This is a genomic window from Saccharothrix algeriensis (assembly GCF_016907655.1).
Taxonomy (GTDB): Bacteria; Actinomycetota; Actinomycetes; order Mycobacteriales; family Pseudonocardiaceae; genus Actinosynnema; species Actinosynnema algeriense.
In genome coordinates, this window is sequence record NZ_JAFBCL010000001.1 from 115,344 (window position 1) to 576,716 (window position 461,373).

369 protein-coding genes and 1 riboswitch (2 of these 370 running past the window's edge) are annotated in these 461,373 nt (G+C 75.3%); of the genes, 159 read left to right on the forward strand and 210 right to left on the reverse strand.

The window, feature by feature from the left end; translation table 11 throughout:
• The 7 genes from JOE68_RS00430 to JOE68_RS00460 all read right to left on the reverse strand — a co-directional run.
• On the reverse strand, nt 1-2,067 hold the 5' portion of the coding sequence (locus JOE68_RS00430; RefSeq protein WP_204840354.1) for an amidohydrolase family protein. It extends 1,053 nt beyond the left edge of the window; the window shows 2,067 of its 3,120 coding nt (coding positions 1-2,067); the start codon lies at nt 2,065-2,067; its stop codon lies off the left edge, out of view.
• 751 nt (nt 2,068-2,818) lie between these two features.
• Entirely contained in the window at nt 2,819-3,199 is a 381-nt protein-coding gene (locus JOE68_RS00435; RefSeq protein WP_204840355.1) for a VOC family protein, read from the reverse strand.
• 125 nt (nt 3,200-3,324) lie between these two features.
• Complete coding sequence (locus JOE68_RS30690) at nt 3,325-5,208, reverse strand: SGNH/GDSL hydrolase family protein (protein ID WP_239562073.1); 1,884 nt, start codon at nt 5,206-5,208, stop codon at nt 3,325-3,327.
• A gap of 76 nt (nt 5,209-5,284) precedes the next feature.
• Nucleotides 5,285-5,776, reverse strand: coding sequence for a hypothetical protein (locus JOE68_RS00445; protein WP_204840356.1), 492 nt, complete (start codon nt 5,774-5,776; stop codon nt 5,285-5,287).
• Nucleotides 5,773-7,215 (reverse strand): ATP-binding protein, encoded by a 1,443-nt coding sequence (locus JOE68_RS00450; RefSeq protein ID WP_204840357.1) that lies wholly within the window; start codon nt 7,213-7,215, stop codon nt 5,773-5,775. The genes JOE68_RS00445 and JOE68_RS00450 overlap by 4 nt, the downstream gene beginning before the upstream one ends.
• Entirely contained in the window at nt 7,212-7,901 is a 690-nt protein-coding gene (locus JOE68_RS00455) for a response regulator (RefSeq protein ID WP_204840358.1), read from the reverse strand. Before JOE68_RS00455 ends, JOE68_RS00450 begins: the two co-directional genes overlap by 4 nt.
• Before the next feature lie 139 nt (nt 7,902-8,040).
• Nucleotides 8,041-8,706 carry a putative universal stress family protein gene (locus tag JOE68_RS00460; RefSeq protein ID WP_204840359.1) on the reverse strand — a complete coding sequence of 222 codons (666 nt, stop codon included), beginning with the start codon at nt 8,704-8,706 and terminating at the stop codon, nt 8,041-8,043.
• 245 nt (nt 8,707-8,951) lie between these two features.
• Here JOE68_RS00460 and JOE68_RS00465 point away from each other — a divergent pair, with 245 nt between their 5' ends.
• Nucleotides 8,952-9,599 (forward strand): HemK2/MTQ2 family protein methyltransferase, encoded by a 648-nt coding sequence (locus JOE68_RS00465; protein ID WP_204840360.1) that lies wholly within the window; start codon nt 8,952-8,954, stop codon nt 9,597-9,599.
• A complete protein-coding gene (locus tag JOE68_RS00470) occupies nt 9,583-9,780 on the forward strand; it encodes a CDGSH iron-sulfur domain-containing protein (protein WP_204840361.1) in 198 nt (65 codons plus the stop codon). Before JOE68_RS00465 ends, JOE68_RS00470 begins: the two co-directional genes overlap by 17 nt.
• 90 nt (nt 9,781-9,870) lie before the next feature.
• Here JOE68_RS00470 and JOE68_RS00475 read toward each other — a convergent pair whose 3' ends face one another.
• Nucleotides 9,871-10,872: an iron-containing redox enzyme family protein gene (locus JOE68_RS00475; protein WP_204840362.1), complete on the reverse strand. Its 1,002-nt coding sequence runs from the start codon at nt 10,870-10,872 to the stop codon at nt 9,871-9,873.
• Nucleotides 10,869-11,978 (reverse strand): carboxylate-amine ligase, encoded by a 1,110-nt coding sequence (locus JOE68_RS00480; protein ID WP_204840363.1) that lies wholly within the window; start codon nt 11,976-11,978, stop codon nt 10,869-10,871. Before JOE68_RS00480 ends, JOE68_RS00475 begins: the two co-directional genes overlap by 4 nt.
• 356 nt (nt 11,979-12,334) lie before the next feature.
• Between JOE68_RS00480 and JOE68_RS00485 the strand changes: the two genes are divergently transcribed.
• The 3 genes from JOE68_RS00485 (at nt 12,335) to JOE68_RS00495 (ending at nt 15,436) form a co-directional block, all read left to right on the forward strand.
• On the forward strand, nt 12,335-12,688 hold the full coding sequence (locus JOE68_RS00485) for a hypothetical protein (protein ID WP_204840364.1): 354 nt from the start codon (nt 12,335-12,337) through the stop codon (nt 12,686-12,688).
• A gap of 296 nt (nt 12,689-12,984) precedes the next feature.
• Nucleotides 12,985-14,643 (forward strand): cellulose binding domain-containing protein, encoded by a 1,659-nt coding sequence (locus JOE68_RS00490; protein WP_204840365.1) that lies wholly within the window; start codon nt 12,985-12,987, stop codon nt 14,641-14,643.
• Between the two features lie 223 nt (nt 14,644-14,866).
• Nucleotides 14,867-15,436, forward strand: coding sequence for a carboxymuconolactone decarboxylase family protein (locus JOE68_RS00495; protein WP_204840366.1), 570 nt, complete (start codon nt 14,867-14,869; stop codon nt 15,434-15,436).
• Between the two features lie 54 nt (nt 15,437-15,490).
• Here the strand turns inward: JOE68_RS00495 and JOE68_RS00500 are convergent, their stop codons facing one another.
• Genes JOE68_RS00500 through JOE68_RS00510 form a run of 3 tightly spaced genes read right to left on the reverse strand, consistent with a single transcriptional unit; the run spans nt 15,491 to nt 19,874 of the window.
• The gene (locus JOE68_RS00500) at nt 15,491-16,573 is read right to left on the reverse strand and encodes an acetate/propionate family kinase (RefSeq protein WP_204840367.1); all 1,083 of its coding nucleotides are present in this window, start codon (nt 16,571-16,573) and stop codon (nt 15,491-15,493) included.
• Nucleotides 16,574-16,619: 46 nt separating this feature from the next.
• Nucleotides 16,620-18,977: a phosphoketolase family protein gene (locus tag JOE68_RS00505; RefSeq protein WP_204840368.1), complete on the reverse strand. Its 2,358-nt coding sequence runs from the start codon at nt 18,975-18,977 to the stop codon at nt 16,620-16,622.
• Between the two features lie 27 nt (nt 18,978-19,004).
• Nucleotides 19,005-19,874: a universal stress protein gene (locus JOE68_RS00510; RefSeq protein ID WP_204840369.1), complete on the reverse strand. Its 870-nt coding sequence runs from the start codon at nt 19,872-19,874 to the stop codon at nt 19,005-19,007.
• 268 nt (nt 19,875-20,142) lie between these two features.
• Here JOE68_RS00510 and JOE68_RS00515 point away from each other — a divergent pair, with 268 nt between their 5' ends.
• Both JOE68_RS00515 and JOE68_RS00520 read left to right on the forward strand, forming a co-directional pair.
• Nucleotides 20,143-21,174, forward strand: coding sequence for an Acg family FMN-binding oxidoreductase (locus JOE68_RS00515; RefSeq protein WP_346039124.1), 1,032 nt, complete (start codon nt 20,143-20,145; stop codon nt 21,172-21,174).
• Between the two features lie 25 nt (nt 21,175-21,199).
• Complete coding sequence (locus JOE68_RS00520) at nt 21,200-22,165, forward strand: magnesium transporter CorA family protein (protein WP_204840370.1); 966 nt, start codon at nt 21,200-21,202, stop codon at nt 22,163-22,165.
• A 131-nt stretch (nt 22,166-22,296) separates the two neighbouring features.
• On the opposite strand, the gene JOE68_RS00525 is transcribed toward JOE68_RS00520, so the two are convergent.
• Together JOE68_RS00525 and JOE68_RS00530 are read right to left on the reverse strand one after the other, a co-directional pair.
• On the reverse strand, nt 22,297-23,118 hold the full coding sequence (locus tag JOE68_RS00525; RefSeq protein WP_204840371.1) for an SAM-dependent methyltransferase: 822 nt from the start codon (nt 23,116-23,118) through the stop codon (nt 22,297-22,299).
• Between the two features lie 253 nt (nt 23,119-23,371).
• Nucleotides 23,372-23,824 carry a DUF6098 family protein gene (locus JOE68_RS00530; protein ID WP_239562074.1) on the reverse strand — a complete coding sequence of 151 codons (453 nt, stop codon included), beginning with the start codon at nt 23,822-23,824 and terminating at the stop codon, nt 23,372-23,374.
• Nucleotides 23,825-23,884: 60 nt separating this feature from the next.
• On the opposite strand from JOE68_RS00530, the gene JOE68_RS00535 reads away from it, so the two are divergent.
• Nucleotides 23,885-25,375 (forward strand): FAD-dependent oxidoreductase, encoded by a 1,491-nt coding sequence (locus JOE68_RS00535; protein ID WP_204840372.1) that lies wholly within the window; start codon nt 23,885-23,887, stop codon nt 25,373-25,375.
• Between the two features lie 184 nt (nt 25,376-25,559).
• Here JOE68_RS00535 and JOE68_RS00540 read toward each other — a convergent pair whose 3' ends face one another.
• The 3 genes from JOE68_RS00540 to JOE68_RS00550 all read right to left on the reverse strand — a co-directional run bounded on the left by JOE68_RS00540 (nt 25,560) and on the right by JOE68_RS00550 (nt 29,129).
• Nucleotides 25,560-26,945, reverse strand: coding sequence for a CoA transferase (locus JOE68_RS00540; protein WP_204840373.1), 1,386 nt, complete (start codon nt 26,943-26,945; stop codon nt 25,560-25,562).
• Nucleotides 26,946-27,024: 79 nt separating this feature from the next.
• A complete protein-coding gene (locus JOE68_RS00545; protein ID WP_204840374.1) occupies nt 27,025-28,320 on the reverse strand; it encodes an FAD-dependent oxidoreductase in 1,296 nt (431 codons plus the stop codon).
• The gene (locus JOE68_RS00550; protein ID WP_204840375.1) at nt 28,317-29,129 is read right to left on the reverse strand and encodes a 1,4-dihydroxy-2-naphthoate prenyltransferase; all 813 of its coding nucleotides are present in this window, start codon (nt 29,127-29,129) and stop codon (nt 28,317-28,319) included. Before JOE68_RS00550 ends, JOE68_RS00545 begins: the two co-directional genes overlap by 4 nt.
• Nucleotides 29,130-29,520: 391 nt before the next feature.
• Here JOE68_RS00550 and JOE68_RS00555 point away from each other — a divergent pair, with 391 nt between their 5' ends.
• Nucleotides 29,521-30,534 (forward strand): Gfo/Idh/MocA family protein, encoded by a 1,014-nt coding sequence (locus tag JOE68_RS00555; RefSeq protein WP_307819396.1) that lies wholly within the window; start codon nt 29,521-29,523, stop codon nt 30,532-30,534.
• Nucleotides 30,535-30,916: 382 nt separating this feature from the next.
• Here the strand turns inward: JOE68_RS00555 and JOE68_RS30695 are convergent, their stop codons facing one another.
• Nucleotides 30,917-31,552 (reverse strand): helix-turn-helix transcriptional regulator, encoded by a 636-nt coding sequence (locus JOE68_RS30695; protein ID WP_239562075.1) that lies wholly within the window; start codon nt 31,550-31,552, stop codon nt 30,917-30,919.
• A gap of 337 nt (nt 31,553-31,889) precedes the next feature.
• Here JOE68_RS30695 and JOE68_RS30700 point away from each other — a divergent pair, with 337 nt between their 5' ends.
• Complete coding sequence (locus tag JOE68_RS30700) at nt 31,890-32,087, forward strand: MbtH family protein (protein WP_307819398.1); 198 nt, start codon at nt 31,890-31,892, stop codon at nt 32,085-32,087.
• A 19-nt stretch (nt 32,088-32,106) separates the two neighbouring features.
• On the opposite strand, the gene JOE68_RS00570 is transcribed toward JOE68_RS30700, so the two are convergent.
• A complete protein-coding gene (locus JOE68_RS00570; RefSeq protein ID WP_204840379.1) occupies nt 32,107-34,806 on the reverse strand; it encodes a helix-turn-helix transcriptional regulator in 2,700 nt (899 codons plus the stop codon).
• 482 nt (nt 34,807-35,288) lie between these two features.
• Here JOE68_RS00570 and JOE68_RS00575 point away from each other — a divergent pair, with 482 nt between their 5' ends.
• Nucleotides 35,289-36,668, forward strand: a complete 1,380-nt coding sequence (locus tag JOE68_RS00575; protein WP_204840380.1) for a pyridoxal phosphate-dependent decarboxylase family protein — start codon at nt 35,289-35,291, stop codon at nt 36,666-36,668.
• A 34-nt stretch (nt 36,669-36,702) separates the two neighbouring features.
• On the opposite strand, the gene JOE68_RS00580 is transcribed toward JOE68_RS00575, so the two are convergent.
• Nucleotides 36,703-37,578, reverse strand: coding sequence for an LLM class flavin-dependent oxidoreductase (locus JOE68_RS00580; RefSeq protein ID WP_204840381.1), 876 nt, complete (start codon nt 37,576-37,578; stop codon nt 36,703-36,705).
• A 259-nt stretch (nt 37,579-37,837) separates the two neighbouring features.
• Here JOE68_RS00580 and JOE68_RS00585 point away from each other — a divergent pair, with 259 nt between their 5' ends.
• Both JOE68_RS00585 and JOE68_RS00590 read left to right on the forward strand, forming a co-directional pair.
• Entirely contained in the window at nt 37,838-41,620 is a 3,783-nt protein-coding gene (locus JOE68_RS00585; RefSeq protein WP_204840382.1) for a Pls/PosA family non-ribosomal peptide synthetase, read from the forward strand.
• A complete protein-coding gene (locus JOE68_RS00590) occupies nt 41,617-42,861 on the forward strand; it encodes a M1 family metallopeptidase (RefSeq protein WP_204840383.1) in 1,245 nt (414 codons plus the stop codon). Before JOE68_RS00585 ends, JOE68_RS00590 begins: the two co-directional genes overlap by 4 nt.
• Nucleotides 42,862-42,902: 41 nt before the next feature.
• Here JOE68_RS00590 and rfbB read toward each other — a convergent pair whose 3' ends face one another.
• The 4 genes from rfbB to mdlC all read right to left on the reverse strand — a co-directional run bounded on the left by rfbB (nt 42,903) and on the right by mdlC (nt 48,676).
• Entirely contained in the window at nt 42,903-43,898 is a 996-nt protein-coding gene (gene rfbB, locus JOE68_RS00595) for a dTDP-glucose 4,6-dehydratase (protein ID WP_204840384.1), read from the reverse strand.
• A 159-nt stretch (nt 43,899-44,057) separates the two neighbouring features.
• Nucleotides 44,058-45,770, reverse strand: a complete 1,713-nt coding sequence (locus JOE68_RS00600; RefSeq protein WP_204840385.1) for an NlpC/P60 family protein — start codon at nt 45,768-45,770, stop codon at nt 44,058-44,060.
• A gap of 19 nt (nt 45,771-45,789) precedes the next feature.
• Nucleotides 45,790-47,022: an MFS transporter gene (locus JOE68_RS00605; protein WP_204840386.1), complete on the reverse strand. Its 1,233-nt coding sequence runs from the start codon at nt 47,020-47,022 to the stop codon at nt 45,790-45,792.
• Nucleotides 47,023-47,089: 67 nt separating this feature from the next.
• Nucleotides 47,090-48,676 carry a benzoylformate decarboxylase gene (mdlC, locus tag JOE68_RS00610; RefSeq protein WP_204840387.1) on the reverse strand — a complete coding sequence of 529 codons (1,587 nt, stop codon included), beginning with the start codon at nt 48,674-48,676 and terminating at the stop codon, nt 47,090-47,092.
• Nucleotides 48,677-48,778: 102 nt separating this feature from the next.
• Here mdlC and JOE68_RS00615 point away from each other — a divergent pair, with 102 nt between their 5' ends.
• Nucleotides 48,779-49,687: a LysR family transcriptional regulator gene (locus tag JOE68_RS00615; RefSeq protein ID WP_239562076.1), complete on the forward strand. Its 909-nt coding sequence runs from the start codon at nt 48,779-48,781 to the stop codon at nt 49,685-49,687.
• A gap of 214 nt (nt 49,688-49,901) precedes the next feature.
• On the opposite strand, the gene JOE68_RS00620 is transcribed toward JOE68_RS00615, so the two are convergent.
• Nucleotides 49,902-51,461, reverse strand: coding sequence for a DUF6357 family protein (locus JOE68_RS00620; RefSeq protein WP_307820016.1), 1,560 nt, complete (start codon nt 51,459-51,461; stop codon nt 49,902-49,904).
• Between JOE68_RS00620 and JOE68_RS00625 the strand changes: the two genes are divergently transcribed.
• Together JOE68_RS00625 and JOE68_RS00630 are read left to right on the forward strand one after the other, a co-directional pair.
• Entirely contained in the window at nt 51,446-52,402 is a 957-nt protein-coding gene (locus JOE68_RS00625; protein WP_239562077.1) for a cyclase family protein, read from the forward strand. The genes JOE68_RS00620 and JOE68_RS00625 overlap by 16 nt on opposite strands.
• A gap of 169 nt (nt 52,403-52,571) precedes the next feature.
• Nucleotides 52,572-53,159 carry an L-2-amino-thiazoline-4-carboxylic acid hydrolase gene (locus JOE68_RS00630; RefSeq protein WP_204840389.1) on the forward strand — a complete coding sequence of 196 codons (588 nt, stop codon included), beginning with the start codon at nt 52,572-52,574 and terminating at the stop codon, nt 53,157-53,159.
• A gap of 67 nt (nt 53,160-53,226) precedes the next feature.
• On the opposite strand, the gene JOE68_RS00635 is transcribed toward JOE68_RS00630, so the two are convergent.
• The 7 genes from JOE68_RS00635 to JOE68_RS00665 all read right to left on the reverse strand — a co-directional run bounded on the left by JOE68_RS00635 (nt 53,227) and on the right by JOE68_RS00665 (nt 61,423).
• Entirely contained in the window at nt 53,227-53,760 is a 534-nt protein-coding gene (locus JOE68_RS00635) for a potassium-transporting ATPase subunit C (protein WP_204845848.1), read from the reverse strand.
• Nucleotides 53,761-53,764: 4 nt separating this feature from the next.
• Nucleotides 53,765-55,816 (reverse strand): potassium-transporting ATPase subunit KdpB, encoded by a 2,052-nt coding sequence (gene kdpB / locus JOE68_RS00640; protein ID WP_204840390.1) that lies wholly within the window; start codon nt 55,814-55,816, stop codon nt 53,765-53,767.
• Entirely contained in the window at nt 55,813-57,435 is a 1,623-nt protein-coding gene (gene kdpA / locus JOE68_RS00645) for a potassium-transporting ATPase subunit KdpA (protein ID WP_204840391.1), read from the reverse strand. Before kdpA ends, kdpB begins: the two co-directional genes overlap by 4 nt.
• Nucleotides 57,435-57,536, reverse strand: a complete 102-nt coding sequence (gene kdpF, locus JOE68_RS00650) for a K(+)-transporting ATPase subunit F (RefSeq protein WP_204840392.1) — start codon at nt 57,534-57,536, stop codon at nt 57,435-57,437. The genes kdpA and kdpF overlap by 1 nt, the downstream gene beginning before the upstream one ends.
• A gap of 300 nt (nt 57,537-57,836) precedes the next feature.
• Nucleotides 57,837-58,811 carry a LysR family transcriptional regulator gene (locus JOE68_RS00655; protein ID WP_204840393.1) on the reverse strand — a complete coding sequence of 325 codons (975 nt, stop codon included), beginning with the start codon at nt 58,809-58,811 and terminating at the stop codon, nt 57,837-57,839.
• Between the two features lie 102 nt (nt 58,812-58,913).
• Entirely contained in the window at nt 58,914-60,356 is a 1,443-nt protein-coding gene (locus tag JOE68_RS00660; RefSeq protein ID WP_204840394.1) for a S1 family peptidase, read from the reverse strand.
• A 242-nt stretch (nt 60,357-60,598) separates the two neighbouring features.
• Entirely contained in the window at nt 60,599-61,423 is an 825-nt protein-coding gene (locus JOE68_RS00665) for an IclR family transcriptional regulator (RefSeq protein ID WP_204840395.1), read from the reverse strand.
• Nucleotides 61,424-61,927: 504 nt separating this feature from the next.
• On the opposite strand from JOE68_RS00665, the gene JOE68_RS00670 reads away from it, so the two are divergent.
• From JOE68_RS00670 to JOE68_RS00685, 4 genes are read left to right on the forward strand one after another with little or no spacing between them, the layout of a single operon-like run.
• Nucleotides 61,928-63,313 carry a tryptophan 2,3-dioxygenase gene (locus tag JOE68_RS00670; RefSeq protein WP_204840396.1) on the forward strand — a complete coding sequence of 462 codons (1,386 nt, stop codon included), beginning with the start codon at nt 61,928-61,930 and terminating at the stop codon, nt 63,311-63,313.
• A 17-nt stretch (nt 63,314-63,330) separates the two neighbouring features.
• Nucleotides 63,331-64,734: an aspartate aminotransferase family protein gene (locus JOE68_RS00675; protein ID WP_204840397.1), complete on the forward strand. Its 1,404-nt coding sequence runs from the start codon at nt 63,331-63,333 to the stop codon at nt 64,732-64,734.
• The gene (locus JOE68_RS00680) at nt 64,731-66,077 is read left to right on the forward strand and encodes an amidase family protein (protein ID WP_204840398.1); all 1,347 of its coding nucleotides are present in this window, start codon (nt 64,731-64,733) and stop codon (nt 66,075-66,077) included. The genes JOE68_RS00675 and JOE68_RS00680 overlap by 4 nt, the downstream gene beginning before the upstream one ends.
• Before the next feature lie 25 nt (nt 66,078-66,102).
• Complete coding sequence (locus tag JOE68_RS00685; RefSeq protein WP_204840399.1) at nt 66,103-67,341, forward strand: pyridoxal phosphate-dependent aminotransferase; 1,239 nt, start codon at nt 66,103-66,105, stop codon at nt 67,339-67,341.
• A gap of 142 nt (nt 67,342-67,483) precedes the next feature.
• On the opposite strand, the gene JOE68_RS00690 is transcribed toward JOE68_RS00685, so the two are convergent.
• Entirely contained in the window at nt 67,484-68,275 is a 792-nt protein-coding gene (locus tag JOE68_RS00690; protein ID WP_204840400.1) for a molybdenum cofactor biosynthesis F family protein, read from the reverse strand.
• Nucleotides 68,276-68,421: 146 nt separating this feature from the next.
• Here JOE68_RS00690 and JOE68_RS00695 point away from each other — a divergent pair, with 146 nt between their 5' ends.
• The gene (locus JOE68_RS00695) at nt 68,422-69,132 is read left to right on the forward strand and encodes an SDR family NAD(P)-dependent oxidoreductase (RefSeq protein WP_204840401.1); all 711 of its coding nucleotides are present in this window, start codon (nt 68,422-68,424) and stop codon (nt 69,130-69,132) included.
• 130 nt (nt 69,133-69,262) lie between these two features.
• Here the strand turns inward: JOE68_RS00695 and JOE68_RS00700 are convergent, their stop codons facing one another.
• Both JOE68_RS00700 and JOE68_RS00705 read right to left on the reverse strand, forming a co-directional pair.
• A complete protein-coding gene (locus JOE68_RS00700) occupies nt 69,263-70,624 on the reverse strand; it encodes a S8 family serine peptidase (RefSeq protein WP_307819400.1) in 1,362 nt (453 codons plus the stop codon).
• Between the two features lie 441 nt (nt 70,625-71,065).
• On the reverse strand, nt 71,066-71,713 hold the full coding sequence (locus JOE68_RS00705; protein ID WP_275584759.1) for a response regulator: 648 nt from the start codon (nt 71,711-71,713) through the stop codon (nt 71,066-71,068).
• A gap of 661 nt (nt 71,714-72,374) precedes the next feature.
• Here JOE68_RS00705 and JOE68_RS00710 point away from each other — a divergent pair.
• Nucleotides 72,375-74,219 carry an ABC transporter ATP-binding protein gene (locus tag JOE68_RS00710; RefSeq protein ID WP_204840403.1) on the forward strand — a complete coding sequence of 615 codons (1,845 nt, stop codon included), beginning with the start codon at nt 72,375-72,377 and terminating at the stop codon, nt 74,217-74,219.
• 4 nt (nt 74,220-74,223) lie between these two features.
• Here the strand turns inward: JOE68_RS00710 and JOE68_RS00715 are convergent, their stop codons facing one another.
• On the reverse strand, nt 74,224-74,967 hold the full coding sequence (locus tag JOE68_RS00715; protein WP_204840404.1) for a hypothetical protein: 744 nt from the start codon (nt 74,965-74,967) through the stop codon (nt 74,224-74,226).
• Nucleotides 74,960-75,514 (reverse strand): RNA polymerase sigma factor, encoded by a 555-nt coding sequence (locus JOE68_RS00720; protein ID WP_204840405.1) that lies wholly within the window; start codon nt 75,512-75,514, stop codon nt 74,960-74,962. Before JOE68_RS00720 ends, JOE68_RS00715 begins: the two co-directional genes overlap by 8 nt.
• 217 nt (nt 75,515-75,731) lie before the next feature.
• Here JOE68_RS00720 and JOE68_RS31620 point away from each other — a divergent pair, with 217 nt between their 5' ends.
• Complete coding sequence (locus JOE68_RS31620) at nt 75,732-76,238, forward strand: permease-like cell division protein FtsX (RefSeq protein WP_307819402.1); 507 nt, start codon at nt 75,732-75,734, stop codon at nt 76,236-76,238.
• Between the two features lie 12 nt (nt 76,239-76,250).
• Here JOE68_RS31620 and JOE68_RS00730 read toward each other — a convergent pair whose 3' ends face one another.
• Nucleotides 76,251-77,441, reverse strand: coding sequence for an ROK family transcriptional regulator (locus JOE68_RS00730; RefSeq protein ID WP_204840406.1), 1,191 nt, complete (start codon nt 77,439-77,441; stop codon nt 76,251-76,253).
• Between the two features lie 77 nt (nt 77,442-77,518).
• On the opposite strand from JOE68_RS00730, the gene JOE68_RS00735 reads away from it, so the two are divergent.
• A complete protein-coding gene (locus tag JOE68_RS00735; RefSeq protein WP_204840407.1) occupies nt 77,519-78,679 on the forward strand; it encodes an MFS transporter in 1,161 nt (386 codons plus the stop codon).
• 34 nt (nt 78,680-78,713) lie between these two features.
• Here the strand turns inward: JOE68_RS00735 and JOE68_RS00740 are convergent, their stop codons facing one another.
• The 13 genes from JOE68_RS00740 to JOE68_RS00800 all read right to left on the reverse strand — a co-directional run bounded on the left by JOE68_RS00740 (nt 78,714) and on the right by JOE68_RS00800 (nt 94,307).
• Nucleotides 78,714-79,769 carry a MerR family transcriptional regulator gene (locus tag JOE68_RS00740; RefSeq protein ID WP_204840408.1) on the reverse strand — a complete coding sequence of 352 codons (1,056 nt, stop codon included), beginning with the start codon at nt 79,767-79,769 and terminating at the stop codon, nt 78,714-78,716.
• A gap of 86 nt (nt 79,770-79,855) precedes the next feature.
• On the reverse strand, nt 79,856-81,091 hold the full coding sequence (locus JOE68_RS00745; protein ID WP_204840409.1) for an amidohydrolase: 1,236 nt from the start codon (nt 81,089-81,091) through the stop codon (nt 79,856-79,858).
• Nucleotides 81,092-81,160: 69 nt separating this feature from the next.
• On the reverse strand, nt 81,161-82,426 hold the full coding sequence (locus tag JOE68_RS00750; RefSeq protein ID WP_204840410.1) for an MFS transporter: 1,266 nt from the start codon (nt 82,424-82,426) through the stop codon (nt 81,161-81,163).
• 31 nt (nt 82,427-82,457) lie between these two features.
• Nucleotides 82,458-83,705, reverse strand: a complete 1,248-nt coding sequence (locus tag JOE68_RS00755) for an ATP-grasp domain-containing protein (RefSeq protein ID WP_204840411.1) — start codon at nt 83,703-83,705, stop codon at nt 82,458-82,460.
• 50 nt (nt 83,706-83,755) lie between these two features.
• Nucleotides 83,756-85,054, reverse strand: coding sequence for a cation:proton antiporter (locus JOE68_RS00760; RefSeq protein WP_307819404.1), 1,299 nt, complete (start codon nt 85,052-85,054; stop codon nt 83,756-83,758).
• On the reverse strand, nt 85,051-86,865 hold the full coding sequence (locus JOE68_RS00765; protein ID WP_204840412.1) for an ABC transporter substrate-binding protein: 1,815 nt from the start codon (nt 86,863-86,865) through the stop codon (nt 85,051-85,053). Before JOE68_RS00765 ends, JOE68_RS00760 begins: the two co-directional genes overlap by 4 nt.
• A 19-nt stretch (nt 86,866-86,884) precedes the next feature.
• Nucleotides 86,885-87,232 (reverse strand): avidin-fold protein, encoded by a 348-nt coding sequence (locus JOE68_RS00770; RefSeq protein ID WP_204840413.1) that lies wholly within the window; start codon nt 87,230-87,232, stop codon nt 86,885-86,887.
• Between the two features lie 127 nt (nt 87,233-87,359).
• The gene (locus JOE68_RS00775; protein WP_204840414.1) at nt 87,360-88,601 is read right to left on the reverse strand and encodes an ATP-grasp domain-containing protein; all 1,242 of its coding nucleotides are present in this window, start codon (nt 88,599-88,601) and stop codon (nt 87,360-87,362) included.
• Between the two features lie 12 nt (nt 88,602-88,613).
• Nucleotides 88,614-90,245: a class I tRNA ligase family protein gene (locus tag JOE68_RS00780; RefSeq protein WP_204840415.1), complete on the reverse strand. Its 1,632-nt coding sequence runs from the start codon at nt 90,243-90,245 to the stop codon at nt 88,614-88,616.
• Complete coding sequence (locus JOE68_RS00785) at nt 90,242-90,610, reverse strand: cupin domain-containing protein (protein ID WP_204840416.1); 369 nt, start codon at nt 90,608-90,610, stop codon at nt 90,242-90,244. The genes JOE68_RS00780 and JOE68_RS00785 overlap by 4 nt, the downstream gene beginning before the upstream one ends.
• Nucleotides 90,611-90,639: 29 nt before the next feature.
• On the reverse strand, nt 90,640-91,959 hold the full coding sequence (locus JOE68_RS00790) for a lysine N(6)-hydroxylase/L-ornithine N(5)-oxygenase family protein (RefSeq protein ID WP_204840417.1): 1,320 nt from the start codon (nt 91,957-91,959) through the stop codon (nt 90,640-90,642).
• Between the two features lie 377 nt (nt 91,960-92,336).
• Nucleotides 92,337-93,368: an FAD-dependent oxidoreductase gene (locus JOE68_RS00795; RefSeq protein ID WP_204840418.1), complete on the reverse strand. Its 1,032-nt coding sequence runs from the start codon at nt 93,366-93,368 to the stop codon at nt 92,337-92,339.
• A 294-nt stretch (nt 93,369-93,662) separates the two neighbouring features.
• Complete coding sequence (locus tag JOE68_RS00800) at nt 93,663-94,307, reverse strand: hypothetical protein (protein WP_204840419.1); 645 nt, start codon at nt 94,305-94,307, stop codon at nt 93,663-93,665.
• A gap of 44 nt (nt 94,308-94,351) precedes the next feature.
• Here JOE68_RS00800 and JOE68_RS00805 point away from each other — a divergent pair, with 44 nt between their 5' ends.
• Nucleotides 94,352-94,870, forward strand: a complete 519-nt coding sequence (locus JOE68_RS00805) for a hypothetical protein (protein WP_204840420.1) — start codon at nt 94,352-94,354, stop codon at nt 94,868-94,870.
• On the opposite strand, the gene JOE68_RS00810 is transcribed toward JOE68_RS00805, so the two are convergent.
• Genes JOE68_RS00810 through JOE68_RS00820 form a run of 3 tightly spaced genes read right to left on the reverse strand, consistent with a single transcriptional unit; the run spans nt 94,867 to nt 98,671 of the window.
• Complete coding sequence (locus JOE68_RS00810) at nt 94,867-95,949, reverse strand: carbon-nitrogen hydrolase family protein (RefSeq protein WP_204840421.1); 1,083 nt, start codon at nt 95,947-95,949, stop codon at nt 94,867-94,869. The genes JOE68_RS00805 and JOE68_RS00810 overlap by 4 nt on opposite strands.
• Nucleotides 95,950-95,957: 8 nt before the next feature.
• A complete protein-coding gene (locus tag JOE68_RS00815) occupies nt 95,958-98,234 on the reverse strand; it encodes an oxidoreductase (RefSeq protein ID WP_204840422.1) in 2,277 nt (758 codons plus the stop codon).
• Complete coding sequence (locus JOE68_RS00820; RefSeq protein WP_204840423.1) at nt 98,231-98,671, reverse strand: acyl-CoA thioesterase; 441 nt, start codon at nt 98,669-98,671, stop codon at nt 98,231-98,233. The genes JOE68_RS00815 and JOE68_RS00820 overlap by 4 nt, the downstream gene beginning before the upstream one ends.
• A 99-nt stretch (nt 98,672-98,770) precedes the next feature.
• Here JOE68_RS00820 and JOE68_RS00825 point away from each other — a divergent pair, with 99 nt between their 5' ends.
• The 4 genes from JOE68_RS00825 to JOE68_RS00840 all read left to right on the forward strand — a co-directional run bounded on the left by JOE68_RS00825 (nt 98,771) and on the right by JOE68_RS00840 (nt 103,437).
• Entirely contained in the window at nt 98,771-99,880 is a 1,110-nt protein-coding gene (locus tag JOE68_RS00825) for a cupin domain-containing protein (RefSeq protein ID WP_204840424.1), read from the forward strand.
• A 15-nt stretch (nt 99,881-99,895) separates the two neighbouring features.
• Nucleotides 99,896-100,774: a fumarylacetoacetate hydrolase family protein gene (locus JOE68_RS00830; protein WP_204840425.1), complete on the forward strand. Its 879-nt coding sequence runs from the start codon at nt 99,896-99,898 to the stop codon at nt 100,772-100,774.
• Nucleotides 100,775-100,937: 163 nt separating this feature from the next.
• Nucleotides 100,938-102,584, forward strand: coding sequence for an AMP-binding protein (locus JOE68_RS00835; RefSeq protein ID WP_204840426.1), 1,647 nt, complete (start codon nt 100,938-100,940; stop codon nt 102,582-102,584).
• Nucleotides 102,585-102,588: 4 nt separating this feature from the next.
• The gene (locus JOE68_RS00840) at nt 102,589-103,437 is read left to right on the forward strand and encodes a PaaX family transcriptional regulator (RefSeq protein WP_204840427.1); all 849 of its coding nucleotides are present in this window, start codon (nt 102,589-102,591) and stop codon (nt 103,435-103,437) included.
• 12 nt (nt 103,438-103,449) lie between these two features.
• On the opposite strand, the gene JOE68_RS00845 is transcribed toward JOE68_RS00840, so the two are convergent.
• Nucleotides 103,450-105,153 carry an MFS transporter gene (locus JOE68_RS00845; protein WP_204840428.1) on the reverse strand — a complete coding sequence of 568 codons (1,704 nt, stop codon included), beginning with the start codon at nt 105,151-105,153 and terminating at the stop codon, nt 103,450-103,452.
• 62 nt (nt 105,154-105,215) lie between these two features.
• Here JOE68_RS00845 and JOE68_RS00850 point away from each other — a divergent pair, with 62 nt between their 5' ends.
• A complete protein-coding gene (locus JOE68_RS00850; RefSeq protein ID WP_204840429.1) occupies nt 105,216-105,932 on the forward strand; it encodes a TetR/AcrR family transcriptional regulator in 717 nt (238 codons plus the stop codon).
• Nucleotides 105,933-105,951: 19 nt separating this feature from the next.
• Here JOE68_RS00850 and JOE68_RS00855 read toward each other — a convergent pair whose 3' ends face one another.
• Both JOE68_RS00855 and JOE68_RS00860 read right to left on the reverse strand, forming a co-directional pair.
• A complete protein-coding gene (locus JOE68_RS00855; RefSeq protein WP_204840430.1) occupies nt 105,952-106,341 on the reverse strand; it encodes a hypothetical protein in 390 nt (129 codons plus the stop codon).
• 115 nt (nt 106,342-106,456) lie between these two features.
• A complete protein-coding gene (locus JOE68_RS00860; RefSeq protein WP_204840431.1) occupies nt 106,457-107,203 on the reverse strand; it encodes a polysaccharide deacetylase family protein in 747 nt (248 codons plus the stop codon).
• Between the two features lie 419 nt (nt 107,204-107,622).
• Between JOE68_RS00860 and JOE68_RS00865 the strand changes: the two genes are divergently transcribed.
• Genes JOE68_RS00865 through JOE68_RS00880 form a run of 4 tightly spaced genes read left to right on the forward strand, consistent with a single transcriptional unit; the run spans nt 107,623 to nt 112,724 of the window.
• Nucleotides 107,623-109,152, forward strand: a complete 1,530-nt coding sequence (locus tag JOE68_RS00865) for a S8 family serine peptidase (protein ID WP_204840432.1) — start codon at nt 107,623-107,625, stop codon at nt 109,150-109,152.
• The gene (locus tag JOE68_RS00870) at nt 109,133-109,744 is read left to right on the forward strand and encodes an RNA polymerase sigma factor (RefSeq protein ID WP_204840433.1); all 612 of its coding nucleotides are present in this window, start codon (nt 109,133-109,135) and stop codon (nt 109,742-109,744) included. Before JOE68_RS00865 ends, JOE68_RS00870 begins: the two co-directional genes overlap by 20 nt.
• Complete coding sequence (locus JOE68_RS00875) at nt 109,741-110,223, forward strand: hypothetical protein (protein WP_204840434.1); 483 nt, start codon at nt 109,741-109,743, stop codon at nt 110,221-110,223. The genes JOE68_RS00870 and JOE68_RS00875 overlap by 4 nt, the downstream gene beginning before the upstream one ends.
• 5 nt (nt 110,224-110,228) lie before the next feature.
• Nucleotides 110,229-112,724, forward strand: a complete 2,496-nt coding sequence (locus JOE68_RS00880) for a CHAT domain-containing protein (RefSeq protein WP_307819405.1) — start codon at nt 110,229-110,231, stop codon at nt 112,722-112,724.
• 41 nt (nt 112,725-112,765) lie between these two features.
• Here the strand turns inward: JOE68_RS00880 and JOE68_RS00885 are convergent, their stop codons facing one another.
• Nucleotides 112,766-113,560: a GNAT family N-acetyltransferase gene (locus tag JOE68_RS00885; protein WP_204840435.1), complete on the reverse strand. Its 795-nt coding sequence runs from the start codon at nt 113,558-113,560 to the stop codon at nt 112,766-112,768.
• 143 nt (nt 113,561-113,703) lie between these two features.
• Here JOE68_RS00885 and JOE68_RS00890 point away from each other — a divergent pair, with 143 nt between their 5' ends.
• Nucleotides 113,704-114,609: an NAD(P)-dependent oxidoreductase gene (locus tag JOE68_RS00890; protein WP_204840436.1), complete on the forward strand. Its 906-nt coding sequence runs from the start codon at nt 113,704-113,706 to the stop codon at nt 114,607-114,609.
• A 583-nt stretch (nt 114,610-115,192) separates the two neighbouring features.
• Here JOE68_RS00890 and JOE68_RS00895 read toward each other — a convergent pair.
• Together JOE68_RS00895 and JOE68_RS00900 are read right to left on the reverse strand one after the other, a co-directional pair.
• Nucleotides 115,193-116,074 carry a helix-turn-helix domain-containing protein gene (locus tag JOE68_RS00895; RefSeq protein WP_307819407.1) on the reverse strand — a complete coding sequence of 294 codons (882 nt, stop codon included), beginning with the start codon at nt 116,072-116,074 and terminating at the stop codon, nt 115,193-115,195.
• Nucleotides 116,075-116,115: 41 nt separating this feature from the next.
• Nucleotides 116,116-117,768: an acyl-CoA dehydrogenase family protein gene (locus tag JOE68_RS00900; RefSeq protein WP_204840437.1), complete on the reverse strand. Its 1,653-nt coding sequence runs from the start codon at nt 117,766-117,768 to the stop codon at nt 116,116-116,118.
• An 86-nt stretch (nt 117,769-117,854) separates the two neighbouring features.
• Here JOE68_RS00900 and JOE68_RS00905 point away from each other — a divergent pair, with 86 nt between their 5' ends.
• From JOE68_RS00905 to JOE68_RS30705, 5 genes are all read left to right on the forward strand, one after another.
• Entirely contained in the window at nt 117,855-118,589 is a 735-nt protein-coding gene (locus tag JOE68_RS00905; protein WP_307819409.1) for a PaaX family transcriptional regulator C-terminal domain-containing protein, read from the forward strand.
• 146 nt (nt 118,590-118,735) lie between these two features.
• Nucleotides 118,736-119,335, forward strand: coding sequence for a phosphoribosylanthranilate isomerase (locus tag JOE68_RS00910; RefSeq protein WP_204840438.1), 600 nt, complete (start codon nt 118,736-118,738; stop codon nt 119,333-119,335).
• Nucleotides 119,336-119,435: 100 nt separating this feature from the next.
• Complete coding sequence (locus tag JOE68_RS00915; RefSeq protein ID WP_204840439.1) at nt 119,436-120,437, forward strand: DUF3558 family protein; 1,002 nt, start codon at nt 119,436-119,438, stop codon at nt 120,435-120,437.
• Nucleotides 120,438-120,481: 44 nt separating this feature from the next.
• A complete protein-coding gene (locus JOE68_RS00920) occupies nt 120,482-120,973 on the forward strand; it encodes a metallophosphoesterase family protein (RefSeq protein ID WP_204840440.1) in 492 nt (163 codons plus the stop codon).
• 95 nt (nt 120,974-121,068) lie between these two features.
• Entirely contained in the window at nt 121,069-121,440 is a 372-nt protein-coding gene (locus JOE68_RS30705) for an STAS domain-containing protein (protein ID WP_204840441.1), read from the forward strand.
• A 128-nt stretch (nt 121,441-121,568) separates the two neighbouring features.
• On the opposite strand, the gene JOE68_RS00930 is transcribed toward JOE68_RS30705, so the two are convergent.
• From JOE68_RS00930 to JOE68_RS00950, 5 genes are all read right to left on the reverse strand, one after another.
• Entirely contained in the window at nt 121,569-121,928 is a 360-nt protein-coding gene (locus JOE68_RS00930; protein WP_204840442.1) for an STAS domain-containing protein, read from the reverse strand.
• Nucleotides 121,925-123,019, reverse strand: coding sequence for a cobalamin B12-binding domain-containing protein (locus tag JOE68_RS00935; protein ID WP_204840443.1), 1,095 nt, complete (start codon nt 123,017-123,019; stop codon nt 121,925-121,927). The genes JOE68_RS00930 and JOE68_RS00935 overlap by 4 nt, the downstream gene beginning before the upstream one ends.
• A complete protein-coding gene (locus tag JOE68_RS00940; RefSeq protein ID WP_204840444.1) occupies nt 123,016-124,647 on the reverse strand; it encodes a PP2C family protein-serine/threonine phosphatase in 1,632 nt (543 codons plus the stop codon). The genes JOE68_RS00935 and JOE68_RS00940 overlap by 4 nt, the downstream gene beginning before the upstream one ends.
• Before the next feature lie 253 nt (nt 124,648-124,900).
• Nucleotides 124,901-126,541 carry a bifunctional aspartate transaminase/aspartate 4-decarboxylase gene (locus tag JOE68_RS00945; protein WP_204840445.1) on the reverse strand — a complete coding sequence of 547 codons (1,641 nt, stop codon included), beginning with the start codon at nt 126,539-126,541 and terminating at the stop codon, nt 124,901-124,903.
• A 66-nt stretch (nt 126,542-126,607) separates the two neighbouring features.
• Nucleotides 126,608-128,308 (reverse strand): aspartate:alanine exchanger family transporter, encoded by a 1,701-nt coding sequence (locus tag JOE68_RS00950; RefSeq protein ID WP_204840446.1) that lies wholly within the window; start codon nt 128,306-128,308, stop codon nt 126,608-126,610.
• 196 nt (nt 128,309-128,504) lie between these two features.
• Here JOE68_RS00950 and aspT point away from each other — a divergent pair, with 196 nt between their 5' ends.
• Nucleotides 128,505-130,157, forward strand: coding sequence for an aspartate-alanine antiporter (gene aspT / locus JOE68_RS00955; protein WP_204840447.1), 1,653 nt, complete (start codon nt 128,505-128,507; stop codon nt 130,155-130,157).
• 107 nt (nt 130,158-130,264) lie between these two features.
• A complete protein-coding gene (locus JOE68_RS00960; protein ID WP_204840448.1) occupies nt 130,265-131,632 on the forward strand; it encodes a SigE family RNA polymerase sigma factor in 1,368 nt (455 codons plus the stop codon).
• 181 nt (nt 131,633-131,813) lie between these two features.
• Here the strand turns inward: JOE68_RS00960 and JOE68_RS00965 are convergent, their stop codons facing one another.
• Both JOE68_RS00965 and JOE68_RS00970 read right to left on the reverse strand, forming a co-directional pair.
• Nucleotides 131,814-132,182, reverse strand: a complete 369-nt coding sequence (locus JOE68_RS00965) for an RNA-binding S4 domain-containing protein (protein WP_204840449.1) — start codon at nt 132,180-132,182, stop codon at nt 131,814-131,816.
• 3 nt (nt 132,183-132,185) lie between these two features.
• Entirely contained in the window at nt 132,186-133,505 is a 1,320-nt protein-coding gene (locus JOE68_RS00970; protein WP_239562078.1) for an MFS transporter, read from the reverse strand.
• Between the two features lie 565 nt (nt 133,506-134,070).
• On the opposite strand from JOE68_RS00970, the gene JOE68_RS31625 reads away from it, so the two are divergent.
• The gene (locus tag JOE68_RS31625) at nt 134,071-136,200 is read left to right on the forward strand and encodes a putative bifunctional diguanylate cyclase/phosphodiesterase (protein ID WP_204840450.1); all 2,130 of its coding nucleotides are present in this window, start codon (nt 134,071-134,073) and stop codon (nt 136,198-136,200) included.
• A 74-nt stretch (nt 136,201-136,274) separates the two neighbouring features.
• Here the strand turns inward: JOE68_RS31625 and JOE68_RS00980 are convergent, their stop codons facing one another.
• From JOE68_RS00980 to JOE68_RS01015, 8 genes are all read right to left on the reverse strand, one after another.
• On the reverse strand, nt 136,275-136,571 hold the full coding sequence (locus tag JOE68_RS00980; RefSeq protein WP_204840451.1) for a DUF202 domain-containing protein: 297 nt from the start codon (nt 136,569-136,571) through the stop codon (nt 136,275-136,277).
• A 2-nt stretch (nt 136,572-136,573) separates the two neighbouring features.
• Nucleotides 136,574-136,942: a YidH family protein gene (locus JOE68_RS00985; RefSeq protein WP_204840452.1), complete on the reverse strand. Its 369-nt coding sequence runs from the start codon at nt 136,940-136,942 to the stop codon at nt 136,574-136,576.
• Nucleotides 136,943-136,998: 56 nt separating this feature from the next.
• Complete coding sequence (locus tag JOE68_RS00990; protein ID WP_204840453.1) at nt 136,999-137,781, reverse strand: rhomboid-like protein; 783 nt, start codon at nt 137,779-137,781, stop codon at nt 136,999-137,001.
• 527 nt (nt 137,782-138,308) lie between these two features.
• Nucleotides 138,309-138,749 carry a hypothetical protein gene (locus tag JOE68_RS00995; RefSeq protein WP_204840454.1) on the reverse strand — a complete coding sequence of 147 codons (441 nt, stop codon included), beginning with the start codon at nt 138,747-138,749 and terminating at the stop codon, nt 138,309-138,311.
• Nucleotides 138,750-138,811: 62 nt separating this feature from the next.
• Complete coding sequence (locus JOE68_RS01000) at nt 138,812-139,285, reverse strand: hypothetical protein (RefSeq protein ID WP_204840455.1); 474 nt, start codon at nt 139,283-139,285, stop codon at nt 138,812-138,814.
• Nucleotides 139,254-143,375 (reverse strand): DUF8616 domain-containing protein, encoded by a 4,122-nt coding sequence (locus JOE68_RS01005; RefSeq protein WP_204840456.1) that lies wholly within the window; start codon nt 143,373-143,375, stop codon nt 139,254-139,256. Before JOE68_RS01005 ends, JOE68_RS01000 begins: the two co-directional genes overlap by 32 nt.
• Nucleotides 143,375-143,677 (reverse strand): type VII secretion target, encoded by a 303-nt coding sequence (locus JOE68_RS01010; protein ID WP_204840457.1) that lies wholly within the window; start codon nt 143,675-143,677, stop codon nt 143,375-143,377. Before JOE68_RS01010 ends, JOE68_RS01005 begins: the two co-directional genes overlap by 1 nt.
• Before the next feature lie 169 nt (nt 143,678-143,846).
• The gene (locus tag JOE68_RS01015) at nt 143,847-144,605 is read right to left on the reverse strand and encodes an SGNH/GDSL hydrolase family protein (protein ID WP_204840458.1); all 759 of its coding nucleotides are present in this window, start codon (nt 144,603-144,605) and stop codon (nt 143,847-143,849) included.
• A gap of 78 nt (nt 144,606-144,683) precedes the next feature.
• On the opposite strand from JOE68_RS01015, the gene JOE68_RS01020 reads away from it, so the two are divergent.
• The gene (locus JOE68_RS01020) at nt 144,684-146,075 is read left to right on the forward strand and encodes a CoA transferase (protein ID WP_204840459.1); all 1,392 of its coding nucleotides are present in this window, start codon (nt 144,684-144,686) and stop codon (nt 146,073-146,075) included.
• 44 nt (nt 146,076-146,119) lie between these two features.
• On the opposite strand, the gene JOE68_RS01025 is transcribed toward JOE68_RS01020, so the two are convergent.
• The 4 genes from JOE68_RS01025 to JOE68_RS01040 are packed head-to-tail and all read right to left on the reverse strand — an operon-like array spanning nt 146,120 to nt 151,834.
• On the reverse strand, nt 146,120-147,325 hold the full coding sequence (locus JOE68_RS01025) for a CHAT domain-containing protein (protein ID WP_204840460.1): 1,206 nt from the start codon (nt 147,323-147,325) through the stop codon (nt 146,120-146,122).
• Nucleotides 147,319-149,481 (reverse strand): tetratricopeptide repeat protein, encoded by a 2,163-nt coding sequence (locus JOE68_RS01030; protein WP_204840461.1) that lies wholly within the window; start codon nt 149,479-149,481, stop codon nt 147,319-147,321. The genes JOE68_RS01025 and JOE68_RS01030 overlap by 7 nt, the downstream gene beginning before the upstream one ends.
• Nucleotides 149,478-150,584, reverse strand: coding sequence for a hypothetical protein (locus tag JOE68_RS01035; protein ID WP_204840462.1), 1,107 nt, complete (start codon nt 150,582-150,584; stop codon nt 149,478-149,480). Before JOE68_RS01035 ends, JOE68_RS01030 begins: the two co-directional genes overlap by 4 nt.
• The gene (locus tag JOE68_RS01040; RefSeq protein ID WP_204840463.1) at nt 150,581-151,834 is read right to left on the reverse strand and encodes a hypothetical protein; all 1,254 of its coding nucleotides are present in this window, start codon (nt 151,832-151,834) and stop codon (nt 150,581-150,583) included. The genes JOE68_RS01035 and JOE68_RS01040 overlap by 4 nt, the downstream gene beginning before the upstream one ends.
• 132 nt (nt 151,835-151,966) lie before the next feature.
• On the opposite strand from JOE68_RS01040, the gene JOE68_RS01045 reads away from it, so the two are divergent.
• Together JOE68_RS01045 and JOE68_RS01050 are read left to right on the forward strand one after the other, a co-directional pair.
• Nucleotides 151,967-153,106, forward strand: a complete 1,140-nt coding sequence (locus tag JOE68_RS01045) for a PA2928 family protein (RefSeq protein ID WP_204840464.1) — start codon at nt 151,967-151,969, stop codon at nt 153,104-153,106.
• A gap of 20 nt (nt 153,107-153,126) precedes the next feature.
• Nucleotides 153,127-153,900, forward strand: a complete 774-nt coding sequence (locus JOE68_RS01050; RefSeq protein ID WP_204840465.1) for a hypothetical protein — start codon at nt 153,127-153,129, stop codon at nt 153,898-153,900.
• A 123-nt stretch (nt 153,901-154,023) separates the two neighbouring features.
• Here JOE68_RS01050 and JOE68_RS01055 read toward each other — a convergent pair whose 3' ends face one another.
• The 5 genes from JOE68_RS01055 to JOE68_RS01075 all read right to left on the reverse strand — a co-directional run bounded on the left by JOE68_RS01055 (nt 154,024) and on the right by JOE68_RS01075 (nt 162,441).
• Nucleotides 154,024-157,011 (reverse strand): amidohydrolase family protein, encoded by a 2,988-nt coding sequence (locus JOE68_RS01055; RefSeq protein WP_204840466.1) that lies wholly within the window; start codon nt 157,009-157,011, stop codon nt 154,024-154,026.
• 69 nt (nt 157,012-157,080) lie between these two features.
• Nucleotides 157,081-158,676 carry an outer membrane protein assembly factor BamB family protein gene (locus tag JOE68_RS01060; protein WP_204840467.1) on the reverse strand — a complete coding sequence of 532 codons (1,596 nt, stop codon included), beginning with the start codon at nt 158,674-158,676 and terminating at the stop codon, nt 157,081-157,083.
• A gap of 95 nt (nt 158,677-158,771) precedes the next feature.
• A complete protein-coding gene (locus JOE68_RS01065) occupies nt 158,772-159,791 on the reverse strand; it encodes an acetamidase/formamidase family protein (RefSeq protein ID WP_204840468.1) in 1,020 nt (339 codons plus the stop codon).
• Nucleotides 159,788-161,221, reverse strand: coding sequence for an APC family permease (locus JOE68_RS01070; RefSeq protein ID WP_307819412.1), 1,434 nt, complete (start codon nt 161,219-161,221; stop codon nt 159,788-159,790). Before JOE68_RS01070 ends, JOE68_RS01065 begins: the two co-directional genes overlap by 4 nt.
• 104 nt (nt 161,222-161,325) lie before the next feature.
• Complete coding sequence (locus JOE68_RS01075; protein WP_204840469.1) at nt 161,326-162,441, reverse strand: ABC transporter substrate-binding protein; 1,116 nt, start codon at nt 162,439-162,441, stop codon at nt 161,326-161,328.
• A gap of 48 nt (nt 162,442-162,489) precedes the next feature.
• Between JOE68_RS01075 and JOE68_RS01080 the strand changes: the two genes are divergently transcribed.
• On the forward strand, nt 162,490-162,915 hold the full coding sequence (locus JOE68_RS01080; RefSeq protein WP_204840470.1) for a MarR family winged helix-turn-helix transcriptional regulator: 426 nt from the start codon (nt 162,490-162,492) through the stop codon (nt 162,913-162,915).
• 133 nt (nt 162,916-163,048) lie between these two features.
• Here the strand turns inward: JOE68_RS01080 and JOE68_RS01085 are convergent, their stop codons facing one another.
• Nucleotides 163,049-163,216, reverse strand: a complete 168-nt coding sequence (locus JOE68_RS01085; RefSeq protein WP_204840471.1) for a hypothetical protein — start codon at nt 163,214-163,216, stop codon at nt 163,049-163,051.
• Nucleotides 163,217-163,462: 246 nt separating this feature from the next.
• On the opposite strand from JOE68_RS01085, the gene JOE68_RS01090 reads away from it, so the two are divergent.
• The 13 genes from JOE68_RS01090 to JOE68_RS01150 all read left to right on the forward strand — a co-directional run bounded on the left by JOE68_RS01090 (nt 163,463) and on the right by JOE68_RS01150 (nt 189,177).
• A complete protein-coding gene (locus JOE68_RS01090) occupies nt 163,463-164,761 on the forward strand; it encodes a sensor histidine kinase (RefSeq protein WP_204840472.1) in 1,299 nt (432 codons plus the stop codon).
• Entirely contained in the window at nt 164,758-165,414 is a 657-nt protein-coding gene (locus JOE68_RS01095) for a response regulator (RefSeq protein WP_307819414.1), read from the forward strand. The genes JOE68_RS01090 and JOE68_RS01095 overlap by 4 nt, the downstream gene beginning before the upstream one ends.
• 13 nt (nt 165,415-165,427) lie before the next feature.
• The gene (locus JOE68_RS01100; protein ID WP_204840473.1) at nt 165,428-166,003 is read left to right on the forward strand and encodes a hypothetical protein; all 576 of its coding nucleotides are present in this window, start codon (nt 165,428-165,430) and stop codon (nt 166,001-166,003) included.
• Between the two features lie 334 nt (nt 166,004-166,337).
• Nucleotides 166,338-167,507 carry a metallophosphoesterase gene (locus JOE68_RS01105; protein ID WP_204840474.1) on the forward strand — a complete coding sequence of 390 codons (1,170 nt, stop codon included), beginning with the start codon at nt 166,338-166,340 and terminating at the stop codon, nt 167,505-167,507.
• 243 nt (nt 167,508-167,750) lie between these two features.
• Entirely contained in the window at nt 167,751-167,966 is a 216-nt protein-coding gene (locus tag JOE68_RS01110) for an MbtH family protein (protein ID WP_204840475.1), read from the forward strand.
• A gap of 120 nt (nt 167,967-168,086) precedes the next feature.
• A complete protein-coding gene (locus JOE68_RS01115) occupies nt 168,087-174,041 on the forward strand; it encodes a non-ribosomal peptide synthetase (protein WP_204840476.1) in 5,955 nt (1,984 codons plus the stop codon).
• Nucleotides 174,038-177,142: a non-ribosomal peptide synthetase gene (locus JOE68_RS01120; protein WP_204840477.1), complete on the forward strand. Its 3,105-nt coding sequence runs from the start codon at nt 174,038-174,040 to the stop codon at nt 177,140-177,142. Before JOE68_RS01115 ends, JOE68_RS01120 begins: the two co-directional genes overlap by 4 nt.
• A 77-nt stretch (nt 177,143-177,219) precedes the next feature.
• Nucleotides 177,220-178,572: an FAD-dependent oxidoreductase gene (locus JOE68_RS01125; protein WP_204840478.1), complete on the forward strand. Its 1,353-nt coding sequence runs from the start codon at nt 177,220-177,222 to the stop codon at nt 178,570-178,572.
• A complete protein-coding gene (locus JOE68_RS01130; RefSeq protein WP_204840479.1) occupies nt 178,572-179,252 on the forward strand; it encodes a DUF6875 domain-containing protein in 681 nt (226 codons plus the stop codon). Before JOE68_RS01125 ends, JOE68_RS01130 begins: the two co-directional genes overlap by 1 nt.
• 2 nt (nt 179,253-179,254) lie before the next feature.
• The gene (locus tag JOE68_RS01135) at nt 179,255-182,509 is read left to right on the forward strand and encodes a non-ribosomal peptide synthetase (protein WP_204840480.1); all 3,255 of its coding nucleotides are present in this window, start codon (nt 179,255-179,257) and stop codon (nt 182,507-182,509) included.
• Nucleotides 182,506-183,795 carry an MFS transporter gene (locus JOE68_RS01140; RefSeq protein ID WP_204840481.1) on the forward strand — a complete coding sequence of 430 codons (1,290 nt, stop codon included), beginning with the start codon at nt 182,506-182,508 and terminating at the stop codon, nt 183,793-183,795. Before JOE68_RS01135 ends, JOE68_RS01140 begins: the two co-directional genes overlap by 4 nt.
• On the forward strand, nt 183,792-188,177 hold the full coding sequence (locus JOE68_RS01145; RefSeq protein ID WP_204840482.1) for a non-ribosomal peptide synthetase: 4,386 nt from the start codon (nt 183,792-183,794) through the stop codon (nt 188,175-188,177). Before JOE68_RS01140 ends, JOE68_RS01145 begins: the two co-directional genes overlap by 4 nt.
• Nucleotide 188,178: 1 nt before the next feature.
• The gene (locus tag JOE68_RS01150; protein WP_204840483.1) at nt 188,179-189,177 is read left to right on the forward strand and encodes a class I SAM-dependent methyltransferase; all 999 of its coding nucleotides are present in this window, start codon (nt 188,179-188,181) and stop codon (nt 189,175-189,177) included.
• A 235-nt stretch (nt 189,178-189,412) separates the two neighbouring features.
• On the opposite strand, the gene JOE68_RS01155 is transcribed toward JOE68_RS01150, so the two are convergent.
• Nucleotides 189,413-189,829 (reverse strand): DUF3995 domain-containing protein, encoded by a 417-nt coding sequence (locus JOE68_RS01155; protein WP_204840484.1) that lies wholly within the window; start codon nt 189,827-189,829, stop codon nt 189,413-189,415.
• A gap of 248 nt (nt 189,830-190,077) precedes the next feature.
• Here JOE68_RS01155 and JOE68_RS01160 point away from each other — a divergent pair, with 248 nt between their 5' ends.
• From JOE68_RS01160 to JOE68_RS01170, 3 genes are all read left to right on the forward strand, one after another.
• Nucleotides 190,078-191,112 (forward strand): LLM class flavin-dependent oxidoreductase, encoded by a 1,035-nt coding sequence (locus JOE68_RS01160; protein ID WP_204845858.1) that lies wholly within the window; start codon nt 190,078-190,080, stop codon nt 191,110-191,112.
• A gap of 169 nt (nt 191,113-191,281) precedes the next feature.
• Entirely contained in the window at nt 191,282-191,773 is a 492-nt protein-coding gene (locus JOE68_RS01165; protein WP_204840485.1) for a winged helix-turn-helix domain-containing protein, read from the forward strand.
• A complete protein-coding gene (locus tag JOE68_RS01170; protein ID WP_307819415.1) occupies nt 191,752-192,363 on the forward strand; it encodes a transposase in 612 nt (203 codons plus the stop codon). Before JOE68_RS01165 ends, JOE68_RS01170 begins: the two co-directional genes overlap by 22 nt.
• A 583-nt stretch (nt 192,364-192,946) precedes the next feature.
• On the opposite strand, the gene JOE68_RS01175 is transcribed toward JOE68_RS01170, so the two are convergent.
• Nucleotides 192,947-193,498, reverse strand: coding sequence for a TetR/AcrR family transcriptional regulator (locus JOE68_RS01175; RefSeq protein WP_204840486.1), 552 nt, complete (start codon nt 193,496-193,498; stop codon nt 192,947-192,949).
• A 105-nt stretch (nt 193,499-193,603) separates the two neighbouring features.
• Here JOE68_RS01175 and JOE68_RS01180 point away from each other — a divergent pair, with 105 nt between their 5' ends.
• Complete coding sequence (locus JOE68_RS01180; protein ID WP_204840487.1) at nt 193,604-194,095, forward strand: DoxX family protein; 492 nt, start codon at nt 193,604-193,606, stop codon at nt 194,093-194,095.
• A gap of 77 nt (nt 194,096-194,172) precedes the next feature.
• Here the strand turns inward: JOE68_RS01180 and JOE68_RS01185 are convergent, their stop codons facing one another.
• Nucleotides 194,173-195,018 (reverse strand): NAD(P)-dependent oxidoreductase, encoded by an 846-nt coding sequence (locus JOE68_RS01185; protein ID WP_307819417.1) that lies wholly within the window; start codon nt 195,016-195,018, stop codon nt 194,173-194,175.
• Nucleotides 195,019-195,183: 165 nt separating this feature from the next.
• Here JOE68_RS01185 and JOE68_RS01190 point away from each other — a divergent pair, with 165 nt between their 5' ends.
• Nucleotides 195,184-196,422 (forward strand): hypothetical protein, encoded by a 1,239-nt coding sequence (locus tag JOE68_RS01190; protein WP_204840489.1) that lies wholly within the window; start codon nt 195,184-195,186, stop codon nt 196,420-196,422.
• A 142-nt stretch (nt 196,423-196,564) separates the two neighbouring features.
• On the opposite strand, the gene JOE68_RS01195 is transcribed toward JOE68_RS01190, so the two are convergent.
• Nucleotides 196,565-197,206 (reverse strand): NAD(P)-dependent oxidoreductase, encoded by a 642-nt coding sequence (locus JOE68_RS01195; RefSeq protein WP_204840490.1) that lies wholly within the window; start codon nt 197,204-197,206, stop codon nt 196,565-196,567.
• Nucleotides 197,207-197,310: 104 nt separating this feature from the next.
• Here JOE68_RS01195 and JOE68_RS01200 point away from each other — a divergent pair, with 104 nt between their 5' ends.
• Nucleotides 197,311-198,159 carry a helix-turn-helix domain-containing protein gene (locus tag JOE68_RS01200; protein WP_204840491.1) on the forward strand — a complete coding sequence of 283 codons (849 nt, stop codon included), beginning with the start codon at nt 197,311-197,313 and terminating at the stop codon, nt 198,157-198,159.
• 7 nt (nt 198,160-198,166) lie between these two features.
• Here JOE68_RS01200 and JOE68_RS01205 read toward each other — a convergent pair whose 3' ends face one another.
• Both JOE68_RS01205 and JOE68_RS01210 read right to left on the reverse strand, forming a co-directional pair.
• Nucleotides 198,167-198,793, reverse strand: a complete 627-nt coding sequence (locus JOE68_RS01205) for a TetR family transcriptional regulator (RefSeq protein WP_204840492.1) — start codon at nt 198,791-198,793, stop codon at nt 198,167-198,169.
• A gap of 5 nt (nt 198,794-198,798) precedes the next feature.
• The gene (locus JOE68_RS01210) at nt 198,799-200,373 is read right to left on the reverse strand and encodes an amino acid adenylation domain-containing protein (RefSeq protein ID WP_204840493.1); all 1,575 of its coding nucleotides are present in this window, start codon (nt 200,371-200,373) and stop codon (nt 198,799-198,801) included.
• Between the two features lie 381 nt (nt 200,374-200,754).
• On the opposite strand from JOE68_RS01210, the gene JOE68_RS01215 reads away from it, so the two are divergent.
• The 11 genes from JOE68_RS01215 (at nt 200,755) to JOE68_RS01265 (ending at nt 212,920) form a co-directional block, all read left to right on the forward strand.
• Entirely contained in the window at nt 200,755-202,659 is a 1,905-nt protein-coding gene (locus JOE68_RS01215; RefSeq protein WP_204840494.1) for a primary-amine oxidase, read from the forward strand.
• A gap of 385 nt (nt 202,660-203,044) precedes the next feature.
• Nucleotides 203,045-203,764, forward strand: coding sequence for an ABC transporter ATP-binding protein (locus JOE68_RS01220; protein WP_204840495.1), 720 nt, complete (start codon nt 203,045-203,047; stop codon nt 203,762-203,764).
• Nucleotides 203,761-205,497: a branched-chain amino acid ABC transporter ATP-binding protein/permease gene (locus JOE68_RS01225; protein ID WP_204840496.1), complete on the forward strand. Its 1,737-nt coding sequence runs from the start codon at nt 203,761-203,763 to the stop codon at nt 205,495-205,497. Before JOE68_RS01220 ends, JOE68_RS01225 begins: the two co-directional genes overlap by 4 nt.
• 25 nt (nt 205,498-205,522) lie before the next feature.
• Nucleotides 205,523-206,683 carry an ABC transporter substrate-binding protein gene (locus tag JOE68_RS01230; protein WP_204840497.1) on the forward strand — a complete coding sequence of 387 codons (1,161 nt, stop codon included), beginning with the start codon at nt 205,523-205,525 and terminating at the stop codon, nt 206,681-206,683.
• A gap of 13 nt (nt 206,684-206,696) precedes the next feature.
• Nucleotides 206,697-207,563: a branched-chain amino acid ABC transporter permease gene (locus tag JOE68_RS01235; protein ID WP_204840498.1), complete on the forward strand. Its 867-nt coding sequence runs from the start codon at nt 206,697-206,699 to the stop codon at nt 207,561-207,563.
• Nucleotides 207,564-207,665: 102 nt separating this feature from the next.
• Nucleotides 207,666-208,793, forward strand: coding sequence for a zinc-binding dehydrogenase (locus tag JOE68_RS01240; protein WP_204840499.1), 1,128 nt, complete (start codon nt 207,666-207,668; stop codon nt 208,791-208,793).
• On the forward strand, nt 208,790-209,755 hold the full coding sequence (locus JOE68_RS01245; RefSeq protein WP_204840500.1) for a methyltransferase: 966 nt from the start codon (nt 208,790-208,792) through the stop codon (nt 209,753-209,755). Before JOE68_RS01240 ends, JOE68_RS01245 begins: the two co-directional genes overlap by 4 nt.
• Nucleotides 209,756-209,766: 11 nt before the next feature.
• Complete coding sequence (locus JOE68_RS01250; protein WP_307819419.1) at nt 209,767-210,483, forward strand: SDR family NAD(P)-dependent oxidoreductase; 717 nt, start codon at nt 209,767-209,769, stop codon at nt 210,481-210,483.
• Nucleotide 210,484: 1 nt separating this feature from the next.
• The gene (locus JOE68_RS01255; RefSeq protein ID WP_204840502.1) at nt 210,485-210,742 is read left to right on the forward strand and encodes a hypothetical protein; all 258 of its coding nucleotides are present in this window, start codon (nt 210,485-210,487) and stop codon (nt 210,740-210,742) included.
• Nucleotides 210,726-211,661, forward strand: a complete 936-nt coding sequence (lipP1, locus tag JOE68_RS01260) for a LipP1 family hormone-sensitive lipase (RefSeq protein WP_204840503.1) — start codon at nt 210,726-210,728, stop codon at nt 211,659-211,661. Before JOE68_RS01255 ends, lipP1 begins: the two co-directional genes overlap by 17 nt.
• 230 nt (nt 211,662-211,891) lie before the next feature.
• Nucleotides 211,892-212,920: a LuxR C-terminal-related transcriptional regulator gene (locus tag JOE68_RS01265; protein ID WP_204840504.1), complete on the forward strand. Its 1,029-nt coding sequence runs from the start codon at nt 211,892-211,894 to the stop codon at nt 212,918-212,920.
• Between the two features lie 20 nt (nt 212,921-212,940).
• On the opposite strand, the gene JOE68_RS01270 is transcribed toward JOE68_RS01265, so the two are convergent.
• The 3 genes from JOE68_RS01270 to JOE68_RS01280 form a co-directional block, all read right to left on the reverse strand.
• Nucleotides 212,941-213,417, reverse strand: a complete 477-nt coding sequence (locus JOE68_RS01270; protein WP_204840505.1) for a hypothetical protein — start codon at nt 213,415-213,417, stop codon at nt 212,941-212,943.
• Nucleotides 213,418-214,055: 638 nt separating this feature from the next.
• On the reverse strand, nt 214,056-215,480 hold the full coding sequence (locus JOE68_RS01275) for an aldehyde dehydrogenase family protein (protein ID WP_204840506.1): 1,425 nt from the start codon (nt 215,478-215,480) through the stop codon (nt 214,056-214,058).
• A gap of 89 nt (nt 215,481-215,569) precedes the next feature.
• On the reverse strand, nt 215,570-216,535 hold the full coding sequence (locus tag JOE68_RS01280) for an AraC-like ligand-binding domain-containing protein (RefSeq protein ID WP_204840507.1): 966 nt from the start codon (nt 216,533-216,535) through the stop codon (nt 215,570-215,572).
• 276 nt (nt 216,536-216,811) lie between these two features.
• On the opposite strand from JOE68_RS01280, the gene hpaD reads away from it, so the two are divergent.
• The 9 genes from hpaD to JOE68_RS01325 all read left to right on the forward strand — a co-directional run bounded on the left by hpaD (nt 216,812) and on the right by JOE68_RS01325 (nt 224,857).
• Nucleotides 216,812-217,678 carry a 3,4-dihydroxyphenylacetate 2,3-dioxygenase gene (gene hpaD / locus JOE68_RS01285; RefSeq protein ID WP_239562080.1) on the forward strand — a complete coding sequence of 289 codons (867 nt, stop codon included), beginning with the start codon at nt 216,812-216,814 and terminating at the stop codon, nt 217,676-217,678.
• Complete coding sequence (locus JOE68_RS01290) at nt 217,675-219,072, forward strand: fumarylacetoacetate hydrolase family protein (RefSeq protein ID WP_204840508.1); 1,398 nt, start codon at nt 217,675-217,677, stop codon at nt 219,070-219,072. Before hpaD ends, JOE68_RS01290 begins: the two co-directional genes overlap by 4 nt.
• The gene (locus JOE68_RS01295; protein WP_307819420.1) at nt 219,069-219,740 is read left to right on the forward strand and encodes a GntR family transcriptional regulator; all 672 of its coding nucleotides are present in this window, start codon (nt 219,069-219,071) and stop codon (nt 219,738-219,740) included. Before JOE68_RS01290 ends, JOE68_RS01295 begins: the two co-directional genes overlap by 4 nt.
• Nucleotides 219,737-220,669, forward strand: a complete 933-nt coding sequence (gene dapA / locus JOE68_RS01300; protein WP_204840510.1) for a 4-hydroxy-tetrahydrodipicolinate synthase — start codon at nt 219,737-219,739, stop codon at nt 220,667-220,669. Before JOE68_RS01295 ends, dapA begins: the two co-directional genes overlap by 4 nt.
• Complete coding sequence (gene hpaE, locus JOE68_RS01305; RefSeq protein WP_204840511.1) at nt 220,666-222,168, forward strand: 5-carboxymethyl-2-hydroxymuconate semialdehyde dehydrogenase; 1,503 nt, start codon at nt 220,666-220,668, stop codon at nt 222,166-222,168. The genes dapA and hpaE overlap by 4 nt, the downstream gene beginning before the upstream one ends.
• A gap of 76 nt (nt 222,169-222,244) precedes the next feature.
• Nucleotides 222,245-222,916, forward strand: coding sequence for an SDR family NAD(P)-dependent oxidoreductase (locus JOE68_RS01310; protein ID WP_204840512.1), 672 nt, complete (start codon nt 222,245-222,247; stop codon nt 222,914-222,916).
• The gene (locus JOE68_RS01315) at nt 222,883-223,677 is read left to right on the forward strand and encodes an SDR family NAD(P)-dependent oxidoreductase (protein ID WP_204840513.1); all 795 of its coding nucleotides are present in this window, start codon (nt 222,883-222,885) and stop codon (nt 223,675-223,677) included. Before JOE68_RS01310 ends, JOE68_RS01315 begins: the two co-directional genes overlap by 34 nt.
• 10 nt (nt 223,678-223,687) lie before the next feature.
• Nucleotides 223,688-224,461, forward strand: a complete 774-nt coding sequence (locus JOE68_RS01320) for a molybdenum cofactor biosynthesis F family protein (RefSeq protein ID WP_204840514.1) — start codon at nt 223,688-223,690, stop codon at nt 224,459-224,461.
• A gap of 9 nt (nt 224,462-224,470) precedes the next feature.
• Nucleotides 224,471-224,857, forward strand: a complete 387-nt coding sequence (locus tag JOE68_RS01325) for a nuclear transport factor 2 family protein (RefSeq protein ID WP_204840515.1) — start codon at nt 224,471-224,473, stop codon at nt 224,855-224,857.
• A 172-nt stretch (nt 224,858-225,029) separates the two neighbouring features.
• Here the strand turns inward: JOE68_RS01325 and JOE68_RS01330 are convergent, their stop codons facing one another.
• Nucleotides 225,030-225,419, reverse strand: coding sequence for a hypothetical protein (locus JOE68_RS01330; protein ID WP_204846386.1), 390 nt, complete (start codon nt 225,417-225,419; stop codon nt 225,030-225,032).
• 131 nt (nt 225,420-225,550) lie between these two features.
• Between JOE68_RS01330 and JOE68_RS01335 the strand changes: the two genes are divergently transcribed.
• Nucleotides 225,551-228,400, forward strand: coding sequence for an AfsR/SARP family transcriptional regulator (locus JOE68_RS01335; RefSeq protein WP_204840516.1), 2,850 nt, complete (start codon nt 225,551-225,553; stop codon nt 228,398-228,400).
• A 51-nt stretch (nt 228,401-228,451) separates the two neighbouring features.
• Here the strand turns inward: JOE68_RS01335 and JOE68_RS01340 are convergent, their stop codons facing one another.
• The 3 genes from JOE68_RS01340 to JOE68_RS01350 all read right to left on the reverse strand — a co-directional run bounded on the left by JOE68_RS01340 (nt 228,452) and on the right by JOE68_RS01350 (nt 232,065).
• Nucleotides 228,452-229,669 carry an SGNH/GDSL hydrolase family protein gene (locus tag JOE68_RS01340; protein WP_204840517.1) on the reverse strand — a complete coding sequence of 406 codons (1,218 nt, stop codon included), beginning with the start codon at nt 229,667-229,669 and terminating at the stop codon, nt 228,452-228,454.
• Between the two features lie 245 nt (nt 229,670-229,914).
• Entirely contained in the window at nt 229,915-230,901 is a 987-nt protein-coding gene (locus tag JOE68_RS01345; RefSeq protein ID WP_204840518.1) for a bifunctional DNA primase/polymerase, read from the reverse strand.
• A gap of 159 nt (nt 230,902-231,060) precedes the next feature.
• Nucleotides 231,061-232,065 (reverse strand): alpha/beta hydrolase, encoded by a 1,005-nt coding sequence (locus JOE68_RS01350; protein WP_239562081.1) that lies wholly within the window; start codon nt 232,063-232,065, stop codon nt 231,061-231,063.
• A 676-nt stretch (nt 232,066-232,741) separates the two neighbouring features.
• Between JOE68_RS01350 and JOE68_RS01355 the strand changes: the two genes are divergently transcribed.
• Complete coding sequence (locus JOE68_RS01355; RefSeq protein WP_204840520.1) at nt 232,742-233,566, forward strand: SAM-dependent methyltransferase; 825 nt, start codon at nt 232,742-232,744, stop codon at nt 233,564-233,566.
• Entirely contained in the window at nt 233,563-238,938 is a 5,376-nt protein-coding gene (locus tag JOE68_RS32070) for a diguanylate cyclase domain-containing protein (RefSeq protein WP_204840521.1), read from the forward strand. The genes JOE68_RS01355 and JOE68_RS32070 overlap by 4 nt, the downstream gene beginning before the upstream one ends.
• 224 nt (nt 238,939-239,162) lie before the next feature.
• Here the strand turns inward: JOE68_RS32070 and JOE68_RS01365 are convergent, their stop codons facing one another.
• From JOE68_RS01365 to JOE68_RS01390, 6 genes are all read right to left on the reverse strand, one after another.
• Nucleotides 239,163-240,005 carry an ABC transporter permease gene (locus JOE68_RS01365; RefSeq protein ID WP_204840522.1) on the reverse strand — a complete coding sequence of 281 codons (843 nt, stop codon included), beginning with the start codon at nt 240,003-240,005 and terminating at the stop codon, nt 239,163-239,165.
• Nucleotides 240,002-240,949 carry an ATP-binding cassette domain-containing protein gene (locus tag JOE68_RS01370; RefSeq protein ID WP_307819421.1) on the reverse strand — a complete coding sequence of 316 codons (948 nt, stop codon included), beginning with the start codon at nt 240,947-240,949 and terminating at the stop codon, nt 240,002-240,004. The genes JOE68_RS01365 and JOE68_RS01370 overlap by 4 nt, the downstream gene beginning before the upstream one ends.
• A gap of 14 nt (nt 240,950-240,963) precedes the next feature.
• Nucleotides 240,964-241,509 (reverse strand): NADPH-dependent FMN reductase, encoded by a 546-nt coding sequence (locus tag JOE68_RS01375; protein WP_204840524.1) that lies wholly within the window; start codon nt 241,507-241,509, stop codon nt 240,964-240,966.
• Nucleotides 241,510-241,648: 139 nt separating this feature from the next.
• Nucleotides 241,649-242,512, reverse strand: coding sequence for an ATP phosphoribosyltransferase (hisG, locus tag JOE68_RS01380; protein ID WP_204840525.1), 864 nt, complete (start codon nt 242,510-242,512; stop codon nt 241,649-241,651).
• 406 nt (nt 242,513-242,918) lie between these two features.
• Nucleotides 242,919-243,506 (reverse strand): FMN reductase, encoded by a 588-nt coding sequence (locus tag JOE68_RS01385; RefSeq protein WP_204840526.1) that lies wholly within the window; start codon nt 243,504-243,506, stop codon nt 242,919-242,921.
• On the reverse strand, nt 243,503-244,576 hold the full coding sequence (locus JOE68_RS01390; RefSeq protein ID WP_204840527.1) for an LLM class flavin-dependent oxidoreductase: 1,074 nt from the start codon (nt 244,574-244,576) through the stop codon (nt 243,503-243,505). Before JOE68_RS01390 ends, JOE68_RS01385 begins: the two co-directional genes overlap by 4 nt.
• Nucleotides 244,577-244,759: 183 nt before the next feature.
• Between JOE68_RS01390 and JOE68_RS01395 the strand changes: the two genes are divergently transcribed.
• Nucleotides 244,760-245,992, forward strand: coding sequence for an MFS transporter (locus JOE68_RS01395; RefSeq protein ID WP_204840528.1), 1,233 nt, complete (start codon nt 244,760-244,762; stop codon nt 245,990-245,992).
• Here JOE68_RS01395 and JOE68_RS01400 read toward each other — a convergent pair.
• From JOE68_RS01400 to JOE68_RS01460, 14 genes are all read right to left on the reverse strand, one after another.
• Entirely contained in the window at nt 245,976-246,890 is a 915-nt protein-coding gene (locus JOE68_RS01400; RefSeq protein ID WP_204840529.1) for an XRE family transcriptional regulator, read from the reverse strand. The genes JOE68_RS01395 and JOE68_RS01400 overlap by 17 nt on opposite strands.
• A 74-nt stretch (nt 246,891-246,964) precedes the next feature.
• Nucleotides 246,965-247,546 carry a SagB/ThcOx family dehydrogenase gene (locus JOE68_RS01405; protein WP_204840530.1) on the reverse strand — a complete coding sequence of 194 codons (582 nt, stop codon included), beginning with the start codon at nt 247,544-247,546 and terminating at the stop codon, nt 246,965-246,967.
• A complete protein-coding gene (locus JOE68_RS01410; RefSeq protein WP_204840531.1) occupies nt 247,543-248,844 on the reverse strand; it encodes a YcaO-like family protein in 1,302 nt (433 codons plus the stop codon). Before JOE68_RS01410 ends, JOE68_RS01405 begins: the two co-directional genes overlap by 4 nt.
• A complete protein-coding gene (locus JOE68_RS01415) occupies nt 248,841-250,199 on the reverse strand; it encodes a CocE/NonD family hydrolase (RefSeq protein WP_204840532.1) in 1,359 nt (452 codons plus the stop codon). The genes JOE68_RS01410 and JOE68_RS01415 overlap by 4 nt, the downstream gene beginning before the upstream one ends.
• Before the next feature lie 84 nt (nt 250,200-250,283).
• Nucleotides 250,284-251,063, reverse strand: a complete 780-nt coding sequence (locus tag JOE68_RS01420; RefSeq protein ID WP_204840533.1) for a hypothetical protein — start codon at nt 251,061-251,063, stop codon at nt 250,284-250,286.
• A 54-nt stretch (nt 251,064-251,117) separates the two neighbouring features.
• Entirely contained in the window at nt 251,118-251,228 is a 111-nt protein-coding gene (gene amiA / locus JOE68_RS31630) for a streptamidine family RiPP (RefSeq protein WP_307819423.1), read from the reverse strand.
• Nucleotides 251,229-251,279: 51 nt separating this feature from the next.
• Nucleotides 251,280-252,059 carry an ABC transporter ATP-binding protein gene (locus JOE68_RS01425; RefSeq protein WP_307819424.1) on the reverse strand — a complete coding sequence of 260 codons (780 nt, stop codon included), beginning with the start codon at nt 252,057-252,059 and terminating at the stop codon, nt 251,280-251,282.
• Entirely contained in the window at nt 252,056-253,009 is a 954-nt protein-coding gene (locus tag JOE68_RS01430; protein ID WP_307819426.1) for a FecCD family ABC transporter permease, read from the reverse strand. Before JOE68_RS01430 ends, JOE68_RS01425 begins: the two co-directional genes overlap by 4 nt.
• The gene (locus JOE68_RS01435; RefSeq protein ID WP_204840534.1) at nt 253,006-253,914 is read right to left on the reverse strand and encodes an iron chelate uptake ABC transporter family permease subunit; all 909 of its coding nucleotides are present in this window, start codon (nt 253,912-253,914) and stop codon (nt 253,006-253,008) included. Before JOE68_RS01435 ends, JOE68_RS01430 begins: the two co-directional genes overlap by 4 nt.
• The gene (locus JOE68_RS01440; protein ID WP_204840535.1) at nt 253,911-254,879 is read right to left on the reverse strand and encodes an ABC transporter substrate-binding protein; all 969 of its coding nucleotides are present in this window, start codon (nt 254,877-254,879) and stop codon (nt 253,911-253,913) included. Before JOE68_RS01440 ends, JOE68_RS01435 begins: the two co-directional genes overlap by 4 nt.
• Nucleotides 254,876-255,634 (reverse strand): sugar phosphate isomerase/epimerase family protein, encoded by a 759-nt coding sequence (locus JOE68_RS01445; protein WP_204840536.1) that lies wholly within the window; start codon nt 255,632-255,634, stop codon nt 254,876-254,878. Before JOE68_RS01445 ends, JOE68_RS01440 begins: the two co-directional genes overlap by 4 nt.
• Before the next feature lie 98 nt (nt 255,635-255,732).
• Nucleotides 255,733-256,593: a class I SAM-dependent methyltransferase gene (locus tag JOE68_RS01450; RefSeq protein WP_204840537.1), complete on the reverse strand. Its 861-nt coding sequence runs from the start codon at nt 256,591-256,593 to the stop codon at nt 255,733-255,735.
• A gap of 26 nt (nt 256,594-256,619) precedes the next feature.
• A complete protein-coding gene (locus JOE68_RS01455; RefSeq protein WP_204840538.1) occupies nt 256,620-260,039 on the reverse strand; it encodes a DNA topoisomerase (ATP-hydrolyzing) in 3,420 nt (1,139 codons plus the stop codon).
• Nucleotides 260,040-260,052: 13 nt separating this feature from the next.
• Nucleotides 260,053-262,095 carry a DNA gyrase/topoisomerase IV subunit B gene (locus JOE68_RS01460; protein ID WP_204840539.1) on the reverse strand — a complete coding sequence of 681 codons (2,043 nt, stop codon included), beginning with the start codon at nt 262,093-262,095 and terminating at the stop codon, nt 260,053-260,055.
• 703 nt (nt 262,096-262,798) lie between these two features.
• Here JOE68_RS01460 and JOE68_RS31635 point away from each other — a divergent pair.
• Nucleotides 262,799-264,940, forward strand: a complete 2,142-nt coding sequence (locus JOE68_RS31635) for a hypothetical protein (RefSeq protein WP_204840540.1) — start codon at nt 262,799-262,801, stop codon at nt 264,938-264,940.
• On the opposite strand, the gene JOE68_RS32075 is transcribed toward JOE68_RS31635, so the two are convergent.
• Both JOE68_RS32075 and icmF read right to left on the reverse strand, forming a co-directional pair.
• Nucleotides 264,865-266,052 carry a tetratricopeptide repeat protein gene (locus tag JOE68_RS32075; protein WP_204840541.1) on the reverse strand — a complete coding sequence of 396 codons (1,188 nt, stop codon included), beginning with the start codon at nt 266,050-266,052 and terminating at the stop codon, nt 264,865-264,867. The two genes, JOE68_RS31635 and JOE68_RS32075, sit on opposite strands and share 76 nt — an antisense overlap.
• Before the next feature lie 158 nt (nt 266,053-266,210).
• On the reverse strand, nt 266,211-269,447 hold the full coding sequence (gene icmF, locus JOE68_RS01475) for a fused isobutyryl-CoA mutase/GTPase IcmF (protein ID WP_204840542.1): 3,237 nt from the start codon (nt 269,445-269,447) through the stop codon (nt 266,211-266,213).
• Between the two features lie 183 nt (nt 269,448-269,630).
• On the opposite strand from icmF, the gene JOE68_RS01480 reads away from it, so the two are divergent.
• Together JOE68_RS01480 and JOE68_RS01485 are read left to right on the forward strand one after the other, a co-directional pair.
• Nucleotides 269,631-269,792 carry a hypothetical protein gene (locus JOE68_RS01480; protein ID WP_204840543.1) on the forward strand — a complete coding sequence of 54 codons (162 nt, stop codon included), beginning with the start codon at nt 269,631-269,633 and terminating at the stop codon, nt 269,790-269,792.
• 195 nt (nt 269,793-269,987) lie between these two features.
• Nucleotides 269,988-270,527, forward strand: coding sequence for a TetR/AcrR family transcriptional regulator (locus JOE68_RS01485; RefSeq protein ID WP_204840544.1), 540 nt, complete (start codon nt 269,988-269,990; stop codon nt 270,525-270,527).
• Nucleotides 270,528-270,624: 97 nt separating this feature from the next.
• Here the strand turns inward: JOE68_RS01485 and JOE68_RS01490 are convergent, their stop codons facing one another.
• A complete protein-coding gene (locus JOE68_RS01490; RefSeq protein WP_204840545.1) occupies nt 270,625-271,116 on the reverse strand; it encodes a MarR family winged helix-turn-helix transcriptional regulator in 492 nt (163 codons plus the stop codon).
• An 87-nt stretch (nt 271,117-271,203) separates the two neighbouring features.
• On the opposite strand from JOE68_RS01490, the gene JOE68_RS01495 reads away from it, so the two are divergent.
• Both JOE68_RS01495 and JOE68_RS01500 read left to right on the forward strand, forming a co-directional pair.
• On the forward strand, nt 271,204-271,749 hold the full coding sequence (locus JOE68_RS01495; RefSeq protein ID WP_204840546.1) for a YceI family protein: 546 nt from the start codon (nt 271,204-271,206) through the stop codon (nt 271,747-271,749).
• Nucleotides 271,750-272,088: 339 nt separating this feature from the next.
• The gene (locus tag JOE68_RS01500) at nt 272,089-272,592 is read left to right on the forward strand and encodes an ATP-binding protein (protein ID WP_204840547.1); all 504 of its coding nucleotides are present in this window, start codon (nt 272,089-272,091) and stop codon (nt 272,590-272,592) included.
• 32 nt (nt 272,593-272,624) lie between these two features.
• Here JOE68_RS01500 and JOE68_RS01505 read toward each other — a convergent pair whose 3' ends face one another.
• Nucleotides 272,625-273,467, reverse strand: coding sequence for an EamA family transporter (locus tag JOE68_RS01505; protein ID WP_204840548.1), 843 nt, complete (start codon nt 273,465-273,467; stop codon nt 272,625-272,627).
• 180 nt (nt 273,468-273,647) lie between these two features.
• Between JOE68_RS01505 and JOE68_RS01510 the strand changes: the two genes are divergently transcribed.
• The 6 genes from JOE68_RS01510 to JOE68_RS01535 all read left to right on the forward strand — a co-directional run bounded on the left by JOE68_RS01510 (nt 273,648) and on the right by JOE68_RS01535 (nt 303,739).
• Nucleotides 273,648-274,262 carry a GTP pyrophosphokinase gene (locus JOE68_RS01510; protein WP_204840549.1) on the forward strand — a complete coding sequence of 205 codons (615 nt, stop codon included), beginning with the start codon at nt 273,648-273,650 and terminating at the stop codon, nt 274,260-274,262.
• Between the two features lie 568 nt (nt 274,263-274,830).
• Complete coding sequence (locus tag JOE68_RS01515; RefSeq protein WP_204840550.1) at nt 274,831-276,096, forward strand: serine hydrolase domain-containing protein; 1,266 nt, start codon at nt 274,831-274,833, stop codon at nt 276,094-276,096.
• A gap of 106 nt (nt 276,097-276,202) precedes the next feature.
• Nucleotides 276,203-283,738 carry a non-ribosomal peptide synthetase gene (locus tag JOE68_RS01520; protein ID WP_372443350.1) on the forward strand — a complete coding sequence of 2,512 codons (7,536 nt, stop codon included), beginning with the start codon at nt 276,203-276,205 and terminating at the stop codon, nt 283,736-283,738.
• 3 nt (nt 283,739-283,741) lie between these two features.
• Nucleotides 283,742-302,332, forward strand: a complete 18,591-nt coding sequence (locus JOE68_RS01525) for a non-ribosomal peptide synthase/polyketide synthase (protein ID WP_204840552.1) — start codon at nt 283,742-283,744, stop codon at nt 302,330-302,332.
• On the forward strand, nt 302,329-303,555 hold the full coding sequence (locus tag JOE68_RS01530; RefSeq protein WP_204840553.1) for an MFS transporter: 1,227 nt from the start codon (nt 302,329-302,331) through the stop codon (nt 303,553-303,555). Before JOE68_RS01525 ends, JOE68_RS01530 begins: the two co-directional genes overlap by 4 nt.
• Nucleotides 303,545-303,739, forward strand: coding sequence for an MbtH family protein (locus JOE68_RS01535; protein WP_204840554.1), 195 nt, complete (start codon nt 303,545-303,547; stop codon nt 303,737-303,739). The genes JOE68_RS01530 and JOE68_RS01535 overlap by 11 nt, the downstream gene beginning before the upstream one ends.
• A 123-nt stretch (nt 303,740-303,862) precedes the next feature.
• Here JOE68_RS01535 and JOE68_RS01540 read toward each other — a convergent pair whose 3' ends face one another.
• Nucleotides 303,863-304,861 carry a Gfo/Idh/MocA family protein gene (locus tag JOE68_RS01540; RefSeq protein WP_204840555.1) on the reverse strand — a complete coding sequence of 333 codons (999 nt, stop codon included), beginning with the start codon at nt 304,859-304,861 and terminating at the stop codon, nt 303,863-303,865.
• A 194-nt stretch (nt 304,862-305,055) separates the two neighbouring features.
• Here JOE68_RS01540 and JOE68_RS01545 point away from each other — a divergent pair, with 194 nt between their 5' ends.
• From JOE68_RS01545 to JOE68_RS01560, 4 genes are all read left to right on the forward strand, one after another.
• The gene (locus tag JOE68_RS01545) at nt 305,056-306,723 is read left to right on the forward strand and encodes a DEAD/DEAH box helicase (RefSeq protein WP_204840556.1); all 1,668 of its coding nucleotides are present in this window, start codon (nt 305,056-305,058) and stop codon (nt 306,721-306,723) included.
• A gap of 121 nt (nt 306,724-306,844) precedes the next feature.
• A complete protein-coding gene (locus tag JOE68_RS01550; protein WP_204840557.1) occupies nt 306,845-307,567 on the forward strand; it encodes a DUF1684 domain-containing protein in 723 nt (240 codons plus the stop codon).
• 269 nt (nt 307,568-307,836) lie between these two features.
• Nucleotides 307,837-309,264 (forward strand): pyridoxal phosphate-dependent decarboxylase family protein, encoded by a 1,428-nt coding sequence (locus JOE68_RS01555; protein ID WP_204840558.1) that lies wholly within the window; start codon nt 307,837-307,839, stop codon nt 309,262-309,264.
• Nucleotides 309,265-309,275: 11 nt separating this feature from the next.
• Entirely contained in the window at nt 309,276-310,214 is a 939-nt protein-coding gene (locus JOE68_RS01560; RefSeq protein WP_204840559.1) for a P1 family peptidase, read from the forward strand.
• 4 nt (nt 310,215-310,218) lie between these two features.
• Here the strand turns inward: JOE68_RS01560 and JOE68_RS31640 are convergent, their stop codons facing one another.
• Entirely contained in the window at nt 310,219-313,590 is a 3,372-nt protein-coding gene (locus tag JOE68_RS31640) for a hypothetical protein (protein WP_204840560.1), read from the reverse strand.
• Nucleotides 313,591-313,982: 392 nt separating this feature from the next.
• Here JOE68_RS31640 and JOE68_RS01570 point away from each other — a divergent pair, with 392 nt between their 5' ends.
• Genes JOE68_RS01570 through vanX form a run of 3 tightly spaced genes read left to right on the forward strand, consistent with a single transcriptional unit; the run spans nt 313,983 to nt 316,574 of the window.
• Complete coding sequence (locus tag JOE68_RS01570) at nt 313,983-314,936, forward strand: D-isomer specific 2-hydroxyacid dehydrogenase family protein (RefSeq protein WP_204845863.1); 954 nt, start codon at nt 313,983-313,985, stop codon at nt 314,934-314,936.
• Nucleotides 314,929-315,969: a D-alanine--(R)-lactate ligase gene (gene vanA, locus JOE68_RS01575; RefSeq protein WP_204840561.1), complete on the forward strand. Its 1,041-nt coding sequence runs from the start codon at nt 314,929-314,931 to the stop codon at nt 315,967-315,969. The genes JOE68_RS01570 and vanA overlap by 8 nt, the downstream gene beginning before the upstream one ends.
• Nucleotides 315,966-316,574 carry a D-Ala-D-Ala dipeptidase VanX gene (vanX, locus tag JOE68_RS01580; protein ID WP_204840562.1) on the forward strand — a complete coding sequence of 203 codons (609 nt, stop codon included), beginning with the start codon at nt 315,966-315,968 and terminating at the stop codon, nt 316,572-316,574. The genes vanA and vanX overlap by 4 nt, the downstream gene beginning before the upstream one ends.
• 74 nt (nt 316,575-316,648) lie before the next feature.
• On the opposite strand, the gene JOE68_RS01585 is transcribed toward vanX, so the two are convergent.
• Together JOE68_RS01585 and JOE68_RS01590 are read right to left on the reverse strand one after the other, a co-directional pair.
• On the reverse strand, nt 316,649-317,761 hold the full coding sequence (locus JOE68_RS01585; RefSeq protein ID WP_239562085.1) for a sensor histidine kinase: 1,113 nt from the start codon (nt 317,759-317,761) through the stop codon (nt 316,649-316,651).
• Between the two features lie 10 nt (nt 317,762-317,771).
• A complete protein-coding gene (locus tag JOE68_RS01590) occupies nt 317,772-318,467 on the reverse strand; it encodes a response regulator transcription factor (protein WP_204840564.1) in 696 nt (231 codons plus the stop codon).
• An 87-nt stretch (nt 318,468-318,554) separates the two neighbouring features.
• Between JOE68_RS01590 and JOE68_RS01595 the strand changes: the two genes are divergently transcribed.
• The gene (locus JOE68_RS01595) at nt 318,555-319,229 is read left to right on the forward strand and encodes a M15 family metallopeptidase (protein WP_204840565.1); all 675 of its coding nucleotides are present in this window, start codon (nt 318,555-318,557) and stop codon (nt 319,227-319,229) included.
• A 58-nt stretch (nt 319,230-319,287) separates the two neighbouring features.
• Here JOE68_RS01595 and JOE68_RS01600 read toward each other — a convergent pair whose 3' ends face one another.
• Together JOE68_RS01600 and JOE68_RS01605 are read right to left on the reverse strand one after the other, a co-directional pair.
• Complete coding sequence (locus tag JOE68_RS01600; RefSeq protein WP_204840566.1) at nt 319,288-319,920, reverse strand: DJ-1/PfpI family protein; 633 nt, start codon at nt 319,918-319,920, stop codon at nt 319,288-319,290.
• A gap of 39 nt (nt 319,921-319,959) precedes the next feature.
• Nucleotides 319,960-320,913 (reverse strand): GlxA family transcriptional regulator, encoded by a 954-nt coding sequence (locus JOE68_RS01605; protein WP_204840567.1) that lies wholly within the window; start codon nt 320,911-320,913, stop codon nt 319,960-319,962.
• A 78-nt stretch (nt 320,914-320,991) separates the two neighbouring features.
• On the opposite strand from JOE68_RS01605, the gene JOE68_RS01610 reads away from it, so the two are divergent.
• A complete protein-coding gene (locus JOE68_RS01610) occupies nt 320,992-321,744 on the forward strand; it encodes an aminotransferase class IV (RefSeq protein WP_204840568.1) in 753 nt (250 codons plus the stop codon).
• A 9-nt stretch (nt 321,745-321,753) separates the two neighbouring features.
• Here JOE68_RS01610 and JOE68_RS01615 read toward each other — a convergent pair whose 3' ends face one another.
• Nucleotides 321,754-322,203 (reverse strand): Lrp/AsnC family transcriptional regulator, encoded by a 450-nt coding sequence (locus tag JOE68_RS01615; protein ID WP_184688005.1) that lies wholly within the window; start codon nt 322,201-322,203, stop codon nt 321,754-321,756.
• Nucleotides 322,200-323,330, reverse strand: a complete 1,131-nt coding sequence (locus JOE68_RS01620) for a M24 family metallopeptidase (protein WP_204840569.1) — start codon at nt 323,328-323,330, stop codon at nt 322,200-322,202. The genes JOE68_RS01615 and JOE68_RS01620 overlap by 4 nt, the downstream gene beginning before the upstream one ends.
• Nucleotides 323,331-323,462: 132 nt before the next feature.
• Between JOE68_RS01620 and JOE68_RS01625 the strand changes: the two genes are divergently transcribed.
• Nucleotides 323,463-324,410, forward strand: coding sequence for a 5'-3' exonuclease (locus tag JOE68_RS01625; RefSeq protein ID WP_307819428.1), 948 nt, complete (start codon nt 323,463-323,465; stop codon nt 324,408-324,410).
• 273 nt (nt 324,411-324,683) lie between these two features.
• On the opposite strand, the gene JOE68_RS01630 is transcribed toward JOE68_RS01625, so the two are convergent.
• The 11 genes from JOE68_RS01630 to pafA form a co-directional block, all read right to left on the reverse strand.
• Complete coding sequence (locus JOE68_RS01630; protein WP_204840571.1) at nt 324,684-325,883, reverse strand: GNAT family N-acetyltransferase; 1,200 nt, start codon at nt 325,881-325,883, stop codon at nt 324,684-324,686.
• Between the two features lie 153 nt (nt 325,884-326,036).
• Nucleotides 326,037-326,789 carry a DUF4333 domain-containing protein gene (locus tag JOE68_RS01635; protein WP_204840572.1) on the reverse strand — a complete coding sequence of 251 codons (753 nt, stop codon included), beginning with the start codon at nt 326,787-326,789 and terminating at the stop codon, nt 326,037-326,039.
• Between the two features lie 103 nt (nt 326,790-326,892).
• Nucleotides 326,893-329,649 carry a DEAD/DEAH box helicase gene (locus JOE68_RS01640; RefSeq protein WP_204840573.1) on the reverse strand — a complete coding sequence of 919 codons (2,757 nt, stop codon included), beginning with the start codon at nt 329,647-329,649 and terminating at the stop codon, nt 326,893-326,895.
• Between the two features lie 63 nt (nt 329,650-329,712).
• Nucleotides 329,713-330,594, reverse strand: a complete 882-nt coding sequence (locus tag JOE68_RS01645) for a diacylglycerol/lipid kinase family protein (protein WP_204840574.1) — start codon at nt 330,592-330,594, stop codon at nt 329,713-329,715.
• Nucleotides 330,591-331,484: a twin-arginine translocase subunit TatC gene (tatC, locus tag JOE68_RS01650; protein WP_204840575.1), complete on the reverse strand. Its 894-nt coding sequence runs from the start codon at nt 331,482-331,484 to the stop codon at nt 330,591-330,593. The genes JOE68_RS01645 and tatC overlap by 4 nt, the downstream gene beginning before the upstream one ends.
• A gap of 105 nt (nt 331,485-331,589) precedes the next feature.
• On the reverse strand, nt 331,590-331,949 hold the full coding sequence (locus JOE68_RS01655) for a twin-arginine translocase TatA/TatE family subunit (RefSeq protein ID WP_372443258.1): 360 nt from the start codon (nt 331,947-331,949) through the stop codon (nt 331,590-331,592).
• A gap of 34 nt (nt 331,950-331,983) precedes the next feature.
• Entirely contained in the window at nt 331,984-332,250 is a 267-nt protein-coding gene (locus tag JOE68_RS01660) for a bacteriophage holin (RefSeq protein ID WP_204840577.1), read from the reverse strand.
• A gap of 18 nt (nt 332,251-332,268) precedes the next feature.
• Nucleotides 332,269-333,240 carry a helix-turn-helix transcriptional regulator gene (locus tag JOE68_RS01665; RefSeq protein ID WP_204840578.1) on the reverse strand — a complete coding sequence of 324 codons (972 nt, stop codon included), beginning with the start codon at nt 333,238-333,240 and terminating at the stop codon, nt 332,269-332,271.
• Nucleotides 333,237-334,220 (reverse strand): helix-turn-helix transcriptional regulator, encoded by a 984-nt coding sequence (locus tag JOE68_RS01670; RefSeq protein ID WP_204840579.1) that lies wholly within the window; start codon nt 334,218-334,220, stop codon nt 333,237-333,239. The genes JOE68_RS01665 and JOE68_RS01670 overlap by 4 nt, the downstream gene beginning before the upstream one ends.
• 70 nt (nt 334,221-334,290) lie before the next feature.
• A complete protein-coding gene (locus tag JOE68_RS01675) occupies nt 334,291-335,142 on the reverse strand; it encodes an alpha/beta fold hydrolase (protein ID WP_204840580.1) in 852 nt (283 codons plus the stop codon).
• 319 nt (nt 335,143-335,461) lie between these two features.
• The gene (gene pafA, locus JOE68_RS01680) at nt 335,462-336,820 is read right to left on the reverse strand and encodes a Pup--protein ligase (RefSeq protein WP_204840581.1); all 1,359 of its coding nucleotides are present in this window, start codon (nt 336,818-336,820) and stop codon (nt 335,462-335,464) included.
• A 116-nt stretch (nt 336,821-336,936) separates the two neighbouring features.
• Between pafA and JOE68_RS01685 the strand changes: the two genes are divergently transcribed.
• Nucleotides 336,937-338,325, forward strand: a complete 1,389-nt coding sequence (locus JOE68_RS01685) for a bifunctional phosphatase PAP2/diacylglycerol kinase family protein (protein WP_204845864.1) — start codon at nt 336,937-336,939, stop codon at nt 338,323-338,325.
• A gap of 784 nt (nt 338,326-339,109) precedes the next feature.
• Here JOE68_RS01685 and prcA read toward each other — a convergent pair.
• The 5 genes from prcA to JOE68_RS01710 form a co-directional block, all read right to left on the reverse strand.
• Complete coding sequence (prcA, locus tag JOE68_RS01690; protein ID WP_204840582.1) at nt 339,110-339,934, reverse strand: proteasome subunit alpha; 825 nt, start codon at nt 339,932-339,934, stop codon at nt 339,110-339,112.
• A 43-nt stretch (nt 339,935-339,977) separates the two neighbouring features.
• The gene (gene prcB, locus JOE68_RS01695) at nt 339,978-340,829 is read right to left on the reverse strand and encodes a proteasome subunit beta (RefSeq protein WP_204840583.1); all 852 of its coding nucleotides are present in this window, start codon (nt 340,827-340,829) and stop codon (nt 339,978-339,980) included.
• A 34-nt stretch (nt 340,830-340,863) separates the two neighbouring features.
• Nucleotides 340,864-341,058, reverse strand: coding sequence for a ubiquitin-like protein Pup (locus tag JOE68_RS01700; protein ID WP_204840584.1), 195 nt, complete (start codon nt 341,056-341,058; stop codon nt 340,864-340,866).
• Nucleotides 341,059-341,144: 86 nt separating this feature from the next.
• Entirely contained in the window at nt 341,145-342,638 is a 1,494-nt protein-coding gene (gene dop / locus JOE68_RS01705) for a depupylase/deamidase Dop (RefSeq protein ID WP_204840585.1), read from the reverse strand.
• 52 nt (nt 342,639-342,690) lie between these two features.
• Nucleotides 342,691-345,165, reverse strand: a complete 2,475-nt coding sequence (locus JOE68_RS01710) for an FtsX-like permease family protein (protein WP_204840586.1) — start codon at nt 345,163-345,165, stop codon at nt 342,691-342,693.
• A gap of 109 nt (nt 345,166-345,274) precedes the next feature.
• Here JOE68_RS01710 and JOE68_RS01715 point away from each other — a divergent pair, with 109 nt between their 5' ends.
• Nucleotides 345,275-345,763 (forward strand): NUDIX hydrolase, encoded by a 489-nt coding sequence (locus tag JOE68_RS01715; RefSeq protein WP_307820018.1) that lies wholly within the window; start codon nt 345,275-345,277, stop codon nt 345,761-345,763.
• Between the two features lie 23 nt (nt 345,764-345,786).
• On the opposite strand, the gene JOE68_RS01720 is transcribed toward JOE68_RS01715, so the two are convergent.
• The 4 genes from JOE68_RS01720 to JOE68_RS01735 all read right to left on the reverse strand — a co-directional run bounded on the left by JOE68_RS01720 (nt 345,787) and on the right by JOE68_RS01735 (nt 349,584).
• A complete protein-coding gene (locus tag JOE68_RS01720; RefSeq protein ID WP_204840588.1) occupies nt 345,787-346,605 on the reverse strand; it encodes an aldo/keto reductase in 819 nt (272 codons plus the stop codon).
• 151 nt (nt 346,606-346,756) lie between these two features.
• A complete protein-coding gene (locus JOE68_RS01725; protein ID WP_204840589.1) occupies nt 346,757-347,809 on the reverse strand; it encodes a glycoside hydrolase family 5 protein in 1,053 nt (350 codons plus the stop codon).
• Nucleotides 347,810-347,911: 102 nt separating this feature from the next.
• Nucleotides 347,912-348,679 (reverse strand): ABC transporter permease, encoded by a 768-nt coding sequence (locus JOE68_RS01730; protein WP_204840590.1) that lies wholly within the window; start codon nt 348,677-348,679, stop codon nt 347,912-347,914.
• Nucleotides 348,676-349,584, reverse strand: a complete 909-nt coding sequence (locus JOE68_RS01735) for an ATP-binding cassette domain-containing protein (RefSeq protein WP_204840591.1) — start codon at nt 349,582-349,584, stop codon at nt 348,676-348,678. The genes JOE68_RS01730 and JOE68_RS01735 overlap by 4 nt, the downstream gene beginning before the upstream one ends.
• Before the next feature lie 110 nt (nt 349,585-349,694).
• Here JOE68_RS01735 and JOE68_RS01740 point away from each other — a divergent pair, with 110 nt between their 5' ends.
• Both JOE68_RS01740 and JOE68_RS01745 read left to right on the forward strand, forming a co-directional pair.
• Nucleotides 349,695-350,801 carry a sensor histidine kinase gene (locus tag JOE68_RS01740; protein WP_204840592.1) on the forward strand — a complete coding sequence of 369 codons (1,107 nt, stop codon included), beginning with the start codon at nt 349,695-349,697 and terminating at the stop codon, nt 350,799-350,801.
• A 71-nt stretch (nt 350,802-350,872) separates the two neighbouring features.
• Nucleotides 350,873-351,556 (forward strand): response regulator, encoded by a 684-nt coding sequence (locus JOE68_RS01745; RefSeq protein WP_239562087.1) that lies wholly within the window; start codon nt 350,873-350,875, stop codon nt 351,554-351,556.
• Between the two features lie 596 nt (nt 351,557-352,152).
• On the opposite strand, the gene arc is transcribed toward JOE68_RS01745, so the two are convergent.
• Entirely contained in the window at nt 352,153-353,949 is a 1,797-nt protein-coding gene (arc, locus tag JOE68_RS01750) for a proteasome ATPase (protein WP_204840593.1), read from the reverse strand.
• A 240-nt stretch (nt 353,950-354,189) separates the two neighbouring features.
• On the opposite strand from arc, the gene JOE68_RS01755 reads away from it, so the two are divergent.
• Complete coding sequence (locus JOE68_RS01755; protein WP_204840594.1) at nt 354,190-354,984, forward strand: hypothetical protein; 795 nt, start codon at nt 354,190-354,192, stop codon at nt 354,982-354,984.
• 60 nt (nt 354,985-355,044) lie between these two features.
• On the opposite strand, the gene JOE68_RS01760 is transcribed toward JOE68_RS01755, so the two are convergent.
• From JOE68_RS01760 to JOE68_RS01770, 3 genes are all read right to left on the reverse strand, one after another.
• A complete protein-coding gene (locus JOE68_RS01760; protein ID WP_204840595.1) occupies nt 355,045-355,872 on the reverse strand; it encodes a tRNA (adenine-N1)-methyltransferase in 828 nt (275 codons plus the stop codon).
• A 70-nt stretch (nt 355,873-355,942) separates the two neighbouring features.
• Nucleotides 355,943-356,143 carry a hypothetical protein gene (locus tag JOE68_RS01765; RefSeq protein WP_204840596.1) on the reverse strand — a complete coding sequence of 67 codons (201 nt, stop codon included), beginning with the start codon at nt 356,141-356,143 and terminating at the stop codon, nt 355,943-355,945.
• A complete protein-coding gene (locus tag JOE68_RS01770) occupies nt 356,136-356,708 on the reverse strand; it encodes a hypothetical protein (protein WP_307819432.1) in 573 nt (190 codons plus the stop codon). Before JOE68_RS01770 ends, JOE68_RS01765 begins: the two co-directional genes overlap by 8 nt.
• Nucleotides 356,709-356,817: 109 nt before the next feature.
• Here JOE68_RS01770 and JOE68_RS01775 point away from each other — a divergent pair, with 109 nt between their 5' ends.
• Both JOE68_RS01775 and JOE68_RS01780 read left to right on the forward strand, forming a co-directional pair.
• Nucleotides 356,818-357,918: a sensor histidine kinase gene (locus JOE68_RS01775; protein ID WP_307819433.1), complete on the forward strand. Its 1,101-nt coding sequence runs from the start codon at nt 356,818-356,820 to the stop codon at nt 357,916-357,918.
• Between the two features lie 50 nt (nt 357,919-357,968).
• Nucleotides 357,969-358,565, forward strand: coding sequence for a response regulator (locus tag JOE68_RS01780; RefSeq protein WP_239562549.1), 597 nt, complete (start codon nt 357,969-357,971; stop codon nt 358,563-358,565).
• Here the strand turns inward: JOE68_RS01780 and JOE68_RS01785 are convergent.
• Complete coding sequence (locus JOE68_RS01785; protein WP_204840599.1) at nt 358,540-359,670, reverse strand: site-2 protease family protein; 1,131 nt, start codon at nt 359,668-359,670, stop codon at nt 358,540-358,542. The genes JOE68_RS01780 and JOE68_RS01785 overlap by 26 nt on opposite strands.
• A gap of 639 nt (nt 359,671-360,309) precedes the next feature.
• On the opposite strand from JOE68_RS01785, the gene JOE68_RS01790 reads away from it, so the two are divergent.
• Together JOE68_RS01790 and JOE68_RS01795 are read left to right on the forward strand one after the other, a co-directional pair.
• Nucleotides 360,310-361,179 (forward strand): RecB family exonuclease, encoded by an 870-nt coding sequence (locus JOE68_RS01790; protein WP_204840600.1) that lies wholly within the window; start codon nt 360,310-360,312, stop codon nt 361,177-361,179.
• A 157-nt stretch (nt 361,180-361,336) separates the two neighbouring features.
• Nucleotides 361,337-361,972, forward strand: a complete 636-nt coding sequence (locus JOE68_RS01795; protein WP_307819435.1) for a phosphoribosyltransferase — start codon at nt 361,337-361,339, stop codon at nt 361,970-361,972.
• Here JOE68_RS01795 and JOE68_RS32080 read toward each other — a convergent pair.
• The gene (locus JOE68_RS32080) at nt 361,946-362,863 is read right to left on the reverse strand and encodes an AEC family transporter (protein WP_204840601.1); all 918 of its coding nucleotides are present in this window, start codon (nt 362,861-362,863) and stop codon (nt 361,946-361,948) included. The two genes, JOE68_RS01795 and JOE68_RS32080, sit on opposite strands and share 27 nt — an antisense overlap.
• 3 nt (nt 362,864-362,866) lie before the next feature.
• Nucleotides 362,867-363,130, reverse strand: a complete 264-nt coding sequence (locus JOE68_RS01805) for a phosphoribosyl-ATP diphosphatase (protein ID WP_204840602.1) — start codon at nt 363,128-363,130, stop codon at nt 362,867-362,869.
• A gap of 102 nt (nt 363,131-363,232) precedes the next feature.
• Between JOE68_RS01805 and JOE68_RS01810 the strand changes: the two genes are divergently transcribed.
• Together JOE68_RS01810 and JOE68_RS01815 are read left to right on the forward strand one after the other, a co-directional pair.
• Nucleotides 363,233-363,844: a TetR/AcrR family transcriptional regulator gene (locus JOE68_RS01810; protein WP_204840603.1), complete on the forward strand. Its 612-nt coding sequence runs from the start codon at nt 363,233-363,235 to the stop codon at nt 363,842-363,844.
• Between the two features lie 108 nt (nt 363,845-363,952).
• On the forward strand, nt 363,953-364,552 hold the full coding sequence (locus tag JOE68_RS01815; protein WP_204840604.1) for a hypothetical protein: 600 nt from the start codon (nt 363,953-363,955) through the stop codon (nt 364,550-364,552).
• Here JOE68_RS01815 and JOE68_RS01820 read toward each other — a convergent pair.
• Complete coding sequence (locus tag JOE68_RS01820) at nt 364,527-364,964, reverse strand: GNAT family N-acetyltransferase (RefSeq protein WP_204840605.1); 438 nt, start codon at nt 364,962-364,964, stop codon at nt 364,527-364,529. The genes JOE68_RS01815 and JOE68_RS01820 overlap by 26 nt on opposite strands.
• Before the next feature lie 180 nt (nt 364,965-365,144).
• Here JOE68_RS01820 and JOE68_RS01825 point away from each other — a divergent pair, with 180 nt between their 5' ends.
• From JOE68_RS01825 to JOE68_RS01845, 5 genes are all read left to right on the forward strand, one after another.
• On the forward strand, nt 365,145-365,891 hold the full coding sequence (locus tag JOE68_RS01825; RefSeq protein ID WP_204840606.1) for a hypothetical protein: 747 nt from the start codon (nt 365,145-365,147) through the stop codon (nt 365,889-365,891).
• 113 nt (nt 365,892-366,004) lie between these two features.
• The gene (locus JOE68_RS01830; protein ID WP_204840607.1) at nt 366,005-366,397 is read left to right on the forward strand and encodes a hypothetical protein; all 393 of its coding nucleotides are present in this window, start codon (nt 366,005-366,007) and stop codon (nt 366,395-366,397) included.
• Between the two features lie 454 nt (nt 366,398-366,851).
• The gene (locus tag JOE68_RS01835; RefSeq protein ID WP_204840608.1) at nt 366,852-367,529 is read left to right on the forward strand and encodes a (2Fe-2S)-binding protein; all 678 of its coding nucleotides are present in this window, start codon (nt 366,852-366,854) and stop codon (nt 367,527-367,529) included.
• A gap of 280 nt (nt 367,530-367,809) precedes the next feature.
• Nucleotides 367,810-367,983: riboswitch (cobalamin riboswitch) on the forward strand.
• Nucleotides 367,984-368,014: 31 nt separating this feature from the next.
• Nucleotides 368,015-368,200, forward strand: a complete 186-nt coding sequence (locus tag JOE68_RS01840) for a CbtB-domain containing protein (RefSeq protein WP_204840609.1) — start codon at nt 368,015-368,017, stop codon at nt 368,198-368,200.
• A gap of 8 nt (nt 368,201-368,208) precedes the next feature.
• A complete protein-coding gene (locus tag JOE68_RS01845; RefSeq protein ID WP_204840610.1) occupies nt 368,209-368,958 on the forward strand; it encodes a CbtA family protein in 750 nt (249 codons plus the stop codon).
• A gap of 270 nt (nt 368,959-369,228) precedes the next feature.
• On the opposite strand, the gene JOE68_RS01850 is transcribed toward JOE68_RS01845, so the two are convergent.
• Both JOE68_RS01850 and metH read right to left on the reverse strand, forming a co-directional pair.
• Nucleotides 369,229-369,870, reverse strand: a complete 642-nt coding sequence (locus tag JOE68_RS01850) for an HAD family hydrolase (RefSeq protein ID WP_239562558.1) — start codon at nt 369,868-369,870, stop codon at nt 369,229-369,231.
• Nucleotides 369,871-370,045: 175 nt separating this feature from the next.
• Complete coding sequence (gene metH / locus JOE68_RS01855; RefSeq protein WP_204840612.1) at nt 370,046-373,582, reverse strand: methionine synthase; 3,537 nt, start codon at nt 373,580-373,582, stop codon at nt 370,046-370,048.
• A 50-nt stretch (nt 373,583-373,632) separates the two neighbouring features.
• Here metH and JOE68_RS01860 point away from each other — a divergent pair, with 50 nt between their 5' ends.
• Together JOE68_RS01860 and JOE68_RS01865 are read left to right on the forward strand one after the other, a co-directional pair.
• On the forward strand, nt 373,633-374,529 hold the full coding sequence (locus JOE68_RS01860; protein ID WP_204840613.1) for a PAC2 family protein: 897 nt from the start codon (nt 373,633-373,635) through the stop codon (nt 374,527-374,529).
• A 202-nt stretch (nt 374,530-374,731) separates the two neighbouring features.
• On the forward strand, nt 374,732-375,865 hold the full coding sequence (locus JOE68_RS01865; protein WP_307819436.1) for an MFS transporter: 1,134 nt from the start codon (nt 374,732-374,734) through the stop codon (nt 375,863-375,865).
• A 170-nt stretch (nt 375,866-376,035) separates the two neighbouring features.
• Here the strand turns inward: JOE68_RS01865 and JOE68_RS31645 are convergent, their stop codons facing one another.
• Nucleotides 376,036-377,637, reverse strand: a complete 1,602-nt coding sequence (locus JOE68_RS31645) for an ABC transporter permease (RefSeq protein ID WP_204840614.1) — start codon at nt 377,635-377,637, stop codon at nt 376,036-376,038.
• Nucleotides 377,634-378,521 (reverse strand): ABC transporter ATP-binding protein, encoded by an 888-nt coding sequence (locus JOE68_RS01875; RefSeq protein WP_204840615.1) that lies wholly within the window; start codon nt 378,519-378,521, stop codon nt 377,634-377,636. The genes JOE68_RS31645 and JOE68_RS01875 overlap by 4 nt, the downstream gene beginning before the upstream one ends.
• 63 nt (nt 378,522-378,584) lie before the next feature.
• Here JOE68_RS01875 and JOE68_RS01880 point away from each other — a divergent pair, with 63 nt between their 5' ends.
• Entirely contained in the window at nt 378,585-379,103 is a 519-nt protein-coding gene (locus JOE68_RS01880) for a GbsR/MarR family transcriptional regulator (protein ID WP_307819437.1), read from the forward strand.
• 220 nt (nt 379,104-379,323) lie between these two features.
• Nucleotides 379,324-381,129 (forward strand): S8 family peptidase, encoded by a 1,806-nt coding sequence (locus JOE68_RS01885; protein WP_204840616.1) that lies wholly within the window; start codon nt 379,324-379,326, stop codon nt 381,127-381,129.
• Nucleotides 381,130-381,294: 165 nt separating this feature from the next.
• Here JOE68_RS01885 and mshC read toward each other — a convergent pair whose 3' ends face one another.
• Nucleotides 381,295-382,533 (reverse strand): cysteine--1-D-myo-inosityl 2-amino-2-deoxy-alpha-D-glucopyranoside ligase, encoded by a 1,239-nt coding sequence (mshC, locus tag JOE68_RS01890; RefSeq protein WP_204840617.1) that lies wholly within the window; start codon nt 382,531-382,533, stop codon nt 381,295-381,297.
• 238 nt (nt 382,534-382,771) lie between these two features.
• Between mshC and ctaD the strand changes: the two genes are divergently transcribed.
• Nucleotides 382,772-384,592, forward strand: a complete 1,821-nt coding sequence (ctaD, locus tag JOE68_RS01895) for an aa3-type cytochrome oxidase subunit I (protein WP_204840618.1) — start codon at nt 382,772-382,774, stop codon at nt 384,590-384,592.
• Nucleotides 384,593-384,745: 153 nt separating this feature from the next.
• Here ctaD and JOE68_RS01900 read toward each other — a convergent pair whose 3' ends face one another.
• The 9 genes from JOE68_RS01900 to cutA all read right to left on the reverse strand — a co-directional run bounded on the left by JOE68_RS01900 (nt 384,746) and on the right by cutA (nt 393,461).
• Nucleotides 384,746-385,309, reverse strand: coding sequence for a hypothetical protein (locus JOE68_RS01900; protein WP_204840619.1), 564 nt, complete (start codon nt 385,307-385,309; stop codon nt 384,746-384,748).
• Nucleotides 385,310-385,375: 66 nt separating this feature from the next.
• Nucleotides 385,376-387,310 carry a vWA domain-containing protein gene (locus JOE68_RS01905; protein WP_204840620.1) on the reverse strand — a complete coding sequence of 645 codons (1,935 nt, stop codon included), beginning with the start codon at nt 387,308-387,310 and terminating at the stop codon, nt 385,376-385,378.
• Nucleotides 387,307-388,692: a sigma 54-interacting transcriptional regulator gene (locus tag JOE68_RS01910; RefSeq protein ID WP_204840621.1), complete on the reverse strand. Its 1,386-nt coding sequence runs from the start codon at nt 388,690-388,692 to the stop codon at nt 387,307-387,309. Before JOE68_RS01910 ends, JOE68_RS01905 begins: the two co-directional genes overlap by 4 nt.
• Nucleotides 388,693-388,828: 136 nt before the next feature.
• Complete coding sequence (locus JOE68_RS01915; RefSeq protein WP_204840622.1) at nt 388,829-389,626, reverse strand: Rv1486c family protein; 798 nt, start codon at nt 389,624-389,626, stop codon at nt 388,829-388,831.
• Nucleotides 389,627-389,658: 32 nt separating this feature from the next.
• On the reverse strand, nt 389,659-390,132 hold the full coding sequence (locus JOE68_RS32085) for a YcxB family protein (protein WP_204840623.1): 474 nt from the start codon (nt 390,130-390,132) through the stop codon (nt 389,659-389,661).
• Nucleotides 390,133-390,396: 264 nt separating this feature from the next.
• The gene (locus tag JOE68_RS01925; protein WP_204840624.1) at nt 390,397-391,413 is read right to left on the reverse strand and encodes a ferrochelatase; all 1,017 of its coding nucleotides are present in this window, start codon (nt 391,411-391,413) and stop codon (nt 390,397-390,399) included.
• 79 nt (nt 391,414-391,492) lie between these two features.
• Entirely contained in the window at nt 391,493-392,260 is a 768-nt protein-coding gene (fabI, locus tag JOE68_RS01930; protein WP_204840625.1) for an enoyl-ACP reductase FabI, read from the reverse strand.
• Between the two features lie 54 nt (nt 392,261-392,314).
• A complete protein-coding gene (gene fabG, locus JOE68_RS01935; RefSeq protein ID WP_204840626.1) occupies nt 392,315-393,019 on the reverse strand; it encodes a 3-oxoacyl-[acyl-carrier-protein] reductase in 705 nt (234 codons plus the stop codon).
• 121 nt (nt 393,020-393,140) lie between these two features.
• Nucleotides 393,141-393,461, reverse strand: coding sequence for a divalent-cation tolerance protein CutA (gene cutA / locus JOE68_RS01940; RefSeq protein ID WP_204840627.1), 321 nt, complete (start codon nt 393,459-393,461; stop codon nt 393,141-393,143).
• A gap of 126 nt (nt 393,462-393,587) precedes the next feature.
• Between cutA and JOE68_RS01945 the strand changes: the two genes are divergently transcribed.
• The gene (locus JOE68_RS01945; RefSeq protein ID WP_204840628.1) at nt 393,588-393,764 is read left to right on the forward strand and encodes a hypothetical protein; all 177 of its coding nucleotides are present in this window, start codon (nt 393,588-393,590) and stop codon (nt 393,762-393,764) included.
• Nucleotides 393,761-394,144 (forward strand): YchJ family protein, encoded by a 384-nt coding sequence (locus tag JOE68_RS01950; protein ID WP_204840629.1) that lies wholly within the window; start codon nt 393,761-393,763, stop codon nt 394,142-394,144. Before JOE68_RS01945 ends, JOE68_RS01950 begins: the two co-directional genes overlap by 4 nt.
• Nucleotides 394,145-394,172: 28 nt before the next feature.
• On the opposite strand, the gene JOE68_RS01955 is transcribed toward JOE68_RS01950, so the two are convergent.
• Entirely contained in the window at nt 394,173-394,919 is a 747-nt protein-coding gene (locus JOE68_RS01955) for an ANTAR domain-containing protein (protein WP_307819439.1), read from the reverse strand.
• Between the two features lie 55 nt (nt 394,920-394,974).
• Between JOE68_RS01955 and JOE68_RS01960 the strand changes: the two genes are divergently transcribed.
• The 3 genes from JOE68_RS01960 to JOE68_RS01970 are packed head-to-tail and all read left to right on the forward strand — an operon-like array spanning nt 394,975 to nt 397,925.
• Nucleotides 394,975-395,658 carry a response regulator transcription factor gene (locus JOE68_RS01960; protein ID WP_204840631.1) on the forward strand — a complete coding sequence of 228 codons (684 nt, stop codon included), beginning with the start codon at nt 394,975-394,977 and terminating at the stop codon, nt 395,656-395,658.
• On the forward strand, nt 395,659-397,017 hold the full coding sequence (locus JOE68_RS01965; RefSeq protein WP_204840632.1) for a sensor histidine kinase: 1,359 nt from the start codon (nt 395,659-395,661) through the stop codon (nt 397,015-397,017).
• The gene (locus tag JOE68_RS01970) at nt 397,014-397,925 is read left to right on the forward strand and encodes a TAXI family TRAP transporter solute-binding subunit (protein ID WP_204840633.1); all 912 of its coding nucleotides are present in this window, start codon (nt 397,014-397,016) and stop codon (nt 397,923-397,925) included. Before JOE68_RS01965 ends, JOE68_RS01970 begins: the two co-directional genes overlap by 4 nt.
• A gap of 54 nt (nt 397,926-397,979) precedes the next feature.
• Here the strand turns inward: JOE68_RS01970 and JOE68_RS01975 are convergent, their stop codons facing one another.
• The 7 genes from JOE68_RS01975 to JOE68_RS02005 all read right to left on the reverse strand — a co-directional run bounded on the left by JOE68_RS01975 (nt 397,980) and on the right by JOE68_RS02005 (nt 405,769).
• Nucleotides 397,980-398,945, reverse strand: coding sequence for a VWA domain-containing protein (locus JOE68_RS01975; RefSeq protein WP_204840634.1), 966 nt, complete (start codon nt 398,943-398,945; stop codon nt 397,980-397,982).
• Nucleotides 398,945-399,898: a DUF58 domain-containing protein gene (locus tag JOE68_RS01980; protein WP_204840635.1), complete on the reverse strand. Its 954-nt coding sequence runs from the start codon at nt 399,896-399,898 to the stop codon at nt 398,945-398,947. The genes JOE68_RS01975 and JOE68_RS01980 overlap by 1 nt, the downstream gene beginning before the upstream one ends.
• Nucleotides 399,895-400,932, reverse strand: coding sequence for an AAA family ATPase (locus tag JOE68_RS01985; protein ID WP_204840636.1), 1,038 nt, complete (start codon nt 400,930-400,932; stop codon nt 399,895-399,897). The genes JOE68_RS01980 and JOE68_RS01985 overlap by 4 nt, the downstream gene beginning before the upstream one ends.
• 76 nt (nt 400,933-401,008) lie before the next feature.
• Nucleotides 401,009-401,563, reverse strand: coding sequence for a molybdenum cofactor guanylyltransferase (gene mobA / locus JOE68_RS01990; RefSeq protein ID WP_239562090.1), 555 nt, complete (start codon nt 401,561-401,563; stop codon nt 401,009-401,011).
• Between the two features lie 333 nt (nt 401,564-401,896).
• On the reverse strand, nt 401,897-403,192 hold the full coding sequence (locus JOE68_RS01995) for an NlpC/P60 family protein (RefSeq protein WP_307819440.1): 1,296 nt from the start codon (nt 403,190-403,192) through the stop codon (nt 401,897-401,899).
• 176 nt (nt 403,193-403,368) lie between these two features.
• Complete coding sequence (locus JOE68_RS02000; RefSeq protein ID WP_204840638.1) at nt 403,369-404,898, reverse strand: AMP-binding protein; 1,530 nt, start codon at nt 404,896-404,898, stop codon at nt 403,369-403,371.
• Between the two features lie 97 nt (nt 404,899-404,995).
• A complete protein-coding gene (locus JOE68_RS02005; protein WP_204840639.1) occupies nt 404,996-405,769 on the reverse strand; it encodes an SIR2 family NAD-dependent protein deacylase in 774 nt (257 codons plus the stop codon).
• A gap of 80 nt (nt 405,770-405,849) precedes the next feature.
• Between JOE68_RS02005 and JOE68_RS02010 the strand changes: the two genes are divergently transcribed.
• The gene (locus JOE68_RS02010) at nt 405,850-406,260 is read left to right on the forward strand and encodes a hypothetical protein (RefSeq protein WP_204840640.1); all 411 of its coding nucleotides are present in this window, start codon (nt 405,850-405,852) and stop codon (nt 406,258-406,260) included.
• Complete coding sequence (locus tag JOE68_RS02015) at nt 406,257-407,747, forward strand: proline-rich domain-containing protein (RefSeq protein WP_204840641.1); 1,491 nt, start codon at nt 406,257-406,259, stop codon at nt 407,745-407,747. The genes JOE68_RS02010 and JOE68_RS02015 overlap by 4 nt, the downstream gene beginning before the upstream one ends.
• 108 nt (nt 407,748-407,855) lie before the next feature.
• Here JOE68_RS02015 and JOE68_RS02020 read toward each other — a convergent pair whose 3' ends face one another.
• Together JOE68_RS02020 and JOE68_RS02025 are read right to left on the reverse strand one after the other, a co-directional pair.
• Nucleotides 407,856-408,503, reverse strand: coding sequence for a hypothetical protein (locus JOE68_RS02020; RefSeq protein WP_204840642.1), 648 nt, complete (start codon nt 408,501-408,503; stop codon nt 407,856-407,858).
• Nucleotides 408,500-409,243 carry an ABC transporter ATP-binding protein gene (locus tag JOE68_RS02025; RefSeq protein WP_307819441.1) on the reverse strand — a complete coding sequence of 248 codons (744 nt, stop codon included), beginning with the start codon at nt 409,241-409,243 and terminating at the stop codon, nt 408,500-408,502. The genes JOE68_RS02020 and JOE68_RS02025 overlap by 4 nt, the downstream gene beginning before the upstream one ends.
• A gap of 167 nt (nt 409,244-409,410) precedes the next feature.
• Here JOE68_RS02025 and acnA point away from each other — a divergent pair, with 167 nt between their 5' ends.
• Nucleotides 409,411-412,269, forward strand: coding sequence for an aconitate hydratase AcnA (gene acnA, locus JOE68_RS02030; protein WP_307819443.1), 2,859 nt, complete (start codon nt 409,411-409,413; stop codon nt 412,267-412,269).
• Nucleotides 412,270-412,377: 108 nt separating this feature from the next.
• On the opposite strand, the gene JOE68_RS02035 is transcribed toward acnA, so the two are convergent.
• The 6 genes from JOE68_RS02035 to JOE68_RS02060 form a co-directional block, all read right to left on the reverse strand.
• Nucleotides 412,378-413,964, reverse strand: a complete 1,587-nt coding sequence (locus tag JOE68_RS02035) for an alpha/beta hydrolase (RefSeq protein WP_204840645.1) — start codon at nt 413,962-413,964, stop codon at nt 412,378-412,380.
• A gap of 179 nt (nt 413,965-414,143) precedes the next feature.
• Complete coding sequence (gene egtD / locus JOE68_RS02040) at nt 414,144-415,118, reverse strand: L-histidine N(alpha)-methyltransferase (protein WP_204840646.1); 975 nt, start codon at nt 415,116-415,118, stop codon at nt 414,144-414,146.
• Nucleotides 415,115-415,861 carry an ergothioneine biosynthesis protein EgtC gene (gene egtC / locus JOE68_RS02045; RefSeq protein ID WP_204840647.1) on the reverse strand — a complete coding sequence of 249 codons (747 nt, stop codon included), beginning with the start codon at nt 415,859-415,861 and terminating at the stop codon, nt 415,115-415,117. The genes egtD and egtC overlap by 4 nt, the downstream gene beginning before the upstream one ends.
• 1 nt (nt 415,862) lies before the next feature.
• Nucleotides 415,863-417,194 carry an ergothioneine biosynthesis protein EgtB gene (gene egtB / locus JOE68_RS02050; protein ID WP_204840648.1) on the reverse strand — a complete coding sequence of 444 codons (1,332 nt, stop codon included), beginning with the start codon at nt 417,192-417,194 and terminating at the stop codon, nt 415,863-415,865.
• Nucleotides 417,191-418,429: a glutamate-cysteine ligase family protein gene (locus JOE68_RS02055; protein WP_204840649.1), complete on the reverse strand. Its 1,239-nt coding sequence runs from the start codon at nt 418,427-418,429 to the stop codon at nt 417,191-417,193. Before JOE68_RS02055 ends, egtB begins: the two co-directional genes overlap by 4 nt.
• Nucleotides 418,430-418,602: 173 nt before the next feature.
• Entirely contained in the window at nt 418,603-419,190 is a 588-nt protein-coding gene (locus tag JOE68_RS02060; protein ID WP_204840650.1) for a DUF5753 domain-containing protein, read from the reverse strand.
• A gap of 126 nt (nt 419,191-419,316) precedes the next feature.
• Between JOE68_RS02060 and JOE68_RS02065 the strand changes: the two genes are divergently transcribed.
• The 5 genes from JOE68_RS02065 to JOE68_RS02085 all read left to right on the forward strand — a co-directional run bounded on the left by JOE68_RS02065 (nt 419,317) and on the right by JOE68_RS02085 (nt 424,499).
• Complete coding sequence (locus JOE68_RS02065; RefSeq protein WP_204840651.1) at nt 419,317-419,907, forward strand: TetR/AcrR family transcriptional regulator; 591 nt, start codon at nt 419,317-419,319, stop codon at nt 419,905-419,907.
• On the forward strand, nt 419,907-421,064 hold the full coding sequence (locus JOE68_RS02070; protein ID WP_204840652.1) for an MFS transporter: 1,158 nt from the start codon (nt 419,907-419,909) through the stop codon (nt 421,062-421,064). Before JOE68_RS02065 ends, JOE68_RS02070 begins: the two co-directional genes overlap by 1 nt.
• A 10-nt stretch (nt 421,065-421,074) precedes the next feature.
• On the forward strand, nt 421,075-421,506 hold the full coding sequence (locus JOE68_RS02075) for an acyl-CoA thioesterase (RefSeq protein WP_204840653.1): 432 nt from the start codon (nt 421,075-421,077) through the stop codon (nt 421,504-421,506).
• Between the two features lie 454 nt (nt 421,507-421,960).
• Nucleotides 421,961-423,172, forward strand: coding sequence for a cytochrome P450 family protein (locus JOE68_RS02080; protein ID WP_204840654.1), 1,212 nt, complete (start codon nt 421,961-421,963; stop codon nt 423,170-423,172).
• 31 nt (nt 423,173-423,203) lie between these two features.
• Nucleotides 423,204-424,499 (forward strand): cytochrome P450, encoded by a 1,296-nt coding sequence (locus JOE68_RS02085; protein ID WP_204840655.1) that lies wholly within the window; start codon nt 423,204-423,206, stop codon nt 424,497-424,499.
• Between the two features lie 163 nt (nt 424,500-424,662).
• On the opposite strand, the gene JOE68_RS02090 is transcribed toward JOE68_RS02085, so the two are convergent.
• From JOE68_RS02090 to JOE68_RS02100, 3 genes are all read right to left on the reverse strand, one after another.
• Nucleotides 424,663-425,259 (reverse strand): D-alanyl-D-alanine carboxypeptidase family protein, encoded by a 597-nt coding sequence (locus JOE68_RS02090; protein WP_204840656.1) that lies wholly within the window; start codon nt 425,257-425,259, stop codon nt 424,663-424,665.
• Nucleotides 425,260-425,350: 91 nt separating this feature from the next.
• Nucleotides 425,351-426,298, reverse strand: a complete 948-nt coding sequence (bla, locus tag JOE68_RS02095) for a class A beta-lactamase (RefSeq protein WP_204840657.1) — start codon at nt 426,296-426,298, stop codon at nt 425,351-425,353.
• A gap of 96 nt (nt 426,299-426,394) precedes the next feature.
• A complete protein-coding gene (locus JOE68_RS02100) occupies nt 426,395-427,264 on the reverse strand; it encodes a class I SAM-dependent methyltransferase (RefSeq protein ID WP_239562093.1) in 870 nt (289 codons plus the stop codon).
• A gap of 74 nt (nt 427,265-427,338) precedes the next feature.
• On the opposite strand from JOE68_RS02100, the gene JOE68_RS02105 reads away from it, so the two are divergent.
• Nucleotides 427,339-427,932: a TetR/AcrR family transcriptional regulator gene (locus JOE68_RS02105; RefSeq protein WP_204840658.1), complete on the forward strand. Its 594-nt coding sequence runs from the start codon at nt 427,339-427,341 to the stop codon at nt 427,930-427,932.
• A gap of 54 nt (nt 427,933-427,986) precedes the next feature.
• Here the strand turns inward: JOE68_RS02105 and JOE68_RS02110 are convergent, their stop codons facing one another.
• Nucleotides 427,987-429,462 (reverse strand): peptide MFS transporter, encoded by a 1,476-nt coding sequence (locus tag JOE68_RS02110; protein WP_204840659.1) that lies wholly within the window; start codon nt 429,460-429,462, stop codon nt 427,987-427,989.
• A gap of 178 nt (nt 429,463-429,640) precedes the next feature.
• Here JOE68_RS02110 and JOE68_RS02115 point away from each other — a divergent pair, with 178 nt between their 5' ends.
• A complete protein-coding gene (locus tag JOE68_RS02115; RefSeq protein ID WP_204840660.1) occupies nt 429,641-430,174 on the forward strand; it encodes a TIGR03086 family metal-binding protein in 534 nt (177 codons plus the stop codon).
• Between the two features lie 374 nt (nt 430,175-430,548).
• Here the strand turns inward: JOE68_RS02115 and JOE68_RS02120 are convergent, their stop codons facing one another.
• The 5 genes from JOE68_RS02120 to JOE68_RS02140 all read right to left on the reverse strand — a co-directional run bounded on the left by JOE68_RS02120 (nt 430,549) and on the right by JOE68_RS02140 (nt 435,306).
• Complete coding sequence (locus JOE68_RS02120; protein WP_204840661.1) at nt 430,549-431,070, reverse strand: DUF4262 domain-containing protein; 522 nt, start codon at nt 431,068-431,070, stop codon at nt 430,549-430,551.
• Between the two features lie 141 nt (nt 431,071-431,211).
• A complete protein-coding gene (locus JOE68_RS02125; RefSeq protein ID WP_204840662.1) occupies nt 431,212-431,964 on the reverse strand; it encodes a YebC/PmpR family DNA-binding transcriptional regulator in 753 nt (250 codons plus the stop codon).
• An 18-nt stretch (nt 431,965-431,982) separates the two neighbouring features.
• A complete protein-coding gene (gene pdxT / locus JOE68_RS02130; protein ID WP_204840663.1) occupies nt 431,983-432,588 on the reverse strand; it encodes a pyridoxal 5'-phosphate synthase glutaminase subunit PdxT in 606 nt (201 codons plus the stop codon).
• A gap of 60 nt (nt 432,589-432,648) precedes the next feature.
• Entirely contained in the window at nt 432,649-434,070 is a 1,422-nt protein-coding gene (locus JOE68_RS02135) for an amino acid permease (RefSeq protein ID WP_204840664.1), read from the reverse strand.
• A 12-nt stretch (nt 434,071-434,082) separates the two neighbouring features.
• On the reverse strand, nt 434,083-435,306 hold the full coding sequence (locus JOE68_RS02140; RefSeq protein WP_204840665.1) for a trans-sulfuration enzyme family protein: 1,224 nt from the start codon (nt 435,304-435,306) through the stop codon (nt 434,083-434,085).
• A gap of 77 nt (nt 435,307-435,383) precedes the next feature.
• Here JOE68_RS02140 and JOE68_RS02145 point away from each other — a divergent pair, with 77 nt between their 5' ends.
• Genes JOE68_RS02145 through JOE68_RS02155 form a run of 3 tightly spaced genes read left to right on the forward strand, consistent with a single transcriptional unit; the run spans nt 435,384 to nt 438,145 of the window.
• Nucleotides 435,384-435,860, forward strand: coding sequence for an Lrp/AsnC family transcriptional regulator (locus JOE68_RS02145; RefSeq protein ID WP_204840666.1), 477 nt, complete (start codon nt 435,384-435,386; stop codon nt 435,858-435,860).
• 40 nt (nt 435,861-435,900) lie between these two features.
• Nucleotides 435,901-437,757, forward strand: a complete 1,857-nt coding sequence (locus tag JOE68_RS02150) for an acyl-CoA dehydrogenase family protein (protein WP_204840667.1) — start codon at nt 435,901-435,903, stop codon at nt 437,755-437,757.
• Between the two features lie 16 nt (nt 437,758-437,773).
• The gene (locus tag JOE68_RS02155; RefSeq protein ID WP_239562094.1) at nt 437,774-438,145 is read left to right on the forward strand and encodes a DUF6292 family protein; all 372 of its coding nucleotides are present in this window, start codon (nt 437,774-437,776) and stop codon (nt 438,143-438,145) included.
• A gap of 29 nt (nt 438,146-438,174) precedes the next feature.
• Here JOE68_RS02155 and JOE68_RS02160 read toward each other — a convergent pair whose 3' ends face one another.
• Both JOE68_RS02160 and JOE68_RS02165 read right to left on the reverse strand, forming a co-directional pair.
• Nucleotides 438,175-438,480 (reverse strand): AzlD domain-containing protein, encoded by a 306-nt coding sequence (locus tag JOE68_RS02160; RefSeq protein ID WP_204840669.1) that lies wholly within the window; start codon nt 438,478-438,480, stop codon nt 438,175-438,177.
• Nucleotides 438,477-439,157, reverse strand: coding sequence for an AzlC family ABC transporter permease (locus JOE68_RS02165; RefSeq protein WP_204840670.1), 681 nt, complete (start codon nt 439,155-439,157; stop codon nt 438,477-438,479). Before JOE68_RS02165 ends, JOE68_RS02160 begins: the two co-directional genes overlap by 4 nt.
• 57 nt (nt 439,158-439,214) lie before the next feature.
• Between JOE68_RS02165 and JOE68_RS02170 the strand changes: the two genes are divergently transcribed.
• From JOE68_RS02170 to JOE68_RS02180, 3 genes are all read left to right on the forward strand, one after another.
• Complete coding sequence (locus tag JOE68_RS02170) at nt 439,215-439,772, forward strand: helix-turn-helix domain-containing protein (RefSeq protein ID WP_204840671.1); 558 nt, start codon at nt 439,215-439,217, stop codon at nt 439,770-439,772.
• A gap of 88 nt (nt 439,773-439,860) precedes the next feature.
• Nucleotides 439,861-440,136, forward strand: coding sequence for a hypothetical protein (locus JOE68_RS02175; RefSeq protein ID WP_204840672.1), 276 nt, complete (start codon nt 439,861-439,863; stop codon nt 440,134-440,136).
• On the forward strand, nt 440,133-440,537 hold the full coding sequence (locus JOE68_RS02180; protein WP_204840673.1) for a type II toxin-antitoxin system VapC family toxin: 405 nt from the start codon (nt 440,133-440,135) through the stop codon (nt 440,535-440,537). Before JOE68_RS02175 ends, JOE68_RS02180 begins: the two co-directional genes overlap by 4 nt.
• Nucleotides 440,538-441,212: 675 nt before the next feature.
• Here JOE68_RS02180 and pdxS read toward each other — a convergent pair.
• Both pdxS and JOE68_RS02190 read right to left on the reverse strand, forming a co-directional pair.
• Complete coding sequence (gene pdxS, locus JOE68_RS02185) at nt 441,213-442,121, reverse strand: pyridoxal 5'-phosphate synthase lyase subunit PdxS (protein ID WP_204840674.1); 909 nt, start codon at nt 442,119-442,121, stop codon at nt 441,213-441,215.
• A 179-nt stretch (nt 442,122-442,300) separates the two neighbouring features.
• Nucleotides 442,301-443,143, reverse strand: a complete 843-nt coding sequence (locus JOE68_RS02190) for a PaaX family transcriptional regulator C-terminal domain-containing protein (RefSeq protein WP_204840675.1) — start codon at nt 443,141-443,143, stop codon at nt 442,301-442,303.
• 53 nt (nt 443,144-443,196) lie between these two features.
• On the opposite strand from JOE68_RS02190, the gene JOE68_RS02195 reads away from it, so the two are divergent.
• Both JOE68_RS02195 and JOE68_RS02200 read left to right on the forward strand, forming a co-directional pair.
• Nucleotides 443,197-444,159 (forward strand): alpha/beta hydrolase family protein, encoded by a 963-nt coding sequence (locus JOE68_RS02195; protein WP_204840676.1) that lies wholly within the window; start codon nt 443,197-443,199, stop codon nt 444,157-444,159.
• A gap of 125 nt (nt 444,160-444,284) precedes the next feature.
• Nucleotides 444,285-446,342 carry an elongation factor G-like protein EF-G2 gene (locus JOE68_RS02200; protein WP_204840677.1) on the forward strand — a complete coding sequence of 686 codons (2,058 nt, stop codon included), beginning with the start codon at nt 444,285-444,287 and terminating at the stop codon, nt 446,340-446,342.
• 51 nt (nt 446,343-446,393) lie between these two features.
• Here JOE68_RS02200 and JOE68_RS02205 read toward each other — a convergent pair whose 3' ends face one another.
• Nucleotides 446,394-447,884: a CoA-acylating methylmalonate-semialdehyde dehydrogenase gene (locus tag JOE68_RS02205; RefSeq protein ID WP_204840678.1), complete on the reverse strand. Its 1,491-nt coding sequence runs from the start codon at nt 447,882-447,884 to the stop codon at nt 446,394-446,396.
• Nucleotides 447,881-449,167: an aspartate aminotransferase family protein gene (locus JOE68_RS02210; protein ID WP_204840679.1), complete on the reverse strand. Its 1,287-nt coding sequence runs from the start codon at nt 449,165-449,167 to the stop codon at nt 447,881-447,883. The genes JOE68_RS02205 and JOE68_RS02210 overlap by 4 nt, the downstream gene beginning before the upstream one ends.
• Before the next feature lie 108 nt (nt 449,168-449,275).
• Between JOE68_RS02210 and JOE68_RS02215 the strand changes: the two genes are divergently transcribed.
• The gene (locus JOE68_RS02215; protein ID WP_204840680.1) at nt 449,276-450,889 is read left to right on the forward strand and encodes a PucR family transcriptional regulator; all 1,614 of its coding nucleotides are present in this window, start codon (nt 449,276-449,278) and stop codon (nt 450,887-450,889) included.
• A gap of 65 nt (nt 450,890-450,954) precedes the next feature.
• Here JOE68_RS02215 and JOE68_RS02220 read toward each other — a convergent pair whose 3' ends face one another.
• Nucleotides 450,955-451,434: a hypothetical protein gene (locus tag JOE68_RS02220; protein ID WP_204840681.1), complete on the reverse strand. Its 480-nt coding sequence runs from the start codon at nt 451,432-451,434 to the stop codon at nt 450,955-450,957.
• Between the two features lie 130 nt (nt 451,435-451,564).
• Between JOE68_RS02220 and JOE68_RS02225 the strand changes: the two genes are divergently transcribed.
• Nucleotides 451,565-453,547, forward strand: coding sequence for a tetratricopeptide repeat protein (locus JOE68_RS02225; RefSeq protein ID WP_204840682.1), 1,983 nt, complete (start codon nt 451,565-451,567; stop codon nt 453,545-453,547).
• A gap of 79 nt (nt 453,548-453,626) precedes the next feature.
• Here the strand turns inward: JOE68_RS02225 and JOE68_RS02230 are convergent, their stop codons facing one another.
• A complete protein-coding gene (locus JOE68_RS02230; RefSeq protein WP_204840683.1) occupies nt 453,627-455,072 on the reverse strand; it encodes a S1 family peptidase in 1,446 nt (481 codons plus the stop codon).
• Between the two features lie 123 nt (nt 455,073-455,195).
• Nucleotides 455,196-456,173 carry a LysR family transcriptional regulator gene (locus JOE68_RS02235; protein ID WP_204840684.1) on the reverse strand — a complete coding sequence of 326 codons (978 nt, stop codon included), beginning with the start codon at nt 456,171-456,173 and terminating at the stop codon, nt 455,196-455,198.
• 253 nt (nt 456,174-456,426) lie between these two features.
• On the opposite strand from JOE68_RS02235, the gene JOE68_RS02240 reads away from it, so the two are divergent.
• The gene (locus JOE68_RS02240; RefSeq protein WP_204840685.1) at nt 456,427-456,933 is read left to right on the forward strand and encodes a DUF4240 domain-containing protein; all 507 of its coding nucleotides are present in this window, start codon (nt 456,427-456,429) and stop codon (nt 456,931-456,933) included.
• A 104-nt stretch (nt 456,934-457,037) separates the two neighbouring features.
• Nucleotides 457,038-457,412, forward strand: a complete 375-nt coding sequence (locus JOE68_RS02245; protein WP_204840686.1) for a PH domain-containing protein — start codon at nt 457,038-457,040, stop codon at nt 457,410-457,412.
• Between the two features lie 679 nt (nt 457,413-458,091).
• Here the strand turns inward: JOE68_RS02245 and JOE68_RS02250 are convergent.
• The 4 genes in view from JOE68_RS02250 to pgsA are tightly spaced (each overlapping or abutting the next) and all read right to left on the reverse strand, a layout consistent with a single transcriptional unit that may run on beyond the window.
• Entirely contained in the window at nt 458,092-459,057 is a 966-nt protein-coding gene (locus tag JOE68_RS02250; RefSeq protein WP_204840687.1) for an NUDIX hydrolase, read from the reverse strand.
• On the reverse strand, nt 459,054-460,169 hold the full coding sequence (locus JOE68_RS02255; RefSeq protein WP_204840688.1) for a glycosyltransferase family 4 protein: 1,116 nt from the start codon (nt 460,167-460,169) through the stop codon (nt 459,054-459,056). Before JOE68_RS02255 ends, JOE68_RS02250 begins: the two co-directional genes overlap by 4 nt.
• Entirely contained in the window at nt 460,166-461,098 is a 933-nt protein-coding gene (locus JOE68_RS02260; protein ID WP_204840689.1) for a phosphatidylinositol mannoside acyltransferase, read from the reverse strand. The genes JOE68_RS02255 and JOE68_RS02260 overlap by 4 nt, the downstream gene beginning before the upstream one ends.
• Nucleotides 461,095-461,373, reverse strand: the end of a protein-coding gene (gene pgsA / locus JOE68_RS02265) for a phosphatidylinositol phosphate synthase (protein ID WP_204840690.1). 330 nt of this gene lie beyond the right edge of the window; 279 of the gene's 609 nt are visible here — the last part of the coding sequence; its start codon lies off the right edge, out of view — the gene reads right to left on this strand; it ends in the stop codon at nt 461,095-461,097. The genes JOE68_RS02260 and pgsA overlap by 4 nt, the downstream gene beginning before the upstream one ends.

A 461,373-nucleotide genomic window follows, 5' to 3' on the forward strand; every position in this document is an offset into this window, starting at 1 on the left:
GGGTGAGCGCGTGGTCGTGACGCCGTAGGCCAGCCACGCCCGGCCCTGCCGCGCGCCCCACTGCCGGCCGCGCAGGTGCCAGTGGTTGTGCATGTCGATCAGGCCGGGGATGGCGACCAGGTCGCGCGCGTCGACCACCCGGTCGCCGGCCGACGCGCGGTGCCCGCGGACCTCCTGCACCTGCCCGTCCTCCACCACGACGTCCACGTCGTGCCGCAGCCGGTCGGACTCCCCGTCCCACACCGCGCCCGCGTGGACGATCGCGCGCCGCGGCGGCCGGGGCCTGCGCCAGGTGAAGTCGAGGCGGACGGTCCGCGCCGGGCCGCCGGCCAGCGGGACCCGGCGCAGCCGGCCGCTGCTGAGGTACACCAGGGAGTCCGGGCCGCACCAGGTCGGGGAGTCGGTCACCTCGTCGGTGACCCGGCGCGGGTCGCCGAGGAACCGGCCCGCCGCGTCGACGGCCACCACCCACGCGGTGCTCTCGACGACGAACACCAGGTGCCGCCCGTCCGGCGACCACACCGGGCCGTCGTCGCCGCGGGTCGCGATCGAGCGGAACGGCATCGGCTCGGTGTAGCGCAGCCCGCCGCCCGCCAGGTCCACGGTGAGGACCTGGCTGGTGCCCTCGCGGAAGCGCCGGGAGAACGGCTTGACCGCGGCCAGCGCCAGCACCGCGCCGTCCGCCGACCAGGTGGGCCTGCCCGGCGTGAACAGCGCGGGCGTGACCTGCCGCCGACCGCCCGTCGCCACCTCCAGGACCCACACCGCCCCGTCCTGGTCGACGTAGGCGACCCGCGCGCCGTCCGGGGAGAACCTGGGCCTGGTCTGCGCGCCGGGCGCCGGGGCCGGCGCGCGGTCCTCGCCGGTCACCAGGTCGCGCAGCCGCAGGGCGGGCACGCCGGTCCGGTCGCTGGAGTAGACGATCGACCGGCCGTCCGGCGAGAAGTCCGGGTCGGAGTCGAACCACCCGCCGTCGGTCAGCCTCCTGGGCCGCCCGCCGGCGACCGGCACGAGGTGGAGGTCGTTGAGCGCGCGGAACGCGATCCTGGACCCGTCGCGCGAGACCACCGGGCCGGCGATGCCGCGCACCGGGTTGTCCCCGGCGGCGGTCAGGTCGCGGCCCTCGCGGGGCGGCACCCGCCCGCCGACCGGGACCACGGCCTCGAACGGGACGTCCCGCGTCGCGCCGTCCGCCTCCCGCCGGCGGATCCGGCCGTCGGCCGTGTAGAGGACGGCCCCGCCGGTCCACGTGGCGGCGAAGCCGAAGACGTCCTCGCCCGAGGTCAGCGGCCGGTCGCCGAGCACCAGGTCGGCGCGGGCGCCCCGGACGAGCGTGTAGCCGGGCGTGCGGTCGTCCGGCCCGAACGCGGCGCCGTGGAGGCGGCTGCCGGCGGGCGCGGTCGCCACGCGGACCCGTTCACCGGTGGCGACGGTGACGACGTCGACCGCGGACTCGTCGACGGCGAACACGACCCGCCGCCCGTCGCGCGACCACCGCGGCGCGGCGGCCTCGCCCGGCCCGCCGGCCAGGGCGGTGACCGCGCCGGAGGCGACGTCCAGCAGCCACACGCCGTAGGAGCCGCCCCGGTCGCTGGTCAGCGCGAGGGTACGGCCGTCCGGCGAGAACGCGGGCTCGCGGTGGTCGAACGGCCCGGCGGTGAGCCGACGCGGCTCGCCGCCGCCCGCGTCGATCACGTAGAGGTGGAAGTTGCCGTCCCGGTAGGACTGGAACGCGATCGACCGGCCGTCGGGCGACCACGAGGGCAGCGTCGCGTCCTGCAGCTCACCGGTCAGCCGGCGGGCCGTGCCGCCCTGCGCGGGCAGCACCCAGATGGCGGCCACCAGGTCGGTGGCCAGCCACTTCCCGTCCGGCGACAGCGCGACCGAGATGTTGGTGCCCTCCCGCAACCGCGCCCGTCCGGTTGCCCCGGCCTCGGCTTCGGCCTCGGCTCGGGCGTGGGCGGCCCCGGCGAGGCCGGCGCCCGACGCGCCCGCGACGCCCAGCGCAGCCGCCACCCGGCCGGTGCGGGTCATCAGGTCACGACGCGACAAGTCCTGCGGTGCCATGCGACCTCCCCCTGGGATGCACTTCGGCGAACCTCAGAACCACTCACGATCCCACTTGCGGCATGTCGGGGACAGTGGGAACTCGACGGTGGACTGACCAAGCCGCAGCACCCACAATCCGACTTGCCCACAACTTTTGCTTGCAGGTCCGCGGCACGCCCCGTGCAGACCGGTGGCCTCGTGTTCTCCCCGTATGGCCTGCCCGGAGGGCTACCATGCTTTCTTGGGGGGTGCAAGCACGCTTTTCGCTTGCACCCCCCAAGAAAGCATGGTCGTCTTTGACAGGTCATGCGGGGGGAACACGACCGCTGTTTCTTTTCATTCTCCTTGGCGGCCTGCCTGTCCGGCGAGGACTCTTTCAAGCTTTTCAGCTTCGGGCGGCACGGCCCCAAATCTGACCTGGATCGGTGCGTAACCCAAGTATGAAGAGCGGCCGGGAGGCCCCCAAGGAGGAGGGAAGTGCGTCGTGTTCTCCCCGTACGGCCTGCCGGAGGCAATCATCTTTGTCGGGGGGTGTCAAGCGAAGGGCGTGCTTGACACCCCCCGACAAAGATGATTGGGCTGCGCCCAGGCCGTACGGGGAGAACACGAGGCACACGGCTGCGCTGAAGCGCCGCCGCGCGGAGCGCGGCTTGAGGCGAGAACTGAGCGCCGCGCGGGGCTTGCGGCGGAAGCTGAACAGCGCCGCCGCGCGGAGCGCGGCCTGAGGCGAGAGCTGAAGCGCCGCCGCGCGGAGCGCGGCCGGTGGGGGTCAGAGCGGGTTGAGCCGGGCCTTGAGGAGGCAGAACTCGTTGCCCTCGGGGTCGGCCAGGACGTGCCACGGCTCCTCGCCCGTCTGGCCGACGTCGGCCGGTCGCGCGCCGAGCGCCAGGAGGCGTTCGAGTTCGGCCTCCTGGTCGCGGTCGGTGGCGTTGACGTCGATGTGCAGCCGGGACTTGCCCTTCTCCGGCTCGTCCAGGCGGCTGAGGATGATCGTCGGCTGCGGACCGCCGAACCCCTCGCGCGGTCCGATCTCCACCATGTCGTCGCCCTCCCGGTCGAGCACGACGAAGTCCAGGACCTCGCACCAGAACCGCGCCAGCGCCTCGGGGTCGCGGCAACCGAGCACCAGCTCGCTGATACGGCACGCCATCGGCGGAACCTGCTTTCAACCGGGGGGCCGCCGGGTGGCCACAAGCGCACTCCGTGGCCCTCCAGCAGCGGAAACAACCCCGCGACCGTACCAGGCGATCTTGCCCGGCACCCCGAACGAAGCGGTCAGCAGCCCTGGAAGCGGTCGTCCGCGGCCCATCCCGCGTCGACCCACGCGTCCGGGTCGACGCGGCCCACGCCGGAGAACCGCTGGGCCAGCTCGTCCATCAGCCACGCGGTGAAGCGGGCGGCGCCGTGGGGGCAGGTGTGGATGCCGTCGGTGCTGCGGTCGGCCTTGCCGTCCCGCTCGCGCCGGTAGTCGGAACCCCACACGGCGGCGCTGTCCAGCAGCACGGCGTGCCCGCCCGAGCCGTCGGCGACCTCCTTCGCCGAGGTGGAGGTGCGCCGCAACTCCTCGACGTGCGGCGCGTAGAAGTCGTCCGGCTCGATCGGCGGCGCGGTGACGAGTACGAGCCGGGCGCCGGCGTCGGTCGCCGCGCGGGTCAGGCGCTGGTAGCCGGCGCGCTGTTCCTGCCCGGTCCCCCAGTCGTAGGTGGTGACCTGGTAGACGATCACGTCCGGGCGGAACGAGGCGATCTCCCCCGGCAGGGTCTCCCAGGTGCTCTCGGCCAGCGGCCCCACCACTCCCCCGCCGCCGTCCGCCGCGATCGACTTGAACGCGACGCCGGCGGCCTTCATCGCGGCCTCGACCGGCAGGGCCTCGCCGACGGCGATCGAGTCGCCCATGAACAGCACCCGCGACATCCGCGGACCACTGGTCGACACCGTGCCGCCGGCGCGCAGGCCGGCGCCGTCGACGACGTCGCCCGCCGGTCGGGGCACCACCGCCCAGAACACCGCCAGCGCCACCATCACCGCGCCGAACGCGACCAACCCGGTGCGCCCGCGCGCCCACGCCGCCCGGAAGCGGATCGGGTCCTCCACGAAGTGCCGCGTCAGCGCGGCCAGGCCGACCGACACGGCGCACACCACCACCGCCCACGGCCACCCGCTCAGCCCCGTCCGGTCCGGCGACAGCAGCAGGAACACCGGCCAGTGCCACAGGTACAGGCTGTAGGAGACCAACCCCAGCCACCGCAGGGGCCGTCCGGCCAGCACCCGCGCCACGGCCGTGCCCGGTTCCCCGGCGCACAGCGCGACCAGCAGCGCGGCGGCGAGCGAGTGGGCGAACAGCCCGCCGTGGAACAGCGCCCGCGACCCCTCCCCGTCGACCAGCGCCCAGGACGCCAGGAGCCCGGCGGCGAGCAGCGCCGCCACGGCGGCCCCGGCCCGGCCGGCGAGCCGGCCCAGCGCCTGCCGCACGGGCGCGGTGGCGGCCAGCGCGCCGAGCATCAGCGAGAACGCCCGCGTGTCGGTGCCGGTATAGACGCGCGTGGTGTCCGGGCCGACGAGCGCGACCATCAGGGCCAGTGAAGCCAGCGACACGATGACGGCGGCCACCGCCACCCTCCGGTCGGCCCGCCCCGCGCCCCGCACGAGCAGCAGCACCACGACCGGCCACACGAGGTAGAACTGCTCCTCCACCGCGATGCTCCACAGGTGGCCGAACAGCCTGCCGCCGCCGAACCGCTCCCAGTACCCCGCGGATTCCGCCAGCAGGTGCCAGTTGACCAGGTTGAGCTGCACCCACGGCCCGTCCGACAGCGCGGAAGCCCACAGGTCCCCGCTCCCCCACGCCCACGCCGCCAGGGTCGCGCCCACCAGCACCGCGGTCAGGGCCGGCAGCAGCCGCCGGATCCGCCGCTGCCAGAACGCGAGCAGCGACACCGCGCCGGTCGCGGCGGCCTCGCGCAGCAGCAGGTCGGTGATCAGGTAGCCGGACAGGGCGAAGAACAGGTCGACGCCGAGGAACCCGCCGCTCAGGCCGCCCGCGTGGAACAGCAGCACGCCCGCGACGGCGACACCGCGCAGCCCGTCCAGGGCGGGCACGTGCACCCGCCGTCCACTTCGGACCGATCTGTCGGGGTGCGTCACTGGCAACTGGGTCATGCCCACGACTGTGGTCGCGCGACGTCCCCGGCCGGCCTCCGCCGTGTCGCGGAACGGTCGCAGAGGCCCGGCGCGGTCAGCCCGGGACCGGGCAGCCGCGCGGTCCGGTGGTGCTGCCGTCGGTGAAGGACACGACCACCTCCATCGCGCCCGGCCCGCCCGCCTGGCGGTTGACCCCGAGCGCGGTGCACACCACCTGGTCGACGCCGCGCGCCCCGACCTCGTCGCGGGACAGGGGCAGCGCCACCGTCGTGACGGCGCCGGCCACGGTCACGGCCGGGCCCAGCGACCGGACCGCGGGCAGGTCCGAGCGCCACCCCGCGCCCGGCGGGGGGTCGATGCGCAGCAGCATCTCCAACGCGCCCGCGACACCGCCCAGCCGTCCGGACCGGACGAACTGCGGCGTCAGTCCGCCGTCGCCGTCCACGAAGTAGAGCGTCACCCCGGGCGCGACACCGGTCGGCGCGCGACCGCCGTCGAGCACCCCGGACGACCCGACACCGCAACCGACCACTGTGGACAGCACCGCGGCCGACAACACCGCCACCGCACCGGTTCGCCGCGTCACGGCTCCTCCTCCCGCGCGGGCAGCCGGACGACGAACCGCGCGCCCCCGCCCGGCGCGTTGCCCGCCTCGACGTCCCCGCCGTGCAGGCGCGCGTTCTGCAGGGCGATCGCGAGGCCGAGCCCGCTGCCCTCCGACCGGGCGCGCGCCGCGTCGGCCTTGTAGAAGCGCCCGAACACCCGTGACGGCTCGTCGGCGGGCAGGCCCGGCCCGTGGTCGACCACCTCGATCCGCACGCCCCGCGGCTCGCCCAGCACCGACACCCGCACCGGTGGCGCGCCGTGCCGCAGCGCGTTGCCGACGAGGTTGGCCACGACCACGTCCAGCCGCCGCCGGTCGAGCAGCGCGCTGCCCTCGCCGGAGACCTCGACCTCCACCCGGTCCCGCCAGCCCCGCGAGCCCAGGCACGCGTCGACCGCGCGGGCGAGGTCGACCCGTTCCAGCCGCAGCGCCGCCTGGCCGGAGTCGAACCGCGACACCTCGACCAGGTCCTCCACCAGGCGGGCCAGCCGGCGCGTCTCCTCCACCGCCAGCAGCGTGGAGGCGCGCGCGTCGGGCTCCATCCGCCCGGCGTCGGCCTCCAGCACCTCGGTGACGGCGGTCAGGGTGGTCAGCGGCGTGCGCAGCTCGTGCGAGACGTCCGCGACGAACCGGCGCGCGTCGGCCTCCATCCGCCGCAGCTCCGACACCGTGCCCTGGAGCCTGGCCGCCATGGCGTTGAACGTCTCGGCCAGCTCGGCCAGCTCGTCCGAGCCCCGCACCCGCAACCGCGCCGACAGGTCGCCCTCGGCGAGCCTGCGGGCGGTGCCGCGCAGCTCGCGCACCGGCCGCAGCACGCCGCCGGCGGCCAGCAGGGCGACCAGCGCGGCCGGCGGCAGGGCCAGCGCGCTGGTCAGCAGCGCGGCCCGCGCCGACGCCCCGACCTGCCGCTCGGTGGCGGTGAGGTCGCGCACGACGAACAGCTCGACGCCGGAGGGCCGCCGCGTGCCGTCCAGCAGGGTCTCCAGGACCGGTGTGCCGATCACCAGCCGCGGCCCGCCCGGGGTGGTCACCCGCTCCAGCACCACGGCGCCGCGCTCGCCGACGGCCGCGCGCAGGTCGGGCGTCACCGCGCCCAGGTCCGGCCCGGCCGCCGAGGTCAGGCCACGGTAGGTCACCTGCGCGGAGGGACCCAGGGCGGCCCGCAGCCGGTCCAGCGCCGCCTGGTCGGGCGGGTGGGCGAGGTCGGTGGCCACCTCGCCCACCCGGCGCTGGAGTTCGGCGACGGCCCGCTGCTGGACCTCGTCGAGCAGCGCGGCGCGCGCCGACGCGTGGCCCGCGCCGGCCGCGGCGGCCGCGGCGGCGACGGTGGTCAGCGCGAACGCCAGCACCAGCCGGGGGCGCAGCCCGGTCGGCCGCCACCGCCGGGTCGGCCGCCACCGGGTGACGGCGCGCGCGCTCACGTCGGGCCGAACCGGTAGCCGAACCCGCGGACGGTCTGCACGAACACCGGGGCGGCCGAGTCGTCCTCGATCTTGGCCCGCAGCCGCTGCACGCAGTTGTCCACCAGCCGGGAGTCGCCCAGGTAGTCGTGCTCCCACACCGCCTCCAGCAGCTGCAGGCGGCTGTGCACGCGGCCCGGCGCGGCCGACAGCACCAGCAGCAGGCGCAGCTCGGTGGGGGTCAGCGACACCGGCCGGCCGTCCTTGGCCACGGTCATCGCCGCCCGGTCGACCACCAGCGGGCCGTGGGTCTCGACACCTCGGGCCCCGGCGCCGCGCGGCGCGTCGCCGCCCCGGCGGAGCACCGCCCTGATCCGCGCGTCGAGCACCCTGGGCCGGACCGGCTTGACCACGTAGTCGTCCGCGCCCGCCTCCAAGCCGCCGACGACGTCGAAGTCGTCGCCGCGGGCGGTGAGCATGATGATCGCCACGTCCCCGTCCGCGCGCAGCCGCCGGCACACCTCGAAGCCGTCCATGCCCGGCAGCATCAGGTCCAGCACCACCACGTCGGGCCGGTCCGCCCGCCACCGCCGCAGCCCGTCCTCCCCGGTGTTCGCCACGTGCACCCGGTGGCCGTGCCGGCCCAGCGCCAGCTCCAGCCCACGGCAGATGGACACGTCGTCTTCCACCAGCAGGACCCGGGCCACGCCCCCGATTATCACCGGGCCCGACCACCGCGACCGCCCGCGGCCGGCACTCGCGACACAACCGGGACGGAACCGGCGCCGGCGGCGTCCCGGGCGACCGCCCCGGCAAGCGCCACGCGCCGCGCCGGACCGGCGCGGGTCAGGGGATGAGCACCGGGCAGGCCGAGTGGTACAGCGCGGTGCGGGCCATCCGGCCGAGCCCGCCCGCCGGGCCGCGCCCGACCACCACCAGGTCGCTGACCGGCGCGCCGAACACGTCGTGCGGCTGGCGGCCGTCCAGCACCACCGCGGGCGTCAGGTCGGCGGCCACCACCTCCAGGAACGCCAGCGCCCGGCGCAGCGGGGCGTCGTCCGGCTCGGCCGCCTCGGCGACCCCGCCGAAGTTGTGGTGGACGTGCAGCACGCGCAGGCGCGCGCCGAAGGCCCGGCAGAACGCCGCCGCCGCCGACAGGACGCCGGTGTCGGACGCGCCGCCGACCGCGGCGGTCACCGCGCCGGTGCCCGGGTCGGGCAGGCCGCGCACCACCACCAGGGCCCGGTCCGGGTTCTCCGCCGCCGCGGCGAACCCGCGCGGCCGGAACGGCTCGCCGTGCGGCCCGACCACCAGCGTCGCGCAGTCCGCGGTGCGCAGCGCGTCCGGCGGCGCGGTCACCAGCTCCGCGCCCGTCGCCGCCGCGTACCGCGTCGCCCAGGCCACCGCGCGCCGCGACGCCGCCGAGCCGTCTTCCCCGACCGCGACCGACCGGGTGACCCGCCGAGCCGTCCTCTGGCGCGGTAGCCACCCGATCGGCGCAGCTGTGATCACTCTGGTCATCATCGCCTCGCCCGAATACCTCCGACTGGACTACCCACACTGTGGGCCTTCCGGCCGCTCGACGCCAGTCCTCCGGCCCTGGTGGAACCCGTTCGTGCGGACTGCGCCGTGACCGACCACGCTGCGTGAACGCCCGTGGTGGCCGGTCGGCGGCACCGGCCACCGTGGACGCCGCGAGGTGCGGTCCACGGTGGACCGCGCCGTTTGGCGGTGGCGGTTCGGGGAATCTTCGATTCATGTGGCTGTGGAGACCACCTGGGGTGTACCGCCCGCAGGAAGACACTTGGCTGGTGGCCGAGGCACTGGCGGTCGCGGGGGTCACCCCCGGCGCGAGGGTGCTCGACGCGTGTGCCGGCACCGGGGCGCTCGGCGTCGCGGCCGGGTTGGCCGGCGCCGGCCGGGTGACCGCCGTCGACCGCAGCAGGAGGGCGGTCTGCACGGCTTGGCTCAACGCGCGGGTGCGCGGGTTGCCCGTGCAGGCCCGGCGCGGGGACTTCGGCGACCTGGTGGGCCGCGGCAGGTTCGACGTCGTGCTCGCCAACCCCCCGTACGTGCCCGCCGCGGGGACGTCGCCGAAGGGGCGCGCCAGGGCGTGGGACGCGGGACCGCGGGGTCGGATGGTGCTCGACCGGCTGTGCGCGGTGCTGCCGCTGCTGCTGGCCGACAAGGGCATGGCGCTGGTGGTGCACTCCACCATGTGCGACGAGGACGTGACGCTGCACCAGCTGCGGGGAGCCGGGTTGAAGGCTTCCGTGGTCGCCCGCCGGACCGTTCCGTTCGGACCCGTGCTGCGGTCGCGGGTGGACTGGCTGGTGGCCAACGGGTTCATCGAGGAAGGCCAGGACAGCGAGGAACTGGTGGTGGTCCGTGCCGACGCCGCGTGACGACCGCCGCCGCATCACCCCGGTGCCCGGCGGTCCCCTGCTGGTGGAGGGGCCGGTCGAGGTCGTCGCGGAGGACGGGACGACCGTGACGTCCGACCGGTTCGTGGTGGCGGTGTGCGCGTGCCGCCGCAGCAAGAGGTACCCGTGGTGCGACACCAGCCACCGCAAGCGCAGCCGCTGACCGCTGTGCCCCGGGGGGGCGCCGTGAGGACGCCGGATCCCGTCCGGCGTCCTCGACCCCTGCCACGACACCGCGTCCGCCCTCACGCCGTCACAACGGCCTGAGCAGGGAGCTGTCCCCGTTCTTCCACGACCGGAGCAGGTGGTCGGCCAGCCGCTGCTCCAGCAGTTCGGTGGCCCGCACGCCGAACACGACCGACTCCGCCAGCTCCGGCTCCCGCCCGACCAGGTCCCCGACGACGTCGTGGCGCATGACCTGCTCGTGCACCGCGTCCGCCTCGATGTGCTCGGTGAAGAACTCGACGCAGTCCGGGTGCGCGCCCAGCCGCTCCAGCGCCTTGGCCATCCGGGCGGCGCTGGGCGCGGTGGTGATCTCGGCGGCGGCGAAGTGGCCGACCAGCGCGCCGCGCAGCCGCTGGTGCAGCCCGCACAGCGACATCAGGTTGACCGCCGCGAGCATCGGCGCCGGCACGTGGTCCAGGTAGTGCAGGTAGCCGGTCTCCAGGCCCGCGCCCGCCAGCAGCCGCGCGTAGAGCTGGGAGTGCATCCGGTCCCCGCGCCCGCCGCCGAACTCGTCGAACTCCACGGCCACCAGCGCGGCCTTCGCCGTGCCGCTGAGCCGGGGGATCACCCACGCGTGCGGGTCGGCCTCCTTGTGGTGGTAGATCGACCGGTGCACCAGGTACTCGCGCATCTGCCACCACTCGCCCTCGTCGCGCAGGTGGTGGCTCACGCCGGCGCCGTCGACCGGCTCCACGAGCAGCTCGCCCAGCACCTCGTCGACGGAGGGCCGGCCGGGCAGCTCGGCTTCCAGGGCGGCCAGGAACGTCCGTTCCAGCACGGCCCGCAGCCGCAGCAGCTCCGGCTCCCACTCCCAGTCCGGCGAGACGCCCCGGAAACCCCGGTAGTGCAGCTCGTAGCAGACGTGCAGGGCCAGCTGGAGGTCTTCGCCGAAGGGGTCGGCGGACCCCACCTCGGCCGGCGGCAGGGCGGCGGGCGGCGGGTCGGACCGCAGCGCCTCCACGACGGCGGCGGACAGGGGTCCGCGCGGAACGGGCAGCGTGGCCGTTTCCAGCCCGAGCAGTTGCGTCACGGTCGCGGGTTACCCGGTTCCGGGCCGGCGATGCACGCGGCGGCCAGCAGCTCGACCACCGCCGCCGGACCGCCGCCCGCCGCCGCGGCGCGCTGCCGCCGCGCGCCGCTGCCGCCCTCGACCGCCGACCACACCGGACCGGTGAAGGACACGTGCTCCACCAAGGACCGCAGCAGGTCGGCCGCGGGCACCGGGACACCGCGCCACGGGTCGACGCCGGGCCCGTCCAGGCCGTAGCGGGCGGCCGACCACACGGCGGCGGCCAGCACCTGGTCGTCGAGCCGCGGCGCTTCCCGCCCGGCGGCCAGGTCGTCCAGCGCCCGGTCCACCAGGGCCCGCGTCAGCTCGGCCTGCAGGACGGCGTCGGCCGCCGTGACCGCCGCGTCGGCGGCCCGCACCTCCACCGTCGGGTACTTCGGCGACGGCCTGGCCAGCCAGAACGTCATGCTCCCGTCCACCAGCACGCCGCACTCGGCCAGCCGCGCCACGGCCGCGTCGTGCTCGGCCGCCGAGGCGAACCGCGGCGGGACGCCCGAGCCGGGGAACCGGGCCTGCTGCACCATCCGCCAGCTGCCGAACCCGGTGTCCCGACCGGCCGAGAACGGCGAGTTCACCGACAGCGCCAGCAGGGTCGGCAGCCACGGGCGCAGGTGGTTGACCACGGCCACCGCGGTCTCCCGGTCCGGCACGCCGACGTGGACGTGGCAGCCGCAGCACTGGTAGTCGGCGACCTGGCCGCGGTAGAGGTCGGAGATGCGGGTGAACCGGTCGCCCCCGGTCGGCGGCGGCACCGGCCCGGCCAGGACGGGCGTGCCGGAGGGCACCACCAGCACGCCCTCCGCCGCGGCGGCGTCGACCAGCGCCCGGCGGCCCGCGAGCAGCTGCCCGTGCAGGTCGGCGGGCTCGGTGCACACGCCGCTGGCGAACTCGACCTGGGTGGCCAGCAGCTCGCGCTCGGCCTTGGCCCCGGCGGGCAGGGCGCCGACCCGCGCGAGCACGGCGTCGGCGCGCGCGGCGGTGCGGCACGTCGCCGGGTCCACGAGGAGGAACTCCTCCTCCACTCCGAGGGTCGACGCGCGCCGCGTCGGGGCGGCGGTCGTGGTCATCCGGGCTTCCATGCCGGTTACTGTCCACTGAACGGCGGCCCGGCGCACCCACCGGTCGATCACCGGCGGCCCGAGCGCCCGGCCGCCGGCCCCGGCCGCCGCCGGCTCGCGGCCGGGCGCTCGGGCCGCCTCGCGGGCTCCGGTCCGTGCGCGCGGACCGCGCCGGCTCCCCTGGGCGTGACCGGCTGCCGCCCGACGAGTGGCCCGCGAGAACTTTTCCAGCGCATTGCGCGGCAGCGCCACACGACACGCCCTCGTCGGATTGAACCCGTCACACGATCGCGGTCCACCTGCTGCGGATTTTCCGGATCCGAGGTGACCATGGGACGGCTTGGCCACATTCCAAGGAGGAACCCATGCGCAACATCTGTCGCTTGATCGCCGCGGGAGCGCTCACCGCGCCGCTCCTGATCGGCGCCGCAGGGCTGGCGTACGCCGACTCGGGGTTCAACCAGAGCAGCACCTACGCCGGGAACACCGGCGCCGCCGCGTACTCGGTCACGGCGGTCGCGGTCGACGGTGTCGCCCTCTACCAGGAGGAACTGGTGTACGCGGGCCCGTGGGGCGCCGGCACCTCCACCACCTCGGCGGCGGCCACCAACGGCGGGCACGGCGGCGGGCACGCGCAGGCGTACTTCTCCAACGAGCAGACCTTCGCCGGACCGCTCGGCGCTTACCAGGGGGAGACCAGCAGCGGCGTGAGCGGCTGACCGGCGACCGGGGCGGCGGCTCCGACCGATGGCGGCTCCGCTGCGCGCGGTGGAGCCGTTGTCGGACAACCGATGCGGTGCGCACCGCGGCCGAGCGGCCGTTCCCGCTCGGCCTGTTCGCGATTCCCCCGCGATGGCCGGGGAGGAGGGGAGCGCCACCGGGACCCGGTGCGGCGCGGTCGCGCGCCGGCGCCGGACCGCGTCGTTGACTCGCGCGCGGGCCGTGTCTATAAAGGTCCAGACCACGGGTGTGGGCCGCGACACCCCGGAGCCCACCGCTGCGAGGGGTGCCTGGCATGAGGAAACACCTGTCGGTCCTGGTCGCGGCCTGCGCGGTCGCCCTGTCCCCCGGCCACGCCCAGGCCCAGGCCCCGGCCGTGGCCGTGGCCGCCGCGTTCACCCAGGAGTCGGTGTGGAGCACCGGGTACGGCGGGCGGTTCACCCTGACCAACACCGGTGACGCCGACAGCACCGGGTGGGTCGTCGAGTTCGACCTCCCGGCCGGCACCAGCGTCACCAACTCCTGGAACGCCGTGCTCACCCGCACCGGGCAGCACTACCGGTTCGCCAACGCGGGCTTCAACGGCCGCCTCCGCCCCGGCGGCACGGCCGGCTTCGGGTTCAACACCACCGGCCTCGGCCTGCCCACCGGCTGCACCGTCGACGGCGTCGCGTGCGCGGGCGTCGGCCCGGCCCCCGACACCGAGCCGCCGGCCGCGCCGGGCGGACCCCGGGTCACCGGGGTGACGTCGGGCTCGGTGACGCTGGCGTGGGAGGCCGCCACCGACGACCGCGGCGTCACCGACTACCAGGTGCTGGACGGGACCGCGGTGGTCGCGACCAGCACCTCGACCTCGGCCACCGTCACCGGGCTGACGCCGGGCACCGCCTACGCGTTCACCGTCCGGGCGCGGGACGCGGCGGGCAACACCTCCGCCCCGAGCGCGCCGGTCGGCGCGACCACCAGCCCGTCCGACGGCGGGCCCGCGGTGGACGTCGCCACCGCCGCGCAGCTGCGCGCGGCCCTGGCCGCCGCCGTCCCCGGGCAGGTGATCCGGCTCGCGCCGGGCGTCTACCGGGGCTCGTTCGCGATCACCCGGCCCGGCGCCGCGACCGCCCCCATCACGCTCACCGGCCCCGCCGACGCGGTCCTGGTCAACGACGGCCCGTCCGGCTCCGGCCCGGCCTGCCCGACGCCGACGCCGGGCTGGGACCCCGGCTACGGGCTGTGGCTGCACGGCGCGCCGCACTGGAACCTGACCGGGTTCACCGTGCGGGAGTCCAAGAAGGGCATCGTCGTCGACGACTCCCACCACACGGTCATCTCCCGCGTGTCGGTGCACCACGTGGACGAGGAGGGCGTGCACTTCCGGCGCTCGTCGGCCGACAGCGTGCTGCGCGACTCGACCGTCACCGACACCGGCCTGGTGCAGCCCGGTTACGGCGAGGGCGTCTACATCGGCTCGGCGAACTCGAACTGGGGCTGCCACGGCAACTCCGGCGGCGTGGACCGCAGCGACCGGGTGCAGGTGGTCGGCAACCGGATCGGCCCGCGCGTCGCGGCGGAGGCGGTGGACGTCAAGGAGGGCACCTTCCACGGCGTGATCCGGGGCAACGCGTTCGACGGGTCCGGGCTGTCCGGCCAGAACTCGGCCGACTCGTGGGTCGACGTCAAGGGCATCGGCTACACCATCGAGGACAACACGGGCTCGTTCGCCTCCCCCGGCGTGTTCGCCAACGGGTACGAGACGCACAACCCCGCCACCACGCCGTCGTTCGCCAACGGCTGCGGCAACGTGTGGCGCGGCAACCGCTCGGACCTCGGCGGCGTCGGCCGGTACGCCATCAAGATCACGTCCACCTCGAAGTGCTCCGGACTCCCGAACGTGGTGCACGCGTCGAACTCCGTCACGCGGGCCGTCACCGGGCTGACCAACGTCCCGGTCACCCCCTGATCCCACGGGTCGCCGGCGCCGGGCGCCGCCGGCCGGGTCGTCGCACGCCGGCGGCGGTCCCCCGCCGCGCCACCGGCCGCCGCGCCGGGCGCCGGCGCTGCGCCGAGCGCCCCCGACGCGGTGGACCGCTCGACCGCGGGCCTCCCCCGAGTCGCCCAAACCGAACGGGTTGGTCCGTTTGCGCGGCAGGCGACGGGCGCGGCGGGCGCTAGCTTCAATGACCATGGCCCACATCCAGCTCGGCGTCGACGAGACCTTGTACCCGGGTATCACCGGTCTGCTGCGGTTCCGCCCCGAGGCGGCCGGGCCGCTCAACCAGTTGGCCGAGACCCTGTTGCGGGGCCCGCACACGTTGCCGCCCGGTGAGCGGGAGCTGATCGCCGCCTACGTGTCGGGGCTCAACCAGTGCCAGTTCTGCCGCGACGCGCACTCCGCGATCGCCGGCGAGCAGCTGGACGACGGGACGGCCCTGGTCAAGGAGGTGCTCGCCGACCTGTACGGCGCGCCCATCTCGGACAAGCTGCGGGCGCTGCTGCACATCGCGGCGGCGGTGCGCGAGTCCGGCCACAACGTCACCACCCAGCTGGTGGACGAGGCGCGCGCCGAGGGCGCCACCGACGTCGAGATCCACGACACGGTGCTGATCGCGGCGGCGTTCTGCATGTTCAACCGCTACGTCGACGGGCTGGCCACCGCGGTCCCGGAGTACCCCGACGTCTACTCCGCGCGGGCTCAGCACATCGTGGAGCACGGCTACGTCGGCCAGGAAGCCCCCGGGCACCCGACGGCTTGACCCCCGGCCCGCACCCGCCCCGGCTCGACCCGAGCCGGGGCGGGTGCGGCCCGCTCAGGGGGCCGCGCCGACCGCCCGGCGCACGCCGCGGGCGATCTCGACGTCCTCCCGCGCCCGGACCACCAGCACACCGACCGCGGCGCCCTCACGGCCGATCGGCGCGTCGCCGGAGCACTCCGCGTTGCGCCGCTCGTCCAGCTCGACGCCGAGGAACCCCAGCCCCTCCACCGCCCGCGCCCGCACCACCGCGTCGTGCTCGCCGATCCCGCCGGTGAACACCAGCGCGTCCAAGCCGCCCAGCGACGCCGCCATCGCCGCGACGCCCTGCCGCAGCCGGTGGACGAAGACCTCCAGCGCGAGGGCGGCGTCGCGGGAACCGGCCCCCGCCGACCGGTGCAGCTCCCGGAAGTCCGCGCTGCCGCCGAGGCCGAGCACGCCCGAGGCGTGCTCCAGCCCGTCCTCGAGGTCCGCCGCGCCCAGCTCGCCGTTGCGCAGCAACCACATCAGCAGCCCGGGGTCCACGTCGCCGCTCCTGGTGGCCATCACCAGGCCCGCCAGCGGCGTGAAGCCCATCGTCGTGTCGACCGAGCGCCCGTCCCGCACCGCCGCCAGCGAGCAGCCCGCGCCCAGGTGGCAGGTGACCACCCGCGAGCCGCCGGCCAGCTCCGCCGCGCGCCGCGACGCGTAGGCGTGCGACAGGCCGTGGAAGCCGTAGCGGCGCAGGCCCCACTCCCGCCGCCACCGCGCCGGCAGGGCGTAGGTGCGCGCCACCTCGGGCATGGTGTGGTGGAAGGCGGTGTCGAAGCACGCCACCTGCGGCACGTCCGGCAGGTGCGCGGTGACCGCGTCGATGCCGGCCAGCGCCCGCGGCTGGTGCAGCGGCGCGAGGTCGGTCAGCCGCTCGATCTCCGCGCGCGTCCCGGCGTCCACGACGACGGGCTCGCCGAAGCGCGGCCCGCCGTGCACCACCCGGTGGCCCACGGCGGTGATGCCCGGCGCGTCGGCGAGGAAGTCCGACACGCCGCCGGAGCCGTCCCACCGCTCGACGTGCTCCTGCGCCAGCACCGCGTCGTCCTCGGCCAGCACCGACAGCTTCAGGCTGGACGAGCCCGCGTTGACCACCAGCACCGCGCCCATCAGCGCCCGCTCCGCCGCGCCGGGCCCGTCGCTGCCCGCGCTCCCGTCAGTACGGCCACGTCCACTCCCGGACCTCGGGCAGGTCTTCGCCGTGCTCGCGGATCCAGGTGTGGTGGCGGTTGCGCTGGTCGGTCATGCGCTGGCGCAGCCCGGCGGCCCGCACGCCGAGGCCGGGGACGCGGTCGACGACGTCGATGACCAGGCGGTAGCGGTCCATGTCGTTGAGCACCAGCATGTCGAACGGCGTGGTGGTGGTGCCCTCCTCCTTGTAGCCGCGCACGTGGATGTTGTGGTGGTTGGCGCGGCGGTAGGTCAGGCGGTGGATCAGCCAGGGGTAGCCGTGGTAGGCGAAGATGACCGGCTTGTCCGGGGTGAACAGGGCGTCGAACTCCCGGTCGGGCATCCCGTGCGGGTGCTCGGTCTCCGGTTGCAGCCGCATCAGGTCCACCACGTTGACCACCCGCACCCGCAGTTCGGGCAGGTGCTCGCGCAGCAGGGCGGTGGCGGCCATGACCTCCAGCGTCGGCGCGTCGCCGGCGCAGGCCAGCACCACGTCCGGTTCGGACAACCCGTCGTCGGTGCCCGCCCAGTCCCAGATGCCCGCGCCGCGGGCGCAGTGCAGCGCCGCCTCCTGCGGGCCCAGCCAGTCCGGGGTGGGGTTCTTGCCCGCCACGATGACGTTGACGTAGTCGCGGCTGCGCAGGCAGTGGTCGGCCACCGACAGCAGCGTGTTGGTGTCCGGCGGCAGGTAGACGCGGACGACCTCGGCCTTCTTGTTCATGACGTGGTCGATGAACCCGGGGTCCTGGTGGGAGAAGCCGTTGTGGTCCTGCCGCCACACGTGCGAGGACAGCAGGTAGTTCAACGACGCCACCGGACGCCGCCACACCAGCCTGCGGTGCACCTTGAGCCACTTGGCGTGCTGGTTGAACATCGAGTCCACGATGTGGATGAACGCCTCGTAGCAGTTGAACACCCCGTGCCGCCCGGTCAGCAGGTAGCCCTCCAGGAAGCCCTGGCACAGGTGCTCCGAGAGCACCTCCACCACCCGACCGTCGTGCTCCAGGTGCTCGTCGGTCGGCAGCACCTGCGCCTGCCACTGCTTCGCGGTCACCTCGTACACCGCGTCCAACCGGTTGGAGGCCGTCTCATCCGGACCGAACAACCGGAAGTTGTCCTCCTCCGCGTTGAGCGTCAGCACGTCGCGCAGCATCCGGCCCAGCACGCGGGTGGGCTCGGAGTTCGTCGTGCCGTGCTTGGCCACCTCCACCGCGTGCGCCGCCACGCCCGGCAACCGCAGATCGCGCAGCAGCAGACCGCCGTTGGCGTACGGGGTGGCGCCCATCCGCAGCGGACCCTCCGGCGCCAGCTCCAGCAACTCCGGCTTCGGCCGGCCCTCGGCGTCGAACAGTTCCTGCGGCCGGTACGAGCGCAACCACCCCTCCAGGATCTTCAGGTGCTCGGGGTTGTCCCGCACGCCCGACAGCGGCACCTGGTGCGACCGCCACGTGCCCTCCACCGGCTTGCCGTCCACTTCGGACGGACCGGTCCAGCCCTTCGGGCTGCGCAGCACGATCATGGGCCACCGCGGTCGCTCGGTGTTTCCGGCGCGGGCGGCTTCCTGGATGCGCTTGATCTCGTCGAACACCTCGTCGAAGACCTCGGCCATGCGCGGGTGCATCACCTCCGGGTCGTCGCCCTCCACGTAGTGCGGCGCGTAGCCGTAGCCGCGCAGCAGCGCGTCCAGCTCCTCGTGCGGGACGCGCGCCAGGATCGTCGGGTTGGCGATCTTGTAGCCGTTGAGGTGCAGGATCGGCAACACCGCGCCGTCACGCACCGGATCCAGGAACTTGTTGCCGTGCCAGCTCGCCGCCAGCGGCCCGGTCTCCGCCTCGCCGTCACCCACGACGCACGCCACGACCAGGTCCGGGTTGTCGAACGCCGCGCCGAACGCGTGCGCCAGCGAGTACCCCAGCTCCCCGCCCTCGTGGATCGACCCCGGCACCTCCGGCGCCACGTGGCTGGGCACCCCGCCGGGGAAGGAGAACTGGCGGAACAACCGCCGCATCCCGTGCAGGTCCCGCTGCACGTCCGGGTAGTTCTCGCTGTAGGAGCCCTCCAGCCAGGTGTTGGCCAGCAGCGCCGGGCCGCCGTGCCCGGGACCGGTCACGAACAGCACCTCCTGCCCGTGCTCGCGGATCACCCGGTTCAGGTGCGCGTACACGAAGTTCAGGCCCGGCGTCGTGCCCCAGTGCCCCAGCAGCCGGGGCTTGATGTGCGCCGGCGCGAGGGGTTCGGTCAGCAGCGGGTTGTCCAGCAGGTAGATCTGCCCCGCCGACAGGTAGTTCGCGGCCCGCCAGTACGCGTCGACCAGCGACAGGTCCGTTCCGGTGTTCGACGACATCGCTCTCCCCTGGGCGTCGTGGCGTGGTCAGTCGGCGGCCGGCGGGCGGACCACGGCCAGCGGGCACGGCGCGTGGTGCACCAGGGTCTGGCTGGTCGACCCCAGCAGCATCCCCTTGAAACCGCCGCGGCCCCGGCTGCCGACGACGACGAGAGCGGCGCCCGCGGCGAGGGTCAGCAGCGCCCGCGCCGGCCGCTCGCGCACCACCACCCGGTCCACCCTGACATCCGGGAACTTCTCCTGCCACCCGGCGAGGCGTTCGGCCAGCACCCGGCGCTCCTCGTCCTCCACCTGCGCCCAGTCGGCGGTGATCCGGTCGCCGAACGGCCCGTCCACGGCGAACTCGCTCCACGCGTGCACGGCGACCAGGGTGGTGTCGCGCATCGACGCCGCCTCGAACGCGAACCCGATGGCCTGCTCGCTCGCGGGCGACCCGTCGATGCCGACCACGACCGGGCCTTCGGCGGGCGCCTCCTCGCGCACCACGACGACCGGGCACTCGCCGTGCGCCACGACGGCCACCGCGACCGAGCCGACGATCATCCCGGTGAACCCGCCCAGCCCGCGCGACCCGAGCACGACCAGGCGGGCGCGCTTGGACTCCCACACCATCGCGCCGGCCGCGCCCGAGTGCTCCAGCGACACCGAGACCTCCACGTCGGCGGTCCCGCGCGCGACGGACTCGGCCTCGGCCAGCCACTGCCTGCCCTGCTCCTCCAGCGCCCGGCGCACCTCGTACCCGCTCAGCACCACCTCCGGGTAGCCGCGGGAAGGCAGCAGGTAGGCGTGCACCAGCTTGAGCGGCACCCGGTGCCGGGCGGCCTCCGCGGCGGCCCACCGCACCGCCGCCGTCGACGAAGCCGAACCGTCCACCCCGACCACGATCGGAACTCCCATGGGTCAATCCTTTCCGAATCCACCGCGACCCGCGCGTCGACGGCACCGACGCTAGGCACGCCGGGGGCCGGCGGCAGCGGGCGGAGGTCCCGGTCCGACCGGGCCCTTGGACCGCGTCGGGACACCGGGTCGCCGTGCCGGCCACCGGACGGGTGAGGGGGAGCCGCCGGTCCCGGCCCGCCCGGGACCTTCGGCCGTGTGCGCGGGCCGCGCGGCGGCGGACAGTGGGTGTCGGCTGGATCGACCGGGTGAATGCGAGGTGGCGGCGGTGGACGGGACGACGACGGGCGAAGCGGTGGTGGACCCGACCGCGGCGGGCGGGGCGGCGAACGGGCTGACCGGGGCGCTCGGGCTGCCGCCGGAGGAGGTGGAGCGGGTGCTGGAGCTGGCCGCGCTCGCGCCGTCGGTGCACAACACCCAGCCGTGGCGGTTCCTCCCGGCGCACGACCGGATCGAGGTCCACCCGGACCTCACCCGGCGGCTGCCCGCGACCGACCCGGAGGACCGGGAGCTGCGGCTCGCCTGCGGCGCGGCCCTGTTCAACCTGCGGCTCGCGGTGCGGGCGCGCGGCATCCGGCCGCTGGTCTCGCTGCTGCCCGGCGGCGACGCGCTGGCGGCGGTGCGGCGCGGCGGCCGGCTCCCGGCCGACGAGGAGGTGCGGCGGCTGCTCGCGGCCGTGCCCGCGCGGCGGACCAACCGCAAGCCGTTCCGCGACGTGCCCGTGCCGGTGGCGCACCGGCGGGCGCTGGTGCGCGCGGCCGAGCGGGAGCGGTCGTGGCTGCACGTCGTCACCGGCCCCGAGCAGCGCTTCCGGCTCCAGCAGCTGGTCGCGAAGGCGCACCGGGCGCAGGCGGGCGACGAGCGCGTCCGGGCCGAGCTGGCCGCGTGGACCGGCCGCCGGTCCGGCGACGGCGTGCCGCCCGGGTCCGCCGGCGTCCGCCCCGCGCCGCAGGACGAGTGGGCGCTGCGCGACTTCGGGGCGGGTGAGCGCCCGCCGGGCAAGGACTACGAGCCCGACCCGCTGGTGGTCGTGCTGTGCTCGTTCTACGCCGGGCCGCCGGCCGAGCTGCAGACCGGCCAGGCCCTGCAGCGCGTGCTGCTGACCGCCACGTCGCTCGGGCTGTCCGCCTCGTTCCTGTCCCAGCCGGTCGAGGTGCGCCCGGTGCGCGACGAGCTGCGCCGCGCGCTGGGCGGCATGGTGGTCCCGCAGGCCGTGCTGCGCCTGGGGTTCGGCTCGCCCGTGCCGCGGTCGCCGCGCCGCGCCGTGCGCGACCTGCTGGTGGAGCGCGCCGCCCGCTGATCACCCCGGCGGCTAGGCTGGCCCCGTGCCACGTACCCGCCGCTACCGGCACGGCGTGCTGGAGGCCGAGGGGTTCCCCGTCGGCGACGTCGCCGACCACCTCGGGGACCGGGACGTCACCGTGTGGGTCGACCTGTGCGGCCCGTCGCCCGACGAGCTGGCGCGCCTGGCCGAGGAGCTGGGCCTGCACGAGCTGGCGGTGGAGGACGCGCTGCACCCGCACGAGCGCCCCAAGCTCGACCGGTACGACACGCACTGCTTCCTGTCCGCCTACGCCGTGCGGCTGGACGCCGACTCGGGGCGGCTGACCACCTCCGAGCTGTCGGCGTTCCTCACCCCGCGGGCGCTGGTGACGGTGCGCGCCGACGACGGGTTCGACGTGGACGCCCTCACCGCCCGGTGGGACTCCTCGCCGCGGCTGGCCCGCAGCGGCGTCGGCTTCCTCGCGCACGGGCTGCTGGACGCCGTGGTGGACGGCCACTTCGAGGCCGTCCAGGCGCTGGACGACCACATCGAGCACCTGGAGGACCTGATCTTCGCCGACCACCCGGACGACCGCGAGGTGCAGCGCCGCGGGCTGGCGCTGCGCAGGTCGCTGGTCACGCTGCGGCGGGTGGTGCTGCCGATGCGCGAGGTGGTCAACGGCCTGATGCGCCACGACGTCGTGGACACCACGATGATGCCCTACTACCAGGACGTCTACGACCACGTGCTGCGCGCGACGGAGTGGACCGAGTCGCTGCGGGAGACGGTCGCCACCATCCGGGAGACCCAGCTCAACATCCAGGGCAACCGGCTGAACCTGATCATGAAGAAGGTGACGGGCTGGGCGGCGGTGATCGCGGTGCCCACCGCGATCACCGGGTTCTACGGGCAGAACGTGCCCTACCCCGGCGCGGACCAGCCGTGGGGCTTCTGGGTGTCGACCGCCGCGATCCTGGGCGTGTCCGGCGGGCTGTACGCGCTGTTCAAGCGCCGCGACTGGCTCTGACGCGGTGCGCGACCTGCCCCCTGGGCCGGTTGTGAGCGCGGCTTGGCCGGGCCGGCGCCGACGGCGGTGGGTGCGGCTCCCGGTCCGACCGGCGTGGCGCCGGTGGCCGGGCTCGTCCGGCCGGCGCGTGCTCAGGGCTTGCGCCCCACCGCGGCCAGCAGCGACGCGTGCGACGGCGGGCCGGTGACGAGGGAGATGCCCTCCTCCGGCCGCCACTGCGAGGTGTAGACCAGGCCGGGCTCCACCACCTCCAGGCCGTCGAACAGCCCGGCGATCCACTCCCGCGAGCGCGCGACGCCCGCCGAGGACGTGGTCTTCGACAGCTCCACCAGGTCGCTCACCTCGCGGCCGGTGTCGCCGTCGTCGGCCAGGTGCGACAGCACGAGGTGACTGCCGGGCGGCACGGCGTCCAGGTAGGCCGCGACGGTGGCCGCCGCCCGGTCCGCGTCCAGCACGAAGTGCAGCGACGAGGCCAGCACGACGGCCACCGGGCGGTCGAGGTCCAGCAGCCGCCGCGTGGTGGGGTGCCCGAGGACGTGGTCCGGGTCCGCGAGGTCGGCCTCCACGACGCCCGCGTGCGGCACGCCCGCGAGGACCACCTCGCAGTGCGCCACCGCGACCGGCTCGCGGTCGACGTAGACGACCCGGCTCGTCGGGTCCTGCCGCCGGGCCAGCTCGTGCACGCCGAGCCCCGTGGGCATCCCGGAGCCCAGGTCGAGGAACTGCCGGGCGCCGTCGGCCGCGCAGTAGCGCACGGCCCGGCCGAGGAAGCGCCGGTTGTGCCGGGCCAGGTCCCGCACCCAGGGCATCGCCTCCACCGCCCGGCGCGCGAACTCCCGGTCGACGGCGAAGTTCCGGTTGCCGCCCAGCAGGTAGTCGTACACCCGGGCCGGGTTGGCGCGCTGGACGTCGACGTGGCGCGGAACCCACTCCCCGGCGCTCACCGTGTTCATCTCCCACCAATGGGTCGACGGATGCGCGGAAAGCGTAGTGGTCGCTGGTCAACCACCCGGTTGCCAGTACACGATCGGGCGAGAATCCCTACCTGAAAGAATGCAGGAATACTACGGTAACGGTCCGCATTATGCGTAATGTCCCGCTCGCCTTCCCCGAAAGGGCGCTCGGCGCGTCGCGATCGCGCAAGGCGCCGTCACCTCCGCCGGCCGCGCGGCCCCGGTGACCGGCCGGCCGCGCCGAGGGGGCCGGTCACTTCTCCCGGTCCAGCGAGCCCCACTCGCCGTCGTGCCGCCGCACCAGCTCCTCGCACTGCCGCAGCACGTCCTCGGAGACCCACGCGACGGGCTCCTCGCAGCGCACCAGCGGCTCGTTGTCCGGTCCGCGCCCGGCCTCCGACCCGACCAGCAGCCACGGCCGGACGCCGGGCCCGCGCCGCCGCGGCAGGTGGCGGTAGTCGTACAGGCGGCGCGCCACCCACACCTTCAGCGACCGGTCGCCCCACCACGGCTCGACCGCCAGCGGGTTCGCGGACAGGCCGGGCAGGCGGATCCCGGTCAGCCCGTCCCTGCTGCACCCGCCGGCGTCCACCTCCGGCCCCCTGGACCAGCGCACGAACAGCTCCGACCCGCGCTCCTCGACCAGCTGCACCAGCTCGGCGAGGTCGGTCAGCGTGCGCATCTCCTGCGGATCGTCTGTGCCCATGTCGGGGGCATTGCCCGCCCCGCCCGGTTCAAACGCCGCCACCACGGGTACGTGGTGCCCATGCCTCGCGAAACGGTGACCGCCGCCCACTCGCTGTGGACGGCCGACCTGCCCGACAACGCCTACCCCGCGGTCCGCGACACCCGCGTCGACGTCGCGGTGGTCGGCGGCGGCATCGCCGGGGTGACCACGGCGCTGCGCCTCAAGCGGGCGGGCCTGACCGTGGCCGTCGTGGAGGCCGACCGGGTCGGCGGCGGGGTCAGCGGCAACAACACCGCCAAGGTGACCGCCCTGCAGTCCACCGTCTACTCCACCATCACCGACAAGCACGGCACGGGCGCGGCGGCCGACTACGCGACGGCCAGCCTCGCCGGCGTCGCCGAGGTCGCCGCCCTGGCCGGTTCGGTGGACTGCGACCTGCGCCGCGCGCCCGCCTACACCTACGCGTTCGGCCCGGACGAGCTGCCCGCCGTCGAGCACGAGGGCCTGGCCGCCGCGCGGGCGGGTCTGCCGGTCGACCGCGACCGCGGCGAGGGCATGGGCGTGCCGTTCGAGGTCTACGGCGCGGTCCGGCTGGACGACCAGCTGGCCCTGCACCCCGTGCGCTACGTGCGGGGCCTGGCGGCCCTGGTCGACGGCGACGGCAGCCACGTGTTCGAGCACAGCCGCGCCACGCACGTCTCCGAGGGCTCCCCGTGCCGGGTGCACACCGCGACCGGCGACGTCACCGCGGACCGCGTCGTGATCGCCACCCACTACCCGATCCTGGACCGCGGCGTCTACTTCGCCCGCCTGGAGCCGACGCGCTCCTACTGCGTGGCCGTCGGCCTGCGCTCCGGCGCGCCGCCCACCGGCCTGGCGATCAGCGCCGGCAGCCCGTCGTGGTCCCTGTCGGCCTACCGCGACCAGCTGATCGTGTGCGGCCAGGGCCACCCGACCGGTGACCGGCCCGGCGAGCCCTACGCCGTGCTGGAGGCGTTCGCGCGCGAGCACTGGGACGTCGAGGAGGTCACCCACCGCTGGTCCGCCCAGGACCCGAGCGCCTACGACCAGCTGCCCATGGTCGGCCCGTACACGCCCGGCTCGACCCGGCTGTTCGTCGCGACCGGCTTCATGAAGTGGGGCCTGTCCGGCGGCACGTTCGCGGCGATGCTGCTGTCCGACCTGATCACCGGCGTGGACAACCCGTGGGCGGCGCGGTTCAGCCCGCACCGCTTCTCCCTCAAGTCCGCGCCCAAGCTGCTGGAGCTCAACGGCAGGACCGCGGCCAGCATGGTCGGCGACCGCCTGCGCCCGCCGGACACGCGGGACCTCGCCGACGTGCCGCGCGGCCAGGCGCGGGTGGTCGGCAAGTCGGGCGTCTACCGCGACGAGGACGACACCCTGCACGCGGTCTCGCTGCGCTGCACCCACCTGGGCTGCCTGGTGCGGTTCAACGACGCCGAGCGCAGCTGGGACTGCCCGTGCCACGGCTCCCGCTTCGACGTGGACGGCAACGTCCTGGAGGGCCCGGCCACCAAGCCGCTCACCCGCCACGACGTCGACTGCTGACCCGGCCGGACCTCCCCGAACCGGTGGAGGGGATCTTCCCTCCTGGGCGCGGGGGTTCCCCCGTGCTGCGTCACACCACCCTCGTCGGCGCCTCGTGCGCGCCGTTCCTGCCGGGCGGGTCGGACCGGCCGGTCGTCGGGCGCGCGGCGGGCGATGCCGCACGGCGCGCGCCCGCGCCGCGTCATCACGTGAACTCCCACGGCGAGGCCGGGAAGGCGCACCCGTCGCGCACCAGCGCGCGGGCGAAGCGCGGGTCGCGGGCCAACGCCGCCAGGTCCGTGCACACCGGCACGCGCAGCGGCGCGGTGCACCGGCCGCGCGACCGGGCGTTGAGCCGGGACGCCGCCGACAGCAGCGACGTCTCCACCGACTGGCCGCGGCCCGTCCGCACCCGCCGCAGCAGCGCGGCCACGACCCCGTGCGCCGCGACCAGCCCGCCGAACACGTCGACGACCGTCATCAGCGTGGGCGGCACCCCGGCGTGCGCCTGCACCGCGAAGTCCGTGCCCAGCGGCGGTTTCGGGCCCAGCTCGTCACCCCAGCCCGACGCGTGGGCGTGCACGACGCCCGGCCGCACGCGCGCGACGTCCTTGGCGCGCAACGACCACGCCGCCGCCTTGCCGGGCGCCCAGTCGTGCAGGAACACGTCGGCCCCCGACGCCAGCTCCAGCACCGCGCGCCGCCCGGCGACGGTCGACAGGTCGGCCTGCCGGACCTCCTTGCCGCGGTTGAGCGCCAGGAACCGGGCCGAGCAGCCGCCCACCAGCGGCGGCGCCCCGCGCGCCGGGTCGCCGCCCGGCGGTTCCACCCGCACCACCGACGCGCCGAGCAGGCCGAGCAGGTGCCCGGCCAGAGGGCCCTGCACCCGGCGGCACGACTCCAGCACCACCAGGCCGGACAGCGGCAGCGGCCCGGCCGGCGGCGGCAGCGGCGGCGCGCCGCCCAGCGAGGCCAGCCGGTACGGGGGCAGGTGCCCGACCACCCGCGACGACACCCGGACCAGGCTCATCCCGGTCGCCCTCGCGGCGTTCTCCAGCACGTGGATCGCCGTGCGCGAGGTCAGGGCGGTCAGCTCCGCGGGCAGCGGGCACGTCGCGGTGGCGTACCGGTGCGGGAACGGCCGCCAGCCGCGCTCCACGACCCGCCCGGCCGCGCCCAGCGCGGCCCAGAACCGCCGCCACACCCGCGCGTCGGGCGCCTCCAGCTCGAAGGGCACCCCGTCGGCGGACACGAACGGCGGGCCGCCGGGCAGGAACGGCTCGGGCCACCGCTCGGCCGTCGCGGTCGCCAGGTACTGCGCCACCGCCAGCAGCGCGGCCTGCGCGACCGACGTGGTGGCCCGCCGCAGCGCGACGCCCCGCGCCCGCGCCAGCTCGACCGCGGCGGCGCCGGTCGCGGCCAGCTCCGCCGCGACGATCGACGCGTAGTCCAGCCCCAGCCGGGTCGGGCGGCCGAACCGGCGGCCGTGGACGTGCATGAGCCCGCACGCCGCCTGCACGTCCAGCTCGCCGCCCATCGGCAGGGCGACCGGCCCCGACCAGTCGACGGCCCGCGGCGCGGCGAGGGTCATGCGGGCCTCCGACCGCAGGGCGCCGGCCGCGCGCGGCCGGCGCGGGTGGCTCCGCACCGCGCCGGGGCCGCCCGGGACCTCACACGCGCTCCTTGCGCCGCGCCGCGAGCACGCGGGCGGCGGCCCGGCGGCCGGAGCGGACGGCGGCCTCGCTGGACGGCATCACGCCCACCCAGTCGCCGGCGTAGTCCACGACCCCGCCGGCGCGGGCCGCGAAACCCGCGCGCAGCGCCAGTGCCCGCGGCGTCGCCTCGGGCAGCCCGTCGCGGAACCGGTGCACCACCACACCCGTGGTGGCCGCGCGCAGGCCCGGCACGAACTCCTCGGCGGCGGTGACCAGGACGTCGGCCGCCTCGCCGTCGGGGGCCGCGAGCAGCCGCCCGGCCACCGACGGGTGCGCGACCAGCGTGACCAGGCCGCGGCCGGCCGGCGCGCGGTCGGGGTGCTTGAGGTGGTCGAACAGGACGCTCGCCAGCGTGCGGCTCGCCACCCGCGGCACCACGCCCAGGTACACGCCCGCCGACAACCGCCGGTCCAGCACCAGGTGCACCTTGACCACCGGCACGTAGGTCGACGCCGCCAGGAAGGGCACCTCGTGCGCGGGCGGGTTGGCGTAGATCCGCCGCACGACCGGCGCGGGCACGGCCAGCACCACCGAGCGCGCCCGGACCTCGGTGCTGCCGGCGAACACCCGGGCCGAGAGCGAACCGGCCACCACCTCGTCCACCGGGCACGACAGGCCCACGTCGAGCCGCTCGGCCAGCACCCGCGCCAGCAGGTCCGTGCCGCCGCGGTAGGCGCGCCACCCCGACGACGGGCCGATCGACGTCAGCAGCGCCAGGAACGGCCCGGCGGCCGACCGCTCCGGGTCCCAGCCGCAGAACCCGGCCACCACCGGCTGGCACAGGTAGTCCAGCAGGTCGGGGTGGTGGCGCGCGGCGAACCCGGCGACGGTCTCCGCGCCGGCCTCCTCCGGGCGGTCGAAGTCGTACCGGTCGCGCAGGACCCCGATCAGGTCCAGCCGCGCCCGCGCGGACAGCCCCGCGCCGGTGATCAGGCCCAGCGGGTGGGCCAGCCCGCGGCGGAACCGGCCGTCGCGCCACACGCCGGCCCACTGCCCGATCCGGGGCAGCTCCGACGGGCCGACCCCCAGCTCGGCCAGCAGCGCCCAGGTGGCGTCGTAGCCGCGCTCGGACAGCTGCTCCGCGCCCGTGTCGATCACGAAGCCGTCCTGCCTCGTGGTCGCCATCCGCCCGCCGACCCGGTCGGCCGCCTCCAGCACGCACACCCGGCGGCCCGCCTTGCGCAACTCGTGCGCGGCGGTGAGGCCGGCGACGCCGGCCCCGACCACCACCACGTCCACGTCGGTGCTCACAGCAGGTTCACCGCCACGAGCGCGGCGACGGTGAGCCGGTGCGCGCGGACGTCCAGCCGCCGGGCCCGGGCGGCGTCGCCCCGCGCGAACCCGACCCGCAACCGGCAGCAGCGCACCACCGCGGTCGGCAGCAGCGCGAACGGGAACCACCAGGGCGCGCCGACCAGCGGGGCGGCGCACACCAGCAGGAACTCGACCGCCGAGACGGCCGTGACGAACAGCGCGCCGCCGCGCGGGCAGGCGGGCGCGGTGGTGGTCGGGTCGTCGCCGGCGGCGGAGCGGACGCCGAGCAGCAGCGGCCCCAGGCCGAACAGCAGCGCCTGGACCACGACGGCCCCGTCCGGGTCGCCCGCCACCAGGCCGTGGGGCACGAGCACGAACGCCCAGCCCAGCGCCGCCGGGAAGGGCGCCCGGCGGCGGCCCGGCCGCGGGCGCCGGGAGCGCAGGAGGGCGACGAGGGGCGCCACCGCGACCAGCGCCACCGCCCACGTCGGGCGGTGCGGCGCCAGGACGAGGGCTACCGCCCACAGCAGCGCGCCGACCGTCGCGAGGCGCAGCGCCCGCGGCCCCGTCGGCGGCGCCCCGCGGACCCGCTCGCCGCCGTCGCGCGCCAGCGCGGCGAGGACCACGCAGACCTCGCCGAGCAGGAAGACCGCCGCGGTGGCCAGGACCCGCCCGTCGAACCGGAGGTCGGGCGCGAGCAGCGCCCACACCACCAGCGCGCCCAGGTGGCGGTCGACGGCGCCCGGCCCCGCGAGCCGGACCCGGACCCGGGCCCGGACCCGGTCCGGCGCGACGAGCGCCGTCACGCCGGCTCCGCCGGCGGCACGGCGGCCCCTCGGGGCGGCGCGGACCGGCGCGCCACCGCCGACGACCGCTCCCGGCCGCGCGGGCGCCGCCCACCGCCCATCACCCCGACAATGCGCTGCGGGGCCGTCGGGCACAATCGGGAAAACGCGGCCGATTGCGTGGAAAAGGGGACGAGCAGCGTGCTCACCTCCGCTGTCGAAGCACGGTTCGGAAGCGTATGGCAGGCGCTCCGACGGACCCCGGCAGGCACGGGAGTTCACTCTTCCTGGTCAATTCTCGGAATCGTGGTTGACAGTGACCGCCCCGGTCGGACAGCGTCGGCGCGGAGCGAATTCGATCGTTTATTCCGGCCCGACCAACTCCAGGGACTCAATGGTGCGGACACTCGTCGTGGGATTCGGTCGGGGCGGTGCGGACCTGCACCTGCCGGTGCTCGCCAGGGCGCGGGCCGCCGCCCGGCAGCTGTTCGGCGACCAGCCGGTCGTCGTGTGCGACCCGAGCCGGGTGCTCGGCGCCCGCCCCGGCCTGGTGACCGCGGCCGGCGTCGCCGAGGCCGCCGCGCTGCTGGACCCGGAGGACGCGGTCGCGCACGTGTGCACGCCGCCCACCGTGCGCGCGGAGGTGATCGGCGAGCTGGCCGAGCACGGCTTCCGCAACCTGGTCGTGGAGAAGCCGCTCGCCACCGACACCGACGACCTGGCCCGGGTCATCCGGCTGCGCCGCAAGCACGGCCTGCGGATCGCCGTGGTCGAGCCGTGGCTGACCAGCTCGCTGACCGCGCGGCTGACCGAGCTGGTGCGCGGCGGCGCGCTGGGCGAGGCCAGGTCGATCGCCATCGTGCAGAACAAGCCGCGCTTCCGGCGCTCGCTGGCCCGGTCGAGCCACCCGACGGCGTTCGACGTCGAGCTGCCGCACGGCGTGGGGCTGGCGCTGCGGCTGGCGGGCAACGCGCGGGTCACCCACGCCGCCGGCTTCGACCTCGTGGTCGGTGACGTCGTGGTCCCCCGGATGGGTGGCGCGCGGATCGGGCTGCGGCACAACAGCGGGGTGCGCGCGGAGATCAGCTCGGACCTGATGTCGCCGGTGCGGGAACGCCGGGTCACCATCACCTTCGACCACGGCAGCGCGGTGGGCCACTACGCGGTCAGCGCCGACGACGACCACTCGCAGCTCACCGTCACCCGCAACGGCCGCCGCGAGCACCACGTGCTGCGCGACGACTCGCTGACCGAGTGGGTGGTGCGCGCCTACCAGCAGTTCCGGGGCACGGGCGACCAGCACGCGCGGAGCTTCGCCTTCGCCACCGACGTGGTGCAGCTGCTGTCGGTGGCCAAGAACATCTGCGCCGAGCCCGTGGTGCCCGAGGTCCGCGGGAGGGCAGCGGTAGCCGCCCGTGCGCACTGAACCGCCGCGCAGCCGTTCCGACACCGGCGACGACGTGCCGCACCACGATGTCGGGGGACTTGGCACACGTGCACATCGAGGACGCGGTCGGCGACCACTGCGCGCCGCCGGGGCAGGGCGCCGCGCAGGTCGCCGACTGCGTCCGCCTGCCGGCTCCCCCGCCGCCTGCGCAGCAGCGGCCATCCACCACCGCGAGGCCGCGTCGGTGGTTCGCGGCGCGTGTCTCGCCGATCACGCTTTTCGATCGGCGAGACACGCCCCGCGAGCCGCCGACTTTCAGGCGGCCGAGCCGCCGCCTGCGAAGCAGCGGCAATCCAACACAGCCGAGCCGCCGCCTGCGAAGCAGCGGCAATCCAACACAGCCATCAGACACAACAACCATTCAACACAGCACCCCTCGCGTCCGGGCGTGCGCGATCAGCGCGGTGCGCTTCCAGCCGGGACGGCGGATCGGGGGTTCGGGCAGGTCCAGCTTCTGCGCCAGGTAGTCGATGTGCGCGTCCACCGCGCGCGGGCTCATGCCCAGCCGGGCGGCGATGGCGGCCGAGGTCGGCGCACCGGCGCACAGCTCGACCAGGACGGCGAAGTAGCGCGCGTCCGGGTCCAGCCGCGGCGCGCCCGGCCGGATCGCCGGGCAGCGCGGCAGCAGCGACCGGGGTGGTTCGGCCACCGCGGCGAACACCGTCAGCGCCAGCGCGCCGGGCTCGGCCGCGGGTGACACGAGCGCCATGTCCAGGCCGAACGGCAGCCGCTCCCCCGGCCGCACGGCGGTGACCTCCGCCGGGCGGTCCACGTCGGCCACGAACAGCGGTTCCCGGTCGGACAGGTTGGCCACCCACCAGACCCCGCCGTCGGCCGACACCGAGCCGCGGAAGTCCGGTTCCGCGGCGATCGCCAGGTCCCACGAGCACGCGCCGCACGCGCACGTGCCGAACGTCCGCGTGCCCCCGCCCGGCACGTCCACCCGCCTCGGGTCCCGACCCCGTTCGACCGGGCCCTGCACGGTCACACCAGTCACAGCTCTCCCCCGAACGTCCCCCGGTACGCGGGGCCGGCCACCGCCCGACGCCCGCCGTCCAACGGTGGCGCGCCGGCGCGGATACCGGAATGGGCACAACTACCCACACCCGCGCGTAGCAGGCCGGGCGCCGGCGCGCAACGGCGGTCCTCCCGGGACCGCCCGGATTATCCGGTCGGGGCGCGGGCCGGACCCTTGCGGCACGACATCGCGGAAGGGGCGCCGGACACCGCGCACGCCGGCGGCCCGGTGGGTGGCCGGCGGCGTCGGGGCGATCCTCCGGCGGCCCGGCCGCTCGTGCCCGGCCGCGCCGAGTCCGCCGACTGCGGGGGGACCCGTGTTCCAGGACCACGACGACAGCCGCTACGCGGTCTTGCGCAACGCCGGCGGGCAGTACGCGATCTGGCCGGCCGACCGCTCCCTGCCGCACGGCTGGACCCCGGACGGCACGACCGGCACCAAGACGGAGTGCCTGGACCACATCCGCGCGCTGTGGGCGGGCCTCCGCCCGACCGGCACGCGGGAGGACGGGTGAGCCGCGGCGGACCGGGTGCTCAGCGGTCCGCGACTGCGGGCACTTCGGCAGGCACGACAGCAGGCACAGCCGCGGGCGCGTCGGGGAGCAGCCCGAGCGACTGGGCGCGCAGCACCGCGGACAGGCGGTCGGTGGTGCCCAGCTTCCGGTACAGGTGCTGGAGGTGGCGGTGCACGGTGCGCGGCGAGATGTCCATCCGCCGGGCGATGGCGTCCGCCGTCAGCCCTTCGGCGAGCACGCCGAGCACGGCCAGCTCGCGATCGGTCAGGCCGTGGCCGGCCGGCGCGCCCGGCGGCCACGCCCCGGCCAGGCGGTCGGCCAGGCCCGGTTCGCACGCGTCGAGCAGGGCTCGGGCGCGGGCGCGCTCGCGGCGTGCCCGGCGGGCGCCGGTGGTCGGACCGGTGCGGCGGAACAGCGCGGCGGCGACCAGGCGGGCGCGGCCGGCGTGGACGGGTTCGCCCGCGCCCTCGAACGCCCTGGCCGCGCGCACGGCGTGCACGGCGGCCTCGGCGGGCGAGCCGTGGCCGAGCGCGCCCGCCCGCGCGACGTGCGCGTGGGCGCGCCGCAGCCCCGCCGGGAGGCCGGCGGTGAGCGCCGCGGCGCGCTCGGCCCACCGGGCGGCTGCGGCGGTGCGGCCCAGCGCGCCGTCGGCCAGCGCGAGCAGGGCGCACCACCGCACCGCGGTCGGCGGTTCGACCAGGGGCAGGTCGGGGCCGCCGCCCGCGGCGAGCAGCTGGGCCGTGCAGCGCGCCGGGTCGCCGGTGTGCAGCAGCGCCAGGGCCAGCGCGAAGTGCGCCGGTAGGGTCGGGTGCGCCGCGACGGCCCGCTCGGCGAGCCGGCGGCCCTCGGCGGCGTCGCCCCGCCACACGGCGATCCGCGCCCGCCCGGCCAGCGCGCGCGAACGGGCCTGGGCCGCGCCGGACAGGAACGCCGACTCGGCGGCGTCGGCGTAGCACTCGTGGGCCTCGGCGAGGCGGCCGAGGTGCTCCAGCGCCGCGCCCCGGGCCTCGGCCAGCGGGACGACGAGGTCGTCGCGCCCGCCGGCGCGCGCGACGGCCGGCGCCCGGTCGAGGTGGCGGAGGGCGTCGGCGGGGCGTTCCAGCGCGGTTTCGGCGCGCCCCAGCCAGAGCAGGGCCTGCGCGGGGCAGTCGGCGAGGCGGTCCGCCCGCGCCGCGGCCTCGTCGAGCAGGGCCGGGTCGCGGGCGGGCCCGAGCTGCCGGACGGCCAGCGCCGACACGAGCGCGGCGTCGTCGCCCAGGGCCCGCGCGGCGGCGAGCACGCGGTCCGCGCGGTGGTGGCCGGCGGCGGGGTCGGCGGCCAGCCCGAGTTCCAGCAGCACGCGGCCGCGCGCGTCGGCGCGGCCGCGCAGTTCGCGCTCCAGCAGGGCGTTGGCCTCGGCGTGCCGGCCGTGCGCGCGGTCGGACAGGGCGCAGCGCAGCGCCACGTCGGCGCGGTCCGCCGGCCGCAGGTCCAGCAGCTCCCGGATCGCGCGGCGGTTCGGCCGCCCGGTGGCCTCCGCCGCGGCGACCAGCCTGCGCAGCACGCGCGACCTCGCCGACGTCGCGCCCCGCGGCAGCAGCGCCCGGGCGGCCTCCAGCAGGCCGACGGCGACGGCGGGCGCGACGCGGGACGCCGCGTCGGCGGCGGCGACCAGGTCGGCCACCGCGTCCAGGTCGCCCGGCCGGGCGGAGCGGGCCACGTGGTGCGCGCGGGCGGTGACCGGCGCGCCGTCCTCGGCCAGCACCCGGGCGGCGCGGGCGTGGGCCCGCCGCACCCACCGCCCGTCCGCGGCGTCGAGCAGCGACCCCGGCGGCCGACCGCGCCCGGCCGCCGCCAGCCTGACCAGGGCGGCCCGGGCCTCGTGCAGCGTCGTCCCGGCCACCGCCGCCACCAGCCCCGGCTCGGCGCCGCCCAGCACGGCCGCCGCCCTGGCCACCAGGAGGTCGGCCGGCGGGAGGACCGGCGCCGCGGCCGCCGGCGGCGCGCCCAACTCGACCACCTCGTGCCCGACGGGGCCGTCCACCCCGTCGGGCGGGTCCGGCGGGACGACCGCGCCCGGTGGGTGGGCGACCACGAGCAGGAGGTCGGCCTCCGGCGGGTGGCGGAGCAGGTGGCCGAGGAGTTCCCGGGAGCCGGGGTCGGCCAGGTGCGCGTCGTCCACGGCGACCAGCAGCCCGGCCGGCCGGGCGAGGGCCGCCACCAGGTCGGCCACCGTGCGGTAGAGGCGGTGGCGTTCCGCGGCGAGCAGGGTCGACGTGCCGCGCTCGGCGGCCAGCAGCGAGTGGAACACCGCGCGCAGCAGCAGGAGCGCGTCCTGGGCGGCGGGCGCCCCCGCGCCCGTGTCGGGCGAGTCGCGCAGGGCGTCGCGGAGCGTGCCGAACGGCACCGCGCGGCCGGCCTCCGTGCCGCACGCGGCCAGGGCCGGCAGGCGGCGGTGGCGGGAGCCGCGCACCAGCTCGTCCAGCAGGCGGGACTTGCCCGCACCCGCACCGCCGACCACGCGCACCAACCTCACGCCCGAGCCGCGCGCGCCGTCGAGCAGGGCCGAGGCGTCCAGCCCCGCACCGCCCCCGCGCGGACCGGCGGCACCCGCAGCGGGGCCACCCGAACCGAACACCACCGGGCCCGACCGGACCACCTCCAGCGCGCCCGAGCCGGGCTCTGCCCCTTCCAGCGCCCCCTCCAGCGCATCCGGACCGAACGGTTCCGCTGTGCCCATGGCGTCCTCCCGCGACTAATGAGGGCACCGCCGAGTGGCGGATACCCCTCCGCGCCGGTCATCGCCCGAACGGTGGACGCGGGCGGTGATAGCGCGCAGCCGGCAGGACGCGCGCCCGTTCCGGCGCGGAGGAGAGCGCCGACTGTTGGAGGAAGAACGACTGCGGGATTGTTCGGCCCACTGCCGCGCGCACCGCGATGGTGGAACGTCGACCGGTTCCTCCGGTCCCCCACCGGCTCAACACGCTGATGTTCCGACCCCCGGAGCGCGCGGCTGCGCAACGCCCGGCTTCCCGGGTTGGAGTTGCGCGCCAGGACGCCGCGTCAGGAGCCAAGAGCAAAAGCCTGAACGGTGCGGGGTGTGGGAGCCCGGGGTGGGGTGACGTGGTGGAGCCGGTTCCGGTGGGGTGGATCGGGACGGTGGGTGGGTGGGCGTGCCAGGATCGGGAGCGCTGGTAGATCGCTTCGACGCCTGGAGCCGCTGTGGATCCCGTGTTGGCAGCCGACCTCGCGAAGCTCCGGGACGTGCTGGGCGCGGCCGGGAGGTACGCGGCGGACGTGGTGGTGGGGATGGGTGAGCGGCCCGTCGTCGCGCCGACCGGGGTGGAGCCGGTCGGGTTGCCGGAGGCGGGGTTGGGGTTCGACGGGGCGTTGGCCGCCTTCACCCGGCGGTGGGAGCCGGGTTTCTCCGGTTCGGCCGGCCCGCGCTACCTGGGGTTCGTCACCGGCGGGGCCACGCCCGCGGCGTTGGCGGGCGACTGGCTGGCGGGCGCGTTCGACCAGAACGCGGCGGCCCACGACGGGTCCGCGGCCAAGGGGTTCGAGCAGGAGACGGTGCGGTGGCTGGCGTCGCTGTTCGGGTTGGGCGGTGCGCACTCCGGCGCGTTCGTCAGCGGCGCCACGATGTCGACGTTCGTCGGGCTGGCGCTGGCCCGGGAGTGGCTGGGCGAGCAGCGCGGCGTGTCCGTGGCGCAGCACGGGACCGGCGGGCTGGGGCCGGTCGCGGTGTTCTCCGGCGCGCCGCACTCCAGCGTGCACAAGGCGTTGGCGATGCTCGGCCTGGGCCGGGACAGCCTGCGCCCGGTGCCCACCCTGCCCGGTCGCGAGGCGGTGGACGTCGAGCGGTTGCGGGTGGCGTTGGCGGGGGTGGGCGGGCCCGCGGTCGTGGTGGGCAACGCGGGCACGGTGAACACCGTCGACTTCGACGACCTGGCGGCGCTGGCGCGGTTGCGCGAGCAGCACCCGTTCTGGCTGCACGTGGACGCCGCGTTCGGCGCGTTCGCGGCGCTCTCCCCCGCGCACGCGCCGCTGGTGGCGGGACTGGCGGAGGCCGACTCGGTGTGCGTGGACCTGCACAAGTGGCTCAACGTGCCCTACGACTCGGCGGTGCAGTTCACCCGCCGCCCGGACCTGCAGGTGCGGGTGTTCCGCAACTCCGCCGCCTACCTCGGCCTGCCGACCGAGGACCCCGACTTCGTCCACCTCACCCCGGAGAACTCCCGCCGGCTGCGGGCGTTGGCCGCGTGGTTCACGCTCAGCGCGTACGGCCGGGACGGGCACCGCGAGGTCGTGGAGCGGTGCGCCGCCTCCGCCCGGCGCCTCGGCGACCTGCTCGCGGAGACGCCGTCGGTGCGGTTGCTGGCCCCGGTGCGGCTCAACGTCGTGTGCTTCACCCTCGCCGACGACCCCTCGCCCGAGCGGGTGGCCGAGGTGTCGCGGGCCATCGCCGCGACGGGCGAGACGTTCCTGTCCCCCACCGTCTACAACGGACAGCACGCGCTGCGGGCGGCGTTCGGCAACTGGCGCACCACGTCCTCGGACGCCGACCGGGCGTACCGCGCGATCGCGCGGGCGATGGGCTGACGCGAGGCGCCGGGACGGCGCGGCGGGCGACCGCCTACCCCAAGCCGGGCAGCACTTCCGCCGCGACGGCCTCCAGGACGCGCTCGTCGCCCGCGAACACGCCGGACTCCCGCGGCCAGGGGGCGGCCACGTCGGTGAAGCCCGCTTCCCCCGCCCTGCCCAGGAAGTCGCGGTAGCACTCCACGCTCGACAGCGAGAACACCGGGGCCCCGTCGGTCTGCAGGAAGCGGCGGACCCCGGCGCGCGGGCGGTCGTGGGCGGACAGGGCGTCGTCCAGCCGCACCGACAGCTCCGCCACCGACTTCCACCAGTCGTCCAGGGTGTCCCGGCGCGTGCCGGTGGTGATCCAGCCCTGGCCGAAGCGGGCCACCAGGCCCAGCGCCTTGGGGCCGTTGGCCGCCACCACGAACGGGATGCGCGGGCGCTGCACGCAGCCGGGAAGGTTCCGCGCGCCCGAGGCCCGGTAGTACTCGCCCGACCAGGTGACGTCGTCCCGCGTCAGCAGCAGGTCCAGCAGTTCCACGAACTCCGCGTACCGCTTCGCCGGGCTGGCCGCCCGGTTGGTCCCCCCGAACACCTCCGCGTCGTACCCGCCCATCCCGCCGGCTCCGACGCCGAGCGTGAACCGGCCGCCCGACACGTCGTCCAGGGCGGTCAGCTCGCGCGCGAAGGGCACCGGGTGGCGGAAGTTGGGCGAGGCCACCAGCATCCCCAGCTCGATGCGCGAGGTGGCCGCCGCGGCCAGCGCCAGCGTGGGCACGGAGCCGAACCACGGGCCGTCGACCAGCGTCCGCCAGCCCAGGTGGTCGAAGGTCCACGCGTGGGCGAACCCGTACTCCTCCACCGCCCGCCAGCGCGGTTCCGCCTCGGCCCACCGGTACTCCGGCAGGATCGTGATCCCGGCCTTCACCCCGCACCCCCGTCCGTCGACGGGTTCGAGCGAACAGACCCGCTGCCCGGCTGTCAAGGAGGTCACCGCGTGTGAATCCCCCCACTCGGGGTCACGTTCCCCGGGCGCGCGGCGACATTCCCGGTAAAGTCGCTCTTCGGCGGTTTTCGCCGTGGCGATCGCCCAAGGCTGCCTGGCCGGTCCCGCACCGGGTGCGGAGCAGCTACCCCCCCACCCCTCGGAGGACGACAGTGCGTCTGCGTTCAGCCGGTGCGCGCCGGTGACCATCGCTCCCGACTTCACCCTCGCACCAGCCCTGTTCCGCGCCCGCGCCGCCGCGCCGGAGCGCACCCTGCTCGACGTCCTGGCCGACACCGCCCGCCGGCACCCCGACGCGCCGGCCGTGGACGACGGGACGACGGCGCTGACCTACCGGGCGCTGCTCGACGAGGTCGACCGCGCCCGCCGCGAGCTGGCCGCGCGCGGCATCGGCGTCGGCGACCGCGTGGGCATCCGCGTCCCCTCGGGCACGGTCGACCTGTACGTGTCGATCCTGGCCGTGCTGGCGGCCGGCGCGGCGTACGTGCCCGTCGACGCCGAGGACCCGGACGAGCGCGCGGAACTGGTGTTCAGCGAAGCCGGCGCGTGCGCGGTGCTGGTCGCCGACCGCGAGCTGGTCCCGCGCGGCGCGCCGATGGGCATGGTGGGCGCGCCCGGCCCGGACGACGACGCGTGGATCATCTTCACCTCCGGCTCCACCGGCAAGCCCAAGGGCGTCGCGGTGTCGCACCGGTCGGCCGCCGCGTTCGTGGACGCCGAGGCGCGCCTGTTCCTCGCCGACGAGCCGATCGGGCCCGACGACCGGGTGCTGGCCGGCCTGTCGGTCGCGTTCGACGCCTCCTGCGAGGAGATGTGGCTGGCGTGGCGGCACGGCGCGTGCCTGGTGCCCGCGCCGCGCTCCCTGGTGCGCACCGGCATGGACCTCGGGCCGTGGCTGGTGGAGCAGGAGATCACCGTCGTGTCCACGGTGCCGACGCTGGCCGCGCTGTGGCCGGTCGAGGCGCTCGACGACGTGCGGCTGCTCATCTTCGGCGGCGAAGCCTGCCCGCCGGAGCTGGCCGAGCGGCTGGCCGTCGACGGGCGCGAGGTGTGGAACACCTACGGGCCCACCGAGGCGACCGTCGTGGCGTGCGCCGCGCCGCTGACCGGGGACGGCCCGGTGCGGATCGGGCTGCCGCTGGACGGCTGGGAGCTGGCCGTGGTCGACGCCGACGGCCGGGTGGTCCCGATGGGCGGCACCGGCGAGCTGGTCATCGGCGGCGTCGGCCTGGCCCGCTACCTGGACCAGGCCAAGGACGCCGAGAAGTTCGCGCCGCTGCCCGCCCTGGGCTGGTCCCGCGCCTACCGCAGCGGCGACCTGGTCAAGGCCGAGGAGGCGGGGCTGCTGTTCCTGGGCCGGGCCGACGAGCAGGTCAAGCTCGGCGGCCGGCGCATCGAGCTGGGCGAGGTCGACGCGGCGCTGCAGGCCCTGCCGGGCGTGGCCGGCGCCGCCGCGGCGGTGCGCACCACCAGGGGCGGCAACCAGGTCCTCGTCGGCTACGTGGTGGCCGCTGAGGGCTTCGACCAGGCCGGCGCGGTGGCCCGGCTGCGCGCCGCGCTGCCCGCCGCCCTCGTGCCGCTGCTCGCGGTCGTGGACACGCTGCCCACCCGGACCTCCGGCAAGGTCGACCGCGCCGCGCTGCCGTGGCCGCTGCCCGCCCTGGACGCCGAGGTCGAGTCGCGCCTGGAGGGCACCGAGGCGTGGCTGGCCGAGCAGTGGGCCGAGGTGCTCGGCTCGCGGGTCGCCGGCGCCGACGCCGACTTCTTCGCCAGCGGCGGCGGCAGCCTCGCCGCGGCGCAGCTGGTGTCGCTCGTGCGCGCCCGGCACGCCGGGGTCTCGGTCAGCGACGTCTACCAGCACCCGACGCTGCGCGCGCTGGCCCGGCGGCTGGACGAGCTGGCCGCCCACGACGCGCCCGCGCGGGTCGTGGCGCCGACCCCGCGCCGCACCGCGGTGGTCCAGGCCCTGCTGACCGTCCCGCTGATGACCGTGGCGGGCCTGCGGTGGACGGTCGCCCTGGCGGCGATCGGCAACGTCCTCGGGCTGATGTCGGTGTCGTGGTGGTGGGTCGCCGCCGGCTGGGTCGCGTTCGTCAGCCCGCCCGGCAAGCTCGCCGTCGCCGCCGGCGGCGCGCGGCTGCTGCTGCGGGGCGTGCGGCCGGGCTCCTACCCGCGCGGCGGGGGCGTCCACGTGCGGCTGTGGGCCGCCGAGCGGCTCGCGGAGTTCAGCGGCGCGACCAACCTCGCCGGCTCCTGGATCACGCACTACGCGCGCGCCCTGGGCGCGAAGGTCGGCCCGGACGTCGACCTGCACTCGCTGCCGCCGGTCACGGGCCTGCTCAAGCTCGGCCGGGGCTGCGCGATCGAACCCGAGGTCGACCTGTCCGGCACCTGGGTGGACGGCGACCGCGTGCACGTCGGCCGCATCCGGGTCGGGGCGGGCGCGACGGTCGGCGCGCGCAGCACCCTGCTGCCCGGCGCGCGGATCGGCAAGCGGGCCGAGGTGGCGCCCGGCTCCGGCGTGGTCGGCTCGGTGCCGACCGGGCAGCGCTGGGCGGGCGTGCCCGCGCAGCGCACCGGCAAGGCCGCGCGGCCCGGTCCGCGACCGCCGCGCTCCCCGTGGTGGCAGGCCGTGTACGGGGTGACGACGTTCGCGCTGGGCCTGCTGCCCGCCGTGGCGGCGCTGCCGGCCCTGCTGCTGGTCGTGCGCGGCCCGCTGACGCTGGGCAGCGCGCTGCTCGCGGTGCCGTTGGCGACGGTGGCGTGGCTGGTCTCCTACGCGCTGCTGGTGCTGGTGTCGGTGCGGCTGCTCGGCGTCGGGCTGCGGGCGGGCGTGCACCCGGTGCACAGCCGGGTCGCGTGGCGGGCGTGGACCACCGAGCGGCTGATGAACATGGCGCGGGTGGCGCTGTTCCCCCTGTACGCCAGCCTGTTCACGCCCGTGTGGCTGCGGGCGCTGGGGATGCGGGTGGGGCGCGGCGTGGAGGCGTCGACCGTGCTGGCGCTGCCGAAGATGACCAAGATCGGCGACGGCGCGTTCCTCGCCGACGACACCATGGTCGCCTCCTACGAGCTGGGCGGCGGGTGGCTGCGCATCGCGTCCGCCCGGGTCGGCAAGCGGGCGTTCCTGGGCAACTCGGGCATGACCGCGCCCGGTCGCGCGGTGCCCAACCGGGGCCTGGTGGGCGTGCTGTCGGCGGCTCCCAAGCGGGCCAAGGCGGGCAGCTCCTACCTGGGGATGCCGCCGATGAAGCTGCCGCGCGCGACCGAGGAGGGCGACCAGAGCCGCACGTTCGACCCGCCGCGGCGGCTGGTCGTGGCGCGCGCGCTGGTCGAGCTGTGCCGGGTGGTGCCGGTGATGTGCCACGTGGCGCTGGTCGTGCTGGTGCTGTTCGCGCTGCGGGAGCTGGGCGCCCTCGCGCCGCTGCTGGCCGGGGCCGTGCTGCTGGCGGCGGGCGTGCTGGCGTGCGCGGTGGCGGTGCTGGCGAAGTGGGTGCTGGTCGGGCGGTTCCGGCGGCGCGAGTACCCGCTGTGGAGCGCGTTCGTGTGGCGCAACGAGCTGGCGGACACGTTCGTCGAGGTGCTGGCGGTGCCGTGGCTGGTGGGCTCGGCGGGCGGCTCGCCGCTGATGGGCGCGTGGCTGCGGGCGCTGGGCGCGCGGATCGGGCGCGGCACCTGGGTCGAGTCGCACTGGTTCCCGGAGTCCGACCTGGTCTCGCTGGGCGACGGCGCGGCGGTGAACCGGGGGTGCGTGGTGCAGACCCACTTGTTCCACGACCGGATCCTGCGCATGGACCGGGTGGAGCTGGCCGCCGGCGCGACCCTGGGGCCGCACGGGATCGTGCTGCCCGGCGCGACGGTCGGCGCGCACACCACGGTGGGGCCCGCCTCGCTGGTGATGCGCGGCGAGGAGGTGCCGGCGGGCAGCCGCTGGCTGGGCAACCCGATCTCCGCGTGGCGATGACCGGGCAGCTCGCGCGGCACGGCGACCCGGCCGTGCGGGTCGAGGACTACGACCTGGAGCTGGACTACCGGCCGCTGACCGGGCGGCTGTCCGGCCGCGCCCGGCTGTGGGTGGCGGCGGACGGGCCGATCTCGCTGGACTTCGGCCCGTTCGCCCTCGGCAAGGTCCTGGTGGACGGCAAGCCGGCGCGGTACTCGCACGGCGGCGGCAAGCTGCGGCTGCGGCACCGGGGCGGGCGCTGCCTGGTGGAGGTGCGCTACGCCGGCACGCCCCGGCCCGTGCGGACGCGGCACTGGGGCGACCTGGGCTGGGAGCAGCTGGCCGACGGCGCGCTGGTCGCCGGGCAGCCGATCGGCGCGCCCTCGTGGTTCCCCTGCAACGACCTGGTGCGGGACAAGGCGCCCTACCGGATCTCGGTGACCACCGCGTCGCCTTACGCGGTGGTGGCCAACGGGGTGCTGGTCGACCGGCGGACCGGGGGCAGCACCACGACGTGGGTGTACGAGCAGGTCGAGCCGATGGCCGCCTACCTGGCGTCGGTGCAGGTGGGGCAGTACGAGCGGCTGGTGCTGGCGCCGGGGCAGGGCGTCGCCGCGCCGGCGCGGCTGCGCGCGGCGGTGGCCCACGACTTCGGCCGGCAGCCGCGGATGGTGGAGCTGTTCGCGGAGCTGTTCGGGCCCTACCCGTTCCGCGAGTACCACGTCGTGGTGACCGACGACGAGCTGGAGGTGCCGGTCGAGGCGCAGGGCATGTCGGTGTTCGGGTCCAACCACGTCGACGGGCGGCGCGGGTTCGAGCGGCTGGTCGCGCACGAGCTGGCGCACCAGTGGTTCGGCAACAGCGTCGGATTGGCCGACTGGCGCGACATCTGGCTGAACGAGGGCTTCGCCTGCTACGCGGAGTGGCTGTGGTCGGAGCACTCGGACGGCCCGCCGGCGGCCGTGCTGGCCGCGCGCGCCCGCGCCCGGCTGGCCCGGCTGCCGCAGGACCTGCGCATCGGCGACCCCGGCGAGGCCGGCATGTTCGACGACCGGGTCTACCAGCGCGGGGCGCTCACGCTGCACGCGCTGCGCGAGCGCCTGGGCGACCAGGCGTTCTTCACCCTGCTGCGGGACTGGACCAGGACCCACCGCCACGCCACCGCCACCACGGCCGACTTCGCGGCGCTGGCCCAGTGGCACAGCGTCGCTCCGCTGGGGCCGTTCTTCGACACCTGGCTGCTGGACCCGCGCCTGCCCTGAGCGCGCCGCCGCGTTCCCGGCGCCGGGCCGGGCGCGGCGCGCTACCGGCCGAGTTCGGCGTAGCGGGCCTCGGTGGCGCCCTTCTGCGGCCGCCACCACCAGTCGTTGGCGCGGTACCAGTCGATGGTGGCGGCAAGACCGGTGCGGAAGTCCCCGTAGCGGGGGCGCCACCCCAGCTCGGTGCGGATCTTCGTGGAGTCGTTGGCGTAGCGCAGGTCGTGGCCGGGGCGGTCGGCGACGTGGTCGAAGGCGTCGGCTGGTCGGCCCATCAGCTCCAGGACCAGCGCCAGGATCCCGGCGTTGTCGCGCTCGTCGCCCGAGCCGATCAGGTAGGTCTGCCCCGGTGCGCCCTTGGCCAGGATCAGGTGCACGGCGTCGTTGTGGTCGTCGACGTGGGTCCACTCCCGCACGTTCTCCCCGGCCCCGTACAGCTTGGGCCGCTCCCCGACGAGCACGTTGGTGATCTGTCGGGGTATGAACTTCTCCACGTGCTGGTAGGGGCCGTAGTTGTTGGCGCAGTTCGACAGGGTCGCGGCCACCCCGAACGAGCGCGCCCACGCGCGGACCAGCATGTCCGAGCCGGCTTTGGTCGCGCTGTAGGGGCTGGACGGGTCGTAGCGGGTCTCCTCGGTGAACTTGTCGACCGCGTCGAGGGCCAAGTCGCCGAAGACCTCGTCGGTGGAGACGTGGTGCAGCCGCTTCCCGTGGCGGCGCACCGCCTCCAGGATCGTGTACGTGCCCAGGACGTTGGTGCGGACGAAGGGCTCCGGGTCGTGCAGCGAGTTGTCCACGTGTGATTCGGCCGCGAAGTGCACCACCACGTCGTGTTCGGCCACCAGGCGGTCCACCAGCTCGGCGTCGCAGATGTCGCCGTGCGCGAACCGGACCCGGTCGGCCACCGGGGCGAGGCTGTCGCGATTGCCGGCGTAGGTCAACGCGTCCAGCACGCACACCTCGTAGCCGGGGTGGTTGCGGATGGTGTGGTGGACGAAGTTCGCACCGATGAAACCGGCCCCGCCGGTGACGAGCATCTTCATGGCCGGCCATCCTACGGTTCGACGCCGGCGCCCGGCTGCCGCCGGAACCGGGCCGACCACGGGTCGGACCGCCCCGTCCGGGGGCCGGCGCCCCGACCGGGGGCCGACCGGCAGCCCTGGGGTCGGGCAACCGCCGGCCGGCCTCCCCGTCGTCGGGGGTCAGAACCTGCGGATGATCCGCAGCCCGTTCGCGTACTCGCCGTTACCGTCCAAAGTGGACTCCCCGCCCAGGTCGGAGATCGTCGGGCCGTTGACCGTCTTGCGGCTCGACACGAACCGGGGCCGGCCGTCCTGGTCCCGGCCGGCGTAGATGCCCACGTGGTCGATCGACCCCGGGCTCCCGTCGGCGTCGAAGCAGACCACGTCGCCCACCCGGATGCCCGTCAGCGAGGGCTTCCCGCCGTCGTCGCGCTCGATCACCACCCCGGGACCGTGCGGGCCGATGTGCACCGCCTTGCGGGGCAGGTTGCGGCCGTCGAAGTCGGCCGGGCGGTCGGTGACCAGGGGCACGCCCAGGTGGTAGCCGAAGACCATCCGGATCATCCCGGAGCAGTCCAGCGCCCGGTGCCACTCCGGGCCCGGCGCGGGCCGGTGCTCGCCGTCGGGGAACGTCCACGCGATCCCCATGTACTCGTGGAAGTCCGCGCCCTCCCGGCGCGTGCCGTCGTCCGGGTCCAGCGGGCCGTAGCCCGACTCGCCCAGCACCTGCGGCCCGCCGCGCGTCGGCGAGCGGTAGGGCGCGGCGCCGGTCTGGAGCATCGCCGCGTACGCCAGCGCGTCCGGTGTGATGTCGGTCGGCCAGGCCCGCACCCGCTCCTCCACGTCCGGCGTCCACGTCCCGCTGTAGGGCGCGGGCAGCAACCGGACCCACGTGTCGTGCGCGATCACCGGTGGCCGGACCCACACCCCGGACGCGGCGAACTCGGTGACCAGCACGCGGGTCCGCGAGGCGGTGCTGCCCTCGGCCGCGACCGCCCGGAGGGCGAGCCTGCCCGCGCCGAACGTGCTGTCGCGCACGGTGTGCACCCACCCGGCCGGTTCCGCCCGGTCCGCCGGCCAGGCCCGCGTCCGCAGCACCTCGCCGGTCCGCTCGACCCGGATCCGCCAGGGCCGGCCGGCCGTGAACCCGCTGCCCACCTCGACGCCGGCGGCCAGCGGGGTGTCGACCTTCGCCTGCTCCACCTCGACGCTCAGCCGGACGGAACCGGTGGGGCCGAACGCGAGCCGCGCCCGGTAGTGGTCCTCGTAGCCCTGGTAGCCGAAGGCGACGGCGACGGAGGTGAGCGCGCCGGCGGGCATCTTGTCCAGCGTCACCGTGGCGGTGGCGGAGAAGTCGCCGATCCGGTCGTCGGCCAGCGAGGTGAAGTAGCTGTGCCCGGTCGTCGCCAGCAGGACGACCCCGCGCCCGGGCTCGACGGAGAAGTTCTCCGGCGCGCCCCGGTCGGTGCTCCACGCGCCGCCTCCGGGCGACGGCCCCCACCCGTCCCGCACGGTGCGCTCGAAGCGGTCCGCGAACGGCCTCTTCTGCTCCGTGAACGACCGGGGCGCGCCCGTCACGGTCACCGTGCGCGCCCCGGTCGTCAGCACCGCGAACACGCCCCGGGAGTCCGTGGACACCTCGGTTCGGTCACCCGGAGCCGCCTTGACCGCGAGCGGTTCCCGGATCGGGTCCGGGAACCACGAGGGACCGCCTGATCGGGTCATCCCCGGTATCCGGTCGCGCGCGTACTCGATCCCCGCCGCCACCGGGTCGGACGCCGGGCCCGGCGCCGCGGTCGACGTGGGCGTCGCGGCGTCGGCGGCCGTGCCGAGCAGCGGCACGGCCGCGGTCGAGGCCAACCCGGCCAGCACTGATCTGCGGTCGAACACCATTCCTGCTCCCCCCGGGGCATCACTGCGAAGTGCGTGCCTCCCCAGCGTAGGCCCCGGGAACGCGGGCCAGCAGCAGCACTGCGGCCAACCCGAAGGCGGCGATCACCGCGAAGAACCAGAACCCCCACGGGTAGGCGATGCCGGCCGTCACCAGGGCCCCGGTCACGAACGGGCCGAGGATCGAGCCGAGCCGGCCCACCGCCGAGGTGAAGCCCAGCGCCGTGCCGCGGGCCTGCGCCGGGAAAGCCTGCGCCACGTAGCCGTAGATCAGCACCTGCGCGGAGAACACGAAGACGCCGGTCAGCAGCACCATCAGGTTGAGCAGGAAGCTGTTGCCCACCCGCAGGCTCAGCGCCGCCAGCAGCACCGCCGACGCGCCGAACCACAGCACCGCCACCGGCTTGACGCCGTGGCGGTCGGCGATCAGGCCGGCCGCCAGCAGGCCGATCACCGCGCCGACGTTGAGCACCAGCAGCAGGGTCACCGCCGTCGAGATCGGGTAGCCGGCCGTGCGCATGAGCTGCGGCAGCCACGTGTTCAGGCCGTAGACCAGCAGCAGCCCCATGAACGAGCCCACCCACACCGCGAGGCTGGTCCGCCGGAACCGGGGGCCGAGCAGGTCGCGCGGCCTGAGCCGGTCGACGGGCTCGTCCCGGACGGCCAGGAACGCCGAGGACTCCGGCAGCCGCCACCACATCAGCGGCACGACGGCCAGGCCCGCGAGGCCGCCGCCGTAGAACAGCACGTGCCAGTCCTCCCCGACCGCCAGCGCGAGCACGGACATCAGCACCGCGCCGACGTGGTAGCCGGTCATCGTGAAGGTGCTGGCGCTGGCCCTGCGCCGGGCGGGCAGGTTCTCCGACATCACGGTGAGCGCGACCGGCATGCAGGCGCCCAGCCCCAGCCCCGCCACGAACCGGAACAGCGCGAAGACCCCCACGCTCGGGGACAGGGGGATCACGAGCGTGAAGACCGAGAACAGCAGCACTGAGCCGATGAGCAGCCGGCGGCGGCCGAAGCGGTCGGTCAGCGGGCTCAGCACCGCCGCGCCGAACGCGACCCCGATCAGCGACACGGTGGCCACCAGTGTCGCGCCGGCCGGGGTGAAGCCGAGGTGCCCGGTCTTGAGCAGGGTCGGGATCGTCGCGCCGAACGCGACCAGGTCGTAGCCCTCCAGCAGGACGGTCAGCCAGCAGAACACCGCCGTCCAGGTCGAACGGGCGGGGGTCGGGCTGGTGGGAGACGCCGCCATTGCCGTGCTCCTTCCGGTGGTCGGTCGCTGCGGGGTTCGGGGCGGGGCCGGGCGCTCGGCCCAAGGGTCACTGGGGCGTGGTCAGGTGCGTGTCGACCTGGATCAGGCGGGGGCCGTCGGTCGGGGTCTTGAGCTGCGCGCGCAGGTCCTCCAGCCCGGTGACGGCGGTGGCGGGCACGCCGTAGCCCTCGGCGATGCGGGTGAAGTCCAGGCCCGGGATCTCGGTGCCGGGCACGTCGGGCGTGCCGAGCAGCCCGCCGAACCAGCGCAGCGCGCCGTAGGTGCCGTTGCGCAGGATGACGAACGTGACCGGCACCCGGTGTCGGGCCGCGGTCCACAGGGCGGTGATGCCGTAGTTGGCCGAACCGTCGCCGATCACGGCCACCACCGGGCGCTCCGCCCGGCGCTCCGCCAGGCCCATCGCCATCCCGACGGCCGCGGGCAGGCCGAAGCCCAGGCCGCCGGAGGCCGGGAAGAAGTACGAGCCGCCGTGCCGCAGGTCCACCTGCCGCCACCACGCCGAGTTGGTCGAGGTGGACTCCACGACGTAGACGGTGTCGGCGGGCTGGGTCTCGCGCAGCGCGGCGAACACCTGCTCCGGGTGCAGCGCGTCGGGGGCCGTGGCCGGTTCGGGGTTGGGCGTGAAGCCGGTCTCCCCGGCGCGCGGCGCGGCCCGGTCCAGCAGCGCCTCGATCACCGCCGCCGGGTCGGCCACCAGCGCCTCGCCCATCGGGGCGCGGGTCGCCGCGCCCGCGTCGTCGGTCACCTGCACCAGCCGGCAGCCCTCGGGCAGGTACGGGCCGGGCACGTGCTGGTGGTAGCGGAACACCGGGGCGCCCAGCACGAGGACCAGGTCGTGCCCGGCCAGCTCGGTCGACACCGAGGCGATCCCGGCGGGCAGCACGCCCCGGAACAGCCGGTGCCGGTTCGGGAAGGGCAGCCGGTGCGGCGAGGGCGCCACCCACGTCGGCAGCGCCAGGTGCTCGGCGAGGGCCACGGCCCGGTCGAACAGCCCGGCCGCGTCGACGTCGCCGCCCAGCACCAGCGCGGGGTTGCGGGCGCCGTCGACCAGCTCGACCAGCTCCGCCAGCTGCCCCTCCCCCGGCGCGGACCCGCGCCGCACCTCGCGGCCGAGCACCGCCTCGGCGTTGGCGTCCAGCTCCTGGGCCCAGTCGTCGTAGGGCACCGACAGGTAGGTGGGGCGGCGGTGCAGCTCGGCCTCGAACACGGCCTGCGCCACCGACCGCGGCACGTCCGCCGCGCAGGTCGGCTCGCCCGACCAGCCCACCAGCGGGCGCATCAGGTGGGCGGCGTCGACGTTGGCCAGCATCGCCTCCAGCCCGATCGCCGGGCGCACCTGCTGCCCGGCGGTCAGCACCAGCGGCGAGCGCGAGTAGACGGCGTTGGTCAGCGCGCCCATCGCGTTGCCCGACCCGGCGGCGGCGTGCAGGTTGACCAGGACGGGCCGGCCGGTCGCCTGCGCGTAGCCGTCGGCCATGCCCACGACCACGCCCTCGTGCAGGCCCAGGACGTAGCGGAACGACCCGGGCAGCTCGGCCAGGAACGGCAGCTCGTTGGAGCCGGGGTTGCCGAAGATGGTGGTCAGACCTCGGCGTTCCAGGAATTCGTGGACGATCCGGCGGACGGTCGGCATGGGCGGGGCTCCTTCTCGCGACGGCGGCGTGGCCCAGACCCTAGGAAGCGCGACCGAGTGTGTTCCAATAAATGTTGGAGCCGATCGGTATAGACGGGATCTATGGTGCGGGACTTCGACCTCAACCTGGTGCGCACGTTCGTGCTGCTCTACGAGACGCGCAGCGTCACCGCGACCGCCGAGGCGATGCACCTGACCCAGCCGACGGTCAGCTACAGCCTCCAGAAGCTGCGGCGGCGGTTCAGCGACGAGCTGTTCCGGCGGGCCCGGGGCGGCCTGGTGCCGACGGCCACCGCGCAGGCCCTGTACGAGCCGCTGCACAGCGCGCTGGCGGGCATCGAGGCGGCGGTCAGCGGGGCGTGGTCGTTCGACCCGGCCACCGCGCACGCCACGTTCACGCTGTGCCTGTCGGACCTCGGCGAGGTGACGCTGCTGCCCCGGCTGGTGGCCGCCCTGCCGGCGCGCGCGCCGGGCGTGACGCTGACCGTGCGGCCGCTGGACGTGGTCAACGCGCCCGACCAGCTCGGGCGCGGCGAGATCGACGCGTTCATCGCGTCACCGCTGTTCAGCACCCCGCGCGTGGCGCGCGTCCCGCTGTTCGCCGAGGGCTACGTCGGCATGGTGGCCGCCGACCACCCCCGGCTGGCGGGCCGGGTGGACCCGGCGGCGCTGGCGGTGGAGCGGCACATCGCGGTCTTCGGCCCCACCGGGCACGACGGGCCGCGGCGGGCGCTGGAGGCCAACGGGCTGCTGCACCGGGTCGTCCTGGAGACCACCCGCTTCACGTCCCTGCCGCACCTGGTCCGGCAGGGCGAACTGGTCGCGATGGTGCCGCGCCTGGTGGCGGAGGTGTTCGCGGCCGACCACCCGGTCCGCCTGTTCGAGCTGCCCTTCGACATCGAGCCCGCGCAGGTCTCCATCTACGCCCGCCACGCCCACGCGCGCAGCGCGGCCCAGGCGTGGCTGGTGGGGTTCATGACGGAGGTGCTCGCCGGGGCGGGGGTCCGGTGACCGGCGGGCGGGGCGCCGGTCCGGGGCGGTTCGCCACCACGTCGCGCGGCGGGGTCGGGCCGGTCGCGTCCGCGGCGTGCGTCGACGAGGGCCTGTCCGTCACCCGGCGGCGTCGACGGGTCGTCGGAGAAGCGCCTGGACCGGCAGACCCGGACCAGGCCCTCCCGCACCTCGCGGTTTCGTCACGACCTCGTCCTGCCGGCGGACAGCGCAGTCACGACCAGTGCCCGAGCTCGGCGTCGATGCGCGGGTCGGTGCGGACCCACACCTCGCCGGAGGCGGCCCCCGGCGGGGCGTCGACGCGCTCGAGGCCGAGCGCGTCGACCAGCTCCAGGAGCTCGTCCCGGGCTTCGCCCGCCTCCTCGATCGTGCGGCTGTCGAACAGGACGTAGTGCACGTCCCAGCGGTCGTTGTACCCGGAGTCGGCCCAGATCCGGCAGAAGCGGTCCACCGCCTCCCGGTCGAGCGGCGCGGTCACGGGCCGCTCCCGCCCGAGCGCGGCGGTCGCAGCGGTCGCGGCGAAACCTCTGGCGATGTCCTCGGCGCCCCACCGCTTCGCCGCTTCGGCGACCGCGGCGGGGGTGAAGTCGCCCGGCGCGAGGAAGACCTCCAGCAGCCGGCCGACCCCGGTGCCCTCGACGCCCGACCGCGTCTCCTGCAAGCGGGACACCAGGCCCTCCGCCATGGCGCAGGGGCCCGCGAAGGTGAAGACGCCGGTGGCGGCCACCTGGGTGCCGCCGTCGGGGTGCGGGACGTTGAGCGTCGTGCCCGTTCCCGGCGCGTTCCTCACCAGGCCGAGGAGGTCCGCCGGCACGCCGTCGTACAGCGCTGCCTGCGCGTGGGCGTCGTCGGAGCAGTCGAGCCCGCCGGCGCGGTCGAACGTCACCAGCAGGCCGCGACCACCGGCGGTGAACCAGGCGTTGACGGTGTCGCCGTCGCCGAAGCCGAGGTGGGTGACCCCGGCGACCGCCACCGGCTCGCGCCCGTCGACGCGGGTCAGGACCTCCAGCCGACGGCGCAGCTCGCGCGGGTGGGTCCGGCGCAGCACGGACCCGTCGAACTCGGCTCGGAGCCGTTCCGCGCGCCGGTCGCGGGCTCCGCCGGTCGCTTCACCGCCCGGGCGGGCGTTGCGCGCGGCCCGTTGGCGCAGGTGGGCCGACCGCGCGAGCAGGAAGCTGTCGGCGTCCGGCAGCCAGGGGCCGTGGCGGTCCAGGGCGGTGAAGCCGCCGCGGGCGAAATCGGCCGCCAGGGTCCGGTGGTCGCCCCGGTCGGTGACCACGCGGTACTCGTGCCGCGGGTCCTGCCGCCCCTTGACCCGGCAGATGGCCCCGACCTCGAACATGAACAGCAGCGCTTCCCCGTTCTCCTCGTCCTCGATGCCGAACGACGCGTTGCCGGCGCCGCGGTGCCGGGCGATGAACTCCAGGAACGCGTCGACGGCGGGTCGGGGGTCGCCGGGGAGCCACTCCTGCTCGTGGTCCTCGTCGTCGCTGAAGGTCAGTGCTCTCATCGCCGTCCTCGGTGTGCCGGTCCGCGCGTCCTTCCCCGGACGTCGCGGCGGTGCGGGCCGCGACCGCGCTTCGCCACGGCGCGTCCCGCGGGCGGCACGCCACCCGAAGGATGCCTGACCGGCGCCGGTGGGGGGACGGAGGGGTTCGTCCGCGACGAGCAGACGCGCGCCTTCCGGTTGATCTAGTGTTCGGGCCGGGTTCAGCGGGTCTCGGCGCAGCGAGCCGCGTGACCGGAGGAGGGGCTGGGATGGCGGCAGGGCGATCGGTGCCCACGCAGGACGACGTGCTCGGGTACTTCGACGCGCTGTCGAACTGGGGGCGGTGGGGTGACGACGACGAGCGCGGCACCCTGAACCACATCACCGACGACGTCCGGCTGGCGGCGGCGCGGGCCGTGCGCCACGGCAGGAGCGTGTCGTGCGCGTGGGAGGTCGCCGCGCCGGAGGAGGTGGAGCGGTCGACGACGGCGTGCCCGTGCGCCGCCGACATGCCGGGCGCCGAGAACATGCCGGCGCCCGGGTTCCGCGACGACCGGCGCTGGGGCTTCTCCACCGAGCGGCTCGGCCTCACCTTCCACGGCAACACCGTCACCCACGTGGACTCGCCGTGCCACATCTTCTGGGACGGCGCGATGTACAACGGGCGGCCGCACTCGCTGGTCGACGCCGCGACGGGATCGGCGTGGGCGGCCGTCACGGCGGCGGCGGACGGGATCACCACGCGGGGTGTGCTGCTGGACATCGCGGGGGTCCGCGGTGTGCCGTGGCTGGAACCGGGGCAGGGCGTGTTCCCCGAAGACCTCGAAGAGGCCGAGCGCCGCCAGGGCGTGCGGGTGCGGCCCGGCGACGCGGTGCTCCTGCGGACCGGGCGCGGCCGAGCCCGGCGCGAGGCCGGCGCGGACGGCGGCTTCGCCCAGGCCGGCTGGCACGCGTCCTGCCTGCCGTGGCTGCACGAACGGGAGGTCGCGCTGATCGGCGCCGACACCCCCCAGGACGTCCAGCCGTCGGGGTACGGGGACGTGCTGATGCCGGTGCACGCCGTGGGCCTGGTCGCGATGGGCTTGTGGCTGCTCGACAACTGCGACCTGGAGGGGTGCGCGGCGACGGCCGCCGAACTGGGCCAGTGGGACTTCCACCTCGCGGTCGCGCCGGTCCGCTTCGCCGGCACGTCCGGCAGCCCGGTCAACCCGATCGCCACGTTCTGAGCCGGGGCGGCCCGGCCGGTGGCCGCGGGGGGACCTGCCCCGCCCCGGCGACCCGGGTGTACGGTTCGCGTCGCAAGGACGAACCCTGGTCGGCACCAGGTCGGTGGTCGGAGCGTGCTGGCCGTCCCGCGCGTGCGCGGGTACGGACACCGTGAGGAACAACCACACCATGCACGAGAACGATCAGCTCATCTCCCTCTTCCGCGAGCACGTCGCGCCGTCCGCGCCGCTGGACGAGGTCGACGCGGAGGCATCGCGGATCGCCGCCGCCGTGGGCGGCTCCAGCCCGCACCTGCCGCTGACGGCGCTGGTGGCGGGCGCCTACCGGGTGCTGCTGCGGCGGTTGCCGCGGGCGGCGGCCATGTCTTTGGTGGCCAAGGCGTTCCACGAGCCCGTCCGGCCGTACGTGCACGACGGCACCAGGGCCGCGCTGGACGCCTCCGACGACCCGTTCTCCGTGATCACCGGTCTCTCCCAGGACCGGGAGGAGAACTACTTCGGCGCGGACTTCTCGTTCAGCCGGGTCGAGGACCGGTCGCAGTACCTGGTCGACGTGCACCGGTGCTTCTACGTGCGGGTGCTGGACGTGGCGGGCGTGCCCGAGCTGGGCACCGTGTTCTGCGAGTTCGACACGGCGTGGATCAGCGCGATCGACCGCGAACGGCACGGCGTGGACTTCCGGCGGCCGACGACGATCGCCCGCGGCGGGGCGACGTGCCCGTTCCACTTCCGCAGGGTGGCCCCGGACTCGCCCTGAGGCGGGCGTCCGGCAGGCCGGCGGCGCGAGGTCCGCGCCACCGGCCTGCCCGGGGACGGCGCCCGGCTCACCCCAGGGCGCGGTTGAGCGCGGTGACGTTGACGCCCGGTTCGCCCAGCACGCCGGCCGCCCGGCCCTCGGTGTGCCGCGCCACCAGCGCCCGCACCCGGTCCTCGGGCAGCCCGCGGGCCCTGGCCACGCGCGGCACCTGCAGCTGCGCGTAGGCGGTGCTGATGTGCGGGTCCAGGCCGGAGGCCGACGCCGTCACCGCGTCCTGGGGCACCCGCTCCTCCGGCACGCCCTCGCGCCGGGCGACGGCGGTCCGGCGGCCGGCCACCACGGCGTCGTGGTCGGCGTTGCGCTCGCCCTTGTTCGACCCGCCCGAAGCGGGCGGCGTCGCCGCGGACGGCCGGGTGCGGAACCACTCGTCGCCCTCGCGGTCCACGCCGACCAGCGCGGTGTCGACGGCCTCCGCGTGGGCGCGCAGGCCGGGCAGCCGGGACACGCCCCAGACCGCCGCCGGGTAGAGGACGCCGGTGAGCAGGGTGAGGGCCAGCAGGACGCGCAGCCCCGCCACGGCCTGTCTGCCGAAGTCTTCCACCACGTCACCCGATCCCGGGGATGAGCCGCACGAGCAGGTCGATGAGCAGGATCCCGGCGAACGGGGCCACGACCCCGCCCAGGCCGTAGACCAGCAGGTTGCGCCGCAGCAGCGCCGCGGCGCTCGACGGCCGGTACCGCACGCCCCGCAGCGCCAGCGGGATCAGCGCGACGACGACCAGGGCGTTGAAGATCACCGCCGACAGGATCGCCGACTGCGGCGTGGCCAGGCGCATGACGTTCAACCGGTCCAGCTGCGGGTGCACGGCGGAGAACATCGCGGGCAGGATCGCGAAGTACTTCGCGAGGTCGTTGGCCACGCTGAACGTCGTCAGCGCGCCGCGCGTGATCAGCAGCTGCTTGCCGACCTCCACGACCTCGACCAGCTTCGTCGGGTCGGAGTCCAGGTCCACCATGTTCCCGGCCTCCTTGGCGGCGGAGGCGCCGGTGTTCATGGCCAGGCCCACGTCGGACCGCGCGAGCGCCGGCGCGTCGTTGGCGCCGTCGCCGGTCATCGCGACCAGCCTGCCGCCCTCCTGCTCGCGCCGGATCAGCGCCAGCTTGTCCTCCGGCCGGGCCTCGGCGAGGAAGTCGTCGACCCCCGCCCGCGCCGCGACGGCCCTGGCCGTCAGCGGGTTGTCCCCGGTCACCATCACCGTGCGGATGCCCATTGCGCGCAACTGCGCGAACCGTTCGCGCACACCGGGTTTGACCACGTCCGACAGCCGGATCACGCCCAGCACCGCGTCGTCCACCGCGACCACGAGCGGTGTGCCGCCCTGCGCGGCGATCCCGTCGACGAGGTCGCGGGTCGGGGCGTCCAGGGTGAACGCGCTCGCGGCGCCCTTGCGCACGCGCCGGCCGGCCAGGTCGACGCCGCTGACCCTGGTCCGCGCGGTGAACGGCACGAACTCGCCGGTCTTCTCGTGGTCGGACGGCTCGGCCGCGCGGCCGTGCCGCCGCGCGCACAGCTCGACCACGCTGCGGCCCTCGGGGGTGCCGTCGGCCAGCGACGACAGCCGGGCGGCGTCCACCAGGGCGTCGAGGTCGGCCCCGCCCACGGGGATCAGCTCGGTGGCCCGCCGGTTGCCGTGGGTGATGGTGCCGGTCTTGTCCAGCAGCAGCGTGCCCACGTCGCCCGCCGCCTCGACCGCCCTGCCCGAGGTGGCCAGGACGTTGCGCTGCACCAGCCGGTCCATGCCCGCTATGCCGATCGCCGACAGCAGCGCGCCGATCGTGGTCGGGATCAGGCACACCAGCAGCGCCGTCAGCACGACCACGGACTGCTCGCCGCCGGAGTGGACCGCGAACGGCTGCAGCGCCACGACCGCGAGCACGAAGACGAGCGTCAGCGCGGACAGCAGGATCGTCAGCGCGACCTCGTTGGGCGTCTTCTGCCGGCGCGCGCCCTCCACCAGCGCGATCATCCGGTCCACGAAGGACTCGCCGGGCGCCGCGGTGATCCGCACGACGACCCGGTCGGACAGCACGGTCGTGCCGCCGGTGACCGCCGACCGGTCGCCGCCCGACTCCCGGATCACCGGCGCGGACTCGCCGGTGATCGCCGACTCGTCCACCGCGGCGATGCCCTCCACCACGTCGCCGTCGCCGGGGACCACCTCACCGGCCGCCACCACGACGAGGTCGCCGACCACCAGCTCGGCGCCGGGCACCACGCGGCCGTCGACGAGCCGCGCGACCGCGTCCTGCCTGCTGCGGCGCAACGAGTCCGCCTGCGCCCTGCCCCGCCCCTCGGCGACGGCCTCGGCCAGGTTGGCGAACAGCACGGTGGCCCACAGCCACAGCGCCACCGCGACGGTGAACGCGCTCGGGTCGCCGACCGCGAACACCGTGACCAGCAGCGAGCCCACCCACACCACGAACACCACGGGGTTGCGCGCCTGGTGGCGGGGGTGGAACTTGCGCAGCGCGGCCGGCAGCGAGCGCAGCAGCTGCCGGGGGTCGAAGGCGCCGGCGGCGACCGGGCGGCCCGGCCCGCGGGCGGGTCCGCCCCGGGCGTCCTGGTCGGTCCTCTGTGGACTGTCGGTGGTGATCACAGCAGGGCCTCCGCGATGGGACCGAGGGCGAGTGCGGGGACGTAGGTCAACGCCGCCACCAGGACGATCGAGCCGGCCAGCAGGGTCGCGAACAGCGGACCCGCGGTCGGCAGCGTCCCGGCGGTGGCCGGTGTCGTGCGCTGGGCGGCGAGGGAACCGGCCAGGCACAGCACGGCCGCGATGGGGACGAACCGGCCCAGCGCCATGCAGATCCCCAGCGAGACCTGGAACCAGTCGCCGGTGGCGGTGAGCCCGGCGAACGCGCTGCCGTTGTTGTTCGAGGCCGACGCGTAGGCGTAGAGGACGCCGGTCAGCCCGTGCTCGCCGGGGTTGCCCAGCGCGTCCGGGGTGCCGGGCAGGACGGCCGCGACACCCGCGCCGGTCAGCAGCACGGCGGGCACGGCCAGGATCGACAGCGCCGCGGCGGTCACCTCGCGCCGCCCGAGCTTCTTGCCCAGGTACTCGGGTGTGCGGCCGACCATCAGGCCCGCGAGGAACAGCGCGATGACCGCCATCACGAGGATGCCGTAGAGCCCGGTGCCGACACCGCCCGGCGTCATCTCGCCGAACAGCATGTTGAGCAGCACCGCGCCGCCGCCCAGGCCGGTGTAGCTGTCGTGCATCGAGTTGACCGCGCCGGTGGACGTGGCCGTGGTGGTGTTCGCGAACAGCGCCGACGACGGGATGCCGAACCGCAGCTCCTTGCCCTCCAACGGGCGCAGCCCGTGCGCCTCGGCCGCCCAGACGACGGCCAGCACCCCCGCCCACAGCGCGCCCACGACGCCCAGCAGCACGCGGCCCTGCCGCCGGTCGCCGACCAGCGTGCCGAACGCGCGGGTCAGCGACACCGGGATCAGCAGGATGAGGAAGACCTGGATCAGGTTGGACCAGCCGGTGGGATTTTCGAACGGGTGCGCGGAGTTCGCGTTGAAGACGCCGCCGCCGTTCGTGCCCAGCACCTTGATCGCCTCCTGGCTCGCCACCGGGGCGATCGCGACCTGCACGCCGTCGACGGTGACGGCGGGGCGCAGGCTCATCACCACGCCGGTGGCCACCAGCACGACCGCGAACAGGAACGCCACCGGCAGCAGGACGCGGGTGGTGCCCCGCACCAGGTCCACCCAGAAGTTGCCCAGGCGGTCGGTCCGCTGCCGGGTGAAGCCGCGCACCAGCGCCATCGCCACCGACAGCCCCACCGCGCCGGACACGAAGTTCTGCGCGGTCAGGCCCGCCATCTGGACGGCGTGGCCCAGGGTGACCTCGGGCACGTAGGACTGCCAGTTCGTGTTGGTCACGAAGCTGATCGCGGTGTTGAACGCGACCGCCGGCGGCACCGCGCCCCGGTCGAAGTCGAACGGCAGCAGCGGTTGCAGGCGCTGCAGCAGGTACAGCAGCACGACGCCCGCGAACGAGAAGGCGAGCACGCTGCGCGCGTAGGCGCCCCACCGCTGCTCGGACGCGGGGTCGACCCCCGCCACCCGGTACACCGCGCGCTCCACCGCGAGGTGCCGGGTGTCGGTGTGGACGCGGGCCAGGTAGTCGCCGAACGGCCGGTGCGCCACGGCCAGGGCGAGCAGGAGGACGCCGACCTGCGCCAGGCCGGCCGCGGTCGACGACATCAGAACCTCTCCGGTCGGACCAGCGCGACGAGCAGGTACACCGCCAACGCCAGGGCGAGCACGCCGGCGACGGCGTTCGCCACCACCCCCGTGCCGCTCACAGCCGCTCCAGGCCGCGCACGCCCAGCGCCAACAGCAGGAACACACCGATCAGCAGCAACGCGCAGGCCAAGTCGGCCATCGACGCGCTCCCTTCGCGACAAGCACCGGCCCCCGATGGGCCGGGACGCCCGAAAGGCTGCATCACGAAGCGGGGCGCCCGGACGTGCCTGACGTGCCCTTGACACCGCCGCCCCGCATCTTCACGGGCCGTTGACGGGTGGGAGACGCGCCTCTCACCAGGGGGTTCGCCCGAACGGGCCCGACCGGCTACCGCCGGTCACGCCGAGGGGTCCGGCGCGTCAGCCGGCGACCAGCAGCTCGCGGCCGCGTTCCCGCCACCACGAGTCGAACGCGGGGTTGCACCCCTGGCGGGCGGCGTAGCTGCCCAGGACGTGGGCGTGGATCTCGTCGATGTGCGCCGCCACCACCGTGTCGGGGCGGTAGAACAGGCGCAGCTCCTGCCACAGCGGCGCGCCCTCGATCGCCCGCACCACGACGCTGCCCGGCCGGTCGCGGCTGGTGGCCAGCGCGGGCCCGACGGCCAGCCGCGCGCCGACCAGCTCCAGCATCGTGGCCAGGCACCGGGTGCTGTGCGGCTGGCGCAGCGGCACGCCGTGCCCGTGGCAGACCTGGTTGAGGTAGGTCCACCAGCGCGACGTGCCCGGCGGCTCGTCCACCCAGGGGTGCTCGAAGACGTCCGCCACCGGCACCGGGGCCGCCCCGACGAGGGGGTGGTCGTGGGCCATCGCGACGAACACCGGCTCGGCCGGGTGCACCAGGACGCTGGCCACCCCGGGCGGCGTCGTCAGGCCGGGCAGCGGCGGCCGGTAGACCAGCGCGAGGTCCAGCTCGCCGATCGCGACCTTGTCCACGCTGATCCGCTCGTCGGTGTCCTCCTGGAGGTTGACCTCCGCGCACCACGGCTGCTCGCGCAGCCAGCGGCTCACCGCCACGTGCAGGAAGCCGCAGTAGCCGCCGACGCGCAGCGGGTCGGACGGCCCGCCCCGGCGCGACCACTCGCCGACGCGCCGGGCGATGGTGGACATGCTGCTGAGCACCACCCGCGCCTCGCCGAGCACCTCCGCGCCCAGCGGGGTCGCCTGGCAGCCGTGCTCGGCGCGGAAGAACAGCGCGCCGCCGACGCTCTGCTCGATCCGCTTGAGCAGGCCGGACAGCGCGGGCTGCGACATGCCCAGCCGCTTGGCGGCACGGGTGAGGCTGCCGGTGTCGTCGATCGCGGCCAGCGCCCGCAGGTGGCGTACTTCCAGCTCCACTGGACCTCCGCTCCCCCGGTGGTCCAGCGACCGTACCGCCGCCCGGCGCGCGCGGGAAAGGGGTCCGCTCCCCGGCGGACCCCTCCCCCGCGCGATCCCCGCCTAGGGCTTGGCCGTCTCCAGGGTGTAGCCGCCGGAGCCGCTGTAGGAGCGCACCTGCCAGCGGTAGCGCCCGGCGGTGCCGTTGTAGGTCACCGTCTCGGTCGAGTCGGGGCCGGTGCCGGAGGCGACGGTGCGCCACGACGTCCCGCTCTGCTTCTGCAGGTACAGGTCGAAGTCGGTGCCGGCCGGGCCCTTCAGGCAGCCCTTCTGCGCGCCGGCCGCCGCGTCGAAGTAGCCCGACTTGGGCTCCACCGCCGTGGCGCCCCGCGACAGGGTGCCGGTGACGGCCGTGCCGCAGCCCGGCGGGTTCGGCCCGGGACCGCCGTCGGTGGTCAGCAGCGTCACGCCGTACGCGCGCAGGATCTCCGGCACGGGCTGGAAGTACGTGGTCGCGGCGCCGCCCTTGCAGTCGCCGGACCCGCCCGAGGTCACGCCCTGCGCCTGCCCGTCGGAGATGGCCGAGCCGCCGGAGTCGCCGGGCTCGGCGCACGCCGTGGTCTCGATCGCCTGGTAGACCTTGCCGATCGACGGGCCGTAGTCCACCGTCGCGTCGCGGGACCGGATGGTGCCGCAGTGCCAGCCGGTCGTGCCGCCGGAGCGGCAGATGGACGACCCGACCGGCGCCTCCTGCGCGCCCTTCACCGCGACCCGGCCGCCGTTGTAGTCGTTCACCGCGCCGACCGGCGTCTCGCCCGCGCTGGTGCGCACGAACGCCATGTCGTCGGTGGGGAAGCTCGACCCCTCGAACCTGCCGCCCGGCTGGGTGGTGGTCTCGCCGACCTCGCCGCAGTGCCCGGCGGTGATGAACCCGCCCTGCACGGAGAAGCCGACCGAGCAGCCGTACTGGCTGGTCCAGTAGCGGTTGCCGCCCACCACGTCGATCAGCGGGCGGGGCCGCTCCGGCGATTCGACGTAGCCGACGGCGCCGGCGTCCACCCCGGTCGCGGCCACCCAGGCGCGCGCCCGGTCCAGCGCTCCCGGCGCGTGCTTGACCAGCACGCGGTTCGCGGCGGGGTCGGTCCGCCACCCCGGCACCGACGCCGGCGCGGCGGGCGCGGCGGCGTCGAGCGCGCGCTTGACCGCGGCCAGGGTGGCCTCGCCGCGCGGGACGAGCCGGGGCTCCGCGCCCCCGGCCCGCACGGTCGCGGCGGCGCGGGGGTCGGTCACCGCGACGACGAGCGTGCCGCGCTCGGCGTCGAACCAACTGCCCCCGAGACGGTCGCCGAGGGCCGCCCGCAGCCCCCGGTCGGCCCGGGCCGCGGCCCGTTCCGCGGTCAGCCTGGCCACGGGGTCGGCGACGCCGAGGTCGCGCCGCAGGGCGGCCAGCACGGGCTGTTCGGCGGCAGGGGTCTCACCGGACGCCGGCGGCGCGACCGCCACGGCGCCCGCGACGGTCGTCATCACCACCAGGGCGACGACCGGTGGCACACGAAGTCTGGACATGCGGGATCTCCTCGCGGTGCAGGGGAACCGCCGACGGGCGCGCGACCGCCTCCGAGCGCGCGCCGAGCGGGCCGTCGACGGCCCGCCCCGGCGGTCACCCGACCGTAGACCGGGCCCGATCGGCGAGGGGACATCCCAGATCGCCATAGCACCGCCGGGCGACCCGCGGTCACGCGCTCGCGCCGGATCCGGTGTGGACGCGCGGCGGGAGGCCCGCGGCGGGCGGAGGCCCGCGGCGGGCGCTACGCGAGCCGGTCCGCGCCGCGGTCCGGTCCCACCTCCGGCAGGGACCGGCACAGCACGGCGCGGGCGTGGAAGCTCGCCCGGCGGAGCAGGTCGTAGGTCGCGGCCCGGTCGAACAGCCCCTGGTACGCGGCGACGCTCAGGGCCGCCACCGGCCGCTCCTCGTCCCCGAACAACGGCACCGCCATCGCCACCGCGCCCGCGTCGGTCAGCACCGCGACGCCGCTGCGCCTGATCCTGGCCAGCTCCGCGCACAGCCCCGGCGACAGGTCGAGGCCGTGCGCCCGCGCCGGTTCCCGGTCGCGGCCGGCGACGAGGTCCGCGACCGGTTCCCCGTCGTGGGCCAGCAGCACCCGGCCCGCCGCGCTGGCGCGCAGGTCGGCCGCCTCGCCCCAGGCGCAGGCGAGGCGGCTGTAGCGCCGCGTGTAGACCAGGTCGATGAACTCGACGGTCGCGCCCCGGCGCACGCCCAGGCCCACGAGGTGGTGGGTGTTCGCGTGCAGCGCCACCAGCAGCGGCTTGACCGCGTGGCGGATCGCCCTGGTCCGGGCGGTGTCGCGGGGCGCGGCCAGGCGGAGCGCCGCCGCGCCCAGTTCGTAGTGGCCGCCCGTCCGGCTCACCGCGTCGTGGGCGCGCAACTCGGCCAGCAGCCGGTGGACGGTGCTCTTGGGCAGCCCGGTCCGGCGCACGACACCGGAGAAGGTCAGGGGTTCCCCGGAGTCCCTGATGACGCCGAGGACGGTGAACGCCCGCCCGATCAGGCTCTCGCGGTCGTTCTCCCCGCCGCCGGTCGCGTTCCCGACCGGTTCGGGGTCTTCGGGCATGTGGTTCCCGCTCCGGAGGCTCGCGTCGGGGAACGCGAGGGACACCGGAGGGTGCGGCAGCGGTGGACGGGTGAGGCGCACGGCGGACCTCCGGCTCACACCCCGGGGACTCCTGGTGGATCCCGGTTCGAGGATGACCCGCCGGGGTTACACGCCTGCCCGTCGGACCATGCGCGCATTCCGGGTCCTCACCCGATCCGCCCACCGGATGCCCTGCCGCGCAACGGGAATTCGATCACCACCGGCATCCCGCGCTCCCCGGTGGAACCGTCCCGGAGCGGCGAAGACGCGCGTGCCGCGCCGGTGGCCGGGCGGGGGCGGCGACCGACCCGCCGCACCGGTGCGCGGCCACCGCCGGGTTTCGCCGGGCGGAACACCGGGTGGCCGCGCACCGGTCGCGGTGACACCGTTGCCGCAGCGGTATTCCCCTCGCGTTGGGCGGCACAGCCCGCGGCCACGCGCACGTGGTGGTCCGATGAGGGGATGTGCCACCGAGGAGCGCGCATGAAGACGGTCGAAGCCGGACCCGACGACCACCCCCGGACGCGCGCCTGGTTGCGGGAGTACCTCTCGCGCGACCACGAGCACCTGGGCAGGGCGGGCAACGTGTGCCCGTTCGTCCGCCCGGCCTTGGCGGGCGAGGCGATCGCCGTGCGGACGGCCCACCACGACGCCGACACCGGGCTGGCGACCCTGTGCCGGCTCATGCGCGAGGAGCTGGACCGCTTCGACGCGATGCAGTGGCCCGAGGGCAAGGAACCGTTGGCGGCACTGGTCGTCGTGCTCCCCGACCTGCCCGCGCACCACGGCGTGCTGCTGGACGAGGCGCAGCGCAGGACGAAGCCCTGCGCCGTGCGGCGCGGCATGATGATCGGCCAGTTCCACCCGCGGTGCGCCGAACCCGCGGTGTGGAACCCGGTGTTCCCCGTGTCCCGCTCGCCCGAGCCCCTGTTCGCCGTGCGGCGCATGGCTTTCCACGACATCCTCTTCCTGCACGGGAACCCGGGGCTGTTCGCGGAGTACCGCAAGCGCTTCGGCGACCGCTACGACCAACCCGGCGCCCACGTGCCCGAGGCGTTCACCCGGCTCCACGACCTGGCCCGCCACCGGGGCAGCGGGCGGGGCGAGTACGTCGACTACCAGAGCGTCGACGTCCTGCTCTCCCTCCAGCAGCCCCACACCGACCACCCGGCGGAACTGGCCTTCTACCTCACCGGGCAGGTCAAGGAGCTGTTGTTCAAGCTGCTGCACGAGCAGGCGCGCGCGGTGCGCCTGGACCTCGCGGCGGACCGGGTGGACGACGCCGCCTGGGGCCTGCGCCGCCTGGCCGCCGCGCTGGACGTGCTCACCCGCGTGTGGGACGTGCCCGCGACGCTGTCCCCCGCGGAGTTCGCCGCCTTCCGCGACCGGCTGGGCGGCGCGTCGGGCGTCGACTCCTACATGTACCGGATGGCGGAGTTCGCGCTCGGCCGCAAGTCACCCGCGCTCGCCGCGCGCCACCTGCCGGTGCCGGGGGTCGCCGAGGACGTGTACCGCGCGCTGCACGACAGCAGCGTGCACGACGAGGCCCTGGCGCTGCTGGCCCGCCGCGGGTTGCTGGCGGACGGGGCGGACAGCGCCGCGGTGGCGGCGGCGTGGGCGGCGGTCTACCGCGCCGCCGGTCCGTCCGACGACCTGTTCCGGCTGGCCGAGGCGCTGATGGACGTCGCCCAGGGCTTCAGCAGGTGGCGGGCGCTGCACCTGCTGGTCGTCGAGAGGACGATCGGCGCGAAGCCGGGCACCGGCGGCACCTCCGGCGTGGACTGGCTGCGCGGCGCGGCCGACCACCGCTTCTTCCCCGAGCTGTGGCACGCCCGCACGCTCCTGCCCGGCGGCGTGGGCCGGCCGTGACGACGAGGAGGACCCCGATGAGCGCGAACGACCCCGTGGCGCGGGGCATCCGCGAGCGGTACCTGGCCGCGAGCCCGGCCTCCGCCGCGGCGTTCTCCGCCGCCGCGTCCGTGCTGCCCGGCGGCGACACCCGCACCATGACCACCTACCGCCCCCACCCGCTGTACTTCGAGCAGGGCTCGGGCACGCGGCTCAAGGACGTGGACGGCGTGTGGCGCGAGGACTTCCTGGCCAACTACGGCGCCCTGGCCCACGGCCACGACCACCCGGCGATCGTGGCGGCCGTGCGCGAGCAGGTGGCGCTGGGCACCGCGCCCGGCGGTCCCGGCACGCTCCAGCACCGGCACGCCCGGCTGCTGCGCGAGCTGGTGCCGTCGCTGGAACGCCTGCGGTACGCCAACTCCGGCACCGAGGCGACGATGTGGGCCATCCGCACCGCGCGGGCGCACACCGGTCGCGAGGTCCTGGTGAAGATCGACGGCGGGTACCACGGCACCCACGACTGGGGCCACGTCAACGCCTTCATCACCACCGGCGACACGCGCCCCCAGCCGGTCGCCGGGCTGCCGCCGGCCCACCTCGCCCGCGGCGTGCCCGCCGGCGTGCTCGACTCGGTGGTGGCGATCCCCTACAACGACACCGCGACCGCCGCCCGCGTGCTGGCGGAGCTGCGGGGGCGGGTAGCGGCCGTGCTCGTCGAACCGGTGCTCGGCGTGGGCGGCGGCGTCCCCGCCGACCCCGCCTACCTGGCCGCCCTGCGCCGGCTCACCGCGGCCGACGGCGTGGTGCTGATCTTCGACGAGTGCGCTACCGTGCGGCTGGGCCCGTGGCAGGTCAGGCACGGCGTCGAACCGGACCTGAGCACCTTCAGCAAGGTGGTCGGCGGCGGGCTGCCGATCGGGGTGTTCGGCGGCCGGGCCGACATCATGGCGATCTTCGACCCCGCGGGCGACGACCCGGTCTACCACGCGGGCGCGTTCGTCGGGAACAACCTCTCGCTCGCGGCCGGTGTCGCCGCGCTGGAGCACCTGGGCGCCGAGGACTTCGCCCACCTGGACGCGCTGGGCGAGCGGCTCCGCGCCGGCCTGGCGCGGGCCGCGGCGTCGGTCGGCGTCACCGGCCGCGCCGCGGGCGAGGGCGGCCTGACCTACTTCCACTTCACCGCCACCCCGCCCCGCGACGCGGCGGACACGGCGCGCGCCCGGCGCGGGCGCGGGGAACTGCGGGCGCTGGTGCACCTGCAACTGCTCAACGAGGGCTTCGTGACCGCCCGCCACGGGCTGCTGTGCCAGCACGTGACGACCGACCCGGCGGCGGTGGACGCGTTCGTCGAGGCGTACGGCAACACGCTGGACCTGCTCCTGCCGTACCTCTCGCGACACCACCCCGACCTGCTGGAGCACGCCGGCGCGCGGTCGTGACCCCCGCGTCCTGGTCGCTGACGACCGCCCTGCGGGCGCTGCGGGCCGGCCTGCTCAGCCCCGCCGAGTACCTGACCGACCTCCTCGCGCACGAGCGGTCGGTCGGCCCGCTGGGCGTCTACACCACGCGCACCCCGGAACGGGCCGCGGCCCGCGGGGGCGCCACCGGGCCGCTGCGGGGGATCCCGTTGGTGGTGAAGGACAACATCGACGTGGGCGGCGTCCCCACGACCGCGGCCACACCGCTCCTGCGCGACCACGTGCCCCGCGCCGACTCCGCCGCGTGGGGCCGGCTCGCCGCGGCCGGCGCGCTGCTGCTGGGCAAGACCGCCATGCACGAACTGGCCTACGGCGTGACCGGGGCCTGCACCGGCGCGCCGACCGCCCTGAACCCGGCCGACCCCCGCCGGCTCGCGGGCGGCAGCAGCTCCGGCACCGCCGCCGCGGTCGCCGCCGGCCTCGCCCCGGCCGGGCTGGGCACCGACACCGGCGGATCGGTGCGCATCCCCGCCGCCGTCTGCGGGATCGCCGGCTTCCGCCCCACCACCGGCCGCTACCCCCACCGCGGCGTGCTGCGCATCTCGCCGACGCGCGACGCGGTCGGCCTGCTGGCCCGCGCCCCGGAGGACCTGCTGCTGCTCGACGCCGTCCTGCGCGGCGGCGCCGAGCCGGACCGGCCGGCGCCGCGGGCGCCGCGGCTCGCCGTGCCCGAGCGCGGCTGGAGCGGCCTGGACGCGGAGGTCGACCGCGTCGCCACGGCGGCCCTGGCCGCCCTGGAACGGGGCGGCTGCGCCCTGGTCGGCACGCGGGGCTGGGACGCGGACCTGGTGCTGGACGTGGCGACCGCGGTGCCCTCCGCCGAGACCCCGGCCGCAGTGGACGCCTACCTGGCCGCCACCGGCTCGACCGCCCGCTACGAGGACGTGGTCGCGGCCGTGGCGTCCCCGGACGTGCGGCGCGCGCTGGACCGCCGGGTCGGCCCCGGGCGGTACCGGGCGGCGCTCAGGGCCCAGCGCGCCCTGCGCTCGTGGGACCGGGTGTCCCGCCGGGACGTGACCGCGACGGTGACGCCCACGACGGTCCTGCCCGCCCCGCCGGTCGGGACCGGCGACCACGTCGTGCTGCGCGGCGAGGTCGTCACCACGTTCCACACCTACATCCGCAACACCGCGCCGGCCGCGGTCCTCGGGCTCCCCTCGGTCACCATCCCGGCCGGCGTCACCGCCGACGGGCTCCCGGTCGGCCTCCAGCTCGACGGCCACCCGCACGCCGACACCGCCCTGCTGCGGCTGGCCGTGCGCTGCTCCCGGCTGCTCGACCCCCGCCCGACCACCCCACCGTGACCGCCGAGCCGAGGGAGGAACACCCGTGCACGCACCCGACGACGTCCTGGACAGCGGAGCGCTGCCCGACCTGCTGGCGGACGCCCGGCTCATCGCCGACCACGTCCGCGCCGGCGGGGACGCCGACGAGCTGGTCTACCTCAGCCTGGGCGAGACCTGGCACCGGCCGCCGCCCGGCCTGGTCGCCGCGCTGGGCCGGGTGGCGGACCACGCGCACGGCTACACCCTGTCCCCCTACGGGCTGCCGGCGCTGCGCCGGGTGCTCGGCTCCTACATCACCCGGACCCACGACCTCACCGGTCCCGGCCTCGGCGACTTCGACGTCGCCGTCAGCCAGGCCGGGACGCGGGCCGCCATGTCCGACTTCGGGCAGCTCGTGCGCGCCCGCGCGACCGGCCGGCCGGTCGCGCTGGTCCCCGCGCCGGGCTGGGACTACGCGGGGGTGCTGGAGCCGCTGGGGTTCGCCGTCCGCCCCTACCGGGTCACCGCCGAGCGCGACTGGCAGCCCGCCCCCGACGAGGTGGCCCGGTCCCTGCCGGGCGCGGCCCTGCTGGTGCTCAACCCGCAGCACAACCCCACCGGATCCGACTGGTCGCCGGCCACGGTGACCGGCCTGGTGCGGGCCGCGTTCGAGCACCGGACCGCGGTCCTGCTCGACGACGCCTACTTCGCCGTCCACACGCCCGGGTCACCGCCCACCAACGCCCTGCGGATCCTGCTCGCCGAGTCCCGCACGCCGCCGCCGTGGCTCGCCGTGCGCACGATGGGCAAGCAGTTCCGCTGCAACGGCTGGGGGATCGGCGCGCTCACCGCGCACCCCGACACGCTCGCCGAACTGGCCGCCATCGCCCACCAGCGCACCTTCGGCACGGCCCTGCCGCTGCAGGCCGCCATGGCGACGTGGTTGCAGGACCCGGAATCCGAGGTCCACCTCGACCGCCTGCGCCACCACTACGCCGACGCGCGGCGAACCGTCACGCGGCGGCTGCTCGACTCGCTGGACTTCCCGCGCGACGCCGTGCACCCCGGCACCTGCACCTCGTACCTCAGGTTCCGGGTCCCGCCCCGCTTCGCGGTCCACGGCGACGAAGAGCCCTACCGCCGCCGATGCCTGCAGGCCGGTGTGCTGCCGGGCCGGGGGAGCATGGCGGCCGAAGCGCGGCACGACCGCACCACCCACGTGCGCGTCCACTTGGGACACCCGGTGGCGGTGCTGGAACGCACCCTCGACCGCCTGCGGGACGCCGGCCTCGGGTGGAACTAGTCCACCGCGCCCAGGGCTCCGCACCTCGTGGTCCTCGACGAGCCGGCTACCCGGCTCGTCGCCGACGGCCGGGGCCCACCCGGATGACGAGCACGACGGCTGCCCCCCGGGGTGGGGGCAGCCGTCGCGCGAACCCGTCCGCTCAGTCGAGGGCCGGGTCGTACTCCTGCGGGTGGACCGTGTTGCTGAGCAGGCGGCCGTGCGCGCCGAAGGTGAAGTGGGTCGGCTTCTCGCCCGTCTCGTCCAGGCCGAACAGGACGCCGTGCGAGCGCAGGCGGTGGACGTCGCGGTGGTCGGCGACCGTCACCGACGCGCACGGGATGACCTTCTCCCGCCAGGTGAACACGTAGATGCCCGGGCGCAGCCGGTACACCGAGTTCTCATCGGTGTCCGCCAGGCCCTTCTCCGGGCCGGACAGGCACTGCCAGGTGTACCAGTGCGGGCTGAGGTAGACGTGCTCGTAGGCGTGCTCGGCGCTGTAGACCCACATCGCCCGGCGGCCGATCAGGGCGCGGGTCGGGGCCGGGGCCTCGCCGCCGACGTCCGCGCCGCGCAGCGTCGCGGGCACGAACCGCTGGGTGACGCGCGGGGTGCCCTCCTCGCCGATGGTGGTGGTCACGAGCAGCGCGCGGCCCTCGCGCAGGTCCAGGAACAGCGACACCGCCTCCTGCGGGCGGGACCGCGGGTGGAACTGGGTGAAGTACAGGTCGTCGTCCACGAGGAACGTCTCGCACTCGTCCGCGCCGTGGTCCCACTCGATCCGCGACCCGGTGAACCGCGCGCTGAGCACCGGCCCGTCGGGCCCTTCGAGGACCACCTCGCGCCCGTGCAGGTCCCCGACCACGGGCGCCTTGTTCGCGTCGAAGCCCGGCGCGAGGCCGTCCAGGGGGAGCCAGGTCGAGGTGTCCGACAGGGTCGATGCGGTCTCGGTCATGGTGTTCCTTTCTCGGCCGACCGGGGCAGTGTCCGGCTGCCGGCCGGCCCGGCGGAACGCCCCGGCGCGCACCCGTGCGGCCCGGGACAAGGACGGTGCGCCGACCGTCAACCCCGCCGGGGCGCCGAAGCCGCACGATGGGGCGCATGGACTTGGCGTTCGACGACCGGAAGGTGCTGGTCACCGGAGGCGCCTCCGGGATCGGGCTGGCGTGCGCGCGGGCGTTCCTCGCGGCGGGGGCGCGGGTCGTCGCGCTCGACCGCGCGCCGGGACCCCCCGACGTGGACACCGAGCACGCCGACGTGGCCGACGAGGCCGGCCTGGCCGCCGCCGTCGCCGCGGCCGTCGAGCGGCTGGGCGGGCTGGACGTCGTGGTGGGCTGCGCGGGTGTCTCCGGGCCGGTCGGCACGCCGCTGGTGGACACCCCGGCGGCCGACCTGGCGGCGGTGCTGGCGGTCAACGTCACCGGCCAGCTCCTGCTGGCCAAGCACACCTACCCGCACCTGGCGACCGGCGGCGCGATCGTGTTCCTGGCCAGCGACTCGGCTTTCGTGGCCGCGCCGGGCATGGCGCCCTACTGCGCCTCCAAGGGCGCGGTGGTCTCGCTGACCCGGGCCCTGGCGGTGGAGCTGGACCGGGTCCGGGTGAACTGCGTGTGCCCGTCCGTCGTGGACACCCCGATGGCCAGGGCCGACCTCGGCGACGAGGCACTCGACCGGGCCGACTTCCCCGTCCAGGCGGCCGACGAGGTGGCGCGCCAGGTGCTGTTCCTGGCCGGCCCCCACGCGCGGCCGGTCAACGGGCACGCCCTGCTGTCGGACTTCGGCTTCTCCGCCCGCTCCTCGTTCCCCGCCTGAGGCTCCGCCGCGCCCCGGGTGCCCGCCGGGCCGCGGGGTCGCCCTCGCCCGGCAGGACCGCGCCGGGGTCCGGACGCGACCGTGCCGGGGCCGCGAAGCGCGACCCCGGCACGGGAACGATCGACCGCGACTACTTCTTGCGGTGCCACCAGACCTTGCCGGGCCCGTACAGGACGACGTTGTCGTCATCCTGGACGACCAGGCGGTCCGCCGTCGTGTTGGCGGTGTTGGTGGACCAGCGGGCCACACCGGCGGCCGAGTACAGCACGAAGTTGCCGTTGGGCTCCAGCACCGCGCGGGTCACGTCCGAACCCCACGTGCCGGTGCTCCACAGCGGGCGGCCCTCGGCCTTGACGTAGAGCACGAGGTTGCCGTCGGGCTGCAGCACCAGGAAGTACTTGCCGTTCAGCGAGGTCCGCGACTGACCGACGGTCAGCTCCTCACCGCGGATCAGGCGGTCCGGACCGGCCTCGACCGGCAGCGAGGCGTGCAGCAGCAGGTTCGGCGAACCGGTGCCCGGATCCGCGATGCGGTCCCGGGTGCTGAGGTGGACCAGCGTGTCGCGGAGCGCGGCCGGGGTCGCGGTCGGCCTGGCGACGAGGTTCTGCGCCACGACGCCCGCGACGTGCGGGGCGGCCATCGAGGTGCCGGAGATCGTCTCGAACGAGTCGTCCGCGTCCATCCACGCCGAGGTGATGTCCTCGCCCGGCGCGAACAGGTCGGTGCAGGCGCCGAAGTTGGAGAACCACGCCTTCTGGTCGTCCCTGTTCGTGGCGCCGACCGTGATCGCCTCGGGCAGGCGGGCCGGGGACTGCTGGCACGCGTCGCCCTCGGAGTTGCCCGCCGCCGCCACGACGGTGACGCCGGCGTCGATCGTCCGCTTCACGGCCGAGTCGAACAGGTCGTTGGGCGGCGAGCCGAGGCTGAGGTTCGCCACGGCCGGCTTGGCCTGGTTGGCGACCACCCAGTCCAGCCCGGCAACCGCGTTGGCGACCGTGCCGCGGCCCTCGCAGTCCAGCACCTTCACGCCGTGCAGGCGGACGTCCTTCGCCACGCCGGCGGTGGCGCCGCCGATCGTGCCCGCCACGTGCGTGCCGTGGCCGTTGCAGTCGGTGTTGTTCGTGTCGATGGCGTTGTAGTCGAAGCTCGCCCGACCGCCGAACTCGCCGTGCGAGGCCCGGATGCCCGTGTCGATCACGTAGACGTGCACACCGGTGCCCGTGTTCGGGTAGGTGTAGGAGTTGTTCAACGGCCGGTCGCGCTGGTCGACCCGGTCGAGGCCCCACGACGGCGGGTTGGGCTGCACGCCCGAGGCCCGGACCACCTGGTCCTGGACCACCGACGCCACCGCCGGGTCCCCGGCCAGCCGCTTGGCCTGCTCCTCGGTCATGGTGGCCGCGAACCCGTCGACCACGGCCTGGTACCGGTGGGTGACCTTGACGCCCGCCTTGTCCGCGAGCGCGTTGACCTGGTTGCGATCCTTCAACACCACGATGTAACTACCCGCGACAGCGTCAACGCTGTTCGCGCCCACAATGCCCCCCTGCGCGGACGCCGGTGCGGCACTGAGCCCCACGGCGACCACCGCAGCCGCTCCAACACCGGCGAACCGTCTCCAGGACGCGCCGAACTCTCCCATGCCTGGGTCTCCCTCATGCGGGTAATCGACTACAAGAGGTCCGCGCGAACCGTTGTGCAGCCTAGCGCCCGTTGCTCGCTGCGCACTCGCGATTTGCGACAAAGCTGCGGCCAAATCGGTGCGGCCGAAGCACTTCCGCCGCGAATGGACGAACAACGGCGGTACCGCCGTGCTCCGCGATCTGCTAGCACCGCGCCGCACGACGGCGTGGGACCGCATCCTGCGGGCTCGTCCGCCCGTTCCGGGCCTTCGGCAAACCGCACCCCGGACCGGCGGGGCGCCCGCCGGGCGGGGTCAGGCGTCGGTCGGACCGGCGGGCGTCACCAGGCCCGTCTCGTAGGCGGCGATCACGGCCTGCACGCGGTCACGCAGGCCGAGCTTGCCCGGGATGCGGGCCACGTGGGTCTTCACCGTCGCCTCGGACAGGTGCAGCCGGCCCGCCGGCTCGGCGTTGCTCAGGCCGCGCGCCGGCAGGCGCAGGACCTCCAGCTCGCGCGGGGTCAGCGCGGCCAGGTCGCGGTGCACCGCGTCGTGGTCGCGGTGCGCGAAGCGCTCCACCAGCCGGCGGGTGATGGTCGGGGCCGGCAGCGCGTCGCCGGTGCGCACCAGGCGGACCGCGGCCACCAGGTGCTCGGGCGTCACGTCCTTGAGCAGGAACCCGCTCGCGCCCGCCGACAGCGCCGCGTACACGTAGTGGTCCAGGTCGAACGTGGTCAGGATGACGACCCGGGGCTCGCCGGGCAGGATGCGGCGGGTGGCCTCCAGGCCGTCCAGCTCCGGCATCCGGACGTCCATCAGGACCACGTCGGGGCGGGTGCGGCGGACGGCGTCCACGGCCTCGACCCCGTTGGTGGCCTCGGCCACCACGTCGACGCCGTCGGCGGTGAGGATCATCCGGAAGCCCGTGCGCACCAGCAGCCGGTCGTCCGCGATCACCGCCAGCGGGTACCGGCGGCGCAGCGCCAGCGGCGCGGAGGCCAGCAGCGCTACCACCACCGCGGTGACCACCGGCGGCTCGGGCGGGTGCAGCAGGAGCTGCGGGGGCAGCAGGTCCCGGTCGACCGGTCGCGGCCGGTCCATGCGGTTGAGCGCGTACTCGACCGAGAGCACGCACAGCACCAGCGCCAGCACGGCGTCGAACAGCCGGTTGCGCGGGGTCGGGTCCGGCAGCGGGCCCGACGGGCGGGCGAGCACCGCGACCGCCCTGCGCACCTGTTCCGCCATCGCACCCACGCCGCCCACCCTCCCCGACGCGCGGCCGGGGCGGATCGGCCCCGCGACCCACCGCCACGGCGCCGCCGGACTACTCCGCGAGGATGACCCGCGCCGCCCTCGTCCCGGCGCGGTAGCGGAAACGGCCCGGCCGGCCGACGTGGCCCGCGCTCCCGGCGTCCAGCGCGCCGGGCGTCCAGCGCGCCGGGCGCCGAACGGCTGCCGGACCGCCCGCACGTGCACCGCCACCGCGCCGCGCGCCGAGCAGCCGCCCGCGCCGCCGGACCGGGGGCTCCACTGTGGACGGAGGGCGATATTCGATCGCACCGCTGCGCCCCGCTGCGGCAGCATGGCCCGGCAAGCGCCGGCGACTGCCCTGGGAGGGGAACGGATGTCTGTGCCCGGGTCTTCCGGCACCGCGGACCGGGGTTCACCCGATCGCCGGAAGGCGGTGGCGCTGGCGCTGCGGTTCTACGGCGGCGAGCTGCTGCGCCGGCGCGGGAACGCCGTGCCCGCGCTGCTGCTGCCCGCCCTCGGCAACACCTGCCTGGCCTACCTGGCGCCGCTCGCGGTCGCCGCCCTGGTCGACCGGCTCGCCGGCGGCGGGCGGGCCGACCTCGGCTCGCTGCTGCCGTACGCGCTCGGCTTCGGCGGGCTGATGCTGCTGGGCGAGCTGCTGTGGCGGATCGGCGTGCACCACATCAACCGCACCGAGGCCCGGGGCATCGAGCACCTGGCCGTGGTGGGCATGGACGCGCTGCTGGCCAAGGACGCCGCGTTCTTCCACGACAACTTCGCCGGCTCGCTGACCAAGCGCGTGCTGAGCTTCGCGGCGCGGTTCGAGGAGTTCGTCGACACGCTGGTGTTCCAGGTCTTCGCCAACCTCGTGCCGCTGGTGTTCGCCTGCGTGGTGCTGTGGCGCTACGACCCGCTGCTGGTGGCGGTCCTGCTGGGGCTGATCGCGCTGACCGGCTTCGCGATCGCGCCGCTGGTGCGCCGCCGCCAGGCGCTGGTCGACCAGCGCGAGGCGGCCATCGCCCGGGTCTCCGGGCACGTCTCGGACACGCTGGCGAACATGGACGCGGTGCGGGCCTTCGCCGCCGAGCGCCGCGAGGCCGCCGAGCACCGCGCCCGGGTCGCCGAGCAGCGGGTGCTGACGCTGCGGTCGTGGGACTACGGCAACCTGCGGATCGACACCGTGGTCGCGCCGATGTCCGTGCTCACCGCCACCCTCGGCCTGCTGGTCGCGATCGGCCTCACCGGCGGCGCCCCGGGCGTGGAGGCGATCGTGGTGACCTTCGCGTACTTCACCAGCGCCACCAGGGTGATGTTCGAGTTCAATCAAATTTACCGCCGGCTGGAGGGCTCGCTGACCGAGGCGGCCCAGTTCACCGAACTCCTGCTGGACCCGCCGGTGGTGCTGGACCCGCCGTCGCCGGAGTCACCGTCCGGCGAGGACTCCGGCGTCCGCTTCGAGCGCGTCGCGTTCTCCTACCCCTCGGGCCGCCCGCTGTTCGACGGGCTGGACCTGGACATCCCCGCCGGGCACCGGATCGGGCTGGTGGGCCGCTCCGGCGGCGGCAAGAGCACGCTGACCAAGCTGCTGCTGCGGCTGATGGACGTCGACGGCGGCCGGATCCTGGTGGGCGGTCGGGACATCGCGCGGCTGCGCCAGGCCGACCTGCGCGGGCTGATCGCCTACGTGCCGCAGGAACCCGCCATGTTCCACCGGTCGCTGCGGGCCAACATCGCCTTCGCCCGACCGGGCGCGAGCGAGGCCGACGTCCTGCGCGCGGCGCGGGCGGCCCACGTGACGGAGTTCGCCGAGGCGCTGCCCGACGGCTTCGACACGCTGGTCGGCGAGCGGGGCGTCAAGCTGTCCGGCGGCCAGCGCCAGCGGGTGGCGCTGGCCCGCGCCATCCTGCGGGACGCGCCGATCCTGCTGCTGGACGAGGCCACCAGCGCCCTGGACTCGGAGAACGAGGCCCTCGTCCAGGACGCCCTGTGGCAGCTCATGCGGGACCGGACGGCCGTGGTCGTGGCGCACCGGCTGAGCACGGTGGTGCGGATGGACCGACTGGTGGTGCTCGACGGCGGTCGCGTGGTCGAGCAGGGTTCGCACGACGAGCTGCTGCGGACGGGCGGCGCCTACGCCCGCCTGTGGCACCACCAGTCCGGCGGGTTCCTGGCCGAGGACGACACCGGGCCGGCGGGCGACCGGACCGCGGTGCCGTGACCGGTCACGGCAACGACCACGCCAGGACCTGCAGGTCGTTCCAGGACAGCGCTTCGGAGGTGATCGCGTAGACCGCCCCCGAGGAGCCGGTCCAGGTCAGCCGGCGGCCTTCGCAGTCGAACCCGCCCTGCTGGGTGGCCCCGCCGCCGGCGGGCACCCGGTACCGGACCGCCATCGTGCCCGACGCCGTGCGGCCCGCGGCCCCCTTGACCGGCACCTCCCCGGAACCCGCCGGGAGGTCCTGCGAGGTCGCGACGGTCGAGCCCGCGGGGTAGCGCTCCACCGTCCACGCCCCGGCGTCGGCCGAGAAGGTGGCCACCACGGTCCCGTCGCCCGCGCCCGCGGGCAGGAACAGCACGGCCCGGGGCTCGGGCCAGGCGGGGCCGGTCGGGAACTCCCAGTCCGCCCACAGCTCCACCCGCTGCACCGACGACGGGGTGAAGACGGACAGGCCGGTGCAGAACGGCGTCCGGTGGTCCACCGAGGTCGGGGAGGTCGCCGTCGTGAGCACGGCGCCGGCGGTGGCCGCGACGTCCGCGACGCCGGTGGAGCCGTCGTCCCACGCCCACCACAGGGCGCCGGGCACCACCGCGACGAGCGCGACCGCCGCCGCCAGCGGCGCGAACCGGCCCCGGGAGCGCCGCGGAGCGCCGTCCAGGCGGGCGAGGACGGCGGCGACGACCTCGTCCGGCGGTTCCCGCTCCGACTCCCGCCCCAGTCGTCGCAGCTCCCCTTCGACGTCACGCACGGCCGCTCACCTCGCTGTCCCGCTCCGCGCCGAGCAGCGCCCGCAGCCGCGCGAGCGCGCGGGCACTCCTGGACTTGACCGTCCCCCTGGGTAATCGCAACACCTTCGCCGTCTCCGCTTCCGTCAGCTCCAGCAGGTAGCGGCAGGTCAGCACCAGCCGCTCCCGCTCGTTCAGGCGCCACAACGCCCCCCACAGCAGCCGCCTGCGCTCGTCGGCGACCGCCACCTCCTCCGGCTCCCCGTCCGGCGGGGCCTCGGGCCGGCCGTGCAGCGCGGCGAACCGGCTCGCCAGGTCCGCCCGCCGACCGCTGGACCGGTGGGCGTTGCGGGCGAGGTTGGCCACGATCCGCAGCAGCCAGGGCCGGAACGACGAACCCGGCCGGAAACCGCCCAACCCCTGGTAGGCCCGCACGAACGCGTCCTGCGCCACGTCGTCGGCGTCGCTGCCGGCCCCCAGGAGCCGGGCGAGCCGGACGGCCGCCGCGTGGTGCTGCCGGACCAGGTCCCCGAAAGCCTCGACGTCGCCGGCCAGCGACCGCGCGACCAAGTGCTCTTCGTCCGTGACGCCTCCTTCGTCCGCCCTCCCCGACTCCCTACACCGGCCGGCCCGACCCGGTTCCCCGGTTCGCCCGTCCGGCGCCGGTCGGCGCGCACCGGGCGGCGGGGAACCGGCTCCGTCCCGGTCGGCCGCGCGGTGCGGCGGGCGGGGTCCGAGCGGGCGCCTCGTTTTGGCGTCGGTGGGGGCCGGGTGTCAGCATTCCGCCGTGAACACCAGGGGGAACGCCCTGGCCGCGCTGGTCGCGGCCCTCGCGCTGTCGGCGTGCACGGCGACGTCGGAGCCGGCGCCGCTCCAGCCCGCCCCGACCGCGGCGGCCGGTGTGCCGCTGACCGGGCACCGGCTGTGCGGCGACCACGTGGTGGTCGACTTCGCGACCGACGACGAGATGCGCGCCGCCGTCGCCGGCGTCGCGGCCGACGACCGGGTGCGCCGCGTCTACACCGAGACCAGGGAGCAGGCCCTCCAGCGCTTCAAGGAAATCTTCGCGGAGCAGCCGGAGATCCGGGACATGGCCCGCGCGGAGGCGCTGCCGGCGGGCTTGAAGGTGATGCCGCGGCCGGGCGTGGACGTGCGCGGGATGGCGGGCGACCTGCGGTCCGACCACCCGAGCGCGAAGAGGGTCGAGGCGTTCGTCCGCCCCTCCGCGCCGGATGCGCCGGATGCTCCGGACGCGCCGGAGTGCCCGGCGGACGGCGAGTGGCCGGTCGCCTGACCCGGCCGGGCGTCACGCCCCGAACACGTCGTCCTGCGCGTTCTGGCAGGCGGTGAGCAGGGCGCCGCGCAGCACCGCCGCGCCGCCGAGGGCGCCGGCCCGCACGGTCGTCGGGATCGGCGACAGCGCGGCCAGGCGGTCGGCGACCGCGGCGGCCAGCGCCGCGCCGCCCGCCTGGCCGATCTCGCCGCCCAGGACGACGCAGCCGGGGTCGAGCACCGCCGTGACCGCCGCCGCCCCGACGGCCACGCGGTCCGCCAGGTCGTCCAGGAACGCCCGCGCCCCCGCGGCGACCGCCGCGCGCACCAGGGCGGCGGCCGGCGGCTCGTGCGGCGCGGCGTCGGCGGCGAGGCCGTGCTCGGCGGCCAGCGCGACGATCGCCGGCGAGGAGGCCAGGGAGTGGAACCCGCCCCCGGTCTTCCCGCACGCCCCTGCGCCCGCCTCGCCTCGAACCGCCGCCCCGCCCCCGGCCGCCACGCCCGACACGGGCAGGAAACCCAGCTCGCCCGCGCCGCCGGAAGCGCCCCGGTGCAGCGCGCCGCCGAGCACCAGCGCGGCCCCGGTGCCGTGGCCCAGCCACAGCAGGGCGAACGTGTCGCGGTCGCGGGCGCTGCCCGCCCGGTGCTCGGCGAGGGCGGCGACGCTGGTCTCGTTCTCGACCAGCAGGCGGCCGGGCAGGTCCCGCAGCGCCGCCAGGACGCCGCCGTGCCAGCGCGGCAGCCCCGGTGTGCGGCGCAGCTCGCCGGTCGCCGGGTCGACCAGGCCGGGCACGCCGATGCCGACCGAGTGCAGGCTCGACGCCCCCGCCTCGCGCGCGGTGTCGGCCAGGAGCGCGACGGTACGCTCGACGGCCGGCTCGCCGGGGTCCGGCCCGATCGGCGCCGACCGCTCGGCCAGCACGCCGCCGAGCAGGTCGGCCACCACCACGGCGACGCTGCCGGTGCGGACGTCCAGCGCGGCCACGTGGGCGCGGTCCCGGACGATGCCGTAGAGCTGCGCGTTGGGACCCCGCCGGCGGACGTCGGCCTCGCCCACCACCCGCACCAGCCCGGCGCCGCCCAGGCGCCGGACGAGCTCGGCGACGGTGGGCCGGGACAGGCCGGTGCGCTCGGCCAGCTGGGCCGCCGTCAGCGGGCCGTCGCGCAGCAGGAGCAGGGCCGCCCGGTCGTTGATCGCGCGTGCGGCGCTCGGTGATGCGGGCATGTCGCCGACCCACCAGCCTTTCTTTCAGGAAGCCTACCTGATAATTTCCGAATCCTACTGGAGGGGAAGGTGGGGACGTGAGCGACACAGCGATCACCGGGAGCCTGCGGGCCGCCCGGTACGCGGTGGCGGCCGTGTTCTGCGTGCACGGCGCGGTGCTGGGGTCCTTCGCGACGCGCGTGCCGTGGATCCAGGAGCACGCCGGGATCGGCGCGGGGCAACTCGGCCTGGCCCTGGCGTTCCCGGCCGTCGGCTCGGCGGTGGCGATGCCGTTCGCCGCCCGCATCGGCCACCGGCTCGGCAGCCGGACCGCGCTGCGCCTGCTGCTGGGCCTGTGGACGCTGGCGCTGGTCCTGCCGTCGCTGGCGCCGAACCTGGTGGCGCTGTGCGCGGCCCTGTTCGCGTTCGGCGCGGCGGCGGGCATGTCCGACGTCACGATGAACGCGCTGGGCGTGGAGGTCGAGCGGGGCATGGGGCGGTCGATCATGTCCGGCCTGCACGGGATGTGGAGCGTCGGCGCGCTGCTCGGCTCCGCCGGCGGCACCCTGGCCGCGCACCTGGCCGTCAGCGCCCGCCTGCACCACCTGGTGGCCGCCGCCGTGCTCACCGCCGTCGGGCTGGCGGTCTGCCGGGGCGTGCCGGACCTGCGGCCCGAGCAGGACGAGGAGCCACCGCCCCGGTTCGCCCTGCCGCCCCGGTCGGCGCTGCTGATCGGCGCGGTCGGGTTCTGCGCGGTGTTCGCCGAGGGCGCCGGCCTGGACTGGTCGGCGGTCTACCTGCGCGACGTCCTGGGCTCGTCGCCGGGCGTGGCTGCGGCGTCCACCACGGCGCTGACCCTGACCATGGTCGTGGGCCGGCTGGCGGGCGACGCCGTGGTGAACCGGGTCGGCGCGGCGCGCACCGTGCGGACCGGCGGCGTGGTCGCCGCCGCGGGCGGCCTGCTCATCGTCCTCGCGCCGAGCCCGCTGGTCGCCATCAGCGGGTTCGGCCTGCTGGGCCTGGGCATCGCGGTCGTCGTGCCGCTGGCGTTCGCCGCGGCGGGCCACCGGGAGGACAACGCCGGCCGGGCCATCGCCGGCGTCGCCACCATCACCTACACCTCGGGGCTGATCGCGCCCTCGCTCATCGGCGCCATCGCCCAGGCCACCAGCCTCACCGCCTCCTTCACCGTGGTGACGGCCCTCGTGCTCGGCCTGGTGCTGTTCGCCGGGGTGCTGTCGGGCCGAGCGCGGGGGTGACGCGGGGCGGGCCGCGCCCGGCCCGCCGATCAGGTCACCCGGCGGCGACCACGTCGGCGACCACGCACACCACGTTGTCCGGGCCGCCGTTGGCGTTGGCCAGGTCCACCAGCCGGCGCACCGCCTCGTCCGGGTCGGCCGCCCGGCGCAGCACCAGCCCGAGGTCGTCCTGCGGCACGACGGTGTGCAGCCCGTCCGAGCAGAGCAGGTACCGGTCGCCCGGCAGGGCGTCGTGCAGCGCCAGGTCCGGTTCGACCCGCCCGCCGTGCAGCGCCCGCACCAGCATCGACCGCTGGGGGTGGCTCAGCGCCTCCTCCTCGGTCAGCCGGCCCTCGGCGATCAGCGACTGCACCACCGTGTGGTCGTGGGTGATGCGGAACAGGCCGTCGCCGCGCCGCAGGTAGACCCGCGCGTCGCCCACGTGCACCAGGCCCAGCCGCGACCCGGACAGCACCAGCGCGGTCAGCGTCGTGCCCGAGCACGACCCGGCGGGGTTCGCCGACAGGTAGTCGCCGACCGCCGCGCCGGCCCGGTGCACGGCGTCGGCCAGGGTGTTGAGCAGCTCCCCCGCCGGGATCGCGGTGTCCAGCGCGGCCAGCGACTCGATCGCCACCGAGCTGAGCGGCTCGCCCCGCGCGCCGAACCCGTCGGCCACGGCGAGCAGCCGCTCGCCCGCGTAGCCGCGGTCCTGGTTGGAGTCGCGGACCAGGCCGCGGTCGGTGCGCAGCGCGCAGCGCAGTGTCACGGTCACGGTGGTGTCCTCCCCGGACAGCTGTTCGACGAGGAAGGCGGCGAGGTCGCGCCGGGCGGCCGTGTCGGCCTCGACCCGCGCCCAGTGGGCGCGGACCTCGGCGGCGGCCTCCCGCGGGGCCAGCTCGCAGACCAGCCGGATGCGGGCCAGCGGCATCCCCAGCCGGCGCAGCCACGCCACCAGGCGCGCCCGCCCCAGCTGGTCCGGCGAGTAGAGCCGGTAGCCCGACGCCGGGTCCACCCGGGCCGGGGTCAGCAGGCCCAGCTCGTCGTACAGCCGCAGCGCCTTGGGCGACAGGCGGGCCGCCCGCGCGAACTCCCCGATGGTCACCAGCTCCACCGACCTCGTCCCCTCCCCGACCGGGCGCCCTCCGCCCGGTCCGGCCCACGGTGCGGCTTGCCCCGGGGTGAAGGTCAACCCCCTGCTCACCCGAGCCAGGCGCGCGCCCCCGCGACCAGCGCCGCCACCCCGGTCTCCAGGGTGGGGCTGATCACCGGGGCGAACAGCGGCGAGTGGTTGGCGGGCAGGCCGCCCACCACCTCGCGCAGCTCCTCCTCGGTCCTCGCGCGGGCGAACGGCGCCGGGTCCGCCCCGCCCAGCAGCCAGTACACCAGCGGCGCGCCCGCGGCGGCGGCCAGGACGCCCACGTCCTCGCTGCCGGTCACCGGGCCGGGGTCGACCACGCGCCGCGCGGTGACCACCTCGGCCAGGGCCGCGCCGGCGCGCCGCACGGCGTCGGGGTCGTTGAGCACGGCCGGGTAGCTCGCCAGCAAGGTGACCTCCGGCTCGCGGGTCGCACCCGAGGCCGCCGCCTCGGCGCGCACGACGCGCTCCACCGCCCCGAGCACCCGCTCGCGCACCTGCGGCCGGTAGCTGCGGACGCTGAGCAGCAGCTCCGCCTCGTCCGGGATGATGTTGGCCGCCGTGCCCGCGTGGATCGCGCCGACCGTGAGCACGGCCGTGTCGCCGCCGGCCACCTCCCGCGACACGATGGTCTGCAGCCGCAGCACCGTCGCCGCCGCCAGCACCACCGGGTCGACCGCCGCCTCCGGGCGCGACCCGTGCCCGCCCTCGCCGCGCAGGGTGACGCGCAGGGTGTCCGCCGCGGCGAACGCCGGCCCGGCCCGCAGCCCCAGGAAACCGGCCGGGAGGGGCGCGACGTGCTGGCCCAGCACCACGTCGGGCGTGCCGAACCGGTCGAACAGCCCGTCGTCGACCATGGCCTGCGCGCCGCCGCCGACCTCCTCGGCGGGCTGGAACACCGCCAGCACCGCGCCCCGCCACCCGGCGCGCGCCGCGGCCAGCTCCCGGGCGGCCCCGACCAGGCACGTCACGTGCACGTCGTGCCCGCACGCGTGGGCCACCGGCACCGACTCGCCGTCGCGCTCCACGACGGCCGTGCTGGCGTAGGGCAGGCCGGTGCGCTCGGCCACCGGCAGGGCGTCCATGTCGGCCCGCAGCAGCACCGTCGGCCCGTCGCCGGAGCGCAGCACCCCCACCACCCCGGTGCCACCCACCCCCTCGGTGGTCTCGAACCCGGCCGCGCGCAGCTCGCGGGCGGCGATCGCCGCCGTCCGGGTCTCGGCGAACCCCAGCTCGGGGTGCCGGTGCAGGTCGCGGTACAGCTCGGCGAGGCTCACGACGATCACTATCTGCGCCATGGGCCCCGCGGGCAACACCCGGCCGTCGGGGCGTCACCGCGTGGGGTGACGCCCCGACGGCCGGGGGCGTCAGGACTGGGCGACCGGCTCCTCCACCGGGCCGGCCGCGGGCTCCTGCTCCTTCTTCGCGTTCTTCGTCGCCGCGTACCCGACGGCCGCCGCCACGAACGACAGCGCGCCGAGCACCGGCCACACCGCGTGGCCCAGCTGGAGGAACAGGAAGCCGCCGACGATCGGGCCGGCCGCCGCGCCCAGGCCGTAGACGAACTGGAAGCTGCCGATGTAGCGGCCCCGCAGGTGCGCCGGCGCGACCACGCCGGGGTAGGAGAACACCACCGGGCCGCCGATGATCTCCGCCAGCGTCCACAGCAGCGTGCCGGCGATGATCACGGCCGGGCCCAGCGGCAGGCCGTAGGCGGCCACGCCCAGGCCCAGCAGGACGAAGCACGTCGCGACGACGACCTTGGCGGGCAGGTTCTGCGTCGTCTTGGTGACCACCAGCTCGAACAGGATCACCACCGCGCCGTTGAGGGCGACCGCGAAGGTGTACCAGAAGATCGGCACCCCGGACTTCGCCACGTCCAGCGGCAGCGTGGACAGGTACTGCACGTAGACCACGCCGTTGATGAACACCACCAGCAGGAACGCCAGGTAGCGGCGGTCGCGCAGGACGTCGGCGTAGCTGCCGGTCGCCGCCGGGGCCGCCTCGTCGCCGCCGGCGCGCAGGCGCTTCTCCTCCGCCTTGGACGGCAGCGCGAAGCGCGCGAGCACCGCGTAGACCAGCGCGACCAGCGCCTCGCCCCAGAACAGCAGGTGGTAGCTGTCGCCGCCCCACTGGTAGAGGCCGAACCCGATCAGCGGCGCGGCCGTCGTGCCCAGGTTCAGGCCGAACCGGTACATCGCGAAGACCATCACCTGCCGGTCGTCGTCGGTCAGCTCCGACAGCAGGGTCGCCGAGGCCGGCCGGTAGACCTGCCCGACCGCGCCGACCAGGGCGGTCGCCGCGATCAGCAGCGGGTAGCTCGGCAGGTAGAGCAGGGCGGCGATGAGGGCCGCCGAGCCGCCCATGCTGAGCACGGTGGAGTTGCGCGCGCCGAGCCGGTCCGCCAGCGCGCCGCCGACCAGCACGCCGACGACGCTGCCGACGCCGTAGACGCCCAGCGCGGTGGCGGCCTGGCCCGCGGAGTAGCCCTTCGCGGTCAGGAACAGCACCAGGAAGATGTTGAGGAAGCCGCCGATCTTGTTGACGAAGACGCCGCCCAGGACCACCTTCACCGCCGTCGGCGACTCCACGAACGTGGCCCGGATGCCTGCTGACTTGTTCTGCGTTGCCATCACTTCACATCTCTCGGGGTGTGCGGGGGGATCAGGCGGGCTTGACTTCGAACGCGGCCTCCGCCGCGGCCAGCCGGTCGGCGACCTGCTCGCGGGACTCGCCGGTGGCGACGGCGAACGCGATGCGGCCCCAGACCGTGCCCTTGGGCGGCGGCGAGACGACCGCGCCGGGCTGGGCGACCACGACGGCCCGCTCGATGCCGTCGGGCAGGGCGTCGTGGTCGAACCCGAGCGCTCCCAGCGTGGTGTCCTCCTCCGCCACGTAGAAGAAGCGGATGCCGGCGACCCGGCCGCGGGTCGGCGTGAGGTCGGCCGGCCGGCCGGTGGCCGCGGCGGCGGCGACCAGGCCGGGGTCGATGCCGGTGGCCAGCGAGCCGAGGAACGGGATCAGGTCGCCGCCGAGGCGGCCGTTGACCTCGATGACCTTCGGCCCGGACCCGGTGAGCATGAACTCGGAGTGGGTGACGCCGTCGGTGAAGCCCAGCGCCTCGTGCGTGCGCTGCAGCGCCTTGAGCAGCGCGGGGTCGGACAGCAGCGGGTCGGCGGCGTCGACGAAGTGCCCGACCTCCTCGGCGTAGGGCGGGTAGCCGACCACCTTGCGGGCGACGAACAGCGGCGTCACCTCGCCGTCGCGGACCACCGAGTCGACGCTGATCTCCTCGCCCGCGACGAACTCCTCGACCAGGACGGGCTGGTCGGTGTCGAACACGACCGGCTCCGGCCCCTCGGCGCCCAGCGTGAAGGCGAAGCCCGCCCGCAGCTGCGCCTCGTCGGCCACCTTGACCACGCCCAGGCTCGCGCCCAGGCCGCGCGGCTTGAGGATCGCCGGGTAGCCGACCACGCGCGCGGCGGCCACGGCCTCCTCCACCGTCTTCACCGGGACGGACCGGGGCTGCGCCACACCGGCGGCGTCCAGCGCGGCGCGCGTGCGCCCCTTGTCCCGCAAGCCCCACACGACGTCCGGGTCGCCGTTGCGCGCGCCCACGGCCCGCGCGACGAACGCGGCGGCGTGGATGCGCGCCTCGTCCCAGCACAGCACGCCCGCGACCGGCTCGCGCTCGGCCAGCCGGGCCGCCGCGACGGCCATCGCCGGGCCGTCCATGGTGCTGGGCAGCACGGTCCAGCCGGCCACGTGCTCCTTCTCCCACCCCGGTTCGGCGCTCAGGAACAGGTGGACGCGGTACCGGGCGCCGATCGAGCGCAGCAGGTACTCGCGGTAGGTCCGCATACCGGTGGCGACCACCAGCAGCAGCGGGCGGGTGCCCTCGGTTCCGGTCATGACGCGGTGCCTCTTCTCTCACAGGGGTTTCGGTGGGGTGCCGGGCGGGCTCAGGCGACGGCCGCCCGCTCCCGCTCCTCGTGGGTGACCGCGATCCGGGCGACCGCGTACCGCAGGGTCGGCGGGGCCATCAGGGAGGTGACCACCGCGACCAGCACGACGACCGTGTAGGTCTCGGTGGTCAGCACGCCCAGGCGCAGCCCGACCATCGCGACGATGACGCCGATGACGCCGCGCGCGTTGAGCCCGGCGCCCAGCGCCAAGCCCTCCCAGTGGCCCAGCCGGCCGATCCGCGCGCCCAGGTAGGCGCCCGCGAACTTGCCGACCACCGCCAGCAGCAGCACCAGCGCCGCCGCGCCGAGCACCGCCGGGTCGCGCAGCGCGGTGAGGTCCATGCGCAGCCCGGCGGTGGCGAAGAAGACCGGGGCCAGCACCGCCATGACGAACGTGCGCAGCGAACCCAGCCTCTCCCGCACCGGCACGCCCGAGGAGCTGATGAGCAGGCCGCAGACGAACGCGCCCAGGATCGGCTCCAGCGACAGCGCGTGGGTCCCGGCCGCCGACAGCACGACCAGCACCACCACGACCGCGACCGTGACGCCGTGCTCCGGGGAGCGGTTCGCGGTGGCGAGCGCCTTGCGCACCAGCGGCCTGCCCACCACGAGCGCGACGGCCGCGACGGCGGCCAGCGCGCCGACCGACAGCGCCGCGTGCCCGAGGGTGAAGCCCGCGCCCGCCATGCCCGACACCACCGCCAGCAGCGACCAGCCCACCACGTCGTCCACGGCGGCGGCGGTGATCACCAGCTGGCCGATGTCGCGGTGCAGCAGGTTCATCTCCAGCAGCACCTTGGCGATCACCGGGATGGCGCTCACGCACACCGCGACCCCGAGGAACAGCGCGAACACCGGCCGGTCCGCGTTCTGCCCGATCATCACCGCGGGCAGCGCGAACCCGGCCGCGAACCCCAGGCCCAGCGGGATCAGCAGCCCGCCCGCGGCCACCCACGCCGCCGCACCGCCCTTGCGGCGCGCCAGGCCGAGGTCCAGGTGCATCCCGGTGAACCCGACCAGCAGCAGCACCCCGAGCTGCCCCACCGCGTCGAGCAGGTGGATCTGCGCGACGTCGGCGGGGAACAGCCACCCGGACAGCGCGGGCCACAGCGGCCCGAGCAGCGACGGCCCGAGCAGGACGCCCGCGGCCAGCTCGCCGACGACCGCCGGCAGCCGGACCCGGGTCGCGAGCCGGCCCAGCGCGAACGCCGTGCCCAGCAGCACGGCCAGCTGCGCCAGGAACACCAGCATCTGGTGCGCGCCGATGGGGCTCGGCGGCGCGGCGGCGAGGATCACCGGTCCCCGTCCCGCGCGTAGTACCAGTTCTCCGGGTTGATCATCCCGTAGGGGTTGACCGGCCCGAAGCCGCGCAGGTCGTTGGCCACCTCGAACAACCGGATGGGGAAGTTCGGGGTGAAGATCACCGGGACCTGCTCGGCGATGTAGTCCTGGTACTCGTAGAGCACCGCCAGGTCGTCGCTGGTGACGGTGCGGTCGATCAGCTCGTCGGCCCGGGGGTCGGTGTAGAAGCCGAAGTTGCCGCCCGCGCCGGTGGAGAACAGGATCTCGCCGGTCGGGTGGTGGTAGGCCCAGCCGCCGTTCCAGCAGCACATCTCCCACAGGCACGGGGTCTCCGCGCTCGCCTTGCAGGGCGCGTCCTCGGCGACCAGGACCGAGCCGTAGACCTCCTGCAGGCGCAGCTCGATGCCGGCGCGCGCGGCGGCGTCGCGGAAGCCGTGCATGAGCCGGGTCAGCGCCGGGCGGCCCTCGACGTACCGCATCAGGATGGTCAGCTCGGTGCCGGCGGGGATGCCCTCCCCCGCCTCGCCGGGCCCGGCGCCGGGCCGCACGCACACCGCCGGCGTCCGGCTGGTGTCCCAGCCGTTGGCCTCCAGCAGCCGCTTGGCGTGCTCCGGGTCGAACGGCAGCGGCCACGCGCCCTCGCGCTGGCGCGGCGAGACGTAGTCGGTCCGCGGGTACATCGGGACCGGGCCGTTCTGCCGGTAGGCGTAGCCCTGGTAGATGTCGCGCACGGCGGTGTCCTGGTCCAGCACGCTCTGCAGCGCCTGGCGGAGGTAGGTCTGCGCGAACATCTTCCCGACCACGGTCGGGTTGTTGTAGTTCAGCGAGATGTACCGGATGCAGAACGCCGTCTGCGGGTACATGGTGTAGTTGTCCGCCAACGGGTTCGGGCCGCCCACCACCGGGTCGACGGCGGGCTCGGTGGCGAAGCTCAGCGGCAGGTAGCCGACCTGGATGCCGTTCTCGGCGTCCGGCCCGGCCTGGAGCATCCGGTACTGCTCCTCGTCGGAGAAGGTCGGCACCTGCCGGAACTCGTCCAGGTAGGGCTTGTTCGGCCCGGAGTAGTGCTCGTTGGGCACGAACGTGACGACGCCTTCGAGCGTGTAGCTCTTGAGCCGCCACGGACCGCTGACCACGCTCCAGATCGGACTGTCGGCCCAGCGCGTCCGGTGGGCGTTGCCCTCGTCGACGATGTCGCCCTGCTCGGCCATCAGGTGGTCGTAGACGGCTTCGACGTCGGCGAGGTCGCCGGAGGCGTCGGCGGGGCCCGCCGCGGTGCGGTCCCACGCCCGGGGCAGCGGGGTGATGGTGCTGAGCTGGTTGTACAGCACCCAGTGCCGCGAGTAGGCCCGGTCGAAGGTGAAGAACACCTTGTCCTCGGCCAGCTTCCCGTACGAGGTCAGGTTGTCCGGGAAGTAGCCGGGCACGTACTCGCCGTACCGGGCGCCCTTGACCTTCATGAGGTTGACCCAGAACAGCACGTTGTCGGCGCAGACCGTCTCGCCGTTGGACCACTTCCACGGCTTGACGGTGATGGTGACGGTCAGGCCGTCCTCGCTCCACTCCGGCGGCTCGCCGATGCTCTGCGCGTAGTCGACGGCGGGGGTGCCGTCGCTGCCGAAGTAGTACAGCGTCCGGTACATCAGCGCCTGGAACTCCAGGATGTTGCGGGTGCCCATGCGCTCGGCCGGGGTGAACGGGAAGATCACGGCGGGCGGGAAACCGGGCGCGCACGCCCAGGTGACCACACCGCCCCGGCGGGGTTCGCCCCCGGTGGGCGCGGCGACGGTGCTGGCGGAAGTCATGGCTGGTGCGTCCTCGTCGTCAGGTGGTCTGGGGTGCGGGGATTTCCTCGATCACGGACACGCCGGTGGCCGCGTGGTCGCCGAAGCGCTCCCACACCTCGGCCAGCCGGATGCGGCCGTCGGCCAGGACGGCGGGCGTGCTGCGGCAGTGGCCGGAGACGACCTCGCCGTCCTCCAGCACCATGCAGTAGGCGAAGTCCAGCGAGCCGTCCGGCGCGGCGGTGCCGGTGAGCGCGCCCCGGCGGGCCCGGCCGCCGAGGAACTCGCCCCACAGCAGGTCGCCGTCCTGGTGGTAGACGGCGACCCGGCTCTCCTCGGGCGCGCCGTCGGCGACCGGCCGGAACCTCCGGCCGTCGTAGTCGATCACTTCGGTCCACTCCTGCTCGGTGGTCGCGCGGCGCCGCGCGCCGCGGGTGGGTGCGGGTGGTCGTCGCGGGGCGGGCCCGCCCCGCGACGGGTCCGGCGCCGCGGGTGGCGCGGCGCCGGGGCCGGTCCTAGCGGAACTCGACCCGGATCCTGGACGCGTAGTCGTCCAGCAGCTCCCGGGCGTCCTGCTCGGACTCGCCGGTGGTGCCGAGGAAGCCGAGGATGGTGTTGCCGTCCGGCGGTCGCCGGATCACGTCGCCGGGTCGTGCGGTGATCTTGAGCAGGAACACCCGGTCGGACCCGCTGACCTCCTCGGGCACCACCACGCGGTCGACCACGCCCGCCTCGGAGATCAGGCACATCGAGGTGATGTGCGTGCCGGTCGGCCGGAAGTGCCGCACCGCCGGCCGCCGCCCGGCCGCGATGTCGACCACGGCCGCGATCGGGTCGTGGTCGGCGGTCAGCCGGGCGATCTGGTCCAGCCCGCCGCCGCCCACCCGCGCCGCGATCTCCAGCAGGTGCGGCTTGCCGCCGTGGAAGCGGACCTCGGCGTGCAGCGCGCTGCGGCGCAGGCCCTGCGCGAGCGCCCCGGCCTTCACCACCTCGTGCACCGCGGCCAGGTCCTCGGGGCCCAGCGACGTGGGCGCGTGGTGCACGTCGTCGTCGAACGTCCCGCCCTCGGCGGTGATCCGGTCGACCACCGAGCCCAGGTAGACCTCGCCGTCCCAGGAGACGGCCTCCATCAGGTACTCGCGGCCGTCCAGGAAGGACTCCACCAGCAGCCCGTTGGGCCCCAGGTCGACGCCCTGGGCCTCCGAGGTGGCCCAGAACAGGTCCCGGATGCCCTCGGCGGCCTGCGCGTGGCGCTCGGCCAGCTCGGCGTCGTCGTCGCACTTGAACACGAAGTGGCTGCCCGCGCCCAGGGTCGGCTTGATGATCACCGGGTAGCCGAACTCCCGCGCGGCCTCCCGCGCCTGCTCCAGCCCGGTCACGTGGCGGTAGCCGGGGATCGGCGCGCCCGCCCGCTCGTGCGCCCGGCGCATCAGCAGCTTGTTGCGGCTGTTGAGCGCCGCCTCCACACCGATGCCGGGCAGGCCCAGCGCCTCGGCGATCGCGGCGACGGCGACGACGGCCGCCTCGGAGAAGGTGATGACGCCGGCGAAGTCCTCGACGGCGTGCCACTGCTTGGCCGTCGCGATCATGTCGTCGATGTTCCTGCTGCCCACCAGCCGGTAGCGGTCGGCGGGCCAGAAGTCCTCGGTGCCCTCGCCGTTGAGGACGTAGAGCTGCGCGCCCAGCGCCTCCACCTGCTCGTAGCGCGAGTGGTAGTACCGGAGGTACTGGCGGGTCTCCACGGTCAGCAGCTTCACGGTCGGTGCCTCCTAGCGTGCGCCGTCGAGCGCGGGCGCGAGCCCGGTCGGCGCGGTGGTCGCGGGTAGCCGGGGGAACCGGAACACCGGCACGGACCCGGCGTGCGCGGAACCCAGGTCCAGGTCGACGCCCGCGGCGCGCAGCGCGTCCGCGACGTCCACCAGGATCGGCGCGGCGCACGCCAGCAGCGTGCGGGCCTCCAGCAGCAGGTCGCCGGGCGCGACCGGCGAGTGGCCGTTGCGCTTGCCGTCCACCGCGTCGGCCAGCGCGCGCAGCCGGCCGAGCTGGGTCAGCACGGTCTCCGCCGCCCGGCCGAGGCTGAAGCTGGGCAGCTCGTAGCAGAGCCGGAAGCGCTCCAGCACGGCCGCGGAGCGCCGCCTGCCCTCCTCGGTGGTGCGCGGCTGCGCCGAGGCGTCCACGCCCACCAGCGCGAGGGTGACGGCGTCGGCGAGCGCGTTCCACGGCTCGACCAGCCGCCGCGTGGTGACGGCGTGCAGCGCGTCGCGGCTGAAGTTCGTGCGCTGGTACTCCGGCGCGGTCAGCGCCAGGTAGAAGCGGACCAGGTCGCGCGGCACCTCGGCGAGCAGGTCCGCGCTCCAGATCAGGTGGTTGCGGCTGGTGGAGAACTTCTCGCCGTCCAGGTCGTAGAACTCGTTGCAGACGTTGCTCTCCGGCGTGGTGTACCGGTCGCCGTGGGCCAGCAGCATCACCAGGTCCACCAGGCCCCAGTGGTAGACGTTGTCGAAGCCGTGGAAGTACACCAGCTCCGCGTCGGACTCGGCGCGCCACAGGTGGTCGGTGTCGCCGGTCGGGTGGCCCTGCCGCGTGGCGGTCCACCAGGTGCTGTAGATCGACGCGGGCATCGCCTCGATCCACGGGTACAGGACCTGGCCGGGCGTCTCGGGGAACGGCGCCGGGATGCCCCACGTGCCGGGGAAGGTGACCGGCACGTCCGGCAGGGGGCGGGCGAGCAGCTCGCCGACCAGCTGCTTGGCGTGGGGCCGCCAGCGCGGCGTGCGCGCGGCGTAGTAGCTGGTGAGCCGTTCCCGGTACTCCTCCATCGGCAGCACCAGGACGGTCCGCTCCCGGTGGACCACCGGGTCGGTCGGGTCCAGGGTGTACTTCGGGTCGATCAGCTCGTCGAAGTTGTTGGGGTGCCCGCAGGTCTCGCACGCGCCGCCGCAGCTGCCCGCCAGGCAGACCGGGCAGGTCCCGGTGACCAGGCCGTCGTAGAGGAAGCGGCCGGCGTTCTTGGCGTAGGGCAGGCGGACCGCGCGCAGCCGGAACCGCCCGGCGGCGTGCAGGTCGGCCACGTAGTCCAGCACCGTGCGGCGGTAGCGGTCGTCGATCGGGGGCAGGCCCGCCATCAGGGTGCCCATGGCCGCCAGGGACCGCTCGATCTTCGCCGTCGAGGTCCGCACCAGCTCCTCGGGCGTGACGCCCCGGCGGTGCGCGGTGGACACGACGTAGCTCTGGCTGTCGTCGGTGCAGGTGGTGTAGACCACCTGGCGGCCGTTGGCGCGCAGGTAGCGGGCGTACACGTCGCCGGACAGGTAGGGGCCCGCCATGTGCCCCACGTGCAGGTCGCCGTTGGGCGTCGGGGTGGCGGCGACGACGATCGCCGGGCGGGCGCGGCCGGTCACGCCGGGTCCCCGTGGCGGGCGGCGAACCGGTCCGCCATCTCCGCGTCCCACCAGATCGCGTAGAACTCGAAGTCCGCGTCGCCCCGGTTGACCACCTGGTGGCGCTCCTCGGGCGTGAAGTGGACGACGTCGCCGGCCGCGAACGGCGTCTCGCCCGCGTCGGTGAGGATGTGGGACTCGCCCCTCATCGCGACCCAGATCTCGTACTCGTGGTGGCCGTGCGCGCCGGACTCGGCGCCGGGCCGCACCACGCACCAGGAGCCCTCGAACGGCGCGTTCACCAGCGGCCAGGGCATCAGGCGCTGGGCCACCAGGCCGTTGTCCTGCTTGAGGTTCTCCCGGTCGAGCTTGCGGATCTCCATCATCGTGCGGTTCCTCCGTGCGGTGGGGTGGCTCAGGCGGGGTGGGGTACGGCGAGCAGCTCGGCGGCCGGGCGCGGCCGGGGGTCGGCGGCGGGCCGGCCGCGACCGGCCAGCAGGTCGCCGACGATCTCGCCGGAGCGGATCGCGAGCACGCTGATCAGCGAGTCGGCGATGCCGTGCGTGGACTCGTTGACGCCCTGGAGGTAGACCCTGGCCTCGATCGAGTCCGGCAGCGCCATCCGGTAGTTGCGGGTGACGGTGAACTCGTCCACGCCGACGGCGGCGGCCAGCGCCCGGGTCAGCGCGGGCATCCGCTTGACGAAGCCGGTGCCGAGCATGACCACGTCGCACGCCAGCTCGTCGCTCCGCCCGGTCTTGCGGTCCACCAGGGTCAGCACGACCTCGTCGCCGGCCAGGCGGGCGTCGGCCACCTCGGTCATCGTGATCATGCGCAGCCGCTCGGCGCCGGTCAGCTTCTCCAGGTACATCGTGCGGTAGAGGTTGTCCAGCATGGCCGGCGCGAGCCCGGAGTAGTTCGTCCGGTGCATCTCGCCGAGCAGCTGCTCGCGCGCGGCGGGTCGCGCCGCGTTGAAGGTGTCCACGAAGGACGGGTAGAACAGCTCGTTGGTGAACTTGCTGCTCTCGTAGCCGTTGAGGCCGATCGACCGCATCACCATGGTCACCTGGGCGTTGGGGAACCCCTGGTGGGCCGACCACAGCATCTCGGCCGCGCTCTGCGCGCCGCCGACCACGACGATCCGGTGCGCGCCGGCGGCGTCGAACCCGCCGACCCGGTCCAGGAACTCCGTGCTGTGCACGACCCGCTCGCGCGGCAGCGCGGCGAACTGCGCCGGCACGTGGGCGTCCCGGCCCGCGCCCACGACCAGGTCGCGGCAGCGGACCGTGCCGCCGTCGGCGAACCGCACCAGCCAGCCGGTGACCCGGCCCGCGACGACGTCGCCGGGCTCGACGCCGACGACCCGGCGCCCGTGCTCCAGCCGGACGGCGCCCAGCGACCGGGCCACCCACGCCAGGTAGGCGGAGATCTCCAGCCGGTAGGGCGTGAAGGTGCCGAGGTTGATGAACTCGTCGAGCCGGCCGATCGAGTGCAGGTAGTTGACGAACGAGAACTCGCTGCGCGGGTTGCGCAGGGTCACGAGGTCCTTGAGGAACGACACCTGGCTCTGCGACCAGGGCAGCAGCATCCCGCGCTGCCAGGCGACGTCCTCGTGCTGCTCCACGACCAGCGAGCGGGCGGCGAGGTCGGGGGCCAGCTCCTCCAACGCCACGGCCAGGGCCAGGTTGGCCGGCCCGGCGCCGATCGCCAGCAGCTCTACATCCTGGTGGTCCAACGCATTCTCCTGAACTCGAAGGGGGGTGGCGCCACGACGGCGGCGCCACGCGGGCGGACCGGTCGCGAGCCCGCCACCGGGAGGGGGCCGGTCCACCGGCGGCGGTGCGGAAACGCCCGCGCCAGGAAGTCTGGTAAAGCCGTTCTCGGCTTGCCGGAGAAAACCGTAAATCACCCGGACGCCGTCGACAAGATATTCTCCGACGGACTCGAATCGACTCGATCAGGTAATCCTATCGACCCGCCCGTGGGCATTCCCGAATCTTTCCGACCACGCTCACCACTGTTTACCGGGGCGGTCCCGCAGCCGTTCCCGGGAGCCGTTCCCCGGGCAGCCCGGAACCCGGCCGGAAACCACCGGCCGAGCACACCGGGAATTCACCGGAGCGTCGTCAGCAGCTCACCGGCCGCCACCCGGCTGGCCGCCACGGCAGTTTTCGCGGCGCCCCCGCTGCCGCCGGTGAAGGTGTGGACGCCGGGCCACCCGGCGACCGGCAGCAGGCGCAGCCCGGCCGGGTCGCGGTAGCAGTCGGACGACGCGACCACCCGTTCCGGCGGACCGCCCACCACGACGCCGAACCGGCGGCGCACGGCCACCGCGACCCGGTCGACCAGCGCCGGGTCCGGCCGCACCTCCTCCGGCGCGACGTCCCACCGGTCGCAGCCCAGGCCGAGCAGGAACCCGCCCCCGTCCCACGGCCTGCCGTACAGGCCGGTGTCGTCGTCCACGAACACGCCCAGCCCGGGCAGGTCGACGCGGTGGACGCCGTACTGGATCTGCTTGGTGCGCAGCGCCCCGCCGTGCCCGACCAGGCGGGGCGTCCACGCGCCGGCCGCCACCACCAGCGCGTCGTAGCGCCGCCGCGCCCCGTCCGACGTGCGCACCTCGGGCCCGCCCCGCACCGGGGCGACGTCGACCGGGACCACGTCGACGCCGTGCGCGGCGGCCCAGGCCAGGGCGCTGTCGCGCAGGCGGGCGGGCGACAGGTGGCCGGCGTGCCGCTCCACCACGCCCACCGAGTCGTCGGCCGGGTCGCGCAGCCCGAACCGGCGGCGCAGCTCGGCCGGCCCCACGACGGCCGCGGAACCGGGCAGCCGCTCCTGGAGCACCCGCACCGACCCGGCCGGGTCGACGCCGCCGGGCAGCACGTAGAGCGAGCCGATCTCGCGGTAGCCGGCCCACTCCCGCAGCCGGGCGTCCCCGCGCACCTCGGCGAGGCTGTCCGCCGCGAGAGCGGCGGCGGCCGGGTCGCGCTCGAACCCGCGCACGAGCCCGCCGGACACCGCGGAGGCGTCCGGTGCGGCGCGGCGGCCGGCGAGGACTTCCACGCGGACCCGGTCGCCGGCCTGGCGCAGCCGCCACGCCAGCAACGCGCCCGCGAGCCCGCCGCCGACCACCCCGATCCTCATGCGCTCGTCCGAATCGCCCGGAAAGTGCCGCAAAAAGTCCGGACCGGCCCGCGATCACATATTCCGGATAAGACTCGGCGGCTTTCGGCTCTACCGCCCGGTGAACTGGACACCCCGGTCTCCCCTCGTCCTGGGTACGCAGATCGTAAGCACCGGGCGGGGGAAGTCAACGACTCGTTCCGGCAGCGCGGCCGACCCCATAAAGAACGTTGATGAGGAAGCCTCACTGCACTCCGGCCGACCCCCGGACACCGCCGATCGGCCGCTCTCGACGAGTAGCCGGGCCATTACCCGCTAGCCGACGGTGACCGACCAACCACGCGTGTGCACCAGGTAGCAGAACTCGTCGAGCAGTTTCGCCAGCGACCCGCCCGGCCGCCCCAGCGCCGCGACCAGGGCCGGCTCGTCGGCGCCGGCCTCGGCGAGCAGGTCCAGCGCCCAGCCCCGCCCCAGCCGCAGGTGCGCCGCGTACGCCGCCCGGTCGCGCGCGCCGTGCAGGCGCCGCGCGATCAGGTCGTCCCACGGCATGAGGCTGTCGGGGCGCACCGCGAACAGCAGCTTGGCCGCGGCCGTGGGGCCGAGCGAGCGGCGGGCCGCGGCCGGGGTGGCGGCGAGGTCGGCGAAGCACCCGGCCACCGCCTCGATCTCCGCGTCGGTCAGCTCGCCCAGTCGCGTGCCGGGCTCCGGCAGGCCGGCGCGCCCGCGCTCCCACCACGCGGCGAGGCCCTGGTCGAACACCGCCGGCTCGCCGTCGCGGGGGTAGCGGATGCGGCAGCCCCACGCGTTGAGCCAGCGGTGGGCGGCCGCGCGGTGCGCCGCCCGCCCCAGGTCGACCGCCGGTGCGGTGGCCGCGAGCAGCGCCGCCCACGACCGGTCGGGCCGGGTGTAGCGGCCGAACTGGTCCGCGGCGGCGCGCAGGGTGGCGAGATCCGGTTTCACAACGGGGCAGACTAGCCGGCGCTGCGCGCCTACCATCCCGTGCCGTGACCACGAACCTCAGCCACCTGGCCAAGCTGACCAGCGTCGCCGACGACTACCGCCACTACCCCAAGGAGGTCGTCGCGCTCCCCGACCACGACGTGGTCCTGCCCGACGCGCACCTCAAGTGGTACGAGGTGCGCAAGGCGGAGTCCTCCGTGGACCCGGCCGTGCGGGCGCAGGGCGAGCGGTTCCTGCGCGCGCAGGTCGCCGCCGGCGAGCTGCCCGTCTCCGGCGAGCTGGGCTTCGTGGTGCACCACCTGTGCGGCGAGTCGTTCCACTTCCTCATCGTGTGCACGTGGCGCAACAACAACGAGATGTGGGTGACGGTCTACTACCGCGAGGTCGCCGACCAGGAGGGCTTCCAGCGCCTGGAGCAGGGCGACCACCTCCAGGTCGTCTGCGTGTGGGAGCTGGGCGCGGTGCTGCACGAGCGCCAGGCGTGGAGCCGCTTCCTCTACTCCGACCGCGACGACGAGGCGAAGGTCGCCTACCTCGCCGACCGCTTCACCGGCACCGCCTAGCCGGCCGGTTCGGCCGCCCGGGGCGGGCGTCGGCTTCGGGTTGCCGAAGCGGGCGGGCGCCGGTCGGGGGCCTGCTCCTCCCGGACCCAGGGCCCGGTGACCGGCGCCGGCCGCGCGGGGGGCTCCTGCACCAGCGGCGTGGTCGGGGTGGTGTCGTGGTGCAGGCGGAAGACGTCGAAGCGGTTGTAGTGGCCGATGATGTCGTGCATCTGCTTGGACTGGACGCACCTGGCCAGGTCGACCTCCCCGTACACGACGCCCTCCGCGTCGACCAGCGGTTCGGTGACGGGGTTGCCGTCGGGGCCGTAGATGCCCGACAGCGCGCTGCGCGGGCGGCGCATCCGGTCGGCGGTGGCCGGGTCGCCGCCGGCCGCGACCTCGATCATCTCCTCGGAGACCGGGGAGCAGGCGACGACGGAGAACAGCTTGCCCTCGAACGCGTGCGCGGCGGTGCGCAGCGCGATGGCGTGGGCCATGTCGTAGTCGGCCGGCGCGACCGGCAGGGCGATGTAGTTGGCGGCGTGCACCAGCTCCCCCTGCGCCAGCAGGGCGAAGCGGGCCAGGGTGTTGGTGTTCTCGCCGCACGCGAGGACGCCCAGCGGGCCGACCGGCGTCCGGTGCACGACGACCGAGCTGCCGTCACCGGGCGTCCAGGTCAGCTTCTCCGCCCAGGTCGGCACGAGCTTGCGGTGCACGCCGAGCACCGCGCCGTCCGGGCCGATGGTCAGCACGCTGTTGTAGAGCACGCCGAGGCTGTGCCGGCCGCGCTCGTTGACGCCGATGACGACGGTCGTCCCGGTGGCCGCCGCGGCGGCGCGCAGCACGTCGACGTGCGGCCCCGGCACGTCCACGGAGGCGCGGTAGAGCCGCTCGTACAGCGGTGACGCGGCCACCGGGTTCATCGTCCAGTTCCAGTACGGGTAACCGGCGACGAACACCTCGGGGAACACCACCAGCCGCGCGCCCCGGCCGGCCGCCTCGCGGATGATCGACGCGGCCTTGGCCGCGGTCGCGGCGGGGTCGAGGTAGACCGGGGCCGCCTGCACGGCCGCCGCGGTGAAGCGGGGGAAGTCGTCCACGGGTCCTCCTATCGCCCGGTGCTCCGGTGCACCGGCCCGGCCGCGGCGGGTCGCGCGGTCGGGTGGGGCCGGGTGGCGGCGGGCGGCGGCGCGCTGCCGGCGGCGTGGATCGCCGGCCAGGGCGCGCCGGGCCCGGTGTGGCCGAGGGCCGCCGCCGCGTGCAGGGTCCACGCCGGGTCGTGCAGGTGGGCCCGGCCGAGGCCGATCAGGTCGGCCCGGCCGGCCAGCAGGGTGGAGTTGGCGTCGTCGTAGGTGGAGATGCCGCCGACGGCGATCGTGGGCACGCCGGTCGCGGCGCGGATCCGGTCGGCGAACGGGGTCTGGTAGCCGCGTCCGAAGGCCGGCCGCTCGTGGGCGACGACCTCCCCGCTGGACACGTCGACCACGTCCACGCCGTGCTCCGCGAAGGCACCGGCGATGCGCACCGCGTCGTCCGGCGTCGTGCCGCCCGGCGCCCAGTCGACGGCGGAGATCCGGGCCAGCAGCGGTTTGCGCGCCGGCCACGCGGCGCGGACCGCGGTGATGACGGCGAGCGGGAAGCGCAGGCGGCCGGCGAGGTCCCCGCCGTACCGGTCGGTGCGCCGGTTGGTCAGCGGCGAGAGGAACCCGGACAGCAGGAACCCGTGGCCCGCTTGGACCTCCAGCACGTCGAACCCGGCCGCGTCCGCCCGCGCCGCCGCGGCGGCGAAGTCCTCGGCGAGGGCGCGCAGCTCGGCCTCCCCCGGCTCGTGCCGGTCGCCGCGCGGCCCCTTGCGGCCGGAGTGGTCGAGCTGCACGCCGATCGCGGCCGCGCTGTGCTCGTGCACGGCGTCGGTGATGCGCCGCCACGCGGCGACCTGCTCGTCGGTGTAGAGGCCGGGGCAGGCCGCCGTCAGCCGGCCCTCGGGGCTGACGGCGGTCCTGCCGGTGAGCACCAACCCCGCTCCCCCCAACGCCTTCCCGCCCAGGTGCAGCAGCTCCGCGACGCCGGGCACGCCGTCCTCGGCGCGGTCCAGGGCGATCGGCGCGGCCACGACCCGGTTGCGCAGCACCAGGTCGCGCAGCGGGAACGGCTGGAACAGCGGCGGCGCGGGCGCTTCGGACCGGTCGGGGTGGCGAGCGCGGTACCAGCGGTCCAGCGCGTCGGCGTAACCCGGGTCGCGCAGCCGGAGGTTGTCGTAGGTGACGCGCCGGCTGCGGGTCAGCAGGGCGAACGCGAACTGCTCGGGTTCCTTGCCGACGGAGTGCTCGATGTCCTCGAACCACTCCAGGCTGGCCTGCGCCGCCCGCTGGGTGGACTCCACTACCGGCCTGCGCTCGGCCTCGTAGCGGTCCAGCGCGGCGGCCACGTCGGACGCGCCGGGCCCGTCGGGCGCATCGGCCCCGGGCGCGGGTCCCAGCGCCGCGGCCAGGGCGAGCGCGTCCTCCATCGCCAGCTTGGTGCCCGAGCCGATGGAGAAGTGCGCGGTGTGCGCGGCGTCGCCGAGCAGCACGACGTTGCCGTGCCGCCAGGTCGCGTTGCGCACGGTGGTGAACCGGAGCCACCGGGAGTTGTTGGTGAGCAGCGAGGCGCCGTCGAGGAAGTCGCCGAGCAGCTCGGCGCACCAGGCGACGCCCGCCTCGTCGCTGCGCCCCGGCGGCAGGTCGCGCGCGGCCGTCCCGGCGAGGCCCGCCGCGCGCCAGGTGCTCTCGGGCAGCTCCACGATGACCGTGCTGCGGTCGGCGCTGAACGGGTAGGCGTGCACCTGCACCGGCCCGAACCTCGTCTCCACCACCACGAACGCGAACGCCTCCAGCGCCCGGTCCGCGGCCAGCCACATGTACCGGCAGGCGCGCTCGTCCAGCGACGGGCGGAAGACGTCGGCGTACTTCGCCCGGGTCGCCGAGCGCACGCCGTCCGCCGCCACCACGAGGTCGTGGGCGCGGGCCAGTTCGTCGGCGTCCGGCGCGGGGGTGGAGAACCTCAGCTCGACGCCCAGGTCCCGGCAGCGGCGCTGGAGCAGGCCCAGCAGCCGCTCGCGCCCGATCGCGGCGAACCCGTGCCCGCCGGAGGTCCGGACGACGCCCCGGTGGTGGACGTCGATGTCGGTCCAGCGCGCGAAGCGCTCCTCCAGCGCGGCGGCGACCACCGGGTCCGCCGCCGCGATGCCGTCGAGGGTCTCGTCGGAGAACACCACGCCGAAGCCGAAGGTGTCGTCGGCGGCGTTGCGCTCCCAGACGGTGATCTCGCGCCGGGGGTCGAGCCGCTTGGCCGACGCCGCGAAGTACAGCCCGCCGGGGCCGCCCCCGATGACCGCGATCCTCACCGGCCGCCCACCCCCGCCACGGCGTCCAGAGTGGACCGCACGTCGTCCGGCCACGGCGTCGCGGCCGGCGCGTCGAGCGCCGCGTGCGCGACGACCACCCGGCCCTCGGCCGCCAGGCCGGCCTCGCCGTGGACGGTGAACGCGTACTGCAGGGACGCGCGGCCCACCCGGACCACCCACAGCCGGGCCAGCACGCGCTCCCCGAACCTCAAGCGGGCGCGGTAGTCCACCTCGTGCCGCACCCGCGGCGTGCGCCCGAACAGGTGGGAAAGCCCGTGGCGGCGCAGGAGTTCGGCCTCGGCGTCCTCCGCCCAGCGCAGGACCGCGGAGTGGTGCTGGTGGCCCGCCGCGTCGGTGTCGTGCCACTCGACCCGCCGTTCGACCGCGGCGACCCGGCCGCCGCCGTGCCGGTCGGGAGTGGGGTCCGGTGTCGCCATCGCTGCTCCTCCGGGAGGGTTGACACCGCCAACGATATTGCGGGATGTTGACGCTCGTCAAGATGACGAGATATCGCGCAGGGTGGCGAGGGAGCAGCCATGACGACGTACGGCGACGACGTGCTCGGCCGGGCCCGCGTGACCGACAACGCGGACCTGCGCGCCTACTACGACAAGCTCGCCCGGCTCGACGCCGGGGCGCTGTGGACGGTCGCCAACAGGATCGAGCCCTGGTTCCCGCAACCGGAGTCGGTGCCGGTCAAGTGGGGCTACCGGGAGCTGCGCCCGCTGGTGCTGGAAGCGCTGCGGCTGGTCAGCGGCGACGACGCGGGCCGCCGCGTGGTGGCGCTGTACAACCCGAGGCGGCGTGACATCGCGGCGACCGTCGGGCTGCTCTACAGCGGCCTGCAGGTCATGGGGCCGGGCGAGTCGATGACCGCGCACCGGCACCGGGCCGCCGCCCTGCGGTTCGTGCTGGAGGGCACCGGGGCGTGGACGGTCGTGGACGGCCAGAAGCTCCGGGTCGGTCCCCGCGACTTCGCCATCACGCCCAACTGGACCTGGCACGAGCACGGCAACGAGGGCGACGACGGGCCGGTGATCTGGCAGGACGGCTTGGACATCCCGCTGGTCAACGCGTTGGACGCCGGGTTCTACGAGGTCCACCCCGACCTGCGCCAGGAGCAGGAGGGGATCACGAACTCCTCGCTGCACGTCTACGGCGCCGGGCAGCTGCGGCCCTTCGGCGACCCGTGGCGCCGCAACCACTCGCCGCTGCTGGCCTACCCGTGGGAGCCGACCTACGAGGCGCTGCTCAACGCCGCCAAGGCCACCGACGGCTCACCGTACGACGGCGTCATCATGGAGTACAGCAACCCGCTGACCGGCGGGTCGGTGATGCCGACGATGAGCGCCCACATGCAGTTGCTGCGGCCCGGCGAGGCCACCCTCGCCCACCGGCAGGTCGGCTCGAAGATCTACACCGCCGCCAAGGGCAGCGGGCACTCGGTGGTCGCCGGCGCCCGCGTCGACTGGACCGAGGGCGACATCTTCTGCGTCCCGTCCTGGGCGTGGCACGAGCACGCCAACGCGAGCCGGTCCGACGACGCGTGCCTGTTCTCCTTCAACGACTTCCCGGTGATGCGCGCCCTCGGCTTCTTCCGCGAGGAGGCGTACCCCGACCACGGCGGCCACCAGCCGGTCGCCTGACGGAACGGACACCCCATGCTGCTGGTCACCTTCTCCACCGGCGACGGCCGCCGACGCCTCGGCGTCCGCACGCGGACCGACGTCGTCGAGGTCGGCGCGCTGGCCCCCGACGCGCCGGACACCCTCCTGGACGTCGTGCGCGACGACGCCGCGGACGCCGTCGCCGCGCTGCTGTCGGGCCCGGTCCCGGACACCGCGCGGCACCCGGTCGACCGCGTGCGCCTGCACGCGCCCCTGCGGCCGGGCAAGATCGTCGCGGTCGGGCTGAACTACACCGAGCACGTCGCCGAGTCCGCGCGGGCCCTGGACACCGCGCGCGAGCTGCCCCAGCGCCCGGTGCTGTTCTGCAAGCCCGCCACCGCCGTCATCGGCCCCGACGAGGCGATCGAGCACGACGCGGCGCTGACCGCGCAGCTGGACTGGGAGTGCGAGCTCGCCGTGGTGATCGGCCGCGCGGCGCGGCGGGTCGCGCCGGAGCGGGCCATGGAGCACGTGTTCGGCTACAGCGTCCTCAACGACATCAGCGCGCGCGACCAGCGGCGCGGCGGGTTGTGGTTCTACTCCAAGGGCCAGGACACCTACGCGCCGTTCGGCCCCGCGGTCCGCACCGCGGGCGACGTGCCCGACCCGCACGCGCTCGACCTGTCCCTGCGGGTCAACGGGGAGGTCAAGCAGGAGTCCAGCACGCGGTTCATGCTGTTCCGCATCCCCGAGCTGATCGCCGACATCAGCGCGGGCATGACGCTGGAGCCCGGTGACGTGATCGCCACCGGCACGCCGTCGGGCGTCGGGGCCGGCCGCTCGCCGCAGCAGTGGCTGCGGCCCGGCGACGTGGTGGAGGCGACCGTGCAGCACATCGGCACCCTGCGCAACCCGGTGGTGGCCGCGCCGTGAGCCGCCACCACCGCGTCGGCCGGATCGCGCCCGCCGCGACCGCGCACCGGCCGGCGCGGGCGCTCGACCCGCCCGCGCCCGGCGCGGGCGCGCCGCCGGCCGGCGGCCACGCGGAGACCCCCTGCCGACACCGGCGCCCCGCACCCGGGAAGGAGTGCAGCCGATGCCCCCGTCACGCTCCGCCCACGTCGACACGTTCTGCCGGGACCACCTCCCGCCGCCCGAGCAGCAGCCCGAGTTCCTGTTCGACCTGCCGGAGCTGCGCTACCCCGAGCGCCTGAACTGCGCGCACCTCCTGCTGGACGACGCGATCCGCCGGTTCGGCCCGGACCGGCCCTGCCTGCGCACCCCGACCGGGACGTGGACCTACGGCGACCTGGCGCGGCGCAGCGACCGCATCGCCCGCGTGCTGACCGAGGACTTCGGCCTGGTGCCGGGCAACCGGGTGATGCTGCGCGGCCCCAACAACCCGGAGACGGTGGCCGCGTGGCTGGCCGTGGTGAAGGCGGGCGGCGTCGCGGTGACCGTCATGCCGCTGCTGCGCGCCCGGGAGATCGCCGAGCTGGTCGAGCTGACCGGGCCGAGCCTGCTGCTGGCCGACCACCGCTTCACCGACGACCTGCCGGCCGGGCCGGGCGGCCCGGCCGTGCTCGCCTACGGCGGGGACGGCCCGGCGGACCTCAGCGCGCTCGCACCGTCCAAACCGGACGGTTTCGCCTGGGTGGACACCGCGGCGGACGACGTCGTGCTGCTCGCGCCGACCTCCGGCACCACCGGCCGGCCCAAGGCCACCATGCACTACCACCGGGACGTGCTGGCGTGCGCGGACACGTTCGCCCGGCACGTGCTCAAGCCCGAGCCCGACGACGTGTTCACCGGCACGCCGCCGATCGGGTTCACCTTCGGCCTCGGCGGGCTCGTCGTCTTCCCGCTGCGGTTCGGCGCGTCGACGCTCCTGCTCGAACGCGTCACGCCCGACGGGCTCGCCGACGCCGTCGCCGCGCACGGCGCGACCGTGCTGTTCACCGCGCCCACCGCGTACAAGGCGATGCTCGCCGCCGGCAAGGCCAGCGCGCTGACCGGGCTGCGGCGCTGCGTGTCCGCGGGCGAGCACCTGCCCGCGTCCACCTGGGAGCACTTCCACCGCGCCACCGGGCTGCGCGTCATCGACGGCATCGGCGGCACCGAGCTGCTGCACATCTTCATCTCCGCGGCCGACGACGACATCAGACCCGGCGCGACCGGGCGGGCGGTGCCCGGCTTCCGGGCCGCCGTGCTGGACGACGACGGCCGGCCCGTGCCCGACGGCGTGCCCGGCCGGCTCGCGGTGAAGGGGCCGACCGGGTGCCGCTACCTCGCCGACGAGCGCCAGCGCCACTACGTGCGGCACGGCTGGAACATCACCGGCGACACCTACGTCCGGGACGCCGACGGCTACTTCTGGTTCCAGGCCCGCGACGACGACCTGATCGTCTCGGCGGGCTACAACATCGCCGGGCCCGAGGTGGAGGCGGCGCTGCTCGACCACCTCGACGTCGCCGAGACCGCCGTCGTCGGCGCGCCGGACGCCGACCGCGGCTCGGTGGTGTGCGCGTTCGTCGTGCTGCGGCCGGGAGTCCGCGGCGACGAGGCGAAGGCCGCGGAGCTGCAGGCGTTCGTCAAGGCCGCGATCGCGCCCTACAAGTACCCGCGGCGCGTCGAGTTCACCGCCGCGCTGCCGAAGACGCCGAGCGGGAAGGTCCAGCGCTACCGGCTGCGGGAGCTGGTCGGAAAGCCGGCGGCGCCCCCCGGTGGCGCGCTGCTACCGTGACGCCGTGACGAGTGGACCGGGCGACGCGGGGTTCGCCGACGGCGACGCGCTCGCGAAGGCGGCCCAGCCCCGGCAGTTCATCGTGACGCTGTACGGCCTGTTCTCGCGCGGGCACGGCGACTGGCTCTCGGTCGCGTCCGTGGTCGGCCTGCTCGGCGAGCTGGGCATCGACGAGGCCGCCGTGCGCTCGTCGATCTCCCGGCTCAAGCGGCGCGACGTCCTGCAGGCCGAGCGCCGCGCCGGCGCCGCCGGGTACGCGCTGTCCCCGGCGGGCCGGGCGATCCTGCGGGAGGGCGACCACCGCATCTTCCGGCGCAAGCGCGCGACGCCCGCCGACGGCTGGCTGCTGGCCGTCTTCTCGGTGCCCGAGGCCGAGCGGCACAAGCGGCACCTGCTGCGCTCGCAGCTGAGCAGGCTCGGCTTCGGCACGGCCGCGCCCGGCGTCTGGATCGCGCCGGCCCACCTGCACGAGCCGACCGCCGACGTCCTGCGCAGCCAGGGCCTGCACGGCTACGCCGACCTGTTCCGCGCCGACCACCTCGCGTTCGGCGACCTGGCCGGGAAGGTCCGCCGGTGGTGGGACCTGGACCAGCTGGAGGCGCTGTACTCGGCTTTCCTCACCGAGCACGCGCCGGCCCTGGACCGCCGGCGGGTCACCGGGAGCCGGGCGTTCGCCGACTACGTCCGCCTGCTCACCGACTGGCGGCGGCTGCCCTACCTCGACCCCGGCCTGCCCGAGGAGCTGCTGCCGCCGGACTGGATCGGCATCCGCGCGGCGGAGCTGTTCTTCGCGCTGCAGGACCGGCTGGAGGAACCGGCCCGCGCCCACGGCACGCGGGTGATCGGGGGCTGAGCCGCCCGCGGCTCACCGCGTGCCGGTCCGGCGGCGGACCAGCAGGGCGGCGGTCCACAGGACGTCGACGGCCAGGACGACCGCCCAGACCCGACCCGCTCCGTAGAGGAACGCGCCGAAGCCCTCCCGCTCGACGCGGCCGAGGAGCACCGGGCCGATGTCGCGGGTGAGCAGGTCGCGCACCCACGACAGGTCGAAGAACGCCAGCACCACCTGGGCCGCGGCGAACAGTCCGGTGTGGACCGCGAGGTCCGAGGACAACGCGGCCGGGCCCTTCACCGGTTTCCCCCCGCCCCCGCCGGGCGCGGTGGGCTCCGGGGCCGCGGGCTCGCCCCGCGGCGCGGGGGTCGCCTCGGCGGGTCGGGGCGTGGCGGGGGCGGTCGAGGACTCCCCCGCCCCGGTGGACGGAGCCTCTGTGGACAGCGCCTCTGTGGACGGAGCCCCGGCGGACGGGGGCACGGCGGACGGGGGCACGGCGGACGGGGGCTCGGCGGGAGCGGGCGGCGGGAACTCCCGGACGCCCAGGCGGCGGACCGCGCGCGGCACCACGACCGCGCCGGCCAGGATCATCCCGCCCGCGACCAGGCAGGCCACCCGCCAGTCCGCCCCGTCGTACAGCGCGCCCGCCACCAGGCTGCCCACCAGCGCCCCGACCAGGCAGGCCGACTCGTACACGCCCATCCCGCGCCCGACCTGCCCGTCCGACGCCTCGGCGATCACCGCCTGCTGGACCGGCATCACCGCCGCCCACGCCAGCCCGCTGAGCACCCACAGGCCCGCGATGACCGCCGGGCTCGGGGCCCACGCCAGGCCGACCGCGAACGCGCAACTGGCCAACGACGCCGCCACCAGCACGCGCGACCGGCCGAACCGCACCACGTAGCGGTGCAGGCGCCCCGCGGCCAGGCTCATCGCGATGGCGCCGGGCAGGAACACGTACGCGATCTGCTGCACCTGCAACCCGAACCCGCGCTGGAGGTGCAGCAACAGCAGCAGCGCCACCGCGGCCTCGGCCGCCATCGTCATCGCCACGGCGAACAGCATCGGCCGCAACCGCCGCCCCACCGCGCCGAGGCCGGCCGCCACCGCGCCGCCCCGCCCGTCACCGGCCCCACCGACGCCGACCCCACCGACACCGGCCCCACCGACCCGGGCGGCCCGCCGGGGCGCGGTGGCCAACAGGCCGGCCGCCACCGCGCACGCCGCCGCGCACGCCCAGAACAGCCCGGCGAACCCGATCACGCCCAGCAGCGCCATCCCCGCCACGAAGGCCACCCACGACCCGGTCTCCTCGGCCGTCAGCAGGCGCGGGAACACCGCCGAGTCCTCGGCGAGCCGCTCGCTGACCAGCGCCCGCACGGCCACCCAGAGCAGCGCGCCGCCCGCGCCGCCCACCGCCGCCGCGCCGTAGGCCACCGGGAGGTCGTCCGCCAGCGCGTACCCGGCGCACGACAGCCCGTACAGCAGCGCGCCGGCGGCGGCCACCGACCGCCGCTCGAACCGGTCCGCCAGCACGCCCGCCACCGGCCGGACCACCACCGACAACGCCATCTCCACGGCCATCAGCACGCCGACCCCGGTCGCGCCGAGCCCGAGCGCGACACCCGCCCACAGCGGCAGGACGAAGTCGATCAGCTCGGTCGGCCCGTTGGTGAGCGTCGCCGCCCACAACGCCCGCCGCTCCCGTCGGCGCGCGTCCCCCTCGCTCGCACCCACAACTCCCCCTCGAAACACCGAACAACGTTCGATCAACTCCGAACGGTATACTGGGTTTCGCCATGAACGCAAAGAACCAGGCACTGGAACTGCTGTGGAACGGTGACCGGCGGCCCGCCAGGGGCCCGCAGCGCGGTCTCACGATGGAGCGCATCGTCGCCGCCGCGATCGAGGTCGCCGAGCAGGAGGGCCTCGCGGCGCTGTCCATGCGCCGGGTCGCCACGCGGCTGGGCGTCGGCACCGCCTCCCTCTACACCTACCTGCCGGGCCGCACCGAGCTGGAAGCGCTGATGCTGGACGCGATCGGCGCGGAGGACCCGCTGCCGCACGAGTGGCCCGGCGGCTGGCGGGAGAAGGTCCAAGCCTGGGCGCGGTCGGACTGGACCGCGTTCCGCCGCCACCCCTGGGTGCTCCAGCTGATGGCCACCAGCCCCGTCCCGGGCCCGAACACGCTGCGCTGGCTCGACTCGGCCCTGCTCGTCCTGGCCGACACCGCCCTGACCGAGGCCGAGAAGGTGGCGGTGGTGGAGTCGGTCGACGCCTACGTGCGCGGCGTGGCCCGCCTCCAGGTCGACACCGACGCCAACGCCGGGGACCCGGCCGAGGCCGACCGGGTCAACGAGGCGCTGGGCCGGCTGGTGGACTTCACCCGGTACCCGGCGCTGGAGCGGGCGCTGCGGGCCGGGGTGGCGCCGTGGTCGGGCGACCAGTTCGAGTTCGGCCTGCAGCGGCTGCTCGACGGCGTCGAATCCCTGATCGCCGCTCGCGCGGCCGGGTGACGCCGCGGGCGGGCCGCGGTCAACGGCCCAGCGAGGCCCGCACCCGGCCGATCACGGCGTCCTCGTCGCGGCCCACGCGCCCGTCGGCCGAGGCGACCTTCTCGCACATCCCGACCACGGCGTCCGCGAACCGCTCGGCCTCCGCCGCCGACCGCTGCGACAGCAGCGCCGCCGAGGCGCGCAGCGCGGCCAGCACACCGGCCTCGACGTCCTCGACCGACCCGCTCGGCAGCTCCGGCGCGCCGGCGTCGACGGCCTCCCGGACGGCGGCCGGCAGGGTGGCCATCGCCTCGACACCGGCGTGGCTCTCCTGGTCGAGCGCGCCCTCCTCCGCCACCGACACCAGCACCATCGCGCCGTAGACCGCCGTGCGCAAGGTGCGCCCCTCCTCGTCCGTGAAAGCCCTCATGCGGACAACCTTAGAGCCGGCGGGCGCGCGCCCGCGGCCGGTCGGCGCACCGCGCGCCGCGGCGCGGAGGGCGCCGCCGGGAGCCCGAGCCGTCACGCGGGAGGAGCGCCGGTGATCACCGCGGCCGGTGCAGCGCCAGCAGTTCGGCGACCGTCGCGAAGCGGTAGCCGCGCTCGCGCAGGCCGTCCACGATCGGCCCCAGCGCCTCCCGCGTCGCCGCCCGGCCCGGGTACATGCCGTGCAGCAGCACGATCGACCCGGGCCGGACCTGGTCGAGGGTGTCGCGCACCAGGTCGCCGGCGGGGCGGGCGGCGTCCGCCGAGTCCGGCTCGACGTCCCACGTGACGGTCCTGCGGTGGTGCCGGTCCAGGTAGCGCGGCAGCGCGAGGAGCTTCTTCCCGTTCGGCGGCCGGAAGGTGATCTCCCCGGCGTAGCCGGTGGCGCGGATCAGCGCGTCGGTCCGCTCGACCTCGTCCGCCACCCGGTCCGGCGACATGAGCACCATCCGCTCGTGCGCGTAGGAGTGGTTGCCGATCTCGTGGCCGGCGTCGGCGATCGCGCGGCCGAGGTCGGGGTGCGCCGCCAGTTCGCGCCCGGTCAGGTAGAAGGTGCCGCGGACGCCCTTGGCCGCCAGCACCTCCAGCAGGGGGCGCGTGCCGGCCGGGTCGGGGCCGTCGTCGAACGTCAGCGCCACCACCCGGTCCGCCGTCTCGACCCTGCTGGTGAGCCCGCCGTAGAGCTGGAACGTGCGCGCGTTGGCCAGCGCCGACACCCCCACCGCCCCCAGCGGCAGCAGCACGAGGACGACCAGGGCGACCCGGGTCCACCGACGGGCTCGGCGACCGGTGGGCAGCAAGCGCATCGGGCCATCCTGGCCGATCACGGTCCGTAGTCGATCATCGTCCCGGGTAACCCCTTCGGCCCACCGCGCCGCCCGCGGCGTCACCGCCCGGCCTACCAGCGCTTCCGGTGACGATCACCGCCGGAACACCCCGGCGATCCGGTCGCGCGCTAGGCCGGTCGAGCGGTCGATGAGCCGGTTCGGTGGATCCCGCCACTCCAGCCAGCTACCCGAATGAGTGAAAACAGACCCGATCGGCCGCACCGCACGTTACCTTTTTGTGACCGTCAAGGTGTACTCAACCGGGCCGAAACGCACACGTTCCGGGTGAAGACGGGGGATCGTGTCCACTGCGACGACGGGAGGGCCGAGTGGCGATCCAGTTCATCAGAAGGCAGCTGGGAGCGCGACAGGCGGGGGGAGCCGACGTCGAGCCCGCGGTGAGGCTGCGGGTTCCGGCGGAACTGCTGGACCGGCACCGGGGCCGGGTGCTCGAACCCGGCGCGGAGGTGGCGGCCGGCCGCCCCGCGCCCCGGTCGACGGCCTACCGGCAGCGGGTGCTGCTGGTGCCCGACGACGTGCTGCGCGACCAGGCGGGCATCGGCGCGGTCCGGCAGGTGCTCAACGGGGCCGGGCTCGACCTGGACGCCCCGGAGGCGGGCAGCGGTCGGACGCCGCGCCCCGTGGTGCTGCGCCCGCTGGAGGGCGGGCACGAGGTCGACTCGTGGGCCGCGCTGCAGGCGCTGCGCACCGCCGCGGACGACGACGGCACGCCGCTGGACCGGGCGGTGGTCGACCGCATCTCGCTGGAGCACCTGGTGTTCAGCGCCGTGACCATCACCGGGACGCCCTGGGACACCAACGGCGACGTGGTCGACCGGTCCTACAGCCGGTCGTCGCGGGGCTCGGCGCGGGTGCCGGTCGCGCTCGCGGCGGAGCCGCCGGACCGCGGCGAGGTCGGCACGGAGCAGTTCGCCCGGCGGCCGGTGGTGGCCGTGCTGGACTCCGGGATCGGCCCGCACCCGTGGTTCGGCCTGGCCGACCGCACGTGCGAGCTGCCGGCGGGCGGGTTCCTCTCGGTGCTGCCCGAGGCGCAGGAGGTCATCCGCCGCAACGGCGACGCCACCTGCGCCGACGACCGGGTCCAGGCCCTGGCCGACCACTGGGACGTGCCGGCCGTGTCGGACCAGCTGATCCGCGACGTGGACAGCAACACCGGCCACGGCACGTTCATCGCGGGCATCATCCGGCAGGCCGCGCCGCGCGCCGACGTGCTCGCCGTCCGCGTCATGCACAGCGACGGCATCGCCTACGGCTCGGACGTGATCGCCGCGCTGGAGGCGATCGCGCGGCGGGTGGAGCGCGCGCAGGAGCAGGGCCGGCCCGAGGAGATGGTCGACGCCGTGTCGCTGTCCATGGGCTACCTCGACGAGTCGCCCGCCGACGCCGCCTACACCACGCACCTGTCCGAGGTGGTCGGCCGGCTGGTCGAGCGGGGCGTGCTGGTGCTCGCCGCGTCGGGCAACAACTCCACCTGCCGGCGGTTCTACCCGGCGGCGCTGGCCGAGCTGCCCGAGGCGCCGGGCGCCGGGCCGGGCGTGATCAGCGTCGGCGCGCTGAACCCGAACGGCACCAAGGCCGGGTTCTCCAACGACGGCGGGTGGGTGACCTGCTGGGCCACCGGCGCGGGCGTGGTCAGCACGTTCCCGACCGACGTCGCCGGGCCGCGGCAGCCGGAGCTGGCCGACGCGCACCGCAGCGGGCTCGACCCGGACGACTTCCGGGGCGGGTTCGCGGTCTGGGACGGGACGTCGTTCGCGACGCCGCTGGCCGCCGCCGCGGTGGCCAACGCGCTGATCGACGTGGCGGCGGCGGACACCGGCCTGAGCCTGGCCGACGTCGACCGGGACACGGTGGTCAAGCGGGCCTGGGCGGCGCTGGAGCGCTGCTATGAGCAGTACGAGGTCTGACCGACGGCGGACCGGCGGCGAGCCCCTCGGCGGTTACGAGGGGCTCGCCGTGCTGTTCGAGTCCGCGCGCGGCGGCGACCGCCGGGCGCTCGGGCTGATCGCCGAGGAGCTGACGCCGCTGCTGTGGCAGGTCGCGCGGGCGCAGGGGCTGGACCGGGAGCGCAGCGCGGACGCCGTCCAGACCGCCTGGCTGCGGCTGCTGGGGTCGTTGTCGGACATCCGCTCCCCCGTCGCGCTGACCGGGTGGCTGGTGACGGTGACCAGGCGCGTGGCGTGGCGGATGCGCGACGAGCTGCGGTCCGGGGACCTGCCCGGCGGGCCGCCCGACGAGCAGGTGCCCGACCCCGCGCCGCCGCCCGAGGAGCAGGTCGTGTCCGCCGATCGCCGCAGGCGGCTGTGGTCGGCGGTGAGCAGGCTGTCGCACCGCTGCCGGGAGCTGCTGCGGGTGGTGGCGTTCGTCCGGCGGCCCGAGTACGGGGAGATCAGCGCCGCCCTCGGGATGCCCAAGGGCAGCATCGGCCCGACCAGGGGCCGGTGCCTGGCCCAGCTGCGCAGGCAGCTGCTCGCCGACGACGAGGGGAGCTGGCGGTGAACCCGGTCGACCCGGACGGTCCCGACGGCGGGCCGGACGAGCTGGACGCCCGCGTGCTGCGCGAGGTCCGCGCGCTGTGGGAGGCGGCCGACCCGGTGCCCGGCGACCTGCTGGACCGCATCCGGTTCGCCGTGGAGCTGGCCGACCACGACGTCGAGGTGGCGTGGCCGGCCGAGCACCGCGAGGTGGCGGGCGTGCGGGGCGACGTGCGCTCCCGGCTGGTCACCTTCACCGGCGACGCCCTGGACTTCGTGGTCAACGCGCAGAGCCTGGGCGACGGGACGCTGCGCGTGGACGGCTGGGTGTCGCCGCCGGGCGCGCACCCCGTCGAGGTCCGGACCCCCTCCGGGACGCTGCGGACCGCTTCCGACGACGAGGGGCGCTTCGCGCTGGAGCGGGTGCCGGCGGGCCTGGTCCAGTTCGTGATCCGGCCGGAGGGCCGGGGCGGTGCCGTGAGCACACCGACGATGACACTATAGGTCCGGTGAGCGACCGTGTGCGGAACCTGCATCAGCGCGCGATCGAGGAGATCAACAGCGGCCGGCCGGCGGTCGGGGCGCGGCTGCTGCGCGAGGCGTTGCGGTCGAGCGACCGCTCGGAGCCGCTGACCGCGCGGCTGCTGGGCACGTTGGCCGCCGCCGAGGTGGCCCAGGGCAACACCGGCCGGGCGCTGGAGCTGCTGGACGAGGCGGAGGAGGTCGTCGCCGCGGAGGACCGGCACCTGCTGCTGTCGCAGCGGGCGCTGGTGTCGGTGCTGACCGGCCGGATGGACGACGCCCTGACGCTGTTCGACGACGCGATCCTGCGGTTGCGGCGCTCGGAGCAGAAGGCGGCGCTGGCGCGGGTGCTGCTCAACCGCGGGATGCTGCACCAGATCGCGGGGCGGGTGCGGTTGGCGCTGGCCGACCTGGACCAGTGCGCGCAGCTGGGCGCGTCGCTGGGGTCGGCCGAGGGAATGCCGCGCACCGTGGCCAAGGCCGTGCACGGCCGGGGTCAGTGCCGGGTGCTCACCGGGGACATCCCGGGGGCGCTGCGGGACTTCGACCTGGCCGCGGAGGTCTACGCCGAGCACGGCCCGGGGATGCTGGTGGTGCTGGCCGGCGACCGGGCGCGGGCGCTGCTGGCGGCGGGGCTGCCCAGCGAGGCGGCCACGGAGCTGGACTCGTTCCTGCAACGGGTGCCGCAGCTGCGGATGGGGCACGAGCACGCCGAGGCGGAGCTGACCATGGCGCGGGCGCGGCTGGCGGCCGGGGACCCGGCGCAGGCGCGGTCGTGGGCGGCGCGGGCGCGGCGGCACTTCCAGCGGCGGCGCAACGACACCTGGGCGGCGGTGGCCGAGCTGGTGGTGCTGCGGGCGGAGTTCGCCGCGGGCAACGACGCGGTGCGGGTGGCGCGGTCGGCGGCCCGGCTGGCGCAGCGGCTGCGCCGGCTGGGGCTGCGCAACGACGCGGAGGAGGCCGACCTGCTGGCCGCCCGCACCTACCTGGCGCGGGGCCTGCCGGAGCAGGCGCGGGCGCACCTGTCGGGCCGGGACCGGCCCGGCGCGCCGCTGGCGAACCGGTTGCTGCGCAGGCTGGTGCTGGCGGAGTTCGGCGCGGCCGCCGGCGACCGGGGGCGGACCTTCGCCCAGGCGCGGGCGGGGTTGGCCCTGCTGCGCGAGCACCGCCGCCGGTTCGGCAGCCTGGACCTGCAGACCGGCACCACCTCGCTGGGCGGCGAGCTGGCGCGGGCGGGCCTGGCGGCGGCGTTGGACGACGGCCGCCCCGAGGTGGTCCACCGGTGGCTGGAGCGCTCGCGCGCGCAGGCGTTCCGCTTCCCCCCGGTGCGCACGCCCGCCGACGAGCACACCGTCGACGCCGTGGCCGCGCTGCGGCAGCTGGCCCGCGAGTCGCGCGCCGCCGAGCTGAAGGGCCGTCCGGACCCCGACGCGCTGCGCCGGGCCCGCCAGCTCGAGCGCGAGATCCGCGCCAAGGGCTGGCGCACCGACGGCGCGGGCGAGCGGCACACCGAGGTCGGCTTCGCCGAGGTGAAGGCGGAGCTGGCCGACTCCGACAGCGTGCTGGTCAGCTTCCTGACCGACGGCGACCGCCTGCTGGCCCAGGTCGTGGGCGACCGCCACGCCGACCTGCTGGCGCTGGGCGCGACCGCGACGGTGTTCGAGGCGATCGCGCGGCTGCGCAGCGACCTGGACGCCGCCTGCGGCCGGCGCCTGCCGCCGTCGCTGCAGCAGGTCATCCACACCTCGATCCGCCGCCAGCTGGCGACCCTGTCCGAGCACCTGCTCGACCCGCTGCTGGGCGTGATCGCCGACCACAGCGTCGTGCTGGTGCCCACCGGCGCCCTGTCGGCGATGCCGTGGAGCCTGCTGGACTGCCTGCGCGGGCGGCCGGTCACCGTCACGCCCTCGCCCTCGGCCTGGGTCACGGCCAAGCGCACCACCCGCCCGCCCGGTCCGGTGCTGCTGGTCGGCGGCCCGAACCTGGAGCACTCCTCGGACGAGGTGCGGCGGCTGTCCCGGCTCTACCCGGGCAGCAACGTCCTGGACGGCCAGGACGCCACCGTGGACAACACCCTGGCGGCGATCGGCAACTGCGGCCTGGCGCACTTCGCCTCCCACGGCCACCACGAGCAGGAGAACGTCCTGTTCTCCCGCCTGGACCTGGTCGACGGCCCCCTGATGGCCCACGACGTGCACCAGCTGACCACCGTGCCCGACCACGTGGTGCTGTCCTCCTGCGACATCGGCCAGGCCGTCGTCCGCGCCGGCGACGAGATCCTGGGCTTCACCGCCGCCCTGCTCTACAGCGGCAGCCGCACCGTGGTCTCCAGCGTCGCCCGGGTCGACGACGAGGCCGCGGTCGAGGTGATGACCGCCTACCACCGGGCCCTGACCCGCGGCGTGCCACCGGTCAAGGCCCTCGCCCAGGCCACCGAACCCGAACCCCTGATGCCCTTCGTCTGCCACGGCTGGGGCGGCTGACCGCCGCGGCGGCCCGGCCGCTCGCCGCGGTCCGCGGCGGATCAGGCGGGTGGCGTCCAGACGTACGGGGTGGTGGTCGTGACGGCGGTGAAGCCCAGGCGTCGGAGGATCGGCCGGCTGTCCTCGGTGGCGTCCACGCTGAGGTAGCGGGTCCCCCGGGCCGCCGCCAGGCGGGCGCGCAGGGCCACCAGGGCGCGGTAGATCCCCCGCCCGCGCCACTGCGCCAGCGTCGAACCGCCCCACAGCCCGGCGAACTGCGTGCCCGGCTCGAACTCCAGCCGCGCCGAGGAGACCACCCGGCCGGCCGCCTCCGCGACGACCACCGCGATCCGGCCCGGGTCCGCCCGCACGCGGTCGATCAGCTCGGCGGCGAGCCACGCCCGGTCGTCACCCCAGACCTCGGACATCATCTCCGCGACGCGGTGCATGTCGGCGTCCTCGGAGGTCTGCCGGACGGTCACGCCGGCGGGCGACGACGTGGTCCGGGCCAGCTCCGCCGCCTCGCCGATGAGCACGGTCTCGGGCTGCTCCGGGACGAAGCCCGCCGCCGCCAGCCGGCGGGGCAGGTCCGCCGGCAGGTCGTGGCCCCTGGTCTTCCACTCCACCGCTTCGCCGCGCGCGGCGAAGAAGTCGCGCTGCCGGGCGATCAACGCGTCCAGCCCGGCGCCGGTCAGGCCGAGGTCGCGCGAGCCGTTGACGAAGCCCCGGCGCCGGTGACCCACGACGCGGACGACCGGGCCGTCCTGCTCCGCGTGCGCGCCGGGCGGCAGGTTCGCCGTCTCCGCCGGGCGCACCTGCTCGTCGTACAGGGCCAGGAGGTCTCCGCTGTCGGGCACCGGGACACGCTAGCCGCCGCGCGCCGGGTCCCGGCCACCGGATTTCCGGCCCCGGCAGCCGCGCACGAGTCGCACAAACCTTCAAGACCGACGCCGCCGCCGTGGGCTACAAACCCCGCAGGTCCACACCGGGAGGGGCGCGCATGGTGCAGGCGGGGTTCATCGGACTGGGCGTCATGGGTCAGCCCATGGCCCTCAACCTGGCGCGTTCCGGCGTGCCCCTGGTGGTGTGGAACCGCACCGCCGACCGGTGCGCACCCGTCGCCGCCGCCGGGGCGCGGGTCGCCGACGGGCCGGCGGAGGTGTTCGCGCGGGCCGAGGTGGTCCTGCTGATGCTGGCCGACGAACCCGCCGTCGACACCGTCCTCGCCCGCGGCACCCCCGACTTCGGCGCCCGGTGCCGCGGTCGGACCGTCGTGCAGATGGGCACGATGCCCGCGCCGTACTCGGCCGCCCTGGCGGCCGAGGTCGAGGCCGCCGGCGGCAGCTACGTCGAAGCGCCGGTCTCGGGGTCCCGTGGTCCCGCCGAGGCCGGCACGCTGGTCGCGATGGTCTCCGGCGGCGACGTCGAACACCTGCGGCCGCTGCTCGCGCCGATGTGCTCCGACATCGTGGACTGCGGACCGGTGCCCGGCGCGCTGCTGATGAAGTTCGCCGTCAACCTCCACCTGATCACGATGGTGACCGGGCTGGCGGAGGCTTACAGCTTCGCCGAGGCGCACAAACTGGACCCGGCGGTGTTGACCCGGATCCTGGCCGCCGGCCCCATGGCGTCCCAGGTGTCCCGGGCGAAGGCGGCGAAACTGCTGGCGGGCGACTTCACCGTCCAGGCCGCGGCCCTCGACGTGCTGAAGAACAACCGCCTCATCGCCGAAGCCGCCCGCGCCGCAGGGGTCGCCTCCCCCCTGCTCGACGTCTGCCACGCGCTGTTCGGGGAAACCGTGGAACAGGGCCACGGCGCAGAGGACATGGCAGCAGTGATCCGAGCAATCCGCACCAGAACCACCAACGCCCCCACACCGGCCCCCGATCGACAACCCCAGCTTTAGCCCGCAGTTCTGCTTGCGGCTCGCCCTTCGCCCTTGGCCCTTCGCCCTTGGCCCTTGGCACGCCCCGTGCAGACCGGTGCTCTCGTGTTCTCCCCGTATGGCCTGCCCGGAGGGCTACCATGCTTTCTTGGGGGGTGCAAGCACGCTTTTCGCTTGCACCCCCCAAGAAAGCATGGTCGTCTTTGACAGGTCATGCGGGGAGAACACGACCGCTCTTTCTTTTCCTTCTCCTTGGCGGCCTGCCTGTCCGGCGAGGACTCTTTAAAGCTCTTCAGCTTAGATCGGTACGGCCCCTAATCTCACCCGGATCGGTGCGGGACCCAAGTATGAAGAGCGGCCGAGAGGCCCCCAAGGAGGAGGGAAGTGCGTCGTGTTCTCCCCGTACGGCCTGCCGGAGGCAATCATGTTTTCCGGGGGGCGTCAAGCGAAAAGCGTGCTTGACGCCCCCCGGAAAACATGATTGGGCTGCGCCCAGGCCGTACGGGGAGAACACGAGGCACACGGCTGCGCTGAACAGCGCCGCCGCGCGGGGCGCGGCTTGAGGCGAGAGCTTGAGCGCCGCCCCCTCCCCCCCACCACCACCTCACCGACCGGTCTCGGCGCGCACGGCCGCCACCCAAGCGGCCGGCGTCAGTCCGTAGGCGCGCTTGAACATGCGAGTCAAGTGGCTCTGGTCGGCGAAGCCCGCCGCCACCGCCACCTCGCCCAGCGGGCGGCCCGCGCGCATCAGCCGGCGGGCCAGGTCGAGTTGGCGCATGGTGCGGAACCGGGTCGGGCTGGTGCCGAAGGCCGCGCGGAACTGCCGCGCGATCGCCCACCGGTCCAGGCCGGCGACCCGCTCCAGCTCCGCCACCGGGTGCCGGGTGGTCACGTCGTCGAGCAGCAGGGCCCGCACCCGCCGCACCGCGTCGAGGTCGATCGCCCGCCGCCCGGCCGCACCCCGGGTCGGGCCGTCCGCCGAGTGCCTGGCGAGCAGGTCGGCCACCGCCGTGGCGACCTCGGCGGCCTCCGCGTCGTCCAGCGCGTCGTCGATGTGCGCCAGCCACCCGGCGACCGCGCGCCCGACCCGCGGCGAGCGGATCACCGGGTCGGCCACGAACGGCAGCGGGCGACCGCCCAGCGCGTCCTGCACCAGGGCCGGGTCGAGGTAGAGGATCCGGTAGCCGAAGCCGTCCTCGGTGCCCGCCGCGCCGTCGTGCACCTCGTCGGGGTGCAGCACGTGCCACTCCCCCGGCAGGCAGTGCCGCGCGGCTCCCCGGTAGCGGAACGTCTGCACGCCGGACAGGGTGATGCCGATGGCGTAGGTGTCGTGCCGGTGCGGCGAGAAGGCCGCGCCCTCCAGCGCCGCCTCCATGCGCTCGATGCCGACCGCGCCGCCGCCGAACCGCAGCCGCTGCCCCGGCCGGTCGTCGGTCAGCGCCCGCGAGGGCGTCCACACCCCGCCGCGCCCCGCTCCCGTCCGCACGGGCACCAGGTTATCGCCGCCGGCCGGGCCGCCGCCCCCGGCTACGGCAGGGCCCGCGCCAGGATCCCGGCGAAGTCCGCGCCCGCCGGCAGGGTCCCGAACGCGTAACCGCCACCGCCGAAGCGGGTGGCGCAGAACGCGTCCGCGACGGCCGCCGGGGCGTGCCGGACGAGCAGGGACCCCTGCAGCGCCAGCGCCACCCGCTCCACCAGCCGCCGCGCCTGCGTCGCCGCGCCGGCCGCGCCCGCCGCGCCGGCCAGCTCCGCCCCGATCCGGGCGACGGCGGCGTCCAGCCGTCGGTCGCCGCCGCGCGCCGCCGCCAGTTCGGCCATCAGCGCCTCCGCCGCCGACGGCTCCCGGCCCAGCACCCGCAGCACGTCGAGCGCGTTGACGTTGCCCGAGCCCTCCCAGATCGAGTTCAGCGGCGCCTCCCGGTACAGCCGGGGCATCCCGGAGTCCTCCACGTACCCGTTGCCGCCCAGGCACTCCAGCGCCTCGGCCGCGAACGCCGGCGCGCGCTTGGCCACCCAGTACTTGCCGACGGCGGTCGCGATGCGGCGGAACGCGCGCTCGCCCTCGTCACCCCGCGCGGCCCGGTCGACCGCGCCGGCCAGCCGCAGGGTCAGCGCGGTCGCGGCCTCGGACTCCACCGCGAGGTCGGCCAGCACGTTGCGCATCAGCGGCTGGTCGAGCAGCCGCGCCCCGAACGCCACCCGGTGCGCCGCGTGGTGCCCGGCCTCGACCAGGGCCTTGCGCATCAGCGCCGCCGAGCCCGCCACGCAGTCCAGCCGGGTGCAGTTGACCATCTCGACGATGGTCCGCACGCCCCGCCCCTCGGGGCCGACCAGCCAGCCGAGGGTGCCGTCGAACTCCGGCTCGGACGAGGCGTTGGAGCGGTTGCCCAGCTTGTCCTTCAACCGCTGGACGCGGAACGGGTTGCGGGTGCCGTCGGGCAGCACGCGCGGCACCAGGAAGCACGACAGCCCGCCGGGCGCCTGGGCCAGGACCAGGAACAGGTCGCACATCGGGGCCGAGGTGAACCACTTGTGGCCGCGCAGGGCGTGGACGCCGTCCTCCCCGGTCGGCGTCGCGGTGGTGGTGTTGGTGCGCACGTCGGAGCCGCCCTGCTTCTCGGTCATCCCCATGCCGGCCAGCAGCCCGCGCTTGGTGGTCGGCACGCGCAGCCCGGGGTCGTACACGCGGCTGGTCAGCAGCGGCTCGTACACCGCCGCCAGGTCCGGTCGGGCGCGTAGCGCGGGCACCACCGCGTAGGTCATCGCCACGGGGCAGGCGTGCCCGGCCTCGGTGTGGCCCCAGACGAGCAGCCCGGCGTACCGGGCGACGTGCGCGCCGGGCCGGTCGTCGGCCCACGCCGAACCCGCGTTGCCCTCGGCCACCGCGACCCGCAGGAGGTGGTGCCAGGAGGGGTGGAAGTCCACCTCGTCGACCCGGTTGCCGTACCGGTCGTGGGTGCGCAGCACCGGTTCGACCGCGTTGGCCTCCTCCGCCCACCGCTGCGCCTCGGGGCTGCCCGCGTGCCGCCCGAGGCGGCGCAGGTCAGCCTCCGCCCAACCGGCGCCCTCGCGCCGCAGGCCCTCCAGCAGCGCGGCGTCGGCCGAGGCATCGTAGGGCGCGATCGGCGGCGGCTGGTTGGTGACCTCGTGGGTGGCCGAGAAGAGCGCGGTGGGGACCATGGCGCGAGTATTACCCCTTCGCGACGATCACAGCAATACTGCAATACCGGGATCGGCTACCATCGCCGCCGGACGAGGGGACTGGTGTGACGCCGCAGATCGCGCTGCGCCCGCTGACCGCGCGCTCGGTCGTGCTCAGCGTGCTGCTCGGCACGCACCCGCCGGAGCTGCCGGTGCGCGACCTGGTCCGCGCCGCCACCCTGTTCGCCATCAGCGACGCCACGCTGCGCGTCGCCCTGACCCGGATGGTCGCGGCGGGCGACCTGGAGCGGACCGGGTCGACCTACCGCCTCTGCGACCGGCTCGTGCGGCGGCAGCGGCGGCAGGACGAGGCGGTCGAGGCCGCCGCCCTGGACTGGGACGGCTCGTGGGAGGTCGTCGCCGTGACGGCGACCGGGCGCAGCCCGGCGGACCGCGCGGCGCTGCGGACCCGGCTGACCGCGCTGCGCCTGGGCGAGCTGCGCGAGGGCGTGTGGCTGCGGCCCGCGAACCTGCCGCCCGCGTGGCCGGCCGACCTCGCCGACGTGGCGCGGCGCTTCCGGGCCGTCCCGGAGGCCGACCCGGGCGGGCTGGCCCGCGACCTGTGGGACCTCGACGGCTGGTCCGCGCGCGCCGCGGCGCTGGTGCGGCTGTTCGACACCGCCGACCGGCCGGCCGACCGGTTCACCGTCGCGGCGGCCGTCGTCCGGCACCTGCTCGCCGACCCGATCCTGCCCGACGCGCTGCTGCCCCGCTCCTGGCCCGCCGGCGAGCTGCGCGCCGCCTACCACCGGTACCGGGCGGAGTTCACCGCCCTCACCCACGCCGCCCGGCGGGGCTGACCGCGCCCCGCGCGAGCGGTGCGGGGCGCCGGGACCACCCGCCCGCGCGCGGGCGGACGAGCCGTCGACCGGGTGCTGCACCTGGGGACCGTCGGCCACCCGCCCGCGCGCGGGCGGACGAGCCGGCGGGCGCTACTGTCACCGCCGTGTACGTCAAGCTGTGCGGGTTGCGCACCACCGCCGACGTGGCCGCCGCCGTCGAGGCCGGGGCCGACGCGGTCGGTTTCGTCTTCAGCCCCAGCGCCCGGCAGGTCGACCCGGGCACCGCGCGCCGGCTCGTGCGGGAGGTGCCCGGCCACGTGCTCTCGATCGGGGTGTTCAGCGGTGTCCCGGCGCCGGAGGTGCGCCGCCTGGCCACCGAGGCCGGCGTCGCCGCGGTCCAGCTGCACGGCGACTACCCGCGCTCGGCGTTCACCGAGGTCGCGGCCTCGGGCGTGACCCTGGTCCGGGCCGTCCCGCTGGAGCCGGGCACCGACGTGCGGGTCGGCGCGCACGGCGAGGCGATGCTGCTGCTGGACTCCCCGGTGGCCGGTTCGGGCCGGCGGTGGGACCTGGCGGCGCTCGACGGCGCGCGGCCGGAGGGCCGGTGGCTGCTGGCGGGCGGCCTGGGCGTGGCCGACGTCGCCGAGGCCGTCACCCGCGCCCGCCCGTGGGGCGTCGACGTGTCCAGCGGCATCGAGAGCAGCCGCGGGGTCAAGGACCACGGGCTGATGCGCGAGTTCGTCGCCGCGGCGCGCAGCGCCTGACCCGGGCGCGGCGCCCGCCGGGCCGCGGAACCTTCCGGCGCTGCGGTCCGACCGCACCGAGCCCCGCCTGGAGCGCACCGCGTTCCCCTAGGCTCCCCCCATGATCAGGTCACGTCGCTGGATCCCCTTGGCCGTGGGGGTCGTCGCCGTGCTGGGCGGGTGCACCACGCAGGTGGCCGGGGCGCCGGTCCCGGTGCCGGACCCGACCTTCCAGCCCTCCCCGACCGCCGAGCCCACCGCGGAGAACCTGCTCGGCGACCTGGCCTCGCTCGACCCGTGCGGGCTGATCGACCCGGCCGACCTGGCCCCGGTCGGCACGGCGGCGCTGGACACGCCGCGCTCGCTGGACTACTGCGCGCTCACCCTCACCACGCCCGGGGGCGCGAAGCTGGAGCTCTCCGTGGGGATGCTCACCCGGCTCGACTCCGAGGACGAGCTGGTGGCGGACTACCGGGAGTACGGCGACCTGCGGATCGCCGCCGAGACGGGGGGCGCGACCTGGTGCACCCACCACGTGGTGTTCACCGGGCTGGTGGCCCTGAGCGCCTCGGTGGACAACTACACCGACGGCAGGGCGACGCCCGCCGAGATGTGCGGCGTCGCCGACCACGCCGCCCGCGCCGTCGCCGACCGCCTCGCGAAGGGGGAGGAGGTCGAGCACCGGACGCTCCCGGTCGACTCGCTCGGCCGGCTCGACGCGTGCGCCGCCGTGGTCGGCGTGACCGTCGCCAAGGTGCCCGGCCTGGAGAAAGCGGAGATCGAGCGGTACCCGGCGGGTCACCAGTGCCGGTGGAGCAGGGACGGCGGCGCGGACCCGCCCAGGCTGCGCGTCACCTACACGGTGGGCGTCCCGACCGCGGCGGACGGCCGGCACACCGCGATCGAAGAGGTCTCCGGGCGCAGGACGGCGGTCAGCAGGTCCAGCACGGCGTCGGCGGCGCTGTGCGCGGCCGAGACCGCGCACATCGCGTTCGACGGCGGCGAGGGGTTGCGCGAGCTGGCGGTCGTGGTGGTGACCCTGCCGCAGGGCGACCAGATCGACCAGGCGTGCACGGCGGCCAAGGCGGTCGCGGCGGAGGTGTGGCCGCGGCTGCCGCGGTGAGCGGGCCGCGCATCCCTGGTCCGCCCGCGGGGTACCACGGGCGCATGAAGGTCGTCGTCCTCTCCGACACCCACGCGCCCCGCCGCTGGAAGGGCTGCCCGCCGGCGGTCGCCGAGCACCTGCGGGGCGCGGACCTCGTCCTGCACGCGGGCGACGTGTGCGTGCCGTCGGTGCTCGACGAGCTGCGGCGGTACGCCCCCGTGGTGGCGGTCGCCGGGAACAACGACGGCCCGGAGGTCACCGCCTGGGGCGCGCCCGAGACCGTGGAGGTCGACCTGGCCGGCCTGCGGGTCGCGATGATCCACGACAGCGGCCCGGCGAAGGGCCGCACCGCCCGGATGCGCCGCCGCTTCCCCACCGCCGACCTGGTGGTGTTCGGCCACTCGCACATCCCGCTGGACGAGACCGGCGACGGCGTGCGGATCTTCAACCCGGGCTCGCCGACCGACCGCCGCCGCCAGCCGCACGGCACCGTCGGGCTGCTGGACATCCGGGCCGGGCGGCTGGTCGAGGCGCGGATCGTGCCGGTGACCTGAGCGCGGACCTCCCGGCCCGATCGTGGCGCGCGCCCGGACCACTACACTCCGCGGTACTGCCGACAGGCCGCCGACGCGGCGGGAGGAGCGGTTGCGTGGATGTCCGGGTCGACTCCGGGGACGACGTGGTCCTGCGCACCGCCGACGCGGGGCGGGTGATCGCCGACGTCTTCGGCGTGCTGGACCAGGCCAGCGCCGGGCGGATCGCGGAGCTGGCGGTGGCGCTGCTGACCCCGGACGCGCGGGTGCTGGTGCTCGACCTGTCCGGGGTGACGTTCTGCGACTCCTCGGGGCTCAGCGCGATGCTCTCGGTGCGGCGGCGGGCGCGGGAGCTGGGCGCCGGGCTGGCGTTCGTGGCGGTGCCGTCGCAGCTCAGCCGCCGCATCCAGCTGGCCGGGCTGTGCGGGGTGCTGGGCTCCTACGCGACCACGGGCGACGCGCTGGCCGCGCAGGACCCCTCGGTGTGAGGGGCCGCGCCGGGCGGGCCCGGGGGACGGGGCCGCGCGGGGTCCGGTGGTGCGCGCCGGGCGGGGCGGAGGACCGCCCGGGGTCCGGTGGTGGCGCGGCGGCGCCGGGCGAGGCCGGCGCGGCGCGCTCAGCTGTCGACCCGGTGCTCCCGCTCGGGCTCGGCGGAGGGCGCGAGGTGCTGGTAGGTGTTGGTGCGCCGCATCAGCCGCTCCAGCGTCGGCGGGCGGTTCTCCAGGTGCAGCTCCCCGCCCGCCGCGGCGACCCGCCGGTGCACCGCGAGCAGCGTGCCCAGGCCGTAGGAGTCGCAGAAGGTGACCTCGCCGCAGTCCAGGCGCAGCCGCCGCACCGGGTGGTCCTCCAGCAGCTCGGTGACGGCGCGCAGGAGCTCGTCACCGCTGTCGAAGACGATGTCGCCGGACACCACGATGCGGGCGGTGTGGGCGTCGACGATGGCGCAGGTGCAGGTCAGGGGCTGCGGGGATGTCATGCGGCGGGTCCTGGCTCGTGCTCGGGGCGCTCGGCCGGGCCGGGCGCGCGGGTCGACTGGTCGTGGGCGCGGCGCAGGATGCGGGTGGCCCGGGGGAAGTCGCGGAGTTCGGCGCCGAGCAGGGTCAGCGCGGGCGGCAGGAAGCGGGACGGCACGCCGCGGGCGTCCAGGACGCCGGAGGTCCAGCGCAGGAAGCCGGTGAACAGCTCGTCGTCGTCGGTGTAGAGGGCGGCGGCGAGGAAGTCGACGATGTGGGCGAGGTCCTCGGCGGTGTGCTCGCGCTGCTGCTCGGTGTAGCGCCCCATGACCGGGAACCGCGCCTCCAGGCCGGTGTAGGCGGCCTTGACCAGCTGCCCCCTGGTCCGCGAGACCATGGTGTACTCCTGGTCGTTGAGGTGCGGCAGGTCGTCGATCGGCTGGTGGCCGCCGCGCGGGCGGGGCAGCGGGCCGCCGGCGAGCCGGTCGCCCGCCGTGCGCGCGTCGGGCGCCCAGAAGTCCGCGCCGAGCAGCCGCGCGTAGCGGCCGTCCGCGCCGAACGCGCCGCCGCCCACCAGCACCGGCACCCCGGTCGCCTGGCAGGCGGTGATCGTGGCGTGCGCGGTCGGCAGCCGGGTCGCCAGCGAGCCGGACAGCGCGACCGCGTCCGGCCCCGTGCTGTGCAGGTGGGTGATGAGGTGCGGCACGGGCACCTGCGCGCCGAGGTAGTCGACGTGGAAGCCGCGCAGCTTGAGCACCTCGGCGAGCAGCCGGGCGGGCAGCGCGTGCCACTCGCCGTCGACGCAGGCCACCGTGATCCGGCCGCGGCGCGGGCCGGGCGCCGTCGAGGAGGCGGTGAGCGCCGCGATCACGCGGTCGTTGATGGCGGTGGCGGCGTGCTCCTGGGCGACGGTCAGGCGGTTGGCCGCCCACTCCGCGCCGACCCGGCGCTGCACCGCGCCGATCACGTCGAGCAGCACCGCCTCGGTGTCGAGCCCGTCGGCCACCGCGGCCAGCACCACCTCGGTGGCCCGGTGCTCGTCGCCGGCCACCACGGCGTCCCACAGCCACCCGGCGCAGTCCCGCGCGTCGACCGCCCTCGGCACGGCGGTCATGCGGTGTGCCGCCCCCGACCGTGACCCCCGACCGAGGTCAGGTGCCTGCCGCGCGGCGCGGTGATCGCCAGCAGCGCGATGTCGTCGTGGCTGCCGCCGCCGATCCACTGGGCCGCCACCATGTGCACGTGCTCGGCGACCGCGTCGGCGGGCATCCCGGCGCAGTCGGCCAGGGTGGCGTGCAGCCGCTCCTCGCCGAACATCTCCCCGCCCAGCGGGCCGCCGACGGCTTCGGTGATGCCGTCGGTGTAGAGCAGGCAGGTGTCGCCGGGGCCGAGGACGACCTCGGCGGTGGCGGCCTCGATCTCGGGGAGCACCCCGATGAGGGTGCCGTGGGCGGGCACCTCCTGCACCTCGCCGGTGGTGCGCACCACCAGCGGCGGCAGGTGCCCGCCGCTGGTCAGCCGCAGCCGCACCTCGTTGCCCACGCGCGCCACCGAGCCGAGCACGACCGTGACGAACCGGGTGTCGTGGGTGTTGAGCAGCGCGTTGTTGAGCAGGGTGAGCATCCGCCGGTGGTCCGAGGCCATCGGCAGCAGCGCGTGCAGGGTGGTGCGGACCTTGCCGGTCAGCACCGCGGCCTCCAGCCCCTTGCCGCACACGTCGCCCAGCACCACCAGCGACTCACCGGCGCCGGTCGCGGTGCGCTCGGCGGCGGGGTGCACGTCGTAGAAGTCGCCGCCGACCCGCTCGCTGTCCAGCGACGGGCGGTACCGGCCGGCGAACTCGACGCCGTCGACCTGGTGCAGCTTCGGGGGCAGCAGCTCGCGCATGAGCGTGTCGGTGATGGACACCTGCTGGGCGAACAGCCGCGCCGCCGACATGGCCGCGCCCGCGCGGGCGGCGAACAGCCGCGCGAACACCTCCTCGTCGTCGGAGAACGCCCGCTGCTCGGTGCGGCGCAGCAGCACCAGCGCGCCCGCCGGGACGCCGTGGCCGGGCAGCGGCGTCACCACGATCGACCCGACCTCGCCGAACCCGTCGGGCAGCAGCCAGGACGGGGCGGAGGACGGCTCGATCCACCGCGACGGCACCGGCGGGAAGCCCTGCAGCGCCTCGGCGAGCCCGGCGACCTCGGCCGGGTCGATCGCGAGCCGCTCGTGCACCGCCTCGGCGCCCCGCACGCACCGCGTGACCGGGTGGTCGCGGCGCCCGCCGGGGGCGATCACCCAGGCGGCGTCGGCCAGGTGGCCCGCCGCCAGCTCCGCGGTGACCTGCATGCACCGCTCGGGGTTGAGCGAGGTCAGCAGCCGGGACGAGACCTCGCTGAGCACGGCCGTGCGCTCGCGCTCCAGCCGCAGGGCGGCGCGCGCCAGCCGGGCGTCGGTGTCCTCGACCAGCCACCAGGTGACCGCGCCGTCGTCGTGGCCGACCGGGTGGGCCTCGAAGCTGCGGTCGCCGACCAGGCCGCTCACCGGGCCGGTGGCGCCGCCGGCGAGCCCGCCGTGCGCCTCGGCCAGCCAGCCGGAGCAGGCGTCGGCGAGCGTCCCGCCGGCCTCGGCCGCGGGGAACAGCGACCGGGCGGCGGCGTTGAGGCCGCGGACGGCGCCCGCGGCGTCGACCGACACCACGGGGTAGGGCGCGCCTGCCCAGCCCGCGTCCTGGCGGACCCCGGGCTGTCGGACCATGCCGCTGGTCTCCATCGACGGACCCCTCGGGGCCCCACCACCTCACTGCGCTCGCTCGCGGTCGCGCCCGGCCGCAGTACTACAGCACGACGGGACCGGCGCGGTTGATCCCCGTCAGCCTGCCAGACTTCCCGACCGGGAGCGAGCCCGGCGCCGCGGTGGGCGTGGCGCGCCGGTCGCCGCGACGCGCCCGCCCGCTCCTGCTGCGCCGCCGCCTGCGCCCGTGACCAGTGCGGACGACCCCGGTCCGGGATCAGGCGCCGGCTTTCCACTCGTCGTGGTACTCGCCGAGCACGGTGCGCAGGTGGTGGCCGATCTTCAGGTAGTCCAGGTCGTCGAGGTTGGCCAGCGACACGCGGACCGACCACGCGGGCCCGTCGAAGCCGCCGCCGTTGAGCAGCACCACCGACGCGTGCTCGGCCAGCCGGAACAGCGGGTCGATCGGCTCGTAGGTCGCCTCCAGGTGGCGGGCGAACTCCGGGCCGTGGACGCGCTCGGCCTCGGCCAGCAGGTCCAGCTCCAGGTAGTAGCAGGCCCGCTGCGGGTCCTCGGCGATCCGCATGCCCGCGCCCTCGACCAGCAGGTCCAGGCGGGTGCGGACGATCCGCTGCACGCGGGCCTTGTACGCCTCGCCCTCCGGCAGCATCGCGAACAGCGAGAACAGCGCCAGCTGCACCTGCTGGGGCAGGCTGAGGCCGGCGGTGTGGTTGAGGGCGACCCGGCGCGAGTCGGCCACCAGGCGGTCGATGAACGGGATGGCGTCCGGGTCCAGCGACAGGGTGCCGTAGCGGGCGCGCAGCCGGGCGCGGTGCTCCTCGGGCAGGCGGGCGATCAGGTCGTCGACCGCGTTGCCGTCGTGCAGGCCGATCAGCCCCAGCCGCCAGCCGGTCGCGCCGTAGTGCTTGGAGTACGAGTAGACCAGCAGCGTGTTGCGCGGGAGGTCCGCCGCGAGGGTGCGGAAGCCGTCGACGAACGTGCCGTAGACGTCGTCGGTGACGATGAGCAGGTCGGGGTTGTCCCGCGCCACGATGCCCTTGATCTGGTCGCGCACCCGGTCCGACAGCGCCAGCGACGGCGGGTTGCTCGGGTTGACCAGGCAGACCAGCCTGATCGACGGGTCGGCCAGCTTGGCGACCTGCTCGGCCGGGTACCGCCACTCCCGCACGCCGGCCTCCGCGAACGAGTCGGCGTGGATCAGCTCCACGTCGAACCGGTACTCGTCCAGCGCCGGGATCTCGATGTAGGGGGTGAAGATCGGCACCATCAGCGCGATGCGGTCGCCCTTGCGCAGCACGCCGTTGGCGACGAGGGAGTCGAAGAGGTAGCACATGGCGGCGGTGCCGCCCTCGGTGGCGAACAGCTTCAGCTCGGGCTCGGCGGGGCGCCCGTCGAACAGCTCCTGGTGCAGGTAGGCGCGCGCCACCCGTTCGGTGTGCGCGAGGATGCGGCCGGGCACCGGGTAGTTGTCGGCGGCCATGCCGTCGGCCAGCTCGTGCACCCACGCGTCGGGGTCGAAGCCGAACCGCTCGACGCCCAGCCGCACCGACCGGTCCAGCAGGTCGATGCCCGGCAGGTCGGGGTGCGCCTTGGCGAAGGCCCGGAAGCGCTCGGCGATGCCCTCCCGGGCGGGCATCCCGCCGAGGTCGTCGGCCGTCCACACCCGGCGGCTCTCGGCCAGCGCGAAGTAGCCCAGGGCGTGGAAGGCTTCGCGGGGGCCGGTCGCGATCCAGTTCGGGTTGCCCCGGCCCGCGTTGAGCATCAGCACCGCCGACCTGCTCCGCTGCTCGTCGTCGTGGTGGTGCTCGGCGAGGCGGATGAACTCCCCCTTCAGCTCGAACGGGCTGAGCCCGGCCAGCTCCCGCATCCGGGCCCTGGTGTAGGACGGCTTGGGCATGATCGGCGGCCTTTCTGCCGGGCTGGCGGACTCGTCGGGGTCCCCTGCGGGGCGCCCGGGGGCTTGTCAGTGGTGGAGCAGGACGATCACGGCTCCCCAGATGGTCAGCAGCACGTTGCCCACGGCGTAGGGGATCGTGTAGCCGATGGTGGGCACCTGGTTCTTGGCCGCCTCGTTGACCGCGCCGATGGCGGCGGTGGTGGTCTGCGCGCCGGCCAGCGCGCCCAGCAGGACGGGCAGCTTCATGCGCAGCAGCCAGTGCCCGACGGCGAAGCCGACCAGCAGGGGCGCCACCGTGGCGACCGCGCCGAGCAGCAGCAGCCCCCAGCCGGCCTGGGCCAGCCCGCTGGTGAAGCCGGGGCCGGCGTTGATGCCGACCACCGCGACGAACAGGCACAGCCCGAGCGTGTCCATGAACCACTGCGCGCCGCCGGGCACGTTGCCGAACGTCGGGTGCTTGGCGCGCAGCCGGCCGAACACCAGGCCCATGATCAGCGCTCCGCCGGAGGTGGACAGGCTGATCGGCACGCCGCCCGCGTGCAGGGCCGGGATGCCCAGGCAGCCGCCGAGGAAGATGCCCAGCCCCACCCAGACCATGTCGGTGGCGAAGCTGGTCGGCACCGGGGTGCCCAGCTCGCGGGCGGCCGGTTCGACCAGCCGCTGCGGCCCGGTGAGCAGCAGCGTGTCGCCGCGTTCGAGCCGGGTGGACGCCCGCAGCGGGAACTTCGCGCCCGACCGGTGCAGCTCGGTGGCGAACACGCCGACCATGAACGGCTCGCGCCGCAGCTCGGCGACGCTGCGCCCGAGGTGGGCCTCGGCGCCCACGACGACGTGCAGCGACTCGGTGCGGTAGCCGAGCAGCTCCACGTCGTCGGCCTCCGGCCCGATCTCGCGCTCGGGGTCGTAGGCGACGACGTCGCCGCGGGTCGCGCTGACCGCGACCACGTCGCCCGGGGCCAGCGCGATCCGCTGGTCCTGGGGCAGCAGCGCCCCGCCGCGCCGGACGCGGGTGAGGTAGATCCGGCGGCCCAGCGACGCCTGCCGCCGCTCGAACTCCTCGACGGTGGTGCCCGCCAGCGCCGGGTTCTCGACGGTGAACGCCCGCAGCACGACCTCGTAGTAGCCCCGGCCCAGGTCGGGGTCGTCGGAGTCGGCGTCCAGCTCGCGCGCCAGGTCCGCGCTGTCGGCGGCCAGGTCGCGGCCCACCAGCCGGGGCAGCGCGGTGGCCAGCAGCACCGCGCACAGCACGGTGCCCAGCGGGTAGGTGACCGCGTAGCCGATGGCGACCAGGTTCTGCTGCTCGGTGACCTGGTCGCCGGACAGGCCGGGCAGGCTCGCGATGGCGCCGCCCGCCACGCCGATCACGGCCGACTGGGTGAGCGCGCCGCCGAGCAGGCCCGCGCTCAGCCCCGGCCCGTAGCCCAGCAGGGCGGCGAACAGCCAGCACACCAGCAGGCCCGACACGCACACCACGAGCGCCAGCAGGACCTGCGGCAGGCCGTCCCGGCGCAGGCCGCGGAAGAACTGCGGCCCGACGCGGTAGCCCAGGGCGAACAGGAACATGATGAAGAACAGCGACTTGACCGTGCCGTTGACCGGCACCTCGAACAGCCACCCCAGCGCGAGGCCGGCCAGCAGGCAGCCGGTGACGGAGCCGAGCGCGATCGAGCGGCGGCGGAGCCGGCCGAGCAGGAAGCCCAGCGCGACGGTCAGGAACACCAGCAACTCGGGGTAGGGCCGGAAGACCTCGTCCCTGAGAAAGCTCATCTCCGCCTCCGTGGGCGCCCGCTCCCGGCCGCCCCTGGCAGGCTAGGTCGCCGCCGCGGGGCACGCTCGGGACGTCGCCCGACGGGGTGACGGGGCGGTGCGCTCCCCCGGCGTGCCGGGCGCGGCCGGGGCATAGTCCGGTCGGGACGTTCGCGGTGTGCCCGGCCGGGCGGCCGGGAGTGGGGCGGAGGCGCGCGTGGAGTGGTTGAGGCACTTCCTGCAGGGGACGCCGGAGATCGCCCTGTTCCTGTGCCTGGCGCTGGGCTACCTGGTGGGCAGGCTGCGGGTGGGGCCGATCCAGCTGGGCGGGGTCTGCGGCACGCTGGTCGTCTCGCTGGTCGTGGGGCTGCTCGACGTGTCGCTGGAAGACCAGGTGCGCACCATCGCGTTCGCGTTGTTCATCTTCGCGCTGGGCTTCAGCGGCGGCCCGCAGTTCTTCGCCAACCTCAACCGGTCGGGGCTCAAGCTCGGGGTGCTGTCGTTCATCGAGGCCGTGACGGTGGTGGTGCTGGTGCTCGCGCTGGCCGCGCTGCTCGACCTGGACGTGGGCACCGCGTCGGGCATCCTGGCGGGCGCGGCGACGGAGTCGGCGGTGGTGGGCACCGCCACCGAGGCCATCGGCAAGCTCGGCCTGTCCGACCAGGTGAGCACGGCGCTGCAGGGCAACGTGGCCACCGCCTACACGGTCTGCTACCTGTTCGGGCTGATCACGATCGTGCTGTTCACCAGCGGCCTGGCGCCCGCGCTGATGCGCGTGGACCTGCGGGAGTCCTCCCGCGCGCTGCTGCGCCGCCTCGGCGGTGGCGACGACGAGCCGGGCACCTCGCCCGCCCTGCCGGGGCTGGTGGGCCGCGCCTACGAGGTCGAGCAGGCGGCCGGGCGGACGGTGGCCGCGCTGGAGGGCGACGCGGGGCGGGTCACCGTCGAGCGGGTCAGCCGCGACGGCGCCGAGGTCGCGGTCGGCCCGGACCTGGTGCTGGCGGCGGGCGACGTGGTCGTGGTGGTCGGCGAGCGGGCTGCGCTGCTGGACGCGGACACCCGGATCGGGCCCGAGCGCGCCCGCCCGGAGTCGCTGGGGCGGACCACGCTGGAGACCAGGGAGGTCGTGGTCACCACCCCGGACCGGCCGCTGCGGGAGCTGCGCACGCGCGGCGTGTTCCCCACCGCCCTGACCCGCACCGACCACCGGCTGCCGCTGGCCGACGGCACGCAGGTGCGCCGGGGCGACGTGCTGACCCTGGTGGGCAGCCCGGACGACGTCGACCGGGCCGCGAAGGGCATCGGCTACGCGGTGCCGCGCACGATCGCCACCGACTTCGTCTACCTGGGGCTGGGCGTGACGCTGGGGATGCTGATCGGCCGGCTGACCCTGCACCTGGGTTCCGTGCCGCTGTCGCTGGGCACCGGCGGCGGCGCCCTGGTGTCGGGCCTGGTGTTCGGCTGGTTCCGCTCGCGCCACCGGGCCATCGGCAGCTTCCCGCCGGCCGCGGCGGCGCTGACCAAGGACCTGGGCCTGGCGACGTTCATCGCGGCGACCGGCCTGGCCGCCGCGCCGCAGGCCGGTCCGCTGCTGGCCAGGTACGGGGTGCTGCTGCCGTTCGCGGGGATCGGCATGGTGCTGGTGCCCGCGCTGCTGTCGCTGTACGCGGGGCGCAGGCTGCTGAAGATCGAGCCGCCGATCCTGGTCGGCGCGATCGCCGGGCAGCAGTGCAGCACGCCGGCGATCTCCGCGGTGACCGGCGTGGCGGGCAACTCGGTGCCGCTGATCGGCTACACGGTCACGTACGCGATCTCCAGCATCCTGCTGCCGCTGACCGGACCGGTGGTGGTGGGGTTGATCGGCGGTTGACGGCGGCGGTCCCGCCCCGGCGGAGACCCGAAGTGTTCCGGGTCACATGGCGGTCGGGGGTGTCGTCGGTGTCCGCGGGGTGACGACCCACCGACCCGGGGGCCGGCATGACCGCTCTCGCCGTCCCCGCCGCGAAACCGCTGCCGGCGCCGCACGCGTGGCCGGCCGCGGCGGTCCACTCCGGACGCGACCGGGCCCGCGCGGCCGTCGCGGTGCTGCTGGCGTTCCAGGCCGTGGGGCGGTATTTCGTGTTCGTGTCTTGTCCCGAGGTCGAGGTGCGGGCCGACCCGGTCACCGGCTGGGCGCCGCCGGCGGTGGCGCCGACGCGCACGCGGGCGGTGCCGGTGCTGCGGTTCGCAGCCGACCTGCCGGTGACGGAGGCCGCCCGCGCGCTGCGCCGCTCGGAGAGGTCGGTGAAGGCCCGGCCCGCGCGCGGACCGGCGGTCCTGCGACGACTGCTGGGGAAGGGCGGAGTGATGACCGGTTCGGACTTCCCGGAGCCGCTGCGCGCCGTCGAGCCCGGCCCGGCCCGCGGCGTCGACATCGCCCGCGCCGCCCGGGGCGGCCGGGACCGGCGCCACCGCGGGGCCCGCCGCCGGGTGGCCGCGGCCGTCGCCGTGGCGCTGCTCGCCGTGGTCGTGCTCCCCGCCGCGCTGCGCGGCCTGTCCGCCGAGCCCCCGCCGCTCGCGGCGGGGGTGTTCGACCCGCTGCGGCAGGTGGCGCGGGTCGGCTCGGCCGGCGGGTTCGCCCCGCTGTGCCACGAGACCGGCCGCCACCGGCAGAAGGTGACGCTGGGCCACGCCCACGACCCGGCCGGCGGGCCGCGCGGCACGCTGGTGGTCCACGCGGCGGGCAGGCTGCCCGGCCAGGGCGGCGCGGGCTGGCAGCCGGCCGGCGACCGCGCCCCGGACGTCGGCGGGCGGCCCGCCTGGTGGCGGGGCGGCGCGGAACTGGTGTGGGAGTGGTCGCCGCAGGCGTGGGCGGTGGTCCGCGTCGAGGGCTTCCCGGACCTGCGCGAGCGGGCGCACCGGGTCGCGCAGGGCCTGGACACCTCCGTCACCACGCCCGTGACCGCGCCGTTCACCCTCGCGCCGGGCGAGCCGGTCCCGCCGCTGCGCCTGGCGGGCGTGCGCGTGCCGGTGCGCCCGGACGTCGAGCTGGCCTCCGTGCTGCTGACCGCCGGGGACTCGCCGGAGGCGCCGGTGCTGAGCGTGGCCCTGCGCACCGACGGGCTGCCCGGCCGGGACCTGCCGGAGGAGGAGCGGATCGCCGGGCGGCCGGCCGCGTCGTCGGACAGCCGGGTCACGGTGCTGGACCCGAGCGGCCGGTTCGCCGTCCGGGTCGAGGTGGGGCGCGGCGACGCCACCGCGTTCGGCGGGCGGGCGGGCCTGGCCGCGCTGGCCGCCGCCACCACACCCGTGCCCGACCCGGCGGACCGCGGCACGTGGGTGGCCGACCCGTTGACCGGACCGTGACCCCCCGCCACGGCCGGGGCGCACGGGCCGCTGCCGACCGCGGCTGCCTTCCGGCGCGGCGGTGCTGACAGTGGTCCTGTGGTGTTCCAGCGGCGCTCCGGTAGCGTCCGCTGCCCCGGTGCCCCGGTGGTGTCCGCCGCTCCGGTGATGCCGGTGCTCCGGCGGTGTCGCCGCCCCGGCGCTACCGCTGGTCGCCGGTGCGGAACCGGTCGAGCACGCGGCGCTCGCGCTTGGTGGGGCGGCCCGCCCCGCGCTCCCGGCGGGCCACCGGCGCGGCGGCCTCCGGCGGCGGGGCCGGGGTGCGGTCGATGAAGCAGGTCGCCGCGTCGGCCGCGCCCACCCGCTTCTGGATCACCCGCACGACCTCCACGACCCGCGTCACGCCGCCGACCCGGGCGCGCACCTCGTCACCCGGCGACACGGTGGTCGCGGCCTTGGCGGGGTGGTCGTTGACCCGCACGTGCCCGCCCCGGCAGGCCGCCGCCGCGTCGGGTCGGGTCTTGGTCAGCCGGACCGCCCACAGCCAGCGGTCGACTCGGGTCGACTCCACGGCTCACATCATGCCGTCCGCGCGCCGCCGGCCGCGCAACGCGTGCACGGCGGCGGCAGCGGTGCCCAGGCACAGCGCCGCGGAGCTGAGGGCGAGCGACAGGTGCACGCCGACCGCCGCGCCCAGCAGGCCCACGGTGAACCCGCTGCCGGTGCGCAGACCGCCGGAGGACATGCCGTAGACGCCGAGGATGCGCCCCCGGTCGCCGGGCGGGCTCAGCAGCTGCACGACGGTCTGCGTGATCGACATCGACGCCAGGTTCGCGACGCCGCCGACCAGCAGCAGCGCGACCGCGAGCGGGTAGCTCCCGGTGAGGGCGAACCCCAGGCTGGTCACGCCGTAGACGGCGGTGGCGATGACGGCCGCGGCCACGGTCGGCGGGATGCGCCGGGTGGTCTCCAGCACGATGCCGCCGATCACCCCGCCCGCGCCGTTGGCGAACAGCAGCACCCCGTAGGCCGCGCCCGCGCTGCCCGCGCCCAGGTCGTTGGCGAAGATCGGCATGGAGGTCTGGATCGACGCCCCGACGAAGAACGACCCCAGCCCCGCCAGCACGACCATGCTGATCAGCGTCCGGTTGGAGCCGACCTCGCGCAGCACGCGCAGCGACTCCAGCACCCCCACCCTCGGTTTGACGTCGCGGTCGCGGGTGTGGCCGGTGAACTTCGTGCGGAACAGGAAGACCGTCAGCGGCAGGTAGAACGCGACGTTGGCGAAGATGCCCGCCGTCGGCCCGAGGCCCAGCAGCAGCGCCGACCCGACCACCGGCCCGAACAGGATGCCGAGGCTGCGGAACGTCGCGTTGAGCCGCACGGCGCTGGGCAGTTCGTCCGGGCCCACGAAGTCGTGCAGCATCAACTGCTCCCCCGGCCCCCACAACGCGCCCGCGATGCCGTGCAGCACCAGCAGCACGCACGCCTGCCACATCTGCAGCGAGTCGGTGAGGAACAGCACGCCCCACGCGACGGAGACGCCCATGAACAGCACCTGCGCGGCCTGGATGACCCGCCGGCAGTCGTAGCGGTCGGCCAGCGAGCCGAACCACATGGACAGCAGCAGGAACGGCGCCCAGTGGCTGATCACCGCGAACCCGGACAGCGCGGGCGACTGGAACTTCTCCCACAGCACCCAGTAGGTGATGACGTGCTCGATGTTGTCGGCCATCATCGCCAGGCCCGTGCCGAACAGGTAGGGCCGGCAGTGCCGGTTGCGCAGCGCGGCGAACCGGCGCGGCGGGGCGGCGCCCGCGGGCATGACCGGCTCGGGCTCGTGGGTCGGGACACCGCAGGCGGCGCACATGGTCTGGCTCCTTGTCGGACTCATGCCGCCACCTGCGGCATTGTTCGCGAATCGGACAGCACGGTCCACCAACCGGACTATCCCCGCAACACCGTAGGAGCCGCGGGGCCGCCTGACATAGCACTGATGCGAACAACACGATGTGGGCCGCACTACAGCGCCGCGATGAGACCCGCTGGTCAGGCAGGGCCGCCGGGCGCGGGGCGGTGCCGACGCGACCCGCCCCGACCCCGTCCGAAGTGGACCGGGGAACGCGGCCGGGCCACTGCCGCGGACATTCCCCGATCAATCCCGGAAATATTCCAGCGATATTCCGGCGAAGGCGGTCGGCGATTTCCCGGAGCGATTCCGGAAAGGTCCGGGAACAGCGTTCCCGACGCCCCGCCAAGACCCTCGAGTGGTACAGACCAAATCATTCACTGTGGAATGCCGGAGCCCCGCCGACTTGACGGCGGAACCCCCGGGTTCGGTAATGTGCTCGCGGGTCGGGGCGAACCCGGATCCCCTCTCCCACCCCACCACGGAAATGCCCCCGGAGCACGTCGCCGCCACCGGGGCGGTTCCGCGCTGCCAGCCACCCGGAGGCGACTTGATCCCGCACAAACGCCCCGCCCCGCGCCGGTCCCGGGAATCGGCGACCGCCGACACCCTCGTCCAGCCGGACGGCGCGCCGCCCCCGGACCTCCGGCGCACCGGGCTGCTCATCGAGGGCTTCGCCCACCTCGCCGGCCTCGCCCTCGTCGCCCACCTGCTCACCGCCACCGGCGGCCCGGTCCGCCTCGCCGCCGCCCTCGCCGTCCTCGCCGTCCTCGCCGCGTGGCTGCTGCGCCCCGCGCCCGGCGGCTGGCCGGTCGCCCTCGCCGAAGGGCTGGCCGCCGCGGCGCTGCCACCGGCGGGCCTGCTGCCGGTGCTCGCCTTCGCCTGCGGCGCGGCCCTGCGCCGCGCCCGCTTCGGCGCCGGCCTGCCCCGGCTGCTGTGCGCGCCGGCCGGCTGCGCCGCGGGCCTGCTCACCACCGCGCCACCGCCCACCCCCGGCCTCGTCACCGCGCACGCCCTCCCGCTGGCCGGCGTCGTCGTCGCGGCCCTGGCCCTGCACGGCGCCGCGCGCGCCGCGCGGCACGCCGACCACGCCCGCCTGCTGCTGGAGAGCACCCACCGCGCCATCGCCGCGATGGTCCACGCCAGCCCCGTCGGCCTGGCCCTGCTCGACGACACCGGCCTGCCCCGGCTGCTCAACGGCCACGCCCGCGCCCTGCTCGACCGGGCGGGCGAGGCCGGGCGCGTCCCCTGCGCCCACGGCCCCGACATCACCCGCTGCCACCGCTGCCGGGCCACCGGCGCCGAACCGGCGGAACTGCGGCTGGAGCACCCCGACGGCACGACGACGGTGCTGGAGGTGCACGCCGTGGCCGTCGAACCGCCCGCCGGGCCCGACCAGACGGTGATCGCCGCCGTGGACGTCAGCAGGCGGTCCCGCCACGAGGAGGCGCTGCGCGCCCGGTCCGAGCGCGACGCCCTCACCGGCCTGGTCGGCCGCGCCCACTTCCTGCACCTGGTCGACCAGGCGCTCGCCGAGACCCGCGTCGGCCTCCTGCTCGTCGACCTCGACCGGTTCAAGGAGATCAACGACACCGAGGGCCACCAGGCCGGCGACTCGTACCTGGCCCTGGCCGCCGGGCGCATCCGGGCCTCGGCGGGCCCCGGCGCGACGGCCGCCCGGCTCGGCGGCGACGAGTTCGCGGTGCTCGCGCACGACCACGACGCCCACGAGTGCCTGGACCTGGGCCGACGCCTGCTGGCGGCGCTGTCCGAACCGCTGCCGGGCTCCGGCCGCGTCGACCGCATGGGCGCCAGCGTCGGCGTCGCGGTCTCCGCACCGGGCACCCGGACCGCCGAACTGCTGCGCAACGCCGACACGGCCATGTACGCGGCCAAGCGCGAGGGCGGCTCCCGCATCCGGCTGTTCCACCCGGAGATGGGCGAGCGGCTCCTCGCCCGCCGCCGCGACAAGGCCGAGCTGCTGGCGGCGCTGGACACCGGCGCCCTGCCGCTGCGCTTCCGGCCCATCGTGGAGCTGGGCTCGTCCCGGGTCGCCGGGGCCCAGGCCCTGGTCGACTGGCACCGCCCCGGCCACGGGGCGCTGCGGCCCGAGGAGTTCGCCGGCCTGGCCGCCGAGGCCGGGCTGCTCGGCCGGGTCGCCGACCGGGTCCTGCGCGGCGCCTGCGAGCAGGCCGCCCGCTGGCACGACCGGGGCCGGGCGCTGGGCGTGACGGTCGGGCTGCCCACCCGGCGGCTGGCCGCGCCCGGGGCGGTCGGCTCCGTCGAGGAGGTGCTGCGCGACACCGGCCTGCCCCCGGACCGGCTCACCGTCGAGGCCACCGGTTCGGCCTGGACCGACCGCGCCGCCCTGCAGACCCTGCTGGAGCTGCGCGACCTGGGCGTGCGGACGGCCCTGGACGGCTTCGGCACGGGCACCGCCGAGCACCCCCGCCGCTACCCGTTCGACGTGGTCAGGATCGACCGCTCGCTGACCGCGGCCCTGCGCGAGACCGCCCGCGGCGCGCACGTGGTGCGCTGCGTCATCGACCTGGCCGAGGTGCTGGGCGCGCAGACGGTGGCCGAGGGCATCGAGACGCGGGAGCAGGCCGACTGGCTGCGCTGGGCGGGCTGCGCCTTCGCCCAGGGCCCGGTCTTCGGCGCGGCCGACCTCGTGGACTGATCTTTAAATCCACACTGAAATCATTGCAGGAATAAATTCCGGTGGCCGCCCGGTCCCCCGGGGCCGGGCGGCGATCAGCGCGGCAGCAGCAGCGCGGCCAGCTCCACCAGGACCATCACCACCGTGCCCGCCGCCACGGCGATCGGCAGCCCCGCGCCACCCACCCGGCCACGCCGCCCCTCCCGGTAGCGCCACCGCGCGGCGACGAGCACGACCAGCCCCAGCGACACCGTCACCGCCAGGCCCACCAGCGCCGGCGGCCCGACGCGGTCGACGGTCAGCCGCGTCAGCACCGCCGAGCCCGCGATCATCGCCAGCGCCGTGCGCTGCCACGCCAGCGCGGTGCGCTCGTTCTGCACGCCCCGGTCCACCGCTACACCTTCAGCACCAGCACGACGACCGCCGCCAGCACGACACCGGCGACCAGCACCGGGCCGATCGCGAACGCCGGCAGCGGCCGGTCGTGCCGCATCGCCCGCTCGCTGCGCGCCCACCGCAGCCACGACACCACCGCGCACACCAGGCCGAGCCCGACCAGCAGCACCGCCAGCGCCGTCTCCAGCGCACCCGGCAGCCCGAGGTCGACCGCGTCCACCGCCACCCCGCACGCGAGCAGCGCCAGCGCGGTCCGGATCCACGCCAGGAAGGTCCGCTCGTTGGCGAAGCTGAACCGGTAGTCGGGCTCCTGACCGGACCCGTAGACGCTCCGCGGACGCCGGTCGCGGGGTTCGGGCGTGGGCACAGCGCATCAACTCCAACCGTCCGGGACACCGGGACGATAGCCGGTGCGGCGTCCACTCAGGACGTTCGCCGCCGCGCTCCGACCACCAGCAGCGGCGCCGCGACCGCCACCACCAGGATCGCCCACACCGCGGTCGAGGTCCGCGAGGTGTCGCCGAGGGGCCCGTGCGAGGGCAGGACCGCGGCGACCGCGACCCCGATCGCCACCACGGCCACGCCCGCGACCACCACCTCCGCGCGTGGCGCCCGATCGCGCGGCGCAGACCCCGCGGCCAACCCGGCCACGACCGCCACCAGGTGCTCCACGTCGGCCAACGACCCGAGGAAGGCGAACGACACCAGGACGTAGACCGCCAACCCGAACCGGAACCGCAACCGCCACGGCGGGGCGATCGCCGCCGACAGCAGCGCGGCCACCCACAGCGCCCCGGCGGAGAACCCGACGTCCAGCGAACCCGCCGTGCGCTCGGCCCAGTCCCACCCCGTCCACCGCAGCAGCACCAGCAGCAGGGCGCTGAGCAGCACCGAGCCCACCTGCCCGGCCACCGTGGCGACCGCGGCGACCCGCGTGCCCCACCGCCACTCCGCCGCCCCGACGAACAGGGCGAACGTCCCGGCCATCGGCACGTAGGCGGCCGGCACGACGGCGAGGAACGACCCGCTGACCGGCGTCCACCACCGCCCCTCGGCCAACGACGGCACCCCGAAAGCGACCTGGGGGTACCACGCGGCGTCCGCGGCCCTGTCCCACAACGCCCCGCTCACGACCCCGACGACGACCATCACCCCGACCACCGACGCCGTGAACGGCACCCGCCGCAGCACCCCCACCACGGACATCACCACACCCCGCTCCCCACGCCCCGATGCCCTACGCCTCGATGCACGCTCAACGACGTGCGCCGCCTCCACGCCCGCAAGCCCTGGGCCGCTCGCCAGCCCCGACCCACAAGAGCCGCGATGTCCTTGCTCTCGAAGCAGCGGGACCACAGCAGAGGGACCACGACGCAAGGCGAACGTCCGCACGCAGGCCCGGGCTCAAGCCGGGAACGCTACGCAAAAGGACCACACTATCGCTTGTATACCAATCCGTTGGATGAAATCCCGCATCTTTCCGCCCTAGATCCATTCGGGACCTGTGCATTCAGGGGCGCGTGCACGCGCGAGGACGACAGGAGGGGGATCCCGTCCAGCGGATTGGTATACGAGCGATGGTGTGGTCCCTTTGCGTAGCGTTCCCGACTTGAGCCCGGACTTGCGCCCTTAGCGTTCGCCTTGCGTCGTGGTCCCGCTGCGGTGGTCCCGTTGCTCAAAAAAGACCGAGAGCGGCCTCGGATCGGTGGTCGCGAGGGCGGAGGGCCGGATCTTCAGGAAACGCCTTGGAGGCCCCGGCGGAACCACTCCGTCATGTGCGTCTCCGCGCGGGGGAACCAGCGGTTCTCGGTGGCGAAGTCGTCGGGCGAGGGGGCCGCCTCGAAAGCGGGCTGCTCCTCGCGGTTGTAGCGCACCTGGTAGCGGAACGGCGGGTCCACGATGTACTCGAAGCCGATCCAGGTGCCCAGGCCCTCGGCGTACATGCCCTTGCGCAGCTGCTGGAACATCCGCCACACCTCGGGCGGCATCTCCCAGGCGCGCACCGACTCGTCCGGCATCCGGACACCGCTCGACATCTCGCTGTGCCGACCGATCATCGACGCCCGGACCACCAGGCGCTGCCAGCCCTCCGGCAGCGTGGCGACCACGGCCTGGGTGATCTCCGCCAGCTTCTGCTGCTGCTCGGTCGGGTCGAGCTGCGGCCAGTTGGGCATGGTGTGGGGTCCTCCTCGGCAACGCGCCCGACGCCCGGGCGCGGTAGTGGTCCGTCCGCAGCCTACCGCCGGGGTCCGGCGGCCCCCCGTTCGCGCTCCAGGGCCTCGCCCTCGTCCAGGAAGGCGCGCAACCACGGCGGGATGTGCTCCTCCGACCTCGGGAACACCTCCAGGTCCCGCACGAACGTCGTCGGGTGCAGGGCGGGCCACCAGCGCGGGTCCTCGTCGTAGTTGAACGACACCTCCGGCCGCTCGCCGGGCCGCAGCACCATCCGGGCCGAGAACCACGTCCCCCGGTCCTCTTCGTACAGCACGCCCCGCAGCTCCTGGAACGCGTCGGTCACCACCGGGGACAGCACGACCTGGCCCGGGTCCGCTCCCCGGTCGTCCTTCACCGACACCGCGAAGTCGTAGGCCAGCACGGTCGCGGTCACCGACAGCGCCAGCTCGGCCCAGCCCGCCGGGGCGGCCGACGCGAGCGCGTTGGCCGCTTCGGCGACCAGGTCATCGGCCCTTGAACCGGTCCTGGGGTCCATAGTTCACCTCCGGCTTGTTGGGGAAGACCCGCTCCTTGGTGACCACGCCGTCCACGATCTTCCTGCCGTTGTCGTCCAGCAGCGGCTGACCGTCCGGCCCGGTCTTGTAGGTGACCTCCTGCCAGCGCATGGTCACCTCGCCCGGCACGCCGTCCGCGTCGCGCTGCATCCGCACCTGGTAGTTGCGGATGTCCTGGCCGGGTGCCTCGGAGAACCTGGTCAGCTCGACCTCCTGCGCGCGCCACGACGCCGCGTTCGTCCAGCCGTCCTTGTAGTTGCCCGAGTTGGACGCCGCCATCTGCGGGTGCATGTTCAGGTACTCGCCGAGACCGCCCAGCTCGTTGGACACCAGGTGCCCGCCCGCCCACTTGACCCGCGCGTCCTCCCGCTGCTCCGGCGTCAGGTCCCGGTCGCCGGCCGAGGCCGGCGGGAACGCCGCCTCGCCCTCCATCTGGGCCCGCCGCTGGGAACCGCGGTCCTTCTGGTCGTCGCGGTAGTCGGCCGTCTGCCCGCCCGCCTCGACGTCACCGGTCATGGAGTCGGTCTGCCCGTGCCGGTCGGTGTGGAAGGTCATGTGCAGCTCGGGGTTGTGGTAGTTCGGCACCCGGTACTGGACGTCGGGCAGCAGCGGGTGGCTCAGGTCGGGGTTGAAGCCCGCCCACTTGCCCTCCTCCTTGCCGACCGGCACGGGGTTGCCGTCGGCGTCCCGCACGACGTTCTGCTTCGAGCCGGGCTCCGCCTCCACCCACTTCACGCGGCCGTTCTCGTCGGTGAAGAAGGTGGTCCGGGTGCCGTTCGCGTTCTCCACCGGGTACGCGGTGTACGGGCGGAGCGGGTCGTGCCCCTCCAGGCCCCGCAACGGCGCGGGGACCGGGTCCGGCGTGGTCGGCTGGTGGAAGTCGGGGTCCTTGTTGCCGTCCGGGATGATCGGGCGCTCCCGGTGCTCGGCCCGGATCGGCGGGTCGTGGACGTCGATGGGGCGCGGCGGGTCGCCCGGCCCGTCGCCGGGCCGGTGGGTGGGCCGGTCCCAGTCCACGAACCGCTCGGTGAACGCCGGGTCGTCGGGGCTGATGACCCTCGGCTTGGGCGGCGGGGTGAACTCGGGGTCGTCCGCCGGGTCCGGCGCGGTGCCGTCGGGCGCGGTGCCGTCCGGTGCGGTGCCGGCTTGGTCGTCGTCGCCGCGGGAGCGCGCGTCCTCGGGGGTGAGGTCGCGCTTGTCCGCGTCGGCGGTGTCGGGCGTGAAGGCGTCGTCGCTCGCCCTGGACGTCGAGCCGTCGGGGTGGTGGGTGCCCCACTCGCCGTTGGGCGGGATGCGCGGCGTGCGGTTGCCGTTGGCGTCGATGTCGTAGTCGGAGGAGAAGACGCGGCCCTGCGAGTCGGTCCAGGCGGGCTTGTTCGGCGCCATGACCGGGGTGTCGAGTTCGCGGGACAGCCTGCGGGCGAAGTCGTTGGAGCCCGCGTCGCAGCCGATCAGGCGGATCGGCCTGCCGTCGTAGTCGCCGTTGCGGCGCAGGATGTCGGCGAACTCCTCCGGCGAGTACGAGTGGCCCCCGATCCGCGCGCGGCCGTCCGGGGTGACGTGGACGTCCACGGTGTACCGGCCGTCGGGGTCGGGCTGCACGCGGTGCGGGAGGTCGCCCATGTCGCCGTCGCCGCGGTGGAACGAGGTGCCGGCGGGCGTGGACTCGGCGTGCCGGCGGTTGACCTCGTCGGGCCCGGGGCGCTCCTCGGGCCGGTCGTGCGGGCCGTCCTGGTTCGGGTTGTCCTGGTTCGGGTTGTCCTGGTTCGGGTTGTCCTGGTTCGGGTTGTCCTGGTTCGGGTTGTCGTGGCTCCGGTTGTCGTGGCCCGGATTGTCGTGGTTCGGGGCGTCCTGGTTCGGCGCGTCGTGCCTCGGGTTGTCGGGCCTCGGGGCGTCGTGCCTCGGGTTGTCCCGGGGGTGGCCGTTCCCGGGGGTGCCGTCGTGGAGCCCTCGCGGCCTGGCCTCCTGCGGCCCGGTGTTGTGCGACCCGGCGTTGTGCGGGCGGCTGTCCGGGGTGGAGCCGTTGTGGTGGCGACCGCCCGGCTGGGGGCCGTCTCCGGGGCGGCTCCCGTCCGGACGTCCGGGAGGTGCGTTGCCCGCCGGGTGCGTGGTGGGTGCGCCGTTGTAGGGGCTGTGCGGGGTATTGGCCTGGAACGGGGTGGCGTGGGAGGGGCCCGCGTGCGACGGACCTCCGTGCGACGGGCCGGGGTGGGGTTGGCCGGGGTGGGGTTGGCCGGGGTGGGAAGGACCCGCGTGCGAGGGACCCGCGTGCGACGGGCCGAACGACGACGGCCGCGTCCCCTCGGGGCCGCGCGCGGCGGGGATGCCGGAGCCGACGTCGCCACGGCTGCCGGGCGTGCCGGTCCAGCCGCCGGGGCGTGCGCCACCCGGCGCGCCACCGGGCGAACCACCCGGAGCTGTCCCGCCGGGTGCGGTTCCGCCGGGCGCGGTCCCCGGGCCGGTCGCCGGCTGGTTGCCGTGCGGGCCGGGCTGGTTCGGGTCGCGGGGCGGTGCCGGCGCGTGGGGCTGGTCGGGGCGGGCCGGGGCGTCCGGTGTCGCGGCCGTGGACGAGTGCGTCTGGTCGAACCGCGACGGACCCGGGTTCCCACCCGGACCTCCGCGCGTGTCCCCGGACGGGCTGTGCCCGCCCGGGGAGTGCCCACCGGGAGCTGGGTTCCCACCGGGGCCACCACGGTGCTCACCCACTGGAGAGTGCCCACCGGGAGCGGTGTTCCCACCGGGACCACCGCGGTGTTCGCCTACAGGCGTGTGGTTGCCAGGAGCGGTGTTGCCACCAGGGCCGCCGCGGTGCTCACCCACCGGTGTGTGGGAGCCGCCGTAGTTGGGGTTGCCGCGCGGCGGCGCGTCCGTGCGGGACGGGGTGCTCGTGCCCGGTCCGCCCCGCTGCTCCCCCAGCCCTCGCGGCTGGTCACCGTCCGGGTGGGTGCCCGGATCGCGCCCGGGACGGGTCGCGGGCGCGCCGGGGCCGCCCGGATCACCGCTGCCGGGCCGGGTCGGGGTGTCCGGCGGCGCGGTGCCCGAGGTCGTCGTCGTGCCGTCCCCGGGACGGTTCGACGGGCTGTCCCCGCTGCCGCCGCGATCACCGCCGCGATCACCGCCGCTGTCTCCGTCGCCGCTGCTGTTCCCGTTGCCGCTGTCACCGTCACCGCTGCCGGGACGGCCCGAACCGGACGGGCCGTCGATGTCGGTCCGACCGGTCTGCAGGAAGCCGCCCCGCTTGATGTTCTTCGGGTCCAGCACGTCCAGCCCGGTCGCCTTGCCGGCGAGCTTGCCGAGCACCTTCATGACCTTCTCGAAGACCTCGACCAGACGCTTGAGCATCGGCGAGACCTTCTTGATGGTGTTCAGCAGGTCCTGGATGATCTTGGCGATCTTCGCGGCCCACTTGGAGATCGCCGTGACCGCCTGCGCCACGATCACCGGCGTCCCGAACCCGAGCGTGAACGCCGCCTCCAGCACCCACGCGATCAGCTTGCCCACCAGGTCCGCGATCAGGTCGCGCACCACCTCGCGGACGAACCCGACGACCATGCCCATCATGCCGACGACGGTGCCCACGGTGCCCGCCGCCGACGCCGCGCCGGCCAGGGCGTCGCCGTGCTGCTGCGCGTTGGTCAGGTACTGCGCGGCAGCCGCGCCCTCCCAGCCGGCGGTGCCCTTCGCGACCGCGGCCCGGTAGTCCTCCGCGACCTTGCCCAGCTCCGTGCCGACGTTGTTCCACGTCGTGGCGTACGACTCGATCACCGGAGGGTTGCCCGCCAGCCAGTCGAGCATGTCCTTCAACGGCTGGACGTGCTCCATCAGGAACGACGCGGCCGACGACATCAGCGTCCCGAACGGGTCGATCGCCATGGCCGCGGCGTCGGCGGCGAGCCCGACCATGCCGAGCCCGGCCTCGACCCAGTTGCCGTCCTTGATGCCGTTGTAGGTGTCCATCGCCGACTCCGCGATGGAGATGCCGGTCGCCCACCCGTTGTCGCCCGTGCCGGCGTTGAACGCGCCACCGGGCTCGGCGGGCGGCGCGGCCACCAAGGGGTTCTCCGGGGCCATCACTCACCGGCCCGGAAGCTGTCGCGGATGGAGTCCTCCATCTCGCGGTACTGCCTCACGGTGTCCTCGACCGCCTTGCCCGAGGACTCCATGGCCTCCACCGCGCCCCCCAGCGCGTCCAGCCCCCACTGCTCCACCGGGTCCAGCATCATCCGGAACGGCTGGCAGATGATCCCGTACGCGTCCGTGGGCATGCTGACCGTCTTCGCCGCGTCCACCGCCGCCTGGATCCGCGAGCCCAGGTCGGCCAGCTGCTTGCCGTGGCCTTCCAGCGTCTCCGCGACGATCTCGAACCCAGCCATGCTTCCCCCCGAACACGTCGGCCACGACACCGGGCAGGATCCGGGTCGTCGTCGGTCACTGTATGAACGCCGACGCCGCCGGGTCGAGCCGGGTTCCCGTTCACCCGGAAACCGCGAGGCCGCGCGGGGTGACCGTGGTCACCCCGCGCGCCGGTCAGGGGTGGCGCGGTCAGCCCAGGGGCAGGGGCTCCACCGTGGCCCAGTCGGCGTGCTTGCCGGTGCGGTCGTCGCCGGACGAGCGACCGCGCAGGCGGCGGGCCAGCCACGGCAGGACGTGCTCGCGGTAGTACCGCGCCTCGGCCAGCACCCGGCGCCCGGCCGGCCCGTGGGTCACCCGGTCGGCCTCCACGGGGTGGCCGAGGGCGGTCAGCACGCGGGAGGCCACCCGGCGGTGGCCGGCGGCGTTGAGGTGCAGCCGGTCCGGCGACCAGTAGGCGGCCCGGCGGAGCTCGGCGTCGTTGAACAGGTCGACCAGCAGCAGGTCGTACCGGGCGGCCAGCTCGGTGATCGCGATGGTCAGCTCGACGCCCCGGCGGTGGATCGTGCGGCCGAACGGCAGGCGCTGCGACGGGTCGGCGCCGCTGAGCAGCACCAGCCGCACCCCGGCGTCGGCGCAGCGCCGCGCGGCGTGCTCGGTCAGCTCGACCAGCCGCGCGGTGTCGATGCCGGGGCGCATCATGTCGTTGCCGCCGCCGTTGAGCGTGATCAGCGTCGGCGGCGGGGACAGCGCCAGGGCCGCGTCGAGCTGGTCGGTGACGATCGGCGCCAGCAGGCGGCCCCGCACGGCCAGGTTGGCGTAGCGCACCGGCTCGCCCAGCCCGGCGGCCAGGCCCGCCGCCACCAGGTCCGCCCACCCGCGCGGCGAACCGTCGGGCAGCTCGTCGCCGACCCCCTCGGTGAAGCTGTCGCCGATGGCCACGTACCGCACAGCCGCTGCCCCTTCCGTAGTCCGTCCCGGTCAGCATATGAGGTGGGCCGCGGACGGCCCGTGGCGGAGGATGTCGGTGTGGTGGACGGGGATGACGACGCGACGGCGCAGGCGTGGGCGGCACTGGGCGGACCGGCCCCGCTCGCCGCGGGCGTGGAGTACGAGGTGGTGCGCGGCGTGCTCGCCGCGCGGCTGCCGGTGCGGCGGCTGGCCCGCGCCTCGGTCGGGGTCTGCTCGCTGGCCGCCGCCGAGCTGCTGGCCGCGCGCAACGGCGGGCCGGCGCCCGCCGTGCGGGTGCACGAGGGCGCGGTGGCCACCGCGTTCGCCAGTGAGCGGCACCTGCGGGTCGACGGGCGGGCGCCGACCGCGTTCGCCCCGCTGTCGCGGTTCTGGCGCACGGCCGACGGCTGGGTGCGGACCCACGCGAACTACCCGCACCACCGCGCCCGGCTGCTGGCCGCGACCGGCGTGCCCGACCGGGGCGACGACGCCGCGCTGGTCGAGCGGCTGGCGGCCGGGTTCGCCGCGCGACCGGCCGAGGCCGTCCAGGAGGCGGTGCACGCCGCGGGCGGCCTGGCGGTCGCGGTGCGGCCGGGGCCGCCGGAGCGCCACCCGCTGGTCGAGTGGCGCGCGGCCGGCGGCGCCCGCGCACCGCTGCCCGCCGCCGGGCTGCCCGCCGCGGGCGTGCGCGTGCTGGACCTGACGCGGGTGATCGCCGGGCCGGTCGGGACGCGCGTGCTGGCCCTGCTGGGCGCCGACGTGCTGCGCGTCGACCCTCCCGAGCCGGCCGAGGACGACGACTTCCTCGCCGACACCGGGCTGGGCAAGCGGTCGGCCGTGCTGGACCTGGCCCGCGACCGGCGGCTGCTCGACGACCTGCTGGAGACCGCCGACGTGGTGGTCACCGGCTACCGGCCCGGCGCGCTCGACCGGTACGGCCTCGCGCCCGACGCCCTGCTCGACCGGCGACCCGGCCTGGTCGTCGCCCAGCTGTGCGCCTGGGGGTGGACGGGGCCGTGGGCGGGGCGGCGCGGGTTCGACAGCCTCGTGCAGGCGGGCAGCGGCATCGCGGTCGCGGAGGGCGACGGCGACCGGCCGGGCGCGCTGCCCGTCCAGGCCCTCGACCACGGCACGGGCTACCTGCTGGCCGCCGCCGTGCTGCGGGCGTTGACCGGGCGGCAGCGCGACGGCGGCGGGCGGCACGTGCGGCTGTCGTTGGCGGGCACGGCTTCCTGGCTGGTGAACGACCTGGCGGCCGGAGCAGACGGGTCCGAGGTGGACGGCCCCGCGGCGGGAGGCGCCGGGCAGGAGCCGGCGCACGACCCGTCGGCGTGGGTGGCGGAGAGGGACTCGCCCCACGGCCTCCTGCGGCACGCGCTGCCCCCGGTGCGCTACGCCGGCGCTCCGGCCACGTGGAGCCGCCCGGCGAGCCGGTGGGACGCGGACCGCCCGGAGTGGGTGGACCGGTGATCCCGGACCCCGCGGGCGGCCCGCGGCGGGCCTGCCCGGCGGGGCTACGGCGCGGCCGGGACGACCGCGGGCGCGGGGGCCCACGCCGTCGCGAACGCCGCCCACACCACCGGTGAGAACGCCGGGTCGCCGGTCCGCTCCCACCGGGTCGCCTGGTCGCGCTGCCAGGCGTTGAGGGCGCCGACCGGGTCCGCGGCGGACTGCGCCGCGTCGATCGCCAGCACCGCCGGGCCCAGCACCGGCGTGCCCGGGAACCCGGGGACGAGCGCGGCCAGGCCCGCGTCGGTCGGCAGCGTCCACCGGGTCGACACGACGTGCTCGGCCCCGCCGTGGACCATGGCCGCGACCAGGCCGGAGGGCTCGGCGAACCGCGCTTCGCCGCCGCTGTCGCAGGCCACCAGGGCGACCCGGTTCGGGATGCGCCACGGCCGGGGCGGGCCGGGGCGGTGGCCGAGCACGACGTCGGCGGCCGTGAGCGGCCGGTGGCCGCCCACGAGCGCGGCGCGGCCGGTCGTCCCCGTCCCGCACGACAGGTGCAGGCGCGCGTCGAGGCCGTGCCCGCCGGTCGTGACGTGGCCGACGTACAGCAGCCGCGACGCGTCGGCCAGGGCCGCCTCCAGGAAGTCCCGGTCGACGTCGTCGCGCCGCACTCCCCCGGGCACCTGCCCGGCCGCCAGCGCGGCCAGTTCCGGCCCCACCTCGCCGAGCACGGAGCCCAGCCCGGACGCGTCGCCGAACCCGGGCACCCTCGGGTCCAGCACCCCGACCACCGGACCGCGCAGCGGCGACACGCGGCGGCCCGGGGCGTTGCGCACGGTCGCGGGCGGGAGGACGGAGACGTCCGTGGTGTGCACGGTGCGCTCGCCCTCGTCGACGCGCAGCGCCTCCCACGGCACCAGCGCCGTCGACGGCGAGGGCCGCACGCGCAGGTGCGGCCGGACGCCCCGCGCCAGCAGCGAGTTCAGCTCCCCCGCGAGCTGGTGCGGCACCAGCGCCCGCGCCAACCGGCCGGCCAGCTCGACCTCCCGGTCGCGGTCGAGCAGCGGACCGCGGGTGAGCGACCGGGCCAGCGCCTCCCCCGCGCCCTCACCGGGCAGCGGCGACGGGACCGCGCGGGCCAGGTCGTCCAGCGCTTCGCGCACCAGCGCGCGCGGCACGCGGACGACCCGGGGCTGGTCGAGCCGGTCCTCCCACCGCCACGACGCGTAGAGGTCGCCCGCGTCCACGAGCTTCAGCTGCACCGCTACCACGACGCCACCGCGCCCCCCGCGCGCACCGGGAAACCGTAACGGCGCTCGGCGACGTCGATCCAGGGATCCAGGGCGGACGGTTCGGCCGGGTCGACGCGCACGCGCGGCGGCAGCGCGAAGCCGGTGGCCGGGAACGCCGGGTCGTCCTCGGCCCCGGCGACGAACGAAGCGGCGTGCGGCAGGTGGTCCTCCTCGGTCACCGGGGGCGCGGGCAGCGCCACCAACTCCTCCCGCGGCAGCCGCCGGTCCCCGTCCGGGCTCAGCGACACCGTCCCGGCCAGGTGGTCGACGTAGGCGGCGGCCAGCTCCACGTCGCCCAGCGACGCCACCGCGGTGAGAGCGGCCCGGACCGCGGGCGCGGCGGCCAGCGCGACCCACCGCTCCCGCAGCGGGCCGTGCGCGAACCGCTGCCGCACCGCCTCGGCGGCCAGCGCGGCGGGCAGCGCGAGGTCCAGCGACCGCGCGCACAGCTCGCGCCGCCGCTCGCCGTCCACGGTGGACGCCCAGCGGACGAGCGCGTCGGCCCGCCACCACGCGACGCCCAGCGCGACGTGCCACAGCCCCGCCCGCTCGGCCACCGCCACTGCGCGGCCGTAGCACTCGTCCGCCGCCGCGTAGCGCCCCGACTCCTCCAGCGCGGCGCCCCGCACCTGGTCGACGGCGATCAGCCCGACCGGCGTCGCGTCGTCGCCCCACTCGGCGAGCACCCGGTCCAGCAGCCCCAGCGCCACCTCCGGGCGGCCGAGCCGCACCTCGACCGCCGCCCGCCCGTGCAGGCACGTGGCGATCGCGCGGTCGTCGCCCGCCTCGCGCAGCAGGGCCTCGGCCTCGTCGTAGAGCGCGGCGGCCCGGTCGTGGTCGTCGTCGAGGTAGGCCGACCGCGCCAGGGCGGTGAGGGCGGTCGCCCCGGTCGTCCGGTCGCCGGTCGCCGCCGCCAGGTCGCGGGCCAGGCCGAGGTGCTCGGCGCCGCCCGCGCGGTCCCCGGTCGCGCCCGCGATCTCGGCCAGCGCCAGGTGCGCGAACGCGGCCAGCTCCGGCGCGGAGCCGTAGGCGAGGTCGAGCGCGGCGCGCGCCTCGGCGGCGGCTTCGCCGAAGCGCCCGCACGCCGCCAGCACCGAGGCCCGCACCGCGACGATGGACGGGCGCAGGGCGGCGACCGGTGGCCGCGGGGCGCGAGCCGGTCCGCCGTCGCCCGCGGGCGACGGCTCGCCGCCGGTCAGCGCCGACGCCTCGTCCAGGTCGGCCAGGGCCTCGGCGTGGCGGGAGGCGTGCCGCAGGAGCTGCGCGCGGGCGAGGAGGGCGTTGGCCAGGACCCCGGCGGTGCCGTACTCGTCGCCGACGCGCGCCAGCGCCGCCCGGGCCGACTCCACCGCCTCGGTGTTCCAGGCGATCGCCTCCCGGCTCCGCCCCAGGGAGGCGGCGGCGCCCGCCAGGTTGCCCGCCGCGGCGGCCCGGCACACCAGGGCTTGCGCGTCGTCGGAGCCCAGGGTCGCGCCGTGGGCGGCGTCGAACGCCGCCGCCGCGTCCGCCACCCGGCCCGCCGCGGCCAGCGCCGCGCCCCGGGCGTTGTGCCGGACGGACTCCTGCCAGCGCGGGTCGACGGGGCGCACGCCGCCGGGGCGGAGCGCGTGCTCCCGGTACGACCGCGCGCGGTCGTGGTCGCCCGTCGCCTCGCAGATGTCGGCCAGCTTCGCGTAGGCGTCCACGACGACCTCGGGTGCGGCGGTCAGGCCGAGGTCGACCGCGGCGAGCGCCTCGGCCTCGGCCTCGGCCCACCGGCCCGCGGCGATCAGGAGGCCGGCCCGGACGTCGTGCAGCACCGCCCGCTCGTGCGGTTCGGCGTCGGCGGACCCGCGTTCGGCGTCCTGCCAAGCCTCGTCCCACCGGCCCAGGTCGGCGAGCACCCGGGCGCGGGTGGCCAGCACCGCGGCCCCCCGGGGCCCGGGACCGGCCGCGCCCGCCGCCTCGGCGAGCAGGTCCACCGCTTCGGCCGGATCGCCGGCCAGGTCGGCCGCCGCGGCCAGGTTGACCAGGGTGGTGGCCAGCTGCTCGCCGACGGCCACCCGGCGCGCCCGCTCCAGCGCCGCGCGGCCGGCGACGTCGTCGGCCAGCAGCAGTCGCACGCCCTCGTCGTGGAGGTCCTGCCACCCGGTCACCGGCGGCCCGCCAGGCGTTCGGTGAGCGTCGCCGACGGCGAGCCCGGCCGGGATCGGGCGTAGGCGGTGATCGCGGCGCGGCGCTCGGCGGCGTCGGGGTCCGCGGGGGCGGGCGGCACGGCGAAGTCCGGGGCGTACACGGTCAGCCGCCGCTGGGCGGGCGGCAGCAGCAGCACCGTCGGCGGCACCGGGGCGCGGCCGGTGCGCCGGCCCAGGCCGTCGGTCCGGTCGAGCGCCACCTCGACCCCGCCGAACCGCGCCGCCAGCCGGACGTCCGGGCGGGGCCCGGCGGCCACCACCACGTCCAGGTGGGTCCCGCCCCCGCTGCGCACCACCGCCCACCGCGCCCCGGCCGCCGCGTCCACCGCGCCGGCGGGCACCAGCGCCCAGTCCACCGGGTCCGACCCGCTGTGGACGGTCACGCCGTCGGCGCGCGCCGCGTCGCCCGCGGCGAGCGCGTACTCGGCCCGGGTCGGCGGGAGCGGCTGCGGCGCGGGGAACCCGTAGTCCTCGGCCAGCGCGGCGAGCCGCGCGGAGACGCCCTCCACGACCGGGTCGGCGGTGACCTCGGCCAGCGCGCGGGCCGTCGCGTCCTCGTCGTCCAGCAGGTGCTCGACGGCGGCGGTCGCCAGGGCCAGCTCGGCGTGCAGCAGCACCGGGTCGAGCGCCGGGACGCCGGCCGACGCCGAGGCGGGCCACCAGGAGCGCGCCCACGTCAGGTGCGCGACGGTCCGGGCCGCCCGGCGCACGGCGCCGGGGTCGCCTTGGTCCGGCTCCGCTCGGTCCGGCCCCGGTTGATCCGGACCTGCTTGATCCGACCCCGATTCCGACTCCGGCTCCGGCTCCGACTCCGATTCCGGCTCCGACTCGGCGGCGGCCAGGATGCGGGCCGCCGCGTCGGGGCCGTAGACCTCCCACAGCCAGTCGGCCGCGCGGGCGGTGTCGTGGACGCGCGCGGCGGGGCCGGGGCCGGGGTCGAGGTCCGCCAGGACGTCCCACGCCAGGAGCGCGCCCCGCGCCTCCAGCAGGGCCGTCCGCTCCGGGTGCGACGGCCAGCGGCCCACCAGGACCTCCCCGCCCTCGCGGCGCACGCGCGGGCTCATCCGGCGGCCCGCCGTTCCAGGGCCGAGCGCAGGCGGTCGCGCTGGTCCAGGATCACCGAGCGCAGCACGCCGTCGAGCAGGTCCCACAACCCGTCCGCCGGCAGGGCTTCCCGGCGCAGCTCGCGGCCGTGCGCGCGGACCCACAGGCGGCGCAGGTAAGCCTCCCGCACGCCGAGCACGTCCGCCCGGACGCCCTCCGGCGCGGCCGACGGGGTCCGCAGCACGCGTCGCACGTAAGCCTCGCGCTCCCAGCGCGCCCTCAACCGCGCCGTCGCGTCGTTCCCGCCGCCCGCGCCGCCGGTGAGCCCGTCGGCGGCTGCCCGGCCCAGCGCCATCACCACGCGGCCGGCCTCCTCGGCGAGCTGCCACGGTTGCGCCGAGCGCGCCACCTCCCGGCGCACCAGCACCGGGACGTCCTCCAGCGCGTCGCGGTGGGAGGTGGTCAGCGGGACGAACAGGCGCTCCACGATCGAGCGGTCGAACGGCTTGGGCAGGTGCTGCTTGGCCGCCGTGACGCCCAGCTCCGGCCGGGTCGGGTGGTCGCGGTCGGACAGGCCGTGCGCGCGGGCGGCGCCCGGTCCGGTCACCGCGGACGCGCCCGCGGCGCCGGCCCGCGCCTCGACCAGGGCGGCGAACAGGTCCCGGTCCGGCTCGGTGGCGCAGGTGTCGAGGAAGTCGGCCAGCCGCGCGGGGTGCGGCGGCGGGAGGGCGGGAGGGCTCGCCCACGCCTCGGCCAGCAGGGCGCGCAGCCCGGCGGCGTTGGCCGGGTCGGTCACGTGGGCGCGCAGGTCGGCCACGGTCGGCCCGCCCTGCCCGTGGACCTCGGCCAGCACGCCGGCCGCCCGCTCGGCGGCGGACGGGTCGAGCCTCGGGTCGCCGTGCGCGGTCGCCAGTTCGTAGCAGCGCTGGAAGTACAGGTCCTGCGGGTTGCCCTCGGTGATGCCCGCGCGGCGGCGCTCCTTCTTCAGCACCAGGAACCAGGCCGCGGTCGCGGCCAGGACCGGGCCGGCGCGCAGGATCCGCTCGCGCAGCGCGTCGGCGTGCTCGGCGGCGACCGCGCCGGCCGCGAACCCCGGGTTGAGCACGGGGCGCAGCACCAGCGGGTCGAGGATCAGCTTCACCGTGCGGGCCAGGGGGCGGCCCGCCTCGTTGCTCAGCGGCGCCACCGCGTCGCCGAGCGCGGACCACGCCTGGTCGACCAGCAGCCCCCTCGGCGTCGTCGCCCGCCCGACGGCCCGCGCTGTGTTCACGCCGCGAGCCTATGCCCTGATCGCCCCCGTCCGGGCCGGAAACCGCGCGCGGTGGGCGTTCGCGCAGGTCGGCGTGGTCGTGGTCGGTGTTCCTGTGATCGGTAGACGGGTGCGCGGACCGAGGCTTGCGGCATGATGACGAAGGTTCCGGACGGGATGTACCCGCCCTACCAGACGCCCTCGCCCTACCCGACCCCCTCGGCCCACCACCCGGTCGCGCCCTACGGGACGCCGCGGCCCCGGCGGCGGCTGCCGGCCTTGGTCGTGCTCCCGCTGGTGCTGTTCGGCGGGCTGTTCTTCGGCGGTTCGTACGCGGTCTCGCCGGAGCCCGACGTCGAGGTGCAGGCGGGCATCGGGTTCGCCGCGGTCGGCGGGCGGGGTGTGCTGCTGTCGCCCTACGAGCGGCACGGGACGCGGGGCATGTACCAGCTGATGGCGCAGGACCTGTTCCAGGTGCGGCTGGCCGCCACCGACACCGCGACCGGCGAGCTGCTGTGGGACGTCCAGCTCTCCGACGACCTCATGGGGGAGGCGGCGGTCCTCGCGGCCGGGGAGCGGTACGCCTACGTGGCCACCGACGCCGGCCTCGTCGTGGTGGACCTCGCCGACGGGTCGACGGTCGCCGGGGGCGAGGGCATCAAGGGCCTGGGCCCAGCGGCCGTCGCCGCCCGCTGGGCCTACCGGTACGACCCGGACGGCCGCCGGGTGGTGGTGATGAGCGAGAGCGGCTCGGTGCTCGCCATCGCCCTGGACTCGGCGGCGGCGACGCCGGTGGACCCGCAGGCGGCGGCGACCTGGGCGGGCGCGCTGTCCGAGCGGGCGCTGCCCGACACCCGGCCGAGCACGGTCACCGCGGCCGGGGTCCGGGACGGGGAGGTGGAGCTGCGGCCCCTGCCCGGCGGCGCGCCCGGCCGCGTGCTGGTCCGCACCGCTCCCGGCGGCGCGGAGGCGCAGGTCGGCGACACCGCGTTCCACGCGGCGGCGCTGGTCGCCGACGGCACGGCCGCGGCCGGGTTCGCCACCGGTCACGTCCTGGTGGTCCACGGCCGCGCCGTCGACGACCGGGCGCGGGTGCTCAGCGCGGTGTCGCTGGCCACGGGCGCCGTCACCGGTTCGGTCGACCTCGACTCCGCCGCGGTCGGCCGCTCCGCGAGCCGCGCCGACGGCGCCGCGGCGGTCGGGATCGGCTCCCACGTCGTCCTGCTGACCCCCGACGGCCGCCTGACCGCGCGCGCCGTCGGCACGGCCGACTTCTTCGGCAACCCCTCCTGAGCACCGGAAAGGACACCACCGTGAAGACCTTCGCCTGGATCGGCGCGCTCGTCGCCGCCGTCGGCACCGCCGCCTACGTCCACCACTCCCTCACCTCCGACGACCCGCTGCCCTGGCTCAACGGCTGGCTGGCCGCGCCCGTCGCGGCGCTGGTCGTGGTGCCGACCCTGATCAGCATCGCCCGGATGACCGAGGGCATCTCGCTGTCCGGCGGCGTGCACCGGTCCTTCCACGGCGCGCCGCTGGGCGTCGCCCGGGTGACCGGGCTGGCCCGCACCAGCCTGTCGGTCAACGACCAGCCGCTGATGGAGCTGGAGCTGGAGGTCGACACGCCCGAGGGGCACGCCTTCCGGGCCCGGACCCGTCACCTCGTCGACGTCACCGAGCTGGCCGCCGTGCAGATCGGCGCCACCCTGCCGGTGCGCTACCTGCCCGACGGGCAGGTGGCCCTGGCGACCGACGCCACGCCGGAGGAGGCGCAGGCCGCCTACGACCGCGTCCTGCTGGCCAAGGGCCTGATCACGCCCCGGCAGCTGCACATCGGCGAGCACGGCGTCGACGCGCGGGCCGTGGTGCTGGCCATGGTCCCGACCGGGGAGGTCCGGCAGGACCGCTCGGTGGTCGACCTGACCCTGCGCGTGACCCGGGCCGACCGCACGGTGTTCGACCTGACGGTGCAGAAGGCGCTGCCGCCCGACGTCGTCCCGCAGGTGCAGCCCGGCTCGGTGGTGCGCGTGCGGTACCTGCCGCACGACGAGTCGGACGTCGTCGTGCTCACCCCGGTCAAGCCGTGACGGCCCGCCGCGCCGGGGGCGCTCGTCCGACCCCCTCCGACGGCCGCCCCCAGGGGGGCACGCCCGCCCCGTGGCGCGCCGGGACCCGTGGCGGCGGGTCCCGGCGCGGGCGGCTCCGCACCGTCAGCGCGGTGCGGGCGCCTCGCCGAACGGCGCGAGCAGCTCGTCCACAGTGGACAGCCGGCCGTTCTTGACCACGGAGCGGACGTTCGCCAGCGCGGACAGGTCGCGGGACGGGTCGCCCTCGGTGAGCACCAGGTCCGCGAGCTTGCCCTCCTCCACGCTGCCCAGGTCGTCCGCCACGCCGAGCTGCCGCGCGGGCAGCAGGGTCGCGCTCTGGAGCGCCTGGAACGGGGTGAGGCCGTACTTGCCCATCGCGCGCAGGTTCAGGTGCAGGCTGACGGCCATGGTGTCCAGCGGCGCGTCGGTGCCCGCCAGGACGGTGCCGCCGGCGGCCAGCAGCCGGCTGATCACGCCGACCTCGCGCCGCGCCTGCTCGGCCGTGCCGTCCAGGAACCCGCACGGCCCGCGGCCCTGCGCGCACAGCAGCTTCGCGTGCAGGGCCTGCCACTCCTGCGGGGTGAAGAGGGTGCGCACCCGCGGGTCGTCGACGATGCCCGGGTCGTCGGCCAGCAGCGAGCCCGAGCTGAACAGCGTGCTGCTGAACGGCATCCCGCCGCGGCCCGCGAGCTGGATGACGTCCTCGTACACCCCGCCCCACGACGAGTCGCGGGCGAACGTGAAGCCCCACTTCGTCGGTCCGGACAGGTGCTCCTTCATGTCCACGCCGTGCGCGATGCCCGGGTAGAGGTAGTGCGAGGTGGTCGGGACGCCCAGGCGGTGGGCCCGGTCGGCGACGCGGGCCTGCCAGTCGAACGGGAAGCGGTCGTAGGTCTTGACCAGGTCGTAGCCCAGGGCGCGGGCCCGCGACAGCTCCAGGTCCAGCTGCCGCTCGCTGCGCACCGGCCGGGCGAACTCCCAGCCGACCCGCGAGCCCTCCAGCATCTCGCCGGTCATGAAGAACCGCGGCCCGGTGCGCGCCCCCGCGTCCAGCGACTCCCGGTCCTCCAGCGCCCGGTAGGCCGGGTCGCCGGTGGAGCGGGTGGTGGTGATGCCGTAGGACAGCAGCAGCCTGCCCTGCCGGTCGCCGACGAACCGGGACCGGATCTCCTGGTGGACGTGCACGTCCACCAGGCCGGGGGTGACGGTCAGCTTGCTCGCGTCCACGAACCGCCAGCCGGCGCGCGGCCGGTCGGCGCGGTGCGGCTCGATGCTCCTGATGCGGTTGCCGACGACCACGATGTCGACGTCGGTGCGCGGTTCGGCGTGGCGGCCGTCCCACAGGCGGCCGGCGTGGATCACCATGCGGGTGTCGGGCCGGTCGCGGGTGTAGGTGAGGTCCACCGGGACGTCGCGCGGTTCGCCGCCGTCGGCGGTGGTCAGCCGGAGCCGGCCGTTGTTGAGGTACAGCAGCGTCTTCGCGTCGCCCCAGCTGGGCGCGTCGCTGGCCTCCCGGGTGACCTGGCGGGCGGGGCCGGTCGGGGTGCCCGAGGCGTCCACCGGCAGCACGTGGATGGTGCTGTCCATGGAGAAGGCGAGCAGGCGGCCGTCCGGCGACCAGACCGGGCCGTCCTCGCCGCGGGTGGACACCGAGCCGAACGGCGCGGGCTCGACCGCGCGCGTGGCGCCCGAGGCGAGGTCGGCCAGCAGGATCTGGTTGCGCTCGTCGACGTTCGCCGCCAGCGCCAGCGTCCGGCCGTCCGGTGACCAGGAGGGCCGGCCCGGCGCGTTGAGCGGCCCGATCACGCGGGTGGCGGCGCCGGAGGCGAGGTCGAGCGTGAACGTCTGGTGCAGGTGGTCCTGGAAGGCCAGCGCGCGGCCGTCGGGCGACCAGGTGGGCGCGACCTCGGCGCCGGGCAGCGAGGTGACCCGCTGCTCGGACCCGGAGGCCACGTCGCGCACGTACAGGTCCTCGGTGCCCGCCTTGTCCGAGGCGTAGGCGATCCGCTTGCCGTCGCGCGACCACGCCGCGTCCGTCTCGTAGAACCCGTCCTCGGTCAGCCGCCGGGGCTTGCCGCCGACGGGCATCAGCCACAGGTCGTTGAGCGCCTTGAACACCACCGACCGGCCGTCGGGCGACAGCGCGGGGCCGACGATGCCGCGCACCCGCTGCGGGCGGCGGCTGTCGAAGTCGTACTCCTTGCGCTCGTAGCGGTCCCGCCTGAGCTGGAACGTCGCCGTGAACGGCACCGCCGCGGTGGTCCCGGTGGCGGTGTCGGTCACCGCGACGCGGCCGTTGGCGCCGTAGACCACCTCGTCGGCGGACCGCCAGCGCGGCGGGAACGGGAACACGTCGTCGTGGGGGCCGACCTGGCGCACCGCGCCGGCCTCGGCGACGGCGAGCGTCCGGCCGCCCTGCCCGGCGCGGACGAACGCCAGCCGGCGGCCGTCCGGCGACCACGACGGCGCGGACACCAGGCCGGGCGCGGCCGGGACGACCGTGCGCACGGCGCGGGTCTCCAGGTCGACGCTCTCCACCGCGCTGCCCTGGACGTAGGCGATGCTGCGCCCGTCCGGCGCCCAGGTGGGCTGCGACTCGCGGGTGCCGGCGGTGGTGATCCGCTCCAGCGCGCCGGAGGCGACGTCGACGGTCCAGATGTCCTCGGTGCCCTGGCGCTCCGAGGAGAACGCGATCCGCTTGCCGTCCGGGGACCACGCCGGGTAGAGGTCGTCGTGCTCGCCGCGGGTCAGCGCCCGGGCGTCGCGGCCGTCCGCCCCCACGGTCCGGATGTGGAACATGCCGTCCACGAAGGACTGGAGGGCGATCCGGCTGCCGTCCGGGGAGAACGACGGCCAGAACGGGTCGAGGAAGTCCTCGCCGATGGGCTTCGCCGCGCCGCCCGAGCGCGGCATCGAGAACAGCTGCCCCTGCAGGTCGAAGACGATGGCGCCGTCACGCGGGGACACGGCCACCGCGAGGTTGGTGCCCTCGCTGACGGTGACCGAGGTGGGCGGTCTGCGGTCCCGCGCCCCGGCCGAGGTCGCCGAGGACACCGCGAGCACGCACACCAGCGCCACGCCGCCGAAGCGGCGGAGGTTCGCAGTACGCATGGGAATACTCCTTGCGCGGGGGTGCGCTGCCGCACCGGGGCGACGGGTGCGGCGCGGCAGCGGCGGAAATCAGAGTCCGAACGCGAGCAGGACGTTGCCGTGTTCACTCGGGTACGAGGGCCAGTAGCCGGACTGGACGTAGAACATCCCGTTGGCGACCACCGCGCCACCGCTGCCGGACAGCGAGCTGCCGGCCCCGGTGAGCCCGTTGACGCCCTCGAACTCGCGGATCGTGTCGAACTCCCACCGCACCTTGCCGGTCGTGGAGTCGTAGATCCGCATCTTGCCGTCGGTGCTGCCTTCGTAGAGCAGGCCGGGACTGGTCGTCACGGCCGGGGTGTGCGCGAGCATGCACACCGTCGGGTGCGCGGCCGCGCCGCCGGTGGTGCAGCCGTCCGCCGGGTTCGGCGTCTGCCACAGCACGTCGCCGTCGGCCGGGTCGAGCGCGAACACCGTGCCGGGGTTGGCCCAGTTGGTCGCCGCGTACAGGCGCTTGCCGTCGAAGCTGCTGCCCCACTGGATGCCGCTGAGCCCGCCGCCGGGCATCGGCGCGGACAGCTGCCGCCGCCACGACACCTCGCCGGTGCGCGCGTCGAACACGTGGTAGACGCCGCTCTTCTGGCCGATGCCGACCATGGTCCGGCCGCCGGAGCGGAACAGCGTCGGCGTCGCGCCCAGGTCGTAGTCCAGCGCGGTGCCGTCCTTCTGCCCCGGGCAGTAGCCCTCGGCGTCCGGGAAGCCGCACAGCAGCCGCCAGGTGTCGGCCTTGGTCACCTGCTGCTTCCAGCGCGCGACGCCGGTGCGGGCGTCCAGCGCCAGCAGCGTGTCGAAGTCGCCGGTGGTGCCGGAGTAGAGGTTGCCGGTGCCGACGTAGACGGTGTTGGTGCGCTCGTCGACCACCGGCGAGGACCACACGCCCGCGCCGGAGGGCTCGTAGCGGGTGGCGCCGCTGGGCCACGTGCCGACCGCTCGGGGCTCCGGCGTGGTGAAGTAGCGCCACGCCAGCTCACCGGTGTCGGCGTCGAACGAGTCGAGGTGGCCCCGGAACGTGCAGCACGGGTAGTTCCGGTCGGGGTTGACGTTCTCGCTGCTGGACGCCCCGACGTAGATCCGGCCGTCGTGGTAGAGCGGCGAGCTGGTGTGCATCCCGCTGGCGTGCGGCTCGGTGTCCTTGGCCCACACCACGCGCCCGGTCCGCTGGTCCAGGGCGTAGAGGTAGCCGGTGTTGTCGCCGAAGAACACCTTGCCCCGCGCCACGGCGGGGCCGTCGTTGACCACCCCGCCGGGGTTGACCGAGCCGAGGTCGAACGTCCAGCGGGCCGCCCCGGTCCGGGCGTCGAGGGCGTGGAACTTCCCGTCCGGGCTGCCGAAGTAGATCCCGCCGTCGGCCACCGCCGGCTGGCTCTTCGCCGGGAACCCGGTCTTGGGGTAGGCGAAGGCCCACTTGAGCTTGAGCTTGCCGACCGTCCACGGCGCGATCCGGCGCTCCGCCGCGTTGAACCGCGAACCGGACTTGTCGCCCTGCCAGGTCGGCCAGTCGCCGGACCGGTGGCCGACCGGGCCGGCGGCGGCCGTGGTGGTGGTCGCGGCGGCCGCGCCGCCGACCAGCAGCGCGACCACCGCGGCCACGGCCGTGATGCGGTGTTTTCCTTTGCGGACAGGCACATCCACTCCTCTCGGGCGGGCGGCCGGTCCTCAACGTACTGGGCTGGTTCGGGGTTGCCTTGCTCCGAACACACCAAAACGCGAAACGAGACGAGCTATCCCCGTTCGGACAGATAGCGGGCTCCCGTGGCCCGCAGGCGGGAGTGCACCCCGTCAAACACCACGGCGCCCGCGAGGATGTCCTTGGGCAGCTTCGCGAGCATCGTGTAGTTGGTGTCCACGACGTTGCCGGCCGGCGCCAGCCCGGCCTGGCTCACCAGCTGGTAGGCGTCCAGCGGTTCCAGGTCCAGCAGCTGCGCGGTCCACCCGACCAGGTCGTGCTGGCTGATCCGGAACGCGTCCTCCAGCGGGCGCGCCGAGCCGGTCGACATCAGGAAGCCGTCGCTCTCCAACCGGGGCCACGCGGGCGCGCCGCCCTTGATCAGGTCGATCACGACCGCGGTGGACATGGCGGCCTCCACCGCCGTGCCGCACACCTCGCCCTCGCCCTGGCGGCAGTGGCCGTCGCCCAGCGAGATCAGCGCGCCCGGGACGTTCACGCCGAAGTAGGCGGTGGTGCCCGCCCGCATCTCCGGGGTGTCCATGTTCCCGCCGTGCGCGCCGGGCGTGATGCTCATGACCACCTCGCCGGCGGCGGGCGCGACGCCGACCGTCCCGTGCATGGGGTCCAGCGGCAATTCCACCTCGAAGTCGCTGCCGCGCGCCCGGAACCGGCACACGCCCCGGTCGGCGTCCACGTCGTACACCCAGACCCGCTCCGGCAGCGCCTCGTGCAGCATCGCCGTGGTGTGCGTCGTGGTGAGCGCGCCGAAGTGCGGGAAGGTCGTGGACACCGCCCAGTCGCGGGTCGGCCGGATCTCCACGAAGTGCACCGCCACGGTGTCGCCGGGCTCCGCGCCGGCCACCGCGATCGGGCCCGTCACCGGGTTCAGGTAGGGGAACCGGCACACCCGGCTCGGCAGGTCGTCGACGCCGCGCACCGCGCCGCCGAAGCAGTCCTCGGTGGTCAGCTCCACCACGGTGCCCGGCTCGACGGTCAGCAGCGGCTCCCGCCCGCCGAACGCGTAGGCCAGGTCGGCCGGTCCGGGGTCCAGCCGCACGACCTCGATGCTCACTCGCCCTCCTCCTTCTTCTCCTCGACACCGGCCAGTTCCGGCCGGCGGCCCGCCACCAGCAGGCCCACCAGGACCACCGCGCCGACGCCCAGCCACACGAAGCCGACGGTCTGCGCCGCGACCTTCGCGTTGACCACCACGTAGGCCAGGATCGCGAACCCGATGGCCGGCGCGACCAGGTGCGCCCACCAGTTGCGGCTGCGGCGGCGCACCACGTGGTGCACGACCACGGACACGTGCAGCACCAGGAACGCGGTCATCGCGCCGAAGTTGACCAGCGAGCTGAGCAGCGTGATGCCGTCCTCGCGGGTCTGCACGTACAGGCCCAGCGCCAGCGACACGCCGGCGACCAGCAGCGTGGCGTTGACCGGGACGCGGCGCGTCGGGTGCACCCTCGCCAGGAACGCGGGCAGCTGCCGGTCCCGCGCCATGGCGTACAGCAGCCGCGACGTCGCCGCCTGCGCCACCAGCGAGTTCGCGAAGCCCCAGGACACCGCGGTCGCCGCGGCGGTCAGCACGGCGAGCCAGCCGCCGCCGGCCGCCCGCGCCGCGTCGTAGAACGCCGTGCCGCCGCTGTCGCCGTTCTCCAGCAGCCCGGCCGGGTCGGGCACCAGCAGCGCCGCGACCCACGTCTGCACGACGAACAGCAGGCCGGTGACCAGCAGCGCGGCCACCATCGACCGGCCGATCGCGCGGGCCGAGTCGCGGTTCTCCTCGGCCAGCGTGGAGATGCCGTCGAAGCCGAGGAAGCTCAGCACCGCGATGGACACCGCGCCGAACACCAGCGGCCACGAGAACGTGTCGGCGTCGAAGATCGGGTCGAAGCTGAAGCCGCGGCCCCTGCCCTGCGCCAGGGCGACCACGCCGACCACCAGGAAGACCGCCAGGATGACCAGCTGGGCGGCCAGCATGATCCGGTTGACCCTGGCGGTGGCCTCGATGCCAAGGTAGTTGACCGCGGTGTTGAGCAGCACGAACCCCACCAGCCACAGCCACACCGGGACGGCGGGCACCAGCGAGTTCATCGCCACGCCCGCGATCAGGTAGAGCAGGCTGGGCACCAGGACGTAGTCCAGGAAGATCATCCAGCCGGCCAGGAAGCCGACCGGCGCGCCGATGCCGCGGCCCGCGTAGGTGTAGACCGAGCCCGCGACCGGGAACGCCTTGGACATCTGCGCGTAGGAGTTGGCGGTGAACAGCATCGCGAGCATCCCGATGGCGTAGGCGAGCGCGACCATGCCGCCGGAGCCCTGGAACACACTGCCGAAGATGCCGAACGGGGCGATCGGCACCATGAAGATCAGCCCGTAGACGAGCAGGTCCTTGAAGCCCAGGGATCGCCGCAGTTCCTGGGTGTAGCCGTAACGCTCGATCCCCGGGTCGCCCATGCCGTCCTCCTGCCACGCGCTGGTCGGGCGAAGCCTAGACACACTCCTTCCATTTGGAAAGGTTCCTCTTGGAAGGATGTTGGTCGGGGCGGGCGGCCCGGCCGGCGCCCCGGTCGCGACCGACCGCCGGCCGCCGGCGCCGCGGGTCAGAGCGGGGCGATCACCGTCAGGTCCAGGCCGTCGGCACGGGCCAGGTAGCCGCCCGACCGGGGCGGTCCCAGCGGCGCGGCGGCCCACGCGCCCCGGTCGGCCGACCCGAGCAGCGCCGCCGTCCCGGTCTGCGCGCCCTGGGCGGTCAGCGCGCCGGACCGGGCCAGCGCGGCGGCCAGGTGCACGCCGTCGTAGCAGCCCTCGGCGTAGGCGTCGAGCACCGGGGCCCGCCCGCCGAACAGCGCCCGGTGCCGCTCGGCCAGCGCCACCCGCCGCTGGTCGCCCTGCCCGGCGAACGACCGCATCGCCGCGTACAGCTCGCCGGTGTCGTCGCCGCCGGCCGCCAGCAGCCCGTTCTCCTCCAGCGAACCGGACAGCCGCACCACCCGGCCCGCCAGCGGCGAGGCGGTGAACACCCGGTTGAACAGCGCCAGGTCCCGGCCCACCAGGCTGAGCAGGACCGCGTCCACCCGCGCGCGGCCCAGCGCCGCGACGATCTCCTCCGCGTCGACGCCCGGACCGGGGAACGGCGCCAGCCGCGTCACCACCACCTCGCCCCCGAGGCCGCGCACGAGGTCCGCGGCGACCCGGTGCACGGCCCGCGGCCAGATGTAGTCGCTGCCGACCAGCGCCCACCGCCGCAGCCGGCGCCGCGCCACCAGCCACCGCACGGCGGGCCCGAGCTGGCGGCCCGGCGAGTCGCCCAGCAGCACCACCCCGGGCCGCCGCGCGCCGCCCTCGTGCGGCGGGGTGAAGACGTAGGGCGCCCGCCCGGCCAGCGCGGCCTCCAAGGCCCGGTGGACGTCGCTGGTGTGGAACCCGACGAACGCGTCCACCAGCCCGACCAGGCCGGCCGCCTCCCGCGCCACCTCCGACGGCAGCCGGCCGGCGTCGAGCAGCACCAGCTGCACCTCCCGGCCGGCCACGCCGCCCGCCGCGTTCAGCTCCGTGGCCGCCAGGGACGCCGCGAGCAGGCCCGACGGCCCGGTCAGCCCGAGCGCGCCGGACAGCGGCAGCAGCAGCCCGACCCGCAGCAGGGCCGGGTCCGGTCCCCCGACCGCCACCTCGACCCGGTCGCGCACCACGGAGCGCACAACCGCCGACGAGTCCATGGCCGGACAGTATGCTCGCCGACGAGTCCCCCGGCGAAAGGCCACGTCATGCCTGATCAGCACCGGTCACGCCTGGCCCGTGCGGACTTGGTCGACCTGCTCACCCGCACCCAGCGCGCGCTGGTGCGGGACCTGGGCGCGGTGCTGGAGGAGGAAGGGGTCACCGTCGACCAGTGGCGCGTGCTGCGCGCGCTGGCCGACGAGGAGCGCGCCATGGGCGAGTTGGCCGCCGCGCTGGAGATCCCGCACCCGACGCTGACCCGCCTGGTGGACGGCCTGGTCGACTCGGCCTTCCTCTACCGCTCCCAGTCCGGCGAGGACCGGCGGAAGGTCTCGGTGCACGTCTCCGACCTGGGTCTGGCCAAGCTGGACCGGCTGGAATCGCTCGCGGCGGCCCACGAGCGCACCCTGGCCGACCGCCTCGGCCGCGGCACGGTGGCGGACCTGTCAGCGCTGCTGCGCGGGCTGGCCTGACCCGCGGGGCGGCGCCCCAGGAGTCCCCCGGCCGCAGCGCCGGGCCACCTCCCGCCGAGGTGCGGCACGTCGGCGGGCGCCCGCGCCCCGGCGAACCGCGCCGTCGCGGCCCGGGTCGACGGGCGTGACGTCGTCACTCGGCGTCGGCCTCCCGCGCGCCCTCGTCCCCCGCGGGCCGCGGGGCGGTGGCCGCCTCGGCGGCCGCCTCGGCGTCGACGACCAGTTCCGGCCCGCCCCACTGGCGGTCGGTGGCGCCCATGCTGTGCTTGCCCATCGCGTACTTCCCTTCGATTTTCCGCACGCTGGTACCCCGTAGGTTGAACATTCACACATGGACAGTCCTGACCTGCGAAAACCCGTGGTTTCGGCGGGCGAGGGGCATCGAGGCGGGCCCCGGGGCACGACCTGGGGAGGACCTCCACCCCTGTCTTCCGACAGGTCGGGGTGGCGACTCGCGGCGGCAGCGGTCCGGCGGCGGGCTGCCCTACCCTCGGCGGCGGAACGGCGTTCCGGGCGCCGACGGCGGTGCCCGGTGTGGCGGGAGGGCGTGGACGCGGTGCCCCTGGTGGTCCTGTGCGCGGGGATGGCGGTCTGGTCGGCCTGCTACTTCTCCCCGCTGTCCGACAGCGTGCCCGGTGTCGTGGCGCCGGCCGTCGGGCTCCTGGTGATCGCGTTCCTCGTGGGCCGGTCGCCCGGCGGTGGGCGGCACGCCGCCCGCGCGCTCGCGCTCGGCGCGGCCGGCGGCGGCGTGTCGGGCCTGCTGCTGTCGGGACCGGACACGGCGCTGGGCGCGGTGGCCGGAATCGCGGCGCTGGCGGCCGTGCCGTGGTCGGCGGGCCGGTACCTGCGGCGGCGCGCGGAGCTGGTCGGCGTGGCGTGGGAGCGGGCCGAGCGGGCGGAGCGGGACGCCGAGCTGGCCCGCTCGCGCGAACGCGCCCGGCTCGCCGCCGAGCTGCACGACCTGGTGGGCCACGAGCTGGCGCGGGCCGCGCTGCACGTGGGCGCGCTGGAGGTCGCGCCGGCGCTGCCCGCCGAGCACCGCGCGGCGGCGCGGGAGGCCCGCGCGGGGGTGACCGCCGCCGCCGAGCGGCTGGCCGACGCCGTGCGGCTGCTGCGGCCCGACCCCTCCCCCGGCACGTCGGTGGCGGACCTCGTCGCGCGGGCGCGCCGCGACGGCCTGGCCGTGGAGCTGCTGCGCGACGACTCGCCGGGGCTGGACCCGGTGATCGCCGGCACCGCGCACCGCGTGGTCACCGAAGCCCTCACCAACGTCATCAAGCACGCGCCGCGCGCGCCGGTCGCCGTGTCGGTCGAGCGCGCCGACGGGGTCGTGGTCCGGGTGGTCAACGGCCCGGCCCGCGCCGCCGCCCCGGCCCCCGGCGGGCAGGGGCTGGTCGGCCTGGCCGAGCGCGCCGCGCTCGTCGGCGGCCGGTTCGCGGCGGGCGTCCCGGCCGGCGGCGGGTTCGAGGTCGTCGCGCACCTGCCGGAGCGCCCGGCCGCGGCGACCGCGGCCACCTACCGGCGGCGGGCCGAGCTGCGGGTGCGGCGCAGCGGCCTGCGCGCGGTGCTGGTCGCCGCCGGGACCGCGGCGGGGGTCGTGGCGTGCGGGCTGGGCTACCTGGTGTTCGACGCGGCGACCTCGACGCTGCGGCCGGCGGCGTACGAGGCGCTGCGGGTCGGCCAAGCCGAGTCGGCGGTCGCGGCGGTCCTGCCCGCCCGCACCCGGACCGACCCGGTGGGCGGCTGCCGGCACTACAGCACCGGCGCCGACCCGTTCGACGGCGACCTCTACCGGCTGTGCTTCGCCGACGGGCGGCTGGTCGGCAAGCAGGTGGTGCGCCGGTGAGCCGGATCCGCGTGGTGCTCGCCGACGACGAGGCGATCGTGCGCGTCGGCGTGCGCGCCGTGCTGTCCGCCGCGCCGGAGGTGGAGGTCGTCGCCGAAGCCGGCTGCGGCCGGTCGGCGGTGGACTCGGTGCTCGCGCACCGGCCGGACGTGGCGGTGCTCGACATCCGGATGCCCGGCCTGGACGGCCTCGACGCAGCGGTGGAGATCCGCCGGGTCAGCCCCGCCACCGGGACCCTGGTGCTCACGACGTTCGCCGACGACGCCTACATCGCCCGCGCCCTGGGCGACGGCGCGGGCGGGTTCGTGCTGAAGACCGGCGACCCGCACGAGATCATCGCCGGGGTGCGCGCGGTGGCGGCCGGCGCGGCCTACCTGTCGCCGCTGGTGGCCAAGCGGGTGGTGGACCACCTGTCCGGGCGGGGGCCGGACCTGCGGGCCACGGGCCGGGTCTCCGGGCTGACCGGGCGGGAGCGGGAGGTGCTCGGCCTGGTCGGGGCGGGCCTGTCCAACGCCGAGATCGCCGCCCGGCTGCGGCTGGTGGAGGGCACGGTGAAGGTCTACGTGAGCGCGCTGCTGCGGCGGCTGGACGTCCGCAACCGGGTGCAGGCGGCGATCGTGGCCCACGAGGCGGGCCTGATCCCGCGGGTGTGACACGCTGCCGGGCATGGCGGAGTGGCAGGTGCTGCTGGTGGGCGGCGCGTCGGGCAGCGGGAAGAGCGCGCTGTCCTACCCGGTGGCGCGGGCGCGAGGCGCGGCGCTGGTGGAGGTGGACGACCTGGTCGTGGCGCTGCAGAGCCTGACCGCGGCCGACGCCCACCCCGCGCTGCACCACTGGCTGGGGCGTTCCGCCGACGACCTGTCCGCCGACGAGGTGCTCGACGCGCAGGTGGCCCTGGCGCGGGCGTTGACGCCGGCGTTGGACGCCGTGGTGGCCAACCACCTGGACGGCGACCAGCCGCTGGTGCTGGAGGGCGACTACCTGCTGCCCGAGTTCTGCGCCCGGTGGGCCGGCCCCGGGGTGCGGTCGGTGTTCGTCCACGAGGCCGAAGCCGGCCAGTTGGAGCGCAACTACCTGCGCCGCGAACCCGCCGCCGGCGCGCAGGGCAAGCGGGCGCGCGACAGCGCCCACTACGGCGACTGGCTCGCCGCCGGGGCCGCCCGCCACGGCCTGCCGGTGATCGCCGCCCGGCCGTGGGCCGACGCGCTCGACCGGCTGGCCGCGGCGATCCGCGTGCCGTAGCCACCCGCGTGCCGCCGCTCCCGGCCGCCCGACCCGGTGCGGTCCTCGGGCCGAGCCCGCCGCAGGCCCGGACCGGCGGGAACAGTCCGATCGCGACCGTCCGGTCCAGCCGGAACCGCCCGGCGGTGGAGGCTCGGACCGGCCGGGGCCGTCCGGTGGCGGAGGTCCGGCCCGACTGGAACGGTCCGATCACGACCGTCCGGACCGGCCGGAACCGCCCGGCGGTGGTGGTCCGGTCCGGCGGGAACCGCCCGATCGCGACGGCCCGCCCCTGCCGGGACACCGGCCTAGGCTGGGAGGTCCGACCGGTCCTGCCACCCCACGGAGCCGCACCATGGCCGACGCCACCGCACCGACCCGGACCGCGACCCGGCGGCGCGTCGTCTTCGGCCTCGTGCTGTTCACCGTCACCACCCTGCTGTTCTGGGTGCCGTGGGCGGGGCTGTTCGCGCCCGGCGCGCGGTGGCCCGCGCCGGTGGTGGCGGCGGGCGCCGCGCTGTTCGCGGCGGGCTACCTGGCGTTCCCGTTCCTGCTGGTCCGCGCGCTCGGCCGCCGCCACTCCGACCGCGCCGCGCGGGTCGCCCTGCCGCTGCTGGGCCTCACCTGGATCGCGTTCGCGTGGACGCTCGTCACGCACCTGCTGCGCATCGTCCTCGCCGTCGCGGGCGTGGAGAACCCGTTGCGGGCGCGGCTGATCGCGGTGCTGCTGGCCGTGGTCGTGCTGGCGCTGGCGGCGCACGGCGCACGGGAGGCGATGCGGGTGCCGCGCGTGCGGCGGGCGGACGTCGTGCTGCCGCGCCTGGGCAAGGCGTTCGACGGGTTCACCGTGGCGGTGCTGGCCGACACCCACTACGGCCCGATCGACCGCACCCGGTGGTCCCGGGAGCTGGTCCGGGCGGTGAACGGGCTGGGCGCGGACGTCGTCGTGCACGTGGGCGACCTGGCCGACGGCACCGTGGCGCAGCGGCGCGGCCAGGTGGCCCCGCTGGCGGAGGTGCGCGCGGCCGGGCGGTTCTACGTCTCCGGCAACCACGAGTACCTCAGCAACGCCCAGGCGTGGCTGGAGCACATGGCGGACCTCGGCTGGACCGCCCTGCACAACGAGCACCGGGTGCTGGAGCGCGACGGCGCGCGACTGGTGTTCGCGGGCGTCGACGACGTCACGGCCGCGCACTCCGGCGAGGAGGGCCACGGCGCCGACCTCGGCGCCGCGCTCGCCGGCCTGCGCCCGGACGACCCGGTGGTGCTGCTGGCACACCAGCCCGGCGGGATCGGCGAGGCGGTCGCCGCCGGTGTCGACCTCCAGCTGTCCGGGCACACGCACGGCGGGCAGATCTGGCCGTTCCACCTCCTGGTGCGGCTCCAGCAGCCGGTCCTGTCGGGGCTGAGCCGGCACGGCGCGCGCACCCTGCTGTGGACGAGCCGGGGCGCCGGGTTCTGGGGCCCGCCGTTCCGGGTCTTCGCCCCGTCGGAGATCTCGCTGCTGACGCTGCGCCCGGCCTGAGCGCGGCGGGTCGGGCCGCGCCGCGACCGGGGTCCGCCGCGGGGTTGATCGGTTCCGAACGCCCGACCCGGGCGCCTGGTGATCAACTGACCACGGGCAGCAACGATCCATAGTGGTTCCGTATGATTTGCGCTCTGAATTGCAAATGACCGGTTCGACCGTTCAGTGGATTCCAGGAATGTCCGCCCGCCACGTAGGTTTGACCCCTACGAAGACCGCCCGCCGGCGGAGGTCAGGAGCGACATGAAGGACGAAAATACGCATGACCGCGAATTCCTGGTCGTGGTGAACGACGAGGAGCAGTACTCGGTCTGGTTCGCCGACCGGGACCTCCCGCCGGGGTGGCGGGCCGAGGGGACGTCCGGCACCAGGGAAGAGTGCCTGGACCACATCGCCCGGGTGTGGACCGACATGCGCCCGCGCAGCGTGCGCGAGCACCTGGCCGCGCACCGGCGCTGAGCCGCCCGGAGAAATCACCGCATTTTCGCGCACCCGTATTCCGGGTGTCCGCAGGCTGCCCGGAAATAACCGTCGAGCAGACGCGCGCAGCCGGCACACTTTTTTGTGGGGGAGGCTTTGGTGTACACGGATCCGGCTGTCCGGACCACGCCCGCGCTGCCCTTGCAGCGCGGGATGATCGCCGCCGGGCTGCGCGACCCCGAGGCGGGCACGGACGTGATCCAGTGCGTGCAGCGGTTCGCCGACCCGTTCGACGTCGAGGTCTACCTCGCGGCGTGGCGAGCGGCGGTCGAGCGGCACCCGGTCCTGCGCACGCGGTTCCGCTGGCGACCCGACGGGAGCGCCGAGCAGGCGCCCGGACCGGCGTCCGACGTGCCGGTGGTCGCCGACGACGCCCTCGCCGGGAGCACCGGACCGGGCGGGATCGGCGCCGGGGAGGCCGACCTGGCGGCGTTCCTGGCCGCCGACCGGAGAGCGGGCGTGGACCCGGTCGCCGGGCCGCCGCTGCGGGTGCGGGCGCTGCCGGGCAACGTGGTGGTGGCGACGTTCCACCACGCCATCCTGGACGGCCGGTCGCTGGCGATCCTGCTGGCGGAGGTGGACGACGACTACGCCGCGCGCGGCCGGGCCGAGTTCGCGCCGCGGCCCGAGTTCGCCGGCTACGCCCGCTGGCACGCCGAGCGCACCGCGCCGGACAACCCCCTGGCACAGGCCGACGAGCGGTTCTGGGCCGCCGAGCTGGCGGACCTGCCCGAGCCGGGACCGCTGCCCCTGGAGCACGGCGGTTCGGGCACACCGGTCATGGGCACGGCCGAACTCGCCCTGTCCGACGCCGAGACCGCCGCCGTGCGGGCGCTGGCCGCCGCGGCGGGCGTCACCGCCAACACCGCGGTGCTGGCGGCCTGGGGCCTGCTGCTGGCCGCGCACTCCGGCGCCGACGAGGCCGTGTTCGGCGTGACCCGCGCGACCCGGCACGGTTCCGCGGCGGGCGCGCAGGACATGGTGGGGCTGCTGCTGGCCACCGTCCCGCTGCGGCTGCCGGTGCGCCGGGACGAGCCGGTGGTCCGGTGGTTGCGCGCCGTCCGGGAGCGCTCCGTGGCCGCCCGCGACCACCAGCTCAGCCCGCTGCCCGACATCCAGCGCGCCGCCGGGCGGGACGCGCTGATGCGCAGCCTGGTGCTGTTCGAGCACCGCGAGATCAACACCGTGCTGGCCGCGCGCCCCGGCGCGCCGGCCGGCCGCCACGTCCGCATCCTGCGCAGCCCGGGCTACCCGATGACGCTCTACGCGTTCGCCGAGCCGCGCCTGAGCCTGCAGCTCATCCACGACACCACCAGGTTCCCCGACTGGGCGCCGCGGGCGCTGCTCGAGCAGTTCCGCGACCTGCTGACCGGGATGGCCGAGCACCCGGACCGCCCGGTGCGCGAGCTGACCGAGGCGCGCGGCGCGCGGCGGACGCGGATCCTCGCCGACTGGAGCCGCACGGGTCCGCCGGAGGGCCCGGTCGAGGCGACCGTCACCGGGCTGTTCGCCGAGCAGGTGCGGCTGCGCCCGGACGCCGACGCGGTGCACCGCGCGGACGGGGCCTGGCTGAGCTACGCCGAGCTGGACGCGCGGTCCGACCGGCTGGCGCACGTGCTGCTGGCGCGCGGCGCGCGGCCCGACCACCCGGTCGGGCTGGCGCTGCCGCGCGGGGCGGACCTGGTGACCGCGATGCTGGCCGTGCTCAAGGCCGGCGCCGCCTACCTGCCGCTGGACCCGGCGAACCCGGCCGCCCGGGACGCGGTGGCGCTGCGCGAGTCCGGGACCGCGCTGGTGGTCACCGACCGCCCGCGCCCGCTGCCCGACGGCGTGCGCGCGGTGCTGGTGTCCGAAGTGGACGGCCCAGGCGCGCCGGCGCCCACCGCGCCGCTGCCCGCCGCGCACCCGCTGGGCGTGGCCTACCTCAACTACACGTCCGGTTCGACCGGGCGGCCCAAGGGCGTGGCCGTGCCGCACCGGGGCGTGGTGCGGCTGGTGACGCGGCCGACGTTCGCGCGGTTCGGGCCGGGGCGGACGTTCCTGCACCTGTCGGCGACCGCCTTCGACCTGACGACGCTGGAGGTGTGGGGCGCGCTGCTGACCGGCGGCCGGGTGGTGGCCGCGCCGGAGGGCCCGCCGGACCCCGTCGCGCTGGCCGGGCTGGTGCGCGCGCACCGGGTGGACGTGCTGTGGCTGACCGCCGGGTTGTTCCACCAGCTGGTGGCGCACGCGCCGGAGGTGCTGGCGCCGGTGGAGCACCTGCTCGCGGGCGGCGACGTGCTCGCGCCCGACGCCGTGCGCGCGGCGCTGGCCGCTCGTGGCGGCAAGCCGGTGGTCAACGGGTACGGGCCGACGGAGAACACCACGTTCACCACGTGCCACGTGCTGACCGACCCGGACGAGGTGGGCGCGACCGTGCCCATCGGCCGCCCGGTGCAGCGCAGCACGGTGTACGTGCTGGACGAGCTGCTGCGACCGGTGCCGGTCGGCGTGCCCGGCGAGCTGTGCACCGGCGGCGCGGGCCTGGCCCGCGGCTACTGGGGCGACCCGGCGCAGACCGCGGCGAAGTTCGTGCCCGACCCGTTCGGCGACGAGCCCGGCGGGCGGCTCTACCGCACCGGCGACCTGGCGCGGTGGCGGCCCGACGGCGTGCTGGAGTTCCTGGGGCGCGCGGACCAGCAGGTCAAGGTGCGCGGGTTCCTGGTGGAGCCCGCCGAGGTGGAGGCCGTGCTGCGCGGGTGCGCGGGCGTCACCGAGGCGGCCGTGCTGGCCGTCGGCGACGTCGACGCCCGGCACCTGGTCGCCTACGTGGTCGGCGACGCCGACGCGGCCGCGGTGCGCCGCCACGTCGAGGACCGGCTGCCCCCGTACCTGTGCCCGGCGCGGTACGTGCCGCTGCCGGCGCTGCCGCTCAACCGCAGCGGCAAGGTCGACCGGGCGGCGCTGCGGGAGGTGCGCGGCGAGCGCCGGCGGGGCGCGCCGCCGGCGGAGGGCACGCCGCGCCGGCTCGCACGGCTGTGGCAGGCGCTGCTGGGCGTCGAGGACGTGGCCGCGGACGACGACTTCTTCGCGGTGGGCGGCAACTCGCTGCTCGCGGTGCGGCTGGCGTTCCGGGTGCGCGAGGAGTTCGGCGTGGACGTGCCGGTGGCGCGGCTGCACCAGGCGCGGACGCTGGCGGCGTGCGCGGCGGTGGTCGACTCCGCGTGCCGGACCGGCGTCGCCGCCGGCATCCCGCGCCGCGACCGGTCGGCCTACCGCGTGCCGGCCCGGCGCGACCCGGAACCGGCCGCCGCGCCACCCGCGGCCGTCCCGACCGCGCCGTCGCCGGCGGCCGCCGCGGCCCCGACGACGGCCTCCCGGGCCGACGCCGACCGCCGTGCCGTCGCCGACCACCTCGTGCTGCCCGGGGGCGCCGGGAACTGGGCCGCGTGGCGGTGGGTCGCGCTGCGCGGCACCGGGTTCGGCGTCGAACCGCTGCTGGCCGTGGCGAGCCCCGACGCCGCGCGGGCCGCGGAGGACGTGCTGGCGGCCGACGACGCGCTGGGCGGGGCGCGCTGGGCGGCGTTCCGGGCGCTGCGCGCCGCGGAGGACGCGGCCGGGGGCGACGCCCGGTCGGCGCTGCGCCGGATCGGCCGGCTGGTGCGCAAGGGGCGGTTCGCCGAGGCCCTGGCCGCGCTGGACGGCGTCGCCGGCGTCGGCCCGGAGATCGGCACGGCGATCGGTGCGGGGATCAGCCCGGGGATCAGCCCGGCGATCGGCGCGGAGGTCGATGCGGGGGCCGGCGCGGGAGCCGGCGCGGAGGTCGGCGCCGTGGTGACCGCGGATCCCGGCACGGAGGTCGGCACGGCCCTGGCCGCCGCCGCGGCCGCGGCCCGGCGGCGCGAGGCCGCGCTCGCCGCCTACGCCGAGAGCTTCGAGCGGGGCCGCCGCGCCACCGCCGACGTGCTGCGCCGGGTGAGCGGCGACCCGCGGTTCCGGGAGGCCGTCGCGTGGCAGAACCCGCGCGCCCTGCAGACCTCCGTGGACGCCCTGCACCGGGCGCTGAGCGGGCCGCGCGACGCCGGCCGCAACGTCGACTACCGGCGGTGGGAGCACACCGTCGTCAGCTACCTCCAGCGGTACTGCGCGAAGAACGACACGATCGGGTTCTTCGGCCCGGTCGGCTGGGCGCGGGTGGTCGACGACGCCCCGGCGCCGCTGACCGCCCGGCCCGGTCCGGGCCTGGTCGACCGGCGCACCGCCTACCTGGAGAACTGGGCGGTCCAGCAGCTGGCCGAGGCGCTGACCACCGACGACGTCCGGCCCTGGGCGGTGCCCCGGCGGATGCCGTTCGTGGCGGTGGCGGACGGGCTGCTGCACGTGCCGCTGACCGACCCGGTCCGGCTGCCGCCGCTGGAGGCCGCCGTGCTGGCCGCCTGCGACGGGCAACGGCGCGCGTGGGACGTCGCCGAGCACGTGGGCGAAGACCGCGCGGTCGTGTTCGCCGCGCTGGAACGGCTGCGGCAGGCCCGGCGCATCGCGTGGACCCTGGAGGTGCCGCCCTCGGCGCTGGTGCCGGAACGGGCGCTGCGCGCGCAGGTCGACGGCATCGGCGACCCCGCCGTCCGCGACCGGGTGGCGGGCGCCCTGGCGGAGGTGGAGGCCGGGCGGGACGCGGTGGCCGCCGCCGTCGGCGACCCCGACCGGCTGGTCGGGGCGATCGGCGACCTGCAGGCGCGGTTCACCGCCCTCACCGGCGCGGAGGCGGTGCGCCGGCCCGGCCTGTACTACGCGGGCCGGACGCTGGTGCACGAGGAGTGCCACCGCGACCTGGAGGTCGACCTCTCCCCCGCCCTGCTGGACACCCTGTGGCCGGCGCTGGAGCCGGTCCTGGAGGCCGCGCGCTGGTTCACCTGCGCGGGCTCGGCGCTGTACGCGCGGGCCTTCCGCGAGGTCCACCGCGAGCACGCGGGCGGGCGGGGGTCGGTGCGGCTGGCCGACTTCTGGCTGTGGGCCAACGACGCGATCTTCCGGCTGGACGACCGGCTGGTCGGCCGGCTGGTCGCCGCGCTGCAGGACCGCTGGGCGCAGGCGATGGGCGCACACGACCCGGGCGCCCGGCACGTGCGGCGCCCGGTCGCGGACGTGCGGGAGGCCGCGCTGCGGCTGTTCGCCGCGCCGCGCCCCGGCTGGCGCGCCGCCGTGCAGCACAGCCCGGACGTGCTGCTGGCCGCGCGCGACGCGGACGCCGTGCGCTCGGGCGACTACCAGTGGGTGCTGGGCGAGGTGCACCCCGGCGTGAACACCACGCGGGCGGCGCTGTTCGTGTCGCAGCACCCCGACCCGGCGCAGCTGCGCGAGGCGATGGCGCACGACCTGGGCGGACCCCGCGTCGTGCTCGGCACCACCCGCGAGCAGGGCGGCACGCCGCAGCGCCTCGCGGACGCCCTGGTGTCGCCGCAGGACCTGCGGATCGTGTTCGGCCACGACTCGTGCGGGCCGGACCTGCGCGGCGCGGTCCCGGTCGGCGACTGCGAGGTGGTGGACGCCGGCGGGCGGCTGCGCGCGCGCAGCCGGGACGGCCGGGTCGACCTGGAGCTGGTAGAGCTGCTCAGCGAGCAGCTCATGGCGCAGCTGGTGCAGCGGTTCCGGCTGCTGCCCGCGGGCGCGCACACGCCCAGGGTGAGCCTGGACCGGCTGGTGGTGGCGCGGGAGAGCTGGCTGCTGCCCGCGGCGCGGTCCCGGTTCGCGTTCGCCGCCGACGAGCCGGGCCGGTTCCTCGGCGCGCAGGAGTGGCGGCGGGAGCACGGCGTGCCGCGGTTCGTGTTCGCCAAGAGCCCGATCGAGCACAAGCCGTTCTACGTGGACTTGGAAAGCGGTCCGTCGGTCGAGCTGTTCGCGCACGCGGTGCGCGCACTGGAGCGGGAGCGGCCGGGCGCGCCGATGGGCGTCGGGGAGATGCTGCCCGGCCCGGACCGGCTGTGGCTCACCGACGCCCGGGGCGGCCGGCACACCGCGGAGTTCCGGCTGGTCGCGGTGGACCAGCGGGGTTGGCACAGAGGAGGAGCGCGGTGAGCACGGTGATCCCCGACGGGCGTGAGGTGTTCCGGTTCCCCGCCTCGTCCGGCCAGCGCCGGCTGTGGCTGCTGGACCAGCTCGTCCCCGGCCCGGTCTACAACATCGGCTGGCGGGTGGCGCTGGACGGCCCCCTGGACCCGGGCGCGCTGCGCGCCGCGCTGGACGCGGTCGTGGCGCGGCACGAGGCGCTGCGGACCCGGTTCGAGGCCGAGGACGGCGTGCCGGTGCAGGTCGTGTCCTCCGCGCAGCCGGTGGAGCTGCCGGTGCTGGACGTGGCGGCGGACGGGCTCGACGACGCCGTGCGCGAGCTGGTGCGGCGGCCGTTCGACCTGCACGCCGGTCCGCTGCTGCGGGCCGCCCTGCTGCGGCTGCCCGACCGGCACGTGCTGGTCCTGGTGCTGCACCACAGCATCGCCGACGGGTGGTCGTGCTCGGTGCTGTTCGACGAGCTGGCGCACTGCTACGCGGGCGACCCGGCCGACCTGCCCGAGCTGCCGGTGCAGTACCCGGACTACGCGGTGTGGCAGCGCGAGCAGGTCGAGGGCGACGCGTTCGCCGCCGACGCCGCGCACTGGCGGGAGGCGCTGCGCGGCGCGCCGACCGTGCTGCCGCTGCCCGGCGACCGGCCCCGCCCCGCCAGGCCGACCGGGCGCGGCGCGGAGCTGCGCCGGGAGCTGCGGGTCGGCGACGGGTCGTTCCCGGCCCTGCTGGCGCTGTTCCAGTGCGTGCTGCACCGGGTGACCGGGCAGGCGGACTTCCTGGTCGCCACGCCGGTCGCCGCCCGCACCCGGCCCGAGACCGAGGGCCTGGTCGGGTTCGTGGCCAACACCCTGCCGCTGCGGGCCCGGTTCGCCGCCGGCACCACCCTGGGCGAGGTGGTCCGCGCGGCCGAGGCCGCCACGGTCGCCGCGCTGGCGCACCAGGACCTGCCGTTCGAGCAGCTGGTGGACCTGGTGGCGCCGCAGCGGACGCTGGCGCACGCGCCCCTGGTGCAGGTGATGTTCGCGGTCGAGCCGCTGCCTCGGGCGCGCCGGGCGGGCGCGGTGACGATGCGGCCGGAGCCGGTCGCCAACGGCGGCGCGAAGTTCGACCTGTCGCTGACCGTGGAGCACGACGGCGACCGGTGGTTCGCGCGCTGGCAGTACGACGCGGAGCTGTTCGAGGAGGCGACGATCGCGGCGCTGCACACCGCGTTCGCCACCGCCGCCGCGCACGCCGACCCGGCGGTGGAGGTCGCCGAGCTGCCGCTCACCTCGGCGGCGCCCGCGCCCGTCGCCGGGCCGCACCGCGGCGGCACCGCGCTCGACCTGGTCTCCGCGGCGCTGGCCGCGCACCCCGACGCCCTGGTGGGGACGCTGACGTGCGGCGAGATCGACCGCGCGGCCAACCGCCTGGCCCACGCGCTGGTCGCGGCCGGCGCGCGGCCCGACCGGCCGGTGGCGCTGTGCCTGGAGCGCGGCACGCCCACCGTCGTCGGCGTCCTGGCCGCGTGGCGGGCGGGCGCGGGCTACCTGCCGCTGGACCCGTCGTGGCCGGTCGACCGCCTCACCGCGATGGCGACCGACTCCGGCGTCCCGGTCCTGGTCACCGACGCGGCCTCGCGCGCCCGCACCCGCCTCGGCGGTCCGTGGGCCGACGTGGACCTCGACACCGCGACCGGCCCGGACACCCCGCCCGACGTCGTCGCGCCGATCCCGGGGAGCCTGGCCTACGTCATCCACACCTCCGGCTCCACGGGCCGCCCCAAGGGCGTGCACGTCACGCAGGGCGGCCTGGCGGCGCTGATCGCGGCGATGGACGACCTGCTGGACCTGTCGCCGGACGACGTCCTGGTCTCCTTCACCACCCCCGCGTTCGACGTCTCCACGGTGGAGCTGCTGGTGCCCCTGCTGCGCGGCACGCGGGTGGTGACGGTCCCCGCCGACGACGTGGCGGACGGCGCGCTGCTGCGCCGGCACATCGCGGAGGCCGGCGCGACGGTCGTGCAGGGCGGCCCGGCGAGCTGGCGGATGATCGTGGCGGCGGGCGGCGTGCCGGCGCACGTCCGGCTGCGGGTCACCGGCGGCGAGGCGCTGACCCGCGACCTGGCCGACCAGCTCCAGTCCGACGGCGCGACGCTCGTCGACGGCTACGGGCCGACCGAGACCACGGTGTACTCCGCGGTCGGCGTCGTGCCGCGCGGCCCCGAGCCGATCCGGCTGGGCCCGGCCGTGCCGGGGACGACGCTGCACGTGCTGGACCCGCTGCTGCGCCCCGTCCTGCCCGGCCTGATCGGCGAGCTGCACGTCGGCGGCGCGGGCGTGGCGCGCGGCTACCACGGCCTGCCGGCGCTGACCGCCGACCGGTTCCTGCCCGACCCGTTCGGCGGGGGCAGGCTCTACGCGACCGGCGACCTGGTCCGCCTGCGCGCCGACGGGCGGCTGGAGTTCCTCGGCCGCGCCGACCGGCAGGTCAAGGTCCGGGGGTTCCGCATCGAGCCCGGCGAGGTCGAGGCCGTGCTGCGCGCCCACCCCGACGTCGCCGACGCCGTGGTCACCACCTGGTCGGCGAACGAGGTCGACGTGCGGCTGGTGGCGCACGTCGTGCTGCGCCGCGGCGACACCGAGGCGCTGCGCCCGCACCTGGCCGCGAAGCTGCCCGAGTACATGGTGCCGGCCGCGATCGTGGCGCTGGACGCGCTGCCGCGCACCGGTTCGGGCAAGACCGACCGGGACGCGCTGCCCGAGCCCGAGTGGACCGCCGGCGACGCCGCGCACGTGCCGCCGCGCGACGACGCGGAGACCCGGATGGCGTCGATCTGGCGGGACGTGCTGAGCATCCCGGCCGACCGGCCGCTCGGCGTGCACGACAACTTCTTCGCCCTGGGCGGCCACTCGCTGACCGCCACCCAGATGCTCGCCCGCGTGCGCGCGGCGATGGGCGCGGACCTGGCGCTGGCGACGCTGTTCGCCGCGCCCACGATCGCGGCCCTGTGCGCGGCGCTGACGACCGCGGACGGGGGCGCGCGCGGCCCCGTGCCGCTGCTGGACCAGCTCGACGACCTGTCCGACGCCGAGATCGACCGCCTGCTGGGCACGCTGGCCGACGACGACCGGTGACCGAGCGGACGAGCGCACTGCGAACCTGGGGAAAGCATGGGACACGACAGGACCGGCCCGCCGACCGGGGGCCGGGCATGACCGACGCGGTGGTGGTGGGAGCGGGCCTCGCGGGCTCGCTGACCGCCGTGTACCTGGCGCGGCGCGGTTGGCGCGTGCGCGTGCTCGAGCGGCGGGCCGACCCCCGCACGCCGGGCGCCCGCGAGGAGGGCCGGTCGATCAACCTCGGCCTGTCCCAGCGCGGGATCGTGGCGCTGCGCGAGGTCGGGCTGCTCGACGCGCTCGCGCCGGCCACCGTGCCGATGCGCGGCCGGGTCGTGCACTCGCCCGACGGCGCGCTGCGCTTCCAGCCCTACGGCACCGGGGAGGACCAGATCCTGCACTCGGTGCTGCGGCACGACCTGAACGTGGCGCTGGTCGACGAGGCCGAGCGGCGCGGCGTCGAGTTCCGCTGGGGCCACCGGGTCACCGCCGTGGACCGGCAGCGCCCGTCGGTCACCACCGACGGTCCACAGGGGACGGTCGAGCACACCGCCCGCCTCGTCGTCGGCGCGGACGGCGCGTTCTCGGCGGTGCGCGCCGGGCTGGCGCGCGGCGCGCGGACCACGCTGCACCAGGAGCACCTGGAGTGGGGCTACAAGGAGCTGCTGATCCCGGTCGGCGACGACGGGCGACCGCGCACCGAGCTGCGCGCCCTGCACGTGTGGCCGGGCGACGACGGGCTGATCGTGGCGCACCCCAACGTGGACGGCTCGCTGACCGCCACGGTGTTCCTGCCGTTCGAGGGCCGCGAGGGGTTCGCGGGCCTGGGCACCGGCGCGCGGGTGCGGGAGTTCTTCGCCCGCCGCTTCCCCGACGCGCTGACCCTCGTGCCCGACCTGGTGGAGCAGTTCCTGGCGCACCCGCCGGCGAGCCTGGTCACCATCCGCACCGAGCCGTGGCACGCGACCGCGCCGCACGGGCGCGGCGTGGTGCTGCTGGGCGACGCCGCGCACGCGGTGTACCCGTTCTTCGGGCAGGGCATGAACGCCGCGTTCGAGGACTGCTCGGTGCTCGACCGCTGCCTGGCCGCCCACCCGCACGACCTGCCCGGCGCGCTGGCCGCGTTCGAGGCCGCCCGCCGGCCGCACACCGACGTGCTGGCCGAGCTGTCCAAGCGCAACTTCGTCGAGCTGCGGGACCGGCTGCGCTCGCCGCTGTTCCTGGCCCGCAAGAAGGCGGACCTGGTGCTGCACCGCATGTTCCCGCGCTCCTGGGTGCCGCTCTACACCCTCATCGCGCACACGACAGTGCCCTACGGCGAAGCCCTGGCCCGCGCGCGGCGCCAGGACCGCCTGCTGGGCGGCGTGACCGCCGCGCTGACCGGCGCGGCGCTGGCCGGACTGGCACACCGGTCCCGCCGCACACGTGGCAGAAGGCAGGTGAGCTGATGCTGATCCACCCGACCCGGCCCGCCCACCCCCTCGTCGAGCCGGCCGACTTCGCCGCCGAGCGGCTCCCGGACGCGGTCGCGGCGCACGAGCAGGCGCTGCGCACCGTGTTCGCCTGGGCGGCCGACTACCTGTGCGCGCCGCACCCCGAGCTGGGCAGGCGCGGCGACGTGTGCCCGTTCACCGACAGCTCGCTGAAGAAGGGGCTGTTCCTGCTGTCCGTGCACGCGGGCGGGCACGACGACCCCGCCGAGCTGGCGCGGCTGCTGCTGCCCTACCGGGACTGGTTCGCCGAGCTGGAACCGCGCACCGGCACGTCCGCCCAGTTCAAGACGATCCTGGTGCTGTTCCCCGACCTCACCGCGCGCGCGCAGTGGGCGGTGGTGGACCGCGCGCAGGAGCTGCTCAAGGCCGACTACGCCCGCGACGGCCTGATGGTCGGCGAGTTCCACCCCGGCCCGCCGGACAAGGCGGGCCTGTGGAACCCCGGGTTCCGGCCGCTGCGCAGCCCGGTGCCGATGCTCGCCATCCGGCACATGGTGCCCACCGACTTCCCGTTCCTGCGCGACGACGACGCCACCCTCGCCGCGTACCTGCGGCACTTCGGCGACCGCGTGCCCACCCACCTGCGGGGCGACGTGCGGGCCGCCGCCGACCGACTCGCCACGTCCGGGAGCTGACCATGACCCACCCCGACGCGGTGTCCGCCGCGCGCAAGCGGGAGCTGCTGGCGCGCAGGCTGCGCGAGCGCGCCGCGAAACCCGCCGCCTACCCGCTGTCGTTCGGCCAGCAGCGGCTGTGGTTCCTGGACCGGCTCTCGCCCGGCGGCGCGGCCTACACCATCCCGCTCGCGCTGCGCCTGCGCGGCCCGCTGGACGTGGCCGCCCTGCGCGGCGCGCTGGACGGCGTGGTCGCCCGGCACGCGGCGCTGCGCACGACGTTCCCCGACTCGGGCGGCGAGCCGGTGCAGCTGGTCGCGCCGACCGGCGCGGTGGGGCTGACCCGGCACGAGCTGCCCGACGGCGACCGGGACGCGGCGGCGCGCGCGTTCGCCGACCGGCGCGGCGCGGTCGGCTTCGACCTGCAGCGGGGCCCGCTGTTCACCGCCGACCTGGGCCGCTTCGCCGACGACGACCACGTGCTGGTGCTGTGCCTGCACCACATCGTGGCCGACGCGTGGTCGCTGTCGGTGCTGCTGGCCGAGCTGGGCGAGAACTACGCGGCGGCGCTGGCCGGCCGCGTGCCCGACCGGCCGGAACCCCGCCTGCAGTACCCGGACTTCGCGGTGTGGCAGCGCGACCGGATGGGCGACGAGGTGGCCGCCGCCCACCTGGACCACTGGGCGCGCCACCTGGCGGGCGCGCCCGAGCTGCTGACGCTGCCCACCGACCGCCCGCGCCCGGCCGTGGCCACCCACCGGGGCGCGCTGCACCACCGCGAGGTGCCCGCCGCCGACGTGGCCGCCCTGGAGCGGCTGGCCCGCGCGCACGGCGCGACGCTGTTCATGGTGCTGATGGCCGGTTTCACCGCGCGCCTGGGCCGGCTCGCCGGGCAGGACGACGTCGTGGTGGGCACGCCGGTCGCCGGCCGGTCGCACCCCGACCTGGAGGGGCTGATCGGCTTCTTCGTCAACACGCTGGCGCTGCGCACGTCGGTGGCCGGCGACCCGACCTTCGCCGAGCTGCTCGACCGCGTCCGCGCCACCACCGTCGAGGGCCTGGCGCACGCCGACCTGCCGTTCGAGCGGCTGGTGGAGCACCTGAGCCCGCAGCGGAGCCTGGGCCACGCGCCGCTGTTCCAGGCGCAGCTGATCCTCCAGAACACCCCGCCGCTGGACGTCGGGCTGCCCGGCGTCCGCGCGACCGCGATCACCCCCGACCCCGGCGTGTCCAAGGTGGACATCACGCTGGCCGCGGAGCACCGGGGCGGCGCGCTGGCGCTGGGCGTCGAGTACAGCACCGACCTGTTCGACGAGGCCACCGTCGCCGAGTTCACCGACCGGCTCGTCGCGCTGCTCGCGGCGGCGGCCCGGGACCCGGGGCGGCGCGTCTCGGAGCTGGACGCGCTGACCGGCGTGCGCCGCTGGGAGGTCCTGGAGGGCTTCAACGACACCGACCTGCCGCTGCCCGCCGCCACCACCGCGCTGGACCTGGTCGCGGGCGAGCCCGACGCGGTCGCGGTGTCCGGGCCGGGCGGCGCGGCGCTGACCTACCGGGAGCTGGCCGAGCGGTCCGACCGCGTGGCGGCGGCGCTGCGGGCGCACGGCGCGACCGGGCCGGTCGCGCTGCACCTGCCGCGCACACCGGACCTGGTGGCGGCCGTGCTGGGCGTGTGGCGGGCGGGGGCGGCCTACGTGCCGCTGGACCCCGGCTGGCCGGCCGAGCGGCTGGCGGCGATGCTCGCCGACTCCGGCGCGACCACCCTGCTGACCGACCCGGCGCTGGAGCACCCGGCGTTCGCGGGCGCCGTGCTGTCCCTGCCCGACGTGCTGTCCCCGACCGACCAGCCGGCCCCGGCCGAGCAGCCACCGGGGCCGCGCCCGGTGATCGGCGAGGACCTGGCCTACGTGATCTACACCTCCGGCTCGACCGGCACGCCCAAGGGCGTGGCCGTGCCGCACCGGGCGGTGGTGAACCTGCTGGCCTCGTTCGCGCCGCTGCTGTCGCTCACCGCCGGCGACCGGCTGGCGGCCGTGACGACCCTGTCGTTCGACATCTCGGTGCTCGAACTGCTGCTGCCGCTGGTGGCCGGCGCGGAGGTCCTGGTCGTGCCGGGCGACACCGCCGGCGACGGCGCGGCGCTGCGCGCCCTGCTGGCCGAGCGCGGCGTCACCGCCCTGCAGGCGACCCCGGCGACGTGGCGGCTGCTGCACGCCGCCGGCGGCGTCCCGCCGGGCGTCACGACCCGCGTGTGCGGCGGCGAGGCGCTGCCCCGCGACCTGGCCGACGACCTGCTGGACGGGAACTCGCTGCTGTGGAACGCCTACGGGCCCACCGAGACCGCGGTGTGGTCGGCGGCTGGCCTGGTCGAGCCGTCGCCCGCCCCGGTCGTGATCGGGCCGCCGATCGGCAACACCCGCCTCTACGTGCTCGACGCGGCGCTGCAGCCGGTGCCGCCCGGCGTGGTGGGCGAGCTGCACATCGGCGGGGCGGGCGTCGCGCGCGGCTACCACGGCCGCCCGGCGCTGACCGCGAGCCGGTTCGTGCCCGACCCGTTCTCCCGCGCGCCGGGCGGGCGGCTCTACGCGACCGGCGACCTGGTCCGCCACCGCCCGGACGGCACGCTGGACTTCCTGGGCCGCGCGGACCACCAGGTGAAGCTGCGCGGCTTCCGCATCGAACCGGGCGAGGTCGAGGCGGCGCTGCTGGCCACGGGCGAGGTGCGCGAGGCCGTCGTCGTGCCGCGCGACGAGCGCCTGGTCGCCTACCTGGTGCCGGAGCGGCGCTCGGCGGACCTGTGGGCGCGGCTGCGCGCGCGGCTGGCCGAGCGGCTGCCCGAGTACATGGTGCCCGCCGCGGCGGTGCTGCTGGACGCGTTCCCGCTGACCCCCAACGGCAAGACCGACCGCGCCGCCCTGCCCGAACCGGAGTGGGCGCCCGCCGGCGACCGGGTCGCGCCGCGCGACGCCGTGGAGGAGGTGCTGGCGGGCATCTGGTGCGAGGTGCTGGGCGTGCCGGAGGTGGGGGTGCACGACGACTTCTTCGCGCTGGGCGGGCACTCCCTGCTGGCGGCCAAGGCGCTGGCGCGGGTGCGCGGCGCGTTCTCGGTGAGCGTGCCCATCGGCCGGATGTTCGCCGCGCCCACCGTCGCCGGGATGGCCGCGGCGCTGGCGGCGCTGGACGAGCCCGACCGCATCGCCGCCGTCGCCGAGCTGCGGGTGCGGCTGGCCGGCCTGTCCACCGAGGAGATCGAGGCGATGCTCGGGGAGGCGCCGTGAAGCGGTTCGCCGTGGTGTGGGCCGGGCAGCTGGTCTCGGTCATCGGCTCGGCGCTGACCGCGTTCGTGCTCGGCGTCTGGGTGTACCTGGGCACGGGCTCGGTGACGCAGTTCGCGCTCATCCAGTTCTGCGCGGTGGTGCCGGGCATCCTGCTCGCCCCGTACGCGGGCGCGCTCGCCGACCGGTGCGACCGCCGCCGGGTCATGCTCGTGGCCGACCTCGGCGCGGGGGTGGTCACCGCGCTGCTGCTGGTCGCGGTGACCACCGGCTCGCTGGCGGTGTGGCACGTGTACCTGGCCTCGGCGCTGACCGCGACGCTGAACACCTTCCACCTCATCGCCTACCAGGCGCTGGTGCCCGCGCTGGTGCCGCCGGAGCACCTCGGCCGCGTCAACGGCCTGATGCAGCTCACCCACGGCGTGCAGATCGCCGCGCCGCTGGTGGCGGGCGCGCTGCTGGGGCTGGTCGGGCTGCGCGGGGTGCTGGTGATCGACGTGGTGTCGATGGCGTTCGCGGTCGCGGCGCTGCTGGCGGCCCGGCTGCCGGCGACCTCGGGCGGCGGTGGCGACGGCGGCCGGCGGGAGGGCATCGGCGCGGGCCTGCGGTGGCTGCGCGGCGCGCCGGGGCTGTTCACGCTGTGCGCGGTGTTCGGCGCGTGGAACTTCCTGTTCGCCGTCGCGGGCGGGCTGGTGCAGCCGCTGATCCTGTCGTTCTCCGGGCCGGCGACCCTGGGCGTGCTGATGGCGGCCGGTGGCGGCGGGCTGTTCGCCGGCGGGCTGGTCATGGGCGCGTGGGGCGGGCCGGAGCGGCGGGTGCTGGGCGTCTACCTCGGCCTGGCGCTGGGCGGGGTGTTCCTGGTGCTGCACAGCCTCGCGCCCTCGCCGTGGCTGATCGGGGTGGCGGCGCCCGCCTTCCTGTGCACGCTGCCGCTGATGAACACCTGCTGCGTGACGCTGCTGCAGACCAAGGTGGACCCGGCCGTGCTGGGCCGGGTGCTGGCCGTCGTGCGGATGCTGAGCACCGCCGCGATGCCCCTGGCGTACCTGCTGATCGGCCCGCTGTCCGACGGCCTGGCCGAACCGCTGATGGCGCCCGGCGGCGCCCTGGCGCCCTCGGTCGGGTCGCTCATCGGCACCGGCGAGGGCCGCGGCATCGCCCTGGTGTTCCTGGTGGTCGGCGTGCTGATGCTGGCGCTGACCGCCTACGCGTGGTCGCGCCCGCGGCTGCGGGCCGTGGACGACCTGCCCGACGCGGTGGCCCAGACACCGGAAAGGACCCTCCAGTGACCGACCTGACCGACCACCGCGAGCGGCTGCTGGAGCGCCTGCTCGCCCAGCGGGGCCTGGCCGGCGCGCAGCGCGGGGTGCCCCGGCGGCCCGAGGGCGCGACCGTGCCGCTGACCGGCAACCAGCGCGGCCTGTGGCTGACCGGGCGGCTCGGCCTGGACGCGGGCGCGTACGCCATGTTCGCCGCGCTGCGCGTCGCGGGCGAGGTCGACCCCGACCGGCTGCGGGCCGCCGTCACCGCCGTGGTCGAGCGGCACGAGGCGCTGCGGACCCGGATCGTCGAGGTCGACGGCGTGCCGCGGCAGCAGGTGTCCGCCGAGCCGGTCGTCGACCTGCGGGTCGAGGACCTGGGCGACGGCGACCTGCACGACCTGGTCGTGGCCGAGGTGGACACCCCGTTCGACCTGGCGGCCGGCCCCCTGCTGCGGGTCCGGCTGGTGCGGGTCGCGCCCGGCGACGGCGCCGTGGTGCTGACCGCCCACCACATCGTGTGCGACGACCTGTCGCTGGGCCTGGTCGCGGCCGAGGTCGGCGACGTGTACGCGGGCCTCCCGCCGGCCCCGGTCGGGGCGCAGTTCCCCGACTACGCGCGCTGGCAGGCCGACCGGCTGGCCGACGGCGAGCGGCAGCGGCAGCTCGACCACTGGGCGGACCGCCTGGCCGGCGCGCCCGCCGTGCTGGACCTGGCCGCCGACCGGCCGCGGACCCGGGACCGGACCGTCGCGGGCGGCAGCCACCGGTTCACCGTGCCGGCGGAGTCGGCCCGCGGGGTCGCCGGCCTGGCCCGCGCCCACGGCTGCACGACCTTCGCGGTGCTGCTGGCCGCGTTCGCGGTCGTGCTGGCCCGCCGGTCGGGCGAGCAGGACCTGGTGATCGGCTCGCCCACGACGCACCGGCCGCTGCCCGAGCTGGAGCGCTCGGTCGGCATGTTCGTCACCACGACGGCGCTGCGCGTGGACCTGTCCGGCGACCCGACCGTCGGCGAGCTGCTGGCCCGCGCCAAGGCCACCGCCGTGGCCGCGCTGGACCACGCCGAGGTGAGCTTCGACGAGGTGGCCGCCCGGGTCGCGCCGCGCCGCGACCTCGCCCACCACCCGCTGTTCCAGGTGATGCTGGTGCTCAACCGGGGCGGCGACGGGGACCGCTGGGCCGGGCTGCCCGCCGCCACCCTGCCGGTCGACCGGGGCACCAGCCGGTTCGACCTGACCCTGCACGTGCGGGAGACCGCCGGCGACTGGCCCGTGAACCTGGACTACAGCGCGGACCTGTTCGAGCCGGACACCGTCGCGCGGCTGGCCGAGCAGTTCCTGGCCGCGCTGGCGGCGCTGGTGGCGAACCCCGCGGCCAGGCTGTCCGAACTGGACACCGCGACCGCCGCCGACCGGGCCGCGGCGGCGGAGCTGAACCGCGACGGGGCGGGCCGCGCTCCCGCCGACGTCCTGACCCGCATCGCCGAGCAGGTCGCCGCCCACCCCGCCGCGACGGCCGTGCTCGCCCTGGGCGCCGACGGCGCGGCCACCGCCGAGCTGAGCTTCGCGCGGCTGGACCGGCGCGCCAACCGGGTCGCGCGGGCGCTGGCCGAACGGGGCGTCGGACCCGAGACGCCGGTCGGGCTGGCGCTGCGGGCCGGTCCCGACGCGGCGGTGGCGCTGCTGGCGATCCTCAAGGCGGGCGGGGCCTACGTGCCGCTGGACCCGGCGCACCCGCCGGCCCGGCTCGCCGCGCTGCTCGCCGACTGCGGCGCGCCGGTCGTCGTCACCGCGCCCGGGGACCGCGACCGGTTCGCCGGGTTCGCGGGCGCGCTGCTGGCCACCTCCGACGAGGACTTCGCCGGCGAGGCCGACGCTCCGCCCGCGCGCGAGGTCCCGCGCGGCGGCCTGGCCTACGTCGTCTACACCTCCGGGTCGACCGGCGTGCCCAAGGGGGTGCAGGTCCAGCACGACACGCTGGCCAACCTCACCGACGCGTTCATCGACCTGCACGGGTTCGGGCCCGGTCAGCGGATCCTGATGGTCCCGCCGCTGAGCTTCGACGCCTCGGTGGGCGACGTGTTCCCGGCGTGGTGCTCGGGCGCGGCGGTGGCCGTGCACCCGGAGCCGGCGGCCGTCGGCGGGCCGGAGCTGCTGCGGCTGTGCGCCGAGCACGGCCTGACCGCCGTGGACGCCCCGGCCGCGCTGTGGAAGCGGTGGGTGGCCGACCTGGAGGGCGTCACCGCGCCCGCCGGCCCGCTGCGGGTGGTGATGATCGGCGGCGAGGCCGTGCCGCCGCGCGCCGTCGCCCGGTGGGCCGAGGCGACCGGCGTGCCGCTGGTCAACCACTACGGGCCGACCGAGACGACGGTCTGCGCCACCGCGCACCGCACGGTCGACGCCACCGAGGTCGACCCGCGCTGCGCGACGCTGCCCATCGGCCGCCCGCTGCCCGGCGTGCGGGCCTACGTGCTCGACGCCGACCTGCGGCCGGCGCCGGTCGGCGTGCCGGGGCAGCTGCACGTCGGCGGGGACGCGCCGGCGCGGGGCTACCGGGGCGACCCGGCGCGCACGGCGTCGGCGTACCTGCCCGACCCGGAGGTGCCGGGCGGGCGGATGTACCGGACCGGCGACCTCGCGCGGCTGCTGCCGGACGGGACGCTGGAGTTCCTGGGCCGGGTGGACGACCAGGTCAAGCTGCGCGGCCACCGGATCGAGCCGGGCGAGGTGCGCGCGGCGCTGCTGGAGCACCCCGGGGTCGCCGAGGCCGCCGTCACCGTGCGGGCCGACACCCTGGTCGCCTACGTCGTGCCGCGCGGGCAGGCCCCGGCGCTGGACGAGCTGCGGGCGTTCTGCGCCGGGCGCCTGCCGGCGGCGATGCTGCCCGGCGCGCGGGTGGTGCTGGCGGAGCTGCCGCTGACCGCGCACGGCAAGGTCGACACCGCCCGGCTGCCCGACCCGGAGGCGGGCGGCGCGCCGTACGAGCCGCCGGGCACGCCGGTGGAGCGGGCCCTGGCCGGGATCTGGGCCGAGGTGCTCGGCGCGCCGCTGGTCGGGCGGCGCGACTCGTTCTTCGGGCTGGGCGGGCACTCCCTGGTCGCGGCGGCGGTGCTGGCCAAGGTGCGGTCGCTGCTGGGGGTGACGGTGCCGCTGCGCGCGCTGTTCGCCACCGCCGACCTCGCCGAGCTGGCCGAGGTCGTGGAGCGCGCGGCCGGCTCGGACCACACCTTCGCGCAGCGCTACCGGACCGGGCTGCCCACCGCCGAGCGGATGCGGCTCGACGCCGAGCCGCCGGACGACGTCGCGGTCGCGCACCCGCCGCGGACCGGCGCGCCGCAACGGGTCCTGCTCACCGGCGCGACCGGGTTCCTCGGCGCGCACCTGCTGGCGGAGCTGCTCGACCGGACCGGGGCGCAGGTGCACTGCCTGGTGCGGGCCGAGTCGCCGGAGGTGGCGGCGGCCCGGCTGCGCGCCAACCTGCGGCGCGCCGGCCTGGACGTGCCGCCGGAGCGGCTGGCGCGGGTCGTGCCGGTGGTGGGCGACCTGTCGAAACCGCTGCTGGGCCTGGGCGAGCGCGAGTTCGACGGGCTCGCCGAGAGCGTGGACGCCATCTACCACAACGGCGCGGTGATGAACTTCGTCCTGACCTACCGGTGGATGATGCCGCCGCACGTGGGCAGCACCGTCGACGTGCTGCGCCTGGCCACCCGGTACGCGACCAAGCCGCTGCACCTGACCTCCACGCTCGGCGTCTACCTGGGCACGGCCTACGACGGGCGGCTGGTCACCGAGACCGACCCGGCCGAGGACCCCACCGGGCTGGACACCGGGTACCTCACCACGAAGTGGGTGGCCGACACGATGGCCGTGCGGGCGCGCGAGCGGGGCGTGCCGGTGTCGGTGCACCGGATCGCGGCGATCGTCGGCGACGTGCGGACCGGCACCGCCAAGGCCGAGTCGTACCTGAGCAGGCTGATCGCGGCCTGCGCCCACACGCGGGCGGTGCCGCGCACCGCCGACGTGATCGACATGGTGCCGGTGGACCGGGTCGCGGGCGCGATCGCGGGCATCTCCACCCGCCCGGACGGCGTCGGCCGCGACTTCCACTACTACCGCGCCGACGGGCTGGGCTACGCCGAGCTGGGCGAGGTGCTGACCGCCAAGGGCTACCCGACGCGGCTGCTGGAGTACGCCGACTGGCGGGCGGTGATGCTGGAGAACCCGGACACCGCGTTCGGCCCGCTGGCCTACGACCTCACCACGACCCACCGCCCGCACCCGCGGTTCGACTGCTCGGCCACCTGGGCGGCGGCGGCCCGGTGCGGCGTCTCCTTCCCGCCCGCCGACGCCGACATGATCGCCCGCCACATCGACTACCTCGCCTCGGCGGGAGCACTGCCGGAAAGGTCCTGACATGCCGCTGCACCTCGAACCCGGCGACGGTCCCCCGTCGTTCCCCGACCTGCTGGCCGCGGCCGGCTACCGCGCCCTGGCCGCCGCGCTGCGCCTGGACGTCTTCGGCGCGCTGGCGCGCGGCCCGCTGCCGGTGGCCGACCTCGCGGCGCGGCTGGGCGCCGACCCGCGCGGCACCGGGCTGCTCGCCGAGGCGCTGGCCGCGTTCGGCTACCTGGAGCACGGCGCGGACGGCTACGCCAACGCCGCCGCCACGCAGGAGTGGCTGGCCGGTCCCGGCTACCGCGAGGTCGACCGGTTCTGGTCGGCGGTGCTGTTCGAGTCGTGGGACGGGCTGGAGGACTCCATCCGGTCCGGCAAGCCGGCGCGGGACTTCTACGGCTGGCTGGCCGAGCGGCCCGGGACCCTGGCCCGGTTCCAGGGGATGCTGTCCCGGCACGCCGACACCATCGCGCCGGAGGTCACCGAGCTGGTCCCGGTGGGCGACCGGCTGCTGGACCTGGGCGGCGGGCACGCCAAGTACGCGATCCGGCTGTGCGCGCGGCACCCCGGCCTGCGCGCGACGGTGGTCGACCTGCCCGACGCCCTGGCCGTCGGCTCGGGCGCGGTCACCGACGCGGGGCTGTCGGCCCGCGTCACGCTGCGGCCGGGCGACTACGACGAGCTGGACCTCGGCGCGGGCTACGACACCGCCCTGCTGTTCAACGTCGTGCACGGCCGGACCGCCGACGCGAACCGGGTGCTGCTGCGCCGGGTCGCGGACGCGGTGCGGTCCGGGGGCGCGGTGGTGCTGCTGGAGCACGACGAGCACAGCGAGGACCGGGCCTCGGACGCGTTCGCCCGGGTGTTCAGCCTCAACCTGTTCCACGGTCAGGGCGGGCAGGTCTACCCCGGCGCGGAGATCGGCGGCTGGCTGGCGGAGGCGGGCTTCACCGACCTGGCGACGCACCCGCTGCGCACCTCGCCCGGCCAGTCGCTGATCGTGGCCCGCAAGCCGTAGCCGGCGACCGCCCGCGGTGCCGTAACGGCCGGTGGGCGGTGGGCGATCTCCGCCGTGGGGCGGGGCTATATGTTCCCCGCTGAGGCGGAGGCCCGCCTCCACCCGGCGCCGCCGCGCAGGTCCCGCGCGGCAGCCCCGCCCGACCACCCGGCGGCGGGTCGTCCCCCCGGCTCCCGCCGCCGGCCGCCGCGGGCCCCGCGCTCCTTCCCGCGCGGGGCCCGCCTCCGGCGGTGGTTCAGGACAGCGCCGCGACCAGCCCGGCGCCGCAGGCGAGCGCGAGGCACAGCGGCGAGTAGACCCGCCGGTCGAGGCGGGCGAACTCGGTGTCCCGGCCGGTCGACACGACCAGGCCGCGCACACCGCGCAGCAGGAGCACCGCCGCGACGCCGGCGGCGCCCACGGCGGTCCACCACCCCGGGCCGGGCACCGCCACCAGGCCCGCGCGACCCGCGACCAGGTAGGCCGCGAGGCCGAGCAGCACCGCCACGGCCGCGGTCAACCCGGGCGGGGGCAGCCGGTCCGGCGTCACCCCCACCACGCGGCGCGCGAACTCCTCGGGCGAGCGCAGCGGCCACGGCGTGAACACCCACACCACGTGCAGCACTCCGACCGCCGCCAGCACCAACGCCGTGATCAGGGCCAGGACCACCACGGGCCACCTCCGGTCGCATGTCCGTACGCTACCGTACGGAACTTTTCCGTACGGTAGCGTACGGAACCTGAGAGCCCTGAACCCGTTTCTCAGCCTTGCCGGCGACGACCCGCCTTCCGGTGATGCCCCGGATCCCGGCGGCGCCCGGCCTCCAGTGGCGCCCGGCCTCCAGTGGCGCCCGGCCTCCGGCGGCGATCCGCGCCGACACGCGGTCGCGGGTTAGGTTTGCCGACGTGTCCACGAACAGCATGGAACTCGGGCTCCTCAGCTTCGCCGACCGCCACCCCGACCCGGTGACCGGCGAGCAGGTGCCGGTGGCCGACGCGCTGGCCCAGCAGCTCGAGCGCATCAAGCTCGCCGACGAGCTGGGCCTGGGCTTCTACGGGCTGGGCGAGCACCACATCGCCGACTACGCCGTGTCCAACCCCGGCACGGTGCTGGCCGCCGCCGCGAGCATCACCGAGCGCATCACCCTCGGCAGCGCCGTCACGGTGCTCAGCACCGAGGACCCGGTGCGCGTCTACCAGCAGTTCACCACGCTCGACCAGCTCAGCCGGGGCCGGGCCGAACTGCTGGCCGGCCGCGGCTCGTTCACCGAGTCGTTCCCGTTGTTCGGCGCGGCGCTGGAGGACTACGACGAGCTCTTCGAGGAGAAGCTGGCCCTGCTGCTGGAACTGGACCGGGGAAATCCGATCACCTGGTCGGGCAAGTTCCGCCCGCCGCTGGAAAACGCCCACGTCTTCCCGCGCCCGTACGGGGAGCACCTGCGCATCTCCGTCGGCACCGGCGGCAACCCCGAGTCCTCGGTGCGCGCGGGCCTGCTCGGCCTGCCGGTCGTGTACGCCGTCATCGGCGGGCAGCCGGAGCGCTTCGCCCCACTGGTCGACCTGTACCGGCGCGCGGGTGAAGCAGGCGGGCACGCCCCGGAGGACCTGCACGTCACGATGAGCGCGATCGGCCTCATCGCCCGCGATTCCCGAGCCGCCAAGGACGCGTACTACCCGTACTGGCTGGAAACGATGAAGTACGGCTCCCGCGCACGCGGCTGGCCCGTGCCGTCGCGCGCCGAGTACGACGAATGGACCCGAGGCGCAACGTCGATCTTCGCGGGCAATCCGGAAGAGGTCGCCGAACGCCTCGTCACCGTCGGCCGACTGACCGGTGCGAAGCGGTACGCGATGCACATGGACTGGTCCGGCGTACCGCACCGCCTGGTGATGGAGGCGATCGAACTACTGGGCACCGAAGTCATGCCCTTGGTGCACAGGGAACTCACCACCTGACCCCCACTCCCCGCACGCCCACGTCTTCGCTTCAGCTTTTGATCTTCAGCTTTTGGCACGCCCCGTGCAGTCCGGTGGCCTCGTGTTCTCCCCGTACTGATCTTCAATTGTTGGGGTCTGTGGTGGCTTGTGTCGGTGGGTGGGGCTGTCCCGGGGGTACCCGTGGGGTATGCGCTATCCCGATGGTGGTGGCCTGACCGGACGGGAACGGGCCCGACGTGAGGCGGTGCGGATGCAGGCCGCCGACTGGTTCGAGCGTGGTGTGGGCGCCTGCGAGGTCGCTCGTGGTCTGCGGGTGTCGACCAAGTCCGCCTATGCCTGGCGGCGTTTGTGGCGTGCCGGGGGCCGGCAGGCCCTGCGCTCCAGGGGGCCGGGCGGGCCGGACTGCCGTCTGGACCGGGCCCGGCTCGACCGGCTGGTCCAGGCCCTGGAGCAGGGGCCGGCCGCCCACGGGTACACCGAGGATCGACGCTGGACCCTGGCCAGGGTCGCGGAGCTGGTCGCGCGGTTGTTCGCGGTGCGCTACACCCCGGCCGGGATGTCGCTGGTGCTGCACCGCATCGGTTACAGCCCCCAGGTGCCGGCCCGGCGGGCCGACCGCCGTGACGAGGCCGCGGTCACCGCCTGGCGGCGGGAGTCGTGGGCGCGGGGAAAACCCTAGCCGCGGACCTGGGCGCCTGGTTGTGCTTCGAGGACGAGACCGGCTGCAACACCCGCCCGCACAAGGCCCGCACCTGGGCAAGGCGCGGCCACACCCCGGTCCTGCCCTACTGGGCCGGTTCCCAGGGTCGGATCTCGGTGGCCGGCCTGCTCTGCGTCAAACCCGGCGAACGCACCCGGCTGCTGCACCGGGTGCTCGTGCACCACCGCCGCCGCAGCCCGCCGGCCCCGCGCAGCTTCCTCGAGCGGCACTACCTCGCGCTGCTGGACGACGCCCACCGTCGCCTGGGCGGCCCGATCGTGCTGATCTGGGACAACCTCGACCGGCACATCAGCGCCCGGATACGGCCCGCCCTCGCCGCCCGGGACTGGCTGCACGTGATCCGACTACCCGCCTACGCCCCGGAACTCAACCCGGTGGAAGGGGTGTGGTCACACCTCAAACGCGGTCTGGCCAACCTCGCCCCCGTCGGTCTGAACGACCTGGTCCCGATCGTGCGCCGCCGACTCCGCCTCATCCGGAACCGGCCCGACCTGCTCGACGGATTCCTCGCCCACACCGGCCTGACCCTCACCCCCGAACCAACCTGACCCCAACAATTGAAGATCAGTATGGCCTGCCCGGAGGGCTACCATGCTTTCTTGGGGGGTGCAAGCACGCTTTTCGCTTGCACCCCCCAAGAAAGCATGGTTGTCTTTGACAGGTCATGCGGGGGGGAACACGACCGCTGTTTCTTTTCCTTCTCCTTGGCGGCCTGCCTGTCCGGCGAGGACTCTTTTGTCTTTAGCTTAGATCCGTACCGCACCAAATATTTCCTGGATCGGTGCGCGATCTCAGTATGAAGAGTGGCCGAGAGGCCCCCAAGGAGAAGGGAAGTGCGTCGTGTTCTCCCCGTACGGCCTGCCGGAGGCAATCATGTTTTCCGGGGGGCGTCAAGCGAAGAGCGTGCTTGACGCCCCCCGGAAAACATGATTGGGCTGCGCCCAGGCCGTACGGGGAGAACACGAGGCACACGGCTGCGCTGAACAGCGCCGCCGCGCGGGGCGCGGCTGAGGCAGAGCTGAAGCGCCGCCGCGCGGGGCGCGGCTTGAGGCGAGAGCTTGAGCGCCGCCGCGCGGGGCGCGGCTTACCGCGAGAGCTGAACAGCGCCGCCGCGCGGGGCGCGGCCTGCTCTCACCGCTCGCGGAACAGGAGGCCCGCGACCGCGCGGCCCGCCGCGCGCGGGTCGTCGCCGAGGTCCGAGGTGAGCGCCCCGGCGTTCCACAAAGTCGCGAAACCGTGCACGATCGACCAAGCCGCAACGGCCGCGACCTCGGGCTCCACCTGCCGCGCCACTCCCCCGTACAGCACCTCCCGGGCCCTGCCCTGCCCGGCGACCACCGCCGGGTCGTCGGCGTGGTATAGGTCTGGGCGGAACATGACCTCGAAGTGCGCGCGCCGTTCGACGGCGAACTGCACGTACGCCGCGCCGACGTCCACGAAGTCCCCGCCCTGCGCCTCGGCCAGGTGATCGGCCAGCAGCTCGAAGCCCTCCGCCGCCACCGCGGTGAGCACCCCCCGCTTGTCCCGGAAGTGGTGCACCGGACCGGCGTGCGACACCCCCACCCTTCGGGCCAGGTCGCGCATCCCGACGCCGCCGGGGCCGTGTTCGGCGATGGCCGCGACGGCGGCGTCCAGCACGGCCCGCCGCAGGTCGCCGTGGTGGTAGGGGCGCTCGGAGGTCACGGGCCCCAGCCTAGCCGCAATCTAGACGTTGACAAGTTCACTGCCCGCAGGCAAATCTTGTCACTGACAAGTTCCCTGCTCCGCCGAACGGGAAGAGGCCCACCGATGGCTCCGCTGGTCATCCTCGTCGTCGTCACGCTCACCCTGGCCCTCGGCCGCGCCCTGGGTCTGCGCCGGATCCCCCCGTGGCCGTTCGCCGTGCGCGCGGGCCTCGCGGCCATGTTCACCGCGACCGGTGTGGCGCACTTCGTGGGGATGCGCGAGCAACTCGTCGCGATGGTGCCGCCGGCCCTGCCCGCGCCCGAACTGCTCGTCACGGTCACCGGCGTGCTCGAACTGCTCGGCGCGGCGGGGCTGCTGTGGCGCCGGACGTCGCCCTGGGCGGCGGCAGGTCTGAGCGCGCTGCTGATCGCGATGTTCCCGGCCAACGTGCACGCCGCGGCGGAAGGGCTCTCACCCTCCTTCGGCGACCGGCTGCTGCCGCGCACGATCATGCAGGTCGTGTTCCTCGCGGCGACCGCCGGCGTGCTCGTCCACCACCTGCGGGCGCGCCGGGAAGCCCGGCCGCTCGACGTCACCCGGAGCGCGGGCGCCTGACCACTGCGGCATCGCCGCGCCACCACGACGCCGTGCACGCGCTCGGCGCGACCCCGGTGGCGGCGCGCCCGCCGCGCTCAGGTCCCGAACGCCCGGACGACCGCGGCCATGTCCTCGGTGCCGCCGTGGTCCGCGGCGACCCGGTACTGCTCGTGCAGCGCGCGCATCAGCCGGTCGTCGGTGCCCGCCTGCCGCATCGCCGACAGGACCAGGTCGGCGTCCTTCACCGCGCCGTCGACGCCGAACTGCGGCGTGAAGTCGCCCGCGATCATCGCCCGGCCCTTCACCTGCGCGTAGCCGCTGTCCACCGCACCGCCGGAGATGGCGTCGAGGAACGCGGCCGGCTCCAGGCCCAGCCCCCGGGTCAGGGCCACGGCCTGCGCGGTGGCGGCGGTGATCGACAGCACCCACGAGTTGGCCGCCAGCTTGAGCCGCTGGCCGTCGCCGGGCCGCTCCCCCGCCCACACCGTGCGCGCGCCGATCGCGTCGAACACCGGCGCGACGCGCTCCCGCAGCGCCGGCGGCCCGGCCGCCAGGACGGTCAGCTCGCCCTCCTCCGCCGGCTTGCGGGTGCCCAGGACGGGCGCGTCGACGAACGGCGTGCCACCGGCCAGCTCGGCGAGGCGCTCGGTGCCCTCCAGCCCGACGGTGCCGCTCTGCACCCACACCGCGCCGTCGGCCAGCGCCAGCCCGTCCATGACCGCGGCGGTGGAGTCGGCGTCGAACAGCACCGTCAGCACGACGTCCGCGGAGGCCACCGCCTCCGCCGGGCTGTCGGCCACCACGGCGCCGTCCTGCGCCAGCGGCCGGGCCTTGTCCGCGCTGCGGTTCCACACCGCCACGGCCAGCCCCGCCCGCAGCAGGCTGCGCGCCATGCCCGCGCCCATCATCCCGGTGCCCAGCACCGCCACCGACTTCACCACTGGTCGTCCCTTCGTCGAGTTGCCCGCAAATCTGCCACCGCGGTGGTGCACCCGCATCTTTCGTCTTCACTGGTACGGAGCAATTCCGCGGCCACCCGAGCGGGTTCCGGCCGGCGCGGCCGGGCCGGCCCTACGGTGGTCCGGACGCACGGTTCGGGGGGCGGTATGGACGGGAAGCTCCGGGCAGCGGCAACGCGCCGGTCGCCGTCGAGACCCCGCGGGATCGCGCTGGCCGCCGGCGGCCTGCTCGGCTCGGCGGCGGGCCTGGTCGCGATCGCCGCCGGGTGCTGGCAGGTGGTCGACCGGGGGGCGGGGCGGCACACCGCGTCGGCCCTGCTGCTGGTGCTCCTGGGCGGCACGCTGGTCCACCGCGGCGCGCGGGCCCGCGTCCGCGGTCGGCGGCTGCTGGTCCCGGACGTGCCGGCGCCGCCGGACGACGAGCTGTTCGTCCTGTACCTGCGGTCGCGCGACCCCCGCCCGGCGCCCGCCCGGCGGGTGGAGCCGGTCCGGCACGGGGTGGCCGCGCCGCTCCCGCTGCCGCCCGGCCTCCTGGTGACCGGGCACAGCGCCGAGGAGCAGCTGTCCGCCGCCCTCGCGCACCTCGGGCCGGTGCTCGTGCCCGCCCGGCCGGGCGATCCCCCGCCGCCCGCCGGGACGCGGCGGCTGCGGCTGCCCGCCGAGGACCGGCGGCGGGCGGCGGAGCTGATGGCGCGCGCCCGACTGGTCGTGATCAGCCTGGGTCCCGGCGCCGTGGCGGACCTGCTCGACGCGGCGGCGGCCGTCCCACCCGAACGCCTGCTGCTGGTGGTCCCGTTGCGGCGCGGGGATTACGAGGAGTTCCGGGCCCGGCTCCGCGCGGTGTCGCCGGCCGGCGCGCCGCGGCTGCCCGAGCACCCCGCCTCGGCCGGGCACGACGACTGGGCCGAGCACGACAGGACCGGGCACGACGGTGCGATCCGGGGCGTGGTCTCGTTCGCCGCCGACTGGACGCCGACGTTCCGCCCGGTCCGCCCGACGGCCGTCCGCCACAGCCTGGCCACGCCGCTGCGCCGCGCCCTGGCCCCGCCGCTCGACGGGCTCGCCGCCTACGAGGACGGGCTGCCCACCAGCGCCGAGGTGGCCCGGCGCGGGCGGCGCGGCGAGACCATCCAGGCGCTCGGGGCCTGCCTGGTGGTCTTCGCGCTGGTGCGGGTGGGGCTGCTGCTGTGGCGGCTGGCCCGGCGGGACTGGAACGCCGGCCCCGGCTGGTGCGAGCTGTACGTCGTCGTCCCCGCGCTGCTGGTCCTGCTGTGCGGCTGGGGCTCGGCGCGGATGGGGCGGCGGATCAGGCTGCGGGCCGTTCCGCCGCCGCGGCCGGTCGGCGGGTGGGCGCGGGACCGGCCGGCGCCGCCGCGGGGGGCGTGACGGCCCCGCGCGCGGCGAGGCGTCGGCCGCCGCCCGCGGTCACCGCGACGGCGACCGCGGGCGCACCTGCTCAGGCCACCTGCTCTTCAGGACGCCTGCTCTTCCGGGCGCCGGCGCGGCCGGCGGTCGGCTCGTGGACGCCTCAGCGCGCGACGGTGAAGCGGCGGCGCTCGTTCGCGGGCCGCTCGATCTCGTCGACCAGGGCGACCGCGTAGTCCTCGGCGCTGATCCAGCTCACGCCCTCGTCGTCGGCGACCACCTCGTCCAGGCCGGTGCGGTAGCGGCCGGTCCGCTCGCCGGGCTCGATGGTCACCGCCGGGCTCAGGGCGGTCCAGGCGACGTCCTGCACGCCGCGCAGGTACTCCAGCGCGTCGCCGTGCGAGTGCATGATCTGCAGCAGCCAGTCGGGCAGGCCGGGCTTGTCCCAGACCTGCGAGCCGTCGGCGGTGCGGAGGCTGCCCGCGCCGTTCACGACGATCAGGCGGGGCGCGCCGTCGACCTCGCGCAGCGCGGCGACCAGCGACCTGGCGGCCGGCGCGATGGTCGCCTGGTGGCCGGGGCCGTCGCCGCCGCCGACCGCGCTGACCACCACGTCGTGCCCGGCCAGCAGACCTGGCAGCGCCGCGGTGTCCAGCACGTCGCCCGCCTTCGCGGTGACGTCGGCGCGGTCGAGCTTGGCCGGGTCGCGGACGATCGCCGTGACGGTGTGGCCGCGCCGCAGCGCCTCGTCGAGGATCCGCGAGCCGATGGTGCCGCCGGCGCCGATGAGTGCGATGTGAGCCATGGCTGAACGAGTTCTCCAAAGTGGACGATGGACGCCACCCGGCGCCCCTGGTGCATAGTCAAGCCGCGCAAGGGCGAGCGGACGAGGTGCGGGGAGGACACGTCATGGTGAAAAAGCGACACATCCCCGAGGTGCCCTACCGCAACCCGGCGGGCGCGCAGCTGGGCGTGGAGGTGCTGTCGCTGGAGGTGCTGCGCCGGCGCGCCGGCGGCGACGGGCACGACCTGACCCGCCCGCAGCGGCCGGGCTTCCACCTGCTGATGCTGGTGACCGCGGGCGCCGGGGTGCACACCGTGGACTTCACGCCCTACCGGCTGCGGCCGGGCAGCGCGGTGTGGGTGCGGCCCGGCCAGGTGCAGCAGTTCCAGCCGAGGTCCCGCGTGGAGGGGCCGCTGGTGCTGTTCCAGCCGGACTTCCCGCCGCCGGGCACGGCGGACCCGTTCGGGCCGACGCACTGGCAGCTCACCGCGCAGGACCGGCTGCTGGCCGCGACCGCCGCCGAGCACCTCGCCCACGAGTACGCCGCGCTCACCCACGCGCCGGTCGCCGCCGCGAACCGGCTGCTGGCGCACCTGCTGGCCGCGCTGCTGCACCGGCTGTCGCTGGCGTCGGGCACCCGGGGACCCGCGCACAACGAGCCGTTCCTGCGGTTCCGGGAGGCCGTCGAGCGCGATTTCGCCACCACCCGCCAGGTCGCCGACTACGCCCACGCCCTGGGCTACTCGCCGCGCACGCTGGCCCGCGCCACGCGGGAGGCCGTCGGCATGGGCCCCAAGGAGTTCCTGGACCGCCGGACCGTGCTGGAGGCGCGGCGGCTGCTGGCGCACACCGACCTGCCCGCCGCCGCCGTCGGCGCGCGGCTGGGGTTCCCCGACCCGGCGAACTTCGCCAAGTACTTCCGCCACCGCACCGGGGTGACGCCCGGCGAGTTCCGGGCGAGCGTCGCGGGCTGACCGGCGCTCAGCCCGCGCGGTGGCGCAGCCCGGCCCGCAGGGCGCGCCGCGCCACCGGCCCGAGGTCGTGCACCACCTCCACCAGCACCGCCAGCCGGTCCAGCGCGTCCAGCGCGGTCCGCGCGCCCTCCGGGTCGACGCCCTCGAACAGCTCCAGCCCGACGAACCCGGCGCTGACCGCGCGGGCCAGGCCCGGCACGTCCACCACGTCCGCCACCGGCGAGCCGGCCAGCAGCCGGCCCAGGGCCGCCTCGACCGGCTCGATCCACAGGTGCAGGGCGGCGGCCGTGGCGCGGGCCAGCTTCGGGTCGGCCTGCGCTCCGGCCAGCAGCTGGGCCAGCACCATGACGTTGCCCCGCTCGCGCTCCTCGGTGTGCAGGCGGCGGCCGAGGTCGAGCAGCTCGCGCAGCGACGCCACGTCGGCCAGGCGGGTGGTGAACCGCGCGACGCGCTCCTCGGTGCTCGCCACGCAGGCGGCCTCCAGCAGGTCGTGGACGCTGCCGAAGTGGTAGAAGACCAGGGCCTGGTTGACGCCCGCGGCGGCGGCGACCGCGCGGGCGGACACGCCGGTGATGCCGTGCTGCCGGATGGTCTCGATCGCGCCGTCGATCAGTCGCTGTCGGGTGTCGGCCACGGCCACTACCGTAGGCGCGCGCACAGGTACGGTCGGGACAGGGCCAGCGCCGCGGCGGTGAGGGCCATGGCCGCGACGACCGGGGCCAAGTGGTGGAAGTCGGTGTAGTGGATCACGCCGTGCACCACCAGGGCGGGCGCGAAACCGCTCGCCGCCGCGAGGGCCAGCGTCCACCACACCCACGCCTCGCCGCGCCGCCAGCCCCACGCGCCCAGCAGCGTGACGGCGACGGCCGCCGAGCACAGCGCGCCGCCGAAACCCGCCCGGTCGTGGGCGATGAACGCGGGCAGCCGCGGGTTGGCCTCGGCGAGCGCGGCGGGCGTGGTGCCGAGGAATTCCAGGTCGCTGGGGACGAACACCGCGGTGAGCCCGACCACCGACACCACGACGCCGCCGACGAGCAGGCCGAGCCCGACCAGCACCACGAGCAACTGCCCGACCAGCGCCCTGCGCCGTTCCCGCTCGCCGCCCTCGGGCGGGGTGGTCCAGCAGGCGCCGGCCCCGCCCCGGCGGGCGGACAGCAGGAAGACCGGGAACAGCACCGCGGCGGCGGCCAGGTGCAGGGGTTCGGGGAAGCCGATCCCGAGCAGGTAGAGCAGGGTGGGGAAGCCGACCCAGCCCGACGCCAGGTAGGTCTCCCGCGCCCACGGCCACCCGCGGCGCATCCCGCCGGCGGTCAGGCCGGCGTAGAGCACGCCGATGGACACCATGGCGCCCGCCAGCGTGATCCGGTCGTGGCGGAGGAAGCCGACCAGCCGGTGGTTGACGGCGTGCAGGCGCGCCACGTCCGCGCCCAGGAACTCCCGGTCGTACCAGAGCAGCACCGGCCCGAGCGTGATCAGCGCCGCGACCAGCCCGCCGGCCACCATGCCCAGGCCCACCAGCAGCCCCCACCACCAGGCAGGCCGGCGGAGGCCGCGGCCGGGCGCGCGGGGCGGCGGCGTGGTGGGCGTGGCGGCCTCGGCCACCCGGGCGAACCACCCGGGACCGGCCTCGACCAGCGCGGACGGGGTGGCCAGCACGACGGCGTCCGGGTCGGCCAGCGCCCGCACCGCCGCGGCGACGGACGGCGAGGTCGCGTAGACCACGCGCTCGGCGCACGGGCCGCCCGCCGCGTCGGGGGCCCCTCGCCCCACGAGGACCTCCCGGACGACGTCCCCCCGCGCCCCCCGGCGCACCAGCACCGGGACCCGCGCGCCGGCGACGGCGTCCCGGACGGCGTCCGGGATCGCATCCGGGGGCTCGGCCGCCACGCCCGCGCCGGCCCCCGGCGCGACGGCGTCCGGCGTCCCCGCCACCTCCACCACCCCCGCCCCGACCAGGGGCAGGGCCCGCACGGCGTCCCGCGCGAGGTCCGGCGGCACCACCGCGCCCAGCCGGCTGCGCACCGGGACGCCGCCCACCCGGCCGGCCAGGTGCGCGGGCGGGCACCGGTGGCCCAGGGCGCGGGCGACGACCCGGCCGCCGCCGGGCAGCGCGCCGACCGCCGCGAGGGCGCGCAGCGCGAGCCGGTGCGACCGCCGCTCGCCCAGCAGCGCCGCCGCGAGCCCGCGCGCCGGGTGGTAGACCCAGTCAGGCATCGGCCGACCCCCCGCCCCGGGCCGCCGCGCGCGGCGCGAGCCCCCACCGGCCCCATGGGCCCGGCGCGCCCGCGGCGACCGGCCCCCCGACCCCTCCACCGACCACCACGGCCACGTCGACACCCCCGTTTTGAGCGATCGCTCAAAACCGAGCCTAGCGCGGGGTTGAGCGATCGCTCAAGAGGTCGGCGGGAACACCCGCCGGCGGCGGGGCGCGGTGGGTCGTGGCGGGTGGAATCCGTTGGCGGGGCGGGATTCGGGTGGAATCCCACCGCCACCGGTGGGCCGATCCGGTCGACTTCCGCGGGAACGTGCGCCGGGGACCAAGTCCGGTTCGCCGCACGCCAAGACCGCGCGCACGCGCACGCGAATACTCGGGGCATGACCCTCAGCCCACACCCGCTCGACCCGTTCACAGCGGAGGAGATCACCCAGGTCAGGGATGTCCTCGTGGCCGCCGGGAAGGTCGGTGAGACCACCCGGTTCCCCAGTGTGCTGCCGGTGGAGCCGCCGAAGGAGGTCGTCCGCGCGCACCGGCCGGGCGACCCGGTGACCCGGCGGGCGCGGGCGGTGCTGCTGGACACCGCGACCGGCGTCTCGGCGGAGGCCGTGGTGAACGCGACCGACCGCGTGCTGGAGTCCTACCGCGAGCTCAAGCCCCACGAGGACGGCCAGCCGGCCGTCCTGTTCGAGGAGTACGACCGCAGCGCGGACCTGGTGCGGGCCGACCCGCGCTGGCAGGCGGCGATGCGCCGGCGCGGCATCGAGGACTGGTCGCTGGCGTTCGTCGCGCCGCTGTCGCCCGGCCACTTCGACGAGCCGCTGCTGCACGGCCGCCGGGTGCTGCGGGCGCTGACGTTCCTGCGCGACCACGAGGACGACAGCCCGTGGGCGCACCCGGTCGAAGGTCTGCTGTGCGAGGTGGACCTGATCGCCAACGAGGTGCTGGCGGTGACCGACGAGGGCGACGTGCCGACGCCGACCGAGCACGGCAACTACTCCGGCGAGACGCCCCGCACCACGCTCAAGCCGATCACGATCACCCAGCCCGAGGGCGTCAGCTTCACCGTCGAGGGCGGCGAGGTGTCCTGGGAGGGCTGGAACTTCCGGATCGGCTTCAACGCCCGGGAGGGCCTGACGCTGCACCGGATCGGCTTCGGCGGCGACCCGGTGCTGTACCGGGCGTCGATGCCCGAGATGGTCGTGCCCTACGGCGACCCGGCGCCGTGGCGCAACTGGATCAGCTACTTCGACGCGGGCGAGTACCTGCTGGGCAAGAACGCCAACTCGCTGCGGCTGGGCTGCGACTGCCTGGGCGTCATCCACTACTTCGACGCCGTGGTGGCCGACGACCACGGCAAGCCGGTCGCCATCCCCCAGGCGATCTGCATGCACGAAGAGGACTACGGCGTGCAGTGGAAGCACACCAACATCCTCAACGGCGCGTCGGACGTGCGGCGGTCGCGGCGGCTGGTGGTGTCGTCGTTCAGCACGATCGGCAACTACGACTACGGCTTCTTCTGGTACTTCTACCTCGACGGCACGATCGAGCTGGAGGCCAAGGCGACCGGCATCGTGTTCTGCGGCGCGGGCGGCGACTCCCCCCACGGCGCGGAGATCGCGCCCGGCCTGTCCGCCCCGGTGCACCAGCACCTGTTCTGCGCGCGGCTGGACACCGAGGTCGCGGGCGCGGCGAACACCGTCGACGAGGTCGACTTCGTCGGCGTCCCGACCGGGCCGGACAACCCGCGCGGCAACGCCTTCACCACGACCACCACCGTGCTGGAGCGCGAGTCGGCGGCGGCGCGCACCGCGGACCCGCTCAAGGGCCGCACGTGGATCGTGCGCAGTTCCGAGGGCGTGAACCGGCTGGGCAAGCCGCGCGCCTACCAGCTGGTGCCGCGGCCGGGCCCGACGCTGCTGGCCCAGCCCGACGCGACGGTCGCCGCGCGGGCCGCGTTCGCCACCAAGCACCTGTGGGTGACGCGGTTCCACGAGGACGAGCGGTACCCGGCGGGCGAGTACCCCGACCAGCACCCCGGCGGCGCGGGGCTGCCGACGTGGACCGCGCAGGACCGGCCCCTGGTCGACGCCGACCTGGTCCTGTGGCACGTTTTCGGCCCCACCCACCTGCCCCGGCCGGAGGATTGGCCGGTCATGCCGGTCGACTACAGCGGATTCATGTTCAAACCGCTCGGATTCCTCGACCGCAATCCCACGCTGGACCTGCCGGATTTCTCGGCGTGCCGCCACTGCCCGCCCGGCGAATGCCGGTGCGCGCACTGAATCCCGAATGAGCCGCCGGCGTCCCGACCGGCCCCGAGCGCCCGATGCCCCGTGCCGGCATCGGGCGCTCTGCCGTGCGCCCCACCGGGAACGACGGTGCATATGCACGGGCAGGACCGACCGGTGGCGCGGGCGTTACCGAATCGTGCACAACGGACCCCGCGGGCGATAGCCGTGGCGGTTTCCCGCGAATTGGGCCCGCGCCCCGCCCTGACCGGGTGAAAAGCGCCCGGCGGGCGGTCCGGGCGCCGGGCGCGGCGATCGCCGCGGAACGGACGCTCACATTCCCCACCAGGCACTTCAGTATTTCTACGGACCGCCGGGGCGAGCGCCCGGTACCACTCTTGCCGAACCACCCCGGAAGATCGACAGGACGGTGGATTCGGTGAGTGTGCTGTCCCTCGCGGACGTGACGGTCGACAGGTCCGGCCTGACCGTCGTGCGCGACGTCTGCCTGCGCGTCGACGAGGGCCGCGTGACCGCGCTGCTCGGCGCGAACGGCGCGGGCAAGACGACCCTGCTGGAAGGCGTGTCCGGGGCCATCCCCATCGCCTCCGGCCGGATCCGGCTCGGCGACCGGCGGGTCGAGAAGCTGCGGGCCTGGCGCCGGGCGCGGGCGGGCATCGCCCACGTCGAGCAGAACCGGACGGTGTTCCGGGAGATGTCCGCGCTGGACAACCTGCGCGCCGCCTGCCGCCACGGCGACACGCCCGACCGGGTGCTGGAGCTGTTCCCCGAGCTGCGCAAGAACCTGCACGCCCCCGCCGGGCTGCTCTCCGGCGGCGAGCAGCAGATGCTGGTGGTGGGCCGGGCCCTGCTGGGCAGGCCGAAGGTGCTGCTGATCGACGAGATGTCGCTGGGCCTCGCGCCGATCGTGGTGGGGCGGCTGGCCGCCGCGGTGCGCGCGCTGGCCGACAGCGGCGTGGGCGTGCTGCTGGTCGAGCAGTTCGCCGCCCTGGCCCTGGGCATCGCCGACCGGGCCTACGTCATGGCCCGCGGCGAGATCGTCTTCTCCGGCGACAGCCGCGAGCTGCGCGCCGACGAGGGGCTGCTGCGGGCGCTCTACCTGGGCGACACGCCCTCCGGAAGCGGGGCCCGGCGGTGACCTCCCTGCGCCGCAAGCCCCACCCGGTGGTCCTCGGCCTGCTGCTCGCCGCCGCCGTGGCCGCGGTGGTGGCCGGGTTCGCCAACACCAGCGTCACCTTCATGCTCACCGGCGCGGCCGTGACCACCGTGTTCATGCAGAGCTACGGCCTGATCACCGGCCGGGCCGGGGTGATCTCGCTGTGCCAGCTGAGCTTCGCCGCGATCGGCGCCTGGGTGGTCGGCTGGGCCAACGTCGCCGACCTGCCCGGCGGCTTCCCCGTCTGGCTGCCGCTGGGCGGCCTGGCCGCCGCGGTCGCGGGCCTGCTGATCGGCCTGCCCGCGCTGCGCCTGCGCGGGGTGAACCTGGCGGTCGCCACGTTCGCCTTCGCCACCGCGCTCGACGTGGTGTTCACCGGCCTGCCCTTCCCCGGCCAGGCCGACTACGACTTCGTCCGGCGGCCCGCGGGCTTCACCACCGACAGCGGGTACTTCGTGTTCACCGTCGTCGTCGTGACCGCGATCTTCCTCGGCCTGTGGCTGCTGGACCGCACGCGCGCGGGCGGCGCGCTGGTCGAGATCCGCCACTCGGAGCGGGCCGCCGCCGCGCACGGCATCAGCGTCGCCCGGGGCAAGCTGACCGCGTTCGCGCTCAGCGCGTTCCTGGCCGGTGTCGGCGGCGGGCTGCTGGCCGGGCAGCTGGGCATCGTCACCGCGGGCAACTTCACCGCCTTCGCCTCCGTCTCGCTGTTCGCCATCGCCCTGTTCGTGGGCACCAACAACGCCGAGGGCGCGATCGCGGGCGGCCTGATGGGCGCGGTGTTCCCGTCGGTGCTGGACGGCCTGGGCATCCCCCAGGACCTCTCCGCCCTGCTGTTCGGCATCGGCGCGGTGCAGGTGCTGCGGCTGGGCGGCAGCCAGACCGACCTGCTGCGCGCGCGCCGCCGCCGCCGCGCGGCCGCGAAGCGGGGCTCGCTGCCGATACCGCACGCCAACCCCAAGCCGCTGGTGCCGATCCGGCTGCGGGCGCCGCGCGAACCCGCCGACGCCACCCCCGTGCTGGAGGTGCGCGACCTGACGGTGCGGTTCGGCGCGCTGACCGCCAACGACGGCGTCTCGCTGAGCGTGCCGCGGGGCCACGTGGTCGGCCTGGTCGGGCCGAACGGCGCGGGCAAGTCCACGCTCATCAACGCGGTCACCGGCTTCACCGACCGCTACAGCGGGCAGGTGCTGCTCGGCGGCGAGCCGGTGGACGGCCTGCCGGCGCACCGCCGCGCCCGCCTGGGCCTGCGCCGCAGCTTCCAGCAGCTGCGGGTGCCCGAGCAGCTCACCGTCGGCATGTTCCTCCAGGTCGCGGCGGGCCGGTCGCTGCCGCCCGAGGAGGTCGACGAGCAGCTCGCGCTGTTCGAGTGCCCCGCCGCGGACGTCCCGATCACCACCGTCGACGTCGCCACCCGCCGCCTGCTGGAGGTCGCGGGCCTGGCCGCCGGCCGCCCGCCGCTGCTGCTGCTCGACGAGCCCGCCGCCGGCCACTCCGGCGCGGAGACCGAGCTGCTGCAGCGGCGGCTGGCGGAGATCCCCGAGCGCTTCGACACCGCCGTGCTGCTGGTCGAGCACGACATCGAGCTGGTCCGCTCCACCTGCGACACCGTCGTGGTCCTGGACTTCGGCCGGGTCATCGCCTCCGGACCGCCCGACGAGGTGCTGGCCGACCCCGCGGTCGTCTCCGCCTACCTGGGTTCCGCAGCCCGCTGAAACACCCGAAGGGAAACAACACCAGATGAAGATGCACAAGGCGGGAGCCGTCCTCGGCACGGCCGCGCTGATGGGATCCGTGCTCGCCGGCTGCGGCGCCGGCGGCGACGACACCATCAAGATCGGCGCGGTGGCGGGGCTCACCGGCCAGTTCATCACCGCCGAGGTGCCCAAGACCGCCCAGCGGGTCTTCGACGACGCCAACGAAGCGGGCGGCATCAACGGCAAGAAGATCGAGTACATCGTCAAGGACGACGCGGGCAACGCCCAGCGCACCGCCCAGGTCGCTCGCGAGCTCGCCGACGCGGGCGTCGTCGCGATGGCGGGCTCGGCCAGCTTCACCGACTGCGACGTCAACGACGGCTTCTACCGGCAGCAGAAGCTCAGCTCGGTGATGGCCGTCGCGGCCACGCCCAAGTGCTTCCAGAGCCCCAACATCGCGCCGGTCAACGTCGGCCCGTTCACCCTGATGACCGCCGTGCTGCTGCACGCGTCGCAGAAGCTCAACGACAAGGCGATCTGCAACTTCACCGCCCTGCTGCCCGGCGACGAGCAGGCCGTCGAGTCGGCGCTGACCCGCTGGGAGCAGATCAGCGGCCAGCGGCTCAAGCTCAACGACATGACCGTGCAGCAGAGCGGCGACCTCACGCCGTACCTGCTCAAGGCCAAGCAGGCGAACTGCGACGCCATCCTGTTCAACCCGGCCGAGCAGCTGGTCGTGCCGTGGCTGCAGGCGGCCAAGACGCAGGGCATGGACGACGTCGACTTCCTGCTGCTGGCCCCGGCCTACACCGACAGCGTGGCCAAGGCCGTCGGCGGGCTCGGGCTGAACGTCTACGCGGGCAGCGAGTTCGAGCCCTTCACCGCCGACAGCCTGGCCAACAAGGGCTGGCGGGACACCGTGACCCGCGCCGACGCGCAGGCCACCGCGTTCTCCCAGGGCGGCTACCTCTCGGCCAAGTTCCTCGTCGAGGTGCTCAAGACCATCAAGGGCGACGTCACCCGCGAGTCGGTCAACGCCGCGCTGCGGGACATGACGCCGATCGAGGACCCGATGCTGGGCACCCCGTGGGAGTTCGGCCCCGGCGAGACCCACGCCCCGAACCAGGGCTCGAAGATCGTCCGCCTCACCGGCCTGCGGTGGGTCGTCGTGGACGACACGTTCATCACCGTGCCCAGCGCCTGACCCGGAGGCTGCCGTGCTGCAACTGTCCGCGGCCATCGCGGGACTGGTCACCGGCGGGGCGTACGCCCTGATGGGGCTGTCCACGCTGCTCACCTACCGGCTCGTCGCGGTGGTCAACTTCGCGCAGGCCGCCGTGGGCGCGTTCGGGGCGTTCGCCATGGTCGTGCTGCACGAGGCGGGCCTGCCGCTGCCGCTGGCCGTCCCGTGCGGCCTGGCGGTCGCCGCCGCGGTGCACATGGGCCTGGGCGCGGTGATGGTGCGCTGGTTCTCCGAGGCGGGCGAGGGCGTGAAGGCCGCGGTGACCATCGCGGCCTTCACCGGGCTCGTCGCCGTGGGGTTGCGGCTGTTCGGCGCGCAGCACCCGCGCCGGTTCCCCACCCCGTTCGACAGCCCGCTGGCCACGGTGGGCGGTGTGGTGGTGACCTGGACCGCGGTGATCACGATGGCCCTCGCGGTGCTGTTCGCCGTGCTGCCCACCGTGCTGCTCAAGCACACCCGCACCGGCCTGCTGCTGCGGGCGATGGCCGAGCGGCCGACCACCGCCGAGCTGATCGGCGTGCGGGTCCCCGGGCTGTCGATGGTGGTCTGGGGCGCGGCGGGGGCGGCGGGCGCCCTGGCCATCATGATCGTCGCGCCCCGGCTGGCCGGCGACTTCGGCTCGCAGGCCCTGCTGATCACGCCCGCGCTGGCCGCCGCCCTCGTCGGCGGCTTCCGCAGCTTCGCCTGGACGTTCGTCGGCGGCGTGGCCCTGGGCGTGCTCCAGGGCCTCGCCAGCACCGTCGTCGCCCTCCAGCAGTACCGCGGCGTCCTGCCGTTCCTGGTGATCCTCGTCGTCCTGCTGTGGACGCGCCGCCGGGACCGCTGGGACTCCATGGCCTGAACGACTTCCGCGAAGGGGGATTCCCACATGTGCCAAGCCGACGACCAGCGCCCGGCCGGGGCGCCGCCGCCGACCGCGGCGCCCGCCGGCGGGGAGGCGTAGATGCACCCCACCGCGACCCGCGCGGCGGTGCTGCGCGAGTTCAACGCGCCGCTGGAGCTGACCGAGCTGCCGCTGCCGCGGGAGCTGCCGCCGGGCTCGGCGATCGTGCGGATCACCAGCACCACGCTGTGCGGCACGGACGCGCACCTGTGGGCGGGCGCCCTGCCGTCGGTGCCGCTGCCGATCGTCCTGGGCCACGAGATGACCGGCGAGGTCGTGGCGCTGGGCGCGCACTCCGGCCGGGACGCCTGCGGCAAGCCGGTCGGGATCGGCAGCCGCGTCGTGTGGTCGGAGGCGGTCTGCGGCCACTGCGCGGGCTGCACCGTGCTGCGCGAGCCGGTGCTGTGCGACCACCGCGGCTACGGCTTCAGCCAGCGCGCCGACCGCTGGCCCTACGCCATCGGCGGGCTCTCGGAGTACGCCTACCTCCCGCCGGGCGCGGACCGGATCGTCCTCGCGCCCGACGTGCCCGACACCTGGGCGGCCTCGGCCGGGTGCGCGGTCAAGACCGTCGTGCGGGCGTACGCCAACGCGGGCGGCGTGCGGCCGGGCTCCACGGTGGCCGTGCAGGGCGCGGGCCCGCTGGGCCTGGTGGCCACCGCGTACGCCCGCGCCGCCGGCGCGGGCCAGGTCATCACCCTCGGCGGGCCGGCCGGCCGGCTGGCGCTGGCCGCGAAGTACGGCGCGGACGCCACCATCGACGTCACCGAGGTCACCGACCCCGACGAGCGGGTCGCGCAGGTCGAGGAGATGACCGGCGCGCTGGGCGCGGACCTGGTGCTGGACTTCGCGGGCGCGCCCACCGCCAACCGCGAGGGCGTGCTGATGTGCGCCAAGCGCGGCACCCACGTCGTGGTGGGCGCCGCCGGCCCGGACGCCGCGCCGGTGCCGATGGACGTCGTGCTGGGCCGCGAGATCAGCGTCGTCGGCTCGCTGCACGGCGACGTGGGCGACCTGGCCCGCGCGCTGCGCTTCCTCACGGCGTTCGCCGACCGCTTCGAGTGGGACGCCATGTTCTCCCCCGCCGTCGGGCTCGCCGGAGCCGAGCAGGCGATTCGCGACACGCAGTCGATGGCCGCGGTCAAGGCCGTCGTCGACCCCGGACTGGACCAGGAGGTTCCCCGATGACCGACCCGACCCCGCTGGTGGCCGTCGCCACCGGGTTCATGGCCGCCAAGCAGCTGTTCGCGGCGAGCGAGCTGGGCGTGTTCTCCGCGCTCGCGCTGGGCCCCGCGAACTCGCTGGAGCTGGCCGAGCGCGCCGAGCTGCCGGAGCGCTCCGCGCGCATCCTGGCCGACGCGATGGTGGGCCTGGACCTGCTGGAGCACCGCGACGGCAAGTACGCCAACACCCCGGTGACCGAGGCTTACCTCGCCGGGCACGGCGGGCTGGACCTGCGGCCGCACCTGGCGTTCTGGGACGCCCTGAGCTACCCGCACTGGCTGCACTACACCTCGTCCATGCGCTCCGCGCAACCCGGCCCGTTAGAACTGGACGAGGCGCGGCGGGGGGTGTTCACCAGCGGCGTGCAGACCTACAACTCGCTGCACGCGGTCATGCTGGCCGAGCACTACGACTTCGCGCGGCACGAGCGCGTGCTGGACCTGGGCGGGCTGTCCACGGCGTTCCTCGTCGAGGCCGTCAAGCGCTACCCCCGGCTCACCGGCGCGTTCGTCACCACCAGGGACTTCCTGGACCTGGTCGAGGGCTCGCTGCCGCCCGGCCTGGCCGACCGGATCTCCTTCCACGAGGCCGACCCGCTGACCGGCGAGGTGCCCGGCCGCTACGACGCCGTGCTGCTGGAGCACGTCGTCCACCGGTTCGACGCCGAGCAGAACAAGGCCATCCTGCGCACCGCGCGCGCCGCGGTCGATCCGGGCGCCCGCCTGCTGGTGCTGGACTTCCTGCTCGACGCGGGCGACGGCCGCCGGCTCGACCCGGTGATGGCCGGCGAGTACCTGGTCGTCGACGGCACCGTCGTGCACCCCGAGGACGAGGTCCGCGGCTGGCTGGCCGACACCGGCTGGCACTTCCTGCGAACCCGCCCGCTGCCGGGCAGCCCGCGCGTCGTGATCGCGGAGGCCGTGTGATGGTGGCGCTGGTGACCGGCGGAGCCGGTGGTATCGGTGGGGCGATCGCCACGGCGCTGGCCGGGCGCGGGCACCGCGTCGCGATCGCCGACGTGGACGCGGTCGGGCTGGCCCGCAAGGCCGAGGAGTTCGGCGGGTTCGCGGTGGACATGGACGTGCGCGACCCGGAGTCGGTGCGCACCGGCGTGGCCAAGACCGTCGCCGAGCTGGGCCCGCTCGACGTGCTGGTGCACGCGGCGGGCGTGGTCGGCGGCGCGGCGCCGCTGCTGTCGCTGCCCGTCGAGGTGCTCGACGCGGTGTACGCGGTGAACCTGCGCGGCACCTTCCTGGTCACCCAGGCGGTCGGCGAGGCGATGATCGCGGCCCGGCGCGGCGGCTCCATCGTCCACATCAGCTCGGCCGGCTCCCTGCAGCCGACCGTCGGCCTGGGCCACTACGAGGCGACCAAGGCGGCGCTGAACGCGCTGACCCGGTCGGCGGCGCTGGAGCTGGCCCCGCACAACATCCGGGTCAACGCGGTCGCCCCCGGCCCGGTCGAGACGCCGCTGACGGCCGCGGCCATGGCCGACCCGGCGGCGCGCGCGCCGTGGGTCGGGCGCATCCCGCTGGGTCGGCTGGCCAACACCGACGACCTGGTGCCGACGGTGCTGCTGCTGGCCTCGCTGGAGGCCCGCCACATCACCGGGACCGTGCTGCCCATCGACGGCGGACAGCTGCTGAGGGGGTGAGATGACACCCGTCGACCAGGCCGGGGCGCCCGTCGCGGGCCGCGCCGACCGGCTGCGCACGCGGCCGGGCGGCCCGGTGGCCCGCCGCCGGTCAGCCCCGGCGGTGCTGGGCCCCCCTGGCGGCGGCGCGGTGTTCGCGACCCGCGCGGCGCTGTCGCACGACCAGGACGACAACGACGTCCCCCGCCGGACCGCCGCGGCGCGGCGGTCCGGCGGGGGACCGGACGCGGAGGACGGCGCCGATGCCCCTGCACCCTGAAGCGCGGGCGGTGATAGCCCGGGGCGGGCTGGTGCCCGACGGCGAGGCCACGCCGGCGCGGGTGCGCGCGGCGTTCGCCGCGTCGTGGCGGCCCTCGCCCAGGCCCGAGCCCGTCGAGTCGGTGGTCGACCGCACGGTCCCCGGCCCGGCGGCGGAGATCCCGGTCCGGGTCTACACGCCGCACGGCGACGGCCCGTTCCCGGTGCTGGTGTGGTACCACGGCGGGGGCTGGGTCCTGGGGTCGCTCGACGAGAACGACGCCACCTGCCGGGCGCTGTGCAACGCGGTGGGCGTGGTCGTGGTGTCGGTGGACTACCGGCTCGCGCCCGAGCACCGCTACCCGGCCGCCGTCGAGGACGCCTACGCCGCGCTGACGTGGGTCGCCGCCCACGGGGCGGAGATCGGCGCGGACGGGCGGGTCGCGGTCGGCGGGGAGAGCGCGGGCGGCAACCTGGCGGCCGTGGTGTCCCTGATGGCCCGCGACCACGACGGCCCGGCGATCTCGCTGCAACTGCTGGCGACCCCGGTGACCGCGCCGCCCAGCGACCGGCCGTCCTACGTGGACTACGGCCAGGGCCACTTCCTGGACCGGGAGAGCATGGAGTGGTTCTTCCGGCAGTACCCGCGCGACCCGTCGGACCTGGACGACCCCTACCTGGCGCCGCTGGCGGCCTCCCACCTGGGCGGCCTGCCGCCGGCGCTGGTGATGACCGCCGAGTACGACCCGCTGCGGGACGAGGCCGAGGAGTACGCGCACCGGCTGCTGGACGCGGGCGTGCCGGTGACCCTGCTGCGCTACGAGGGCCAGATCCACGGCTTCTTCGCGCTGCTGGTCGACCAGCTCAGCGTGTCCGCCGAGGCGCACGCCCGCGCCGCGGCGGCGCTGCGGGCCGCGTTCGCCCAGGAGGTCCTGCGCTGACCGGCGCCGGGCGGGGAACCCGCCCGGCGCCGGTCGGCGGGGCGCGGAATGCGCCGAAGTGGATCTCCTTCGGCCCCTGGTGTGGTAGACCGTTCAGGTAACTGGCGGTCAACCGGGTTCACCCCGCGGCACGAGGTTCCGACCGTGCGCCCCTTCGCGCGCCCCGGTCGTGACTCTGTTGCCGGGGTCACGTCACACACCGTAGGTTTGGGCGCCTACGAGGAGGCGCGATGGACACCACGAAAGTGGCCTCGGCGGTGCGCATCGGCTCCGCCCTGGGCAGCGGCGCCGCCGTGGAGTGGGGTGAGGTCTTCGCCGCCCTGCGCACGGCGCTGCCCGACCTGTGCGCGGTCCAGGTCACCGGCTGGGACCCGGTGTCGCGCGGCTTCGTGGTGATGGCCGAGGACGGCTACAACCGCGCCATCAGCCAGGAGCTGGCCCACGAGCTGCCGCGCACCCGCTGGGGCGGCCAGCTGTTCGACTCGGCGGTGCCGCTGCTGATGGACGACATGCCGCACAACTTCCGCGACTCGCCGCACTACCAGGAGCGCCTGCGCCCGGCCGGGTTCGAGGACGGGCTGTCGGCGGTGCTGCGCCTGGGCGGGCGCGAGCAGGTGGTGGGCGTCCTGCACGCCAACGCGCCGGTGCGGGCCGCCTTCGACGAGGAGGCGCGGCACTTCGTGGCGCAGGTCGGCTCCGCCCTGGCCCGCCGGGTGGACCCGCTGCACTGCCCGGCCTTCGACGCGTGGTTCGGCCCCGAGTGGTCGGCGAGCTGGCTGTCGCCCGCCGCGGGCCCGGTCGCGGGCCGCTCCCCCGCGCCGATCGCCGACGACCCGAACCTGCGGGGGCTCGCGGAGTCCTTCGCCGCGCTGGGCGTGCGCACGGTGCCGTTCCTGTGGCCGGCGAAGGACGGCTGGTACCGGGTGCGCCTGCTGCGCGTGGTCGACGGGCCCCGCAACGGCGTGGTCGCGGCCTGCGCCCCGTTCGAGAACCCCTCCGGCCTGACCGCGCGCGAGCTGGACATCGCGACCGGCCTGGTGGCGGGCCTGTCCAACCAGGCGATCGCGGAGAGCCTGGTGGTCAGCAGGCGCACCGTGGAGACCTACGTGGAGCGCCTGCTGACCAAGCTGGACTGCCAGTCGCGCGGCGAGGCGGCCGGCATCGCCGCGCGGGCGGGGTTCGTGCGGCCCTCCCCGGACCCGAGCGGCGTCGGCTCCCTGCTGCGCCTGACCCGCGGCGCGGACCCGTACTGGATCTGATCCGCGCCGGGACCGGCCGCTCACGCCCCGGTGGCGACGAGCACCACCTGGCCGGCCTGCTCGTCCAGGTAGGCCGACACCGTCCAGCGCTCGTGCCCGAACGCCCGGTCCAGCGCCTCGCCGGTCAGGAACGGCCCCGCCGGCAGCCGGTCGCGCAGCCCGTCGACCACCTCCGGCGACCGCCCCTGCGCGGTCGGCCCGTGCGCGGCGACCAGCCGCCGCACCTCCTCGGCGGGCAGCGCCACCACCGCGTCGATCCAGTACGTCGACGGGCCGGGCGCGCCGCCGCGGCCGTAGGCGCCCGACAGCCACCGCGCGCCGATCGCCCCGACCAGCGGCGGGAACCGCTCGCGCAGCGGGTCCAGGTCCTCGCGCAGCTCGCCCGTGCCCGCCTTGACCGCCCCGGTGGCCGCCATCGGCTCCGCCCCCTCCCTCAGCAGGTGGTAGCCCGAGACCCCGCCCAGGGCGGCGACCGCCAGCGCGACCACCGACGTCACCCCGACCACCCACGGCCGGACACCGGTCGACCCGCCCACTAGCGCCGCTCCCCCGGGCACTCCCGGCGGGCCCTCCCGCGGTCGGGCTCGCACGGCCGGCCGGCGTTCTTCCGGTGGTCCCCGTGCGCCGCCGGCGCGCCCGCCCCTTGGGCGAGGCGCGATCCCGCGCGCCGTTCCGCCCCGCCCCGGTGGGCCTCCCGGCGCGGTCCCGCCGGACCGCGGGCGAAATCGCCGTCGAATTCCACGCGCGGTTCCCCGGGCGGTCCGCCCCCGCGCCCGCCGTCGGCTGCCCGGGAGCCGGGCGGCGCCGCGGGCACGGCGCCGCCCGGCCCGGTCCGCCACCCCCGCCCACCCGCGGACACCGCCGCGCCGGCCGCCTCCCGCCACCCCGCCACGTCGACCCCGTAGCCGCCCATGTCCCTCCCCCGCGCACGCCGGCGCGAACCGGAGAATAGGCGGCCGGGGCGCGCGGAGAACCGCACGATCCGTCGGCATCACCCGAACGGTCGGGTATTCCCTCCGGGGGGAATTGTTCTCCCGCGCTGTCGCGCGGAGCGCCCCGGCGGGCGCGCCGCGCGAAAGCGGTCGCGCCCCCGACCGGTGGTGGTCGGGGGCGCGATCGCCGGGGGACGGGCGGCTCAGCCGTGGTGCATCCACACACCCTTGATCTCGGTGTAGGCGTCGATGGCGTAGGGGCCCATCTCGCGGCCCCAGCCGCTGGAGCGGAACCCGCCCCACGGGGCCGCCGCGTCGGGGATGCAGGGCATGTTGACGAACACCGCGCCGGCCCGGATGCCGTCGGCCAGGCGGTGGGCCGTGCGCAGGTCGTTGCTCCACACCGCCGCCGCCAGGCCGTAGGGCGAGTCGTTGACGCGGTGCAGCAGCTCGTCCTCGTCGTCGTAGTCCAGCACCGCCAGCACGGGCCCGAAGACCTCCTCGCGGGCGATGGCCATGCTGTCCTGCACCGAGGCGAAGACCGTCGGCTGGAAGAAGTGGCCGGGGCCGTCGCCGCGCGACCCGCCGGTCAGCAGGTCCGCGCCCTCGGCCACCGCGCCGCGCACGAAGCCGTCCACGCGGTCCCGGTGCTCGGCGCTGACCAGCGGGCCCAGGTCGGTGTCGGGGTGCAGGCCCGCGCCCAGGCGCAGCCCGGAGACCGCGGTGGACAGCTTGGTGGCGAACTCGTCCTGCCGCGCCTTGTCGACGTAGAGCCGGGCGTAGGCGGCGCAGACCTGGCCGCTGTTGAGCAGCCCGCCCGCGACGGTGCCGGCCACGGCCGCGTCGATGTCGGCGTCGCGGGCGATGACGGTCGGCGTCTTGCCGCCCAGCTCCAGCGTCACCCGCTTGAGGTCGGCCGCCGAGGCGGCGACGATGTCGCGGCCCACCGAGGTCGAGCCGGTGAACGACACCTTGTCCACGCCGGGGTGGCGGACCAGGGCCTTGCCGGTCTCCGGGCCGCCGGTCACCAGGTTCACCACGCCGGGCGGGAACCCGGCCTCGACGCACAGCTCGACCAGCCGCACGGTGCTCAGCGGCGTCTGCTCGGCGGGCTTGATGACCGCGGTGTTGCCGCAGGCCAGGGCGGGCGCCAGCTTCCACGCCATGATCATCAGGGGGAAGTTCCACGGCGCGATCAGGGCGCACACGCCGACCGGCACGCGGCGGTCGAACTGGAGCGTGTCGGGGAAGGACACCGAGCGCACCGCGCCGTCGAGCTTGGTCGCCCAGCCGGCGAAGTACCGGAAGTGCTCGGCCGCGCCGGTGACGCTGACCGCGCGGGCCACGCCCAGCGGCTGGCCCTGGTCGCGGGTCTCCAGCTCGGCCAGCTTCTCCGCGTCGGCCTCGATCAGGTCGGCCAGCCGCCACAGCAGCGCCGCGCGCTCGGGGGCGGGGGTGGCGCCCCAGATGGGCAGGGCCTCGCGCGCGGCGGCGACGGCGTCGTCGACGTCCGAGGCGCTCGCGTCGGCGCAGACGGCCAGCGCCTCGTCGGTGGCGGGGTCGGTGGTGGTGAACTCCCCCGCCCCGGCGGTCCACTGGCCGCCGATGTAAAGACCTGTCGCGCGCATGTCGACTCCCCTCCCACTGGCTGATCGCGGGCCAGTCTCTGCCGCCGGGCGACCCGAAGGCTTGGCTGCGGGCGCACGGAGCTTGACCGTCAGCGCGCCCGGTGCTCGACGCTGCGCCGCCGGTACTCCGAGGGGGACAACCCGTACTCGGTCTTGAAAGCCCGGCTCAGGTACGAGGCGTCCACCAGGCCCCAGCGGGCCCCGATGACGCCGATCGCGAGCTGGTGCTTGCCGGGGTCGGCCAGGTCCTGGCCGCAGCGCTCCAGGCGGCGGTGGCGGATCCAGCCGGACACCGTCGTGCCCGCCTCGCTGAACAGCTTGTGCAGGTACCGGGTGGAGATGTGGTGGGCCGCCGCGATGTCGCCGGGCGAGAGCTCCGGGTCCTCCAGGTGGGCCTCCACGTATGACTTGATCTTGACCAGCATCGCCGCGCGGGAGGTCTCGGCGGGCACGTCGGCGTAGTCGACCTGGTCGGCCAGCGCGGTGCCCAGCAGGTCGACCACGTTGCGGGCCAGCCGGACGCTGCCGTGCACCTGCGGGTCGTCGATGTTGCGCGCCAGCTGCACGAGGGTGGTGCTGACGATCCCGCTGACGCCCTGCCCGCCCGCGAACCGGGTCGCGGTCAGCCGCTCCACCTGGCCGGTGGGCAGGCACAGCATGGACCGGGGGAACATCAGCACCAGGGTGGAGGACACGTCGTCGAAGGCCAGCGAGTAGGGCCGGGTGGTGTCGTAGATGGCGAAGTCGCCCGGCCGCAGCGCCGCCTGCCGCCCGTCCTGGCTGAGCTTGGCGCTGCCGTGCAGCTGCAGCGACAGCTTGTAGTGGTCCGCCGTGGCGCGGGCGATGGTGCGCGAGGTCCGTCGCACGGTGTGCGCGTCCGCTGACGCCTCGTACACCGACACGCTGCCCAGGTTCTGCCCGCGCAGCCGGCCGCGGAAGGCCGCGTGCTCGCCGGCGGTGGCCTCCAGGGGCACGAAGGTCTGCGACACGGCCGACTGCCAGAGGTCGAACTGCTGCGTCGCGGGCACACCGGCGGTGGTCAGCACGTAGGACATCGTCGCCCTCCTTCGACCGGCGCAGGCTCGCGCTGGAAAAGTGGTTCGGGTAACACTGGGTGACAGGCACAGTCGTCCGACATCGCCCGTTCGTCAAGTGTTCGTTGCCGAGTCGTGAACGGGCCGCCGGCCGGTGCGCCCGGAGTCAAACGGCGTGCGTCCCCGGTCAACAGTACCTTCCCGGTGTCCTGTTAAACCTGGGTAGCGGACACAACAGAGTGCTCCGCGAACGGATCGTATTCGATCCGCTACACGATCCCCGATGTGGAGGTGACCATGGGTGAGGTCGTGCTGGCAGCGAAGATCACACATGTCCCGTCGATCTGGCTGTCCATCCAATCCGGCAAGCACCACGGCATCCGCAGGCACGCCGAGGTCGGCCTGGCCGAGGTGGGCCGCCGGGCGCGCGAGCGCGGCGCGGACACCTTCGTGGTGGCCGACTCGCACTGGATGAACAGCATGAGCTTCCACATCAACGGGAAGGCTCGCCACCAGGGCAGCTACGCCTCGCACGAGCTGCCCCACTTCATCGCCGACCTGGAGTACGACTACCCCGGGTCCCCGGAGCTGGCGCGGCTGATCGGCGAGGAGATCAACGCCGGCGGTCAGAAGTCGATGGTCCACGACGTGAAGGACCTCGGCCTGGAGTACGCCACGCTGGTGCCGATGCACTTCATGAACCGCGAGGTGGACCGGCCGCTCGCGGTGGTGCCGGTCGGGTGCAACATCTACTCCTCGATCGACGAGAACCGCCGGGTCGGCGAGGCGATCGCGCGGGCCGTGCTGCGCAGCGACCGCAAGGTGGCCTTCCTGGCCAGCGGCTCGCTGTCGCACCAGTTCCCGCCGAACGAGGTCTCCTCGCAGTACCTGGACAAGATCAGCAACCCGATCAACGAGCAGGCCGACCGCCTGGTGCTCGACCAGTGGCAGAACGGCAACATCGCGGAGTTCCTGGCCGCGCTGCCCGCCTACAACGAGCGGTTCACCGGCGAGGCCGCGATGGCCGACACCGCGATGCTGTTCGGCATCCTCGGCTGGGACGCCTACAGCGGTCACGGCGAGCAGCTGTGCGACTACTTCCCCAGCAGCGGCACCGGCCAGGTGATCGTCGACTTCCCGATCCCGGACGGACTCAAGGCATGACCCACCCCCTGGGCCTGGCGCCCACCAAGATCATCGCGGTGCACCTGAACTTCCGCAGCCGCGCCGCCGAGCGCGGCCGGTTCCCGGAGGAGCCGTCGTACTTCCTCAAGCCGCCGTCGTCGCTGTCCTGGTCGGGCTGCGACCTGGTGCGGCCCGAGGGCACCGAGCTGTCGGCGTTCGAGGGTGAGATCGCGGTGGTCGTCGGCAAGCGCGCCAGCCGGGTCGCCCGCGAGGATGCCGCCGACTACATCGGCGGCATCGCCGCGGCCAACGACTTCGGCGTGCACGACCTGCGCTACGCCGACCGCGGCTCCAACCTGCGCTCCAAGGGCGCGGACGGCTACACCCCGGTGGGCCCGGTCCTGCTGGACCCGCGGGAGGTCGACCTGGCCGACCTGCGGCTGCGCACCTGGGTCAACGGCGAGCTGGTGCAGGACGACAACACCGGCGACCTGCTGTTCGACTTCGCGTACCTGATCGCGGACCTGAGCCGCAACGTGACGCTGGAGCCCGGTGACATCATCCTCACCGGCACGCCGACCGGCGCGACCGTCGTCTCGCCCGGCGACGTCGTCGAGGTGGCGGTCAACGACACCGAGCGGCTGCGCAACACCGTCCGCGAGGCCGAGCCGCTGGCCAAGCCCGGCGCCCGGCCCAAGGTCACCCGCGAGGACCGCGCGGCGGCCGTCGGCGGCTCGGTCCCGGCCATCAAGCCGGAGACCGAGGCGGCGCTGCGGTCGGTGTCCACCGCGACGCTGTCCAGCCAGCTGCGCAAGCGCGGGCTGCACCACACGTTCCTGACCGGCCTGCGCCCGGCGCGGCCCGACCTGCGGATGGTCGGCACCGCGCACACGCTGCGGTTCCTGCCGCTGCGCGAGGACCAGTTCGCCGAGCGCGGCGGCGGCATGAACGCCCAGAAGCGCGCGGTCGAGTCCATCGGGCCCGGCCAGGTGCTGGTCATCGACGCGCGGGAGGACCACGGCGCGGGCACGCTGGGCGACATCCTGGCGCTGCGCGCGGTCAAGCGCGGGGCGGCGGGCGTGGTCACCGACGGGTGCCTGCGCGACAGCCCGGCGTTCGCCGGCATCGACCTCCCGGCCTACAGCGCCGGCGCGCACGCGGCGGTCCTGGGCCGCCGGCACGTGCCGTGGGAGGTCGGCGTGGACGTGGCGTGCGCGGGCGTGCTGGTGCGGCCCGGCGACGTGCTGGTGGGCGACGCCGAGGGCGTCATCCTGATCCCGCCCGCCCTGGTGGACGAGGTCGCCGCCGACGCCGTGGCCATGGAGCGCGAGGAGCGCTTCATCCTGGAGCGCGTCGCCGACGGCGAGCACATCGACGGCCTGTACCCGATGGGGCCCGCCAAGCGCGCCGAGTACGAGCGGTGGTCGGAGTGACCGCGATAGTCGGGTCGAAGACGCAGTACGCCTACGAGACGCTGCGGGACCGGATCGTCGAGGGCCGCTACGGCCCCGGCGCCCGGCTGGTCTTCGACCGCATCGCCCGGGAGCTGGGCATCAGCCCGGTCCCCGTGCGGGAGGCCGTGCGGCGGCTGCAGGCCGAGGGCTGGGTGGTGTTCGAGCCGAACGTCGGCGCGCAGGTCGCCGACATCGACCCGTCCGCCTACCGGCACACCATGGAGGCGCTCGCGCTCCTGGAGGGCCACGCGGTGTCCCAGGCCCGGCTGTCCCGGTCGATGCTGGACCGCGCCGCGCACCTCAACGACCTGATGGCCGCGTCCCTGGTGGAGTTCGACCCGCTCGGCTTCACCCGGCTCAACCGCGAGTTCCACCTCCTGCTGTGCGACGCCTCGCCCAACCCCCGGTTGCGCGAGCTGATCCACAAGGAGTGGGCGCGGCTGGACATGACCAGGCGGACCACGTTCAGCCTGGTGCCCGGCCGGGCCCGCGAGTCGGTCGCCGAGCACGCCGAACTCCTGCGCCTCCTGCGCGCCGAGGCACCCGCCGAGGCCGTGGAGCGCTTCGCCCGCGAGCACAAGCTCAACACCCTCCGGGCCGTGGACACCAGGTCCCCGGCCCCGCTTTCAGGGGAGTTCCCGACATGAGGTTCCGTTCCGACCCGGCGTCGATCCGCGGCTCCATCGCGCCCGTCATCACGCCGTTCACCGCCGAGGGCGCGCTGGACACCGACAGCCTGCGCGCGCTGGTGCGCTGGCAGAAGGAGTCCGGCTCGCACGGCGTGTCCATCGGCGGTTCGACCGGCGAGCCCAGCGCGCAGTCGCTGGAGGAGCGCATCACCGCGATGCGCGTGGTCGCCGAGGAGCTGGGCGACGCCATCCCGTTCCTGCCCGGCACCGGCGCGGTCACGCTCGACGCGACGCTGGAGCTGACCGACCAGGCGCGCAAGCTCGGCGCGGACCTGGCGCTGGTCATCACCCCGTACTACAGCAGGCCCACCCAGGAGGGCCTGTTCGCGTGGTACGACGCGGTGGCGCGGGAGTTCCCCGACCTGCCGATCGTGATCTACAACGTGCCGTCCCGCACGGCCGTCGACATCGCGCCGGACACCGTGGCCAGGCTCCGCAACGCCCACGACAACATCGTGGGCATCAAGGAGACCACGAAGGACTTCGAGCACTTCTCGCACGTGCTGCACAAGTGCGGGCGCGACTTCCTGATGTGGTCGGGCATCGAGCTGCTGTGCCTGCCGCTGCTGGCCATCGGCGGCGTCGGGTTCGTCAGCGCGCTGGCCAACCTGGCCCCGGCGGCGGTGGCCCGCATGTACGAGCTGTACGTCGAGGGCGACCACCAGGGCGCGATCGACCTGCACTACCGACTGTCCCCGCTGGTGGAGCTGCTGTTCGTGGAGACCAACCCGGCGCCGGCCAAGCACGTCCTGGCCGACCTGGGCCGCATCTCCAGCGCCCACGTCCGCCCGCCCCTGGTCCAGCCCACCCCGGCCGGCCTGGAGAAGATCAACGCGCTGCGCGCGCAGGCCGAAGACCTGCTCGTCCCGTCAGGAGTCAACGCATGAGCACCGTGAAGAAGCCGGTCGACCTGCCCACCGAGCTGCTGCACCACATCGACGGCAAGGACGTCCCGTCGGTCGACGGCGCGACGTTCGCGGTCGCCGACCCGGTGACCGACGCCGAGTACGGCCGCGTCGCCGCCGGCGGCCCCGCCGACATCGACAACGCCGTGGCCGCCGCGCGCCGCGCGTTCACCGAGGGCCCGTGGCCGAAGCTGTCCGACCGCGAGCGCGCCAAGGTGCTCAACCGGATCGCCGACGCCATCGAGTCGCGCGCCGACCGGCTGGCCGAGCTGGAGACCTTCGACACCGGCCTGCCGGTGACCCAGGCCAAGGGCCAGGCGCACCGGGCGGCGGAGAACTTCCGCTACTTCGCCGACGTGATCGTGGCCCAGCACGAGGACGCCTACCTGGTCGGCGAGAAGCAGGTCAACTACGCGATCCGGCAGCCGGCCGGCGTCGCGGGCCTGATCACGCCGTGGAACACGCCGTTCATGCTGGAGACCTGGAAGCTCGCGCCGTCGCTGGCGTCGGGCTGCACGGTGGTGCTCAAGCCCGCCGAGTGGTCGCCGCTGTCGGCGAGCCTGCTGCCCGGCATCATGGCCGAGGCGGGCGTGCCCGAGGGCGTGTTCAACCTGGTGCACGGCATCGGCGAGTCGGCGGGCGCGGCCCTGGTGGCGCACCCGGACGTGCCGCGCCTGTCGTTCACCGGTGAGAGCGGCACCGGCCAGATCATCATGCGCACGGCCGCCGAGCACCTCAAGGAGGTGTCGATGGAGCTGGGCGGCAAGTCGCCGTGCGTGGTCTTCGCCGACGCCGACTTCGACCGCGCCGTGGACGCCGCCGTGTTCGGCGTGTTCTCGCTCAACGGCGAGCGCTGCACGGCCTCGTCGCGGGTGCTGGTGCAGCGGGAGATCTACGACGCGTTCGTGGAGGCCCTGGCGGCGCGGGCGTCGGCCGTGCGGGTCGGCCTGCCGTCGGACCCGGCCACCGAGGTCGGCGCGCTGATCCACCCCGAGCACTACGCGCGGGTGCTGGAGTACGTGGAGATCGGCAAGCAGGAGGCGCGGCTGGTGGCGGGCGGCAGCCGCCCCGAGCACCTGCCGTCGGGCAACTTCCTGTCCCCCACGGTGTTCGCCGACGTGCCGGCGGACGCGCGGGTGTTCCAGGAGGAGATCTTCGGGCCGGTGGTGTGCGTGACGCCGTTCGACACCGAGGAGGAGGCCGTGGCCCTGGCCAACGCCACCAAGTACGGCCTCGCGGGCTACGTGTGGACCTCCGACCTGCAGCGCGGCCACCGCGTGGCGCGGGCGGTGCAGTCCGGGATGGTGTGGGTCAACTCGCACAACGTGCGCGACCTGCGCACGCCGTTCGGCGGCATCAAGGCCAGCGGCGTCGGCCGGGAGGGCGGTGCGCACAGCATCGACTTCTACAGCGACCTGCGCGCCGTGCACGTCGCCGTGGGCGACCTGACCGGGCCGCGCTTCGGAGTTGCCCGACCGTGAACACCCGTTGACCTCGGGCGCACCCGCCTCCCCCCGGCTATGGGGGAGGCGGGCGCCCCGGGGTTAACGTCCGATCATGGGCATGGAGGGCAAGGTCGCGCTGGTGACCGGGGCGGGCTCCGGGATCGGCGCGGCGGTGGCGCGCAGGCTCGACGCCGCCGGGGCTCGGGTGGCCGCGCTGGACGCGGACTCCACGGCGGTGGAGCTGGTGGGCGGCGGGCTGTGGTGCGGCATGGCGGTGCGCGCCGAGGCGGGTGACCCCGCCCAGGCGGAGTCGGCGGTCGCGGCGGTGGTCGAGCACTTCGGCCGGCTCGACCTGCTGGTCACCACCACCCCGGCCCTGCCCTGCCCCCGGCGCAGCGCCCCCGCGGGCGGCGGTCCGGCGGCCGGGGCGCCGTTCCCGCTCGACGTCGACGACGAGACCTGGCACCTGGTGCTCGGCACCCAGCTCGACGCCGCGTTCTACACCACCCGGGCGGCGCTGCGGGCGATGGGCGACGACGGCGGCGTGGTCGTCGCGGTCGCCGTCTCGTGCCCGCACCTGCCGCACCAGTCCGCCGCGGCGGCCGGCATCCGCGGCCTGGCGCGGTCCGTCGCCCGGCACGCCGAGCCGCTGGGCGTGCTGGTCCGCTCGGTCACCGCCCGCTGCACCCCCGATCCCGCCGAGGTCGCCGACACCGTCGCCGGCCTCGCCGTCACCACTGGAGGACCTACATGGGCTCTCGATTCACCGGCCGGGTCGCCCTGATCACCGGCGCCGGCACCGGCATCGGCGCGGCCACCGCCCGGCAGGTCGTCGCCGAGGGCGGCCGGGTCGTGCTGACCGGCCGCCGCCCGGCGCCGCTGGAGGAGGTCGCCGGCCCGCTCGGCGACGCCGCGCTGGCGCTGCCCGCCGACGCCGCCGACGGCGAGGCGATGGCCGCCGTCGTGGCGCGGGCGACCGAGCGGTTGGGCCGGATCGACGTGGTGGTGGCCAACGCGGGCGGCCACGGCCTCGGCACGGCCGGTGAGACCACCGACGAGGGCTGGCGGCTGGCCCTGGACGCGAACCTGACCAGCGCGTTCGTCACCGTCCGGGCCGCGCTGCCCGGCCTGGTCGACGGCGGCGGCTCGGTCGTGCTGGTGTCCTCGCTGGCGGGCCTGTTCGCCGGGCCGGCGGTCGCGGGCTACACCGCCACCAAGCACGCCCTGATCGGCCTGACCAGGTCCATCGCCCGCGACTACGGCAAGCACGGCGTGCGCGCGAACGCCGTGTGCCCCGGCTGGGTGCGCACCGCCATGGCCGACGAGCAGATGGACCGGTTCGGCGAGACCCGCGGCATCAGCCGGGACGACGCCTACGCGCTGCTCACCGAGAACACGCCGCTGCGCAGGCCGGCCGAGGCGGAGGAGGTGGCGTCGGTGATCGCGTTCCTGGCGTCCTCGGACGCCTCCGTCGTCAGCGGCGCGGTCGTCACCGCGGACGCGGGCGCCAGCGCCGTCGACCTGCCCACCATCGAACTGGCCTGAGAGGAACACCATGTCGGACTGGAAGACCGTCGACGACTTCGCCAAGGGGATCGACGGCAACCGGCTGCCCCGCAGCGGCGCCCTGGTCGGTCGCACGTGGACGGTGCGGCACGACGACGGCGGCGAGCTGACGCTCACCTTCACCGACGAGTCCACCGTGGACTGGTCCGCCGGTGACGCGAAGGCCACCGACTGGTACGAGGCCGTCGAGGGCGCGCCCGGGACGTTCTTCGTCTCGCTCACCTTCGCCGCCACCCCGCGGCGGTCCGCGGTGCTGGTCGCCGACGTGGACAGCCGGCGGGCGCTCACCGTGGAGTCGACCATCGCGGAGACCAGGACCGAGGGCGTCCCCCAGGTGTCGCAGGTCTTCCGCCCCGGCGTGCTGGACACCGGCGACGGCGTCGGCCCCAAGGGCGAGGCCCCCGCGCCCACGCGCGACCTCATCGGCTGGCGCGCGCTCTACCGCTACAGCCCCAACCACCTCTACGAGCACGTGTACCTCAGCTCCGAGCGCTACGCCTGGCAGTGCCTGGTCGGCGAGCAGCACGGCCACGGCGACGTCGACCTGGCGACGGCGTACCGCATCGGGGAGAACCGCTACGTGTTCACCTTCCGCGAGTTCCGCATCCCGGTGGCCACCACGTGGCTCTACGACCTGGACGCCATGCGCACCACCGGCATGTTCTTCGGCCTCAACGGCGAAGGCGAGATCCGCAACGCGCCCGGCGGCGCGCACATCACGTCGCTCGGCCGGGTGTCCTACCCCGAAGAACAGCCCGTCTGAAGGAAGACCATGACCGCACTGGAAGTCGTCCGCGCCCACTACGCCGCCTCCGACCGCGGCGACCTGGAAGGGATGCTGGCCCCGCTGGCGCCCGACGCGAGCTGGACCGAGGCCGCCGGGTCCACCTACGGGGGCACCTACATCGGCGTGGAGGCCATCCTCGCCAACGTGTTCCACCGGATCGGCGCGGACTGGGCGTCGTTCACCGTCACCGTGGACGACCTGTTCGACGCGGGTGACGTGGTGGTGGCGCTGGGGAACTACACCGGCGTGCACCGCGCCACCGGCAAGGGCATGACCGCCCGCTTCACCCACGTCTGGCGGGTGACCGACGGCCGGGTCACCAGCTTCGAGCAGGTCGCCGACACCGCGCTGATCCTCGCCGCGGAGTCCTGACCCCCGCAGGAGAACCCGCGGAGGAATCCGCGGAGGAGCCCCGCAGACCGGAGCGGGCCGCCCTGAGCCGGGCGGTCCGCTCCTTCCACGTCCGGCCCGACGGGGGCGGGCCCGCCGCAGGTGGCGGGCCCGCCCCCGTCGCGGTGCGGGGAGCCGGCGGCGGCGCGGTCGCTCAGGCCCAGGAGGAGCAGCGCTTGCCGAAGCACGCGCGGGTCACGAAGTCCTTGACGTTGTTGCGGTTGCCCGAGAGGCCCAGGTCGACCACCCTGCCGTCGAACCGGCCCTGGGCGACGACGCCCGCGCTCGCGCTGCGGACCTCCCAGGTGACGAAGTAGTAGCCGGAGCCCACGGGCGTCCAGGTGCGGCAGACCTCGGCGCTGTGCCCGTCGACGCCGTGCCGGTTGCAGGCGCTGTGCGTCGCCTGGCCGACGGGCCCGGCGGTGGCGGCCGGCTCGGCGGTGGCGGCGGCCGTGCCGCCGAGCAGGAGGGCGGCGGTCACGCCGGCGGTGGCCAGCGCGGAGGTCAGCGCGGAGGTCGACTCGGTGTTGCGCGCGGTGGGCACTGTGTCTCTTTTCGTGTCGTCGGTGCGCGGGCGTGGTGTTGGATCACCCGCGTGGCCCATGCTGCTCGACCGGTCGTGCGGAAACCGTGCGCGGAACCTGGAACCCGCAGGTCGACCCGGGTGGTGGGCGGGTGACGGAGTTCCGGCTGCTGGGCCCGGTGGAGGCCGGGCGCGGCGGGGCGCGGGTCGACCTGGGGCACCCCCGGCAGCGCGGGGTGCTGGCCGTGCTGCTGGTCGAGGCCAACCGCCCGGTGCCCGCCGACCGGCTGCTCGACCGGGTGTGGGGCGGGCGACCGCCGGCGCGGGGCCGCGGCACCCTCTACAACTACCTCTCGCGGCTGCGCGCGGCCCTGTCCGCCGCCGAGGGGGTGTCGCTGGTCCGCCGCTCCGGCGGCTACCTGCTCGACGTGGACGAGCGCGCCGTGGACCTGCACCGGTTCCGCGACCTGCTGGGCCGGGCCAGGGCCGCCGACGACGACCGGCGCGCGGTGGCGCTGTTCGACCGGGCGCTGGCGCTGTGGCGGGGCGAGCCCCTGCCCGAGCTGGACACCCCCTGGGCGGAGGACGTGCGGGCCGCCCTCGGCCGGGAGCGGCTGGCCGCCGAGTCGGAGCACGCCGACGCGGCGCTGCGCTGCGGGCGGCACACCGCGCTGCTGCCCGCGCTGGCCGCGCGGGCGGCCCGGCGCCCGCTGGACGAACGCGTCGCCGGGCAGCTGGTGCTCGCCCTGTACCGCGACGGTCGCCAGGCCGACGCCCTGGAGCACTACCGGCGCGTCCGCGCCCGCCTGGCCGAGGAGCTGGGCGCCGACCCGGGGCCGTCGCTGCGACACCTGCACCAGCGCGTCCTGACCGGCGACCCCGGCCTGGACGGGCCGGCCGCACTTCCGCCGGCGCGGCCACCCGGTCCCCCACCGCCGCCCCGGGCGACGCCGGCGCCCACGCCGGTGCCGCGCCAGCTGCCGGCCGCGCCCCGGTCGTTCACCGGCCGGGTGGGCGAGCTGGCCGCGCTGAGCGGGTTCCTGGACGACGCGGCGACCGGCGAGGCGGGCCAGGTGCCGGTCACCGTGGTCTGCGGGGCGGGCGGGATCGGCAAGACCGCCCTGGCGCTGCACTGGGCCCACCGCAACGCCCACCGGTTCCCCGACGGGCACCTGTTCGTCGACCTGCACGGCTTCAGCCCCGCCCACCGCCCGGTCGCGCCCGACGACGCCCTGCGCGGCTTCCTCACCGCCCTCGGCGTCGCACCCGACCGCGTCCCGGACGACCCGGCCGCCAAGGCGGCGCTCTACCGCAGCCTGGTCGCCGGGAAGCGGGTGCTGGTCGTGCTGGACAACGCCGCGGGCGCCGACCAGGTCGACCCGCTGCTGCCGGGCGCGCCCACCTGCGCCGTGCTGGTGACCGGCCGCAACCGGCTCGCCGCCCTGATCGACCGCTACGACGCCCGCCACCTGCGGCTGGGCGTCCTGACCCGGGCCGAGGCGCTCGCGCTGGTGGCCGCCCGCGCGGGCGCGCCGCGCGTGGCCGCCGAGCCCGGCGCCACCGACGAGCTGGTCGACCGGTGCGGGCGCCACCCGCTCGCGCTGTCGATCACCGCCCGGCACGCCCGCACCCGCCCGCGGGCGCCGCTGGCCGAGCTGGCCGCCGAGCTGCGCCACCTGGGCCTGGACGTGCTCGACCACGACGACCCCAGCGCCAGCCTGCCGACCGTGCTGTCCTGGTCGCTGCGCGGCCTGACCCCCGAGCAGCGGCGGGTGTTCGCGCTGCTGGGCATCGCGCCCGGCCCCGACACCGACCTGCCCGCCGCGGCCTGCCTCACCGGCCTGCCCGCCGCGCGGGCGCGCAGGGCGCTCGACGCCCTGGAGGACGCCTCCCTGGTCGACCGGCACACCGGCGGGCGCTACGCCATGCACGACCTCGTCCGCGACTACGCCACCACCGTCGCCGACGAGCTGGCCCCGCCGGTCCGCGCGGCGGCGCTGCGGCGGGCGGTGGAGTTCTACCTGCACACCGCCCACACCGCCCAGCTGCGCCTGGACCCGCACCAGGAGCCGATCGACCTCGACCCGCCCGCCACCGGCGTGCACCCCCGGCCGCTGCCCGACGCCCTGGCCGCGATGGCCTGGCTGGACGCCGAGTACCCGCACCTGTCGGCCGCCCAGGACACCGCCGCCGCCCACCGGTGGCACCGGGAGGTGTGGCAGCTGGCCTGGGTGCTGGGCACCTTCCACGCCCGGCGCGGGCACCACCCCGACGAGCTGGCCCGGTGGCAGGCCGCGCTGGACGCCGCCACCCACCTGCCCGACCCCGCCACCCGCATCCACGCCCACCGCTGCCTCGGCCGCGCCCACATCCACCTGGGGCGGCCGGCGGAGGCCGTCGGCCACCTGGACCGCTCCCTCGCCCTGGCCCGGGCCCACCACGCCCCCGCGCTCCAGGCCCGCGCCCACCGGGTGCTCGCCGAGGCCCGGTCCCGCGGCGGGGACGACCGGCGGGCGCTGGAGCACGCCCGGCAGGCCCTGGAGATCTGCCGCGCCCTGGGCGACCCGGTCGGCCAGGCCCGCGCGCACGCCGACGCGGGCTGGGTCGCCGCCCTCCTGGGCGACCACGACACCGCGCGCGCCCACTGCCGCGACGCCCTGGCCCTCAACCGGGACCACCGCGACGACCCCGAGGTGGAGGCCCACGTCCTCGACAGCCTCGGCTACGTCGACCACCGCACCGGCCACCACCGGCAGGCCGTCGACCGCTACCGGCAGGCGCTGACCCTCTACCGCCCCCTGGGCAGCACGTACAGCTCCGCCGAGACCCTCGACCGGCTCGGCCGCGCCCACCTGGCCCTGCGCGAGCACCACCACGCCCGCGCCGCGTGGCGCGAGGCGCTGGAGCTGTACCGGCAGCAGGGCCGCGACACCGCCGCCGAGCACGTCCGGCGGCGGCTGGCCGACCTGGGCGGCACCGCCGACGGCGACGGGGACCGCTGACGCGCGGAGCCCCGGCGGCCGGGCGCCGGGGCTCCGCCCGCCGGAACCGCCCTACAGCTGCGAGAGGTCGACGGCCTCGGCCATCGCGCGGTAGCCCGCGTCGCTGGGGTGCAGGCGGTCGCCGCTGTCGTAGGCGGGCAGCAGCGCGTCCGGGTCCGCCGGGTCGGCGGTGGCCCGGTCGAAGTCCACCACCGCGTCGAACTCGCCGGAGGTCCGGATCCAGGTGTTCACCTCGTCGCGCACCGCCTCGCCGCGCTCGGAGTAGTACACCGCGCCCTTGAACGGCAGCAGGGTCGCGCCGACGACCCGCACGCCCTTCGCGCGCGCCTGCGCGATCAGGTCCCGGTAGCCCGCCACGAGCTGGGCCGCGGTGACCTCCGGGTTCGGCTTGGCGCAGTCGATGCCGAAGTCGCTGAACCCGATGTCGTTGATGCCCTCCAGCAGGATCACCGTGCGCACGTCGGGCTGGGCCAGCGCGTCGCGGGCGAACCGCGCGGTGGCCTTCTCCCCGAAGCACGCCGAGTCGTTGAGCACCCGGTTGCCGCCGATGCCCGCGTTCACCACGCTCCGGCGCCCGCCCAACCGCTCGGCCAGCTCGTCCGGGTAGCGGTTGTCACCATCCACAGTGGACCCCGCGCCGTCGGTGATCGAGTCGCCGAACGCCACCACGGCGTCGCGGCGCGGCGTCCGGTCGACCACCTCCACGGCGCTGAGGTAGAACCACGAGGTCGACGTCTCCCCGAACGCGTCCGCCGCCACGTCGGCCCGGTGGTCGCCGGTGGCCCGGTAGCTGGTGGCCGCGGCGAACGCGTGGCCCGTCGCCGGACCGGTGCGGCCCGCGAAGTACAGCGTCACCGCCAACCGCTGCAACGGACCCACCGCCAGCGGCGCCACGTCGCTGACCAGCTCCCCGCCCGGCCGCACGGTGGCCGACCGGTGGCCGCCGAACGTCAGGTGGCGCACCGAGCGCGGCTGCACGGCCGCGCCCTGCCCGGCCCGCGCGACCGTGGCCCCGGTGACCACCAGCGGGGTGTCGCCGTAGGCGTTGGACAGCCGGACGCGGATCGCCGGCCCGCCCGAGGACAGCCGCACCACCTGCCGCACGGTGTGGTTGTCGAAGCCCTCGGCGCCCCAGGTGGGGCCGAAGGCGTCGGTCGGCTCGTGCGGCGACGCCGCCCAGGTCGCCGCCCAGCCCGGGTGGGCGGTGGCGGCCGGCGCGAGGACCACTCCCAGCGCGCAGGCCAGGAGCAGCACCGCGGTTCTCTTCATCCCCTACCCCCGAGGTCGACCTCGGCCGGGACGTCCCCGGCCGCTGCGCGGATGTTGCCACAGCGGTCGCCGCGGCCGGCCCTGCCGCCGAACGCGTGAACACCGGGCAGCCACCCACCCCGACCACGGCGAACCGCTCGGCGCCGGGGGCGGTCCGGGTGTCGCGCGCGTTCGGGAACCCGACGGGGAAAGCCTTGCGGGCACGGCGGGTCCGCCCTTGCGCCGCACGCCTGCCGCCGCGCTCCTCACCGGGAACCGGTCACGCGCGCGGAGTCGGGCCCGGTCCGCCGCGGGGGTGGCGGCCCGGCGTCGGCGGGTGGCACGGCACGCCCGACATCGGCGGGTGGCACGGCACGCCCGGCGTCGGCGGGAGCGCGGCGTTCCGGGATGACGCGGGGCCGCCGGCGGCCGGTCGCGATGCCGTTGGCGATGTGGTGCAGGGCTTCCCGCCGCGTCCAGCCCTCCACGCCGTCGTGCCGCGCCGCCGCGTCGAGCAGCGCGTCGGCCGCGGCGCGGTCGCCCAGCCAGCCCGCGCCGACCAGTTCGCCCAGCCGGCACGCCGCGGTGAACAGCACGTGCGCCCGGACACCGGGCAGGGCCGCCCGCACCCGCGCGACCTCCCCCGCCACCACGGCGGCCCGGTAGGCGCGGATCCGCCGTGGTGCGGGGACCTCCACCGGTTCCGGCCGCGGGGCGGGGGCCGGCGGGCGCAGCGCGGCGACGAGCCAGTCCGGGGCGTCGGCGACCGGCGCGTCCCGCACCACCTCGTACAGCCGCGGGCCGGCCGCGGTGCGCCGCACCGAACCGCTCGCCACGACGAACCCGCCGGCCGAGCGGGTGTCGACGTGCGGCCCGAGCCTGCCGGCGGTGTTGGGCAGCGGGAGGTCGGGCGCCCGGAAGTACCGGTGCTCTCCCCCGCCGGGGGTGGCGACCGTGTAGGTGTCCACCGGGTCCGGGGCGCCGTGGTCGCGCGCCAGCGCGGCGAACGCGTCCCGGCCGTGCGGCACCCCCCGGTCCAGGTCGACCACCAGCAGCCCGGCCGCGCGGCAGGGGATCCCGACGTTGTAGGGCAGGCGCTCCCACCAGGCCCGGACCCGGGCCGGGTCCAGCGTCGCCCACCGGTCCCAGTCCCGCACCGCGGGCGCCTTCCCGTACGGCCGCAACGGGATCACCGGCCAGCCCCGTTCGACCGCCGCCATCGCCGCTGCCAGCCCCGCCCGCGTCCCGCCCATGGTCGGCCCCCTCCGCCGCTCGGCGACGGGGGAAGCGCGCCACCTCCAGTGTGCCGCCCGCCGGCGCGCCGGCACAGGTGCGTCCGGGCGATCGCGGCCTCCGCCACCGGGCGGTCGCGGGGTGCGGGGCCCGTGGCGCGCGCGGGCCCCGCACGGCCGTCAGCGGCCCACCTCCCCCTCCACCCAGGAAGCCACCGCCGAGAAGTACCGGTCCGCGTCCGGCGCCAGGTTGATCGAATGGCCGTAGCCGGGCACCACGTGCGTGTCCGGCGGTGTGCGGAAGTACGGCGCCTCCTGCGCGCGCAGCGCCTGGGCCGTCGAGCAGTCCGTCGCCGCCGTGCCGCACACCGCGCCGTCCCGGCTGCCGACCACCGACAGCACCGGCACGTCGATCAGCCTGCTGTAGGGCAGGAGCACGGCCACGCCCAGGCCGTCCACGGCCTCGGTCGGCGAGAAGACGTCCTTCGTCGCCTCGTCCAGCTGCCGCAGCCGCGGCTCCAGCGGGCCCGGCGCGTGGAAGCCGGCGTAGCGCGTGCCGGGCGCGGTGGTGAGGTAGCCCGGGGGGTGCAGCAGGCCGAACCGGGCGTCGAGGTTGGCCGGGACGAAGTTCCCGAACACCGCCGCGACGCCGACCGGGTTGACGCGGTGGGTCAGGCCGGTCAGCAGGACGCCGTCCACGTCGCGGTGCGTGGCCGCCTCCAGCACGCTGATCGCCGCGCCCAGCGAGTGGCCGCCGATGACGACCTTGCGGAACGACGGCCCGTACGCGCCGGAGCGCAGCCCCCGGACGACCTGGTGGGCGGCCTCCGCCTGCGCGAAGCCGGTCAGGGTGGCCGCGGGCGGGCGGGAGCTGCCGCCGGTGCCCAGGCGGTCCACGGCCAGGGTCGCGAAGCCGGCCGCGTTCTGCGCCGCGCGGAACGAGCGCCCCTGGACGGGGTAGTCCCAGTAGGTGCTGTTGTAGGTGGCGCCGGGGATCAGCAGCTGCACCGTCGAGGCGCCGCCGCCGGGGTTGCAGAGGGTGCCGTGCACGACCTCCGGCCGGCCGAGCACGTGGACGGGCGCGAACACGTCGCGGCACGACGGCGCGGCGGCGACGGGTGACGCGGCGGTGAGCGCCGAAGCGGCGAGCAGCGCCACCGCGCCGACGATGGGTGAGTACCGCAAGATGGGGAAGACCTCCCTCGGTTCGATGTGACGAGGCGGTCGCCGGCGCTTCGGCCGACGACCCCGGATTCGGAGGAAAACGGTGTGCCGCACCGCGACGGGCGTGGAATCCGGCGATCGCCGATTCCCGTCGGACCACCGCCGACCCGCCAGTGCTCCACCATTTCGACCGCGATTTCGGCGAATACTTCCGAACTCCCGGTCGGCGCGCGGTGGCGGGGGCTGCGGCGACCGCGGGATCCGCCGCGGTCGCCGGTCGGGCGGTTCCCGAATGCGCGGCGGATTCCGCCCGGCGGCATCCGCCGCCGCGGCCATGCCGGCACACCCGGAAAGCCCCTGGTGGGGCAATTCCGGAGGGGTGGTGGACAACCCGTCCGGCGGGCGGGGGCGAAGCGCGGCGGGATCCGCGCGAAACCGCACCGGTGCGGTGAGCGCGAGTCCGCCGGGGGCCGGTCCGACCGGCCCGACCAGCGGCGCGTCGCCCCGCACCGGGGGTGTCCGCCTCTTTTCGGCGCTCGTGTCCGCCACCTCTCCACCGACCGGTATTGACCGCGACACTGTATGCGCCATTCGGACGTCGGTGACTCGCGCATTCGAGTCAAGTCGGCGGATCGACTGGTGTCGGAACGCGCGAAGCGGTTGGATGTCCCGGGCCGACCACCGACTGGAGCGCGCGATGACCGATCTCGACTGGCTGCCCCGGGGCACCGACGTCAACGTTCCCAGCGTGGCCAGGACATACGACTACCTGCTGGGCGGGGCGCACAACCTCGCGGTGGACCGCGAGATGGGCGACCGAATGCTCCGGGTGCTGCCCGGGGCGCGGCACCTGGTCCGGTTGAACCGCGCGTTCCTGCGCCGCGCTGTCACCCATCTGGTTGATTCCGGAATCACTCAGTTCATCGACCTCGGTTCCGGTATCCCGACCGCCGGGAACGTGCACGAGGTGGCGCCGCGGGCGAAGGTCGTCTACGTCGACAAGGACCCGGTCGCGGTGGCCCACGCGCGGCTGATCGTCGCCGGCGACGAGCGCGTGGCGGTGGTCCGGGCCGACCTGCGCGACCCGGCCGACGTGCTGTCCCGGCCCGAGGTCACCGGGCTGCTCGACCTCGACCGGCCGGTCGCCCTGCTGATGCTGCTGGTCCTGCACTTCTCGCCGGACTCGGAGGACCCGGCGGGCTGCGTGGCCCGCTACCGGGACCGGCTCGCGCCGGGCAGCTGCCTGGTGATCTCCCACGCCACGGCCGACCGCCGGGTGGAGACCATGCGCGCGGCGGCGGCGACCGTGCGGCGCAGCAACTCGCGGGACAACCTGGTCTACCGCACCCGCGCCGAGGTCACCGCCCTGTTCGACGGGTTCGAGCTGGAGGAGCCGGGTGTGACCGGCTGCGCGCTGTGGCGGCCCGACGGCGTCGGCTCGGTGGCCGACGACCCGGACGACAACGCCCAAGTCTACGTCGGGCTGGGCCGCAAACCCCGCGACCGGGGGCCGCTGACATGACCGCTCCGCTCCCCCGCGACGCCGACGGCGCCCGGGCCCGCGCGAAGCTCGCCAAGAAGTGGACCTACCTGCTCAGCTCCCGCGCGTTCGTCCCGCTCAGCAACGCCGAGCTGGAGCACCACCTGCTCGGCCTGGTGGAGCGGCTGTGCGCGGCGGTCCTCGCGGAGCCCTCCGCCCACCGGGTCGGGCACGAGGTCGGCGCGGCGCTGGTGGACCTCAACTGCACCGCGCCCGAGGGTCTCCAGTGCTCGGTGGAGGTGGTCAGCAGGGGCCTGCTCGGGATGCCCGGCCTGGACCGGGCCGACCGGCTGCGCGACCGGGTGGTGGACGTGATCGCCGCGCTGGCCGCCGGCTTCGTCGAGCGCATCCGGGTGTCCACGCTGGAGCAGCAGGAGCAGCTGGGCCGCTCGCTGTACCGGGCGATGCGCCAGGCCCAGGTGGACCTGGAGGTCAGCGACACCCGCTACGCGCTGGTGGAGGGCTACACGTCGACCGGGATAGCGACCGCGGACCTCGCGGGCGCGCTGCTGCGGACCAACACCGCCCTGGCCCGGATCGTCGACCACGAGCCCGGCGCGCTGACCGGCCGGACCCTGTTCGACCTGGTGCACCCCGACGAGCGCGACCGCCTGCGCGCGGACTTCGCGCAGCTGACCGAGGGCGGCACCACGTCGATCACGCAGCCGCACCGGCTGGTGCGCGCCGACGGCGAGGTGGCGTGGGTGACGCTGACCCTGTCGCCGCTGCGCCGCCACGAGGGCGGCGGCCAGGTGGTCGTGCTGGCCGAGGACGCCACGGACGTCAACCTGCTGCAGGGCCAGCTCAACCACCAGGCGCTGCACGACGTGCTGACCCGGCTGCCCAACCGCCAGTACTTCACCAGCAGGCTGGAGCAGGCGCTGCGCACGGCCGACCCGGCGACCGGCGTCACCGTGTTCCACCTCGACCTGGACGGCTTCTCGCTGGTGACCGGCGGGCTGGGCCGCCAGGTCGGCGACCGGCTGCTGAAGGTGGTCGGCTCGCGGCTGGAGGACCTGGTCGCCGACGAGGACGCCATGGTGGCGCGGTTCGGCTCCGACGAGTTCGCGATCCTGGTGGAGAACACCGAGACCACGCCGGACGTGGTGACCATGGTGCGCCGCATCAACGACGAGCTGTCCGTGCCGTTCGACGCCGACGGCGACCGGGTCGCCTGCTCGGCGACGATCGGCGTGGTGCACCGGCCGCCGCGCGACGCCTCGCCGACCGAGCTGCTCGACTCGGCCGACCTGACGCTGCGGCGGGCCAAGGGCAACGGCCGGCGGCAGTGGGAGCTGGCCGACCCGACCCGCGACGCGCTGGACCGGCGGCTGTTCAGCATGGCCGCGACCATGCCGGGCGCGTGGCGCAGCGGTGAGCTGCGCGTGCAGTACCGGCCGCTGGTGGCGCTGGCGGACCGGCGGGTCGTGGCGGCGGAGGTGGCGCTGCGCTGGGAGCACCCCAAGCTCGGCGCCGTGCCGCACGAGCAGTGCCTGGCGCTGGCGGAGGACACCGGGCTGGCCGCGCCGCTGGGCACGTGGGCGCTGCGGGTGGCGTGCGCGCAGGCGCGGGCGTGGCGGCGGGAGCTGGGCCGGGACGTGCCGGTGCGGCTGTCGCTGACCGGGACCCAGGCGGCGGACCCGGACCTGGTGGCGGCGGTGCGCGAGGCGCTGGCGGAGAACGGGCTGCCCGCCGGGTCGCTGCGGCTGGGCGCGCCCGCCGACGTGGTGCTGGGCGAGGACGAGCCCGCCGACAACCTGCGCGTCCTGGCCGAGAGCGGGGTCGGCGTCGAGGTCGACGGCTTCACCGCCGCGCCCGCCGAGCTGGCGCGGGTGACGGGCTCCGCGGCGCGGGCGGTGCGGGTGTGCCGCCCGCTGACCGAACCGCCCGCGCCACCGGTGGCGCGGGCGCTGGTGAACCCTGCTGGCGGTGGTGCGCGAGGCCGGGGTGGAGGTCTCCGTCGCCGAGGTCACGACCCCCGAGCAGGCCCGGTGGTGGCGCGAGGCGGGCGCGGCGACGGCCTCCGGCCCCCTGTTCGCCCCCGCCGGCCCGCCGGGCGACATCCGCTGACCGCCACCCGCCCGGCCCCGTCCCGCCGTGCCCCGTCCCGCCGTGCCCCGCCCCCCGAACCCGGACCCCGAACCCGGACCCCGCCCGAACCGGCGAGCGCAGGCCCGGCTCGGAGGCGGCGGCCGACGGCGCGGGGGCGGCCGGGCCGGGCGGAGGTGGGGCGGCCCGGGACCGGGCGCGCCGGGGCGGGCGAGCGGCGCGGCGGATTCGAACAGTTGACCGAACAATCGCCCCGCAGGACGTGTTTTCACCCGATTCGGCCACCCGGATGGACTAGGTTCGTCGCTGTCATGCGACTCATCGGACGGGATCATCCAAGCGGGGTGCTGCGCGCCGAGATCGACCGCGCGGCCCGGAGCCACGGCGGGCTGGTCCTGGTGGCCGGCGAGCCGGGGATCGGCAAGACCACCCTGGTGACCGGGGCGGCCGAGGAGGCCCGCGAGCGGGGCGCGCTGGTGCTCGGCGGCTCGTGCTGGGACTCCGACTCCGCGCCCGGCTACTGGCCGTGGGTGCAGGTGGTGCGGGCGCTGCGGCGGGCCGCCACCCCCGACGAGTGGGCGTCGGTCGACCGCGAGCGGCTGGCCGTGCTGCTCGGCGAGGCGCCCGCCAACCAGGCGCCGGAGAGCTTCCCGCTGTACGACGCGGTGACCTCGGCGCTGGTCGCGGTGTCCCAGCACCGGCCGGTCGTGGTGGTGCTGGAGGACCTGCACTGGGCCGACGTCGCGTCGCTGCGGCTGCTGGGGTTCGCCGCGCAGCACACCTGGTTCGAGCGGGTGCTGCTGATCGGCACCTACCGGGACGCCGAGGTGGAGGCCGACGGGCACCCGCTGCGGCCCCTGTTCTCGCCGCTGGTGGGCCGGGCGGTGCCGGTGACGCTGACCGGGCTGTCGGTCGACGGCGTGGGCGAGCTGATGGCGAGCACCGCGGGCCGGGCGCCGGACGCCGAGCTGGTGGCCGCCGTGCACCAGCGCACCGGCGGCAACCCGTTCTTCGTGGAGCAGACCGCCCGGCTGTGGCAGGGCGGCAACCCGGTGACCGCCATCGCGCCCGGCGTGCGCGACGCGCTGCGGCGCAGGCTGTCCCTGCTGCCCGGACCGGTCGGCGCCCTGCTCACCACGGCCTCCGTGCTGGGCCGCGAGTTCCACCGCCAGGTGCTCGCCGCCACCGCCGCGCTGCCCGTGCCGCACGTGGACCGCCTGCTCGACCAGGCCGCGCAGGCGCGCCTGGTGCAGGGGCTGGGCGGGGGCCGGTTCTCCTTCGCCCACGACCTGGTGCGGGAGACGCTGTACGGCTCGCTGGAGGACGTGCAGGCCCGGCACGCGGCCGTCGTGGAGGTGCTGGCCCAGGGGCGGGGCTCGCCCGCCGACCTGGCGCGGCACGCCTACCTGGCCGAGGACCGGCTGCCGGAGGACCGCGTGGTGGACCTGCTGGTCGCCGCGGCGCGCGACGCGAGCAGCAGGATGGCGGTGGACGAGGCCGCCGGGCACTACCGGCGGGCGCTGGAGCGCTGCACGTCGCCCCACCGCCGGATGCGGCTGCACCTGGGGCTGGCGCACGAGCTGTTCCACTGCGGCGACCCGGAGCGGTCGGCCACCCACTTCGACGACGCCGTCGAGCTGGCCCGCGGGCTGGGCGACGGGGAGGCGCTCGCCCGCGTCGCGCTGACCCGGTACCGGTTCGCCGACGTGGACGAGGCCGGGTTCGCCCTGCTGCGCGAGGCGCACGCCGCCCTGGTCGGGCCGCCGCCGGACGAGTCCGGCGACGTGCTGGCGCGCCTGCTCAGCGTCCGGGTCGCGGAGCTGGCCCGGGACGGGCGGGACGACGACGCGCTGGCCGACGGCCTGTGGGCGGCGCACGACACGACGTGGGGGCTGGGCACGGCGGCCCAGCGGCTGGCGCTGACCGACGAGCTGGCCGAGCTGGCGCGCCGCCGCGCGGACCACGGCGCGGAGGGCTACGCCTCGTCGCTGCGCTGGGTGGCGCTGGTGGAGCTGGGCGACCCGCGCTACCTGGACCAGCTGCGGGCGTTCGTGGCGCAGTCCGACCGGTGGGCACTGCCCCGGTTCGCGTTCGCGTCGGCCGTCGACCAGAGCATCGTCGCGGCCTTCCACGGCCGGTTCACCGAGGCGGAAGCGCTGATGGCGCGGGCGGAGGCGCTCGGCGCGGGCGAGACCGCCGGCTTCCGCATGATGCACGCCCACCTGTGGTGGGCGCTGTGGCTGCCGCAGGGCAGGTTCGACGAGGCGGACGGGCTGGCCCTGGACGACTACCCCTACCCCGGCCTGCTGCGGGGCCTCACCGCGCTGACCCGGGGCGACGTCGAGGCGGCCCGCCCGCACCTGGCGGCGCGCGACCCGCACGACGAGCGCTTCCAGCGCATGTTCGAGCCGCTGTGGTTGCGGTTCCGGGCGCACTTCGCGCACGCCGCGGGCGACCGGGCGCTGGCGGCCGAGGTGCGCGCCGAGCTGGCCCCGCACCGGGGGCAGTGGCTGGTCTCGCTCTACGGCTGCGACATCAGCGGCCCGGTCGACCTGTGGCTCGGGCTGGTCGACCTGGCGCTCGGGCGCCACGACGAGGCCGTGGCGGAGCTGACCGCGGCCCACCGCTCGGCGGAGCTGATGCGGTCGCGCCCGTGGGCCGTGCAGGCGCGGCGCCACCTGGTGGAGGCGTTGCGCGCCAAGGGCCTGCCGTCGGCCTCGCTGGCCGCCGAGGTGAGCCGGGACGCCGCCGGCCTGGGGATGCGGCACCTGGCCGACCACCGGCGCGCCAACGAGTTCCGCCGGGACGGCGAGGTCTGGTCGCTGTCCTACGACGGGACGACGGTGCGGGTGCCGGACTCGAAGGGCCTGCGCGACCTGCACGTGCTGCTGAGCAGCCCCGGCCTCCCGGTGCCCGCGACGGGCCTGCTGGACCCGGAGGCCGTGCCGTCGGCCCGGCTGGGCGGCGACCCGGTGCTGGACGACGCGGCGAAGGCCGCCTACCGCCGCCGCCTGGCGGAGCTGGACGAGGAGATCGACCGCGCGCCCGACGACGACCGCGCGGCGGCGCTGGACCGCGAGCGCGCGGCCCTGCTGGAGGAGCTGCGGTCGGCGGCGGGCCTGGCGGGCCGCACCCGCCGCCTGGGCGACGAGGCCGAACGCGCCCGCAAGACCGTGACCGCCCGCATCCGCGACGCGCTGCGCAAGCTGGACGAGCGCCACCCCCGCCTGGCGTCGCACCTGCGGGAGCACGTGTCGACCGGCGCGACGTGCGTGTACTCCGGCCAGGACCACTTCCGGCTCTGACCCGCGGCGGCTCGCGACCGGCACGGCCACCGAAAAGTCCACAAAGGATCTGACTCTGTCCATAGAGGACCAGCGACCGTCCCGCGCGGAAGGCGCCCCGGCCGCGAAGAGCGGACACGCAGCCCGGCACCGCGGGGCCGCACCCGGCCAACGCCGGCTGCGGCCCCGCGGTCGGCCACCGGTTCACCGCGCCGCGAAAGCTTTGCGCGGCAACGGCTCCCGGCTCACTTGCGGTTGTACAGGCGCATCGTCAGCACGCCGAACACCAGCGTGAACACCACGCCGTACCCCAGCGTCCACGCCATCGCCTGCCCGTCGAACCCGCCCGCCATCAGCGAGCGCACCCCCGCCACCAGCGTGGTGATCGGGTTGACGTCCACGAACGCCTGGAGCCAGCCCGGCATGGTGTCGGGGTTGACGTACACGTTGGACAGGAAGGTCAGCGGGAACAGCACCAGCATGCTGACGCCCATCACGGACTTCTCGCTGCGCATCAGCAGGCCGAACATGGTCCACACCCACGAGAACGCGAACGAGAACGCCACCAGCAGCGCCACGCCCAGCACCACGCCGACGAACCCGCCTCCGGGCCGGAACCCGAGCAGCAGCCCCACGAGCATGATGGTGGTCGACGCCAGGACGTAGCGCAGCAGGTCGCCCAGGATGTAGCCGACCATCGGCGCGGGCCGCCAGATCGGCAGCGTCCGGAATCGGTCGAACACGCCCTTCTCGATGTCGGTGTTCACCGCGACGCCGGTGTACATGGTGATCATCACGACGCTGGTCACCGTGATGCCGGGCACGAGGTACTGGATGTACTCCCCCGGCGAGCCGGCCAGCGCGCCGCCGAACAGGTAGGTGAACATCAGGATCATCATCACCGGGAACGCGGTGACGTCGAACAGCTGCTCCGGCACGTGCTTGATCTTCAGCACCGCGCGCCACCCGAAGGTCAGCGACGCCGACAGCGCGCTCGGGCGCCGGACCTCCTCGGAGGCCAGCAGCACGGCCGCCAGGTCGGCGGGCGCGGGCGCGGCCAGGGCCTCGGGTTCCTTGGTGACGGTCACGCCGCCGCCTCCTTCTTGTCGGTCAGGGCGAGGAAGACCTCGTCCAGGCTGGGCTGGCCGAGGGAGAAGTTGTCGACGGTGATGCCCTCGCGCGCCAGCTGCGCCAGCGCCTCGGCGGCCTGCTCGGTGGCCCGGCCGGACAGCCGGGCGGTCAGCGCGACCGGGTCCGGGTCGAGCTGCACCTCCGCGTCGAGCACCCGCGCCAGCAGGGCCTGCGCGGCGGGCCGCTGGTGCGCGTCGCGCAGCCGCAGGTGCACCGCGCCCACGCCCACGGACGCCTTCAGCTCGCCCTTGGTGCCCTCGGCGATGACCCGGCCGTGGTCGATGACCGCGATGCGGGACGCGAGCTGGTCGGCCTCGTCGAGGTACTGGGTCGTGAGCAGCACCGTGGTGCCGTGCGCGACGACCGCGCGGACGATGTCCCACACCTGGTTGCGGCTGCGCGGGTCCAGGCCGGTGGTCGGCTCGTCCAGGAACAGCAGGCGCGGGGTGGTCAGGATGCTGGCGGCGATGTCGAGCCGGCGGCGCATCCCGCCCGAGTAGTGCTTGACCTGCTTGGCGGCGGCGTCGGTGAGCCCGAACGCCTCCAGCAGCTGGGCGGCGCGGTCCTTGGCGCGCCGGCGCGGGTGGCCGGTGAGCCTGCCGAGCAGGACCAGGTTCTCGGTGCCGGTCAGGTCCTCGTCCACCGACGCGTACTGGCCGGTCAGGCTGACCAGCCGGCGGACCGAGTCCGGGTCGGCGCGCACGTCGTGGCCGAACACCCGCGCCTGCCCGTCGTCGGGCCGCAGCAGCGTGGCCAGCATCCGGACGGTGGTGGTCTTGCCCGCGCCGTTGGGCCCGAGCAGCCCGTAGACCGTCCCGGTGGGCACGGTCAGGTCGACCCCGTCCACCGCGCGGGTGTCGCCGAAGACCTTCACCAACCCCGAGGTTTCGATCGCGTTCACTGTGTTGTCCTCCCTCAAGAGACGTAGGGTCGGGCGCGCCGCGCGTCGCGCAGCGCGGTCGCCCACCAGATCAGCTGGTCGAGCATCGCGGTGGCCGCCCGGCGGCGGTGCTCGTTGTCCAGCGGGTCGTCCAGCAGGTTGACCCCCACGTTGTCGCGCATGGTCATGACGTGCAGCTCGGTGAAGACCGCCCGGAGCTGCTCGACGGCGTACACGCCCTCCGACCGGTGGCCGTAGGAGACGAACGCCGCCGGTTTGGCGTGCCACTCGTCGTAGGCGTAGTCGATCGCCTGCTTGAGCGACGCCGGGAAGCTGCGGTTGTACTCGGGCGTGACGACGACGAACCCGTCCGCCCGGTCGACCCGCGCCACGAACCGCCGCACCTCGGCGGTCGGCCGGTCGGGGTAGCGGGGCGGGAACCGGTAGTCCGCGAGGTCGACCACGTCGACCCGGACCCCCGGCCGCCGCCGGGCGACCTCCGCGGCCCAGTTCCCGACCCGGTCCCCGGCCCGGCCCTGGCGCGTGCTGCCGATGATCACCGCGATGCGCAGCGGTTCCACCCCGACACCCCCTCCCACGCCCTTCAGGCGCGAGACGGCCGCTAGGTGGGATCTAGCGGGCCGGGCGGGGGCGCCCCGCGGCAGCGCGCGAAAAGGGCGGCCCGCCGGGTCGTCCCGACGAGCCGCCCTCTTCCCGCGGTCAGATGCGGCAGGTGTCCAGCGAGCTGACCAGGATGGCGCGCGCGCCGACCCGCCACAGCTCGTCCATGATGAACGGCGCGTCGTCGCGCGGGACCAGCGACCGCACCGCCACCCAGCCCTCCCGCGCCAGCGGCGACACGGTCGGCGACTCGATGCCCGGCACCAGCTCGAACGCCTCCTCCTGCGCGCTGGCCGGGCAGTCGAAGTCGAGGATCACGTACCGGCGCGCGATCAGCACGCCCTGCAGCCGCCGGTGCAGGATCTCCACGGAGCGGACCGCCGACGGCGTCCCCTCCACCGTGTCGCCCTGGATCAGCACGGCCTCGGACTTGAGGATCGGCTTGCCGAACGTCTCCAGGCCGGAGGTCTTCAGCGTGACGCCGGTCTCCACCACGTCGGCGATGGCGTCGGCCACGCCCAGCTCCACGGCGGTCTCCACCGCGCCGTCCAGCCGCACCAGCTTGGCCTCGATGCCCTGCTCGGACAGGTGGTGCTGGACCAGGTTCGGGTAGCTGGTCGCGATGCGCTTGCCCGACAGGCCGGCCTGGTCGGAGATGCCGCCGGGCCGGGAGGCGAAGTAGAACGACGCCCGGCCGAAGCCCAGCGGGAGGATCTCCTTGGCCGACACGGTGGAATCGAGCAGCAGGTCCCGGCCGGTGATGCCGACGTCCAACGACCCCTCCCCGACGTACACCGCGATGTCGCGCGGCCGGAGGAAAAAGAACTGCACGTCATTTGACGGGTCGGCCACGATCAGCTCGCGCCCGGACCGATGGACCCGGTACCCCGCTTCGGCCAGCATTTGCGCCGCGGGAGCACTCAACGAGCCCTTGTTGGGCAGGGCGAAGCGAAGAGGAGCCATGGCCCGCAGTCTCCCACACCGCGCCGGAGCCCCTGACCTGGACCCGGTGCGGTGTCCCAGGTCCTGGAACGGGTGCGCGGCGCACGACGGCGGGCCGCGCGCGAGTGCGCCCCGGCGCGCCGGTCGACCGGCTTTCGGCGTGGTGCCCGCCGGATTCGGGCGGCCGGGGTCGAAATAGCCGGGCGGCCGTCGCGCAACCGGACGCGCGGCCCCTATCGGGTTATTCCGCGACTATTGACCGGGCGGATCCGAGGCCGTGACCGCGCCGGTCCCCGCTCACCCGGGCGGGCGCCCGCCGCGTCACCGCCCCGGCGGGCCGGGTGGGGCCGGCGGCGGGCCGGACCACCCGGCGGGACCGCCGCCGGCCCGGGGGCCGGGAAGCCCCCGGGCCGGTGGCGGTCCGCGCTCAGCCCTCGGGCGTGGTCCTGGCCAGCAGCCGGTCGAACGGCACGAACCGGTCGGCGGGCGCGGCCGGCGCCCGGCCCGCCAGCAGGCCCGCCAGCTCGCCGGCGGCCCGGTCGACCCGCTCGGTCAGCCCCTGCGGCGAGCCCCAGTCCGCGGACGCCGCGTAGACGGCGGTCGGCGCCACGTTCGCCTTGAGGTAGGCGAACAGCGGGCGCAGCGCGTAGTCCAGGACCAGCGAGTGCCGCTCGGTGCCGCCGGTCGCGCCGAGCAGCACCGGCTTGCCCGCCAACGACCCCGGCTCCAGCACGTCCACGAAGGACTTGAACAGCCCGCTGTAGGAGGCGTTGAACGTCGGGGTGACCGCGATCAGCCCGTCCGCGCCGACGACGTCGTCCACCGCGGCCTTGAGCCGGGGTCCGGGGAACCCGGTGACGAGGTTGTCGGCCACGTCGCGCGCGAGGTCGCGCAGGCGCACCACGCGCAGCTGCACGGGCAGCAGGGCGCCGACGCCGGCGGCGAGCCGGTCGGCCAGCAGGTGGCTGGACGACGGCTCGCCCAGCCCGGCCGACACCACGGCGAGCGCGGTCACCGGGCCACCGCCCGGCGCAGCGAGGCGTGCGTGGGCGCGTCGGGCACGTCGGCCGGGCGGCCGGCCGCGAACTCGCGGCGCAGCACCGGCACGACCTCGCCGAGCAGGTCGAGCTGCTCCAGGACCGTCTTCAGCGGCAGGCCGGCGTGGTCCACCAGGAACAGCTGGCGCTGGTAGTCGCCGAAGTGCTCGCGGAAGGACAGCGTCTTCTCGATCACCTGCTGCGGGCTGCCCACGGTCAGCGGCGTCTGGGCGGTGAAGTCCTCCAGGGACGGTCCGTGGCCGTAGACCGGCGCGTTGTCGAAGTACGGGCGGAACTCGCGCACCGCGTCCTGGGAGTTGCGGCGCATGAAGACCTGCCCGCCCAGGCCGACGAGGGCCTGGTGCGCCGCGCCGTGGCCGTAGTGCTCGAAGCGCTCCCGGTAGAGGCCGATCAGCCGGATGAAGTGCTCCTTGGGCCAGAAGATGTTGTTGGCGAAGAAGCCGTCGCCGTAGTAGGCCGCCTGCTCGGCGATCTCCGGGCTGCGGATGGAGCCGTGCCACACGAACGGCGGCACGCCGTCCAGCGGCCGGGGCGTCGAGGTGAAGGACTGCAACGGGGTGCGGTGCCTGCCCGCCCAGTCCACGACGTCCTCCCGCCACAACCGGTGCAGCAGCTGGTAGTTCTCGACGGCCAGGTCGATGCCGTCGCGGATGTCCTTGCCGAACCAGGGGTACACCGGCCCGGTGTTGCCGCGGCCCAGCATCAGGTCCACCCGGCCGTCGGCCAGGTGCTGGAGCGTCGCGAAGTCCTCGGCGATCTTGACCGGGTCGTTGGTCGTGATCAGCGTGGTGGCGGTGGACAGCACCAGCCGCTCGGTGCGCGCGGCGACGTAGCCGAGCAGGGTGGTCGGCGAGGACGGCACGAACGGCGGGTTGTGGTGCTCGCCCGTCGCGAACACGTCGAGGCCGACCTCCTCGGCCTTCAGCGCGATCGCGACCATGGCCTTGATGCGCTCGGCCTCGGTCGGCGTCCGCCCCGTGGTGGGGTCGGGCGTCACGTCGCCGACGGTGAAGACCCCGAACTGCATGGTCGCTCCTCGGTTGCGGTCGGGCGGCCCGCGGCGGCCCGGTCGCTATGTGGTTGAAATGTCAACTACTTGAACAGTACCCCCGGGGCGGCTATTCCGCCGCCACCGGGTGGTCGGGGCCACGCCCGGCGGCGCGCGGGGGGCGGCTTGTTAGTTGAACATGGGATTCATTAGCATGTGACGGTGACCGTCACCCACGACGCGCCCGCGCGCGACTTCGACCGCTACCTCGCCGCCCGCCTGCTGTCCGTCGCGGGCGCCCTGGTCTCGGTCGTGGCGCTGCCCGTGCTGGTCTACCAGCTCACCGGCTCGGCCGGGTGGACCTCGGCGGTCGCGATGGCCGAAGCCCTGCCGTACCTGGTCTTCGGGCTGCTCGCGGGCGCGGTGGCCGACCGGGTCGACCGCCGGCGGCTGATGGTGGCGATGGACGCGGTGGTCGCGTGCGGGCTGGTGACCGTCCCCCTGGCGTGGGCGGCCGGCGTGCTGACCGCGCCGCACGTGGTGGCCGTGGCGTTCCTGGCGCAGACCGCGTTCGTGTTCTTCGACGCGGCCAACTTCGGCGCGCTGCCCGCCCTGGTGGGCAAGGAGGGGCTCACCGCCGCCTACGCCCGGCTGTTCGGCCGGTCCACCGCGGTCGAGCTGGTGGTGCCGGCGCTGGCGGGCCTGCTGGTCGCGACCGTCGCCCCGGCCGCCCTGCTCGCGGTCAACGCGGTCACCGCCGCCGGTTCCGCCCTGCTGGTGCGGGCCATCCGCGGCGCGCTGTCCACCCCGCGCGCCGACGACACCACCCTGGCCCGCGACATCGGCTCCGGGCTGCGGTTCCTCTGGACCGACCCGGTCGTCCGCACGCTGACGCTGATCGGCGCGACGCACTCGGCGGCGGCCGGCGCCTGGGTGGCGGTGCTGGTGCCGTGGGCGGACCGGGTGCTCGGCGTCGCGCCGTCGGGTGACGCGCGCCTGGCGGCGCTGTTCAGCTGCTGGGGCGTCGGCGCGCTGCTGGCGTCCCGGCTGCTGCCCGGCCTGGCCGCGCGGTGGGGCGGGGCGCGGCTGGCCCTGGGCGCGCTGCCGGTGTCCCTGCTGTGCGCGGGTTCCGCGCTGCTGAGCACGCACTGGCTGCCCGCGTGCGCCGCCGCGGTCGCCTGGGGCACGGCGCACTCGACCGTCGTGCTGAACGCGATCACCTACCGCCAGCAGGTCTGCCCGGCGGAGCTGCAGTCGCGGGTCAACACCACCGCCCGGATGCTGTCCTGGGGCCTCGGGCAGCCGGCCGGCGCGGCGCTGGCCGGGTCGGCCGCCGTGCTCGCCGGGCCGCGCGCGGGGCTCGCCGCGGGCGTCGCCGTGCTGCTGGTCGGGGTCGTGCTGGCCTGGGCCACGCCGACCCTGCGGCGGGCCGCGGGGCTCACCGCCGGCCGCTAGACCACTTCCAGCGGAACCCGTAGCGGCCCGGCCCGAAGTCGAGCGCGACGCCCAGCAGCGTGCCGCCGGCGTCCACCTCCACCCGGCGCGCGACCTCCCCGCCGGTGTCGGTCACGTGGTACTGCTCGCACTCCACCGGGCGCGCCAGCGGGTCGAACTCGATCTCCAGGGCGTACTCGCGCACCGGCGCCCGGAACCGCCGCCCGCAGTCCGCCGCGGGCGGGTACGGCGGGCGGTTGACCAATTCGTGCTCCACGACGATGCCCTCGCCCCGGCACAGCGGCCGGTCGAACAGCAGCTCCGCCACCACCAGGCCGGCGGCGGGGTGGGCGACCGACCGGCCCACCGTGCAGTGCCGCAGCGCCCTGACCAGCGGCGCGGGCCGGGCCGGGTGGTCGACGTGCACGACGACCACCCAGCGGTCCGCGCCGTCGACCTCCGCGCGCAGCACGTGCCGCGAGCGGGTGACGCGCTCGCCCCGGTCCGGGCCCACGGTGACCACGTCGTGCTGGCTCAGCCGGGTCAGCCGCCCGTCCCGGCCGGCGTCGACCTGCCGGATCGCCCAGTCGACCTCGTCCGGGTCGGGCCACTCCGGGCTCATCGGCAGCGGCTGGTCGGCCGCCCGCTTGAGCCACCGGCCGCGCGGCCGGGGCGGCCCCAGCAGGCCCGCCAGGTACCCGCTGGGCAGCGCCAGGATCTCCTCCAGGTGCCCGATCGCGGCCAGCGACGAGCGGCGCTCCGGGCGGCTGCGCCCCGACTGCCAGTAGCTCAGCGTCGCCAGGCTGACCTTGACCCCGTGCTGCGCCAGGTGCTCGCGGATGCGCTCCAGCCCCAGCCCGCGCTCCGCGATGGCGGCCCGCAGGGCGCTCGCGAAGGTCTCCGTCCGCGCCGTGTCCATAGCAACTCCCCCTTGCCGCCCGGACAACGGTATTGCGCCACCGGGGAGCAGGGGAATGGCTTCAGGCCCGCTGTTCAGGTCCGGATGCCCGGCCCGACCGGCCCGCCGACGACGAACAGGGCCAGCGGCAGGTCCTGTTCCGCGGCCCCGACGAGGGCTTTCACCGCGTCGTCCGCGAAACCCGCGACGGCGCAGCACGGCAGGCCCAGGGCGGTCGCCACGAGGTAGAGGTTCTGCAGCGCGACGCCCGCGTCGAGGTGGGCCGTGCGGTGATGGCGGGGGCCGTACTTCGCCAGGCCCGGCCCCATCCGTCCGGTGAGGACGATCACGGCGCGGGCGCGGCGGGCGAACTCCTCCTGGGCGAACACGCCCGCCAGGTCGGCCTTCCCCACCGGGCGCAGCGCGTGCGGCTCGCGGAGGTACTCGCAGACCTCGCCGTCCAGGACGACGTGGACGCCCAGCGACGGCAGCCCGCCCGCCGTGGGGTTGAGGCCGAGCACGTGCGGCGGCACGTGCCGCTGCACGCCCACCGCGAACCGCAGCAGCCCGCTGAGGTCCCGCCGGTCCAGCGGGCCGTAGGAGTAGCGCGACCGGCGGGACCGCAGCGCGTCGGTCAGCCGCGCCGTCGGCTCCGCCGGGTCCGGCAGCGCGATCACAGGAACGGCGGCGGGTCGGGCACGAGCGACGAGGTGTCGCCCCAGCGCGGCAGCCCCAGGTAGCGGAACGCGGCGGGCGCGTTGGGCACCAGGCCCGTGGCGCACACCCGCACCACCCGCAGCCCGGCCTCGGCGACGTCCGGCGTGGTCAGGTCCGCGGTCGCGATCCGGTTGCCGCCCAGGCTCTCCAGCAGACCGGCGAGATTCCCTCCCGGTTGGACTGTCGGTTGGAGCGCCGCCCAGCGGTGCGGCTCGGTGAAGCGGTGCAGCAGGTCCTCCTGCACCCGCGGGTCGAGCCAGACCTGCACCTGGGCGCCGAGGTCGCGCACCCGCGAGTAGCCCTCGCCCGCGTCGTCGCGGTACCGGCGGTCCGCGCGGTGCGGCAGGTACAGGCCGCGGGCGAGGATGCCGGCGTCGACGGAGCGGAACACCCAGCCGTCCGCGTCGAGCAGGCCCTGCGTGAACACCCACGTGTGCACGGCCTCCAGCACGGCCTTGGTGCACGCCTCCACCGGGTCGAACCGCGCCGCTCCCCCGCCGGCGACGATGCCGGTGGCCGGGTCCACGACGACCGCCGCCACGCACGCCACGGGGTGCTCGGTGGGCAGCTGCACCAGGTGGACCTCCAGCGGGCAGCCGGCCAGCTCGGCGGCCAGCCCGGGCACGTCGCGCACCGCGATGCCGGTCGTCGGCGCGCCCAGGTGCCACCAGCGCTCCAGGGCGTCGCGCTCCACCAGTTCCAGCAGGGCCCGGGTGAACGCGTCCTCGGCGCTGACGCCGGTGGCGATGCCGGCGTAGTTCAGGTGGTGCAGCCTCGGCTCGGACCGCCGCTCGCCGGAGTGGTAGTTCAGGTGAACCCACGACGCCGGGAGCAGGCACGGCTCGCCGGCCTCCTGCCCCCGCGCCCACGCGATCGGCAGGTCGTCGGTGAACGGCTGGTACGGGAACCCCTCGGCGGCGTGCTGCCAGGGCGCGAAGAACGGCAGGTCGGCGGGGCCGAAGTGGCGGATCCCGGCGGCGCGCAGCTCCGCGGCGGTCGCCGTGCGCAGGCCCGGCGGGACCCGGTTGCCGCAGTAGCGCTCCACCGCCTCGCCGACGGCCGCCGCGCGGGCGGCGTCCACGTCCCCGAACGTCGTGCCGAGGCTGACCCGGTCGGCGGGCCACGCGCCGAGCCGCCGCGCGTCGGCCACCTCGGCGGTGACGGCGCGGTAGCGGCGCGGCACGCCGGGCACCGGCTCGACGTCCACGAGCCTGCGCACGATCCCGGTCAGCGGGTCCACCAGCAGCGGCGCGGTCACGATGCGATCTCCTCGGGTAGGGCGGCGGCGGGCACGGCGCCCGCCCCGGCGGGGTGCCAGGGCAGCAGGGCCCGGGCGCGGCGGACTTCGCGGTGGCTGGGCAGCAGGACCGCCGCCCGGACCGGGTCCTGTCCGGTGTGCGGGTTGCGGGCGTGCCGGGGCCAGTGGTGCCCGGCCACCTCGACGCGCAGGCGCGCGCCCTCGGGGACGGCCAGGCCGACCGGCGGCAGGCGCAGGGTGACCTCGCGCGGCACGCCCGGCTCGTGGGCGCTGCGGGTGACCGCGTGCGCGAGGTGGACCCCGTCCAGGGACAGCCGCGCCACCCAGTCCGCGTCGGGCGCGTCGGCCACGGCGTCGAGCGCCAGCACCGCGCCGCCGCGCAGCTCCCCGGCCGGCAGGGGCGGCGTCAACAGCACGGCGCCGGGGTCGTCGGTGATCGGCGCGCCGAGCGGGACCGAGCGGAACGGCCGCGCCGGGTCGGCGTGGAAGCGGCCCGCCACGACCTCCAGCTCCACGGCGGTGGCGGCGTCGGTGTGGCGGCGCCAGCCGTCGACGGCGTAGAAGACCTTGTCGCCGCGCAGCCGGTCGAGGGCGCGCGCCCAGGCGAGGTAGAGCGCGCCGACGCGGCGGCCGGCGAGCGCGGCGCCGGGGTCGCGGGCGTCCAGCTCGTGCGCCCAGGGGCCCAGGACCAGCCGGGTCGGCCCGCCCCAGCGGCGGGCCAGCTCCTCGGTGTCGGCGGCGAACGGGTCGAGCAGGCCGCCCACGGCCAGCAGCGGCATCCCGAGGCGGGGCAGCGCCCGCCACAGCTCCGCGGTGCGCTCCGGGGCCGCCCACAGGTCGTCCCAGCCGGACACCAGGTCGAGCACCGGGGTGCGGGCCAGGTCGGCGGAGACCGGGGTCGCCGCGTGCTCGCCCCACCAGCCGACCCGGCACGCCAGCCGCGCCGCGCCGCCGGGTTCGCGGGCGGTCTCGCCCAGGCCCAGGGCGGGCACGGCGGCGAGCACGCCGACCACGGCGTCCGGCCGGGCGATGGCGGCGGTGACCGCGCAGTAGGCGGCGTAGGAGGAGCCGGCCGCGATGACGCGGTGGAAACCCAGGCGCCGCAACGCGTCCACGACGGCGGCCCCGTCGACCGCCTCCTGCCGGTAGGGGCGGAACCCGCCGGTGGAGCCGTGCCGGCCGCGCACGTCGCCCACCGCGCAGGAGAACCCGCGGCGGGCCCAGGCGTCCGCCTCGGCGAAGTGGTGGTGGCGCCCGTAGGGGGTGCGGATCAGCACGACCGGGGCGTCGCGGTCGGCCGTGACCAGGGTGTGCGCCAGGCCCGCCACGGTGAAGTCACGGCGCGGCGCGCTCATGTCGCGCGGTTCCCGCGACGCGCCGACGGGGGTCGCGGGCGCACCGGTCCGCGGGGCGGTGGCACGGGGCGCCACCGAGCGGCTTCAGGGCGCACTGGCGGGCACCGGCAGCACCGGGTGGTCGGCGATCGCCCCGGTGTCCAGGTCGAGCACGCGCAGCCGGCGGTCGGCCGGGATGGCGTGCGGGGTCAGGGAGTTCGCCGTCGCGGGCGCCCCGGTCGCCCAGCGCGCCAGGTCCTTGGCGGCGAGCGCGGCGACCAGCAGCAGCTCGGCCGGGTCCGGCGCCTCGTCGCCGAGCACCGCGTCGCGCCCCGCCCAGTAGGCCGCCAGGTGCCGGTGCCCGGACCCGGCGGCGGCCAGGCGGCGGGCGCGCACGTCCCGGTGGGACACGCCGATCGGCTCCAGCAGCGCGTGCCTGCCCTCGCGGCTGACCCGCTGCCAGCCGACGCCGTGCCCGACGAGGGCGTCGAGCTCCAGCCACCGCTCGGGGGCCGGGCCGTCGTGCCACGCGCACACCGCGGCCGGACCGGTGGCGAGCACCGCGTCGAGGTCGGACCCCGGCGCCAGCACCACCGGGCGCGCGCCCGCCAGGCGCAGGGCTTCGGCGAGCGGGTCGGCGTGCTCGGCGAGGACGGCGACGGTGCGCCGGTCGACCGGCCAGCCGGTCCGCGCGCCGAGGTGCCCGGCGTGGTCGAACGCGGCCAGCTCGGGCGCGGCCGGGGCGTCGGCCCGGGTCAGCGCCGCGCGGACCCCGCCGAGCGCCGCCTCGGGCAGGGCGACGGAGAGCAACTCGCCCGCCGCGTCCCGCAGCACCGCGCCGGTCGGGCCGGTGAACAGCGCCGTTCCGGGTTTGAGGGTCTTCACGCGCACCTCCGGGTAGGGGTCCGGGGCCGCCGGTGCGGCGGCCCCGGAGCGGCATCACTCTTCGTCGCCGCCGTCGAACGGGTTCTCCACCAGCGCGTTGCTGTGGCTGGCCGAGTTGTGCGGCAGCAGGCGCTCGGTCTCGACGCTCTCGAAGATCTGCTCCACGGACGTCTCCTCTCCGGTTGTTGCGTTGTCGGTCGGTCGACCACCACCAACCTAATCCGGAACGACAACCATTTTCAATACCCCATTGGTCGTGATCCACAGCACTTCGCCCGCGAGGCCGTAGACGTCGCGCAGCAGCGCGGCGTCGACCACCTCGGCCGCCGCGCCGTCGGCGTGCACCACGCCCTCCCGCAGCGCCACGACGCGGTCGGAGTAGCGCGCGGCCTGGGCCAGGTCGTGCAGCACCGACACCACGGTCAGCCCGCGCTCCCGCTGCAGCGCCCGGACCAGGTCGAGCACGTCGAACTGGTGGCGGATGTCGAGGTAGGTGGTGGGCTCGTCGAGCAGCAGGACCGGCGCGTCCTGGGCCAGCGCGAGGGCGAGCCGCACGCGCTGGCGCTGCCCGCCCGACAGCCGCTCGACCGGGGTGTCGGCCCACTGCGCGACCCCGGTGTCGCGCAGCGCCGCCCGCACCTGGGGGTCGTCGGCGTCGCCGAGCATCCCCAGCGGCCCCCTGGCCGCGTACCGGCCCTGGCGCACGAACTGGCGGACGGTCAGGCCGTGGACGTAGGGCGTCGCCTGCGGCAGCAGCGCCAGGCGGCGGGCCACGGCGCGGCGCGGCAGGTCGGCCAAGGGCGTGCCGTCGAGCCGGACCACGCCCTCCGACGGCGGCAGCAGGCCGGCCAGGACGCGCAGCAGGGTCGTCTTCCCGCTGCCGTTGCGGCCGATGAGGCTGACCCACTCCCCCGCGCCCACCGCCAGGTCCACGCCGTCGAGCACGGTGTGCCCGCCGAACCGCACGCGCACCCCGTCGGCGCGCAGTGGTGTCACCCGATCCCTCCCGTTCTCCTCGCCACCAGGATGAGCACGCCCGCGCCCAGCAGGGCCGTGATGGCCCCGGCGGGGACGTGCACGAGTTGCCCGACCGCGTCGGCCGCCGCCACGGCCGCCGCCCCGGTGAGCGCGGCGGCCGGCACCACGTGCCGGTGCACCGCGCCGACCAGGCGGCGCGCGACGTGCGGCGCGAGCAGCCCCACGAACGCGGTCGCGCCCACGGCGGCCACCGCCGACGAGGTGGCCACCGCCGCCAGCAGCAGCACGGCGCTGCGCCAGGGCGCCACCGCCAGGCCGACGGCGTGGGCGTGGTCGTCGTCCACGGCCAGCACGTCGAGCACGCCGCCCAGCGCGGTCGCGACCACCAGGACCAGCAGCGCCGCAGGCCACAGCGGCGCGAGGTGCTCCCAGGTGCGGCCGACCAGCGAGCCGAGCAGCCAGCGCGACACCGCGCCGGCCAGCTGGGGCCGGGCGGTCAGCAGCACCAGCGTCGTCCCGACCAGCACCGCCGACACGACCACGCCGCGCACCGCCACGTCGCCGGAGACGCCCGCCAGCAGCCACAGCACGCCGCCGCCCACCACGCCGCCCACGAGGGCCGCCGCGGCCATCGGCAGCGGCTGCGCGGCGACCCCGCCGACGACGGAGGCCGCCACCGCGCCCAGCACCGCGCCGGAGCCCACGCCGGTGATCTCCGGCGAGGCCAGCTGGTTGCGCACGGCCGACTGCAGGATCGCGCCCGCCACGCCCAGGCACGCGCCCGCGCACAGGCCGACCAGCACCCGCGGCGCCCGCAGCTCCAGCACCACCATCCGGGCGTGGTCGTCGTCGCCGAACAGCGCGCCCAGCGTCGCACCGGTGGCGCCCACGCTGACCTGGGCCAGCGCGCAGAGCAGCACGAGCAGCGCCAGCGCGGGCAGCCGCCACCGCGGCGCGCCCGGCCTCACGCGCGCCTCCGCGCCAGCAGGCCGACGGCCACCGCCGCCAGCGCCGTCAGACCGCCCACCGGCAGCTCCACCGGGTACAGCGCGGTGCGCGCCACCAGGTCGGCGACGACCACCACCAGCGCGCCCAGCAGCGCCGTCACCCCCGGCGTCGGCCGCCCGACCCGGGCCGCCAGCCGGGGCGCGAAGAACCCGACCCACGCGACCGGGCCCGCCGGCCCGACCACCACCGCCACCAGCAGCGAGGCCACCCCCAGCACGGCCAGCCGCACCCGGCCCGGCCGCAGGCCCGCCGACAGCGCCTCGTCGTCGCCCAGCCGCAGCACCCGCACCCGCGGCAGCACCAGCGCCACCGCCGGCACCGCCAGGACCAGCCCCGCGGCCACCGGGCCGAGCGTGCCCCACGTCGTGCCGGTCAGCGACCCCAGCAGGTAGCGCACCAGCACGCCCTGCTCGCGCGAGTCGGTCATCGCCGTGGCGGCGAGCAGCACCGCCTGGCACGCCGACCCGACGGCCGCGCCGATCAGCAGCACCGCCGCCGGCCCCGTCGCGCCGCGCACGGCCAGCAGCGTCAGCGCGCCGCCCGCCGCCGCGCCCAGCAGCGCGAGCGAGAGCGGCGCGCCGGGCAGCGCGACCCCGAAGGCGACCGACGCGCCCACCGCCGCCGCCGCGCCGCTGGACACGCCCAGCAGCTCGGGCACGGCGAGCGGGTTGCGCAGGGCTTCCTGCAGCAGCAGGCCCGCCGTGCCCAGGCACGCGCCGGCGATCGCGCCCAGCAGCAACCGGGGCGCGCGCAGCTGCCACACCACGACCTGCTCCAGCTCCGTGGTGGGCGCCAGCACGACCGGCTCGCCCAGCGCCAGCGACCCGAGCACGGCCGCCACCGCGACCGCCGCGAGCAGCCTCAAGCGGCGACCTTCGCCACGGCCTCGTCCACGACCGCCGACAGGCTGCGCAGCCCGCGGCCCGAGCCCCACAGCTTGGCGTGCATCTCGTGCACCCGCTGCCCCCGCACGGCCGGGATCTGCCGCCACACCGGGTTGTCCGCCAACTGGCCGCTCAGCGTCCGGTCCTCGGCGGAGAACAGCAGCGAGTACACGAAGACCACGTCCGGCTGCTTGGCGAGCAGCTCCTCGACGCTGTAGTTGTTGGCCGTGTCGACGTCGGCCCCCTTGGCGGGGAACGGGTAGGTGAACAGCTGCCCCAGCAGGTGGCCCTTGAGCGAGGCGGTGGTGTCGACGCCGATCGAGTCCGCGCTGCCGTACATCAGCAGCACCTTCCTGGCCGACCGGCCGTCGCCGTGCGTCGCGGCCACGGCGTCGGCCAGGTGGCCGCGGAAGGTCTCCTCCGCGCGCACGGCCTGGTCGGTGCGGCCGGTCAGCGCGCCCAGCGCCCGCAGGTAGCCGACGGACTCCTCCCAGGTGGCGGGCTCGGCGGTCCACAGCGGGGCGAACTTCTCGATGGCGGGCCGCAGCGCGTCGTGCACGCCGGGCAGGCCGATCACCAGGTCGGGCCTGAGCCCGGCGATGGCCTCGACGTCCTCGCCGCCGAACGTGCCGGGCACCACGGGGACCGCCCGGCCCGCCTCGCCGAGCAGCGCCGGGTGCGTGATCAGGGCGGCGTTGCTGGTGCCCACCGGGGTGAGCCCGAGGTCGACCACCAGGTCGTCGCACAGGCCGTTGAGGCAGACGATCCGCTCGGCGGGCTCGTCCAGCTCGACCCGCGTGCCGTGCGGGTCGGTGATGCTCAGCGACGCCGCCAGCGGCTCGGCGGTGCGCACGACGGGCGTGGCCCGCGGCGTCTCCTCGGCGGGCGCGGCGGTGCAGCCGGCGGCGAGCAGCCCCGCCGCGACCACCAGGGCCAGTGTCCTCATCGGGCGTCCTCCAGCCAGGTCAGCAGGGTCGCGGCGTCCCGGCGGAACGCCTCGGGCGAGTCGTCGGGGACGAACTCCAGCAGCACCTGCCGGTCCCGGCCGTCCTCGGCGAGCAGGGCCAGCAGCGGGCGCCACAGGTCCGCGCGGGCGCCCAGCGGCAGGCGCTCGGTGAAGCCGTCCGGGCCCCAGGAGAACGCGTGCACGGCGGCCAGCCCGGGCAGCAGGGCGGCGACCTCGGCCAGGCACCGGTCCACCTCGGGCGACTCGCGCGGCTGCCAGTGCGCCACGAGGTCGGCCTCGGCCAGCAGCCGCACGGCGGAGTCGAGGTCGTCGGTGAGCGAGGAGACGTGGTGCTCGGCGGTGACCGCGACGCCGCGCGCGGCGGCCAGCGCGGAGCAGCGGCGCAGGTCGGCGGTGATCGCGGCGCGCTCGGCGGGCCCGACCTCGGCCGAGCCCCGCACCCCCGCCCAGACCCGGACGCGGGGCGCGCCGAGGGCTTCGGCGGTGGCCAGGACGGGCTCGAAGTCGGCCGGGTCGCTGTCGCCGGGCTTGTAGTACGAGCCGTAGGTCCCCACGGCCAGGCCGTTGTCCCGGCACAGCCGGGCGGCGCGGGCCGCGCCGGCCAGGTCGCCCGGCGGCACGTGGACGTCACCGCCCCACTCGACCACCCCCAGCCCGGCGTCGGCGGCGAGGCCGACGACCTGGTCGACCGGTCTGTCCCGGAAGGTGACCGAAGCCAATCCTGCGGTGATCATGGGCGCCCTTCACTCGTGCGGGTGAGGGTGCCATACTTACTGAATATGACTGTCGTTATCAAGCCCGAAACGGGGGACACCGGGCGCGGCCGGCCGGGTCAGCGGCGGGCGGCCACCACGGCGCTGTCGCCACGCCGCCACACCACCTCGGCGGAGCGGGAACCGGTCCGGCGCAACGCCTCGGCGTGCCGGCGGGCGGGCGGGTGGAAGGCGGCGGAAGCGCCCTCGACGCGACTTCGGGCGGCTTCGGCCGGGCTCGGGTGCGCGAGCGCCACCCGCCGCCGCGCTCGCCACTCCCGCCACGCGGCCGGGGCGGCTTCCGGCGGCGCCCCGGGCGGGACCGCCGGGTCCGGGCCTGGCTCCGGACCCTGGTCCTGGTCCGTGGCGCGACCGGGAGCGACCGCCGGGTCCGCGGCGCGGTCGGTCGCCGCAGACCGGGCGGCGGGCGCGGTCGCCGCGCGGTCGGGCACCCGGTCGGCGAAGGCGCCGCCCGGCCGCGGGAGGCCGCGGATCTCGCCGCACAGCGCGCCCAGGCGGTCCAGGCCGAAGCAGCGCGGGGCCGTGCCGGTCACCACCGCGTCGAAGCGCGGCAGCCCGTCGGCCCAACCCGGCGCGCCCGGGTCCGCCCGCACCACCGGCACGCCGAGGGCGGCGCGGGCGACCTCCAGCAGCACCGGGTCGACGTCGAGCAGCGTCACGCCGGCGAGGCGGGACGCGATCGCGCCCGTCCCGCCCGCCAGGTCCGGCACACCGCCCCGGACTCCGCCGCGACCGTCCTCGCCACCCCGCGCCGCGCCGCCCGGGTTCCCGCCGTCGCGAGGGTCGCCGAGCAGGGCCCGAACGGCCCGGACCCGCTCGGCGACCGCGAACGCCTCCTCCCGGTGCGGGAGGAAGGGCTCCTGTCGGCGGTTCCCCTCACGTCGCGGGCGCCGCGCCGCCTCGCGGTCCGGGGTCGTCACGCCTCACAGCCCGACGACCGCGGTTCTCATCCCCGCTCGACGAGGTGCCCCACCACGTCCGGGCCGGGGTGGGCGTGGCCCGAGCCGTCGCGGCGGTGGTCGACGGCGGGCAGCTCCACCGGCGAGCCGTTGGCCGCCGCGCCCGCCGGCCGCGGCCCCACCCACGCCAGCACCAGGCCGCCCTCCCCCTTGAGGAACCGGTGCGCCCGCACGCCGCCGGTCGCCCGGCCCTTCGCCGGGTACTGCGCGAACGGCGTCACCTTCACGCTCTGCCCGGTCGAGGTGACGACCACGGGCTCGCCGTGCTCGTCGTCGTCGGTCCGCACCGCGCCGAAGAACACCGCCTTCGCGTCGCCGGGCAGGGTGATGCCCGCCATGCCGCCGCCCTTGAGCCCCTGCGGGCGCACCAGCGCGGCGGGGTAGCGCAGCAGCGCGGCTTCCGACGACACGAAGACCAGCGACTCCTCCGCGCTGCCCAGCCACGTCGCGCCGACCAGCTCGTCGCCGTCCTTGAGGCTGATCACCTCGAACTCGTCCGACCGCACCGGCCACTCCGGCGCGCAGACCTTCACCACGCCCTGCCGGGTGCCCAGCGCCAGCCCCGGCGACCCGGCGCCGGACAGCGGCGCGATGCCGACGACCCTCTCGCCCTCGGCCAGGTCCACCAGCTCGGCGGCCGACATGCCGCCGCTGAGCGACACCGTGCCGCTCTGCTCGGGCAGCACCGGCAGCGGCAGCACGTCGGTCTTGACCGCCCGGCCCCGGTTGGTCACCAGCAGCACCTGGCCGCGCGCCGTCGTGTGCACGAGCGCGGCCACGGCGTCGTGCTTGACCCGGCCGTTGCGCCGGCGCGCCTCGGAAGCCTCCTCCGACTCCGCCGCCGTGCGCGCCACCAGCCCGGTCGCCGACAGCACCACCTGGCACGGGTCGTCGGCGACCTCCAGCGGGCCGGCCGGCCGGGACGCGGCCAGCACCTCCTTGAGGTCGCCGTCCAGCAGCACCGTGCGGCGCTCCTGGCGCAGGTCCTTGGCGACCTTGGCCAGCTCGGCGGACACGACCTTCTTCAGCTCGCGCTCGTCGTCGAGGATCTTCGACAGCTCCGCGACCTCGCCGCGCAGCCGCTCCCCCTCGGCCTCCAGCTCGATCGAGTCGTAGCGGGTGAGCCGGCGCAGCGGCGTGTCGAGGATGTAGGCGGCCTGGACCTCGGAGAGCCGGAAGGACTCGACCAGCCCCTCCTTGGCGGCCTGGGCGTTCTCGCTGCCGCGGATCAGCTTGATCACCTTGTCGATGTCGACCAGCGCCCGGAGCAGGCCCTCGACCAGGTGCAGGCGGTCCTCGCGCTTGCGGCGGCGGTACCGGGTGCGCCGGGTGACCACCTCGTAGCGGTGCGCCAGGAACACCTCCAGCAGCGCCTTGAGCCCCAGCGTCCGCGGCTGCCCGTCGACCAGCACCAGGTTGTTGATGCCGAAGGACTGCTCCATCGGCGTCAGCCGGTACAGGTCGGCCAGCAGCGCCTGCGGGTTGACCCCGACCTTGCACTCGATCACGACCCGCGTGCCGTTCTCGCGGTCGGTGAGGTCCTTGACGTCGGCGATGCCGGTCAGCCGCTTGGACTTGGTGACCTCGTCGGTGATCTTCTCGATGATCTTCTCCGGGCCGACCCCGTAGGGCAGCTCGGTGACCGTGATCGCCTGGCGGCCCCGGCTGCCCTCCAGCGGGCCGGTCGCGACCTTGGCCCGCATCCGCACCACGCCGCGGCCGGTCTCGTACGCCTTGCGCACCTCGTCCAGCCCCAGCAGCACCCCGCCGGTGGGCAGGTCCGGGCCCGGGATGAACTCCATCAGCTTGTCCAGCGACGCGTCCGGGTGCGACACCAGCCAGCGCGCGGCGGCCACCACCTCGCCCAGGTTGTGCGGGATCATGTTGGTCGCCATGCCGACGGCGATCCCGGACGTGCCGTTGACCAGCAGGTTCGGGAAGGCCGCCGGCAGCACCGAGGGCTCCTGCAGCGAGCCGTCGTAGTTGGGCCGGAAGTCGACGGTCTCCTCGTCCAGCTCCCCGACCAGCAGCATCGCGGCGGAGGACATGCGCGCCTCGGTGTAGCGCGACGCGGCCGGCCCGTCGTCCGGGCTGCCGAAGTTGCCGTGCCCGTCGACCAGCGGCGTGTTGAGGGAGAAGTCCTGCGCCAGGCGGACCATCGCGTCGTAGATCGCCGTGTCGCCGTGCGGGTGGTACTTGCCCATGCAGTTGTGCACGACGTGGCCGGCGACGACGAAGGCGTGCTCCCGCGTGCCGACCTGGATGTCGTAGGTGGTGTCCGGCGCGGCCGGCTCCACGGCCACGACCTCGCCGTGCGACATCGCCGCGGGCAGGTCGGCGGTGCGGGCCGCGCGGATCACGCCCACCAGCTCGTCGTGGCCGGTCCGCGTCCAGCGCAGCAGCGCCGCGGCCAGGGCGGAGGCGTCGCGGCCGGCGACGCGCAGCCCGCCCGCCTCGCGCCGCACGCGCACGCCGGCGTCGGCCAGCACCGCGCGCAGCCCCTCGTCGGACCCGGCCAGGACGACCTCGCCCGCCGGGGAGACGCCGCCGGCGGCGTCGAACAGGCCGGCGACGCAGGGCGCCCACCGGGCGCGCTCGCGCAGCACGGCCGCGGGCACGCCCCCGACCGCCGCGAGCAGCGACTCCTCGCCCTCGAACTCCAGCACGCCCCACTCGCGGCCCTCGGCGTCCCGGTGCTTGTCCCGGCGCACGGCCACGCCGTGCTCGATCGCCCAGCCGTGCGCCACGTCCAGCGGCCCGTCGGCGGTCGCGGTCACCCGCACCCGGCCGCCGCCCGCCGCCACGCCGCACCCGGCGACCAGGCCCAGCACGTAGGCGCCCGCGTCGCCGCCGTCGGCGACCAGCGCGGCGTGGCGGGCCGCGCCGAACCCGGTGGTGCGGCGGCCGGCCAGGTCCCGCGCGGCGGTCCAGCCGCCGTCCTCGGTCCGGAACCGCTGGCCCGGGGTGACCAGCAGGGTGTCGCCGTTCGCCCACACCACGCGGACCAGCTCGGACACCGGGTTCTCGTAGACCTCCACCACGTCGGCGGGCCGCCCGGCCGGGTCCAGCACCCGGTCGCCGACGCCGAGGTCCTCGATCGGGCGCAGGCCCTCGGGCGTGGACACCAGGGCGCCGCGCACGAAGCAGTCGCCGACCACGCGGGAGGACTTCACGTACGGGCTGGTCGGCCGGTGGCCCTGCTCGTTCATCGAGAACAGGATGCGGCGGTGCACGGGCTTGAGGCCGTCCCGCGCGTCCGGCAGCGCCCGCGAGTGGATCACCGAGTACGCGTACTCCAGGTAGGAGTCCTCGATCTCGGTGGTCAGCGAGTTGTCGAACACCCGGGCGCCCGCGCGGTCGAAGGCGGACGGGTCGACCCTGGTCGTGGGGGTCTTGCGGCGAGCCACTTTTTCTCCTGCGTCAGACGTCGATCGCGGACTGGTCGACCCGGGCGGCCGACTCGACGAGCCACGCCCGGCGCGGCTCGACCTTCTCGCCCATCAGCAGCTCCAACGCGGCCTCCGCGGCCTCCGCGTCGTGCATGGTGATGCGGCGGACGGACCGGGTCGAGGGGTTCATCGTGGTCTCCCACAGCTCGTCCGCGTCCATCTCGCCGAGGCCCTTGAACCGGGGCACCGGCTTGACCACCGACTTGCCCGCCTTCTCCAGCCGGGCGACGGTCTGCTCCATCTCGCGCTGCGTGAAGGTGAACCGGGTCTCCGGGTTGCGGCCCCTGGTCACCACCTTGTGCAGCGGCGGCATCGCGGCGTACAGCCGGCCGTCCTCGATGACCGGGCGCATGTACTTGGCGAACAGCGTGATCAGCAGCGTCCGGATGTGCGAGCCGTCGACGTCCGCGTCGGCCATCAGGATCACCCGGCCGTAGCGCATCGAGCCGAGGTCGAAGGTGCGCCCGGTGCCCGCGCCGAGGACCTGGACGATGGAGGCGATCTCGGCGTTGCGCAGGGTGTCGGCGAGGCCGGCCTTCTGCACGTTGAGGATCTTGCCGCGCAGCGGCAGCAGCGCCTGGTACTCCGAGACCCGCGCCATGCGCGCCGAGCCCAGCGCGCTGTCGCCCTCCACGAGGAACAGCTCGCTGCGGGCCACGCCGGTCGTGCGGCAGTCGACCAGCTTCGGCGGCATCGCCGCGCCCTCCAGCGCCGTCTTGCGGCGGGCGGCGTCCTTCTGCTGCTTCTGGGTCAGGCGCACGCGGGAGGCGTCGACCACCTTCTGCAGGACGACCTTCGCCTCGGCCTTGGTGCGGCGGTCCTCCGTCCACGCCCTGAGGTGCTTCTCGACGACGCCGAGGGCCACCTTCGTGATGCCGGCGGTGGACAGCTCGTCCTTGGTCTGGGAGGTGAACTGCGGCTCGGGGATGCGGACGTGCACCACCGCCGTCATGCCCTCCAGGACGTCCTCCAGGGTCGGCGGGTCCTCCTTGGGCTTGAGCAGGCCGCGGGTGCGGCCGATGGCCTCCTGCACCGCCTTGAGCACCGCGCGCTCGAAACCGCGGCGGTGGGTGCCGCCGTGCACGTTGCGGATCGTGTTGGTGAAGCACTCCACGGTGCGCTCGTAGCCGGTGCCCCAGCGCAGCGCGACCTCGACCTCGGCCTGGCGCTCGACCTTGGAGCGCATCACGCCGTTCTCGTCGGCGGCGTTCTCGTGGTAGACGCCCGTGCCGTTGACCAGCAGCGTGCCGGAGACCGGCTTCTCCCCCGCCGGGGCCAGGAAGTCGACCATGTCGGCCAGGCCGCCCGGGTAGTGGAAGGTCTCCTCCGCCGGCGCGCCGCCGGTCGCGTCGCGCAGGACGTAGGTGACGCCGGGCACCAGGAACGCCGTGTTGCGCAGCTTGGCGCGCACCGCTTCGACGTCGAGCGCCGCGCCGTTCTCGAAGTAGCGGGCGTCGTGCCAGTAGCGGATGGACGTGCCGGTGCGCCGGGTGCGGCCGGTGACGCGCAGGCCGGACTGGCGGGTGAACGCCGCCTTCGGGCCCGGCCCGTCGAACGTGCCGGGCACGCCGTGCGCGAAGGACATCTCGTGCTTGCGGCCCTCGCGCAGCACCACCACGTCGAAGCGGTGGGACAGGGCGTTGACCGCCGACGCGCCGACGCCGTGCAGGCCGCCGGAGGTCTTGTAGCCCGAGCCGCCGAACTTGCCGCCGGCGTGCAGCCGGGTGAGCACCAGCTCGACGCCGGACAGCCCGGACTTGGCGTGCACGCCGGTCGGGATGCCGCGGCCGTCGTCGTCGACCTGGACGCTGCCGTCGGCGTGCAGGGTCACGACGACCTTCGTGGCGTGCCCGGCCACGCCCTCGTCGGTGGAGTTGTCGACCACCTCGGTGAACAGGTGGTTGATACCCCTGCTGTCGGTGGACCCGATGTACATGCCGGGGCGCTTGCGAACCGCTTCCAGACCTTCCAGGTGGGTCAGGTCGTCGGCCCCGTACAGGATCTCAGCGGTCACCGGGTCGTTCTCCCCAGGTCTTGATGTGCGTGCGGCGGTCCACGGTAGAGGAGGGTAACTTCCGGGTACGACAATCTCGTACACACGACGGGGAATCACGTCGCGGTCCCTCCCGGGCCCGGTCGCGCCCGGTCGTCCTCGCCGGTCGCGGCGTCGACCGTACACGCACCGCCGACCGGCGCGGCGCAGCGGCGGGCGGCGGGGTCCCGGGGGGTCGGGCGGGCGGCGCGGGGTGTTCGGGTTCACGCGCGGCGGGGCCGGCGCGCCGGTCGGACCATCCACTGTGGACAGCAGGGCCGGGCGGACGGGGCGCGGGGCCCCGGTGCGGCAGGCCCCGGCCGGCAGGGCCGCACGAGGCGGGCCGGGTGCGGGACGACCGCAGGTGGCCCGGCGGTGGGATGTGCGGCGGCAGTGGCCCGGCGGCGGGTGGGATGGCGGCGGGCGGTGCGGCGGCGGGTGGGATGGCGGCGGGCGGCCCGGCGGACGTGCGGCGGGAGCGCGACGGGGTCCCGGATGGAGCGCGGGTGGGGCGTTGGTGGGAACATGGGCGCCGTGTCGGCAGGACTCGGGTGGTGAGGTGGCGGGCGCCACACGCGGTGGCCGCGCAACCGGGGCGGGCGCGCTCGTGCCCGGCCCCGCCCCGTCCCGATCCGCGTAGAGTGCGGGCGATCCGCGCAGTCGTGCCTGGAGGTGATCGGGCGCCTTGAAGTTCCGACGTGCCGCAGCCGTGCCGAAGGAGCCCGCGGTGGTCGCGGCCCCGTCCGAGCCCGCCGCGGTCGAGCGCGAGCCCGCGCCCGCCCCGGCGGCCCAGTTCTCGGCGTCGTTCGCGGGCGCCGCCCTGGTCGTCGGGCCGCCCTCCGGGGCGGGCCAGCAGGCCGTGGGCCTGGCCAGGGGCCTGCCGGTGGACCGGGGGCGCACGGTGGTCGTGGTGGACTTCCCCTCCGGGGACGAGGCCGCGTTCTGGCCCGCCGTGGCGGCGGCGCTGCAGGGCCGCGGGCCGGTGCGGCTGATGACCTCGCACGCGGGCGCCCTGCGGCCCACCGCGCCCGCGCAGTGGCTGGCCGAGCAGCTGCAGACCGAGGTCGTGGCGGCCGACGGGGCCGTGACGGTGGTGCCGGGCGCGGCGTTCGTGGTGGGCGCGGGCGGCTACGGCAGCTGGCTGCGGTTCCTGCCCGGCGCGTCGCCGACGCCGATGGGGCGGCGCTTCCCGGTGCCGCAGTGGGAGGCGGTGGACCCCAACGCGCCGTGGCCGACCGGCGAGGTCGGCGTGTCCGAGCCGATCCCGGCGGGTCTGTGGCTGCGGGCGCAGCGGGCGCCGTTCGACCCGGCCGCGCCGGACGCGCGGGCCGTCGTGGGGCTGCCGTGCCGAGACAACGTGCTGACCGTGGTCGTGGGCGGCCCCGGCCAGCCCCGCATCCCCACCGACGAGGTGTGCCGGCTGCTGGGCGGGCTGCCGTCGGCGGCCCGGTCGCGGGTGCGGCTGGTCTGGTACGGCGGCGAGCACCAGGGCCAGGCGGTGGCCGACCAGCTCGGCGAGCCGATCGCCCTGTACACCGGGCTGCCGGTGGGGTCGCTGCGCACCGGCGCGGCGGTCGTGGCGGTCGACCCGCGCGGCCGGCAGACGTGGCGGCCCTACGTGACCGAGGTGGGCTACGCGCCCGGCGGGGTCCCGGCCGTGTCCGGGTACCGGCCGCCGGTGCCGGGCCTGGTCGAGCGCGGCCCCGGCGTGTTCGACCTGGGCGGCGGCGTGGTGCTGGAGGTCGTGCCCTCCGGGCTGTGGGTGCGCGGCGCCGAGGACGACGGGCCCGAGGTGCGCTCCCTGCCGGTGGACCCGGAGTGGGCGCGGCTGACCGTCGGCACGCCCGGCAGGACCACCGCGGGCGCGGTGGCGGTCGCGGGCGCGTCCCTGGTGGAGCGCCTGGAGCCGGAGGTGCGCCGGCTGCTCAAGGTCGTCTTCTGCGACCCGGCCCCGCTGCCCCGGCCGCCGGTGGCCGAGCCGGAGCAGGCGCCGGCCGCGGCCGACCGGCCGGTGCCGATCAGCCTGGACGGCCCGCTGCCCGCCTCGCCCGCGCCCGCGTGGGGCGAGCCGCAGGGCGACGAGGTGGTGCCGGCCGACCACCGCAGCACCGAGCAGGAGCGCGACGCGCTGCGCCGGCTGCTGGGCGAGCGGTACGGCGCGCACGCGGCGGTCGCGTGCCGGCACATCGAGGAGCGCCCCGAGGACCCGGAGGCGTTCGAGGCCGTCGTGACCGACCTCGCAGCCGTCTCCGCGTGCCTGCAGCAGGACGAGGAGGTCCTGGTGGAGGCGCTGCGCACCGGCCGGCTGGGCCGGCTGTGGCCGTACGCGGCGGCGGTGGTGTCCGGGCTGCGGCGGCTGCCGGCGCACCAGGGCGTGGTGGTGTGCTGGGGCGAGTCGCGCCGGTTCCGCACCGGTGACGTGCTGGTCGAGCACGGCCTGCTGAGCGCGGTGGCCGGCCCGGCGCTGCCGGTGGACGGCCGGGCGGAGTTCCTGATCTGGTCGGTGACCGGGCGCCGGGTGCACGTGGTGGACTCGTTCGGCAGCCGCGTGCAGGAGCGGGTGGTGTTCCCGCCGGGCACGGCGTTCAAGGTGCTGGCGGTGGCCGAGCCGGAGGAGACCGCGCCGATGCAGGTGATGCTCCAGGAGGTCGTCGGCCGCCACCACGAGCTGCCGCCCGGCGTCCTGGGCAACCTGGAGCGCGCCGCCGTCGCCCTGCGCGACCTCGCCCGCGCCGAGGACCGGCCCGACCCCTACGCCGGCTCGCCCGCCCCCGACGCCCGCGCGACGGCCGGCGCGGTGGGGTCGATCCGCCAGGACAGCCGGTAGGACTCGGCGGCCTGCGCGCGGCGGCCCAGCCGGTCCAGCGCCCACCCCCGGTAGAACGCCGCCCGCGCGGCGGGCAGGCCGCCCAGCGCCACCCCCCGGTCGAACGCCGCCACGGCCTCCTCCACCCGGTCGGCGGCCAGCAGCGCGTCACCCCGGATCGCCCAGGTGCGGGCGTCGTCGGGGTCCAGCGCCACCAGCTCGGCGGTCGCCCGGACCGCCTGCTCGGGCCGCCCGGTCCGCAGGTGCGTGCGGGCGATCGTCTCGTGCAGCGGGAACGCGTGGTCGGCCCAGGCCAGCCGGTCCAGCGCGGTGCGGGGCCTGGCCGCGCGCTGGCACTCCAGCGCTCGGTCCAGCAGCTCCCAGGTGGCGCGCGCGTCACCCCGCAGGAACGGGACGAACGCCAGCGCGCGCAGGTGCGCCTGGCGGCGCAGCGGGTCCTCCGGCTCGACGCGCCGGGCCAGGTCGGCGGCCTCGCGCAGCGCCGCCGTGTCCGCGCCGCGCCGGCCGTTGCGGACCACCACGAACAGCGCCAGCGCGTGCCGGTCCCCCGGCGGCAGCGCCGGGTCGCGGGCGCCCGCCAGGGCCAGCGCCTCCACCTCGGCGGTGTCCGGGCGCGACCAGAACAGCACGGCCAGCTGCCGGACCGCCAGCTCCGGGGTGAACCCGCGGAAGTCCGCGGCCATCCCCAGCGCGTCCGCCGCGTGCCGCTGGTAGCCCAGGCGCAGCAGCAGGTCCGCCGCGACCAGCCGGTCGGCGGTGGCGGACAGCCCGCGGACCCGGTCGAGCACCCGCCACCACAGCGGCGCGGCCAGGTCGGCCGGGAACGCCGCCATGTCCGGTCCCACGGCGTCGAGCCTGCCCAGGGCCGCCGCGGCGAGCACCCTGGTCAGCGGCGACGGGTTGGTGTTGAAGCGGGGCAGCGCCGCCGCGCCCCCGTCGGCGAAGTGCCGCGCGATGGCGTGGGTGACCCGCGCCGGCCGGGACGACCCCGGTCCCGGGTCGCCCAGCCCCGGCCACACCCGGCACCGCGCCGGCACCCCCGCCGCCGCCAGCGCGACCAGGCGGCGCGCCAGCGCCCGCGCCCCTGGGTCGGGTTCGTAACGCGGCGGCACGGCACGCCTCCTCCCCCGTCAGGGCGCCCCGACGCGGCGACCACCACCCGGCCCACCGGCCTGCCGCGCGCGCCGGGACCGGCACAGGGCCGGGACGACCCCGCCGGACCGCGGCGGACCCGACCGGGCGACCCCGACCCCCGCGCGGCGCGGCCGGCTCAGACGTTGCGCCGGTACTGGCCGCCGACCTCGAAGAACGCCTCCGTCACCTGGCCCAGCGTGCACACCCGCGCCGCGTCCATCAACACCGCGAACACGTTCTCCCCGGTCTGCGCGGCCTCCTTCAGGCGGCGCAGCGCCGGCTCCGCCTCGGCGGCGTGCTCCGCCGCGAACGCCCGCGTCCGCTCCACCTGCGACCGCTTCTCGTCCTCGGTCGCCCGCGCCAGCTCGATCGTCACGTGCTCGCGCTCCCCGCCCTCCGGCAGGAACGTGTTCACCCCGATCAGCGGCAGCGACCCGTCGTGCTTGCGCTGCTCGTAGAGCATCGACTCGTCCTGGATCCGGCCGCGCTGGTAGCCGGTCTCCATCGCGCCCAGCACGCCGCCGCGCTCGGAGAGCCGGTCGAACTCCATCAGCACGGCTTCCTCGACCAGGTCGGTCAGCTCGTCGACGACGAACGAGCCCTGCAGCGGGTTCTCGTTCGCCGACAGGCCCCACTCCTTGTTGATGATCAGCTGGATCGCCATGGCCCGGCGCACCGACGACTCGGTCGGCGTGGTGATCGCCTCGTCGTAGGCGTTGGTGTGCAGCGAGTTGCAGTTGTCGTACAGCGCGCACAGCGCCTGCAACGTGGTGCGGATGTCGTTGAAGTCCATCTCCTGCGCGTGCAGCGAACGACCCGAGGTCTGCACGTGGTACTTGAACTTCTGCGACCGCTCGTTCGCGCCGTAGCGCTCCCGCATCGCCACCGCCCAGATCCGCCGCGCCACCCGGCCGATCACGCTGTACTCGGCGTCCATGCCGTTGGAGAAGAAGAACGACAGGTTCGGCGCGAAGTCGTCCACCGACATCCCGCGCGCCAGGTACGACTCCACGTAGGTGAACCCGTTGGCCAGCGTGAACGCCAGCTGGCTGATCGGGTTCGCCCCGGCCTCGGCGATGTGGTAGCCCGAGATCGACACCGAGTAGAAGTTGCGCACCTTCTGCTGGATGAACCACTCCTGGATGTCGGCCATCATCCGCAGCGAGAACTCGGTGGAGAAGATGCAGGTGTTCTGCCCCTGGTCCTCCTTGAGGATGTCGGCCTGCACCGTGCCGCGCACGTTCGCCAGCGCCCACGCCCGCAGCTCGCGCGCCTCCTCCTCGGTCGGCTCGCGCCCCTCCGCCGCGCGGAAGGACTCCAGCCGCTGGTCCACCACCGTGTTGAGGAAGAACGCCAGGATCGTCGGCGCGGGCCCGTTGATGGTCATCGACACCGACGTGGTCGGCGCGGTCAGGTCGAACCCGTCGTAGAGCGCCTTCATGTCGTCCAGGGTCGCGATGGACACCCCGGACGTGCCGATCTTGCCGTAGACGTCCGGCGGGGTGTCCGGGTCGCGGCCGTAGAGCGTCACCGAGTCGAACGCCGTGGACAGCCGGGTCGCCTCCGAGCCCTGCGACAGGTACTTGAAGCGCCGGTTGGTGCGGAACGCGTCACCCTCGCCCGCGAACATCCGCGCCGGGTCCTCGCCGTCGCGCTTGAACGGGAAGACACCCGCCGTGTACGGGAAGTGGCCCGGCAGGTTCTCCTTGCGCAGGAACCGCAGCAGGGTGCCCTCGTCGTCGTAGCGCGGCAGCGACACCCGCCGCACCTTGTTGCCCGACAAGGTCTCCCGCGTCAGCTTGGTGTGGATCTCCCGGTCCCGCACCCGGACCACCAGCTCGTCGCCCGAGTAGTCCTCCACGACCCGCGGCCACGCCGCCAGCAGCTCCGCGCTCACCCCGTCCACGCGCCGCTCCGCCGCCGCCAGCAGCTCCCCGACCGCCGCCGTGTCGTGCCCCGCGGCGGCCAGCTCGTCGCGCGCCGCGCGCAGGTGCGCCGCCCGCCGCACCGCGTCCACGTGCGCCTCCGTCGCGCGGTGGTAGCCGCGCACCGCCTCGGCGATCTCCGCCAGGTAGCGGGCCTTCGCCGCGGGCACCACCGTCGAGGCCGACGTCGACACCTTGCCCGGCACCGGCAGCAGCGCCCCCGCCGACACCTCCAGCCCGCGCTGCGCCAGCTCGCCGCGCAGGTGCTGGTACAGCGCCGTCACGCCGTCGTCGTTGAACGTCGCCGCGCTGGTGCCGAAGACCGGCATGTCCTCCCAGGGGACCCCGAACGCCTCCCGGTTGCGCACCAGCTGGCGGGCCACGTCCCGGCGGGCGTCCTCCGCGCCCCGGCGCTCGAACTTGTTGATCGCCACCGCGTCGGCGAAGTCCAGCATGTCGATCTTCTCCAGCTGCGACGCGGCGCCGAACTCCGGCGTCATCACGTACAGCGAGAAGTCCACGAACGGCACGATCGCCGCGTCGCCCTGCCCGATGCCGGGCGTCTCCACCACCACCAGGTCGAACCCGGCCGCCTTGCAGGCCAGGATCGCGTCGCCCAGGCCGTCGGGCACCTCCGCGCCCGCCCGGCGGGTGGCCAGCGAGCGGAAGAACACCCGGTCGCCGTCCAGGCAGTTCATCCGGATGCGGTCGCCCAGCAGGGCGCCGCCGCCCCGCCGGCGGGACGGGTCCACCGCCAGCACGGCGATGCGCAGCTTGTCCTCCTGGTCCAGCCGGAAGCGGCGGACCAGCTCGTCGGTCAGCGACGACTTGCCCGAGCCGCCGGTGCCGGTGATGCCCAGGACCGGCACCGGGCGGGCGGCGGCGACCAGGCGCTCGCGCACCCCCGCGGGCAGCTTCCCGGCCTCGACCAGCGTGATCGCGCGGGCCAGCACGTCCTCCGAGCCCGCGAACAGCCCGTCCCACGACGGCGGCGCGACCGCCGACAGGTCGTGGTCGCAGGCCGCCACCATCGAGTTGATCATGCGGGCGAGGCCGAGCTGCTGGCCGTCGGCCGGCGAGAAGATCCGCGCCACCCCGCGTGAGTGCAGCAGCTCGATCTCCTCGGGCACGATCACGCCACCGCCGCCGCCGAAGACCTTGATGTGCCCCGCGCCCCGCTCGGCGAGCAGCTCGACCAGGTAGCTGAAGTACTCGACGTGGCCGCCCTGGTAGGCGCTGATGGCGATGCCCTGCACGTCCTCCTGGACGGCGGCGGCGACGACCTCGCGCACCGACCGGTTGTGCCCGAGGTGGACCACCTCCGCGCCCTGGGACTGGAGGATGCGCCGCATGATGTTGATCGCCGCGTCGTGCCCGTCGAACAGGCTGGCCGCGGTGATGAAGCGGACCGGGTGCGCGGGGGTGTGCAGCGGGCTGGCGACAGTCACGACTGGCTCCTTCGGCAGCGCGGAACTGTCCCCAGATTACTAGGACATCCGTCTATCGGAAGTAGGAGAAACGTGTGCGTCCGATCACCGTACCGGACGAACCTTGATCAGTTTTCCGGCCCTGGTCGCCACCCGCCCCGCGCCCGCGTGTAGCTTTTCCGGGAAAGGGGTAAAGGACCGCCCATGAGCAGCACACCGATCTACGACGAGCTGGCAGCGATGCTGCTCGCCGACCAACCGGCGAAGGCCGAGGCCGCCGAGCCGGCCCCGCCCGAGCCCGCCGAGGAGCCTGCCCAGCAGGTCCGCACCGGCGGTCGACGGCGCAAGCCCGAGCCGGACGCTTGATTTTCACTCCGCACTGAAGGAATAAAGATCACTGCAGGGCCGAACAGGTGTTCGGCCCTGATCGCGTTCGCGGCGCATGGGCGCCGCCGTCCCACGACGGCGTCGAACAGCCCTCCCCGCGACCGCACCCCCTGCCCCCGCCCGGGGCTTTCGCACGTCCCGCGACCGTACCGTACGGTATGGTACGGTCGCGGCGTGGTGAACAGGCAGGACTGGCTGGACATCGGGTTGCGGGTGCTGGCCGAGGAGGGCGCGCCCGCGCTGACCGTGGAGCGGCTCAGCGGGCGGCTCGGCGTCACGAAGGGCTCGTTCTACCACCACTTCAAGGGGATGGGCGGGTTCAAGGCGGACCTGCTCGCGCACTTCGAGACCATGGGCACGACCGGGTACGTCGAGCGGGTCGGCGGGTCCGCCCGCGAGCGGCTGGAGCTGCTGGTGGACCGGGCGCCGGCCGACGAGGAGGACCGGCCGCCGGTGGAGCCCGCCCTGCGGGCCTGGGCCATGCAGGACGCCGACGTGCGCGCCGTGCAGGAACGGGTGGACCGGGCGCGCATCGACCACCTGGCCCGACTGTGGTCGGAGCTGGGGCCGGCGGAGCAGGCGCTGCCGATGGCCCGCCTGCTCTACCTCGTCGTGGTCGGCGCCGACCACGTGCTGCCGCCGCTCGGACCCGCCGCGCTGCGCGAGGTGTACCAGCTCGCCCTCCGCCCGCGGGGCGAGGGCTCGGGCGACTAGGGGGAACAGGGGGAGGTCGCGGCGGCGCCGCCGGGGCTGTTCGTCGTCGGCACGGGGCCGGCGGACGTCGCGGTCGGGCTGCCGGGCGGGCGCGCCGTCAGAACTCGTCCAGCTCCTCGCAGGCCCTGGCGCACTCCGAGCGCAGCCCGTCCTCCACGGCGCGGCTGATCCCGCGCAGCGCCACCAGCTGCTCCGGGGTCAGGACGTCGAACAGGTGCTCGCGCACCGCCGCCACGTGGCCCGGCGCGGCGGCCTCCAGCACGGCGAAGCCCCGGTCGGTCAGCGCGGCGATGGAGCCGCGCCGGTCGGACGGGCAGGCCCGCCGCTCGACCCAGCCCTCCTTCTCCAGCTTCGCGACCGCGTGGGACAGTCTGCTGCGTGACGAGTGGCAGTTCAGCGCCAGTTCGCTCATCCGCAGCGCCCGGTCCGGGGCCTCGGACAGCACCACCAGGATCTCGTAGTACGCCATGGGCATCCCGGAGTCGCGCTGCATCTGCCGGTCCAGGTGCTCGGTGAACTTGGTCACGGCGGTCCGGAAGCCACGCCACACCTGCTGTTCATCGGCGTTCAGCCACCGCACGTCGCTCATGTCCCCATCATAGGTCCTTGTTGAACCTTCAACCAGGATGCGCTATGTTCGGTTGAGAGTTCAACCAGACCGACTGAGAAGGACACCATGACCACGCAGCATGTTCAGATCCCCGGCTACCTCGCGGGCACGTGGGCGATCGACCCGGTGCACTCGGACGTCTCCTTCGTGGTCCGCCACCTCGGCGTCTCCAAGGTCCGCGGCCACTTCGACACCTTCGAGGGCACGATCGTGACGGCGGAGAACCCGCTGGAGTCCACGGTCACCGCGAAGATCGCGACCGCGTCGATCAACACCAAGAACGCCCAGCGCGACGCCCACGTCAAGAACGAGGACTTCCTCGACGTGGACAAGCACCCGGAGCTGACCTTCACCTCGACCGGCGTGCGGGCCCACGGCGAGGGCTTCCTGGTCGACGGCGAGCTGACCCTGCGCGGCGTGACCAAGCCCGTGACGCTGGAGTTGGAGCTCAACGGCTTCGGCGACGGCATGGGCGGCGGCAAGGTCGCGGGCTTCTCGGCCAGCACCGAGATCAGCCGCAAGGACTTCGGCGTCACCGGCGGCCCGGCGGGCGCGGCCGTCGGCGACAAGATCACCATCCTGCTGGAGATCGAAGCCTCCCAGCAGTCCTGAACCCGGCCCGACGGCGGAAGGGGCTCACCGGCGCGGACCGGTGAGCCCCTTTCGCGTCTCACCGCCCGTCGGGTGGCGTCGCCTGACGGGCGTATCCCGATATTCCGTTCGGTCGCGCATTTCGGTACTTTCTCGCACACCGCCGTGACCGCCCGTGAACCGTGTCCCCTTCCCGTCGTCGCGGACGCCACACCAGGCGTTCCTTGATGTCGACTGAAGCAACGGAACTCGATCCGGACACGGTCCGCTCACGGGGTCTGGACCACGTGGGTGACAGGGGCTGTACTCATGGCACCATCTGGCGCAGCACGCGCCGGCAGCAGGCGAGGAGGGACCGGTGTGAACGCCCAGACCGAGCAGGTCGACGACCTTCGGCTCGTCGCGCTCCCCACCGCGGTCACCGTGGCGGACATGTTCGTGCGCTTCTCGCTGGCCGAGTGGCGGCTGCGCTCGATGCAGGACGAGGCCGCGCAGACCGCGCGCCGCCTGGTCGGCGCCGCCGTCGAGGTGGCCGAGCCGGGCGTGCCGGGCTTCCTGCTGGTCCGGCTGCGGCTCAGCGGCGCCCACCTGGTGGTGGAGGTCGAGGGCGACCGCGTCGCGCTGCCGCCGGAGCTGGCGATGGGCCGGGCCGGGCTGGTCGACCTCACCGCGGGCGGCCGGCTCGCGTGGTGCGAGCTGACCCTGCCCTCGGGCATGAACGCCTCCGCCGTGCCGCTGCCCCGCCGCGAGCCGCGCCGCTCCCCCGCCGCCGAGCGGCTGGGCGACGAGCCCGAGGTCGACCCCGAGCTGATCCAGCGCATCCTCTACGGCCTGGGCGGCGCGGCGGGGCGGCGCTCGGACTAGGCGCTCGCGCGCCGAGCGCCGCCCCGCCGCGCTCACCGGGCCAGCGCCGCCAGGGCGAGCGCCAGCACGCCCATGCCGCACCAGGACGCGAGCGGCAGCCGCTCGTGCAGGACCACGACGCCCAGCACCGCCGCGACGGCGGGCTCCGCGAGGGTCAGCGTGGTCGCCACCGCCGCGCCGGTGTGCCGCAGCCCGTGCCCGAACAGCAGGTAGGCCAGGAACGTGGTGAGCACCGCCAGGTGCGCCACCACCGCCACCCCGGACCCGCTGCCCAGCCACCCGAGGCCGAGCAGCGGCAGCACCGGCAGGGTCAGCGCGGACGCGCCGCCGAACACCGCGCCGACCACCGCGCGCGACGGGTGGCCCAGGGCGATCAGGTGCGCGCAGATCACCGAGTACGCCGCGTAGGACAGCCCGGCGACCACCGCCAGCGCCACGCCGACCGGGTCGACGTGCGCCTCGCCGCCGCCCAGCACGAGCAGCGCGCACCCCGCGACGGCGGTGAGCGTGAGCAGCGGCCGGGACCTCAGGCCCAGCACGATCGGCGCGGTCGCCAGCGCCACCGTGGTCGCCACCGCGACGCCGGTGCGCGCCACGGCCGGGTAGAACGCCAGCGCGTAGCCGGCGACGGTCACCGCCCCGAGAGCGAGCAGCCGCCGGTCGGCGGCGCGCAGGACGGCGGCGACGCCGCGCGCGGTCAGGAGCAGCAGGGCGCCGCCGACCACCAGGCCGGCCGCGCCGACCGCCGCGGCGGGCGCGGACGCCGGCGCCAGGGAGGCGGCGGTGCCGGTGGTGCCCCACAGGAAGCACGCGGCCAGGACGGGCAGCGGACCGCGGGTGAAACGAGGACGTGCGGGGAGCACAGCGGAGGGCACGGGTTCTCCGTTCGCGGGGAGGCCGAAGGGGACGCGAACGGGCGCACGGCCGGGGGCCGGCGTGCGTGAGCTGCCGAGCGTGAGCTGCCGGGTGCGCCCGTCAGGCGGCCGGCGGCGGCAGGACGACGTGCCGGTGGGTGTTCACGCCGGGCATCCTAGCCCATCGCCTATCCTGGGATCATGGACATCGGCGTCGCGGATGACCTGCTGCGGCGGTCCCTGGTGGTCTACAAGTTCGCGGTCGAGGAGCTGATGACCAAGCTCCGCATCCTCAGCGAGGAGTTCGACCTCGTCCACAGCCACGACCCCATCGAGCACGTCACGCACCGGGTCAAGCGCCCGGAGGCCATCCTGGACAAGCTCAGCCGCAAGGGCCTGCCCGCCGACCTGGTGCTCGCGGCCGAGCACCTCGACGACGTGGCGGGCGTCCGCGTGGTCTGCCCCTTCGTGTCCGACGTGTACCGGGTGCGCGACATGCTGGCGCGGCAGAACGACGTGGAGATCCTCAAGACCAAGGACTACATCGCCGCGCCGAAGCCCAACGGCTACCGCAGCCTGCACCTGATCATCCGCATCCCGGTCTTCCTGTCCGACCGCGTGGAGCACGTCAAGGTGGAGGTCCAGCTGCGCACCATCGCGATGGACTTCTGGGCCACCCTGGAGCACAAGCTGTTCTACAAGTACGACGACCAGGTCCCGGCGGGCTTCGTGGACGAGCTGACCAGCACCGCCGCCATCGCGGCCGAGCTGGACGCCCGCATGGAGTCCCTCCACCACAAGATCCAGCGCGACTAGCCGCCCACCCGCGCCGCCGCGCCCCTCCCGCACCCCGCCGGAGCACCCCGCCGGAGCACCCGGCCGCAGCCGCCCGCCGGGCGCTCCCGACGCCCCGCGCGACGGCGGGGCGCCGTCCCGCGCAATGCCCGCGCGGGCTGCGCGACGACCACGCGCCGTAGCCGGGCCGACCCCGCCCGTGACCACCGGCCGGTCACTTCCCGCTACCCCCGCAAACGAGGCCGCCGGCCGGAGGTTACGCACCGGTGGACAATTTCCCGGAAATCCGGCGGCGACCGCAGAAATAGACCTCCGGGGGTCGCCCGCCGAGCACATTACCGGTTGACAGATGGCGATGCCGGGTCACTGCGAATAACCCTCGCAAACCGGGGTGCGATTACGGAACCGGGCAGTCCAAACCAGGCCATTCGAGTGAACCCCCAAGATCGCCCCGAGAACACGGGGTTACGACCCGACTAACCGGGGAATATCTATTCGACAGATGCTCCATTTGGCGGTCGCGATGATCCCGGAACGGCCGTCAACGTTGGTTCGCAGCCGAATGGCTCATTCTTCCTAAGGACCTGTGATGGACACCGAACGCATCGCGCGACGATTAGCGGGGCTCGTCGGCGACCACCTCGTGCCGGGAGCGCAGCTGGCCGTCCACCGACCCGGCGACGGGCTGTGGACCACGGAGGTCGGCCTGCCCGCCGACGCGGCCGTCCCGATCGGCTCGATCACCAAGACGTTCACGGCGACCGTGGCCATGGCCCTGGTCTCCGACGGCGACCTCGACCTCGACACCCCGCTGCCGGACGTCGACCACCCGCTGACCCTGCGCCACCTGCTCAGCCACACCGGCGGACTGCCCTCCGACCCCGACGACGTCCGCACCACCTCGCTGCGCCGCCACGCGCTGGAGGCCGGCCGCAACCTCGTGCCGCTGCACCGGCCCGGCGCGGGCTTCTCCTACTCCAACATCGGCTACGTCCTGGTCGGCCACCTGATCGAGGTCGCCACCGGGATGTCCTGGTGGGAGGCGGTGGACGCGGTGCTGCTGCGGCCGCTGGGCCTGCGCCCGCACTTCACCGTCGGCCCCGACACCGACCCCGGCGTGGTGGCCGGGCACGCCGTCAACGGACCGCTGCGCCGGGTCGTGCCGGTGCAGCAGTCGCTCGCCCTGGTGGACGCGCCGGCCGGCGCGCTGGCGGCCAGCGCCACCGACCTGGTCGCGTTCGGGCGGATGCTCGCCGGCGCGCCGCCGCACCTCGTCGACGCCGCCGACCTGGCCCTGATGCGCACGCCGGTGCGGCACGCGGAGCCCTTCGGCATGGCCGACGGCTGGGGGCTGGGGCTCGCGCTCTACGAGCGGGGCGACAAGGTCTGGGTGGGCCACGACGGCACCGCCGACGGCACCTCGTGCCACCTGCGCATCGACCCCGAGGACGGCGCCGTGGTCGCGCTGACCACCAACGGCAGCAGCGGGTTCGCGCTCTGGCGGGACCTCGTGCCGGAGCTGGCCGCGGCCGGGCTGCCGGTGGGCGACTACGACGGCCTGCGCGCGCTGCGCGAGCCCATCGCGCCGCCGCCGGACTGCGCGGGCAGCTTCGTCAACGGCGACACCGAATACGCGGTGCAGCCCGTCGGGCAGGAAGTGCTCAAGCTCACGGTGGACGGCGAGCCGTTCGCCGACCTGTCGTTGTTCGACGGCCTCGTGTTCGCGATGCGGGATTCCGATACCGGCGACACCAGCCAGACCGGCCGGTTTCTCCGCAACCCCCGCGACGGCGGGATCGAGTGGATCCAGATCGGCGGCCGGCTGGCCCGCCGACAGGTCCGCGAAATGGTTTGAAAAATCACGTTTGAACTGTCCGATCCGCGGGTAGAGGTACCGCCGCCCGCCGACCCCTGGAAAGGCACTGCTCGCGATGACCGCTGCCCGGAACCTGCCGAGAATGGTGGGTGCGCAGGTCGATCGAACACCCGACGCACCCGCGATCGTGTCCGCTGGGGGCACGGTCACCTACCGCGATCTGGCCGCGCGGGCCAACCGGCTCGCGCACCTGCTGATCGCCCGCGGCGCGCGCGCGGAACGGGTGGTGGCGGTCGCCCTGCCGCGCTCGGTCGACAGCGTCGTCGCGCGGCTGGCGGTGCTCAAGACCGGCGCGGCCTACCTGCCGGTCGACCCGGCCTACCCGGCCGAGCGCAAGGCGTTCATGCTCGCCGACGCCGACCCGCTGCTGGTGCTCGACGACTCCTCCGACACCGACCCCGCCGACCAACCCGACACCGACCCCCGAGTGCTCATACTCCCGGATTCCCCGGCGTACGTGATCTACACGTCGGGTTCCACCGGTCGGCCCAAGGGCGTGGTGGTGACGCACCGCGGCCTGCCCGCGTTCGCCGAGGCCGAGATCGCCCACTTCGACGTGCGGCCCGGCGACCGGGTGCTCCAGTTCTCCTCCCCCAGCTTCGACGCCTCGGTGCTGGAGCTGTGCATGGCGCTGCCCGCCGGCGCCGCCCTGGTCGTGCCGCCGGAGGGACCGCTGCTGGGCGACCAGCTCGCGGACGTGATCGAGGACTTCGGCGTGACGCACGCGCTGATCCCGCCGGTCGCGCTGGCCACCGTGCCGCCCCGGCCGCTGCCGGCGTTCCGGACGCTGGTGGTCGGCGGCGACGCCTGCCCGCCCGACCTGGTGCGGCGGTGGGCGCCGGGCCGCCGGATGGTCAACGCCTACGGCCCCACCGAGTCCACGGTGGTCACCAGCTGGAGCGGGCCGCTGGAGCCGGGCGGCGCGCCGCCCATCGGGCGGCCGATCCCGGGCACCGGGGTCCGCGTGCTCGACGACGGGCTGCGGCCCGCGGCCGAGGGCGAGCTGTACGTCGCCGGGGTCGGCCTGGCGCGCGGCTACCTGGGGCGCCCCGGGCTGACCGCGTCCCGGTTCGTCGCCGACCCGTTCGGGCCGCCCGGTTCCCGCATGTACCGCACGGGCGACGTGGTGCGCGCGCGCGAGGACGGCGAGCTGGAGTTCGTCGGCCGGGCCGACCACCAGGTGAAGATCCGCGGCTTCCGGGTGGAGCCGGGCGAGGTCGAGGCGCTGCTGCGGGAGCACCCGGCGGTGCGCCAGGTCGTGGTGGTGGCGCGCGACGAGCCCAAGCGGCTGGTCGCCTACGTGGTGGGCGCGACGGCCGGGCTGCGCGAGCACGTGGCGGCGGCGCTGCCCGACTACCTGGTGCCGGCGGCGTTCGTGGAGCTGGACGCGCTCCCGTTGAGCCCCAACGGCAAGCTCGACCGCGCCGCGCTGCCCGCGCCGGTGGTCGGCGACGTGCCGGAGGGCTTCGTCGCGCCCCGCACGGACGACGAGCGCCGGGTCGCGCGGGTCTGGGAGGAGGTCCTCGGCGTCGCGCGCGTCGGCGCGCACGACGACTTCTTCGCGCTGGGCGGCGACTCCATCCTGGCCGTGCGGGCGCTGGGCCGCCTGGGCGGGCTGCCGGTGCGGGCGATGTTCGCCCACCGCACGGTCGCCGAGCTGGCCGAGGCGCTGCCCGCGCGCGCCCCGATCCCCCGCGCGCCGCGCGACCGGCCGCTGCCGCTGTCCCCGGCGCAGCGCCGGCTGTTCTCCCTGGACGGCACCGCCGAGCAGAACACGGCCGCGGCGCTGCGGCTGACCGGCCCGCTGGACGTGCCGCGCCTGCGCCGGGCGCTGGACGCCCTGGCGCGGCGGCACGACGCCCTGCGCACCACGTTCGACGTCGTGGCCGGGCAGCCGGTCCAGGTGGTCGCCGAGCACGGCTCGATCCCGCTGACCACCGGCGACGAGAGCGAGCTGGCGGTCCCGTTCGACCTGCGGCGCGGGCCGCTCACCCGGGCGGTGCTCCAGCCCCTGGGGCCCGACGACCACGTCCTCGTGCTCGTGCAGCACCACATCGTCACCGACGGCTGGTCGGTGGGCGTGCTGCTGGACGAGCTGGCCGACCTCTACGCCGGGGTCGAGCCGCCCGCGCCCACCGCCCAGTACCCGGACTTCGCGGTGTGGGACGGGCAGCGCCCGCAGGGCGACGTCGCCTACTGGCGCGACCGGCTGGCCGGGGTCGAGGCGCTGGACCTGCCCACCGACCGGCCGCGGCCCGCGCTGCGCACGACCTCCGGCGCGGTGCTGCGGCGGCAGCTGCGCCCCGACCTGGTGCAGCGCCTGACCGGCGTCGGCCGCGCGCACGACGCCACCCTGTTCATGACGCTCACCGCCGCCGTGCAGGTGCTGCTGTCGGCGCGCAGCCGGCAGCGGGACGTCGCGCTGGGCACCGTCACCTCCGGCCGCGACCACGCGGACCTGGACCGGGCGGTCGGGTTCTTCGTGCGCACGCTGGTGCTGCGCTCCTGGGTCGACCCGGAGCTGCCGTTCACCGGTTTCCTGGACCACGTCCGCGACACCGTGCTGGGCGCGTTCGCCCACGACGACGTGCCGTTCGACCGGCTGGTGGCCGAGCTGGGCCCCGACCCCGACCCGAGCCGCACGCCGCTGGTGCAGGCCGTGGTGGCGCTGCACCAGCCGCTGCTGCGGCGGCCCGACTTCGGCGGGCTGGCGGCGGTCGAGCACGACCTGCCGCGCCCGCACGCCCGGTTCGACCTCGTGGTGGAGTTCTGGCCGCGGGAGGACTCCCTGGCGCTGACCGTGGAGTACAACACCGACCTGTTCGACGCCGCGACCGCGGAGGCGCTGGCCGCCGACCTCGAAGCGCTGCTGCACGACGTGGTCGAGGACCCCGACCGCCCGCTGCGCGGGTTGGTGGAGCTGGACTTCCCGCCCGACGACGCGGTGCGCATCCGGGGTTCGCGGGTCGACCCGGCGGCCGTGGAGGAGGCGCTGCGGCGCCACCACGAGGTCGCCGACGCCGCGGTGGTGGCCGTCGACCGCAGGCTGGTGGCCTACGTGACGCCGCCGGTCAGCCCCGCGGCGCTGGAGGGGTTCCTGGGGCAGGTGCTGCCCCCGCACAGCGTGCCGACGACCTTCGTCGGGCTCGACCGGCTCGACCGCGACGACCTGCCCCCGCCGCCGGAGGAGCCCCGCGTCTACGTCGCGCCGCGCACGCCCGTGGAGGCCGTGCTGGCGCAGGTGTTCGCCGAGGTGCTGGGCGCGGCGCGGGTCGGCGTGCGGGACAACTTCTTCGCGCTGGGCGGCGACTCGATCCTGAGCATCCAGGTGGTGACCCGCGCCCGCCAGGCCGGGCTGGTGCTGACCTCGCGCGACGTGTTCGCCCACCAGACGATCGCCGCGCTGGCCCCGCACGTCACGCGCGACCTGCCGCCGGACACCGACCAGGGCGCGGTGACCGGGGAGGCGCCGCTGACCCCGATCCAGCGCTGGTTCCTCGGCACCGGCTCGACGCTGTTCGAGCAGTCCCTCGTGGTCGACTTCGACGACGACCTGGCCGAGGACGCGCTGCGGGCGGCGGTGGCCGCGCTGGTGGAGCACCACGACGCGCTGCGCATGCGGTTCGAGGCCGACCGGCAGGTCAACGAGCCCGTCGGGCACGGCGTCCCGCTGCTGCGGGCCGAGGTGCTCGACGCGCGCTCGGTCCGGCTGGTCGCGCACCACCTCGTGGTGGACGGCGTGTCGTGGCGCATCCTGGCCGAGGACCTGATGACCGCCTACCGGCAGGCCGCCGCCGGCCTCCCGGTCCGCCTCGGGCGCAGGACGACGTCGTTCCGCGACTGGGCGCGGCGGCTGCGCGAGCACACCGCCGCCGGCGGCTTCGACGCCGAGCTGCCCCACTGGCGGGCGGTGTCCGGCGCGGGCATCCCGACCGACCGCGAGGGGCCCAACACCTACGCCACCGGGCGCGAGGTGACCGCGCGGCTGACCGGGGACGAGACCGCGGCGCTGCTGCGCGACGTGCCGGAGGTGTACCGGACGCAGGTCAACGACGTGCTGCTGACCGCGCTGGGCCGCGTGCTGGCCGACTGGACCGGCCGGGACCGGGTGCTGCTCGCCCTGGAGGGCCACGGCCGCGAGGAGCTGTTCGACGACGTCGACCTGTCCCGCACGGTCGGCTGGTTCACCACGGTCTTCCCGGTGTCGCTGCACGTGCCGCGCCCGTGGGGCGAGGCGCTGAAGTCGGTGAAGGAGCAGCTGCGCGCGGTGCCCGGCCGGGGCATCGGCTACGGCGCGCTGCGCCACTTCGCGGGCGGCCCGGCGTGCGACCCGCAGGTGAGCTTCAACTACCTGGGCCGGTTCACCGGCGACCAGCGCGACCTCGACCTCGCCGCCGACCCGGACATGCCGCGCCCGCACCTGCTCGACGTCGTGGGCCGGGTGCAGGGCGACCGGCTGGAGTTCACCTGGTACTACAGCGACGCCAACCACGACGCGGCGACGATCGCGGAGCTCGCCGAGCGGTTCACCGCGGCGCTGCGCGCGATCCTCGCCCACTGCGCCGAGCCCGGCGCGGGCGGGCGCACCCCGTCGGACTTCCCGCTGGCGCGGCTGACCCAGCAGCAGGTGGACCGGATCACCGGGGAGGACGCCTACCCGCTGACGCCGATGCAGGCGGGCATGGTGTTCCACGGCCTGGGCGAGCAGGGCGCGTACTTCCAGCAGACCACGTTCGTCGTCGACGGGGTGCCCGACTCCGAGGCGTTCGCCCGGTCCTGGCAGCGGGTGGTGGACCGCACGCCCGTGCTGCGCAGCTCGGTGCTGTGGGAGGACGTCCCCGAGCCGCTGCAGGTGGTGCACGCGCACGCCGAGGTGCCGTTCACCTTCCTGGACTGGAGCGACCTGGACGAGGCGGCGCGGGCCGACCGGCTCGCGGCGCTGCTGGCCGCCGACCGGTCGGTGGGCCTGGACCTCGCGACGCCGCCGCTGATGCGGGTCGCGATCATCCGGCTGGCGCCGGGGACCGTGCGGGTGCTGTGGACCTTCCACCACGTCCTGCTGGACGGCTGGAGCGTGTTCCAGGTGCTGTCCGACGTGCTGGGCGAACCGGCCGAGCGACCGCCGTTCCGGGACTACGTGGCGTGGCTGGCCGAGCAGGACGACGAGGCCGCCGAGCGGCACTGGCGGCAGGTGCTCGGCTCGTTCGACGCGCCGACGCCGCTGCCCGCCGACCGGCCCGCCCTGGGGCCCGCCACCACCTCCGCCCGGCACTCCGTCGAGCTGACCGAGGCGGAGTCGGAGCGGCTCTACGAGTTCGCGCGCGAGCACCGGGTGACGCCCAGCGCGGTCGTGCAGGGCGCGTGGGCGCTGCTGCTGGCCCGCTCGTCCGGGCAGCGGGACGTCTGCTTCGGGGCGACGGTGTCCGGCCGCCCCACCGACCTGCCGGGCGTGGACGCGATCACCGGCATCTTCATCAACACCCTGCCGGTGCGGGTGCGGGTCGACGGGGCCCGGCCGGTCGCCGAGTGGCTGCGCGACCTCCAGGCGGCGCAGGCGGAGTCCCGGCGGTTCGAGCACGTGCCGCTGACCCGGTTGCAGGCGTGGAGCGGGGTGCCGGGCGGCACCGCCCTGTTCGACAGCGCCGTGGTCTTCGAGAACTACCCGGCCGACCTCGCCGACGGGATGGGCCTGCGCGAGCTGGAGGCGGTCGAGACGACCAGCTTCCCGCTCAGCGCCACGGTCTACCCGGCGCGGCGGCTGGGCGTGCTGCTGGGCTACGAGCCCGCGATGTTCGACGCCGCGACCGTCGACCGGCTCGGTGAGCGGCTCAAGGCCCTGCTGGTGGGGCTGACCGCCGACCCCGACCGGCCGCTGGCGCGGGTGCCGTGGCTGTCGGAGGACGAGCGCCGCCGCGTGCTGGTGGACTGGAACCCGACCGGGGCCGGCGCCCCCGCCACCACCGTCACCGCCCTGTTCGCCGCCCAGGCCGCCCGCACCCCGGGCAACACCGCGGTGTCGCTGGCCGACGACCGGCTGACCTACCGGGAGCTGGACGAGCGGGCCAACCGGTTGGCGCACCACCTGATCGGCCTGGGCGCGGGACCGGAGCGCCTGGTGGCGCTGTGCTTCCCGCGCTCGGTCGACCTGGTGGTGGCGGTGCTGGGCGTGCTGAAGTCGGGCGCGGCCTACCTGCCGATCGACCCGTCCTACCCGGCCGACCGCATCGCGGGCACCATCGCCGACGCCGAACCCGTCGCCGTGCTCGACGGGTTGCCGGACCTGTCCCCCTACCCGGCCACCGCTCCCGACGTGCCGCTGAGGGCCGACAACGCCGCGTACGTGATTTACACGTCCGGGTCGACGGGCAAGCCCAAGGGCGTGGTCGTCCCGCACGGCAACGTCGTGCGGCTGTTCTCCGCCACCGACCACTGGTTCGGCTTCGACGAGGACGACGTGTGGACCCTGTTCCACAGCTACGCCTTCGACTTCTCCGTCTGGGAACTGTGGGGACCACTGCTGCACGGCGGACGACTCGTCGTGGTCCCGCACGAGGTGTCCCGGTCACCGCGCGACTTCGCCCGACTCCTGCGGGAGGAAGGCGTGACCGTGCTCAACCAGACGCCTTCGGCGTTCTACCAACTGCTGCCCGAACAACCCGACCCCCGCTACGTCATCTTCGGCGGCGAAGCCCTCGACCAGCACAAGATCCAAGGCTGGCAGGGCACCGGACAGCTGATCAACATGTACGGCATCACCGAGACCACCGTCCACGTCACCCACACCCCGGCGGACGGCACCATCGGCGAGCCGATACCGGACCTGCGCGTCTACGTGCTGGACGAGGACCTGGAACCGGTGCCGCCCGGCGTCACCGGCGAGATGCACATCGCCGGACCCGGACTCGCCCGCGGCTACCTCAACCGACCCGGCCTCACCGCCACACGCTTCATCGCCAACCCCTTCGGGGATGCGGGATCCCGGATGTACCGCACCGGCGACCTCGCCCGCTGGGTCGACGGAAAACTGCACTACCTGGGCCGCGCCGACCACCAGGTCAAGATCCGCGGCTTCCGCATCGAACTCGGCGAGATCGAAGCCGTCCTCGCCGCGCACCCCGCCGTCACCCAGGTCGTTGTGCTGGAGCAGGACCAACGTCTGGTGGCGTACTACGTCCCGAACGGGCCCGTGCAGGTCTCGGAACTGCGCGGGCACGCCTCGGGCGTGCTGCCGGAGCACATGGTTCCGACGGCGTTCGTGGCGCTGGAACGGTTGCCGCTCAACGCCAACGGAAAGTTGGACCGCGTCGCGCTCCCCGCGCCTGAGCGCGACGCGGTCACCTCCGGCGACTACGTGGCGCCGCGCACGGAGACCGAAGAGGCCATCGCCGCCATCTGGGCGGAGGAGCTGGACGTCGACCGGGTCGGCGTGGAGGACAGCTTCTTCGCGCTGGGCGGCGACTCCATCCGCAGCCTGCGCATCACGTCCCGGACCAAGTCGGCGTTCGGCGTCGACCTCTCACCGCGCGACGTCCTCACCGCCCGCACCGTGTCCAGCCTCGCCGACCTGGTGGAGGACCTGGTGCTGGCCGACCTCGAAGCCCTTGCCGACCGGGAAGCGTGAGCAATGACCACCTCCAAGGAAAGCCGCATCTCCGCGCTGCCCGCCCACCTCCGGGAGCGCCTGCGCGACCGGCTGGCCGGCCGGTCCGCGCCGGCCGCCGCGACCATCCCCGCCGCGCCCCGCACCGGCCCGCTGCCGCTGTCGCCCGGCCAGCAGCGGCTGTGGTTCCTCGACCAGTTCCAGCCCGGTGACACCGACTACAACAGCGCGACCGCGCTGCGGCTGCGCGGCGGGCTCGACGTCGCCCGCCTGACCGGCGCGCTGCGCGCCCTGGTGCGGCGGCACGAGTCGCTGCGCACCACGTTCGGCCAGGTCGACGGGCAGCCGGTGCAGGTCGTCCACGACGACCCGGTGCTCGACGTGCCGCTGGTCGACGTCGACGACCTGGACGGGGCGCTGCGCGCGGAGGTGGACCGGCCGTTCGACCTGGAGCGCGGGCCGCTGCTGCGCGCGCGGCTGCTGCGGGTCGCGCCCGAGGACCACGTGCTGCTGCTGACCTCCCACCACATCGTGGTCGACGGCTGGTCGCTGGGCCTGCTGGTGGAGGAGCTGGGCGCGCTCTACCGGGGCGAGGAGCTGCCGCCGCTGCCGCTGCAGTACGCGGACTTCGCCGTGTGGCAGCGCGAGCAGCCGGTGCGCGTCGACTACTGGCGCGAGCGGCTCGCCGGCGTCGAGCCGCTGGAGCTGCCCACCGACCGGCCCCGGCCCGCCGAGCGGACCACCGCGGGCGCGACGCACGAGTTCACCGTGCCCGCCGACCTGTCGGCGCGGCTCGCCGAGCTGGCCCGCGCCCACGAGACCACGCTGTTCACCGCGCTGCTGGCCGCGTGCCAGGTGCTGCTGGCCCGCTACACCGGCCAGGACGACATCGCGGTGGGCACCGTCACCAGCGGGCGCGGCCGGCCGGAGCTGCAGCGGCTGGTCGGGTTCTTCGTCGGCACGGTGGTGATCCGCTCCGCGGTGGACACCTCGCGCACCTTCGCGGAGCTGCTGGACGAGACCAGGACCGCCGCCCTCGACGCGTTCGCCCACGACGACGTGCCGTTCGACCGCGTGGTGGAAGCCGTCGCCGCGCAGCGCGACCCGAGCCGCACGCCGCTGTTCGACGTGATGGTGGCGATGCAGAACGCCGGGCGCGCGCTGCCCGCCCTGCCGGGTCTGGAGGTGGCCGAGCACCCGCTCACCCGCCGGAAGGCGATCTTCGACCTCAGCGTCGACTTCACCGAGACCGCCGAGGGCGTGCACACCCTGGTCGAGTACAACACCGACCTGTTCGACGCGGCCACCGTCGATCGGATGTGCCGGCACCTGCTCGTCCTGCTGGCCCGCGTGGTGGCGGAGCCGCGGCGCCGGCTGGCCGACGTGCCGCTGCTGCTGGGCGACGAGCCCGACCCGCGCGGCAAGGCCCTGGCGGTGCCGGACGAGACCTTCCCGGCGCTGTTCAGCGCCCAGGCCGCCCGCACCCCCGACGCCACCGCCGTGGTGTGCGACGACGTGCGCCTGACCTTCGCCGAGGTCGAGGAGCGCGCGAACCGGCTGGCGCACCGGCTGGTCGCCGACGGCGTGGGGCCCGAGCAGGTCGTCGCGCTGTCGCTGCCGCGCAGCGCCGACGCCGTGGTGGCGATCCTGGGCATCATGAAGGCGGGCGCGGTGTACCTGCCGGTCGACCCGACGCTGCCCGAGCAGCGCCGAGCCCACCTCATCGGCGATTCCGGCGCGGTCCGGGTGATCGACGGGCCGGTGGACGCCGACGGGATGCCCGGCACGCCGCCCGCGGTGCGGCACAGACCGGACAACGCGGCCTACGTCATCTACACCTCCGGCTCGACCGGCAAGCCCAAGGGCGTCGTGGTCGAGCACCGCCACCTGGTCAACCTGCTGCACAGCCACCGCGACGACTTCGCCCGGGAACACCTGCGGATGGCGCTGACGGCGGTGTTCTCGTTCGACACGTCCTGGGAGGGCTTGGCGCTGCTGGCCCACGGCCACGAGCTGCACGTGCTCACCGACGAGGTGCGGCTGGAGCCGGGCGCGCTGATCCGGTACGTCCAGGACCACCGCATCGACTTCCTCGACCTCACCCCGTCCTACGTGCAGCAGCTGCTGCCCGCGGGGCTGCTCGACGGGCAGCACAAGCCGAAGTTCCTGATGCTGGGCGGCGAGGCCGTCGGCGCGGCGCTGTGGCGGGACCTGGTCGACGCGCCGACCAGCGCGCACAACTTCTACGGCCCGACCGAGGCCACGGTCGACGCCGTCTCCACGCCGCTGTTCGGCGACCGGCCCGTCATCGGGCGCCCGCTGCGCAACGTCACCACCTACGTGCTCGACCGCAACCTCCAGCCGCAGCCGGAAGGCGTGCCGGGCGAGCTGTTCATCGCCGGGGCGCAGGTGGCGCGCGGCTACCTCAACCGGCCCGGCCTCACCGCCCAGCGGTTCCTGCCCGACCCCTTCGGGCCACCCGGGACCCGCATGTACCGCACCGGCGACCGCGTCCGCTGGGTCGGCGACCAACTCGAATACCTCGGCCGCACCGACGACCAGGTCAAGATCCGCGGCTACCGCATCGAACCCGGCGAAGTCGAAGCAGCACTGCTGAGCCATCCCGACGTCACCGAAGCCGCCGTCGTGGCGAGGACCGACAACGGGCACACCCGGCTGGTCGGGTACGTCGTGACCGAGGGGCCGGTGGACCTGCGCGACCACCTCAAGCGGCTGCTGCCGGACTACCAGATCCCGGCGGCGTTCGTCGGGCTGGATCGCATCCCGCTGACGCCCAACGGCAAGCTCGACCGCGCGGCGCTGCCCGCGCCGCAGGCCAGGACGGACGACTTCGTCGCACCGGCCACGCCCGCCGAGGCGGAGCTGGCCCGCATCTGGGCCGAGGTGCTGGGCGCGGAGCGCGTCGGCGCCCACGACAACTTCTTCACCCTGGGCGGCGACTCGATCCTGTCCATCCAGCTCGTCTCGCGCGCCCGGCAGGCCGGGTTCCAGCTGACCTCGCGGGACGTGTTCCGGCACCAGACGGTGGCCGAGCTCGCGGTGGCCGCCGCCGCGGTCGCCGCCGACGCGGAGCCGGCGCGCGCGTTCACCGGCCCCGCGCCGCTGACGCCGATCCAGCGCTGGTTCTTCGCCGAGCACGGCCCGCTGGGGCACTACACGATGACGCTGCTGGTGGAGCTGGAGCCGGCGGTGGACGTGGACTCGCTGCGGGCCGCGGTGCGGGCCGTCGTGGCCCACCACGACGCGCTGCGCCTGCGGTTCCGCCGCGAGGGCGGGCGCTGGGTGCAGGAGGTCGCCGGCGACGGCGGGGACGTCTTCCGCGTCGAGCCCGACGGGGACGTCGAAGCGCACGTCCGCGCGGCGCGACAGGGCCTGGACGTCTCCGAGGGCCCGCTGCTGCGGGCCGTGCTGTTCCCCGGCGCGCGACCGCGGCTCCTGCTGACCGTGCACCACCTGGCGATCGACGGCGTGTCCTGGCGCATCCTGCTGGAGGACCTGGAGGCGGCCTACCGGGGCGCGGAGTTGGAGCCGGTGGGCACGTCGTTCACGCAGTGGGCGCACCTGCTGGCCGAGCACGTCGCCTCCGGCGCGCTGGACGACGCGGTGCCGCACTGGCGCTCCCTGCCCGAGCCCGCGGCGCTGCCGGTGGACCGCGACGGCCCGAACACGGCCGGTTCCGCGCGCGTGGTGTCGGTGGGGCTGGACCGCGAGACGACCGACGCGCTGCTGCACCGGGTGCCGCCGGTGTACCGCACGCAGGTCAACGACGTCCTGCTGAGCGCGCTGGGCCGGGTGCTGGCCGAGTGGACCGGGCAGGACGCGGTGAGCGTGGCGCTGGAGGGCCACGGCCGCGAGGAGCTGTTCGACGCCGACCTGTCCCGCACGGTCGGCTGGTTCACCACCCAGTTCCCGGTGCTGCTGGAGACCTCCGACGACTGGGGCCGCACGCTCAAGGCGGTCAAGGAGGGCCTGCGCGCGGTGCCGCACCGGGGGTTGAGCTTCGAGGCGCTGGACGTCGGCGCCCGGCTGCCCGAGGTCTCGTTCAACTACCACGGCCGGTTCGAGGTCGCCGACGGCGGTTTCTACCGCGCCCGGCACGACACCGCGGACGAGGACGTCGCGGCCGACCGGCCCCGCGGCCACCTGATCGAGGTCACCGGCCTGGTCGAGCACGGCGAGCTGCGGCTGGCCTGGCAGTACTCGGACAACGTCCACGACGAGGCGACCGTGCGGCGGCTGGCCGACCGGGTGCTGGACGCGCTGCGCGGGATCGTCGCGCACTGCGCCGAGCCCGGCGCGGGCGGGCGCACCCCGTCGGACTTCCCGCTGGCGAGGCTGACCCAGGAGCAGGTGGACCGGCTGGCCGGTCCCGACGTGGAGGACGTCTACCGGCTCACGCCGCTGCAGGCCGGCATGGTGTTCCACAGCCTGGTCGAACCCGGCGCGTACGTGGACCGGATGCGGCTGGTGCTCGACGGCGTCACCGACCCGGCGGCGCTGGCCGAGGCGTGGCAGCGGGTCGTGGACCGCACGCCGGTGCTGCGCAGCAGCGTGGTGTGGGAGGGCGTGGACGAGCCGGTGCAGGTGGTGCACCGGCAGGTGGCCGTGCCGGCGGACGGCGAGCTGGACCTCGGTGTCGCGCCGCTGCTGCGCGTGCGGGTCACGCCGCTGTCGGCCGACCGGGTGGAGCTGGTCTGGTCCTCGCACCACGTGGTGCTGGACGGCTGGAGCACCGGCCAGGTGTTCGCCGAGGTGCTGGAGCACTACCGCGCCATCACCACCGGCCGGCCCGCGCGGCTGCCCGCCCGCCGGCCCTTCCGCGACTACCTGCGCTGGCTGGCCGAGCAGGAGGGCGCCGAGCAGCACTGGCGCACCGCGCTGTCCGATGTGGACGGTCCGACGCCGCTGCCCTTCGACCGGCCGCCCACCGAGGCGCACCGCGCGGAGGCCACTGAGTCCGTCCGGATCACCGTCGACCTCGGCGACGCGCCGCAGCGCGCGGGCCTGACGGTCAACACGGTCGTCCAGGGCGCGTGGGCGCTGCTGCTGTCGCGGGTCTCCGGCGAGCCCGACGTGGTGTTCGGCAGCACGGTGTCGGGGCGCCCGGCGGAGCTGCCCGGCGTCGAGACCATGGTCGGGATGCTGATCAACACCGTGCCCACCAGGGTCGCCGTGGACACCACCGCGCGGGTGGGCGCGTGGCTGCGCGAGCTCCAGGCCGCGCAGGGCGAGGCGCGCCGCTACGACCACACCTCGCTGGCCGAGATCCAGTCGTGGCTGGGCACCCGCCTGTTCGACAGCGTGGTCGTGTTCGAGAACTACCCGTTCGAGCAGGGCGGCGACGGGCCGCGCGTGGTCGAGGTCGACGCGGTGGACAACACGACCCTGCCGCTGGCGCTGACGGCGTCGGTCACCGACCGGCTCAACCTGGAGCTGGCCTACGACCCGGACCTGTTCGACACCGCCACCGCCGAGCGCCTGGCGGGCTGGCTGGGCGACCTGGTGGCCGCCCTCGCCCGCGACACCGACCGCCCGGTCGGGGACCTGCCCTGGCTGACCGCCGAGGAGCGGCGGCGCGTGCTGGTGGACTGGAACCGGACCGCGCTGGACGCGCCGGACCTGCTCTACCCGGAGGTGTTCGCCGAGCAGGCGCGGCGGACGCCGGACGCGACGGCCCTGGTCTTCCGCGACGCGCGGCTGACCTTCGCCGAGCTGGACGCGGCGGCGAACCGCCTGGCGCACCACCTGATCGCCGAGGGCGCGGGCCCCGAGCGCGTGGTGGCGCTGCGGATGCCGCGGTCGGCCGACGTCGTGGTGGCCGTGCTCGCGGTGCTCAAGGCCGGCGCGGTGTACCTGCCCGTCGACCCCGGGTTGCCGGCCGACCGCATCGACTTCCTGCTGGCCGACGCGCGCCCGGCCCTGGTGCTGGACCGGCTGCCCGACACCGCCGGGCTGCCCGGCGCCGCGCCCGACGTCGCGGTGCGGCCGGACCAGGCGGCCTACGTCATCTACACCTCCGGCTCCACCGGCCGCCCCAAGGGCGTCGTGGTCGAGCACCGCCAGCTCGCGAACCTGTTGCACGCCAACCGGCACGACCTGATGGCCGAGCCGACGAAGTTCGCCCTCACCGCGACGCTGTCCTTCGACACGTCCTGGGAAGGTCTGCTGTTCCTGGCCGCCGGCAACGAGCTGCACGTCATCGACGAGGAGCTGCGCCTGGACCCGGCCGCGCTGGTCGGGTACGTGCGGGCGCACGGCATCGGCACCGTCGACCTCACGCCGTCCTACGCGCACCGGCTGGTCGACGCCGGGCTGCTGGAGTCCGGCCTGCGGCAGGTGCTGGTCGGCGGCGAGGCGGTGGACGCCGCGCTGTGGCGGCGGATCGCCGCCTCCCCCGTCGACGGCTTCAACTACTACGGCCCCACCGAGACCGCGGTGGACGCCGTGTCGACGCCGATCACCGGCGACCGGCCGCTGATCGGCCGCCCGCTGCACAACCTGGCCGCCTACGTGCTCGACCGCGACCTGCGGCCCGTCCCGCCGGGCGTGGTCGGCGAGCTGCACGTGGCCGGCGCGCAGGTCGCGCGCGGCTACCTCGACCGGCCCGGCCTGACCGCGCAGCGGTTCCTGCCCGACCCGTTCGGCCCGCCCGGGAGCCGCATGTACCGCACGGGCGACCGGGTGCGGTGGCACGACGGGCGGTTGGAGTACCTGGGGCGGGCCGACGACCAGGTCAAGGTCCGGGGCTTCCGGATCGAGCCGGGCGAGGTGGCGGCCGCGCTGCGCGACGTGCCCGGGGTGCGCGACGCCGTCGTGGTCGTCCTGGACGGCCGCCTGGTCGGCTACGTCACCGGCGCGCCGGAGCGGGACCCGCGCGCGGCGCTGGCCTCGGTGCTGCCGGACTACCAGGTGCCGTCGGCGGTGGTGGTGCTCGACGCCTTCCCGCTGACCCCCAGCGGGAAGGTGGACCGGCGGGCGCTGCCGCGGCCCGAGTTCACCGGCGGGTTCACCGAGCCGCGCACCGAGGCCGAGCGGACCGTCGCCGCGATCTGGGCGGACGTGCTGGGCCTGTCGCGGGTCGGGGCGGAGGACGACTTCTTCGCGCTGGGCGGCGACTCGATCCTGTCCATCTCGGTGACCTCGCGGCTGCGGGCCGCGTTCGGCGCGCAGCTCTCGCCGCGCGCGCTGTTCGAGCACCCCACGGTGTCCGGGCTCGCGGGCGCGATCTCCGGGCAGGCGGCGGCGGACGCCATCCCGGTGGTCCCGCGCGGCGGCGTCCACCCGCAGTCCCCCGCGCAGCGGCGGCTGTGGTTCCTCGACCAGTTCGAGCCGGGCAGCACCGAGTACGTCACGCCGACCGCCCTGCGGCTGCGCGGCGAGCTCGACGTGGCGGCGTTGCGGCGGGCCGTGGACGGCCTCGTCGCCCGGCACGAGTCGCTGCGCACGACGTTCGTCGACGGCGGTCAGGTCGTGCACGAGCCGTTCGGGGTGCCGCTCGTGGTGGAGGGGGGCTCCTGGGAGGAGGTGCTGCGGCAGGAGGCCGGGACGCCGTTCGACCTGCGGGAGGGCCCGCTGGTGCGGGCGCGGCTGGTGCGGGTCGCCGACGACGACCACGTGTTCGTGCTGACGCTGCACCACATCGTCACCGACGGCTGGTCCACCGGCGTGCTGGCCCGCGACCTCGGCGCGCTGTACGCGGGCGAGGAGCCCCCGCCCCCGGCGGTGCAGTACGTCGACTACGCGGCCTGGCGGCAGGACCCGCCGGTCGACTACTGGGCCGACCGGCTGGCGGACCTGCCGCCGCTGGAGCTGCCCACCGACCGGCCGCGCCCGGCGGTGCGCACCGGGGCGGGCGCGATGCACTCGTTCACCGTGCCGGCGGAGGTCGCGCGCGGGGTGAAGGAGCTGGCCCGCCGGCACGGCGACACGCTGTTCACGACGCTGGTCGCGGCGTGCCAGGCGCTGCTGGCCCGCTACACCGGCCAGGACGACATCGCGGTCGGCACCGCGGTGTCGGGCCGGGGCCGCGCCGAGCTGGACGACGTGGTCGGCCTGTTCGTCAACACCGTCGTGCTCCGGTCCGCGGTGGACACCACGCGCGGCTTCGCGGAGCTGCTGTCCGACGTGCGGGCCACCGTCCGGGACGGGTTCGCGCACCAGGAGGTGCCGTTCGAGCGGGTCGTGGAGGCCGTGCGGCCGGACCGCGACCCGAGCCGCAACGCCCTGTTCGACGCCATGGTCCTGGTGCAGAACGCCGGGACCGACCTGCCGGAGCTGCCCGGTCTGCGGGTCGCGGAGCTGCCGCTGCCGCTGACCACGGCGACGTGCGACGTGACGTTCGAGTTCGGCGAGTCCGGCGGCGAGCTGCTCGGCGCGATCGAGTACAGCACCGACCTGTTCGACGCCGCCACGGTCGACCGGATGGCGCGGCACCTGGTCGAGCTGCTGGCGGGCGTCGTCGCGGCGCCCGACCGGCCCCTGTCGGCGATCCCGCTGGTGACCGGCGACGAGCCGGACCCGCGCGGCCGGGCGCTGGCCGTGCCGGACACCACGTTCCCGGCGCTGTTCGAGGCCCGCGCCGACCGCGCGCCCGACGCGACCGCGCTGGTGTGCGGTGGGACGCGCCTGACGTTCGCGGAGGTGGACGAACGCGCGAACCGCCTGGCCCACCACCTGATCGCGCTCGGCGCGGCGCCGGAGCGCGTGGTGGCCGTGATGCTGCCGCGCTCCGCCGACGTGGTGGTGGCGATCCTGGCGGTGCACAAGGCGGGTGCGGTGTACCTGCCGATCGACCGGGACCTGCCGCGCGAGCGGGTCGACTTCCTGCTGCGCGACGCCGAACCGGCGCTGGTGCTGGACTCCTGGCCGGACCTCGCCGGGCAGCCGGCCACGCGGCCCGGCGTGCCGGTGCGCGGCGACCACGCGGCGTACGTGATCCACACCTCCGGCTCGACCGGCCGGCCCAAGGGCGTCGTGGTCGAGCACCGCCACCTGGTCAACCTGCTGCACAGCCACCGCGACGACTTCGCGGCCGAACCGCTGCGGGTGGCGCTGTCGGCGGTGTTCTCGTTCGACACGTCCTGGGAGGGCCCGCTGCTCATGGCCGACGGCCACGAGCTGCACGTGCTGCCCGACGACGTCCGGCTGGAGCCGGCGGCGCTGGTGGACTACGTGCGGGAGCACCGGATCGACTTCCTCGACCTCACCCCGTCCTACGTGCGGCAGCTGCTGCCCGCGGGGCTGCTCGACGGGCAGCACAAGCCGAAGGTGCTGATGCTCGGCGGCGAGGCGCTGCCGGAGTCGCTGTGGCGCGAGCTGGCGGCGTCGCCGACGCGGGCCCACAACTTCTACGGCCCCACCGAGACCACGGTCGACGCCGTCTCCACCCCGGTGACGGGCGACCGGCCGCTGATCGGCCGCCCGCTGCGCAACCTCGTCGCGCACGTGCTCGACGCGGACCTGCGGCCGACGCCGACCGGTGTGCCGGGCGAGCTGTTCATCGCCGGGGCGCAGGTGGCTCGCGGCTACCTCAACCGACCCGGCCTCACCGCCCAGCGCTTCCTGCCCGACCCCTTCGGGCCACCCGGAACCCGCATGTACCGCACCGGCGACCGCGTCCGCTGGATCGGCGACCAACTCGAATACCTCGGCCGCACCGACGACCAGGTCAAGATCCGCGGCTACCGCATCGAACCCGGCGAAGTCGAAGCAGCACTGCTGCACCACCCCGACGTCACCGAAGCCGCCGTCGTCGCGCGGGAGCACAACGGGCACCAGCGGCTGGTCGCCTACACCGTCGGCGCGGCCACCGACCTCGCCGCGTGGCTCAAGCAGCGGCTGCCGGACTACCTGGTGCCCTCGGCGTTCGTCGCGCTGGACCGCGTCCCGATGACGCCCAGCGGCAAGGTCGACCGCCGGGCGCTGCCCGCGCCGACGTTCACCGACGCCGGCTACGTGGCGCCCGCGCCCGGCGTCGCGGCGGACCTCGCCGCGATCTGGGCGGAGGTGCTGGGCGTCGAGCGCGTCGGCGCGCGCGACAACTTCTTCGCGCTGGGCGGCGACTCGATCCTGTCCATGCAGGTGGTGTCCCGGGCCAGGCAGGCCGGGATGCGGTTGACGTCGAAGGACATCTTCCTGCGGCAGACCGTCGCCGACCTCGCCCCCGCGGTCACCGCCGACACCGCGACGACGCACCGGGTCGTCACCGGTCCCGCGCCGCTGACCCCGATCCAGCGGTGGTTCTTCGCCGAGCACGGCCCGCTGGCGCGGTTCACCATGTCGGTCTTCACCGACCTGGACGACGTGGACGTGCCCGCCCTGCGCGAGGCGCTGCGCAAGGTCGTGGCGCACCACGACGCGCTGCGCTCCCGGTTCACCGAGGTCGACGGCCGGTGGTGGCAGGAGGTCGCGGACACCGAGGTCGACGTGCTGCACGTGGCGTCCACGCTGGACTACGCCGAGGAGGCCGACCGGGCGCGGGCGGGCCTGGACCTGCGGCACGGCCCGCTGTTCAGGGCGGTGCTGTTCCCGGACGGCAAGCTGTTCCTCACCGCGCACCACCTCGTGGTCGACGCGGTGTCGTGGCGGATCGTCCTGGCCGACCTCCACAGCGCCTACCGGGGCGGCGAGCCGGGCCCCGCGAGCACGTCGTTCGCCGACTGGGCGCACCGGCTGGACGCCCACGTCCGGTCCGGCGCGTTCGACGACGCCCTGCCGCACTGGGCGGCGACACCGGTGGAGGAGCCGGTGCCCACCACGGCGGGCAGCGGGCGCAGCGTGTCGGTGCGGCTGGGCCGGGCCGAGACCGACGCCCTGCTGCACGCGGTGCCCGAGGCGTACCGGACGCAGGTCAACGACGTGCTGCTGACCGCGTTGGCGGCGGCGTTCGAGGGCCGTGCGCTGGTCACGCTGGAGGGCCACGGCCGCGAGGAGCTGTTCGACGTCGACCTGTCCCGCACGGTCGGCTGGTTCACCGCGCAGTTCCCGGTGTCGCTGGAGATCCCCTCCGGCGACTGGGGCCGCGCGCTCAAGGCGGTGAAGGAGCAGCTGCGCTCCGTGCCGCACAAGGGCCTGAGCTACGAGGCCCTGCGGTACGCCGACCGGGGCCTGACCGGTGCGCTGCCCCGCGTGTGCTTCAACTACCTGGGGCAGTTCGAGTCCGGCGCGTTCGGCGAGGGCGAGCACGGCCGGGAGGTGCCCGACGACCTGAACCGCCCGCACCTGCTGGACATCACGGCCGCCGTGGCGGACGGTGAGCTGGCGCTGGACTGGGAGTACTCGACCGAGGCGCACGACGAGGCCGCCGTGCGCGCGCTGGCCGACCGGATGCTCGACGCCCTGCGGCAGATCATCGCGCACTGCGCGTCACCGGGCGCGTGGGGCCGCACGCCCTCCGACTTCCCGCTGGCCCGCCTCACGCAGGCCCAGGTCGACCTGGTCGCGAGCCCGGACGTGGAGGACGTCTACCCGCTCACGCCGTTGCAGGCGGGCATGCTGTTCCACAGCCTGATGGACGACGGCACGGCCTACTTCAACCAGCTGCGCGTCCGGCTGTCCAATGTGGATTCTGCGCGGAGCCTCGCGCGAGCCTGGCAGCGGGTGGTCGACCGCACACCGGTCCTGCGCACGAGCGTGGTGTGGGAGGGCGTGGACGAGCCGGTGCAGGTGGTGCACCGGGACGTCGTGCTGCCGGTGGAGTTCGCGCCGGTCACCGACGAGCTGGTCGAGCGCGACGCCCGGGAGGGCCTGGACCTCACCCGCGCGCCGCTGATGCGGCTGGTCATCGGCGAGGTGTCCGACCACGAGGTCGACCTGCTGTGGACCTCGCACCACCTCCTGCTGGACGGCTGGAGCACCGCGCAGGTCTTCGGCGAGGTGCTGGCCGAGTGCGCGGGCGGCGAACCGGTCGCCCGGCGGCCGTTCCGCGACTACCTGGAGTGGCTGGCCGCGCAGGACCCGGCGGCGGCCGAGCGGCACTGGCGCGGCGTGCTGGCCGGGTTCACCACGCCCACCCCCCTGCCCTACGACCGGCCGCCGACCGACGCGCACCGCGCCGAGTCCTCCGCCCAGGTCGTGCTCGACCTGCCGGCGGCGCGCCTGGACGAGGTGGCGCGCGCCCACGGCCTGACGGTCAACACCCTCGTGCAGGGCGCGTGGGCGCTGCTGCTGGCCAGGGTTTCCGGTGAGCGCGACGTGGTGTTCGGCACCACCGTCTCCGGGCGGCCCGCGGAGCTGCCCGGTGTCGAGGACATGGTCGGCATGTTCATCAACACCGTGCCCACCAGGGTGTCGGTGGACCCGCGCGACGAGGTCGTGCCGTGGCTGCGGCGGTTGCAGGAGGCGCAGACCGAGTCGCGGCGGTTCGACTCCGCGTCCCTGGCGCAGGTCCAGTCCTGGGCCGGCGGGCCGCTGTTCGACAGCCTGCTGGCGTTCGAGAACTACCCGGTGGAGGCGGCCTCCGACGACGCGCCGCGGGTCGGCGAGGTCGACGGGCTGGACACCACGACCTTCCCGCTGACCGTGCGGGCGCACGTGGACGACTCGCTGCACGTCGAGCTGACCTACGACCCGAGGCTGTTCGACGGCGCCACCGTCGAGCGGCTCGGCGAGTGGCTGGGCCGCCTGCTCGGCGCGGTCGGCGACGACCCGCGCCGGAGGCTCGGCGACCTGCCGTGGCTGACCGACCGGGAGCGCCGCCAGGTGCTGGTCGACTGGAACGGCAAGGCTGCCGGGCGGCCCGCCGGCGTCCTCCCCGAGCTGTTCGCCGCCCAGGCCGCCCGCCGCCCGGACGCGGTCGCGGTGACCTTCCAGGGCGCCGGCCTGACCTACCGGGAGCTGGACGAGCGGGCCAACCGGTTGGCGCACCACCTGATCGGCCTGGGCGCAGGACCGGAGCGCTTCGTCGGCCTGGTGCTGCCCAGGTCGCTGGACCTGGTCGTCGCGGTGCTGGGCGTGCTGAAGTCGGGCGCGGCGTACGTGCCGATCGACCCGTCCTACCCGGCCGACCGCGTCGCCGGCATGATCGCCGACGCCGAGCCGGTCGCGGTGCTGGACGAGCTGCCGGAGCTGTCCTCCTGCCCGGCCACCGCGCCGGAGGTGTCGCTGAGCCCGGAGAACCCGGCGTACGTGATTTACACGTCCGGGTCGACGGGCAAGCCCAAGGGCGTGGTCGTCCCGCACGGCAACGTCGTGCGGCTGTTCTCCGCCACCGACCACTGGTTCGGCTTCGACGAGGACGACGTGTGGACCCTGTTCCACAGCTACGCCTTCGACTTCTCCGTCTGGGAACTGTGGGGACCACTGCTGCACGGCGGACGACTCGTCGTGGTCCCACACGACGTCTCGCGCTCGCCCCGCGACTTCGCCCGACTCCTGCGCGACGAGGGCGTCACGGTGCTCAACCAAACACCCTCGGCGTTCTACCAACTGCTGCCCGAACAACCCGACCCCCGCTACGTCATCTTCGGCGGCGAAGCCCTCGACCAGCACAAGATCCAAGGCTGGCAGGGCACCGGACAGCTGATCAACATGTACGGCATCACCGAGACCACCGTCCACGTCACCCACACCCCCGCCGACGGCACCATCGGCGAACCCATCCCCGACCTGCGCGTCTACGTGCTGGACGACGACCTCCAGCCCGTTCCCCCCGGCGTCACCGGCGAGATGCACATCGCCGGACCCGGACTCGCCCGCGGCTACCTCAACCGACCCGGCCTCACCGCCACACGCTTCATCGCCAACCCCTTCGGGGATGCGGGATCCCGGATGTACCGCACCGGCGACCTCGCCCGCTGGGTCGACGGGCGGTTGGACTACCTGGGCCGCGCCGACCACCAGGTCAAGATCCGCGGCTTCCGCATCGAACTCGGCGAAATCGAAGCCGTCCTCACCGCGCACCCCGCCATCACCCAGGTCGCCGTGGTGGTGCGGGACGAGCGGTTGGTGGCCTACGTGGTGGCCGCAGAGGAGGCCGCAGGGGCGCCGGCCGTGCCCGAGCTGCGCGACCACGCGGCCCGGTCGCTGCCGGACTACATGGTCCCGACGGCGTTCGTGGCGCTGGACCGCTTGCCGCTCAACAACAACGGCAAGCTCGACCGCGCGGCGCTGCCGGCCCCCGAGCGGGACGCGTCCGTGGGTGACGGGTTCGTGGCGCCGCGGACCGAGGCCGAGCGGCTGGTCGCCGCGGTCTGGGAGGACGTGCTCGGGCTGGCGGAGGTCGGCGCGGAGGACAACTTCTTCGCGCTGGGCGGCGACTCCATCCTCAGCATCCGGGTGGCGTCGCGGCTGCGGGAGACCTTCGACCTGTCGCCCCGCGCGCTGTTCGACCACCCGACCGTCGCGGGCCTCGCGGCGGTGCTGACCGGTGGCTCGCTCGCGCCCATCCCCCGCGCGGAGGGCGACTTCGCGCTGTCGTTCGCGCAGCAGCGGCTGTGGTTCCTCGACCAGTTCTCGCCCGGCGGCACGGAGTACGTGACGCCGTTCGCGGTGCGGTTGCGCGGCGAGCTGGACGTGGAGCGGTTGCGGCGCGCGCTGTCGGCGCTGGTGGCCCGGCACGAGTCGTTGCGCACCACGTTCCCCGCCGTGGACGGCCTGCCGGTGCAGGTCGTCCACCCGCCGCACGAGGTGGCGCTGCCGGTGCTGGACGAGATGCCCGCCATCGAGCCGTTCGACCTCGGCGCGGGACCGCTGTTCCGGCCCGCGCTGGTGCGCACCGGACCGCAGGAGCACGTGCTGGCGCTGACGATGCACCACATCGTCACCGACGGCTGGTCCGGCGGGGTGCTGGTGGCCGACCTGGCCGAGCTGTACGCCGGCGGCGACCTGCCGGAGCTGCCCGTCCGGTACGTGGACTTCGCCGCCTGGCAGCGGGAGCTGCCGCTGGACGCGCAGCTGGAGCACTGGCGCGAGCGGCTCGCGGGCGTGCCCGCGCTGGAGCTGCCGACCGACCGGCCGCGCCCGCCGGTGCACACCACCGCCGGCGCGCAGCTGGAGTTCCCGGTGCCCGCCGCGGTCGCGAACGCCCTGCGGGACGTCGCGCGCCGCAACGACAGCACGCTGTTCATGGTGCTGGTCGCGGCCTGCCAGGTGCTGTTCCACCGCTGGTCCGGGCAGGAGGACTTCGCCATCGGCACGGTCGCGGCCGGGCGCGAGCGGCCCGAGTTCGACCGCGTGGTCGGGTTCTTCGTCAACACCCTGGCCCTGCGGGCCTCGGTGGACCCGCGGGCGTCGTTCCCCGAGCTCCTGGGGCGGGTGCGGGGCACGGTGCTCGACGCCTTCGCGCACCAGGACGTGCCGTTCGAGCGGGTGGTCGACGCCGTGCAGCCGGACCGGGACACCAGCCGCACGCCGCTGTTCCAGGCGGTGGTGGCGCTGCAGAACGCGCCGCAGGCCACCGGGTTCGCCGACCTGGAGGCTTCCGACGTCGCGCAGCCGGTGGTGTCCACCGGGTTCGACGTGACGGTGGAGTTCACCGAGGAGGACGGCGGCGGGCTGGCCGGGGCGATCGAGTACAACACCGACCTGTTCGACGCGGTGACCGCGCAGCGGCTGGCCGCCCACCTCGGGGTGCTGCTCGACGGCATCGCCGCCGCCCCGGGCAGTCCGCTGTGGACGCTCCCCGTGCTGCCGCCCGAGGAGCTGGCGGCGGTCGAGCGCCACGGTCGCGGGCCCGACGGGCAGCCGTTCACCTCGTTCGCCGGCCTGGTCGAGGCGCAGGTCCGGCGCACGCCCGACGCGCCGGCGCTGACCGGCGAGGCGGAGCTGACCTACGCCGAGCTGAACGCGGCGGCGAACCGCCTGGCCCACCACCTGATCGCGCGCGGCGCGGGGCCGGAGCGGATCGTCGCCGTGCGCCTGCCCCGGTCGGCCGACCTGGTGGTCGCCGAGCTGGCGGTGCTCAAGGCCGGAGCGGCGTTCCTGCCCGTAGACCCCGCCTACCCGGCGGAGCGCATCGGGTTCATGCTCGCCGACGCGCGCCCCCTGCTGGTGCTCGACGGCCCGGTGGACGTCGCGGGGCAGCCGGACACCGACCCGGGCGTCGCGGTCCGGCCGGAGCACCCGGCCTACGTGATCTACACGTCCGGGTCGACCGGTCGGCCCAAGGGCGTGGTGGTGTCCCACGCCGGCATCGCCACGTTCTCGGCCGCCGAGGTCGCGCACCTGGACGTGCGGCCCGGCGACCGGGTGCTCCAGTTCTCCTCCCCCAGCTTCGACGCCTCGGTGCTGGAGCTGTGCATGGCGCTGCCCGCCGGCGCCGCCCTGGTCGTGCCGCCGGAGGGACCGCTGCTGGGCGACCAGCTCGCGGACGTGCTGGCCGGTCGGCGGGTGACGCACGCGCTGATCCCGCCGGTCGCGCTGGCGACGCTGCCGGACGTGGCGCTGCCGGAGTTCCGGTCGCTCGTGGTGGGCGGCGACGCGTGCCCGGCGGACCTGGTGGCCCGCTGGGCGCCGGGCCGCCGGATGGTCAACGCCTACGGCCCCACCGAGTCCACGGTGGTGGCCACGTGGAGCGGGCCGCTGGAACCGGGCGGCGCGCCGCCCATCGGGCGGCCGATCCCGGGCACCCGCGTCCACGTGCTGGACCCGGCGCTGCAACCGGTGCCGATCGGCGTGCCCGGCGAGCTGCACGTGTCGGGCGCCGGGCTGGCCCGCGGCTACCTCGACCGGCCCGGCCTCACGGCGTCCCGGTTCGTGGCGAACCCGTTCGGCGAGCCGGGTTCGCGGATGTACCGCACCGGCGACGTGGTGCGGTGGCGGCGCGACGGCCAACTGGAGTTCGTCGGCCGGGCGGACGAGCAGGTCAAGATCCGGGGCTTCCGGATCGAGCTGGGCGAGGTGGAGACCGCGCTGCTGCGCCACCCGGACGTGCGGGAGGCCGTGGTGGTCGCGCGGGCCGACGGGGCCGGGCACAAGCGGCTCGTGGCCTACGTGGTGGGCTCGGCGGCGGGCGCCGCGGAGGGTCTGCGGGAGTTCCTGGGCGAATCGCTGCCCGACTACCTGGTGCCCTCGGTGTTCGTGCCGGTCGACGCGCTGCCGATCAGCCCCAACGGCAAGGTCGACCGGGCCCGGCTGCCCGAGCCGGACTTCTCGGCGCTGGCGTCGGCCGGGCACGTGCCGCCGTCGGGGCCGGTGGAGGAGGCGCTGGCCGGCGTGTGGGCGGACGTCCTGGGCGTGCCGCGGGTCGGCGCGGAGGACAACTTCTTCGCGCTGGGCGGCGACTCGATCCTGAGCATGCAGGTCGTGGCCCGCGCCCGGCAGGCCGGTCTGCGGTTCACCACCAAGGACCTGTTCCTGCACCAGACCGTCGCGTCGCTGGCGCCCGCGGTGCGGGTGGAGGACAGCGGCGGCCACCGGGACGCCGTGGTCGGCGAGGTGCCGCTGACGCCGATCCAGCACTGGTTCCTGCACTCCGGGCGGCGCAACCCGCACCACTTCAACCAGTCGCACCTGGTGGAGCTGGACCCGGCGGTGGACGTGGCGGCGCTGCGGCGGGCGCTGGGCGCGCTGCTGGCGCAGCACGACGCGCTGCGGCTGCGCTTCACGCTGGTCGACGGGGTGTGGCGGCAGGAGAACGCCCCGGTGTCCGACGTCGACGTGCTCACCGAGGTGTCCGGTGTGGACGACCTGGAGGCGTTCGCCGACGAGGTGCACGCGGGTTTCGACCTCGCCGACGGGCCGTTGCTGCGGGCGGTGCTGTTCCGCGAGGCGGGCCGGTCGCTGCTGCTGCTGGTGGCGCACCACCTGGTCGTGGACGGCGTGTCGTGGCGCATCCTGCTGGACGACCTGGAGACCGCCTACCGGGGCGGCGACCTGGGCGCCAAGACGACGTCGTTCCAGGAGTGGGCGCGCCGGCTGGAGGAGCACGTCACCGGGGGCGGTTTCGACGGTGAGGTGGAGTACTGGAGCAAGCCGCTGCCGGTGCAGCCGGACACCACCGCGGCCGCCGAGGTGGTGACGCTGGAACTGTCCGAACAGGACACCGAGGCGCTGCTGCGCGGTGCGCCCGTCGCCTACCGGACGCGGATCAACGACGTGCTGCTGGCGGCGCTGGCGTGGTCGCTGTCCCGGTGGACGGGGTCGGGGACGGTGTCGGTGGACCTGGAGGGGCACGGCCGGGAGGACCTGTTCGACGGGGTGGACCTGTCGCGCACCGTCGGCTGGTTCACCACGGTGTTCCCGGTGGAGCTGGCGGTGCCCGACGGCGACTGGCGGTCCCGGGTCAAGGCGGTGCGGCGGCAGCTGCGGTCCGTGCCGGGCAACGGGATCGGGTACGGGGCGCTGCGGCAGCACGGCCGGGTGCCGGGCGGCGGCGTGCCGGTGGTGGCGTTCAACTACCTGGGCCAGTTCGACTCGGGCTCCGAGGAGTCCGGTGGCCTCTACCGCGCGGTGCTGCCGTCGATCGGGCAGGAGCACGATCCCGGTGACCGGGCCGAGCACCTGATCGACGTCGTCGGCGAGGCGGGCGGCGGGAAGCTCGGGTTCTCCTGGTACTACCACCCGGACGTGCACCCGGAGGAGGAGGTGCGGCGGGTGGTCGCGGACTTCGCCGCCGCGCTGCGGGCCATCGCCGAGGACTGCCGGGGTGCGCTGTGACCGTCCCGCTGAGGCGCAACCGCGACTACACGCTGCTGTGGGGCGGGCAGGCGCTGGCCGAGGTCGGGTTCGCGGCGTCGCTGTTCGCGTTCCCGCTGCTGGTGCTGGCGATCACCGGCTCGCCGGCGGCGTCCGGCCTGGTGCTCGCGGTCGACGCCGCCGCGCAACTGGTGGCGGGGCTGCCCGCCGGGGCGCTGGTGGACCGGTGGGACCGCAAGAGGATCATGCTGGCGTGCGAGGCGGCGCAGGTGGTCGCGCTGGGGTCGCTGGTGCTCGCGCTGCTCGGCGGCACGGCGTCGCTGGCGCACATGGCGGGGGTGGCGGCGGTGCTGGGCGTGTGCCGGGCGCTGTTCGAACCGGCCGAGGACGCCTGCCTGCCCCGCCTGGTGCCCGACTCGCAGCTGGCGACGGCGGTGGCGATGAACGCCGCGCGCTCGTCGCTGGGCCAGATGGCGGGCACGGCGCTGGGCGGTGTGCTGTTCGCGGTGGCGCGGTGGGTGCCGTTCCTGCTGGATCTGGTGACGCACTGCCTGGCGTTCGTGGCGCTGCTGTTCATGCGGGTGCCGCCCCGGGAGCCGGTCGAGGCCGGCGAGCGGCGCTTCCTGCGCGAGATCGGCGACGGCCTGCGGTGGGTGTGGCAGCGGCGGGAGATCCGCGTGACGGCGCTGTGCGCGGTGGTGCTCAACCTGTTCTTCACCGCGTTCTACCTGGTGGTCATCGTCCTGGCCGACGCGCGCGGGGTGCCCTCCGCGGCGATCGGCGTGATGGCCGCGATGCTGGGCGTCGGCGGCGTGGTGGGCGCGCTGATCGCGCCCTGGCTGCACCGCGCGCTGGGGCCCTTCGTGTCCATCGCGGCCGTGTTCTGGGTGTTGACGGCGCTGACGCCCGTGGCGTACTTCGTGTCCAACGGGTACGTCATGGGTGGGCTGTTCGCGCTGATGACGTTGTTGGCCCCCACCGCCAACACGACGATCTCCACCCACCAGCTGCTGATGACCCCCGATGCGATGCGCGGGCGGCTCAGCGGGGTGGTGTCGGTGGTGCTGGGTGTCGCGGGTGCGCTCGGGCCCGCGCTCGGCGGTCTGCTCACCGAGTTCCTGTCCGCCGACCGCGCCGTCCTGGTGTGCGCGGTCGGCATCGCCCTGGTAACCGCGTTCGTGACGATCAACCCGACGTTGCGGCGCTATCCCGCTCAACAGGAAGGTGTTCCCCATGAGGTCTGACATCGCCTACCAGGTGCTGGTCAACGACGAGGGCCAGTACTCGCTGTGGCCCGCGCACCAGGCCGTGCCGGCGGGCTGGGTCGCCGACGGCAAGACCGGCACCATGGACGAGTGCTCGGCCTACGTCGACTCGGTGTGGACCGACATGCGGCCGAAGTCGCTGCGGGAGGCCATGTCGAGCTGACGTCCCGCGCCGACGACAGCAACCCGGTGACACCTGCGCCGGCCTGCCCCTCGTGGGCGGGCCGGCGCGAGTGCGTGCGGGCTCCGGCGCCGGCCTGCCTCGGCGCTCCCGGCCGGGCCCTCGTCAGGCTCGCCGGAGCACGACGTCGGCGCCCGTCCGGGCCGACTCGACCAGCGCCTCCCCCACCCGGGCGGTGCGCCGGGAGTCGGCCAACGTCACCAGCGGGGCGTTCCCGGTGCGCACGGCCTCGTGGAAGGCGGCGGCCTGGTGCTCGTAGGGGTCGGCGGCCGGGATGGTCTCGACGGTCGTCCCCTCCGGGGTCACGAGGGTGATCACGCCGTCCTCGCCGCTGCCGGCCCAGGCGTTGCGCACGGAGATCGAGCCGTGGGTGCCCTGGAGCTCGTAGCGCGAGCGCGGGCCGTAGTCGAAGCCGTAGTCGAGCAGCGCGGAGCGCCCCTCGCCGAAGTCCAGGGTCGCCACCCCGCTGGTGTCGACCGCCGCGCCGCCCTCGGCGTGGAAGCGGGCCCGGACCGCGAGCGGCAGCCGCCCGAACGCCCACAGCGACACGTCGACCGCGTAGCAGCCGACGTCCCAGGTCGCCCCGCCGCCCAGCGCCGGGTCCCGGCGGATGTTGCCCACCAGGTCCATCCGGCCCGCGAAGGCGGCCCGCACGACGCGCAACTCCCCCACCGCACCCGACGCCAGCAACTGCGCCACCCGCCGCTGCTGCGGGTGGAAGCGGTACATGTACGCCTCGACCACGGTCAGCTCGCCAGCCGCCCGCCGGACCCGCTCGACGTCGGCCTCCGCCAACGCCAGCGGCTTCTCGCACAGCACGTGCTTGCCCGCCGCCAACGCCCGCAGCGTCCACGGCACGTGCTCGGAGTTGGGCAGCGCGATGTAGACGGCGTCGACGTCGGCGTCCGCCAGCAGCCGGTCGAGCCCGTCGTGCACGGTCGCGCCGAACCGCCCGGCGAACCGCGCCGACGCGTCGACCCGCCCGGGCCGGGCGGCGACGGCCGTGACGGTGTTGCCGGGCGTGCGGTGGATCGCCGGCGCCACGCGGGTGCTGATGTGCGCCGTCGCGCCGAGCACGCCCCAGCGGAGGTCCAGGTCGGTCACGGGGTCCTCCTCGCCTCGGCGGGCTCCGGGCCGACCCGCCTGCGGGAATTGTCCACGGGGCGCCGGGGCCCGCTCGGCGGTCGTCCGCGCGCTTCCCACCCGGTCCGGTGAGGCAGATCACTCGGCGCCCGGCGCGGGCGTCCCGGCGGACCCCCTCACCGAGCGGTTGCGGGACGATCAGCGAGACTTGGTGCATGACCGACGCGCCCGACGACGACAGGACCAGCTTCGCCGACCTCGGGCTCCGCCCCGAATTGCTGCGGGCGCTCTCCGGACTCGGCTACGAGGAACCCACCCCCATCCAGCGCGAGGCCATCCCCCCGCTGACCGAGGGTCGCGACCTGCTCGGACAGGCGGCCACCGGCACCGGCAAGACCGCGGCGTTCGCGCTGCCCGTGCTGCAGCGGATGGCCGCCGGCGGCCGGACCGAGCGCGAGCCGTTCGCCCTGGTCCTGGTGCCCACCCGGGAGCTGGCCGTGCAGGTGTCGGAGGCCGTGCACCGCTACGGGCGGGACCTGGGCGCGCGGGTGCTGCCGATCTACGGCGGCCAGCCGATCGGGCGACAGCTGCGGGTGCTGGAGCAGGGCGTGGACGTCGTCGTCGCCACGCCCGGCCGCGCGGTCGACCACCTCAACCGGGGCACGCTCAAGCTGGAGCACCTCAGCATCGTCGTGCTCGACGAGGCCGACGAGATGCTCGACATGGGCTTCGCCGAGGACCTGGACTCGATCCTGGCCGAGACGCCCGAGCAGCGGCAGACCGTGCTGTTCTCCGCCACCATGCCGCCGCGCATCGACCGGCTGGCCCGCCAGCACCTCACCGACCCGGTGCGCATCACCATCGGCCGGGAGCAGACCGAGCCCGGCGAGGCGCCGCGCGTGCGGCAGAGCGCCTACGTGGTGCCCCGCGCGCACAAGCCCGCCGCGCTGGGCCGCGTGCTGGACGTGGAGGCCCCGACCGCCGCGATCGTGTTCTGCCGCACCCGCGACGAGGTCGACCAGCTCACCGAGACGCTCAACGGGCGCGGCTACCGCGCGGAGTCGCTGCACGGGGGCATCAGCCAGGAGCAGCGCGACCGGGTGATGGCCCGGCTGCGCAACGGCACGGCCGACCTGCTGGTGGCCACCGACGTGGCGGCCCGCGGCCTGGACGTGGAGCAGCTGACCCACGTCGTGAACTACAACGTGCCCTCCGCGCCGGAGTCCTACGTGCACCGCGTCGGGCGGGTCGGGCGCGCGGGCCGCGAGGGCGTGGCGATCACCCTCGCCGAGCCGCGCGAGCACGGGATGCTCAAGACCATCGAGCGGGTCACCAAGCAGCGCATCCAGGTGGAGAAGGTGCCCACCATCGCCGACCTGCGGGCCCGCCGGCTGGAGCTGACCCGCGCGGCGCTGCACGAGAGCCTGCTGGAGGACGACCTGGAGGGCTTCCGGGTCGTCGTGGAGACCCTCGCCGACGAGTTCGACGTGATGGAGGTCGCGCTGGCCGCGGTCAAGCTCGCGCACGAGGCCAGCGGCGCGGCGGCCGACGAGGAGGAGATCCCCGAGGTCGTGCCGCGCGGCGACCGCCGGGGTGGCGAGCCGCGCCGGGAGCGCAAGCCGCGCCGCCCGACGGCGGGCATGACCCGGCTGTTCGTCGGCGCGGGCCGCAGCGCGGGCATCCGGCCGCAGGACCTGGTCGGTGCGATCGCGGGCGAGGCCCGGCTGAACGGCCGGGAGATCGGCGCGATCGAGATCGCCGACCGGTTCTCGCTGGTGGAGGTGCCCGAGGGGGCGGCGCAGCAGGTGATCTCGGCGTTGCGCGGCGCGAGCATCAAGGGGCGCAAGGTCACGGTGCGGCGGGAGCGCGACGACCCGCGCTGACGGCGGGGCCGTGCGCCGCGGTGGTGAGGGCGCGGGCGGAGCGGCCGGCATGTGGACGTGGTGGCCGGTCCCGGGGCGGGTGTGGTTGGTTCGCCGGTGTGCTGACTTCGGGAGGGCGCCGGTGACCGCGACGCTGGCCGCCGAGTGGGCCGCGTGGCACGCCGCGCGGGAGGACGCGCTGCGCGAGCCGCACGGCTGGCTCAGCATCACGGCCCTGCACTGGTTGGACCGCACGCCGCGGTCCTACCCCGGCGTGCCCGGCCGGTGGAGCACCGACGGCACGTCCGCCCGCGACGGCACTGCGGAGCACGCCCTGGCGGAGGCCGGTTCGGTGCTGTTGGACGGCGAGGGCGGCACCAAGGTCGAGGTCGTGCTGCGCACCGGTCGGTACGGGTTGCGGGTGCGCGACCCGCGGGCGCCGGCCCTGCGGGACTTCACCGGGGTGCCGGCGTTCGACGTGCGGCCGGAGTGGGTGGTGGACGCCGGGTTCGAGGCGTTCGACCAGCCGCGGGCGGTCGTGGTCGGCGCTGCCCGGGACGACCTGGTGCACCGCCTGGCGGCGGTCGGCGTGGCGCGGTTCGCGCTGGGCGGCCGGCCGCAGGAGCTGCTGGCGATCGGCGTCGGCGACCGGGTGCAGGTGCTGTTCCACGACCCGACCAACGGGGACACGACGGCCCCGTGGCGGTCGCTGTCGGCGCGGCCGCGGGGCGGGCGGGTGCTGCTGGACTTCAACCGCGCGGTGAACCTGCCGGCCGGGATCACGCCTTACGGCACGTGCCCGCGCCCGCCGGCGGGCAACGTCGTCACGGTGCCGGTCGAGGCGGGCGAACGCCGGTTCCGCTGACCGGGTGGTCGATCGGCGCGGAGAGGTCGACGCCGCGCGACGACGACCGGGCCGCTGCGCGCCGGGACCGCGCCGTCGTGGTCGGGCCGGGCGGACGAGCCGAACGCGCGAACGCCGCCGTGCAGGTGGAACAGCCCTCCGCCGCGGCAGGCGCCCACACGTCGAGGCTGAGCACGTCCTCGTCACCGGACCGGCGCCCCCGGCAGCGGCGTGATCGGGCCGGACCCCGGAACCGCCCGCACCGCGCCGCGGCCGGCTACCCTGCCACGATGGGAGACCCGCTGATCTCACGTGACGACGCCGCCGAGGTCCTGGGGGCGGTGGCCCGCGCGGCCGGCCCGTACCTGGACGCGCTGCCGCACCTGCCGGTGCGCGACCCGGCGCACGCGGGCCTGCTGGAGCAGCTGGGCGGCCCGCTGCCCGAGGACGGCGACGGCGCCGTCGCGGCGATCGCCGACCTGCTGCGCATCGGGACGCGCGCGGCCACGCACTCGTCGGGGCCGCGGTTCTTCCACTTCGTGGTGGGCGGGTCGACGCCGGCGGCGCAGGCGGGCGACTGGGTCACCTCGCTGCTGGACCAGGCGGCCGGCCTGTGGCTGACCTCGCCGTTCGCCGCGCGCGCCGAGGCGGTGGTGCTGCGGTGGCTCAAGGAGCTGCTCGGGCTGCCGGCCGCCTGGGGCGGGGTGCTCACGCCGAGCGCGACGTTCGCGAACCTCACCGGGCTGGCGTGCGCGCGGCACTGGTGGGCCGAGCGGCACGGGGTCGACGTGACGGCGGACGGCCTGGCCGGGCTGCCGCGGATGCCGGTGTTCTCCAGCGGGTACGTGCACGCCAGCAGCCGCAAGGCGTTGCAGCTGCTGGGGTTGGGGCGCGACAACGTGCGCGCGGTGGCCCGCGACGACGCGGGCAGGCTGGACCCGGCGGCGCTGGACCGGGCGCTGGCGGGGTCGGGCCCGGCGGTGCTGATCGCGAACGCGGGCGAGGTCAACGGCGGCGACTTCGACCCGGTGGACGCGATGGCGGACCTGGCCGAGCGGCACGGGGCGTGGCTGCACGTGGACGGGGCGTTCGGGCTGTACGCCGCGCTGTCACCGCGCACGGCGCACCTGGTGCGCGGCGTCGAGCGGGCCGACTCGGTGGCCGCCGACGGGCACAAGTGGCTCAACGTGCCGTACGAGAGCGGCATGGCGTTCGTGCGGGACGCCTCGGCGCTGGGGCGGGCGTTCGGCACGTGGAACGCCGCCTACCTGCCCGAGCCGGACGACGAGTTCGTGAACTACAACAACCTGGGCCCCGAGTCGTCGCGGCGGGCGCGGGCGCTGCCGATCTGGGCGGCGCTGCGCGCCTACGGCCGGTCGGGGCACCGGGCGATGGTCGAGCGGCACCTGGACCTGGCCCGGCACCTGGGCGGGGTCGTGGAGCGGTCCGCGGACTTCGAGCTGCTGGCGCCGGTCACCCTGTTCGTCGTCTGCTTCCGCTACCGCCCGGCGGGCGTGCCGGCGGACGGGCTGGACGACCTGAACCGCCGGCTGGGCGAGGAGCTGGTCGCCGACGGCCGGGTGTACGCGGGGACGACGGTGTACCGCGGCGTGGTCGCCCTGCGGCCGGCGATCGTGAACTGGCGCACCACCACCGAGGACGTGGACCTGCTGGTGTCGGTGCTGCGGGAGATCGGGGCGCGGCTCACCGGCCGGTAGCATCCGCCGCTGTGCGCAACGCGATCACCGACGTCCCGGGGGTGCTGGTGGGCCACGCCACGCGGCACGGCGGCGGCGCGCTCACCGGCGCCACCGCCGTGCTGCTCCCGCCCGGCACGCCGGTCACCGCGGACGTCCGGGGCGGCGCGCCGGCCACGCGCGACACGGCCGCGCTCGACCCGCGCTACGGCGGGCGCGCGGTGCCCGGCGTCGTGCTGACCGGCGGCAGCGCCTACGGGCTGGCCGCGGCCGAGGGCGCGGCGCGGGAGCTGGGGTCGCCGGTGCCCGCCGCCGCCCTGTTCGACCTCGGGCGGGGCGGCGACTTCCACGCCCGGCCGACGGCGGGGACCGGGGCCGAGGCGGTGCGCGCGGCCGGGGTGGAGGTGGCGCAGGGCAACGTCGGGGCCGGCACGGGCGCGGTCAACGCGGCGTTCAAGGGCGGCGTCGGCACGGCGAGCGCCGCGCTGGGCGGCGGCGCGGTGGTGGGGGCGATCGCCGTGCTCAACGCCGCCGGCCCGGCGGTCGACCCGGCCACCGGGATGCCGCTGGCGGTGGCGCTCGGCCTGCCCGGCGAGTTCCCGGAGCCGGGCGGCGACGACCTGTCCAGGCCGCTGCCGCGCTCCGCCCGGCCGTTCAACACGGTGATCGGGGCGGTCGTGACGAACGCCCGCCTGCCCGCGCCGTTCGCCCTGGCCAACGCGGCCCAGGACGGCCTGGCGCTGGCCGTCGACCCGGCGCACGCGATGCCGGACGGCGACGCGGTGTTCGCCGCGTCGACCGGCACGCACGACGCGCCGGTGGCCGCCGTGCTCGAAGCGGCCACCCGGGCGTTCGCGCGGGCCCTGGTGCACGCGCTGCTGGCCGCGGAGTCGGTGACGACGCCCGGGGGCCGCTTCACCGCCTACCGCGACCACTACCCGCGCACCGCCGCCGGGTACCGCGGGCGGTGACGGGTCAGGCGCCGCCCGGGTCGCGGGCGCGCTCGCCGTAGGGCGTCGAGATGTACCCGACCAGGTCGAGCACCCCGCCGGTGGTGCGGTCCAGCTCCTCGGCGAACCCGACGACGTCGCGGTCGACCCGGCCCATCAGCCAGGCCAGCAGCACCACGACGACGTCGGCCAGCACCCGCACCTGGAACGGCATCTCCGCGCGCTTCCCGGCGGTCACCGCGTGCGCGAAGTCGGTCATCCCCCGCTCGGTCAGCGCCCGCGGGCCGGTCTCGATCGCGCGCTTGATCGAGTCGACCACCAGCGGCACCACCGACGCCCACGCCTCGCGGGAGGCCAGCTCGCAGATCAGGCCCCCGCACAGCGCCGTCGTCCACAGCGCCTCGGGGTCGGCGGCCCGCACCGCGCCCACCGCGAGGTCCGGCAGCAGCGCCGCGCCCTGCTCCCACTCCCCCCTGGCGACCAGCGGCTCCACCGCGTGCCGGTAGTGCTCCAGGGCCTCGGCGTGCCGGCCGTCCCCGGTCAGCAGCCGGGCCAGGTCGTGGTGGCAGGACGCCAGGTCGCCGGGCACGCCCAGCCGCTCCGCCAGCGCCACCGCCAGCACCGCGTAGTGCAGCGCGGTCCCCCGGTCGCCGCCGGCCCGGTGGCACGCGCCGATCTCGCGCACGGCCGCCAGCTCCGACCGGTCGTCGCCCTCGGCCCGGAACAGCTCCAGGGCGTGCAGCCCGGCCTCCACCGCCGCCGCCGGGTCGCCCGCCGCGCGCCGCCGCGCGCACTCGGCGAGCTTGAACGCGGCCTGGCCCGGCCGGTCGTCCAGCTCCACCGCGAGGTCGTGGCCCTCGACCGCGCACCGCACCCCGGTCACGGGGTCGTCGCCGCTCAACTCACCCAGCACGCCGATCGCCTCCATCAGCCGCGCCCGGTCGCCAACGCCCCGGGACGCGTCCAGCGCCTCCAGCGCGGCCTGCCGCGCCTCCTCAGGTCTGCCCTCTTCCACCAGCAGCCGCGCCATCCTCAGCAGCACGTCCACCCGACCCCGTCCCGCCGCGCCCGACCCGGCGTACCACCGGGCGCACCGCGCGAGGTCCGCCAGCGCGGCGGCGCGGTCCCCGCGCTCCTCGTGCCGGCGGCCGGTCAGCTCGTGGCGCCGCGCCCGGCGCCTGCCCGCCTCGTCCGGCGGCAGGTCCAGGCCGGGCAGCACCGCCTCGAACCGGGCCACCAGCCGGGCCGCCCCGGCATCGTCGTCGGTCAGGGCGAGTTCGTCCAGCAGCGCGTCGGCGTAGCGAGGCGTGCCGGTCGCGCCGGCCCGCTCGGCGGCGGCGCGCAACGCGGCGACCTCCCGGCGCAGCACCCCGGTCACCGGCTCGCCGTGCCCGCGGGCCGCGCCCGCCAGCAGGCCGCACGCGTCGAGCGCGTCCCCGGCGGCGGACCGGTCGAGCCGACCGTTGACCGTGCCCGCGTACAGGTAGGACCGCTCGACGCCGCCCGGTGTGCCGGTGCCCACGACGGCGTGCGCGGCGGGCACGCCCTCGGCCAGCCGCCGCAGCGCGGTCGCCGCGAAGTCGGCGGCGAGGTTCGGCGGGATCGCCCACAGGGCGCCGACGTAGCCGCGCGCCCCGGCCCGCGCGAACTCGCGGCCCAGGTCGGTCCACGAGCGGCACGAGTTGTTGAGCACGACGGGCCGGTGGCGCAGGCGCAGCCGGTGCGGCACGAGCCACTCCGGCAGCTCGCGCCCGCCCAGCGCGATGCCGCCGTCGTCGCCGTGGGTGTTGAAGAACAGCAGTCGCACCGGCAGGTCCTCGGTCAGCGCGCACAGCGCCGCCGCGGAGGCGTCCGGGCCGGACAGCACGACCGGGTGGACCGGGCCGGGCGCGCCCGCCCACCGGGGGCCGTCGTCGAACACGAGGCCGAACGCGGCGGGTCCGGGGGCCGCGCCGTCGGCGTGCAGCTCGGTGAGCACCACCAGCGCGGGGTCGGCGACCACGTGGCCGACCGGTTTGCGCGCCCAGCCCCGCACGAACGGGTAGGGCAGGCCCTCGGTGAACGCGGTCAGCCGCCGCTGCCCCACCTCCGCCACGACCCGGTCCGGCACCTGCGCGGTGACCGCCGCCTCGACCGCCGCGAACGGGTCCTGGTCCCCGGTGGACAGGTAGCGCCACAGGGCTTCGACGAACCCGATGCCCCTCACGGCGTCGCCGATGGCGCGGGCGGCGGCGGTGATCCGCCCCTGCTCCCGGGCCACCACCCGCCGCACCTCGGCGAGGTCCGGCGGCGGGGTGATGACCAGCCGGGCGTCGCGGTGGTGCGCGTAGGCCGCCGCGACGAGGGCGTCCGCGGTGCCGGCGTCCTCCACGAGCACGGCCTCGTCGCCGTCCGGGTTGTGCCCGGCGAACGGCGGTGGCGGCGCGCCCTCGACCACCCGCAGCGGCTTGCCCAGGCGCAGCGAGGTGAACAGCGCGGCGGTGAAGTCGGCGTCCGGGGGGACGTCCAGGGTGTCCGGCTCGCCGTCGCGCAGCGCCTGCCACGCGGCGGCGGTGAGGTTGGGGCTCCGCGACAGGCGCACGACGTCCAGGCCGTCGAACAGGCGTCCGCCGCCGTCGGCGGGGTCGACCGCGTTCAGCTCCTCGGGCTCCGGCTCGCACAGGAACACCGCGCGGCGCACGCCCAGGCGGTCGAACAGCTCCGCCAGCCGCTCGTGGTGGCGCAGCCACGACGTGTAGGGGGCGAGGGCGGCCTGCAGCCGCGCCGTGTCGTCCTCGTCGCCCAGCGCGCGGCTCGCGGTGCACTCGGCGTGCCGGGCCAGGTACTCCGCTTCGGGGATCGGCGGCGGCCGGAGCGGCACGACGGGTGCGAACCGGTCGGCGGGCAGGCAGGACAGCACGACGGCGGCCTCCCGCACCTGCTCCGGGCGGCACACCACGACCGTGTCCGCCACGCCGGGCGCCCGCGCGCTGGTGACCGCGCTGGTGACCTCGACGCGCACCTCGGACCTCCCGGCGGGCAGCGCGACGCACACCCCGTCGGGCCCCGCCGAGGCCGGCGCGGTGCCGCCGACCCGCAGCCGCACCGCGTCGGGCAGGGCGAACACGACCCCGTCCGCGGTCCGGACCCCGCGCGCGCCGACGGTCAGCCGCCACTCGGCCGGCGCCGGCAGGTCGAACCGCAGCCGCAGCACACCGCGCGCCCGGACCTCCCCCGCGGGGTCCACCTCCGGGTCCGATTCCGGGTCCACCGCCGGGTCCACCACCAGGTCCCGGGCGCCGGTGACGGGGTGCTCGCCGAGCGTGAGCGGCGGTTTGCGGTGCACGTCGAGCAGGGCGGCGCGCAGCAGCCCCGCTCGGAAGCGGAACCGGATTCCGTGCGGGGCACCGAGGTCCACTGACTCACAACCCTTGCGACGACGGTCCACCCGGGATGGTGGTGGCGCGCAGAAACTACGCCACCGCGCGATCCCGACGACACGACATCCCCGCGCGTGACCGAGGTTGTTACACGCCTGCTGCACGACGTTGCCCGCACGAGCGGTGGCGGGCCGGGTGCGCGGACGACCCGGAGGAGCGGCGCCGGGCGCGCGACCGGCCCGCAGAGCCGGGGTGAACGCGCGCCGCCACACGTTACCCATTGGTAGCATATCGTCGGCATATCGGGAACCGCATACGCGCCGGCAACACCGCGCTGCGTTGACTTGGCGGCGTGACCCACAGGGAACCAGCGCGGGCAGCGACCCGCCGCACCCGTTCGCCGACATCCCCGCCCGCCCGGAGGACCGGGATCACCGTCTACGGCTGCGAGCAGGACGAGGCGGTCCTGTTCCGGGAGCTGGCGCCGCGCTTCGGCGTGGCGCCCACCACCACGCCGGAAGCGGTGTCCGAGGCCAATGCCGGGCTGGCCGCCGGGAACCGCTGCGTCAGCGTCGGCCACAAGACCCGGATCACCGATTCCGCGCTCCTCGCGCTCAGCCGGGTCGGGGTGGAGTACGTCTCCACGAGGAGCATCGGCTACGACCACGTCGACGTGCGGTACGCGGAGAGCATCGGCATTCGCGTCGAGAACGTCGCCTACTCGCCCGACAGCGTGGCCGACTACACGCTGATGCTGATGCTGATGCTGGCGCGCAACGCCAAAGCCACCCTCCGCCGGGCCGACGCCCACGACTACCGGTTGGCCGACGCGCGCGGCAGGGAGCTGCGCGACCTGACCGTCGGGGTGGTCGGGACGGGGCGCATCGGCACAGCGGTCGTGGACCGGCTGCGGGGCTTCGGCTGCCGGGTGCTGGCCCACGACCTGCGCCCGGGGACCGGGGTCGACCACGTCCCGCTCGACGACCTGGTGCGGCGGAGCGACGTGGTCACGCTGCACACGCCGCTCGACGCGGACACGCACCACCTGCTGGACCGCCGTCGCATCGGGCGGTTGAAGCGCGGCGCGCTCGTCGTCAACACCGGGCGCGGCCCGCTCCTGGACACCGAGGCCCTCCTGCCGGCGTTGGAGAGCGGCAGGCTGGGCGGTGCGGCGCTGGACGTCCTCGAAGGCGAAGAAGGCATTTTCTACGCCGATCGGAGGCACGGCCCCCTGGAGCACGAAACGCTGCTGCGGTTGCAGGAGCTGCCGAACGTGCTGATCACCCCGCACACGGCCTACTACACCGACCACGCCCTGAGCGACACGGTCGAGAACTCCATTGCCAACTGCCTGGGATTCGAGAGCGGGAAACAGCGTGACTAGGTTGAGAATCGCCGTCCTGTTCGGGGGCCGGTCCGAGGAGCACCCGGTCTCCGTCAAATCCGCGCTGGAGGTCGCGAAGAGCCTCGACACCGACAAGTACGAGCCGTTCTACGTCGGGATCGCGCGGGACGGCTCGTGGTGGCTGTGCGACGGCCCCGACGCGGGCTGGGCGGCCGGCCGCTGCTGGCCGGCCGTGCTGTCGCCGGACGGCGGCACGCGCGGGCTGCTCGTCCTGGACGGGGGGAAGTACGAGACGATCGGCCTGGACGTCGTGCTGCCCGTCCTGCACGGCAGGTACGGCGAGGACGGCGCGGTGCAGGGGCTGCTGGAGCACTCCGGCATCCCCTACGCGGGCTGCGACGTCCAGAGTTCCGCGCTGTGCATGGACAAGTCCCTGACCTACCTCGTCGCGCGCGGCGCGGGGATCGCCACGCCGGACTTCCGGGTCGTCACCGCGGACGAGGAGGTCGACCCCGACCGGTTCGCCTACCCCGTCTTCGTGAAGCCGGCCCGGTCGGGGTCGTCCTTCGGCGTCGGCAAGGTGACCAGGGGGCAGGACCTGGCGAGCGCGGTGCGGGCCGCGCGGGAGTACGACTCCAAGGTGCTGGTCGAGCAGGCCGTCGTCGGCAGCGAGGTCGGCTGCGCCGTCCTGGGCGACGGCCGGGACCTGATCACCGGCGAGGTGGACCGGATCGCCCTGTCCCACGGCTTCTTCCGGATCCACCAGGAGGACGCGCCGGAGAGCGGGTCCGGGAACTCGACGGCGATCGTCCCCGCGGACATCCCGGCGCCGGCCCGCTCGCTGGTGCGGGAGACGGCGAAGGCCGTCTACCGCGCCCTGGGGTGCCGGGGACTGTCGCGAGTGGACATGTTCCTCACGCCGGAGGGGGAGGTGGTGCTCAACGAGGTCAACACCCTGCCCGGCCTGACCTCCTACAGCCGCTACCCGCGGATGATGGCGGCCGGCGGGCTGTCGCTGGGCGAGGTGGTCGACCGGGTGGTGTCGCTGGCGTTGGCCGGGAGCGCCCGGTGAACGACGACTTCGCCTACGTGGACGAGCTGGTGCCCGGGGTGCGCTGGGACGCCAAGTACGCCACCTGGGACAACTTCACCGGCAGACCGGTGGACGGGTACCTGGCCAACCGGGTCGTCGGCACCAGGGCGCTGTGCGCGGCCCTGGAGAGGGCGCAGGAGAAGGCCGCGTCCCACGGCTTCGGCCTGGTGCTGTGGGACGGCTACCGCCCGCAGCGCGCCGTGGACCGCTTCCGGCGCTGGTCGGCCCAGCCGGAGGACGGCCGGACCAAGGCGCGGCACTACCCGAACATCGACCGGGCCGAGATGTTCGACAGGGGTTACGTGGCCGCCCGGTCCGGGCACAGCCGGGGCAGCACGGTCGACCTGACGCTCTACCACCTCGACACCGGTGACCTCGCCCCCATGGGTGGCGGTCACGACCTGATGGACCCGGTCTCGCACCACGGCGCGGCCGGGATCACCCGGGTCGAAGCGCACCACCGGCAGTGCCTGCGCTCCGTCATGGAAGCCTGCGGGTTCCGCCCGTACGACTACGAGTGGTGGCACTACACGCTGGTCGACGAGCCGTACCCGGACACCTACTTCGACTTCCCGATCACGTGAGTCCGGGCCGGCGGAACCGCACCGCGCCGGGAGACGGGGAAGCTCCCGGCGCGACGGCCCGCAACGCGCCGCCGTCACCGGTCAGTGCCCGGTGGCGCGGCGGGCAGTCGCACCGTGACGCGGAGCCCCCCTTCGGCGCGGGGGCTCAGGGTGATGGTCCCGTCGTGCGCCTGGGTGATGCTCTTGACGATCGCCAGGCCGAGGCCGACACCCGCGTGGTGGGTGCGGATGCGCTCGGTGCCGCGCTGGAACGGCTCCACGAGCGTGGAGACCAGCTGCGGGGAGAGCTTCTCGCCGGTGTTCTCGACGGTGAGCACCGCGGTGCCGGGCCCGACCCCGGTCCTGACCAGCACGCAGCCGCGTTCGGGCAGGTTGTGGACGATCGCGTTGTGCACGAGGTTGGTGATCATCTGCAGCAGGAGGGCGGGCGAGCCGGCGGTGGGGGCGAACTCGCCGGCGGTCTCGACGGTGACGCCGAGGTCCTCCGCGACGGGCAGGAGCGTTTCCGCGGCTTCTTCCGCCACCAGGGACAGGTCGACCCGGTCCCGGGCGAACGACCGCTGGTCGGCGCGGCTGAGCAGGAGCAGCGCCTCGGTGAGGTCGATCGCCCGGGTGTTGACGAGGTGCAGGCGGTCGACCAGTTCGTCGGCGCCCCGCGCGGGGTCGTTGCGGGCGACGTCGAGCAGGGTCCGGGTGATGGCCAGCGGGGTGCGCAGCTCGTGGGAGGCGTTGGCGGCGAACCGCTGCTGCTCGGCGGCGTGCGCTTCGAGCCGGGCGAGCATGGTGTCGAAGGCGTCGGCCAGTTCGCGGAACTCGTCGCTGGGGCCCGGCAGCCGGATCCGGTGGGACAGCGACCCCTCCGCCGCCATGCGGGTGGCGTCGGTGATGCGGGTCAGCGGGGTGAGCATCCGGCCGGCGAGGACCCACCCGCCCACGAGGCCGAACACCACCAGGCACGCGAACATCGCCATCGCCTTGGGGGCGAAGGCGCGCACGAGGTCGGCCCGGCTGGGGATGTGCGGCCCGGGCATCCCGGGGGGATAGAGGTAGTCGGGGATGTCGGGGATCAGGAAGGGGTCGGTGGGCACGTAGCGCAGCAGGAACACGTACACGACGGCGAGCAGCAGGGCGCCCGCCACCATGAGGAACCCGGCGTAGCTGAGGGTGAGCTTGAGGCGGACGCTCAACCCGGGCGGCCTACCCACGCCCGTTCCCGTCGCGGCCGGCGCCGACCGCGATGTCGATGCGGTAGCCGACGCCGGGCACGGTGGCGATGAGCCACGGTTCGCCGAGCCGCTTGCGCAGGGCGGAGACGGTGATGCGCACGGCGTTGGTGAACGGGTCCGCGTTCTCGTCCCAGGCCCGTTCCAGCAGCTCTTCGGCGCTGATGACACCGCCTTCGGCGGCGACGAGGACTTCGAGCACGGCGAACTGCTTGCGGGTGAGCGCGACGTAGCGGCCGTCCCGGTAGACCTCGCGGCGGAACGGGTCCAGCCGCAGACCGGCGATCTCCCGCACCGGCGGCCGGTTGTGCGCGCGCCGGCGGTCGAGCGCCCGGAGCCGGAGCACCAGCTCCCGCAGCTCGAACGGCTTGGTGAGGTAGTCGTCGGCGCCGAGCCCGAACCCGGAGACCTTGTCGTCGAGCCGGTCGGCGGCGGTGAGCATCAGGATCGGGATGCCGCTGCCGGAGGCGACGATGCTCTCGGCGACCTCGTCGCCGGTGGGCCCGGGGATGTCCCGGTCGAGGACGGCGATGTCGTAGGAGTTGACGCTCAACAGCTCCAGGGCGGTGTCGCCGTCGCCGGCGATGTCGGCGGCGATCGCCTCCAGGCGCAGCCCGTCGCGAATGGCCTCCGCCATGTAGGGCTCGTCCTCGACGACCAGCACGCGCATGTCCCCGATGCTACGAACGGGCGCATATCGCCGGCATATCGGAAACCGCGTACGTCTTGACAACACCGCGCCGCCTTGGCTGGCGGCATGTCCCACAGCGAACCGGCGCGGGCAGCGGTCCGCCGCACCCGAGCGCCCCTCCTCACCGCCGCCCTGGCCGTCGGCGCGGCGCTCGCCGGCGCCCTGCTGCGCCGATCACCGGCGTTCCCCTCGGCGTCCCGCTCGGCTTCCCCTGCAGCGGCGCCTCCGGCGTCCCCTCCAGCGGCGCCACCCGTCGACGCCCCGCACGGCGACCCGGAGGACGTGCTCGGCGAAGGCGGCGGCGCCCTGCCCCGCGGTGTGACCGTGTTCGACGACCGGTACCCCGGCGTGGCCAACCTCGGCGCCGGGCTGCTGCGGGCCCTGCGCGCAGCGGCGGCCGACGCCGCCGAGGACGGCGTCGGGTTCCACGTCAACAGCGGCTGGCGCTCCCCGCGCTACCAGGAGCGGCTCCTCCGCCGAGCCGTCGCCGAGCACGGCTCGGCGGAGGAGGCCGCCCGGTGGGTCGCCACCGCGGACACGTCCGCCCACGTGGCGGGGAACGCCGTCGACATCGGGCGCTCCGATGCCAGGGCGTGGCTGTCCGAGCACGGCGCCCGCTACGGGCTGTGCCAGGTCTACCGCAACGAGCCCTGGCACTTCGAGTTGCGCCCCGAAGCCGTCGAACGCGGTTGCCCGGCCATGTACGCCGACCCCTCGCAGGACCCCAGGACGCGGCGATGACCGACATCGGGGTCGCGCGGCGCACCAAGCCCCTCCCGCGGCGCCGGCCGGGGCCCGGTCAGGCCGAGCGGCCTTCGAGGGCCGACCGCGCGAAGGCCACCAGCTCGGCGGGCGCGGTCTCCGGCGAGCCGGCGTCGTAGGGCGGCTCGGGGGCGTACTCGATGACCAGCTGGGTGAACTTCGCCCGGTCGTCGCCCCAGATCAGCCCCACGAGGGTGAGCGCCATGTCGATCCCGGCGGACACCCCGGCCGCGGTGATGACGGACCCGTCGCGCACCACCCGGTCGGTGCTCACGACCGCGCCCCGCGCGGCCAGCGCGTCGCGCACCGCCCAGTGGGTGGTGGCCGGGCGGCCGGTCAGGATGCCCGCCTCGGCCAGCAGCGTCGACCCGGTGCACACCGACGTCGTCCAGGTGGCCGTCGGGTGCACCTCGCGCAGCCACGCCGCGACCGCGCCGTCGGCCAGCACCCGCTCCCAGGCGCTGCTGCCGGGCACCACGACGACGTCGGCCCGGTCCAGTTCGCCGAACGTGGTCGTCGGCGCGATCACCAGGCCCGCGTCGGCGGTCACCGGCTCCCCCGTCGCGGCGACGAAGTGCGCGGCCACGCCCTCCTGGTGGGCCAGCACCTCGTACGGGCCGATCAGGTCCAACGCGGTCATGCCCGGGTACAGCACGAAAGCGATTTCCATCGGTCGTTCCCCCTTGCCCTCCACGGTGCGGGCGCGGCCTCATGCCGCGCCCGTGGTGCGGAACCGGTGGCGGTAGCCGCCCGGCGTCACGCCGAGCACCCGCACGAACGCCCGGCGCAGCGTCTCCGCCGAGCCGAACCCGCTGCGCCGGGCCACGACGTCGAGCGCCTCGTCGCCGGACTCCAGCAGGCCGGCCGCCGCCTCCACCCGCGCCCGCTCCACGTACCGGGCGGGCGGCAGCCCGACCCGGCGCGGGAACACGCGGGCGAAGTGCCGGGGGCTCATCGCGGCGCGGCGGGCCATCTCCTCGACCGTCCACCCGGCGGCGGGGTCGTCGGCGATGGCGTCCAGCACGGCGCGCAACCCCGGCTCGCGGACCGCCGGCACGCGGGAGCGGACGCTGAACTGCGACTGCCCGCCGGGCCGCTGCAGGAACACCACCAGCCAGCGGGCCACCAGCCGCGCCAGGGGCGCGCCGTGGTCGTGCTCCAGCAGCGCCAGCGCGAGGTCGATGCCCGCCGTGACGCCCGCCGAGGTGGCCAGCCGCCCGTCGCACACGTAGATCGCGTCCGGCACGACCCGCACCGACGGGTGGCGCGCGGCGAGTTCGTCGCAGTACGCCCAGTGCGTCGTGGCCCGCGCCCCGTCCAGCAGCCCGGCGGCGGCCAGCACGAACGCGCCCGTGCACACCGCGGCGACCCGGCGCGCGGGGCCCGCGAGCCGCCGCAGCCCGGCCAGCAGCTCGGGGTCGCGGGCGGCGGCGGAGAACCCGCCGCCGCCGACCACCACCAGCGTGTCCACCGGCCCGGCCACCTCGCGCAGGTCCTCCGCGCCCAGCGGGACGCCGGACGCGGTGAACCCGCCGCCCACCGCCGCCAGCCGCACCCGGTACCCGCCGCTCACCGCCGCCGCGCCGCGGAACACGTCCACGGGCCCGGCGACGTCCAGCAGCGTCGCGTCCGGGTAGCCGACGACCACCACTTCCCGTTCCACACCGTCCAGCCTCTCCGCGGCCCGCGGTGGCGGCAACGACCCGCGACCCTCGATTCCTGCCACGTTACGGTCGGGCCCGTGCTCAGGATCGAGATCGACGGCGGACCCGCGACCGCCGAGCAGCTGGCGCCCGCCGTGCTGGCCAACTACGGCCACTTCACCGCCATGCAGGTCCGCGACCGCCGCGTGCAGGGCCTGCGCCTGCACCTGCGCCGCCTCGACGCGGCCAACCGCGAGCTGTACGGGGCGGGCCTGGACGGCGACCGCGTGCGCGCCCTGGTCTCGCACGCGCTGGCCGACGACGTGCGCGACGCGTCGGTGCGCGTCGTCGTCTTCGGGCCGGCCAGCGGGTCGGTGCTGGTCGCCGTGCGCGACCCGGCCGCGCCGGCCGACCGGCCGCAGCGGCTGCTGCCGGTGGACTACCGGCGCCCGCTGCCGCACGTGAAGCACCTCGGCGGGTTCGGCCAGGCGCACCACCGCAACCGCGCGCAGGCCGCCGGGTACGACGAGGCGCTGCTGACCACGCCCGACGGGGTGGTGGTCGAGGGCGCGATCACCAACATCGCCTTCTTCGACGCCGCGGGGGTCGTCTGGGCCGACGCGGACTGGCTGCACGGCATCACCATGCAGCTGCTGGAACGCGCGCTGCCCTCCCGGCGGGCCGTGGTGCGGCTGGCCGACCTGCGCTCCTACCGGGGCGCGTTCGTGGGCAACTCCATCGGCGTCGCCCCGGTCTCGCGCATCGGCGACGTGGAGTACGAGGTGGACGCCGCCGCGTTCGCCCGCGTCCGAGCGGCCCTCGACGCGGTCCCGTGGGACCCGTTCGAGTGAGCGCCGGGGTCAGACGGCGGGCGGCCGGTCCTCGTAGGGGGTGGACAGCACGACGGTGGTGCGGGTGGACACGTTGGCCACCTCACGGATCTGCCGCAGCAGCTCCTCCAGCGCGGTCGGCGAGGCCACCCGGACGCGGAGGACGTAGGAGGCGTCCCCCGCGACCGAGTAGCAGGCTTCGATCTGCGGCAGGTGCTCCAGCCGCTTCGGGTAGTCGTCCGGAGCCGCCGGGTCGATCGGGGTCAGCGAGATGAACGCGGTCAGCGGCAGGCCGACCTCGTCGCCGTCCAGCCGCGCGGCGTAACCGCGCACCACGCCCCGCTGCTCCAGCCGCCGCACCCGCTGGTGCACGGCCGACACGCTCAGGCCGACGCGCTCGGCCAGGTCGGTGAAGCTGCACCGGCCGTCGGCCGCCAGCTCGCGCAGGATCGCCCGGTCGATCGGCTCCAGGTTGGTCACGCCGGCAGCACCACCAGCTCGTGCGGCCGGTGGTTGACGCTCTCCACGCCGTCCTCGGTCGCCACGACGATGTCCTCGATCCGCGCGCCCCACCGGCCGGGCAGGTAGATGCCGGGCTCCACGCTGAACGCCATGCCCGCCTCCAGCGGCAGGTCGTTGCCGCCGACGATGTAGGGCTCCTCGTGCACGTCCAGCCCGATGCCGTGGCCGGTGCGGTGCACGAAGAACTCGCCGAACCCGGCGTCGGCGATGACCTCCCGCGCGGCGGCGTCCACCGCCTCGCACGTCACGCCCGGCCGGACCGCCTCCACGGCCGCCCGCTGCGCGGCCTGGAGCACCGCGTAGGTCTCCCACACGTCCTCGTGCCGGGGCTCGCCCAGCACGTAGGTGCGCGTGGAGTCCGAGTTGTACCCCTCGGCGACCGGGCCGCCGATGTCGACCACGACCACGTCACCGGCCTCGATGACCCGGTCGGACAGGCTGTGGTGCGGCGAGGCGCCGTTCGGGCCGGAGCCGACGATCACGAACTCGGCCAGCTCGTGGCCCTCGGCGACGATCGCGGCGGCGATGTCGGCGCCCACCTCGGCCTCCGTGCGGCCGGGCCGCAGCCACTCCCCCACCCGCGCGTGCACGCGGTCGATGGCCGCGCCCGCCTTGCGCAGCGCGGCGATCTCGGCCGCGTCCTTGCGCATCCGCAGCTCGCGCAGGACCGGGCCGGCCAGCACCTGCTCGCCGCCGACCACCTCGCGCAGCCGCAGGTTGTGCAGGGCGGGCATCATGTCCGCCACGGCGACCCGCCCGGTGCCCTTCAGCGCCCGCTTCACCAGCGCGTACGGGTCCTCGCCGTCGACCCAGGTGGCCACCTCGACGCCCAGCGCGTCGGTCGGGACCCCCGCGTAGCCCGGCTGCTCCAGCTTCGGCACGACCAGCACCGGCGGGCCGCCCACCGGCAGCACCAGGCAGGTGAGCCGCTCGAACGACGAACCGCCCGCGCCGATCAGGTAGCGCAGGTCCGAGCCGGGCGAGATGAGCAGCGCGTCCACGCCGGCGACGGTCGCCGCGGTGGCGGCCCGGTCCAGTCGCGCGCGGAGGGCGTCCACGTCAATGGGTCCAACATGGGTCGACATGTCACGGCAGCCTAGTCCTGTGCCGGGCCCGGCACCTCGGCCAGTCCGATGATCGTCGCCCGGCCCGGCCCGGCCCGGCGCGGCGGCCCGGCGCGCGCCGCGCTGTCGCACCCCTCTGGCAAGCTTCCCGGCGTGAGCAAGCCGCTCGTCCTGTTGGACGCCGCCAGCCTGTACTTCCGGGCGTTCTACGCGCTGCCCGAGTCGATGACCGCCCCGGACGGCACACCGGTCAACGCCGTGCGCGGGTTCGTCGACACCCTGACCAGGGTGATCACCGAGCGCGGGGCGGGCAGGCTGGTCGCCTGCCTGGACGCGGACTGGCGGCCGGGGTTCCGGGTGGCCGCGCTGCCCTCCTACAAGGCGCACCGGGTGGCGGCCGGGGCCGCCGACGGCGAGGAGGACGTGCCCGACACCCTCACGCCCCAGGTGCCGATCATCCTGGAGGTGCTGGGCGCGGTCGGCATCGCCACCGCGGAGGCGGCCGGCTACGAGGCCGACGACGTCATCGGCACCCTGGCCGCCCGCGAGCGGACCGACCCGGTGGAGGTCGTCACCGGCGACCGGGACCTGTTCCAGGTCGTGCGCGACGAGCCGACCCCCGTGCGGGTGCTGTACGTGGGCCGGGGCTGGGCGAAGGCGGAGCTGCTCGGGCCCGCCGAGCTGGCCGCGAAGTACGCCCTGCCGGTCGCCGGCGCCGGAGCCGCCTACGCCGGGATGGCGGTGCTGCGCGGCGACCCGTCGGACGGCCTGCCGGGCGTCGCGGGCATCGGCGAGAAGACGGCGGCGAAGCTGATCGGCGAGTTCGGCTCGCTGGACGCCGTGCTGGCCGCCGTGCACGACGGCAAGGACCGCAAGCTGACCACCCGCGCCCGCACCGCCCTGCTCAACGCGCAGGACTACCTGGCCGCGGCCCCGACGGTGGTCAACGTGGCCACCGACGCGCCGCTCACCGTGGACGGCGCGGACGCCGTGCCCACCCACCCCGCCCACCCCGACCACGTGGCCGAGCTGACCCGCCGCTGGGGCCTGGGCAGCTCCCTGCCGCGCCTCCTGGCGGCGATGGAGAAGAGCTGTGTCTGATTGCCGCGACTCCGTCGCGGCGGGGTGGAGCCGCACCGGTGTCGGTGCGTCGCAGCCCGATCTCGACCGATCGAAGGGCGTGATCGGTCGAGATCGGGCCGCGACACACCGACGCGGCTCCACCCGGCGGGGTCGGGTGAGCGCGGCGGAGCCGGGCGGGCGGGGTCGGGTGAGCGCGACGGAGCCGGGCGGGTGGGGCGGAGCCGGGTGAGCGCGGCGAGGGGAGGGTGGGTGGGGGCGTCCGGATGAGTGGACGTCCTGTGCGGCGGCGGGTTAGAAGAAGGTGCCGGACCACGGGGGCTGGGTCACGGCGAAGAGGGTGTCGGCGCGGGTCAGGGCGTCGGGTGCGCCGGTGGTGAGGCGGCCGGTGACGGCCAGTGCGCTGAACGTCACGTCGCCCAGGTACGCCGCCGCCAGGGCCTCCACGTCCACCACGAAGTCCGGCTCCCCGGTGGTGCGCGTGACGCCCGCGGGCGTCACGCGGTACGCGCCCTCGTTCTCCGGCAGGAAGCGGTCGCGCACGCCGATCACCACCGGGTCGCCCGCGCGGTAGGAGCGGGCCGCGAGGGCGGCCTCCACGTCGAGCAGCCGCAGCCACGTCTCGTCCGCCTGGTCCACGACCCGCAGCGCCCGCCGGTCCGCCAGCAGCCACTCCAGCGGCTCGTCGAGCGGCCTGCCCCCGGCGACGACGTCGTCCACCAGGTCGATGCCCAGCACGAACGCCCACAGGTCGGACCACGCGCGCGGCGTCTCCGCCCAGAGGTCCATCACGACCAGCACGGACGGCTTCACCTCGACGCTGGTGAAGTCGCGCGGCACGACCCGGTAGACCACGTACCCGTCGTCGCCGTCCGGGCCGGCGGCCACCGCGACCTTCAGGTCCTCGCCGTGGACGAGGTTCACGTCCCACCAGGCCGGCCACCGCGCGATGGTGCCCGCCCGGCCCGGCGACACGCGCTCGAACAGCGCCCGCGCCGCCTCCGCCGCCGGCTCGCCCGCCACCAGGCGCACCCGCCCCGCGATCGGCAGCCGCGAGCGGGCCCGCGCCCGCTGGATGCGCACCTCGCGGAACCGCGTCGCCACGCCGTAGCCGAACCGCTCGTAGATCAGACCCTCGGACGCCCGCAGCGTCGCCGCGACCTCGCCGGACTCCCGCAACGCCCGCAGCTGCGCCCGCTGGAGCGCGGTCAGCACGCCGCGCCGCGTCCAGTCCGCCCGGACGCCCACCCGGCTCACCGCCGCCATCGGCACCACGGCGCCGCCCGGCACCGCCAGCGCGGAGGGGAACGAGTGCACCGTGCCGATCAGCTCGTCGCCCGCGAACGCGCCGAACGACCGCCCGGGACCGTAGGAGCCCCGAGCGACCTCCCAGCGCTCGTCCGACGCGGGCCCGTGGTGCAGGGTGCCCCTGAACAGCGTGTGCGCGGCCCGGTACCAGGAGTCGTCGAGGACGCGGATGTCGAGATCGGTCATCGGCCGATCGTGCCTCGTCGCCGCTCCCGGCGCGAACGACTTTGCCCCGTGCCGCGGCGACCGGGAGCGAAATCACGTCGGCGCCGGGGCGCGAGCACGACGAGGCCACCCCGTGCGCCGGGGTGGCCTCGTGCCGGGCGCCGCTCGGGCGGGTCAGCCCGTGGGCTGCCCGACCTCGTACTCGCCGTCCGCGGTCTTGACCGTGATCTTCACGTCCTTGTCCTTGCCGCCGATCTTCGCCTTGCAGGTGAAGGTGCGGTTGGGCTCCACCGGGTTCTCACCGGTGCAGGTCGCGCTCTCCACGTCGGAGATCTTGTAGTCGTCCTTGAGGATCTGCACGATCCCGGACTGCACGGACGCGTTGTCGAAGATCTTCTTCTTGAAGAAGCCGGGCGCCACGAAACCGGTGATGCCGACAGCCGCGACCACCAGCACGACCAGGCCCACGACGACCCACAGCACCGCGCCGGACTTCTTCGCGGGCGGCTGCTGCGGCCCGTAGCCGGGCTGGCCGTACGGGTTCTGCTGGCCGAACCCGGGCTGGCCGTACTGGCCCTGCTGGCCCCACTGCTGCTGCGACGGGTCCGGCTGGCCGTAGGGGTTCTGCTGCTGTGACGGGTCCGGCTGCCCGTACGGGTTCTGCTGCTGTTGCGACGGGTCCGGCTGGCCGTACGGGTTCTGCTGGCCGGGGTCGTAGCCGGCGGGGTACTGCTGCGTGTACGGCTGCTGGGGCTGCTGCCCCCACTGCTGCTGTTGCTGCTGCTGCGACGGGTCCGGCTGCCCGTAACCGGGCTGCTGAGCGGGGAAACCACCCGACGGCGTGCCGGGGTACCCACCACCGTAGGGCTGCTGGCCCCACTGCTGCTGCGGGTCGTTCCCTCCGGACGGTCCGTACGGACTGGTCATGCTCGGCCTCCGACGGTCGGTCTGGAAAAAGGGTGTTCAAGGCTTGCGGGCGCGATCAAACCACAGGAGCGCCGGGCGCACCCAGCCACCCCGCAAACCTTTCTCAGACCGTGGCCATCGCCACCACCCCGCGGCGCAGCGCCTCGACGGCCTTGCGCGCCGTCGCGCCCACCGGGTCGCCGCCGCCGACCACGTCCCTGATCTGGTCCAGGAAGTCGATCACCTGCCGGCACCAGCGCACGAAGTCGCCCGCGCCCAGCTCGGTCCCGCTCGCCTCGGACGCGCTGAGCACCTTCTCCAGCGACTCGCCCCGCGCCCACCGGTACACCGGCCACGCGAACCCCGGGTCGGGCTGGCGCGTGCGGTCGAGCCGGTGCCGCCGCTCGTCGTCCTCCAGCTCCGCCCACAGCCGCGACGTCGCCGTCAGCGCGTCGTGCACCTTGCCCGGCGGCAGCCGCGTCTCCAGCGGGCCGTCCCGCCGCGCCTCGTAGACCAGCGACGACACCACGGCCGCCAGCTCCGCCGGGTCCAGGCCGCGCCACACGCCGTGCCGCAGGCACTCCGCGGCCAGCAGGTCCGACTCGCTGTAGAGCCGGGTCAGCCGCTTGCCGTGCTCGGTGACCTCCTCGCCCGGCCCGGTCTCCTCCTCGTGCAGGTAGCCGCGCTCGCGCAGCAGGCCCCGGATGCGGTCGAACTCGCGCGCCAGCGAGTGCGTCGTCGCCGCGACCTTGCGCTCCAGCTGCTCGGTCTCGGCCAGCAGCCGGTGGTACCGCTCGCCCCACCGGGCGTGGTCCTCGCGCTTCTCGCAGCCGTGGCACGGGTGCGACCGCAGCGCGCGGCGCAGCGTCGCCAGCTCGGCGTCGTCGTCGGCGGTCGACCGGCGCCGGCGCAGCGACGGCGCGACGATCCCCGTGTCGCGCAGCGTCGACGCCAGGTCGCGCCGGGACTTGGGCGAGCGCGTGTCCACCTGGCGCGGCAGCCGCAGCCGCCCCAGCACCTCCACCGGGGCCGGGAAGTCCGCCGCCGACAGCCGGCCCGACCACCGGTCCTCGGTCACCACCAGCGGGCGCGCCTCGCCCAGCGGCTCCAGCCCGGGGTCGATCACCACGGCCAGGCCCGACCGGCGGCCCGTCGGCACCGCGATCACGTCGCCCTTGCGCAGCCGCTCCAGCGACGCCGCCGCCTCCGCCCGCTTGGCCGAGGAGTTCTGCCGGGCCAGCGCCTTCTCCCGGTCGACGACCCGCCGCCGCAGCGCGGCGTACTCGGTGAAGTCGCCCAGGTGGCAGCTCATCGCCTCGGCGTAGCCGGCCAGCGCCTCCTTGTTGCGCTCGATGCGCCGCGCCAGGCCCACCACCGACCGGTCGGCCTGGAACTGCGCGAACGACTGCTCCAGGATCTCCCGGGCCGCCGCCGCGCCCAGCTGGTGCACCAGGTTGACGGCCATGTTGTAGCCCGGCCGGAACGACGACCGCAGCGGGTAGGTCCGGGTCGAGGCCAGCCCGGCGACCGCCTTCGGGTCGACGCCGGGCTGCCAGACCACCACCGCGTGGCCCTCCACGTCGATGCCCCGCCGCCCCGCGCGGCCGGTCAGCTGCGTGTACTCGCCCGGGGTGAGGTCGACGTGCGCCTCGCCGTTGTACTTGACCAGCTTCTCCAGCACCACCGTGCGGGCGGGCATGTTGATGCCCAGCGCCAGCGTCTCGGTCGCGAACACGACCTTCACCAGGCCGCGGACGAACAGCTCCTCCACGGTCTCCTTGAACGCCGGCAGCAGGCCCGCGTGGTGGCTCGCGATGCCCCGCTCCAGCGCCTCCCGCCACTCCCAGTAGCCCAGCACCATCAGGTCGCCCTGCGGCAGGTCGCGCGTCTTGTCCTCGATGACCTCGCGGATCTGCTCGACCTCGGCCTCGGAGTTCAGCCGCAGGCCGGCCCGCACGCACTGCCCCACCGCCGCGTCGCAGCCCGCCCGGCTGAACACGAAGTCGATCGCGGGCAGCAGGCCCGCGGCGTCCAGCCGCTGCACGACGTCGACCCGCGACGGCGGCTTGAACCCCGACCCGCGCGGCGGGCGGCCCTTGTTGTTGCGGTTGCGGCTCCACGGCACGTGGAACCGCGCCAGGTCCTCGGTGTGGCGCAGCAGCTGCGGGTTGATCCGGGCGTGGCCGTCGGGGGCCTCGCCCGCGAACAGGTCCAGCATCCGGCCGCCGGCCAGCATGTGCTGCCACAGCGGCACCGGCCGGTGCTCGTCGACCACCACGGTGGTGTCGCCGCGCACCTCGACCAGCCACTCGCCGAACTCCTCGGCGTTGCTGACCGTGGCGGACAGGCTCACCAGCCGCACCGACTCGGGCAGGTGGAGGATGACCTCCTCCCACACCGGGCCGCGGAACCGGTCGGCCAGGTAGTGCACCTCGTCCATGACCACGTAGGCGAGGCTGCCCAGCGTGGCGGAGTTGGCGTACAGCATGTTGCGCAGCACCTCGGTGGTCATCACGACCACGGGCGCGTTGCCGTTGACCGAGGTGTCGCCGGTCAGCAGGCCGACCTCGGCGCTGCCGTAGCGGGCCACCAGGTCGGCGTACTTCTGGTTGGACAGCGCCTTGATCGGCGTGGTGTAGAAGCACTTGCGGCCCTCGGAGAGGGCCAGGTGGACGGCGAACTCGCCGACGACGGTCTTGCCCGCGCCGGTGGGCGCGCACACCAGCACGCCGTGCCCGTCCTCCAGGGCCTCGCAGGCGCGCTGCTGGAAGGGGTCGAGCTCGAAGGAGAGCACCGAGAGGAAGTCGGTCAGCTTGGGCCGGGCGGAACGGCGGCGGGAGTCCGCGTACTGGCCGGCCGGGGACCGTGGAGCACTTGACACCCCCCAAGGCTGTCACAGACCACCGACAAAAGCGCTCCTGATCCGGGCGCGCCGCCCGCGGCCTCAGCCGGGCGCCGGCGGCGCGACCACCGCCAGGGCCGCTGACCTGCACTCCACCCGCATCGGCAGGCCGTGCAGGCGCTCGCCGTCGGCGTAGCCGACCCAGGCCGGGCCGGACAGCCGCACCGACCGGGCGCGCAGGGTCCGCACGGCCGGGTGGCCGACGTGCCGCCCGGCGCGCAGGGTCGGGAGCATCCGCAGCAGGGTCCGGCGGGGCGCGGCCCCGACCACGGTGAGGTCGAGCAGGCCGTCGGCCGGGTCCGCGTCCGGGCACACCGGGATGCCGCCGCCGTAGCTGGTGGTGTTGCCCACCGCCACCAGCAGGGCGTCCAGCTCCAGCCGCTCGTCCGCGGTCCGCACGACCAGCGGCCCGGGGCGCAGGGCGGCCAGCTCCGCCAGGATCGCCAGGTCGTAGCGGCGCGGGCCCGCGGGCCACCGCAGCGCGTTGGCCCGCTCGTTGACCGCCGAGTCGAAGCCCGCGCACAGCACGGTGGCGAACCACCGGCCGCCGGCGGACCGGCCGAGGTCCAGCGACCGGGTGGAGCCGGCGCGCAGGGCGGCCACCACGTCGTCCACGCCGGTGACGCCCAGAGCCGTCGCGAGGTCGTTGCCGGTGCCGGCGGGCACCACGGCCAGCGCGGTGGGCGTCCCGGCGCACGCCTGGACCGCCAGGTGCGCGCCGCCGTCGCCGCCGAGCACGACCAGGACGTCCACGCCGTCGTCCACCGCCCGCCGCGCCGCCGCGGCCGTGCCCGCCGCCGAGGGGGCGACGTGCAGGTCCAGCGAGTCGACCGCGGTGCGCAGCCGGGCGGCCACGGTGCCCGCCACCCGCGCGGCCCGCCCCCGCCCGGAGGCGGGGCAGACCAGCAGCGCCGCGCGCGTCACGTGGCGTCGTCGTAGCGGACCCGGTGCGGCTCCTTCGGCGCCACCGAGTCGGTCACCGGCTCCTCGATCGGGGTCGGCGTGTAGTCGAACGGGGCCGCCTCGTCGTCGGACAGCTCGTCCAAGCCCTCGGCCCGGCGCCGGCGCGCCGCCCGCCGGTCGTGCACGCGGGCGATCTGGATGGCCAGCTCGAACAGCAGCGTCAGCGCGACGGCCAGCACGATCATGGAGATCGGGTCGGCGCCCGGCGTGGCGATGGCCGCGAAGACGAACAGCGCGAACACGATGCCGCGCCGCCACTTGCACAGCTTGGCGTAGCTCACCACGCCGACCTGGTTGAGCATCACCACGATCAGGGGCAGCTCGAAGCTCACCCCGAAGATCAGCAGCAGCGCCAGCACGAAGTCGATGTAGTCGCCGGCCGACAGCGCCGTGAGGAACTGGCTGTCACCGAAGCCGAGGAGCACCACCAGGCCCTGCGGGACCACGTAGAACGCCAGGGCGGCGCCGAGCACGAAGAGCACCGAGGCGCAGCCCACGAAGATCAGCGCGAACTTGCGCTCCTTCGCGTACAGGCCGGGCGCGATGAACCGCCAGACCTGGTAGAGCCACAGCGGCGCGGTGACCGCCATGCCCGCCGCGGCGCCCACCTTGAGCTGGATCAGGAAGCCCTCGAAGACCTTGGTCTGGAGGAGCTGGCACGTCCCGCCCTGGTTGAACCGGTCGCTGTCGGGGATGCCGCAGTAGGGCGCGATCACGACCTCACCGAGGCTGGGCAGGCCGAAGATGTGCCACCCCCACCAGAAGAAGCCGAAGATCGCACCGATGGCGATGATCAGCAGCGCCAACCCCAGCCGGTGGCGCAGGTCGTACAGGTGGTCCTTCAGCGACATGGTGCCGTCGGGGTTGCTCCGACGACTCGTCAGCCTGCGGCGCGCACGCCGCTCCGACCACCACCGAACGGGCTTTGCCCCCACGGTGCGGACCGTCCTTCTGGTCTAGTTCTGCTTGTTCTGGAGGTTCTGGGCGGACTGCTCGATCGGCTGCGCCACCTGCGGCTGCTGCGCCACCTGGGGCGCGGCGGGCTGCTGCGCGACCTGGGGCTGCGCGACCTGGGGCTGCGCGACCTGGGGCTGCGCGACCTGGGGCTGCGCGACCTGCGGCTGGGCGACCTGCGGCTGGGCGGGCGGCAGCTGCTGGGGCGCGGGCTGCTGGACGGCCGTGTTCGGCTGCGCGGCCTGCGGCTGGTCCTCGTCGTCGCGCAGGCCCTTGGTCTCGGCCTTGAGGATCTTCGCCGAGCGGCCGAGCGAGCGCGCCATGTCGGGCAGCTTCTTCGCCCCGAACAGCAAGATGATCACCACAGCGATGATGATCAGCTCAGTAGCTCCGAGGTTACCCACGGTAGTCCTCCTTCATCCCCCGGTCCGTCGATGGTACGCGGGGTCCGCCCCTGAGGGCCCGGTCCGGACGCCGTTCGGCGACGGCCACCCCGAGCGCGGCGAACCGCGCCCGCAGCAGACCGGCGCCGTCGCCGACCCTGTTCCCCACCAGAGTGCTTGCGGCGCGGAAACGACGCAAGGATCGGAGGACCCGGACCAGGACGACGATCAAAAACACCATCCCGACCAGCAACAACACCAGGCTCGGCAAGTACGGCACGGCATCACCGTATAGGGCTCAGGTTGCCGGGAGGTGATCCGCCCGGCGCAATGCCGCCTCCGCCTGTCGGGCGACCGCCGCGACCAGCTCGGCCGGCTGCTCGACGCGCACCTCGCCGCCCAGGCCGAGCAGCAGGCGCACCATCCAGGCGGTGTCGGAGTAGCGCATGAGGACCCGCGCGCGGCCCTCGGCCAGCTCGGTCAGCGCGTCCACCGGGTAGTACTCGGCCACCCAGCGCGCATCCGGTTCCAGCACCAGCACGGCCGTCCGCTGGGAGGGGTCGGGGCGGAACAACCCCTCCGAGGTGTCGGTCGGCTCGGCGTGCGGCGGCGGGCTGGCGGGCTCGTCGAGCACGTCGACGGCGTCTATCCGGTCCAGTCGGAACAGCCGAACGCCGTCGGCGACCCGGCACCACGCCTCGAGGTAGCTTCGGCCTTCCACCAGCAGCACCCGCATCGGGTCGACCACCCGGTCGGTCACCTCGTCGCGGGAGGGCGTGTAGTAGCGCAGGTGCAGCGCCCGGCCGCGGCGCACGCCGGCGGACACCGCGTCGCGCACCAGCGCGGTCTCCGGGGCCTCCCGCACGGCCAGCCCGACCGCGACGCCCGCCGGTCGCGCCTGGCCGACGGCGGCCTCGATCTTCGCCACGGCCCGGCGCACCGCGGCGGTGTCGGCGACGCCGGGCGTCTCGGCCAGCGCCCGCAGCGCCACCAGCAGGGCCGTCGCCTCGGCGGCGGTCAGCCGCAGCGGGCGGCTCATGCCCGCGTCGAAGGTGACGGTGACCGTCTCGCCCTCGAACGACAGGTCGATCAGGTCGCCGGGCCCGTAGCCGGGCAGGCCGCACATCCACAGCAACTCCAGGTCGCGCCGCAGCTGCCGGGGCGTCACCTCGAAGTCGGCGGCGGCCTCCTCGATGGGGATGCCGGGCCGGGCCAGCAGGTAGGGCACCAGGGCGAGCAGGCGGGGCAGCCGGTCGGCGGAGGCGTTCACGCGCGCACCCCCGCCCCGCGCAGCGCGCCCAGCAGCTTCTCCCGCACGGTCTTGGCCAGCACCTCGGGCTCCAGCACCAGGACGTCCGCGCCGAACCCGGCGAGCCAGCTCGCGGCCGAGTCCGGGAAGCGCAGGTCGATCTCCAGCAGGTCGCCCGCGACCCCGTCGAACTCCTGCTCCCCCACGACCCGGGCCCGCCGGCGCACGCCCTGCGCCCGGTCCCGCGCCACCCACAGCTTCGCCACCGCGACCGGCTGCCGGGACGGCTCGCTGCGGGCGACGAAGCTGAGCAGGTCCACGTCGTCGGGCCGCTGCACGACGCCGGCCCGGCCTTGGGGCCGCACGTCGCCGACGATCCGCGAGAGCCGGAAGCAGCGCGGCGCGCGGCGGTCCCGGTCGTGGCCCACCAGGTACCAGCGACCGCGCCAGGCCACCACGCCCCACGGCTCCACGGTGCGCGTGCGCACCTCGACCGGCACGGGGCGGCGGTAGTCGAACTCGACCACCCGCCCCTCCTGCACGGCCGCCAGCAGCGGCGGGAACGCGGGCTCGCTGGTGCGGACCCTGGGCTCGACCGCCACCTGCACGTCCGGGTCGACGTCCACGCCCGCGGCGCGCAGCTTGATCAGCGCGCCGTGCGCCGCGCCGGTGAGCTGCGGCGAGTCCCACAGCCGCGCGGCCAGCGCCACCGCCGCCGCCTCGTCCGGCTCCAGGTCGACGTCGCCCAGCTCGTAGTCGCGCCGCGCGATGCGGTACCCGTCCGGTCCCTCGACCCCCGCGTTGCGCCCGATCTCCAGCGGCACGCCGAGGTCGCGCAACTCGGTCTTGTCGCGTTCGAACATGCGGAAGAACGCCTCGTCCGTCGCGGCGTCGGAATAGCCGGGGACGATGGCGCGGATGCGCTCGGCGGTCAGGTACTGCCGGGTGGAGAGCAGGCACAGCACCAGGTTGACGAGCCGTTCGGCACGTGCGATGGCCACCGGTGAACCCTAACCCCGTCCGGCCGCGCCGCCGCGCACCTCCCCACCCCAACCCGACCGGGTGGCCCTTTCAGCTGCTCCCGGCCAGGAAGCCCCGGACCTCGGCGGCCAGCTCCTCCGGCACGTCCTCCGAGAGGTGGTGGCCGGAGTCCAGGCCGCGCCCCCGCACCCGCGGCGCCCAGTCCCGCCACACGCCCAGCACGTCGCCGTAGAGCGAGGGCAGGTCGTCGCCCTCCGCCCACAGCACCAGCACGGGGCAGCCGATCCGCACGCCCGCGGCCAGGTCGGCGTCGTCGGCGCGCCGGTCGACGCCCAGGCCGGCCCGGTAGTCCTCGACCATGGCGTGCACCGTGTCGGGGTCGTGCATCGCCCGCAGCGTGTCCTCGTCCACCGGCCGCTCGGCGGTGCGGTACCAGGCGTCCGGGTCGGCGAGGATCACCCGTTCGGGCACCTCGGGCTGGGCCAGGAAGAACCAGTGCCACCAGCGGCGGGCGAACTCCGGACCGCACCGGGCCAGCGCGGACCCGATCGGCACCACGTCCAGCGCGACCAGGTGCGTGACCCGGTCGGGGTGGTCGAGCGCGAGGCGCGTGGCGACGTAGCCGCCCCGGTCGTGCCCGACCACCGCGAACCGCTCGTGGCCCAGCTCCCGCATCAGCGCCGCGCAGTGCCGCGCCATCGCCCGCTTCGAGTGCGGCTCGTGGTCGGGCGCGGTGGGCGGTTTGCCCGACTCGCCGTAGCCCGGCAGGTCGGGGCACACGACGGTGTGGTCGCGGGCGAGCAGCGGGGCGACGTGCCGCCACGTGGTGTGGGTGCGGGGGTGGCCGTGCAGCAGCAGCACGGGCGGCCCGGAACCACCCGTCCGCACCCGCAGCTCCACCCCGTCGGCAGGGACCCTGGCCAGTGTGAAGTCGGTGAACACACCACCTGCTACCCCCGGCGGCGGGCGTGGAAACGATCAGCCCTCCGGCCGGCTCGCGCCCGTGCGCCTGCCCCTGGCCGGGGCGCCGACCCGGCCCTCACCGACCGACCGGCAGCCGCCCAGCGCGGTCGGCGGTGCCGGACGCGCCGGAGTCCGGACGCGCCGGGGTCGGACGCGCCGGCGGTGACCGCCGTCGGACGGGTGCAGCACCCGCGCCCCGCCGCCGGTCGCGATCCAGGCGTCCCGCCCCGGCCGGGACGCGGGGAGGGCCCTCCACGGGGTGTCCACCCCGTGGAGGGCCCTCCCCCACCCGCTACCGCTAGAGGGAGGAGATCAGCCGCTCCACCCGCTCGTCCACCGCGCGGAACGGGTCCTTGCACAGCACGGTGCGCTGCGCCTGGTCGTTCAGCTTGAGGTGGACCCAGTCGACGGTGAAGTCCCGCCCGGCGGCCTGCGCGGCGGCGATGAAGTCGCCGCGCAGCTTGGCCCGGGTGGTCTGCGGCGGGGTGTCCTTGGCGGCCTCGATCTCGCCGTCGTCGGTCACCCGGTCGACCTGCCCCTTGCGCTGGAGCAGGTCGAAGACGCCCCGGCCGCGCCGGATGTCGTGGTAGGCGAGGTCGAGCTGCGCGATCCGGGGGTTGGACAGGTCCATGCCGTGCTTGGCCTGGTACCGCTCCATCAGCCGGTACTTGATCGCCCAGTCGATCTCCCGGTCGATCTTGGACAGGTCCTCGGACTCGACCGCGTCCAGCGTGCGGCCCCACAGCTCGAGCACCCGCTCGGCCATCGGGTCCGGCGCCCGCTTGCCCACGTGCTCCACGGCCCGCTCGTAGTACTCGCGCTGGATGTCCAGCGCCGAGGCTTCCTTGCCGCCGGCGAGGCGCACCGTGCGCCGCCCGGTCAGGTCGTGGCTGATCTCGCGGATCGCGCGGATCGGGTTGTCCAGGCTGAAGTCCCGGAACTGGACGCCCTGCTCGATCATCTCCAGCACCAGGTTCGCGCTGCCCACCTTGAGCAGCGTGGTCACCTCGGACATGTTCGAGTCGCCGACGATGACGTGGAGCCTGCGGTAGCGCTCGGCGTCGGCGTGCGGCTCGTCGCGGGTGTTGATGATCGGGCGCGACCGGGTGGTGGCGCTGGACACGCCCTCCCAGATGTGCTCGGCCCGCTGCGACAGGCAGTACACGGCGCCGCGCGGGGTCTGGAGCACCTTGCCCGCGCCGCAGATCAGCTGCCTGGTCACCAGGAACGGCAGCAGCACGTCGGCGATCCGGGAGAACTCCCCGGCTCGCGCGACCAGGTAGTTCTCGTGGCAACCGTAGGAGTTGCCGGCGGAGTCGGTGTTGTTCTTGAACAGGAAGATGTCCCCCCCGATGCCCTCGTCGGCGAGCCTGCGCTCGGCGTCGACGAGCAGGTCCTCGAGGATCCGCTCACCAGCCTTGTCGTGCGTGACGAGCTGGGCCAGGTCGTCGCACTCCGCGGTCGCGTACTCGGGGTGCGACCCCACGTCCAGGTAGAGCCGAGAGCCGTTGCGCAGGAACACGTTCGAGGAACGGCCCCACGAGACGACCCGGCGGAACAGATAACGCGCGACCTCATCCGGGGACAGCCTGCGCTGCCCGTGGAAGGTGCAGGTCACCCCGAACTCAGTCTCAATGCCGAAGATCCGCCGCTGCATCCCTCAACAGTAGGCGCATCCGGCGCTTTCCTCAGTGATCCAATCGGGCGGCACGCGGATTTCGCGGATAACGTTCCAGTGTGCTCCGACGAGTGAACCGCCTGGACCAGGCCCTGATGAGGCGTTCCGCCCAGCTCCCCGCCACATCCCTCGATCAGGGGATGAAAAAACTCTCCCGGGCGGCCAACCACAGCGCGCTGTGGTTGGGCGCCGCCGCCGTGCTGGCCCTGGGCAGGGGCAAGCCCCGCCGCTCGGCGCTGCGCGGCGTCGCGGCGATCGCGGGCGCCAGCGCCGGCGCCAGCCTGGTCGCCAAGCGCCTGTTCCCCCGGCGCAGGCCGGCCGCCGAGCTGGTGGACGTGTCCCGCCGGCTGACCAAGCGGCCGACGTCGTCCTCGTTCCCGTCCGGTCACGCGGCCTCGGCGGCGGCGTTCACCACGGCGGTGGCGATGGAGTCGCCCGCGCTGGGCGCCGTGGTCGCCCCGGTGGCGGCGGCCGTGGCGTACTCGCGGGTGCACACGGGCGTGCACTGGCCGTCGGACGTGGCCGCGGGCGCCCTGATCGGCCTCGGCGCGGGCCTGCTGACCAGGCGCTGGTGGCCGATCGGGCGGGAGGACGCGGCCTCCGCCCGCGACCACCGCGAGCTGGAGGCGCTGGTCGACGGCGAGGGGCTGGTGGTCGTGGTGAACCCCGGCTCGGGCCTGGGCGGCGACCCGACCGAGGAGATCACCCGCGAGTGGCCCAAGGCGCGGGTCGTGTCGATCGACGACCTGGACGCGGTGCTGACCGACCACGACCCGCGGGCGCTGGGCGTGGCGGGCGGCGACGGGTCGGTGGCGGCCGTCGCGGCGCTGGCGGCGGCGAACCGGCTGCCCCTGGTGCTCATCCCGGCCGGGACGCTGAACCACTTCGCGCGCGACGTGGGCATCACCGGGCTGGGTGATGCGGCGCGGGCGGTCGCCGCCGGTGACGGCGCGCTGGTCGACCTGGCCGCGGTGACCGTGGACGGCGAGGGCCCGCGCTGGTTCGTCAACACCGCGTCGCTCGGCGGGTACCCGGACATGGTGCGGCTGCGCGAGCGGCTCCAGGACCGCTGGGGCAAGTGGCCGGCGGCGGGGATCGCGATGGCGCAGGTCCTGCGCACGTCCCGGCCGCTGCGGGTGGAGCTGAACGGCGAACCGCACCTGGTGTGGATGCTGTTCGTGGGCAACGGGCCGTACCGGCCGAAGGGCTTCGCGCCGACCATGCGCCCGGCGCTGGACGCGGGGCTGATGGACGTGCGCTACATCCGCGCCGACACGCGGTTCTCCCGGACCCGGTTCTTCATCGGGGCGCTGCTGGGCTCCCTGAACCGCAGCCGCACCTACCGGCACCTGGAGACGCGGTGGCTGGACGTCCAGGTGCTCGACGCGGCGGTGGCGATCGCGACGGACGGCGAGGTCGGGCCGACGGGGTCGAGGTTCGAGTTCCGCTCGCGCCCGGCGGCCCTGGCGATCTACCGGCCGTGACCGGCCGGCCCCGGTGCCGGGGCCTGTGGCGAGGCGGGGGCTGCCGACGGGAGCGCTGGTCGGGGGTGCGGGGCGGGACGGACCGACGCGGGGCAGAGCGGACCAGCGCGGGTCAAGGCGGAACGGAGCGGGCCGGGCCAGGGCGGAGCGGACCAGGCCGGGGCGGGGCGGGGCGGGGCGGACCAGGCCGGAGCGGAACGGAGCGGGCCGGGCCAGGGCGGGCCGGGCCAGGGCGGAACGGAGCGGACCAGGCGGGGCGGGGCGGGGCGGACCGCGGCAGGCCGGAGTGGAGCGGGGCTGAGCGGGGTGGGCTCACAGGCGTGGCGGCTGCGGGGCGAAACCGCAGGCGAGGCGGTGTGAGCCAGGCGTGGCGGTGCGGGCGCGTGGCGGTGCGGGGCGAGGTCGCGGGTGTGGCCTCCGGCCCCCGGCACCATTGTCCCATCGGCCACCGACAGTTCCAGGCCGCCGAGCTGAGAGGCGACACCCAGCCGGGAAGTACCGCCGAGGGGGTCTTCGTCGGGGCGAGGTCGCTGCCGGGGGTCTTCGCCGGGGCGAGGTCGCCGTCAGGGGTCTTCGTCGGGGCGAAGTCGTCGTCGGGGCGAAGTCGTCACCGGGGGTCGTCGCCGGGGCGAGGTCGCCGTCGGGAGTCTTCGCCGGGGCGGGGTCGTCGCCGAGGTGGGAGGCGAGGCCCGGCGTCCTGCCGGCGAGGCAGGGCGGCGGCGCGTTGGTCATGGCACGAGGAAGGCCCCCGGCGCGGTGCCGGGGGCCTTCCGCTCGTCGTGCGCTACTTCTCTTCGTCGTTCGGCGGCAGGTTCACGTCCGTCACCGGCTTCGGCTCGGCCTCCCCGGCCGGGGTGTCCGCCGCGGCCCCGGACGTGGTGTCGGCCGGGGTGTCGGGCGAGGCCGCGGCCGCCAGCAGCGGTGCGAGGACCGCGCCGGCGATGCGGCGGAACGCGCGGTGCGGGCGGTCGCGCTCCAGGACCGCCACCTCCAGCTTGGGCTGGTCGAGCAGGTCCGGCTTGCCGTTGCCGGTGCTGGTGCTGCCCGTGCTGAGCGCCCTCACCGCGACCCGCACGGCGTCGGCCAGCGACAGGTTCTCGGCGTAGGCGTCCTTCAGGGCGTTGCCGGTCGCCTCGGCCTGGCCGCCCATCACGACGTACTGCGGCTCCTCCACGATGGAGCCGTCGTAGGTCAGCCGGTAGAGGGTGTCCTGCTCGGGCGCGGTGCCGACCTCGGCGACGCAGATCTCCACCTCCAGCGGCTTGATCTGCTCGCTGAACACCGAGCCCAGCGTCTGCGCGTAGACGTTGGCCAGCGACCGGCCCGTCACGTCGCGCGGGTCGTTCTGGTACCCGCGGATGTCGGCGAAGCGGATGCCGGCCTGCCGCAGGTTCTCGAACTCGCTGTAGCGGCCGACGGCGGCGAAGCCGATGCGGTCGTAGATCTCCGAGACCTTGTGCAGGGTCGCGGAGGGGTTCTCCGCCACGAACAGCACGCCGTCGGCGTAGCGCAGCACGACGACGCTGCGGCCTCGGGCGATGCCCTTCCTGGCGTACTCCGAGCGGTCCCGGAGGATCTGCTCGGGTGAGGCGTACAACGGCATCGTCACTGGTGCGGCTCCTGGGGTCGCGGGGTGGGGAGGGGAGGTGGGATCAGCCGGTCGGGCTGGACCGGCGGGCTTCGACGACGGCTTCGGCCAGCGCCGAGGTCCGCTCCTCGGGCAGGTGCACCGCGCCGGTGGCGGCCGTGATCGTCACGACGCTGGGGTAGATCCGCCGGGCGATGTCCGGCCCGCCGGTGCCCGTGTCGTCGTCGGCGGCGTCGTAGAGCGCCTCGATCGCGGCGCGGGTGGCCGCCTCGGCGTCGGCGTCCGGGTCGTAGAGCTTCTTCAGCGCCGACTTCGCGAACAGCGAGCCCGAGCCGACCGCCTGGTAGCCGAGCGACTCCTCGTACCGGCCGCCGGTCACGTCGTAGGACACGATGCGGCCGGCGCGGTCCGGGTCGGGCGCGTCGGTGTCGAAGCCCGCGAACAGCGGCACCACCGCGAGGCCCGCGAGCGCCGCGTCCAGGTTGCCCTTGATCATCGCCGAGAGCCGGTTGGCCTTGCCGTCCAGGGACAGCGAGACGCCCTCGATCTTCTCGTAGTGCCGGAGCTCGACCGCGAACAGCCGGACGATCTCGATCGCGATGCCCGCCGTGCCCGCGATGCCCACCGCCGAGTAGTCGTCGGTGACGAAGACCTTCTTCATGTCGCGCTGGGCGATCACGTTGCCCATGGTGGCCCGCCGGTCGCCCGCGAGCACCACGCCGCCCTTGAAGGTCAGCGCCACGACCGTGGTGCCGTGCGGGGCCTGCACGACCGAGCCCTCGGGGTAGCCGCGCGCGGACGGCAGCAGCTCCGGGGCCTGGGCGCGGAGGAAATCGGTGAACGACGACGACCCCGGCCGCAGGTAGGCCGGGGGCAACGACGCGGCCGGGTAGTGCCCGGTCGAGCTGTGGTCCATGGGTGTGCTTTTCTCCTACTCCGCCGATCGGCTGCTACTCGCCGCCCTTTTGCACGTACGCGCGGACGAAGTCCTCGGCGTTCTCCTCCAGGACGTCGTCGATCTCGTCGAGGATGGCGTCCACGTCCTCGCCGAGCTTCTCCCGGCGCTCCTGGCCGGCGCCGGCCGCGCCGTCGCCGCCCTCGTCACCACCGCCGCCGCCCTGCCGCTGGACCTGTTCCTGGGACATGTCGACCTCCCCGCTTCTCCCGGTCCTTGCGTCCAACCCTACCCACCGGATCCGACATCCGGTGCCTGCCACCCGCGTGGCGTCGATCAGCCCCTGGTGAGGGCCTCGACCAGCTGCTCGGCCGTGTCCGAGGCTTCCAGCAGCGCCCCGACGTGGGCCTTCGTGCCGCGCAGCGGCTCCAGCGTGGGGATGCGGACCAGGGACTCGCGGCCCAGGTCGAAGATCACCGAGTCCCACGAGGCCGCCGCCACCGAGGTCGGGTACCGCTCCAGGCACCGGCCCCGGAAGTAGGCGCGGGTGTCCTCCGGCGGCGCGAGGACGGCCGCGCGCACCTCCTCCTCGGTGACCAGCCGCTTCATCGAGCCGCGCGCCACCAGGCGGTTGTACAGGCCCTTGTCCAGCCGGACGTCGGAGTACTGGAGGTCGACCAGGTGCAGCCGGGGCGAGCCCCAGGCCAGGCCGTCGCGCGCCCGGTAGCCCTCCAGCAGGCGCAGCTTGGCGGGCCAGTCGAGCCGGTCGGCGCACTCCTGCGGGTCGCGCGCCAGCGCGTCGAGCACCTCGCCCCACACCCGCAGCACCTCGCGGTCGCCGACGCCCTCCTGCTCCACGAACCGGGAGGCGCGCTCGAAGTAGGCGTGCTGGAGGTCCAGGCCGGTGAACTTGCGCCCGCCGGCCAGCTCCACGCGGGTCTTGAGCGTCGGGTCGTGGCTGATCTGGTGCACGGCCCGCACCGGGTCCAGCAGCCGCAGGTCGTCGAACCGGCGGCCGGCCTCGATCATGTCCAGCACCAGCGAGGTGGTGCCGACCTTGAGGTAGGTCGAGTGCTCGGCCAGGTTCGCGTCGCCGATGATGACGTGCAGCCGGCGGTACTTGTCGGCGTCGGCGTGCGGCTCGTCGCGGGTGTTGATGATGCCGCGCTTGAGCGTGGTCTCCAGCCCGACCTCGACCTCGATGTAGTCCGAGCGCTGGGACAGCTGGAAGCCCGCCTCCTCGCCGGAGGCGCCGACGCCCACCCGCCCGGAGCCGACCACGACCTGCCGCGACGCGAAGAACGGCGTGAGGCCCGCGATCACCGCCGTGAACGGGGTGCTGCGCTGCATCAGGTAGTTCTCGTGGGTGCCGTAGCTGGCGCCCTTGCCGTCCACGTTGTTCTTGTAGAGCTGGAGGCGGGGCTGGCCGGGGACGGTGGCGGCGCGCATGGCCGCCTCCTCCATCACCCGCTCCCCCGCCTTGTCCCAGATCACGGCGTCACGCGCGTTGGTCACCTCGGGCGCGGAGTACTCCGGGTGCGCGTGGTCGACGTACAGGCGCGCGCCGTTGGTCAGGATGACGTTGGCCGCGCCCAGGTCCTCCACGTCGCTGTCGCCGGGGTGCCCGCCGGGCGACCCGAGGTCGAAGCCGCGCGCGTCGCGCAGCGGCGATTCGACCTCGTAGTCCCAGCGCGCGCGCCGGGCCCGCGGTATGTCGGCGGCGGCCGCGTAGGCGAGCACCACCTGTGTCGAGGTGAGCACCGGGTTGGCCGTCGCGTCACCCGGCACCGCGATGCCGTACTCGACTTCGGTTCCCATGATCCGCCGCATAGGTGGCAGCCTACGGCTTGGCGCCGACATTCCGGGGGCTCCGGGGCGCGTTTCACCCGGCGGCCAGCCCGGCGGCGGGTCGGATGCGGGACGCGCCGCGGGCCGGGCCGAAGGCCGCGAGCACCGCGAGGACCACCACGCCGGCGCCTCCGACCAGCAGCGGGAGCAGCGCCGCGGTGGGCGGCGCGTACACCTTGACCGCCAGCAGCGTCAGCTCCGCGTAGACCAGCCCGAACACCCCGCCGCCCAGCACGCCGACCAGGGCCAGCAGCACCGCCTCGGCCACCACGCCGCCCTGGATGCCGCCCCTGGTCACGCCCAGCGCGCGGCGCAGCGCCAGCTCCTTGCGGCGCTCCTGCACGGAGATGGCCAGCGCGGTGCCGATGCCGGTCACGGCCACCGCCACCGACAGCCCCAGCAGCACCATGAGCACCGTGATGCCCAGGTCCAGGTTGCGCTGGTTGCGCTCGGCGTTGTCCACCCGGGTCTGCACCAGCACGGTCGGCGCGGAGCCCAGCGAGGCGTGCACGGCGTCGCGGAACGCGGTCTGGTCGGCGCCGGGCGCCAGCGTGACCAGGACCTTGGAGGCGGGCGCGAGCGACTCGTCGGCCAGGACCGCGTGCGCGCCGTGCACCAGCGTCTCGGCGATCGTGCCGGCGAAGGTCGCGGTGCGCGGCCCGCCCGGCAGCCCGTGGAGGGTGACCGGCTGCCCGACGACCGCGTCCATGGTCCGCGCGGTGTACTCGGTCAGCAGCACCGCGCCCGGCCGGAAGTCCGCCCGCTCGACGCCCCGGTCGGCCAGCCACTCCCGCATCCGGTCGGCGTCGACGCCCTCGACGGTCATCGGGTAGCTGTCGTCGGTGGGGCCGGTCTGGGTGCCCACGGCGGTGTGCAGGACGACGCCGCGCTCCACCTCGGGGCGGTCCACGACGGCGGTCGCGGCGGCGCCCAGCGGCCGGTCGCCCGCGTCGAGGACGACGGCGTCCGGGCGCGGCTCGTTGCTGAACTCATCCTCCAAGCGCTGCGCGGAGCCGACGGTGACGGCGAAGTAGGTGACCATCGCGGCGGCCAGCAGCAGCGGCATCGCCACCGACGCGGACCGCTGCGGCACCCGCCGCACCTCGGCGGCGGCCAGCTTCCACTGCGCCCCGCCGACCCGGCTCGCGACCGCGCCGAAGACCCGGCCCAGGGCGGGCACCACGACCGGGCCGAGCACCCCGAACAGCCCGGCGACGGCGGTGATGCCGGAGAACAGGACCAGGAAGATCGCCGCCATCGAACCGGCCGCGAGCACGCCGAGCGCCGCCAGCCCGACCGCCGCGGCCACCAGGACCAGGCCCAGGACGCGGCGGCGGCGCGCCACGGCGGCGTCCGGCGTCGCGCCTTCGGAGGTGCGCAGCGCCGCGAGCGGCGAGACGCGGGTCGCGGCCAGCGACGGCCGCACGGCGGCGAACGCGCTGAGCGCGGCGGCCAGCACCACGCCCAGGACGAGGTGCCCGGCGGAGGGCAGCAGCGTCGGTTCCAGCTCGACCGCGCCGAGCAGCGCCGACAGCCCGGTCGCGTCGAACAGCCGGGCCAGCAGCCACGCCACCGAGCCGCCCAGCACCGCACCCACGGCGCCCGCCACCGCGCCCGTCACCAGGGCTTCCAGCAGGTTCGCCCACACCAGCGGCCCGCGGTGCGCGCCCAGGCACCGCAGCAGCGCGGTGTGCCGCCGGCGCTGCGCGTAGACGGCGCGGAAGGTCGCCGAGGCCACGAACACCGACGTGGCCAGCGCGAGGATGCTGAACGGCAGCAGCACCACCGACAGCTCGTCGCTCCCCGGCTCGGCCCGCACCGCCGACGCCGGGTCGACCCGCAGGTCGGCGCCCGCGGCCTGCGCGACGGCCGCCGCGTCACCGCCCATGACGTGCAGCGCGAGGATCCGCGGCCGGCCGCCGAGCTCGGCCGCGAGCCCCTCGCCCACCACGACGGCGGGCTGCTCGCCCTGCCCGCCGCGCTTGGTGATCCCGCGGACCACGACGGCGAGCGGCCGGCCCTGCGCGTCGGCGACCTCGATCGAGCCGCCGGGGCTGAGCCCGTGCCGGAAGGCGGTCACCCGGTCGACCGCGATCTCGCCGTCGTGGCCCGGCGGGCGGCCCTCCAGGATCGGCACCCGGCGCAGCCCGGGGCGGTCGACCTCGACGTCCGCGGCGGCCCGGTCCGCGCCCGCCCGGCCGCCGGCGAGCAGGAGGTCGACCTCGACCCGGCGGGCGGGCGCGACCTCGCGCACGCCGGGGACCGCCGCGACCCGGTCGACGACCGCCTGGTCGATGACGGCGCCGGTGAAAGGGACCGCGCGGACCACCAGGTCGGCGTCGGCCGGCACGACCGGCGCGCCGTCGCGGGTCGCCTTCCCCATGGCGTCGCTCGTCATCAGCGCCGCCAGCAGGCAGGCGACCCCGACGACCAGCGCGATCCCGGGCAGCACGGCGCGGCCGGGCCGGTTGCGGAACTCGGCCACCGCGAGCCGCAGAGATGTGGGCACAACCCCTCCTCGTGACGCGAACGCCAAGACGGTAGGAACAGGGGGTGTCGGCGGGCGTCGGACCGGGGTACCACGGTGGTGTACGACTTGGGGAGGATCTTTGGAGCAGGTGCTGCTGGTGCGCCCGGACGGCACGCCGGTCGGGTCGGCGACGCGGGCGCGGGTGCGGGCCGAGGGCCTGTGGCACGCGTGCGCGGCGATCGTCGTGCGGTCGTCGGACGGCGACCGGCTGTTCGTGCACCGCCGCACGGACACCAAGGACGTCTACCCCGGCCTGCTCGACCCGACGTGCGGCGGCGTGGTCGCGGCGGGCGAGACGCCGGACGAGTGCGCGGCCCGGGAGCTGGCCGAGGAGCTGGGCGTGGCGGCCGAGCCGCGGTTCCGCTTCCGGACGACCTTCGTCGACGGGACCGTCCGCTACGTCGCCTACGTCTACGAGGCGCGCAGCGACGGCCCGTTCACCCTCCAGCCCGAGGAGGTCGCCTGGGGCGGGTGGGAGCCCTTGGCCGAGGTCCGCGCGAAGGTGGAGGACCCGGGGTGGCCGGCGGTGCCGGACGGCCGGGCCCTGATCCGGGAGTGGTTGGCGCGGCGGCGCTGACCGCCCCGACCCGGGGCGCGCGGCTACCCCTGGGGCAGCGCCGCGCGGGTCGCCCGGTACCGCTCGGGTTCCTCGGCGAGGTCGAACCCGCCGGACGCGAGGTCGACCTCGCGGGCCGCGAGGTCGGCCACCGGCTGGTCGACGCCCGCCGCCCCGGACAGCACGACGTCCGCCCACGGCTGGGCGCGCACCGCGGCCGGCGCGACGGCGTCGGGGCCCACGCCGTGCCGCGCCGCCGGGTCGCGGACCTCGCGCGGCGGGTCGAGGGCGAGGCGGCCGTTGGCCAGGCCCTCCTTGACGGACACCTCCGCGCCGCTCTCGTGCGCCCACGCCAGGCCCGGCGCGGCGGAGGTCTCCAGGACGTTCCAGGTGGCCTGCACGGCCTCGAACAGCCGCCGCCCCTCGACCTCCAGCCCCAGGGCCCGCCGCACGGCCGCCGCCTGGCGCGGCCCGGAGGTGGAGAAGCCCGGCCGCACGCCCGAGTCCCGCAGCCGGCCCAGCGCGGTGAGCAGCTCCGGGTCGCCGAACAGCGGGCTGTCCTCGGTCAGCGGGTGCACCTGGTACAGCCCGACGTGGGCGCCGAGCAGCGCCTCGGTCTCACGCCACTGGCGGGCGAACGCGGCCGGCGAGTGCTCCTTGACCTCGTGGGTCGGCGCGTCGCGCCGCCGGCCGGCCACGTGCTCGTAGTCCCACTTGCCGGACACCCGGACGTCGCGGTGGCCCCGGTCGGCCGGCCACCGGGCCAGGAACTCCTCCGCGCGCCCGTAGGACCGGGCGGCGTCCACGCGTCGCACGCCCCTCTCGTACGCCGCGTCCAGCACCGCGTGGCACGCCGCGCGCATCGCGTCGACGCCCCGGTCGGCGGGCAGCGCGCCCTCCCGGCCCGGGGTGAGGTAGGCGGGACGGCCGAGGGCGGCGAGGCGAGCGCGAAGTCGGGCACGCCGCCACGGTGACCGGCGGCCCCGGGAGGCCGCCGGTCACCGTGGTCCCGGGTCAGCTGGTCGGGAAGTCGTCCGCGGTGCGGATGCGGTCGCGGACCCAGACGCCGGCGGGCTTGAGCTTGCTCGTGCCGGCGAACGAGGTGCCCGAGCAGGTGCCGGTCTTGAACACCGCGCCGGAGCGCTTGTCGTCGGAGAAGTTCCAGTTCACCCAGCTGATTTTCTTGGACTTCATCAGGTCGAGGTACTTCTGCGCGCGGTCGAAGTTGTTCGGCCCGTCGCCGGAGGCTTCCTGGGTGCCGAACTCGGTGACGAAGACCGGCAGCTGGTCGGAGACCTTCGACAGGACTTCGAGGTAGTCGTCGCCGTGGTCGGCCGCGTAGAAGTGGAACGTGTACATGAGGTTGGTGGCGTTGACGCGGTTGTTGACCACTTCCTGCGGGTTCCTGCCGTCGGAGTGGCCGAAGGTCGACCAGCCGTGCGTGCCGACCAGCACGAGGCTGTCGGGGTCCTCGGCGCGGATGACCGGGATGACCTGCTCGGCGTAGGACTTGACCCGCGACCACGACACCTCGTTGGGCTCGTTCGCGATGTCGTAGATGATGTTGGTCTTGTCCTTGTGGCGGTCGGCGATCTCCTTGAAGAACGTCTTGGCCCGCGAGGTGTTGTAGTTGGGGTCGCCGGGGTCGAGCTGGTGCCAGTCGACCAGGGCGTACATGCCGCGCTTGGTGGCTTCTTCGATGTAGCCGTGCACCATGTCGGTGAACTTGCGCGGGTCGGTCTCGTAGCCGTCTTCCTGGATGTACATCGAGATGCGCAGCACGTCGGCTTTCCAGTCGCCGGCCAGCGCGTCCAGCGACTGGCGCTTGACGCACTTGGAGTACCACTGGATGCCGTGCGTGCTCATGCCGCGCAGTTGGATGGCCTTGCCGTGCTGGTTGCACAGCTTGACGCCGCACACCCGGAGCTGTCCGTTCACGGCGGCGGGCGAGCCCGCCGGGAGCGCGGTGGCTCCGGGTGCGGTCGGTGCCGCTTGCGCCACGCCCGCCGGGACGGCGGGGAGCACGAGCGTGGCCGCCAGGGCCAGTGCGGTGCGGAGCTTGGCCATGTGGCGTTCTCCCTCTCGGTAGGAACGGCGGCGGCAATATTAAGGTAAGTTTCCTTACTATTGCCGGACCTTAACGACCGCGCTCCGCGTCCGTCAAGGCACTCAGGCGTCGCGGCGCAGCAACGCCGCCAACCCGCCGCCCAGGGCCACCACGACGTAGGCGAGCACCACCGCGCCGGCGCCCCACGGTGACAGCAGGGCGCCCGGCGCCTGCCCCGTCAACTGCGACGCGAGCGACAGCGGCAGCACCGCCACCACCCGGTCGTCCCACGGCGAGGGCAGCATCATCGAGACCATCGGCAGCACGAACAGCAGCCCGGACAGCGTCACCACCGCGCCCGCCGTGGAGCGCAGCAGGAAGCCGAGCCCAAGGCCGACCAGCCCCGTCATGGTCGTCGTCGCCGTGTCGGCCGCCAGCGCGGGCAGCGCCTCGCCGAACGAGTCGAACGCCGCGATGGGCTTGGGCCGGTCACCGGTGATCAGCGCACCCGCCAGGCGCGCCACCAGCGTCGACGCGCCGCCGACGACCGCCGCCACCGCGCCGACGACGGCGACCTTGGCCAGCAGCAGCGCCCTGCGCCGCGGCACCGACGCCAGCGCCGTGCGGATCATGCCGCTGCCGTACTCGGAGGTGACCGCCAGCGCGCCCAGCACGCCGAGGACGAACTGGCCGAACGGCGCCACCATCACCCCCGGGTCGGCCGCGGCGAACTTCGCCTGCCGCTCCGGCGGCTGCACGTCGTAGTCGGCCGTCATCAGGTGGGCCACGAGGATGCCGACCGCGAGCACCAGCAGCAGCGACAGCAGCAGGTAGGCGGTCGAGCGGACGGTCCGGAGCTTGAGGAACTCCGAGGCGAGCACGTCGGTCATCGGTCGGTCCCCCCGGTGCGGTGTTCCGCGCTGTCCTCGGTCAGTTCGAGGTAGGCGTCCTCCAGCGACGCGCTGCGCGGGGTCAGCTCGTGCACGGTGATGCGCCGCTGAGCGGCGTGCTCGCCGATGTCGCGAGCGGTGAGCCCCTGGACGGCGAGGGCGTCGCCCTCCCGGCGGACCGCGGCGCCGTGCCGCTCCAGCGCCTGCGCGAGGCCGCCCTGGTCCGCCGAGCGCACCAGGACGTCGCGCCGGAACCGGTCGGCCAGGTCCTGCACCGACGCCTCCAGGATCAGCCGGCCGCGACCGATGACCACCACCCGGTCGGCGGTCAGCGCCATCTCGCTCATCAGGTGGCTGGAGACCAGCACCGTGCGCCCCTCTCCGGCGAGGTCGCGCATCAGGTGGCGGATCCACCGGATGCCCTCCGGGTCCAGCCCGTTGACCGGCTCGTCGAACAGCAGGACGCCGGGGTCGCCCAGCAGCGCCGCCGCCACGCCCAGGCGCTGCCTCATGCCCAGCGAGAGGGTGGCGATCCGCCGGTCGGCCACCCCGGCGAGGCCCACCAGCTCCAGGCAGTGGACCACCCGGTCGCGGCCGATGCCGTTGCTGCGGGCCAGCACGCGCAGGTGGTCGTAGGCGCGGCGGCCGCCGTGCGCCGCGCCGGCGTCGAGCAGCGCGCCCACCTCGTGCAGGGGCTTGGCGATGTCGGCGTAGCGGCGGCCGTTGACGAGGGCCTCGCCGCTGGTCGGGCGGTCCAGGCCGAGGACGGCCCGCATGGTGGTGGACTTGCCCGCGCCGTTGGGGCCGAGGAAGCCCGCCACGTAGCCGGGCTTGACCTCGAACGAGAGGCCGTCCACGGCTCGGGCGGAGCCGTAGCGCTTGGTGAGTTCGCGTACTTCGATCACACCGCCGAGCCTTCCGGCGCCGGGGGGCCGCGGGATCGGACGGCGGTCTTGGATCAAGGTCGGACCACGGTCCGATGCGGCCGGGCGGGCCCGCCGGCTACCGTTCGGGCGTGAGATCGCGTTTCGCCAGGTGGCTGCCCACCGCTTACCTCTACGCGCTCGACGTTCTCGGCGCCGTCGTGGTGACCGCGGTGTACATGGGGTTCGCCGAGAACAGCGGCGTCCCGCTGTGGTTCGGCTACCTGGTGGCCGTGCTGGTCGGCGCGCCCTTGGCGGTGCGGCGCAAGTGGCCCATGGCGGCGCTGATCGTCGTGGTGACGGCGCAGGACGTCGCTTCCGCGCTGCACATCACGCTGGAGCCTTACATCCCCTCCGCTGCCGCCATGTACATGATGGCGGCCACCGAGCACCGCAAGCGGTCCGTCGGCGCGTTGGTCTTCGCGCTGGTCACGAGCGCCGTGGCGATCCCGCTCGGCGAGCGGTGGCCGGACTCGCTGGGGCTCGCCGCCGTGGTGGCGCTGCTGCTGGGCGGCGCGTGGGCGCTGGGGCGGTCGACCCTGGTGCGGCGGGGCTACGCCGAGCGGGCGCTGGCCGAGCAGGCGTCGCGGGCGGTGGCCGACGAGCGGCTGCGCATCGCGCGGGAGCTGCACGACGTGGTCGCCCACAGCCTGTCGCTGATCACCGTGAAGGCGGGGATCGCGAACCACGTGGCCGACTCCCGCCCCGAGCAGGCCCGGGAGGCGTTGCAGGTGATCGAAGCCGCCAGCCGGAGCACCCTGGTGGAGATGCGGCGGCTGCTGGGGGTGCTGCGCGCGGAGGACGCCTCGGCGGAGCTGGCGCCCGTGCCGGGCCTGGCGGACCTGCCCGGGCTGGTGGAGCGGGCGGCGCTGGCCGGCGTCCCGGTGGACCTCTCGGTGACCGGCGGTCCCCTGCCCGACGGCGTGGGGCTGACGGTGTTCCGGGTGGTGCAGGAGTCGGTGACCAACGTGGTCAAGCACGCCGCGCCCGCCCGGTGCTCGGTGGTCGTGGCAGTGCAGGAGTCGTCGGTGCGGATCTCGGTGACCGACGACGGGCGCGGGGAACGGGTGCTCACCGGCGGCGGCGGGCACGGGTTGATCGGGATGCGGGAGCGGGTGGCGGTGTACGGGGGGACGTTCTCGGCCGGGCCGATGGGCGGCGGCGGTTTCCGCGTGGCGGCCGAGGTGCCGCTCGCATGAGCTTCGGGCGGACGGACGGCGCAGGGGCGGACGGCGCAGGGGCGGGCGGCACAGGGGCGGGCGGCACAGGGATGGACGGCGCAGTGGGGCCGGGAGCGGGGGCGGACCCGGTGATCGACGTGGTGGTCGTGGACGACCAGGCGTTGCTGCGGGGCAGCTTCCGGGTGCTGGTGGACTCGACGCCCGGCCTGCGGGTGGTCGGCGAGGCCGGGGACGGCGCGGCGGCGGTGTCCGTCGTGCGCCGCACGTCACCCGACGTGGTGCTGATGGACGTCCGGATGCCGGGCGTGGACGGGATCGCGGCGACGCGGGAGATAGCGTCGTCCTCGACGGCGCGCGTGCTGATCCTGACCACGTTCGACCTGGACGAGTACGTGTACTCGGCGCTGCGGGCCGGCGCCAGCGGGTTCCTGCTGAAGGACACCCCGCCGGCGGAGCTGCTGGCGGCCATCCGGGTGGTGGCGGGCGGCGACGGCCTGCTGTCGCCGTCGGTCACCCGGCGGCTGATCGCCGAGTTCGCGCGGGCGCCCGTGCGCCGGGCGGTGCGGCTGGAGGGGATCACGGACCGGGAGCAGGAGGTCCTGGCGCTGATCGCCCGCGGGCTGTCGAACACCGAGATCACCCGGGAACTGCACCTGTCGGTGGGCACGGTGAAGACGCACATCGGCCGGCTGCTCCACAAGCTCCAGGCCCGCGACCGGGCGCAACTGGTGATCGCCGCGTACGAGTCCGGCCTGGTCACCCCCACCTCGTGAGCCCTCTCCCCCTCGCCCCCCGAAGACCCTCGCCCCCAAAGATCCTCGACCCCCCGAAGGCCCTCGACTCCCGGAAGACCCTCGACTCCCGGAAGACCTTCGACCCCGGAAACCCTCGACTCCCCGGCGCCTCTCAGCTTCCCGACGCCGCAGTGTCGGTGCCCCGTGCGACACTGGAACCGGGGGCCGGAGGCCACGCCCGCCCGCGCCGCAGCCCCTGCCGCAGCGCTCGGACCAGCGGTTTCCTTCGCCTCAGCCGGTACCTCGGCAACCGACGCACCGGTCCGACGCACCGGTCCGACGCACCAGTCAGGCACACCAGCCCGACGCACCGGCAACCGGCGCACCGGCAACCGATGCGCCGGCGCCGGCGGTTCCAGCCCCGCGGTCGGGGGCCCCGCGACCGGCCCGCACCGGGTGAGAGGACCGGCGGCCCCACCCGCGCGGCCGACCGCCCCCTGCCGGGCGCGGCGTCGGCCGCCCCCTCACCACGGGAACCACCGACAAGCGCACCGACCGGAACCGCTCCGAGCCCCGAGCACGAGCAAGCCCCGCACGCCGCAGCGCGCGGGGCTTGCCGTCGGCGTACCGGTCGCCTAGAGGTACTGCCCGGTGTTGGTGGCGGTGTCTATGGCCCGACCCGACTCCTGGTTCTTGCCGGTGACCAGGGTCCGGATGTAGACGATCCGCTCGCCCTTCTTGCCGGAGATGCGCGCCCAGTCGTCCGGGTTCGTCGTGTTCGGCAGGTCCTCGTTCTCCGCGAACTCGTCCACGATCGCGTCGAGCAGGTGCCGCACCGACAGACCCGGCTGCTTGGTGTCCAGCAGGCTCTTGATCGCCGCCTTCTTCGCCCGGTCCACGATGTTCTGGATCATCGCGCCGGAGTTGAAGTCCCGGAAGTACAGGACCTCCTTGTCACCGTTGGCGTAGGTGACCTCCAGGAAGCGGTTCTCCTCCGACTCCTCGTACATGCGCTCGACGGTGTGCTGCACCATGCCGTCGATGCACGCCGCCGGGTCGCCGCCGAACTCGGTCAGGTCGTCGGCGTGGATCGGCAGGTCGGGCGTCAGGTACTTGTTGAAGATGTCCTTCGCGCCCTCGGCGTCCGGGCGCTCGATCTTGATCTTGACGTCCAGCCGGCCCGGCCGCAGGATCGCCGGGTCGATCATGTCCTCGCGGTTGGACGCGCCGATCACGATCACGTTCTCCAGGCCCTCGACGCCGTCGATCTCCGACAGCAGCTGGGGCACGATCGTGGTCTCCACGTCCGACGAGACGCCGCTGCCGCGGGTGCGGAAGATCGAGTCCATCTCGTCGAAGAACACGATCACCGGGGTGCCCTCGGACGCCTTCTCGCGGGCCCGCTGGAAGATCAGCCGGATGTGCCGCTCGGTCTCGCCGACGAACTTGTTGAGCAGCTCCGGGCCCTTGATGTTGAGGAAGTAGCTCTTGGCCTCGCGGTGGTCGTCGCCGCGCGCCGCGGCCACCTGCTTGGCCAACGAGTTCGCCACCGCCTTCGCGATGAGCGTCTTGCCGCAGCCGGGAGGGCCGTAGAGCAGCACGCCCTTGGGCGGGCGCAGCTTGTACTCGCGGAACAGGTCGGCGTGCAGGAAGGGCAGCTCCACCGCGTCGCGGATCTGCTCGATCTGCCTGCCCAGGCCGCCGATGTCGCCGTACTTGACGTCGGGGACCTCCTCCAGCACGAGGTCCTCGACCTCGGCCTTGGGGACCCGCTCGTAGGCGAAGCCCGCCTTCGAGTCGACCAGGAGGGAGTCGCCCGCCTTGAGCGGCGCGTCCATCAGCGGCTGCGCCAGCCACACGACGCGCTCCTCGTCGGCGTGCCCGACGACCAGGGCGCGGCCGATGGAGGACTCCTGCTCGGCCTCCAGGATCTCGCGCAGCGTGCAGACCTCGCCGGTCCGCTCGAAACCGCCGCCCTCGACGACGGTCAGCGCCTCGTTGAGCCGCACCGACTGGCCCAGGACCAGCGACGCCGTCTCGACCGCGGGCGACACCGAGACCCGCATCCGGCGGCCGGAGGTGAACACGTCCACCGTGCCGTCCTCGAACCGCGCCAGGAACACGCCGTACCCGCTGGGTGGCTGGGCCAGCCGGTCGACCTCCTCGCGCAGCGCCAGCAGTTGGCTCCGTGCTTCCCGGAGGGTGTCGATGAGCTTCGTGTTGCGCTCGGTCAGTTGGCTGACGCGCTCCGTCGCCTCCGCCAGCCTCTGCTCCAGCAGACGGGCGTGTCGTGGGGATTCGGTCAGCTTTCGGCGCAGCAACGCGATCTCGTCCTCCAGGAACCTGATCTGCGCCGTCAGCTCACCAGAGTTGTTGCCCTTGTTCAGCTCGCCGCCCTCATCGGGCCGGCTGCCGGGATGACCGTGCTGCATGTCGGCACCCTCCTCCCGTGTTCGTACGACAACGGTACCGGCGATCACCGACAAAAGCGGCCACCCCACGGGTTCCCGAGGGTCGCGTGATCACACATTCCCCCCGCTCGGCGGGATCAACTGCTCCATCCCGGTGCCCGGTGGAACCTCCCACCCACTACCGTGCGTCCCAGTGCGGGGCACCACCCGCGTCCCGGGCGGTGCCCTCTGCTCACCAGCGCAAAGCTCTAGGAGAACGTGATGTCCGTCCCGCCGCAGCAGCCGGGTCCCCACGGTCAGCAGCCGGGTCCGTTCGGCCAACAACCAGGCCAGTTCGGCCCGCAACCGGGGTACGGCCAGCAGCCCGGCGGGTACCCCCCGCCGCCCCAGGGCTTCCCACAAGGTGGGCAGCCCCAGCCCGGCTACGGCCCGCCCCCGGGCGCGTACCCGCCGCCCGGCCGGCCGGGTCAGCCCGGCCCCGGCCAGCCGCCGCACGGGCAGTTCAACCAGCCCGGGTACGGCCAACCGGGTGGTTTCGGCCCCTACGGCCCGCCGCGGAAGAAGAGCCCCCTGCCCTGGGTCCTGGCCGGCGGCGGCGCGCTGGTGATCGCCGTGGTCGTGGTCCTGCTGCTCACGCTGGGTGGCGGCAACGGCACGCCCAAGGACGCGGCGGAGAGCTTCGCGGCGGCCCTGTCGGGCAAGGACTACGACAAGCTGCGCTCGCTGACCTGCGCCGAGGACCGCAAGGAGATCGACGACCTGCAGAAGGAGTTCAACCCGGACGCCATCAGCCAGGAGATCGAGAAGAACCTCGGCGACATGCCGCCGGAGTTCAGGGAGAAGGCGAAGCAGCTGCAGGAGGCGGCGAAGGACATCAAGCTCGTCGCCACCGTCAACGGCGTCGAGGAGAAGGACGAGACGCACGCGGAGGCCGACATCTCGCTGAAGCTGGAGGGCGTCCCGGACGACCTCAAGGAGCTGATGAGGACCGACCGCAGCGACAAGATCCCCTTCGTCAAGACCGACGACGGCTGGGTGGCCTGCGAGAAGAAGTAAGCCCCCGGTGCCGCGGGAACGGCCCGTGCAGCCCTCGGCTGCACGGGCCGTTCCCGCTGGTCAACCCTTCGACGGGCGGCGCTGCGGCCGGGGCGGGGTGACGCCGTCGGCCAGCCGGCGCGTGGTCAGCAGGAACGCGGTGTGCCCGATCATCCGGTGCTCGGGGCGCACGGCGAGGCCCACCACGTGCCAGGGGCGGGCCAGCGTCTCCCACGCGTGCGGCTCGGTCCAGTGCTGCTGCTCGCGGATCGCCTCGGTGACCTTCGACAGCTGGGTGGTGGTCGCCACGTACACCACCAGCACGCCGCCGGGGATGAGGCTGCGGGAGACGGCCGGCAGCACGTCCCACGGGGCGAGCATGTCCAGGATCACCCGGTCGACCTCGCCCTCGTGGTCGACGACGTCACCGACGGTGAGCGACCAGTTGCCGGGGCGCTCGCCGAAGAACTGCTCGACGTTGCGGATGGCGTGGTCGGCGTGGTCCTGGCGCACCTCGTAGGAGGTGACGCTGCCCTTCTCCCCCACCGCGCGCAGCAACGAGCAGGTCAGCGCGCCCGACCCGGCGCCGGCCTCCAGGACGCGGGCGCCGGGGAACACGTCGCCGTACATGACGATCTGCGCCGCGTCCTTGGGGTAGATGACCTGCGCGCCGCGCGGCATGGACAGGACGTAGTCGGCCAGCAGGGGCCGCAGGGCCAGGAACGACGTGCCACCCACCGACGTGACGACCGAGCCCTCGGGCTGCCCGATGAGCTTGTCGTGCGACAGGGCGCCGCGATGGGTGTGGTACTCCTTGCCCGGTTCGAGCACGATCGTGTAGTGCCGTCCCTTCGGGTCGGTCAACTGCACCCGGTCTCCGGGCTGGAACGGACCACTGGCGGTGCTCACCGCGGTGAACCTCCTGGAACAACGTGCGGACAACGGCGCACGATGGTCGCAGAAGGCCCGGCGGCCCAGGTCAGCGGCCTCGTTCCGCGCGTGCGCCGGCTACCGTGGGCAGCGCACCGGCGACGGCGGACCCGAGCGCCCCGGGCAGCTGCGCCCACGGCGGCAGGTGCAGCACGAGGAACCAGCTCCCGGTGTCCACGTCCAGCGCTGACAGCACCAGCGGCACCAGGCCCTGCGGGGCAGGCATGATGATCCCCAGCACCTCACGCATCCCTCTCCCCCTTGCCGGCGAGCAGGCCGCCCGCCTCCTTGACCGAGTAGTAGACGGGCCCCGCCACCAGCCAGATGGCGCCCACGAGCGACATGCCCGACATCTGCCCCCACAGCACCTGCGTACGCTCGGGCGTGCTCACGACGTACATCAGCAGCAGCACCACCGCGCCGGCGATGCCCCACGCGAGCAGGAACCTGAACCACTCGCGCCACTCGTAGCGGACCCGCGCCACACCGTGCCGGGGCGGCTTCACCGGCGGCGGACCGCCCGCGAAGCGGTGGGCGAACCGCTGGTCGGCCCAGCGCAGCACGCTGTGCCCGAACGCGACGCTGACCCCCAGGTAGATCGCCGCGAGCCCGTGCACCGCCGTCGCCTCGCCCCCCGACCGCAGGTCGAACGCGGTCGCCGCCAGCAGCACCACGTCCACCAGCGGCGTGCACACCAGGAGCACCGCGCCGGCCTTCGGCCGCCGCAGCACGTACCGGGTGAGCAGACCGGCCCCGAGCACGATCCAGAAACCGATCTCACAAGCGACGATGAGCACGACCATCGGTTCAGCCACGACGTCGAGGCTGCCGGTCGGGGACGGTCCGACGCGTCGGCGGGCGGACCGATCGGGGGTCATCACTTCGTAGGACGCCCCGGTCGGCGGCGTGTGCTGTGATGCGGTGGTGCAGATCCGCCCGAAGGGCCGCGAGGTGCTCGTCGCGGCTGGTTTCTTCGCCCTCGGGGTGCTGGTCTACCGGCTGGAGCTGGACCTGTTCTTCAGCGCCGAGCAGCCGACCCCGCAGGTCGCGCGCTTGGCCGTCCTCGCCGTCGCGTGCGTCGGGCAGGCGTTCCGCCGCAGCGCCCCGGTGATCGCCCTGGTGGTGGTCACGGCGGCGGTGGCGGTGGACTTCACGCACGGGCTGAGCATCCCGCTGGTCCTGGTGTTCGTCGACATGCTGTTCGTGGTGTCGCTGGAAGGGCCGCGCCGGCTGCACCGGGCGCTGGTCGGCCTCGTCGCGTCGGGCACGCTGGGGCTGACGCTGGTGCTGGCCCTGCACGGCGACTGGCGGGAGTCGCTCTACGCCGGGTTGCAGGTGTTCTCGCTGGTCTGCGTGCCGGTGTGGTGGGCGACCAACATCCGCCAGCACCGCGACAGCGCCGAGCAGGTGGCCCGGATCGCGGAGCTGGACCGGCGGGCGGCCGTCGGCGCGGAACGCACCCGGATGGCCCGCGACCTGCACGACGTGATCGCCGGGCACCTGTCGGCGATCGCGATCCAGTCCGAGGCGGTGTTGTCCATGCCCGCCGACTCGGAGACCGTGCGCACGGTGCTCCGGTCGGTCCGGGAGAACAGCGTGCGGTCGCTGGCGGAGATGCGCACCATGATCGACGTGCTGCGGGCCGACGACGCGGTGGACGAACCGGTGACCGTGCGGCTGGCCGACGCGGCGCGGCTGGTCGACTCCGCTCGCGCGGGCGGGCTCGCGGTGGACTTCGCGATAGACGACGTGGACGGGCTGCCGGTGGCCGTGGACCTCGCGGCCTACCGGATCCTGCAGGAGGCGCTGACGAACGCGTTGAAGCACGGCTCGTCCGCCTCGGTGCGGGTGGAGCGGCAGGTCAGGAGGCTGGTCGTGGTGGTGCGGAACACCGCGCGCGACGCGGCCGGGGGAACGGGGACGGGGTTGGTGAGCATGGCGGAGCGCGCGCACGCGGTCGGCGGTGCGTTCACGGCGGGCCGCGACGGCGGCGACTGGCTGGTCCGGGCGGAGCTGCCGCTGTGACCACGGTGCTGGTGGCCGACGACCACGCCGCGATCCGCGCGGGCCTGGTGATGATCCTGGGCGGCGCGGAGGGCATCGAGGTGGTGGGCGAGGCGGCGGACGGCGCGGCGGCCGTGCGGCTGGCCCGGGAGCTGCGGCCCGACGTGGTGCTGATGGACATCCGGATGCCCGGCACCGACGGCATCGCGGCGACCCGGCAGCTGGCCGGCGTGTGCGAGGTGCTGGTGCTGACCACGTTCGACCTGGACGAGTACGTGCACGGCGCGCTGCGGGCGGGCGCGGCGGGGTTCCTGCTCAAGTCGGTGGAGGCGCACGCGCTGGTGGAGGCGGTGCGGCAGGTCGCGGCCGGCGACGGGGTGCTGGCGCCGAGCGTGACGCGGCGGCTGATGCGCGAGTTCGCCTCGGTCGCCCCGCGCCCCCGGCCGACCGCGCTGGACGCGTTGACCGACCGCGAGGTCGACGTGCTGCGCTGCCTCGGCGAGGGCCTGTCCAATCACCAGATCGGGCGAAAGCTGCACATCGGCGAGACGACCGTCAAGACGCACGTGTCCCGCGTGCTGACCAAGCTGGACCTGCGGTCGCGGGTGCAGGCGGCGATCCTGGCCCAGGAGGCGGGACTGCTCAGCGACGGTGCAGAGCGGCCTTGAGGTCCTCCCGCCGCAGCACCCCGGCGGGCCGGCCCTCCAGGTCCACCACCAGGTACTCCCAGGCGGCGGTGCCGTGGACGCGCTCGACGACCTCGTCGCCGGTCTCGTTCTCCAGCAGCACGGTCTCCGGCCGGATCGGCACGGCGGCCTGCTCGGCGGGCGCGTGCGGCGAGGTGGCCGCCAGCCGCCGCGCCAGGTCCCGGTCCAGCAGCCCCGCCGCGACCCCGTCCGCGCGCACCAGCACCACGCCCCGCCCGGCCGACGCCGTGAGCGCGCCCGAGACCGGGCTCTCGGCGGGCAGCTGGAGCACCGGGCGGACCAGCTCGCCCAGGGTCAACCCGGCCGGCCAGGCGCGCTTGCGCTCGGCGGCCGACTCGCCCCGCGCGCCCGCCACCACGAACCACGCGGTGAGCAGGCACACGCCGAAGCGCACCCAGCGGTCCTCGCTGCCCTCCAGCACGCCCCAGACCGCCCACACCACCAGCAGCACGGCCACGACCACACCGCCGACGACCGCGGCCCTCGTGCCCGTCGACCGCCGCCCCGTGGCGGCCCACACGCCGGCGCGGAGGATGCGCCCGCCGTCCAGCGGCAGGCCGGGCAGCAGGTTGAACACGGCCACCGCGGCGTTGGCGAACGCCGTCTGCGCGATCAGCAGCCACACCGCGTCCGGGTGCGGTATCGCCACCGCGGCCAGCGCGAACGCGCCCGCCAGCACGATCGACACCACCGGCCCGGCCGCCGCGATCAGCCCTTCGTGCGCGGGCCTGGTCGGCGTGCGCATCACCTCGGACACCCCGCCCAGCAGGAACAGCCGCAGCCGCCGGACCGGCAGCCCCAGCCGCAGCGCCACCAGGCTGTGCCCCAGCTCGTGGGCGAGGACGGAGAGCCCGAGGAAGATCGCGAACGTGGCCGCGAGCAGCACCCCGGTCAGGCCGCCGGCGCCCGGCGCGATCCGCTCGACCAGCGGGGCGTAGAGCACCACGATCGCCGCCGAGCCCAACCACCAGGAGGGCGCGAGCAGCACCGGTATCCCGGCGGCCCGGAACAGCGGCAGCCCACCGTCCCGACCGACCTGCCGTCGCCAGCTCTCCTTGGTCACCACGTCGAGAGCCTAGGTCCTGGGGTGTGTTGACGCTGTGACCCGCCCATTCACCCCCGCACGCTGCGACCGCTCCTCCGACACGGCCCCGAACCCGCTCCCCAGCGCCACACCTCTCAGCACGCTCTCAGCCCCTCAGCACGCTCTCAGCGCCACTGCCCGAATTCGTCGGTGCGCCGTGGTTGTCTGAAAGCAGGGGGGCCACCCAGCGCGAGCACCCCCGCACCGCCGTGCCCACCCGAGTCGCGAAAGCTCGCCAGAGGCCCACCCTCCTGCCCGAGCCGCGCACGGGTAAGCGCTCGGCCGCGTCCTTCCACCTGCGTCTCGCCACCTGCTCACGACACGCCACCCAACCCGCGCCCCGCCACCCGACCCGCGGCCCCACCGCTCCAACACCACGCCCACCACCCCACATCCCAACCCGCGCCCCACCACCCGACCGCGCCCCACTGCCCGACCACGCCCCACCGCCCGACCACGCCCCACCGACCCACCTCCCGACCCGCGCCCCACCGCCAACCGCACCCCACCGCTCCGGCACCGCCCCCACCGGCCCGTCACCCGGTCCAGGCCACCCCGCGCACCCCCGGTCCCGCCTCGACCGCCCTGATCTTGTCGGGGGTCTGCCCTATCGTTTCCGGCATGGCAGTGCCGACGATCACCGAGCGCCCTGTTCGCAGGCCCGCGCTGTCGCCCTCCCGCGCGGGCGACTTCAAGCAGTGCCCGCTGCTGTACCGCTTCCGCGCGGTCGACCGGCTGCCGGAGAAGCCCACCAAGGCGCAGGTCCGCGGCACGGTCGTGCACGCCGTCCTGGAGGACCTGTTCGGCCTGCCCGCCGCCGAGCGCGTCCCCGAGCGCGCCCGCGAGCTGGTCGCCCCGGCCTGGGCGCGGGTCCGCGCCGAGCGCCCGGAGTTCGCGGACCTGTTCGCCGAGGGCGAGGACGAGGAGCAGCAGCAGTGGCTGGCCTCGGCCGAGGGCCTGCTGGACGGCTACTTCGGCCTGGAGGACCCGCGCCGGTTCGACCCGGACGCCCGCGAGCTGCTGGTCGAGTGGGAGCTGCCGTCCGGGGTGCTGCTGCGCGGCTACGTCGACCGCGTGGACGTGGCGCCGACCGGCGAGATCCGGGTCGTGGACTACAAGACCGGGGCCGCGCCGCGCGAGGTCGGCGAGGCCAAGGCGCTGTTCCAGATGAAGTTCTACGCGCTGGTGCTGTGGCGGCTGCGCGGCGAGGTGCCGCGCCAGCTCCGGCTGATGTACCTGGCCGACCGGCAGGCGCTGGCCTACACGCCCGACGAGGCCGAGCTGAGCCGGTTCGAGCGGACGCTGGAGGCGATCTGGGACGCGATCCTCCGAGCCGCCCGGTCGGGTGACTTCCGGCCGAACCCGAGCCGGCTGTGCGACTACTGCGACCACAAGGCGCGGTGCCCGGCGTTCGACGGCACGCCGCCGCCCTACCCGGGCTGGCCGGACCCGGACGCCGGGCAGGAGACGGCGCTGGACCGGGCGGACTGACGGCGGCGCTCCCCCGGCGCCGCGCCCAAGGGCTGCCGCGCAGCGCGTTCGACGGTGGCGAAGTCGTCACGCGCCGACAGGGCGAACGCTGCCCGATCGGGCGCACCGCGCAGTCGCCGTGCGTGCGGGAGCGCTGAGCCGGGGTCACGATGGGGTGGTGCAGTTCGCGGACCGGGCCGACGCCGGACGGGTGCTGGCCGAGGCGCTGCGTCCCGGCCGCTGGTGCGATCCGCTGGTGCTGGGCCTGGCGCGCGGCGGCGTCCCGGTGGCGCACGAGGTGGCGCGGGCCCTGGGCGCGGGGCTGGACGTGGCGGTGGCGCGCAAGATCGGCGCGCCCGGCCACCGCGAGTTCGGCGTCGGGGCCGTCACGGCGGACGGCGAGCCGATCTTCGACGCCGACGCGCTGCGGTCGCTGGGGCTGACCCCGGACGACCTCGCCGGGACCTGCGCGGCGGAGCGGCGGGAAGCCCGCCGCCGGCTGGAGGTCTACCGGTCCGGGCGGGCGGTGCGCCTGTCCGGCCGGGACGTGCTGGTCGTGGACGACGGCCTGGCCACCGGTGTCACGGCCCGCGCCGCGCTGCGCGAGGTGCGCTCGCGGGCCCCGCGCCGGCTGGTGCTGGCGGTCCCGGTGGGCGCGGCGCAGGCCCTGCGGCAGCTGCGGGGCGAGGCCGACCGGGTGGTGTGCCCGCACCGGCGGGACGACTTCCGGTCGGTGGGCAGGTTCTACCGGCGGTTCGACCAGACCACCGACGCCGAGGTGCTGGCGCTACTGGAGCAGCACCGCCACGACTGAGAGCGTCACCATCGACAACGCGGTGGAGACCAGCACCACGTCACGCGGCAGGCGGGCGTCGGGGCGGTACTGCGCGGCCAGCACGTACACGTTCTGCGCGGTCGGCAGCGCCGCGCACAGGACGGCCGCCAGCCGCAGCGGGCCGGTCACGCCGAGCGCCAGGCAGGCCAGGAACGTCACGACCGGGTGCAGCAGGAGCTTGAGGCCCACCACCGCGCAGACCCCGGCGCGGGCTTCCCGGTCGGGCGCGCGCATGGCGTTGAGCGACATGCCGAGCACCACCAGCGCCGTGGGCACGCCCGCGGACCCCAACGCCTCGATCGGGTCCATCACCAGTTGCGGCGGTCGCCGGCCGACCGCGCTCAGCGCGACACCCAGCAGCGACGCGAGGATGATCGGGTTGCGCACCGGCAGCGTCAGCAGGGTGCGCGCCGTGCCGCCGCGCCGCCCGGAGCCCACCTCGACCGCGGCCAGCACCGCGGGCATCAGGACCACCGGCTGGAACAGCAGCACCGCCGCCAGGAACGACGAGTCGCCCAGGACGCCGACGGCGACCGGGATGCCGAGGTTGCCGGAGTTGACGTAGGCGCCGGCCACCGCCGCCAGCGCCCGGTCGGGCAGCTCCCGCCGGAACACCTTCGCGTGCAGGAGCAGACCGATCGCGCCGACGACGAACGTGGCGATCACAAAAGCCAGCACGCCCCGGTTGGCCAGCGCGCCGGGATCGCTGTCGAGCAGGGTGGTGAACAGCACGGCCGGCATGGCGAGGTAGAACGCGAACCGGCCGAGCACCGACTCGGCCCGGTCGCCGAGCACCCCGGTGCGGGCCGCGACGAAGCCGATGGCCGTGAGCACCCAGATCGGCACGAAACCGCCGAGCACCCCGGCCACGGGTCACAGGTGCTCGTAGACGTCTTCGAGGGTGAGGCCGCGGCCCAGCATCAGCACCTGCACGCGGTAGAGCAGCTGGGACACCTCTTCGGCCAGCCGCTCGTCGGACTCGTGCTCCGCGGCGATCCAGACCTCGCCCGCCTCCTCCAGCACCTTCTTGCCCTGCGCGTGGACCCCGGCCGCCAGGGCCGCTGCGGTCGCGGAGCCCTCGGGGCGGGTGCGGGCGCGTTCGCTCAGCTCGGCGAACAGCTCGTCGAAGGTCTTCACGGGTGTTGATCCTCGCATCCCCGGGAGAGTGGCCGGAACCCGCCCCGAAAGTGCGTACCCCGAAATCTTGCGGGTCCCGCACTTTTGCCCTAGCTTGATCACATGGACGACCGAATGGGCTTGCGCGAGCGCAAGAAGCTGCAGACCCGCCAAGCGTTGGGCCGGGCGGCCCTCCGGCTGGCGGTGGAGCGCGGCCCGGAGAACGTCCTGGTGGAGGACATCGCCGCCGCGGTGGGCGTGTCGCCCCGCACGTTCAACAACTACTTCTCCAGCAAGGCCGAGGCGATCGCCGCCCACCACGCCGACCGCGGGCGGGAGCTGGCGGAGCGGGTCCGCCGGCGCCCTCTGGCGGAGTCGGTGTGGGAGTCGGTCCTGGCGGCCGCGCTGGCCCAGTACGACAGCGGCGCCGATCCGCCGGACCAGCAGTGGAGGGCCGGGGTCCGGCTGATGGTGAGCGAGCCGGCGCTGATCGGCGAGTTCCTGCGGGCCGGTTCGGTGGTCGAGCGCGAGCTGGCGCAGGCGATCGCCGAACGCACCCGGACGGACGCGACCACCGACCTCTACCCCAAGCTGGTCGCGGCGTCGGTGGGCGCGGCGATCGAGGTGGCCACCCACCAGTGGCTCACCGCCGACCCACCGGTCCCCCTGGGCGCCCTGGTGCAGGACGCGCTGACGCGGGTGGCGGCCGGCCTGCCGGAGCCATCGACCAGCTGACCCCACCCCGGCCGGCCCTGATCCCAGGGTCTGTTCGACGACACCCGAATCAACGACAGCACAGCCCTCGACGCGGAGGGCTTGACCAACCATGCCCGAGGAGGACCCATGACCACGCACACCGCCACCCGCCCCGACACCGACGCCGTGATCACCGGCGCAGGCCCGAACAGCCCGGTGCCCACCGGTGAGCCGACCCCGGCCGTCGCCCGCCCGACGGTGCTCGGAACCCCGCCGCAGGACGGCGCGCTGCCCACCCTGCCGGTGCCGCGGCGCAGACCCGGAGAAGCGCCGGAGGCCGACGTCGGGGCGGAGGCCCTGCGCGGGCACGAGACCCGCGGCTCCACCCGGCCCGACGACCACGCGTCCGTGGGTGTGCTGTGGCCGGCAGCCCTCCACCGCGCCGAACGCGGCGTCTGCGCGTTCGGCGCGTTCCACCCGGCGCTCTACCGCATCACGATGATCGAGTGGGGTGACACCGGCCTGACCGACACCGACGCCATGCCGCTGGACGAACTGCGGGCGGCGGCCCGGCGAGTCCTGGGCATCGACCTGCCGATGAGCGACCACCCACCACCGGTCGCCGATCGGGGACCACCCACCGACCACCGGCCGGAGTTGGCAGCCGGGGTCGGCGACCGGGGTCAGCGGCCGGGGTCGACGGCCGGTGATCGGCCCACGGTCACAGCCCGAACTTCGGGCTGGTGAAGGGCCAGTCGCGGGCGATCCACTCGGGGACGAAGGCGTCCAGCCTGCGTTCGAGATCGGTGCCGACGTGCTCATCGACCACCCACCAGGAGATGAGCGCGTCCTCGGCCGGGTCGATGTAGACACAGCCGAGCAGGGCGGTCTCGTCGTGGTCGAACAGCGCGTAGTTGAACGACTGGTGCGCCTCGGCTTCGCGCTCGTGGCGGGCGAGGTCGGCGCGGTCCTCCTCGTAGGTCATCGTCGTGGGCGGCCAGTGCCACTCCTCGCCGTAGAGGGACCAGAGCCGTTCCCTCGAACCCATGACAGCCGGGTAGTCGAGGTCCACATCGGACTCCCGGATCGGCCTCAGGTGGTGGCCCGTCCCCAGGTCGACGCGGGTGGGGTGGGCGAAGTCGGGTGGCAGCCAGGACATGCCGGGATTCTGCGATAACGGGGGTGGAATCGCCACATCACTTACCGGGGCCGGATTCAGGGGGCCGCGCACGAGCAGCCGGATGCGAACGACCGGCCTTGAGCTGCCGGGCCCGAACGGCCGAGAATGCCGCCGGTAAACCGGTGGCGTGACGAGAGGAGGTACGTCGACACTGCACTGATGGGCTTGTCCGACGGGCTGGTGCTGCGCACCGCGGAGCCGCAGTACCTAGACCAGATCGGCGCGTTGCTGGCCGAGCGCGGCGAGCCCGAGGACGCGGTGGACCACCGGTTGGTGGTGGAGGACCCGGACGCCGGGTGGGAGGCGTGCGCGGACCTGTGGATGCCGCACGCGCCGGCGCTGTGGCGGTGGCTGGTGGCCCGTGGCGGCTCCGCGCAGTGGCTGGTGGAGCGCGACGGGGTGCCCGTGGGCACCGGCCGCTCGACACCGCCCGAGGAAGGCGTGCAGCCGCGCGAGGTGGCGGCGGTGGACGCCGACGCCGTGCACGCGCTGCTCGCCCACACCGGGGCCACGAGCGCAAACGAGCGCCCCGGCACGGTGGCGGGCCGGGCGTTGGAGCCGTTCCTCAGGCCGGCGTTGGAGCCGTTCCTCGGGCCGGCGGCCGGCGACGCGAACTCGTACTACGTGCTGGCGGGGGCCACGCCGGTCCTGGTTCACAACTCCGGTGGGGCGTGGAAGGAAGTGGTCCCGGATAGCTTTGGCAGCTTCGAGCAAGCCCGAGACAAGGCAGTGGGCTTCACCGCCCGGGTGAACGGTGAAGTCAAGAGGTTCGGGATGGACCATAATCCAGTAAAGGGGTTCCATATTGACATGAAAGTTGGCGAGGGCGACTCTGCACGCAAGTGGGCCGTGCCGCGGAGCGGAACAGAAGACGATTTCGCGAAAATGCTTGGCGGTAATCCGTGACGCTCGATGGTGTATACGGAACCAGGCCAGACCTCCTGCCCCGGTGCATGGTCCGAGTGGTTCGCGCAGACCAGCAGGGTGATCGACGGCCAACTTGGGTTGGGCGGCCAGGGGTGCAGTTGCTGAGCCTGGACCGGCATCTCCAGTACGAGCGTGAAAGTCTTGGCCGTTACCCGCGCAACTCCGATGGTGCGATCGAGTGGTGCGCGGTGGCCGGTGGTCTGGTGCTCTGCTCGATGGAGTCGGATTCCATCGAACTGAGCGCCGCAATCCGGCAGTTCGCCCCGAAAGCCGACAGCCTGATCTTCTTCTGGGAGAGCCTGGCAGTTCCGAGTGTGGAGATGGGGCTCGAATCCTCCATCTCCCACCTGCCGGACATCACGGAATCCGTGCCGGAGTTATGGATCTATTCTCCCGGTGACCGGGTTGTGGTGGAGAGTTCATTCTCCGGCGTAGTGACTGCGGCCCACGTGCCCGTGGACGCTGATGACCGGAGTTCTGCGTAACGCCGTTTGACGGCAACGGGGCGGTGTCGCGGCTCTGAGTGCAGCACTGGCAGGCGGTGCGGAGCCGGTCGAGGAAGGTGCGAGGCCAGGGGGCCGCTCGTTCACCTTCCGGGCGGGATCACGACCTGCCCGAGTTGCCGGGCCAGCGTACGACCCCCCGACCATGCCCGACCCCTACCCGGGCAGGACACCGGCCAAAGCCCACTCCACCGCCCTCACGCACGTAGCCGTCTGACGGCAACGCCGGCGGCGACAGAGGCGCACAGCAAGGCACTTCCACGCACCGCACGAACAGGCCGGAATTCGCTGACCAGAGAAACCGCAGGTGATGCCCGCCCGGCGCGCACACGTACTACGTGCGCAGCGACATCCTGACGTTCTACATGCCATGACGGGCGAGGCCGTGCCGAGGGCGGGCCTGACGCGACCGCTGCACCCTCGGCAGACTGGTGCTGTGTCCGACTTCGCCCGAGTGCTGTCCACGCTGCGGCAGGTCCGCGGCATCAGTCCGTTCTTCGCCCTGGACGTCGGCCGCCCGGAAACCGGCGCGGCCGAGGACGAGTGGCGGTCCGGGGACGCCCTGCTCGACGGGTCGGCGTTGCCGGGCACGCTGCGGGTGATCGCGCAGCGGTACCGGACCGGGGAGGCCCGGGTCGCCGCGTCGCTGTTCTTCCTCAGCTACACCGCCCGGCTGCTGTGCCCGACGGTCGCCGCTCACGCCATGGGCGGGGTCGTGCCCGACATCCGGCCGGGCAACCTGTGGTGGCACTACGGGCCGGACGGGCTGCGGGTGCGGATCGCGGAACCGGTCGCGGGTGTGGGCATCGCCGAGTCGCTGGAGCCGGTGGTGGAGGCCGTGCGCGACCTCGTGCCGGTGGCGCGGGGGCTGCTGTGGGGCAACGCCGCGTCCTCGATCGCGGGCGCGCTGCGCACGGTTTCCCGCAGCGGCATCGCGTCCGCCGAGGACTGCCTGGCGCTGGGCGGGCGGCTGCTGGGCGAGCCGCCGTTCCGGGGGTCGGGCGATTTCCTCCCGTTCCCCGGCGAGGTGGCGTTCCGGCGGCGCAGCTGCTGCCTGTACTACCGCCTCGACGGCGGTGGGACGTGCGGCGACTGCCCCCTGCCCGCCGCCTGAGACCCCCGCACCTGCCCGTCGGCGGTCTTCCGCCCCTGCGCCCACCCGTCCTCCGACGACCGCACCCAAACCCTGTCCTGACCGGCCTCCCCCGCCCGCGCCGGCCTTCGGCGGCTCGCACCGGGCCTCCGACAGCTCGCACAGGGTCCCGGCGGTCCGAAACACCGGGTCCCGGCGGTCCGGTCACCGCGTCCCGGCGGCCCCGGGTCGGGTCCTCGGCGAGTCCGGGTGGAGTGGACAACAACCTGTACGGCCGGTTGTGCCGGTGTGCCCTGCGCATCTACCGTTCCACCGCCGCAGTGGACGGGAAGCCGGTGGGAATCCGGCGCGGTCCTCGCCACTGTGACCGGGGAGTCAACCCGCCGAGAACGTCACTGGCCACGGTGCGGCTGGGAAGACGCGGGGACGGTGTCGATCCGGGAGTCAGGAGACCGGCTGCGGCACGTGATGTTGTTGACCTTCCACGAGGTATGGAGGAGGCCGTCATGACGAGCCCCGCGCACCCCCGTTCCATCCCCATCCCCCGGTGGGCCTACGCCGTCGCTCTCGTCGCGCTGGTGGTGACCTGGCTGGTGCTCCAGGAGAACGGTGTCGCCCTCGGCCACGCCGCCGAGTCGCTGCACGAGTTCTTCCACGACGGCCGGCACGCCCTCGGCGTGCCGTGCCACTAGGGGCCACCGTGACCACTTACAAGAGCGTGCTGCTGCGCGGGATCGGCGCCGGCGGCATCGCGGGGCTGCTCGCGGGCCTCGTCGGCCTCCTCGTCGTGGAGGTGCCGATCCGGGCGGCGTTGGCCGTGGAGGAGGCCCGCGCGGTCGCCGAGCCGGCCGAGGCCGGCGGGCACGACCACGGCGAGCTGTTCGGCCGGGGCGCCCAGGTGGTGGGCGGCGTCCTCGCGGCGGTGATCGTCGGCCTGGCGGTCGGCGCGCTGTTCGCCACCGCTTACGCGGGCTCGCGCCGCTGGTTCACCGACCGCACCCCGTTCGGCCGCAGCGTGTGGCTGGCGGCGGCGGTGTTCGGCGCGGCGGCGCTGCTGCCGGCGGTGAAGTACCCGGCGAACCCGCCCGCGGTGGGCGACCCGGGCACGGTCGACTACCGCACGGTGCTCTACCTGGGCCTCATCGCGGCGGGCCTGCTGGTGGTGTTCGGCGGCAGCTACCTGGCGTCCCGGCTGGGGAGCCTGAGCCGCCCGGTGCGGTCCACGGTAGTCGGGCTGGCCGTGGCGGCGGGGTTCGTGGTGGTGCTGCTGGTGTTCCCGGCCCCGCCGGACGCGATCCCGGCGGACATGCCGGTGGCCGTCCTGTGGGAGTTCCGCCTCGCCTCGCTGGCCGAGACGGCCACGCTGTGGCTGGGGCTGGGCGTCGTGTTCGGCCTGCTGGTCGACCCGGCCGTGCGCAGCGCGCCCGGGGCCGACGTCCGCACCACCTGACCGGGACCCGTCCTCGGACCGCACCCACCCGGGGTCGAGGGCACGGGTGACCTCCGGAGGTCACCCGCCGTCGCGGCCGGCGCGGGTGACGACCTGCGGACGCCGGTCGCCCCGAGCGGGTTCACGCCCGCTCGGGGCGACCGGACGACTGCCACCAGCCACCCGCCCCGGGCGGCCTCCTGGTCGGTCGTCCCGACCCGTCACCCCGGCCCCGGGTCGAGCTGTGCCGGGTCAGGCCGAGCCGAACCGAGCCGAGCAGGGTCGAGCCGGTCAGGTCCCGTCCGGGCGCAGGGCGGTGAGCACCTGCAGGTCCACCCCGACCAGGGACTCGCGGAAGATCCGCCGCTCCCCCGACGGCACGGGCACGTCGCACGGCACGACCAGGACCGTGCACCCCGCCGCCACCGCCGACGCCACCCCGGTCGGCGAGTCCTCGACGGCCACGCACGCCGGCGCGGCCACGCCCAACAGCCGCGCCGCCTTCAGGTACGGGTCGGGCAGCGGCTTGTTGCGCCCCTCGACCTCGTCGCCGCACACCGTCACGTCGAACAGGTCCCGGCCGATCGTGTCCAGGGCCACCTCGGTCAGCGCCCGCTCGGTGGACGTCACCAGCGCCATCGGCACCCCGGCCGAGCGCACGGCCCGCAACGCCTCCTGCGCGCCCGGCCGCCACGGCAGCCCCGCCCGGAACACCTCCTCGGTGCGGCGCATGATCCAGGCCGCGCCGTCGGCCGTCTCCTCCTCCGTCGGCGTGATGCCCACCTCGGCGAACAGCAGCGCCATCGTGGTCGGCACGTTGGTGCCGACCATCGCCTGCCGGGTGGCCGGCGACAGCGCCCCGCCCAGCTTCTCCGCGAACTCGTACAGCGGGATGTCCCACAGCTTCTCCGAGTCCAGCAGCGTGCCGTCCATATCCCACAGCACCGCTTCGACGCCCACCGCGCCTCCTCCTCCAGTCCGCCCGCACCTCGCCGATCCGCGCACCCGCCCCGGTCGGCCCCTCGTCCGCACACACCGCCGGCCCGTCGCGCGGCACGGCGGGAACCGGCCCCGGCGACCCTGCCGGAACCGGTTCAGCCTTCGGTGGTCACGCGTTGAAGTACTTCGCCTCGGGGTGGTGCGCCACGAACGCGTCGGTGGACTGCTCGGGGTGCAGCTGCAGCTCCTCGGACAGCCGCACGCCGATGCGGTCGGGCTCCAGCAGCTCGACGACCTTGACGCGGTCCTCCATGTCCGGGCACGCGCCGTAGCCCAGCGAGTAGCGCGCGCCCCGGTAGCCGAGCTTGAAGAACTCCTCCACGTCGTCCGGGTCCTCCGCCGACAGCGCCGTGCCGTTGGACCAGCGCAGCTCCTCGCGGACGCGCCGGTGCCAGTACTCGGCCAGCGCCTCGGTCAGCTGCACGCCCAGGCCGTGCACCTCCAGGTACTCGCGGTAGGAGTCCTTGGCGAACAGCTCGTTGGCGTAGTCGGCGATCGGCTGGCCCATGGTGACCAGGTGGAACGCGATGACGTCGACCTCGCCGGACTCGCGGGGCCGCCAGAAGTCGGCCAGGCACAGCCTGCGGTCGCGCTTCTGGCGGGGGAAGGTGAACCGCAGGCGCTCCGGCGAGTCGGGCGCGGGCTCCCGCAGCACCACCAGCGAGTCACCCTCGGACACGCACGGGAAGTAGCCGTAGACCACCGCCGCGTGCGCCAGCACGCCTTCGGTGGCCAGCCGGTCCAGCCAGTACCGCAGGCGCGGCCTGCCCTCGGTCTCGACCAGCTCCTCGTAGGTGGGCCCGCCGCCGCGCGAGCCCTTCAGCCCCCACTGGCCCATGAACGTGGCGCGCTCGTCCAGCATCGCCGAGTAGTCCGCCAGCGGCACGCCCTTGACCACGCGCGTGCCCCAGAACGGCGGCGTCGGGATCGGCACGTCCACGGCCACGTCGGAGCGGCCGACCTCGACCGGCTCCTCCTGCGCGGCCTTGCGCTCGGCGGCGATGCGCAGCGACCGCTCGCGGCGCGCCTTGCGCTCGGCGGCCTTGCGCTCGGCCTCCGGGTCGACCGGCGGCGCCTCACCGCGCTTGGCGGCCATGATGGCGTCCATCAGCCGCAGGCCCTCGAAGGCGTCGCGCGCGTACCGGACGTCGCCCAGGTACAGCTCGGTCAGGTCGTTCTCGACGTACGCCCTGGTCAGGGCCGCGCCGCCGAGCAGGACCGGCCACCGCGCGGAGACGCCGCGCGAGTTCATCTCCTCCAGGTTCTCCTTCATGATCACCGTGGACTTGACCAGCAGGCCGGACATGCCGATGGCGTCGGCGCGGTGCTCCTCGGCGGCGTCGAGGATGGCGTTGATCGGCTGCTTGATGCCGATGTTGACGACCTCGTAGCCGTTGTTGGACAGGATGATGTCGACCAGGTTCTTGCCGATGTCGTGCACGTCGCCCTTGACCGTGGCCAGCACGATGCGGCCCTTGCCGCCGTCGTCGGAGCGCTCCATGTGCGGCTCCAGGTAGGCGACGGCGGTCTTCATGACCTCCGCCGACTGGAGCACGAACGGCAGCTGCATCTGGCCGGAGCCGAACAGCTCGCCGACCGTCTTCATGCCCGACAGCAGGGTGTCGTTGATGATCTGCAGCGCCGGGCGCTGCGCGAGCGCCTCCTCCAGGTCGGCCTCCAGGCCGTTGCGCTCGCCGTCCACGATCCGCCGCTCCAGCCGCGCGAACAGCGGCAGCGCCGCCAGCTCCTCGGCGCGCGAAGCCTTGCTGGAGGACATGCTGACGCCCTCGAACAGCTCCATCAGCCGCTGGAGCGGGTCGTAGCCCTCGCGGCGGCGGTCGTAGACGAGGTCCAGCGCCACCGCGCGCTGCTCGTCGGGGATGCGCGCCATCGGGATGATCTTCGACGCGTGCACGATCGCGGTGTCCAGGCCCGCCTGCACGCACTCGTGCAGGAACACCGAGTTCAGCACCTGCCGGGCGGCCGGGTTGAGGCCGAACGACACGTTGGAGATGCCCAGCGTGGTCTGCACCTCGGGGTAGCGGCGCTTCAGCTCGCGGATCGCGTTGATGGTCTCCAGGCCGTCCTTGCGCACCTCCTCCTGCCCGGTGGAGATGGGGAAGGTGAGGGTGTCGATGATGATGTCGCTGGTGCGGACGCCCCAGTTCGTCGTCAGGTCCTCGATCAGGCGGGTGGCGACGCGCACCTTCCACTCGGCGGTGCGGGCCTGGCCCTGCTCGTCGATGCACAGGCCGACGACCGCCGCGCCGTGCTCGGACACCAGCCGCATGATCCGCTGGAACCGCGAGTCGGGGCCGTCGCCGTCCTCGTAGTTGACCGAGTTGACGGCGCTGCGCCCGCCCAGGCACTCCAGGCCGGCCTGGAGCACCTCCGGCTCGGTGGAGTCGAGCATGATCGGCAGCGTGGACGCGGTGGCCAGCCGGCTCGCGAGCTGGCGCATGTCGCCCGCGCCGTCGCGGCCCACGTAGTCGACGTTGAGGTCGAGCACGTGCGCGCCGTCGCGGGTCTGGTCGCGGGCGATCTCGACGCAGTCCTCGAACCGCTCGGCCAGCATCGCCTCGCGGAACGCCTTGGAGCCGTTGGCGTTGGTGCGCTCGCCGATCATCAGCACGGACGCGTCCTGGCGGAACGGCACGGCCTGGTAGAGCGAGGAGACGCCCGGCTCTGGCCGGGGGCGGCGGGTGCTGGGCCCGAGGTCGCGCACGGCGTCGACGACCTGGCGGACGTGCTCGGCGGTGGTGCCGCAGCAGCCGCCGACCAGCCGCGCGCCGAACTCGGTGACGAACCCGCTCAGCGCGGCGGCCAGCTCCTCGGGCGTGAGCGGGTAGACCGCGCCGCGCGGGCCCAGCTCGGGCAGGCCGGCGTTGGGCATGACCGACAGCGGGATGCGGGCGTGCTTGGCCAGCTGGCGCAGGTGCTCGCTCATCTCGGCCGGGCCGGTGGCGCAGTTCAGCCCGATCAGGTCGATGCCCAGCGGCTCCAGCGCGGTCAGGGCGGCCCCGATCTCGGAGCCGAGCAGCATCGTGCCGGTGGTCTCGACCGTGACCTGGGCGATGATCGGCACCGCGATGCCCTCGGCGGCCATGGCGCGCTTCGCGCCGATGACCGACGCCTTGGTCTGGAGCAGGTCCTGCGAGGTCTCGACGATCACCGCGTCGACGCCGCCGAGCAGCAGACCGCGCACCTGCTCGACGTAGGCGTCGCGCAGGGTGGCGTAGGGGGCGTGGCCGAGGGTGGGCAGCTTGGTGCCGGGGCCGACCGAGCCGAGCACGAACCGGGGCCGGCCGGGCTCGGCGAACTCGTCGGCGGTCTCGCGGGCCAGCTCCGCGCCGCGCCGCGACAGGTCGAAGATCCGGTCCTCGATGCCGTACTCGGCCAGGTTGGCGAGGTTGGCCCCGAAGGTGTTGGTCTCCACGGCGTCGGCGCCCACCGACAGGTAGCCTCGGTGGACTTGCCGCACGACGTCGGGCCTGGTCACGTTCAGGATCTCGTTGCAACCCTCGTGACCTGCGAAGTCGTCCAGGCTGAGGTCGGCGGACTGGAGCATGGTGCCCATCGCGCCGTCCGCGACGACCACGCGGTCGGCGAGTGCGTCCAGCAGGGGTGACGAGACACGATCCGGCATGGGCCAAGCCTACGGCGTCAGGTGCGCGGCGGTGGTCGTAGGCTGACCCGGTGACCGATCCGGACCAGGCCGCCAAGACCCCCTCCGACCCCCGCAAACCGCTCACCAACCCGATCATGGTGGCGGCGTTCGAGGGGTGGAACGACGCTGGAGACGCTGCCAGCACGGCGATCGAGCACCTGCAACTCACCTGGGACGCGACGCCGCTGGCCGAGGTGGATCCGGACGACTACTACGACTTCCAAGTGACGCGCCCCACAGTCCGCATGGTGGACGGGATCACCCGACGGGTTGAATTCCCGACCACGCGGCTGTCCGTCTGCCGCCCGCCGGGCTCGTCGACGGACGTGGTGCTGGTGCACGGCATCGAGCCGAACATGCGGTGGCGCCGGTTCGCCGGGGAGCTGCTCGGCCACATCGAGGACCTCGGGATCACCACCGTGGTGACGCTGGGCGCGCTGCTGATGGACACCCCGCACACCCGCCCGGTGCCGGTGACCGGCACCGCCTACGACGCGGCGGCGGCGGCCAAGTTCGGCCTGGAGCGGTCCCGCTACGAGGGCCCGACGGGCATCGTGGGCGTGTTCCAGGACCTGTGCGTGCAGGCGGGCGTGCCTGCCATCTCGTTCTGGGCCGCCGTGCCGCACTACGTGTCGCAGCCGCCCTCGCCCAAGGCGACCCTGGCCCTGCTGCACCGGGTCGAGGAGGTGCTGGACGTGGAGGTGCCGCTGGGCGCGCTGCCCGAGCAGGCCGAGGAGTGGGAGCGCACGGTCAGCGAGATGGCCGACGAGGACGAGGACGTGCGCAACTACGTGCGGGCGCTGGAGGAGCGCGGTGACGCGGAGATCGAGATCACCGAAGCCAGCGGTGACGCGATCGCGGCGGAGTTCGAGCGCTACCTGAGGCGGCGCGGGCGCGGCCCGGGGCGCGGGCCCGCGGGGCTCTGACCCGGTGCTGCCCGCCCGGCCGCCGGCGCGGGGGCGACCGCCGCGGGCGGCGGCGCCGGTGCGGTCGGGCCCGCGGCGGGCCGCCGGGTCCCGCGCCGAGCCGGCAGGGTGGGCGGTTGCGGGCGCGGGTGCGCCCGAACGCGGTCCGGGGCGGCGGTGAGGTGGGCCGCCGGTGAGGGGACCTGTCACTCGGGGGGTGGGCGTGGGCGCACGGCGGCTCGCGATGGCCGGCATGTACGCCGGGGGTTTCCTGGGGCCGTTCGGCGGTGCGATGACGGCGTCGGTGCTGCCCGAGATCGGCGCGGACTTCGACGTCTCGGCCGGCACGGCGGCGGCCACGCTCACCGGCTACCTGCTGCCCTTCGCCGGGTTCATGCTGGTGTCCGGCACGCTGGGCGAGCGGTGGGGCGTGCGGCGGACGGTGCGGACCGCCTACGCCGTCTACGTGGTCGCGTCGGTCCTGTGCGCGGTGTCGTGGTCGTTCCCGCTGCTGATCGGCGGCCGGGCGCTGCAGGGCGTGGCCAACGCGTTCACCACTCCCCTGCTGCTGGCGGCGGTCGCGGCCATGACGCCGAAGGAGCGCCTCGGTCGGGCGCTGGGCGTGTTCGCCTCGATGCAGGCCGCCGGGCAGACCTCCGCGCCGCTGGTCGGCGGGCTGGCGGCGGAGGCGTCGTGGCGGTGGGCGTTCGTCGGCGCGGCCTGCGTGGCGGTCCTGCTGGCCGTCATCGGGCTGCCCGCCGACCAGCCCAGGGCCGAGCGGCCACCGCGGCTGCGCACCGCGTGGCGGCCGGCGGTCCTGCGGCTCGCGGCCGTCGCGGCCGTGGGGTGGGGCTGCCTGGGCGGGCTGTCGTTCCTGGTCGCGCTGCGCCTGGGGGACGACTTCGGGCTCGGCGCGGGTGAGCGCGGCCTGCTGCTGACCGGCTTCGGCGTGGTCGGGATCGTCACCGCCCGCCTGACCGGCCGGATGATCGACCGCTTCGGGCCGCGCCGCTGCGTGCTGGTGGGCGCGGCCGCCGGTTCGGTGCTGCTGGCCCTGATCGGGGTGCTGCCGAGCCTGGTGGCGGTGGGGGCGCTGTGGGCGGTGACGGGCGCGGTGAACCAGGGCGTGATCGTCGGCCTGCACGCGCTGGTGCTGCGGGACAACGGCGGCAACCGGGGCGGGGCGGTGTCGGTGCTGCAGGCGTTCCGGTTCCTGGGCGGCGCGGCGTCCCCGCTGGCCTTCGTGCCGCTGTACCGCCTGGACCCGGTGACGGCGTTCCTCACCCCGGCCCTGCTGGTGCTGCTCGTGCCCCCGAGCCTGCTGCTGCGGCGCCGGGAGCGCGTCGCGAAGGGCTGACCGGGGCCACGAACACCGGGGCCACGAACCCAGGGCCACGAACACCGCGAGGCAGAAGGCGAACGCCATAGTGACGTGCACGCCGTCCCGCCCCTCGGCCGAGATCACCGCGAACGCCACCAGCGACCACGCCAGCGCCTGGAGCAGCTCTTTGAAAGATTTGCTTCAGATCAGCCGACGTCCCGCCGCCGGAACCCGAGGACCCCCGCCGCCATCAGCGCGGCGGCCGTCGCGGTCAGCCACACCAGCGGCGTGGCCGACACCTCCGCGCCGGGCGCCTTCGGGACGTGGGTGAACGGCGACAGGTCCACCACCCACCGGTCCAGCCGCAGCAGCGGCCCGAGCTGGCCCAGCACCAGGAAGAGCACCGGGAACGCCCAGCTCACCGCCGTCAGCCTGGGGAGCAGCCCGAACAGCGCCAGCGCGAGGCCCGCGACCACCCACACCGCCGGCGCGTGCACCAGCGCCGCGCCCACCAGCCGCCCGACCTGCCCGCCGACGTCGCCGACGCGCGCGCCGTGCACCAGGCCCGCGCCGAGCCCGGCGGCGGCCAGCACCACGACCACCCCCGCCGTGGCGAGCACCAGGTGGCCCGCCACCCACGAGGCCCTCCGGACCGGGGTGGCGAGCACCGGCTCGGCCCGGGACCCGGCCTCCTCCGAGCGCAGCCGCAGCGTCGCCTGCACCGCGTAGATCGCGCCGAACAGGCCGACGACGCCCAGGACCGAGGCCAGGTAGACGTCCACGACCGCGCCGGAGCCGCCCATCCGCTCGATGATCCCTGCCAGCGCCGGGTTGCCCTCCAGCATCTGCTCGACACCGCGCGCGACCGCCCCGTAGACGCCGCCGAGCACGAACAGGCCCAGCGCCCAGCCGAGCAGCACCCCCCGCTGCAGCCGCCAGGCCAGGCCGAACGCGCTGCCCAGCGACCCCGCCGCGCGGGCCGGGCCGAGGCGCGCGGGCAGCAGCCCGCCGCCCAGGTCGCGCCGCGCCACCAGCACCGAGGCCGCGCCGACCAGCGCCGCGCACAGCAGCACCGACAGCAGCAGCACCCACCACCGGTCGCCCGCGAACGCCCGCACCTGCTCCAGCCAGCCGATCGGCGACAGCCACGTCAGCCAGGTCGGCCCGTGCTCGCCCGCCGCGTCGCCGACGGCCCGCAGCAGGTAGGCCGCGCCCAGCACCGCGCCGGACACCGCGTTCGCCCCCCGCGCGCTCCCGGTGAGCTGCGCGGCCACCGCGCCGACCCCGGTGAACGCCCACCCCGCCGCGGTGAACGCCAGGCCCAGCGCGAACGAGCCGCCCGCGCGCTCGCCCAGCCCGACCAGCCCGAGCGCCACCAGCACGCCGATGAGCAGGCTCGCCAGGCAGGCCACCGCGACGGCGGCGGCGAGCGGCGCGTGCCGCCCGGTCACCGCGGAGCCGACCAGCTCCCACCGGCCGGTCTCCTCCTCGGCCCGCGTGTGCCGGGTGACCAGGAACATCGCCATCAGGCCGGTGAGCAGCGCGCCGAACACGCCCCACCGCCACACCAGGAGGCCGCCGACGGAGGCGGGGTCGTGGATCGGGCCGAGCATGGCCAGGAACGCGGGGTTCGCGCCCGCCGTCGCGCCGAGCTGCCGCCGCAGCTCCTCCGTGCCGTACAGCTCGCGCAGGCCCGACGCGGTGGACAGCGCGATGCCGACCAGCCCGACCACCCAGACCGGCAGCAGCAGCCGGTCGCGCCGCAGCGCGAGGCGCACCAGGGAGCCGGTCCCGACCAGGGCGCTCACGGCCGCACCGCCTCGTAGTGGCGCAGGAACAGCTCCTCCAGCGTGGGTGGTCGGCTAGTCAGGCTGCGCACGCCCGAGGAGACCAGCGCGCGCAGCGCCCCGTCGAGGTGGTCGGTGTCCACCTCGAACCGCACCCGGTCGCCCCGCACGTCCAGGCCGTGCACGCCGGGCAGCGCGGCCAGGCCGGCGGGCACCGCGGCGAGTTCGGCGGTGACGCTGGTGCGGGTCAGGTGCCGCAGCTCGGCCAGCGTGCCGGTCTCCGCGGTGCGGCCGTTGCGGATGATGCTGACCCGGTCGCACAGCGCCTCGACCTCGGCCAGGACGTGGCTGGAGAGCAGGACGGTGCGCCGGCCGCGCTCCTCGTCCACCACCTCCTGGAACACCGCCTCCATCAGCGGGTCGAGGCCGGAGGTCGGCTCGTCCAGCACGAGCAGCTCCACGTCCGAGGCCAGCGCCGCGACGAGGGCGACCTTCTGCCGGTTGCCCTTGGAGTAGGTGCGGCCCTTCTTGCGCGGGTCCAGCTCGAACCGGTCCAGCAGGTCGGCGCGGCGGCGCTCGTCGAGCCCGCCGCGCAGGCGGCCGAGCAGGTCGATGACCTCGCCGCCGGTCAGGTTGGGCCACAGGGTGACGTCGCCGGGCACGTAGGCCAGCCGGCGGTGCAGCGCCGTCGCGTCGCGCCACGGGTCGCCGCCCAGCAGCACGGCCGTGCCCGCGTCGGCGCGCAGCAGGCCCAGCAGCACCCTGATGGCGGTGGACTTGCCGGCCCCGTTCGGGCCGAGGAAGCCGTGCACCTCCCCGGTGCGCACACGCAGGTCCAGCCCGTCCAGGGCACGTGTCGGGCCGAAGGTCTTGACCAGGCCCGACACGTGGATCGCATCGCTCATGGCAGGCAAATTACACATAATTCACAATGTCGTGAAGTTAAGGAAGCGTATAAACTGCCCGGCGTGCGCGGCGGCGAAGAGGATGATTCCGGGGTGACCGAGGTGTCGGAACGGGACGAGCAGGCGGTCCTGCGCTTCATCGAGCGCTTCGCGGCGACCTTCGCCGAGGCGGGCCTGCCCCGGATGCCCTCGCGGGTGTTCGTCGCGCTGCTCGCCGCCGACAGCGGCTCGCTCACCGCCGCCGAACTGGCCGACCTGCTGCAGGTCTCCCCCGCCGCGATCTCCGGGGCCGTCCGCTACCTCACCCAGATCAGCCTGATCAGCCGCGAGCGCGAGACCGGCTCCCGGCGCGACGTGTACCGGGTGTACGACGACGTCTGGTACGAGGCCATCTTCCGCCGCGAGCAGATGATGGCGCGCTGGAAGGCGCCGCTGCAGGAGGGCATCGACGTGCTGGGCGCGGGCACGCCCGCCGGCCGCCGCATCGCCGAGACGCTCGCCTTCTTCGACTTCTTCCACCGCGAGATGCCGCACCTGCTGCAGCGCTGGCGGGTGTACCGGGACGAGCGCTTTAACTCCTGACTGAATCGGCGGTGACCAGGGCTTTCGCCCTACCGGTCGAGCCGGGGCCCGGCTGATTACGCCCAACGGCGCTACTGCCCGCCGGATTTTGTCCGGACCATGCAGGGGACCAGGTCTGCTCCACCCGTTCGCGCGAACGCATCCCAACCCTGCAAGCCCACCCGTCAGGCGCACCCGCCGGGACGGGCGGGCGGCCCTGCCCAGAGGGAGATGCCCAGTCATGGGACACGTCCGCTTGCTCAGAAGGACGGCCGTACTCGGCCTGGCCGCGGTGTCCGCGGCGGCACTGGCGTTCACCAACGCCGGTGTGGCCGCGGCCGAGGGGGAGGTGCTCGGCGCCGACCGCGCCGACGCCGTACCCGGCTCGTACATCGTCGCCCTGCGCGACTCGGCCTCGCCGCGGGCGCTGTCCGCGTCCGCCGCCGACTCGCTGGTCGGCAAGTACGGCGGCCAGGTCCGCACGACCTGGCAGCACGCGCTCAACGGCTTCCACGCCTCGCTCACCGCCGCGCAGGCCCGCCGCATCGCGGCCGACCCGCGGGTCGACTTCGTCCAGGCCGACCTGCCGGTGAAGGCCACGGGCACCCAGCCCAACCCGCCGTCGTGGGGCCTGGACCGCGTCGACCAGCAGAACCTGCCGCTGGACAGCAGCTACACCTACCCGAACGGCGCGGGCAACGTCACCGCCTACGTCATCGACACGGGCATCAAGATCACGCACCAGGACTTCGGCGGTCGCGCCTCCTGGGGCACCAACACCGTCGACAGCAACAACACCGACTGCCACGGCCACGGCACCCACGTGGCGGGCACCGTCGGCGGCACCCGCTACGGCGTGGCCAAGGAGGTCAAGCTCGTCGCGGTCAAGGTGCTCAACTGCCAGGGCTCCGGCACGTCCGCCGGCGTCGTCAACGGCGTCAACTGGGTCGCGCGCAACGCCGTCAAGCCGGCCGTGGCGAACATGAGCCTCGGCGGCAGCGCGGACACCGCCACCGACACCGCGGTGCGCAACCTGGTCGCGGCGGGCGTCACCACGGCGGTGGCGTCGGGCAACGACAACCAGAACGCGTGCAACTACTCGCCGGCCCGCGTCCGCGAGGCGATCAGCACCAACGCCTCCACCCGCACCGACGGCCGCGCCTCGTTCTCCAACTGGGGCACCTGCACCGACATCTTCGCGCCCGGCCAGGACATCACCTCGACCTGGCACACCAGCGACAGCGCCACCAACACCATCAGCGGCACGTCGATGGCGTCCCCGCACGTCGCGGGCGCGGCGGCGATCTACGTCTCGGCCAACCCCTCGGCCACCCCGGCCCAGGTGGAGACGGCCCTGGTGAACGCCGCGACCTCGGGCAAGATCAGCAACCCGGGCACCGGCTCGCCGAACAAGCTGCTCTACGTCACCGGTCCCCCGGTCACCAACCCGACCGTGACCAACCCGGGCAGCCAGAACGGCGCCGTGGGCACCCCCGCGAGCCTGCAGCTCTCGGCCACCGGCGGCACCGCGCCCTACACCTTCACCGCCACCGGCCTGCCGCCCGGCCTGACGATCAGCCCGTCCGGCCAGGTCTCCGGCACGCCCACCACCGCGGGCACGTACACCGTGACCGTGACGGTGACCGACTCGGCCTCGCGCACCGGCACCGCGACGTTCACCTGGACGATCAAGGGCTCCAGCGACGGCTGCGACCCGGCCACCAACGACACCGACGTGGCCATCGGCGACAACAGCGACGTCAGCAGCACGATCGACCTGAAGTGCACGGGCAGCGCCTCGGCCACCACCCAGGTGACGGTCAACATCGTCCACACCTACATCGGCGACCTGGTCGTCGACCTGGTGGCGCCCGACGGCACCGTCTACAACCTGCACAACCGCTCCGGCGGCAGCGCGGACAACATCAACCGCACCTTCACGGTGAACGCCTCCTCGGAGGCCGCCGCCGGCGCCTGGAAGCTGCGGGTGCGCGACCTGGCCACCATCGACACCGGCCGCATCGACGGCTGGACGATCGACGCGTGACCTGAGCACCGACCCGGTGGGCCGGCCGCGCGCGGGCGGCCCACCGGCCCTCCCGGAGCGGTGACCCCGGCCCGGGGGACCGACCGGCCGCGGGCCCGGTGGGGCGCGTCGGCGCCCCACCGGGCCCGCGCCCCGTTCCCCGGTTGCCGTCGCGCAGGAGCGCGGCTACAGCTCCACGCCCAGCAGGGCGTCCACGGCGTCGCGGAAGCGCCTCGGCGCGCCCTGGTCCGTGCCGCCGGTCGACAGCGCCTGCGCCGCCCACGCGTCCAGCGCCGCCAGCGCGCGCGGGGTGTCCAGGTCGTCGCCGAGGTGGTCGCGCAGCCGGGCCACGACGTCGTCCGCGGGCGGGGCCGCGTCCAGCTCCGCGGCCCGCCGCCACGTGGCCAGGCGCTCCCGGGCCTGCGTGAGCAGGGACTCGGTCCACGCGCGGTCGGCGCGGTAGTGGCCGGAGAGCAGGGCCAGCCGGACCGCGTTCGGGTCGACGTTCTGGGCCCGCAGCTTGGAGACGAAGACCAGGTTTCCCCGCGACTTCGACATCTTCTCGCCGTCCAGGCCGATCATGCCCGCGTGCGCGTAGTGCCGGGCGAACGGGTGCTCGCCGGTCAGCGCCTCGGCGTGCGCGGCGCTGAACTCGTGGTGCGGGAAGATCAGGTCGGAGCCGCCGCCCTGGACGTCGAAGCCCGCGCCGAGGCGGTTGAGCGCGATCGCGCTGCACTCGATGTGCCAGCCGGGCCTGCCCGCGCCCAGCTCCGAGGGCCACGCCGGCTCGCCGGGGCGGGCCGTGCGCCACAGCACGGCGTCGAGCGGGTGGCGCTTGCCCGGCCGGTCCGGGTCGCCGCCCCGCTCGGCGAAGAAGCGGGCCATGGTCGCCGCGTCGTAGTTCGACTCGTAGCCGAAGCGGCCGGTGGCCGTGTGGTCGAAGTACACGTCCGGGTGCTCCGGGTCGTCCACCCGGTACGCCGCGCCGTCGGTCAGCAGCTTCGCGATCGCCTCGACCACCTCCGGGATGGCCTCGACCACGCCGACGTACTCCCGCGGGGGCAGGACGCGCAGCGCGACCATGTCCTCCCGGAACAGGGCGGTCTCGCGCATCGCCAGGACCTGCCAGTCGTCCTGGTCGCGCTCGGCGCGCTCCAGCAGCGGGTCGTCCACGTCGGTGACGTTCTGCACGTAGTGCACCCGGTGGCCGTTGTCCAGCCACACCCGGTGGATGAGGTCGAACGCCAGGTAGGTCGCGGCGTGGCCCAGGTGGGTCGCGTCGTAGGGGGTGATGCCGCAGACGTACAGCCCGGCGGTGTCGCCGGGGGCGGTGGGGCGCACCTGCCCGGCGGACGTGTCGAACAACCGCAGCGGGCGCGGCTCGCCCGCGACCCGCGGGACTGGGGTGGGTGACCAGGTCTGCATGGGTCCGACCCTAACTCGCGGCCCCAAGTGGCCGTCCGCCTGGCGGGACACCGGCCCGCGCGGGCCGGCCCGGCGCGGCGCGGTGGTCGCCGGGCCACCGGCCCGATCTCCCCGAACGGGTGACATCGGTGGACATCGCCGCAGGTCAGGGCCGTCGAGCGACCCGCTGCGCGATTGCCGTGGACTGCCCGCGGGTGGACCATGGTCACGGGCACGTCGTCGGACGAGGGAGACGGTCATGACCGCGCTCAAGCCGGAACCTGTGATCACCCATCCGGGCGCGGCTCGACGGCGACCCAAGGGCTCGGCGCTGGTCGGCCTGCTCAAGACCACCGACCCGAAGCAGATCGGGTTGATGTACCTGACGACGTCGTTCGTCTTCTTCATGGTCGGCGGCCTGATGGCGCTGCTGATCCGCGCCGAGCTGGCCCGGCCGGGCATGCAGTTCCTGTCCAACGAGCAGTACAACCAGCTGTTCACCATGCACGGCACGGTGATGCTGCTGCTGTACGCGACGCCGATCCTGTTCGGGTTCGCCAACTTCGTCCTGCCGATCCAGATCGGCGCGCCGGACGTGGCGTTCCCCCGGCTCAACGCGCTGTCGTACTGGCTGTACCTGTTCGGCGGCACGCTGGTGATGATCGCCTTCCTGACCCCGGCCGGCGCACCGGACTTCGGCTGGACCGCCTACACGCCGCTGTCCACCGCCCCGCACTCGCCCGGCGTCGGCGCGGACCTGTGGATCACCGGCCTGGTGCTCAGCGGCCTGGGCACGATCCTGGGCGGGGTCAACATGGTGACCACGGTGTGCTGCCTGCGCGCGCCCGGCATGACCATGTTCCGGATGCCCATCTTCACCTGGAACATCTTCGTCACCAGCCTGCTCATCCTGATCGCGTTCCCGATCCTGACCGCGGCGCTGCTGGGCCTGGCGGCGGACCGGCACCTGGGCGCGCACGTGTTCGACCCGGGCAACGGCGGCGTGATCCTGTGGCAGCACCTGTTCTGGTTCTTCGGCCACCCCGAGGTCTACATCGTGGCGCTGCCGTTCTTCGGCATCGTGACCGAGGTCTTCCCGGTGTTCAGCCGCAAGCCGCTCTTCGGCTACAAGGGGCTGGTCTTCGCCACGTTCGCCATCGCGGCGCTGTCGGTGGCGGTGTGGGCGCACCACATGTTCGCCACCGGCGCGGTGCTGCTGCCGTTCTTCTCGCTGACGACGTTCCTGATCGCGATCCCCACCGGCATCAAGTTCTTCAACTGGATCGGCACCATGTGGCGCGGGCAGCTGACCTTCGAGTCGCCGATGCTGTTCGCCGTCGGGTTCCTGATCACGTTCCTGCTCGGCGGCCTGACCGGCATCATCCTCGCCTCGCCGCCGCTGGACTTCCACGTGCACGACACCTACTTCGTGGTGGCCCACTTCCACTACGTGCTGTTCGGGACGATCGTCTTCGCCACCTACTCCGGCATCTACTTCTGGTTCCCCAAGATGACCGGCCGGATGCTGAACGAGCCGCTGGGCAAGCTGCACTTCTGGACGACGTTCATCGGCTTCCACCTGACCTTCCTGATCCAGCACTGGCTGGGCAGCAACGGCTTCCCGCGCCGGTACGCCGACTACCTGCCCACGGACGGGTTCACCACGCTCAACACCATCTCCACCGTCGGCGCGTTCCTGCTCGGCGCGTCGGTGCTGCCGTTCCTGTGGAACGTGTTCCGCAGCTACCGCTACGGCGACCCGGCGGAGCGCGACGACCCGTGGGGTTACGGCAACTCGCTGGAGTGGGCGACCTCCAGCCCGCCGCCCCGGCACAACTTCCACGAGCTGCCGCGCATCCGGTCGGAGCGCCCGGCGTTCGAGCTGCACTACCCGCACATGGTCGAGCGGATGCGCGAGGAGTCGCACTTCTCGCTGCGCAAGCCGGGCAGGCGCGTCGTGGAACCGGACAGCGCCACCGAGACCGCGCTCGCGTCGACCAACCGGAACGTGCGGACCACCGACGACGCGGACGAGGAGCCGGGCGCGGAGCAGGGCGGGGAGCCGAAGGACGAGCGGTGACCCCGCGGCCTGGTCGCCATCGCCGCCGCCAGGGCCGGCTACCGCCACGTCACCGCCGACGGCGTCGACCCCCTCGCCGCGACCGCGGCGCCACCGGCGCGCCGCGACCGCGGCGGTCGGGGAGGACGGGGAGGACGGCCCCCGTCGACCGCGTCACCCCGTCGCGGGCGCCGGCTCCGGGAAGTCGCCCCGCGAGACGCGGATGACGTCCGCGCCGTACCGGGCGGCCAGCGCCAGCCGGTCGGCCTCGCTGCCCGCGACGGTCGTGACGTCCACCGCGGAGCCGTCCACGGCCGGGCCCCACGTGGTGATCCGCACGCCCTGCTCCTGCCAGTGCCCGGTGTCGGCCCCGATCCGGTCCACGACCTCGCGCAGCCGCTTGAGCGAGTGCCGGGCGTCCACCAGCTCCAGCCGCGCGCCGTTCGCGGCGGCGCGGGCGGCCTGGTCCAGCGCCGGGTCCGGCCGCCGGTACACCACGACGGCACCGCGCTCCTGGTCCAGCCGCAGCCCCGCGTAGGTGTCCGGGAAACCCGACTCCAGCGCCGGCCCCAGGCTCGCCGCCGCCGCGTCGAGCACCGGGTCCTGGACGGCGGTGGCGACCGCGTCCGACGTCGGGCCGGGCGACGGGTCCCCGCCCGGCCCGCCGGTCCCCGGCGCGGCGCAGCCGCCCACCGCCAACGCCGCCGACAGCACGATCACAGGTCCGACCCGGTTCACCGGCACAACCCCTTCCGCGTGGCCCCCGTCGGTCGCAGGACGGAGCGGGGGCCGCGGCCGGTTGCATCACCGCCGGCGGCGGGACCCCAGGTAGTCGGCGACCACGGCCGCGCCGAGGCCGTCGTCGTCGGGGGCGACCACGCGCCCGCCGCCGCGCCGGGCCACCAGGTCCACGAACTGCGCCAGCCGCGGGTCGTCGCCCAGCCGGAACACCGTGATCGCCGCGCCCAGCCGGGCCAGCCCGTCGACCTCCACGATGGTCTTGGCGATGGTGCGCGGCAGCGGCGGGTAGTGGAACTCGGCGTCGCCGTCGTCCCCCAGGTGCGCGGTCGGCTCGCCGTCGGTCACCACCAGCACGACCGGGCGCGCGTCGGGGTGGCGGCGCAGGTGCCGCCCGGCCAGCAGCAGCGCGTGGTGCAGGTTCGTGCCCTGCTCCCACACCCCCTCCAGCGCGGTGAGCTGCCCGATGTCCACGGTCTCGGCGTGGCGGCCGAAGGTGATCAGCTGCAGCGCGTCCGAGCGGAACCTCGTGCGCACCAGGTGGTGCAGGGCCAGGGCGGTGCGCTTCATCGGCACCCAGCGGTCGTCCTGCACCATCGACCACGACGTGTCCACGCACAGCGCGACGGCCGCCCGCGACCGGTGCTCGGTCTCGGCGACCTCCACGTCGGCGACGTCCAGCCGGATGTCACCGGTCCCGGCGCGCAGCACGGCGTTGGTGAGCGTGCGCGGCACGTGCCACGGCTCGGTGTCGCCGAAGCGCCACGGCCGGGTGCCGCCGGTCGGCTCGTCCGCCGCGCCGGCCCGCGCGCTCTCCCGCCCGCCCCGCGCCCGCGCCCGGTCGAGCACGCCGCGCAGCGCCGTCTCGCCCAGGCGGCGCAACGCCTTCGGGGTCAGCCGCAGCGAGCCGTCCGGGCCGCGTTCGAGCAGGTTCTGCCGCCGCAGCTCGCGCTCCAGCTCGGCGAGCCGCCGCGCCTGCGCCCCCGCCTCGGGTCCCAGTCGGCGCACCAGGGCCTCCACGTCGAGGTCCTCCAGGCGGGCGCCGGGGTAGGACTGGCCCAGCTGCTCGGCCAGCGCGTCCAGCTCGGCCAGCTCCGCCATCGCCCGCGCGCCCTCGCCCAGCCCCAGCGGCTGGTCGCCCCGGAAGCGCGCCGAGCCGGACCAGTCCTGCTCCGGCCGCAGGCCCTGCAGCAGGGCGTCCAGCGCGGAGAGCCGGGCGCCGACGCCGGAGTCGCCGAACGCCTGCCGCGACAGCGCGTCCAGCTCCGCGCGCTGCTGCTCGGTCATCGAGTTGAGCATCCGCCGCGCCGCCGCCGACCGGGCGGCGAGGGCGTCGACCAGCTCCTCCACGTCGCGCGGGCGCTCCGGGAAGAACTCGCCGTGCGCGCGCATGAAGTCGCGGAACCGCTCGTCGGTGTCCTCGCCCGCGGCGTGCGCGGCGAGCAGCGCGGTGAGGTCGTCCAGCATCGCCCGGATGCGGTGGACCTCCTGCGGGCCGACGTTGCCCATCGCCTCCTTCATGCCCTGGAACCGCTGGTCCAGCAGCTCGCGCCCGAGCAGGTCCCGGATCCGCTCGTAGGCTTCGCGGGCCCGCGGCGCGCGCCAGTCGTACCCGGCCAGCTCCTGCACGGCGGCGGCCGTGCCCGGCGGCAGGGCGTCGAGCCGCGCCTCGCGGAACCGCGCCTCGTCGTCCGGGTCGGGGAACAGCGCCGCCCGCTCGGCCTCCAGCGCCCGGTCCAGCAGCCGGCGGACCTCCTGGAGCGTGCCGTCCAGCCGGTGCCGCCGGCCGATCGCCGACCGCTTGCGCCACAGCCGCGCCGTCAGGCCGTCCAGGCCCTCCTGGCCCGGCAGGCCCCGGCGCAGCAGCTCCCGCAGCGCCGAGTCGGGCGAGGCGCCCTCCATGACCTCGCGCCCCAGCTCGTCCACCGCCGCGCGCAGGTCGACGGGCGGCGCCAGCGGGTCGGGCCCGTCGACGTACCGGCCGTAGCGGTAGGTGCTCATCCGTAGACGGTCCGGTCGTCGTCGGTGTCCTTGGACAGCTGGCGGGTCAGGTAGAGCGACTCCAGGGCCAGCTCGACGCCGGAGGCGACGCGGCCGGGCACGTCGCCGGGCTCCGCGCCGACCCGGCGCGCGACCTCGTCGAGCAGGGGCAGCTCCGGCAGCGCGGCGAGGAGGTCGCCCGCGTGCACCAGCTCGCCGGTGGCCACCGGGTGGCCGTCGGAGACCAGCCGCGCCAGCGGCCGGAGGTCCAGCCCCGCGAACGCGGCCCGCGCGGTGTCGGCGACCGCGCGGCGCAGCAGGTGGCCGAGCACCTCCTGCTCGCGCCCCTCCTCGCCCGCCTCGAACTCCAGCTTGCCGCGCAGCACCGCCGGCACCGAGGCCAGGTCGACCGGCCGCGCGACCGGCGGCTCCTCGCCGACCAGGGCGCCGCGCCGCACCGCCGAGGCAGCCACCGTCTCGGCCGCCGCCACCGCGAACCGCGCCGACACGCCCGAGCGCTGGTCGACCGACGAGGACTCCCGCAGGTGCCGGACGAACCGGGCGACGACCTCGATCAGGTGGTCGCCCACCTCGGCCACCAGCTCGGCCTCCTGGCGCACCAGCTCGACCTCCGCGGCGACCTCCAGCGGGTAGTGGGTGCGGATCTCCGCGCCGAACCGGTCCTTGAGCGGGGTGATGATTCGGCCCCGGTTCGTGTAGTCCTCGGGGTTGGCGGTGGCCACCAGCAGCACGTCCAGCGGCAGGCGCAGCGCGTAGCCGCGGATCTGGATGTCGCGCTCCTCCATCACGTTGAGCAGCGACACCTGGATGCGCTCGGCGAGGTCGGGCAGCTCGTTGATCGCGATGATGCCCCGGTGCGCGCGCGGCAGCAGGCCGTAGTGGATGGTCTCCGGGTCGCCGAGGCTGCGCCCCCGGGCCACCTTGACCGGGTCCACGTCGCCCACCAGGTCGCCGACGCTGGTGTCCGGCGTGGCCAGCTTCTCGGCGAACCGCTCGTCGCGGTGCTTCCAGGCCACCGGCAGGTCGTCGCCGAGCTCGGCGGCGCGGCGCCGGGACTCCGGGGTGATCGGCCGCAGCGGGTGCTCGTGCAGCTCGGAGCCCGCGATGACCGGCGTCCACTCGTCCAGCAGCCGGACCAGCGCCCGCAGCAGCCGCGTCTTGCCCTGGCCGCGCTCGCCGAGCAGCACGAAGTCGTGCCCGGCGATGATCGCCCGCTCCAGCTGCGGCAGGACCGTCCGGTCGAACCCGACGATGCCGGGCCAGGGGTCCCGCTTCTCGCGCAGGGCGGCCAGCAGGTTGTCCCGCAGCTCCGCTTTGACCGGGCGCGGCGGGTGCGGGGCGGCCCGCAGCTCACCCAGCGTGGAGGGAAGTCCAGAGGTCACCCACCCGAACCTACGCAACTCCCGCCGCGAGGTCGACGTGGCGTGACCCCGGACCCCCGGACACCGGACGGGCGATGGGCCGGGGATCCGGTCGTGGGACGCCCGGGACCGCGGGTCGGCCGGCCCCGGGCCCGGCCTAGTGCCGGCCCGCTTCCTGGTCCGACAGCACGCGCACGGCCTCCCCCACCGCCGCCAGCCGCGCCCGCCGCACCGCCTCCGACAGCGGGCGCAGGGCCTCGTCCCGCGCCGCCTGCGCCGAGGCCGACATCGCGCCGCCGGGCGCGTCCGACGCCGCCACGGTGAGGATCGCCGCCACCTCCGAGGCCCGCTGGAGCACCCGCAGGGCGCGCGGCGGCATCCCGGCGGGCCAGGGGAGCCGGGTGTGCTCGGCGGACAGCCCGGCGATCTCGGCGCGCACGTTCGGCCGGTGCCGCGCCACGTCCAGCGTCACCAGCGCGGTGGCGGCCTCGCGCATCGCCGAGGCCAGGCCGTGCTCGGCCTCGCCGATCGGCACGTGCTCCGCCACCGGCGCGGTCGGCAGGTCGAACACCGTCCAGCGCAGCACGCCGTCCGCCACCAGCCTCGGCACCAGGCCGACGCCCACCTCGGGCAGCACCGCCGCCTGCCCGGCGCGCAGCGCGCTCTGGCTCAGCGGGCCGCGCCCGCCCAGGCCCCGGACGTCGCCGGGCACCGGGAGCACCAGCCGGGCCGTGGACGCCGACGCCCGGCGCAGGGCGGCCAGCAGCAGGGCCGAGCCGACCGCCGACTCGTCGGGGCCGGGGAGGTCGAGCGCGGTGGCCGTGCCGTCGTCGTCGGCCACCACCTCGTGCTGCTCGGCCCAGAACCCCAAAGCGTCGAGGACGTCGTCGGCCGCGGCTGCGCCGTGCAGCCAGGCGGACGTCCACACGACCAGCGTCGCACTCGCACAGGACACGGTGGCCTAGGTTACGCGTGCCCACCGGCGGATCAGGCGGCCGGGCCGACGTGTTCCACCAGCAGCGACCGGAACCGGTCGACCTCCTCGGGGCCCGCGAACGCGCGGCGCGGCACGGCGTACATCGCGGCGCCGCCCGTGCGCAGCACGAACCCGCGCGCGGTCTCCGACCAGCCGGGCAGCTCGTCCCAGGCCAGCTCGCTGCGCGCCGCGTCGCCCACGGCCATGCGCAGCGAGCGCGCGTCGGCCGAGCCGGTCACGGTCCTGGCCGCGAGCGGGTGGTTGTGGAAGTTGACGGCCGTGCCGACGGGCACCAGTGCGATGATGATCACAGCGAGGACGACCCCGAAGACGCCGGCCCACGTCATGCCCAGCGCCAGCACGACGACCCCGAGCGCGGCCAGCGCCAGGCCGAACCACGGCGCCCACCGGTAGAGCGGCACGGCGGTCCGCAGCGCGTCCCGCCAGTCCCCCGGCCGGGGCGACCAGCTGAAGTCGACACTCACCGCGCGGGCCTCCTCGTGGTTTCGCGGGTGGTTCCACGGCGCGCGGGAACCGCCGCGGGTTCCCGCGCCGGCACGCAGTACAGCACCACCGGCGTCACCGCGTGGCCGCTTTCGCCGACTCGCCCGACCACCGCGCCAACGGCCACCGCGCGCCCGGCCACCGCCGCGCACGGCGCCACCGCCCCGCGACCAGCCCCGGGAACAGGCACCGACGCGCGCCCCGGCCCGCTCGGCGGGCTCCCCCGCCTCACCGACCGCGCCACGTCACCGCGCGGGCCGCTTGGCGGGCTCGCAGCACAGCGGGGCGCAGGGCGCGCCGTTGACCGTGCACCCGGCGGCCGGGAAGGCGGACAGCTTCCGCGCCGGCGCGCCGGACAGGTGCTCGGCGACGAGTTCGGCGACCAGCCGCGCGAACCGCGGGTCGTCGTTGGGCGTGGCGGCGCGGGCGAAGCCCAGCCCCAGCTCGGCGGCGCGGTCGCGGGCCTCGGTGTCCAGGTCCCACACCACTTCCAGGTGATCGCTGACGAACCCGATCGGGCACACCACGACGTTGGCCACGCCTCGGGCGGCCAGGGCCTCGACGTGGTCGACGACGTCGGGCTCCAGCCACGGGACCTGCGGCGGCCCGGACCGCGACTGCCACACCACGTCGTGCTCCTCGGCGCCGACCGCGCCCGCGACCAGCCGGGCCGCCTCCGCGACCTGCCGGGAGTAGCGGTGGCCGCCCTCCTCCGGCGGCCCGGACGCCCGGTCGGCCGACAGCGGCACCGAGTGCGCGGTGAACACCAGGCGGTAGTCGGCGAAGTCGGCCGCCGCGGTCCGCACGGCGTCCGCGAAGCACTCGACGAACAGCGGGTGGTCGAAGAACTGGCGCAGCTTCACCAGCTCGGGCGCGTCGGGCACGGCCGCGCGGGCGCGCCGGACGTCCTCGTCGTACTGCCGGCACGCGGAGTACCCGCCGTAGGCGCTGGTCGGGAACACCAGGGCGCGCCGGACGCCGGCGGCCTTCATCTCCGCGAGGGTGTCCTCGACCATCGGGTGCCAGTTGCGGTTGCCGAAGTACACCGGCAGGTCGATCAACCCCTCGACCGCCGCGATGGCGGCGCGGTTGAGCGCGTTGATCGGCGAGACGCCGCCGAAGTGCCGGTAGTGCTGCTCGACCTCGTCCAGGCGCTCGGGCGGCACGCCCCGGCCTCGGGTCACGTTCTCCAGGAAGGGGCGGACGTCCTCGGGCCCTTCCGGTCCCCCGAAGGACAGCCAGAGCAGCGCGTCGTAACTCACCCGGACATCCTGGCCCCGGTCGGCCCGGGGCGCACAACCGGGTCGGCGTGATCGTCGGCACGCCGACCCGGTGCCGCGCCTACAGGCCCAGGAAGTGCACGCCGCCGTCGACGAACACCATCGAGCCGGTGGTGGCCGGGAGCCAGTCGGACAGCAGGCCGCACACGGACTTGGCGACCGGCGTCGGGTCGTCGACGTCCCAGCCCAGCGGAGCCTTCTCGCCCCACATCGCCTCCAGATCAGCGAAGCCCGGGATCGACTTGGCGGCCATGGTGCGCACCGGGCCCGCGGAGACCAGGTTCACCCGGATGCCCTGCGGCCCCAGGTCGCGCGCCAGGTAGCGGTTGATCGACTCGAACGCCGCCTTGGCCGGCCCCATCCAGTTGTAGGCGGGCCACGCCTGGCGGGCGTCGAAGTCCAGGCCCACCACCGACGCGCCCCGGCCCAGCAGCGGCAGGGTCGCGCGCACCAGCGCCTTGTACGAGTACGCCGAGACGTGCATCGCCGTGGCCACGTCCTCCCACGGCGCGTCCATGAACGGCGCGCCCAGGCAGGACGGCGGCGCGTAGCCGATCGCGTGCACCACGCCGTCCAGCCCGTCCACGTGCTCGCGCACCCGGTCGGCCAGCGTGTCCAGGTGCCCCTGGTCCTGCACGTCCAGCTCCACCACCGGGGCGGGCTGCGGCAGCCGCCTGGCGATCCGCTCCACCAGGCTCATCCGGCCGAAGCCGGTGAGCACCACCCGGGCGCCCTGTTCCTGGGCGACCCGGGCCACGTGGAAGCCGATCGACGCGTCCGTGATCACCCCGGTGACCAGCAGCCGCTTGCCTTCGAGCAGACCCGTCACGTGTGTTTCCTCCGAAAGAGTCGAGATGCGGGAGTGGGTCGTTCAGCGGGTCGTTCAGTGACCCATGCCGAGGCCGCCGTCGACCGGCAGCACCGCGCCGGTGATGTAGGCGGCGGCGTCGGAGGCCAGGAAGGTGACGGCGGCGGCGATCTCTTCGGTGGTGCCGTACCGGCCGGCGGGCACCTGCGCGAGGATCTGCGCGCGGCGCTCCTCGGGCAGCGCGTCGGTCATGTCGGTGGTGACGAAACCGGGGGCGACGACGTTGGCCGTGATGTTGCGCGAGCCCAGCTCGCGGGCGATCGACCGGGCCACGCCGACCAGGCCCGCCTTGCTGGCGGCGTAGTTGACCTGCCCCGCGCTGCCCAGCAGGCCGACCACGGAGGAGATGAACACGATCCGGCCGTACCGCTTGCGCAGCATCCCCCGGGAGGCCCGCCGCGCGACCCGGAACGACCCGGTCAGGTTGGCCTCCACCACCCTGGTGAACTGCTCGTCGGTCATCCGCAGCAGCAGGGTGTCGTCGGTGATGCCCGCGTTGGCGACCAGCACCTCCACCGGCCCGTGCGCGGCCTCGACCTCGGCGAACGCCGCGTCGACCTCCTCCGGGACGGTCACGTCGCACTTGACGCCGAGCAGGCCCTCGGGCGCGCCCGAGCCGCGGTGGGTGACCGCGACCTTGTCGCCCTGCTCGGCGAACGCCCGCGCGATCGCCAGACCGATACCCCGGTTGCCGCCGGTCACCAGTACGGACCTCGACACGCCTTGCTCCCATCTCCGCTGGTTGATGCCGTGCGAGGCTATCCCCTGCGGTCGGGCCGGCCGGCACTGGCCGCCGCGGGCCGCGCGGGGGCGGTGCGGGCGGGTCGGGCGGCGGCCGGGCCTAGCGGGTCTCGGCGGTGACCCAGGCCAGGTAGTCGGGGTCGCCGCCGAGCACGGGCAGCGCCAGCACCTCCGGCGTGTCGTAGGAGTGGGCGGCCCTGACGAACCCGGTCAGCTCGTCGAGGCGGTCGTAGGCGGTCTTGATCCACAGCTGCCACTCGCGGTCCTCCCGCAGCGCGCCGTCCCACCGGTACACGCTGCGCACCGGGGGGCCGATCTGCACGCACGCCGCCAGGCGCGCCTCCACGACGGAGCGGGCCAGCGCGGCGGCGGCCTCTTCGCTGTCGGTGGTCGTGATCACCACGACGTGGTTGTCGTCCATCCCCGGCAGCGTAGCCACCGGCTCCCGCGCGGACGGCCGCCCCGGTCGTGCGGGGCGACGGCGCGCACCTGGTGGACCACCGGCTCCCGCGCGGACGGCCGCCCCGCCTCCCCTATCCTCGAACCCGTGGACACCGACGAAGCCGTGGCGGTGCTGTCCGACCCGACCTCGGCGCCGGACGCCCGCTACCAGGCCCACGCCGACCTGGTGGCCGCGGCGGCGGGCGGGGACGCCGCCGCCGGGGCGGCCCTGGAGTGGTTGCGCTGGAACCGGTCGGGCCGCACGGCCTGCGACACCCCGTGACGGCCGCCTGCCCCTGCGGCCTCGGCGAGCCCTACGAGCGGTGCTGCGGGGCGCTGCACTCCGGGCTGCGGACCGCGCCGACCGCGGAGAGCCTGATGCGGTCGCGCTTCGCCGCGTTCGCGGTCTCCGACGAGGACTACCTGCTGGCCACCTGGCACCGGTCGACCCGCCCGCCGCGCGTCGGGTTCGACCCGGACCAGCGGTGGACCCGGCTGGAGGTGGTGGACCGCACCGGCGGCGGCCTGCTGGAGACCACCGGCACCGTCGAGTTCCGCGCCCACTACCGGTGGCGGGGGCGGCGCGACCGGCTGCACGAGAACAGCCGCTTCGTCCGCGAGGACGGGCGCTGGCTCTACGTCGGCCCGCTGACGACCCCCTGACGACCCCGCTGACGGCTCGCGCGGGCCGTCAGGGAGGGGACGCGGGACCCGGCGGCCTGCGCACCGAGTCGAGCAGGTTGCGCGCGACGGCCCGCAGCTTGGTGTTGTGCACCTGCGACTCCTCCACCAGCCGCTGGAACGCCTCGTCCGCGTCGATCCCGTGCGCCGCCATGAGCACGCCCTTGGCCTGGTCGATCTCGGCCCGCGACCCCAGCGCCCGCTCCAGGTGCGCGATGAGCGCCCGCGACCGCTCGTAGCGCCGGAACCCGGCGATGGCGGTGGACGCGGCGGTGGTGAACAGCCTCAGCAGCGACTCGTCGAACGGGTCGAACGCGGACTCGGCGGAGCTGTAGAGGTTGAGCGCGCCCAGCACCGAGTCCTCCACCACCAGCGGCGCGGACAGGTAGGACCGCACGCCGGCCCGCTGCGCCGACGCCGCGAACTCGGGCCACTCCGCCCGCCCGCCCTCGACCGTCGCCCGCACCGGGCGCTGCGACCGCGCCGCCTCCAGGCACGGCCCCCGGTCCGCCGCGTACTGGTCGGTGTCGATCGCGACCACCTTCTCGTCGGTGGCGGCGGCGGTCGACGCGCCCCGCGACCCCACGACGGTGACCGAGACGTTCTCGGCATCGGGGATGACCCGGGAGGCCGACTCGGCCAGCTGGAGCAGCACCTCGTCGAGGGACTGCTCGTCGGCCAGCACCCCGGCGAGTTCCTCCAGCGCTTCGCTGGCCTCGTCCAGTTGGGTGGTGGTGACGCGGTTTTCGATGCTCACCTGCACTGTGTACACCGCGCGCGCCATAATCGCCGCTACCAGAAGGGGGTGGCCGGTGCGCGTGCTGCTGGTCGAGGACGACGACGGCGTCGCCGACGCCCTCGTGGCGGCGCTGGAGGCCAACGGCCACCGCCCGCGGCGCGTCGGTCGCGGCGCGGACGCGCTGCGCCACCACCGGGGCCACGACCTGCTGCTCCTGGACCTCGGCCTGCCCGACGCCGACGGGTTGGAGGTCCTGCGCCGGATCCGCCGGGTGACCGCGGCGCCGGTGCTGGTGCTGACCGCGCGGGGTGACGAGCGTTCCATCGTGCGCGGGCTGCGCTCGGGCGCGGACGACTACCTGGTCAAGCCCGTGCGGCTGGGCGAGCTGCTGGCCCGGATGGACGCGGTGGCCCGGCGGGCGGCGCGGGAGGGCCCGCCCGCGCGCACCGTCCGCGCGGGCGACGTGGAGATCGACCTGGAGGGCAGGCGGGTGCGGGTCGGCGCGGCCGAGGTGTCCCTGACCACCAAGGAGTTCGACGTGCTGGCGGCGCTGGCCGGGCGGGCGGGCACGGCGGTGAGCCGCCAGCAGCTGATGGACGAGGTGTGGGGCGACGCCTACCTGGCCGTGTCGCGGGCGCTGGACGTGCACCTGGCGGGGCTGCGCGCCAAGCTGGGCCGGCCGGGGCTGGTGACCACCATCCGGGGCTTCGGCTACCGGCTGGCCGCGGACCCGCCCGGCGAGCGGGCCGGCGGCTGAGTGCGCCGCCGCCTGCTGCTGGTGCTGCTGCTGTTCTCCGCCGCCGCCGTGGCGGGGTTCGCGGCGCCGCTGCTGTCCGCCACCGCCGCCGAGCGCACCCAGCGGTTCGTCATCGGCCGCACCGCCGACCTGGACCGGTTCGCGGCGCTCGCCCAGCAGGTCGGGGCCGGCGGGGACCGGGCCGCGCTGGCGGACGAGGTGGCCGCGTACGTCGACCTGTACGGCGAGCCCGTCGTCGTGGTCGACGCGCGGCGGCAGCCGGTGGCGCAGGCCGGGACCACCGCCGACGACCCGGCGCTGGCCGGCGTGCTGGACGCGGCGCTGCGCAACCAGCCCGTGCCGGCCGTGCCGACGCTCACCCCGTGGGCGTCCGGCTCCGTGGTGTTCGCCCGGCCGGTCGGCACCGGCACGCGGGTGGCGGGCGCGGTGGTGCTGCGGGCGTCGGTGGACCGGGCGGCAGCCGACGTGGCGCGGCGCTGGCTGTGGGTGCTGGGCGGGGCGCTGGCGGCGGGGGTCGGCTCGGTGCTGCTGGTGCTCGTGGTGACGCGGTGGCTGCTGCGCCCGCTGGCGGAGCTGGCGGCCGGGGTCCGGGCGGTGGCGGCCGGGCAGCGGCGGGCGCACGTGCCCGAGCGCAGCGGGCCGCCGGAGGTGCGCGAGCTGTCGGAGTCGTTCAACCGGATGTCCGACGCGGTGGCCGAGGCGGCCGACCAGCAGCGGCGGCTGGTCGCGGACGCGTCGCACCAGCTGCGCAACCCGATGGCGGCGCTGCGGCTGCGGATGGACACGCTGGGCGACCAGGTGCGGCCCGGCGGGACGCGCGCCTACGACGCGGCCGTCGCGGAGATCGAGCGGCTGGAGTCGCTGCTGGGCGGGCTGCTGGCGCTGGCGGCGGCGGAGAGCACCGCCACGGAGGTCGCGGCGGGCGGGCGGGAGCCGGGGCTGGCCGACGCCGGCGCGGTGGCCGCCGACCGCGCGGACTTCTGGCAGGTGCCGCCGCCCGCCGCGCCGGCGCTCGCGGTGCTGGTGCGGTGCCCGGAGTCGGAGCTGGCGCAGGTGCTGGACGTGCTGCTGGACAACGCGCTCAAGCACGGCGGCGGGCGGGTGGCGGTGACCCTGGGCGCGGACCGGGCGGCGGGCGTGGGCTGGGTGGGCGTGGCCGACGACGGTCCGGGCCTGAGCGCGGCGGAGCTGCCCCGCGCCGTGGAGCGGTTCTGGCGCGGCCGGTCCGACCGGCCCGGCACCGGCCTGGGCCTGGCGATCGCCGACCGGCTGGTGCGGGCGCGCGGCGGCGCGCTGGAGCTGTCCTCGGAGGGCGGCCTGGTGGCGCGGGTCGTGCTGCCGCTGGAGCCCGCGCTGTGAACCGGCGGGGGTTCCTGCTGGGCCTGCTCGGCCTGCCCGCCGCCGGGTGCGCCCCGGCCGGGTGCGCCGCGGGCGAGCCGTCCGACGAGCTGCCCGTCGCGGCGGGCGAGCGGGGCGGGCTGTACTACGACTTCGCCACCCTGCTGGCCGCGCGGCTCGACCCGGGGCTGCGCGCCCGGGTGGTGGAGACCGAGGGCAGCCTGGCGAACCTGGACCTGCTGCGCTCCGGCGGCGCGCGGGTGGCGCTGACCCTGGCCGACGCGGCGCGCGGCGCCGACCCGCTGCCGGACCTGCGCGCCCTGGGCCGGGTGTACGAGAACTACCTGCAGCTGGTCGTGCGCGCCGACGACCCGGCGCGGCACGTCGCCGACCTGGCCGGCCGGGTGGTCTCGCTGGGCGCGGCGGGCTCGGGCGCGTCGCTGTCGGGCGGGCGGGTGCTCGTCGCGGCCGGGCTGGCGGGGCGCGTGCGGGTGGAGCACCTGCGGTTGGCCGAGGCCGCGCGGGCCCTGGTGGACCGGCGGGTCGACGCCCTGCTGTGGTCCGGCGGGGTGCCGACGCCCGTGCTGGCGCGGCTGCCCGCCGTCCGCCTGCTGCCGCTGGCGGGGCTGCTGGGCGGGCTGCGCGCGGCGCACGGGTCGGTGTACGAGCAGGCCCCGGTGCCCGTGGGCGTCTACGGCTCGGCGCGCGAGGTGGCCACCATCGGCGTGGCCAACCTGCTGGTGTGCCGGGCCGGCCTGCCCGACGCGGTGGCCGCCTCGATCACCCGCACCCTGGTGTCCCGGGCCGCCGCGCTCGTGCCCGACCAGACCGTCGGCACCCAGTACCTCGACGTCCGCAGCCTGATCGGCACGACCGGCCTGCCGCTGCACCCCGGCGCCGCCGCGGCCTACCGCGACCTGCACGGCTGAAGCGCCCGACCCGCGCCGGCCGGCGCGTCGACCCGCCGCGCCGGCCGGGCCGCCCTACGGCAGCCGCTGCCCCAGCACCAGCGCGCCGGCCACCGCGATCAGCCCGACCAGCGTGCCCAGCACGACCCACGGCCTGCCGGCGTCGGCCCGCTTCTTCTCGTAGCCGATCTGCTCGCCGAGGGTGTCGTAGACCCGCCGCAGCTCCTCCGCGCTCGCCGCCTTGAAGAACTCGCCGCCGGAGAGCTGCGCGATCTCCTTCATCGACTCGTCGTCCACCGGCACCTCCTGCCGGCGGCCCTCGATGTCGACCACGCCGTCCTCGGTGCCGAACGAGATGGTGGAGATCGGGATGCCCGCCTTCTTGGCGTCCTCCGCCGCGTCGGTCGCCCGCCGCGTGCCCACCGTCTCCTTGCCGTCGGTCATCAGCACGACCCGCGCGGGCGGCGGGCCGTCCGCGCCGCCGACGATCTTGCCGAACGAGTCGATCGCCGACAGCGCCGCCATGATCGCGTCGCCGGTCGCGGTGGACTGCGCCAGCTTGAGCGCGTCGATGCTCTGCGTCACCGCGCCCCGGTCGGTGGTCGGCGCGACCAGGACCGTCGCCGAGCCGGCGAACGAGATCAGCCCCAGGTTGATGCCCGGCGTCAGGCCCTCGGCGAACGACTTGGCCGCCACCTGCGCCGCGTCCAGCCGGGACGGCTGCACGTCGGTCGCCTTCATCGACAGCGACGTGTCGACCACCAGCATCACGGTCGCCCGGTTGCGCGGCACCTTCTGCTCGGCGGTCGGCCCGGCCAGCGCCACCGTCAGCAGGGTGAACGCCACCAGCAGCAGCGCCGCCGGCGCGTGCCGCCACCAGCCCTGCTGCTTCGGGGCGACCTTCTCCAGCATGGGCAGGTTCGCGAACCGCAGCACCCGCTTGCGCTGCAGGCGCTGCACCACCACGTAGAACGCCGCCACCGCCGCCACCGCCAGCAGCAGCAGGAACCACCACGGCGCGGTGAAACCCGACAGGCTCATCAGGCCGCACCCCCCGACCACCGGCGCTTGCGCGCCACCACGAACCGCACGGTGTCGGCGATCCAGTCCGAATCGGTGCGCAGCACCAGGTGCCCCGCGCCGGCCTGCCGCAGCCCGGCGGCCACCGACGCCCGGTGCTCGGCCGCCGCCGCCGCGAACTCGCGGCGCAGCAGCGGCGAGGCGGTCACCTCGCGCTGCCGCCCGCTCTCCGGGTCGGCCAGCACGACCGTCCCGACGTCGGGCAGGTCGATGTCGCGCGGGTCGACGACCTCGATCGCCACCAGGTCGTGCCGGGCGGACAGGGCGCGCAGCGGGCGCTGCCAGTCCGTCGCGCCCAGGAAGTCGGAGATCACCACGACCAGGCCGCGGCGGCGCGGCGGGCGGCGCAGCTGCTCGACCAGCTCCGCCAGGGAGCCGCGGGTGCCCTCCGGCGCGCGGGGCGTCTCGGCGACCTTGCGGATCAGCCCGCGCGCGTGCGCCAGGCCGCCGCGCGCGGGCACGCGGACCAGCGCGTCGCCGGTGGACACCAGCGCCCCGATCCGGTTGCCGCCGCCGCGGGTCAGGTGCGCGGTGGCAGCCGTCGCGGCCACCACCAGGTCGCGCTTCTCGCACACCGCCGTGCCGAAGTCCAGCGACGGCGACAGGTCGATCGCCAGCCACGTCTCCAGCTCGCGGTCGGCGACGGTCTCGCGGATGTGCGGCACGGTGGTCCGCGCCGTGACCGCCCAGTCCATCCGGCGCACGTCGTCACCGGGCTGGTAGGGCCGCGCCTCGCCCGGTTCGGAGCCCGGACCGGGCACCAGGCCGAGGTGGTTGCCCTGCAGCAGGCCGTCGAGCCGGCGGCGGACGTCGAACTCCAGCGTGCGCAGCGCGGCCTCCAGGCGACCGCCGTGCAGCGCCGGCGGCGCCCAGCCCGGCCGCCCGCCCGCCGCGGTGGTGTCGTCGGCGGTCACGGCCTACCCGCGGGTGCGGGCTGCGGCGCCTGGGGGCGCGCGGAGACCTGGGGCAGCGGCACGGTCTGCAGCACGCGCGTGACGATGTGGTCCAGCGGCACGCCGTCGGCCAGCGCGTCGTAGGACAGCACGAGCCGGTGGCGCAGCACGTCCGGCACCACGTCCACGACGTCCTGGGGCAGCACGTAGTCCCGGCCGCGGACCAGGGCCAGGGCGCGCGCGGCGGCGATGATGCCCAGGCTGGCGCGCGGCGACGCGCCGTAGGCGACCCAGCCGGCCACGTCGGTGAGCTGGTGCTCCTTGGGCGCGCGGGTCGCGATGACCAGCCGCACCACGTAGTCGACCAGCGCGTGGTGCACGAACACCCGGGACGCGACGCCCTGGAGCCGCTTGAGCTCGTCGGGGCTGAGCACCTGGTGCGGGACCGGCGGCTCGACGCCCATCCGGTAGACGATCTCCCGCTCCTCCTCGGCCGTCGGGTACTCGACCTGGATCTTGAACAGGAACCGGTCGCGCTGCGCCTCGGGCAGCGGGTAGACGCCCTCGTTCTCGATCGGGTTCTGGGTGGCCAGCACCAGGAACGGGTCGGGCATCGGGAAGGTCCGGCCGCCGATGGACACGTGCCGCTCGGCCATGACCTCCAGCATCGCGCTCTGCACCTTGGCGGGCGCGCGGTTGATCTCGTCGGCGAGCACGAAGTTCGCCACGACGGGTCCGAGTTCCACGTCGAAGCTCTCGCTCGCCTGCCGGTAGATGCGGGTGCCGAGGATGTCCGCGGGCACCAGGTCGGGGGTGAACTGCACACGGGAGAACGAACCGCCGACGACGTTGGCGAACGTCTCCACGGCCAGCGTCTTCGCCACGCCGGGCACGCCCTCCAGCAGCAGGTGCCCCTTGGCCAGCAGGCCGACGAGCATCCGCTCGACCAGCCGGTCCTGGCCGACGATCACCCGCTTGACCTCGAACACGGTGCGTTCGAGCAACTGGGCGTCACGAGCCGGCGTGTTGGGCGCCTCGGCGGCGGGCTCGGACAACAGGTCCTCCTACGACAGGGTTGTGCGACGGCGCCCCAGTCTCCCCTGCCCCCGGTGTGGCTCTTGTGAAGGGGTCCTACCGCCCGAGGTCCGCCGGTGTGTCCACATCGCACGCTTCGCCGGGCCGGGCGGGAACGCCCTGCGGCGCCAGCGGTTCCAGCACCGACCGCATCGAGGCGCCGCGCGGTTCGGCGGGCAGCGCGGCGCGCAGCGCGGCGGTCCGCCACACCCCCGCCAGCCACTGCCGGCGGCCCCCGTCGTCGGTCAGCGCGGCCGGGGCGCCCGCGGCCAGCAGCCTGCCCACCGTGGCCGACGTCACCCCCGGCTGGTCGACCGCCAGCAGCACCACGACGTCGGCGCGCACGTGCGGCAGCCCGGCCGCCACGCCCGCGACCGGCCCCCCGCCGGGCGGCTCCTCGCGGGTCCACACCACCTCCGGCACGGCGCCCGGCACGTCCCTGGCCGGCCCGACGACGACCACGCGCCCGGCGTCGCGCACGGCGTCGAGGGCGTGGTCGAGCAGCGTGCGGCCGGCGACCACGACCGCGGCCTTGTCGAGGCCGCCCAGCCTGCTGCCCCGCCCCCCGGCGAGGATCACGGCGTCCCACCCGGCCGGCGCCCGGTTCGGCAAGGGTTTCCTCCTCGGCGTGCGCACCACCCCATCGTGCAAGCCCCGGCGCGGTGCCGCCGGGAGTTCACCCACTCCCGACGGCACCATCCCGGCCCCCCGGCGATCTCCCCCGGCGATCTCCCCCCGGTGATCCCCTGTGGTGATCCGCGGCGCCGCACCCGAACCCTCCCCGCGGGTGCGGCCCCACCGCGGCCGGCCCGCCTTCCCCTCGGGTGTGGCCGCAGGGACAGGGTGCACCACCGCGACGGCGAAATTCCTGAAGGATTCTTGAATCCGCAGGTCGACGCCCTGCGGGGGCGGGTGTCGAAAGCCTCCGGGCGGTGCGGCGCGGGGTCAGAGCAGGCGCGTCGCGTAGGGCATGATCCCGCCGTAGCGGACCGGGGCGACGCGCACGGACGAACCCGAGTACGGCGCCTCGACCATCATGCCGTCACCCAGGTACAGCGCCACGTGCGTGCCGCCGCCGGGGCCCCAGAACAGCATGTCGCCGCGCCGCGCCTCGGACAGCGGCACCTTGCGGCCGGCGTTGTACTGGTAGCCGCTGTAGTGGGGCAGGTAGATGCCGACGCCCGCGAACGCGTACATCATCAGGCCCGAGCAGTCGAAGCCGACGCTGTAGTAGTCGCCGTACGAGTCGGCCACGCCCCAGTCGCGCACGCCGACCGTCGGGCCGTCGTAGTTCCCGCCGCCCCACGAGTAGCGCACGCCCAGGTGCTCCAGCGCCCGCGCCACGACGGTCTCCACGCCGCTCCCCGCGGACGCCGGCGCCGTGACCGGGCGGGCCGGTGCGGCGGACCCGGCCGGCTCGGCCGGCGCCGCGGGCTCGGCGGGTGCCGACGCGGCCAGGCGGGCGGCCTCCTCGTCGGCGCGGCGCTTCTGGGCCAGCCACTCGTCGTACCGGGCGCGCTGGTCCTCCAGGCCGGCCACGGAGCCGAGCGCCCGGGCCAGCTCGCCCTCGACCCTGGTCTTGTCGTCCTGGATCGCGGCGGCCTGCCCGGCCTGGGCCTGCTGCGCCGCCACGGCCGCCTGCCGGGCCGCCTCGGCGTCGCGCTCGGCCTGCGCGGCGGCGTCCTGCCGGCGGGTGGCGTCGTCGAGCGCGGCGCGGGCCGCGGAGTCCTTGTTGGCCTGCTCGGAGCGGGAGCGCTCCACCTCCTCCAGCGCGTTGAGCCCGGAGTCGCCGACCGCCGCCAGCAGCTGCGCGCGGGCCAGCAGGTCCTCGGGGCTGGACGCGCCGAAGTACGCCGACAGCGACCCGATGGTGCTGCCCTGCTGGAAGCTCGCCGCGGCGAACTCGTCCAGCTCCCGGCGCGCGTCCTCCACCGCCCGGCTCGCGGCCTCGGCCTCGACGCGAGCCGCGTCCGCCTCGCGCGCGGCCTCGGCCGCCGCGCCCCGCGCGGCCTCCAGGTCGACGCGGGCCTTGTTGGCCAGCTCCATCCGGTGCGCCACGTCGTCGGTGAGCCGCTGGAGCCGGGCCTCGGCCTCGGTCAGCCGGCCGGTCAGCTCGCCGACCCGCGCGGCCTTGTCGTCGGCCTGCCGCCGGCTCTCGCCGATCTCCGCGTCGCTCGGGTTGGGCGGTGGCGGCGGGTCGGCCGCGGCCACGCCGGAGGAGAGCAGTGCGATCCCGATCACCACGATCACCCACCGAGCCACGAGCACCCGCCTCTCACCCGTTCGGCTCAATCGAATTGGACCGAACGGCGTCAACTGGACACTGCGGCGAACTGTGCCACTCCCGCACCGAGGTTTCCAGCCGACCCAGCAGGAACATCAGCCACATGGGTAACAGGCAGGCGTTAAACCTGTTCTCAGTTCACTTTTCGGTCCCGGTCGGCCCAGTACGGCTCGCGCAGCCTGAACTTCTGCACCTTGCCCGTCGCGGTGCGCGGGATGGCGTCGCGGAACTCGACCGACGTGGGCGCCTTGAACCCGGCCAGCCGCGCCTTGCAGTGCGCGATCAGCTCCGCCTCGGTGGCCCGCGCGCCCCCGGCGAGCACGACCAGCGCCTTGACCGTCTCGCCCCACCGGTCGTGCGGCACGCCGATCACCGCCGCCTCGGCCACGGCGGGGTGGCTGAACAGGGCGTCCTCCACCTCGATGGACGACACGTTCTCGCCGCCGGTGATGATCACGTCCTTCTTGCGGTCGGAGATGGTCAGGTGCCCCTCGTCGTCGAGCGAGCCGCCGTCGCCGGTGTGGAACCAGCCGTCCTCGACGGCCTCGGCGGTGGCGCCCGGGTCGTCCCAGTACCCGGCCATGACGACGTTGGAGCGGGCCAGCACCTCCCCGCCGCCGTCGACCCGCACCCGCACCCCGAGCGCGGGCGCGCCCGCGCGGGACAGCTTGTGGGCGCGCTCGTCGGGCGGGAGGTCGTCGTCGCCGGGGCGGGAGCGGTTGAAGGTGAGCAGCGGCGAGGTCTCGGTGAGGCCGTAGAGCTGGGTGAACTCCCAGCCCAGCTCCTCGGTGACGCGGGCGATGGTGCGGCTGGGCGGCGGCGCGCCGGCGCACACGACCCGGACCCGGCCGCGGCCGGGGATCTCGCCCTCCCACGTCCGGGCGGCGTCGAGCACGGTGTTCCAGACGGCGGGCGCGCCGCACATGAGCGTGACGCCGTGGTCGCGCACCCGGCGCAGGATCTCCGCGCCGTCGACCTTGCGCAGCACGACCTGCGGCGCGCCGACACCGGCCAGGGCGAAGGGCATCCCCCAGCCGTTGCAGTGGAACATCGGCAGCACGTGCAGGTAGACGTCGCGCTCCCAGGCGCGGGTGTGCAGGGCGAAGGTGACGGCGTTGAGCCAGATGTTGCGGTGCGTCAGCCGGACGCCCTTGGGGCGCGCCGTCGTGCCGGAGGTGTAGTTGAGGGTGGCGGTGGCGTCCTCGTCCGGGGCGGACCAGGGGCGGGGCTCGACGTCGAAGCGCAGCAGCTGGTCGCTCTCCCGCCCGAGCGTGAACCGGTGCCGGGCGGTGACCCCGCCGAGGTCGAGCTCGGGGTCGACCAGCAGCACCGACGCGCCGCTGTGCTCGACGACGTAGGACACCTCGTCGGGCTTGAGCCGGAAGTTGACCGGCACGCAGATCCGCCCGGAGGCGGGCACGGCGTGCAGCAGTTCGAGCAGCCGGGCGGAGTTGTGGCTGACCACGGCGACCCGCTCGCCCTCGCCGACGCCCAGCGCGTCGAACCCGGCCTGCCACGCCCGGACCCGGTCGGCGAACTGCCCGTAGGTGGTGGTCGGCACCGGGGCGGCAGGCTGGTCGGGCTCGTCCACGGTGGCAGTGGTGCCCGCGAAGACCTGCGCGGCACGGTCGAGGAAATCGGCGACGGTCAGCGGTACGCGCATGCGCGTTGACGTTATCGACGACCCCCGGCCGCGGCTACTCGCCGCCGACGCCGGAACCCGACCGGCGCAACGCCGCCGGGCCGGCGCGGGCGGGCGGTCACCAGGTGCTCGGGTCGCCCCACGTCCGCACCGGGGCCGACACCGCGACCGGCACCGCCGCCAGCTCCGGCAGCGACCGCCCCACCGGGCCGCGCACCACGGCCGCGGCCGACCCGTCGCAGGGCGTGGGCTCGGCGTTGCAGATCACCACCGCGGCGCCCGCCCGCGCCGCGAGCGCGACCAGCCCCGCCGCCGGCTCCACCAGCAGCGACGTCCCGGCGACCAGCACCAGGTCGCAGTCCACCGCCGCCGCGCGCGCCGCGCGCAGCACCTCCGGGTCCACCGGCTGCCCGAACGCCAGCGCCGTGGACCGCAGGACCCCGCCGCACAGCCGGCAGCGCGGGTCCCGCTCCCCGGCCCGCACGCGCTCCAGCGCCGCGGCCATGGAGCCCGGCGCGCCGCAGACCGCGCACACCGTCCCGGACAGCGACCCGTGCAGCTCGACGACGGCCGCGGACCCGGCCCGCTGGTGCAGCCCGTCCACGTTCTGCGTCAGCAGCGCCCGCAGGCGGCCGGCGCGCTCCAGCTCCACCAGGGCGCGGTGGGCCGCGTTCGGCACGGCCGCCCACACCGGGCTGCGCAGCCGGGCCTGCCACACCGCCCGCCGCACGGCCGGTTTCGCCAGGTAGTCGTCCGGGGTGGGCTCGCGGTCCGGCGACGGTCGCGGTCCGGACGGGCCGCGGAAGTCGGGGATGCCCGAGTCCGTCGACACCCCCGCGCCGGTGAGCGCGGTGATGCGCCGCGCCGCGGCCATCGCCTCCCGTGCGTCCATGCGCCCACCATTCCACGCCGCCCGTTTGCGAGCATTGCCGCGTGCGCAGGACATGGGGTGCCGCGATCGGCGTTGTCGGCTTGATCACAACAGTGGCCGGGACGTTCCTGCCGTGGCTGCGGTCCGGGCGGGTCGCGAGGGACAGTTACGAGGTGCTCGCGCTGCGTGGTTTCGCGGGGTTGGACGGCACTTCGGGCGAGCTGGTGCGGGCCTGCTGGGTGGCGATCACCCCGGCGGCGGTGTGCTGCGTGGTGCTCTGGCTGCTACGACTTCCGCGAATCGCCTCCTGCGCGGCCCTCCCGTTTGGCACGATCAGTGGAACGGTGGCGGCCCTTGCCGCCGTCCAAGGGGGCAACGAGGGCGCGATGGTCGGGATCAGCCTGACCGGACCGGTCGTCACCCTCGGTGGTGCCGTGCTGTGGATCGCGGGGGCGATCACCGTGCTCACCGCGAAAACCCGCACAGCGATCAGTCCAGGAGGAGCACCGTGAGCTACCCAGGTGGCGGCGGAGGCGAGTGGCCGCCGCAGAACAACCCGTACGGCCAGCCCCAGCAGGGTGGGTGGCAGCAGCAGCCGGGCTTCCCCCAGCAGGGCGGGCAGCAGGGCTACCCGCAGACCGGCCCGCAGCCCCAGCAGGGCTACCCGCAGACGGGTCCGCAGCAGGGCTTCCCGCAGACCGGGCCGCAGGGCTTCCCGCAGCAGGGGTTCCCCCAGCAGGGCTTCCCGCAGCAGTTCGGCCACCCGGGCGGCGAGCCGCCGAAGAAGAAGCGCACCGGCCTGGTGATCACGGCGGTCGTGGCCGTCCTGGCGCTGGCCGCCGGCACGTTCTTCACCGTCCGCGCGCTGCGCAGCTCCGACTCCGTCGCGGCCGGGTCGGAGAACCCGCAGACCGCGGCGAACAACCTGCTCGACGCGCTGGGCAGCGGTGACGTGCTGGGCATCATGAACGGCCTGGCGCCGGCCGAGGCGAAGCTGAGCAAGGACTACACCGAGGCCACCGTCAGCGAGGCCAAGCGGCTGGAGATCCTCAAGCCGGACGCCGACCCGCAGAAGGTCAGCGGCGTGCAGATCAAGAGCGAGGGCATCAAGTTCGACGAGGCCGCCGCCGAGAAGGTCAACGACCGGCTGACCATCACCAGGGTCACCGAGGGCCGGATCACCGTCACCTCGGACGTCAAGCAGATCCCGCTGACCGACAAGCTGGTCGAGGCGATGGGCGCGCAGCTGGACAAGGCGCCCGAGACCGAGACGCTCGACTTCGCCGAGGAGAAGGACAAGCGCAAGGGCAAGCCGATCGGCATCGCGACGATCAAGGTCGGCGACGAGTGGTACCCGTCGCTGTTCTACACGATCGCCAACGCCGCGCTGGAGGAGGAAGACCTCAAGTGGCCCGCCCAGGGCATCGCCGCGGCCGGCGCGGACTCGCCGGAGGCGGCGGCCAAGGGCCTGGTGGACAAGGCGCTCGCCGGTGACGTCGAGGGCGTCATCGCGCTGCTGCCGCCGGACGAGATGGGCGTGCTGCAGGACGTCGGCCCGGTGATCCTGGACCAGATCGGCCGCGTGCCGGCCACCGGCGCCGAGGTCCTCGAACTGGAGACCGACTCGAAGGACGTCACCGGCGGCAAGCAGCTGACCGTCCGCAAGCTCGTCCTGGAGATCAAGGGCGACAAGGGCGAGATCAGCCGGGACGGCGACTGCTACACGCTCAAGGCCGACGGCAAGTCGCAGCGGCTGTGCGCGGACGAGCTGACGCAGCTGGTGGAGCAGCAGGGCGGCCGCGACCTCCCGCCCGCCGCCGTCGACGTGCTCGCCCGCGTCGGCGCGCAGGTGCTCAAGGACGGCTTCGGCGTCGTCACCACCGAGGTGGACGGCAAGTGGTACGTCAGCCCGGTCCGCAGCTACAGCGAGGTCTTCCTGACGCTGCTGCGCGGGCTGGAGCCCAAGGACATCGACGAGCTGCTCAAGCTCGCCAAGTAGTCCCGCCCGACCCGAGCCCCCGCCGGAACGCGTTCCGGCGGGGGCTCGGCCGTTCCCGCCCGGCCCGGCGGGGCGTGGGCTTCCCGGCCGGTGGACCGGGCGGCGGGCCTAGCCGCGGCGCGGGCCCAGCGCCGCGGCCAGCAGCGTCGCGCCCACCACCAGCACCGCGGCGCAGGCCCCGGACACCAGCAGGTCGCCGCCGAGGCCGGTCCCGTGGCCCAGGGCGCCCAGCACGTTGCCGATCGGGGGCGTCCGCCCGAACAGGAACGCCAGGACGACCAGCGCCGTGGCGGCCAGGACCGCCCAGCCGGGCCGGGTGATCACCGGCCGCGCGCACAGCACGCCGACGCCCACCCCGGTCAGCCCGCACACCAGCAGCGAGGCCAGGCCCAGCGCGACCACGCCCGGCGGGTACGGGCGCGGCTGGGTCAGCACCGGCACGAGGGTCGCCACCACCGCCACCACCGCCACGGCCGCGCAGGACAGCAGCGCGACGGCGGCCTGCACGCGGCCCCAGCCGCCCGCCGTCGTCACGGTCACCGCCCGCCGCACCGGGTCCTCGGCGGTGGCCACCACGACGGTCAGCCACACCGCCGTCGGGTAGAGGAAGGCGCCGGGGCCGGCGTAGGCCGACGGCGGCGGCCCGGCGTCGCCGGCGTTGAACATCGCCAGCACCGCCCCGAACACCAGCAGCGGCGGCAGGTAGCGCTGGCTGCGCAGCAGGTCGGCGAGCAGGTACCGCACCAGGGCCGTCACGACCGCACGCTCCGCACCGAGCAGCCCAGCCGCAGCGCCTCGGCCAGCACCGCGTCGCTGCACCCCGGCTCGACCTCCACCCGCGCGCCGCCGCCGACCGCGCGAGCCGCCCGCACCCCGGCGAGCGAGCCGACGCGGTCGAGCAGGTCGCCCACCCGGTCCAGCTCGATCACCACGCCGGCGCGCACCGCGCCCAGCGGCAGCTCGCGCGCGCCGGGCAGGTCGTGGCCGTGGTGGTCGGTGAGCAGCACCGCCGCGCGGGTCGTGGCCACCAGCTCGGCCAGCACCGCGCCGGCGGCGGCGTCCAGGCCGGACCACGGCTCGTCGAGCACCAGCAGGTCCGTCGCGGCGAAGGTCTGGGCGACGGCGACCTTCTGCGCGTTGCCCTTGGACAGGGTCGCCATCGGCGCGTCCGGGTCCCCCGCGAAGCCCAGCGCCTCCACCAGGTCCCACCGGGCCGGGACGCCGCGCACGGCGGCCAGGTGGCGCAGGTAGTCGCGCGCCGACAGCCGCACCCCCGGCGGGAACCGCTCGGGCAGGTAGCCCACCGACGCGGGCCGCTCGACCCGCCCGGTCGTGGGCCTGCTCAGCCCGGCGGCGATCCGCAGCAGCGTGGACTTGCCGGAGCCGTTGCCGCCCCGCACCACGACCGGCTCGCCCGGCGCCGCGGTGAGCGAGACGTCCGCCAGCACCCACGGCCCCCGCCCGTACCGCTTCCCGATTCGATCAAGTCGCACCACGGGTGTGATGATGCTCCGAGCTACGTGGGGCCGACTTGAAGCCGAATACAGGACAAGCGTACTGTTTACGGCGGGAAGGCGCCGCGCCCCGGGGTGCGGAAGACTCACGAGAAGTTCCCAACCGAAAGTTCCCAACCGACTTTGCGCGTCACCAGATGGAGTTGCACGTGACTGGACCAGGGAAGGACGTGCCCGCCGGCACCGGGGGCACCAGCAAGGACAGCTTCGGCGCCCGCGGCGCGCTCACCGTGGGGGACGCCTCGTACGAGGTGTTCCGGCTGAGCGCGGTCGAGGGGGCCGAGCGCCTCCCGTACAGCCTGAAGATCCTGCTGGAGAACCTGCTGCGCACCGAGGACGGCGTGAACATCACCGCCGACCACGTGCGCGCGCTGGGCAGCTGGGACCCGTCCGCCGAGCCGGACACGGAGATCCAGTTCACCCCCGGCCGCGTCGTGATGCAGGACTTCACCGGCGTGCCGTGCGTGGTCGACCTCGCGACCATGCGCGAAGCGGTCACCCAGCTGGGTGGCGACCCGACGAAGGTCAACCCGCTCGCGCCCGCCGAGCTGGTCATCGACCACTCGGTCATCGCCGACATCTTCGGCCGCCCGGACGCGTTCGAGCTCAACGTCGACCTGGAGTACGAGCGCAACCGCGAGCGCTACCAGTTCCTGCGCTGGGGCCAGACCGCGTTCGACGAGTTCAAGGTCGTCCCGCCGGGCACCGGCATCGTCCACCAGGTCAACATCGAGCACCTGGCCCGGGTCGTCATGGTCCGCGACGGCCAGGCGTACCCGGACACGCTGGTCGGCACCGACTCGCACACCACCATGGTCAACGGCATCGGCGTGCTGGGCTGGGGCGTGGGCGGCATCGAGGCCGAGGCCGCGATGCTCGGCCAGCCGGTGTCCATGCTGATCCCGCGCGTGGTGGGCTTCAAGCTGCACGGCGAGCTGCCCGCCGGCGCGACCGCCACCGACCTGGTGCTGACCATCACCGAGATGCTGCGCCGGCACGGCGTGGTCGGCAAGTTCGTGGAGTTCTACGGCTCCGGCGTGGGCGCGGTGCCGCTGGCCAACCGCGCCACCATCGGCAACATGAGCCCCGAGTTCGGCTCCACCTGCGCGATCTTCCCGATCGACGCGGAGACCATCGACTACCTGGAGCTGACCGGCCGCACCGCCGAGCAGCTCGCGCTGGTCGAGGCTTACGCCAAGGAGCAGGGCCTGTGGCACGACCCGGCGCGCGAGCCGGTGTACTCCGAGACGCTGGAGCTGGACCTGTCGACGGTCGTCCCGTCGATCGCCGGCCCGAAGCGCCCGCAGGACCGCATCGAGCTGACCGCGGCCAAGTCCGCGTTCCGCCAGGCGCTGGGCGCGTACGTGTCCGACACCGAGGACGCGACCCGGTCCAGCGTGGACGAGGGCGTCGAGGAGACGTTCCCGGCCAGCGACCCGGTCTCGGTGGCCGACGGCGACGCGGGCGGCGCGCCGCGCGTGGTCCACTCCGCCGCCGAGGGCGCGGACGGCCGGCCGTCCAACCCGGTGAAGGTGAGCCTGGACGGCGCGGAGTTCGAGCTCGACCACGGCGCGGTGGCGATCGCCGCGATCACCTCGTGCACCAACACGTCCAACCCGTCGGTGATGATCGGCGCGGCGCTGCTGGCGAAGAAGGCCGTGGAGAAGGGCCTGGAGCGCAAGCCGTGGGTCAAGACCACCCTCGCGCCGGGCTCCAAGGTCGTCATGGACTACTACGAGCGCGCCGGCCTGCTGCCGTACCTGGAGAAGCTGGGCTTCCACCTGGTCGGCTACGGCTGCACCACGTGCATCGGCAACTCGGGCCCGCTGCAGGACGAGATCTCGGCGGGCATCAACCAGGGCGACCTGGCGGCGGTGTCGGTGCTGTCGGGCAACCGGAACTTCGAGGGCCGGATCAACCCCGACATCAAGATGAACTACCTCGCGTCCCCGCCGCTGGTGGTGGCCTACGCGCTGGCCGGCTCGATGGACAAGGACATCACCACCGAGCCGCTGGGCACCGACGCCGAGGGCAACCCGGTCCACCTGTCCGACATCTGGCCGTCGCCGCAGGAAGTCTCCGAGGTCGTCGCGGCGTCGATCTCCCCGGAGGGCTTCACCAAGGGCTACGCGGACGTGTTCGCGGGCGACCAGCGCTGGCAGTCCCTGCCCACGCCGACCGGCAAGACCTTCGAGTGGGACGACCGGTCCACCTACGTCCGCAAGCCCCCGTACTTCGAGGGCATGGAGATGGAGCCGAAGCCGGTCACCGAGATCGGCGGGGCGCGCGTGCTGGCCCTGCTGGGCGACTCGGTCACCACCGACCACATCTCCCCGGCCGGCGCGATCAAGGTCGACTCCCCCGCGGGCAAGTACCTCACCGAGCACGGCGTCGAGCGCAAGGACTTCAACTCCTACGGCTCGCGGCGCGGCAACCACGAGGTGATGATCCGCGGCACGTTCGCGAACATCCGGCTGCGCAACCTGCTGCTCGCCGACGAGAACGGCGGCCAGGGCGTGCAGGGCGGCTTCACCCGCAACTTCCTGGCCGGCGGCGAGCAGACCACCATCTACGACGCGTCGGTGGCCTACGCCGAGGCGGGCGTGCCGCTGGTGGTGCTGGCGGGCAAGGAGTACGGCTCCGGCTCGTCGCGCGACTGGGCGGCGAAGGGCACGTCGCTGCTGGGCGTGCGCGCGGTGATCGCCGAGTCGTTCGAGCGCATCCACCGCTCCAACCTGATCGGCATGGGCGTCCTGCCGCTCCAGTTCCCCGCCGGCTCGTCGGCGGCCGACCTGGGCCTGGACGGCACCGAGACGTTCGACTTCACCGGCATCACCGCGCTGAACGACGGCGAGACGCCGCGCACGGTGCACGTGGTGGCCACGAAGGAGGACGGCTCGAAGGTGGAGTTCGACGCGGTGGTCCGCATCGACACCCCCGGCGAGGCCGACTACTACCGCAACGGCGGCATCATGCAGTACGTGCTGCGCAAGATGGTCCGCAGCTAGAGCACCGCGAACGGCGAGGGGCCGTCCACCGACCGGTGGGCGGCCCCTCGCCGTTCCCGGTGGCGGTGCGGCCGGCGCGGGTGAGCGCGCCGGCCGCACCGCCACCGACTAGAACGGCTGGGTGTCGGGCTGGAAGACCTGCCCCTCGGCCGGGGCCTTGAGGCGGACCAGGTAGTCGGTCACGGCCGTGTCCGCGCCCGCGCTCTTGCCGAGGATGCAGTGCCCGAACGCGTCCACGGTGATCAGCCGCGCGTTGCCGAGCTGACGGGCCATCTGCTGCGAGAACCGGTACCGCGTCGCCGGGTCGTAGTAGTTGCCCACCACGACCACCGGGTTCGGCGTCTTGCGGTGCCACGGCCCGGCGTAGCGGTCCGGGCGCGGCACCGGCCACGTCGCGCAGGTCAGCAGGTCGGCCGCGGCCTGCTGGCGGCCGAACGTCGGCGACTCGCGCTCCCACTTCGCGGCCAGCGGCGGGAAGAGCCCCGGCACCCGCGGGAACGGCTTGTCGGTGCAGTTCACGCCGAAGTACGAGTCGTCGGACAGGTACTCGGCGTCACCGGGCAGGCCCACGTGCACGTCGGCCAGGCCGTGCCTGTTGGGCAGCGGGGCCACCGGCTCCGGCGCCTGCTGCGCGGACGTCGCCGCCGAGGGGCGCAGCACCCCGTGCACGGCCTGCAACCAGGCCGCCAGCGCCGGGAACCGGGCCGGCGCGTACAGGTCGCCGGACACCCGGCCGATGTAGCTCGCGTGCGTCACGACCTCGCCCGTCGGCAGGGTGACCGGGGCCTCGCGCAGCGCGTCGCGCACCTCGTCGAACTTGGCGCGCGGGTCGCCGTCGCTGTAGGCGCACTTGGGGCCGTCGGCGTCGCACCGCCGGAGGAACGCGTCCAGGGCGAGTTCGAAGCCCTGCGCGCGCTGCCGGTCGTACTCCACGCCGTCGGAGGTGCGCAGCGCCGGGTCGACGTTGCCGTCCAGCACCAGCGCCCGCGACTGCTTCGGGAAGACGTTGGCGTAGGTCGCGCCGAGCAGCGTGCCGTAGGAGAACCCGACGAACGTCAGCGCCTTGTCGCCCACGCCCCGGCGCAGCAGGTCGAGGTCGCGCGCGACGTCCTCGGTGGACATGTGCCGCAGCAGCGGTCCGGCGGTGCGCCGGCAGGCGTCGGTGTAGTCCTCGGTGGCGGCCATGGTGTCGCGGATCTCGGTGCGGGTCACCGGGACCGGCGCCATGCGGCCGAAGACCGCGGCGGCCTCCTCCTCGGTCTCGAAGCAGCGCAGCGGCGTGCTGCGGCCCACGCCGCGCGGGTCGAACCCGATCAGGTCGAACCGCCGCAGCACCTCGGGCTGGAAGAACGAGCTGCCGAACCCGGCGTAGCGCAGGCCCGCGCCGCCGGGACCGCCCGGGTTGATGAACAGCGAGCCGATGCGGGCGGCCGGGTCGGTGGCCGGGGACTTCATCAGCGCGATGGTGATCTTCTCGCCGTGCGGCTCGCGGTGGTCCAGCGGGACCGGGTGGTTCGCGCAGCTGACCCGTTCGCGCTGGGCGGCCGGGATCAGGGCGAGCACGTCGTCCGCGCACCTGGTCCACTGCACGGGCGGCGCGGCGCCCTGCGCCTCCTGCGCGGCGGCCGGCACGAGGCCGGACACCGCGGCGCCCAGCGCCACCGCGACGACCAGCGATCTGCTTGCGAGCTTCACGGTTCGCGCTCCTCACGTCTCCCGGCGCCGCCCCTCGTCGTCCCGCGGCGCCGCCGCGCGAGGCTCTCACCCGCGCGGCGCGCGGAACACCCGCAGAACGGAGGGTTTCCGCTTCGCGGTCGAGCCGGGCGGGCGCCCGGGACCCGGCGGGTGCTCCCGACCGGGTCCCGGGCGCCGGCTCAGCCCTCGACGCGCGCGAGCGAGAGCGCGAACCGCCCCCGCTCGTCGGTCCACCAGCGGTGCGGGGCGAACCCGGCGGCGGTCAGCTCCCGCTCCACGCCCTCGCGCCGGAACTTCGCCGACACCTCGGTGCGCAGCTCCTCCCCGGCGGCGAAGCCCACGTCCAGCCCGAGCGCGGCCACGTGGGCCCGCACCGGTCGGACCGCGCGCAGCCGCATCTCGACCCACTCCTCCTCGGCGTTCCACAGCGCCACGTGGCGGAACGCCAGGGGGTCGAAGTCCGCGCCCAGCTCCCGGTTGAGCACCCGCAGCACGTTGCGGTTGAACTCGGCCGTGACGCCGAGCGCGTCGTCGTAGGCCCGCACCAGCACCTCCGGGTCCTTGACCAGGTCGGTGCCCAGCAGCAGCCACTCCCCCGGCTCCAGCACGTCCCGCACGGAGGTCAGGAACTTGTCCCGCTCCTCGGGGATCAGGTTGCCGACGGTGCCGCCGAGGAACGCCACCAGGCGCGGCGGCGCGCCCGGCAGCAGGCCCAGGTGCTCGGTGAAGTCGCCGACCACGCCGTGCACCCGCAGCCCGGGGTAGTCGGCCAGGATCTGCCGGGCCGCCTCGGTCAGGGCGCTCGGGGACACGTCCAGCGGCACGAACTCCGCCAGCGTCCCGTGCGCGCGCAAGGCGTCCAGCAGCAGCCGGGTCTTCTCCGACGAGCCGGACCCCAGCTCCACCAGGGCCCGCGCGCCGGTCGTGGCGGCGATCTCGCCCGCCCGCGCCCCCAGGATCTCCCGCTCGGCGCGGGTCGGGTAGTACTCGGGCAGCCGGGTGATCCGCTCGAACAGCTCGCTGCCCGCCGCGTCGTAGAACCACTTCGGCGACACCCACTTGGGCGTCGCGGTCAGCCCCGTCCTCGCCTCGGCCCGCAGCGCGACCGCCGCGTCCTCCGGCGTCAGGTGCACGTCCAGCGCTGGCTCGGTCATGATCGTCCCATCGGTTGAACGTCCACAGTGGAGTGATCGGCGGTGACGACGTGCCGGTCCGGCACCTCCCGCCAGCGCGGGTCGTCGTCCAGCGGCTCGGAGGCCGCGGTCACCGCGCCGCCGCCGGAGCGCACCCACAGCGAGTGCGTCCAGGTGGTGCCGACGAGCACGGTCCCGTCGGTCAGCAGCAGGTTCAGCCGCGAGCCCGGCGCGGCCTCGGCCACCTCGGCCACCACCGACGCCACGGCGGCGGTCGGCGGCGCGGTGGCCAGGCGCGCCCGGACCAGCGCCCACAGCAGGGCCGAGTCGGTGGGCGCGTCCAGCGTGAGCAGGTCGGTCACCGGCAGCGCCGCGGCCGGGCCGGCGACCGAGCCCGGCCAGCCGACGACCCGGCCGTTGTGGCTGAACAGCCACCGGCCGTCGGTGAACGGCGCGCACGCGGTCTCCACCACCGGCATCCCGGTGGTGGCCGACCGGACGGCCGCGAGGATCGCGCCGGAGCGCAGGACCCGGCTCAGCGCGGCCAGGTTCTCGTCCGACCACAGCGTCCCGGCCCGGCGGTAGCGCACCGCCGGGCCGCCCGGCTCGGGGTACCAGCCCACCCCGTAGCCGTCGACGTTGACCGTCCCGCCGGCGCGCATGTCGCGCGGCTGGTACGACTGGCGCAGCAGCGAGTGCGGCGGGTCGTGCACCAGCGCCGCGATGGGCACGGCGGGGCCCAGGTAACCCAGGTGGCGGCACACGTCAGGCGCTCTCCCCCGGCGCGGCGTCGCGCGCGCAGCGGAACCCGGCGAAGATCTGCCGCCGGATCGGGTAGTCCCAGTTGCGGAACGTCGACCGCACCGCCACCGGGTCGGTGCCGAACGACCCGCCGCGCAGCACCTTGTAGTCGGGGCCGAAGAACACCTGCGAGTACTCGGCGTACGGGAACACCTCGAACCCGGCGTAGCCGTGGAAGTCCGAGCTGGTCCACTCCCACACGTCGCCGATCAGCTGGTGCACGCCCAGCGCCGACGCGCCCGCCGGGTACGCGCCCACCGGCGCGGGCGACAGGTGCCGCTGGCCGAGGTTGGCGTGCAGGCCGGTCGGCTCCTCGTCACCCCAGGGGTAGCGCCGGGAGCGGCCGGTGGCCGGGTCGAAGCGGGCCGCCTTCTCCCACTCCACCTCGGTGGGCAGCCGCTTGCCCGCCCACTTCGCGTACGCCTCCGCCTCGTGGAAGCACACGTGCACGACCGGCTGCTCCGGCACGACCGGCGCCGGCACGCCGAACGCCGTGCGGAACCACCGGTCGCCCTCGCGCCGCCAGAACCGGGGCGCCACCAGCGACTCCCGCCGCACGTGCGCCCAGCCCTCCGCCGACCACCAGCGCGGGTCCCGGTAGCCGCCGTCGGCGATGAACGCGGCGTACGCGCCGTTGGTGACCGGGGTCGTGTCGATGAAGAACGCGCCCGTGGACGCCTGGTGCGCGGGCCGCTCGTTGTCCAGCGCCCACGCCTCGGTGGAGGTGCCCATGGTGAACGGGCCGGCGGGCACCAGCACCTCGGCCGGGCCGGTGGGCCCGCCGCGCGGCGGGGCCGGCGCGTCCAGCGCCGGCGGCCCGACCCGCAGCTGGTGGGTGGCCAGCATGGTCTCGGCGTGCTGCTGCTCGTGCTGCACGACCATGCCGAACGCGAACCCGCCGTCGAGCAGCCGACGGCCCTCCAGCGGGCTGGTCGCCAGGACGTCGAGCACCTTCTCGCGCACCTCGCCCACGTACCCGCGGGCCTCGGCGGGCCGGAGCAGCGGCAGCTCCGGCCGCGCGGCGCGGGCGTGCTTGAACGCGTCGTACAGCTCGTCGACGTCCCGGCGCACCGGCTCGCGGCCGCCGACGTCGCGGACGAGCCACAGCTCCTCCTGGTTGGCGATGTGGGCGTAGTCCCACACCAGCGGGGACATCAGCCTGGAGTGCTGGCGCACGAGGTCGTAGTCGTCCACCGCGTCGGTCAGCGCGGTGGTGCGCCGCCGCGCCCTGCTCAGCTCGGTGGCGACGCGGGCGCGGAGCCGCTCCACGCCGGTGTTCTGGTCGATGCCGGTCATGAGTGGGCCCCTCCGGTCTTCTCGGCGAGCGTGCGGTGCAGTTCCTCCGCGACGGCGTCGGTCTGGGCGACCGACAGGTCGGTGTTGACCAGCGCCGCGCAGCCCAGGGCGACCACGTCGCGCGCCGCGCGGGCGAGCGCCGGGTCGGCCAGGCCGTAGCGGGCGGCGGTGAGCCAGCGGTTGGCCGCCGCCGCCGTGGCCGCCAGCACCCCGTCCACCACGGCCCGGTCGCTGAACAGCGCCGCCAGCAGCACGACCGGCGCGAGCCAGCCGCCCGGCGGCGGTGTGTCCAGGTAGCGGACCTCCACGTACCCGCGCGGGCGCACCGGCGGGAACTGCAGCGTCAGGTGGTAGTCCAGGTCGTCGGCGGTGGGCGCGGAGCCCAGCGCGCCGCCGACCCACTCGGCGAAGGTCAGGCGGCGCGGCGGCAGCCAGCTCGAACCCGGTCTGCGCACCACGATCACCGGGGTGTCGAGCACCCGCCGCGCCCACGCCGCCGCCGGGTCCGCGCACACCGCCGCGGGGCGGGTGCGCGCGGGGTCGGTGGCGTGGACGACGCGCATCCGGGCGCTGGCCCAGTCGGTGCGCCGGCCGGCCACGCCGGGCGAGTTCGCGAACAGCGCGATGAGCACGGGGCCCAGCGCGTGCACGGCGGCCCAGCGGGCGGCGAGGTCCTGCTCGTGGCCGAAGTCCAGGCACACCTGGAGCCCGGCGGTGCTGCACATCATCGTGATGCCCTCGGGCCCGAGCGGCGCGAAGGCGTGCTCCATGGCCGCGTAGCGCGGGACCTGGAGCACCCGGTGCGGGGGGCGGTGCGGGTCGGCGCCGCGTTCCCCGAGCACGAGGCCCGCGGGTCCGAGGAGGCCGGTGAGGTGGTCGATGTCCGCGGCGACGGTCCCGAGCAGCTCGGTGAGCGAGCCGCTGGGCGGGGTGGAGATCTCCACCTGGCCGCCGGGTTCGACGGTGAGCGGCGTCCCGCCGGGCAGCGGGTGCTGCGGGCTGCCGGGGACGAGCGAGGGTGGTGCGTGTCTGCCCAGGGCTGCCGCGAGCGCGTGGCGGTCGAGCGGCTTCGCCGGGTCTTCGCGGTGGTGGACGGTCCATTCCAGTTCGACCCCGAGCAGGCGCGGGGGGCCGTGCTTGAAGCAGACCGAGGCCACGTAAGCCTCGGCCTGCGCGCGGTCCCGGAACACCGCCGGGGTCGGCCCCGGCGCCGGGGTACTACGGACAGCATTCATGGTGAGCACTCCCCGTGTTCATTCCTCGTCGTTTCGACGCTACACGGGGGCACCGACAGAAACAGGGGTGCGGAACCCTTGCGGAGCAATGACATCCGGCCGTTCCCGCAGGTACGCGGAGACGTTCCGGACAGTTCGGGCGAGTCGGGGCGCGGGCGGCGGCCCGCGCCCCCTCAGCCCGGCCGGTCGGCGTGCGCGGCGAAGGCGGCCCGCGAGTCCTCCGCCGACAGCGCGCACCGGCGCAGCACCGCCGCCGCCTCCCGGTAGCGGGCGACCACGTCGAACCGCTCGGACAGCGACCCGGTGTGCACCGCCGGGCCGCCGACGGCGAAGCCGAGGAGGGTGAACGAGTGCCGGAACTCCGGCCGGGCCCCCGCCGTGAACGGCACCAGCCGCACGTCCGCGCGCTCGGCGAGCCGGCGCAGCTGCGCCCGCAGCACGTCGCGCCCGGCCGCCCACGCGTGCAGCGCCGTCTCGTGCACGAAGAACTCGCACTCCGGCGGCAGGTGGCGGCGCAGGACCTCCGACCGCTCCGGGTCCGTGCCCAGGACGCTGGCGTACTCCGGCACCTGCAGCAGCGCCGGCACCGCCAGGGTGTCGTAGGCCACGATCCCGGTCGCGCGGCGCTCCGCGACGCGCAGCGCTTCCGGCGCCTCCGGGTCCACGTGGTCGTAGTGGGCGAGCCGGACCAGGTCGATCAGGTCGATGCCCCGCCGCACCCCGTCCCCCTGCGGGGACCGCCCCGATCGGATGTCGTCCACGGTGCGCACCGTAGTGCGGTCCACCTGCGGGTTCGAGCCGGCGAACCCGAGATCACCCCAAAGTGGACATATCAAATCCGTACGTACTGATTGGATTTCCGCGGCCGGCTTTGGCAACATCGACCGGTGCCCAGGGTGAGCCAGGACCACCTCGATGCCCGCCGCCGCCAGATCCTGGACGGCGCCCGCGCGTGCTTCGCGCGCCACGGCTACGAGGGAGCCACCGTACGTCGCCTGGAAGAGGCTACCGGCCTGTCCAGGGGAGCGATCTTCCACCACTTCCGCGACAAGGAGTCGCTGTTCCTCGCCCTCGCGGAGGACGACGCGCTGCGGATGGCCGACGTCGTGGCCCGGCAGGGCCTGGTGCAGGTCATGCGCGACCTGCTGGCGGCGCCCGAACCGGGCGCCGAGCACCCGGCGGACTGGCTGGGCACGCGCCTGGAGGTGTCGCGCCGGCTGCGCACCGACCCCGAGTTCCGCAGCCGCTGGGCGGAGCGGTCGCGGCAGCTCACCGACGCCACCCGGCAGCGGCTGCTGCGCCAGCGCGACGCCGGGAACCTGCGCGACGACGTGGACGTCGACGTGCTGACCTCGTTCCTGGAGCTGACCCTGGAGGGACTGGTCTCGCACCTGGCGATGGGGCTGCCCGCGGACGACCTGGAGCCCGTGCTCGACCTGGTGGAGGAGACCGTCCGCCGGCACCGCCGCACCGGCTGATGGGCCGCTACCTCGTCGCGGCGGGGCTCGCGCGGCTCGCCGACGAGATGGTGGGCGTGGCCGTGGTGCTGCTGGTGCTCGACCGCACCGGGTCGGCGGCGCTGTCCGGCGCGGTGGTCGCCGCCTACACCGTGCCGTCGGTGCTGTCGGGGCCGCTGCTGGGCGCCTGGCTGGACCGCGCGCGGCGGCCGGTCGCGGCGCTGGCGGGCAACCAGTTCCTGCTGGCCGCGGTGGCGGGCGGGCTGGTGTCGGTGGGCGACGACGCCGCCGCGCTGCTCGGCCTGGCGTTCCTGGCGGGCATCACGCTGCCGATGACCAGCGGCGGGTTCACCGGCCTGGTGCCGCGCCTGGCCACCGACCTGCAGCGGGCCACGGCGCACGACGCGATGGTGTTCAACGCCGCGGCGATCGGCGGGCCGGCGCTGGCCGCGGTGCTCGTCTCCGCCCGGGGCCCGGCCTCGGCGGTGGTCGCGCTGGGCGCGCTGGCCCTGGCCGGCGGGCTGTGGACGCTCGGGCTGCGGGTGCCGCCGGCGCGGGCGGAGCACCCGTCGCTGGCCACCGCGCTGCGGCGCGGGCTGCGGCACCTGGCGACCACCGCACCGCTGCGCGGCGCGACGGTCGCCTCCGTGGTCGCCTTCGGCGCGATCGGGGTGCTCGCGCCGGTGCTGCCGCTGCACGTGCCGTCGCTGGGCGTCGACGACGGTCGGGTGGGGCTGGTGTGGGCGGCGCTGGAGGTCGGGTGCGTGGCGGGGTTGCTGGCGGTGCGGCGGCGCCTGCCCCGGTGGCGCCCCGAGCGGGTGGTGCTGGTGACGGTCGCGCTGTTCGGGGCGGCGGTGGCGGCCTGGCCGCTGGCGCCGAGCTTCCCGGTGCTGCTGGCCCTGGCCCTGGTGAGCGGTCTCGTGCAGGGCCCGACGCTGACCTCGGTCATCACCGCCCGGCAGCGGTACACCCCCGCCGACCTGCTCGGGCAGGTGTCGACCACGGGCGCGAGCCTCAAGCTCGGCGGCTTCGCGGCCGGCGCGGCGCTGGGCGGCGTGTTGGTGACCCGGGTCGACCCGTCGGTGATGATCCTGCTGGTCGCGGCGGCGCAGTGGGTCGCCGCGGCGCTGGGCGCGATCGCGGCGAAGTCCTCGAAACCCCTCCGGGTGAGCCCATAGGATCGCCGGCATGGCCGACGCGCGACCTGCCCACGTGCACCGGGTGCGGGTGCGCCCGGTCGACTGCGACCGCCAGGGGGTCGTGCACGCCTCCCGGTACCCGGTGTTCTTCGAGGCCGCGATGGTGGAGGCGCTGCGCTCGCTGCTCGGCTCGTACCGGGAGCTGGAGAAGCACGGCATCGACTTCGTGGTGGCCGAGACGTCGATCCGCTACCTGGCCCCCGCGCGGTTCGACGACCTGCTGCGCATCGGCGTCCGGGTGCGCACCCTGGGCACGACGACGCTGACCATGGGCTTCGACGCGGACGTGGCCGGCACGCCGGTGGCCACCGGCTGGAACCGGTACGTGGCGTTCGGGACCCCGGAGCTGCGCAGCACCCCCATCCCGGACGAGTTCCGCCGCCTCTTCGAGCCGCGTCGGGCACGCGGGCACCGAACATGACCGGACGCGAATCATGACCCATGGCCCACGATTCGCGACTCCGGCTTTTGACTTGTAGCTTCGGGTTTCCAGCACGCCCCGTGCAGTCCGGTGGCCTCGTGTTCTCCCCGTATGGCCTGCCCGGAGGGCTACCATGCTTTCTTGGGGGGTGCAAGCACGCTTTTCGCTTGCACCCCCCAAGAAAGCATGGTCGTCTTTAGACAGGTCATGCGGGGGGAACACGAGGCACACGGCTGCGCTGAACAGCGCCGCCGCGCGGAGCGCGGCTTGTGGTGAGAGCCGAAGCGCCGCCGCGCGGGGCGCGGCGAACAGGCCGGAGTCGCGCGGGACGCGCGAGGCGCGGCTCTGCGTGCGCTGGAGCCGCGCGGAGCCGCCTTGCCCCCCGGCGGTGGTCCGCGCTAGCGTCGCCACTCAGATGACGACAACATCTGATCACGACATCCGGAGTGCGCGCATGACTGTTCCCGAGATCGACCCCACCGACCCCGCGGTCCTGCTCGACCCGTTCACCGCGTACGGGAGGGCCCGCGAGCAGGGCCGCCTGGCCCGCATGGACGTCCCCGGGCTGGGCGCGCTGTGGATCGCGACGCGGCACGAGGACGCCAAGGCGCTGCTCAACGACCCGCGGTTCGAGGTCACCGCGTCGAGCTTCGTGGGCCTGCCGGGCGTCCCCGAGCACTGCCGCCGCTACCTGCGCACGATGTCCGAGCTGGACGGCCCCGAGCACCTCCGGCTGCGCCGGCTCGCCGCGCCCGCGTTCACCGCCCGGCGCGCCGCGGAGTTCCGGCCCCGCGTCGAGCGGATCGTCGACGACCTGCTCGACGCCCTGCCGTCCGACGGGTCCGAGGTCGACCTGCTGGCGGCCTTCGCCCGCCCGCTGCCGATGGACGTCATCTGCGAGCTGGTCGGCATCCCCCACGCCGACCGCCCCCGGTGGCGGGAGTACGGCGCGGCCGTCGCGGCGGGGTTCGGCCAGGCGTTCCTCGACGCCGTCCCGGGCGTCGTGGAGGGCGCGCGGGCCGCCGTCGCGCGCCGCCGGGAGGAACCCGGCGACGACCTGATCTCCGACCTGCTCGGCGTCGAGGGCGACGACCGGTTCACCGACACCGAGCTGGTCACCCTCGTCTGGCACCTCGTGCTGGCCGGGCAGACCCCGACCAACCTCATCGCCAACGCCGTGGACGCGCTGTTCGCGCACCCCGGGCAGCTGGCCGCGCTGCGCGCCGACCCGGCCCTGCTGCCCCGCGCGGTGGAGGAGCTGACCCGCTGGGCCGGACCGCAGCTGCTGGCCACGCCCCGCTACGCGAAGCAGGACGTGGAGTTCGACGGCGTCCTGGTCCGGCGGGGTGAGCCGGTCACCGCGGCCCTGGTGTCGGCCAACCGCGACCCGCGCGCGTTCACCGACCCCGACCGGCTGGACCTGGCGCGCGCCGAGGGCGGGCACCTCTCCTACGGGCACGGGCCGCACTTCTGCCTGGGCGCCGCGTTCGCCCGGGTGGAGACGGAGGTGGCGCTGGGGGCGCTGCTGTCCCGGTTCCCGGACCTCGCGCCGGCCGGGGCCGCGCGGCGCAGCCCGGACGGCGGCACCTGGCGGCTCGCGGCGCTGCCGGTCACCCTCCGACGCGCGCGGCGGGCGGCGTCACCGGGGAGTGATCTTCACCCTTGAGTCTTCCCCCGCCGCACGTCACCGTGGACGGATGCCGTCCGTGTTGAAGAACGCAACGCTGCTGTTCATGGGGCGCGCCGTCGTCCGAGCGCAGGCCGCGCTCGGCGACCCCGCCGCCAAGCTGTTCGGGCTCAGCCCCGCGCGCGACCCGTACCCGCTCTACGAGGCCGTGCGGGAACGCGGCGAGCTGGTGAAGAGCAGGATGGGGCTGCACCTCACCGCGTCGCACGCGCTGTCCACCGCGCTGCTGCGCGACCCCGCGTTCGGCGCGCTGCCGGCGGGCGAGCTGTCGCCGGTCGACTCGCACGCCTACGTCGACGGGCGGCGGCTGGTGAACCCGGTCGAGGAGTCGTTCCTGGTGCTCAACCCGCCCGACCACACGCGGCTGCGCCGGCTGGTCGCGCCGTGGTTCACCCCGCGCGGGCTGCGGGCGCAGGCCGCGACCGTGGAGCGGGTCGTGGAGACCTACCTCGACGAGGTCGCCGAGCGGCCCACCTTCGACCTGGTCGGAGACTTCGCCGCGCGGGTGCCCGTCCAGGTGATCGCCGACCTGCTGGGCGTGCCGGGCGTGGACCACGCCTCGTTCGCCCGGTGGGGCAGCGCCCTGGTCAACGCCCTGGACGGGGTGCGCGACATGCGGGAGATGCGGGCGCTGCACGACGGGCTGCGCGAGTTCGAGGCGTTCCTGGACGACCTCGTCGCGCACCGCCGCGCGCGACCGGGCGACGACGTCGTCAGCGCGCTGGCCGCCCGGGACGACCTGACCCGCGAGGACCTGATCGCGACCACGGAACTGCTGCTGGTCGCCGGGTTCGAGACCACGGTCAACCTGATCGGCAACGCGGTGCTGGCCGTGCTGGCGCACCCCGGGGTGCGCGAGCGGCTGGTGGCCGACCCCGCGCACGCCGAAGCGGTGGTGGAGGAGACGCTGCGGTTCGACCCGCCGGTGCAGTACACGGTCCGGCTGCCGCTCGAGGACACCGAGGTCGCCGGGACCCGGCTGGCGAAGGGCACGCCGGTCATGCTGGTCCTGGCCGCCGCCAACCGCGACCCGGCGGTGTTCGCCGACCCGCACCGCTTCTCCCCCGGCCGCGCGGACGGGCGCGAGCACCTGGCGTTCTCGTCGGGCATCCACTACTGCCTGGGCGCGGGGCTGGCCCGGATGGAGGGCGCGGCGGCGTTGCGCGGGCTGTTCCGCCGGTTCCCGGACCTGCGGGCGGCGGGCCCGGTGCGCCGCCGCCCGTCCCGGACGATCCGGGGCGCGGCGCGGTTCCCGGTCGCCACCGGCATGTCGAAAAACCGCCGGGTGGCGCAAAACGCCAACTAAGACGCCGGCTCGTGCGGCATCCTGTACGCGCGTGGACGACCCGCCGCACCGCCGCCGCGGCGGGCCGTCGCACGTGCCGCGGGATTCCGCGCCACCACGGGTCACAGCGCGCGAACGGGCGCCGACGAATCGCGCCGACGGCCGGTCCTCGGGCAGGCGGCGCTCAGTACCCGGTGGCGCTGGGGAGCATCGTGGGGCACCCGCCGGTCGCGTAGCCCGGCTCGTACTCGAAGTGCCACTCCTCGTTCAGGTACCGGCGGCACCACCCCAGCGCCGGCCCGTTGCGCTCGACCCAGGCCGCGGACTCCAGCGGCTGCACGTCCACCGCGGTCCCCTTGACGTGCATGGACTTCTCCGGCGGCAGGACGTACCGCCCGGCCAGCTCCGCGTTGCCGAACCGCTGCACCGCGTCGGCGAACTCGCGCTGCTGCTGGCCCACGCTGCGCTTGCCGTCCTGCACGCACAGCCGCACGCCCTGCGCCTGCGCCGCGTCCCGCAACCGCTGCCAGGCCGCCGACACGTCCGGGCGCAGGCCGTCGACCTCCTCGTCCACGTACCGGGCGTCGATCGGGCAGGGCGGCCCGGTCTCCGGACCCGCGACCTCCTCCAGGATCGCCAGCGCCCGCCCCGGGACCGGGTCGTCGACCAGCGCCACCCGCCCGGTCGCACCCAGCCCGGCCAGGGCCGCCGCCGCGACCGCGACCGCCACCAGGACGCCGGTCGACACGCGCCTGAAACCGGTGGTGGATGTTTTCGACACGTCGCGAAAGTACCCACTCCGAACGGGATCGCCCACTTTGATGAAGTCGATCACAAGGGGGCAACCCGGGCGTTGTCGGCGCGTGCGGACATCAGGTCAGGGCGGTCACCGCGTATTCGGTCGCTTTCGCGATGATCGCCTGGTCGTATTCGGCGTCGGCGGTGGCTTTGGTGGACATGACCGCGATGACGAGCGGCGCGGAACCCGGCGGCCACACGACGCCGATGTCGTTCACGGTGCCGTAGTCGCCGGTCCCGGTCTTGTCGGCCACGACCCACCCCTGCGGCACGCCCGCCCGGATCCGCTGCGCGCCGGTGGTGTTGCGCTCCAGCAGGTCGCGCAGGAAGGCGCGCTCGTCGGCCGGCAGGGCGTCGCCCAGCACGACCTGCCGGTAGTCCGCCCCGATCGCCCGCGGCGAGGTCGTGTCCCGGGGGTCGCCCGGGGTGGCTTCCACGATGAGCGGTTCGACCCGGTCCATCCGGGTGACCTCGTCGCCGAGGCCGCGCAGGTAGGCGGTCAGCGCGGCCGGCCCGCCCAGGTCGCGCAGCAGGAGGTTGCCGGCCGTGCCGTCGCTGTGGCGGACCGCCGCGTCGCACAGGTCGCGGATCGTCATCCCCGTGGCCACGTGCTGCCGGGTGATGACGGCGCTCTTCAGGAGGTCGCCCTCGGTGTAGGTGACGACCTCGTCCAGGCGCGACAAGGGGTTGCGGTGCAGGACCGCCGCGACCGCCAGCCCCTTGAACGTCGAGCAGAACGCGAAGCGCTCGTCCGCCCGGTGGGCGACGACCGCGCCGCTGCCGGTGGCCACGGCGTGCACGCCCAGCCGGGCGTCGAATTCGCGTTCCAGTTCCAGCAGGCGGTCGTGGCGCTGCTCGGTGCGGGCGGTCGAGGACGGCGCCGGAGAGGGCGGCGCGGTCGAGGACGGCGCCGGAGAGGTCCGGGAGGTCGGCGCCGCGCCCCGCGCGCACCCGGCCAGCGGCAGGAGCGCCGCCGCGCCGAGCAGCGCGCGGCGGGTGACGGTCCGTTCCGATGACGCCATGGCGCTCCCCCGATCGGCGAGGCGCGGAAATGCCTGCCCGCCCCGGATGCTATCCGCGTGCCCGCGGTGGAAACGCCGGGTTCCGAATACCGGGGATCACGTGGTCCCGGTGCGCGCCGCGACCACGGCGACCGTGGCGCAGGGCATCGTGGAGCCGCCTTCCAGCACGGCGAAGGCGGCGCCGACCTCGTCCACCACCCGGGCCACCTCGTCCGCCGGGAGCCGGGTCAGCACACCGGAGGTGGGCAGCTGGGCCAGCCACGAGTCCCGCGTGCAGTGCCGCTCCCGGTCGAACCGCCACCGCTCGGGCTCGCCGAACCCGCCCGCCGCGCGGATGCCGTCGGCGGCCTTGGCGAACATCGGCTCGTACACCGACAGCGCGCTCCGCGGCGCCGCCCCGGCGCCGAGCGGCAGCTCGGGCGCCACCCGCCGGCAGGCCGCCAGGAAGGCCGCACCCACCTGCGCCGGCGGTTCGGGCACGTGCCAGAACACCGCCAGCAGGCCACCGGGCCGCAGCACCCGGGCCGCCTTCGCCGCGCCCGCGACCGGGTCCACCCAGTGCCACGCCTGGCCGGCGACCACCGCGTCGAACCGCCGGCCGGCCGGCTCCCAGCCCTCGAACACCGCCTCCTCCACCACGACGCCGTCGCGCCGCGCGACGGCGGCCATCCGGGCGTCGGGCTCGACGCCCAGCACCGCGCAGCCGGCCGCGCGGAACTGCCGGGCCACGATGCCGGTGCCGCAGCCGACGTCGAGCACAGCGGGGCCGGGCGCGCCCGGTCCGGGCGCGGCGGAACCGGGAGCGGCAGGACCGGGAGCGGCGGCGACGACCCGGTCGACCAGGGCCCGGGGGTAGCGCGGACGGGCGCGGTCGTAGCGCTCGGCGTCCGCGCCGAACGACTCCGCCACCTCCCGGAGGTGGTGGGTCCCGGTGGCGGGCGTCGGCTCCGGCTCTACAGTGGGCATGTGCCCATTGATAGTGGGCACATGCCCACTCGTCAACCGGGCGGGCCGGGCGGAGAACGGGAGGGGTGCGGGCGATGCCGACCGGGGTGGCCCTGCGCGACGTGCGGGAGCAGCTGTTCGACGCCGCCGACCGCGTCCTGCTCGCGGCCGGGCCGAGCGCGCTGACCAGCCGCGCGGTCACCGAGGAGGCCGGCTGCGCCAAGGGCGTCCTGCACCGGCACTTCGCCGACTTCGACGCGTTCCTGGCCGGGTTCGTGCTCGACCGCGCCCACCGGGTGGACGCCCGCACCGCCGCGCTGCGCGAGTCCGCCGGGACCGGGGACGTCGTCGGCAACCTCGCCGACGCGCTGACGGCCCTGTTCGGGTCGGTCGCGGTGGCGATCGTCGCCCTCGTGACCTTCCGGGACGGGCTGCGCGCCCGGCTGCGGGAGACGTGGCCGGCCGGCGTGCCGGTCCTGACCGAGGCCGCGGTGGCGCTCGCCGACTACCTCGCCGCCGAGCGCGACCTGGGCCGCGTCGCGGCGGACGCCGACGTCGACACCCTGGCGTTCACCCTGATCGGGACCGCGCACCTGCTGTTCGCCGACCGGACGGGGGCGGCGCCGGAGGCCGACGCCGTCCGCCGGGCGGTGGCCTCGGTCCTGGCCGGCGCGGTGCGGCGGGCCTGACACCGCACCGCCCGCGGCGGGCAGGGCCCGGAAGGCCCCGCCCGCCCCTGCGGGTCAGTCGACCCCGTGCATCAGCTTCCTGATGTTGTTCGTGCCCAGCACCAGCAGGATGCCCAGCAGGATCGAGACGCCGCCGAGGACGCCGAAGTACGGCACGGCGTTCTCGTCGCTGTAGAACCGGACGACGATCGCGCCCACGCCCTGCCCGGCGGCCGAGGCGAGGAACCACAGGCCCATCGTCTGCGACGCGAACGCGCGCGGGGCGAGCTTGGTCGTCACCGACAGGCCCACCGGGGACAGCAGCAGCTCGCCGGAGGTCATCACCGCGTACATCGCGATGATCCACAGGAAGCTGGCGCGCACCGCCGGGTCGCCCTGGCTCGCGATCATCATGAGCACGTAGGACAGGCCGACCAGCAGCAGCGCGTAGCCGAACTTGCGCGGCGTCGCGGGCTGGCGCTTGCCGAGCTTCACCCACAGCAGGGCGAACAGCGGCGCGAACAGGATGATCATCACCGGGTTGATCGACTGGATGAACGACGGCGGGATCTCCATGCCCAGGAAGTTGCGGTCCAGCCGGGTGTCCGCGAACGCGGCGATGACGGTGGCGCTCTGCTCGAACAGCAGCCAGAACATCGCCGCGGCGATGAACAGCGGGATGTAGGCGGTCAGCCGCGAGCGCTCCACCGAGGTGGTCTTCGGGCTGCGCATCATCACCACGAAGTAGCCGATGGGCAGCAGCACGGACGCGACGCTGATCAGGTTGATCACGCCCTCCGCGCCGAGCACGCCGGTGACGACGAGGACCGCCACGACGGCGACCAGGCCCAGCGTCACGGCGACGATGCGGCCGATCACGCGGGCGCGCTCGTCGGCCGGCAGCGGGTTGGGCGGCACGGCGGCCGACGTGCCCAGGTTGCGCCGCCCGAACCGGTAGGCGACCAGGCCCAGCGCCATGCCGACGGCCGCGGCGCCGAAGCCCAGGTGCCAGTCGATCTTCTCGCCGAGCGTGCCGCACACCAGCGGCGCGAGGAACCCGCCGAGGTTGATGCCCATGTAGAAGATCGTGAAGCCGGAGTCGCGGCGCGCGTCGTCCGGCGCGTAGAGGCCGCCGACGACGGTGGAGATGTTCGGCTTGAGCAGGCCCGTGCCCAGCACGATCAGGATCAGGCCGGCGTAGACGCCGGCGATGCCGATCGGCAGCGCGAGCGCGATGTGCCCGAACATGATCAGCACGCCGCCGTAGAAGACGGACCGCTGGCCGCCCAGGATCCGGTCGGCCAGCCAGCCGCCCGCGACACCGGACATGTAGACCGACGCGCCGTAGATGGCGACGAGGCTCAGTGCGAAGCTCTTGTCCAGGCCCAGTGCGCCTTCCGCCGTGGAGCGGTAGAGGTAGTAGGCGAGGATGGCTTTCATGCCGTAGTAGGAGAAGCGCTCCCACAGCTCGGCGAAGAACAGCGTGGACAGTCCTCGGGGATGCCCGAAGAAGCCCTTCTGCGGGGCGGAAACCGCGCTCGTGGCGCTCACTGGTTCCTCCTGGTGTCAACGATGTCACCCACGGCGTTCCGGGCCACGTTACGCCGTACGTTCGTACTGGAAGAAATCGACCCGCTGTCGTGTGGCCCGGCCCACACCTCCGGGTGCGATCGCGGTCAACCTTTGGTGCACTCGACGGGTGGATCTCATCGAGGCGCACGGACGCGCGATGACGGAGTTCGACACGCGGGTGCGCCGGGTGCGCCCCGAGCAGTGGCGGCTGGGCACCCCCTGCCGGGGGTGGTCGGTCCACGACCTGGTCAACCACCTGGTGCACGAGCAGCTGTGGGCGCCCGAGCTGCTGGCCGGCTGCACCGCCGAGCAGGTCGGCGACCGGTTCGAGGGCGACCGGCTGGGGTCCGACCCGCTGCACGCGTGGGTGCTCGCGGCGGCCGCCGCGCGCGAGGCGTGGATCGAGCCCGACGCCCTGCAGCGGTCGGTGCACCTGGGCGCGGGCCGGTCGACCGCGGTCGAGTACGGCTGGCGGATGGCGCTGGACCTCGGCGTGCACGCGTGGGACCTGGCGCGGGCGATCGGCGCGCCCGACCGGCTCGACCCGGACCTGGCGGCGGCGCTGCTGGACCACGCGACCGCGCACGCGGCGGAGCTGCGGGGCAGCGGGGTGTTCGGGCCGCCCGTGCCGACCCCCGAGAACGCTCCCGCGCAGGACCGGCTGGTCGCCCTGCTCGGCCGGGCGCCCTGACGGCGTGGTGGCCCGACCGGGGTCTTGTCGCGGGGGAAGCCCATCCGGAGCCTCCCCCGCGACCTGTTCCCCGGCCCGGTCGGGGCCGCCGGGACCGAGCCCTGCGCACGTCCCGCTCCGGTGACTCCCCCTCGGGCGAGCCGCCTCGGGCGGCTGCCCGTCCACCGGAGCGGGACGTGCTCCCCCTTGCCGCGTGCGAAGCCCCCGATCTCCCCGCACCCCACAGTGATAGCCCTCCGCCGTTGTCCGGTGTCGGGCGCCCGCCGGCTGACGACGATCGCCGGACAACCGGCGGCGGGACCGGTCGACGCCGGACGCGCGGGTGGTGACCGCTGCCGGGGGCGCTGCCGCGCTGCCCGCCGGGGAACCGCCGATCAGGGACCGTCGTGCCCCGGGACCCAGCTCTCCGGCCGGCCGCTCTCGGTGAGCACCAGCTGCCAGTCGGCGAAGCCCGCCGGCGCGTCGGGGTGCCACGGCCAGCGGCCGTCGGTGGTGGGCAGGATGATCTGCACGGCCGGGAAGTCGCCCTTGCCGTAGAGGAGGAAGGCGCTGCCGAAGAACTCCGGGTAGAAGCCCTTGAAGACGCGCTCGAAGGTGACCGGGACGCCGTCGAAGAAGTCGTGGTGGAGCTTGCCGGGGACGAACCGCTCCCCCTGGCGGGCGCGCGCGACGTAGGCCCGGAGCAGCACCTCGGCCATCTCCGGCGGCAGGCCGATGACCACCGCCTCGGCCACGCCGAACCGGCGCCACGCCCCGACGGAGAAGGCGTACTGAGCGCCCTCGGCGTCCTCCGGCACCGTGACGACCGCGTGGCCGTGGCGCTCGGCCTGGTCGAACAGCCAGTCGCGGAGCTTCGCTTCCTGGGGGGTCAACGCGGGACTCGTCACGCCCGACATTGTGCCCTCCCCGACCGGGTGACCGGGCGCACGCCCGGTCGCGGACCGCCACCGCGGCGGCCGGGCGGCCCCTCCCGGACCGCGCGGCGCGCGCCTCCCGCGGGAGGCGCGCGCCGCGCGGTCGTCACCGTTCGGGTCGGGTCAGGCGTCGACCTCGGCCATGACCTGGTCGGAGACGTCGAAGTTCGCATAGACGTTCTGCACGTCGTCGCAGTCCTCCAGGGCGTCGATGAGCTTGAAGACCTTCCGCGCGCCCTCGGCCTCCAGCTGCACCGAGACCGACGGCAGGAAGTTCGCCTCCGCGCTCTCGTAGTCGTAGCCCGCGTCCTGCAGCGCCTTGCGCACCGCCACCAGGTCGCCGGCCTCGCTGACCACCTCGTAGCTCTCGCCGAGGTCGTTGACCTCCTCGGCGCCCGCGTCGAGCACCGCCATCAGCACGTCGTCCTCGGCCAGGTCGCCCTTGGGCACGATCACCACGCCCTTGCGGGTGAACATGTAGGACACCGAGCCCGGGTCCGCCATGCTGCCGCCGTTGCGGGTCATCGCCGTGCGGACCTCCGAGGCCGCGCGGTTGCGGTTGTCGGTCAGGCACTCGACCAGGACCGCCACGCCGTTGGGGCCGTAGCCCTCGTACATGATGGTCTGCCAGTCGGCGCCGCCCGCCTCCTCACCGCCGCCCCGCTTGCGCGCGCGCTCGATGTTGTCCAGCGGCACCGAGTTCTTGCGGGCCTTCTGGATGGCGTCGTACAGGGTGGGGTTGCCGTCCGGGTCGCTGCCCCCGGTGCGGGCCGCCACCTCGATGTTCTTGATGAGCCGAGCGAAGAGCTTGCCGCGCTTGGCGTCGATTGCGGCCTTCTTGTGCTTGGTGGTCGCCCACTTCGAGTGGCCGCTCATTCGTCCTCCGTCTGATACTCAGCCCGCGGCACGGACCATGTCCACGAAAAGGCGGTGCACGCGCCCGTCGCCGGTCAGTTCCGGGTGGAACGAGGTGGCGAGCACGTGCCCCTGCCGAACCGCGACGATCCTACCGGCGGCGTCCCCGGCCGCCGCGGAATCGGGGACCCGGGCGAGCACTTCCACGCCCTCCCCCGCGCTTTCCACCCACGGGGCCCGGATGAACACCGCGTGCACGTCGCCCACGTCGGTGAAGTCCAGGTCCGCTTCGAACGAGTCCACCTGCCGGCCGAACGCGTTGCGGCGCACCACGACGTCCAGCCCGCCCAGCTGGTGCTGGTCGGGCCGGCCGTCGAGGACCTCGTCGGCCAGCAGGATCATGCCGGCGCACGAGCCGTAGGCGGGCATCCCCTCCCCGATCCGCTCGCGCAGCGGCTCCAGCAGCTCGAACGCGGTCAGCAGCCGGCTGATCGCGGTCGACTCGCCGCCGGGCAGCACCACCCCGTCGACCTCGGCCAGCTCCTCGGGCCGCCGGACGGGGCGGGCCAGCGCATCGGCCTCGGCCAGGGCGACGAGGTGTTCACGGACGTCGCCCTGCAGGGCGAGGACACCGACGACGGACACGGCTGGACTTCCTCCCGGGATGAGCTGCCACCAGCCTAGGCGACCGGTCCGCCGCGCCGGTCACCCACCGCGCCGGTCACCCACCGCGACGTGGCCGCCGGCCCGCGCCCGGCGGGACCCGACGGCCCGCCAGCCCAGGAACAGCACGAGGGCGAGCACGGGGATGGACCAGAACGCGATGCGCTCGGCGGTGCCCGCGAACGCCATCAGCACGATGACCAGCGCCAGGAACCCGAGCGTGGCGTAGCCGGTGTAAGGCGCGCCGGGCATCCGGTAGGAGGGGCGCTCCACCTCGCCGCGCAGCGCCGCCGCGCGCAGGCGCAGCTGGCAGACGATGAGCGTGGCCCAGGTAGCGACCACGCCGAGCGAGGCGATCGCGATGGCGATGTCGAACGCCTCCTTGGGCACGACGTAGTTCAGCACCACGCCGGCCAGGTAGGCGACGGAGGTGAACAGGATGCCGCCGTAGGGCACGTGCCGGGAGTTCATCCGGCCGGTGAACGCCGGCGCCTCGCCCTTCTGCGCCAGCGACCGCAGGATGCGGCCGGTGGAGTACAGGCCCGAGTTGCACGAGGACAGCGCGGCGGTCAGCACGACGGCGTTCATCACGTCGCCGACGCCGGCGATGCCCAGCGCGGAGAACACCGTGACGAACGGGCTCTCCGCGCCGCTGTAGGCGTTCCACGGCAGCAGCATCGCCAGCAGCAGCACCGAGCCCACGTAGAAGACGCCGATCCGGTAGACCACGCCGTTGATGGCCCTGGGCAGCACCTGGCGCGGGTTGGCGGTCTCGCCGGCGGCGATGCCGACCAGCTCGATCGCCGAGTACGCGAAGATCACCGCCTGCAGCGTCATGAGGGCGATGCCGACGCCGGCGGGGAACATGCCGCCGTTGCCGAACAGGTTGTGCACGCCCGCCTCGTGGCCGCCGACGTCGGCGCTGCCGATAACCAGGGCCAAGCCGGTGAACAGGAACACCACGATCGCGGTGACCTTGATGACGCTGAACCAGAACTCCAGCTCGCCGAACAGCTTCACCGAGAGCAGGTTGATCACGACGAGCACGCCGAGGGCGACCAGCGCCGTGACCCACTGCGGCAGGTCGGGCAGCCAGCGGTGCACGTAGATGGCCACGGCGGTGATCTCGGCGATGCCGGTCATCGCCCAGTTCACCCAGTACATCCAGCCCGAGGTGAACCCGGCCCACGGCCCGATGAACTCGCGCGCGTACTCCACGAAGCTGCCCGCGGTGGGCCGGTGCAGCACCAGCTCGCCCAGCGCGCGCATGACGAAGAACGCCGCGATCCCGCAGGCTGCGTAGGCGAAGACGAGCGAGGGTCCGGCCTGGGCGAGGCGCCCGCCCGCGCCCAGGAAGAGCCCGACGCCGATGGCGCCGCCGATGGCGATCATCTGCACTTGGCGCTTGGTCAGCGCCTTGGTGTAGCCGTCGGCGTCCGGCTCCACCGCCCTCTGCTCGTTCATGGTCGCGGGACGTTAGCGGCTCCCGGTGAGCGGTCGCGCGCGGGTTGAGGAAGGCTTGATGTAATCACCCTCACAGTCACCCGACAGTGCCCGGTCGAGGTCTTCCCAGAGGTCTTCGACGTCCTCCAGCCCGACGCTGAGCCGCAGCAGGTCGTCCGGCACGCCGCAGGCCGCCCGGTCCGCGCCCGGCACCAGCCGGTGGGTCAGCGCCGCCGGGTGCTCGACGAGCGTGTCGACCGATCCGAGGCTCACCGCGGGCGTGACCAGGCGCAGGCGCCGGACGACGGCCGCCGGGTCCTCCCGGGTGGTGAACGCCAGCACCGCGCCCGGCCCCCGCAGCTGGGCGCCGAGCAGGCCGCGCGGGTCCGCGCCGGGCAGGCTCGGGTGCCGCACCAGGCCGACGGCGGGGTGCCCGCTCAGGCGCGCGGCGAGGTCGGTCGCGGACCGCTGGGCGGCCTCGACGCGGAGCGGGAGCGTCGCCAGGCCGCGGTGCAGCAGGTAGCCGCCCAGCGGGTGCAGGACCGCGCCGGTGACGACCCGGACCCGGCGCAGCGCCGCGGCCCGGTCCCGCGCGCACGCCACGACACCGCCGAGCGCGTCGCCGTGCCCGCCGAGGAACTTGGTGCCCGAGTGCAGGACGTAGGCCGCGCCGGCGGTGGCCGGGTTCTGCAGCACGGGCGTGGCGAAGGTGTTGTCCACCAGCACGGGCGCCGCGCCCGCCCCGCCGACGACCTCGGCGATGTCGACCAGGTCCAGGTTCGGGTTGGCCGGGGTCTCCAGGACGACCAGGCCGGTGTCCGGCGTGACGGCCTCGGCGACCCGGTCGGCCGCGGCGTAGGTGGTGCGCACGCCCAGCAGCCCGGAGGACAGGAGGTGGTCGGTGCCTCCGTAGAGCGGTCGGACCGCGACCACGTGCGGCTTGCCCGCGAGCACGCACGCCGCCTGCACCACGGCGGTCACCGCCGCCATGCCGCTGCCGAACGCGACGGCCGCCTCGGTGCGCTCCAGGGCGGCCAGCGCCTCCTCGAACCGGGCCACGGTCGGGTTGTGCAGGCGCGCGTAGACCGACGAGCCGGCCCGCGGCGCGCCCTCGGCGAGGGCTTGCAGCGCGAGGCCGCCCTCGACCTGGTCCGGGACCGGGTAGGTGGTCGACAGGTCGATCGGCGGCGCGTGCACCCCGAGCCCCGCCAGGTCGTCCCGCCCGCCGTGCACCGCCGTCGTCCGCAACCGCTTCATGGTCGGATCGTGGACTTCCCCTCGGCGTTGCGGCGATGATTCCGCAGGCTGTTCGGCGGACAAGGGGGTTCTCCGGGATGGATTCGATCGACGCCGCCATCGTGCGGGAGTTGCAGAACGACGCGCGGCTGCCCAACAAGGACCTGGCGGACCGGGTCAACGTGGCGGCCTCCACCTGCGTGGTCCGGCACCGGGCGCTGCGGGAGCGCGGGGTGGTCACCGGCTACCACGCGGAGGTCGACCTCGCCGCGATCGGCCGGCCCGTCCAGGCGGTGATCGCGGTGCGGGTCCGGCCGCACACGCGGGCCGTGGTGGAGCCGTTCCTGGAGTACGTGCTGTCGCTGCCGGAGGTGCTGTCGGCCTCGCACGTGGCCGGGCCGGAGGACTTCCTGGTGCACGTGGCCGTCGCCGACACCGCCCACCTCCAGCGGCTGGTGCTCGACCGGTTCACCACCCGGCGCGAGGTCAGCGAGCTGCACACCAACCTGGTGTTCCAGCACGTCCGCAAGCACGCCGTGCCGCCCGTCCACGTCATCGGCGGGGGCCGGCCCTGACCGCCGGGCGGCGCGCGGCGCGGTGTGTTAGGCAATGGCCATGCCTGACGCACTCCGTGACCTGCTCGACGGCCGCTGGGCGACGCTGCGCCGCAACGCGGTGGACCTGCTCGCCAAGCTGGAGCCGACCCCCGTCGACCCGGGGCGCGAGGAGTACCGGGCGTGGGTGCTGGAGCAGCTGCACGCGCTGGCCGAGGGCGGGCACGCGCTGATCGGGTTCCCCGCCGAGCAGGGCGGGCAGGACGACGTCGGCGGGTCGGTGGTCGCGTTCGAGGTGCTCGGGTTCGGCGACCTGTCGCTGATGGTCAAGGCGGGCGTGCAGTGGGGGCTGTTCGGCGGGGCCGTGCAGGCGCTGGGCACCCGGCGGCACCACGACGAGCACCTGCCCGGGATCATGAGCCTGGACCTGCCGGGCTGCTTCGCCATGACCGAGACCGGGCACGGGTCGGACGTGCAGAACCTGCGGACCACGGCCACCTACGACCCGGCGACCCGGGAGTTCGTCGTGCACACGCCGGACGAGGCCGCGCGCAAGGACTACATCGGCAACGCCGCCCGCGACGGGCGGATGGCGGTGGTGTTCGCGCAGCTGGTGACCGGCGGCGAGGCCCACGGCGTGCACGCGCTGCTGGTGCCGATCCGCGACGCCTCGGGCGCGCCGGCGCCCGGCGTGTCCATCGAGGACTGCGGTCCGAAAGCCGGGCTGAACGGCGTCGACAACGGCCGGTTGTCCTTCGACGGGGTGCGCGTGCCGCGCTCGGCGCTGCTGGACCGCTACGGGTCGGTCTCCCCCGACGGCGTGTACTCCAGCCCCGTCGAGGGCGACGGGCGGCGGTTCTTCACCATGCTCGGCACGCTGGTGCGCGGCCGGATCAGCGTCGCGGGCGGCGCGGGCAGCGCGACGAAGCGGGCGCTGGCGATCGCCGTCCGGTACGGGCTGGCGCGGCGGCAGTTCACCCGGCCGGGCGGCGACGAGGAGGTCGTCGTGCTGGACTACCTCGCCCACCAGCGGCGGCTGCTGCCCGCCCTGGCCACCACCTACGCGCTGCACTTCGCGCAGGAGGAGCTGGTGTCGGCGCTGCACGACGTGGCCGACGACCGCGGCCGGCGGGAGCTGGAGTCGCGGGCGGCGGGCCTCAAGGCGGTGGCCACCTGGCACGCCACGGCCACCATCCAGACCTGCCGGGAGGCGTGCGGCGGCGCCGGGTACCTGGCGGAGAACCTGCTGGCCGGGCTGAAGGCCGACACGGACGTGTTCACCACGTTCGAGGGCGACAACACCGTGCTGCTGCAACTGGTCGCCAAGGGCCTGCTGACCAGCTACCGCGACCACGTCGGCGACCTGGACCCGTGGGGCATGGCGCGGTTCGTCGCCGACCAGTTCGTGGGCGCGGTCATCGAGCGGACCGCGGCGCGGGCCGTCGTCGACCGGCTGGCCGGCGGCAGCTCCGACGCGCTGCTGGACCGCGGCTGGCAGCTGCGCCAGTTCGAGGACCGCGAGCGGCACGTGGTGGAGGGGTTGGCGCGGCGGCTGCGGCGGGCGACGCCGCAGAACGCGTTCGAGGTGTTCAACGCCGCCCAGGACCACCTGCTGCACGCCGCGCGGGTGCACGTGGACCGGGTGGTGCTGGAGGCGTTCGTGGCGGCGTTGGCCCGGTGCGACGACGAGCCGACGGCCGCGCTGCTGGGCCGGGTGTGCGACCTGTACGCGCTGAGCACCGTCGAAGCGGACCGCGCGTGGTTCCTGGAGCACGGCCGGCTCACCCCCGCGCGGTCCAAGGCGGTGACGCAGGCCGTGAACGAGCTGTGCGCCGGGATCCGGCCGCACGCGCGGCGGCTGGTGGACGCCTTCGGCATCCCGGAGAGCCGTCTGGACGCGCCGATCATCGCCCGGTAGGGCCACAATGGTCCGCATGGACGAGCTGACCGAAGGACTGGCCGGGTACGTGCGGGCGGTCGCCGACCAGGTCGGCGTCCCGCCGGAGGGCACCGAGTACGAGGTCAGCGACACCGCGACCGCGTACCTCGCGCTGGGCGGCGGTCGCGACCGCGACCTGATGCTGGTGTGGAGCGAGGAGCACGGCTGGTCGATCGCGGTGGAGACCCGGCCCAGCGAGCCGCCGCACGTGCTGGCGCACCTGGGCGTGCCGCTGGTGCCGCCACCGCGCGCGGTGGCGCGGTTCGTGCAGGACGTGCTGGCGGGCAAGCGCAGCGACGCCGAGCCCACCGTGGACCGCGACCGGTCCGCCCTGACCGTGCGCCTGCGCCCGTACGTCCCCTCCTGACCCCCGGCCCCCGCGGGCCCGGCCGGGTTTCAGAGGCCGAGGAGGCGCAGCCCGGCGGTGGTGGCCGCGGCGAGGACGACGACGACCACGAACGGCGCCCTGCGCCACGCGGCCAGGCCGCCGACCAGCACGCCGATCGGCAGCGCCCACCCGGCGAACCCCTGCCCCCTGGTCAGCGAGGACGTCGCCACCAGCGCGACCAGCAGCACCGTGGCCGACATCGACAGCAGCTCCCGGGCCCGGTCGGGCAGCGCGAGGCGGTCCCGCAGCAGCGGGCCGGCCAGCCGGAACGCGTAGGTCCCGGCCGCCAGCACCAGGACGGCGGCCAACGTCATGCCCGGACCTCCTGCCTGCGGGCGGCCACGACCAGCCCGACCAGGGCGAGCAGCACCGGTAGGCCGGCGGGCAGGAACGGCGTGGCGGCGAGGGCGACGGCCGAGCCGAGCAGCGCGGCGTGGCGGGTCCGGCGGTCCTTGAGCGCGGGCAGCGTCAGCGCGAGCAGCGCCGCGGGGAACGCCGCGTCGAGCCCGAACGCCGCCGGGTCGCCGATCGCCTGCCCCACCAGCGCCCCCGCGACGCAGGAGAGGTTCCAGGCGAGGAACAGCGACGTGCCGCAGGCCCAGTAGGCGGCGCGGGCCTTGGCCGGGTCGCGCTGGGCGAGCGCGAACGCGACCGTCTCGTCGATCAGCAGGTGGCTGCCGACGAGGCGGGCGAGCAGCCCGCGCCCGAGCACCTCGCCGACCGCCAGCCCGAACGGCAGGTGCCGGGCGTTGAGCACGAGCCCGGCGAGCACGGCGGCGGCCGGGCTGCCGCCGGCGGCGACGATCCCCACCGCCATGAACTGCGCCCCGCCCGCGAAGACGAGCAGCGACATGACGACCGGCAGCCACCAGGGCAGCCCGGCCGCGACGGAGATCGCGCCGAACGAGGCGCCGTTCACCGCGGCGCCGGCCGTCACCGCGGCGATGTCGCGCAGCAGCCGGGAGTCCAGGGTTCGCCAGATCGAACGCATCGTCTCCTACGATGGACAGGGTCAAGGCTGTTCGTCAAGGCGAACGATTGGACTGTCATGCCGAACACAGGGGCGCCGCTCGCGGTCATCGCGGCCTCGCTGCGGCGCGAGCGCGAGCGGGTCGGGCTGTCGCTGAGCGAGCTGGCCAAGCGGGCGGGGATCGCCAAGTCGACGCTGTCGCAGCTGGAGGCCGGCAGCGGCAACCCGAGCGTCGAGACCCTGTGGGCGCTGGGCGTCGCCCTGGGCGTGCCGTTCAGCCGGCTGGTCGAGCCGCCGGCGACCCGGGTCCGGGTGATCCGGGCGGGCGAGGGGCCCGCGGTCCACTCCGAGCGCGCCCACTACGCGGCCAAGCTGCTGGCCTCGTGCCCGCCGGGCGCCCGGCGCGACATCTACCTGCTCGACCTGGAACCGGGCACCCCGCGCGAGTCGGAGCCGCACATGGCGGGCACCGTCGAGCACATGATCGTCAGCCGGGGCCGCGTGCTGGCGGGGCCGCGGGGCGAACCGCTCGAACTGGGACCGGGCGACTACCTCCTCTACCCCGGCGACCTGCCCCACACCTGCGCCGCCCTGGAGCCGGGCACGTCCGTGGTGCTCGTGATGGAACACATCTAGAACACCCGTTCGAGGGATGTCGATCAATCAGGAATAACCCGATGGCCGGGACGTGAGAACAGCAACCGCACCACCTACGCTCGACGGGGTGAGCGACGCCCCGAAGCCGGAACCCACCGACCCGCCGGACGTGCCCGCCCAGATGACCGTCCCGGACGTGCCCGCCGAGGTGGTCGCGATCCTCCGGGCGAGGGCGAGTGCCCGCTCGGTGCCGCTCGACGACTACGTCCGCGAACTCCTCGTCGAGGTGACCCGCACGCCGACGATGGCCGAGGTCTACCAGCGGAGCTGGCCCCGCCCGTGGGACATCGACGGCGAGGCCCTCGCCGAAGTCGTCCGCGCGGCCCGCGAGGAGGACGAATGAACTTCACCGCGGTGGTCGACACCTCAGCGCTCATCGAGTTGTTCGTCAACCCCAAGCCCAACACCAAACTGGCGCAACGACTCTTCGTCGGGCAGGTCGCAGCTCCGGAACTCCTCGACGTGGAAGTGCAGAAGGTGGTTCACCGGCTGCACCGCAGTGGCGTGCTCGACTCGGAGCAGGCGCAGTTCGTGATGGGCAACATCTGGGACGCGCCCATCACCCGACTCGGCCACCAACCGCTCAGGCACCGCGCCTGGGCCATCCGCCACACCGTATCCGCCTACGACGCGTTCTACGTGGCCTCGGCGGAACAGCTCGGCGTCCCGCTCGTGACCTGCGACGGGAAGCTGGCGAGAGCGCACGGGCACGAGGCGGAGATCGAGCTGTACCCCGTCTCCTGACCGCACCCAACCACGAAGACACCGGCTGCACGACCCGACCACCACTTCAGCTCGCGAATCGTGGTTTTTGGGGTTTGGCACGCCCCGTGCAGTCCGGTGCCTTCGTGTTCTCCCCGTATGGCCTGCCCGGAGGGCTACCATGCTTTCTTGGGGGGTGCAAGCACGCTTTTCGCTTGCACCCCCCAAGAAAGCATGGTCGTCTTTGACAGGTCATGCGGGGGGAACACGACCGCTCTTGCTCTTCCTCCTCCTTGGCGGCCTGCCTGTCCGGCGAGGACTCTTTTAATCCCTTCAGCCTCGGGCAGTACCGCACCATTATCACCTGGATCCGTGCGCGATCCCAGTAAGAAGAGCGGCCGAGAGGCCCCCAAGGAGGAGGAAAAGAAAGAGCGGTCGTGTTCTCCTCCCCGTACGGCCTGCCGAAGGCAATCAGTTTCGTCCGGGGGTGTCAAGCGGTAAAGCGTGCTTGACACCCCCGGACGAAACTGATCGGGCTGCGCCCAGGCCGTACGGGGAGGAGAACACGAAGCAACCGGTATGCGCACTAGGTGCGGCATTGCTTCGTGCACTGCGTTGCCGTGTGGTGCTCGTGCGTGCAAAGCCGCAAAAGGGCGATGGTCGGTCAGGCGGGGCACGTCCTGCCGGGATCCCCGGCAGGACGTCGACCGGAGACCCTCACCAGCCCCGCTCGGCCAGCCGGTGCGGCTGGGGGATCTCGTCCACGTTGATGCCGACCATCGCCTCGCCCAGCCCGCGCGACACCTTCGCGAGCACGTCCGGGTCGTCGTAGAAGGTCGTCGCCTTCACGATGGCCTCCGCGCGCTGCGCCGGGTTGCCGGACTTGAAGATGCCCGAGCCCACGAACACGCCCTCGGCGCCCAGCTGCATCATCATCGCCGCGTCGGCCGGGGTGGCGATGCCGCCGGCGGTGAACAGCACGACGGGCAGCCTGCCGGCCTCCGCGACCTCCCGCACCAGCTCGTACGGGGCCTGCAGCTCCTTCGCCGCGACGAACAGCTCGTCGGCGGGCAGGTTCTGCAGGCGCAGGATCTCCGCGCGGATCCTGCGCATGTGCATCGTGGCGTTGGAGACGTCACCGGTGCCGGCCTCGCCCTTGGAGCGGATCATCGCCGCGCCCTCGGTGATGCGGCGCAGGGCCTCGCCGAGGTTCGTCGCGCCGCACACGAACGGCACGGTGAACTGCCACTTGTCGATGTGGTTGGCGTAGTCCGCCGGCGTGAGGACCTCGGACTCGTCGACGTAGTCCACGCCGAGCGCCTGGAGCACCTGCGCCTCGACGAAGTGCCCGATGCGGGCCTTGGCCATCACCGGGATGGACACCGCCGAGATGATGCCGTCGATCATGTCGGGGTCGCTCATCCGGGACACGCCGCCCTGCGCGCGGATGTCGGCGGGCACGCGCTCCAGCGCCATCACGGCCACCGCGCCCGCGTCCTCGGCGATCTTGGCCTGCTCGGGCGTCACCACGTCCATGATCACACCGCCCTTGAGCATCTCCGCCATGCCGCGCTTGACGCGGGCGGTGCCGGTGACGGGTGTGCCGGAGTCGGATGAAGTGGTCACGGCGAACCTTTCGAGTCTGTGGACTTGCCAAGGCCAATCGTACGGCGCACGTGGACCGCCCAAGCAGGCCAATCCGGCACGTTCTCAGCAGTCCACTCGACCCTCCACCGCAGGTAGTGGCCTACGCCACCCACCGACCCGGTGGGGGTGGAGCCGGCCGGCCCCGGTGCGCCGAGGCGTCAGCGGACCACTCGCACGGCGTCGTCGTAGGTGCGGAACAGGACGGGCAGCCCGGCCGCCCGGTCGGCCAGCGCCGCCCAGCAGCGGGCCACCAGCAGGCGCGCCTGCGCGCCGACCCACGGGCGCGGCAGCAGCACGGGCGGCAGCAGCGGGTCGGGCTCCACGGCCCGGGTGAACTCGGCGGCCAGCTCCACCGCGATCCGCAGCAGGTCGGTGCGCGACGCGCCCTCGGTCAACCGCCGCAGCCGGACCCGCGCCACCTCCGCCAGCCGCTCGTGGCGCTCGGCGACCGCGTCCAGCGGCCACAGCCGGGCGGCCAGCGCCGCCGGTGACGCCTCGCCGCCGACCCGCAGGTCCGAGCTGGTCAGGAAGGTGAGCGAGGGCGCCACGCCGAGCCGTTCGGCCTCGCCCCCGACCAGGTCTTCCCACTCGTGCGGCGAGACGTAGAGGCCGCCGTGCAGCGGCGCGCCGCCCCACCGCACGATGGCGTCGCGCAGGGCGTCGCGGGCGGGTCGCTGCGCCTCGGGCACGGCGAACGCGACCAGGTGCCACCTGCCGTCCCAGTCCACCTCCCCGGCGTCCTGCCGGTACATGAAGCGGACGAACTCGACGTCCGGCTCGGCGGCCCGCAGCGCCTGCGGCGTCATCCGCAGCACGGCCCGCCGGCCGCGCCCCTCGACGGTGAACTTCCCCTCCGCCACCAACCGCTTCACGCACAGCCGCACCTGCTGGTCGCTCATCCCGAGCGCGTCCGCGACCTCGTACAGCTCGGCGGCGTCGACCGAGCCGTCCTCCTGCACGAGGGCTTCGACCACCGTGCGCGTGGGCACCTCGACGTCCATGTGTTCAAATCTACTACGTTCGTATCGAGGACGATAGTTTCAAGGGGGTAGTGGTGAAGCGGTGGCTGATCGGCGTGCTGGTGGTGCTGCTCGGGTGCGGTGGCTGGGTCGTCCACCAGAACACCTACGACCTGCGCGAGGAACGCGTGAGCATCGGCGACCTCCGGGGCGTGCTCGCCCTGCCGGAGTCGGGCGACCGGCACGGCCTGGTGGTGTTCGTGCACGGCGACGGGCCGGTCGACGCGACCCACGAGACGTTCTACCGGCCCCTGTGGGAGGCGTTCGCCCGCGCCGGGTACGCCTCGCTGTCGTGGGACAAGCCGGGCGTGGCCGGCGCCCCGGGCAACTGGCTGCACCAGACCATGGCCGACCGCACCCGCGAGGTCCTGGACGCCGTGGCCTGGGCGGGGACCCGGCCGGAGATCGACCCCGCGCGGATCGGGCTGTGGGGCGCCAGCCAGGCGGGCTGGGTGCTGCCCGCCGCCGCGCGGCACCCGGGCGTGAAGTTCCTGATCGCCGTCTCCCCCGCCGTCAACTGGCACGAGCAGGGCCGGTTCAACCTGCTCGCGGAGCTGCGGGAGCGCGGGGCGCCCGCCGAGGAGGTCGACGCCGCGCTCGCCCGGCGGGAGGCGACGCTGGACCACCTGCGCCGCCGGTCGACGTTCGAGCAGTACCGGGCGGCGGTGGGCGCGACGGACCTCACCCCCGACCGGTGGCGGTTCATCCTGGCCAACCACGAGTCCGACGCCTCCGCCGACCTGGCGCAGGTCACCGTGCCGGTGCTGCTGGTGCTCGGCGGGCGCGACCTGAACGTGGACGTCGCCGACACCGAGGCGACCTACCGGCGGCTGGTGCGCCGGGTGGAGGTGGCCCGCCACCCGGAGGGCGCGCACGACCTCACCCCCGCCGACCGCGGCGCCGCCCTGACGGCGGTGGTGGCGGTCGCGGCGCCGCGCTCGGTGTTCGTGGACGGCTACCTCGACGAGCAGCGGCGGTTCCTGGAGCGGGTGCGCTGACGCCGGCGACGCCGGGCCCGACCCCCGGGGGTTCCTCCTCGCGGGTTGGGTATGCCGGCCTGGGGTTGTCCCTTCGGCTTCACGGGTGTGAGATCGAACACTAAACACTTGTGGAGGGTGGTCCCATGGGAACCAGGAGCTCCGACAACGGCCCCTCGGCAGGCGCGGTCGCTGTGGACGACCCGGCCAAGGTCCGCAACGTCGTGCTGGTCGGCCCGTCCGGGTCCGGCAAGACGACGCTCACCGAGGCCCTGCTCGCCTCGACCGGCGTGCTCACCCGCGCCGGTTCGGTCACCGAGGGCAACACCGTGTGCGACCACGACCCCGCCGCCGTCCGGCAGCAGCGGTCGGTCGGGCTGGCGGTCGCGCCGGTCCGCCACGGCGACGTGAAGATCAACTTCATCGACACGCCGGGGTACGCGGACTTCGTCGGCGAGCTGCGGGCCGGGCTGCGCGCCGCCGACGCCGCCCTGTTCGTCGTCAGCGCCGCCGAGGGCGTCGACGCGGCGACCGTGGCGCTGTGGGAGGAGTGCGCGGCGGTCGGGATGCCGCGGGCCGTCGTCCTCGCCCGGACCGACCACCACCGGGCCGACGTGGCGGCTGCCACCGCCTCGTGCCAGGCCGCGTTCGGCGCCGGGGTCGTGCCGCTCTACCTGCCCGGCGACGACGGGCTGGTCAACCTGCTCACCACCGACGACCCCCGGTACGAGCAGCAGCGCAACGCGCTGATCGAGGGCATCATCGCCGAGAGCGAGGACGAGACCCTCATGGACCGCTACCTCGGCGGCGAACAGGTCGACCAGGCCACGCTGGTCGCCGACCTGGAGACCGCCGTCGCGCGCGGCTCGTTCCACCCGGTGCTGGCGGTGTGCGCGCTCACCGGCGCCGGCCTGCCCGAACTGCTCGACGGGGTGGCGCGGGCGTTCCCCTCGCCGCTGGAGCACCCGCTGCCCGAGGTCACCGGCGTGGACGGGATCCCGCACCCCCGGCTGGCCGCCGACCCGGACGGGCCGCTGGTCGCCGAGGTCGTGCGGACCGCCGTCGACTCCTACGTGGGCCGGGTGTCGCTGGTGCGGGTGTTCTCCGGGACGCTGCGGCCCGAGCGCCCGGTGCACGTGTCCGGGCACGGGATGGCCGACCGCGGGCACGAGGACCACGACGCGGACGAACGGGTCGCGCACGTCTACTCACCGCTGGGCGCGAACCTGCGCGAGGTGCCGTACTGCGTGGCGGGCGACCTGTGCGCGCTGACCAAGCTCGGCTCCGCCGAGACCGGCGACACGGTGTCCGCGCCGGACAAGCCGCTGCTGGTCGAGCCGTGGGAGATGCCGGAGCCGCTGCTGCCGGTCGCCGTCGTGCCGCGCAGCCGCAGCGACGAGGACAACCTCGCCCGCAACCTCGGCAAGCTGGTCGCGGGCGACCCCACGCTCCGGTTGGAGCGCAACGCCGAGACCCACCAGCTCGTGCTGTGGTGCATGGGCGAGGCGCACGCCGACGTCGTGCTGGCCCGGCTGCGCGCCGGCGGCGCCGAGGTCGACACCGAGCCGGTGCGCGTGGCGCTGCGGGAGACCTTCGCCGCGCCGTCCAAGGGGCACGGGCGGCACGTCAAGCAGTCCGGCGGGCACGGGCAGTACGCCGTGTGCGACATCGTGGTGGAGCCGCTGCCGCGCGGCTCGGGGTTCGAGTTCGTCGACCGGGTCGTCGGCGGCGCGGTGCCCCACCAGTTCATCCCCAGCGTCGAGAAGGGCGTGCGCGCGCAGCTCGACCGCGGGCTCCAGGCCGGTCACCCGGTGGTGGACGTGCGCGTGACGCTGGTCGACGGCAAGGCCCACTCGGTGGACTCCTCCGACGCCGCGTTCCAGACCGCGGGGTCGCTCGCGCTCAAGGACGCGGCGGCCAACGGCCGGACCGCCCTGCTGGAACCGCTGGACGAGGTGTCGATCCGGCTGCCCGACGAGCACCTCGGCACGGTCCTGGGCGACCTGTCGGGGCGGCGCGGGCGGGTGCTCGGCACCGAGGCCGACACCGCGGGCTGCACCGTGATCCGCGCCGAGGTGCCGTCGACGGAGCTGCTGCGGTACGCAGTCGAGCTGCGCTCGCTGACCTCCGGCACCGGCACCTACACCCGCCGCTTCTGCCGCTACGACCCGCTCCCCCAGTCCCTGGCCGCGCGGTCGTCCTGACCACCCGCGGCCGGTCCACCGGTCCCGCGCGGGGACCGGTGGACCGCGCGCTCAGGTGTTCCGCGGGAACCCGAGGTTGACGCCGCCGTGCGACGGGTCGGGCCAGCGGCCGGTGACGACCTTGGTGCGGGTGAAGAAGTGCACGCCCTCCGGGCCGTAGGCGTGCGAGTCGCCGAACAGGGAGTCCTTCCAGCCGCCGAACGAGTAGTAGGCCACCGGCACCGGGATCGGCACGTTCACGCCGACCATGCCGACCTCGACCTCGTTCTGGAACCGCCGCGCCGCGCCGCCGTCGTTGGTGAAGACGGCCGTGCCGTTGCCGTAGGGGTTGGCGTTGACCACCGCCACCGCCTCGTCGTACGACGACGCCCGCAGCACCGACAGCACCGGGCCGAAGATCTCGTCGCGGTAGACCGACATGCCGGTGCCCACGCGGTCGAACAGCGTGGGGCCCAACCAGAAGCCGTTCGCGTCACCGTCGACCGGGTGCCCGCGCCCGTCGACCACCAGCTCGGCGCCCTCCGCGACACCGGCGTCCACATAGGACGCCACCCGGTCGCGGTGCGCCCCGGTCACCAGCGGCCCCATCTCGCAGCCGGGGCGGCGGCCGTCGCCGACGCGCAGCCGGGCGATGCGGTCCCCGATCCGGGCCACCAGGTCGTCGCCCACCGGGTCGACGGCCACCACGACCGAGATCGCCATGCACCGCTCCCCCGCCGAGCCGAACCCCGCCGAGACCGCCGCGTCGGCGGCCAGGTCGAGGTCCGCGTCGGGCAGCACCACCATGTGGTTCTTGGCCCCGCCCAACGCCTGCACGCGCTTGCCGTGCCGCGTGCCGGTCTCGTAGACGTAGCGGGCGATCGGCGTGGAGCCGACGAACGACACCGCCTTCACGTCCGGGTGCTCCAGGATGCGGTCCACCGCCTCCTTGTCGCCGTGCACGACGTTGAGCACGCCGTCGGGCAGCCCGGCCTCGGCGAACAGCTCGGCGAGGAACACCGCCGCCGACGGGTCCTTCTCCGACGGCTTGAGCACCACCGCGTTGCCGCACGCGATCGCGTTGGGCACGAACCACAGCGGCACCATGGCCGGGAAGTTGAACGGCGAGACCACGCCGACCACGCCCAGCGGCTGGTGCAGGGAGTACACGTCGACCCTCGTGGAGGCGTTCTCGCTGAACCCGCCCTTGAGCAGGTGCGGGATGCCGCAGGCGAACTCGACCGCCTCCAGCCCGCGCTGCACCTCGCCCGCCGCGTCGGACAGCACCTTGCCGTGCTCGGCGGTCACGATCGCGGCCAGCTCGTCCTTGCGGGCGTTGAGCAGCTCGCGGAAGGCGAACATCACGTTCGCCCGCTTGGCCAGGGAGGCGTCGCGCCAGTCGGAGAACGCCGCGCGCGCCGCCCCGACCGCCTCGTCCACGACCGCCGCGGTCGCGAAGTCGACCCGGGCCGCGACCCGGCCGGTGGCCGGGTCGTAGACCTCGCCGCCGCGGGCGGCCTCGCCCGCCCAGGGCTTCCCGCCGATCCGGTGGGTGATCCTCACAGCACCGCCCCCAGGATTCCCAGCGCCTCGGCCACCTCGTCCTCCGTCACGGTCATCGGCGGCGCCAGCCGGATCACGTTGCCGTACAGGCCGCCCTTGCCCACCAGCAGCCCGCGCTCGCGGGCGCCCTCCAGCGCCGCCACCGCCGCCGCCGGGTCCGGTTCGCCGCCCGGACCGACCAGCTCGACGCCGACCATCAGGCCCTTGCCCCGCACGTCGCCGACCGCCGGGCGGTCCCGCGCGAGCGCGCGCAGCCCGTCGAGCAGCCGCTCGCCCATCTTCGCCGCGTTGGCCTGCAGGTCGTTGTCCAGCAGGTAGTCCAGCGTCGCCAGCGCGCCGGCCGTGGACACCGGGTTGCCGCCGAAGGTGGAGATCGAGTTGGCGGTCAGGCAGTCCATCAGCTCGGCCCGCGCGACCACGCCGCCGATCGCCAGGCCGTTGCCCAGCCCCTTGGCGAAGGTCATCGCGTCCGGCGTGACGCCGTGCGCCTGGATGCCCCAGAAGTGCCCGCCCGTGCGGCCCCACCCGGTCTGCACCTCGTCGGAGACGAACAGGATGCCGTACTCGTCGAGGACCTCCTTGAACGCGCGGAACAACCCGTCCGGCGGCGTGGCGAACCCGCCGACGCCCTGGATCGGCTCCGCCAGCATGCACGCCACGTCGCCCGCCGTGGTCGTCTCGATCACCTCGCGCAGGTCCGCCACGCACGCCTTGACGTAGTCGGCGTCGGACAGGTCCCGGAACGGGCTGCGGTAGCGGTAGCCGCCGTGCACCCAGCCCACCTTCAGCGGGCTGAGCGAGGACGCCGACCAGCCCCGGTTGCCGGTGACGGCCATGCTCGCGAACGACCGGCCGTGGTAGGAGTTGCGCAGCGCCAGCACCTGGTCGCTGCGGCGGAACCGGGTGGCCAGCACCAGCGCCGTCTCGTTGGCCTCGGTGCCGGAGTTGGTGAAGAACACCTTCGCGTCCGGGATGCCGGACAGCTCCGCGATCCGCTCCGCCAGCTCGACCTGCGACCGGATCAGGTACAGCGTCGAGCTGTGCAGCACGCCGGTGTCGACCTGGGCCCGGACCGCGTCGCTGATCTCGGCCACGTCGTAGCCGATCGCGTTGGTCAGGATGCCGGCGAAGAAGTCGAGGTAGGTGCGGCCCTCGCGGTCGGTCACCCGCCGCCCCGCGGCGCTCGCCAGCTCGATGGGCTGTTCGTAGTAGAGGGCCAGCCACTCGGGCAGCACGGCCCGGTGCCGGGCCAGCAGCTCGGCGTGCCCGCGTTCTGGTGCCATCGCGTCCTCCTCGACAGGGCGTCCTGGTGCAGGAGTCTGGTCGGGACCGCACGCCACCGCCATGGACAACCTGTACCGCTTTTCGGCTGATCGCATTACGGTGTGTCCATGTACCCCACGGTGGCCGAAGCGCTCGCCCTGCCGGTGGTCCAGCGCGGCGAGCCGCGCGTCGTCGCGGGCGCGGCCGGCCTGGGGCGCCGGGTCCGCTGGGTGCACGCGGCCGAGATCGCCGACATCGCCCACCTGCTGCGCGGCGGCGAACTGGTGCTGACCACCGGCATCGCCCTGCCCGAGGACCCCGAGGGGCTGGCCAGCTACGTGGCGGACCTGGCGGCGGTGGGCGCCGCCGGGCTGGTCGTCGAACTGGTGCGGCGGTGGAGCGAGGCGGTGCCGGGCGCGTTGGTGGCCGCCGCCGAGCGGCACGGCCTGCCGCTGGTGGTGCTGGCGCGGGAGACCCGGTTCGTGTCGGTCACCGAGGCAGTCGTCGCGCTGATCGTGGACGCGCAGCTGGCCGAGCTGCGGGCGGCCGAGCAGGTGCACGAGGCGTTCACCGCGCTCACCGTCGCCGGCGCCGAGCCCGCCGAGGTGCTGCGCGAGGTGGCCCGCACCTCCGGCCTGCCGGTCGTGCTGGAGACGCTGGGGCACGACGTGCTGGCCTACGACGCAGCCGGGCAGGACCCGACCTCGCTGCTGGCCGACTGGGGCGCCCGCTCGCGGGCGGTGACGGCGCCCGAGCGGACCGCCTACCACGGGGGCGCGGGCTGGCTGGTGACCGTCGTCGGCGCGCGCGGCGCGGACTGGGGCCGGCTGGTGCTGCTGTCGCCCGAGCCGCCGCCGCACCGGCACGTGGTGGTGGCCGAGCGCGCGGCGTCGGCGCTGGCCGTGCACCGGCTGGTGGCGCGGGACCGGGAGTCGCTGGAGCGGCAGACCCACCGCACCCTGCTCACCCAGCTGCTCGACCGCCCGCCGCAGGACCTGCCGACGCGGGCGGCGGCGCTGGGCGTGCCGCTGGAGCGGCGCCAGCTCGTCGGCGTCGCCATCCGGCCCGGGGCCGCCGCCGCGCCCGCGCAGGCGCTGGCGACCCAGGAGGTGCTGCGCGACCTGGCGGAGGCGACCGCGACGGCGACCCGCCGGGTGACCGTGCCCGCGCTGGTCGGGGTCGTGGACGACACGAGCGTGCGGGCGCTGCTGTCGCTGCCGCCGGCGGCGGGGATGGACGGGGTGCTGCGCCGGCTGGCCCGCGAGGTGCACCGCACGGCCGCCGCGACGCCGCACCCGCTGCCGGTGGTGATCGCCGTGGGCACGACCGTGTCCGCCCTGCCGGACGTGCGGCGCAGCCTGGCCGAGGCCGCGCACGTCGCGGGCGCGGCGCTGCGGTCGCCGGGCACCCGCCTCTACCACCGGCTCGACGACGTCCGGCTGCGCGGGCTGCTGCACCTGCTGCGCGAGGACGAGCGGGTGCGGGCGTTCGCCGACCGCGAGCTGGGCGCCCTGGTCGCGCGGGACGACGGCCAGGGCAGCAGGCTGGTGGAGCTGCTGCGCCACTACTGCGAGCACGGCGGCAACAAGTCCGCCGCGGCCGCCGCCGCCCACCTCTCGCGCACCGCCTACTACCAGCAGCTGGCCCGCATCGAGCAGGTGCTCGGCGTCTCGCTGGAGGACCCGGAGTCCGTCCTGTCGCTGCACGTGGCCCTGCTGGTGCGGGACATGGCCGGGGGCTGAGCGCACCGCCACCGCCCGCCCCGGAGCGGTCCGGTGGCGGGCGGTGGCGGTGGTTGTGGCTGTGGTCAGCCCAGGCTGGGCAGGCCGGCGGCGCCCGCCGGCAGGGTGGGCAGGGCGGGCGACTGGACGCCCGGCGTGAGCACGGGGACGCCGGGCAGCGGCGCGGTGGGCGCCGGCGCGGAGAGGTCGCGGACCTCCGCCGCGGCCGGCAGCTCCGGCGTGGCGGGCAGCACGGGCGCCGCCGGCAGGGCCGGCGCGGCGGGCAGGGCGGGCGCAGCCGGCGCGCCGGCCGGCGGGGCCAGCCTGACGGCCTTGCCGCTGAGCAGGTCGGCGCCCAGCGGGTCGGCGCCGGCCACCGGCGCGCCGAGCAGGTCGGTCGCCGACCTGCTGACGTCGGCGTCGACGGAGGCCGCGTCGCCGAGCGGGCCGTCCAGGGACTCCAGCGGCTGGCCGGCGGCGGAGGCGGCGCCGGCCAGCAGCGGGGTGGTGCCGACGGCGAGGAGGGCCGCGGCGCGCAGGAGCCCGCGGGTGCGGTGTGCAGACACGATGATCCTTAAGAGGGTCGGGGACCGAACGGTTGACCTCCTCGTCATCGGCACCGCCCCCGCGCCACCGCACCCTCTCGATAGGGTGACTGACGCTGCGTATCGCTCATCACTCGATCGAGGCGACACCATGGACGGCGACTTAGGCAACCACGTGACCGGGACCGGGCCGCGCGCCACCGGCGCCGGTGGCCTCCCCCCGGACCAGCTGCCACCGGCCCCGCCGCGCTTCGTCGGCCGGACCGCGGAACTGGCGCTGCTCACCGACCTGCTCGACCGCGGCCAGGCGCCGCTGGTCGCGTGCGTCGCCGGAGCCGCCGGGATCGGCAAGACCGCGCTGGTCCTGCACTGGGCCCGGTCCCACGCCGACCGCTTCCCGGACGGCCGGCTCTACGCGGACCTGCGCGGCGGCGACCCGCGCGGGCCGCTGGACCCGGCGGTCGCGGTCCGCGGGTTCCTCGACGCGTTCGGGGTGCCCAAGGAGCGCATCCCCGCCGACGTCGCGGCGCAGGCCGCGCTGTACCGGGACGTGGTGGCGGGCAAGCGGCTCCTGGTCGTGCTCGACGACGCCCGCGACCACGAGCAGGTCCGGCCGCTGCTGCCGGGCGGCCCGACCGCCGCGGCCCTGGTGACCGGCCGGGAGCGCCTCGACGGCCTGGCGGACGGGCGGGCCCGGCACCTGGCGCTGGGCCTGCCGTCGGCGGCGGAGGCGCGCGAGCTGCTGGCCGCCCACCTCGGGGAGCGCCGGGCGCGCGCCGCGGACCGGCTGGTCGAGCAGTGCGCGCGGCTGCCGATCGCCCTGGTCGTCGCGGCGCGGGCCGCGGCCCGCGGGTCGGACGGGCCGGTGGCGCCCGCCGGGGGCGGTCCGGGCGCCGGTCCCCGGGCGGTGTTCCACTCGTCGTACCGCGCGCTGCCCGGCCCCGCGGCGCGGTTGTTCCGGCTGCTGGGCCTGCACCCCGGCGCGGAGGTCGGCGTGCCCGCCGCGGCGAGCCTCGCCGGGGTCGCGCCGGCGGTCGCCCGGGACCTGCTGCGCGAGCTGACCGGGGCGGCGCTGCTGGAGGAGCGGGGTCCGGGCCGGTACCGGTTCCACGACCTGCTGCGCGAGCACGCCGCCGAGCGCGTGGCGGCCGAGGAGCCCGAGGGGGGCCGGCGGGCGGCGGTCGGCCGGCTGCTGGACTGCTACCTGCACACGGCCTTCCGGGGCGAGCGCCTGCTGCGCCCGCACCGCGACGCGATCGCGCTGGACCCGCCCGCGCCCGGCGTGGTCGTCGCCGACCTGCCCGACCGCCACCGCGCCCGGGCCTGGTTCGCCGCCGAGCACCGCAACCTGGCGGCGGCGCTGGACCTGGCCGTGCGGTGGGGTTTCACCGGCCACGCCTGGCGGCTGCCCTGGGCGCTGTCGTCCTACCTCGGGCGCAGCGGCCGGTGGCGCGACTGGGAGCAGGCGCAGCTCGTCGCGCTCGACGCGGCCCGCCGGCAGGGCGACCCGGCGTGGGAGGCGGTGGCGCTGCGCGCGCTGGGCCGGGCCTACACGGCCGGCGGGCGCTACGAGCGGGCCGTCGACGTGCTGCGGCAGGCGCTGTGGCTGCCCGCCGACGCCGGCGGCGAGGCGCACACCCACCAGGCGCTCAGCCAGGCGTACGAGCGGTGGGGGATGCTGCCGGAGGCCCACGCCCACGCCCGGCGGGCCGTCGAGCTGACCGAGCGCACCGGGCACCGGCTGCGCCACGCCCGCGCGTCCAACCAGCTGGGCCGGGTGCTGACCGGGCTCGGGCGCCACGAGGGCGCGCTGCACCACTGCCGGCGGGCGGCGGCGGTCCTCGCGGAGGTGGGCGACGAGGCCGCCCTCGCCGACGCCGCCGAGGGCCTGGCGCGCGCCCACCACCGGCTGGGCCGCTGCGCCGAGGCGGTCCGGCTGCACCTGCTGGCGCTGGCGGTCTACCGGCGGTCGGAGGACCTGTGGTCGGTCGGGGACACCCTGTGCCGGCTCGGGGACGCGCACGCGGCGCTGGGCGACGCGGAGGCCGCGCGGGCGACGTGGCGCGACGCCCTGGCCGTCCTGACCGGGATCGACCACCCGGCCGCGGACGCGGTGCGGGCGAAGCTGGTCTGACCGGCGCGCGGACGCCCCGCCGCGGGCCCGTGCCGGGGAGACTCGGCGCGGACCCGCGACGGGGTCGGTTCCCCGGCGGTCAGGGGTTGGTGATCCCGAGGGTGTAGCTGCCGGAACCGCTGTAGGCGTGCACCCGGTACCGGTAGTAGCCGGGGGTGCCGCTGTAGTTCACGGTCTCGCTCGCGGCGGGGCTGTCACCCTTGGCCACGACGCTCCACGCGCTGCCGTTCCACTTCTCCAGGTAGAGGTCGTAGTCGGCGCCGGTGGGACCGGTCAGGCAGCCGACGTGCGCGCCGGACACCGTGGACTGGTAGTAGCTGTTGTTCGGCTGGTAGACCTGCCTGCCCGCGGTGAGCGAGCCGGTGTAGCGGGCCTCGGCGGCGGCGCACCCGGTCGGCGGCGGCGGCGTGCCGCCGCCACCGCTGGTGATCAGGGTCAGGCCGTAGGCTTGGAGGATCTCGTTGACCGGCTGGAAGTAGGTCGTGCCGCCGGTGCGGCAGTTGCCCGAGCCGCCGGAGGTGACGCCCTGGGCCTGGGTGCCGGCCAGCAGCGAGCCGCCGGAGTCGCCGGGCTCGGCGCACACGGTGGTCTGGATCAGGCCGGTCACCGTGCCCTGCGGGTAGGACACCGACGAGTTGCGGGCCTGGATGGTGCCGCAGTGCCAGCCGGTGGTGGAGCCGGAGCGGCAGACCGTCGCGCCGACCGCCGCGTCCTGCGAGCCCGTCACCTGGACCGTGCCGCCGGAGTAGTTGTTCACCAGGCCGCGCGGGGTGTTGCCGGCCGCGACCTGCACCCACGCGTAGTCGTTGCCGGGGAAGCTGGAGCCGCGGAAGGTGCCGCTGGGCCCGGAGGTGGACGCGCCGGTCGTGCCGCAGTGCCCGGCGGTCACGAAGCCGCCGTTGACCGAGAAGCCGACCGAGCACCGGGAGCCGCTGCCGATGTTGTAGGCGTTGCCGCCGATGACGTCGATCAGCGGGCGCGGTGCCTCGTCGGTCCGGACGTAACGGACGGCCGAGGCGTCGACGCCGCTGGCCGCCACGAAGGCGCGGGCGGCGGGCAGCTCGTCCGCGTGCGACTTGACCACGACGGTGTTCGTCGGCAGGTCGACGTACCAGCCGGGCACCGACTGCGGCGCCTTGGCGACGTTGCGGTCCAAAGTGGCCTTGGCGGCGTCGAGGGCGCGCTCGCTGCGCTGCACGAGCTTGCCCCGGCCCCGGCCCACCTGGGCCAGGTCGGACTGGGCGGTGACACCGACGGTGAGGGCGCCGGACTGGTCGATCCACGCGCCGCCGAACCGGTCGGCCAGGCGCTTGCGGAGTTCCCGGGCCGTGTCGCTGGAGGTCTTGTCCGCGGCCAGGCGGTCGCGCGCCTGGCCGGCGGTCAGCCCGAGGTCCCGCTGGATCGCGGCGAGGATCTCGGTGGTCTGGTCGCGCTGCGCGGGAGCGGCCTGCGCGGTGGTGGTGGACAGGGAGCCGGCCACCGCCAGCGCCGCGGCGAGCGCGAGCGGTCTGGACAGTCTTGACATGGGGATTCTCCTCGAAGGAGGGCAGGGATTCCCCGTGAAAAGTAAGTCGGCCCACCCGATCGCGGTAATACCTCTTCGGTCATAAGCCGGCGTGATGCCGGAGCCGTTCGGCCCAGCCCGCGGTCAGGAAACGGCCGCCTGGTAGGAGATCGCGCCGTATTCGGGGTGCTCCGCCAGCCACGCCGTGTAGCGCGGGTTGCGCTCGGCGGTCTCCCGGTACGCCTCGCTGGCGTAGCGCAGCACCTGCGGCCCGAACGCGGCGGCGGGACCTTCCGGGTCCCAGCCGATCAGGTGCCGCCACCGCAGCGGCGCGCCCGCTATGGGCATCGCGACCACGCCGGGCGCGCGGCGGAAGGTGGGCTGGCACAGCGCCACCGCGTCGCCGGACTGGGCGAGGTCGATGCAGCTGTTGACGTCCACCTCGTACATCGTGCGCGGGGTGAAGCCGGCGCGGCTGCACGCCGAGACGAAGCACTCCCCGAAGCAGCCGTCGCCGGGCACCACCGCCCACTGCGTGTCCCTCAGCTCCGCCAGCTCCACCTCCGCGCGCAGGGTGAACGGGTGGTCCTCGGGTATCAGCACGAAGATCGGGTCGACCGCGATGACGCTCCAGGTGAGACCGTAGTCCGACGGCGGCGGCGCGTCGCCGCAGACGGCGGCGAGCACGTAGTCCAGGCGCCCCTGGGCGACCGCCGCCGCCAGCTCCTCGTTGGACCACGACACCTGCGTGCTGACGTGCGCGCCGGGGTGCGCCTCGGTGATGCGGTGCACGACCCCGCCGAGCATCGGCCCGTTCACCGCGCCCACCCGGTACCGGTCGTTGGGCAGGTTCTCGTCGACCAGGCGCAGGGCGTCCTCCTGGAGGCGGGAGAACGCGGGCAGCAGGACGCGGGCGCGTTCCAGCACCAGCTCGCCGAGCGAGGTCGGCCGCGCGCCCCGGTGGTCGCGCTCGAACAGCTTGCCGCCGAGCAGACCCTCGATCCGGTGCAGTTGAGCGGTGAGCGCGGGCTGCGCGAGGCCCAGCAGGGAGGACGCTTTCGACAGGCTGCCCGCATCGGCGATCGCGCAGACCACCCGAAGGTGTCTCAGTTCGAGCTTCATCCACCCGACGGTAGGTCAACGTTCACCCTCAGTCGAGGGCCCTAACGCCGAAGGGAGGGGGTATTCCTTATGGCCCGCCGGCGCGGCTCGGACGGCAGTGGACACTGTGTCTGTTGATCAGCATGGGCGTGGACACTCTGCCGCGGCCCCGCGCAGGCCGGGCGACCGTGCGCCCGTCGCGGAGGAGCCGTGCGGCGACGGGGCGGGGCGGACGCGCGGAATTGTCGGACCTCGTCGTTACCGTGGCGGCGTGATGACCGAGAACGACGAAGCCCGCTTCTGGGCACTGCTGGAGAACGCCTGGGCCGGTGTCGGGCCCGAGGCGAACGAGGTGCGCGCGGCGCTGGTCAAGCGCGACCTGGACGAGGAGGCGTTCGCCGAGGCCGCCGTGCTGGAGGAGCACCTGGAAGCCGTGCTGGCGGCGCTGCGGCGGTCGTGCGCCGAGCTGTCCGGCGAGGAGCTGACCGCGCTGGACCGGGTGGTGGAGCGCAAGCTGCACGAGATCGACCGGCGGGACGTGCACGAGGTCACCGACGGCTCGGACGACGGCTTCCTGTACGCGCGGGGCTTCATCGTCGGGCTGGGGCAGGAGTTCTACGAGGCCGTGGCACGGGATCCGCGCGTGGCGGTGCCCGACGCCGAGTGCGAGGCGCTGTGCTACTTCTTCGCGCACCTGCACGCGGACCGGTTCGGCGGCTTCCCCGGCACCGGCTCGGGGATCTCGCGGGAGACGGCGACGAACGCGGCGGGGTGGGCGTAGCCCCGGCGTCAGGGGCGCGGGCCGGCCGGGGCAGCCGGCTCCGCCCGGCGTCGCACCGGGTCGGGCCACCCCTGCGCGCCCGGATCCGGTGCTACCGTCGAATCGTGATCGACTTCGAGAAAGCGTCCGTGTTCAAGCTCGCGCCGTGCCGGCCGGAGGACATCGCGCCGCAGGTGTCGCCGATCATGATCCAGGGCGAGCGGATCGTGTCCTGCTTCAAGACCGTGCGGGACTTCGTCGTGTTCACCGACAAGCGGATCATCGCGGTCAACGTGCAGGGCATGACGGGGCGGAAGAAGGACTTCACGTCCCTGCCCTACAGCCGCGTGCAAGCCTTCTCCATCGAGACGGCGGGCACCTTCGACATGGACGCCGAGCTGGACCTGTGGTTCTCCGGCCTGGGCAGGGTCCGGCTGGAGTTCCGGGGCCACGCCGACGTCCGCCTGCTCGGCCAGATGATCGCGACGTTCATCCTCTGAGCCGGCGCCGACCGGACTCGCCGAGCAGCCCCGCCACACCCTCTGCACGCAGCGGTCGCACACCTCGTGCGCAGCAGTGCTGCACCTAGTGCGCTTGGCACGCAGCCGTGCTGCACCTGGTGCGCTTGGCACGCAGCCGCGCTGCACCTGGTGCACACACCGGTCGCTTCGTGTTCTCCTCCCCGTACGGCCTGGGCGCAGCCCAATCATGCTTGGTAGGGGGTGTCAAGCACGCTTCACCGCTTGACACCCCCTACCAAGCATGATTGCCTCCGGCAGGCCGTACGGGGAGGAGAACACGACCGCCCTTTCTTTTCCTCCTCCTTGGGGGCCTCTCGGCCGCTCTTCTTACTGGGATCGCGCACCGATCCAGGTGATAATTGGTGCGGTACTGCCCGAGGCTGAAAAGAAAAAGAGTCCTCGCCGGACAGGCAGGCCGCCAAGGAGAAGGAAAAGAAACAGCGGTCGTGTTCCCCCCGCATGACCTGTCAAAGACGACCATGCTTTTCCTGGGGGTGCAAGCGAAAAGCGTGCTTGCACCCCCAGGAAAAGCATGGCAGCCCTCCGGGCAGGCCATACGGGGAGAACACGAGGACACCGGTCTGCACGGGGCGTGCCGAGAGCCGAAGGCCAAAGCCGGGAGTCGGGGGCTGGAGCCGAAAGGGACAAGTCGGAGTTGTCAGCGGATCAGGCGTGTTTCGCCGTCCCACCCGGTCAGCGCGGCCGGCAGCACCTCGGCCAGTTGCACCGGGTACACGGTGTCGTCGGTGGCCCGCAGTTCGTCCACCGACCACCACCGGTGTCGGCAGATGGTCCGCTGCTCCTGCTCGTTGAACCGGGAGGTGTCGACCTCGGCGTCGGTCGCCCGGCACACGAAGAACCACTCCTCGGCCGCGTAGCTCAGGCCGTCGAAGCTGAACACCGCGCGGCGCTTCCACACCGGGCCGACCAGGTCCTCCGGCGGGAGCCGCAGCCCGGTCTCCTCGTGCGCCTCGCGCACCGCCGCCGCGCGCAGGTCCTCGGCCGGTTCGACGCCACCGCCGACGGTGAACCAGAACAACTCCTCGGGGCGTGCCGGGTCGAAGCCCTCGAACAGCAGCACGCGGTCGTCGGCGTCGACGAGCACCACGCGCGCGGACACCCGCTGGGTCGGCACGTCGGCGGGTGGTTCGGCGATCTCGAAGTACGACGGCGTCGGCGCGGTGCCGGCCAGGCGCAGCCAGCGGACCAGGCGTCGGCGCCGCAGCGACAGCGTGTCGCGCACCGCGTCGTTGTGCACCCGCCGCGCCAGGACGACCCGCTGCTCGGCGTCGGACAGCTCGGCCGCCAGCGCCGGGGCGAGGACCGACCGGTCCAGGTCCTCCAGCAGCGCGCTCAGCACGTTCTCCGCGGCCTCGCGCTCGGCGCGCGGCGCGCGCTCGGCCCGGTCGGCCGCCGCGTGCAGCGGGGGCTGCCCGCACACCGCCGCGACCGCCCGCGTCACCACGGCCCGCCGCGCCAGCGCCGCGTCCAGCGCCGCCCACGCCGCGTCGGTGCGCACGTGCAGCCGGTCCAGCCGGTTGGCCGCCCCCAGCACCCAGGGGCCGACCAGCACGACCAGCCCCAGCAGCACGAGCAGCGCCAACGCCACGCCGGAGCTGGTCATGCCTCACCCACGCGGCGGGGGTCGGCGGCCATCGCGCTCTCGTAGACCCGCAGCACCTGCCCGGCCACCACCGACCAGTCGTAGGTCATCACCCGCTGCCGCGCCGCGTCCACGCAGTCCGCGCGGCGGCCCGGGTCGGCGAGCAGGTCGCGCAGCGCCGACGCCAGCGCCACCGGGTCGCCGACGGGGGTCAGGACGCCGGCCTTGCCGTCGTCGAGGACGCGGCGGAACGCGTCGAGGTCGCTGGCCACCACCGCGGTCCCGGCGGACATCGCCTCGGTCAGGATGATGCCGAAGCTCTCCCCGCCGGTGTTGGGCGCGCAGTAGACGTCCACGCTGCACAGCGCCCTGGCCTTGGTCCGGTCGTCCACCATGCCCAGGAAGTCCACCCTGGACGCCAGCTCCGGACCGGCGGCCCGGCGCAGCTCCTCCTCGTCGCCGCGGCCGACGACCAGCAGCCGCACGCCCTCCAGCGAGCGCAGCGCCTCCAGCAGCACCGGCATCCCCTTGCGCGGCTCGGAGAACCGGCCGACGAAGCCGACCGTCCCACCGGGCCTGGGATACCCCTCCAGCGGCTCGGCGTCGGCGAAGAACCCGACGTCGACCCCGTTCGGGATCTCCACCGCGTCACCGCCCAGGTGCTCGACCTGCACCCGGCGCGCCAGCACCGACACCGCGATCCGCGCGGTCACCTTCTCCAGGAACGGCTGGAGCACCGCCTGGAACGCCGAGAGCATCTTGGACCGCGGCGTGGAGGTGTGGAAGGTGGCCACGATCGGCCCGTCGGCGACCATCAGCGCCAGCATGGACAGCGACGGCGCGGTCGGCTCGTGCAGGTGCAGCACGTCGAAGTCGTGCTCGGCGATCCACCGCCGCACCCGCGCGAACGACACCGGGCCGAACGACAGCCGCGCCACCGACCCGTTGTACGGGATGCCGACCGCCCGCCCGGCGGAGGTCACGAAGTCCGGCACGGGCGTGTCGTCGTCGGCCGGGCCGAGCACCTCGACCTCGTGGCCCAGGGAGCGCAGCGCGCGCGCCAGGTCGACCACGTGCGCCTGGACTCCCCCGGGCACCTCGAAGGAGTACGGGCAGACGATGCCGACCTTCACTCGGCGCCCTCCCTGCGGGCCAGCACCCGGCGCAGGGCCCGCTGCCTGCTCTCCGGCAGGTCCGCCAGCCACAGCCGCTGGAACATGTGCCAGTCGGTGGGGTGCGCGGCGATGTCGGCGGCGAACACGTCGGCCATCGACTGCGTGGCCGCCACGACCCCGCCGGCGCCCGCGACCCGGATCGGCGGGTGGATGCGGACGGTCCAGCCGTCCTCGGTGAACCACAGCCCGCACGGCAGCAGCGCCGCGCCCGTGGTGGCGGCCAGGTGCGCGGGACCGGCGGGCATCATGGCCTTCTCGCCGAAGAAGGTCACCGGCACGCCGCCCGCGGTCAGGTCCCGGTCGGCGAGCAGGCAGATGGTCCCGTTGGCGCGCAGCCGCTCGCCCAGCACCGAGGCCGGGTTGCGGTTGCCGCCGGTCAGCGGCACCACGTCGAACCCCAGGCCCTCCCGGAAGGCGATGAACCGCCGGTAGAGCGACTCGGGCTTGAGGCGTTCGGCGACCGTGGTGAACGAGCCGACGCGCCCGACCAGCCACACGCCCGCCATGTCCCAGTTGCCGCAGTGCGGCAGCGCCAGCACCGCGCCGTTGCCCGCCGCCAGCGCCGCGTCCAGGTTCTCCACCCCGGTGAACGTCCGGTCGCACGACGCGCGGACGGCCGCCAGGTCCATCGACGGCAGCCGGAACGCCTCGCGCCAGTACCGCGCGTAGGAGCGGACGGACAGCCGCACCAGCTCGTCCAGCTCGGCCTCGCCTGCGCGCGGCACGACCCGCCGCAGGTTGGCCCGCAGCTGCCGCACCCCCGCTCCGCCGCGCCGCGCGGCCCAGTCCGCGCCCCGGTCGAACAGCGCGGCCGCCGCTCCGGCCGGCAGCAGCCGCACCAGCCGCCAGCCCGCCGCGTAGCCGAGGTCGGCCAGGCGCTCCTTCATGTCGACAGCTCCTTCGCGGCACGCCGCACGGCCAGGACGCGCTGCACCACGGTGAGCACCACGAGCGCGGCCAGCAGGTACAGGGCCACCGGCAGGACGTAGGGCACGCCGAGGCCGTGGAGCCCGACGCCGACCAGCGCGATGATGAACCGCTCCGCGCGCTCGGCCACGCCGCCGTCGGCGGACAGCCCGGACGCCTCGGCCCGCGCCTTCACGTACGAGATGACCTGGGCGCCGACGAGGCAGACCAGGGTGGCCGCGGCCAGGCCCCGCTC

Excerpts from the sequence above, each read along its gene's own strand:
- JOE68_RS01210 (WP_204840493.1), bottom strand. The coding sequence starts at position 200,373 with ATGCCTGACTGGGTCTACCACCCGGCGCGCGGGCTCGCGGCGGCGCTG.
- JOE68_RS01820 (WP_204840605.1), bottom strand. The coding sequence starts at position 364,964 with ATGTCCTGGCTGCCACCCGACTTCGCCCACCCCACCCGCGTCGACCTG.
- JOE68_RS02165 (WP_204840670.1), bottom strand. The coding sequence starts at position 439,157 with ATGCGTTCGATCTGGCGAACCCTGGACTCCCGGCTGCTGCGCGACATC.
- JOE68_RS01310 (WP_204840512.1), top strand. The coding sequence starts at position 222,245 with ATGGGCATGGAGGGCAAGGTCGCGCTGGTGACCGGGGCGGGCTCCGGG.
- JOE68_RS00695 (WP_204840401.1), top strand. The coding sequence starts at position 68,422 with ATGGACTTGGCGTTCGACGACCGGAAGGTGCTGGTCACCGGAGGCGCC.
- mshC (WP_204840617.1), bottom strand. The coding sequence starts at position 382,533 with ATGCAGACCTGGTCACCCACCCCAGTCCCGCGGGTCGCGGGCGAGCCG.
- JOE68_RS01110 (WP_204840475.1), top strand. The coding sequence starts at position 167,751 with ATGAAGGACGAAAATACGCATGACCGCGAATTCCTGGTCGTGGTGAAC.
- JOE68_RS00605 (WP_204840386.1), bottom strand. The coding sequence starts at position 47,022 with ATGGCGGCGTCTCCCACCAGCCCGACCCCCGCCCGTTCGACCTGGACG.
- JOE68_RS00950 (WP_204840446.1), bottom strand. The coding sequence starts at position 128,308 with ATGAGCTTTCTCAGGGACGAGGTCTTCCGGCCCTACCCCGAGTTGCTG.
- JOE68_RS00615 (WP_239562076.1), top strand. The coding sequence starts at position 48,779 with ATGGTGCGGGACTTCGACCTCAACCTGGTGCGCACGTTCGTGCTGCTC.
- JOE68_RS00835 (WP_204840426.1), top strand. The coding sequence starts at position 100,938 with ATGCCCCCGTCACGCTCCGCCCACGTCGACACGTTCTGCCGGGACCAC.
- JOE68_RS01315 (WP_204840513.1), top strand. The coding sequence starts at position 222,883 with ATGGGCTCTCGATTCACCGGCCGGGTCGCCCTGATCACCGGCGCCGGC.
- JOE68_RS00570 (WP_204840379.1), bottom strand. The coding sequence starts at position 34,806 with ATGGGCACAGCGGAACCGTTCGGTCCGGATGCGCTGGAGGGGGCGCTG.
- JOE68_RS01245 (WP_204840500.1), top strand. The coding sequence starts at position 208,790 with ATGACCGACCCGACCCCGCTGGTGGCCGTCGCCACCGGGTTCATGGCC.
- ctaD (WP_204840618.1), top strand. The coding sequence starts at position 382,772 with ATGACCGCGCTCAAGCCGGAACCTGTGATCACCCATCCGGGCGCGGCT.
- JOE68_RS01150 (WP_204840483.1), top strand. The coding sequence starts at position 188,179 with ATGCCGCTGCACCTCGAACCCGGCGACGGTCCCCCGTCGTTCCCCGAC.
- JOE68_RS01200 (WP_204840491.1), top strand. The coding sequence starts at position 197,311 with ATGGTGAAAAAGCGACACATCCCCGAGGTGCCCTACCGCAACCCGGCG.
- JOE68_RS01180 (WP_204840487.1), top strand. The coding sequence starts at position 193,604 with ATGGCTCCGCTGGTCATCCTCGTCGTCGTCACGCTCACCCTGGCCCTC.
- JOE68_RS02150 (WP_204840667.1), top strand. The coding sequence starts at position 435,901 with ATGCCTGACGCACTCCGTGACCTGCTCGACGGCCGCTGGGCGACGCTG.
- JOE68_RS00435 (WP_204840355.1), bottom strand. The coding sequence starts at position 3,199 with ATGGCGTGCCGTATCAGCGAGCTGGTGCTCGGTTGCCGCGACCCCGAG.
- JOE68_RS02210 (WP_204840679.1), bottom strand. The coding sequence starts at position 449,167 with ATGGCACCAGAACGCGGGCACGCCGAGCTGCTGGCCCGGCACCGGGCC.
- JOE68_RS01160 (WP_204845858.1), top strand. The coding sequence starts at position 190,078 with ATGGAACTCGGGCTCCTCAGCTTCGCCGACCGCCACCCCGACCCGGTG.
- JOE68_RS00960 (WP_204840448.1), top strand. The coding sequence starts at position 130,265 with ATGACCGCTCTCGCCGTCCCCGCCGCGAAACCGCTGCCGGCGCCGCAC.
- JOE68_RS01595 (WP_204840565.1), top strand. The coding sequence starts at position 318,555 with ATGTCCCACAGCGAACCGGCGCGGGCAGCGGTCCGCCGCACCCGAGCG.
- JOE68_RS02145 (WP_204840666.1), top strand. The coding sequence starts at position 435,384 with ATGGATTCGATCGACGCCGCCATCGTGCGGGAGTTGCAGAACGACGCG.
- JOE68_RS00465 (WP_204840360.1), top strand. The coding sequence starts at position 8,952 with ATGTGGCTGTGGAGACCACCTGGGGTGTACCGCCCGCAGGAAGACACT.
- JOE68_RS01190 (WP_204840489.1), top strand. The coding sequence starts at position 195,184 with ATGGACGGGAAGCTCCGGGCAGCGGCAACGCGCCGGTCGCCGTCGAGA.
- JOE68_RS01010 (WP_204840457.1), bottom strand. The coding sequence starts at position 143,677 with ATGGCTGGGTTCGAGATCGTCGCGGAGACGCTGGAAGGCCACGGCAAG.
- JOE68_RS00900 (WP_204840437.1), bottom strand. The coding sequence starts at position 117,768 with ATGGTCCCCACCGCGCTCTTCTCGGCCACCCACGAGGTCACCAACCAG.
- JOE68_RS00540 (WP_204840373.1), bottom strand. The coding sequence starts at position 26,945 with ATGACCCTCGCCGCGCCGCGGGCCGTCGACTGGTCGGGGCCGGTCGCC.
- JOE68_RS02135 (WP_204840664.1), bottom strand. The coding sequence starts at position 434,070 with ATGAACGAGCAGAGGGCGGTGGAGCCGGACGCCGACGGCTACACCAAG.
- JOE68_RS01055 (WP_204840466.1), bottom strand. The coding sequence starts at position 157,011 with ATGCGTACTGCGAACCTCCGCCGCTTCGGCGGCGTGGCGCTGGTGTGC.
- JOE68_RS00855 (WP_204840430.1), bottom strand. The coding sequence starts at position 106,341 with ATGAGGGCTTTCACGGACGAGGAGGGGCGCACCTTGCGCACGGCGGTC.
- JOE68_RS00850 (WP_204840429.1), top strand. The coding sequence starts at position 105,216 with ATGAACGCAAAGAACCAGGCACTGGAACTGCTGTGGAACGGTGACCGG.
- JOE68_RS01100 (WP_204840473.1), top strand. The coding sequence starts at position 165,428 with ATGGCGGAGTGGCAGGTGCTGCTGGTGGGCGGCGCGTCGGGCAGCGGG.
- JOE68_RS01875 (WP_204840615.1), bottom strand. The coding sequence starts at position 378,521 with ATGAGCGATGCGATCCACGTGTCGGGCCTGGTCAAGACCTTCGGCCCG.
- JOE68_RS00935 (WP_204840443.1), bottom strand. The coding sequence starts at position 123,019 with ATGACCGCCGTGCCGAGGGCGGTCGACGCGCGGGACTGCGCCGGGTGG.
- JOE68_RS00500 (WP_204840367.1), bottom strand. The coding sequence starts at position 16,573 with ATGGGCGCGGTGCTGGTGGTCAACGCGGGCTCGTCCAGCCTGAAGCTG.
- JOE68_RS01905 (WP_204840620.1), bottom strand. The coding sequence starts at position 387,310 with ATGAGCACCTACCGCTACGGCCGGTACGTCGACGGGCCCGACCCGCTG.
- JOE68_RS01045 (WP_204840464.1), top strand. The coding sequence starts at position 151,967 with ATGATGACGAAGGTTCCGGACGGGATGTACCCGCCCTACCAGACGCCC.
- JOE68_RS02160 (WP_204840669.1), bottom strand. The coding sequence starts at position 438,480 with ATGACGTTGGCCGCCGTCCTGGTGCTGGCGGCCGGGACCTACGCGTTC.
- JOE68_RS01215 (WP_204840494.1), top strand. The coding sequence starts at position 200,755 with ATGACCCTCAGCCCACACCCGCTCGACCCGTTCACAGCGGAGGAGATC.
- JOE68_RS02055 (WP_204840649.1), bottom strand. The coding sequence starts at position 418,429 with ATGAATGCTGTCCGTAGTACCCCGGCGCCGGGGCCGACCCCGGCGGTG.
- JOE68_RS01325 (WP_204840515.1), top strand. The coding sequence starts at position 224,471 with ATGACCGCACTGGAAGTCGTCCGCGCCCACTACGCCGCCTCCGACCGC.
- JOE68_RS00660 (WP_204840394.1), bottom strand. The coding sequence starts at position 60,356 with ATGTCCAGACTTCGTGTGCCACCGGTCGTCGCCCTGGTGGTGATGACG.
- dapA (WP_204840510.1), top strand. The coding sequence starts at position 219,737 with ATGAGGTTCCGTTCCGACCCGGCGTCGATCCGCGGCTCCATCGCGCCC.
- JOE68_RS00825 (WP_204840424.1), top strand. The coding sequence starts at position 98,771 with ATGACGACGTACGGCGACGACGTGCTCGGCCGGGCCCGCGTGACCGAC.
- JOE68_RS02235 (WP_204840684.1), bottom strand. The coding sequence starts at position 456,173 with ATGAAGCTCGAACTGAGACACCTTCGGGTGGTCTGCGCGATCGCCGAT.
- JOE68_RS00890 (WP_204840436.1), top strand. The coding sequence starts at position 113,704 with ATGGTGCAGGCGGGGTTCATCGGACTGGGCGTCATGGGTCAGCCCATG.
- prcB (WP_204840583.1), bottom strand. The coding sequence starts at position 340,829 with ATGGACCACAGCTCGACCGGGCACTACCCGGCCGCGTCGTTGCCCCCG.
- pafA (WP_204840581.1), bottom strand. The coding sequence starts at position 336,820 with ATGCAGCGGCGGATCTTCGGCATTGAGACTGAGTTCGGGGTGACCTGC.
- JOE68_RS01255 (WP_204840502.1), top strand. The coding sequence starts at position 210,485 with ATGACACCCGTCGACCAGGCCGGGGCGCCCGTCGCGGGCCGCGCCGAC.
- JOE68_RS02075 (WP_204840653.1), top strand. The coding sequence starts at position 421,075 with ATGGCCGACGCGCGACCTGCCCACGTGCACCGGGTGCGGGTGCGCCCG.
- JOE68_RS00970 (WP_239562078.1), bottom strand. The coding sequence starts at position 133,505 with ATGAGTCCGACAAGGAGCCAGACCATGTGCGCCGCCTGCGGTGTCCCG.
- JOE68_RS00670 (WP_204840396.1), top strand. The coding sequence starts at position 61,928 with ATGAAGACGGTCGAAGCCGGACCCGACGACCACCCCCGGACGCGCGCC.
- bla (WP_204840657.1), bottom strand. The coding sequence starts at position 426,298 with ATGGCGTCATCGGAACGGACCGTCACCCGCCGCGCGCTGCTCGGCGCG.
- JOE68_RS02005 (WP_204840639.1), bottom strand. The coding sequence starts at position 405,769 with ATGGACGCACGGGAGGCGATGGCCGCGGCGCGGCGCATCACCGCGCTC.
- JOE68_RS02190 (WP_204840675.1), bottom strand. The coding sequence starts at position 443,143 with ATGGACGTCGAGGTGCCCACGCGCACGGTGGTCGAAGCCCTCGTGCAG.
- JOE68_RS02155 (WP_239562094.1), top strand. The coding sequence starts at position 437,774 with ATGGACGAGCTGACCGAAGGACTGGCCGGGTACGTGCGGGCGGTCGCC.
- JOE68_RS01230 (WP_204840497.1), top strand. The coding sequence starts at position 205,523 with ATGAAGATGCACAAGGCGGGAGCCGTCCTCGGCACGGCCGCGCTGATG.
- JOE68_RS01515 (WP_204840550.1), top strand. The coding sequence starts at position 274,831 with ATGGACACCGAACGCATCGCGCGACGATTAGCGGGGCTCGTCGGCGAC.
- JOE68_RS01535 (WP_204840554.1), top strand. The coding sequence starts at position 303,545 with ATGAGGTCTGACATCGCCTACCAGGTGCTGGTCAACGACGAGGGCCAG.
- JOE68_RS00600 (WP_204840385.1), bottom strand. The coding sequence starts at position 45,770 with ATGGTGTTCGACCGCAGATCAGTGCTGGCCGGGTTGGCCTCGACCGCG.
- JOE68_RS00830 (WP_204840425.1), top strand. The coding sequence starts at position 99,896 with ATGCTGCTGGTCACCTTCTCCACCGGCGACGGCCGCCGACGCCTCGGC.
- JOE68_RS00480 (WP_204840363.1), bottom strand. The coding sequence starts at position 11,978 with ATGACCACGACCGCCGCCCCGACGCGGCGCGCGTCGACCCTCGGAGTG.
- JOE68_RS01240 (WP_204840499.1), top strand. The coding sequence starts at position 207,666 with ATGCACCCCACCGCGACCCGCGCGGCGGTGCTGCGCGAGTTCAACGCG.
- hpaE (WP_204840511.1), top strand. The coding sequence starts at position 220,666 with ATGAGCACCGTGAAGAAGCCGGTCGACCTGCCCACCGAGCTGCTGCAC.
- tatC (WP_204840575.1), bottom strand. The coding sequence starts at position 331,484 with ATGTCGCTGAAGGACCACCTGTACGACCTGCGCCACCGGCTGGGGTTG.
- JOE68_RS00755 (WP_204840411.1), bottom strand. The coding sequence starts at position 83,705 with ATGACCGGAACCGAGGGCACCCGCCCGCTGCTGCTGGTGGTCGCCACC.
- JOE68_RS02225 (WP_204840682.1), top strand. The coding sequence starts at position 451,565 with ATGGACGGCGACTTAGGCAACCACGTGACCGGGACCGGGCCGCGCGCC.
- JOE68_RS00940 (WP_204840444.1), bottom strand. The coding sequence starts at position 124,647 with ATGGTCCGACAGCCCGGGGTCCGCCAGGACGCGGGCTGGGCAGGCGCG.
- JOE68_RS01555 (WP_204840558.1), top strand. The coding sequence starts at position 307,837 with ATGGGAGACCCGCTGATCTCACGTGACGACGCCGCCGAGGTCCTGGGG.
- JOE68_RS00765 (WP_204840412.1), bottom strand. The coding sequence starts at position 86,865 with ATGACTTCCGCCAGCACCGTCGCCGCGCCCACCGGGGGCGAACCCCGC.
- JOE68_RS01635 (WP_204840572.1), bottom strand. The coding sequence starts at position 326,789 with ATGACCAGTCCGTACGGACCGTCCGGAGGGAACGACCCGCAGCAGCAG.
- JOE68_RS01000 (WP_204840455.1), bottom strand. The coding sequence starts at position 139,285 with ATGGACCCCAGGACCGGTTCAAGGGCCGATGACCTGGTCGCCGAAGCG.
- JOE68_RS01685 (WP_204845864.1), top strand. The coding sequence starts at position 336,937 with ATGAGGCGTTCCGCCCAGCTCCCCGCCACATCCCTCGATCAGGGGATG.
- JOE68_RS01275 (WP_204840506.1), bottom strand. The coding sequence starts at position 215,480 with ATGCGCGCGACAGGTCTTTACATCGGCGGCCAGTGGACCGCCGGGGCG.
- JOE68_RS02100 (WP_239562093.1), bottom strand. The coding sequence starts at position 427,264 with ATGCCCACTGTAGAGCCGGAGCCGACGCCCGCCACCGGGACCCACCAC.
- JOE68_RS01825 (WP_204840606.1), top strand. The coding sequence starts at position 365,145 with ATGGGCTTGTCCGACGGGCTGGTGCTGCGCACCGCGGAGCCGCAGTAC.
- JOE68_RS00675 (WP_204840397.1), top strand. The coding sequence starts at position 63,331 with ATGAGCGCGAACGACCCCGTGGCGCGGGGCATCCGCGAGCGGTACCTG.
- JOE68_RS30690 (WP_239562073.1), bottom strand. The coding sequence starts at position 5,208 with ATGACCCAGTTGCCAGTGACGCACCCCGACAGATCGGTCCGAAGTGGA.
- JOE68_RS01765 (WP_204840596.1), bottom strand. The coding sequence starts at position 356,143 with ATGCGTGAGGTGCTGGGGATCATCATGCCTGCCCCGCAGGGCCTGGTG.
- JOE68_RS02140 (WP_204840665.1), bottom strand. The coding sequence starts at position 435,306 with ATGAAGCGGTTGCGGACGACGGCGGTGCACGGCGGGCGGGACGACCTG.
- JOE68_RS00485 (WP_204840364.1), top strand. The coding sequence starts at position 12,335 with ATGCGCAACATCTGTCGCTTGATCGCCGCGGGAGCGCTCACCGCGCCG.
- JOE68_RS01005 (WP_204840456.1), bottom strand. The coding sequence starts at position 143,375 with ATGGCCCCGGAGAACCCCTTGGTGGCCGCGCCGCCCGCCGAGCCCGGT.
- JOE68_RS01105 (WP_204840474.1), top strand. The coding sequence starts at position 166,338 with ATGGCCGACGCCACCGCACCGACCCGGACCGCGACCCGGCGGCGCGTC.
- kdpA (WP_204840391.1), bottom strand. The coding sequence starts at position 57,435 with ATGTCGTCGACCGCGGCCGGCCTGGCGCAGGTCGGCGTCCTCCTGCTC.
- JOE68_RS01340 (WP_204840517.1), bottom strand. The coding sequence starts at position 229,669 with ATGAAGAGAACCGCGGTGCTGCTCCTGGCCTGCGCGCTGGGAGTGGTC.
- JOE68_RS02120 (WP_204840661.1), bottom strand. The coding sequence starts at position 431,070 with ATGTCGGGCGTGACGAGTCCCGCGTTGACCCCCCAGGAAGCGAAGCTC.
- JOE68_RS00870 (WP_204840433.1), top strand. The coding sequence starts at position 109,133 with ATGAGCAGTACGAGGTCTGACCGACGGCGGACCGGCGGCGAGCCCCTC.
- cutA (WP_204840627.1), bottom strand. The coding sequence starts at position 393,461 with ATGGACGACAACCACGTCGTGGTGATCACGACCACCGACAGCGAAGAG.
- JOE68_RS00495 (WP_204840366.1), top strand. The coding sequence starts at position 14,867 with ATGGCCCACATCCAGCTCGGCGTCGACGAGACCTTGTACCCGGGTATC.
- JOE68_RS01265 (WP_204840504.1), top strand. The coding sequence starts at position 211,892 with ATGGACACCACGAAAGTGGCCTCGGCGGTGCGCATCGGCTCCGCCCTG.
- JOE68_RS02000 (WP_204840638.1), bottom strand. The coding sequence starts at position 404,898 with ATGCGCGTACCGCTGACCGTCGCCGATTTCCTCGACCGTGCCGCGCAG.
- JOE68_RS01035 (WP_204840462.1), bottom strand. The coding sequence starts at position 150,584 with ATGAGCCCGCGCGTGCGCCGCGAGGGCGGGGAGGTCCTGGTGGGCCGC.
- JOE68_RS01815 (WP_204840604.1), top strand. The coding sequence starts at position 363,953 with ATGACCACGCACACCGCCACCCGCCCCGACACCGACGCCGTGATCACC.
- JOE68_RS00665 (WP_204840395.1), bottom strand. The coding sequence starts at position 61,423 with ATGCCCGAAGACCCCGAACCGGTCGGGAACGCGACCGGCGGCGGGGAG.
- JOE68_RS01620 (WP_204840569.1), bottom strand. The coding sequence starts at position 323,330 with ATGTCGACCCATGTTGGACCCATTGACGTGGACGCCCTCCGCGCGCGA.
- mdlC (WP_204840387.1), bottom strand. The coding sequence starts at position 48,676 with ATGCCGACCGTCCGCCGGATCGTCCACGAATTCCTGGAACGCCGAGGT.
- JOE68_RS00860 (WP_204840431.1), bottom strand. The coding sequence starts at position 107,203 with ATGCGCTTGCTGCCCACCGGTCGCCGAGCCCGTCGGTGGACCCGGGTC.
- JOE68_RS01415 (WP_204840532.1), bottom strand. The coding sequence starts at position 250,199 with ATGAGCGCGCCGCGCCGTGACTTCACCGTGGCGGGCCTGGCGCACACC.
- JOE68_RS01130 (WP_204840479.1), top strand. The coding sequence starts at position 178,572 with ATGCTGATCCACCCGACCCGGCCCGCCCACCCCCTCGTCGAGCCGGCC.
- JOE68_RS01850 (WP_239562558.1), bottom strand. The coding sequence starts at position 369,870 with ATGGACGGCACGCTGCTGGACTCGGAGAAGCTGTGGGACATCCCGCTG.
- JOE68_RS00525 (WP_204840371.1), bottom strand. The coding sequence starts at position 23,118 with ATGAACACGGTGAGCGCCGGGGAGTGGGTTCCGCGCCACGTCGACGTC.
- JOE68_RS01545 (WP_204840556.1), top strand. The coding sequence starts at position 305,056 with ATGACCGACGCGCCCGACGACGACAGGACCAGCTTCGCCGACCTCGGG.
- JOE68_RS00490 (WP_204840365.1), top strand. The coding sequence starts at position 12,985 with ATGAGGAAACACCTGTCGGTCCTGGTCGCGGCCTGCGCGGTCGCCCTG.
- JOE68_RS00995 (WP_204840454.1), bottom strand. The coding sequence starts at position 138,749 with ATGCCCAACTGGCCGCAGCTCGACCCGACCGAGCAGCAGCAGAAGCTG.
- JOE68_RS01495 (WP_204840546.1), top strand. The coding sequence starts at position 271,204 with ATGACCACGCAGCATGTTCAGATCCCCGGCTACCTCGCGGGCACGTGG.
- JOE68_RS01600 (WP_204840566.1), bottom strand. The coding sequence starts at position 319,920 with ATGGAAATCGCTTTCGTGCTGTACCCGGGCATGACCGCGTTGGACCTG.
- JOE68_RS01080 (WP_204840470.1), top strand. The coding sequence starts at position 162,490 with ATGCCTGATCAGCACCGGTCACGCCTGGCCCGTGCGGACTTGGTCGAC.
- JOE68_RS00690 (WP_204840400.1), bottom strand. The coding sequence starts at position 68,275 with ATGACCGAGACCGCATCGACCCTGTCGGACACCTCGACCTGGCTCCCC.
- JOE68_RS00915 (WP_204840439.1), top strand. The coding sequence starts at position 119,436 with ATGATCAGGTCACGTCGCTGGATCCCCTTGGCCGTGGGGGTCGTCGCC.
- JOE68_RS00945 (WP_204840445.1), bottom strand. The coding sequence starts at position 126,541 with ATGCCCAAGCCGTCCTACACCAGGGCCCGGATGCGGGAGCTGGCCGGG.
- JOE68_RS00745 (WP_204840409.1), bottom strand. The coding sequence starts at position 81,091 with ATGGCGCAGATAGTGATCGTCGTGAGCCTCGCCGAGCTGTACCGCGAC.
- JOE68_RS01810 (WP_204840603.1), top strand. The coding sequence starts at position 363,233 with ATGGACGACCGAATGGGCTTGCGCGAGCGCAAGAAGCTGCAGACCCGC.
- hisG (WP_204840525.1), bottom strand. The coding sequence starts at position 242,512 with ATGGCTCCTCTTCGCTTCGCCCTGCCCAACAAGGGCTCGTTGAGTGCT.
- JOE68_RS00990 (WP_204840453.1), bottom strand. The coding sequence starts at position 137,781 with ATGTCCGTGGTGGGGGTGCTGCGGCGGGTGCCGTTCACGGCGTCGGTG.
- JOE68_RS02200 (WP_204840677.1), top strand. The coding sequence starts at position 444,285 with ATGGGAACCAGGAGCTCCGACAACGGCCCCTCGGCAGGCGCGGTCGCT.
- JOE68_RS02070 (WP_204840652.1), top strand. The coding sequence starts at position 419,907 with ATGGGCCGCTACCTCGTCGCGGCGGGGCTCGCGCGGCTCGCCGACGAG.
- JOE68_RS00820 (WP_204840423.1), bottom strand. The coding sequence starts at position 98,671 with ATGGCGACACCGGACCCCACTCCCGACCGGCACGGCGGCGGCCGGGTC.
- JOE68_RS01075 (WP_204840469.1), bottom strand. The coding sequence starts at position 162,441 with ATGGACTCGTCGGCGGTTGTGCGCTCCGTGGTGCGCGACCGGGTCGAG.
- JOE68_RS01195 (WP_204840490.1), bottom strand. The coding sequence starts at position 197,206 with ATGGCTCACATCGCACTCATCGGCGCCGGCGGCACCATCGGCTCGCGG.
- JOE68_RS02180 (WP_204840673.1), top strand. The coding sequence starts at position 440,133 with ATGAACTTCACCGCGGTGGTCGACACCTCAGCGCTCATCGAGTTGTTC.
- JOE68_RS01440 (WP_204840535.1), bottom strand. The coding sequence starts at position 254,879 with ATGAGGACACTGGCCCTGGTGGTCGCGGCGGGGCTGCTCGCCGCCGGC.
- JOE68_RS01320 (WP_204840514.1), top strand. The coding sequence starts at position 223,688 with ATGTCGGACTGGAAGACCGTCGACGACTTCGCCAAGGGGATCGACGGC.
- JOE68_RS01165 (WP_204840485.1), top strand. The coding sequence starts at position 191,282 with ATGCGCTATCCCGATGGTGGTGGCCTGACCGGACGGGAACGGGCCCGA.
- JOE68_RS00535 (WP_204840372.1), top strand. The coding sequence starts at position 23,885 with ATGCCTCGCGAAACGGTGACCGCCGCCCACTCGCTGTGGACGGCCGAC.
- JOE68_RS01345 (WP_204840518.1), bottom strand. The coding sequence starts at position 230,901 with ATGGGCGGGACGCGGGCGGGGCTGGCAGCGGCGATGGCGGCGGTCGAA.
- hpaD (WP_239562080.1), top strand. The coding sequence starts at position 216,812 with ATGGGTGAGGTCGTGCTGGCAGCGAAGATCACACATGTCCCGTCGATC.
- JOE68_RS01630 (WP_204840571.1), bottom strand. The coding sequence starts at position 325,883 with ATGACCGATCTCGACATCCGCGTCCTCGACGACTCCTGGTACCGGGCC.
- JOE68_RS01700 (WP_204840584.1), bottom strand. The coding sequence starts at position 341,058 with ATGTCCCAGGAACAGGTCCAGCGGCAGGGCGGCGGCGGTGGTGACGAG.
- JOE68_RS01490 (WP_204840545.1), bottom strand. The coding sequence starts at position 271,116 with ATGAGCGACGTGCGGTGGCTGAACGCCGATGAACAGCAGGTGTGGCGT.
- JOE68_RS01510 (WP_204840549.1), top strand. The coding sequence starts at position 273,648 with ATGGACATCGGCGTCGCGGATGACCTGCTGCGGCGGTCCCTGGTGGTC.
- JOE68_RS02105 (WP_204840658.1), top strand. The coding sequence starts at position 427,339 with ATGCCGACCGGGGTGGCCCTGCGCGACGTGCGGGAGCAGCTGTTCGAC.
- JOE68_RS01885 (WP_204840616.1), top strand. The coding sequence starts at position 379,324 with ATGGGACACGTCCGCTTGCTCAGAAGGACGGCCGTACTCGGCCTGGCC.
- JOE68_RS01745 (WP_239562087.1), top strand. The coding sequence starts at position 350,873 with ATGGACGGCGCAGTGGGGCCGGGAGCGGGGGCGGACCCGGTGATCGAC.
- JOE68_RS01780 (WP_239562549.1), top strand. The coding sequence starts at position 357,969 with ATGATCCTGGGCGGCGCGGAGGGCATCGAGGTGGTGGGCGAGGCGGCG.
- JOE68_RS02240 (WP_204840685.1), top strand. The coding sequence starts at position 456,427 with ATGACCGAGAACGACGAAGCCCGCTTCTGGGCACTGCTGGAGAACGCC.
- JOE68_RS01480 (WP_204840543.1), top strand. The coding sequence starts at position 269,631 with ATGAGCAGCACACCGATCTACGACGAGCTGGCAGCGATGCTGCTCGCC.
- JOE68_RS32070 (WP_204840521.1), top strand. The coding sequence starts at position 233,563 with ATGACCGCTCCGCTCCCCCGCGACGCCGACGGCGCCCGGGCCCGCGCG.
- JOE68_RS02125 (WP_204840662.1), bottom strand. The coding sequence starts at position 431,964 with ATGAGCGGCCACTCGAAGTGGGCGACCACCAAGCACAAGAAGGCCGCA.
- lipP1 (WP_204840503.1), top strand. The coding sequence starts at position 210,726 with ATGCCCCTGCACCCTGAAGCGCGGGCGGTGATAGCCCGGGGCGGGCTG.
- JOE68_RS00730 (WP_204840406.1), bottom strand. The coding sequence starts at position 77,441 with ATGCCCGCATCACCGAGCGCCGCACGCGCGATCAACGACCGGGCGGCC.
- rfbB (WP_204840384.1), bottom strand. The coding sequence starts at position 43,898 with ATGAAGATGCTCGTCACCGGCGGGGCCGGTTTCATCGGTGCGAACTTC.
- metH (WP_204840612.1), bottom strand. The coding sequence starts at position 373,582 with ATGCCGGATCGTGTCTCGTCACCCCTGCTGGACGCACTCGCCGACCGC.
- JOE68_RS01135 (WP_204840480.1), top strand. The coding sequence starts at position 179,255 with ATGACCCACCCCGACGCGGTGTCCGCCGCGCGCAAGCGGGAGCTGCTG.
- JOE68_RS02260 (WP_204840689.1), bottom strand. The coding sequence starts at position 461,098 with ATGAAGGAGCGCCTGGCCGACCTCGGCTACGCGGCGGGCTGGCGGCTG.
- JOE68_RS01755 (WP_204840594.1), top strand. The coding sequence starts at position 354,190 with ATGTCCGTCCCGCCGCAGCAGCCGGGTCCCCACGGTCAGCAGCCGGGT.
- JOE68_RS01445 (WP_204840536.1), bottom strand. The coding sequence starts at position 255,634 with ATGATCACCGCAGGATTGGCTTCGGTCACCTTCCGGGACAGACCGGTC.
- JOE68_RS00510 (WP_204840369.1), bottom strand. The coding sequence starts at position 19,874 with ATGGGAGTTCCGATCGTGGTCGGGGTGGACGGTTCGGCTTCGTCGACG.
- JOE68_RS00505 (WP_204840368.1), bottom strand. The coding sequence starts at position 18,977 with ATGTCGTCGAACACCGGAACGGACCTGTCGCTGGTCGACGCGTACTGG.
- JOE68_RS01400 (WP_204840529.1), bottom strand. The coding sequence starts at position 246,890 with ATGGACACGGCGCGGACGGAGACCTTCGCGAGCGCCCTGCGGGCCGCC.
- JOE68_RS00630 (WP_204840389.1), top strand. The coding sequence starts at position 52,572 with ATGCACGAGAACGATCAGCTCATCTCCCTCTTCCGCGAGCACGTCGCG.
- JOE68_RS00750 (WP_204840410.1), bottom strand. The coding sequence starts at position 82,426 with ATGGCAACGCAGAACAAGTCAGCAGGCATCCGGGCCACGTTCGTGGAG.
- JOE68_RS01975 (WP_204840634.1), bottom strand. The coding sequence starts at position 398,945 with ATGAGCCTGTCGGGTTTCACCGCGCCGTGGTGGTTCCTGCTGCTGCTG.
- JOE68_RS01725 (WP_204840589.1), bottom strand. The coding sequence starts at position 347,809 with ATGGCCAAGCTCCGCACCGCACTGGCCCTGGCGGCCACGCTCGTGCTC.
- JOE68_RS02170 (WP_204840671.1), top strand. The coding sequence starts at position 439,215 with ATGCCGAACACAGGGGCGCCGCTCGCGGTCATCGCGGCCTCGCTGCGG.
- JOE68_RS00625 (WP_239562077.1), top strand. The coding sequence starts at position 51,446 with ATGGCGGCAGGGCGATCGGTGCCCACGCAGGACGACGTGCTCGGGTAC.
- arc (WP_204840593.1), bottom strand. The coding sequence starts at position 353,949 with ATGCAGCACGGTCATCCCGGCAGCCGGCCCGATGAGGGCGGCGAGCTG.
- egtD (WP_204840646.1), bottom strand. The coding sequence starts at position 415,118 with ATGACCGAGCCAGCGCTGGACGTGCACCTGACGCCGGAGGACGCGGCG.
- JOE68_RS02250 (WP_204840687.1), bottom strand. The coding sequence starts at position 459,057 with ATGACCAGCTCCGGCGTGGCGTTGGCGCTGCTCGTGCTGCTGGGGCTG.
- JOE68_RS01790 (WP_204840600.1), top strand. The coding sequence starts at position 360,310 with ATGGCAGTGCCGACGATCACCGAGCGCCCTGTTCGCAGGCCCGCGCTG.
- JOE68_RS01290 (WP_204840508.1), top strand. The coding sequence starts at position 217,675 with ATGACCCACCCCCTGGGCCTGGCGCCCACCAAGATCATCGCGGTGCAC.
- egtB (WP_204840648.1), bottom strand. The coding sequence starts at position 417,194 with ATGACCGGCATCGACCAGAACACCGGCGTGGAGCGGCTCCGCGCCCGC.
- JOE68_RS00920 (WP_204840440.1), top strand. The coding sequence starts at position 120,482 with ATGAAGGTCGTCGTCCTCTCCGACACCCACGCGCCCCGCCGCTGGAAG.
- JOE68_RS01125 (WP_204840478.1), top strand. The coding sequence starts at position 177,220 with ATGACCGACGCGGTGGTGGTGGGAGCGGGCCTCGCGGGCTCGCTGACC.
- JOE68_RS02080 (WP_204840654.1), top strand. The coding sequence starts at position 421,961 with ATGACTGTTCCCGAGATCGACCCCACCGACCCCGCGGTCCTGCTCGAC.
- JOE68_RS01590 (WP_204840564.1), bottom strand. The coding sequence starts at position 318,467 with ATGCGCGTGCTGGTCGTCGAGGACGAGCCCTACATGGCGGAGGCCATT.
- JOE68_RS01390 (WP_204840527.1), bottom strand. The coding sequence starts at position 244,576 with ATGCAGTTCGGGGTCTTCACCGTCGGCGACGTGACGCCCGACCCCACC.
- JOE68_RS02115 (WP_204840660.1), top strand. The coding sequence starts at position 429,641 with ATGACGGAGTTCGACACGCGGGTGCGCCGGGTGCGCCCCGAGCAGTGG.
- JOE68_RS00795 (WP_204840418.1), bottom strand. The coding sequence starts at position 93,368 with ATGAGGATCGGGGTGGTCGGCGGCGGGCTCGCGGGCGCGTTGCTGGCG.
- JOE68_RS00590 (WP_204840383.1), top strand. The coding sequence starts at position 41,617 with ATGACCGGGCAGCTCGCGCGGCACGGCGACCCGGCCGTGCGGGTCGAG.
- JOE68_RS02230 (WP_204840683.1), bottom strand. The coding sequence starts at position 455,072 with ATGTCAAGACTGTCCAGACCGCTCGCGCTCGCCGCGGCGCTGGCGGTG.
- JOE68_RS02085 (WP_204840655.1), top strand. The coding sequence starts at position 423,204 with ATGCCGTCCGTGTTGAAGAACGCAACGCTGCTGTTCATGGGGCGCGCC.
- JOE68_RS01730 (WP_204840590.1), bottom strand. The coding sequence starts at position 348,679 with ATGACCGACGTGCTCGCCTCGGAGTTCCTCAAGCTCCGGACCGTCCGC.
- dop (WP_204840585.1), bottom strand. The coding sequence starts at position 342,638 with ATGCGGCGGATCATGGGAACCGAAGTCGAGTACGGCATCGCGGTGCCG.
- JOE68_RS00785 (WP_204840416.1), bottom strand. The coding sequence starts at position 90,610 with ATGATGGAGATCCGCAAGCTCGACCGGGAGAACCTCAAGCAGGACAAC.
- JOE68_RS02215 (WP_204840680.1), top strand. The coding sequence starts at position 449,276 with ATGTACCCCACGGTGGCCGAAGCGCTCGCCCTGCCGGTGGTCCAGCGC.
- JOE68_RS01720 (WP_204840588.1), bottom strand. The coding sequence starts at position 346,605 with ATGCGCGCGGCGTGCCACGCGGTGCTGGACGCGGCGTACGAGAGGGGC.
- JOE68_RS00930 (WP_204840442.1), bottom strand. The coding sequence starts at position 121,928 with ATGACATCCCCGCAGCCCCTGACCTGCACCTGCGCCATCGTCGACGCC.
- JOE68_RS01840 (WP_204840609.1), top strand. The coding sequence starts at position 368,015 with ATGACGAGCCCCGCGCACCCCCGTTCCATCCCCATCCCCCGGTGGGCC.
- JOE68_RS01525 (WP_204840552.1), top strand. The coding sequence starts at position 283,742 with ATGACCACCTCCAAGGAAAGCCGCATCTCCGCGCTGCCCGCCCACCTC.
- JOE68_RS01280 (WP_204840507.1), bottom strand. The coding sequence starts at position 216,535 with ATGTCCTACGTGCTGACCACCGCCGGTGTGCCCGCGACGCAGCAGTTC.
- JOE68_RS01355 (WP_204840520.1), top strand. The coding sequence starts at position 232,742 with ATGACCGATCTCGACTGGCTGCCCCGGGGCACCGACGTCAACGTTCCC.
- JOE68_RS00530 (WP_239562074.1), bottom strand. The coding sequence starts at position 23,824 with ATGGGCACAGACGATCCGCAGGAGATGCGCACGCTGACCGACCTCGCC.
- JOE68_RS00710 (WP_204840403.1), top strand. The coding sequence starts at position 72,375 with ATGTCTGTGCCCGGGTCTTCCGGCACCGCGGACCGGGGTTCACCCGAT.